Source organism: Variovorax sp. LjRoot175 (genome assembly GCF_964253805.1).
GTDB lineage: Bacteria > Pseudomonadota > Gammaproteobacteria > Burkholderiales > Burkholderiaceae_C > Variovorax.
The window spans coordinates 1,744,019-2,184,395 of record NZ_CAXURY020000001.1 but is presented as its reverse complement, the minus strand read 5'-3'; the positions used below and the strand labels follow the sequence as shown (position 1 = coordinate 2,184,395).

434 protein-coding genes, 4 tRNA genes and 7 pseudogenes (2 of these 445 cut by a window edge) are annotated in these 440,377 nt (G+C 67.6%); 223 read left to right on the top strand and 222 right to left on the bottom strand.

Annotated features, from left to right (window positions below; translation table 11 throughout):
- Positions 1-256, top strand: the end of a protein-coding gene (locus ACSQ89_RS11005; RefSeq protein WP_436295182.1) for an RNA polymerase sigma factor. Its footprint begins 1,028 nt before the window's first position; only the last 256 of its 1,284 coding nucleotides appear in the window; its start codon lies beyond the left edge, outside the window; the stop codon is at positions 254-256.
- An 11-nt stretch (positions 257-267) separates the two neighbouring features.
- Here ACSQ89_RS11005 and ACSQ89_RS11000 read toward each other — a convergent pair whose 3' ends face one another.
- The 4 genes from ACSQ89_RS11000 to ACSQ89_RS10985 form a co-directional block, all read right to left on the bottom strand.
- Entirely contained in the window at positions 268-1,152 is an 885-nt protein-coding gene (locus ACSQ89_RS11000; protein WP_436295183.1) for a DUF3014 domain-containing protein, read from the bottom strand.
- Between the two features lie 92 nt (positions 1,153-1,244).
- Positions 1,245-2,546 (bottom strand): ABC transporter ATP-binding protein, encoded by a 1,302-nt coding sequence (locus ACSQ89_RS10995; RefSeq protein WP_436295184.1) that lies wholly within the window; start codon positions 2,544-2,546, stop codon positions 1,245-1,247.
- A 19-nt stretch (positions 2,547-2,565) separates the two neighbouring features.
- Complete coding sequence (locus tag ACSQ89_RS10990; RefSeq protein WP_093109389.1) at positions 2,566-4,293, bottom strand: ABC transporter permease; 1,728 nt, start codon at positions 4,291-4,293, stop codon at positions 2,566-2,568.
- Positions 4,294-4,356: 63 nt separating this feature from the next.
- Positions 4,357-5,658 (bottom strand): aminotransferase class V-fold PLP-dependent enzyme, encoded by a 1,302-nt coding sequence (locus tag ACSQ89_RS10985; RefSeq protein ID WP_436295185.1) that lies wholly within the window; start codon positions 5,656-5,658, stop codon positions 4,357-4,359.
- 106 nt (positions 5,659-5,764) lie between these two features.
- Here ACSQ89_RS10985 and ACSQ89_RS10980 point away from each other — a divergent pair, with 106 nt between their 5' ends.
- A complete protein-coding gene (locus ACSQ89_RS10980) occupies positions 5,765-6,670 on the top strand; it encodes a LysR family transcriptional regulator (protein WP_093109443.1) in 906 nt (301 codons plus the stop codon).
- A gap of 25 nt (positions 6,671-6,695) precedes the next feature.
- Here ACSQ89_RS10980 and ACSQ89_RS10975 read toward each other — a convergent pair whose 3' ends face one another.
- The 3 genes from ACSQ89_RS10975 to ACSQ89_RS10965 all read right to left on the bottom strand — a co-directional run bounded on the left by ACSQ89_RS10975 (position 6,696) and on the right by ACSQ89_RS10965 (position 9,504).
- Positions 6,696-7,589 carry an amino acid ABC transporter substrate-binding protein gene (locus ACSQ89_RS10975; protein WP_436295186.1) on the bottom strand — a complete coding sequence of 298 codons (894 nt, stop codon included), beginning with the start codon at positions 7,587-7,589 and terminating at the stop codon, positions 6,696-6,698.
- 114 nt (positions 7,590-7,703) lie between these two features.
- Complete coding sequence (locus tag ACSQ89_RS10970) at positions 7,704-8,297, bottom strand: carboxymuconolactone decarboxylase family protein (RefSeq protein ID WP_436295187.1); 594 nt, start codon at positions 8,295-8,297, stop codon at positions 7,704-7,706.
- Positions 8,298-8,313: 16 nt separating this feature from the next.
- Positions 8,314-9,504: a YbfB/YjiJ family MFS transporter gene (locus ACSQ89_RS10965; protein ID WP_436295188.1), complete on the bottom strand. Its 1,191-nt coding sequence runs from the start codon at positions 9,502-9,504 to the stop codon at positions 8,314-8,316.
- Between the two features lie 66 nt (positions 9,505-9,570).
- Here ACSQ89_RS10965 and ACSQ89_RS10960 point away from each other — a divergent pair, with 66 nt between their 5' ends.
- Entirely contained in the window at positions 9,571-10,437 is an 867-nt protein-coding gene (locus tag ACSQ89_RS10960; RefSeq protein WP_436295189.1) for a LysR substrate-binding domain-containing protein, read from the top strand.
- Here ACSQ89_RS10960 and ACSQ89_RS10955 read toward each other — a convergent pair.
- The 14 genes from ACSQ89_RS10955 to ACSQ89_RS10890 form a co-directional block, all read right to left on the bottom strand.
- Complete coding sequence (locus ACSQ89_RS10955) at positions 10,432-11,271, bottom strand: isocitrate lyase/PEP mutase family protein (RefSeq protein ID WP_436295190.1); 840 nt, start codon at positions 11,269-11,271, stop codon at positions 10,432-10,434. The genes ACSQ89_RS10960 and ACSQ89_RS10955 overlap by 6 nt on opposite strands.
- Before the next feature lie 101 nt (positions 11,272-11,372).
- The gene (locus ACSQ89_RS10950; protein ID WP_093109396.1) at positions 11,373-12,047 is read right to left on the bottom strand and encodes a DsbA family oxidoreductase; all 675 of its coding nucleotides are present in this window, start codon (positions 12,045-12,047) and stop codon (positions 11,373-11,375) included.
- Positions 12,048-12,063: 16 nt separating this feature from the next.
- Positions 12,064-12,828 (bottom strand): alpha/beta fold hydrolase, encoded by a 765-nt coding sequence (locus ACSQ89_RS10945; protein ID WP_436295191.1) that lies wholly within the window; start codon positions 12,826-12,828, stop codon positions 12,064-12,066.
- Complete coding sequence (locus tag ACSQ89_RS10940; RefSeq protein ID WP_093109398.1) at positions 12,825-13,238, bottom strand: carboxymuconolactone decarboxylase family protein; 414 nt, start codon at positions 13,236-13,238, stop codon at positions 12,825-12,827. Before ACSQ89_RS10940 ends, ACSQ89_RS10945 begins: the two co-directional genes overlap by 4 nt.
- Positions 13,235-14,446, bottom strand: a complete 1,212-nt coding sequence (pcaB, locus tag ACSQ89_RS10935; protein ID WP_436295192.1) for a 3-carboxy-cis,cis-muconate cycloisomerase — start codon at positions 14,444-14,446, stop codon at positions 13,235-13,237. Before pcaB ends, ACSQ89_RS10940 begins: the two co-directional genes overlap by 4 nt.
- 13 nt (positions 14,447-14,459) lie before the next feature.
- Complete coding sequence (locus tag ACSQ89_RS10930; protein WP_093109400.1) at positions 14,460-15,296, bottom strand: shikimate dehydrogenase family protein; 837 nt, start codon at positions 15,294-15,296, stop codon at positions 14,460-14,462.
- Positions 15,293-16,336 (bottom strand): Gfo/Idh/MocA family protein, encoded by a 1,044-nt coding sequence (locus ACSQ89_RS10925; protein WP_436295193.1) that lies wholly within the window; start codon positions 16,334-16,336, stop codon positions 15,293-15,295. The genes ACSQ89_RS10930 and ACSQ89_RS10925 overlap by 4 nt, the downstream gene beginning before the upstream one ends.
- A 12-nt stretch (positions 16,337-16,348) precedes the next feature.
- Positions 16,349-17,104 carry an ABC transporter ATP-binding protein gene (locus ACSQ89_RS10920; protein WP_093109402.1) on the bottom strand — a complete coding sequence of 252 codons (756 nt, stop codon included), beginning with the start codon at positions 17,102-17,104 and terminating at the stop codon, positions 16,349-16,351.
- Between the two features lie 2 nt (positions 17,105-17,106).
- On the bottom strand, positions 17,107-17,892 hold the full coding sequence (locus tag ACSQ89_RS10915; RefSeq protein WP_170855684.1) for an ABC transporter ATP-binding protein: 786 nt from the start codon (positions 17,890-17,892) through the stop codon (positions 17,107-17,109).
- A complete protein-coding gene (locus ACSQ89_RS10910; protein WP_093109403.1) occupies positions 17,889-18,884 on the bottom strand; it encodes a branched-chain amino acid ABC transporter permease in 996 nt (331 codons plus the stop codon). Before ACSQ89_RS10910 ends, ACSQ89_RS10915 begins: the two co-directional genes overlap by 4 nt.
- Positions 18,881-19,756, bottom strand: coding sequence for a branched-chain amino acid ABC transporter permease (locus ACSQ89_RS10905; protein ID WP_093109404.1), 876 nt, complete (start codon positions 19,754-19,756; stop codon positions 18,881-18,883). Before ACSQ89_RS10905 ends, ACSQ89_RS10910 begins: the two co-directional genes overlap by 4 nt.
- 7 nt (positions 19,757-19,763) lie before the next feature.
- Positions 19,764-20,930: an ABC transporter substrate-binding protein gene (locus tag ACSQ89_RS10900; RefSeq protein ID WP_436295194.1), complete on the bottom strand. Its 1,167-nt coding sequence runs from the start codon at positions 20,928-20,930 to the stop codon at positions 19,764-19,766.
- The gene (locus tag ACSQ89_RS10895) at positions 20,927-21,808 is read right to left on the bottom strand and encodes a sugar phosphate isomerase/epimerase family protein (RefSeq protein ID WP_436295195.1); all 882 of its coding nucleotides are present in this window, start codon (positions 21,806-21,808) and stop codon (positions 20,927-20,929) included. Before ACSQ89_RS10895 ends, ACSQ89_RS10900 begins: the two co-directional genes overlap by 4 nt.
- Before the next feature lie 20 nt (positions 21,809-21,828).
- Positions 21,829-22,752, bottom strand: a complete 924-nt coding sequence (locus ACSQ89_RS10890) for a shikimate dehydrogenase family protein (RefSeq protein WP_436295196.1) — start codon at positions 22,750-22,752, stop codon at positions 21,829-21,831.
- Positions 22,753-22,912: 160 nt separating this feature from the next.
- Here ACSQ89_RS10890 and ACSQ89_RS10885 point away from each other — a divergent pair, with 160 nt between their 5' ends.
- Entirely contained in the window at positions 22,913-23,698 is a 786-nt protein-coding gene (locus ACSQ89_RS10885; protein ID WP_436295197.1) for an IclR family transcriptional regulator domain-containing protein, read from the top strand.
- Positions 23,699-23,805: 107 nt separating this feature from the next.
- On the opposite strand, the gene ACSQ89_RS10880 is transcribed toward ACSQ89_RS10885, so the two are convergent.
- On the bottom strand, positions 23,806-25,215 hold the full coding sequence (locus ACSQ89_RS10880; RefSeq protein WP_093109409.1) for an MFS transporter: 1,410 nt from the start codon (positions 25,213-25,215) through the stop codon (positions 23,806-23,808).
- A 329-nt stretch (positions 25,216-25,544) separates the two neighbouring features.
- Between ACSQ89_RS10880 and ACSQ89_RS10875 the strand changes: the two genes are divergently transcribed.
- The 5 genes from ACSQ89_RS10875 to ACSQ89_RS10855 all read left to right on the top strand — a co-directional run bounded on the left by ACSQ89_RS10875 (position 25,545) and on the right by ACSQ89_RS10855 (position 31,407).
- On the top strand, positions 25,545-26,789 hold the full coding sequence (locus tag ACSQ89_RS10875) for an ROK family protein (protein WP_093109410.1): 1,245 nt from the start codon (positions 25,545-25,547) through the stop codon (positions 26,787-26,789).
- Positions 26,782-28,329, top strand: coding sequence for a sugar ABC transporter ATP-binding protein (locus tag ACSQ89_RS10870; RefSeq protein ID WP_436295198.1), 1,548 nt, complete (start codon positions 26,782-26,784; stop codon positions 28,327-28,329). Before ACSQ89_RS10875 ends, ACSQ89_RS10870 begins: the two co-directional genes overlap by 8 nt.
- A gap of 28 nt (positions 28,330-28,357) precedes the next feature.
- Positions 28,358-29,371 (top strand): ABC transporter permease subunit, encoded by a 1,014-nt coding sequence (locus ACSQ89_RS10865; protein ID WP_436295199.1) that lies wholly within the window; start codon positions 28,358-28,360, stop codon positions 29,369-29,371.
- A gap of 40 nt (positions 29,372-29,411) precedes the next feature.
- Positions 29,412-30,350 carry an ABC transporter substrate-binding protein gene (locus tag ACSQ89_RS10860; RefSeq protein WP_436296183.1) on the top strand — a complete coding sequence of 313 codons (939 nt, stop codon included), beginning with the start codon at positions 29,412-29,414 and terminating at the stop codon, positions 30,348-30,350.
- A 130-nt stretch (positions 30,351-30,480) separates the two neighbouring features.
- Positions 30,481-31,407, top strand: a complete 927-nt coding sequence (locus tag ACSQ89_RS10855) for a carbohydrate kinase family protein (RefSeq protein WP_093109414.1) — start codon at positions 30,481-30,483, stop codon at positions 31,405-31,407.
- Positions 31,408-31,412: 5 nt separating this feature from the next.
- On the opposite strand, the gene ACSQ89_RS10850 is transcribed toward ACSQ89_RS10855, so the two are convergent.
- The 12 genes from ACSQ89_RS10850 to ACSQ89_RS10795 all read right to left on the bottom strand — a co-directional run bounded on the left by ACSQ89_RS10850 (position 31,413) and on the right by ACSQ89_RS10795 (position 40,273).
- Positions 31,413-31,820 carry a putative toxin-antitoxin system toxin component, PIN family gene (locus tag ACSQ89_RS10850; protein ID WP_436296182.1) on the bottom strand — a complete coding sequence of 136 codons (408 nt, stop codon included), beginning with the start codon at positions 31,818-31,820 and terminating at the stop codon, positions 31,413-31,415.
- 19 nt (positions 31,821-31,839) lie between these two features.
- The gene (locus ACSQ89_RS10845; protein WP_436295203.1) at positions 31,840-32,163 is read right to left on the bottom strand and encodes an AbrB/MazE/SpoVT family DNA-binding domain-containing protein; all 324 of its coding nucleotides are present in this window, start codon (positions 32,161-32,163) and stop codon (positions 31,840-31,842) included.
- A 97-nt stretch (positions 32,164-32,260) separates the two neighbouring features.
- Entirely contained in the window at positions 32,261-32,788 is a 528-nt protein-coding gene (locus ACSQ89_RS10840) for a 2'-5' RNA ligase family protein (protein WP_436296181.1), read from the bottom strand.
- Positions 32,789-32,868: 80 nt separating this feature from the next.
- The gene (locus tag ACSQ89_RS10835) at positions 32,869-33,126 is read right to left on the bottom strand and encodes a hypothetical protein (RefSeq protein ID WP_436295205.1); all 258 of its coding nucleotides are present in this window, start codon (positions 33,124-33,126) and stop codon (positions 32,869-32,871) included.
- Between the two features lie 319 nt (positions 33,127-33,445).
- Positions 33,446-34,645: an MFS transporter gene (locus tag ACSQ89_RS10830; RefSeq protein ID WP_436295206.1), complete on the bottom strand. Its 1,200-nt coding sequence runs from the start codon at positions 34,643-34,645 to the stop codon at positions 33,446-33,448.
- The gene (aroC, locus tag ACSQ89_RS10825; protein ID WP_436295207.1) at positions 34,645-35,772 is read right to left on the bottom strand and encodes a chorismate synthase; all 1,128 of its coding nucleotides are present in this window, start codon (positions 35,770-35,772) and stop codon (positions 34,645-34,647) included. The genes ACSQ89_RS10830 and aroC overlap by 1 nt, the downstream gene beginning before the upstream one ends.
- A 7-nt stretch (positions 35,773-35,779) precedes the next feature.
- Positions 35,780-37,342 (bottom strand): MFS transporter, encoded by a 1,563-nt coding sequence (locus ACSQ89_RS10820; protein ID WP_436295208.1) that lies wholly within the window; start codon positions 37,340-37,342, stop codon positions 35,780-35,782.
- A 55-nt stretch (positions 37,343-37,397) separates the two neighbouring features.
- On the bottom strand, positions 37,398-37,757 hold the full coding sequence (locus ACSQ89_RS10815; RefSeq protein WP_093109419.1) for a YciI family protein: 360 nt from the start codon (positions 37,755-37,757) through the stop codon (positions 37,398-37,400).
- Positions 37,754-38,116, bottom strand: a complete 363-nt coding sequence (locus ACSQ89_RS10810) for a YciI family protein (RefSeq protein ID WP_436295209.1) — start codon at positions 38,114-38,116, stop codon at positions 37,754-37,756. The genes ACSQ89_RS10815 and ACSQ89_RS10810 overlap by 4 nt, the downstream gene beginning before the upstream one ends.
- An 89-nt stretch (positions 38,117-38,205) precedes the next feature.
- Entirely contained in the window at positions 38,206-39,468 is a 1,263-nt protein-coding gene (locus tag ACSQ89_RS10805; protein ID WP_436295210.1) for an RNA polymerase sigma factor, read from the bottom strand.
- Positions 39,468-39,935, bottom strand: a complete 468-nt coding sequence (locus ACSQ89_RS10800) for an SRPBCC family protein (RefSeq protein ID WP_436295211.1) — start codon at positions 39,933-39,935, stop codon at positions 39,468-39,470. Before ACSQ89_RS10800 ends, ACSQ89_RS10805 begins: the two co-directional genes overlap by 1 nt.
- Positions 39,824-40,273 carry an ArsR/SmtB family transcription factor gene (locus ACSQ89_RS10795; protein ID WP_093109423.1) on the bottom strand — a complete coding sequence of 150 codons (450 nt, stop codon included), beginning with the start codon at positions 40,271-40,273 and terminating at the stop codon, positions 39,824-39,826. Before ACSQ89_RS10795 ends, ACSQ89_RS10800 begins: the two co-directional genes overlap by 112 nt.
- Before the next feature lie 99 nt (positions 40,274-40,372).
- Here ACSQ89_RS10795 and ACSQ89_RS10790 point away from each other — a divergent pair, with 99 nt between their 5' ends.
- From ACSQ89_RS10790 to ACSQ89_RS10780, 3 genes are all read left to right on the top strand, one after another.
- Positions 40,373-40,795, top strand: a complete 423-nt coding sequence (locus tag ACSQ89_RS10790; RefSeq protein ID WP_093109424.1) for a cupin domain-containing protein — start codon at positions 40,373-40,375, stop codon at positions 40,793-40,795.
- Positions 40,796-40,852: 57 nt separating this feature from the next.
- The gene (locus ACSQ89_RS10785; protein ID WP_436295212.1) at positions 40,853-41,425 is read left to right on the top strand and encodes a GbsR/MarR family transcriptional regulator; all 573 of its coding nucleotides are present in this window, start codon (positions 40,853-40,855) and stop codon (positions 41,423-41,425) included.
- Positions 41,426-41,576: 151 nt separating this feature from the next.
- Entirely contained in the window at positions 41,577-43,358 is a 1,782-nt protein-coding gene (locus ACSQ89_RS10780; RefSeq protein ID WP_436296001.1) for an IS1634 family transposase, read from the top strand.
- Positions 43,359-43,699: 341 nt separating this feature from the next.
- On the opposite strand, the gene cydX is transcribed toward ACSQ89_RS10780, so the two are convergent.
- Genes cydX through cydD form a run of 5 tightly spaced genes read right to left on the bottom strand, consistent with a single transcriptional unit; the run spans position 43,700 to position 50,039 of the window.
- Positions 43,700-43,822, bottom strand: a complete 123-nt coding sequence (cydX, locus tag ACSQ89_RS10775; protein WP_086924947.1) for a cytochrome bd-I oxidase subunit CydX — start codon at positions 43,820-43,822, stop codon at positions 43,700-43,702.
- Positions 43,823-43,843: 21 nt separating this feature from the next.
- Positions 43,844-44,998 carry a cytochrome d ubiquinol oxidase subunit II gene (gene cydB, locus ACSQ89_RS10770; protein ID WP_436290553.1) on the bottom strand — a complete coding sequence of 385 codons (1,155 nt, stop codon included), beginning with the start codon at positions 44,996-44,998 and terminating at the stop codon, positions 43,844-43,846.
- A 16-nt stretch (positions 44,999-45,014) separates the two neighbouring features.
- Positions 45,015-46,631: a cytochrome ubiquinol oxidase subunit I gene (locus ACSQ89_RS10765; RefSeq protein ID WP_436290554.1), complete on the bottom strand. Its 1,617-nt coding sequence runs from the start codon at positions 46,629-46,631 to the stop codon at positions 45,015-45,017.
- A gap of 37 nt (positions 46,632-46,668) precedes the next feature.
- Positions 46,669-48,360, bottom strand: coding sequence for an amino acid ABC transporter ATP-binding/permease protein (locus ACSQ89_RS10760; protein ID WP_436290555.1), 1,692 nt, complete (start codon positions 48,358-48,360; stop codon positions 46,669-46,671).
- On the bottom strand, positions 48,357-50,039 hold the full coding sequence (cydD, locus tag ACSQ89_RS10755) for a thiol reductant ABC exporter subunit CydD (protein ID WP_093109429.1): 1,683 nt from the start codon (positions 50,037-50,039) through the stop codon (positions 48,357-48,359). Before cydD ends, ACSQ89_RS10760 begins: the two co-directional genes overlap by 4 nt.
- Positions 50,040-50,154: 115 nt before the next feature.
- On the opposite strand from cydD, the gene ACSQ89_RS10750 reads away from it, so the two are divergent.
- Positions 50,155-51,261, top strand: a complete 1,107-nt coding sequence (locus tag ACSQ89_RS10750) for a glycosyltransferase family 4 protein (RefSeq protein WP_170855685.1) — start codon at positions 50,155-50,157, stop codon at positions 51,259-51,261.
- Positions 51,262-51,273: 12 nt separating this feature from the next.
- Here the strand turns inward: ACSQ89_RS10750 and ACSQ89_RS10745 are convergent, their stop codons facing one another.
- The 7 genes from ACSQ89_RS10745 to ACSQ89_RS10715 form a co-directional block, all read right to left on the bottom strand.
- Positions 51,274-52,413 carry an acyltransferase family protein gene (locus tag ACSQ89_RS10745; RefSeq protein WP_436296180.1) on the bottom strand — a complete coding sequence of 380 codons (1,140 nt, stop codon included), beginning with the start codon at positions 52,411-52,413 and terminating at the stop codon, positions 51,274-51,276.
- Positions 52,403-53,365, bottom strand: a complete 963-nt coding sequence (locus ACSQ89_RS10740; protein WP_093109431.1) for an NAD(P)H-dependent flavin oxidoreductase — start codon at positions 53,363-53,365, stop codon at positions 52,403-52,405. The genes ACSQ89_RS10745 and ACSQ89_RS10740 overlap by 11 nt, the downstream gene beginning before the upstream one ends.
- Positions 53,366-53,393: 28 nt before the next feature.
- On the bottom strand, positions 53,394-55,193 hold the full coding sequence (locus tag ACSQ89_RS10735; protein ID WP_436290556.1) for an acyl-CoA dehydrogenase: 1,800 nt from the start codon (positions 55,191-55,193) through the stop codon (positions 53,394-53,396).
- An 82-nt stretch (positions 55,194-55,275) separates the two neighbouring features.
- A complete protein-coding gene (locus ACSQ89_RS10730; protein WP_436290557.1) occupies positions 55,276-56,211 on the bottom strand; it encodes an electron transfer flavoprotein subunit alpha/FixB family protein in 936 nt (311 codons plus the stop codon).
- Between the two features lie 23 nt (positions 56,212-56,234).
- A complete protein-coding gene (locus ACSQ89_RS10725; RefSeq protein ID WP_093112348.1) occupies positions 56,235-56,984 on the bottom strand; it encodes an electron transfer flavoprotein subunit beta/FixA family protein in 750 nt (249 codons plus the stop codon).
- Positions 56,985-57,124: 140 nt separating this feature from the next.
- Entirely contained in the window at positions 57,125-58,405 is a 1,281-nt protein-coding gene (locus ACSQ89_RS10720; protein ID WP_093102646.1) for a mechanosensitive ion channel family protein, read from the bottom strand.
- A 13-nt stretch (positions 58,406-58,418) separates the two neighbouring features.
- Entirely contained in the window at positions 58,419-59,372 is a 954-nt protein-coding gene (locus ACSQ89_RS10715) for a histone deacetylase family protein (RefSeq protein ID WP_093102645.1), read from the bottom strand.
- A gap of 75 nt (positions 59,373-59,447) precedes the next feature.
- Here ACSQ89_RS10715 and ACSQ89_RS10710 point away from each other — a divergent pair, with 75 nt between their 5' ends.
- From ACSQ89_RS10710 to ACSQ89_RS10690, 5 genes are read left to right on the top strand one after another with little or no spacing between them, the layout of a single operon-like run.
- Positions 59,448-60,368: an AAA family ATPase gene (locus ACSQ89_RS10710; RefSeq protein ID WP_436290559.1), complete on the top strand. Its 921-nt coding sequence runs from the start codon at positions 59,448-59,450 to the stop codon at positions 60,366-60,368.
- Between the two features lie 2 nt (positions 60,369-60,370).
- Positions 60,371-61,339, top strand: coding sequence for a DUF58 domain-containing protein (locus ACSQ89_RS10705; protein ID WP_436290821.1), 969 nt, complete (start codon positions 60,371-60,373; stop codon positions 61,337-61,339).
- A complete protein-coding gene (locus tag ACSQ89_RS10700; protein WP_436290560.1) occupies positions 61,333-63,324 on the top strand; it encodes a transglutaminaseTgpA domain-containing protein in 1,992 nt (663 codons plus the stop codon). Before ACSQ89_RS10705 ends, ACSQ89_RS10700 begins: the two co-directional genes overlap by 7 nt.
- Positions 63,325-63,377: 53 nt before the next feature.
- A complete protein-coding gene (mltB, locus tag ACSQ89_RS10695) occupies positions 63,378-64,427 on the top strand; it encodes a lytic murein transglycosylase B (RefSeq protein ID WP_436290561.1) in 1,050 nt (349 codons plus the stop codon).
- A 2-nt stretch (positions 64,428-64,429) separates the two neighbouring features.
- Positions 64,430-65,047, top strand: a complete 618-nt coding sequence (locus ACSQ89_RS10690; RefSeq protein ID WP_436290562.1) for an HD domain-containing protein — start codon at positions 64,430-64,432, stop codon at positions 65,045-65,047.
- On the opposite strand, the gene ACSQ89_RS10685 is transcribed toward ACSQ89_RS10690, so the two are convergent.
- From ACSQ89_RS10685 to glpD, 8 genes are all read right to left on the bottom strand, one after another.
- Positions 65,048-65,605: a histidine phosphatase family protein gene (locus ACSQ89_RS10685; RefSeq protein WP_436290563.1), complete on the bottom strand. Its 558-nt coding sequence runs from the start codon at positions 65,603-65,605 to the stop codon at positions 65,048-65,050.
- Between the two features lie 92 nt (positions 65,606-65,697).
- The gene (locus ACSQ89_RS10680; protein WP_093102636.1) at positions 65,698-67,428 is read right to left on the bottom strand and encodes an ABC transporter substrate-binding protein; all 1,731 of its coding nucleotides are present in this window, start codon (positions 67,426-67,428) and stop codon (positions 65,698-65,700) included.
- An 88-nt stretch (positions 67,429-67,516) separates the two neighbouring features.
- A complete protein-coding gene (locus tag ACSQ89_RS10675; RefSeq protein WP_093102634.1) occupies positions 67,517-67,825 on the bottom strand; it encodes a DUF2160 domain-containing protein in 309 nt (102 codons plus the stop codon).
- A gap of 12 nt (positions 67,826-67,837) precedes the next feature.
- A complete protein-coding gene (locus ACSQ89_RS10670) occupies positions 67,838-68,650 on the bottom strand; it encodes a carbohydrate ABC transporter permease (RefSeq protein WP_093102633.1) in 813 nt (270 codons plus the stop codon).
- Positions 68,647-69,537 carry a carbohydrate ABC transporter permease gene (locus tag ACSQ89_RS10665; RefSeq protein WP_436290564.1) on the bottom strand — a complete coding sequence of 297 codons (891 nt, stop codon included), beginning with the start codon at positions 69,535-69,537 and terminating at the stop codon, positions 68,647-68,649. The genes ACSQ89_RS10670 and ACSQ89_RS10665 overlap by 4 nt, the downstream gene beginning before the upstream one ends.
- Positions 69,534-70,604, bottom strand: coding sequence for an ABC transporter ATP-binding protein (locus tag ACSQ89_RS10660; protein ID WP_093102630.1), 1,071 nt, complete (start codon positions 70,602-70,604; stop codon positions 69,534-69,536). The genes ACSQ89_RS10665 and ACSQ89_RS10660 overlap by 4 nt, the downstream gene beginning before the upstream one ends.
- A gap of 1 nt (position 70,605) precedes the next feature.
- Entirely contained in the window at positions 70,606-71,682 is a 1,077-nt protein-coding gene (locus ACSQ89_RS10655; RefSeq protein WP_436290565.1) for an ABC transporter ATP-binding protein, read from the bottom strand.
- Positions 71,673-73,334 (bottom strand): glycerol-3-phosphate dehydrogenase, encoded by a 1,662-nt coding sequence (glpD, locus tag ACSQ89_RS10650; RefSeq protein WP_436290566.1) that lies wholly within the window; start codon positions 73,332-73,334, stop codon positions 71,673-71,675. Before glpD ends, ACSQ89_RS10655 begins: the two co-directional genes overlap by 10 nt.
- A 99-nt stretch (positions 73,335-73,433) precedes the next feature.
- Here glpD and ACSQ89_RS10645 point away from each other — a divergent pair, with 99 nt between their 5' ends.
- Genes ACSQ89_RS10645 through ACSQ89_RS10635 form a run of 3 tightly spaced genes read left to right on the top strand, consistent with a single transcriptional unit; the run spans position 73,434 to position 76,258 of the window.
- On the top strand, positions 73,434-74,207 hold the full coding sequence (locus tag ACSQ89_RS10645) for a DeoR/GlpR family DNA-binding transcription regulator (protein ID WP_093102690.1): 774 nt from the start codon (positions 73,434-73,436) through the stop codon (positions 74,205-74,207).
- Between the two features lies 1 nt (position 74,208).
- Entirely contained in the window at positions 74,209-75,702 is a 1,494-nt protein-coding gene (gene glpK / locus ACSQ89_RS10640; RefSeq protein ID WP_436290567.1) for a glycerol kinase GlpK, read from the top strand.
- 4 nt (positions 75,703-75,706) lie between these two features.
- On the top strand, positions 75,707-76,258 hold the full coding sequence (locus tag ACSQ89_RS10635) for a cytochrome b (protein ID WP_436290568.1): 552 nt from the start codon (positions 75,707-75,709) through the stop codon (positions 76,256-76,258).
- On the opposite strand, the gene ACSQ89_RS10630 is transcribed toward ACSQ89_RS10635, so the two are convergent.
- On the bottom strand, positions 76,255-76,863 hold the full coding sequence (locus ACSQ89_RS10630; protein ID WP_436290569.1) for an ABC-type transport auxiliary lipoprotein family protein: 609 nt from the start codon (positions 76,861-76,863) through the stop codon (positions 76,255-76,257). The two genes, ACSQ89_RS10635 and ACSQ89_RS10630, sit on opposite strands and share 4 nt — an antisense overlap.
- A complete protein-coding gene (locus ACSQ89_RS10625) occupies positions 76,860-77,687 on the bottom strand; it encodes an MlaD family protein (protein WP_436290570.1) in 828 nt (275 codons plus the stop codon). The genes ACSQ89_RS10630 and ACSQ89_RS10625 overlap by 4 nt, the downstream gene beginning before the upstream one ends.
- 181 nt (positions 77,688-77,868) lie before the next feature.
- Here ACSQ89_RS10625 and ACSQ89_RS10620 point away from each other — a divergent pair, with 181 nt between their 5' ends.
- The gene (locus tag ACSQ89_RS10620) at positions 77,869-78,312 is read left to right on the top strand and encodes a hypothetical protein (RefSeq protein ID WP_436296179.1); all 444 of its coding nucleotides are present in this window, start codon (positions 77,869-77,871) and stop codon (positions 78,310-78,312) included.
- A gap of 222 nt (positions 78,313-78,534) precedes the next feature.
- On the opposite strand, the gene ACSQ89_RS10615 is transcribed toward ACSQ89_RS10620, so the two are convergent.
- Together ACSQ89_RS10615 and ACSQ89_RS10610 are read right to left on the bottom strand one after the other, a co-directional pair.
- Positions 78,535-79,491: an alpha-E domain-containing protein gene (locus ACSQ89_RS10615; protein WP_093102619.1), complete on the bottom strand. Its 957-nt coding sequence runs from the start codon at positions 79,489-79,491 to the stop codon at positions 78,535-78,537.
- Between the two features lie 18 nt (positions 79,492-79,509).
- Entirely contained in the window at positions 79,510-81,018 is a 1,509-nt protein-coding gene (locus ACSQ89_RS10610; RefSeq protein WP_093102618.1) for a circularly permuted type 2 ATP-grasp protein, read from the bottom strand.
- A 633-nt stretch (positions 81,019-81,651) separates the two neighbouring features.
- Between ACSQ89_RS10610 and ACSQ89_RS10605 the strand changes: the two genes are divergently transcribed.
- From ACSQ89_RS10605 to ACSQ89_RS10590, 4 genes are all read left to right on the top strand, one after another.
- Positions 81,652-85,155: a DUF2126 domain-containing protein gene (locus ACSQ89_RS10605; RefSeq protein ID WP_436290572.1), complete on the top strand. Its 3,504-nt coding sequence runs from the start codon at positions 81,652-81,654 to the stop codon at positions 85,153-85,155.
- 177 nt (positions 85,156-85,332) lie between these two features.
- A complete protein-coding gene (locus tag ACSQ89_RS10600) occupies positions 85,333-88,020 on the top strand; it encodes a circularly permuted type 2 ATP-grasp protein (RefSeq protein ID WP_436290822.1) in 2,688 nt (895 codons plus the stop codon).
- Positions 88,021-88,022: 2 nt separating this feature from the next.
- Entirely contained in the window at positions 88,023-89,030 is a 1,008-nt protein-coding gene (locus ACSQ89_RS10595; protein WP_436290573.1) for a transglutaminase family protein, read from the top strand.
- Entirely contained in the window at positions 89,027-89,485 is a 459-nt protein-coding gene (locus ACSQ89_RS10590) for a RidA family protein (RefSeq protein WP_436290574.1), read from the top strand. The genes ACSQ89_RS10595 and ACSQ89_RS10590 overlap by 4 nt, the downstream gene beginning before the upstream one ends.
- A 26-nt stretch (positions 89,486-89,511) precedes the next feature.
- On the opposite strand, the gene ACSQ89_RS10585 is transcribed toward ACSQ89_RS10590, so the two are convergent.
- From ACSQ89_RS10585 to ACSQ89_RS10545, 9 genes are all read right to left on the bottom strand, one after another.
- Entirely contained in the window at positions 89,512-90,741 is a 1,230-nt protein-coding gene (locus ACSQ89_RS10585; RefSeq protein WP_436290575.1) for an MFS transporter, read from the bottom strand.
- 143 nt (positions 90,742-90,884) lie between these two features.
- Positions 90,885-91,910 carry a LacI family DNA-binding transcriptional regulator gene (locus ACSQ89_RS10580; RefSeq protein WP_436290576.1) on the bottom strand — a complete coding sequence of 342 codons (1,026 nt, stop codon included), beginning with the start codon at positions 91,908-91,910 and terminating at the stop codon, positions 90,885-90,887.
- Between the two features lie 14 nt (positions 91,911-91,924).
- Positions 91,925-92,908, bottom strand: coding sequence for a 2-hydroxyacid dehydrogenase (locus ACSQ89_RS10575; RefSeq protein ID WP_436290577.1), 984 nt, complete (start codon positions 92,906-92,908; stop codon positions 91,925-91,927).
- Positions 92,908-93,858 carry a sugar kinase gene (locus tag ACSQ89_RS10570; protein ID WP_436290578.1) on the bottom strand — a complete coding sequence of 317 codons (951 nt, stop codon included), beginning with the start codon at positions 93,856-93,858 and terminating at the stop codon, positions 92,908-92,910. The genes ACSQ89_RS10575 and ACSQ89_RS10570 overlap by 1 nt, the downstream gene beginning before the upstream one ends.
- On the bottom strand, positions 93,855-94,595 hold the full coding sequence (locus tag ACSQ89_RS10565; protein WP_436290579.1) for a sugar phosphate isomerase/epimerase family protein: 741 nt from the start codon (positions 94,593-94,595) through the stop codon (positions 93,855-93,857). Before ACSQ89_RS10565 ends, ACSQ89_RS10570 begins: the two co-directional genes overlap by 4 nt.
- Positions 94,596-94,598: 3 nt before the next feature.
- Positions 94,599-95,378 carry an amino acid ABC transporter ATP-binding protein gene (locus ACSQ89_RS10560; protein ID WP_436290580.1) on the bottom strand — a complete coding sequence of 260 codons (780 nt, stop codon included), beginning with the start codon at positions 95,376-95,378 and terminating at the stop codon, positions 94,599-94,601.
- Between the two features lie 5 nt (positions 95,379-95,383).
- On the bottom strand, positions 95,384-96,181 hold the full coding sequence (locus tag ACSQ89_RS10555) for a transporter substrate-binding domain-containing protein (protein ID WP_436290581.1): 798 nt from the start codon (positions 96,179-96,181) through the stop codon (positions 95,384-95,386).
- Between the two features lie 46 nt (positions 96,182-96,227).
- Entirely contained in the window at positions 96,228-96,881 is a 654-nt protein-coding gene (locus ACSQ89_RS10550) for an amino acid ABC transporter permease (RefSeq protein WP_093102599.1), read from the bottom strand.
- Between the two features lie 5 nt (positions 96,882-96,886).
- Entirely contained in the window at positions 96,887-97,558 is a 672-nt protein-coding gene (locus ACSQ89_RS10545) for an amino acid ABC transporter permease (protein ID WP_093102689.1), read from the bottom strand.
- A gap of 134 nt (positions 97,559-97,692) precedes the next feature.
- On the opposite strand from ACSQ89_RS10545, the gene ACSQ89_RS10540 reads away from it, so the two are divergent.
- Positions 97,693-99,396: a hypothetical protein gene (locus ACSQ89_RS10540; RefSeq protein ID WP_436290582.1), complete on the top strand. Its 1,704-nt coding sequence runs from the start codon at positions 97,693-97,695 to the stop codon at positions 99,394-99,396.
- 59 nt (positions 99,397-99,455) lie between these two features.
- Here the strand turns inward: ACSQ89_RS10540 and ACSQ89_RS10535 are convergent, their stop codons facing one another.
- Positions 99,456-103,010, bottom strand: a complete 3,555-nt coding sequence (locus ACSQ89_RS10535; RefSeq protein ID WP_436290583.1) for a patatin-like phospholipase family protein — start codon at positions 103,008-103,010, stop codon at positions 99,456-99,458.
- Positions 103,011-103,115: 105 nt separating this feature from the next.
- Between ACSQ89_RS10535 and ACSQ89_RS10530 the strand changes: the two genes are divergently transcribed.
- On the top strand, positions 103,116-104,210 hold the full coding sequence (locus ACSQ89_RS10530; protein ID WP_093102593.1) for an MBL fold metallo-hydrolase: 1,095 nt from the start codon (positions 103,116-103,118) through the stop codon (positions 104,208-104,210).
- Positions 104,211-104,292: 82 nt separating this feature from the next.
- On the opposite strand, the gene ACSQ89_RS10525 is transcribed toward ACSQ89_RS10530, so the two are convergent.
- The 5 genes from ACSQ89_RS10525 to ACSQ89_RS10505 are packed head-to-tail and all read right to left on the bottom strand — an operon-like array spanning position 104,293 to position 110,939.
- The gene (locus ACSQ89_RS10525; protein ID WP_093102591.1) at positions 104,293-104,478 is read right to left on the bottom strand and encodes a hypothetical protein; all 186 of its coding nucleotides are present in this window, start codon (positions 104,476-104,478) and stop codon (positions 104,293-104,295) included.
- A 2-nt stretch (positions 104,479-104,480) separates the two neighbouring features.
- Positions 104,481-106,871: a DNA topoisomerase IV subunit A gene (parC, locus tag ACSQ89_RS10520; protein ID WP_093102589.1), complete on the bottom strand. Its 2,391-nt coding sequence runs from the start codon at positions 106,869-106,871 to the stop codon at positions 104,481-104,483.
- A 51-nt stretch (positions 106,872-106,922) separates the two neighbouring features.
- Positions 106,923-108,029 carry a Kelch repeat-containing protein gene (locus tag ACSQ89_RS10515; RefSeq protein ID WP_436290584.1) on the bottom strand — a complete coding sequence of 369 codons (1,107 nt, stop codon included), beginning with the start codon at positions 108,027-108,029 and terminating at the stop codon, positions 106,923-106,925.
- A 6-nt stretch (positions 108,030-108,035) separates the two neighbouring features.
- Positions 108,036-108,914: a lytic transglycosylase domain-containing protein gene (locus tag ACSQ89_RS10510; protein WP_093102586.1), complete on the bottom strand. Its 879-nt coding sequence runs from the start codon at positions 108,912-108,914 to the stop codon at positions 108,036-108,038.
- A gap of 48 nt (positions 108,915-108,962) precedes the next feature.
- Positions 108,963-110,939 carry a DNA topoisomerase IV subunit B gene (locus ACSQ89_RS10505; RefSeq protein ID WP_093102584.1) on the bottom strand — a complete coding sequence of 659 codons (1,977 nt, stop codon included), beginning with the start codon at positions 110,937-110,939 and terminating at the stop codon, positions 108,963-108,965.
- 154 nt (positions 110,940-111,093) lie between these two features.
- Here ACSQ89_RS10505 and ACSQ89_RS10500 point away from each other — a divergent pair, with 154 nt between their 5' ends.
- The 6 genes from ACSQ89_RS10500 (at position 111,094) to ACSQ89_RS10475 (ending at position 115,933) form a co-directional block, all read left to right on the top strand.
- Positions 111,094-112,311 (top strand): MFS transporter, encoded by a 1,218-nt coding sequence (locus ACSQ89_RS10500; RefSeq protein ID WP_436290585.1) that lies wholly within the window; start codon positions 111,094-111,096, stop codon positions 112,309-112,311.
- 11 nt (positions 112,312-112,322) lie between these two features.
- Entirely contained in the window at positions 112,323-112,463 is a 141-nt protein-coding gene (locus ACSQ89_RS10495) for a hypothetical protein (protein WP_436290586.1), read from the top strand.
- Positions 112,464-112,492: 29 nt separating this feature from the next.
- Positions 112,493-113,020, top strand: coding sequence for a class I SAM-dependent methyltransferase (locus ACSQ89_RS10490; RefSeq protein WP_436290587.1), 528 nt, complete (start codon positions 112,493-112,495; stop codon positions 113,018-113,020).
- Positions 113,021-113,024: 4 nt separating this feature from the next.
- On the top strand, positions 113,025-113,951 hold the full coding sequence (dapA, locus tag ACSQ89_RS10485) for a 4-hydroxy-tetrahydrodipicolinate synthase (RefSeq protein ID WP_093102578.1): 927 nt from the start codon (positions 113,025-113,027) through the stop codon (positions 113,949-113,951).
- A 115-nt stretch (positions 113,952-114,066) separates the two neighbouring features.
- Positions 114,067-115,146 (top strand): outer membrane protein assembly factor BamC, encoded by a 1,080-nt coding sequence (bamC, locus tag ACSQ89_RS10480; protein ID WP_093102577.1) that lies wholly within the window; start codon positions 114,067-114,069, stop codon positions 115,144-115,146.
- A gap of 10 nt (positions 115,147-115,156) precedes the next feature.
- Positions 115,157-115,933 (top strand): MBL fold metallo-hydrolase, encoded by a 777-nt coding sequence (locus ACSQ89_RS10475; RefSeq protein ID WP_093102575.1) that lies wholly within the window; start codon positions 115,157-115,159, stop codon positions 115,931-115,933.
- A 51-nt stretch (positions 115,934-115,984) separates the two neighbouring features.
- Here ACSQ89_RS10475 and ACSQ89_RS10470 read toward each other — a convergent pair whose 3' ends face one another.
- The 3 genes from ACSQ89_RS10470 to ACSQ89_RS10460 form a co-directional block, all read right to left on the bottom strand.
- Positions 115,985-116,257 carry a hypothetical protein gene (locus ACSQ89_RS10470; RefSeq protein ID WP_436290588.1) on the bottom strand — a complete coding sequence of 91 codons (273 nt, stop codon included), beginning with the start codon at positions 116,255-116,257 and terminating at the stop codon, positions 115,985-115,987.
- Between the two features lie 93 nt (positions 116,258-116,350).
- Entirely contained in the window at positions 116,351-116,857 is a 507-nt protein-coding gene (locus ACSQ89_RS10465; RefSeq protein ID WP_436290589.1) for a hypothetical protein, read from the bottom strand.
- Entirely contained in the window at positions 116,847-117,986 is a 1,140-nt protein-coding gene (locus ACSQ89_RS10460; protein WP_093102569.1) for a cupin domain-containing protein, read from the bottom strand. Before ACSQ89_RS10460 ends, ACSQ89_RS10465 begins: the two co-directional genes overlap by 11 nt.
- A gap of 14 nt (positions 117,987-118,000) precedes the next feature.
- On the opposite strand from ACSQ89_RS10460, the gene ACSQ89_RS10455 reads away from it, so the two are divergent.
- Entirely contained in the window at positions 118,001-118,525 is a 525-nt protein-coding gene (locus ACSQ89_RS10455) for an FKBP-type peptidyl-prolyl cis-trans isomerase (protein ID WP_093102567.1), read from the top strand.
- Between the two features lie 65 nt (positions 118,526-118,590).
- Here the strand turns inward: ACSQ89_RS10455 and ACSQ89_RS10450 are convergent, their stop codons facing one another.
- The 4 genes from ACSQ89_RS10450 to coaBC all read right to left on the bottom strand — a co-directional run bounded on the left by ACSQ89_RS10450 (position 118,591) and on the right by coaBC (position 121,387).
- Positions 118,591-119,082, bottom strand: coding sequence for a glycine zipper 2TM domain-containing protein (locus tag ACSQ89_RS10450; protein ID WP_093102566.1), 492 nt, complete (start codon positions 119,080-119,082; stop codon positions 118,591-118,593).
- 167 nt (positions 119,083-119,249) lie between these two features.
- Entirely contained in the window at positions 119,250-119,696 is a 447-nt protein-coding gene (gene dut, locus ACSQ89_RS10445; RefSeq protein ID WP_093102564.1) for a dUTP diphosphatase, read from the bottom strand.
- Positions 119,697-120,164, bottom strand: a complete 468-nt coding sequence (locus ACSQ89_RS10440; protein WP_093102562.1) for a hypothetical protein — start codon at positions 120,162-120,164, stop codon at positions 119,697-119,699.
- 2 nt (positions 120,165-120,166) lie between these two features.
- Positions 120,167-121,387, bottom strand: a complete 1,221-nt coding sequence (gene coaBC / locus ACSQ89_RS10435) for a bifunctional phosphopantothenoylcysteine decarboxylase/phosphopantothenate--cysteine ligase CoaBC (protein ID WP_093102560.1) — start codon at positions 121,385-121,387, stop codon at positions 120,167-120,169.
- Between the two features lie 101 nt (positions 121,388-121,488).
- On the opposite strand from coaBC, the gene ACSQ89_RS10430 reads away from it, so the two are divergent.
- The 7 genes from ACSQ89_RS10430 to ACSQ89_RS10400 are packed head-to-tail and all read left to right on the top strand — an operon-like array spanning position 121,489 to position 127,379.
- The gene (locus tag ACSQ89_RS10430) at positions 121,489-123,159 is read left to right on the top strand and encodes a CTP synthase (RefSeq protein ID WP_093102558.1); all 1,671 of its coding nucleotides are present in this window, start codon (positions 121,489-121,491) and stop codon (positions 123,157-123,159) included.
- On the top strand, positions 123,156-124,013 hold the full coding sequence (kdsA, locus tag ACSQ89_RS10425; protein WP_093102556.1) for a 3-deoxy-8-phosphooctulonate synthase: 858 nt from the start codon (positions 123,156-123,158) through the stop codon (positions 124,011-124,013). The genes ACSQ89_RS10430 and kdsA overlap by 4 nt, the downstream gene beginning before the upstream one ends.
- Complete coding sequence (locus ACSQ89_RS10420) at positions 124,010-124,297, top strand: DUF1330 domain-containing protein (protein WP_093102554.1); 288 nt, start codon at positions 124,010-124,012, stop codon at positions 124,295-124,297. Before kdsA ends, ACSQ89_RS10420 begins: the two co-directional genes overlap by 4 nt.
- A 25-nt stretch (positions 124,298-124,322) precedes the next feature.
- Positions 124,323-125,606, top strand: coding sequence for a phosphopyruvate hydratase (eno, locus tag ACSQ89_RS10415; protein ID WP_093102552.1), 1,284 nt, complete (start codon positions 124,323-124,325; stop codon positions 125,604-125,606).
- Positions 125,607-125,624: 18 nt separating this feature from the next.
- Positions 125,625-125,900 carry a cell division protein FtsB gene (ftsB, locus tag ACSQ89_RS10410; RefSeq protein ID WP_436290590.1) on the top strand — a complete coding sequence of 92 codons (276 nt, stop codon included), beginning with the start codon at positions 125,625-125,627 and terminating at the stop codon, positions 125,898-125,900.
- A 5-nt stretch (positions 125,901-125,905) separates the two neighbouring features.
- Positions 125,906-126,370 carry a hypothetical protein gene (locus tag ACSQ89_RS10405; RefSeq protein ID WP_093102549.1) on the top strand — a complete coding sequence of 155 codons (465 nt, stop codon included), beginning with the start codon at positions 125,906-125,908 and terminating at the stop codon, positions 126,368-126,370.
- Between the two features lie 13 nt (positions 126,371-126,383).
- Positions 126,384-127,379, top strand: a complete 996-nt coding sequence (locus tag ACSQ89_RS10400; protein ID WP_436290591.1) for a hypothetical protein — start codon at positions 126,384-126,386, stop codon at positions 127,377-127,379.
- On the opposite strand, the gene ACSQ89_RS10395 is transcribed toward ACSQ89_RS10400, so the two are convergent.
- Positions 127,333-128,331 carry an Hsp33 family molecular chaperone HslO gene (locus ACSQ89_RS10395; protein WP_436290592.1) on the bottom strand — a complete coding sequence of 333 codons (999 nt, stop codon included), beginning with the start codon at positions 128,329-128,331 and terminating at the stop codon, positions 127,333-127,335. The two genes, ACSQ89_RS10400 and ACSQ89_RS10395, sit on opposite strands and share 47 nt — an antisense overlap.
- Positions 128,332-128,354: 23 nt before the next feature.
- The gene (locus ACSQ89_RS10390) at positions 128,355-128,879 is read right to left on the bottom strand and encodes a gamma carbonic anhydrase family protein (RefSeq protein WP_093102543.1); all 525 of its coding nucleotides are present in this window, start codon (positions 128,877-128,879) and stop codon (positions 128,355-128,357) included.
- Between the two features lie 38 nt (positions 128,880-128,917).
- Between ACSQ89_RS10390 and ACSQ89_RS10385 the strand changes: the two genes are divergently transcribed.
- The gene (locus tag ACSQ89_RS10385) at positions 128,918-129,721 is read left to right on the top strand and encodes a ferritin-like domain-containing protein (RefSeq protein ID WP_436290593.1); all 804 of its coding nucleotides are present in this window, start codon (positions 128,918-128,920) and stop codon (positions 129,719-129,721) included.
- Here ACSQ89_RS10385 and ACSQ89_RS10380 read toward each other — a convergent pair.
- From ACSQ89_RS10380 to ACSQ89_RS10370, 3 genes are all read right to left on the bottom strand, one after another.
- Positions 129,718-130,170, bottom strand: a complete 453-nt coding sequence (locus tag ACSQ89_RS10380) for a MaoC family dehydratase (protein WP_436290594.1) — start codon at positions 130,168-130,170, stop codon at positions 129,718-129,720. The two genes, ACSQ89_RS10385 and ACSQ89_RS10380, sit on opposite strands and share 4 nt — an antisense overlap.
- A 43-nt stretch (positions 130,171-130,213) precedes the next feature.
- Positions 130,214-131,347, bottom strand: a complete 1,134-nt coding sequence (locus tag ACSQ89_RS10375; protein ID WP_436290595.1) for a thiolase family protein — start codon at positions 131,345-131,347, stop codon at positions 130,214-130,216.
- A gap of 86 nt (positions 131,348-131,433) precedes the next feature.
- Entirely contained in the window at positions 131,434-132,012 is a 579-nt protein-coding gene (locus tag ACSQ89_RS10370; RefSeq protein ID WP_436290596.1) for a TetR/AcrR family transcriptional regulator, read from the bottom strand.
- Positions 132,013-132,092: 80 nt separating this feature from the next.
- Here ACSQ89_RS10370 and ACSQ89_RS10365 point away from each other — a divergent pair, with 80 nt between their 5' ends.
- The 3 genes and pseudogenes from ACSQ89_RS10365 (at position 132,093) to ACSQ89_RS10355 (ending at position 135,713) form a co-directional block, all read left to right on the top strand.
- Positions 132,093-133,553 carry an FAD/NAD(P)-binding protein gene (locus ACSQ89_RS10365; RefSeq protein WP_436290597.1) on the top strand — a complete coding sequence of 487 codons (1,461 nt, stop codon included), beginning with the start codon at positions 132,093-132,095 and terminating at the stop codon, positions 133,551-133,553.
- Positions 133,550-134,688, top strand: a pseudogene (locus ACSQ89_RS10360) (CMD domain-containing protein). The gene ACSQ89_RS10365 and the pseudogene ACSQ89_RS10360 overlap by 4 nt, the downstream one beginning before the upstream one ends.
- A 47-nt stretch (positions 134,689-134,735) precedes the next feature.
- A complete protein-coding gene (locus tag ACSQ89_RS10355; RefSeq protein WP_436290598.1) occupies positions 134,736-135,713 on the top strand; it encodes a Bug family tripartite tricarboxylate transporter substrate binding protein in 978 nt (325 codons plus the stop codon).
- A 42-nt stretch (positions 135,714-135,755) separates the two neighbouring features.
- On the opposite strand, the gene ACSQ89_RS10350 is transcribed toward ACSQ89_RS10355, so the two are convergent.
- The 3 genes from ACSQ89_RS10350 to ACSQ89_RS10340 form a co-directional block, all read right to left on the bottom strand.
- On the bottom strand, positions 135,756-136,691 hold the full coding sequence (locus ACSQ89_RS10350; RefSeq protein ID WP_244503710.1) for a Bug family tripartite tricarboxylate transporter substrate binding protein: 936 nt from the start codon (positions 136,689-136,691) through the stop codon (positions 135,756-135,758).
- A 119-nt stretch (positions 136,692-136,810) separates the two neighbouring features.
- Positions 136,811-137,713 (bottom strand): site-specific tyrosine recombinase XerD, encoded by a 903-nt coding sequence (gene xerD, locus ACSQ89_RS10345; RefSeq protein ID WP_093102530.1) that lies wholly within the window; start codon positions 137,711-137,713, stop codon positions 136,811-136,813.
- Positions 137,714-137,781: 68 nt separating this feature from the next.
- A complete protein-coding gene (locus ACSQ89_RS10340) occupies positions 137,782-138,756 on the bottom strand; it encodes a tripartite tricarboxylate transporter substrate binding protein BugE (protein ID WP_093102528.1) in 975 nt (324 codons plus the stop codon).
- A gap of 105 nt (positions 138,757-138,861) precedes the next feature.
- Between ACSQ89_RS10340 and ACSQ89_RS10335 the strand changes: the two genes are divergently transcribed.
- Together ACSQ89_RS10335 and ACSQ89_RS10330 are read left to right on the top strand one after the other, a co-directional pair.
- Positions 138,862-139,767 (top strand): AEC family transporter, encoded by a 906-nt coding sequence (locus tag ACSQ89_RS10335; RefSeq protein ID WP_093102526.1) that lies wholly within the window; start codon positions 138,862-138,864, stop codon positions 139,765-139,767.
- A 30-nt stretch (positions 139,768-139,797) separates the two neighbouring features.
- Positions 139,798-140,226, top strand: a complete 429-nt coding sequence (locus ACSQ89_RS10330; RefSeq protein ID WP_139191612.1) for a hypothetical protein — start codon at positions 139,798-139,800, stop codon at positions 140,224-140,226.
- Here ACSQ89_RS10330 and queG read toward each other — a convergent pair.
- Positions 140,213-141,283 (bottom strand): tRNA epoxyqueuosine(34) reductase QueG, encoded by a 1,071-nt coding sequence (gene queG, locus ACSQ89_RS10325; RefSeq protein WP_093102523.1) that lies wholly within the window; start codon positions 141,281-141,283, stop codon positions 140,213-140,215. The genes ACSQ89_RS10330 and queG overlap by 14 nt on opposite strands.
- On the opposite strand from queG, the gene tsaE reads away from it, so the two are divergent.
- Both tsaE and ACSQ89_RS10315 read left to right on the top strand, forming a co-directional pair.
- Positions 141,269-141,769: a tRNA (adenosine(37)-N6)-threonylcarbamoyltransferase complex ATPase subunit type 1 TsaE gene (gene tsaE / locus ACSQ89_RS10320; protein ID WP_093102521.1), complete on the top strand. Its 501-nt coding sequence runs from the start codon at positions 141,269-141,271 to the stop codon at positions 141,767-141,769. The two genes, queG and tsaE, sit on opposite strands and share 15 nt — an antisense overlap.
- On the top strand, positions 141,766-143,214 hold the full coding sequence (locus tag ACSQ89_RS10315; protein WP_093102519.1) for an N-acetylmuramoyl-L-alanine amidase: 1,449 nt from the start codon (positions 141,766-141,768) through the stop codon (positions 143,212-143,214). The genes tsaE and ACSQ89_RS10315 overlap by 4 nt, the downstream gene beginning before the upstream one ends.
- 15 nt (positions 143,215-143,229) lie before the next feature.
- Here ACSQ89_RS10315 and ACSQ89_RS10310 read toward each other — a convergent pair whose 3' ends face one another.
- Positions 143,230-144,690, bottom strand: a complete 1,461-nt coding sequence (locus ACSQ89_RS10310) for an NCS1 family nucleobase:cation symporter-1 (protein WP_436290599.1) — start codon at positions 144,688-144,690, stop codon at positions 143,230-143,232.
- 211 nt (positions 144,691-144,901) lie between these two features.
- Here ACSQ89_RS10310 and ACSQ89_RS10305 point away from each other — a divergent pair, with 211 nt between their 5' ends.
- Positions 144,902-145,180: a glycine zipper domain-containing protein gene (locus ACSQ89_RS10305; RefSeq protein WP_093102516.1), complete on the top strand. Its 279-nt coding sequence runs from the start codon at positions 144,902-144,904 to the stop codon at positions 145,178-145,180.
- A 55-nt stretch (positions 145,181-145,235) separates the two neighbouring features.
- Here the strand turns inward: ACSQ89_RS10305 and ACSQ89_RS10300 are convergent, their stop codons facing one another.
- Positions 145,236-145,886 (bottom strand): DedA family protein, encoded by a 651-nt coding sequence (locus ACSQ89_RS10300; RefSeq protein WP_093102514.1) that lies wholly within the window; start codon positions 145,884-145,886, stop codon positions 145,236-145,238.
- A 50-nt stretch (positions 145,887-145,936) separates the two neighbouring features.
- Here ACSQ89_RS10300 and mutL point away from each other — a divergent pair, with 50 nt between their 5' ends.
- The 9 genes from mutL to ACSQ89_RS10255 all read left to right on the top strand — a co-directional run bounded on the left by mutL (position 145,937) and on the right by ACSQ89_RS10255 (position 156,247).
- Positions 145,937-147,766 carry a DNA mismatch repair endonuclease MutL gene (gene mutL / locus ACSQ89_RS10295; protein ID WP_436290600.1) on the top strand — a complete coding sequence of 610 codons (1,830 nt, stop codon included), beginning with the start codon at positions 145,937-145,939 and terminating at the stop codon, positions 147,764-147,766.
- A gap of 160 nt (positions 147,767-147,926) precedes the next feature.
- On the top strand, positions 147,927-148,880 hold the full coding sequence (locus tag ACSQ89_RS10290; RefSeq protein ID WP_436290601.1) for an alpha/beta hydrolase: 954 nt from the start codon (positions 147,927-147,929) through the stop codon (positions 148,878-148,880).
- Positions 148,881-148,923: 43 nt separating this feature from the next.
- Positions 148,924-150,171 (top strand): multidrug effflux MFS transporter, encoded by a 1,248-nt coding sequence (locus ACSQ89_RS10285; protein ID WP_212733606.1) that lies wholly within the window; start codon positions 148,924-148,926, stop codon positions 150,169-150,171.
- Positions 150,172-150,235: 64 nt separating this feature from the next.
- Complete coding sequence (miaA, locus tag ACSQ89_RS10280; protein ID WP_436290823.1) at positions 150,236-151,168, top strand: tRNA (adenosine(37)-N6)-dimethylallyltransferase MiaA; 933 nt, start codon at positions 150,236-150,238, stop codon at positions 151,166-151,168.
- Positions 151,165-151,812, top strand: coding sequence for an ABC transporter ATP-binding protein (locus ACSQ89_RS10275; RefSeq protein WP_436290602.1), 648 nt, complete (start codon positions 151,165-151,167; stop codon positions 151,810-151,812). Before miaA ends, ACSQ89_RS10275 begins: the two co-directional genes overlap by 4 nt.
- 81 nt (positions 151,813-151,893) lie before the next feature.
- Positions 151,894-152,589: a GntR family transcriptional regulator gene (locus ACSQ89_RS10270; protein ID WP_436290603.1), complete on the top strand. Its 696-nt coding sequence runs from the start codon at positions 151,894-151,896 to the stop codon at positions 152,587-152,589.
- Complete coding sequence (locus ACSQ89_RS10265; protein WP_093102504.1) at positions 152,586-153,491, top strand: phytanoyl-CoA dioxygenase family protein; 906 nt, start codon at positions 152,586-152,588, stop codon at positions 153,489-153,491. Before ACSQ89_RS10270 ends, ACSQ89_RS10265 begins: the two co-directional genes overlap by 4 nt.
- 117 nt (positions 153,492-153,608) lie before the next feature.
- Entirely contained in the window at positions 153,609-154,967 is a 1,359-nt protein-coding gene (locus tag ACSQ89_RS10260; protein ID WP_436290604.1) for an NAD(P)H-dependent oxidoreductase, read from the top strand.
- On the top strand, positions 154,967-156,247 hold the full coding sequence (locus ACSQ89_RS10255) for an amidase (RefSeq protein WP_436290605.1): 1,281 nt from the start codon (positions 154,967-154,969) through the stop codon (positions 156,245-156,247). The genes ACSQ89_RS10260 and ACSQ89_RS10255 overlap by 1 nt, the downstream gene beginning before the upstream one ends.
- Position 156,248: 1 nt before the next feature.
- Here ACSQ89_RS10255 and ACSQ89_RS10250 read toward each other — a convergent pair whose 3' ends face one another.
- On the bottom strand, positions 156,249-158,183 hold the full coding sequence (locus tag ACSQ89_RS10250) for a PhoX family protein (protein ID WP_436290606.1): 1,935 nt from the start codon (positions 158,181-158,183) through the stop codon (positions 156,249-156,251).
- Positions 158,184-158,353: 170 nt separating this feature from the next.
- Between ACSQ89_RS10250 and ACSQ89_RS10245 the strand changes: the two genes are divergently transcribed.
- The 9 genes from ACSQ89_RS10245 (at position 158,354) to ACSQ89_RS10205 (ending at position 167,656) form a co-directional block, all read left to right on the top strand.
- Positions 158,354-159,604: an MFS transporter gene (locus tag ACSQ89_RS10245; protein WP_436290607.1), complete on the top strand. Its 1,251-nt coding sequence runs from the start codon at positions 158,354-158,356 to the stop codon at positions 159,602-159,604.
- 34 nt (positions 159,605-159,638) lie between these two features.
- Entirely contained in the window at positions 159,639-159,995 is a 357-nt protein-coding gene (locus tag ACSQ89_RS10240) for a YciI family protein (protein WP_436290608.1), read from the top strand.
- Positions 159,992-161,236 carry an RNA polymerase sigma factor gene (locus tag ACSQ89_RS10235; RefSeq protein ID WP_436290609.1) on the top strand — a complete coding sequence of 415 codons (1,245 nt, stop codon included), beginning with the start codon at positions 159,992-159,994 and terminating at the stop codon, positions 161,234-161,236. The genes ACSQ89_RS10240 and ACSQ89_RS10235 overlap by 4 nt, the downstream gene beginning before the upstream one ends.
- A gap of 25 nt (positions 161,237-161,261) precedes the next feature.
- Entirely contained in the window at positions 161,262-163,796 is a 2,535-nt protein-coding gene (locus ACSQ89_RS10230) for an ABC transporter permease (RefSeq protein WP_436290610.1), read from the top strand.
- A gap of 114 nt (positions 163,797-163,910) precedes the next feature.
- Positions 163,911-164,159, top strand: a complete 249-nt coding sequence (locus tag ACSQ89_RS10225) for a DUF3297 family protein (RefSeq protein ID WP_093102490.1) — start codon at positions 163,911-163,913, stop codon at positions 164,157-164,159.
- Between the two features lie 36 nt (positions 164,160-164,195).
- Positions 164,196-164,660 carry a GNAT family N-acetyltransferase gene (locus tag ACSQ89_RS10220; protein WP_093102686.1) on the top strand — a complete coding sequence of 155 codons (465 nt, stop codon included), beginning with the start codon at positions 164,196-164,198 and terminating at the stop codon, positions 164,658-164,660.
- 54 nt (positions 164,661-164,714) lie between these two features.
- Entirely contained in the window at positions 164,715-165,464 is a 750-nt protein-coding gene (locus ACSQ89_RS10215) for an AAA family ATPase (RefSeq protein WP_093102684.1), read from the top strand.
- A 278-nt stretch (positions 165,465-165,742) separates the two neighbouring features.
- Complete coding sequence (locus ACSQ89_RS10210) at positions 165,743-166,513, top strand: CPBP family intramembrane glutamic endopeptidase (RefSeq protein WP_436290824.1); 771 nt, start codon at positions 165,743-165,745, stop codon at positions 166,511-166,513.
- A gap of 102 nt (positions 166,514-166,615) precedes the next feature.
- Positions 166,616-167,656, top strand: a complete 1,041-nt coding sequence (locus ACSQ89_RS10205) for a MerR family transcriptional regulator (RefSeq protein WP_436290611.1) — start codon at positions 166,616-166,618, stop codon at positions 167,654-167,656.
- A 26-nt stretch (positions 167,657-167,682) separates the two neighbouring features.
- On the opposite strand, the gene ACSQ89_RS10200 is transcribed toward ACSQ89_RS10205, so the two are convergent.
- Both ACSQ89_RS10200 and ACSQ89_RS10195 read right to left on the bottom strand, forming a co-directional pair.
- The gene (locus tag ACSQ89_RS10200) at positions 167,683-167,895 is read right to left on the bottom strand and encodes a tautomerase family protein (RefSeq protein ID WP_093102484.1); all 213 of its coding nucleotides are present in this window, start codon (positions 167,893-167,895) and stop codon (positions 167,683-167,685) included.
- Positions 167,896-167,908: 13 nt separating this feature from the next.
- Positions 167,909-168,649, bottom strand: a complete 741-nt coding sequence (locus ACSQ89_RS10195; protein ID WP_093102482.1) for an SDR family NAD(P)-dependent oxidoreductase — start codon at positions 168,647-168,649, stop codon at positions 167,909-167,911.
- 134 nt (positions 168,650-168,783) lie between these two features.
- On the opposite strand from ACSQ89_RS10195, the gene ACSQ89_RS10190 reads away from it, so the two are divergent.
- Both ACSQ89_RS10190 and ACSQ89_RS10185 read left to right on the top strand, forming a co-directional pair.
- On the top strand, positions 168,784-169,704 hold the full coding sequence (locus tag ACSQ89_RS10190) for a LysR family transcriptional regulator (protein WP_093102480.1): 921 nt from the start codon (positions 168,784-168,786) through the stop codon (positions 169,702-169,704).
- Positions 169,705-169,737: 33 nt separating this feature from the next.
- A pseudogene (locus tag ACSQ89_RS10185) lies at positions 169,738-170,070 on the top strand (DUF2182 domain-containing protein); the annotation flags it as partial.
- A 19-nt stretch (positions 170,071-170,089) separates the two neighbouring features.
- Here the strand turns inward: ACSQ89_RS10185 and ACSQ89_RS10180 are convergent.
- On the bottom strand, positions 170,090-171,103 hold the full coding sequence (locus ACSQ89_RS10180) for an alpha/beta fold hydrolase (protein ID WP_436290612.1): 1,014 nt from the start codon (positions 171,101-171,103) through the stop codon (positions 170,090-170,092).
- Between the two features lie 302 nt (positions 171,104-171,405).
- Here ACSQ89_RS10180 and ACSQ89_RS10175 point away from each other — a divergent pair, with 302 nt between their 5' ends.
- The gene (locus ACSQ89_RS10175) at positions 171,406-171,783 is read left to right on the top strand and encodes a hypothetical protein (protein WP_436290613.1); all 378 of its coding nucleotides are present in this window, start codon (positions 171,406-171,408) and stop codon (positions 171,781-171,783) included.
- A 23-nt stretch (positions 171,784-171,806) separates the two neighbouring features.
- Complete coding sequence (locus ACSQ89_RS10170) at positions 171,807-172,367, top strand: thioredoxin family protein (RefSeq protein WP_436290614.1); 561 nt, start codon at positions 171,807-171,809, stop codon at positions 172,365-172,367.
- A 132-nt stretch (positions 172,368-172,499) separates the two neighbouring features.
- Here ACSQ89_RS10170 and ACSQ89_RS10165 read toward each other — a convergent pair whose 3' ends face one another.
- On the bottom strand, positions 172,500-173,240 hold the full coding sequence (locus ACSQ89_RS10165) for a response regulator (protein WP_093102472.1): 741 nt from the start codon (positions 173,238-173,240) through the stop codon (positions 172,500-172,502).
- A gap of 188 nt (positions 173,241-173,428) precedes the next feature.
- Here ACSQ89_RS10165 and ACSQ89_RS10160 point away from each other — a divergent pair, with 188 nt between their 5' ends.
- From ACSQ89_RS10160 to ACSQ89_RS10140, 5 genes are read left to right on the top strand one after another with little or no spacing between them, the layout of a single operon-like run.
- Positions 173,429-173,848: an organic hydroperoxide resistance protein gene (locus ACSQ89_RS10160; protein WP_436290615.1), complete on the top strand. Its 420-nt coding sequence runs from the start codon at positions 173,429-173,431 to the stop codon at positions 173,846-173,848.
- 23 nt (positions 173,849-173,871) lie between these two features.
- On the top strand, positions 173,872-175,188 hold the full coding sequence (locus ACSQ89_RS10155; protein ID WP_436290616.1) for a sensor histidine kinase: 1,317 nt from the start codon (positions 173,872-173,874) through the stop codon (positions 175,186-175,188).
- Between the two features lie 25 nt (positions 175,189-175,213).
- Entirely contained in the window at positions 175,214-177,001 is a 1,788-nt protein-coding gene (locus ACSQ89_RS10150; protein ID WP_436290617.1) for a cytochrome c biogenesis protein DipZ, read from the top strand.
- A 27-nt stretch (positions 177,002-177,028) separates the two neighbouring features.
- Positions 177,029-178,099 carry a PLP-dependent cysteine synthase family protein gene (locus ACSQ89_RS10145; protein WP_436290618.1) on the top strand — a complete coding sequence of 357 codons (1,071 nt, stop codon included), beginning with the start codon at positions 177,029-177,031 and terminating at the stop codon, positions 178,097-178,099.
- A gap of 2 nt (positions 178,100-178,101) precedes the next feature.
- Positions 178,102-179,145 carry a lipocalin-like domain-containing protein gene (locus ACSQ89_RS10140; RefSeq protein WP_093102464.1) on the top strand — a complete coding sequence of 348 codons (1,044 nt, stop codon included), beginning with the start codon at positions 178,102-178,104 and terminating at the stop codon, positions 179,143-179,145.
- A 33-nt stretch (positions 179,146-179,178) separates the two neighbouring features.
- Here ACSQ89_RS10140 and ACSQ89_RS10135 read toward each other — a convergent pair whose 3' ends face one another.
- From ACSQ89_RS10135 to ACSQ89_RS10090, 10 genes are all read right to left on the bottom strand, one after another.
- A complete protein-coding gene (locus tag ACSQ89_RS10135; RefSeq protein ID WP_436290619.1) occupies positions 179,179-180,117 on the bottom strand; it encodes an SMP-30/gluconolactonase/LRE family protein in 939 nt (312 codons plus the stop codon).
- A 2-nt stretch (positions 180,118-180,119) separates the two neighbouring features.
- Positions 180,120-181,106 carry a branched-chain amino acid ABC transporter permease gene (locus ACSQ89_RS10130; protein ID WP_093102461.1) on the bottom strand — a complete coding sequence of 329 codons (987 nt, stop codon included), beginning with the start codon at positions 181,104-181,106 and terminating at the stop codon, positions 180,120-180,122.
- 12 nt (positions 181,107-181,118) lie between these two features.
- A complete protein-coding gene (locus ACSQ89_RS10125) occupies positions 181,119-181,994 on the bottom strand; it encodes a branched-chain amino acid ABC transporter permease (protein WP_093102459.1) in 876 nt (291 codons plus the stop codon).
- 34 nt (positions 181,995-182,028) lie between these two features.
- A complete protein-coding gene (locus ACSQ89_RS10120; protein ID WP_093102457.1) occupies positions 182,029-183,222 on the bottom strand; it encodes an ABC transporter substrate-binding protein in 1,194 nt (397 codons plus the stop codon).
- A gap of 22 nt (positions 183,223-183,244) precedes the next feature.
- Positions 183,245-183,955 (bottom strand): ABC transporter ATP-binding protein, encoded by a 711-nt coding sequence (locus ACSQ89_RS10115; protein ID WP_093102456.1) that lies wholly within the window; start codon positions 183,953-183,955, stop codon positions 183,245-183,247.
- Positions 183,956-184,726 carry an ABC transporter ATP-binding protein gene (locus tag ACSQ89_RS10110; RefSeq protein WP_436290620.1) on the bottom strand — a complete coding sequence of 257 codons (771 nt, stop codon included), beginning with the start codon at positions 184,724-184,726 and terminating at the stop codon, positions 183,956-183,958.
- Positions 184,727-184,893: 167 nt separating this feature from the next.
- A complete protein-coding gene (locus ACSQ89_RS10105; protein WP_093102453.1) occupies positions 184,894-186,456 on the bottom strand; it encodes a DHA2 family efflux MFS transporter permease subunit in 1,563 nt (520 codons plus the stop codon).
- Between the two features lie 18 nt (positions 186,457-186,474).
- Positions 186,475-187,794 carry an HlyD family secretion protein gene (locus tag ACSQ89_RS10100; protein ID WP_436290621.1) on the bottom strand — a complete coding sequence of 440 codons (1,320 nt, stop codon included), beginning with the start codon at positions 187,792-187,794 and terminating at the stop codon, positions 186,475-186,477.
- A 28-nt stretch (positions 187,795-187,822) separates the two neighbouring features.
- Positions 187,823-189,295 carry an efflux transporter outer membrane subunit gene (locus tag ACSQ89_RS10095; RefSeq protein WP_436290622.1) on the bottom strand — a complete coding sequence of 491 codons (1,473 nt, stop codon included), beginning with the start codon at positions 189,293-189,295 and terminating at the stop codon, positions 187,823-187,825.
- Positions 189,276-189,803 (bottom strand): MarR family winged helix-turn-helix transcriptional regulator, encoded by a 528-nt coding sequence (locus tag ACSQ89_RS10090; protein ID WP_093102447.1) that lies wholly within the window; start codon positions 189,801-189,803, stop codon positions 189,276-189,278. Before ACSQ89_RS10090 ends, ACSQ89_RS10095 begins: the two co-directional genes overlap by 20 nt.
- A gap of 76 nt (positions 189,804-189,879) precedes the next feature.
- Between ACSQ89_RS10090 and ACSQ89_RS10085 the strand changes: the two genes are divergently transcribed.
- Positions 189,880-191,664 (top strand): ABC transporter transmembrane domain-containing protein, encoded by a 1,785-nt coding sequence (locus ACSQ89_RS10085; RefSeq protein WP_093102446.1) that lies wholly within the window; start codon positions 189,880-189,882, stop codon positions 191,662-191,664.
- A gap of 132 nt (positions 191,665-191,796) precedes the next feature.
- Here the strand turns inward: ACSQ89_RS10085 and ACSQ89_RS10080 are convergent, their stop codons facing one another.
- The 25 genes from ACSQ89_RS10080 to ACSQ89_RS09960 form a co-directional block, all read right to left on the bottom strand.
- The gene (locus tag ACSQ89_RS10080; RefSeq protein WP_093102444.1) at positions 191,797-192,234 is read right to left on the bottom strand and encodes a DUF1178 family protein; all 438 of its coding nucleotides are present in this window, start codon (positions 192,232-192,234) and stop codon (positions 191,797-191,799) included.
- A gap of 10 nt (positions 192,235-192,244) precedes the next feature.
- Positions 192,245-192,835: an NUDIX domain-containing protein gene (locus ACSQ89_RS10075; RefSeq protein ID WP_093102443.1), complete on the bottom strand. Its 591-nt coding sequence runs from the start codon at positions 192,833-192,835 to the stop codon at positions 192,245-192,247.
- Position 192,836: 1 nt separating this feature from the next.
- Positions 192,837-193,142 (bottom strand): DUF2818 family protein, encoded by a 306-nt coding sequence (locus ACSQ89_RS10070; RefSeq protein ID WP_093102441.1) that lies wholly within the window; start codon positions 193,140-193,142, stop codon positions 192,837-192,839.
- A 15-nt stretch (positions 193,143-193,157) separates the two neighbouring features.
- Positions 193,158-194,645 carry an NADH-quinone oxidoreductase subunit NuoN gene (gene nuoN / locus ACSQ89_RS10065; RefSeq protein ID WP_093102440.1) on the bottom strand — a complete coding sequence of 496 codons (1,488 nt, stop codon included), beginning with the start codon at positions 194,643-194,645 and terminating at the stop codon, positions 193,158-193,160.
- 24 nt (positions 194,646-194,669) lie between these two features.
- Complete coding sequence (locus tag ACSQ89_RS10060) at positions 194,670-196,145, bottom strand: NADH-quinone oxidoreductase subunit M (RefSeq protein WP_436290623.1); 1,476 nt, start codon at positions 196,143-196,145, stop codon at positions 194,670-194,672.
- A gap of 27 nt (positions 196,146-196,172) precedes the next feature.
- Complete coding sequence (gene nuoL, locus ACSQ89_RS10055) at positions 196,173-198,209, bottom strand: NADH-quinone oxidoreductase subunit L (protein ID WP_436290624.1); 2,037 nt, start codon at positions 198,207-198,209, stop codon at positions 196,173-196,175.
- 9 nt (positions 198,210-198,218) lie between these two features.
- A complete protein-coding gene (nuoK, locus tag ACSQ89_RS10050; RefSeq protein WP_086922746.1) occupies positions 198,219-198,527 on the bottom strand; it encodes an NADH-quinone oxidoreductase subunit NuoK in 309 nt (102 codons plus the stop codon).
- On the bottom strand, positions 198,524-199,171 hold the full coding sequence (locus ACSQ89_RS10045; RefSeq protein ID WP_093102435.1) for an NADH-quinone oxidoreductase subunit J: 648 nt from the start codon (positions 199,169-199,171) through the stop codon (positions 198,524-198,526). Before ACSQ89_RS10045 ends, nuoK begins: the two co-directional genes overlap by 4 nt.
- Before the next feature lie 39 nt (positions 199,172-199,210).
- Complete coding sequence (nuoI, locus tag ACSQ89_RS10040) at positions 199,211-199,729, bottom strand: NADH-quinone oxidoreductase subunit NuoI (protein ID WP_093102433.1); 519 nt, start codon at positions 199,727-199,729, stop codon at positions 199,211-199,213.
- 11 nt (positions 199,730-199,740) lie between these two features.
- Positions 199,741-200,817 (bottom strand): NADH-quinone oxidoreductase subunit NuoH, encoded by a 1,077-nt coding sequence (gene nuoH, locus ACSQ89_RS10035; RefSeq protein ID WP_436290625.1) that lies wholly within the window; start codon positions 200,815-200,817, stop codon positions 199,741-199,743.
- Positions 200,814-202,967, bottom strand: coding sequence for an NADH-quinone oxidoreductase subunit NuoG (gene nuoG, locus ACSQ89_RS10030; protein ID WP_436296178.1), 2,154 nt, complete (start codon positions 202,965-202,967; stop codon positions 200,814-200,816). Before nuoG ends, nuoH begins: the two co-directional genes overlap by 4 nt.
- 20 nt (positions 202,968-202,987) lie before the next feature.
- On the bottom strand, positions 202,988-204,331 hold the full coding sequence (gene nuoF, locus ACSQ89_RS10025; RefSeq protein ID WP_170855467.1) for an NADH-quinone oxidoreductase subunit NuoF: 1,344 nt from the start codon (positions 204,329-204,331) through the stop codon (positions 202,988-202,990).
- Positions 204,328-204,852: an NADH-quinone oxidoreductase subunit NuoE gene (gene nuoE / locus ACSQ89_RS10020; RefSeq protein WP_093102429.1), complete on the bottom strand. Its 525-nt coding sequence runs from the start codon at positions 204,850-204,852 to the stop codon at positions 204,328-204,330. Before nuoE ends, nuoF begins: the two co-directional genes overlap by 4 nt.
- An 8-nt stretch (positions 204,853-204,860) precedes the next feature.
- Complete coding sequence (locus ACSQ89_RS10015; RefSeq protein WP_093102427.1) at positions 204,861-206,114, bottom strand: NADH-quinone oxidoreductase subunit D; 1,254 nt, start codon at positions 206,112-206,114, stop codon at positions 204,861-204,863.
- A 7-nt stretch (positions 206,115-206,121) separates the two neighbouring features.
- The gene (locus tag ACSQ89_RS10010) at positions 206,122-206,730 is read right to left on the bottom strand and encodes an NADH-quinone oxidoreductase subunit C (RefSeq protein WP_093102425.1); all 609 of its coding nucleotides are present in this window, start codon (positions 206,728-206,730) and stop codon (positions 206,122-206,124) included.
- Positions 206,731-206,743: 13 nt separating this feature from the next.
- Entirely contained in the window at positions 206,744-207,223 is a 480-nt protein-coding gene (locus tag ACSQ89_RS10005; RefSeq protein WP_021008163.1) for a NuoB/complex I 20 kDa subunit family protein, read from the bottom strand.
- 3 nt (positions 207,224-207,226) lie between these two features.
- Entirely contained in the window at positions 207,227-207,586 is a 360-nt protein-coding gene (locus ACSQ89_RS10000; RefSeq protein WP_093102424.1) for an NADH-quinone oxidoreductase subunit A, read from the bottom strand.
- A gap of 57 nt (positions 207,587-207,643) precedes the next feature.
- Positions 207,644-207,728 (bottom strand) — tRNA-Leu (locus ACSQ89_RS09995).
- A 119-nt stretch (positions 207,729-207,847) separates the two neighbouring features.
- Positions 207,848-208,279 carry a preprotein translocase subunit SecG gene (secG, locus tag ACSQ89_RS09990; protein ID WP_093102422.1) on the bottom strand — a complete coding sequence of 144 codons (432 nt, stop codon included), beginning with the start codon at positions 208,277-208,279 and terminating at the stop codon, positions 207,848-207,850.
- 39 nt (positions 208,280-208,318) lie between these two features.
- The gene (tpiA, locus tag ACSQ89_RS09985; protein ID WP_093102681.1) at positions 208,319-209,071 is read right to left on the bottom strand and encodes a triose-phosphate isomerase; all 753 of its coding nucleotides are present in this window, start codon (positions 209,069-209,071) and stop codon (positions 208,319-208,321) included.
- 11 nt (positions 209,072-209,082) lie between these two features.
- Entirely contained in the window at positions 209,083-210,081 is a 999-nt protein-coding gene (locus tag ACSQ89_RS09980; RefSeq protein WP_436290627.1) for an NAD(P)H-quinone oxidoreductase, read from the bottom strand.
- A gap of 79 nt (positions 210,082-210,160) precedes the next feature.
- A complete protein-coding gene (pnp, locus tag ACSQ89_RS09975; RefSeq protein WP_436290628.1) occupies positions 210,161-212,452 on the bottom strand; it encodes a polyribonucleotide nucleotidyltransferase in 2,292 nt (763 codons plus the stop codon).
- A 208-nt stretch (positions 212,453-212,660) separates the two neighbouring features.
- Positions 212,661-212,927 carry a 30S ribosomal protein S15 gene (gene rpsO, locus ACSQ89_RS09970; protein ID WP_007837783.1) on the bottom strand — a complete coding sequence of 89 codons (267 nt, stop codon included), beginning with the start codon at positions 212,925-212,927 and terminating at the stop codon, positions 212,661-212,663.
- Between the two features lie 209 nt (positions 212,928-213,136).
- The gene (locus ACSQ89_RS09965; protein WP_093102418.1) at positions 213,137-214,294 is read right to left on the bottom strand and encodes a pyridoxal phosphate-dependent aminotransferase; all 1,158 of its coding nucleotides are present in this window, start codon (positions 214,292-214,294) and stop codon (positions 213,137-213,139) included.
- Positions 214,295-214,314: 20 nt separating this feature from the next.
- Positions 214,315-215,598, bottom strand: a complete 1,284-nt coding sequence (locus tag ACSQ89_RS09960) for a branched-chain amino acid ABC transporter substrate-binding protein (RefSeq protein ID WP_093102416.1) — start codon at positions 215,596-215,598, stop codon at positions 214,315-214,317.
- Between the two features lie 122 nt (positions 215,599-215,720).
- On the opposite strand from ACSQ89_RS09960, the gene ACSQ89_RS09955 reads away from it, so the two are divergent.
- Both ACSQ89_RS09955 and ACSQ89_RS09950 read left to right on the top strand, forming a co-directional pair.
- Positions 215,721-216,092 (top strand): Hsp20/alpha crystallin family protein, encoded by a 372-nt coding sequence (locus tag ACSQ89_RS09955; protein WP_436290825.1) that lies wholly within the window; start codon positions 215,721-215,723, stop codon positions 216,090-216,092.
- Between the two features lie 219 nt (positions 216,093-216,311).
- Entirely contained in the window at positions 216,312-217,043 is a 732-nt protein-coding gene (locus ACSQ89_RS09950; RefSeq protein ID WP_436290629.1) for an alpha/beta hydrolase, read from the top strand.
- On the opposite strand, the gene tsaD is transcribed toward ACSQ89_RS09950, so the two are convergent.
- Positions 216,988-218,040, bottom strand: coding sequence for a tRNA (adenosine(37)-N6)-threonylcarbamoyltransferase complex transferase subunit TsaD (tsaD, locus tag ACSQ89_RS09945; RefSeq protein WP_436290630.1), 1,053 nt, complete (start codon positions 218,038-218,040; stop codon positions 216,988-216,990). The genes ACSQ89_RS09950 and tsaD overlap by 56 nt on opposite strands.
- An 85-nt stretch (positions 218,041-218,125) precedes the next feature.
- Between tsaD and ACSQ89_RS09940 the strand changes: the two genes are divergently transcribed.
- From ACSQ89_RS09940 to ACSQ89_RS09925, 4 genes are all read left to right on the top strand, one after another.
- Positions 218,126-219,427, top strand: a complete 1,302-nt coding sequence (locus ACSQ89_RS09940; protein ID WP_436290631.1) for a nitrate- and nitrite sensing domain-containing protein — start codon at positions 218,126-218,128, stop codon at positions 219,425-219,427.
- Positions 219,428-219,745: 318 nt separating this feature from the next.
- Positions 219,746-220,990 carry a CmpA/NrtA family ABC transporter substrate-binding protein gene (locus ACSQ89_RS09935; protein WP_093102409.1) on the top strand — a complete coding sequence of 415 codons (1,245 nt, stop codon included), beginning with the start codon at positions 219,746-219,748 and terminating at the stop codon, positions 220,988-220,990.
- A gap of 10 nt (positions 220,991-221,000) precedes the next feature.
- A complete protein-coding gene (ntrB, locus tag ACSQ89_RS09930) occupies positions 221,001-221,924 on the top strand; it encodes a nitrate ABC transporter permease (protein ID WP_093102680.1) in 924 nt (307 codons plus the stop codon).
- On the top strand, positions 221,921-222,754 hold the full coding sequence (locus ACSQ89_RS09925; protein ID WP_244503705.1) for an ABC transporter ATP-binding protein: 834 nt from the start codon (positions 221,921-221,923) through the stop codon (positions 222,752-222,754). Before ntrB ends, ACSQ89_RS09925 begins: the two co-directional genes overlap by 4 nt.
- Before the next feature lie 21 nt (positions 222,755-222,775).
- Here the strand turns inward: ACSQ89_RS09925 and ACSQ89_RS09920 are convergent, their stop codons facing one another.
- On the bottom strand, positions 222,776-224,041 hold the full coding sequence (locus ACSQ89_RS09920; protein WP_436296177.1) for a type IV pili methyl-accepting chemotaxis transducer N-terminal domain-containing protein: 1,266 nt from the start codon (positions 224,039-224,041) through the stop codon (positions 222,776-222,778).
- Positions 224,042-224,306: 265 nt separating this feature from the next.
- Between ACSQ89_RS09920 and ACSQ89_RS09915 the strand changes: the two genes are divergently transcribed.
- Positions 224,307-225,584 (top strand): MFS transporter, encoded by a 1,278-nt coding sequence (locus ACSQ89_RS09915; RefSeq protein ID WP_093102404.1) that lies wholly within the window; start codon positions 224,307-224,309, stop codon positions 225,582-225,584.
- A gap of 32 nt (positions 225,585-225,616) precedes the next feature.
- On the opposite strand, the gene ACSQ89_RS09910 is transcribed toward ACSQ89_RS09915, so the two are convergent.
- Positions 225,617-227,323, bottom strand: coding sequence for a bifunctional protein-serine/threonine kinase/phosphatase (locus ACSQ89_RS09910; RefSeq protein ID WP_093102403.1), 1,707 nt, complete (start codon positions 227,321-227,323; stop codon positions 225,617-225,619).
- Between the two features lie 57 nt (positions 227,324-227,380).
- On the opposite strand from ACSQ89_RS09910, the gene nirB reads away from it, so the two are divergent.
- The 11 genes from nirB (at position 227,381) to ACSQ89_RS09855 (ending at position 239,431) form a co-directional block, all read left to right on the top strand.
- Positions 227,381-229,813: a nitrite reductase large subunit NirB gene (gene nirB, locus ACSQ89_RS09905; RefSeq protein WP_436290633.1), complete on the top strand. Its 2,433-nt coding sequence runs from the start codon at positions 227,381-227,383 to the stop codon at positions 229,811-229,813.
- Between the two features lie 23 nt (positions 229,814-229,836).
- On the top strand, positions 229,837-230,616 hold the full coding sequence (locus ACSQ89_RS09900; RefSeq protein ID WP_436290634.1) for a type IV pili methyl-accepting chemotaxis transducer N-terminal domain-containing protein: 780 nt from the start codon (positions 229,837-229,839) through the stop codon (positions 230,614-230,616).
- Between the two features lie 10 nt (positions 230,617-230,626).
- On the top strand, positions 230,627-231,007 hold the full coding sequence (gene nirD, locus ACSQ89_RS09895) for a nitrite reductase small subunit NirD (RefSeq protein ID WP_093102398.1): 381 nt from the start codon (positions 230,627-230,629) through the stop codon (positions 231,005-231,007).
- Positions 231,008-231,016: 9 nt separating this feature from the next.
- On the top strand, positions 231,017-233,818 hold the full coding sequence (locus ACSQ89_RS09890; RefSeq protein WP_436290635.1) for a nitrate reductase: 2,802 nt from the start codon (positions 231,017-231,019) through the stop codon (positions 233,816-233,818).
- A gap of 86 nt (positions 233,819-233,904) precedes the next feature.
- Positions 233,905-234,819: a DNA-binding protein YbiB gene (ybiB, locus tag ACSQ89_RS09885; protein WP_436290636.1), complete on the top strand. Its 915-nt coding sequence runs from the start codon at positions 233,905-233,907 to the stop codon at positions 234,817-234,819.
- Positions 234,816-235,604, top strand: coding sequence for a uroporphyrinogen-III C-methyltransferase (gene cobA / locus ACSQ89_RS09880; protein ID WP_093102394.1), 789 nt, complete (start codon positions 234,816-234,818; stop codon positions 235,602-235,604). The genes ybiB and cobA overlap by 4 nt, the downstream gene beginning before the upstream one ends.
- Positions 235,605-235,683: 79 nt before the next feature.
- Positions 235,684-236,814 carry a sterol desaturase family protein gene (locus tag ACSQ89_RS09875; protein WP_093102392.1) on the top strand — a complete coding sequence of 377 codons (1,131 nt, stop codon included), beginning with the start codon at positions 235,684-235,686 and terminating at the stop codon, positions 236,812-236,814.
- A gap of 59 nt (positions 236,815-236,873) precedes the next feature.
- Positions 236,874-238,076 carry an NAD(P)/FAD-dependent oxidoreductase gene (locus ACSQ89_RS09870; RefSeq protein ID WP_436290637.1) on the top strand — a complete coding sequence of 401 codons (1,203 nt, stop codon included), beginning with the start codon at positions 236,874-236,876 and terminating at the stop codon, positions 238,074-238,076.
- Positions 238,077-238,188: 112 nt separating this feature from the next.
- The gene (gene rpsU / locus ACSQ89_RS09865) at positions 238,189-238,401 is read left to right on the top strand and encodes a 30S ribosomal protein S21 (RefSeq protein ID WP_007833691.1); all 213 of its coding nucleotides are present in this window, start codon (positions 238,189-238,191) and stop codon (positions 238,399-238,401) included.
- A 98-nt stretch (positions 238,402-238,499) separates the two neighbouring features.
- A complete protein-coding gene (locus tag ACSQ89_RS09860) occupies positions 238,500-238,964 on the top strand; it encodes a GatB/YqeY domain-containing protein (protein WP_436290638.1) in 465 nt (154 codons plus the stop codon).
- A 2-nt stretch (positions 238,965-238,966) separates the two neighbouring features.
- On the top strand, positions 238,967-239,431 hold the full coding sequence (locus ACSQ89_RS09855; protein WP_436290639.1) for an NUDIX domain-containing protein: 465 nt from the start codon (positions 238,967-238,969) through the stop codon (positions 239,429-239,431).
- On the opposite strand, the gene pmbA is transcribed toward ACSQ89_RS09855, so the two are convergent.
- Positions 239,428-240,798, bottom strand: a complete 1,371-nt coding sequence (pmbA, locus tag ACSQ89_RS09850) for a metalloprotease PmbA (protein WP_093102386.1) — start codon at positions 240,796-240,798, stop codon at positions 239,428-239,430. The genes ACSQ89_RS09855 and pmbA overlap by 4 nt on opposite strands.
- 58 nt (positions 240,799-240,856) lie before the next feature.
- Here pmbA and yjgA point away from each other — a divergent pair, with 58 nt between their 5' ends.
- A complete protein-coding gene (yjgA, locus tag ACSQ89_RS09845) occupies positions 240,857-241,513 on the top strand; it encodes a ribosome biogenesis factor YjgA (protein ID WP_093102385.1) in 657 nt (218 codons plus the stop codon).
- Entirely contained in the window at positions 241,510-242,106 is a 597-nt protein-coding gene (gene mog / locus ACSQ89_RS09840; RefSeq protein WP_436290640.1) for a molybdopterin adenylyltransferase, read from the top strand. Before yjgA ends, mog begins: the two co-directional genes overlap by 4 nt.
- A gap of 613 nt (positions 242,107-242,719) precedes the next feature.
- Here mog and cysE read toward each other — a convergent pair.
- Together cysE and ACSQ89_RS09830 are read right to left on the bottom strand one after the other, a co-directional pair.
- A complete protein-coding gene (gene cysE, locus ACSQ89_RS09835; RefSeq protein ID WP_093102382.1) occupies positions 242,720-243,493 on the bottom strand; it encodes a serine O-acetyltransferase in 774 nt (257 codons plus the stop codon).
- Between the two features lie 35 nt (positions 243,494-243,528).
- Positions 243,529-244,281: an RNA methyltransferase gene (locus ACSQ89_RS09830; RefSeq protein ID WP_436290641.1), complete on the bottom strand. Its 753-nt coding sequence runs from the start codon at positions 244,279-244,281 to the stop codon at positions 243,529-243,531.
- Between the two features lie 88 nt (positions 244,282-244,369).
- Between ACSQ89_RS09830 and ACSQ89_RS09825 the strand changes: the two genes are divergently transcribed.
- Genes ACSQ89_RS09825 through ACSQ89_RS09815 form a run of 3 tightly spaced genes read left to right on the top strand, consistent with a single transcriptional unit; the run spans position 244,370 to position 248,693 of the window.
- Positions 244,370-245,395, top strand: coding sequence for an inositol monophosphatase family protein (locus tag ACSQ89_RS09825; protein ID WP_093102379.1), 1,026 nt, complete (start codon positions 244,370-244,372; stop codon positions 245,393-245,395).
- Complete coding sequence (locus ACSQ89_RS09820; RefSeq protein WP_436290642.1) at positions 245,395-247,629, top strand: FUSC family membrane protein; 2,235 nt, start codon at positions 245,395-245,397, stop codon at positions 247,627-247,629. The genes ACSQ89_RS09825 and ACSQ89_RS09820 overlap by 1 nt, the downstream gene beginning before the upstream one ends.
- Entirely contained in the window at positions 247,629-248,693 is a 1,065-nt protein-coding gene (locus tag ACSQ89_RS09815; RefSeq protein WP_093102376.1) for a mechanosensitive ion channel family protein, read from the top strand. The genes ACSQ89_RS09820 and ACSQ89_RS09815 overlap by 1 nt, the downstream gene beginning before the upstream one ends.
- On the opposite strand, the gene ACSQ89_RS09810 is transcribed toward ACSQ89_RS09815, so the two are convergent.
- Positions 248,690-249,181: a MarR family winged helix-turn-helix transcriptional regulator gene (locus ACSQ89_RS09810; RefSeq protein WP_093102374.1), complete on the bottom strand. Its 492-nt coding sequence runs from the start codon at positions 249,179-249,181 to the stop codon at positions 248,690-248,692. The two genes, ACSQ89_RS09815 and ACSQ89_RS09810, sit on opposite strands and share 4 nt — an antisense overlap.
- Positions 249,182-249,272: 91 nt before the next feature.
- On the opposite strand from ACSQ89_RS09810, the gene ACSQ89_RS09805 reads away from it, so the two are divergent.
- From ACSQ89_RS09805 to ACSQ89_RS09795, 3 genes are read left to right on the top strand one after another with little or no spacing between them, the layout of a single operon-like run.
- Complete coding sequence (locus tag ACSQ89_RS09805; protein WP_093102373.1) at positions 249,273-250,259, top strand: Bug family tripartite tricarboxylate transporter substrate binding protein; 987 nt, start codon at positions 249,273-249,275, stop codon at positions 250,257-250,259.
- 15 nt (positions 250,260-250,274) lie between these two features.
- Positions 250,275-251,240 carry a Bug family tripartite tricarboxylate transporter substrate binding protein gene (locus tag ACSQ89_RS09800; protein WP_093102371.1) on the top strand — a complete coding sequence of 322 codons (966 nt, stop codon included), beginning with the start codon at positions 250,275-250,277 and terminating at the stop codon, positions 251,238-251,240.
- A gap of 8 nt (positions 251,241-251,248) precedes the next feature.
- Positions 251,249-252,565 (top strand): sulfatase family protein, encoded by a 1,317-nt coding sequence (locus ACSQ89_RS09795; RefSeq protein ID WP_093102370.1) that lies wholly within the window; start codon positions 251,249-251,251, stop codon positions 252,563-252,565.
- Here ACSQ89_RS09795 and ACSQ89_RS09790 read toward each other — a convergent pair whose 3' ends face one another.
- A complete protein-coding gene (locus tag ACSQ89_RS09790; RefSeq protein ID WP_436290643.1) occupies positions 252,566-253,525 on the bottom strand; it encodes an AraC family transcriptional regulator in 960 nt (319 codons plus the stop codon). It lies immediately after the preceding gene.
- A 75-nt stretch (positions 253,526-253,600) separates the two neighbouring features.
- On the opposite strand from ACSQ89_RS09790, the gene ACSQ89_RS09785 reads away from it, so the two are divergent.
- From ACSQ89_RS09785 to ACSQ89_RS09745, 9 genes are all read left to right on the top strand, one after another.
- Positions 253,601-254,155: a PadR family transcriptional regulator gene (locus ACSQ89_RS09785; RefSeq protein ID WP_093102367.1), complete on the top strand. Its 555-nt coding sequence runs from the start codon at positions 253,601-253,603 to the stop codon at positions 254,153-254,155.
- Positions 254,156-254,295: 140 nt separating this feature from the next.
- Positions 254,296-255,135: a siderophore-interacting protein gene (locus tag ACSQ89_RS09780; protein WP_436290644.1), complete on the top strand. Its 840-nt coding sequence runs from the start codon at positions 254,296-254,298 to the stop codon at positions 255,133-255,135.
- Between the two features lie 113 nt (positions 255,136-255,248).
- Positions 255,249-255,764, top strand: coding sequence for a hypothetical protein (locus ACSQ89_RS09775; RefSeq protein WP_436290645.1), 516 nt, complete (start codon positions 255,249-255,251; stop codon positions 255,762-255,764).
- A 118-nt stretch (positions 255,765-255,882) separates the two neighbouring features.
- On the top strand, positions 255,883-256,095 hold the full coding sequence (locus tag ACSQ89_RS09770) for an AbrB/MazE/SpoVT family DNA-binding domain-containing protein (RefSeq protein ID WP_093102362.1): 213 nt from the start codon (positions 255,883-255,885) through the stop codon (positions 256,093-256,095).
- A 17-nt stretch (positions 256,096-256,112) separates the two neighbouring features.
- Entirely contained in the window at positions 256,113-256,490 is a 378-nt protein-coding gene (locus ACSQ89_RS09765; RefSeq protein WP_436296176.1) for a type II toxin-antitoxin system VapC family toxin, read from the top strand.
- Positions 256,487-259,129 (top strand): DNA mismatch repair protein MutS, encoded by a 2,643-nt coding sequence (mutS, locus tag ACSQ89_RS09760; protein ID WP_436290647.1) that lies wholly within the window; start codon positions 256,487-256,489, stop codon positions 259,127-259,129. Before ACSQ89_RS09765 ends, mutS begins: the two co-directional genes overlap by 4 nt.
- A 24-nt stretch (positions 259,130-259,153) precedes the next feature.
- Positions 259,154-259,981 carry a proteasome-type protease gene (locus tag ACSQ89_RS09755; protein WP_093102358.1) on the top strand — a complete coding sequence of 276 codons (828 nt, stop codon included), beginning with the start codon at positions 259,154-259,156 and terminating at the stop codon, positions 259,979-259,981.
- A gap of 5 nt (positions 259,982-259,986) precedes the next feature.
- On the top strand, positions 259,987-260,790 hold the full coding sequence (locus ACSQ89_RS09750) for an alpha/beta fold hydrolase (protein WP_436290648.1): 804 nt from the start codon (positions 259,987-259,989) through the stop codon (positions 260,788-260,790).
- Positions 260,791-260,911: 121 nt separating this feature from the next.
- A complete protein-coding gene (locus ACSQ89_RS09745; protein ID WP_436290649.1) occupies positions 260,912-261,373 on the top strand; it encodes a hypothetical protein in 462 nt (153 codons plus the stop codon).
- A gap of 16 nt (positions 261,374-261,389) precedes the next feature.
- Here ACSQ89_RS09745 and ACSQ89_RS09740 read toward each other — a convergent pair whose 3' ends face one another.
- Genes ACSQ89_RS09740 through ACSQ89_RS09725 form a run of 4 tightly spaced genes read right to left on the bottom strand, consistent with a single transcriptional unit; the run spans position 261,390 to position 265,182 of the window.
- The gene (locus tag ACSQ89_RS09740; protein WP_093102353.1) at positions 261,390-262,214 is read right to left on the bottom strand and encodes an undecaprenyl-diphosphate phosphatase; all 825 of its coding nucleotides are present in this window, start codon (positions 262,212-262,214) and stop codon (positions 261,390-261,392) included.
- Positions 262,215-262,267: 53 nt separating this feature from the next.
- On the bottom strand, positions 262,268-262,909 hold the full coding sequence (locus tag ACSQ89_RS09735; RefSeq protein WP_436290650.1) for an aspartate/glutamate racemase family protein: 642 nt from the start codon (positions 262,907-262,909) through the stop codon (positions 262,268-262,270).
- A gap of 9 nt (positions 262,910-262,918) precedes the next feature.
- Positions 262,919-263,824, bottom strand: coding sequence for a transporter substrate-binding domain-containing protein (locus ACSQ89_RS09730; protein WP_436290651.1), 906 nt, complete (start codon positions 263,822-263,824; stop codon positions 262,919-262,921).
- A gap of 29 nt (positions 263,825-263,853) precedes the next feature.
- Entirely contained in the window at positions 263,854-265,182 is a 1,329-nt protein-coding gene (locus ACSQ89_RS09725; RefSeq protein ID WP_436290652.1) for an aspartate aminotransferase family protein, read from the bottom strand.
- A 124-nt stretch (positions 265,183-265,306) separates the two neighbouring features.
- Between ACSQ89_RS09725 and ACSQ89_RS09720 the strand changes: the two genes are divergently transcribed.
- Positions 265,307-266,176, top strand: a complete 870-nt coding sequence (locus ACSQ89_RS09720; protein WP_436290653.1) for a MurR/RpiR family transcriptional regulator — start codon at positions 265,307-265,309, stop codon at positions 266,174-266,176.
- A gap of 162 nt (positions 266,177-266,338) precedes the next feature.
- On the opposite strand, the gene ACSQ89_RS09715 is transcribed toward ACSQ89_RS09720, so the two are convergent.
- From ACSQ89_RS09715 to ACSQ89_RS09695, 5 genes are all read right to left on the bottom strand, one after another.
- The gene (locus ACSQ89_RS09715; protein WP_436296175.1) at positions 266,339-267,697 is read right to left on the bottom strand and encodes a hypothetical protein; all 1,359 of its coding nucleotides are present in this window, start codon (positions 267,695-267,697) and stop codon (positions 266,339-266,341) included.
- A 404-nt stretch (positions 267,698-268,101) separates the two neighbouring features.
- Positions 268,102-269,532: an efflux transporter outer membrane subunit gene (locus tag ACSQ89_RS09710; RefSeq protein ID WP_436290655.1), complete on the bottom strand. Its 1,431-nt coding sequence runs from the start codon at positions 269,530-269,532 to the stop codon at positions 268,102-268,104.
- Positions 269,533-269,539: 7 nt separating this feature from the next.
- Entirely contained in the window at positions 269,540-272,797 is a 3,258-nt protein-coding gene (locus ACSQ89_RS09705; protein WP_436296174.1) for an efflux RND transporter permease subunit, read from the bottom strand.
- 49 nt (positions 272,798-272,846) lie between these two features.
- Positions 272,847-275,972: an efflux RND transporter permease subunit gene (locus ACSQ89_RS09700; protein WP_436290657.1), complete on the bottom strand. Its 3,126-nt coding sequence runs from the start codon at positions 275,970-275,972 to the stop codon at positions 272,847-272,849.
- Between the two features lie 14 nt (positions 275,973-275,986).
- A complete protein-coding gene (locus ACSQ89_RS09695; protein ID WP_436290658.1) occupies positions 275,987-277,270 on the bottom strand; it encodes an efflux RND transporter periplasmic adaptor subunit in 1,284 nt (427 codons plus the stop codon).
- A gap of 243 nt (positions 277,271-277,513) precedes the next feature.
- On the opposite strand from ACSQ89_RS09695, the gene ACSQ89_RS09690 reads away from it, so the two are divergent.
- The 4 genes from ACSQ89_RS09690 to ACSQ89_RS09675 are packed head-to-tail and all read left to right on the top strand — an operon-like array spanning position 277,514 to position 280,263.
- On the top strand, positions 277,514-278,041 hold the full coding sequence (locus ACSQ89_RS09690; RefSeq protein WP_093102678.1) for a DUF6622 family protein: 528 nt from the start codon (positions 277,514-277,516) through the stop codon (positions 278,039-278,041).
- 40 nt (positions 278,042-278,081) lie between these two features.
- Positions 278,082-278,372, top strand: coding sequence for a 2TM domain-containing protein (locus ACSQ89_RS09685; RefSeq protein ID WP_093102335.1), 291 nt, complete (start codon positions 278,082-278,084; stop codon positions 278,370-278,372).
- On the top strand, positions 278,372-279,433 hold the full coding sequence (locus ACSQ89_RS09680; RefSeq protein WP_244503719.1) for a sensor histidine kinase: 1,062 nt from the start codon (positions 278,372-278,374) through the stop codon (positions 279,431-279,433). The genes ACSQ89_RS09685 and ACSQ89_RS09680 overlap by 1 nt, the downstream gene beginning before the upstream one ends.
- Positions 279,430-280,263 carry a LytR/AlgR family response regulator transcription factor gene (locus tag ACSQ89_RS09675; RefSeq protein WP_093102334.1) on the top strand — a complete coding sequence of 278 codons (834 nt, stop codon included), beginning with the start codon at positions 279,430-279,432 and terminating at the stop codon, positions 280,261-280,263. Before ACSQ89_RS09680 ends, ACSQ89_RS09675 begins: the two co-directional genes overlap by 4 nt.
- 77 nt (positions 280,264-280,340) lie before the next feature.
- On the opposite strand, the gene ACSQ89_RS09670 is transcribed toward ACSQ89_RS09675, so the two are convergent.
- Positions 280,341-280,709: a hypothetical protein gene (locus ACSQ89_RS09670; protein WP_436290659.1), complete on the bottom strand. Its 369-nt coding sequence runs from the start codon at positions 280,707-280,709 to the stop codon at positions 280,341-280,343.
- Between the two features lie 137 nt (positions 280,710-280,846).
- Between ACSQ89_RS09670 and ACSQ89_RS09665 the strand changes: the two genes are divergently transcribed.
- On the top strand, positions 280,847-282,640 hold the full coding sequence (locus ACSQ89_RS09665) for a glutamine--tRNA ligase/YqeY domain fusion protein (protein WP_436290660.1): 1,794 nt from the start codon (positions 280,847-280,849) through the stop codon (positions 282,638-282,640).
- Positions 282,641-282,654: 14 nt separating this feature from the next.
- Here ACSQ89_RS09665 and ACSQ89_RS09660 read toward each other — a convergent pair whose 3' ends face one another.
- Positions 282,655-283,593, bottom strand: a complete 939-nt coding sequence (locus ACSQ89_RS09660) for a succinylglutamate desuccinylase/aspartoacylase domain-containing protein (RefSeq protein ID WP_093102329.1) — start codon at positions 283,591-283,593, stop codon at positions 282,655-282,657.
- Positions 283,594-283,723: 130 nt separating this feature from the next.
- Here ACSQ89_RS09660 and ACSQ89_RS09655 point away from each other — a divergent pair, with 130 nt between their 5' ends.
- Together ACSQ89_RS09655 and ACSQ89_RS09650 are read left to right on the top strand one after the other, a co-directional pair.
- The gene (locus ACSQ89_RS09655; protein WP_436290661.1) at positions 283,724-285,391 is read left to right on the top strand and encodes an HsdM family class I SAM-dependent methyltransferase; all 1,668 of its coding nucleotides are present in this window, start codon (positions 283,724-283,726) and stop codon (positions 285,389-285,391) included.
- Complete coding sequence (locus ACSQ89_RS09650) at positions 285,388-286,596, top strand: restriction endonuclease subunit S (protein ID WP_436290662.1); 1,209 nt, start codon at positions 285,388-285,390, stop codon at positions 286,594-286,596. The genes ACSQ89_RS09655 and ACSQ89_RS09650 overlap by 4 nt, the downstream gene beginning before the upstream one ends.
- On the opposite strand, the gene ACSQ89_RS09645 is transcribed toward ACSQ89_RS09650, so the two are convergent.
- Positions 286,593-286,880: a putative quinol monooxygenase gene (locus tag ACSQ89_RS09645; RefSeq protein WP_093102325.1), complete on the bottom strand. Its 288-nt coding sequence runs from the start codon at positions 286,878-286,880 to the stop codon at positions 286,593-286,595. The two genes, ACSQ89_RS09650 and ACSQ89_RS09645, sit on opposite strands and share 4 nt — an antisense overlap.
- 123 nt (positions 286,881-287,003) lie before the next feature.
- Entirely contained in the window at positions 287,004-288,164 is a 1,161-nt protein-coding gene (locus ACSQ89_RS09640; protein ID WP_436290663.1) for a DUF4172 domain-containing protein, read from the bottom strand.
- A gap of 117 nt (positions 288,165-288,281) precedes the next feature.
- On the opposite strand from ACSQ89_RS09640, the gene ACSQ89_RS09635 reads away from it, so the two are divergent.
- Genes ACSQ89_RS09635 through ACSQ89_RS09625 form a run of 3 tightly spaced genes read left to right on the top strand, consistent with a single transcriptional unit; the run spans position 288,282 to position 290,879 of the window.
- Positions 288,282-289,676 (top strand): MFS transporter, encoded by a 1,395-nt coding sequence (locus tag ACSQ89_RS09635; RefSeq protein ID WP_436290664.1) that lies wholly within the window; start codon positions 288,282-288,284, stop codon positions 289,674-289,676.
- Positions 289,673-289,978, top strand: coding sequence for a hypothetical protein (locus ACSQ89_RS09630; RefSeq protein WP_139191611.1), 306 nt, complete (start codon positions 289,673-289,675; stop codon positions 289,976-289,978). Before ACSQ89_RS09635 ends, ACSQ89_RS09630 begins: the two co-directional genes overlap by 4 nt.
- The gene (locus ACSQ89_RS09625) at positions 289,959-290,879 is read left to right on the top strand and encodes an RNA polymerase sigma factor (protein ID WP_436290665.1); all 921 of its coding nucleotides are present in this window, start codon (positions 289,959-289,961) and stop codon (positions 290,877-290,879) included. The genes ACSQ89_RS09630 and ACSQ89_RS09625 overlap by 20 nt, the downstream gene beginning before the upstream one ends.
- Positions 290,880-290,882: 3 nt before the next feature.
- On the opposite strand, the gene ylqF is transcribed toward ACSQ89_RS09625, so the two are convergent.
- A complete protein-coding gene (gene ylqF, locus ACSQ89_RS09620) occupies positions 290,883-291,833 on the bottom strand; it encodes a ribosome biogenesis GTPase YlqF (RefSeq protein ID WP_436290666.1) in 951 nt (316 codons plus the stop codon).
- 59 nt (positions 291,834-291,892) lie between these two features.
- Entirely contained in the window at positions 291,893-292,762 is an 870-nt protein-coding gene (locus ACSQ89_RS09615) for a LytTR family DNA-binding domain-containing protein (protein WP_436290667.1), read from the bottom strand.
- 153 nt (positions 292,763-292,915) lie between these two features.
- Between ACSQ89_RS09615 and ACSQ89_RS09610 the strand changes: the two genes are divergently transcribed.
- Together ACSQ89_RS09610 and bamE are read left to right on the top strand one after the other, a co-directional pair.
- Positions 292,916-294,091 carry an acyltransferase family protein gene (locus tag ACSQ89_RS09610; RefSeq protein ID WP_436290668.1) on the top strand — a complete coding sequence of 392 codons (1,176 nt, stop codon included), beginning with the start codon at positions 292,916-292,918 and terminating at the stop codon, positions 294,089-294,091.
- Positions 294,092-294,266: 175 nt separating this feature from the next.
- Positions 294,267-294,764 (top strand): outer membrane protein assembly factor BamE domain-containing protein, encoded by a 498-nt coding sequence (gene bamE / locus ACSQ89_RS09605; RefSeq protein WP_436290669.1) that lies wholly within the window; start codon positions 294,267-294,269, stop codon positions 294,762-294,764.
- A 1-nt stretch (position 294,765) separates the two neighbouring features.
- On the opposite strand, the gene ACSQ89_RS09600 is transcribed toward bamE, so the two are convergent.
- Positions 294,766-295,674: an aminotransferase class IV gene (locus tag ACSQ89_RS09600; protein ID WP_093102311.1), complete on the bottom strand. Its 909-nt coding sequence runs from the start codon at positions 295,672-295,674 to the stop codon at positions 294,766-294,768.
- 108 nt (positions 295,675-295,782) lie between these two features.
- Between ACSQ89_RS09600 and ACSQ89_RS09595 the strand changes: the two genes are divergently transcribed.
- On the top strand, positions 295,783-296,139 hold the full coding sequence (locus tag ACSQ89_RS09595; RefSeq protein WP_436290670.1) for an HPF/RaiA family ribosome-associated protein: 357 nt from the start codon (positions 295,783-295,785) through the stop codon (positions 296,137-296,139).
- A 9-nt stretch (positions 296,140-296,148) separates the two neighbouring features.
- Here ACSQ89_RS09595 and ACSQ89_RS09590 read toward each other — a convergent pair whose 3' ends face one another.
- The 3 genes from ACSQ89_RS09590 to ACSQ89_RS09580 all read right to left on the bottom strand — a co-directional run bounded on the left by ACSQ89_RS09590 (position 296,149) and on the right by ACSQ89_RS09580 (position 297,491).
- Entirely contained in the window at positions 296,149-296,604 is a 456-nt protein-coding gene (locus ACSQ89_RS09590; protein WP_436290671.1) for a MerR family transcriptional regulator, read from the bottom strand.
- Positions 296,594-297,007 (bottom strand): nuclear transport factor 2 family protein, encoded by a 414-nt coding sequence (locus ACSQ89_RS09585; RefSeq protein WP_436290672.1) that lies wholly within the window; start codon positions 297,005-297,007, stop codon positions 296,594-296,596. Before ACSQ89_RS09585 ends, ACSQ89_RS09590 begins: the two co-directional genes overlap by 11 nt.
- 103 nt (positions 297,008-297,110) lie before the next feature.
- Complete coding sequence (locus tag ACSQ89_RS09580; protein ID WP_436296173.1) at positions 297,111-297,491, bottom strand: response regulator; 381 nt, start codon at positions 297,489-297,491, stop codon at positions 297,111-297,113.
- Between the two features lie 128 nt (positions 297,492-297,619).
- On the opposite strand from ACSQ89_RS09580, the gene ACSQ89_RS09575 reads away from it, so the two are divergent.
- Positions 297,620-298,651 carry an ornithine cyclodeaminase gene (locus ACSQ89_RS09575; RefSeq protein ID WP_436290673.1) on the top strand — a complete coding sequence of 344 codons (1,032 nt, stop codon included), beginning with the start codon at positions 297,620-297,622 and terminating at the stop codon, positions 298,649-298,651.
- Here the strand turns inward: ACSQ89_RS09575 and gshA are convergent.
- Entirely contained in the window at positions 298,629-300,209 is a 1,581-nt protein-coding gene (gene gshA, locus ACSQ89_RS09570) for a glutamate--cysteine ligase (protein ID WP_436290674.1), read from the bottom strand. The genes ACSQ89_RS09575 and gshA overlap by 23 nt on opposite strands.
- A gap of 144 nt (positions 300,210-300,353) precedes the next feature.
- On the opposite strand from gshA, the gene ACSQ89_RS09565 reads away from it, so the two are divergent.
- Positions 300,354-301,574 carry a DUF2252 domain-containing protein gene (locus ACSQ89_RS09565; protein ID WP_436290675.1) on the top strand — a complete coding sequence of 407 codons (1,221 nt, stop codon included), beginning with the start codon at positions 300,354-300,356 and terminating at the stop codon, positions 301,572-301,574.
- 3 nt (positions 301,575-301,577) lie between these two features.
- On the opposite strand, the gene ACSQ89_RS09560 is transcribed toward ACSQ89_RS09565, so the two are convergent.
- Complete coding sequence (locus ACSQ89_RS09560) at positions 301,578-302,240, bottom strand: alpha/beta hydrolase (RefSeq protein WP_093102299.1); 663 nt, start codon at positions 302,238-302,240, stop codon at positions 301,578-301,580.
- A gap of 111 nt (positions 302,241-302,351) precedes the next feature.
- Between ACSQ89_RS09560 and ACSQ89_RS09555 the strand changes: the two genes are divergently transcribed.
- Both ACSQ89_RS09555 and ACSQ89_RS09550 read left to right on the top strand, forming a co-directional pair.
- Complete coding sequence (locus ACSQ89_RS09555; protein WP_244503702.1) at positions 302,352-303,692, top strand: MFS transporter; 1,341 nt, start codon at positions 302,352-302,354, stop codon at positions 303,690-303,692.
- Positions 303,679-304,776 carry a M14 family metallopeptidase gene (locus ACSQ89_RS09550; protein ID WP_436290826.1) on the top strand — a complete coding sequence of 366 codons (1,098 nt, stop codon included), beginning with the start codon at positions 303,679-303,681 and terminating at the stop codon, positions 304,774-304,776. The genes ACSQ89_RS09555 and ACSQ89_RS09550 overlap by 14 nt, the downstream gene beginning before the upstream one ends.
- Here the strand turns inward: ACSQ89_RS09550 and ACSQ89_RS09545 are convergent.
- The 3 genes from ACSQ89_RS09545 to ACSQ89_RS09535 all read right to left on the bottom strand — a co-directional run bounded on the left by ACSQ89_RS09545 (position 304,773) and on the right by ACSQ89_RS09535 (position 309,035).
- Positions 304,773-305,570, bottom strand: coding sequence for an enoyl-CoA hydratase/isomerase family protein (locus ACSQ89_RS09545; RefSeq protein WP_093102296.1), 798 nt, complete (start codon positions 305,568-305,570; stop codon positions 304,773-304,775). The two genes, ACSQ89_RS09550 and ACSQ89_RS09545, sit on opposite strands and share 4 nt — an antisense overlap.
- A gap of 15 nt (positions 305,571-305,585) precedes the next feature.
- Complete coding sequence (locus ACSQ89_RS09540) at positions 305,586-306,005, bottom strand: hypothetical protein (protein ID WP_093102295.1); 420 nt, start codon at positions 306,003-306,005, stop codon at positions 305,586-305,588.
- An 81-nt stretch (positions 306,006-306,086) separates the two neighbouring features.
- Entirely contained in the window at positions 306,087-309,035 is a 2,949-nt protein-coding gene (locus ACSQ89_RS09535) for an autotransporter outer membrane beta-barrel domain-containing protein (protein ID WP_436290676.1), read from the bottom strand.
- A gap of 130 nt (positions 309,036-309,165) precedes the next feature.
- On the opposite strand from ACSQ89_RS09535, the gene ACSQ89_RS09530 reads away from it, so the two are divergent.
- Together ACSQ89_RS09530 and mnmH are read left to right on the top strand one after the other, a co-directional pair.
- A complete protein-coding gene (locus tag ACSQ89_RS09530) occupies positions 309,166-309,387 on the top strand; it encodes a hypothetical protein (RefSeq protein WP_436290677.1) in 222 nt (73 codons plus the stop codon).
- Positions 309,387-310,448 (top strand): tRNA 2-selenouridine(34) synthase MnmH, encoded by a 1,062-nt coding sequence (gene mnmH / locus ACSQ89_RS09525; RefSeq protein ID WP_436290678.1) that lies wholly within the window; start codon positions 309,387-309,389, stop codon positions 310,446-310,448. Before ACSQ89_RS09530 ends, mnmH begins: the two co-directional genes overlap by 1 nt.
- Here mnmH and ACSQ89_RS09520 read toward each other — a convergent pair.
- On the bottom strand, positions 310,435-311,340 hold the full coding sequence (locus ACSQ89_RS09520) for a DUF808 domain-containing protein (RefSeq protein WP_436290679.1): 906 nt from the start codon (positions 311,338-311,340) through the stop codon (positions 310,435-310,437). The genes mnmH and ACSQ89_RS09520 overlap by 14 nt on opposite strands.
- Positions 311,341-311,352: 12 nt before the next feature.
- Positions 311,353-311,868: a GNAT family N-acetyltransferase gene (locus tag ACSQ89_RS09515; protein ID WP_093102287.1), complete on the bottom strand. Its 516-nt coding sequence runs from the start codon at positions 311,866-311,868 to the stop codon at positions 311,353-311,355.
- A 94-nt stretch (positions 311,869-311,962) separates the two neighbouring features.
- On the opposite strand from ACSQ89_RS09515, the gene ACSQ89_RS09510 reads away from it, so the two are divergent.
- From ACSQ89_RS09510 to ACSQ89_RS09500, 3 genes are read left to right on the top strand one after another with little or no spacing between them, the layout of a single operon-like run.
- Complete coding sequence (locus ACSQ89_RS09510) at positions 311,963-312,109, top strand: hypothetical protein (protein ID WP_170855465.1); 147 nt, start codon at positions 311,963-311,965, stop codon at positions 312,107-312,109.
- Positions 312,106-312,366 carry a VF530 family DNA-binding protein gene (locus ACSQ89_RS09505; protein WP_093102286.1) on the top strand — a complete coding sequence of 87 codons (261 nt, stop codon included), beginning with the start codon at positions 312,106-312,108 and terminating at the stop codon, positions 312,364-312,366. The genes ACSQ89_RS09510 and ACSQ89_RS09505 overlap by 4 nt, the downstream gene beginning before the upstream one ends.
- On the top strand, positions 312,363-312,644 hold the full coding sequence (locus ACSQ89_RS09500) for a 2Fe-2S iron-sulfur cluster-binding protein (RefSeq protein WP_436290680.1): 282 nt from the start codon (positions 312,363-312,365) through the stop codon (positions 312,642-312,644). Before ACSQ89_RS09505 ends, ACSQ89_RS09500 begins: the two co-directional genes overlap by 4 nt.
- Here the strand turns inward: ACSQ89_RS09500 and ACSQ89_RS09495 are convergent.
- The gene (locus ACSQ89_RS09495) at positions 312,633-313,871 is read right to left on the bottom strand and encodes an MFS transporter (RefSeq protein WP_436290681.1); all 1,239 of its coding nucleotides are present in this window, start codon (positions 313,869-313,871) and stop codon (positions 312,633-312,635) included. The two genes, ACSQ89_RS09500 and ACSQ89_RS09495, sit on opposite strands and share 12 nt — an antisense overlap.
- A 48-nt stretch (positions 313,872-313,919) precedes the next feature.
- Between ACSQ89_RS09495 and ACSQ89_RS09490 the strand changes: the two genes are divergently transcribed.
- Complete coding sequence (locus tag ACSQ89_RS09490; RefSeq protein ID WP_436290682.1) at positions 313,920-314,561, top strand: RluA family pseudouridine synthase; 642 nt, start codon at positions 313,920-313,922, stop codon at positions 314,559-314,561.
- Positions 314,562-314,583: 22 nt separating this feature from the next.
- On the opposite strand, the gene ACSQ89_RS09485 is transcribed toward ACSQ89_RS09490, so the two are convergent.
- From ACSQ89_RS09485 to egtB, 5 genes are all read right to left on the bottom strand, one after another.
- Entirely contained in the window at positions 314,584-315,021 is a 438-nt protein-coding gene (locus tag ACSQ89_RS09485; RefSeq protein ID WP_093102281.1) for a universal stress protein, read from the bottom strand.
- Between the two features lie 104 nt (positions 315,022-315,125).
- A complete protein-coding gene (locus ACSQ89_RS09480) occupies positions 315,126-315,869 on the bottom strand; it encodes a 2OG-Fe dioxygenase family protein (protein WP_436290683.1) in 744 nt (247 codons plus the stop codon).
- Positions 315,866-316,147 (bottom strand): DUF427 domain-containing protein, encoded by a 282-nt coding sequence (locus tag ACSQ89_RS09475; RefSeq protein ID WP_093102278.1) that lies wholly within the window; start codon positions 316,145-316,147, stop codon positions 315,866-315,868. The genes ACSQ89_RS09480 and ACSQ89_RS09475 overlap by 4 nt, the downstream gene beginning before the upstream one ends.
- A 37-nt stretch (positions 316,148-316,184) precedes the next feature.
- Positions 316,185-317,171 (bottom strand): L-histidine N(alpha)-methyltransferase, encoded by a 987-nt coding sequence (gene egtD / locus ACSQ89_RS09470; RefSeq protein WP_436290684.1) that lies wholly within the window; start codon positions 317,169-317,171, stop codon positions 316,185-316,187.
- On the bottom strand, positions 317,171-318,421 hold the full coding sequence (egtB, locus tag ACSQ89_RS09465; RefSeq protein ID WP_436290685.1) for an ergothioneine biosynthesis protein EgtB: 1,251 nt from the start codon (positions 318,419-318,421) through the stop codon (positions 317,171-317,173). Before egtB ends, egtD begins: the two co-directional genes overlap by 1 nt.
- Before the next feature lie 137 nt (positions 318,422-318,558).
- Here egtB and ACSQ89_RS09460 point away from each other — a divergent pair, with 137 nt between their 5' ends.
- Genes ACSQ89_RS09460 through ACSQ89_RS09425 form a run of 8 tightly spaced genes read left to right on the top strand, consistent with a single transcriptional unit; the run spans position 318,559 to position 323,278 of the window.
- A complete protein-coding gene (locus ACSQ89_RS09460; RefSeq protein ID WP_436290686.1) occupies positions 318,559-319,905 on the top strand; it encodes an NAD(P)/FAD-dependent oxidoreductase in 1,347 nt (448 codons plus the stop codon).
- A 22-nt stretch (positions 319,906-319,927) separates the two neighbouring features.
- Positions 319,928-320,410: an NUDIX hydrolase gene (locus ACSQ89_RS09455; protein WP_436290687.1), complete on the top strand. Its 483-nt coding sequence runs from the start codon at positions 319,928-319,930 to the stop codon at positions 320,408-320,410.
- A complete protein-coding gene (locus ACSQ89_RS09450; RefSeq protein WP_436290688.1) occupies positions 320,391-320,945 on the top strand; it encodes a GNAT family N-acetyltransferase in 555 nt (184 codons plus the stop codon). Before ACSQ89_RS09455 ends, ACSQ89_RS09450 begins: the two co-directional genes overlap by 20 nt.
- Entirely contained in the window at positions 320,942-321,349 is a 408-nt protein-coding gene (locus ACSQ89_RS09445) for a VOC family protein (RefSeq protein ID WP_093102268.1), read from the top strand. The genes ACSQ89_RS09450 and ACSQ89_RS09445 overlap by 4 nt, the downstream gene beginning before the upstream one ends.
- A 27-nt stretch (positions 321,350-321,376) precedes the next feature.
- Positions 321,377-321,796 carry a PaaI family thioesterase gene (locus ACSQ89_RS09440; RefSeq protein ID WP_436290689.1) on the top strand — a complete coding sequence of 140 codons (420 nt, stop codon included), beginning with the start codon at positions 321,377-321,379 and terminating at the stop codon, positions 321,794-321,796.
- A 14-nt stretch (positions 321,797-321,810) separates the two neighbouring features.
- A complete protein-coding gene (locus ACSQ89_RS09435) occupies positions 321,811-322,377 on the top strand; it encodes a GNAT family N-acetyltransferase (protein WP_436290690.1) in 567 nt (188 codons plus the stop codon).
- Positions 322,374-322,796 (top strand): GNAT family acetyltransferase, encoded by a 423-nt coding sequence (locus tag ACSQ89_RS09430; protein ID WP_093102262.1) that lies wholly within the window; start codon positions 322,374-322,376, stop codon positions 322,794-322,796. Before ACSQ89_RS09435 ends, ACSQ89_RS09430 begins: the two co-directional genes overlap by 4 nt.
- Positions 322,793-323,278, top strand: a complete 486-nt coding sequence (locus ACSQ89_RS09425; protein ID WP_093102260.1) for a RidA family protein — start codon at positions 322,793-322,795, stop codon at positions 323,276-323,278. Before ACSQ89_RS09430 ends, ACSQ89_RS09425 begins: the two co-directional genes overlap by 4 nt.
- A gap of 7 nt (positions 323,279-323,285) precedes the next feature.
- On the opposite strand, the gene ACSQ89_RS09420 is transcribed toward ACSQ89_RS09425, so the two are convergent.
- Entirely contained in the window at positions 323,286-324,986 is a 1,701-nt protein-coding gene (locus ACSQ89_RS09420) for a long-chain fatty acid--CoA ligase (protein WP_093102258.1), read from the bottom strand.
- A 150-nt stretch (positions 324,987-325,136) separates the two neighbouring features.
- Here ACSQ89_RS09420 and ACSQ89_RS09415 point away from each other — a divergent pair, with 150 nt between their 5' ends.
- The 6 genes from ACSQ89_RS09415 to ACSQ89_RS09390 all read left to right on the top strand — a co-directional run bounded on the left by ACSQ89_RS09415 (position 325,137) and on the right by ACSQ89_RS09390 (position 330,397).
- Positions 325,137-325,577 (top strand): OsmC family protein, encoded by a 441-nt coding sequence (locus tag ACSQ89_RS09415; RefSeq protein WP_436290691.1) that lies wholly within the window; start codon positions 325,137-325,139, stop codon positions 325,575-325,577.
- A gap of 55 nt (positions 325,578-325,632) precedes the next feature.
- A complete protein-coding gene (locus tag ACSQ89_RS09410; protein ID WP_436290692.1) occupies positions 325,633-326,598 on the top strand; it encodes a Bug family tripartite tricarboxylate transporter substrate binding protein in 966 nt (321 codons plus the stop codon).
- A 212-nt stretch (positions 326,599-326,810) separates the two neighbouring features.
- Complete coding sequence (locus tag ACSQ89_RS09405; RefSeq protein WP_093102255.1) at positions 326,811-327,206, top strand: response regulator transcription factor; 396 nt, start codon at positions 326,811-326,813, stop codon at positions 327,204-327,206.
- Positions 327,203-327,961, top strand: coding sequence for a YaiO family outer membrane beta-barrel protein (locus ACSQ89_RS09400; protein ID WP_436290693.1), 759 nt, complete (start codon positions 327,203-327,205; stop codon positions 327,959-327,961). Before ACSQ89_RS09405 ends, ACSQ89_RS09400 begins: the two co-directional genes overlap by 4 nt.
- Entirely contained in the window at positions 327,942-329,006 is a 1,065-nt protein-coding gene (locus ACSQ89_RS09395) for a HEAT repeat domain-containing protein (RefSeq protein WP_436290694.1), read from the top strand. Before ACSQ89_RS09400 ends, ACSQ89_RS09395 begins: the two co-directional genes overlap by 20 nt.
- Positions 329,007-329,131: 125 nt before the next feature.
- Complete coding sequence (locus ACSQ89_RS09390) at positions 329,132-330,397, top strand: glycosyltransferase family 2 protein (RefSeq protein WP_436290695.1); 1,266 nt, start codon at positions 329,132-329,134, stop codon at positions 330,395-330,397.
- A gap of 10 nt (positions 330,398-330,407) precedes the next feature.
- On the opposite strand, the gene ACSQ89_RS09385 is transcribed toward ACSQ89_RS09390, so the two are convergent.
- Complete coding sequence (locus ACSQ89_RS09385) at positions 330,408-332,909, bottom strand: CHASE domain-containing protein (RefSeq protein WP_436296172.1); 2,502 nt, start codon at positions 332,907-332,909, stop codon at positions 330,408-330,410.
- Positions 332,910-333,065: 156 nt separating this feature from the next.
- Here ACSQ89_RS09385 and ACSQ89_RS09380 point away from each other — a divergent pair, with 156 nt between their 5' ends.
- From ACSQ89_RS09380 to ACSQ89_RS09350, 7 genes are all read left to right on the top strand, one after another.
- Positions 333,066-333,815, top strand: a complete 750-nt coding sequence (locus ACSQ89_RS09380; protein WP_093102671.1) for a GntR family transcriptional regulator — start codon at positions 333,066-333,068, stop codon at positions 333,813-333,815.
- On the top strand, positions 333,812-334,603 hold the full coding sequence (locus tag ACSQ89_RS09375) for a transporter substrate-binding domain-containing protein (RefSeq protein WP_436290698.1): 792 nt from the start codon (positions 333,812-333,814) through the stop codon (positions 334,601-334,603). The genes ACSQ89_RS09380 and ACSQ89_RS09375 overlap by 4 nt, the downstream gene beginning before the upstream one ends.
- A 12-nt stretch (positions 334,604-334,615) precedes the next feature.
- Positions 334,616-335,278, top strand: coding sequence for an amino acid ABC transporter permease (locus ACSQ89_RS09370; RefSeq protein WP_093102243.1), 663 nt, complete (start codon positions 334,616-334,618; stop codon positions 335,276-335,278).
- A gap of 2 nt (positions 335,279-335,280) precedes the next feature.
- On the top strand, positions 335,281-335,934 hold the full coding sequence (locus ACSQ89_RS09365; protein ID WP_093102241.1) for an amino acid ABC transporter permease: 654 nt from the start codon (positions 335,281-335,283) through the stop codon (positions 335,932-335,934).
- Positions 335,918-336,685 carry an amino acid ABC transporter ATP-binding protein gene (locus tag ACSQ89_RS09360; protein WP_093102239.1) on the top strand — a complete coding sequence of 256 codons (768 nt, stop codon included), beginning with the start codon at positions 335,918-335,920 and terminating at the stop codon, positions 336,683-336,685. The genes ACSQ89_RS09365 and ACSQ89_RS09360 overlap by 17 nt, the downstream gene beginning before the upstream one ends.
- Before the next feature lie 111 nt (positions 336,686-336,796).
- Positions 336,797-337,336 carry a DUF1439 domain-containing protein gene (locus ACSQ89_RS09355; RefSeq protein ID WP_436290699.1) on the top strand — a complete coding sequence of 180 codons (540 nt, stop codon included), beginning with the start codon at positions 336,797-336,799 and terminating at the stop codon, positions 337,334-337,336.
- Positions 337,333-338,325: a glycerophosphodiester phosphodiesterase gene (locus ACSQ89_RS09350; protein WP_436290700.1), complete on the top strand. Its 993-nt coding sequence runs from the start codon at positions 337,333-337,335 to the stop codon at positions 338,323-338,325. Before ACSQ89_RS09355 ends, ACSQ89_RS09350 begins: the two co-directional genes overlap by 4 nt.
- 3 nt (positions 338,326-338,328) lie before the next feature.
- Here ACSQ89_RS09350 and ACSQ89_RS09345 read toward each other — a convergent pair whose 3' ends face one another.
- Complete coding sequence (locus tag ACSQ89_RS09345; protein ID WP_436290701.1) at positions 338,329-338,802, bottom strand: Cd(II)/Pb(II)-responsive transcriptional regulator; 474 nt, start codon at positions 338,800-338,802, stop codon at positions 338,329-338,331.
- 55 nt (positions 338,803-338,857) lie between these two features.
- Between ACSQ89_RS09345 and ACSQ89_RS09340 the strand changes: the two genes are divergently transcribed.
- From ACSQ89_RS09340 to ACSQ89_RS09330, 3 genes are all read left to right on the top strand, one after another.
- Positions 338,858-339,505, top strand: coding sequence for a cation transporter (locus tag ACSQ89_RS09340; protein ID WP_436290702.1), 648 nt, complete (start codon positions 338,858-338,860; stop codon positions 339,503-339,505).
- On the top strand, positions 339,498-340,517 hold the full coding sequence (locus ACSQ89_RS09335; RefSeq protein ID WP_436290703.1) for a P1 family peptidase: 1,020 nt from the start codon (positions 339,498-339,500) through the stop codon (positions 340,515-340,517). Before ACSQ89_RS09340 ends, ACSQ89_RS09335 begins: the two co-directional genes overlap by 8 nt.
- 106 nt (positions 340,518-340,623) lie before the next feature.
- Positions 340,624-341,985 carry a TAXI family TRAP transporter solute-binding subunit gene (locus ACSQ89_RS09330; protein ID WP_436290704.1) on the top strand — a complete coding sequence of 454 codons (1,362 nt, stop codon included), beginning with the start codon at positions 340,624-340,626 and terminating at the stop codon, positions 341,983-341,985.
- Here the strand turns inward: ACSQ89_RS09330 and ACSQ89_RS09325 are convergent.
- On the bottom strand, positions 341,982-343,256 hold the full coding sequence (locus ACSQ89_RS09325; RefSeq protein ID WP_436290705.1) for a PQQ-dependent sugar dehydrogenase: 1,275 nt from the start codon (positions 343,254-343,256) through the stop codon (positions 341,982-341,984). The two genes, ACSQ89_RS09330 and ACSQ89_RS09325, sit on opposite strands and share 4 nt — an antisense overlap.
- Before the next feature lie 75 nt (positions 343,257-343,331).
- Positions 343,332-344,993: an energy-dependent translational throttle protein EttA gene (gene ettA / locus ACSQ89_RS09320; RefSeq protein ID WP_093102226.1), complete on the bottom strand. Its 1,662-nt coding sequence runs from the start codon at positions 344,991-344,993 to the stop codon at positions 343,332-343,334.
- 213 nt (positions 344,994-345,206) lie between these two features.
- On the opposite strand from ettA, the gene ACSQ89_RS09315 reads away from it, so the two are divergent.
- The 3 genes and pseudogenes from ACSQ89_RS09315 to ACSQ89_RS09305 form a co-directional block, all read left to right on the top strand.
- Complete coding sequence (locus ACSQ89_RS09315) at positions 345,207-346,457, top strand: methyltransferase domain-containing protein (RefSeq protein WP_436290706.1); 1,251 nt, start codon at positions 345,207-345,209, stop codon at positions 346,455-346,457.
- A 178-nt stretch (positions 346,458-346,635) separates the two neighbouring features.
- Positions 346,636-348,435, top strand: a complete 1,800-nt coding sequence (locus tag ACSQ89_RS09310; RefSeq protein ID WP_436290707.1) for a DEAD/DEAH box helicase — start codon at positions 346,636-346,638, stop codon at positions 348,433-348,435.
- A gap of 50 nt (positions 348,436-348,485) precedes the next feature.
- Positions 348,486-348,656: pseudogene (locus ACSQ89_RS09305) on the top strand (5'-nucleotidase C-terminal domain-containing protein); the annotation flags it as partial.
- A gap of 176 nt (positions 348,657-348,832) precedes the next feature.
- Here ACSQ89_RS09305 and ACSQ89_RS09300 read toward each other — a convergent pair.
- From ACSQ89_RS09300 to ACSQ89_RS09270, 7 genes and pseudogenes are all read right to left on the bottom strand, one after another.
- Positions 348,833-349,409, bottom strand: a pseudogene (locus tag ACSQ89_RS09300) (DUF3501 family protein).
- Positions 349,410-349,448: 39 nt separating this feature from the next.
- Complete coding sequence (locus ACSQ89_RS09295) at positions 349,449-350,519, bottom strand: ABC transporter ATP-binding protein (RefSeq protein WP_436290708.1); 1,071 nt, start codon at positions 350,517-350,519, stop codon at positions 349,449-349,451.
- Between the two features lie 12 nt (positions 350,520-350,531).
- Positions 350,532-351,383 (bottom strand): carbohydrate ABC transporter permease, encoded by an 852-nt coding sequence (locus ACSQ89_RS09290; protein ID WP_093102220.1) that lies wholly within the window; start codon positions 351,381-351,383, stop codon positions 350,532-350,534.
- Positions 351,380-352,249: a carbohydrate ABC transporter permease gene (locus tag ACSQ89_RS09285; RefSeq protein WP_436290709.1), complete on the bottom strand. Its 870-nt coding sequence runs from the start codon at positions 352,247-352,249 to the stop codon at positions 351,380-351,382. The genes ACSQ89_RS09290 and ACSQ89_RS09285 overlap by 4 nt, the downstream gene beginning before the upstream one ends.
- A 92-nt stretch (positions 352,250-352,341) precedes the next feature.
- Positions 352,342-353,718 (bottom strand): ABC transporter substrate-binding protein, encoded by a 1,377-nt coding sequence (locus tag ACSQ89_RS09280; RefSeq protein WP_093102217.1) that lies wholly within the window; start codon positions 353,716-353,718, stop codon positions 352,342-352,344.
- A 70-nt stretch (positions 353,719-353,788) separates the two neighbouring features.
- Positions 353,789-354,532: a FadR/GntR family transcriptional regulator gene (locus ACSQ89_RS09275; RefSeq protein WP_436290710.1), complete on the bottom strand. Its 744-nt coding sequence runs from the start codon at positions 354,530-354,532 to the stop codon at positions 353,789-353,791.
- A gap of 17 nt (positions 354,533-354,549) precedes the next feature.
- Complete coding sequence (locus ACSQ89_RS09270; protein ID WP_093102214.1) at positions 354,550-355,497, bottom strand: 2-hydroxyacid dehydrogenase; 948 nt, start codon at positions 355,495-355,497, stop codon at positions 354,550-354,552.
- Between the two features lie 202 nt (positions 355,498-355,699).
- Between ACSQ89_RS09270 and ACSQ89_RS09265 the strand changes: the two genes are divergently transcribed.
- From ACSQ89_RS09265 to ACSQ89_RS09250, 4 genes are read left to right on the top strand one after another with little or no spacing between them, the layout of a single operon-like run.
- Positions 355,700-357,004 (top strand): dihydroxy-acid dehydratase domain-containing protein, encoded by a 1,305-nt coding sequence (locus ACSQ89_RS09265; RefSeq protein WP_436290711.1) that lies wholly within the window; start codon positions 355,700-355,702, stop codon positions 357,002-357,004.
- Complete coding sequence (locus tag ACSQ89_RS09260) at positions 357,005-357,901, top strand: 2-dehydro-3-deoxygalactonokinase (protein WP_093102212.1); 897 nt, start codon at positions 357,005-357,007, stop codon at positions 357,899-357,901.
- A complete protein-coding gene (locus ACSQ89_RS09255; RefSeq protein ID WP_436290712.1) occupies positions 357,898-358,539 on the top strand; it encodes a 2-dehydro-3-deoxy-6-phosphogalactonate aldolase in 642 nt (213 codons plus the stop codon). Before ACSQ89_RS09260 ends, ACSQ89_RS09255 begins: the two co-directional genes overlap by 4 nt.
- A gap of 8 nt (positions 358,540-358,547) precedes the next feature.
- On the top strand, positions 358,548-359,312 hold the full coding sequence (locus ACSQ89_RS09250) for an aldolase (RefSeq protein WP_093102209.1): 765 nt from the start codon (positions 358,548-358,550) through the stop codon (positions 359,310-359,312).
- Here the strand turns inward: ACSQ89_RS09250 and ACSQ89_RS09245 are convergent.
- Genes ACSQ89_RS09245 through ACSQ89_RS09230 form a run of 4 tightly spaced genes read right to left on the bottom strand, consistent with a single transcriptional unit; the run spans position 359,294 to position 363,137 of the window.
- Positions 359,294-359,995, bottom strand: coding sequence for an SDR family oxidoreductase (locus ACSQ89_RS09245; RefSeq protein WP_436290713.1), 702 nt, complete (start codon positions 359,993-359,995; stop codon positions 359,294-359,296). The genes ACSQ89_RS09250 and ACSQ89_RS09245 overlap by 19 nt on opposite strands.
- Before the next feature lie 28 nt (positions 359,996-360,023).
- A complete protein-coding gene (locus ACSQ89_RS09240) occupies positions 360,024-361,427 on the bottom strand; it encodes an MATE family efflux transporter (RefSeq protein ID WP_093102206.1) in 1,404 nt (467 codons plus the stop codon).
- A complete protein-coding gene (locus tag ACSQ89_RS09235; RefSeq protein WP_436290714.1) occupies positions 361,424-362,680 on the bottom strand; it encodes an MFS transporter in 1,257 nt (418 codons plus the stop codon). The genes ACSQ89_RS09240 and ACSQ89_RS09235 overlap by 4 nt, the downstream gene beginning before the upstream one ends.
- Positions 362,673-363,137 carry a MarR family winged helix-turn-helix transcriptional regulator gene (locus ACSQ89_RS09230; protein ID WP_436290715.1) on the bottom strand — a complete coding sequence of 155 codons (465 nt, stop codon included), beginning with the start codon at positions 363,135-363,137 and terminating at the stop codon, positions 362,673-362,675. The genes ACSQ89_RS09235 and ACSQ89_RS09230 overlap by 8 nt, the downstream gene beginning before the upstream one ends.
- 52 nt (positions 363,138-363,189) lie before the next feature.
- Here ACSQ89_RS09230 and ACSQ89_RS09225 point away from each other — a divergent pair, with 52 nt between their 5' ends.
- From ACSQ89_RS09225 to gloA, 6 genes are all read left to right on the top strand, one after another.
- On the top strand, positions 363,190-363,738 hold the full coding sequence (locus tag ACSQ89_RS09225; protein ID WP_436290716.1) for a PaaI family thioesterase: 549 nt from the start codon (positions 363,190-363,192) through the stop codon (positions 363,736-363,738).
- Between the two features lie 121 nt (positions 363,739-363,859).
- Positions 363,860-364,894, top strand: coding sequence for a Fe(3+) ABC transporter substrate-binding protein (locus ACSQ89_RS09220; protein ID WP_436290717.1), 1,035 nt, complete (start codon positions 363,860-363,862; stop codon positions 364,892-364,894).
- Positions 364,895-364,970: 76 nt separating this feature from the next.
- Positions 364,971-366,611: an ABC transporter permease gene (locus tag ACSQ89_RS09215; RefSeq protein WP_436290718.1), complete on the top strand. Its 1,641-nt coding sequence runs from the start codon at positions 364,971-364,973 to the stop codon at positions 366,609-366,611.
- A gap of 82 nt (positions 366,612-366,693) precedes the next feature.
- Positions 366,694-367,380: an ABC transporter ATP-binding protein gene (locus tag ACSQ89_RS09210; RefSeq protein WP_436290719.1), complete on the top strand. Its 687-nt coding sequence runs from the start codon at positions 366,694-366,696 to the stop codon at positions 367,378-367,380.
- A gap of 82 nt (positions 367,381-367,462) precedes the next feature.
- Entirely contained in the window at positions 367,463-368,149 is a 687-nt protein-coding gene (locus ACSQ89_RS09205) for a glutathione S-transferase family protein (RefSeq protein WP_436290720.1), read from the top strand.
- A 43-nt stretch (positions 368,150-368,192) separates the two neighbouring features.
- The gene (gene gloA, locus ACSQ89_RS09200; RefSeq protein WP_093102194.1) at positions 368,193-368,603 is read left to right on the top strand and encodes a lactoylglutathione lyase; all 411 of its coding nucleotides are present in this window, start codon (positions 368,193-368,195) and stop codon (positions 368,601-368,603) included.
- Here the strand turns inward: gloA and ACSQ89_RS09195 are convergent.
- The 4 genes from ACSQ89_RS09195 to ACSQ89_RS09180 all read right to left on the bottom strand — a co-directional run bounded on the left by ACSQ89_RS09195 (position 368,600) and on the right by ACSQ89_RS09180 (position 372,759).
- Positions 368,600-369,325, bottom strand: coding sequence for a haloacid dehalogenase type II (locus ACSQ89_RS09195; protein WP_436290721.1), 726 nt, complete (start codon positions 369,323-369,325; stop codon positions 368,600-368,602). The two genes, gloA and ACSQ89_RS09195, sit on opposite strands and share 4 nt — an antisense overlap.
- On the bottom strand, positions 369,322-369,963 hold the full coding sequence (eda, locus tag ACSQ89_RS09190) for a bifunctional 4-hydroxy-2-oxoglutarate aldolase/2-dehydro-3-deoxy-phosphogluconate aldolase (RefSeq protein WP_436290722.1): 642 nt from the start codon (positions 369,961-369,963) through the stop codon (positions 369,322-369,324). The genes ACSQ89_RS09195 and eda overlap by 4 nt, the downstream gene beginning before the upstream one ends.
- On the bottom strand, positions 369,954-371,792 hold the full coding sequence (edd, locus tag ACSQ89_RS09185) for a phosphogluconate dehydratase (RefSeq protein ID WP_436290723.1): 1,839 nt from the start codon (positions 371,790-371,792) through the stop codon (positions 369,954-369,956). Before edd ends, eda begins: the two co-directional genes overlap by 10 nt.
- 85 nt (positions 371,793-371,877) lie before the next feature.
- Positions 371,878-372,759 (bottom strand): LysR substrate-binding domain-containing protein, encoded by an 882-nt coding sequence (locus tag ACSQ89_RS09180; RefSeq protein WP_436290724.1) that lies wholly within the window; start codon positions 372,757-372,759, stop codon positions 371,878-371,880.
- Positions 372,760-372,875: 116 nt separating this feature from the next.
- On the opposite strand from ACSQ89_RS09180, the gene ACSQ89_RS09175 reads away from it, so the two are divergent.
- Positions 372,876-373,262 (top strand): cupin domain-containing protein, encoded by a 387-nt coding sequence (locus ACSQ89_RS09175; RefSeq protein WP_093102187.1) that lies wholly within the window; start codon positions 372,876-372,878, stop codon positions 373,260-373,262.
- Positions 373,263-373,272: 10 nt separating this feature from the next.
- On the opposite strand, the gene ACSQ89_RS09170 is transcribed toward ACSQ89_RS09175, so the two are convergent.
- A complete protein-coding gene (locus ACSQ89_RS09170; protein WP_436290827.1) occupies positions 373,273-373,782 on the bottom strand; it encodes an OmpA family protein in 510 nt (169 codons plus the stop codon).
- A gap of 108 nt (positions 373,783-373,890) precedes the next feature.
- Here ACSQ89_RS09170 and ACSQ89_RS09165 point away from each other — a divergent pair, with 108 nt between their 5' ends.
- Both ACSQ89_RS09165 and ACSQ89_RS09160 read left to right on the top strand, forming a co-directional pair.
- A complete protein-coding gene (locus ACSQ89_RS09165) occupies positions 373,891-374,565 on the top strand; it encodes a gamma-glutamylcyclotransferase (protein WP_170855461.1) in 675 nt (224 codons plus the stop codon).
- A gap of 2 nt (positions 374,566-374,567) precedes the next feature.
- Positions 374,568-375,107 (top strand): superoxide dismutase family protein, encoded by a 540-nt coding sequence (locus tag ACSQ89_RS09160; RefSeq protein WP_436290725.1) that lies wholly within the window; start codon positions 374,568-374,570, stop codon positions 375,105-375,107.
- On the opposite strand, the gene ACSQ89_RS09155 is transcribed toward ACSQ89_RS09160, so the two are convergent.
- The gene (locus ACSQ89_RS09155; protein WP_436290726.1) at positions 375,094-375,657 is read right to left on the bottom strand and encodes a nucleotidyltransferase family protein; all 564 of its coding nucleotides are present in this window, start codon (positions 375,655-375,657) and stop codon (positions 375,094-375,096) included. The two genes, ACSQ89_RS09160 and ACSQ89_RS09155, sit on opposite strands and share 14 nt — an antisense overlap.
- 40 nt (positions 375,658-375,697) lie before the next feature.
- Here ACSQ89_RS09155 and pdxH point away from each other — a divergent pair, with 40 nt between their 5' ends.
- Positions 375,698-376,345, top strand: coding sequence for a pyridoxamine 5'-phosphate oxidase (gene pdxH / locus ACSQ89_RS09150; RefSeq protein WP_093102668.1), 648 nt, complete (start codon positions 375,698-375,700; stop codon positions 376,343-376,345).
- Between the two features lie 12 nt (positions 376,346-376,357).
- Here the strand turns inward: pdxH and ACSQ89_RS09145 are convergent, their stop codons facing one another.
- From ACSQ89_RS09145 to msrA, 4 genes are all read right to left on the bottom strand, one after another.
- Entirely contained in the window at positions 376,358-377,305 is a 948-nt protein-coding gene (locus ACSQ89_RS09145; RefSeq protein ID WP_093102181.1) for an AEC family transporter, read from the bottom strand.
- Between the two features lie 22 nt (positions 377,306-377,327).
- Positions 377,328-379,430 carry a TonB-dependent receptor gene (locus ACSQ89_RS09140; protein ID WP_436290727.1) on the bottom strand — a complete coding sequence of 701 codons (2,103 nt, stop codon included), beginning with the start codon at positions 379,428-379,430 and terminating at the stop codon, positions 377,328-377,330.
- An 81-nt stretch (positions 379,431-379,511) separates the two neighbouring features.
- Entirely contained in the window at positions 379,512-379,889 is a 378-nt protein-coding gene (locus tag ACSQ89_RS09135; RefSeq protein ID WP_093102177.1) for a hypothetical protein, read from the bottom strand.
- A gap of 14 nt (positions 379,890-379,903) precedes the next feature.
- Complete coding sequence (gene msrA, locus ACSQ89_RS09130; protein ID WP_436290728.1) at positions 379,904-380,458, bottom strand: peptide-methionine (S)-S-oxide reductase MsrA; 555 nt, start codon at positions 380,456-380,458, stop codon at positions 379,904-379,906.
- 100 nt (positions 380,459-380,558) lie between these two features.
- Between msrA and ACSQ89_RS09125 the strand changes: the two genes are divergently transcribed.
- From ACSQ89_RS09125 to ACSQ89_RS09100, 6 genes are read left to right on the top strand one after another with little or no spacing between them, the layout of a single operon-like run.
- Positions 380,559-381,239, top strand: a complete 681-nt coding sequence (locus ACSQ89_RS09125) for a TetR/AcrR family transcriptional regulator (protein WP_093102174.1) — start codon at positions 380,559-380,561, stop codon at positions 381,237-381,239.
- On the top strand, positions 381,236-382,396 hold the full coding sequence (locus ACSQ89_RS09120) for an efflux RND transporter periplasmic adaptor subunit (protein ID WP_436290729.1): 1,161 nt from the start codon (positions 381,236-381,238) through the stop codon (positions 382,394-382,396). The genes ACSQ89_RS09125 and ACSQ89_RS09120 overlap by 4 nt, the downstream gene beginning before the upstream one ends.
- A 12-nt stretch (positions 382,397-382,408) precedes the next feature.
- Positions 382,409-385,639, top strand: a complete 3,231-nt coding sequence (locus tag ACSQ89_RS09115) for an efflux RND transporter permease subunit (protein ID WP_436290730.1) — start codon at positions 382,409-382,411, stop codon at positions 385,637-385,639.
- Between the two features lie 29 nt (positions 385,640-385,668).
- Entirely contained in the window at positions 385,669-386,352 is a 684-nt protein-coding gene (locus ACSQ89_RS09110; protein WP_436290731.1) for a protein-L-isoaspartate O-methyltransferase family protein, read from the top strand.
- 11 nt (positions 386,353-386,363) lie between these two features.
- The gene (locus ACSQ89_RS09105) at positions 386,364-386,702 is read left to right on the top strand and encodes a rhodanese-like domain-containing protein (protein ID WP_436290732.1); all 339 of its coding nucleotides are present in this window, start codon (positions 386,364-386,366) and stop codon (positions 386,700-386,702) included.
- A gap of 22 nt (positions 386,703-386,724) precedes the next feature.
- Positions 386,725-388,242, top strand: coding sequence for a TolC family outer membrane protein (locus ACSQ89_RS09100; protein ID WP_436290733.1), 1,518 nt, complete (start codon positions 386,725-386,727; stop codon positions 388,240-388,242).
- A 6-nt stretch (positions 388,243-388,248) separates the two neighbouring features.
- Here the strand turns inward: ACSQ89_RS09100 and ACSQ89_RS09095 are convergent, their stop codons facing one another.
- Both ACSQ89_RS09095 and ACSQ89_RS09090 read right to left on the bottom strand, forming a co-directional pair.
- Positions 388,249-389,604 carry a 3-deoxy-D-manno-octulosonic acid transferase gene (locus ACSQ89_RS09095; RefSeq protein ID WP_093102165.1) on the bottom strand — a complete coding sequence of 452 codons (1,356 nt, stop codon included), beginning with the start codon at positions 389,602-389,604 and terminating at the stop codon, positions 388,249-388,251.
- Positions 389,605-389,615: 11 nt separating this feature from the next.
- The gene (locus ACSQ89_RS09090; RefSeq protein ID WP_436290734.1) at positions 389,616-390,998 is read right to left on the bottom strand and encodes a phosphomannomutase/phosphoglucomutase; all 1,383 of its coding nucleotides are present in this window, start codon (positions 390,996-390,998) and stop codon (positions 389,616-389,618) included.
- 109 nt (positions 390,999-391,107) lie between these two features.
- On the opposite strand from ACSQ89_RS09090, the gene ACSQ89_RS09085 reads away from it, so the two are divergent.
- The 3 genes from ACSQ89_RS09085 to ACSQ89_RS09075 are packed head-to-tail and all read left to right on the top strand — an operon-like array spanning position 391,108 to position 394,090.
- The gene (locus tag ACSQ89_RS09085; protein ID WP_436290735.1) at positions 391,108-392,643 is read left to right on the top strand and encodes a DNA-3-methyladenine glycosylase 2 family protein; all 1,536 of its coding nucleotides are present in this window, start codon (positions 391,108-391,110) and stop codon (positions 392,641-392,643) included.
- Positions 392,640-393,137, top strand: a complete 498-nt coding sequence (locus ACSQ89_RS09080; protein ID WP_436290736.1) for a methylated-DNA--[protein]-cysteine S-methyltransferase — start codon at positions 392,640-392,642, stop codon at positions 393,135-393,137. The genes ACSQ89_RS09085 and ACSQ89_RS09080 overlap by 4 nt, the downstream gene beginning before the upstream one ends.
- Positions 393,134-394,090, top strand: a complete 957-nt coding sequence (locus tag ACSQ89_RS09075) for a DMT family transporter (protein ID WP_436290737.1) — start codon at positions 393,134-393,136, stop codon at positions 394,088-394,090. Before ACSQ89_RS09080 ends, ACSQ89_RS09075 begins: the two co-directional genes overlap by 4 nt.
- Here the strand turns inward: ACSQ89_RS09075 and ACSQ89_RS09070 are convergent.
- Complete coding sequence (locus tag ACSQ89_RS09070) at positions 394,087-394,737, bottom strand: DUF1345 domain-containing protein (protein WP_436290738.1); 651 nt, start codon at positions 394,735-394,737, stop codon at positions 394,087-394,089. The two genes, ACSQ89_RS09075 and ACSQ89_RS09070, sit on opposite strands and share 4 nt — an antisense overlap.
- A gap of 101 nt (positions 394,738-394,838) precedes the next feature.
- Between ACSQ89_RS09070 and ACSQ89_RS09065 the strand changes: the two genes are divergently transcribed.
- Together ACSQ89_RS09065 and ACSQ89_RS09060 are read left to right on the top strand one after the other, a co-directional pair.
- Positions 394,839-395,555: a c-type cytochrome gene (locus ACSQ89_RS09065; protein WP_139191609.1), complete on the top strand. Its 717-nt coding sequence runs from the start codon at positions 394,839-394,841 to the stop codon at positions 395,553-395,555.
- Between the two features lie 2 nt (positions 395,556-395,557).
- Positions 395,558-396,820 carry a c-type cytochrome gene (locus ACSQ89_RS09060; RefSeq protein ID WP_436290739.1) on the top strand — a complete coding sequence of 421 codons (1,263 nt, stop codon included), beginning with the start codon at positions 395,558-395,560 and terminating at the stop codon, positions 396,818-396,820.
- Positions 396,821-396,830: 10 nt separating this feature from the next.
- On the opposite strand, the gene ACSQ89_RS09055 is transcribed toward ACSQ89_RS09060, so the two are convergent.
- Positions 396,831-397,745 carry a JmjC domain-containing protein gene (locus tag ACSQ89_RS09055; RefSeq protein WP_436290740.1) on the bottom strand — a complete coding sequence of 305 codons (915 nt, stop codon included), beginning with the start codon at positions 397,743-397,745 and terminating at the stop codon, positions 396,831-396,833.
- Positions 397,746-397,999: 254 nt separating this feature from the next.
- On the opposite strand from ACSQ89_RS09055, the gene ACSQ89_RS09050 reads away from it, so the two are divergent.
- The 8 genes and pseudogenes from ACSQ89_RS09050 to ACSQ89_RS09015 all read left to right on the top strand — a co-directional run bounded on the left by ACSQ89_RS09050 (position 398,000) and on the right by ACSQ89_RS09015 (position 404,173).
- Positions 398,000-400,234 (top strand): heavy metal translocating P-type ATPase, encoded by a 2,235-nt coding sequence (locus ACSQ89_RS09050; protein WP_436290741.1) that lies wholly within the window; start codon positions 398,000-398,002, stop codon positions 400,232-400,234.
- Entirely contained in the window at positions 400,234-400,713 is a 480-nt protein-coding gene (gene cueR / locus ACSQ89_RS09045) for a Cu(I)-responsive transcriptional regulator (protein ID WP_093102152.1), read from the top strand. Before ACSQ89_RS09050 ends, cueR (ACSQ89_RS09045) begins: the two co-directional genes overlap by 1 nt.
- A gap of 88 nt (positions 400,714-400,801) precedes the next feature.
- On the top strand, positions 400,802-401,722 hold the full coding sequence (locus ACSQ89_RS09040) for a F510_1955 family glycosylhydrolase (protein WP_093102150.1): 921 nt from the start codon (positions 400,802-400,804) through the stop codon (positions 401,720-401,722).
- 232 nt (positions 401,723-401,954) lie between these two features.
- Positions 401,955-402,419 carry a Cu(I)-responsive transcriptional regulator gene (cueR, locus tag ACSQ89_RS09035; protein ID WP_093102148.1) on the top strand — a complete coding sequence of 155 codons (465 nt, stop codon included), beginning with the start codon at positions 401,955-401,957 and terminating at the stop codon, positions 402,417-402,419.
- 35 nt (positions 402,420-402,454) lie between these two features.
- A pseudogene (locus tag ACSQ89_RS09030) lies at positions 402,455-402,730 on the top strand (heavy metal-binding domain-containing protein); the annotation flags it as partial.
- A 3-nt stretch (positions 402,731-402,733) separates the two neighbouring features.
- A pseudogene (locus ACSQ89_RS09025) lies at positions 402,734-403,294 on the top strand (HAD-IC family P-type ATPase); the annotation flags it as partial.
- A gap of 40 nt (positions 403,295-403,334) precedes the next feature.
- Positions 403,335-403,805: a DUF411 domain-containing protein gene (locus ACSQ89_RS09020; protein WP_436290742.1), complete on the top strand. Its 471-nt coding sequence runs from the start codon at positions 403,335-403,337 to the stop codon at positions 403,803-403,805.
- Positions 403,802-404,173 (top strand): copper-binding protein, encoded by a 372-nt coding sequence (locus tag ACSQ89_RS09015; protein WP_436290743.1) that lies wholly within the window; start codon positions 403,802-403,804, stop codon positions 404,171-404,173. Before ACSQ89_RS09020 ends, ACSQ89_RS09015 begins: the two co-directional genes overlap by 4 nt.
- Before the next feature lie 52 nt (positions 404,174-404,225).
- Here the strand turns inward: ACSQ89_RS09015 and ACSQ89_RS09010 are convergent, their stop codons facing one another.
- Positions 404,226-404,591 (bottom strand): hypothetical protein, encoded by a 366-nt coding sequence (locus ACSQ89_RS09010; protein ID WP_436290744.1) that lies wholly within the window; start codon positions 404,589-404,591, stop codon positions 404,226-404,228.
- A 206-nt stretch (positions 404,592-404,797) separates the two neighbouring features.
- On the opposite strand from ACSQ89_RS09010, the gene ACSQ89_RS09005 reads away from it, so the two are divergent.
- The 9 genes from ACSQ89_RS09005 (at position 404,798) to ACSQ89_RS08965 (ending at position 411,809) form a co-directional block, all read left to right on the top strand.
- Positions 404,798-405,082 carry a hypothetical protein gene (locus ACSQ89_RS09005; RefSeq protein ID WP_436290745.1) on the top strand — a complete coding sequence of 95 codons (285 nt, stop codon included), beginning with the start codon at positions 404,798-404,800 and terminating at the stop codon, positions 405,080-405,082.
- Complete coding sequence (locus ACSQ89_RS09000; RefSeq protein ID WP_436296171.1) at positions 405,079-406,500, top strand: TolC family protein; 1,422 nt, start codon at positions 405,079-405,081, stop codon at positions 406,498-406,500. The genes ACSQ89_RS09005 and ACSQ89_RS09000 overlap by 4 nt, the downstream gene beginning before the upstream one ends.
- Before the next feature lie 24 nt (positions 406,501-406,524).
- Positions 406,525-407,937, top strand: coding sequence for a multicopper oxidase family protein (locus ACSQ89_RS08995; protein ID WP_093102142.1), 1,413 nt, complete (start codon positions 406,525-406,527; stop codon positions 407,935-407,937).
- A gap of 33 nt (positions 407,938-407,970) precedes the next feature.
- On the top strand, positions 407,971-408,456 hold the full coding sequence (locus ACSQ89_RS08990; RefSeq protein WP_436290747.1) for a cupredoxin domain-containing protein: 486 nt from the start codon (positions 407,971-407,973) through the stop codon (positions 408,454-408,456).
- Positions 408,457-408,491: 35 nt separating this feature from the next.
- Positions 408,492-408,842 carry a copper-binding protein gene (locus ACSQ89_RS08985; RefSeq protein WP_436290748.1) on the top strand — a complete coding sequence of 117 codons (351 nt, stop codon included), beginning with the start codon at positions 408,492-408,494 and terminating at the stop codon, positions 408,840-408,842.
- A 51-nt stretch (positions 408,843-408,893) separates the two neighbouring features.
- Positions 408,894-409,718, top strand: a complete 825-nt coding sequence (locus tag ACSQ89_RS08980; RefSeq protein WP_093102137.1) for a methyltransferase, TIGR04325 family — start codon at positions 408,894-408,896, stop codon at positions 409,716-409,718.
- A 130-nt stretch (positions 409,719-409,848) separates the two neighbouring features.
- Positions 409,849-410,994 (top strand): glycosyltransferase family 4 protein, encoded by a 1,146-nt coding sequence (locus ACSQ89_RS08975; RefSeq protein WP_170855460.1) that lies wholly within the window; start codon positions 409,849-409,851, stop codon positions 410,992-410,994.
- 76 nt (positions 410,995-411,070) lie between these two features.
- Positions 411,071-411,361, top strand: a complete 291-nt coding sequence (locus tag ACSQ89_RS08970; protein WP_093102134.1) for a hypothetical protein — start codon at positions 411,071-411,073, stop codon at positions 411,359-411,361.
- Positions 411,348-411,809, top strand: a complete 462-nt coding sequence (locus ACSQ89_RS08965) for a methyltransferase family protein (protein ID WP_436290749.1) — start codon at positions 411,348-411,350, stop codon at positions 411,807-411,809. The genes ACSQ89_RS08970 and ACSQ89_RS08965 overlap by 14 nt, the downstream gene beginning before the upstream one ends.
- 41 nt (positions 411,810-411,850) lie before the next feature.
- Here the strand turns inward: ACSQ89_RS08965 and ACSQ89_RS08960 are convergent, their stop codons facing one another.
- Both ACSQ89_RS08960 and merC read right to left on the bottom strand, forming a co-directional pair.
- Positions 411,851-412,126 carry a GDCCVxC domain-containing (seleno)protein gene (locus ACSQ89_RS08960; protein ID WP_093102131.1) on the bottom strand — a complete coding sequence of 92 codons (276 nt, stop codon included), beginning with the start codon at positions 412,124-412,126 and terminating at the stop codon, positions 411,851-411,853.
- On the bottom strand, positions 412,123-412,545 hold the full coding sequence (gene merC, locus ACSQ89_RS08955; protein ID WP_436290750.1) for an organomercurial transporter MerC: 423 nt from the start codon (positions 412,543-412,545) through the stop codon (positions 412,123-412,125). The genes ACSQ89_RS08960 and merC overlap by 4 nt, the downstream gene beginning before the upstream one ends.
- Before the next feature lie 66 nt (positions 412,546-412,611).
- On the opposite strand from merC, the gene merR reads away from it, so the two are divergent.
- Positions 412,612-413,016, top strand: coding sequence for an Hg(II)-responsive transcriptional regulator (gene merR, locus ACSQ89_RS08950; RefSeq protein ID WP_093102128.1), 405 nt, complete (start codon positions 412,612-412,614; stop codon positions 413,014-413,016).
- A 26-nt stretch (positions 413,017-413,042) separates the two neighbouring features.
- On the opposite strand, the gene ACSQ89_RS08945 is transcribed toward merR, so the two are convergent.
- The 3 genes from ACSQ89_RS08945 to ACSQ89_RS08935 form a co-directional block, all read right to left on the bottom strand.
- Positions 413,043-414,677, bottom strand: a complete 1,635-nt coding sequence (locus tag ACSQ89_RS08945) for a hypothetical protein (RefSeq protein ID WP_436290751.1) — start codon at positions 414,675-414,677, stop codon at positions 413,043-413,045.
- 163 nt (positions 414,678-414,840) lie between these two features.
- Positions 414,841-415,629: a CHAP domain-containing protein gene (locus tag ACSQ89_RS08940; RefSeq protein WP_436290752.1), complete on the bottom strand. Its 789-nt coding sequence runs from the start codon at positions 415,627-415,629 to the stop codon at positions 414,841-414,843.
- 218 nt (positions 415,630-415,847) lie between these two features.
- Entirely contained in the window at positions 415,848-416,309 is a 462-nt protein-coding gene (locus tag ACSQ89_RS08935; RefSeq protein WP_093102123.1) for a hypothetical protein, read from the bottom strand.
- Positions 416,310-416,592: 283 nt separating this feature from the next.
- Here ACSQ89_RS08935 and ACSQ89_RS08930 point away from each other — a divergent pair, with 283 nt between their 5' ends.
- The 4 genes from ACSQ89_RS08930 (at position 416,593) to ACSQ89_RS08915 (ending at position 418,789) form a co-directional block, all read left to right on the top strand.
- Positions 416,593-417,210: a DUF1294 domain-containing protein gene (locus ACSQ89_RS08930; protein ID WP_436290754.1), complete on the top strand. Its 618-nt coding sequence runs from the start codon at positions 416,593-416,595 to the stop codon at positions 417,208-417,210.
- Positions 417,211-417,273: 63 nt separating this feature from the next.
- Positions 417,274-417,723, top strand: a complete 450-nt coding sequence (locus ACSQ89_RS08925; RefSeq protein ID WP_436290755.1) for a hypothetical protein — start codon at positions 417,274-417,276, stop codon at positions 417,721-417,723.
- Positions 417,720-418,313 (top strand): DUF4272 domain-containing protein, encoded by a 594-nt coding sequence (locus tag ACSQ89_RS08920; RefSeq protein WP_436290756.1) that lies wholly within the window; start codon positions 417,720-417,722, stop codon positions 418,311-418,313. Before ACSQ89_RS08925 ends, ACSQ89_RS08920 begins: the two co-directional genes overlap by 4 nt.
- Before the next feature lie 26 nt (positions 418,314-418,339).
- Entirely contained in the window at positions 418,340-418,789 is a 450-nt protein-coding gene (locus ACSQ89_RS08915; protein WP_093102118.1) for a hypothetical protein, read from the top strand.
- Between the two features lie 70 nt (positions 418,790-418,859).
- Here ACSQ89_RS08915 and ACSQ89_RS08910 read toward each other — a convergent pair.
- From ACSQ89_RS08910 to folC, 9 genes are all read right to left on the bottom strand, one after another.
- Positions 418,860-418,936 (bottom strand) — tRNA-Asp (locus ACSQ89_RS08910).
- Between the two features lie 71 nt (positions 418,937-419,007).
- A tRNA-Glu gene (locus ACSQ89_RS08905) sits at positions 419,008-419,083 on the bottom strand.
- A 51-nt stretch (positions 419,084-419,134) separates the two neighbouring features.
- Positions 419,135-419,210 (bottom strand) — tRNA-Ala (locus tag ACSQ89_RS08900).
- A gap of 34 nt (positions 419,211-419,244) precedes the next feature.
- Positions 419,245-420,633 carry a glutamate--tRNA ligase gene (gene gltX / locus ACSQ89_RS08895; RefSeq protein WP_436290757.1) on the bottom strand — a complete coding sequence of 463 codons (1,389 nt, stop codon included), beginning with the start codon at positions 420,631-420,633 and terminating at the stop codon, positions 419,245-419,247.
- Entirely contained in the window at positions 420,630-421,844 is a 1,215-nt protein-coding gene (locus ACSQ89_RS08890; RefSeq protein WP_093102114.1) for an O-succinylhomoserine sulfhydrylase, read from the bottom strand. The genes gltX and ACSQ89_RS08890 overlap by 4 nt, the downstream gene beginning before the upstream one ends.
- Before the next feature lie 15 nt (positions 421,845-421,859).
- Positions 421,860-423,380: an amidophosphoribosyltransferase gene (gene purF / locus ACSQ89_RS08885; protein ID WP_093102112.1), complete on the bottom strand. Its 1,521-nt coding sequence runs from the start codon at positions 423,378-423,380 to the stop codon at positions 421,860-421,862.
- Positions 423,381-423,392: 12 nt separating this feature from the next.
- Positions 423,393-423,878 carry a CvpA family protein gene (locus ACSQ89_RS08880; RefSeq protein WP_093102111.1) on the bottom strand — a complete coding sequence of 162 codons (486 nt, stop codon included), beginning with the start codon at positions 423,876-423,878 and terminating at the stop codon, positions 423,393-423,395.
- A 7-nt stretch (positions 423,879-423,885) separates the two neighbouring features.
- Complete coding sequence (locus tag ACSQ89_RS08875; RefSeq protein ID WP_436290758.1) at positions 423,886-424,743, bottom strand: SPOR domain-containing protein; 858 nt, start codon at positions 424,741-424,743, stop codon at positions 423,886-423,888.
- Between the two features lie 61 nt (positions 424,744-424,804).
- Positions 424,805-426,100 (bottom strand): bifunctional tetrahydrofolate synthase/dihydrofolate synthase, encoded by a 1,296-nt coding sequence (gene folC / locus ACSQ89_RS08870; RefSeq protein ID WP_436290759.1) that lies wholly within the window; start codon positions 426,098-426,100, stop codon positions 424,805-424,807.
- A 46-nt stretch (positions 426,101-426,146) separates the two neighbouring features.
- On the opposite strand from folC, the gene ACSQ89_RS08865 reads away from it, so the two are divergent.
- From ACSQ89_RS08865 to argG, 4 genes are all read left to right on the top strand, one after another.
- Positions 426,147-426,503 (top strand): ArsC family reductase, encoded by a 357-nt coding sequence (locus ACSQ89_RS08865; protein ID WP_093102662.1) that lies wholly within the window; start codon positions 426,147-426,149, stop codon positions 426,501-426,503.
- Positions 426,504-426,580: 77 nt separating this feature from the next.
- Positions 426,581-427,147 carry a hypothetical protein gene (locus tag ACSQ89_RS08860; RefSeq protein ID WP_093102106.1) on the top strand — a complete coding sequence of 189 codons (567 nt, stop codon included), beginning with the start codon at positions 426,581-426,583 and terminating at the stop codon, positions 427,145-427,147.
- 72 nt (positions 427,148-427,219) lie between these two features.
- Entirely contained in the window at positions 427,220-427,543 is a 324-nt protein-coding gene (locus ACSQ89_RS08855; RefSeq protein ID WP_436290760.1) for a pyrimidine/purine nucleoside phosphorylase, read from the top strand.
- A gap of 14 nt (positions 427,544-427,557) precedes the next feature.
- Positions 427,558-428,895, top strand: coding sequence for an argininosuccinate synthase (gene argG, locus ACSQ89_RS08850; protein ID WP_436290761.1), 1,338 nt, complete (start codon positions 427,558-427,560; stop codon positions 428,893-428,895).
- A 19-nt stretch (positions 428,896-428,914) separates the two neighbouring features.
- Here the strand turns inward: argG and ACSQ89_RS08845 are convergent, their stop codons facing one another.
- Both ACSQ89_RS08845 and murB read right to left on the bottom strand, forming a co-directional pair.
- The gene (locus tag ACSQ89_RS08845) at positions 428,915-429,715 is read right to left on the bottom strand and encodes a glycine-rich domain-containing protein (RefSeq protein ID WP_436290762.1); all 801 of its coding nucleotides are present in this window, start codon (positions 429,713-429,715) and stop codon (positions 428,915-428,917) included.
- The gene (gene murB / locus ACSQ89_RS08840) at positions 429,712-430,764 is read right to left on the bottom strand and encodes a UDP-N-acetylmuramate dehydrogenase (RefSeq protein WP_436290763.1); all 1,053 of its coding nucleotides are present in this window, start codon (positions 430,762-430,764) and stop codon (positions 429,712-429,714) included. Before murB ends, ACSQ89_RS08845 begins: the two co-directional genes overlap by 4 nt.
- 44 nt (positions 430,765-430,808) lie before the next feature.
- On the opposite strand from murB, the gene ACSQ89_RS08835 reads away from it, so the two are divergent.
- Both ACSQ89_RS08835 and ACSQ89_RS08830 read left to right on the top strand, forming a co-directional pair.
- Positions 430,809-431,294: a YajQ family cyclic di-GMP-binding protein gene (locus tag ACSQ89_RS08835; protein ID WP_126838876.1), complete on the top strand. Its 486-nt coding sequence runs from the start codon at positions 430,809-430,811 to the stop codon at positions 431,292-431,294.
- A 7-nt stretch (positions 431,295-431,301) separates the two neighbouring features.
- Positions 431,302-431,943, top strand: a complete 642-nt coding sequence (locus tag ACSQ89_RS08830; protein ID WP_093102097.1) for a retropepsin-like aspartic protease family protein — start codon at positions 431,302-431,304, stop codon at positions 431,941-431,943.
- Here ACSQ89_RS08830 and ACSQ89_RS08825 read toward each other — a convergent pair.
- The 4 genes and pseudogenes from ACSQ89_RS08825 to ACSQ89_RS08810 form a co-directional block, all read right to left on the bottom strand.
- Positions 431,937-432,290 (bottom strand): RidA family protein, encoded by a 354-nt coding sequence (locus tag ACSQ89_RS08825; RefSeq protein ID WP_436290764.1) that lies wholly within the window; start codon positions 432,288-432,290, stop codon positions 431,937-431,939. The two genes, ACSQ89_RS08830 and ACSQ89_RS08825, sit on opposite strands and share 7 nt — an antisense overlap.
- A 6-nt stretch (positions 432,291-432,296) precedes the next feature.
- Positions 432,297-432,938, bottom strand: coding sequence for a glycerol-3-phosphate 1-O-acyltransferase PlsY (gene plsY / locus ACSQ89_RS08820; RefSeq protein WP_093102094.1), 642 nt, complete (start codon positions 432,936-432,938; stop codon positions 432,297-432,299).
- Positions 432,939-432,957: 19 nt separating this feature from the next.
- Positions 432,958-433,083 (bottom strand): annotated as a pseudogene (locus tag ACSQ89_RS08815) (Cys-tRNA(Pro) deacylase); the annotation flags it as partial.
- 134 nt (positions 433,084-433,217) lie between these two features.
- Positions 433,218-434,279, bottom strand: coding sequence for an aldo/keto reductase (locus ACSQ89_RS08810; RefSeq protein WP_093102093.1), 1,062 nt, complete (start codon positions 434,277-434,279; stop codon positions 433,218-433,220).
- A 74-nt stretch (positions 434,280-434,353) separates the two neighbouring features.
- On the opposite strand from ACSQ89_RS08810, the gene ACSQ89_RS08805 reads away from it, so the two are divergent.
- The 5 genes from ACSQ89_RS08805 to ACSQ89_RS08785 all read left to right on the top strand — a co-directional run.
- Positions 434,354-435,280 carry an alpha/beta fold hydrolase gene (locus tag ACSQ89_RS08805; protein WP_093102091.1) on the top strand — a complete coding sequence of 309 codons (927 nt, stop codon included), beginning with the start codon at positions 434,354-434,356 and terminating at the stop codon, positions 435,278-435,280.
- Between the two features lie 51 nt (positions 435,281-435,331).
- A protein-coding gene (gene prfB, locus ACSQ89_RS08800; protein ID WP_139191607.1) for a peptide chain release factor 2 occupies positions 435,332-436,436 on the top strand; the annotation gives its coding sequence in 2 pieces (ribosomal slippage) (positions 435,332-435,412 and positions 435,414-436,436; 1,104 coding nt in all).
- A complete protein-coding gene (locus ACSQ89_RS08795; protein WP_093102090.1) occupies positions 436,436-437,122 on the top strand; it encodes an HAD family hydrolase in 687 nt (228 codons plus the stop codon). The genes prfB and ACSQ89_RS08795 overlap by 1 nt, the downstream gene beginning before the upstream one ends.
- Positions 437,109-439,802: an aminopeptidase N gene (gene pepN / locus ACSQ89_RS08790; RefSeq protein WP_436290765.1), complete on the top strand. Its 2,694-nt coding sequence runs from the start codon at positions 437,109-437,111 to the stop codon at positions 439,800-439,802. The genes ACSQ89_RS08795 and pepN overlap by 14 nt, the downstream gene beginning before the upstream one ends.
- Positions 439,803-439,832: 30 nt before the next feature.
- A protein-coding gene (locus ACSQ89_RS08785; RefSeq protein WP_436290766.1) for a class 1 fructose-bisphosphatase crosses the window boundary here: on the top strand, positions 439,833-440,377 show its 5' portion. 469 nt of this gene lie beyond the right edge of the window; the window shows 545 of its 1,014 coding nt (coding positions 1-545); its start codon is at positions 439,833-439,835; its stop codon lies off the right edge, out of view.

Here is a 440,377-nt window from a genome sequence, read left to right as displayed (position 1 = left end):
GCTCAATCGCGCGGTCGCGCTCTCGATGGCTTTCGGCCCGGCCGTGGGCCTGGAGCTGGTCGATGCGCTGCGCGCCGAGCCGCAACTCAAGGGGTACCACCTGCTGCCGAGCGTGCGCGGCGACCTGCTCGCCAAGCTGGGCCGCAAGGCCGAGGCCTGCGCGGAGTTCAAGCACGCGGCATCGCTCACGCGCAACGCGCGCGAGCGCAAGCTGCTCCTGATGCGGGCGCTGGTCTGCTCGGGCAGCCCACCCTAGCTAGGTTGACACTAGTTCTTCTTCGCCAGCGCGCCGCCAGCGACCTGGCCGCGCAGTTCGCGCAGCTTCGCCTTGAGCCGGCGTTCGTTGACCAGGCCGGTGCGGATCAGCGCCTTCTGGCCGGCCGAGAGGTTCTCGAGCCTCGGGTCGGCGAACTCGTAGTGCGTCGAAGGCCGATCGGAAGGCCCGTCGCCCTTGATCTCGACCAGCTTCACCGCCAGCGGCCCGGCGGGTTCGGGCGCCTGCAGCAGATGGTCGATCACCGCCACCAGCCGGTCGTTGAAGTAGCGGCCCGGGTAGCCCTGTTCTTCGTACGCCTGCTGGAACAGCGGGTAGAGCTTCACGTAGAGCGCCGCCGCGCGCTGCGTGTTCACCGATTCGACGAACAGCACCAAGGGCGTGTAGCGCGCGCCGTTGTCGAGGCTGATGGTCCGCGCCTCCCCGCTGCCGCTGACCTCGAAACGCTTTGGCGTGCGCTGCACCGGCCACATGCGCGCGGCCGCCTGGTCGCGCGGCAGGTTGTCGACCGTGGCGACGAAGCGGCGCACGAAACCGTCGGCCTGCAGGAAGGACGCGACGGCCTTGCCGCCGAGCAGCTCGGTGAGCGCCGAACGCACCTTCGCATCGGCATCGTCGAGCTTGGGCAGGTCCGCGTCGGCGGTGGCGTCGACCGGATGCTGCGGCTCGGTCGATGCGGCCGGCGGTGGAGCGGCCGGTGCCGGCGCATCCGGCTGCGGCGCCGCGGCGACCGGCGGCGCTTCGGCCGGCACCGCCTGCTGCTTCGACCAGCGCCACCAGACTGCGCCGGCAGCCAGCGCCAGCACGACGAGGACGACGACGATCCACAGCGAGGTTTCGCGTGCGGGCCTGAAATCTGCGCTCTCGCGTTGGGGCATGGAAGCATCTCCTTTCATGAGCCCCGTCATTGGACGCCATTTCGCGCCCAGTGGCAGGCACCACACTGGTAACGTCCTGTGAACGCCGAGGTCTAGGGCTCGCCGCCCTCCGGCAGGTGGATCAGGCCGGTGTGGAAGTCGTACTCGAACACCTCGCCGTAACGGCCCCATTCGATCGCGGTGCGCAACACGCGTTCGGCTTCCACGGCGTCCAGGCTCTCGCTCAGCAAATGCAGGAACGGCTCCTCGGGCAGTTCCCCGGATGGGGCCTGCTCCAGGCTGTGGCGAATGTGCGCCGCCAGCGGCACGTGGGCCAGCAGCTGCTGGCCGAAGAGCTGCCGGCGCAGCGTGTGCGCACCCTCCACATAGCGCTGTCCCAGCGGCGTGAGGTGCAGGTCGGCATCGGCCAGCTGCGCGAAGCCGAGCAGCGCCAGCGCCTGGGCCAGCGGCAGCAGCTCCTGGTCGGTGAGTTCGGCTTCTTCCGCCAGTTGCGGCAGGTCGGCGCGACCTTGCCGGTCGTCGTCGACCAGCATCTCCAGCAAGGCCTCCATGCGCCCGACGTCGGCATCGGGCAGCCGGTCGCCCAGGTGCATGTGCAGCGGCTCTTCGCGCGCGCGCTCGACGACGGCGGCGCCGGCGGTCATGAGCGTGTAGACCTCGTCGATCAGCGCGCGCACTTCCAGGCTTTCGCCGTCGCGCGGACGCGGCAGCGCAATCGGCAGCTCGGCACGCACGCGGCCCGGGTCGCTGGCGAAGATCAGCACGCGGTCGGCCATGAGCACCGCTTCCTCGATGTTGTGCGAAACGACCAGCATCGCCTTGGTCGGCATGGCGCCGCCGTCCCACAGCTGCAGGATGTCGTCGCGCAGGCGTTCGCCGGTCAGCACGTCGAGCGCGGAGAAGGCCTCGTCCATCAGCAGCACCTCGGGCTCGACCACGAGCGCGCGCGCGATGCCCACGCGCTGGCGCATGCCGCCCGAGAGCTCGCGCGGCAAGGCGCCCTCGAAGCCCGCGAGGCCGATCAGCGCGATGGCCGCAGCAGCACGCCGCGCACGCTCGGCCGGCTCGACGCCGCGCGCCTCCAGCCCCAGCTCCACGTTTTGCTGCACCGTGAGCCACGGGAACAGCGCGAAGGACTGGAACACCATCGCGATGCCGCGCGCCGGACCGTACAGCGGCTGGCCGCGGTAGCGCACGCCGCCGCCGTCCACGCCGATGAGGCCGGCCAGGATGCGCAGCAGCGTCGATTTGCCCGAGCCCGACTGGCCCAGCAGCGCGACGATCTCGCCTTCGGCGAGCCGGAAGTCCACGCCCTCGAGCACCGGACGCGCGGCACCGTCGGCGGAGCGGAAGGACTTGCGAACGCCCTTCAGTTCAACGATGGCTTCGGCCATGCTTGTTCCTCCTTGCAGATCAGAAATGCATCCGGTTTTCGGCCAGTTCGTAGAGCCGGCGCCAGACGAAATGGTTCATGCCCATCACGAACACGCACATCACGCCGATGCCCAAAGCGATGCGCGGGAAATCGCCGATGGCCGTCATGTGGGCGATGTAGCTGCCCAGGCCCGCAGCCTGCAGCGTGGTGTCGCCCCAGGTCACGTACTCGGCCACGATGCTGGCGTTCCACGAGCCGCCGCTGGCCGTGATGGCGCCGGTGACGAAGCTCGGGAACACGGCCGGCAGCAGGTAGCGCCGCCAGCGCAGCCAGCCGCCGAGGCCCAGATTCCGGGCTGCATAGCGCAGCTCGGTCGGCACGCTCGACGCGCCGGCGATCACGTTGAAGAGCAGGTACCACTGCGTGCCCAGCACCATCAGCGGCGCCAGCCAGATGTTCGGATTCAGGTGCCAGCGCACAATGAACAGCACCGCCACCGGGAACATCAGGTTGGCCGGAAACGCGGCCAGGAACTGCGCCACGCCCTGCAGCCGCTCGGCCCAGCGCGGATTCATGCCGACCCAGATGCCCACCGGCACCCACACCAGCGCCGCCAGCGCGATCAGCACCAGCACGCGCGCCAGCGTGTAGAGCCCCAGCACGAACACGTGCACGACCTCGGACCAGCCGACCTCGGTATGGATGAAGCGCACGAGCCAGGCGGCCGCCAGCAGCACGGCCGCGGCCAGCGTCGCGTCCCACACGCGCGCCACGGCAGGGTTGAGCGGCCGCGGGCGGGCCTTGATCGAGGTGCCGTCATGGTCGCGCCGAAAGAACATCAGCGAGCGTTCGAGCAGCCGCACGAAACGCAGCGCGATGTGCTTCAGCCTGTCGGTGCGGCGCAGCCAGGTCAGGAGCCAGGAGCGCGGCGCATCCTCGCCGCCGCCCTCCTCGAAGCGGAACTTGTCGGCCCAGGCGATCAGCGGCCTGAAGAACAGCTGGTCGTAGAGCACGATGCCGACCAGCATGCCGCCGATCGCCCAGCCGATGGCGCCCAGGTCGCGCGCCTCGATCGCCGTCGCGATGTAGGAGCCCACGCCCGGCAGCTTGATGCTCTGGTTTGACACCGAGATGGCCTCGGAGGCGACGACGAAGAACCAGCCGCCGGACATCGACATCATCATGTTCCACAGCAGTCCCGGCATCGCGAACGGCAGCTCGAGGCGCCAGAAGCGCTGCCAGCCCGAGAGCTGGAACACCGCCGCCGCCTCGCGCAGTTCCGCCGGCACGGTGCGCAGCGACTGGTACAGGCTGAAGGCCATGTTCCAGGCCTGCGAGGTGAAGATGGCGAAGATCGCCGCACACTCCACGCCGAGCAGATTGCCCGGGAAGAGCGCGATGAAGCCGGTGACGGTGATCGACAGGAAGCCGAGGATCGGAATGGACTGCAGGATGTCGAGCACCGGCACCAGCACCCGCTCCGCCGCGCGGTACTTGGCAGCCAGCGCGGCAAAGATGCAGCTGAAGATCAGCGATGCGCAGAGGGCCAGGAACATGCGCAGCGTCGTGCGCAGCAGGTAGTACGGCAGCATCCACGGGTCGAGGCTGATCGGCAGCGCCTCTCCCAGCTCGTAGGGCCGCACCATCTGCGAGCCGCCCCAGGCCAGCGCGAACAGCAGCGCCAGCACCAGCGGCAGCAAAGCCCAGTCCCAGCGGTTGCCGCCGGAAGCGACCGTCTGGCGCGGGAAAAAGCGTTTGTCGAGCATGAGGCGGCGGACGCGGAGGGCCGAAGTTCGCAGACCCTGGCCCGCGGCGGGCCGCCATTGTGCCTATGCAACGCGTGCGCGAACCTGACCAAATGCCTCGCTGATCTCGCGCGTGACCTTCAGGAAACGGTCGATGTCAGTGGCCGAATTGCAATGCAGCGGCGACACGCGCACGGCCCCTTCGAGGCCGAAGGAATGCAGCATCCGCTTCGAGTACAGGCTCGTCGCGACGCGTTCATAGACGATGACCCCGCGCTTCTCGTACTCGCGCACGGCCTGGGCGTGCTCGAGATTCTCGATGCCGATGGCCAGGATCAGGTCGCGCTTCGTCAGGTCTTCGTGGTCGAGGAATACCTTCACGCCGTCCATCCGGCGCAGGCCGGCGATGCCCTCGCTGCCGTTGAGCATGCGCGCGAGCAGCGCACGTTCGTGCAGCTCGATGCTCTGAATGCCGCTGGCGAAAAGGGTGCGCCGGTCGTCGCTCGCAACGAACTGGCTGCCGAGCCAGCACACGTAGTTCACGATCTCGGTCACGACGGCGAACTGCCAGGGTGCGGCGCTGCCCAGATCCCAGAAGTCCTTCTTCTTGCCGGCCAGCTTGTGGTGCGGCAGGACCGAGGCGCGTTCCGACAGCCACGACATGCCCGATCCCCTGCAGCCGAAGAACTTGTAGGGCGCGATGTTGATGCCGTCCACCGGCGTCTTCTGCAGATCGATCAGGCCGTGCGGTGCGTGCTGCACGGCATCCACGACGATGTACAGGTCCGGCTTGACGGCACGCGCCTGCTTCACGATCTCGTGGATGTCGAGCTTGGCGCCGGAGATGTTGGACGCATAGATCACGCTCAGCAAGGAGGTGTTCTCGTCGACCAGGCCGACGATCTCTTCCACATCGATCCCGCCGGTGGCAGGGTTGGACTTCGCGACCCGCAGCTCTTTGCCCGTACGCTCGGCGTAGAGGGACATGGCATCGAAAGAGGACGGATGCTCGAGCACGGTCGTCACCATGTTCGTGCCGGGAATGTTCTCGGCCACCGCACGGACCATGTCGAACATCCCGCCCGAGGCCGTGAGGGCGGCGTAGACGCTGCCGCTCTTGGCATTCAGGATCGTGCGAAGGTCTTCCGTTCCCCTGGCCTGGACCTCCTGCAGAAAGATCGCGAGTTCGTGGATGCGCTCCGGGCAATCCGGCAGGGCGTCGATGCGGGCGAACTGATCGACGGCGGCCTTCAATCGGAACGACCCTCCTGCGTTGTCGAAGAAGAGACGTTCGCGGCCATTCATGTCGTGGTCGACGTAGTGGAAGCGGCTCTTCACCTCCTTCATCAATGCGTCGGAAAAGAGTTCGCCTTCAGCGATGTTCATTCTGGTGTTCCATGGTTCGGCAAGAGTTGATTTTCGAAGCGGCCAAATATTTCCAAAAGCGATATTTTTCGATACGATTCGATGAGAAAAAGAGGCCTCGATGATGATGACTTTCAAGCAGCTCGAGGCTCTGTACTGGATCGGCGAACTGGGCAGCTTCGCGCTGGCCGCCCACAAGCTGCACACCTCGCAGTCGGCGGTGTCCAAGCGGGTCCACGAACTCGAGATGGTGTTCGACACCGAGCTGTTCGATCGCAGCCAGCGTTCCGCGCGTCTCACCGACAAGGGCGAGGAGATGTTCGTGCTGGCCAAGAAGCTGCTCGATCAGCGCGATGCCGCGGTCGAGCAGTTCAGCCGGGTCGACGTGATCGAACGCCGCGTTCGCATCGGCGTCACCGAGCTCACGGCGATGACCTGGCTGCCGCGCTGGGTCGAGCTGATCCAGGAGCACTACCCCAAGGTCACCCTCGAGCCGGACGTGGACAGCAGCGTCAACCTGCGCGAGAAGGTGCTGGCAGACGAACTGGACCTGATCGTCGTGCCCGATGCATTCGCCGATACGCGGATTCCCAAGAAGGCGATCGGCAAGGTCGAGAGTGCCTGGATGTGCAAGCCGGGCCTCGTCAAGAGCAGCAAGCCGATCCGCCTGCATGAACTGGCGAGCCACCGCATGCTGATCCAGGGCGTCAAATCCGGGACGGGTCTGCTCTACGACAGCTGGATGAAGGATCTGGGCGTCCAGCCTTCGAACCCCATCGTCATCCACAACCTGGTGGCCTTGATCGGATTGACGATATCCGGCCTGGGCGTGAGCTACCTGCCGAAGGAAGCGGTCAGCCAGATGCTGGAAGAAGGATCGCTGGCGCTGATCAAGGTGACGCCCGCCCTGCCGCCCGTCACCTACGTCGCGATGTACAAGGGCGAGCACCGGAGCTCGCTGCTGGCATCGATCATCATGCTGGCCCAGTCGTGCTGCGACTTCACCCGGATGTTTCAGGCCGTCAAGGGATGACACCGGCAACGCACGAGCCGTCGTCTCACACGCCCTTGTTGTTGGGGTTCTTGTAGACCTCTTTCACCGCCTCGGTCATCGGGAAATTCAGGTTCGCATTGGTCGGAGGGATCGGCTTCATGAACCACTTGGCATAGATCTGCTCGATGGCGCCCGACTTCATCAGGTCGGTCACCGTCTTGTCCACCAGTTCCTTGAACTGCGGGTCGTCCTTGCGGTACATGATGCCGTAGGGTTCCTGGCGCAGCGACTCCGCCGTGAGGATCTTGAAGTCGCCCGGCTTCGGCGACGTGGCGATCAGGCCTGCCAGTTGCACGTCGTCGAGGATGTAGGCGGCCGCGCGGTCGGATGCGAGGAGCAGGAATCCATCCGCCGTGTCCTTCGCGGCCACTTCCTGGACCTCGATGTTCCCGGACTTGCGATAGGCGCGCAGAAGCTGGACGCCGGTGCTGCCTGCGACTGTCGAGACCGTCTTGCCATTCAGCTCGGCCAGCGAATTGATGCCGGAGTCCTTCTTCACAGCGGCCGTGATGCTGGTGACGAAATGGCTCGGGGCGAAGGCCACCTGCTGCTGGCGCTGGACCGTGTTGGTGGTGGTCGCGCAGTCGAGGTCGACGGTGCCGTTGGTCAAGAGCGGGATGCGGTTGGTCGAGGTCAGGATCGTGTAGCGCACCTCCAGGTTGGGCATGCCGAGCCTGGCCTTGACCGCATCCACGATCTTCAGGCAGATGTCGTTGGTGAAGCCGACCGGATCGCCGCCGCCGGCGGGCTTGTAAGAGAACGGGATCTGGCTGTCGCGGCCACCGATCGAAATGCTTCCATTCGCCTTGATCTTGCTCAGCGTGTCGCTTTGAGCCAGCGCGGTCGAGCACAGCAGCGCGGCGCTCAGGCCCAAGGTCAATGAGAGTCGAAATTTCATCGGGAGCTTTCGGGAAGGTTGCGTTGGCGCAAATTCTCGAAGCGAGCACCCGTTTCTAAAAGCGATTTATTTTCATCGACTTGAAGGCCATAAAGTGATCAGTGGCGGCAAGGACTAGAGCGGAAAGGCCTCCAGCCCCTGCTGCCCCTCGGCCCCCTTGACCGGCGTGTGCGCCACGTTCATCACCCAGCAGACCATCGTGAAATAGCCCACCAGCGCGCTGAGTTCGACCACCGCCTGCTTGCCGAAGCGGGCCTCGGCCGCGGCGTAGGTCGGCTCGCTCACGCCGTGGTGGTGCAGCAGCTCCAGCGCGAGATCGAGCGCGAGCTGCTCGTCCTGCGCCAACGGTGCCGCGCGCCGGCCGAGGCGCAGCGCTTCGATGGCCTCGGCACTGACACCAGCCTTGACCGCCGCCGTCGCATGCAGCACCCACTCGAACTGGTTGCCCACGTGGCGCGCGACCGCGCAGGTCACGAGCTCGCGCACGCGCGCATCGAGTTGGCTGTCGAAGCGCAGGTACTCCCCGAGGCTGCCGATGCGCTCCATCAGCACCGGGCTTTGCAGCAAGGGGATGAAGGGACCGAAGACCGCCTTGCGCGGACCATCGATCAGCGCCTGGGCGGCGGCGCGCTGCGCCTGTGACATCGCGTCGGCCGCCGGCATCGGCAGGCGCTCGGCCCAGGGACGGGTATGGCCTTGTTCGAACATGGAGGGATTCCTTTCTTCAACGGAGAGAGACGGGGATCATGCGCGCGCGAAGCAGCCACCATGCGCTTCCGAGCAGCGCCACGGCACCCACGGCCAGCGCGCTGAAGAGGCCGCCGAAGCCTTCCGCGCTGCCGCTCAGTGCGGACGAGAGCACCGGCCCGGCCATCTGGCCGATGGCGAAGGCCGCTGTCATGCGGCCCAGCGCGCGCGTCGGATCGCCCACGGTGCGCGCCCTCGCCTCCTGCATCCCGGCCATGGTCGCGACCATGAAGGTGCCGCCCACCAGCAGCGCGGCCAGCAGCACCGTGAAGGCCGACAGGTGCAGCACCGGCAGCAGGCAACCCAGCGCCATCATGGCGTGGCTCCCGGCCAGCACGTGGCGGCGCGCAACCCGCGCCAGCACCACGCTGGCGAGCAGCGTCGACACTGCGGCCGCCGCGCCGAACAGCGGCCAGGCGGCGCCAAAGACGGCCGGATCGTCGACCACCGCGCGCGCCAGCACCGGCAGAAAGGTGGCCGGCAGGATGTAGCCGAAACCGAGGATGCCGTAGCAGATCACCAGGCCCCATGAGACGCCGCCGGCCGGTGCCGTTGCGGCAGCATTCGCGGGCGCTGCCGATACGATCGCGCCGCGCGGCATCAGCGCTGCCACCGCGAGCAGGCCCACCAGCGCCAGCGCGCCGAGCTGCAGCCACAGCGCATCGGGTGCCAGGCCGGCCGTACCCGCACGCCAGCAATAGAGACCGGCCGCTGCGATGCCGGCGCCGACCCCGGCATACAGCAGGCCGGGACCTGCGGGTCGATCGAAACGCGCCAGCCAGACCAGGCACCAGACGCTGGTGCTCACCAGCGCCCAGGCACTCGCCACGCCGGCGATGAAGCGCAGCAACAGCCAGACCGCGAGCGAGCCGGTCCAGCCCATGGCCGCGGTCGACAGCGCAATCGCGGCCAGCGCCAGCAGTCCAACGCGCTGCGGCGACAGCGGGACGCGCGCAGTGGTGAGCGCACCCAGCAGGTAGCCCGCGTAGTTGGCCGCGGCGAGCCAGCCGCCGGCTGCCACGTCGGCGCTGCCGGCGCGGATCATCAGCGGCAGCATGGGCGTGAAGGCGAAGCGCCCGATGCCCATCGCCATCGCCAGCGCGAGCAGGCCCGCGGTGCAGACCGCGATGAAAGACGGTTGCGGTGCGGTGATCGAAGGGTTCGACATGGGTCGCTATTAGACGCAGAATGCGGATGCTCCACAAATGAATTATCGAGAACAATCATTCTTCATATGAGAACTATCGACCTGGACTCCCTGGAGATTTTTCGCACCGTGGTGGCCGAGGGCGGCGTGATCCGCGCGGCGGGCAAGCTCAACCGCGTGCAGTCCAACATCACGACCCGCATCCAGCAGCTCGAAGAGCGGCTGGGCCACAAGCTGTTCCTGCGCCAGGGCCGCTCGCTCGCGCTGGCGCCCGCCGGCCACAAGCTGCTGCCCTATGCCGACCGCCTGCTGCGCCTGGCCGAAGAGGCGGAGAGCGAGCTGCGCAGCGACCTGCCCTTGGGCACCTTCAAGCTGGGTTCGCTCGAAAGCACGGCCGGCAGCCGGCTCGCGCCGGTGCTCTCGCGCTTCCACAAGCTCTACCCGGGCGTGGTGGTCGAGCTGGTCACCGGTACCACGGGCGCGCTGCTGAAACGGGTGAACGCCTTCGAGGTCGAAGCGGCCTTCGTGTCCGAGCCTTTCTCCGCGCCGGGGTTCGAGACGATCTCGGTGTTCGAGGAAGAACTGGTGCTGGTCACCGCGCGCAGCGTGGCCTCCGTCACGCGACCGGGCGACCTCGCCGGCGCCACGCTGATCGCGTTCGCGCAAGGCTGCTCGTACCGCCGCCTGCTCGAGCAGTGGCTGGGCAAGGGCGGCGTCACGCCGGTTCGTTCGCTGGAGTTCTCCTCCTACCAGGCCATGATCGCCTGCGTGGCCGCGGGCACGGGTTTCGCCATCGTGCCGGTCTCGGTGCTCAAGGCCCTGCGCGCGACGGCCGACGTGCGCCAGCACGCGCTGCCCGAACGCATCCGGACCAGCCGCACCCACCTGGTCTGGCGCGGCACGCCGTCCATGGCGCTGGCGCGGCTGATCGGCATGCTGCAGAAAAGCCTATGAAAAGAGTCCGTTGACTTCGCGCGCCGAGAGCATGTCTGCGCTCATCGCGTCATGACGCCCTTCGTCGAATGCCTCGGCGGCAACGCGGCGAAGCAAGGCGAGCGCAGCCTGCAAGGGACCGCAGCCCAGGCTGACGCGCCGCGCACCGGCGCGCGTGGCCGCGTCCACGGGAAGCGCCCCGGCGTAGCCCGCGTAGACATTCACCGGCAAGGAAACAGCGCGCACGAAGCGCGCCACTTCCTCGGCGCGATCCATCCCGGGCACGAAGATGCCGTCGGCACCCGCCGCGGCGTACCGCTGCGCCCGACGCACGGTGTCTTCGTAGCGCGCCGCCGCATCGTCATTGGCGACAAAGTAGGTGTCGGTGCGCGCATTGATGAACAACTGCGCTTCCATCTGCGCGGCCGTCTTGCGCAGCGCGTCGATGCGTTCGCACAGGATTTCCGGGGGCGCCAGGCGTTGCGTCCCGGGAAGCGCGCCGTCCTCGATGTTCACGCCGACGACGCCCATGTCGATCAATGCGCGAACCACGGCACATACTTCTTCGGTGCTGCGACCGAAGCCGCGCTCGATGTCGACGCTGACCGGAACGCTGGCCACGCGGCAGATGCGTGCGCAAGCGGCGATCAGTTCGCCGGCAGGCATCTGCTCGCCATCCGCATGGCCGAGCGACCAGGCCATGCCGGCGCTCGTGGTGCCGATGGCCCGCGCGCCGGCACGCTCGACAACACGGGCGCTGACGGCGTCCCACGCATTCACCAGGGTCAGCGCGCCCGGGCCGGCGTGCAGTCGATAAAAAGTTTCTGCCCGCTTCCGGGCTTCGATGGATTGCATGTGGGCGAGCTTAGAGACGACACGCGCTGCGAACTTGGAAAAAGCTGCTGTTCGCCGTCCATCACTTTTCCTTTTCCGCGAGCGAATCGGCCGCGCGGCGCTCAGGCCAGGGCGGTGGCGGCCGGCTCGGCACCGGCGATCTGCCGCAGTGCGCGCTCGAACACTTCCACCGGCTGGCCGCCCGAGATGAGGTGCCTGTTGTTGATGATGATGGCGGGCACCGAGTGGATGCCGGCATCGGTGTAGAGGCGCTCGCGCTCGCGGGTTTCCGCTGCGTATTCGTCGCTCCCGAGAATGGCACGCGCCCGTTGCGGGTCGAGGCCGGCTTCGGCGGCCAGGCGCACCAGCAGCTCGGGGTCGGAGGGGTTCTCGCCGTCGGTGTGGCAGGCCTTGAGCAGCGCCTTCTTGAGCGCCACCTGCTTGGCCCCGTCCTCGAGCTCGGCCCAGTGCAGCAGGCGGTGCGCGTCGAAGGTGTTGTAGACGCGCGAGCGGCCTTCTTCGCGGAACTTGAAGCCCACCGCCGCGCCGCGGGCACGGATCGCTTCGCGCGCCTGCGCCTGCTGCTCGCGCGAAGAGCCGTATTTCTGGTTCAGGTGCTCGAAGGCGTCCTGGCCTTCGCGCGGCATGTGCGGATTGAGTTCGAAGGGCTGGAAGTGCAGTTCGGCGCTGATCTCGGGCGCCACACGTTCGAGCGCGGCTTCGAGGGCACCGAGGCCGACGGCGCACCAGGGGCAGGACACGTCGGAGACGAAATCGATCTTGAGGCGGGCGGTCATGGATGTTCCTTTTCTGTCAGAGGCTGCGCCAGAAATCGATCAGCAACTGGCTGAATTCCACCGGCCGCTCGACCGCGCTCAGGTGCGCCGCGTCGATGGTGGCGAGGCGCGCGCCGGGAATGGCGGCAACCATCGCCTCGGACATCGCGAGCGGCGTCGCCTCGTCGCGCAGGCCGGCGATCACCAGCGTGGGCGTGGTGAACGCACGGTTGCTCTCGCGGAAATCGATCGCGCTCACCGCGTCGCAGCTCGCGATGTAGCCGGCGGCGTCGGTGCCGACCAGCGTGTCGTTCAGGCGGCGCGCGGCCTCGGTGCCTTCCGGCGTGGCCACGTACGCCGGCGTGAGCCAGCGCGCCAGGGCGCCGGGCGCGATTGCGGCCACGCCCTGGGCCTGCACGGTCTCGACGCGCGTGCGCCAGGGTGCCTGGTCGGGGTAGTGCGCCGACGAATTGGCGATCACGATGCTCTTCAGCAGCTGCGGATATTTCGGCGCCAGCGCCTGCGCGGTCATGCCGCCCATCGAGAGGCCGACGAAGTGCACCGGCTCGCCCTCGGCTTCGCGCTCGATCAGGGCCGCCGCGTCATCGGCCAGCGCCTGCAGGCTGAACGTACCGGGCACCACTTCCGAGCCGCCATGGTTGCGGTGGTCGTAGCGCAGCACGGTGTGGGCACGGGCCAGCACCGCGGCCGCCTCGTCCCACATGTGCAGGTCGCAACCCAGCGCATGGCTCAGCACGACGATCGGGCCTTCGCCCTCGCGAATGACATTCAAACGGGTCATGGATTTCCTTTGGGCTCTTCGAGCAGGCCTTTCTCGCGCAGGATGCCGGTGGCGATGCCGAAGGCGTGGTTGGCCACCGGCACGCCGCAATAGATGGCTGCCATCATGATCACTTCCTTGATCTCCTCGGGCGAAAGCCGCGATTCGGGCGGGCCGTCGAGCGCGGCGCGCACGTGCATCGCAAATTCTTCGTACGCGTGGATGCCCAGCATCATCGACAGCACCATGAAGCGGCGCGTCTTGTCGCCCAATGCCGGGCGGCCCCAGATGTCGTTCCACGCATGTCGCGTGATCAGTTCCTGGAACTCGCTGTTGAAGGCATTGCGGTTGGCCAGCGACTTGTCGACCCAGGCATCGCCGAGGATGCGGCGGCGGTTGAGAAGACCGGCTTCGTAGTCGGGTGAAGTCATCGTGCAGTGTTTCGTGTGTCGAGTTGAGTTTGCAAGGCCTTGACCTGCGCCAGCGCGATCGTGCCGGCCGGCTCGGCGAGCGCCGGATCAAACCATTTGTCTGCGGCTTCGCGCGGAAGTTCCGCGCGCAAGCGGTCGATGTTGGCACGCATGCGCGCGGCATCGATCTGCAGGCCGGGCAAGGCGCCGGCCAGCGCGCGCACGCTGCCGTGGGCGGACATCAGCAACTGGGGCCATTCGCCCAGCTCGGCCTGCCAGGCGCCGAGCGCGCGCTCGTGCTCTTGCGGCATCGCGGCCAGCAAGGCGGCCACGCGCTGCGGCGCGCGCTGCGCGGCCGCCAGCGCCACCATCGAAGCCACCGGGTTGCGCTTGTGCGGCATCGCCGAGGAGCCGCCGCGTCCGGGCTCGCTGGGCTCGGCCAGTTCGCCGACCTCGTACTGGCCCATGAGCGCGATGTCCTTCGCGATCTTGCCGAGGCTGCCGACCATGAGGCCCAGCTCGCAGCCGAGCGCGATCCATTCGTCGCGCTGGGTGTGCCAGGTCGCGCCCGGGTCGCCCAGGCCCAGCTCCTCGGCCATGCGCTGCCGCACCGCCGGCCCCTGCCCCTTCATCTGCGCCAGCGTGCCCACGGCCCCGCCGAGCTGCAGCTGCAGCGCGCGGCGCGCCGTCTCGGCCAGCCGCGCGCGGCTGCGCACCAGCGGCGCGGCCCAGGCGGCGCACTTGAGCCCGAAGCTCGTGACCGAGGCCGGCTGCATCAGCGTGCGCGCGAGGATCGGCGTCGCGGCATGCCGCTTGGCATGCGCAAGCAGCGCCTGGGCCGCCTTGACCAGGTCGGCCTCGACCAGCGCCACCGCCTCGCGCGTGACCAGCGCCATCGCGCTGTCGATCACGTCCTGGCTGGTGCTGCCGAAATGCACGAAGGGCACTGCCTCGGCATTGAACAAACCCACCGCCTCCTTGAGGCTCTTGACCAGCGGGATCGCCACACTGCCGGCGCGGCCGCTGTCGCGCACGATCTTGGCGACATCGAACAGCTCGACCTTGCAGCTGCCGGCGATCGAATGCGCTGCCGATTCGGGAATGAGGCCCTCGGCTGCCTGCGCGCGCGCGAGCGCGGCCTCGAAGCGCAGCATCGCGCCGACGAAGTTGTGGTCGCTGAATGCGGCCAGGGTTTCGGATGTGGAGAGGAAGCCTTCGAAGATGCTCATGGCAGATAGGCGCTCAATAGGCGATCTGCGCCACGGCCCGCAGGTCTTCCGGCGTCGCAGTGCCGAAGCCGAAGAATTCGAGGTACGCAGGGATCATTTCGAACAGCATGTCGGTGCCGACCTGGACCGCGCAGCCCTTGTCGCGTGCGGCCCGCAGCAGCGGGGTGTACTCGGATTTCATCACGACCTCGCCGACGAAGGTGGACGGCGCGATGCGATCGACGTCGAAGGGTAGCGGATCGCTCTCCTTCATGCCGAGCGGCGTGGCATTGACCACCACGTCGTAGCCGGCGGGGTCGCTGGAGCCGGTGGCGACGCCCAGTTTCGAGTAGTGCGTGGTGAGCCGGCCCGCGAGGGCCTTCGCCGACGCCGCGTTGGCGTCGAAGAGCGAAAGCTGCGCGACGCCGGCCGCGGCCAGCGAGGCGGCGATCGCCGAGCCCACGCCGCCGCAGCCCGACACCAGCACGCGCGCGCCTTCGAGCGCGCGGCCCTTGCGCAGCACGCCGCGCACGAAGCCGGCGCCGTCGAACTGGTCGCCCACGAGCGTGCCGTCGGCGCGCTTCAGCACCGCGTTGCAGGCGCCTGCGATCCTGGCGGCCGGCGTCAGTTCGTCGACCAGGTCCATGGTCGTGATCTTGTGCGGCATGGTGACGAGCGCGCCGCGGATGTTGGTGAGCCGGAACAGCGACGCGAAGGCGGCCGCATAGTCCTCGGCCTTGATGCCCATCGGCACCACCACGGCGTCGATGCCCTGCTGTTCGAACCAGGGGTTGTAGATCATCGGCGCCTTGAAGCTCTCGGTCGGATAACCGAGGTGGGCGATGAGGGTGGTCTTTCCGGAAATCGTCATGATGGGATTGCGACCCGAAGGCCGGTATGCGCGGCCTCGGCGACCGCAAGGGTGACAGCCAGCGTGCGCATGGCATCGCGCACGGTGACACGGGGCGGCACTTCGCGCCGCACCACGGCGCAGAAATGAGCGAGCTGGCGCGCGAGCGGATCGGTCTCTTGCATGTCGACCCTGCTGCGTACCATCGGGCTGAACCACGAGGCCGCGCCCGTGTACTCGAGCACGCGCAGGGTGGGCACCTGCAGCGAGCCGTGCGTGCCGGCGATGATGTAGCAGTCCTGGTCCGCATGGTGGTCGTAGGCCTTGTTCTCGCCCGAGGTCTGCTCCCAGCTGCGCGGACTGGCCGCAGCATCCGACAGCATGAAGGTCCCGAGCGCGCCGTTGGCGAAGCGCAGGTTGATGGCGACCGTGTCCTCCACCTCGAAGCCGCGCGCCGCATGGGAAGCGAAGGCCTGCACCTCGACGATCTCGCCCACCAGCGCGCGCAGGTTGTCGATCTCGTGCACCAGGTTGATCAGGATCGGCCCGCCGCCCTTCTGCCGGCGCCAGGCGGTCTCGAAGTAGTCCTCGGGCTTGTGGAAGGTGGCGCTGGCCGTCACGGCCACCAGCTTGCCGAGGCGGCCGCCGGCGATGGTCTCGCGCGCGGCTTCGAGAACGGCGCTGTGGCGCCGGTGATGGCCCACCAACACCGGCACGTTGGAGGCTTCCACCGCCGCGGCCAGCCGCTCGGCTTCCGCCACGGAATCGGCCACCGGCTTCTCCACCAGCGCCGGCACGCCGGCCGCTACGCAGGCCAGTGCACCGGGCACATGCAGCGCGTTCGGCGTGGCCAGGACCACGCCGTCGGGCCGCGCCGCGGCCAGCAGCGCTTCGAGGTCCGGGTACAGCGGCACGCCGGCCTCGGCCGCCAGCGCAGTCGCGCTCGGGAACGGGTCGGCAAAGCCGATCAATTCGCAGGCGCTGTTCGCGACCATGCGCATCCAATGCGCCCGGCCGATCAGGCCGGCGCCGGCGATCGCGAGGCGCAGCTTCCTGTCCATCGCACCCTCTCCTCAGACCGTGACGGCCGGCGCCGCGGCGGCATGCGCGCCGCCGAGGAACAGGCGTTCGATGTTCGGATCGGCCAGCAGTTCGGAGGCCGGCTTGTGCAGCACCAGCCGGCCCGATTCGAGCGCGATGGCCTCGTCGGCCATCTTCAGCGCGCTCTTCACGTTCTGCTCGACCATCAGCACCGTGGTGCCCTGGTCGGCAAGCTTGCGCAACAGCCTGAACACGTCCTGCACCACCATCGGCGACAGGCCGATCGAGGGTTCGTCGATCAAGAGCACCTTGGGCCGCAGCAGCAGCGCACGGCCGACCTCGAGCTGCTTCTGCTCGCCACCGGAGAGCGAAGAAGCCGCGCTGTTCATGCGCTCCTTCACGCGCGGGAAGAGCTCGAGCACTTCGGGAATGCGCTCGTGCGTGGTCTTCATGCCCAGCGTGATGCCGCCGAGCTCGAGGTTCTCGTAGGCCGTCAACTGGCCGAACAGATTGCGCCCCTGCGGCACGAAGGCAATGCCGTGCTTCACCAGCAGGTCTTTGGGACTGGCGCCGGTGATGTCTTCGCCATCGAGCAGGACCCGCCCGTTGCGCACCTTGAGCAGGCCGAACAGCGTCTTGAGCACGGTCGACTTGCCCGCGCCGTTGGGCCCGAGCAGCAGCGTGATCTTGCCGCGCCTGGCCTTGAAGGACAGGTTATTGAGGATCATGAAATCCTTGTAGCCCGCCAGCACGTTGTCGAATTCGATGCAGGTGTCGGTGGTGGTCATGATCAATTCCCGAGATAGGCGTCGAGCACCTGCTTGTTGGCGCGGATCTCGGCCGGCGTGCCGATCGCCATGACCTTGCCCTCGACCATCACCATGATGCGGTGGCACAGGTCCATCACGAAGTCCATGTTGTGCTCGATCACGACGAAGCTGCCGCGGCGCGTGCGATTCAGGTCCTTCAGCAGGGTCGAGAGTCCGCCGACCAGGCTGGGATTGACGCCTGCGCAGGGCTCGTCGAGCAGCACCAGGTCGGGCTCGCTCATGAAGGCCATGCCGATGTCCACCAGCTTCTGCTGGCCGTAGGAGAGCGTGCCGGCCTTCTTGTTCGCGACGTGGCGGATGCGGAACTGGTCGATCAGCGCGTCGGCCTTCGGCCCCAGGCCCGAGTCGCCGGGCGCGAACATGCGGCTGAACATGCTGCCCTGGTGTTCCTGCGCCGCGACGATCAGGTTCTCGCGCACCGTCATCTTGCCGAACACCTGCAGCGTCTGGAAGGTGCGGCCGACGCCGCGCCGGTTGAGCTCGAGCGGACCCAGCTTGGTGACGTCCTCGCCCTTGAGTTCGATGCGGCCGGCATCGGGCGTGATCTGGCCCAGCATGCTGTTGAACAGCGTGGTCTTGCCCGAGCCGTTGGGACCGATCACGCCGAAGATCTCGCCGGGGCGCACCTCGAAGCTCACGCCGCCGACGGCCTGGATGGCGCCGTAGGCCTTGCTGAGATCGGTCACGCGAAGAACCGGCACCACTTGCTGCTCCGGCACGATAGCTTCCGCAAGCACGGCGTTCATGTGGCAGCTCCCATGCTCGCGGCAGCAGCGGAGCGCGCGGCCGAGGCCTCGCGCGCTTCGCGGCGTGCCCGGATCCGATCGGGGATCGAGAGCAGGCCGTCCGGCAGCCAGACCATCAGCACCACCACGGCGGCGCCGAACAGCGGCAGGTACCAGTCGGCCACGCCCGGCACGTCGCGCAGCCACTCGGGCACGATCACGCCGACGGCCGCGCCCAGCACCGGCCCCCAGAAGTAGCCGGGGCCGCCGACCACCACCATCAGGTACATCATGATCGAGGCCGCCACGGTGAAGGGCGCCGGCTCGATGAACTGCACCAGCGAGGCGAACAGCGCGCCGGCGATGCCCGCATAGGCGGCGCCGATGGCAAAGCTCAGCAAGGTGTAGCTGCGCACGCTGATCCCCAGGCTCTCGGCGCGGATCGGGTTGTCGCGCAGCGCGGTGAAGGCCTTGCCCCAGGGCGAGCGCAGGAGGCCCCACAGCAGGAGCGCGAGCAGCACGGCGACGGCGAGCACGAAGTAGTAGTAGGCCAGGTTGCCCTCCAGCGACAGCCCGGCCAGCTCGGGCCGCGGGATGTTGTTGATGCCGAAGGTGCCGCCGGTCAGCCACTCCTCGTTGCGCATCAAGAGCCAGATCGCGGTGTTGAAGCCCAGCGTGGCGAAGGCGAGGTAGATCGCCTGCACGCGCAGCGCCGGAAAGCCCAGCACGAGGCCGACCGCGAAGCACAGCAGCGCCGCCGCAGGCAGGCCCAGCCAGAAGCTGATGCCGGCCTTCATGAGGATCGCCACCGTGTAGGCGCCGATGCCGAGGAAGGCCGCATGGCCCAGCGACTTCTGGCCCGCATAGCCCACCGTCAGGTTGAGCCCCATGGTGGCGATGATGAACACCAGCCAGTAGCTCAGCAGGTAGATGCCGTAGTTCTTGAGGAAGTTGGGCGCGATCAGCAGCGCGGCCGCAGCCACGGCGATCAGCGCGAGGTGCATCTTCTTCATACCTTGCGCTCCTCTTTCTTGCCCAGCAGGCCTTGCGGCTTGAACAGGATCACGACCATGAAGATGACCAGCGCCACCGCGTCCTTGTAGGCCGGCGAGATGTAGGCCGAGGCCAGGTTCTCCGCCACGCCGACGATCAGGCCGCCGAGCAGCGCGCCGCGCGAGTTGTTGAAGCCGCCGATGATGGCCGCGAAGAAGGCCTTGGTGCCCAGGCCCTCGCCCATGTCGAACTTGGCGAGGTAGGTGGGCGTGACCAAGAGCGCCGCCGCCACCGCCAGCGCCGCATTGATGGCGAAGGTGTAGAAGATCATGCGCGGCACGTTGATGCCCAGCACGCTCGCGCTCTCGGTGTTCTGCGCCACGGCCTGCATCGCGCGGCCGGTCACGGTCTTCGAGATGAAGGCCTGCGTGGCCAGCACGATCGCCACCGCCAGCCCGAAGGTGCCGAGGTCGGCCATCGTGACGGTGACCCCCGCCACGTTGAAGAGCTTGTCGGCGAAGAGGCTGGGGAACGGATGGGCCTCGGCGCTGTAGCCGGCGCGCACGCCGTTGCGCAGCGCGATCGACAGGCCGATGGTGGCCACCACGATCGGCATCATCCCGAACTTGAACAGCGGATCGACCAGACCGCGCTTGAAGAGCCAGCCCAGCACGAACACCGCCACCACGATGGTCAGCACGAAACTCAGCGAGAATGGTGCGCCGAAGGACATGAAGGCGAGCATCGCGAAGGCCGGCAGCATCACGAACTCGCCCTGCGCGAAGTTGATGGTGCCGCTGGCCTGCCACAGCAGCGTGAAGCCCAGCGCAGCCAGCGCATAGATGCTACCGGTGGCCAGCCCGCTCAAGAAGAGCTGGATGAAGTCCGTCATGGCGGGGCTACTTGGCGGCTGCGCCCAGGGCCGGCAGCGTGGCGATCACTTCCTGCTTGCCGTTCTTCACCTCCACCATGAAGCTTTCGCGGTCGAGGTCGCCGTTGGCGTCGACGCTGACGTCCATCAGCACGCCGGGCTGCTGCGCGGTGCTTACCTTTAGGCCGTGCAGCGCGGCGGCCACGGCCTTGCGGTCGAGCTTGCCGGCCTTCTCGATCCCAGCCTTCAACAGGTAGATGCCCGAGTAGCCCTTCATGCCGTTGTGGTCCGAGACGTACTTGTATTCCTTCTCGAACTTGGCGCGGAAGGCGCGGATGGCCGGGTTCGGCGCGTCGACCGTGAGCCCCACGTGCGCGATCGCGCCGTTGGCGGCCTCGCCCGCGAGGTCGATCACCTTCTGCCCGGTGAGCGTGGTCTCGCCGATGATCGGCTTGGTCCAGCCCTGCTTGCGCAGCTCGCGCAGCAGGCGCGCCGACTCTTCCTCGTTGCTGTAGGCGAAGAGCGCATCGGCATTGCTCTGCTTGGCGCGCAGCACCGCGGCGGAAAAGTCGATCTGGCCCGGCTCGGTCGAGATCTCGGCCGCGATCTTCACCGGCGTGGCGGCCAGCGCCTTCTTCATCGAATCGAGGCCGCCCTTGCCGAAGTCGTTGTTCACGTAGATCATGGCCAGCGTCTTCGCCTTCAGTTGCTGGTCGATGTAGCGCGCGACCTTCGGCATCGCGGTGGTCTGCGTGAAGCTGGTGCGGAAGATGTACTTGTTGCCCTGCTGCGTGATGCTGGCCGCCTCGCCGCCGGTGAAATTGGGAATCTCGGCGCGGCGGCTCTCGGCCATGCTGACCATGATCGAGCCCGAGAACACGGGGCCGAAGATGGCGAAGACCTCGTTGTCCACCGCCTTCTGCGTCAGGCCCTTGGCGACGCCGGGATTGCTCTGCGTGTCGCTGGTGCTCGACTCGATCTTCTTGCCGAGGATGCCGCCCGAGGCGTTGATCTCCTTCACCGCCAGCTCGACGCCGTTCTTGAAGTTGGTGCCGGCGGTCGCACCGCCGCCCGAGAGCTCCACGATGTTGACGATCTTGATCGTGTTCTGCGCGAAGGTGCCTGAAGCGCCCGCGGCCACGGCACAGGCGGCGATGAGTTGGATCGCGAATCGACGCGACTGAACGATGGTCATGCTTGTCTCCTTGGGGTTGAATTGCTGGTACTCACGTGGCTCTCGCTGATCCAGCGCGCGCTCTTCATGGCGCGCTGGCCGACCACCATGGGGTCGGAATTCACATAGTCGTCGTTGAACACCTCGAAGGTGTAGTGGCCGCGGTAGCCCTTGTCCTCGAGCAGCTGCACCAGGTCGCGCACGTCGTGCAGGCCTTCGCCCGGAAACAGGCGCTGGTGGCGCGCGAGCTCGATCATGTCGGCCTGGCGGTCGCTGTACTCGAAGAAGTAGTCGGCCAGCTGCACCAGGAAGATCTTCTCGACCGGCACCTGGGCCAGCTGCGCGAGCGTCTCGGGCGTGTCGTCGCCATGCACCGACATATGGAAGGAATCGAGATTGAGGCCCACGTTCTGGCGGTTGCAGCGCTTCACGATGTCCCAGGCCTGGTGCCAGCGGTTGACGTGGCGGCCCCAGGACAGGGCCTCGTAGCAGATGCGGATGCCGAGCGGCGTGGCCAGCGTCGCGAGCGTGCGCAAGTCTTCGGCCGCGCGCTCCGGATCGTCGATGGCCAGCGGCGAGGTGGTGGAGCACACCAGCAGCAGGTCGGCGCCGACCAGTGCCATCTGGCGCAGCTGTTCGCGCGCCATCTCGAGCCGGTGCGGCCGCATGGCGTCGGGCGCGCATTCGAAATCGCGCAGCGGCTGGAAGTCGGTGACCTTGAGGCCGCTGGCCTTCACCAGTTCGGCCGCTTTCTCGACGCCGGCGGGGTGCGCGATCAGGTCGCGCGCCCACAGCTCAACGCCGGAAAAACCCGCGGCTTTCATGCATGCGAGCTTGTGCCCGAGGTCGCCGCCCATGGTGACGGTGTTGAAGCCGAAACGGTCGAGGGAGATGGCCATGATGCTTTGCGCGCGCCCTTTCAGGCCACGGTGTCGGAGTGGTAGCGCAGCGGGGCGTCGATCTCGGCCGCCATTGCGGCTGGGTAGATCAGCTCGCGCAGGAAACGCGCGTCGTCGCGCACACCATGCGCCGCGGCCGTCTGGCCGAAGAAGTCGAGGTAGTACGGCATCTGCTGGATCAGCATCTCGAAGCCGGCCTGCGCGTTGAGCCCGCGCGCGCGGGCGGCGCGCACCAGCGGCGTGGGCTGGTTGCGCAGCAGGATGTCGAATAGCGCCGCGTGGGCGTCCATGCGCTCCACGTCCACCGGCAAGGCGTCGCCCTCCTTCAGGCCCATCGGCGTGGCGTTGATGACCAGGTCGTAGCCTTCGGGATCGCTGCTGTCGACCGCGACCGTGGTCGCGTCGAAGAAGGCATCGAGCTTGGCCGCGACCCCTGCTGCCTTGCCGGCCGAGGTGTCGTGGAAGGCGATGTGCTCGGCGCCGTGGACCGTGCCGCCCTCGGCCAGCGCGACGCCGATGGCCGCGGCGCTGACGCCGGCACCGAGGATCAGCACGCGCTTGCCGCGGAACGGGATGTTGTAGTGGTCCAGCGCGCCCAGGAGACCCTCGCCGTCGAAGAGATCGCCCTCGAGCTCGCCGTTGGCGATGCGCCGCACCACGTTGACGGAGCCGGCGACGCGGCCGAACAGGCCGGCGCCGTCGAGCAGGTCCACCACCAGCGGCTTGTGCGGCGGCGCGATCACCATGCCGCGCACGTTCCTGGCGAGGAAGGCGGCCTTGACGAAGACCGCGAAGTCGCGCGTCGCCACCTGCACCGGCGCCATCACCGCGTCGATGCCGAAGCGCTCGAAGACGCTGTTGAACATGCGCGGCAGGCGCACGTTGGTCACCGGATCGCCGGGGAGCAGGTAAAGGTCGGTGCTGCCTGCAATGGAGGGGAACATGATGGCGTCTCGCTCGGAGTTGTTCGGCTATCGCGCAATTTGGCAGGAATGGTCGCTAATGTAGGGTTCCCACTTGCACGATCCAAGTCGGTGGCGCGAGAATAGCGCGCTGATCGTTCTACAGTGATCGATCATCGAACGATTCCAGGGTTTGTCCTCAATGAACCTCGACACTCGCCCCGCCCCACCCGAACTCGACAAGCGCGACTGGATCGCCGGCCTGGAGCGCGGCGTGTCCATCATCGAGGCCTTCGACGACGCCCACCCGCGCATGACGGCGAGCGAAGCCGGCCAGCGCACCAGCATGACGCGCACCGCCGCGCGCCGCTACCTGCTTACGCTGCAGCACATGGGCTACGTAGCGGGCGACGGCAAGCTGTTCTGGCTGACGCCGCGGGTGCTGCGCCTGGGCCAGTCCTACCTCGAATCGGCACGCCTGCCGCGCATCGTGCAGCCCTTTCTGCAGCGGGTGGCCGCCGGCACGCACGAGATCGCGTATCTGAGCGTGATGGACGCCGACGAGGTGGTCTACATCGCGCGCAACGGCCCCAACCGCAGCATGAGCACCGGCTATGTACTGGGCGCGCGGGTGCCGGCGCAGGTCACGGCCTCGGGCATGCTGATGTTGGCGATGCGCGGCGACGAGGAACTCGGCCACTGGCTGGCCACGCACGAGCTCACCGTCTTCACCTCGCACACCATCGCGAGCAAGGAGCGCATGAAGCTCGAACTCGCGCGCATCCGCGCGCAGGGGTGGGCGCTCTCGGAGCAGCAGCTGGACCTCAATTCGCGCGGCATCGCCGTGCCGCTGCGCGACCGGCACGGCGACCTGGTGGGCGCACTCAACATCACGATGCCCATGGGCCATGAAAGCAGCGAGGACGCGGTCGCCCGCGTCCTCCCGGTGTTGCGCGAAACGGCGCAGGCGATGCGCAACCTGATCTGATCGCGCTGCCAACTACCGTTCGGCCTGAGCTTGGCCTGCCCTGAGCTCGACGAAGGGTCGAAGCCACGCGCAGCCCTTCGACAAGCTCAGGGCGAACGGGGTTTCCATCAGACCGCGGCCTTCGCCATCCTCGCGTCGGCCAGCGTCTGTTCGCGCAGGCGCTCGTATTCCGGCTTCGGCACGGGCGCCGCGTCGGGATTGCCGAGGTCGTTCATGTGGATGCGATAGGTCTCGCGGGCGCTCAGCGCGGCGAGTGCCGAGATGACCGTGATGCCGAAGGCCAGCGAGCCCACGATCAGCGGGATGTTGGCCGCGCCAGGAGGCGCCACCGTGGCGAACAGCGCCGGCAGCATGGCGGTGGCGGCGGTGCCGATGTTCTGCGAGATCGCCATCGCCGAGACGCGAGTGCGGGTCGGGAACAGCTCGGGGTAGAAGCTCGGGAACACCGCGTTGTAGCCCTGGTAGACCACGCCCCACATCAAAAGCGACATGCAGATCGCGAGCGGCACGTTCTTGATGCTGATCGCGTAGAGGTAGCCGAAGGCCAGGAGGCCCGAGGCCAGCGCGCCGAAGACGATGGGCGGCTTGCGGCCGATGCGGTCCGAGAGGTTGCCGACGTATGGAATGACCAGCACCGCGAGGATGTTGCCGAGCACGGGAATCCACAGGTAGATGTCCTTCGCGAAGCCGATGCCGTAGGCGGACTGCACCGCATAGGCCGCGCCGAAGATGGTGGCGACCACGGGGATCACATTCATCAGCGCCATCAGCACGACGCGCAGCATGTCCCTCCAGCTGTACTTGAAGGCGTCGACGATCGGCGAGCGCGGGCGCTGCTGCTTGCTGCCTTCCTCGGCGAAGGCGGGCGTCTCGTCGACCTCGCGGCGGATGATGTAGCCGGCGACGATGACGATGAAGCTCAAGAGGAAGGGAATGCGCCAGCCCCAGCTGTTGAAGGCATCCTCCGGCATGTAGTGCGCGAGCGGCAGGAACACCGCCGCGGCCAGGATCTGGCCGGCCTGCACGCCCTGCAGCGTGAAGCTGGCGAAGAAGCCGCGGCGCCCGAAGGGCGCGTGCTCCAGGATCATCGAGCTGGCGCCCGAGATTTCCCCGGCCACCGCGAAGCCCTGGACCAGGCGGCAGATCACGAGCAGCACCGGCGCCAGCAGGCCGACCTGGTCGTAGGTGGGCAAGAGGCCGACGGCGATGGTCGAGAAGCCCATCAGGAACATGCACAGGATCAGCACCTGCTTGCGGCCGTGGGTGTCGCCCCAGTGGCCCAGGAAGAAGGCGCCGATCGGGCGCGCCACGTAGCCGACGCCATAGGTCGCGAGCGAGGCGACGATGGCGATATTCGGATCGCCCTTGGGAAAGAAGATCTGCGGAAAGATCAGCGCTGCTGCGGTGGCGTAAATGAAGAAGTCGTAGTACTCGAGGGCCGAGCCGATCCAGCCGCTGGCAGCGGCCTTCTTCGACTGGTGCCGGCCTTGCGGCTCGTGCTCCTGGGGTTTGCTCATGTGTGTCTCCGTTGGGAAGGGGCGAGGCGACTGTAGGTGCGCCCCCGGAGCGCCGGCAATGTCGCGGACAGGGGTTTCGATCGATCATCGATCAGTCTCGTGCGACTTTCGCGCGGAATCGGGGTTTGTCCCCGGGTTCATGGGACAGGATGCCCTGACCGATACGGTCTTGCTTTCGCACCCCTTCACGACGTGCGCAACGGGCCCCAACACATACTTTCTTGCATTTTTCCGGGTTAACCCTGGATGGCTCGCCGGCGCTTGCTTCTACTATTTATTCAACTTGAATTAATTAATTGCGCCTCGGCACCGGGGCCAGGAGACAGCCAGTGACGACAGCCGGTCCCGGTCGGGGCACCAACTCGGTCAACCTGCGCCTCTACAACGAGCGCAGCCTGCTGCAGCGGCTGCGCCGGGCCGGCGAGGCGTCGAAGGCGGATCTGGCACGTTGGGCCCAGCTCACGAACACGGCGGTCGGCAGCATCGTGCAGTCGCTCGAGGAATCGCGGCTGATCGAACCCGCGGGCCGCCGGCAGGAAGGCCAGCGCGGCCAGCCCGCCGGGCTCTACCGCGTCAATCCCGAAGGCGCCTACGGCATCGGCGTGCGGCTGGACCGCACCAGCATCGAGACGGTGATGATCGACCTCGGCGGCAAGATCCTGGCCCGTGCGGCGCACGACCTGCTGCTGCCCCACCCCGACCGTGCGCTGGCGCTGGTGCACAAGGACGTGAGCCGCATGATGGCCACGCTCGACGCGGCGCAGCACCGCCGGCTCATGGGCGTCGGCCTGGCGCAGCCCTACAACCTCGGCAGCTGGCTGCGCGAACTCGACCTGAAGGCGGACTTCCGCATCTGGGACGAGGTCGACTTCGGCGCGATGCTCGCGCGCGCCGTGGACCAGCCCGTCTTCAAGGAAAACGACGGCAACGCGGCCGCGATCGCGGAGCTGTTCTTCGGCATCGGCCGCGAGGAGAACGACTTCCTCTACATCTTCATCGGCGCGGCACTCGGCGCAGGTGCGGTGATCGGCGGCGAAAGCCTGCGCGGCCCCACCGGCAACGCGGCCGACCTCGGCCTGATGCCGGTGCCGCCCAGCCGCCTGGCCTCGGCCCCGGTGTCGGACCGGCGCTGGGACATCCTGCTCTCGCGCGCCTCGCTCAACGCGCTGGCGCGCCACCTGCGCCACCACGGCATCGCGGTGCGCGGCCATGCCGAGCTCGAGGCATGCGTCAAGTCCGGCCGGCCCGAGGTGCGCGAATGGCTCGACGACTGCGTCGATGCGCTGGTGCCTTCGACGCGCGCATCGCTGGCCGTGCTGGACCTGCCGGTGGTGGTGATCGACTGCGACATCGACAGCGGCCTGATCGACGAGCTCATGAAGCGCCTCGACGAAGGCCTGCGCGCGATCGCGCCCGAGGCGCGCCAGACCCCGCGGATCCTGCGCGGCAGCTTCCGCGCCGACGCCGGCGCGATCGGCGCGGCCAGCCTGCCGATGTTCTTCAACTTCTCGCCGCGCGCGGACGTGCTGCGCGGACGTTCACGCCCCCGCCACCCGGAGACAGCGAATGCATGAAGCACCCCCCGCGCTGCTGGAGCTGCGCAAGATTTCCAAGACCTTCCCCGGCGTCAAGGCGCTGCAGGACGTGCGGCTGCGCGCCAGCGCCGGCCACGTACATGCGCTGATGGGCGAGAACGGCGCCGGCAAGTCGACGCTGATGAAGGTGCTGTCGGGCGCCTACATGCCCGACCCCGGCGCCGAGATCCTGATCGACGGCAAGCAGGTCCACATCGACGGCCCGCTCGCGGCCAAGCACCTCGGCGTGTCGGTGATCTACCAGGAACTGAGCCTCGCGGCCAACCTCAGCGTGGCCGAGAACATCTACATGGGCCGGGCGCTGCGACGCGGCGGCCTGGTCGACCGCGCCGGCATGGCCAGCGCTTGCGAGGCGACGCTGCAGCGCCTGGGCGCCGACTTCGGCCCGGCGACCCGCGTCGCGACGCTCTCGATCGCGCAGCGGCAGCTGGTCGAGATCGCGCGCGCGGTGCACTTCGACTGCCGCATCCTGGTGATGGACGAACCGACCACACCGCTATCGACCCACGAGACCGACCGCCTGTTCGCGCTGATCAAGCGCCTGCGCGACGAAGGCCTGGCGATCCTCTACATCAGCCACCGCATGGACGAGATCGACGAGCTCGCCGACGAGGTCACCGTGCTGCGCGACGGCGCCTACGTCGGCACGCTGACCCGCGCCGAGCTCTCGCGCGACAAGCTGGTGAAGATGATGGTGGGCCGCGATCTCTCGGGCTTCTACCGCAAGGAGCACCACGGCCAGCACACCGGCGACAAGGCGCTCACGGTGCGCGGCCTCAGCGACGGCCGGCGCGTGCACGACTGCAGCTTCGAGCTGCATGCGGGAGAAGTGCTCGGCCTGGCCGGCCTGGTCGGCGCCGGTCGCACCGAGCTGGCACGCCTGATCTTCGGCGCCGATCCGAGCACCGGCGGCGAGGTCTCCCTCAACGGCAGCGGCGCGCTGCTGAAGATCGCCAGGCCCATCGACGCGATCCGCTCCGGCATCCTCTACCTCACGGAGGACCGCAAGGGCCAGGGCCTGTTCCTCGACCAATCGGTGCGCGACAACATCAACGTGATGGTGTGCCCGCGCGACGCGAACGCCGGCGGCGTGATGGACGGCAAGCGCGCCGCCCAGCGCGCGCGCGACGCGATCGCGCAGCTGTCGATCCGCGTGCCCTCGGCGCGGGTCAACGTCGGCTCGCTGTCCGGCGGCAATCAGCAGAAGGTGCTGCTCGCCCGATTGCTCGAACTCGCGCCGAAGGTGCTGATCCTCGACGAGCCGACGCGCGGCGTCGACATCGGCGCCAAGAGCGAGATCTACCGCCTGATCGACGAGCTGGCGCGGCGCGGCGTCGCGGTGCTCGTCATCTCCAGCGAACTGGCCGAGGTGGTCGGCATCTGCGACCGCGTGATCGTGATGCGCGAAGGCCATCTCGTCGGCGAGGTGGGCGGCGCGAGCGGCCTGCCCATCACCCAGGAAAACATCGTCGCGCTCGCCACCGGCGCGGCCGCCACCCACGCGCCCGTGCTGCACTGAGACAGACGGCGCAACAGGAGACATCCCCATGAGCAAGCAGACCTCCCCCGCCTTCCCGGCGCCGGCCAACCCCGCCCTGCCCCGCGCGCTTAGCGGCGCTTCCGGCCGCGAAATCATGCGTGCGCTCGGCATGCTGCCGGTGCTGGTGCTTCTGTGCATCGGCTTCAGCTTCGCGAGCGACAACTTCTTCAGCCTGCAGAACCTGTCGATCATGACGCAGCAGGCCTCGATCAATATCGTGCTGGCCGCCGGCATGACCTTCGTGATCCTCACCGGCGGCATCGACCTGTCGGTGGGCTCGATCCTCGCGGCCTCCGCAGTGGTGGCAATGCTGGTGTCGAACGTGCCGGAGTTCGGCATGCTCGGCATTGCCGCCGGCCTGGCCTGCGGGCTGCTGTTCGGCCTGATCAACGGGGTGCTGATCGCCTTCGTCAAACTGCCGCCCTTCATCGTGACGCTGGGCTCGCTGACCGCAGTGCGCGGCATCGCGCGGCTGCTCGGCAACGACACCACCGTGTTCAACCCGCAGCTGCCCTTCGCCTTCATCGGCAACGGCGAGGTGCTGGGCGTGCCCTGGCTGGTGATCATCGCCTTCGCGGTGGTGGCGCTGTCGTGGTTCATCCTGCGCCGCACCGTGCTGGGCCTGAACATCTACTCGGTCGGCGGCAATCCCGAAGCCGCGCGCCTGGCGGGCATCAAGGTCTGGGCGGTGCTGCTGTTCGTCTACTGCACCTCGGGGCTGCTCTCGGGCCTGGGCGGGGTCATGGCCTCGGCACGGCTCTATGCGGCCAACGGCCTGCAGCTCGGCGCCTCGTACGAACTCGACGCCATCGCGGCGGTGATCCTCGGTGGCACCAGCTTCGTCGGCGGCACGGGCTCGATCCTCGGTACGCTGATCGGCGCGCTGATCATCGCGGTGCTGACCAACGGCCTGATCCTGATGGGTGTCTCGGACATCTGGCAGTACATCGTCAAGGGCCTGGTGATCATCGGCGCCGTCGCATTGGACCGCTACCGCCGCAAGGACTCGGCTCGTACCTGAACCCCTTTCATTTCCCCAACCACGACCAGGAGACTATTCCATGCGCAAGTCATTGTTCGCACTCGCCGTGATCGCCGCGGCCCTCGCTGCCCCGGCGGCGCAAGCCCAGAACAAGCAGATCAAGAGCGTCGGCATCACGCTCGGCTCGCTCGGCAACCCCTTCTTCGTCTCGCTCGCCAAGGGCGCCGAAGCCAAGGTCAAGCAGTACAGCCCGAATGCCAAGGTCAATGCACTGTCGGCCGACTACGACCTCAACAAGCAGTTCTCGCAGATCGACGGCTTCATCGCCTCGGGCGCGGACATGATCCTCGTCAACGCGGTCGACGCCAAGGCCATCGAGCCCGCGCTGCAGAAGGCGAAGAAGGCCGGCATCGTCGTGGTGGGCGTCGACGTGGCGGCCAACGGCGCCGATGCGACCGTGCAGACCAACAACGTGCAGGCCGGCGAGCTCGCCTGCCAGTACATCGTCGAGAAGCTCGGCGGCAAGGGCAATGTGATCATCCAGAACGGCCCGCAGGTATCGGCCGTGATCGACCGCGTCAACGGCTGCAAGACGGTGCTGAAGAAGAGCCCCGACATCAAGATCCTGTCGGACGACCAGGACGCCAAGGGATCGCGCGAAGGCGGCCTCAACGTGATGCAGAACCACCTGACGCGCTTCCCGAAGATCGACGCCGTGTTCGCGATCAACGATCCGCAGGCCATCGGCACCGATCTCGCGGCCAAGCAGCTGAACCGCAAGAACATCGTCATCACCTCGGTCGACGGCGCGCCCGACATCGAGACGGCGCTCAAGAGCGACACGCAGGTACAGGCCTCGGCCAGCCAGGACCCGTACATGATTGCGCAGAAGGCGGTCGAGATCGGGCTGGACATCATGAACGGCAAGAAGCCCGCCAATCCGATGACACTGCTGCCCTCGACCTTGATCACGCGCACGAACGTCAAGGACTACAAGGGCTGGCAGGCGCCCCGCTGAATGTGGCCCCCAAGCTCCGTCACTTCGTGTACTCGCTACCCCCCAAGGGGGCCGCAGTCCGCCTTGGGGCGGCCCGGCGGCGGACTGGTTTCGGTTTCTTCAACCGTTTGAAGCTCTTCGAAGGACAAGTATGTTCGTGGTCTGCGGCGAAGCCCTGATGGATGTCTACATGGGCGAATGGACGGCCACCGGCATGACGCTCGATGCGCGCATCGGCGGCTCGCCGCTCAACGTGGCGCAGGGGCTGGCCCGGCTGGAACGGCCGGTGGCCTTCCTGGCGGGACTGTCGACCGATGCCTGCGGCGAGCGCCTGCTGGCCTCGCTGCGCGCCGAAGGCGTCGACACCTCGCTGGTGCTGCGCAGCGACGCACCGAGCACGCTCAGCGTGATCAGCGTCGACGCCGCCGGCGTGCCGCGCTATGCCTTCCATGGAACGGGTGCGGCGGACCGGCAGATCACGCACGACACGCTGCCGGCGCTGCCTACAGCGGCGCGCGTGCTGCAGTTCGGCTCCTACGCGCTCGCGGTGGAGCCGGTCGGAAGCGCGCTGCGCGCACTGGCGGCGCGCGAGCGCGAACGGCGCCTGATCGCCTACGACCCCAACGTGCGCCTCAACGTCGAGCCCGACCTCGCGCACTGGCGCGCGGTGGTCGAGCAGATGGCGTCGATCGCGCACCTGGTCAAGGTCAGCGACGAAGACCTGGGCCTGCTCTATCCGGCCGAAACGCCGGAGCAGGTTGCGGCACGCTGGCTCGAGCGGGGCGTGAACCTGGTCGCGGTGACGCGCGGCCGCCATGGGGCGAGCGCGTGGACCGGGGCGGCGCAGGCCGACGTGCCGGCGCCGGAGACCGAGGTGGTGGACACGGTGGGCGCGGGCGATACCTTCCAGGCGGCCCTCCTGACCTGGCTGGACGAGCACGATGCACTCACACCCGAGGCGCTGTCGGCGCTCGGCCATGCATCGCTCGTCGATCTGCTGCGCTTTGCCGCCCGGGCCGCCGCGATCACCTGTTCGCGGCGCGGCGCCGACATGCCGCGGCGCGACAAGCTGAACTGAGGCCTTCAGAGGGAAGCGAATCCCTCGATGAACGGCTCGATGGCGAGGATGGGGAACTTGGTTGCCCCTGACAGCACCAGGAGATCGCGGTCGCCCGTCACCAGCGTCGCCTTGCCCGTGACCGCGAGTTGCAGGAAGGGCGCGTCGAAGGGGTCACGGCACGCTGGTACGACGGGCGGCGGATTGGGCAGCGTCACGACCTGCGCAAAGGGAAGATAGTCGGCCAACAGCTCCTCGCGCTCCTGTGGTGAAAGCCTGAACTTCGGATAGCCCAGCACGCGCACCAGTTCGCCTGCGGTCGCCGTGCTGACCAGCGGCGTGCACGCGCCCTGCTGCCACAGCTCGCGCAGCCGCCGTGTCGCCGGTCCGCCGAACAGCAAGGCCGAAAGAACTACATTGGTGTCGAACACCACCCGCCGGGCGGCCACGCGCTCAGGCCTTGCGCCTGGTCTTGGCGGGAGCGCTGCCAGCCGAGCGCGCACGCTTGACGCGATAGGCAGGCGGCGGCTCGGCAGCCATCAGCGCAGCCGGTTCGGCCCCCTGCCGTGCCCAATCGACGGCATCGCGAACATCCGCGTCGGTCAGACCCAGCGCGGCCAACTTGGCACGCACCGCATCGCCACGCTGGATGCGCACCGGCGTCAGCACGATCTGGCCGTCGTGCACCGCGACGTCGAAGTACTCCGTGGCGCCGACCTGGTCCGTCACGCTGCGCGGCAGCGTGAGCTGGTTCTTGGAGGTCATCTTGGCAAGCATGGGAATTTCTCAAAGTAAGGAATCCTTACTTTAGCCGACTCTTCGTTGCGAAATCAACCGGCCCGCATGCTGTCTCATGGCGGGGCCCGAGGAACAGCTACGCGCTGGCCTGTGACAGCCGGAACATGTGCAACTCATTCCAGCGGCCCGATGAATTCTCAAGCAGCACGACCGAGCTGCACTCCGCCTTGACGGCACCGGATGCTCCGAGCCGAACTTGCAATTCAGCCGCGGCTTCATCGGCTTCGGAGGCCTCACCGTGCGCAACGGTAAGGTGTGGAACGACTCTTTGGTGCTCCCCGCCGTACGGCAGGAAATCCGGAAAGACTTCTACAAGAGCCATGGTCATAGCGACGAACGGCTCTGAAGGTTCAGGCGCGAGATATGTCGTCGTTGGGAACCGAGCGACTTTCACCAGCGAAAACGAGAATGCAGCGACTCGCGCGAGCGCGTGCTGCACCTGGTCGAGGACTGCAGGTGTGATGTGCTGCGGGTCCATAAAGGGAACCAGCAAGGTGATGTGCGCCGGGACACCGAGCTTTGCAGTCGCATCGAAGCGCTGGCGCAGGTCGCCGACAAGCGGCTCAGCCGAGGGCACCTTGACAGCGAACGCGGATATCGGCATGGACCAGAATGATAGTCATCAGCTGCCGATACGGAATGTCTGATCTTGGTCTTCGAACCTCACGCGTCCTTTCACACCCGTCACAGGCGCGCCGGCGAGTCCGAATCAACCCTGCTGCGCAAGGATGACTCTGCGACCTCTCGCAGGAGGTCGTCGAATTGCAAGCCTAGAAGCGCCACGATTGCATCAATCACGGAAAGCTTGAGTTCACCGGTCAGGAACGCCTGCTCTAAACTCCTTTCGGAGATTCCAACGGCTTGGCCGGCGTGAGCGTACGAGACGCCAGAGGCGGCCAACTCTCTGTCCAGGATCGAGACCAGCCTGTAGCTGTTATCCATCGACGGTCCTTCCGCGGTTCTCGGGTGGAGGGCGCCAGGATTGTTGCGCTTCTCCTGTGCATGTGAACTGGATCTCGTCGCGGTATCGTTCTTTTGTTCTGCGGGGTATCACGGTATCTCCGCGGCACCTCCGGACGACCTGACCGGCCGACGCGGCCTCGCTGGATTTCCCTCAGCCCTAGCTGGCCGTCAACCCGAAACACTTGGCCACTGCGCCGGTCGCATATCGACTCAAGTCGAATATCGTCGCGCGTCGCCGTCCCTCGCGCCTCTTGCGCCTTCGGGGTGTGCCGCGGGCCGAGCGGGCAACTCCGTTAGATCAGAATGCGCCCGCTTCCAGCCGCTGCGCCCGCCACGCGCAAATGCTGCCCACCACGGCAAGCAGCGTCGCCACGCCGAACATCGCGACATAGCCGAAGTACTGCGCGATCGCGCCGCCGGCCAGCACCCCGAGCACGCCGCCGAAGCCATAGCCGATCACGGTGAAGAGCGCCTGCCCGCGCCCGCGCAGCCGCCCCGGGAAATGGCGCGACACCATCGCGATGCAGGCCGTGTGGTGCGCGGCGAACGAGAGCGCGTGCAGGGCCTGCGCCGCCGCCAGCGCCCAGACCCAGGGGCCGCATCCCGCGGTGATCCCCATGCGCAGCACGGCGGCGACGCCGCAGATCAGGAGCCAGCGCGGCATGGCGAACAGGCCCAGCAGCCGGCCCTGCAGGTAGAACCAGGCGATCTCGGCCACCACCGACAGCGCCCACAGCAAGCCGATGGTCCCCTTGCCGTAGCCGAGCGAATCGAGGTACAGCGAGAGAAAGCCGTAGACCGCGAAGTGCGCCATCACGTGGAAGAACAGCGACATGAAGAACCAGCGCACCGCCGGAATGCGCAGCACCGGCCCGACCGGATCCTTCACCATCGAGTGGGCCGCCGCCGGTTCGCGCACGTCGGGCAGGCGCAAGGTCGCGATCAGCACAATGGCGAGCGTGCCGCCCGCCCAGGCTGGAAAGTGCCCCATGCCGAAATGCTCGAACCATTCGCCGGCAAAGAAGACCGTGACCAGGAATCCCGCCGAGCCCCAGAGCCGGATGCGGCCGTAGCGCCCCCAGTCGCCGGCCACCAGGTGCGCCATGGCCGCTTCGGTGAGCGACATCATCGAACTGGTGTGAGTGAACATCACCAGCAGCACCAGGCCCAGCCACCAGGCGCCGCCGTGCCACCACAGCCCGAACGAGGACACCAGCGCCACGGCCGCGCTGATGCGCAGCAGCAGCACGCGATGCCCCGTGTGGTCGCTCACCGCGCCCCATGCATAAGGCGCGAAGACCCGCGTGATCGACTGCACCGAGGTCAAGAGGCTGATGGTGAAGATCGGCAGCCCCAGATCCTTCAGCCACAGCGGCAGGTAGGGATTGAAGAAGCCGATGTGCGCGAAGTAGCTGGCCGAGAGTGCCGCGAAGGCCAGCAGGTGGCCGCGGCCGCCCGCAGCAGGGGCCGGGGCCGGGGCCGGGGCCGGGGCCGGCACTAGAGGAAAGACGCCTGTGGCGACGGCCGCGCGTCGGCGTCGGCTTGCCCCTGTTCCTGCTCTCCCTGCACGTCGCCGCATTGCGCGCGGTTGCGAAGCGCATGCTCCATCACGACCAGCGCCAGCATCGCCTCGGCGATCGGCGTCGCGCGGATGCCGACGCAGGGGTCGTGCCGGCCCTTGGTGACAACCTCGACCGGCTGGTTGTTGACATCGACCGACCGGCGCGGGCTGATGATCGAGCTGGTCGGCTTGATCGCGATGCTGACCTCAAGATCCTGCCCGGTGGTGATGCCGCCGAGCGTGCCGCCCGCGTTGTTGCTCTCGAAGCCCTCGGGCGTGATCGAGTCGCCGTGCACGGTGCCGCGCTGCGTGACGCTCGCGAAGCCGGCGCCGATCTCCACGCCCTTGACGGCGTTGATGCCCATCATGGCCCAGGCGATGTCGGCATCCATCTTGTCGAACAGCGGCTCGCCGAGGCCTACCGGCACCTTCGATGCGGTCACGCGAATGCGCGCGCCGCAGGAGTCGCCGGCCTTGCGCAAAGCGTCCATGTAGGCCTCGAGCTTGGAAACGTCGGCAATGGGCGCGAAGAAGGGATTGTTCGGCACGTGCTCCCAGCTCTCGAAGGGGATCGCGATGTCGCCGATCTGCGCCATGCAGCCGCGGAACACCGTGCCGTACTTCTCGTTGAGCCACTTCTTGGCCACCGCGCCGGCCGCGACCATCGGCGCCGTGAGCCGTGCCGAGGAGCGGCCACCGCCGCGCGGATCGCGGATGCCGTATTTCTTCCAGTAGGCGAAGTCGGCATGGCCGGGGCGGAACTGCTGCGCGATCTGGCTGTAGTCCTTGCTGCGCTGGTCGGTGTTCTGGATCAGCAGCGCGATCGGCGTGCCGGTGGTCTTGCCCTCGTACACGCCGGAGAGGATCTGCACCGCATCGGGTTCGTTGCGCTGGGTCACGTGGCGGCTGGTGCCGGGGCGGCGGCGGTCGAGGTCGCCCTGGATGTCGGCCTCGCTGAGCGCCATGCCGGGCGGGCAGCCGTCGATGACGCACCCGATCGCGGGACCATGGGACTCGCCGAAGTTGGTGACCGCGAAAAGGGTGCCGAAGGTATTGCCGCTCATGCGGCGATTATCCCAACAAAGTCAACTCCACATCCCCCGAGGGCGCGGCCGGTGGCCTTCCCACGCGTCGCAGCATGATGGCGGCCAGCACCGCGGCCGCCAGCGCCACCGCTGCGCTGATGGTGGCCGTCGTCTCGAAGGCCTGCGCGAACGCCTCGCGCCCGGCATCGAACAGGGCCGCGCCTGCAGGCCCCGGGAGCGCGGCCGCGGTGTCCGCAGCAACACCCAGATTGGCGCGTGCGGCCTCGAGCGCGGCCTTTGGTACGCCGTCGATCCGGGCCTCGCCCATGGCGTGGCGGTAGATGGCGACGATCACGCTGCCGAGCACCGCAATGCCCAGCGCGCCGCCGAACTCCGAGCTCGTTTCCGAGATCGCCGATGCCGCACCGGCACGCTCGGGCGGCGCCGTGCCGACCATCAGATCGACCGCCAGCGTGAAGGCGAACGAAAGCCCCAGCGACAGAACCCCGTAGGCGACGACCAGCCTGACCAGGCCGTCGATGCGGTCCACCGTGCTCAGCAAGGCGAAGCCGGCCGCGGCCACGAGCAGGCCGCCGGCCACCACGAAGCCGGGACGCACCAGCCGCACCAGCCGCGGCGCGATCGTGGAGCCAAGCGCAAAGGCCACGCCCGAAGGCACGCTCCACAGGCCCGCCTGCAAGGCCGACAGGCCGAGAACGAGCTGCAGGTACTGCGCGATGAAGAGGAACCCGCCGAAGGCGATGAAGAAGGCCAGCGTGTTGATCGCGAGCGCGGCGCTGAAGGCCGGCACGCGGAACAGCCGCAGCTCGATCAGCGGATCGGCCAGCCGCCCCTGCCGGCGGATGAAGGCGATGCCGATCGCCACGCCCACCACAATGGCCGCCAGCGGCAGCACGCCCATACCTGCTTCGGCGATGCGCTTGAGGCCATAGATGACGGCGAGCACGGACAACAGCGACTGCGCCGCACTCAGCAGGTCGAGCCGCCCGGCCTGCGTGTCGCGGTACTCGGGCAGGAGCCAGGGCCCGAGCGCGAGCAGCAGCACCATGACCGGCACGCCGATCAGGAACACCGAGCCCCACCAGAAGTGCTCGAGCAGCGCCCCGCCGATCAGCGGGCCGATGGTGCCGCCGACCGAGAAGCTCGCGACCCAGATGCCGATGGCCACGCTGCGCTCGTGGGCGTTGAGGAACATGTTGCGGATCAGCGAGAGCGTCGAGGGCGCGAGCGTGGCGCCTGCGATGCCAAGCAGCGCGCGCGTGGCGATCAGCATCGCGGCGCTGCTCGAGAAGGCGGCCAGCACCGAGGCGATGCCGAAGCAGGCCGCGCCAATCAGCAGCAGCCGGCGCCGGCCGATGCGGTCGCCCAGCGTGCCCATGGTGATCAGCGAACCCGCGAGCATGAAGCCGTAGATGTCGACGATCCACAGCATCTGGGCGCTGCTGGGATGCAGCGCGGCGCTCAGGTGCGGCACCGCCAGGTTGAGGACCGTGAGGTCCATCGAATAGATCATGCAGGGCAGCGCGATGACGGCCAGGCCGATCCATTCGCGCGCGCTGGCCCTGGCGCCGGCGGCCGGGGCGTTCATTGAATCACCTCCGCGCTGCGCGCGGCGGTATTCGCCTTGGGAACGGCCCGGCGGCTCATGGCGTGTGCTCCCAGACCACCACGGGGCGCACCTCGATGCTGCCCACGCGCGAGGACGGAATGCCGGCGGCGATGCGCACCGCCTCTTCGTCGCTCGCGGCCTCGACCAGGTAGAAGCCGCCGAGCTGTTCGTTGGTTTCGACGAAGGGGCCGTCGGTCACCGACAGCTTGCCGTTGCGCACGCGCACGACGGCGGCAGTGCGGGCCGCCTCCAGGCCTTCCGATTCGACGAAATGCCCGCTCGCGCGCAACTGGTCGTCGTAATCCAGGTGCGCGTTGACGAAGTCGCGCATCTCGCCGGGCGAGAGCACGCTCATCTGCTCGTCGGTGGCGAAGATCATGCAGAGGTATCTCATGACGCAATCCTCTCGACCATCGCGATGGGGCGCACCTCGATGCTGCCGTACTTCGCGAGCGGGATCCTGGCGGCCACCTGGATCGCGGCGTTGAGGTCCTGGACGTCGATCAGGATGAAGCCGCCGAGCTGCTCCTTGGTTTCGGCGAAGGGGCCGTCGGTCTGCGACATCGTGCCCTTGCGCACCTGCACGACCTTGGCGGTCTTCACCGACTGCAGGGCTTCCGCGACGACCAGTTGGCCGCGCGCATCGAGCTCCTTGTCATAGTCCATCGAATCGGCGTCCAGCGTGGCGCGCTCGCTCGGCGTCATCGTCGCGAGCAGCTTGGGGTCGAAATAGACCATGCAGAGGTATTTCATGTGCATCTCCGGAAAAGGATTGGGTGACTGACACCCACTGGTCGAACGCAGAGGCCGCCGATCGACATTCGCGCCCGCTCGAATTTGTTTCAGGATGCAAGCTCAGCCAGCCGCCGCTCGAGAAACTGCCGCTCGGGGGCCTGCCGCGCGAGCGCCAGCGCACGTTCGTACGATGCCCTCGCTTCCGCCGTGCGGCCGAGCCGCCGGCACAGATCGGCGCGCGCCGCGTGGGCCAGGTGGTAGTCCGCGAGCTCGCCGCGCGCGAGGATTTCATCGATGAGCGCCAAGCCGGCCGCCGGCCCGTCGCGCATCGCGATCGCGACCGCGCGGTTGAGCGCCACCACCGGCGAAGGCTCGGCGCGCAGCAGCACCTCGTAGAGCCCGGCGATCTGGGCCCAGTCGGTGGATTGCGCATCCGCGGCTTCGGCATGCACCGCCGCGATGGCGGCCTGCAGCGTGTAGGGCCCGAAGCGGCGCGACGAGAGCGCGCGCATCGCGAGGGCAGCGCCCTCCTCGATCGATGCCCGATTCCACAGGCTGCGATCCTGCTCGTCGAGCAGCACCATCTCGCCCGATGCCGAGGTTCGTGCGGCACGCCGCGACTCGTGCAGCAGCATCAGCGCCAAGAGGCCCACGGCCTCGGGCTCGGGCAGCAGGTCGACCAGCAGCCGGCCGAGCCGGATCGCCTCGGCCGACAGGTCGGGACGCGTCAGCGTCTCGCCGGACGAGGCCGCATAGCCCTCGTTGAACACCAGGTAGACCACGCGCAGCACGGCATCGAGCCGTTCGGCCAGCTCGGCCACGGGCGGCACCTGGTAGGGAATGCGGGCCTCGCGGATCCTGGCCTTCGCGCGCACGATGCGTTGCGCAATCGTCGGCGCGGGCACCAGGAAGGCATTGGCGATGTCTTCGGTCGCGAGGCCGCAGACCTCGCGCAGCGTCAGCGCGACCTGCGCGTCGGGCGCCAGCGCCGGGTGGCAGCAGGTGAAGACGAGGCGCAGGCGGTCGTCCTCCAGCGTCTCGGCATCGGCGTCGCGCTCATCCCAGGCCAGCGCAGGGTCGGCGATGGCCTCGGCCGCATCGCCTGCGTCGTCCCAGGCATCGAAGCGTGCGCGGCGGCGGAGGCCGTCGATGGCCTTGAAGCGCCCGGCCGACACCAGCCAGGCGCGCGGGCTGGCCGGGATGCCGCTCGCAGGCCATTGCTCGAGCGCCGCGCGAAAGCCGTCGTGCAGCGCCTCCTCGGCCAGGTCGAAGTCGCCCAGGAGGCGCACCAGCGTCGCGAAGATGCGGCGCGACTCGCTGCGGTAGACCGCATCCACCGCCTCGCGCACTGCGGCCGGCGCTGTCGCCATCAGGCCGCTTCCGCGCTGCCGAGCAAGGCCTCCAGCTTCACCAGCGAGCCGGTCCAGCCGTGTTCGTGGCCTTCGCGCGCGGCCTCGTCGAAGAACTGCTCGTGGCGCAGCTCCAGCTCACAGCCGCGGCCCGAAGGCTCGATCAGCACCGTGACGCGCGATTCGCGCTCGGGCGTGCTGTGCCAGGCCCAGCTGAAGATCAGCTTGCGATTCGGAACGATCTCGTGGTAGACGCCGCCGACCTCGTGCCGCTCGCCGTTCGCTTCCAGCATCACCACGCGGAAGCGGCCGCCCACGCGCAGGTCGATCTCGGAGACCGGCACCGAGACGATCTCGGCCGGGCCCAACCACAGCTTTAGCGCTTGCGGGTCGGTCCACGCCCGCCAGACTTTGTCGGGCGCGACTTCGTAGTGCCGGCGGAGGGTGAGCGAGGGGCGTTCTTCGTCTCGGGTGGCAGGGCTCGCCATGCGGTCTCCTCTTGTTGGTACAGGAAGCGGGCCAGCGCATCGAGGCGCTCGGCCCAGAATTTTTCATAGCGGGACAACCACACGGCGGCCTCCTGCATGGGCTGAGGCGAGAGCTCGCAGCGCACGATGCGGCCCTCCTTCGTGCGGGAGACGAGCCCTGCGTTCTCGAGCACGCGCAGATGCTTCATGAAGCCGGTGAGCGACATGCCGTGCGGCTGCGCGAGTTCCGTGACGGTGAGGCCGCCGCCCTCCCCCAGCGTTTCGAGCACCGCGCGGCGCGTCGAATCGGACAGCGCGGCGAAGACGGCATCGAGGGTGTCTGCATCAGAGTGAACCATGTGGTTGAGTTTCGAAGCGCGCGGCGCCGCTGTCAAGCCCGACGCGGGAACGCTTTATGCATATTGCGACGCAGCATCCCACCGCCACAAGGAGTTCCCATGCTGGACCGCACCGACACGAAGTTCTCCCACGTGAAGCCCGGCGACACCGAGTACGTCTCGGGCGGATTGCGCGACTTCTTCCTGTACCGCGACCTGGGCATCGCCGAGGCCACGCACGGCAAGGTCATTGCGCACCTCGTCAAGGCCAACATGGCACCGGAAGCGGGCACCGGCTGGCACCGGCACGAGGCGGAGTTCCAGATCGTCATCATGGTGAAGGGCTGGGCCAGGTTCATGTACGAAGACCAGGAGACGCTGGTCGAGGCCGGCGACGTGGTGCACCAGCGCCCCGGCATCCGGCACTACCTCTTCGACTACTCGCCCGACATGGAGTACCTCGAGATCGTCTCGCCGGCCGATTTCAAGAGCATCGATGTCGAGCCGGCCTGCGAGGTTCCCGCGCCGACGCCATGGAAGTAGCGGCACGAGTTTTCAGTCTTTCTTGAAGCTACAGCAATTCGGCGCGAAAATGCGCCGATGCCTTCTCACCCCCTGCCCCCGCTCAACCGCCAGTTCGTCGCCCACTTCGGAGAGATGGGCAGCAAGTGGGGCATCAACCGCACCGTCGGCCAGATCTATGCGCTGATCTTCATCTCGCAGCGCGCGCTCAACGCGGACGAGATCGCCGAGATGCTGGAGTTCTCGCGTTCGAACGTGAGCATGGGCCTGAAGGAGCTGCAGGCCTGGCGGCTGGTGCAGCTGCGCCACCAGCCGGGCGACCGTCGCGAGTACTTTGAGGCGCCGGCCGACGTCTGGGAGATCTTCCGCGTGCTGGCCGAGGAACGGCGCCGCCGCGAGGTCGAGCCGACGCTCTCGATGCTGCGCATGGCACTGCTCGAAGAACCCACGAGCGACGAGGAGCGCCACGCCCAGCAGCGCATGCGCGAGATGCACGACCTGATCGACCGGCTCATGAAATGGTTCGACGATGTGCAGCGCCTGGCGCCCGAGACTGCGATGCAGCTGATGGGCATGGGCGCGACGGTGACCAAGGTGCTCACGCTCAAGGACCGCATCACCGGGGCAAAGGGCAAGAAGGCGGGGGCCTAGCCCATCTTTCTCAACTCAACCCCGATTTCGACGATTTTGGGGGTGTTGAGCGACGCAAGTGCTTGATGCGTATAGGGGTGACGCGGCAAAACGCTTGTGGTGGAGACCTTGGTCCTTGGCGTGCGGGCGAGCGGTTCCTAAACTGCGGCGCATGTTTCTGCGCTGCAACCGACGCCTGAAGGACGGCAAGACGCACGATTACTGGAGCGTGGTGGAGAACCGCCGACTGGCCGATGGTCGTGTGGTGCAAAGGCAGGTGCTCTACCTGGGCGAGATCAACGCGAGCCAGCGCGAAGCCTGGCGCAAGACCATCGAAGTGCACGACGAGGGAACCAGGCGCCAAGTGGCGCTGTTCCCGGCCGGCTCGATGCCCGCCGATGACGCGAATGCGGTGGGTATCCGTCTGGACGAACTGCGCCTCGAACGCCCGCGCCAGTGGGGCGCGTGCTGGCTGTCATGCGTGTTGTGGCAGCAACTCGAACTCGACGCCTTCTGGAGCGCTCGGCTGCCGCCCTCGCGCGAAGGCACCCCGTGGCTGCAGGTGCTGCAAACGCTGGTGGCCTACCGGCTGATCGATCCTGGCAGTGAATGGCGCTTGCACCGTCACTGGTTCGACGCCAGCGCGATGGCCGATCTGCTGCACGCCGACTTCGCGTTGGCCGAGAAGAACACGCTGTACCGTTGCCTGGACAAGCTCACAGCGCACAAGGACGAACTGTTCAAGTTCCTGTGCCGGCGCTGGGGCGAGCTGTTCGGCGCGAAGTTCGACGTGCTGCTGTACGACCTGACCAGCACCTACTTCGAGAGCGATGCGCAGCGCAGCGAGCACGACAAGCGCCAGTACGGCTACAGCCGCGACAAGCGAGGCGACTGCCGCCAGGTGGTGATCGCGCTGATCGTCACCCCTGAAGGCTTCCCGCTGAGCTACGAGGTGCTCTCGGGCAACACGGCCGACTCAACGACGCTTGGCGACTTCCTCGATCGCATCGAGCAGCGCTACGGCCGAGCCAACCGGATCTGGGTGATGGACCGCGGCGTGCCCACCGAAGACAGCCTGGCACAGATGCGCCGCATGGGAGCGTCGTATCTCGTGGGCACCCCCAAGGGGCGGCTGAGCAAGCTCGAGCAAGGCTTCCTCGCACAGCCGTGGCAGCGCGTGCGCGAAGGCGTCGATGTCAAGCGCCTGGCCGGTGACGAAGACACCTACGTGCTGGCGCAAAGTGCAGCACGCATCGACAAGGAGCGTGCGATGCGGCAACGCCGCCTGCGCCGCTACGTGCAGCGCCTGCAGGCCTTGCAGGGCCAGGCGCTCACGCGCGATCAACTGCTCATGAAGCTCGGCGCAGCCAAGCACGACGCCGGGCGCGCCGCCCATCTGGTCACGGTTCAGCTGCCCGAGGCCAGCAGCAGTTCCAAGACAGCATCCTTCGAGTTCGAACTCGATCGCGCCCGGCTGCGCCAGGTGCGCCGCCGTGAAGGGCGCTATCTGCTGCGCACCAACCTCGCAGCGCACGATCCCGCGCAGCTGTGGACGTTCTACATCCAGCTCACCGAGGTCGAGCAGGCGTTCAAGGAGCTCAAGCACGACCTGGCCGTACGCCCGATCTACCACTCCAGCGAGAAGCGCATCGAGGCCCACATCTTCGTGGCCTTCCTCGCCTACTGCCTGCAGGTCACCTTGAAGGCCCAACTCAAGCGCCTGGCGCACGGCATCACGCCTGCGGAGGTCATCGCCAAGTTCAAGACCATGCAGATGGTGGACGTGCACCTGCCCACCACCGACGGCAGAGAGCTCGTGCTGTCGCGATATACCCAGCCCGAGGCCGATCACCGCATGCTGCTGGACCTGCTGCGGCTGAAGCTGCCCGATCAACCCCCGCCGAAGATCACTGCCAAACACGCCCGCATCACTGCCCAACCCATCCCGCTGTAGTGGAGACCTTCGAGCTCGTGCTGAATCAAATCAAGCACTTAGCCGGCTTCGCACCTGCCAGTTGAGAAAGACGGGCTAGGGTTCAGGCCGGCTCGTCGAACAATGGCTTGCGGCGCGGAGGCGGGCGGTATGCGGTGCGGGTCGGGCGATCCCCTCTGCGCCGCCGAGGAGCGCAGCCTTTCGCGGATCAGGGCTCGCGATTGTCTGAGCCGAAGGCGAGTTCGAGCGAGACCCCGCGAAAGGCGAGCACCGCAGGGAAGCCCGAAGGGCCGGCGCAGTGGGGTCGCACGGCCCGCACCGCATGCCGGGCGTGCGCCCAAACGGGCGAGCCAGTCAGCAAGCTAGGGCTTCTCGAGCTTGTCGCGCCGGATCGCCTCGTCGTCCATCAGCTCGTACCACATCGCATTGAGCACCGCGAAGGTCGCGGCGAGAGGGAGGCCCAGCAGCCAGGCGAAGTACCACATGGTTCGGTTCCTTTTCTTGATTCAGTAGGCGTGACCGCGTTCGTTCTTGATCGCGTCCGCATCGACCTTGCCCCACAGCACCTTGTAGACCCAGCTGGTGTAGGCCACGATGAGCGGGATGAAGATGGCGGTGACCACCAGCATGATGAACAGCGTCAGGTGGCTCGATGACGAATCCCACACCGTGAGACTGGCGCGCGGGTCGATCGACGACGGCAGGATGAAGGGGAACATCGAGGCGCCGACGCTGAGGATGATGCCCACGATGCCGAGCGCGCTGGCGAGCAGCGTGAACACTTCGCGCCGCAGGCGCAGCCCCACGAAGGCCAGCAGCGCGCCGGCCAATCCCAGGCCCGGTGCCGCCCACATCCACGGCCGCGCCGCATAGTTGGCGAACCATGCGCCCGGCTGCACTTCGACCATCTTGAGCAGCGGGTTGGACGGCCCGCCGGTCGGCAGCGCGCTCGTCACCCGGTAGCCGTCGACCCAGCTCCACAGCACATAGCCGGCCAGCGCATAGAGCACCAGCGTGAGCAGCGCCGCGACGCTGCCGAAGGCGCGCGCACGATCGGCGATCGGTCCCTGGGTCTTCAACTGCAGCCACGCGCTGCCGTGCATCACCAGCATCGCGACCGACACCAGGCCGCACAGCAAGGCGAAGGGATTGAGCAGCCCGAAGAAGGAACCCTCGTAGAAGATGCGCATGTCGGGCGCCAGCCGGAAGGGCACGCCCTGCAGCACGTTGCCCATGGCCACGCCGAAGATCAGCGCGGGCACCAGGCCGGTGACGAACAGCGTCCAGTCCCAGCGCGTGCGCCAGCGCGCATCGTCATTCTTGCTGCGGAACTTGAATGCCACGGGCCGCAAGATCAATGGCACGAGGATCGCGAACATCGCGAGGTAGAAGCCAGAGAAGGACACCGCGTAGAGCTGCGGCCAGGCCGCGAAGATCGCGCCGCCGCCGAGGATCAGCCACACCTGGTTGCCTTCCCAGACCGGGCCGACGCTGTTGATGATGACGCGGCGTTCGAGATCGTTGCGGCCGGCGAAGGGCAGCAGCATGTTGGCGCCGAGGTCGAAGCCGTCGGTCACGGCAAAGCCGATCAGGAGCACGCCGAGCAGCAGCCACCAGACCAGGCGCAGGGTTTCGTAGGAAATGAGTTCGTGCAGGATCATGTCGTGCTCCGTGAGGTCAATCTGCGGCGGCGAGAGGTGTGCGGGGCAGCGTGGCGGCCAGCTCGGGGTCGGCCTCGGCGCGATAGGCCGCGGCCGGCGGCACCGGATGTTCCTCCGGCCCCTTGCGGATCGCCTTCAGCATCAGCTTCATCTCGATCAGGAACAGCACGGTGTAGATCAGCGCGAAGCCCGCGATGGTGATCAGCAGCGTGGTGACGCCGAGGTTCGACACCGCCACCGCGGTCGGCAGCACGCCCTCGATCACCCAGGGCTGGCGGCCGACCTCGGCCACGATCCAGCCGCACTCGGCGGCGATCCACGGCAGCGGGATCGCGAACACCGCGAGCTTGAGCAGCCACGGATGCGCGTCGAGCCTGCGCCGCGCCGAGAGCACGAAGAAGGTGGCGGTCAGCAGGATGAAGAACATGCCGAGCCCGACCATGATGCGGAAGGACCAGTACAGGGGCGCCACGGCCGGCACGGTGTCCAGCGCGGCCTTGGCGATCTGCTCCGGCGTGGCTTGCCGCGGGTCGTCGACGTAGCGCTTGAGCAGCAGCGCATAGCCCATCGCATGGCCGTTGGCCTCGAAGATCTTGCGCGCCGACTCCGGAACTTCGGTCTCGCTGCCGGCCGCGCGGATCTTCTGCAAGGCATCGTAGGCCGAGATGCCGACGCGGATGTTGAGCTCGGCGCGGTGCACGAGGTCGTCGATGCCCGGGATCTCGGTGGTGAGCGAGCGCGTGCCGATCAGCCCCATCACCGCGGGGATGTGGATCGCGTAGTGCGTCTCGCGCGTTTCCTGGTCGGGGAAGCCGAAGGCGGTGAAGGCGGCCGGCGCCGGCTCGGTCTTCCACATCGCCTCGATGGCGGCGAGCTTCATCTTCTGGTGCTCGGTCGAGAGGTAGCCGCTCTCGTCGCCCAGCACCACGACCGAGAGCGAGGCCGCGAGGCCGAAGGAGGCGGCCACCGTCATCGAGCGCTTGGCCAGCTGCAGGTGCCGCCCGCGCAGCAGGTACCAGGCCGACACGCCGAGCACGAAGATGGAAGCGACCGTGTAGCCTGCCGACACCGTGTGCACGAACTTGGCCTGCGCCACCGGGTTGGTCAGCACGGCGAAGAAATCGGTCACTTCCATGCGCATGGTCTGCGGGTTGAAGGCCGCGCCCACCGGGTTCTGCATCCAGCCGTTGGCGATCAGGATCCACAGCGCCGAGAAGTTGGAGCCGATGGCCACCGCCCAGGTGGTGACCAGGTGGCCGACCTTGGAGAGCTTGTCCCAGCCGAAGAAGAACAGGCCAACGAAAGTCGCCTCGAGGAAGAAGGCCATCAGCCCCTCGATGGCCAGCGGCGCGCCGAAGACGTCGCCCACGTAATGGCTGTAGTAGCTCCAGTTCATGCCGAACTGGAACTCCATCACGATGCCGGTGGCCACGCCCATCGCGAAGTTGATGCCGAACAAGAGGCCCCAGAACTTCGTCATGTCGCGCCAGATGGTGCGGCCAGTCATGACGTAGACCGTCTCCATGATCGCGACGATCACCGCGAGGCCGATGGTCAGCGGCACGAACAGGAAGTGGTAGAGCGCCGTGAGCGCGAACTGCAAGCGTGAAAGTGCAACGATGTCGAGGTCCATGGGGTTCCTTTCGTTTTCTTGTGGTCGGCGTGCGATCTCAGTCGGGCCGCAGTGCGCTCAGGGCGGCATCGAAGGCAGCGGTGCCGCGACGCAGGTCGGCCGTGATGCGGCCGGCCCGCATGCACAGCAGCCGGTCCGCCAGCGCGGCCTCGCGCCGCAGATGGGTCGCGATCAACAGGCTTCGTCCCGCGGCCTGAACGCGCAGGCGCTGCAGCACATCGTGTGCGGTCGCAGTGTCCAGCGCTTCGGTGGGCTCGTCGAGCAGCCAAAAGGGTACGTTCCGCAGCAGCAGGCGCGCCAACGCGAGGCGTCGCGACTGGCCGCCGGAAAGGCCCAGGCCGCCTTCGCCGAGCACGGTATCGAGGCCCCGGGCCATGGCGCGGACTTCGTCAGCCAGCCCTGCGGCGCGCAGCACCGCCCATAGCCGCGCCTCGTCGGCCGCCGGGTCGGCGAGCCGCAGGTTGTCCCGCAGGCTGTCGTGGAAGAGTTCGGTGCGCTGCGTCAGCAGGCAATGGTCTTGCGCGCGGAGTTCGCCCTGCTGCGGCGCCAGTTCGCCCGCGATCGCCGCGAGCAGCGTCGACTTGCCTGCACCGCTCGCACCGATCAGCGCGACGCGCTCGCCCGCGGCCAGTGCCAGCGCGCCGAGCTGCAGCGCAGGCACGCGGCTGCCGGGGTGCGCCACGACGACATCCTTCAGTTGCAGCGCCAGGCCCTCATCGGGCGCGGCGGGGCCATGCAGGGCCTTCGGCTCGGCCGCCATGCGCGGTGCCAGCCGCCGCGCCGCGAGCCAGCTGCGCCCGGCATCGAGCGCGCCGCGGCGCAAGGCAGCGAAGGGTTCAATGGCCGTCAGTGCCACCAGCAGCGCCAGTGCCGCGGCCGGCGCGCCGATCGCGCCCTCGTCCGCCAGCAGGCCCGCCGCCAGCAGCACCGCCGCCAGGGTCAGCGCGCCGGCCATGCCATAGGCCATGCCGGCGCCGGCTTCGAGCCGGTTCAGCACCAGGTCGGCCTTGGCCAGGTGGCGGTCGGCCGCGGCCAGCGCCTCGCGCTGCGCGTCGATGCGGCCCGCCATGACCAGTTCGGTCTGGCCGGCGACCAGGTCCACGGCGCGTGCGCGCAGGCTTTCCATCGCCTGGGCCCGCCGCACTGCGGCCGGCCGCGCACGCTGCACCACCACCAGCGCGATGCCCCAGCCCGCGGCCAGCAACCAGAGCGCGAGCAACCCGCCCATCCAGGGATTCATGACGCCGAGCACCAGGCCCGCCAGCAGCGCCGCGCCGAGCGCCGCAGCGGCGGGCACCAGGAGGCGCAGGTAGAAGGATTCGAGCGCATCGATGTCCGCGGTCAATCGGAACAAGAGCCGTGCCGGCCGCGCCAGCAACTGGCGTGCGGCATCGGGCCGGGCCCAGCCGCGGAACAGGCGCACGCGCAGCGCGGCCAGAACGGCAAAGCTCGCGTCGTGCGTGATCAGCCGCTCGCCATAGCGCGATGCGGTGCGGCCCAGTGCCAGCAGGCGGATGCCGGCCGAGGGCATGAAGACGTCGAAGACGATCGCGGTCGCGGCATGCAGGCCTGCGAGCGCGGTGGCGGTGATGAACCAGCCCGAGAGGCCAAGCAGCGCCATGCCCATCAGGACGGTGAGCGCCGCGAGGGCCGCGCCGAGCACGAGCCTGCGCGGCTCCGCGGCGACAAAGAGTCCCGCGACTGGACGAAGATCGCGCCACAGCTTCATGCCGCTTCCTTCGCGGGCACGGCGTCGAGCCGGATCACGCGGTGCAAGCGCGCGGCCAGCACGGGATCGTGGGTCGCGGCGATCAGGGTCTTGCCGCGCGCGAGTTCGATCAGCGCATCGGCCACGCGCTCCGCGGTCTCGGTGTCGAGGTGCGCAGTGGGCTCGTCGACCAGCAGCAGGTCGGCCTCGGGATGCACGGCCAACCGCGCCAGCGCGAGGCGCGCCGCCTCGCCGCCCGACAACCCGCTGCCGCCCTCGCCCAGCGCCACGCTCGGGTGGGCCTGGGCCACGCGGTCCAACTGCGCGAACTGCATCGCGGCCTCGACCTGTTCCGAGTCCACGCCGGCGCGCCCCAGCGTCACGTTAGCCTGCACCGAGCCCGCGAACACGTGGGGCTTCTGGCCCATCCAGGCCATGCGCCGGCGCAGTGCGGCCACGGTCCGGTCCGAGAGCGGGACGCCGCCGATCGCGATCTCGCCCTGCCGCGCCGGCACCAGCCCGGCGATCAGGCAGAGCAAGGCCGTCTTGCCCGAGCCACTGGGCCCCATCAGCGCGACATGCTCGCCGGCGACGATGCGCAGGTCATAGTCCTCGAAGAAGGCGTCTTCGCTGGCATGGGAGAAATGCAGGCCATGCACATGCACCGAGGGCGCGCCGGCCGTGGCCTCGTCGCCGGCCGACAATTCGCTCTGCGCGCCGGGCAGCGCCACATCGGTGCGCGCGAGCCGGTCGAGCGCATCGAGCGCCGCCTCGCCGGCTGCGCGGTCGTGCCAGACCGCCGACAGCTCGCGCAGCGGCTCGAAGAAAGCCGGCGCCAGCAGCAGCACGAACATGCCCTCGCCCAGGCTCAGGCGCCGGCCCCAGGTGCCGAACTCGAAGGTGCCGAGCAGATGGAAACCGACATAGGCCGCGACCATCGCCACGCCCAGCGCCGAGAACAGCTCCAGCACGGCCGACGACAGGAAGGCGATGCGCAACACCGCCATGGTGCGCCGTCGCAGCGCCTCGGCCGCTTCGCCGAGCCTGAGCGCAGTGGCGGCTATCGCACCGAGCGCACGCAAGGTGGGAAGGCCGCGCAACCGGTCGAGCAGGAAGGCATTCATGCCTCCCGTTTCCACCAGCTGCGCCTCGCTCGCGGCCCGCGCGCGCCAGCCCACGATGGCCATGAAGAATGGGATCAGCGGCGCCGCGACCAGCAGCACCAATGCCGCCACCCACGAGAAGCCGGCCACCACCGGCAGGATCGCGAGCGGCACGACCATCGCGCGCCAGCGCGCCGGGCCGTAGCGCACCAGGTACGGCACCACCGCCTCCGCCTGCTCCGCGATCACGCTGGCCGCGAGCCCCGAGGCCGGACGCGCACGGTCCAGCGGCGAACGTGCCGCCAGTGCGACAGCGACCCGTGCGCGCAGTTCCGACAGCGCCGCTCGCGCGCCGGTAAAGACGCGGCGCGCCCCCCAGGCCTCGCAGACAACGCGCAGCAGCCCGAGCAGCACGATCCCGCCTGCGGGCCACAGCACCGCCGCCAAGCCCGTGCCCGCCGCCAGGCCCTCGACGGCCCAGGCCAGCAAGGCCGCCTGCGGCAGCCACAGCAGCGCGGCAGCACCCTGAACGAAGGCGGCGAGCCTTGGCGGGTCCAGGGATCGCAAGCCGGCGAGCGAGGGTGCGTGAGGCTGCATTTTGTTAAATTCGTGCAATTTCAGTATTTACTGAAAGTTCCACAATGATAGCGGATGTGACACGGCACGGGCAATCGCCTGAAGCGGCATGGTGCACCCGCTAAGCTACGACGCCATGAAGATTCTTTCCATCACGCCGACCTACTTCCCCGAGATCGGAGGCATCGAGTCCGTCGTGCGGGAACTCGCGGTGCGCAACTCGAGCCAGGGCAGCCAGGTCGACATCGCGCACGTGTCCGCCAAGCACACGGGGTTTTCGGTCGGCGAGCTGGACGGCATCAAGGTGTTCCGGGTGCCGGTGCTGGGCAACCGCCTGGCCGGCTATGCGCGCGAGCTCGGCCGGCTTGCCGCCGGCTACGACCTGCTGCACGTGCACGATCCGCAACTGATGATGCTCACCGGCAACGTGCTGCTTCAATGCCGCGACATCCCTGCAGTGCTGAGTACGCACGGCGGCTTTCGCCACACGGCCAAACACGGCGCGATCAAGTGGCTGCACGAGCGCGTGCTGATGCGCCGCCTGCTGCGCCGCTACCGGAAGATCCTCGCGAGCAGCGAATCCGACAAGGCCTACTTCAGCCATTTCTCGAACAGGGTCGAGAAATGCGAGAACGGCATCGCGTACTCGAAGTTCCAGGGCGGGCGCCTCACCGGCCCGCCCGACCCCACCAAGTGGATCTACTGGGGTCGCTGGTCGCGCAACAAGCGCATCGACGCGGTCATCGACACCGTGGCCATGGCAAGGCACCAGGGGATCAAGATCGACCTGCTGATCGCCGGGCCCGATTTCGACAACCTGGGCGAATCGCTGCAGGCGCAGATCGGCGCCCTCCAGCTCGATGACTCGGTCAGGCTGCATCCTTACATCGAAGACGCCGCCCTGCTGCAGGAGCTGCAGCAGCGCACGGTCTTCGTCACGGGCAGCGAGTACGAGGGCTTCGGCATCGGCATCCTGGAGGCGATGGCCGCCGGCAAGATCGTGCTGTGCCGCGACATGGCGCCGATCAACGGCTTCGTCGAGCGCTCGGTCAACGGCTTCTTCCTCGATTTCGACATCGGCGCCAAGGATCTGGCCGTGGTGCGCGAGGTCGCGAGCCTCGACGGCGAGCGCTGCACCGCGATGTCGATGGCCGCGCAGCAGCGGGCCAAGCGCTACGACTGGGAGGTCGTCGCCGAGACCTTCTCGGCGCATTACGCAGAGGCGCTCGCGGCAGGCCGCTAAGAAGCCAGGAAGCTACGAAGAGGCCACCGCGCCGCAGACCAGCAGGCCCGCAAACAAGGCCAGCACCGCGCGCCAGGTGGCGGGCCGCGACTCCACCCACCGGTAGAGCAGCATCGCCGCGACGATCGACAGCGCGAAGGTGGCCAGGAGGCCGATCAGGTCGACCCAGGGCCCGTCGGGCGCGAACCGGTTGAACGCCGCGCTCACCAGCAGCAGCACCGGAAAGTGGATCAGGAACAGTGAGTACGAGATGCGCCCCAGCCGCAGCAGCGGCTGCGCGAGCGGCGGCCATGCGGCCGGCTCGGGCCCGGCGCGGCGCTGGACCACAGCCAGCAGCAGCGCCGTGACCAGCGCCGTGGCGATGCGGCTGCGCCAGTCGAGCGCCAGGGCCGCGGCGCCGACCATGAGCAGCAGCGCGATGCCGAACTGCCAGGTGCGTAGCCGCGTCGCGCGGCCGATCCAGAACACGCCCATGCCCAGGCCATAGGCGCCGAAGAAATAGAGCGCCGTGTCGTCGAGCTCTTCGTTGCGGTTGAACACCGCGAGAGAGGCGACGGCCAGCACCAGCACCAGCGCCACGGCGAGCCAGCGCGACCGCTCCGGCCGCAGGGACCAGCGCCGCTGCAGCAGTTCGGAAAAGCTGATCGCCGCGAGCGCCAGCACGAAGAGCTGGAAGTCGATCGCCACGTACCAGACGCCGGTGGACAAGGCGTCGTAGCCGAGCAGATCCTGCAGCAGCAGCCCGTGCGCCAGCAGCTGCGCAATGCCCGGCGCCGCGGGCACCGCCTCGTCGTCGAGCCAGGGCCGCACCAGCGCGGCGACCAGCACGCTGAAGCTCAGTGCCGCCAGGTAGGGCATCGCAAGCCGGCCGTAGCGCTGGAACACGCGGACCAGCGGCCGGTCGACCCGCAGCACGCCGTCGGGCGCCAGGCTGCCCGCCGCCAGAAAACCGGCCAGCACCAGGAACACCTGCACCGCCAGCCGGCCATCCTGCGCCAGCCATTCGAACAGCCCCGGCGCGAGGGAGGACGCGCCTGCCGGCAAGGGCCCGTAGCGCGCGAGGTGGTGCCCGACGATCACGGCGCAGGCCAGGCCTTTCGCCGCATCGAGCAGCGGCAGGCGCGCCGCGGTGGCCGCGGTGTCAGAGCGCAAGGCGGCGACGCGCTTCGTCGTACTCGCGCTTGAGCTTGTCGATGAAAGCGGCGGCGCTCGCGACCTCGGTCACGGCGCCGATGCCCTGGCCCGAACCCCAGATGTCCTTCCAGGCTTTGGCCTTGCTGCCGTCGCCGCCGCCGAAATTCATGGTCTTGAGCTCGCCCTGCGGCAGGTTGGCCGGGTCCATGCCGGCGGCCACGATGCTGGGCGCGAGGTAGTTGCCGTGCACGCCGGTGAACAGGTTCGAATAGACGATGTCGTCGGAGGTGCCGTCGACGATGGCCTGCTTGTACTCGGCGCTGGCGCGCGCCTCCTCGGTGGCGATGAAGGCAGTGCCGATGTAGGCGAAGTCGGCGCCCATCGCCTGCGCCGCGAGCACCGCGCCGCCCGTGGCGATCGAGCCCGACAAGGCGATCGGGCCATCGAACCACTGGCGGATTTCCTGCACCAGGGCGAAGGGGCTCTTGATGCCCGCATGGCCGCCGGCGCCGGCCGCCACGGCGATGATGCCGTCGGCGCCCTTCTCGATCGCCTTCCTCGCGAAGGCGTTGTTGATGATGTCGTGCAGCGTCACGCCGCCGTAGCTGTGGACCGCATCGTTGACGTCGGTGCGCGCGCCGAGCGAGGTGATGACGATCGGCACCTTGTACTTCACCACCATCGCCATGTCATGCTCGAGGCGGTCGTTGCTCTTGTGCACGATCTGGTTGATGGCGAAGGGCGCGGCCGGCTTGTCCGGATTCGCCTTGTTGTACGCCGCGAGCTCTTCGGTGATCTCGGCCAGCCAGTCTTCGAGCTGCGACGCGGGCCGCGCGTTGAGCGCAGGCATCGCGCCGACGACGCCGGCCTTGCACTGCGCGATCACGAGCTTGGGGTTGCTGATGATGAACAGCGGCGAGCCGATGATCGGCAGCGGGAGATTGGCGAGTACGGAAGGCAGCTTGGACATGGGGTCTCCGGATGTTGACTGACTGGATTCAGAAAGCGTCGAGCGCCAGCGCCGTCACGCTCTCGGCGCCATCGACGATGCTGTCGCGCAGGCCGGGCGCCTTGTTGAGGATGTGCTCGGCATAGAAGCGCGCGGTGGCGATCTTGGCCTTCATGAAGGCGGTGTCGGTGCCGGCGTTGGCGAGCGCTTCGGCCACCAGCAGCGAGCGCGCGAGCTGCCAGCCGGCCACCAGGTTGCCCGCCAGCATCAGATAGGGCACGCTGCCCGCGAACACGGCATTGGCTGATTTCGGTCCGGCCTTGGTCTGGCCGACGACGAAGTCGACCACGTCGACGAAGGCCTGGCGCGCGGCCGTGAGGCGCTTGCCCACGGCACGCGCGGCGTCGCTGCCCTGCTTCGCGAGCTCGGCCTCGGTCTGCTCGATCTGCGCGGCAATGGCCTTCGCGGTCTGGCCGCCGTCGCGCGCGGTCTTGCGGCCCACCAGGTCGTTGGCCTGGATCGCCGTCGTGCCTTCGTAGATGGTGAGGATCTTGGCATCGCGCAGGTACTGCGCCGCGCCGGTCTCCTCGATGAAGCCCATGCCGCCGTGCACCTGCACGCCGAGCGAGGCGACCTCCAGGCTCATCTCGGTGCTATAGCCCTTGACCAGCGGCACCATGAATTCGTAGAAGGCCTGGTTCTGCCGGCGCGTGTCTGCGTCCGCGTGGTGATGCGCCGCGTCGTAGGCGGCCGCGGCCACCGCGGCCATGGCGCGGCAGCCCTCGGTGTAGGCGCGCATCGTCATCAGCATGCGCTTCACGTCGGGGTGATGGATGATCGGCGCGCTGGCGTTGATCGAGCCGTCGACCGGACGGCTCTGCACGCGGTCCCTGGCATAGGCCACCGCCTGCTGGTAGGCGCGCTCGGCGATCGCGATGCCCTGCATGCCGACGGCGTAGCGGGCTGCGTTCATCATGATGAACATGTATTCGAGGCCGCGGTTTTCCTGGCCCACGAGGTACCCCACGGCACCACCGTGGTCGCCGTACTGCAGCACGGCGGTCGGACTGGCCTTGATGCCCAGCTTGTGCTCGATGCTCACGCAGTGCACGTCGTTGCGAACGCCCAGCGAACCATCCTTGTTCACGAGGAACTTGGGGCAAACGAACAGGCTGATGCCCTTCACGCCTTCGGGCGCGCCGGCCACGCGCGCGAGCACGAGGTGCACGATGTTCTCGGCCATGTCGTGCTCGCCGTAGGTGATGAAGATCTTGGTGCCGAAGATCTTGTAGCTGCCGTCGGATTGCGGCTCGGCGCGGCTGCGCACCATTGCGAGATCGCTGCCGGCCTGCGGCTCGGTCAGGTTCATGGTGCCGGTCCATTGCCCGCTCACCAGCTTCTCGAGGTAGGTGGCCTTGAGCTCGTCGGAGCCGGCCGTGAGCAGCGCTTCGATGGCGCCGTCGCTCAGGAGCGGACACAGCGCGAAACTCATGTTGGCCGAGTTGAGCATCTCGCCGCAGGCCGCGCCGATGGTCTTGGGCAAGCCCTGGCCGCCGAACTCGGCCGGGTGCTGCAGGCCCTGCCAGCCGCCCGCCACGTACTGCGCAAAAGCTTCCTTGAAGCCCGGCGTGGTCGCGACCCGGCCGTCCTTGAACGAGGACGGATGCCGGTCGCCCGCGACGTTGAGCGGCGCGACCACGTCGCGGTTGAAGCGCGCGCATTCCTCGAGCACGGCCTGGGCGGTTTCGAGCCCGGCGTCTTCGAGGCCCGGCATCTGCGAGACCTGCGCGATGTTCGCGAGGTGCTCGATGTCGAACAGCATGTCCTTGATGGGGGCGGTGTAGCTCATGGTTGTCTCCAATGCAGCAGATACGAAAAGGGCATCGCGAACGATGCCCTTCACCTGTCTTTCTCTGTTCGATGAAAGCGGATCAGAGCGCTTTCACCAGTTCCGGCACGGCCGTGAACAGGTCGGCTTCCAGCCCATAGTCGGCCACCGAGAAGATCGGCGCTTCCGGGTCCTTGTTGATCGCCACGATCACCTTCGAGTCCTTCATGCCCGCCAGGTGCTGGATCGCGCCCGAGATGCCGCAGGCGATGTAGAGCTGGGGGGCCACGATCTTGCCGGTCTGTCCGACCTGCCAGTCGTTCGGCGCATAGCCCGCGTCCACTGCGGCGCGGCTGGCGCCCAGGCCGGCGTTGAGCTTGTCGGCCAGCGGCGCCATCACTTCGGTGAACTTCTCGGCGCTGCCGAGTGCCCGGCCGCCCGAGACGATGATCTTGGCGGCCGTGAGTTCGGGACGCTCGCTCTTGGTGATTTCGCGTCCAATGAAGCTCGACTTGCCGCTGTCGGCCACGCCCTCGGCGCTCTCGACCGCGGCGCTGCCGCCGGTGGCGGCCGCCGGGTCGAAGCCGGTGGTGCGCACCGTGATCACCTTGATCGCATCGCTGCTCTGCACGATGGCGATCGCGTTGCCCGCATAGATCGGGCGCTCGAAGGTGTCGGGGCTGTCGACCTTGGTGACGTCGCTGATCTGCGCCACATCGAGCTTGGCTGCGACGCGCGGCGCCACGTTCTTGCCGTTGGCCGTGGCCGGGAACAGGATGTGGCTGTAGTTCTTCGCGATGGCCAGCACCTGGGCTGCGACGTTCTCGGCCAGGTTCTCGGCCAGCGACGGGCTGTCGGCCGCGATGACCTTGGCGACGCCCGCGATCTTGGCGGCCGCGGCAGCGGCTTCGGCGGCATTGGCACCGGCCACCAGCACGTGCACATCGCCGCTCTGGCAGGCGAGGCCTGCGGTCACGGTGTTGAGGGTCGCCGGCTTGACGGTGGCGTGGTCGTGTTCTGCGATAACGAGTACGGTCATGTCGATTCTTCCTTGTTCCGGCCTCAGATCACCTTGGCTTCGTTCTTGAGCTTGTCCACCAGCGTGGCCACATCGGGCACCTTGATGCCGGCGCCGCGCTTGGGCGGCTCGCTGACCTTCAGGGTCTTCAGGCGCGGCTTGACGTCCACGCCCAGGTCCTCGGGCTTGAAGGTGTCGAGCTGCTTCTTCTTGGCCTTCATGATGTTGGGCAAGGTGACGTAGCGCGGCTCGTTCAGGCGCAGGTCGGTGGTGATGACCGCGGGCAGCGTGAGCTGGATGGTTTCCAGGCCGCCGTCGACTTCGCGCGTGACCTTGACCTTGTCACCTTCGACCTCGACCTTCGAAGCGAAAGTAGCTTGCGGAAGATCAGCCAAGGCCGCCAGCATCTGGCCGGTCTGGTTGGCGTCGTCGTCGATCGCCTGCTTGCCGAGGATGACGAGCTGCGGCTGTTCCTTGTCGACCAGGGCCTTCAAGAGCTTGGCCACGGCCAGCGGCTGCAGCTCTTCGGAGGTCTCGACCAGGATGCCGCGGTCGGCGCCGATGGCCATGGCGGTGCGCAGGGTTTCCTGGCACTTGGCATCGCCGCAGGAGACGGCGATGACTTCGGTGACCACGCCCTTTTCCTTCAGGCGCACCGCCTCTTCGACGGCGATCTCGTCGAAGGGGTTCATGCTCATCTTGACGTTGGCGATGTCCACACCGGTGCCGTCGCTCTTGACGCGCACCTTCACGTTGAAATCGACGACCCGCTTGACGGGGACCAGGACCTTCATTGGCTTGACTCCATTGAATTGCGAAACCGGGGGTGCAGGGGAACCGGAGATTTTAGGCGCCGGCCTCCGCGCGAGCTGTTCATTTCAATCACCTGGCGCGGGGCGCGAAGAAAAAGAACGATCGTGCTTTTTTGCGATGATTATAGGCGAGCCGCCTCGGGCGCCGAAACGCCGGGCGGCAGCGACTCGACGCGCAGCACGCGCTGGGGGTACGGAATGTCGATGCCGGCGGCACGCAGGCCCTCGAGGATCGCGATGTTGATGGGCGAGCGGACGTTGTCCTTGCCCTTGTCGGGATCGGCGATCCAGAAGTTGAGGCTGAACTCCAGCCCGTCGGGCGCGAAGTTGACGAGGAATGCGACCGGCGCGGGATCGCTCAGCACGCGCGCCTGCGCGGCGGCCGCATCGCACAAGATGGCCTGCACCTGCGCCACGTCGCTGTCGTAGCCGACCACGATGCTGGTCGTGATGTTGAACTTGAGGTCGGACACGGAAAGGTTCTCGACCCGGCTCGTGATCAGCGATTCGTTCGGCACGATCGACTCGCGCCCGTTGCCCTGCCGCACCAGCGTGTAGCGTGTCTTGATGTCGGTGATGCGGCCCTCGAAGCCGTCGACCTTGACGTTGTCGCCGATGCGGATCGAGCGCTCCAGCAGGATCACGAAGCCACTCACGTAGTTGGCGGCCAGCTTCTGCAGGCCGAAGCCGAGGCCCACGCCCAGCGCGCCGCCCAGCACCGAGAGCGCCGTCAGGTCGACCCCCACCGCCGACAAGGCGAACAGCAGGCCGATCAGGAGCAGGAAGGCGCGGATCGCGTTCGACGCGACCTTGCGCATCGACAGGTCGGTCACCGAGGTGCGCAAGATGCGCTTCTCGATCGTCGAGGCGATCCACAGCGCGATCACGAGCACGAGGCCGGCCGACAGGATGCCTTCCAGGATGGTGCGCAGGCTGACGCGGGTCTTGCCGAAGGCCAGCGTGATGTTCTCGAGCTCGGCCAGCACCGCGGGCAGCAGGCCGACGATCCAGAGCACCGCCGCAATCCATGCGATCCACGAGATCGTGCGCTCGACCAGGCGGATCAGCGCCGAGGTCGGGAACACCGCCCTGAGCACGCGCGCGAACAGGCGGATGGCCGCGAGCGAAAGGAACACCGGCACCGCCATGCGCAGCACCAGCACCGGCTGGAACTCGAGCACGAAGCGGCGCGCCAGATCGGTCAAGAGCAGTGCGAGCAGCGGGAACAGCAGGCCGTCGAAGGTGCGCTCGCCGAACCAGATCGAATCCTTGGGCTGGTCGCGGCCGAACCAGCGGCAGACCGCCCAGGCCAGCGCCACGCAGCCGACCAGAGCCGCAAGTTCGATCCACAGGCTGCGCGCGTCGATCTGGCCGAGGCGCTGAGTGAAGGCGCTGAGATCCATCCTAGGGGCTGCCCTAGAGATCAGCCAGCACGCGCAGGTGCGTTTCGACGCTGCGCGCGAGCGCATCGAGGTTGTAGCCGCCTTCCAGCATCGACACGATGCGGCCCTGGGAATGGCGTCGCGCCACGTCGCGGACACGCTCGGTGATCCACGCGAAGTCGTTCTCGTTGAGCCGGAGCTGGCCCAGATCGTCGTCGCGATGGGCGTCGAAACCCGCGCTCACGAAGATCATCTGCGGCTTGAATTCGTCGAGCCGCGGCATCCAGCAGGCCTCGATCAGCTCGCGCACGTCCATGCCCTTGGTATAGGCCGGCACCGGCAGGTTGAGCATGTTCGGCGCCGGATGGTCGGTGCCGCTGTACGGATAGAAGGGATGCTGGAAGAAGCCCACCATCAGCACGCGCGGGTCGTTGCTCAGGATGTCTTCGGTGCCGTTGCCGTGGTGGACGTCGAAATCGACGATCGCGACGCGTTCCAGGCCATGTTCTTCGATCGCATGGCGCGCCGCGATCGCGACGTTGTTGAGGAAGCAGAAGCCCATCGCCTTGTCGCGGCAGGCATGGTGGCCGGGCGGCCGCACGGCGCAGAAGGCGTTGTCCAGCTCGCCGGCGATCACCGCGTCGGTCGCGGCGATCGCGGCGCCGGCGGCGCGGCGGGCAGCGAGCACGGTGAAGCGCGTGAGCGCGGTGTCGGGATCGAGCTGCGCGTAGCGCGGGCCGCCGGCCGGGGCGTCGGCGATCAGCCGCTGGCTCAGCGCCTCGAGGAGTTCCAGGTGTTCGACGCTGTGCGCCCGCGTGATCTGCTCCAGCGTGGCCAGCGGCACCTCTGCGCGTTCAAGCGCGTCGGCGACGCCGGTTGCAAGCAGCCGGTCCTCGATCGCATCGAGCCGCTCCGGGCATTCGGGATGCCCCGCGCCCATCTCGTGTTTCCAGCAGTCGCGGTGGGTGAAATAGCCGGTTTTGCCCATGGATCGATCACGTCGTAGCCTCATGCAGCGTAGGGCCGCAGGGCTTTACGGTATTGTTTGCATATGGATACAAAAATGGACGTTGCCGCGAAGCTCGCCAGTTTGCTCGGCCAGCTTAACACGGTGATCGTGGGCAAAGAGGCACAGGTGCGCGACTGCGTGGCCTGCCTCCTGGCCGGCGGTCACCTGCTGATCGAGGATGTGCCGGGCGTCGGCAAGACCACCCTCGCCCACGCGCTTTCGCACACCTTCGGCCTGCAGTTCTCGCGGGTTCAATTCACGGCCGACCTGATGCCGGGCGATCTCTCCGGCGTGGCGATCTACGACCGCGGACAGCAGGCCTTCGTGTTCCACCCCGGGCCCATCTTTGCCCAGGTGCTCCTGGCCGACGAGATCAACCGTGCGAGCCCCAAGACCCAGAGCGCGCTCTTGGAAGCGATGGAGGAGAAGCAGGTCACGGTGGAAGGCGAAACCCGCCCTCTTCCCACGCCCTTCTTCGTGATCGCGACGCAGAACCCGCACGATCAGTTGGGCACCTTCGCGCTGCCCGAGTCGCAGCTCGACCGTTTTCTGATGCGCATCTCGCTGGGCTACCCCGACCGCGCGGCGGAGCGCGAACTCTTGGCCGGCGCCGACCGGCGCGAAATGCTCACGGGTCTGCCGGCCTTGTTGACAGCGGGTGAACTCACGGCGCTGCAGCAGCGCGTGCTGCAGGTGCATGCGGCCGAGCCGCTCCTGAACTACGTGCAGGACCTGATCGCCGCGACGCGCTCGGGCCGCTGGTTCCTGCAGGGCCTCTCGCCGCGCGCCGGCATCGCCGTGCTGCGCGCCGCCAAGGCGCAGGCGCTCTTGGCCAACCGCGACTACGTGGCGCCCGACGACGTGCAGGCCGTGCTGCCGCAAACCATCGCGCACCGGCTCACGCCGCTCGGCGATGCGGGCCGCGGCGCGGTCGAGCAGGTGCGCGCCATGACCGCCGCAGTCCCGTTGCCGTGAAACTGCTGGCGCCGCTTCGCTCGCGCATCGACGGCTGGTTTCTCTCGCGCCGGCCGCCTTCGGACACGCTCGAGCTCACGCAGCGCAACGTCTATATCGTGCCGACGCCCGCGGGCTGGATGCTGGGCGCCACGCTGCTGCTGCTGCTGATCGCGTCGATCAACTACCAGCTCAACCTCGGCTATCTCCTGACCTTCCTGCTGGCCGGCAGCGTGGCGGTCGGCATGTATGTGTGCCATGCCACCCTGCGCGGGCTCGCGCTGCGCCTGATGACGCCCGATCCGCGCTATGCGGGTGCGGCCGCCGTGTTCCGCGTGGTGCTGCACAACGCCCGGCGCAGCACGCGCTACGGCATCGGACTGGCCGTGCGTCACAGCGGGCAATGGTCGTGGAGCGACGTGCCGGCCGAGGGCAGCGCAACGGTCGAGGTCGCCTTCAAGCCCGAACGCCGCGGTCTGCATCCGGTGCCGACGCTCACGGCCGAAACCCGTTTTCCGCTGGGCACCTTTCGCGTCTGGACGGTGTGGCGGCCGGCCTCGCAGGTGCTGGTCTACCCGGCCCCCGAGCCGAACCCGCCGCCGCTGCCGCCCGGCGAACCCCTGGCCGGGCAGGCGGCGGCGTCGATGCTGCGCGCGAACGTGGCCGGCGAGTACGACGGGGTGCGCGCATATCGGCGCGGGGACCCGCTGAAGCTCGTGGTGTGGAAGCGCGCGGCGCGGGCGCAGGCCACGGGCTCGGAAGAACTCGTGAGCCGCGACACGCAGCAGGCGCAGCGGCAGGAGCTGTGGCTGGACGCGCAATCTGCCGGCCTGCCCGGTTGGGAAGCGCGGCTGTCGCGGCTTTGCGCGTGGGTGCTGATGGCGGACCGGTTGGGCGTGGACTACGGGTTGCGGGTGGGCGGCAAGGTGGTTGCTCCTTCTCAGGGGGAGGCGCACAAGCGGCGGTGTCTGGAGGTGCTGGCCTTATGTTGACCAAGCTCCAATCGCTGCCCCGGGAAGCCAGAGACACCCTCTTCCTGCTCGGCGTGATCGCGCTCATCCTGCTGCCGCAGGTCCCCAACCTGCCCTGGTGGTGCAGCACCCTCACCGCCATCGTCCTGTTCTGGCGCGGCGTCCTGGCCGTGCAGGCCAAGCCGCTGCCCAGCAGATGGTGGCGCGCCGGCCTGCTCGCGGTCACGCTGGTCGCCACCTACGCCACGCATCGCACGCTGCTGGGCCGCGACGCCGGCGTCACGCTGATCGTGATCCTCCTTGCGCTCAAGACGCTGGAGCTGCGCGCCCGGCGCGACGCCTTCGTTATCTTCTTTCTGGGCTTCTTCACGATGCTCACGAACTTCTTCTACTCGCAGTCGCTGCCCACCGCCTTCGCGATGCTGCTGGCACTGCTGGGCCTCCTGACCGCGCTGGTCAACGCCCACATGCCGGTCGGCAAGCCGCCGCTCATGCAGGCGGCGCGCACCGCGGGCTGGATGGCGCTGCTCGGCGCACCGATCATGCTGGTGCTGTTCCTGCTGTTCCCGCGCATGGCGCCGCTCTGGGGCACGCCCAACGACGCGATGACCGGCCGCACCGGCCTGTCGAACACGATGCGCGTGGGCAGCATCGCGCAGCTCGCGCTCGACGACGGCATCGCGGCGCGCATCAGGTTCGACGGCAACCGCATCCCGGCACAGCGCGACCTGTACTTCCGCGGCCCGGTGCTGTCGCAGTTCGACGGCCGCGAATGGACATCGCCGCCGTTCTTCTCGCGCGGCTTCCTGCCGCAGAACCTGCGCGTGCGCGGGGACGCCATCGGCTACGAAGTCACGCTGGAGCCCAGCAACCGCCCCTGGCTGCTGACGCTCGATGCCGCGCCGGCCAAGCCGGAGTTGCCGGGCTACGAACTGTTCGGCACGCCCGAGCTGCAATGGGTCGCGAACCGGCCGATCGGCGACCTGGTGCGCTACCGCGCCCAGAGCTTCACGCAGTTCCAGAGCGGCCCGCAGCGCCGCACGGCCGCGTTGCAACCCTACGTGGCGTTGCCTCCGGGCTCGAACCCGCGCACGGCCGAACTGGCCGCGCAGATGAAGCGCGACCCGGCCCTCGCCGGCGCGGCCACGCCAGCCTTCGTGCAGGCCGCACTGCAACGGCTGCGCACGGGGGGCTACAGCTACACGCTCGAACCCGGTGTCTACGGCAACGACACCGCCGACGAGTTCTGGTTCGACAGGAAAGCCGGCTTCTGCGAACACATCGCCTCGGCCTTCGTGGTGCTGATGCGCGCGCTCGACATCCCCGCGCGCATCGTCACCGGCTACCAGGGCGGCGAGATCAACGGCGTCGACAACTTCTGGACGCTGCGCCACAGCGATGCGCACGCCTGGGCCGAGGTGTGGCAGGAAGGCGCGGGCTGGATACGCGTCGATCCGACCGGCGCCATCTCGCCGGACCGCGTCGGCCAGTTCCAGCGCCTCGCGCCGCAGCCGGGCCTCTTCGCCGGCGCGATCAACGGGATGAGCCCCACGCTGGCGCAGAACCTGCGCGCCGCCTGGGAAGCGGTCAACAACGGCTGGAACCAGTGGGTGCTCAACTACACGCAGAGCCGGCAGCTCGACCTGCTCAAGAACCTGGGCTTCGAAGCGCCGAGCCTGCAGGACCTGGCGACCGTGCTGCTCGTGCTGCTGGTCGTGGCCAGCCTGGCGGGCGCCGGCTGGACGCTGTGGGAACGCAGCCAGCACGACCCGTGGCTGCGCCTGCTCGGCCAGGCCCGTGCACGCATGAAGAAGGCAGGCATCGAGGTGCCCGACGCGATGCCGCCGCGCCAGATGGCGGCCCGGCTGGCCGAACGCTTCGGTGCCGGCGCGCAGGCGGCTGCGGACTGGCTGCTCAAGCTCGAGGCGCAGCGCTACGCCAGAACGCCCGGGCCGGCGCTGGCCGCGCTCAAGGCCGAGTTCCGCCGCCTGGCCTGGCCGCGCTGAAACCACATGTGTCCCGCACGAGCGCGCCGGGCACGGGCGGCACAATCGAGGCCATGCGCCTCCTTCTTTCGACCGCTCTTCCGCTGGCCCTCCTCCTGCTGACCGCCCCGCCCCCCGCATCGGCTCAGAAAGCCGTGCGCGGCGAGACGCCCTATGCCACGCGCGACGACGCGATGCAATTCGCCGACGACGTGGCCGAACGGCGCAACCTCGATCGCAAATGGGTGCGCGCGACCATCGGCAACGCACGGCTGCTGCCCAACGTGCCGCGCCTGATGCTGCCGGCACCCAGGGGCACGGCGAAGAACTGGCGCGTCTACCGCAGCCGCTTCATCGACCCGATCCGCATCGCGGCCGGCGTGCGCTTCTGGCGCGCCAATACCGACACGCTGGCGCGCGCCGAAGCCGAGTACGGCGTGCCGCCCGAGATCATCGTCGGCATCGTCGGCGTCGAGACCATCTACGGCCGCAACATGGGCAACTTCCGAGTCATCGATGCGCTGGCCACGCTGGCTTTCGATTTCCCCCAAGGCCATCCGCGCGCGGCCGAGCGCCAGGCCTTCTTCCGCGGCGAGCTCGAGAGCTTTCTCAGCACCGAAAGCCGCACCGCGGAAGATCCGATGATGCCGGTCGGCAGCTATGCGGGCGCGATGGGCATGCCGCAGTTCATGCCGAGCAGCATCGCCAAGTACGCGATCGACTTCGACGGCGACGGCCGCATCGACCTGGTCAACAACCCGGCCGACGTGATCGGTTCGGTGGCCAGCTATTTCAGGGCCTTCGGCTGGCAGCCGGGCATGCCGCCGATCTACCCGGTCGGCTTCGACGAGGCGCGGCTCAAAAAGGATGTGCTGATGGCGCCCGACATCCTGCCCAGCTTCAGCGCCGACGCGTTCGTGGCCGGCGGCGCCGTGCTCGAGGGCGAGGCGCTCACGCACAAGGGCCTGCTCGCGCTGATCGAGCTGCAGAACGGTGCCGACGCGCCGAACTACGTGGCCGGCACGCAGAACTTCTACGTGATCACGCGCTACAACTGGAGCAGTTACTACGCGATGTCGGTGATCGATCTCGGCCGCGAAGTCCGCACCGCGATGGGGCAGTAGCCATGGACGCCGGCGTGCGGCGCGCCTCGTGGATCGATGCTTGGCGCGACCTCGGCGTCGCTGCGCCCGACGAGGTGCTGCTGGCCAAGCTGCTGGCGCACTACAGCGAGCCGCATCGCGCCTACCACACGCTGCAGCACCTGGACGAATGCCTGGCCGGTCTCGCGCGCGAACGCAGCCATGCAGAGCGCCCGGCCGAGATCGCGCTCGCGCTGTGGTTCCACGACGCGACCTATGACGTGCACCGGCGCGACAACGAGGCGCGAAGCGCCGACTGGGCGCAAGCCGCGCTGCTGGCCGCCGGCGTCGCGGGCGATGCGGCCCGGCGCGTCCATGCGCTGGTGATGGCCACGCGCCACCACGCACAGCCCGAAGATGCCGATGCACAGTTGCTGGTCGACATCGACCTCTCGATCCTCGGCGCGCCTGCCGCGCGCTTTGCCGAGTACGAGCGGCAGATCCGCGCCGAGTACGCACATGTGCCGCCCGACGTCTTCGAGCTGCGACGGCGTGAAATTCTCGGCCGCTTCCTGGCGCGCGATCCGCTCTATCTCAGCGCATCGATCCGGGCGAAGCTGGAAGCCCAGGCGCGCATCAATCTGCAGCAAGCGATCGGCTGATCAGCCGCCAAAGCCGCCGCGTGCCACGACCTTGGCCGCGCGATCGACGACCACCGCTTCGCCCATCGCCACCGACTCGCCGGTGAAGGCCGTGATGTTGACCTGGTGCGTAACCCAGACCTCGAAAGTACCGGCCGGAATGCGCGCCAGTCCGTCGAGCAGGAGTTGCCGGTTGTTGGCCGAGATCTCAGTGCTGCCGAAGGTCGAGTTGAGAGGCGCCCACAGGGAATGGGCACCGAAGGCCAGGTCCGCCGTGTCCTTGCAACGGCACCACGCGCTGGAACGCACGGCGCCCGGTGCGAGGCCGCGGGCACGGAACCACTCGCCCGCCGCGCGGGCCTGCGTACGGCCCGCCTCGCTCAGGTTGCGCTGCGTGCTGCACTGGTCCAGCCTGAAGCCGGGCGGATCGCCGACGCCCTGCGTCGTCTGCGCGTGGCGCCACAGCAGCGCGCACCGGCCGGCACGCAGGCGCTCGGCCATCGCATCGGCACCCGTCTGGGCATGGGCACGGCCCAGAAGTGCCGCTGCAAGCAGGATGAATTCGCGTCTTCCAGGCATCGCGCGAGGCTAGCAAAGCGCGGTCGACCCCAAAGCAAAAAGGGCTGCTGCGCCTTCGCACAGCAGCCCTCGAAGCCTTGCGCTTCAGGCGCTCAGCGTGCCTTGCCTTCCTTCCAGGCGCTCAGCAGCTTGTTGTAGTCGATGGTCTCGCCCTTCGGCTTCTCGTTCGCCAGCTTCTTCCACGGCGCATGCTGGTCGCTCAGGTACTTGTTGGGATCGCCCTTGGCATTGAGCTTGGGCGCGCACTTGGCCATACCGGCGCGCTCCAGGCGGCCCATCACGTTGTCCATCTCGTCGGCCAGGTTGTCCATGGCCTTCTGCGGCGTCTTCTCGCCCGTCACCGCCTCGGCCACGTTCTTCCACCAGAGCTGCGCCAGCTTCGGATAGTCAGGCACGTTGGTGCCGGTCGGCGACCAGGCCACGCGCGCCGGGCTGCGATAGAACTCGACCAGGCCGCCCAGCTTGGGCGCCATGTCGGTCATCGCCTTCGACTGGATGTCGGACTCGCGGATCGGCGTCAGGCCCACGATGGTCTTCTTGAGCGAGGTGGTCTTGGAAGTGATGAACTGCGCATAGAGCCAGGCGGCGGCCGTGCGGTTCTCGTCGTGCGCAGAGAAGAAGGTCCACGAGCCGACGTCCTGGTAGCCGTTCTGCATGCCCTGCTTCCAGTACGGTCCGTTCGGGCCGGGCGCCATGCGCCACTTGGGCGTGCCGTCCGCGTTGACCACCGGCAGGCCGGCCTTGGTCATGTCGGCGGTGAAGGCCGTGTACCAGAAGATCTGCTGCGCGATCTGGCCCTGCGCGGGCACCGGGCCGGCTTCGCCGAAGGTCATGCCGGTGGCTTCCTTGGGCGCGTACTTCTTCATCCAGTCGATGTACTTGGTCAGCGCATAGACGGCCGCGGGCGAATTGGTCGCACCGCCGCGCGACACGCTGGCGCCCACCGGCGTGCACTTGTCGTCGCCGACGCGAATGCCCCACTCGTCGATCGGCAGGCCGTTGGGCGTTCCGATGTCGGCGGTGCCGGCCATCGAGAGCCAGGCATCGGTGAAGCGCCAGCCGAGCGACGGGTCTTTCTTGCCGTAGTCCATGTGGCCGTAGATCGGCTTGCCGTCGATGGTCTTCACGTCGACGCTGAAGAACTCGGCGATGTCCTCGTAGGCGCTCCAGTTGAGCGGCACGCCCAGGTCGTAGCCGTACTTGGCCTTGAACTTGTCCTTCAGGTCGGGGCGCGCGAACAGGTCGGCGCGGAACCAGTAGAGGTTGGCGAACTGCTGGTCGGGCAACTGGTAGAGCTTGCCGTCTGGACCGGTGGTGAACTTGGTGCCGATGAAGTCCTTGAGGTCGAGGCCCGGGTTGGTGTATTCCTTGCCCTTGCCGGCCATGTAGTCGGTCAGGTTCATGATCTTGCCGTAGCGGTAATGGGTACCGATCAGGTCGGAGTCGGAGACCCAGCCGTCGTAGATCGACTTGCCCGACTGCATCGAGGTCTGTAGTTTCTCGACCACGTCGCCTTCCTGGATCAGGTCGTGCTTGACCTTGATGCCGGTGATTTCCTCGAAGGCCTTGGCCATCGTCTTCGATTCGTACTCGTGCGTGGTGATGGTTTCGGACACCACCGAGATCTCCCTGACGCCCTTGGCCTGCAACTTCTTGGCGGCGTCGATGAACCATTTCATCTCGGCGGTCTGCTGGTCTTTGCTCAGGGTCGACGGCTGGAATTCGCTGTCGATCCACTTCTTGGCCTCCGGTTCTCCGGCCCAGGCGCTCTGCAAGGCAAAAGTCGCCGCTGCCAGTGCCAACGCTGTGTAGCGAATCTTCATGGATGTCTCCTCATGGTGCTTCCCGGTGTTGTGCAGATCCCGGCCCCGGGAAAGCGAAGAGCCGGACAGCTGAAGAAAGCGATTGCCGTCAGCCCTTGCGCATGATCAGCGCCAGCGCGAGCATCGACAGCACGAAGCTGATCCAGATCGACGGTTCGACCTCCAGGCTGAACCACTCCTGGAACAGGCCGGCCAGGCCGATGAAGGCCAGATTGATGTAGGCCGCGATGAGCAGCCCGATGAAGAGCCGGTCGCCGCGCGTGGTTTCCATCGGCAGCCAACCGCGGCGCAGGGTGGTCGGCGACTTGAATTCCCACACGGTCATGCCGACCAGCATCAGTGCGATGCAGCTGAAGAAAACGGCCACCGGCGTGGTCCAGACCATCCACTCGAACATTTTTCAGTCTCCTTAGACGCGTCCCATCGCGAAGCCCTTGGCGATGTAGTGGCGCACGAACCAGATCACGATCGCGCCCGGCACGATGGTCAGCACGCCCGCGGCCGCCAAGGTGGCCCAGTCCATGCCCGAGGCGCTCACCGTGCGCGTCATCGTGGCCACGATCGGCTTGGCGTTCACGCTGGTGAGCGTGCGGGCCAGCAGCAGCTCGACCCAGCTGAACATGAAGCAGAAGAAGGCCGCGACGCCGACGCCGGCCTTGATCAGCGGCAGGAAGATGGTGAGGAAGAAGCGCGGGAAGGAATAGCCGTCGATGTAGGCCGTCTCGTCGATCTCGCGCGGAATGCCGCTCATGAAGCCTTCCAGAATCCACACCGCCAGTGGCACGTTGAAGAGCAGGTGCGCCAGCGCCACACCCAGATGCGTGTCCATCAGCCCGACCGTGGTGTAGAGCTGGAAGAAGGGCAAGAGGAACACGGCCGGCGGCGTCATGCGGTTGGTGAGCAGCCAGAAGAACACGTGCTTGTCGCCGAGGAAGGAATAGCGCGAGAAGGCATAGGCCGCCGGCAACGCGACCGTAAGCGAGATCACCGTGTTGATGCCGACGTAGATCAGGCTGTTGATGTAGCCCGAGTACCACGATTCGTCGGTGAAGATGCGCGCGTAGTTGGCCCAGGTGAACTGCTGGGGGAAGAAAGAGAAGCTCGAAAGAATCTCCTCGTTGGTCTTGAAGCTCATGTTGACCATCCAGTAGATGGGCAGGAGCGCGAACAGGATGTAGAGCAGCAGGAAGACGCTGCGCTTGCGGAAGCGGCGTTCGTTCATTTCGTTTCCTCCACTTCCTGCGTGCCGACCCGCTGCATCCAGTTGTAGAGCACGAAACACAGCAGCAGAATGATCAGGAAATAGATCAGCGAGAAGGCGGCCGCCGGACCGAGGTCGAACTGGCCGACGGCCTTCTGCGTGAGGTACTGGCTCAGGAAGGTGGTCGCATTGCCCGGACCGCCGCCCGTCAGCACGAAGGGTTCGGTGTAGATCATGAAGCTGTCCATGAAGCGCAGCAGCACCGCGATCACCAGCACGCCGCGCATCTTGGGCAGCTGGATGTAGCGGAACACCGCGAACTTGCTTGCGCCGTCGATGCGCGCGGCCTGGTAGTAGGCATCGGGAATCGAGCGCAGCCCGGCGTAGCACAGCAGCGCGACCAGCGGCGTCCAGTGCCAGACGTCCATCACCAACACCGTGAGCCAGGCATCGCGCGCGTTGCCGGTGTAGCTGTAGTCGATGCCCAGCTTCTGCAGCGCCCAACCGAAGAGCCCGATGTCGGCACGCCCGAAGATCTGCCAGATGGTGCCGACCACGTTCCACGGAATCAACAGCGAGAGCGCGACCACCACCAGCACGGCCGATGACTTCCAGCCGGTCGATGGCATCGACAGCGCCAGGCAGATGCCCAGCGGGATCTCGACGACGAGCACGGCGAGCGAGAAGCCGAGCTGGCGCCACAGGGCTGCATGCAGCTCGTCGTCGCGCATCACCGCGGCGAACCATTCGGTGCCGACGAACACGCGCCGCTCGGGCGAGATGATGTCCTGCACCGAGTAGTTGACCACCGTCATCAGCGGCACGATGGCCGAAAAGGCCACGCACAGCAGCACCGGCAGCACCAGCCACCAGGCCTTCTGGTTGATGGGTTTCACGGTTCCGTTCATGCGACCAGCTCCTCATCGCGGTAATAGCAGGTGTGCTTGTCCACCACCTTGAGCCAGACCGGCTCGCCGACCGACGGCACCTGCGCATCGGAATGCAGCCGGGCCTTGAGCACGCTCTCGCCGATCTGCGCGCTGAGCATCTGGTGCGTCCCGACGTCCTGCAACTGCGTGACCGTGGCCCTCAATGCGCCGGGCGACTGGAGTTCGGCCAGCGCGAGGTATTCGGGCCGGATGCCGAGCTTGAGCGCGCCGTCGGGCAGCGCCCGCGGCAGCGCGAGCCGGTTGCCCGCGATCTCCAGCACGCCGCCCGCGCACTGCGCCGGCAGGAAGTTCATGCCCGGCGAACCGATGAAGTGGCCGACGAAGGTGTGGGCCGGCCGCTCGAACAGCGCCTCGGCGCTGCCCACCTGCACCGCCTTGCCGCGCGTCATGACGACCACCTCTTCGGCGAAGGTCAGCGCCTCGACCTGGTCGTGCGTGACGTAGATCAGCGTGAGCTTGAGCTCGCGGTGGATCTGCTTGAGCTTGCGCCGCAGCTGCCACTTGAGGTGCGGATCGATCACGGTCAGCGGCTCGTCGAAGAGCACCGCCGACACGTCGCTGCGCACCAGCCCGCGGCCGAGCGAGATCTTCTGCTTGGCATCGGCCGCGAGGTTGGCGGCGCGCTGGTTGAGCTGACCGCTCATGTCGAGCATCTCGGCGATCTCGCCCACCCGCCTCTTGATCTGCTCGGCTGGCAGCTGCCGGTTGCGCAGCGGGAAGGCGAGGTTCTCGGCCACGGTCATGGTGTCGTAGATCACCGGGAACTGGAACACCTGCGCGATGTTGCGCTGCTGCGGCGTCTCCAGCGTCACGTCGCGGCCGTTGAAGCGCACGCTGCCCTGCGAGGGCGCGAGCAGGCCCGAGATGATGTTGAGCATGGTGGTCTTGCCGCAGCCCGAGGGGCCGAGCAAGGCGTAGGCGCCGCCGTCGCGAAAGCTCATCTTGAGCGGCAGCAGCGCATAGTCGCTGTCCTCCCTCGGGTTGGGGCGATAGGCATGGGCCAGGTCGAGGTCGATACGGGCCATGTCAGTCTCCCTTCCGGCGCCAGGCCGGCGCCACCGCGAGCCGCTCGCCGGCGTCGAACACGTAGGCCTGCGAGGCCGCGAAGTACAAGGTGATCGCCGTGCCGAGTTCGAAGCGGTGCACCCCGGTCAGTTGCGCCACCAGTTCGCCCACCAGCGTCTCGGCGTGGACGAAGGTGTCGGAGCCAGAGATCTCGGCCAGTTCGACCTTGCCGGGCAGGGCGATGTCGCCCTCCCCCGCGTTCACGTTCAGCGCACTCGCGCGCAGGCCGATGGTCACGGCGCCTTCGACACCCGCCGGCAGCGCGATCGGCAGCAGCGGCCCGCCTTCGAGTTGCACGCCGCCGGCGACCACGCGGCCGGCCAGCAGGTTCATCGGCGGGTCGCTGAAGGCGCGCGCCACGCGCAGCGACTGCGGCGCATGGAACACCTCGGCGGTCGGCCCGTACTGCAGCAGCTCGCCGGCATCCATCACCGCGGTGTAGCCGCCCAGCAGCAGGGCCTCCCCAGGTTCGGTGGTGGCGTAGATCACGGTCGAGTCGCCGGTGGCGAAGAGCTGCGTGAGTTCTTCGCGCAGGCCTTCGCGCAGCTTGTAGTCGAGGTTGACCAGCGGCTCGTCGAGCAGCATCAGCGGCGCGTTCTTGGCCAGCGCGCGCGCCAGCGCCACGCGCTGCTGCTGGCCGCCCGAGAGTTCGGCCGGATAGCGGTCGAGGAACATGCCGATGTGCAGCTTGTCGGCCAGCTCGCGCACCTTCGCATCGACGTTCTTCTCGCCCCGCAGCTTGAGCGGCGAGCCGATGTTCTCGCCCACCTTGAGCGAGGGGTAGTTGATGAACTGCTGGTAGACCATCGCCACGTTGCGCTCGCGCACCGGCACGCCGGTCACGTCCTTGCCGTCGACCTGCACCTTGCCTTCGGTCGGCGTGTCGAGGCCGGCCATCAGCCGCATCAGGCTGGTCTTGCCGGCCTGCGTGGCGCCCAGCAGCACGGTCACCGCACCATGCTTCGGCGCGATGCTCTGCGGGTAGAGCCAGGTCTGGGCGCCCACCTTCTTGGTGACGCGCTCGAGTGTCAGTTGCATGCAGCAATTCCTTCTTGCGAACTCGTGTTGATCTCCATCCAGGTACCGACCTGCTCGCGCTCCTGGCGCGTGAGGTGCAGGCCCAGCTTGGAGCGGCGCCAGAGCACGTCGTCGCCGCTGCAGGCCCACTCCTCGTTGTGCAGATAGCGCAGCTCGCGCTCGTGCAGGCCGGGTGCCACGGCGGCGCCGAGGTCGGCCATCGATTGCGCATCGCCGATCACGTTCGAGATGCGGGCGCCGTAGGCGCGCGCGAGCCGGCGCGCCAGCGCGGCATCGAGCCACGGGTACTTCGAGCCAACCGCTGCCACGAAGCGTTCGAAATCGTCATCGGGCCGCGCGGCGGTACCGATCCAGCCCGACAGGTCGCCGCCCGCGAGAAAGGCGCCTTCGGTCCATGCCGGCCGCGCATCGCCGAGCATCCGGCCCACCTCGTCGGCCGCGTCTTCGGCGAGCTTGCGAAAGGTCGTGATCTTGCCGCCCCACACAGACAGCAGCGGTGCGGCACCGGTGTTGCTTTCGAGCAGGTAGTCGCGCGTGACGGCCGAGGGGTCGCCCGAGTCGTCGTCGAGCAGCGGCCGCACGCCCGAGTAAGTCCAGACCACGTCGGCCGGCACGATGGGCTTCTCGAAGTAGCGGCTGGCCTGGGTGCAGAGGTAGTCGATCTCGTCCGCGCCGATGCGCGCCGCGCCAGGGTCGTCGCCGTTCAGCTCGATGTCGGTGGTGCCGATCAGCGTGAAATCGTCCTGGTAGGGAATCGCGAAGATGATCCGCTTGTCGGGGTTCTGGAAGATGTAGGCGTGGTCGTGCTTGAAGAGGCGTGGCACCACGATGTGGCTGCCCTTGACCAGCCGCAGGTGCCGCGTGGCCAACGCCTCGCCCTTGGCCGCGTGGGCCACGCCGCGCAAGAAGGATTCGGCCCAGGGCCCCGCCGCATTGACCACGGCGCGCGCGCGCACGGTGCGCTGGGCGCCGTCCGCGGATTCGAGCAGAGCGGTCCAGCCATCGACATCGCGGCGCGCGCTCACGCAGCGCGTGCGGGTCAGCACCTCGGCCCCCTTGGCGCGCGCATCGAGCGCATTGAGCACCACCAGCCGCGCGTCATCGACCCAGCCGTCGGAGTAGACGAAGCCGCGTTTGAACTGCGGCTTGAGCGGCTCGCCGGCCGCGTGGCTGCGCAGGTCAATAGCGCGCGAGCCCGGCAGCACCTCGCGCTTGGCCAGGTGGTCGTACATGAAGAGGCCGATACGCACCATCCAGGCCGGCCGCATGGAGGGATCGTGCGGCATCACGAAACGCAGCGGCCACATGATGTGCGGCGCGCTCTTGAGCAGCACCTCGCGTTCCTGCAAGGCCTTGCGCACCAGCGAGAACTCGTAGTACTCGAGGTAGCGCAGACCGCCGTGGATCAGCTTGGTGGACGACGAGGAGGTGTGCGCCGCGAGATCGTCCTTCTCGCACAGCAGCACGCGAAAGCCGCGGCCCGCCAGATCGCGCGCGATGCCGCAGCCGTTGATGCCGCCGCCGACGATGAGCACGTCGCAGTCGGTGATGGCGGCGGAGGTGGACGGGGGGATGGCGCTCACAACGGACGGAGGGATGGACCCGTGAATTTGTTCACTTATTTCGCCTGAGGCGTTTTCGTATTTTTTCATTTTGATTCCTTAATGCGCGATTTCCCTTGGCGTTAACCCTTAAGTCCATTCGTTTTCTTTCGCTTTAAAGTAACGCGCCCCGCGCTCTCTTCCATGTCAGTGAACTCCAACCCCCGCCAACTCAAGCTGCTCAACACCGTCCGCGCCCGCGGCTCGATCACGGTCGAACAGCTGGCCGAGATGCTCGAAGTGACGCTGCAGACCGTGCGCCGCGACGTGCAGCGACTGGCCGACGAAGGCCTGCTGACGCGCTTCCATGGCGGTGTGCGGGTGCCGAGCTCGACCACCGAGAACATCGGCTACCAGCAGCGCGAAACGCTCAATGCCGAAGGCAAGGCGCGCATCGCGCGCGCCGTGGCCGCGCGGGTGCCGAACGACTGTTCGCTGATCCTCAACATCGGCACCACCACCGAGGCGATCGCGAAGGCGCTGCTGCGCCACACCGGGCTGCGCGTGATCACCAACAACCTGAACGTCGCGACCATCCTGAGCGACAACCCGAACTGCGAAGTGATCGTCGCGGGCGGCTCGGTGCGGCTGCGCGACCGCGCGATCGTGGGCGAGGCGACGGTCGATTTCATCCGTCAGTTCAAGGTCGACATCGCGCTGATCGGCGTTTCCAGCATCGAGGACGATGGCACGCTGCGCGACTTCGACCTGCGCGAGGTGAAGGTGGCGCAGACCATCATTGCGCAGGCGCGCGAGGTCTGGCTCGCGGCCGACGCGAGCAAGTTCAACCGCCCTGCCATGATCGAGCTGGCGAAGCTGTCGCAGATCGATTGCCTTTTTACCGACGCCGAGCCGCCGCCGCCTTTTCCGGAGCTGCTCGAGCGCGCACAGGTGCGCTGCGAGATCGCATCAAAGGACCATTGAGATGACCTACCTGCTCGCCCTCGACCAGGGCACGTCGAGCTCCCGCAGCATCGTCTTCGATCGCGAAGGCCGCATCGTCGCCATCGCCCAGCAAGAGCTCACGCAGATCTACCCGCAGCCCGGCTGGGTCGAGCACGACCCGGTGGAGATCTGGACCAGCCAGCTCGCGACCGCGCGCGAGGTGCTCGCTAAAGCGAAGCTCACAGCGAGCGACATCCACGCGCTGGGCATCACCAACCAGCGCGAAACCACCGTGCTGTGGAACCGCAAGACCGGCCAGCCTGTGCACCACGCCATCGTCTGGCAGGACCGGCGCGCCGAGCCGCTGTGCGCACGGCTGCGCGAAGACGGCATGACCGACACCATCCGCGACAAGACCGGTCTCGTGATCGACGCCTACTTCTCCGGCACCAAGCTGCGCTGGCTGCTCGACAACGTGCCCGGCGCACGCGCCGCGGCCGAGCGCGGCGAGCTGGCCTTCGGCACCGTCGACAGCTGGCTGATCTGGCAACTGACCGGTGGCAAGGTGCATGTGACCGACGTAAGCAACGCCTCGCGCACCATGCTCTTCAATGTCCGCAGCAACCAGTGGGATGCCGATCTGCTGAAGGCGCTGGACATCCCCGCCTCGCTGATGCCCGAGGTGAAGCCTTCGAGCGCGCACTTTGCCGACACCGACGCGGGCCTGTTCGAGCGCAGCCTGCCCGTCGGCGGCGTGGCGGGCGACCAGCAAAGCGCCCTCTTCGGCCAGGCCTGCTTCGAGGCCGGCATGGCCAAGAACACCTATGGCACCGGCTGCTTCCTGTTGATGCACACCGGCGGCGCCTTCCAGCCTTCGCAGAACGGCCTGCTCGTGACCAGCGCGGCGCAGACCAGCGCCCAGCCGCAGTACGCGATGGAAGGCAGCGTGTTCGTCGGCGGCGCGGTAGTGCAGTGGCTGCGCGACGGCTTGAAGGCCATCCAGGGCAGCGCACAGGTGCAGGCGCTGGCCGAGAGCGTGCCCGATGCGGGCGGCGTGATGATGGTGCCGGCCTTTACCGGCCTCGGCGCGCCCTACTGGAACGCCGACGCGCGCGGCACCATCACCGGCCTCACGCGCGGCACCACCGTCGCGCACATCGCGCGCGCGGCGCTGGAGAGCATTGCTTATCAGAGCGCCGCGCTGCTGCAGGCCATGAGCCGCGATGCGGTCGCCGCGGGCGGCACGCCGGTGGCGGAGTTGCGCGTCGACGGCGGCGCGGCCGTCAACGATCTGCTGATGCAGTTCCAGGCGGATCTGCTAGGGATTCCGGTGGTACGGCCGGAGGTCATCGAGACCACGGCGCTCGGTGCGGCTTACCTGGCAGGACTCTCGACCGGCGTGTACCGCGACCTGAGTGAGTTGTCGAAGCAGTGGCGCGTCGAACGGCGCTTCATGCCTACCCTGAGCCGGGTGAAGGCTGAGGAGAAGATGGAGCGGTGGGAGCTGGCGGTGCGGAGGGCGACGCTGGTTTGATGCCATGACCCCGATCGAGAACACCGAGGACCGCTATGGCGCTGTTGCGATCCTGCTCCACTGGTTGATGGCTTTTCTTGTCATCGGACTTTTGGCATTGGGCATCTACATGGTCACGCTTCCAGATGTCGGCTTCAATACAAAAAAGATCACGCTGATTCTCTACCACAAGGAGCTTGGCTTGCTGGTACTCGTCTTGCTCGCGGTGCGCTTGGGCTGGCGTTTGACGAATGTGCTCCCGCAACTGGTTGCACACCTGCCTGATTGGCAAAAAATCGCCGCCCGATTCGTCCATCTCTCCTTTTACGCACTGATGTTCGTCTTGCCGATGACTGGTTGGCTCATGTCTTCCGCCGCTGGCATCCCGGTATCGTTCTTTGGCTTGTTCACGCTGCCTGATTTCCTTCCTCGCGACGACCATCTGTTTCAGCGACTCATCGATGTCCACAAGTGGCTCGCTTATGTGCTCGTGCTTGTCATATTCGTCCATGTGGGCGCGGCACTGAGGCATCATTTCGTATTCAAGGACGATACTTTGCGCAAAATGCTGCCCTAACCCGCTTTCTCGACCACGAACCTGGCGAGTTCCCGCAATACTTTCCTCGCAGCCTCATTGGCCGCCGCGACCCCGGCGGAGGGATTTCTCTCCCGCAAGGGTTCGCGCACCGACACTTCCTTGGTCGCGATAACCCGATTCATTGCCTCGCGACTTAGATGGAAGCGTATCGTGAGCTGCAGTATCGCCGGGTCTGAAGTGAAGTCCTGCTTGAGCTCCAGGATTTCGGTGCGAAGAGCGAAAGTGTGGCGACCAAAATGAGGAGGCGACCGGACCTCGCTGAAATAGTGCGTATTCGAAATTGTCTTGACGATCAGAGGCAGCATCATCTGCGCTGGTGTTTCCGCCCATTCATTCCGACTGAAATACGCGATTTGATGGGCCTGGGTGGTATAGGCCATTTGCGTCGTGCCATAGACCGGATGGGTCTCGGGAACCAGAACCAACAGGGTCGCGGAGCGAGTCCGTTCGTTGGGCAGGTCGAGTGGGATGCTGCTCAGCACATGTTTCTTGGCGGCAGTATCGACCGGCGACAACAGGGCACAGCCCGAAAGCAGGATGGCACATAGCGCAACCAGCGCCGCCCTCGCCATACTTCCCTTCATTTTTCTTCCCCGGGCCCAAGCGGTGGAGGCCTGGTGCCGCGAATCAAGATCGACGGGTCTCGATTGATCCTGGTCGCCACGCCGGAGAGGGAACTGGACAGCGCATCGAGATTGGACAGAGTCTTGTGAGCCTCAGGCAGGATTTGCGTCTGAAGCGCTCTCACTGTGTCATGACTCGATTCCAGCAGAGGCTCCAGACGATGACTCGCGCGCTCGGTATTGGCAACGATCGAGTTCAGCTTCCTGGCATTTTCTGCCAGTACCTTGGTTACTTGCTGCAAGCTGTCGACCGATTGCTTCAGCGATGCGATGGTCTTCTCGTCGAATGTCGATTGCAGCAGCTCAGTGACGGCTTGGACATTCTCGTTCATCTGAGTCAGCGTCCCATCGAGCGTCATTGATTTCGACGGCGCCGTCGGTATTGTCGGATAAAGTTCGCCCGGCCGTGCTGCCAGCGGCCGCGAATCGATGCCGACGTCTTCGATAGCAATGTAAACGTAGCCGGTGAATCCTCGCGAAGCGAGTCCACGCGAGGTGATCGTGGCGACGCTGGCCGAGGTAATCGGAGCGGTCTTGTCGATACTCAACAAAATACTCACTGAATTCGACCGGACCAGCTTGACGCTTTTCACCCTTCCCACATCAACGCCGTGGAATTCGACAGGAGCATCGGCAATGAGGCCGGAGACGGACTCCTCGGTAGAAATCTGATAGTTCACATAATCGCTTACGGAAACAAAATACCAGATTGCCCCAGCGAGAATCGACACAAGCAGGAACGCCACGAACGCAAGTCGCGCCTTCGTGTTGACATCGTTTTTCATCGCGCATTGCCTCCATGGCTAGCCCGCACATCGCCGGCCAAATAGGCGCTTGGGCCGGTGCCAGCCTAGTCCGTCATCCCTGCAATTGCCACGCGATGCGAAGATTGCATTTTCGACCTGTTGGCGGGCGAGCCTCAACCCCTCGCCACGCAAGGACATCCCCTACCTATATTCCCCACCCGTGATCCCGACCGGTGTGACCAGTGAACTGGTCCTTGGAACCTCGGATCTCGACATCTCCGGCGGCGATGCGCTCACAGCGGATCCGTCGGCATTCGACAAGCAGCCGAAGACCGGCAACTTCTCGCACCGAAGCGCGTACTGGCAGAAAGTCAGCCAAGCCGGCTATCGCCTGGTCGTTGATGAAACTCCATACGGATGGAGAGGCGATCAGTACGCGATCTTCGCGGTTCCGGAAGCAACGAAGTCCGACGATTTCATCGCGCAGGTAGGCGACGATGACCCGCGAAACCAGAACACGATTCGCCCGATGCGTCGCTCGCCGACTGGGCGCGAAAGGAACCCTGTAACCACGAACTGCTCGGTCAAATTCGCAAGCAGTACCGTTTGGCCGAGCCGACGATGGCCGCGTACTATCAGGGCCGCTTTGGCCGCTCGAAGGTAGAGTCACGGCGCATGGCGGCCTATGCGCTGGACATCATGTTCCGCTCGCACTATGTGTTTCATAGGGAACGGCACGATGCACCCAACAATGAATCACCATCGAATCCGTGGCGGACCGGAAAGTCTGCTTTGAATCGCCCATCGGTGTTTAGAGTCGGTCCTACAGGTCGATGAACTTGCGCCCACAGCGCGCCGTAGTCGCCGACTCGCAGTCGAAAAATGCTCAGTGCCCAGGCACCAAAAAGTCCTGACTGATCCGCCACCCCAACTCATTCACCCGATCGAGAAACTGCGTCAGATAGGCATGCAGTCCCGTCGCCAGAATCTCATCGACCCGCGCGTACTGCAAATCGGCCAGCAGCTTCCCCGCACGCCGCTGCGTCTCCGCGCTCTGGTCGTTCTGCACCTTCGCAAGATTGCTCACCACTTCGACCAGGCTCGCATGCAGCGAACGCGGCATGTCGGCGCGCAGGATCAGGAGCTCGGCCACGCGTTCAGGCTTGATCACGTCGCGGTACACCTTGCGGTAGACCTCGAAGGCCGAGACGCTGCGCAGGATCGCGCTCCAGTGATAGAAGTCGTACTCCTGGTCTTCCTCGGTGGCGGTGCCGAAGAACTCGCTGTTGAGCGCATGGAACTTCACGTCGACCAGGCGTGCCGTGTTGTCCGCGCGCTCCAGGAAGGTGCCCAGGCGCGAGAAGTGGAAGGCCTCGTCCTGCAGCATGGTGCCCAGGGTCACGCCGCGCGAGAGGTGCGAGCGGAACTTGACCCATTCGAAGAACTGGCCCGGGTCGCGCTCGAATTCGCCGGCGCGCAGCATGCGGTTGACCTCGAGCCAGGTCGTGTTCTGCGTCTCCCAGGCTTCGGTGGTGAGCGCGCCGCGCACGGCCCGCGCGTTCTCGCGCGCGGCTCGGAGGCACGAAAGGATCGACGAGGGATTGGACTCGTCCTTGACCATGAACTCCATCACCTCGTCGGGCACGATGTGCTCGTGCTTTTCGTTGAACAGGGGCAGCAGCTCGCTGATGGAGAGCAGGCCCTGCCAGCCGTACTTGGCAACCTCGGCCGATTGCGGCAAGAGCGAGGTCTGGTAGTTGACGTCGAGCATGCGCGCGGTGTTTTCGGCCCGCTCGGTGTAGCGCGACATCCAGTAGAGGTGATCGGCGGTGCGTGACAACATGCTGTGGTGCTCCCCTGATCAACCCACTTGGGTTTGCGATTGCGATTGCGACTGCGATTCCGAGCGCGGCTTGGTGCGACGGTCCCCTTCGAGAATCCAGGTGTCCTTGGTGCCGCCTCCCTGCGACGAATTGACGACCAGCGAGCCCTCCTTGAGCGCGACGCGCGTGAGGCCGCCGGGCACCATCTGCACTTCCTTGCCCGAGAGCACGAAGGGGCGCAGGTCGATGTGGCGCGGCGCGATGCCGGCCTCCACGAAGGTGGGCGAGGTCGACAGGCTCAAGGTGGGCTGCGCGATGTAGCCGTCGGGCTTGGCGAGCACGGCTTTCTTGAAGTCCTCGATCTCGGCATGCGTCGCCGCCGGGCCGATCAGCATGCCGTAGCCGCCGGCGCCGTGCACTTCCTTGACCACCAGGTCCTTCATGTTGGCCAGCGTGTAGTCGAGTTCCTCCTTGTTGCGGCACATGTAGGTGGGCACGTTCTTGAGGATCGGCTTCTCGCCGAGGTAGAACTCGATCATCTTCGGCACGTAGGGGTAGATCGACTTGTCGTCCGCCACGCCGGTGCCGACCGCATTGCAGATCACGACGTTGCCCTCGCGGTAGGCGCGCATGAGGCCGGCGCAACCGAGCGTCGACGTGGGGCGGAACACCTCGGGGTCGAGGAAGTCGTCGTCGACGCGGCGGTAGATCACGTCGACGCGCCGCGGGCCGCGCGTGGTGCGCATGTAGACGAAGTCGTCCTTGACGAAGAGGTCCTGCCCTTCGACCAGCTCCACGCCCATCTGCTGCGCGAGGAAGGCATGCTCGAAGTAGGCGCTGTTGTACATGCCGGGTGTGAGCACCACCACGGTGGGCTCGGCGGTCGCGGGCGGCGCGGAGGCGCGCAGGGTTTCGAGCAGCAGGTCGGGATAGTGCGCCACCGGCGCGACGCGGTTCTGGCTGAACAGCTCGGGGAAGAGCCGCATCATCATCTTGCGGTTCTCCAGCATGTAGCTCACGCCGCTGGGAACCCGCAGGTTGTCTTCGAGCACGTAGTACTCGCCGTTGCCGGCCGCGTCCGGCGCGCGCACGATGTCGATGCCGGAGATGTGCGAGTAGATGTCGTTGGGCACCTTCACGCCCACCATCTCGGGGCGGTACTGCGCGTTGTTGAAGATCTGCTCTGAGGGGACCACGCCGGCCTTGACGATCTCCTGCCCGTGGTAGACGTCGTGGATGAAGCGGTTGAGCGCGGTCACGCGCTGCACCAGCCCCTTCTCCATGCTTTCCCACTCGTGCGCGGGAATGATGCGCGGCAGCAGGTCGAAGGGGATCAGGCGCTCGGTGCCCGAACCGTCCTCGTCCTTCGCGCCGTACACGGCAAAGGTGATGCCGACCCGGCGGAAGATCATTTCCGCCTCCTCGCGCCGCGATCGCATCACCTCGCCGGGCTGCTTCGCGAGCCATTGGTCGTAGCGCTTGTAGTGGTTTCGGACCGCTGCGCCATGGTAGGGCAGCTGCTCGTACATCTCGTCGAATTTGTGCATGGGACGACCAATCTCCTTGGGCGTAGCTTAGCAAGTTCAGGGCCAGTGCTTCTAGGGAACAACGTGGTGCCAGTAGCGTTTCGCGGTCCGGCGCTGGCATTCGCGGGGGCACGCGCGGCATGCCGCGGTCGTTACCGCCGGCCCCAGCGCGCCGATTCGAGGTCGAAGAGAAGCGCACAGCGCCATCGCCGCGCTGCGGCATCTGCGAAACGATGCCCACCACCTGCAGGTCGCGCCCCTCGAGCGCGGGCGCCAGCGCATCACCCGCATAGGCGGTCGCGCGCCAGCCCGCGAGGCCGGCGCCGGCCATCGCGCCGAGCAGCAGCATGGCCAGGGCCGAGCGTCGCAATCCCCGCAGCAACAGCCCGCCGGCGACCGCGGCCAACAGCACCCCGGCGTAAACACCACCATGTCACAGCGCCGCCTGCTGCAACTGCAGCGCAGCGCCCAGCACCGAGCCGGCCATGGCGGCAAAGAAAGCCAGGCCGCGCGGCTCCCCGCCCGGCGTCACGCAACGATCCCTGATGACATGCTGCAATCGCTCCCTTACACGCTCTCTGTGGCGCGCTAATTGCTAACCGTGTGGGCTAGTATGCGTCTCACTCCGAGGCAACCTCGACGTTCCGAGAAAAAATGTCCATCCACGCCGCTCTCCACCACGTCACCCACTACAAGTACGACCGCCCGGTGCAATTGGGACCGCAGGTGATCCGCCTGCGCCCCGCGCCGCATTGCCGCAGCAACGTGATCTCGTATTCGTTGCGCGTCGAGCCCGAGCAGCACTTCATCAACTGGCAGCAGGACCCGTTCGCGAACTACCAGGCGCGGCTGGTGTTCCCCGAGAAGACGCGCGGGTTCAAGGTCACGGTCGACCTCGTGGTCGAGATGGCGGTCTACAACCCCTTCGACTTCTTCCTCGAGCCGCAGGCCGAGAACTTCCCTTTCAAGTACACCGAATCGCAGGCGCAGGAACTCGCGCCCTACCTCGTGGCCGACCCTGCCACGCCGCTGGTCGCGGCCTACCTCGAGAAGATCGACCGCAAGACGAAGCGCACCATCGACTTCCTCGTCGGCCTCAACCAGCAGGTGCAGAAGGACGTCGGCTACCTGATCCGCATGGAGCCCGGCGTGCAGACGCCCGAGCAGACGCTGGCCAATGCCTCCGGTTCCTGCCGCGATTCGGGCTGGCTGCTGGTGCAGCTGTTGCGCCATTGCGGCCTGGCGGCGCGCTTCGTTTCGGGCTACCTGATCCAGCTCACGCCCGACGTGAAGGCGCTCGACGGCCCCAGCGGCACCACGGTCGACTTCACCGACCTGCACGCCTGGTGCGAGGTCTATCTGCCCGGCGCCGGCTGGATCGGGCTCGACGCCACCTCGGGCCTGATGGCCGGCGAAGGCCACATCCCGCTGGCCTGCACGCCCACACCTTCGAGTGCGGCGCCGATCGAAGGCGCGGTCGACGAGGCCGAGGTCGAATTCGCCCACGAGATGAAGGTCACGCGCATCCACGAATCGCCGCGCGTGACCAAGCCCTATACCGACGATCAATGGGCCGAGGTGCTGGCGCTCGGCGAGGCAGTCGACGCGCGCCTGAATGCTGGCGACGTGCGCCTCACGATGGGCGGCGAGCCGACCTACGTCGCCACCAGCGACCGCGACGCGCCCGAATGGAACACCGATGCGCTCGGCCCGACCAAGCGCGGCTACGCGACCGAGCTCGTGCACAAGCTGCGCGCCGAATACGGCCAGGGCGGCTTCCTTCATTTCGGCCAGGGCAAGTGGTACCCGGGCGAACAGCTGCCGCGCTGGGCGCTGTCGATCTTCTGGCGCGCCGACGGCCAGCCGCTGTGGCACAAGCCCGAGCTCTTCGCCGACGAACGCACGCCCACCCACTACACGAGCGAAGACGCGCGCCGCTTCACCAGCGCGCTCGCGCACAAGCTCGGCCTCACCGACCGCTTCGTGCAGCCAGGCTACGAAGACGTCTACTACTACCTCTGGCGCGAGCGCCGGCTGCCGGTGAACGTCGACCCCTTCGATTCGAAGCTCGACGACGAGCTGGAACGCGTGCGCCTGCGCCGCGTGTTCACGCAGAAGCTTGATGCGGTGATCGGCTACATGCTGCCGATCGAGGCCGCGAACGCCGACACCGATGCGCCGGCGCTCGCCGGACCGGGCTGGAAGACCGGCCCCTGGTTCCTGCGCGACGACCGCATGTACCTGGTCCCCGGCGATTCGCCGATGGGCTACCGCCTGCCACTCGATTCGCAACCCTGGGTCAGCAAGGGCGACTATCCCTACCTGGTGGAGCGCGACCCCACCGCGCCGCGCGCGCCGCTGCCCGCCTCCACCCTTTTCCGTGCGCGCTATGAAGGCGGGCTCGCCGGCGCGCCGGTCGATCTGGGCGCCGTGCCCTACGACTTCGGCGTACCGCAGCAGGCGCCGTCCGCGCTGCGCTTCCAGGCCGCGCACGGCAACCCGGCGGCGGCACGCGCTGCCGCGGCCTCCTCCGATCCGACCGCGACCCGCGAGCCGCGGCGCGGCGAATCGGCCCACTGGATCACGCGCAGCGCGCTGTGCGTGGAGGTGCGCGACCCGCGCCGCGCCAACGGGCCGGCGGCCGAGAAGGTGGGGAGCGCCTCGGGCGTGCTCTACGTTTTCATGCCGCCGCTGGCGCGGCTGGAGGATTACCTCGATCTCGTCGCCGCGGTCGAAGCCACGGCCGAGCAGCTGGGCGTGCAGATCGTGATCGAAGGCTACCCGCCGCCGCGCGATCCGCGCCTCAAGATGCTGCAGGTCACGCCCGACCCCGGCGTGATCGAGGTCAACATCCATCCCGCGCACAACTGGCGCGAGCTGGTCGATCACACCGAGTTCCTCTACAACGCGGCCTTCGAGACGCGCCTGTCGGCCGAGAAGTTCATGACCGACGGCCGCCACACCGGCACCGGCGGCGGCAACCACTTCGTGCTGGGCGGCGCCACGCCGGCCGACAGCCCCTTCCTGCGCCGGCCCGAGCTGCTCGCGAGCCTCTTGCTCTACTGGCACAACCACCCGTCGCTGAGCTATCTGTTCTCGGGCATGTTCATCGGCCCGACCAGCCAGGCGCCGCGCGTCGACGAGGCGCGCAACGACCAGCTCTACGAGCTCGAGATCGCGCTCAGGGAAATCGCGCGCAACCGCGAGATCCACGGCCAGAACATGCCGGCCTGGATGGTGGATCGCACGCTGCGCAACATCCTGGTCGACGTCACCGGCAACACGCATCGCAGCGAGTTCTGCATCGACAAGCTCTACTCGCCCGACTCCGCCACCGGCCGCCTCGGCCTGCTGGAGCTGCGCGCCTTCGAGATGCCACCGCACGCGCGCATGAGCATCGCGCAGCAGCTGCTCCTGCGCGCCTTCATCGCCCGCTTCTGGGACGAGCCCTACAAGGCACCCGCCACGCGCTGGGGCACCGAACTGCACGACCGCTTTCTCTTGCCGACCTTCGTCAAGATGGATTTCGAGGACGTCATCAGCGAGATGCGGCAGGCCGGCTTCGCCTTCGATCCGGACTGGTTCGCGCCGCATTTCGAGTTCCGCTTCCCGCTGGTGGGCCAGGTCCAGGCCATGGGCGTGGAGCTGTCGCTGCGCAACGCGCTCGAGCCCTGGCACGTGATGGGCGAGGAAGGCTCGGCCGGCGGCACGGTGCGCTATGTCGACTCCTCGCTCGAACGCATCGAGGTGCGCGTGACCGGCCTCAACGAAAGCCGCCACGTCGTCACCGTCAACGGCCAGGTGCTGCCGCTGCAGCCCACCGGCACGGTCGGCGAATTCGTGGCCGGCATCCGCTACAAGGCCTGGAATCCACCCTCGGCGCTGCATCCCAGCATCGGCGTCCATGCGCCGCTCACCTTCGACCTGGTCGACACCTGGATGAAGCGCTCGCTCGGCGGTTGCCAGTACTTCGTCGCGCATCCGGGCGGGCTCAGCTACGAGAGCTTCCCGGTCAACGCCAACGAGGCCGAAAGCCGGCGCCATTCGCGCTTCTCGCGCATGGGCCATACCCCCGGCCTGCTGCGCACGCCACCGGCGACGATCGAACTTGCTGGAAGCCGCGAGTTCCCGTTCACGTTGGATTTGAGACGAGGATGAGCCCACCCCAGGCTTCGCGCACTTCGTGTCGCGCTCGCCAACCCCCTTGCAGGGGGCAACACCAGCGGCCCGACAAAGCCGGTTCCGCGGTGTTCCTGGATTCATCGCCCACCGCCCCACCGCCCCACCGCCCCATCGCGATGACGCCGATGTGACAATCGGCACATCTTGGACCCACTGAACGAATCCCTTTTCGACGCCCAGGCGCTGGAAGCGCCCGCCGAGCTGGCCTCGGCGCTCGCCCCGCCGGCAGCGCCGGGCCACTTCGACGAGCTGCGCGGGGCCGCGACGCCAATCGCGACCCCGCGCGTTGGCGGGCCCTCCCAGCCGGCGCCGCTGTACGAGGCTTCGTCCGCGCCACCCGCGGTGCATGCTGAAGAGGCCTCTGCGCGCGAGCGCCCGCCGCTGGCGCCCGCCTGGGCCGATTTCTTCGAGCAGCTGGGCGCCGCCGGCTTCAACGACCTGCCGCGGCGCGCGGTCAGCCTCGAGCGGCAGATCCGCGACAACGGCGTCACCTACAACGTGTACGCCGATGCCGACGGCCCGCAGCGCCCTTGGTCGCTCGACCTCTTCCCGCTGATCGTCTCGCCCGAGAGCTGGGCCCAGATCGAGGCCGGCGTGCTGCAGCGCACGCGCCTGCTCGACCGCGTGATGGCCGACGTCTACGGGCCGCAGCAGCTGCTGGCCGAGGGCCTCTTGCCGCCCGCGCTGGTGCACGGCCATCCGGGCTACCTGCGCGCGATGCACGGCGTCAAGCCGCCCGGCGACACCTGGCTGCACATCGCCGCCTTCGACCTGGCGCGCGGACCCGACGGCAACTGGTGGGTGGTGTCGCAGCGCACACAGGCACCCTCGGGCCTGGGCTACCTGCTCGAGAACCGGCTCGCGATCGCGCGCCAGTTTCCGCAGGCCTTCGAAGCGCTGCACGTGCAGCGCCTGGCCGCGACCTACCACGCGATGATGGAAGGCCTGCAGCACATGTGCCCCGCCGGCCAGCCGCCGCACATCGCGCTGCTCACGCCCGGGCCCTACAACGAAACCTATTTCGAGCACGCCTACCTCTCGCGCTACCTCGGCGTCACGCTGGTCGAAGGCAGCGACCTCACGGTGCGCGACCAGCGCCTCTACCTCAAGACGCTGCAGGGCCTGCGGCCGGTGCACGGGCTGATCAAGCGGCTCGACGACCAGTACCTCGACCCGCTCGAACTGCGGCCCGACTCCACGCTCGGCGTGCCGGGCCTGCTGCAGGCGATCCGCGCCGGCAACGTGCTGGTGGCCAACATGCCGGGCTCGGCTTTCCTGGAGTCGCCCGCCCTGCTCGGCTTCCTGCCGGCGCTGGCGCGCCGCCTGATCGGCGAGAAGCTGCGGCTGCCGGCCCTGCCCACCTGGTGGTGCGGCGAACGCGCCGCCATGGAAGCGGTGCTGCCGCAGCTCGACAGCTGCGCGATCAAGTCCACCTACCCCGGCGACGATTCCCACACCAGCTTCGACGCCGTGCTCGGCAGCCGCATGGGACGCCGCGCGCTCGACGAATGGGCCGGGCGCATCGTGCGCCAGGGCGACGAGCACACGGTGCAGAGCTACCTGCCGCTGTCGCAGATGCCGACCTGGACCCAGGACCTCGGCCCCGGCCACATCGCGCCGCGCTCGGTGCTGCTGCGGGTGTTCGCGGTGAGCGACGGCGCAAAGTCGTGGCGGGTGCTGCCCGGCGGCCTGGCGCGGCTCGCGGGCGCCGATGCGCAGATCGCCTCGATGCAGCGCGGCGGCAGCAGCGCCGACGTCTGGGTGCAGACCCACGGTGAGGTCGACCGCACCACGCTGCTGCAGTCGCATGCGACGCCGGCCTCGCTCGCGCGACACCGTGCGCCGGTCACCAGCCGCGCGGCAGAGAACATGTTCTGGCTCGGCCGCTACACCGAGCGTGCCGAGAACGCGGTGCGCCTCGCGCGGCTCACGCTCGACCTCCTCGGCGGCGAAGACCAGTCCTCGCCGGCGCTCCTGGCCTGGCTGCATCGCCTGGCGCTGCGCAATGCGCTGGTGCCGCGCGATGTGCCGACCATCCCGAAGTCGCGCCGCGTGTTCGAACGCGCATTGATCGCGGAGCTGGGCGACGTCGAAAAGGGCGGCAGCGTCGGCTACAGCCTGCGCTGCGTGCGCGAGGCCGCGGCCGCGGTGCGCGAGCGGCTGTCGCAGGACAACTGGAACCAGATCGTGCGCGCCGAAGCCGAATTCCTGCGCCGCTCCGCCGAGCAGGCCGGCGAAAAGGGCGAAGGCAGCTACGCGAGCGCCGGGGCGCTGCGCATGCTCGAATCGACCAGCGCCGCGCTCGCCGCAATGACCGGCGCCCAGACCGATCGCATGACGCGCGACGACGCCTGGCGGCTGCTCTCGATCGGCCGCCACATCGAGCGGCTCGGCTTTCTCTCCAGTTCGCTGGGGGCCGGTCTCGAGATCGGTTCGGTGCACGAGATGAGCGGCTTCGAGGCCATGGTTGCGCTGTTCGACAGCACCATCACCTTCCACGCGCGCTATCAGCAGCGGCGCGATGTCGCGACCCTGGTCGACCTGCTGGTGCAGGACGGCGACAACCCGCGTTCGCTGGCCTGGGTCACGCAAACGCTGCGCGGCCGCATCGCGCGGCTGGCGGGCAGCGCGCCGGGCAAGCTCACCGCCCTCTCGCACGAGCTGCCCGATCCGGCCACGTGGACACTCGAACATCTCTGCGAAGCCGGACTCGACGGACGCCATCCCGCGCTCGAGGATGTGCTCGAAAACTGCGAGACCGCGGCCTACCATGTGTCGGACGCCATCGGCATCCGCTACTTCACCCTCACGTCCGAGTCGCTGCGTTCGGTCGGTGCCTGATCATGTTGCTCCACGTCACCCACGAAACGCGTTATGCGTACACGCCGCCGGTCGAGACCGCGCAGCATCTCGCGCACCTGAAGCCGTTGGCGACCGGCTCGCAGCGACTGGTGAGCCATGCGCTGGCGATCAGCCCCAAGCCCGCGCAGCGCGGCGAGTCGCCCGACGTCTACGGCAACACGCGCGCTTTCTTCGCGCTCGATTCGACGCACGAGGAACTGGTGGTCACGGCCGAGAGCGTGGTCGAGACCGGCCCGCCGGTGCTGTCGCCGGCGGCCTCGCTCGAGCTGCCCTGGGAAGAGGTGCGCGAGCGCTTCCGCTACGCCAAGGATCTGCCCTTCGATCCGGCCTCCGAATTCGTCTTCGCTTCGCGCTACGTGCCGCGGCACGACGACTTCGCCGCCTACGCGCGGCCCAGCTTCGCGCCCGGCCGTCCGGTGTTCGACGCGGCCATGGACCTCACGCTGCGCATGTACCGCGACTTCGTCTACGACACCGAGAGCACCGAGATCAGCACGCCGGCGATCGAGGCGCTGGCGCAACGCCATGGCGTGTGCCAGGACTTCGCCCACATCATGATCGCCTGCTTCCGCACGCTGGGCCTGCCAGCGCGCTACGTGAGCGGCTACCTGTTGACGCAGCCGCCGCCCGGCCGCCCGCGGCTGGTCGGCGCCGACGCCTCGCATGCCTGGGTCTCGGTCTACCTGCCCGGCGCCGACGGACCCGGCGACTGGGCCGAATTCGATCCGACCAACGGCCGCCAACCCGGCGAGGACTACGTGGCGCTGGCCATCGGCCGCGACTATTCCGACGTTTCGCCGATGCGCGGCGTGCTGCACGGCGGCGCGCGCCACACGCTCGACGTCGGCGTCACGGTGCAGCCGCTCGAAGAGCTGCGGGCCGAGGCGCAGCAAGCGGCGCTGTCGCAAGCGCAGACACCGACGCAATCACAATCTCAATCTCAATCTCAATCTCAATCGCAATCCCAACAAGACGAGGATCCTTCATGAGTGTTTACGACAAACTTTCCAGCCTCGGCATCACGCTGCCACCGGTCTCGGCCCCCGCCGCCGCCTATGTGCCCTATGTGCAGACCGGCAAGCTGGTGTTCCTCTCCGGCCATATCGCCAAGAAGGACGGCAAGCCCTGGGTCGGCCAACTCGGCGCGACGCTCGGCACCGAAGAAGGCAAGCAGGCTGCGCGCGCGATCGCGATCGACCTGCTCGGCACGCTGCAGGCCGCCATCGGCGACCTGAACAAGGTCAAGCGCATCGTCAAGGTGATGAGCCTGGTCAACTCGGTCGGCACTTTCACCGAGCAGCACCTGGTGACCAATGGCGCCAGCGAATTCTTCGCCGAGGTCTTCGGCCCCGAGAAAGGCGCGCATGCGCGCAGCGCCTTCGGCGTGGCGCAGATCCCGATGGGTGCCTGCGTCGAAATCGAGCTGATCGCGGAAGTCGAGTGACGCCGCGGGAGGCGGCGCCCTCGCCGTCAAGCCGCTGACCGCACCTCCGGCCGCGGCCCGCGGCCCAGCATGGCGACCACGGCCGTGGCCACCAGCACCAGCGCGGCGCTCAGGAGCATGGTGCTCGAGATGCCGTAGCCGTCGACCGTCACGCCACCGATCAGCGCGCCCGACGCGATGGCGACCTGGAATCCGCTCACCAGCAGCGCCTGCCCGGCCTCCTGCGCGTCGGGCACGGCTTCCATCATCCAGGCAGTCAGCGAGACCGGGATCAGACCGAAGGCCACACCCCAGACGACCACCACGGCTGCGCCGGCCACGATCCCGCTGCCGGCCACCGTCGACAGCAGCAGCGCCGCGGCGAGCAGCATCGTCGCCAGCAGCGTGGTGCCGCGCACGCTGCGCGCCACCACGCTGCCGCCGACGAAGGTGCCGATGAAGCCGGTCGCGCCATAGACCAGCAGCAGCGCCGTCACCGCGCCCGGCGCCAGCCCGAAGGTCTGCTGCAGCAGCGGCGTGAGGTAGGTGTAGGCCGCGAAATGCCCGGCGATCAGGAACAGCACCGCCAGCAATCCGACCTGCGCCATGCGGCGCGTGAGCGGCGTCAGCAGGTCGCGCGGGCGAATGGCGCGCGCCGGCGGCATCGCCGGCAGCAGCCAGATCTGCGCTGCCAGCACGACCGCCGCGAGCAGCCCCGTCACCGCGAAGGCCGCACGCCAGCCAGCGAAGTTGCTGATGAAGGCGCCGGCCGGCACGCCGAACACGGTGGCCGCCGAAACGCCTGCCAGCACGAGCGACATGGCGCGCGCCTTCGAAACATCCGGCACCAACTGCGTGGCGGCGCCCGGCGCAAAGGTCCAGAAGCCGCCGATGCAAAGGCCGAGCAGGAAACGCGCGACCAGCATGGTCGCGAAGTTCGGCGCGAAGGCGGCCAGCAGGTTGGATGCAACCAGCAGCACGGAGAGCGCAATCATCACGGTCCGCCGGTCGAGACGGCCCGAGGCGACGATCAGCGCCGGCCCGGCGAAGGCGGCCAGCACGCCCGGCATCGTGACCATAAGGCCGGCCGTGCCGTCGGTGACGTTCATGCCGGCGGCGATGTCCGTCAGCAAGCCGATCGGCAGGAATTCCGTCGTGACCATCGAGAAGGTGCCGACGGCGATGGAGCCGACCGCGAGCCAGGCGGAACGGGGGGTTTCGGTGGTTTCAGAGACGGAGGGCAGCGCATCGGCGCATGAGGTGCAGGGTGCATTCATGGATGGAGAAGCCTTGGAAGGAGCCGCGGCGCGGTGCGTCGAGGCTTGTTGCAGTGCGAGGTGGTGAGTTTGAAGCCGCATCGACGGCGTCAAAGGCCCCCAGGGGAAGTTCTCCGTTTCCCCTTTGCCAACAATCGAAAACGTCAGGCCGAACCCGACGAACCTCGCACAACCAGCTCGCCAGGCAGCAGCAGCTGCCGCGGTGGCCCTTCGAGGCCGCGCAGGCGTTCGATCAGGCAGGTCGCCGCGGCGCGGCCGATGGCGTCGGTGGGTTGCGCGATGGCGCTGAGGCCCGGTCCGATCAAGGGCGCCCATTCTGGATCGTCGAAGCCCACGAAGCCGAGTTCCTCGCCGAAGCGCCAGCCCAGGCGCGCCATGGCCGAGGCCACACGCAAGGTCACGACCGCATTGCCGGCCAGCACTGCCGCACGCCGCCCGCGCTTGGCTCGCTTGTGCAGGGCGCGCAGCGCGGCATCGAGCGCATCGCCGTCGTCGCCGGTGCTCTCGAACACCTGGCCCGCGACGCGCGGCTCGTGGGCCGCGATGCAGTCGCCAAAAGCGGCGGTGCGCTCGCGCCGCGAGCTCACGCCCTTCAGCGGCTCGGTGATGTAGAGCAGCTCGCGGTACCCGCCCTCGACGAGGTGGCCGCAGGCGGCCTGCATTGCCGCGGGGTTGTCCAGCGACACGAAGTCGGTGTGCATGCCGGCATGGCGGCGATCCACCAGCACCGCGGGCTTGCCATGCAGCGCGTCGGCATCGATCAGCCCTGCGCCGCGGCCCAGCGTGTTGAGGATGAAGCCGTCCACCTGGTAGCCCGCGAGCGCATCGATGGCCTCGCGCTCGCGGTCGATGTCGTTGCCGAGGTTGAACAGCATGACCAGGTAGCCGGCGTCCTGGCAGGCCTTCTCAGCGCCGCGCAGCACCGCGACCGAATAGGGGTTGGTGATGTCAGCCACGATCAGGCCGATCAGGCGCGAGCGGCCGTGGCTCAGGGCCTGCGCCATCGGGCTCGGCGTGTAAGCCAGCTGGGCCACCGCGGCCTCGACGCGTGCCGCGATGTCGGGGCTCAGCAGGCGCTCGCGGTGGTTGAGAAAGCGCGAGACGGTGGCCTTGGAGACGCCCGCCGCCTTGGCGACGTCTGCAATCGTTGCTTTGGCCGGGCGCTGCATGGGCGGTCGCGCGTTCAAGCGAAGGCCGTGTCGTAGACCGCCGCCGGCCGCTCGCCCGCGAGCGCTTGCAGCAGGTTGGTGGTGGCCAGTTCGGCCATCGCATGCCGCGTCTCGTGCGTGGCGGAGCCGATGTGCGGCAGCGGCGTCACGCGCGGATGGGTGGCGAACGGCGAATCCACGGGCAGCGGCTCGGTCGCGAACACGTCGAGGCCGGCGGCGCGCAAGCTGCCCTGGTCGAGCGCGGCGAGCAGCGCGTGTTCCTGCACGGTGGCGCCGCGGCCGCCGTTGATGAAGATGGCGCCCGGCTTCATGAGAGCGAACACGCGCTCGTCGATCATGCCGCGCGTGCTGTCCGACAGCGGCAGCATCGCGACCACGAAGTCGGCGCGCGCCAGCAGATCGTCGAGCGGCGTGTGCATCGCGCGCCCCAGCAGCTCCGGCGACTGAGCAGCCAGATCGACCGGGCGCCTCGCGTGGTAGAGCACCGGCATGCCGAAGCCCAGAGCGGCACGGCGCGCGATGGCCTGCCCGATGCGGCCGAAGCCCAGCAGGCCCAGCGTCTTGCCGTGCACGTCGAAGCCGAACAGATCCTCGCCGATGTTCCCGGTCCAGCGGCCCTCGCGCACGAGGTTGGAGAGCTCGACCACGCGGCGGCTGGTTGCCATCAGCAGCGCGAACACGGTGTCGGCCACCGTCTCGTCGAGCACGCCGGGCGTGTGGCACAGCATGATGCCGCGCGCATGCAGGGCAGCCAGCGCGTAGTTGTCGACGCCGACCGAAACGCTGGAGATCACTTCGAGCTTGGGCGCGCATTCGAGCAGCGCATCGTCCACCGGATAGCTCGAACCGATCAGCCCCTGGGCCAGCGGCAGCGCGGCCTCGAAGGCCTCGCGCTCGGCCGCGATGCGCGGATTGGCGACCATGACCTCGTGCACCGCCTGCAGGCGGGCGAGCTGGTCGTCAGGCAGTTCGCGAAAGACCAACACCTTCTTGCGCATCACAGCCTCGCTTCGTTCAATTGCGCCCGCGTCGGCAGGCCTTCGGTATCGCCCAGCACCTGCACGGCGCGGGCGCCGATCCAGGCAGCGCGGCGCACCGCCTCGGGCACCGTCCTGCCTTCCAGCAGCGCGCTGACCACGCCGACCGCGAAGCCGTCGCCGGCGCCCACGGTATCGATCACCTGCGCCACCGGGAAACCGTCGATACGCCCGGTGCCGGCCACATCGCTGTCATAGTAGGCGCCCTCGGCGCCGAGCTTGACCACCACCAGCTTCGCGCCGAGCCCGCGATAGAAATGCGCCACGCCTTCGGGCGTCGTCTCGCCGGTGAGCAGCAGGCCCTCTTCCACGCCGGGCAGCACCCAGTCGGCGCGGGCCGCGAGGTCGTTGATCGAACGCCGCATCACCTCGGTCGACGCCCACAGCGTGGGCCGCAGGTTGGGATCGAAGGAGATCGTGCGGCCGGCCGCGCGCATCACCTCCATGGTCTTGATCGCGGCCTGCAGGCTGGTGTCGGAGATGGCCGCGAACACGCCGGTCGCATGCAGGTGCCGCGCGGAGCGCAGCCAGGCCTCGTCAACATCGGCCGGGCCCATGTGGCTCGCGGCCGAACCCTTGCGGTGGTATTCCACCGGCGGGTCGCTGCCGTCGGTCACGCGGCCCTTGAACTGGAAGCCGGTGCGCTGCGTCGGGTCGCTGATCACGTGCGAGCAATCGATGCCTTCGCCCTGCATGGTGGCGAGCAGCGCGCGGCCCATCGAATCGGTGCCGAGCCGGCTGGCCCAGCCGACCTTGAGGCCCAAACGCGCGAGGCCGATCGCGACATTGGTTTCGGCACCGGCCGTGCGCTTGTGGAAGGCGGTGGCGTTCTCGATCGGGCCAGGCTGGTCGGCCACCAGCAAGAGCATGGCCTCGCCGAAGAGCGCGACGTCGAAGGCAGGGTTTGTCATGTTCGCAATGCTCGGATATGCGCAATCTGGTCGCGCGTGATGGCGAGCAAATCGTCGCCGATCAGAGGGTATTCGATTGCGTGCGGCACCTCGGCCGGCAAGGCGCGCAGCACGGCGCGCCAGGGCGCGGCGGATTCGGCCAGCGGCACCGCGACCCATTTGGCCGGCAGGCGCTGAACCCCCTTGCAATGCACGTAGCGCACGCGCGGGGCCAGCGCCTGGGCCGCCTGCAGCGGGCATTCGCCGATCCAGTGCCAGTTGCCTATGTCGAAGGTCATGCCGAGATCGAGCCCGGCATGGTCGGCCGCATCGAAGAAGCTTTGCAGCGCGGGCAGCGTGCCGGCCGACACGGTCTGGTCGTTCTCGATCACGAGTTCGATCGGCGTCTCGGCAAGCCGCGAGCGCAGGCCGGCCAGCGCGCCGTGCGAGGACGCGCGAAAGTCGCCGATGGCCATCTTGAGCCGGCGCGCGCCCAGCATGGTCGCGGCGGCGAGGCCGCGCGCGAGTGCAGCGCTGTCGAGCAAGCCACCCTCGGCCCAGAGACCTTCGGGACTGGAGTAGACCGAAGCAAGGCCCGCGAGCGCAGGCAGTTCGGCCGCAGGATCGCGCAGCAATTCGCCGCGCACCTCGACGCTGTCGGCGCCGGCCGCCATGGCCAGTTGCGCACACCACAGCTGGCCGTGCCGCCCCACCTCGGCCGCGCCGAAGGACGACAGAGAGATCAGTACTTGAGGCATCGCTCAGTGTGCTTGATGCGAGCTGAGAATTTGGCCGAGGAATTGGCGCGTCTTCTCGTGCTTCGGGCTGCCGAAGAACTCGCCCGGCGGCGCCTGTTCGACGATCTTGCCGTCGGCCATGAAGATCACGCGGTCGGCCACGCTGCGCGCAAAGCCCATCTCGTGCGTGACGCACAGCATGGTCATGCCGTCCTCGGCCAGGCCGATCATGGTGTCGAGCACCTCCTTGACCATCTCGGGATCCAGCGCCGAAGTGGGCTCGTCGAACAGCATGATCTTGGGCGACATGCACAGCGCACGCGCGATCGCCACGCGCTGCTGCTGGCCGCCGGACAGCTGGCTCGGGTACTTGTGCGCCTGCTCGGGAATGCGCACGCGCGTGAGGTACTTCATCGCCACCTCCTCGGCCTCTTCCTTGCTCATGCCGCGCGAGCGCATCGGCGCCAGCGTGCAGTTCTGCAGGATCGTGAGGTGCGGGAACAGGTTGAACTGCTGGAACACCATGCCGACCTCGGCGCGCACCGCGTCGACGTTCTTGCCGCCGGCGGTGAGCTCGATGCCGTCGACCACGATCTCGCCCTTCTGCACCGTCTCTAGCCGGTTGATGCAGCGGATCAACGTCGACTTGCCCGAACCCGATGGCCCGCAGATCACGATGCGTTCGCCGGTGCGCACCGAGAGATCGATGTCGGTCAGCACCTGGAAAGTGCCGTACCACTTGTTCACCGCCTCGAGCCGGATGATCGAATCCGTGCCGGCGTGGGTCGTGACTGCGTCCGTCATGGGGCTTAGTTCAATTTCGGCAGATCGGTCTGGAGCCACTTGTTGTAAAGCTTGTTGAGCTCGCCGTTGGCCGTGTTCTTCTGCACGAACTCGTTCACGTTCTTCAGCAGGTCGTCCTGGCCCGGGCGCATCGCCACCGCCATGGCCTGCTGCACCAGCGTGAACTTGTTTTCGAAGGTCTTGGGCGGCACCCGCTTGGCGATCTGCGCCGCCACCGTGACGGAGCAGCCGATCGCATCGACCTGGCCCGACATCAGCGCCTGCATGGCCGAGGCGTCGTCGTCGAAGCGGCGGATCTCGGTGCCTTCGGGCGCGGCCTTGGTCACCGCCACGTCCTGCGTGCTGGCGCGGGCCACGCCCACGCGCTGGCCCTTCAGGTCGGCCGCGCTCTTGATGTTGGCGCCGGTCTTGCCGTAGAGCACGATGGTCGCGGCCGCGTAGGGCTGCGAGAACTGCACCTGCTTGGCACGTTCGGGCGTCACGGCCAGCGAGGCGACCAGCAGGTCGACCTTGTTGGTGAGCAGGAAGGGAATGCGGTTCGGGCCGGTGACCGGCACGATGTTGGCTTTCACGCCCCAGTCTTTGGCCAGCAGCTTGGCGACGTCGGCGTCGTAGCCGTCGGGTTCGTTCTTGGCATTGGTCGTGCCGTAGGGCGGGAAGTCGACCAGCATGCCGATCGTGATCTCGCCCTTCTTCTTGGTGTCGGCCATGGTCTGGGCCGATGCGAAGGGTGCGAAGGCGGTCAGTGCGGCGCCGAGGCCGAGCGCTGCGACGGCCGCACGGCGGGTGGTGAAGAAGGTCATGTCGAAGTCTCCTGGGTTGAGGACAGAAACGAAAAGAGAAACAAGCTCAGCGCGCGAGCGCCCGGGCGCGCCGGCGTTCCATGCGCGCGGCCGCCAGCGACAGCGGCCAGCAGATGACGAAGTAGATCGCCGCCACTGTCGTGAACACGTAGAGCGGCTGGAAGGTCGCGTTGTTGATGATCTGGCCGGCGCGCGTGATCTCGGTGAAGCCGATGATCGCGGCCAGCGAAGTGCCCTTGATGATCTGCACCACGTAGCCCACGGTCGGCGGCAACGCGATCTTGAAGGCCTGCGGCAGCACCACGTCGCGCATGCGGCTCGCGTAGCCGAGGTTGAGCGCCTGTGCTGCCTCCCACTGGCCGCGCGGAATGGCCTCGATGCAGCCGCGCCAGATCTCGCCGAGGAAGGCCGCGCTGTTGAGGACGAGCGCCACGCCGGCCGCGATCCACGGGTTGATATCGAAGCCGAGCACCGGCGCGCCGAAGAAGATCAGGAAGAGCTGCAGCAACAGCGGCGTGCCCTGGAAGATCTGGATGAAGCCGGTGGAAAGAAGACGCGCGGTCTTGCTGTCCGAGGTGCGGGCCAGCGCGATCACGAGCCCGAGGATGGCGCCGCCTACGAAGGCGATCAGCGACAGCGCCAGCGTCCACTTGGCCGCTTCAAGGATGAACAGGAACTCTGGATAACCGAAGGTACGCATGGTGGTCAGCGCCGATCCGGATAGTTGAGGGTGCGCCGGTAAATCAGCTTGAACAGCGCCGAGAACGCGAGCGCCAGCGCCAGGTAGATGGCGGCGACCACGATGTAGATCTCGAAGCTGCGGAAGGTCTGCGACTGCAGGTTGGCGGCGACCGAGGTCAGGTCGTCGGCCGAGATCACCGACACCACCGCCGAGCTCAGCATCAGCAAAATGAACTGGCTGGTGAGCGCAGGGTAGATGGCCTTGAGCGCCGGCTTGATGATGACGAAGCGGAAGATTTCCCAGGGCTTGAGGTTGAGCGCCCTGCCCGCCTCGATCTGGCCCTTGGGAATCGACTCGATGCCGGCGCGGACGATCTCGGCCGCATAGGCGCCGAGGTTGACCACCATCGCGGTGAGCGCGGCCGTGTAGGGCGACCAGCGCAGCCCGATGGCCGGCAGCGCGAAGAAAAAGAAGAACAGCTGCACCAGGAAGGGCGTGTTGCGGATCACCTCGATGTACGCGTTCACGATGAAGCGCAGCCAGCCCGGCCCCGAGGTCTTGCCCCAGGCGCAGAAGATGGCCACCACCAGACCCAGCAGCGTGGCGACGAGCGAGAGCTGGATGGTGATCCAGGTGCCTTTCAAGAGCAGCGGCCACGCGGCAAAGACAGCGTCGAACTGGAATTGGTAGTTCACGGGGGAGACAAGTTCGGGATGGTGCATCCCGCTCTGGAGACAAGACTTCGATACGAGGGAACGAAGTGTATGAAACCGGTTTCAGCACCACATCAGGGATTTCCCCTAGTCGGCCTTCTGCCTACACTCGCACGATGCTGACCACCACCCTGCCGGACACCGCGACACGGGGCGAAAGTGCGGGCGCCGCGCCCACCGTGCGCCATCTGCGCCAGGCCCTGTTGTGGCCCCTGCGGCTGATGCCGACGACGCAGCCCCGCCACGCGCACCGCAGCCCCTGGGACGTGCTGCACGAGCTCGGCGACGCTTCTCCCTGGCGCGAGGAGATCGACGAGTACACGGGCGACAGCGAGCGCTTCCACGAGCGCCACTACAACGAGTTCGTGAGCTTCCTGCCCTACGTGCAGCGCTTCCTCTACGGCGAAGGCCGCGCGCGGCGCCAGTCCGGGGGCCCCGACGGCGGCGACTCGCCGATGCGCATTTTCCGCCGGCGCGACATCGCCGCCGTGCGCGTGGTGGCCCGGCCCGGCGATGCGCCCGTCGTGCTGCAGGTGGTGCATGTCGACCTGTACTTCTTCTACGACGTCGACGTGGTGCTGCTCAACATGGAGGTCGGCGCCGACGACCTGAGCCTGCCGCTGGCGCAGGAAATCCTCTACCGCTTCGGCCGCGCCTATCCCGGCGGCTGGGATGCCCAGGGCGCTGCGCTGCATTGCATGCATAGCGTCGAGTGGCTGGGCAGCGACGGCAGCGTGCTTTCGAGTTCCGACGTGCAGAACCGCGAGGCCTTTCTCTCGCACGTGGCCGAGCACCGCGCGCCGCGCATTGCTGCGCACTGGGCCTGGCTGATGCAGCCGCTGGTGAGCGACCATTCGGAGCAGCCGGGCGAGCTGCGCTTCCGCCAGCTCGAGTACTACCGCATGCCGGTGATGGCCTACCTCTCGCTCGACGACCCGCGCCGGCTCTCGCGCAACGACTTCGTCCGCCTGGCCCTGGTCACGGGCGCGGCCGAGCCTGCGGTCGGCGGCGCCGGCCCCCTGCCTTATGCCGAAGAGCACGTGGCCGACTTCGAGCAGAAATACTGCTACGACCGCTTCTGGGTCGATGCCGGCGCCGCGCCCAACACGCGCTACATGTGCAACGGCCGCGCGCTCATCGTGGTCGGCGACGCGCACTCCGAATTCTTCTGCTGCCGCGACCGCGGCGTGCTGGCGCAGTTCCGGCACCAGCACTTCCTGCTGTTCCTGATCGCGCATTTCCAGAAGGCCGCGCTGCTGATGTTCTCCGATCGCCTGGTCGAGGCGCTGCGCATGCTCAACATACACGACGTGGCCAGCGTCAAGCGTTTCAAGCGCGCGATCCGCAGTAGCTTCGAGGGCTTTCTTCGCTTCACGCACCGCTACTGGTTCCACGAGATCTCGGAACAGGCGCAGGTGCGCGCGCTGTCGCACCTGTGCACCACGCACCTCGGGCTCGATCCGCTCTACGAGGAGGTCAAGGTGCGCATCGCCGACATGAACACGTATCTCGACGCCGACAGCCTGCGCCGCCAGGCCAACACGGTGGTGCGGCTCACGGTGGTCACGCTGTTCGGCCTGATCGGCACCATCACCACCGGCTTCCTCGGCATGAACCTGCTGGCCGAGGCCGAGGCGCCGCTGGCGCGCAAGCTGGTGTGGTTTGCCGTGGTGGGCGTGCTGACCACCTGCCTCACGGTCTACACCATGGTCAAGTCGAAGCGGCTGTCGGACTTTCTGGATGCGCTCTCGGACGAGCGCCATACCTTCCGCACCAAGCTGGCGGTGCTGATGCGGGTCTGGCGGCCGGGGTCGGACTAGAAGGGCCTGTTAACAGGCCCTAAGCTCGGAGCGAATGTTCCGCTGCACGACGGGTTTCATCAGCCCGCCGACGCGTCCTTGCTCCGCGGCAGCCACACCTCGATCGCGCCGGGCGCCGCCTTGATCGAGCGCGGCAGCAGCTTGATGACCCAGGGCTGGCCGGTCGGCGAGGCGGCGGTCTGGACCAGGGCCTGCGCGCAGGCGCGCGCCGTCTCGTCGCGGATGATCACGCTGGGCTCGGGATGGCCGGTGGGCGGCGAGCGTCCGGCCCGGCGCGAGGTGCTGAGCACGTCCTCCATCGGCGGCACCGAAGCGCCCAGCGCGCGCCAGGGTCCGCGCCACGCGCGGGCCTTGTCGCGCAGCGCGGAGCCGTAGGTCTGGATGTAGACCACGGTGTCGTTGCACACGCCGGCGGGCGGCGGCGCGACTGCGGCGGGCGCGGGAGGCGAGCCGTTCGCCGGCGCTTCGCCGTTCTGGGCTGGCCGCGGCATGTAGGGCGGCTGCGCCCCCTGCACGACTGGCGGCGGCGCGGCGGCGACCTGCACGTCGGGCGGCCCGGTGAGCCTATCGCGCAGCCACACCACCACCGGCCAGGGCTCAGGCAAGGTGCCGCTGCAGTTCTGCTTGGAACCCGTCTGCCCGGAGTAGTCGCGCGCCCAGTAGCGCGGCGCGCACGCCGGCGCCTGCGTCGGCTGCAGGCAGTCGATGCCGTTGCCGGGGTCGAGCAGACGCGCGCAGGCCGGCGTGCGCTGCTCGGGCGCTTCGTTGGTGCAGGCCTGTTTGGCATCGTCGACGATGCGCACCGAGAGCCGGAACTTCGCCATGAAGTTCTCGCTGCCGTCGCGGCACAGCAGATCGCCGGTGCGCAGCAGCTCGGCGGCCAGCAGCGCCGGCGCTTCGCTGGTCGTGGTGGCGCCGGCGCGCAGGCGGGCCCAGAGTTCGGTGAGGTCCTTGAACGCGCTGTTCTCGGCCTTCTGCGTCTCGGCACGCTGCACGCGCCAGCTGTCGATGCCCTGCCAGGCCGCGACGCCGAAGGTGGCGGCCGTGCCGAGCCCGACCGATGCGGTCACGGCGCCGGCCTTCATCACGCGGGCCTGCAGCCGGCTCATCGCGCCGGCCGTGGGTGCGGCGGCGCCGTCGTTGTCGTCGCTGTCGGCGTCAGCCGCACGCGCCGCCGGCTGCGCCTGGCCGTCGTCGGGCACGAAGAGCCCGGGCGCGCCCATCGCCACCTGGTCGAGCATCTCGCCTTCGAGGCGCGAGCCGATCTCGGCGCCGAGCCGGAAGTAGCTCTCCCATTGGGCCTCGTCGAAGAACTGGTCGGTGGTCGGCTGCTGCGGAAAGAGCGGATTGGCAGCCTTGAAATTCACCAGGTCGACCGGCAGCGCCGCCGAGACGTTGGGCTTGACCAGTACGATCTGCCCCGTCGCGCCGCTCGCATAGCGCACCTGCGCCAGCGCCAGGCAGGCCTGGCTGTGGGGCGAGGCAAGATCGTTGAGCGAGCCGAAGGCGCCCAGGTGCGCCCAGTCGGCGCCGGGCCGCGGCTTCATGAAGGTGATCTCGGCGTCGAGGTCGATGCGGGCGCGCCGAATCAGGATCTCGAGGTCGCAGAAGCGGTACTCCGGATCGGCGCCGCAATCCGCGATCACGATCAGCGAGGCCTGCTGCCGCAGCAGCGCGTAGGCGCCAGTGTTCTCGAAATGGCCGCCGTCGCTCAGGTACCAGTTGGCCGAGCTGCTGCCGGGAAAGGCGCCGAAGCATTCGAGCAGCATGAAGCGCGTCTTCATCAGGAGCGGGCTGGCATGCACGGCGGCGCCGCGCTGCACGATGCCGGCTTCGGCGCTGTTCCACCAGTAGCCGAGCCTGAGGCCCGCGAACACCGACAGCGCCGCGATGCCGCGCTTGGTGAGCCGGCCGAGCCCGGGCGCGAAGGCCGCGCCCGAGATCGCCGTCCATGCGCCAAGCGTGAGCGCGCCGTCGCCATGCGCCTGCGCCCAGTTGGCGCCGCCGGCCTGCATCCAGCCCAGCGGGCCGATCGTGAGCGGCTGGCTCTTGCGGTCGCGGTTGAACAGGCGCTGCTTGGGGTCGTGCGTCTGGTTGATGCAGACGTTGGCCAGGTGCACCGGTCCGCCATGCAGGTGCGGCGCATAGCGAAGCTGCGAGATGTCGTCGCGCGCATCGACCTCGCCGACCGGCACCCGCGGCGGCTCGAGGCCCGAGACCGCGTCCGTCGGGCTGGCGCCCAGGCGCTTGGCGTTGGCGGCACCGAGGTAGCCGCGCACGATGCGCGCCTTGTAGAACATGTGCAGCGAGGAGACGTTGAGAAAGCCGAAGTTGCGTCCGGTGACCAGCGCATAGCTGCCGACGATCACGGCGATGGTGCCGAGCCAGACCCAGCCGCGCGAGAAGTCCAGCCCCTCGGGCGTGAACACCGGCAGCAGCACCACCGAATAGACCACGCCGACCCACCAGGCCGCGAGGCAGAAGGCCAGCAGCAGGCCGAACAGGCTGGCGAGCGTCAGCATCAGCGTCTTGCCGATGCCGGGCGCCTGGCGCTTCTGCGACAACAGCATCGGCAGCACGCCGCGCAGCGCCGCTGCCACGATCAGCAGCGCCGCGCCGTAGGAAGCACGCTCCCGCTGGGTTTCGGCCGCGAGCCACCAGGCGCTGCGGTCGAGCAGGCCCAGCATCACGATCAGCAATGCCGAGTTGATCACCGCGGCGAGCCCCTCCGTCAGCTCGTTGCGCAGCTGCGCCGGCGTGCGCTTGCTGCTGCGCCACAGCACCCACAGCAGCGCGACCACCCAGCACAGCGCGAAGGCCACGAAGGTGGGCGCGAGCCAGAGCGGCCCGCTGTAGTGCCGCACCAGCCGCGGCCCGATCCAGCAGGCGCCGGCGCCGAGCGCGCACCACATCGCCACCTGCAGCAGCACCGACGAGGTGGACGGCTTGTCGCGCACCGACCAGTAGGCGCAGGCCAGCACCACCGATGCGATGAAGGGACCGACCAGCGTGAACCACAGCGTGGGCCACTGCGTCGACCATTGCACCAGCAGGCGCACCGACTGCACGCTTGCGAGATCGGTCACGCCGGCCTGCGCGTCCGAGGGCAGGCTGTTGAGGTCCACGGCACGGAACACCGTGTCCCACAGCAGCAGGTTGATGGCGGCCAGCACCATGCCGATCAGGCCCGCGGCGATCGCGATCTCGATATGCGTGCCCAGCAGGTTGCGCAGGTAGAGCGCGCTGGCGAACAGCGTGTCGCGCAGCCCGCCCGGAATGAGGTAGCGGCCGTTGCTGCGCAGCCACCAGCCAAAGCGCGCGCGATCGACGTCGCCGAGCGCACGCTCGATGTCGCGCACCTCGTCGGCCGATTTCGCTTCGGTACAGAGCCGGCCCAGGGTGGCGCCGATGTAGCCGCCGCCCGAGACGGTCGAGACCAGGTCGAACTTGAGCAGTTGCCGGCGCGCGGCCAGCGCCTTCATCAGTCCCAGGCAGAAGGTGGCGCTGCGGATGCCGCCGCCCGACAGGGCCAGGCCCCAGGGCCTGCGGCCGTCGTCGACGCCCGCCAGCGCCTTGCGGCGCGTTGCCACCAGCTCTTGGATGGTGTCGTCCATGCGGCTCCTCGTCGTTCCGCGTGGAATATTTCACGCTTGGCGAGGGGTATCAATGCCGCAAATGGTCTATGCCGGAATGCAAGTCATTTGGTTAAGCTCGCGGCGATGACAGCCGACACCCTCTGCAGAAGCCTTCTCCTGGCCGCGGCCTGCGGCCTCATGGCCGCTTGCGCCAGCACCTCCACCGGCGCCTGCGAAACGCCCTATGCGGCATCGCCGCAGTTCAATGGCTGCAGCTTTCAGAATCCGCCGAATCCGCAGGCCCTGCCCTCCGCGAGCCCGTGGAAGATCTGGTCGCGCTTCATCGCGGGCACCAAGAACGGCACCGTGCCGGTCGACCCGATTCCAGTGCGCGCCGTCACCACCGCGCAACTCGACGCCCTGGATCCGCAGGGCACCCATGTGATCCGCCTCGGCCACTCCTCCCACCTGCTCAAGCTGCGCGGCAAGTACTGGCTGATCGACCCGGTGTTCAGCGAGCGCAGTTCGCCCTTCCAGTGGATCGGGCCCCGGCGCTTCCACCAGCCGCCGCTCACGCTCGAGCAGCTGCCGCCGATCGAGGGGCTGATCCTCTCGCACGACCACTACGACCACCTCGACGTGGCGACCATCGAGTACCTGGCGCAGCGCGTGCAGCGCTATTTCGTGCCGCTGGGCGTGCGCGCTCGCGTGATCGAGATGGGCGTGCCGGCCGAGCGCGTGGCCGAGTTCGACTGGTGGCAGGCCGCGGAGCACGACGGCGTCGGCCTCACGGCGACGCCGGCGCAGCATTTCTCGGGCCGCACGCTGAACGACCGCAACAAGACGCTGTGGGCCTCCTGGGTCATCCAGAGCGGCGGCGAGCGCATCTTCTACAGCGGCGACTCGGGCTACTTCCCCGGCTTCAGGCAGATCGGCGAGCGCTTCGGCGGCTTCGACCTGGCCTTGATGGAAAACGGCGCCTACGACAGCTACTGGCCTTCGGTGCACATGACGCCCGAACAGAGCGTGCAGGCCTTCCAGGACCTGCGCGGCAAGATGCTCTACGTGGTGCACAACAGCACCTTCGACCTGGCCTTCCACACCTGGCGCGACCCGCTGGACCGCATTGCCGACCTCTCGCAGGCGAAGAAGATCGAGCTTGCGACGCCGGAGATCGGCGAGGTGCTGACGGTGGGACGGCCGCGCACGAACGTGCGCTGGTGGGAAAGCCTGAGGTAGGCCCCATCCCAAACCGTTCGTGCTGAGCTTGGCCTGTCCTGAGCCGGTCGAAGGTCGAAGCCGGTACCAGGCATCGACAAGCTCAGCCCGAACGGTTATTGGCCCGCTCTCTCGCGCGCCGCACCTGCCGGCTCTGGCCCGCCTCCGCCGCGCGCCGCTCCCGCTCCCGGCGCGCATCGCGCCGGCGCTTGCCGAGCCAGCGCGCGAGCAGGAAGCTGCAGGCGCAGCTGATGACGAGAACGAAGATGCCGAGGGCGCCGAATTCCATGCTCAGAGCACCCGCACGATGCTCGTCGGCTTGAAGCCGAGATCGGCCGCCTTGCCCTTGCGCGCGCGGCTGGCGCGAGCGTTGTTGAGCGTGCGGATCTCCAGCGTCTCCTCGCGTTCCTTGCCGCCGCGGCCGATACCTTCGATCTTCACGCTGCGCGTGTAGGCCGCGGCGCCGGCGAGCGTGTCCTTGGCGTCGAGGTCGATCAGCATGAGCCCGCGGCCGCCCTTGGGCAGCGCCTTCATCTCGAGGATCTCGAAGGTCAGGATGCGTCCGCCCGTCGAGGCGCAGGCCACGTGCGTCGCCGGCGGCATCGGCTCGGCACCGCTCGCGCCGCCGACCAGCGAGGGCCGGGTGAGCTGCTCGCCCTCGCCCACGTCGACGAAGGCCTTGCCGCCGCGCTGGCGCGACATCATGTTCTCGACCGAGGCGATGAAGCCGTAGCCGCCCGTGTTGGCGAGCAACAGCGCCGCCCCGGGCGGTCCCGCGAAGTAGTGCGCCACGTGCGTGCCGCTGTCGAGATCGATCAGCGTCGTGACCGGCTGGCCGTCGCCGCGCCCGCCCGGCAGCGAGGCCACGGGCACGGTGTAGACGCGCACGGTCTTGTCCTTGGCGGTGCCGAAGACCAGCAAGGTGTCGACCGAACGGCACTCGAAGGCGCCGTAGAGCGCATCGCCGGACTTGAAGCTGTACTCGGGTGCGGCCGCACCCGCGGCGCGCTCGCTGGCCCAGCCCTTCTGCGTGCGGACCCAGCCCTTCTGAGAGACGATCACCGTCACCGGCTCGTCGACCACGCGCACTTCGGCGACGGCGCGCTTCTCGGCCTGGATCAGCGTGCGGCGCGGGTCCTCGAAGCTCTTCGCGTCCTGTTCGATCTCCTTCACCAGCAGGCGGCGCAGCGCCGCCGGGCTCGCGAGGATGTCCTCGAGCTTCTTCTGCTCCTCGCGCAGACCCTTGAGCTCCTGCTCGATCTTGATGGCCTCCAGCCGCGCCAATTGGCGCAGGCGGATCTCGAGGATGTCCTCGGCCTGCCGCTCGCTCAAATCGAAGCGCGCGATCAGCGCCGCTTTCGGATCCTCGGCCGCACGGATGATCGCGATCACCTCGTCGATGTTGAGCAGCACCAGCTGCCGGCCTTCGAGGATGTGGATGCGGTCCTGCACCTTGCCCAGGCGATGGCGCGAGCGCTTCTCGACCGTGATCTCGCGGAAGGCGATCCACTCGTTGAGCATCTGGCGCAGCGACTTCTGCGTCGGCTTGCCGTCGATGCCGACCATCGTGAGATTGATCGGCGAGGAGCTTTCGAGCGAGGTCTGCGCCAGCAGCGTGGTGATGAACTCCTCCTGGCTGATGCGCGAGGTCTTGGGCTCGAACACCAGGCGCACGGCCGCATCCTTGCTCGACTCGTCGCGCACCACGTCGAGCACCGAGAGCACGGCCGCCTTCAGCTGCGTCTGCTCGGCCGTGAGCGCCTTCTTGCCGGCACGGATCTTGGGATTGGTGAGCTCCTCGATCTCTTCCAGCACCTTCTGCGTACTCACGCCCGGCGGCAACTCGTTGACCACCAGCTGCCACTGGCCGCGTGCGAGCTCCTCGATCTTCCAGCGCGCGCGCACCTTGAGCGAGCCGCGGCCGGTGCGATAGGCCTCGGCGATGTCGGCCGCGCCGCTGATGATCTGCGCGCCGCCCGGATAGTCGGGGCCGGGCACCAGCGCGAACAGCTCTTCCTCGCTGAGCTTGCCGTTCGACTTGATCAGCGCCACGCAGGCGTCTGCGATCTCGCGCAGGTTGTGGCTCGGGATCTCGGTGGCCAGGCCGACCGCGATGCCGCTCGCGCCGTTGAGCAGCGTGAAGGGCAGCCGCGCGGGCAGCAGTCGCGGCTCCTCGGTCGAGCCGTCGTAGTTGGGGATGAAATCGACCGTGCCCTCGTCGATCTCGTCGAGCAGCAGGCTGGTGATGCGCGCCAGCCGCGCCTCCGTGTAGCGCATCGCCGCGGCGCCGTCGCCGTCGCGGCTGCCGAAGTTGCCCTGGCCGTCGACCAGCGGATAGCGCTGCGAGAAATCCTGCGCCATGCGCACCAGCGCGTCGTAGGCGGCCTGGTCGCTGTGCGGATGGAAGCGGCCCAGCACGTCGCCGACCACGCGCGCGCTCTTGACCGGCTTGGCACCGACAGTGCCGTTGGCGCCGCCGAAGCCCAGGCCCATGCGCGACATCGAATAAAGAATGCGCCGCTGCACCGGCTTCTGGCCGTCGCTGACGTCGGGCAGCGCGCGGCCCTTGACCACGCTGAGCGCGTATTCGAGGTAGGCGGTCTGCGCGTAGTCGGCCAGCGTGAGGGCGTTGTCGCCTTCGTCGGCAGGGCCTAGGAGATCGAGCGGGGGTTGGGAGTCCATGAAGAAAAGAGAGAAGAAAAAAGAGTTGCAGGCCGTCGCGCGCGAGCGCGCTCAGCCCAGTGTGAATGCCTCGTGCACCGCCGATTGCACGCTGCCGCCCAGCACCGCGCCGCCGCCCGCGACGTAGATCCAGTCGCCGATCACGGCCGCGCCCACCGCATGGCGCGGCGTGGGCATGGGCGCATGGCGCTGCCAGCTGTCGGCCACCGGATCGTAGCTTTCCATCTGGCCGAAGACCCTGGCCAGGCGCGGCACGCCGCCGGCCAGGAAGCCGCCCTCGCCGCCCATGGCATAGAGGCGGCCGCGATAGACCACCAGGCCATGGCCCGAGCGCGCGGTGGGCAGCGGCGCGCGCAACTCCCAGGTGTCGCGCGCCGGCAGATAGACGTGGTGCAGTTCGGTGTTGTATTCGAAGGTGTTGAAGCGCCCGCCGATCACGTGGATCTGGCCGTTGTGCGCAATGCAGCCCACATGGTCGCGCGCGCCGGGCAGCGGTTTGCGCGAGGACCAGCGGTCGGCCTGGGGGTCGTAGACCTCGTGCCAGCCCACGCTGGCGCGTTCGGCCGCGGGCTCGGACGCGCCGCCGATCAGGTGGATGGCGCCACCCTGCACCACAGCGGCCGCGGCGCCTCGCGGGCGCGGCAGCGGCGCGATGGCGGTCCAGCGGTTGGCCGCGATCTCATAGACGTAGGCGTTGGCGTCCGAGCGCCGGTTCTGCTCGACGAAGCCGCCGAGGGCATAGACGCGCCCGCCCTCGGCCGCCACCGCGACGTGGTTGGCGCCGCGCGGCAGCGGCGCGCCGTCGAGCCAGCGGTCGGCGGCCGGATCGTAGATGTGGTGGTAGTCGCGGTTGACCGCGCCTTCGCCGTAGCCCCCGACCACGTGCATGCGGCCTTGCGCGGCCGTGGCCCAGGCCATCTCGCTGCGCGGGATCGGCAGGGCCGCGCGCGGCACCCAGCGGCCCGGCGCGCCGGCCGGCGCCGGGCTGTCGGTGACGCGCTGTGCCTCTTGCTCCGGCGTCATGTGGTGCGGCACGCCGCCCTGCAGCCTGGCGTAGGGTTCGGCCGAGGACGGGGCCACGGGCAGATGGTGCTGCGCGCGCGCCGCACCGGTCGTGGCGGCCAGCGCGGTGGCGAGAACGAAGTTTCGGCGCTGCATCGAGCTTCAGGACAGGGCGGGATCGAGCCGCAGCCCCTGCGGCGGCTCGGGCAGCGAAGGCATCGCGGGCACGCCCCGCGAATCCGGCGGCATGTTGCCGCGGCCCAGCGCACCGCCGCGCGGCGGCGCAAGTTCCATGCGCACGCGCCCCGGCGCCTTGCCGCCGCGGCCTGCGGCCGCCGAAGGCTTGAGATAGGCGTAGAGCTGCAGCACCGTTTTCACGTAGTTCTGCGTCTCGCGGTAGTTCGGTATCTTGTTGCCGGCGCGCTGCACCGCGCCCTCGCCCGCGTTGTAGGCCGCAAGCGCGAGCTCGATGTCGCCGGGGAACATCTCGATCAGGTCGCTCAGGTAGCGCGAGCCGGCAGCGATGTTGATGCGCGGGTCGAACAGCTTCTTCTCGAGCGAGCCGCGCTTGTCGGCCTGCACGCCGTAGCGCTGCGCGGTGGCCGGCATCAATTGCATGAGGCCGAGCGCGCCCTTGGGCGACACGGCCTGCGCATCGAAGCCCGACTCGGTGGCGATCAGGGCCTGCAGCAGTTCGTAGTCGATCGCATGGCGCCTGGCGGCTTCGCGCAACGCTCCCTGCGCGGGCTTGTAGCTGGGCGAGGCCTCGAACAGCGCGAGCAGGGTCTGCGAGGCGCGCGGCACCTTGCCGTCGACCTTGCCGGCGCGTCCGCGCAAAAGCGGACCGATGCCGTCCGCCGTGTCGAAGCTCTGGCCGCCGCGGAAGAACAGCTGGTAGCGCTCGTCGAGCTTTTCGGGCGCGAAATGCGCGACGCCCCGCTCGTCGACGTAGCCAAAGATGTCGGCCGCGTGCGCGAGCGGCTGCGTCATCGACAGCAGCAGGGCCAGCAGCAATGGGAGGAAACGGCCAAGGGTGCGCATGGGGGTCAGAGACGCATTTTCGGCGCGAACGCCTACTGCGTCACGCGCTCAAACATCGACCTCGACATCGTCGGCCCGCAGCTCCATCAACTCGCGTCGCGCCGCGGCCTCGCCCTTGCCCATCAGCTTGGTGATCTCGCCCTGCGTGCCCGAGACGTCGAAGCGGCCCAGGCGCACCTGCAGCAGTCGCCGCGTGTCGGGGTTGAGGGTCGTCTCCCACAGCTGCTCGGCGCTCATTTCGCCCAGGCCCTTGAAGCGGCTGATGCTCCAGGCGCCTTCGCGCACGCCGTCCTTGCGCAGCTTGTCGAGGATGGCGACCAGTTCGCCCTCGTCGAGCGCGTAGACCTTTGAGGCCGGCTTCTTGCCGCGCGCCGGCGCGTCGACGCGGAAGAGCGGCGGCTTGGCGACATACACGTGACCGGTTTCGATCAGTTTCGGGAAATGGCGGAAGAACAGCGTCAGGAGCAGCACCTGGATGTGCGAGCCGTCGACGTCGGCATCGCTCAGGATGCAGACCTTGCCGTAGCGCAGGCCCGACATGTCGGGCGTGTCCTCGGGGCCGTGCGGATCGATGCCGATCGCGACCGAGATGTCATGGATTTCGGTGTTGGCGAAGAGGCGGTCGCGCTCCACTTCCCAGGTGTTGAGCACCTTGCCGCGCAGCGGCAGGATGGCCTGGCTTTCCTTGTCGCGGCCCATCTTGGCGCTGCCGCCGGCCGAATCGCCCTCGACCAGGAACACCTCGTTGTGGGCGATGTCCTTGCTCTCGCAGTCGGTCAGCTTGCCGGGCAGCACGGCCACGCCCGAACCCTTGCGCTTCTCGACCTTCTGGCCGGCCTTCTGGCGTGTCTGCGCGGCCTTGATGGCCAGCTCGGCGAGCTTCCTGCCGTAATCGACGTGCTGGTTGAGCCACAGCTCCAGCGCCGGCCGCACGAAGCTGGACACCAACCGCACGGCGTCGCGCGAATTGAGCCGCTCCTTGATCTGGCCCTGGAACTGCGGATCGAGCACCTTGGCCGAGAGCACGTACGAGGCGCGCGCGAACACGTCCTCCGGCAGCAGCTTCACGCCCTTGGGCAGCAGCGAATGCAGTTCGATGAAGCTCTTGACCGCGTTGAACAGGCCGTCGCGCAGACCGCTCTCATGCGTGCCGCCGGCGCTGGTGGGAATGAGGTTGACGTAGCTCTCACGCACCGGCTGGCCTTCCTCGGTGAAGGCGACGCACCACTCGGCGCCCTCGCCCTCGGCGAAGTTGTCGGCGTTCTTGTCGGCATGGCCCGCGCCTTCGAACAGCGGGATCACCGGGTCGCCGTTGAGCTCCTGCATCAGGTAGTCGCGCAGACCGCCCTTGTAGAGCCACTGCTGCGTTTCCTTGGTCTTCTCGACCACCAACGTGACGGTGACGCCCGGCATCAGCACGGCCTTGCTGCGCAGCAGATGGGTCAGCTCATGGATCGGAAGCTGGGGCGATTCGAAGTACTTGGCGTCCGGCCAGGCGCGCACCGTGGTGCCCTGCTTGCGGTCGCCGCCGTCGTTGGCGCGCACCACCAGCGGCTCGATCACGTCGCCGCCGGAGAACGCGAGCTGCGCTGCCTTGCCTTCGCGAAAGGACTGGACCTCGAGCCGCTTCGACAGCGCATTGGTCACCGACACGCCCACGCCGTGCAGGCCGCCCGAGAAGCTGTAGGCACCGCCCGAGCCCTTGTCGAACTTGCCGCCCGCGTGCAACCGGGTGAACACCAGTTCGACCACCGGCGCCTTTTCTTCAGGATGCAGGCCGAAGGGGATGCCGCGGCCATCGTCCTCGACGCTGACCGAGCCGTCCGCGTGCAGCGTGACCTTGATCTTCTTGCCGTAGCCCGCGAGCGCCTCGTCGGCGGCGTTGTCCAGCACTTCCTGGATGATGTGCAGCGGGTTGTCCGTGCGGGTGTACATGCCCGGTCGCTGCTTGACGGGCTCGAGGCCCTTGAGAACGCGGATCGAGCCTTCCGAATAGGCCGGGGGAGTCTTGCTTAGGGTCGCCATGGGGGCGGATTGTATGCGTGGCCCGGCGAAAACCCTGTATGGACATACAGAAGCCCTCTGATGCCGCCGCCGCATCAGCGCGGCCCGAAAATATCAACAATCCCCGTCGCCGCCGTGCCATGCGGCTGCTCCGGCTTTGGATACATTGCCTGGAATGAATTCCACCCTCAAGCCGCTGTCGCTCAAGCAAGTCCTGTTTTGCGGCGCCATGATCGTCACCCTCTCCATGGGCATCCGCCACGGCTTCGGCCTCTGGCTGCAGCCGATCACGCAGGAACAGGGCTGGTCGCGCCAAGGCTTCTCGCTCGCGATCGCGATCCAGAACCTGTCCTGGGGCGTCATCGGCGTCTTCGCCGGCATGCTGGCCGACAAGCTGGGCGCCTTTCGCGTGCTGGTGATGGGCGCGGTGTTCTACGCCCTGGGCCTCGCGGGCATGGCGCTCTCGCCCACGCCGCTGCTCTTCGCGCTGACGGCCGGCGTGCTGATCGGCGCCGCGCAGGCCGGCACCACCTACGCCGTGATCTACGGCGTGATCGGCCGCCAGATTCCGGTGAAGCGGCGCTCCTGGGCCATGGGAGTGGCCGCCGCGGCCGGCTCCTTCGGGCAGTTCCTCATGGTGCCGGTCGAGGGCCACCTGATCGCGGGCTTCGGCTGGCACACGGCCCTGCTGGTGCTGGCGCTCATGGTGCTCCTGATCGTGCCGCTCGCTTTCGGCCTGCGCGAGCCGCGTGTCGGCCACGCAGCCGTCGCGCACCGCGACCAGACCATCCTGCAGGCGGTGCACGAGGCCTTCAAGTACCAGAGCTTCGTGCTGCTGATGGCGGGCTATTTCGTCTGCGGCTTCCAGTTGGCGTTCGTCGGCGTGCACATGCCGAGCTACCTGCGCGACAAGGGGCTGTCGCCCGAGGTGGCGAGCTATGCGCTGGCGCTGGTCGGCCTGTTCAATGTCTTCGGCACCTACGTCGCAGGCTCGCTCGGGGCCCGGCTGGCCAAGCGCAAGCTGCTGGCCGCCATCTACTTCGGCCGTGCGGCGGCGATCGCGATCTTCCTGCTGACGCCGATCACGCCGCTCACGGTGTACGTGTTCGCGAGCGTGATGGGCTTCCTGTGGTTGTCGACCGTGCCGCTGACCAGCGGCATCGTGGCCCAGATCTTCGGCGTGGCGCACCTGTCGATGCTGGGCGGCTTCGTGTTCCTGAGCCACCAGGTCGGCTCCTTCCTCGGCGTCTGGCTCGGCGGCTATCTCTACGACAGCACCGGCAGCTACGACATCGTCTGGTACCTCGCAATCGCGCTCGGCGTGTTCGCGGCGCTGGTCAACCTGCCGGTCAAGGAAGGCGCGATCGCGCGCCCGGTTCCGCAGCCGGCCTGAGATCCTTCGCCATGCGCCCCAACACACGCCATCGCCTCGTGCAAGCCGGCTGGCTGGGCGCGGCGGTGCTGGCGCTGCTGGGCGTGTTCGCGCTTTACACGCGCCCCGGCTTCCTCGTGACGCTGGTGGACCAGATCTGGGCCTGCTTCTGAGCCACGACCTCCCGCCCTCCCCCTGGATCGTGCGCTGGTCGCACCTGCTGGCGCCCGGCGCCGCCGTGCTCGACGTGGCCTGCGGCGCGGGGCGGCACATGCGCTGGTTCGCCGAGCGCGGGCATCCGGTGACGGGCGTGGACCGGTCGCCGGAAGCCATCGCTTCGGCGGCCGAGTTCGGGCAGGCTGTGCTGGCCGACATCGAGTCCGGGCCCTGGCCCCTTGGCGGCCGGGTATTCGGGGCGGTGATCGTCACCAACTACCTCTGGCGGCCGCGCCTGCCCGACATCGTCGCCGCGGTCGCGCCCGGCGGCGTGCTGCTCTACGAAACCTTCGCCGCGGGCAACGAGACCGTGGGCAAGCCCTCGCGGCCCGATTTCCTGCTGCAGCCGGGCGAACTGCTCGGCGCCTGCGCGGGCCTGCGGGTCGTGGCTTACGAGGATGGCTTCCTGGCACAGCCGGAGCGCTTTATGCAGCGGATCGCGGCCGTCCGGCCCGCCATCCACTCGCCCGGAACGCCGCCGCGCTACCCGCTCCGAGGGCCCGCCGCCAGTTAGTAGAATGTCTGCTTTTCGTCCACCGACAAAAGAGACCCCCTTGGAGCAACTGACAGGCAGCATCGTCGCGCTCGTCACGCCGATGCATGACGACGGCAGTGTCGACTATCCCGCCCTGCGCCGGCTGATCGACTGGCACATCGACGAAGGCACCGATTGCCTCGGCGTGGTCGGCACCACCGGCGAGTCGCCGACGGTCGACGTCGAGGAGCATTGCGAGATCATCCGCGTCGCGGTCGAACAGGCCAAGGGCCGCGTTCCCGTGATGGCCGGCTGCGGCGCCAATTCCACCAAGGAAGCGATCGAACTCGCCAGGTTCGCCAAGGGCGTGGGCGCCGACTCGCAATTGCAGGTGGTGCCCTACTACAACAAGCCGACGCAGGAAGGCCAGTACCTGCACTTCAAGGCGATCGCCGAGGCCGTGGGCGATCTGCCCATCGTGCTCTACAACGTGCCCGGCCGCACGGTGGCCGATATAGCGCACGACACCGTGCTGCGCCTGGCGCAGGTGCCCGGCATCGTCGGCATCAAGGAAGCCACCGGCAACATCGAACGCGCGCAGTGGCTGATCCGCGATCTGCCGAAGAATTTCGCGGTGTATTCGGGCGACGATCCGACCGCCGTCGCGCTGATGCTGTGCGGCGGCCAGGGCAACATCAGCGTCACGGCCAACGTGGCGCCGCGCAAGATGCACGAGCTTTGCATGGCCGCGATCGCCGGCGACACCCGGCGCGCGATGCAGATCCAGTTCGAGCTGATGCCGCTGCATCGCCATCTGTTCGTCGAACCGAATCCGATCCCGGTCAAGTGGGCCATGGCCCGGCTCGGCCTGTGCGGCGGTGCACTGCGCCTGCCGCTCACCGAGCTCGCCGAAGCGAGCCGTCCGGTGGTCGAGTCCGCGCTGCGCGCCAGCGGCTTGCTCAAGGACTGATTCCATCCGCACCGCCCTTCGCGAACGCCGGCAACCTTTTGCGCAGCCGGCGCTCTGACACAGCGGGACGCTGCTGCCCATCGATTGAGCTAAACATTCCACAAGGAAGACGACGTTGAAAACCATTTCGCGATTCGCACTGCTGGCCCTGATCGCCAGCCTCGCCGCCTGCTCGGTCCTCGAGAGCGACAAGATCGATTACAAGAGCGCCGGCAAGGCACCCACGCTCGAAGTGCCGCCCGATCTCACGCAGCTCTCGCGCGAGAACCGCTACGCGGTGCCCGGCGGCGCGGTGACGGCCAGCGGCTACCAGGCCGGCATTGCCAACGCGCCCAGCATCCCGACGGCCGTCGGCAACATCGGCGACGTTCGCATGGAGCGCTCGGGTTCGCAGCGCTGGATCGTCGTCAACCGCTCGCCCGACCAGCTCTGGGAGCCGGTGCGCGACTTCTGGCAGGAGAACGGCTTCCTGCTCACCACCGATCAGCGCAACCTCGGCATCATGGAGACCGACTGGGCCGAGAACCGTGCCAAGCTGCCGCAGGACGTCATCCGCGGCACGCTCGGCAAGCTGGTCGATTCGGTCTATTCCACCGGCGAACTCGATCGCTTCCGCACCCGCCTCGAGCGCACGCCCAACGGCACCGAGATCTTCGTGAGCCACCGCGGCATGGAAGAGGTCTACAACACCGCGCGCAAGGACCAGACGGTCTGGCAGCCGCGCGCCACCGACCCCGAGCTCGAAACCGAATTCCTGCGCCGCCTGATGGTGAAGCTGGGCGTTTCGCAGGAGCAGTCGAAGCTGCTCGCCGCGACCAGCGCACCCGCGCGCACCGCCAGCGTCGCCAACGTCGGTGGCCAGCCGGTGGTGCAGATCAACGAGAACTTCGAGCGGGCATGGCGCCGAGTCGGCCTCGCGCTGGACCGCACCGGCTTCACGGTCGAAGACCGCGACCGCAGCGCCGGCACCTACTTCGTGCGCTACGTGGCGCCCAACCCGGACAAGAAGGAGCCCGGCTTCTTCGGCAAGCTGTTCAGCAGCTCGGGCAAGGCCGAGGCGCCGCTCAAGTACCGCATCATGGTCAAGGGCCAGGGCGATGCCAGCACGGTGGCGGTACTCAACGAAAGCGGCGCGCCCGAAACCTCGGCGAATGCACAACGCATCGTGCAGGTCATCGCGGACGACCTGAAGTAGGTCTTCTCGAATGCTGCGCTTCCGCAGTCTGGGCAGCGGCAGCACGGGCAATGCCACGCTGGTCGAGGCGACGAGCGGCGGCCGCACATCGAGGCTCCTGATCGACTGCGGCTTCGGGCTGCGGCAGCTCGACGCGCGGCTGGCACGCGCAGGCCTCGCGGCCTGCGACATCGACGCGGTCTTCGTCACGCACGAGCATGGCGACCACATCGGCTGCGCACACGCGCTGTCGCGCCGCGAGCGGCTGCAGGTCTGGATGAGCGAGGGCACCTGGCTCGCCACCGGCGGACGCGATTTCGAAGGCCGCCTGGGTCTGGCGCGCGACGGCGCTGACATCGAAGTCGGCGACATCGTGGTCCAGCCCTTCACCGTTCCGCACGATGCCCGTGAGCCGCTGCAGCTGCGCTGCACCGATGGCGCACGCAGCCTCGGCGTGCTGACCGACCTCGGGCACGCGACACCGCACGTGCTGGCCCGCTTGATGGGGCTCGACGCGCTGCTGATCGAGTTCAATCACGACAGCGACATGCTGGCCGGCTCGGCCTATCCGCCCTTCCTGAAGCTGCGCGTCGGCGGCAACTACGGCCACTTGTCCAACGCCGCCGCGGCGGCCATTGCGCGTGCCGTGCATCACGGCGGACTGCGCCACGTGCTGGCAGCCCACCTCAGCGAACAGAACAACCGGCCCGAGATCGTGCGGCGCGCGATGGCCGAGGCACTCGGCGCCGGCGAGGACGAGATGCTGACGGCGAACGCCGCAGAGGGCTCGCCCTGGCTCGATCTCTAGGCAATGAAAAAGGCCGCCCGAAGGCGGCCTTTGAGCATGTGTGCTGCAGCCTTACTGCTTGGGTGCTTCCTCTTTCTTCTTGGCCGCTTCGGTGGCGGCATTGGCCGCATCGAGTGCCGACTGCGAGCCGGGCGACGGTGCGGGCGTCGTGGCCGACGTACCGGGCGCAGCAGGTGCTGCTGCCGGTGGAGGCGGAGGTGCGGGTGCCGGCGTGACGGAGGCAGGCGGCGGGGTGACGACGGCCGGCGCGGATTCCTCCTTCTTGCCGCAAGCAGTCAATGCAGCAGCGGCGATCAGCGAGGCGAGCAGGACGGACTTTCTCATTACATGACTCCTTTGGATGAAGGTCTCGAAAGAAAAATTCTAGACCTGCACCTTCGCAGGAAGATGTCTGGCGCCGCGATTCGCGGCATTGGCTTACAAGCCCAGCGTGGAAGCCGGAAAGGCCGGTCGCGCATGCCGCAGGCACTCGTCGATTCTTTCGCGCAAGGCGCGCCGGCCCGCGGGCTCGCGGCCGCAGACACCGCGGCTGCGCTCGACATCGATGCGGTTCAGAAACCAGGACGGCGTCCAGATGCCGCTCGGCACCTGCGGCAGGCCCGGCCCCTCGCAGGCCCGGCAGTCGACAATGTGGCTCCACATGCGGCGCCAGTGCACGAAGCGTGCATGCTCGCGCTCGAACACGTCGAAGCGCTGCGCCAGCAGCACGAAGCTGCGCCCGTTGGCCGACCAGGCCTGCAGCGCATCGGCGATGGCGCGCTCGCCCAGCGGCCAATCGCCGAAGCCGGGGTCGGAGAGGATGATCTCGCGCCAGTTCTGTTGCACACCAGCAGCGAGCGCCGCATGCAGATGGGCCTGAAAGGCATGACGGCCATCGAAGGGCCCCTCGGGCAAGGACGTAGTGTCGACTTCTTCATTCGGCATGCAGCCACCCCGCTTCGCACCAGTCGCCCAGGAGCGCCAGCGCACCTTCGCTCGCGCCTCGGAGATCGCGCGGACCGAGCGCGCGCTGATCGGCCAAAAGGCGCATCAACTTCGCATCGCGGCCCGAGGCGCGAAAGCTTTCGCCGTTGATGTAGAGATGCCGCGCGTCGTAGAGCATACGCGTGCGGCGGTCGAGCGCAACGCCGGCGAGCGCCGACGGCAACTCGCCCTGATCGAACCAGACTGTGGGCTTGGGCTCGGTCATCGATTCGCCCAGCGCACGATCGATCGCGTCGGGGTTGCGCAAGGCGGCCAACACCGCATCGCGCGCAAAGGCTTGCAGGGCGGGCGGTATCGCCGCCGGCGCCTCCACCGCAGGCTGCGTGGGATCGCGGTAATGAAGCGCCGTCTTCGTCGGCGCATCCTCCAGCGCCTCGGCCTGCGCCTCCGCGATGCGCGCGAGCAGGTCGACGCCGAGCGGGGCGGCGGCCGGCGCGCGCAGTCCGATCGAATAGGTCATGCAGTCGCCGCCGACCGCGACACCCTCGTGCGCGTAGCGCGGCGGCAGATAGAGCATGTCGCCGGCTTCGAGCACGAAGCTCTGCTCGGGCTCGAACTGCGCCAGGATCTTGAGCGGCACCTCGGGCTGCAGGCGCAGATCGCGCTGCTTGCCGATGGACCAGCGGCGCTGTCCCTGGGCCTGCAGCAAGAACACGTCGTAGCTGTCGAAATGCGCGCCGACGCCGCCACCGTCGCTCGCATAGCTGATCATCAGGTCATCGAGCCGCGCGTCGGGAACGAAACGGAACTGCTGCAACAATGCATGAACGCCCTGGTGATGCAGATCGACGCCCTGCACGAGCAGTGTCCAGTCAGGCTGCTTCAGCGATGGCAGCGCCCTGCGCGGCAAGGGGCCATGCCGCAGGGTCCAGCCGGCCTTGCCGTGGCGAATGAGGCGCGTCTCGACCTCCTCGCGTTCGGCCAGCGCGAACAGCGCCTGGCGCTCGATCGGTGGCTCCATGGCGGGCACGGCCTGGCGCACGAGCAGCGGTTTCTTCTGCCAGTGACGGCGCATGAATTGCGAAGCGCTGAGGCCGCCGAGCAAAGGCAACGATCGATGAATCTCCATGGGAGAATTCTGCAATGGAAATCTCTGAACAATGCGTGGTCGGCCTGACCTGGACGCTGAAAGACACCCTGGGCGAGGTGCTCGACGTGCTCGACGATCCGGTCGAATTCCTGGTCGGTGGCGACGATCTTTTCGATGCGATCGAGGCCGCCCTGCTCGGCCACGGGCCCGGCGCTCGGGTGCTGCTCCAGCTCGAACCTGAACAGGCCTTCGGCGACTTCAACGACCAGCTGCTCTTCCTCGAGCCGCGCGCCCTCTTTCCTGAAGGCACGGAAGAAGGCATGACCTTCGACGGCGCCGCCTTGCCCGCGGGCGTGAATCACGACATGCCCAAGAACGCGATCTACACCGTGAGCGAGATCTACCCCGAGCACCTGGTGCTCGACGGCAACCATCCGCTCGCAGGTATCGCGATCCGGCTCGACATCACGGTGAAGTCGGTGCGCGAAGCCACCGAAGAAGAAATCGGCCGGGGCACGGCGGGCACAGGTTTCTTCAAGGTGCCGCCGATGGCGCCGGGCAACGACCTGCTGCACTAACAACAAGGGACACAAGGACAAAAAAAGCCGGGCATGCCCGGCTTTTTCTTTTGTGCACTGCGCGCTCAGAAGCGCGAGATCTGGCCGCCGTCGATGCGCACGCGGTCGCCGACGCGCAGGTCGCCCGGGCTCGGCACATCGAAGGAACGGTAGGCACCGTTGTCGGTCTGGATCGAGACGCGGTAGCTTTCGTAGACGCGCGGCGCGTTGCGGTTGGCTTCGATGCTGTTGCCCAGCAGCGCACCGCCGACCACGCCCAGCGCAGTCGCCGCCGCGCGGCCGCTGCCATGACCGAACTGATTGCCGACCACGCCGCCGAGGACGCCGCCGGCCACCGCACCGCCGCCGGTGGTGCCGGTGCCTGCGGTCTGGCTGCGCAGCACCTCGATATTGGCCACATGGCCATATTCCACATAGGGCGACTGGGCCACCGGCTGAACCGGCTGGTACGGATAGCGCGAGGTCTGATAGACCGGCGCCGGCGCCACGCAGGCGGTCAGGGTTGCGAGCGCAAGAACGGATGCAGTGACGGAAACAAGGCGGATTGAAATCTTCATGGTGTAGTGCTCCTCGAAACAGGTCTGGCGCGATGCGCGCTCCGCATGTGTCCTAACGCATCGCGCTCTTGCGCGATGACCGTGCACACATGTTGAAACCTTCGATGCCAAAACCGCATCCCCGGTTCCATTCTTTACCTGTGGGAGCGAGCCTACAGCCCCTCGCCTCAATGCTTGCCGGTCGAGCCGTAGCCGCCTTCGCCGCGCTCGCTGGGCGGGAATTCCGACACCACCCGGAACTGCGCCTGCACCACCGGCACGATCACCAGTTGGGCCAGCCGTTCCATCGGCTGCAGCACGAAGGCGGTGTCGCTGCGGTTCCAGGCGCTGACCTTCAGCTCGCCTTGGTAGTCGCTGTCGATCAGCCCGACGAGATTGCCGAGCACGATGCCATGCTTGTGGCCCAGGCCCGAGCGCGGCAGGATCAGCGCGGCGTAGCCGGGATCGGCCAGGTGGACCGCAATGCCGGTGCCCACCAGTTGCCAGGCGTTCGGTTCCAGCGTGATGGGCGCGTCGAGGCAGGCGCGCAGGTCCAGCCCGGCGCTGCCGGAGGTTGCATAGGCAGGCAACTGGTCCTGCATGCGGGGATCGAGGATTCGAAGGTCGACTTTCACTTACTTGCCACGCCTTTTTTGCTGCTGATGTTCTTGCTGTTTCCTGGCCGCTGCCTCGACCCATTGCTTCCAGTTCTCCATGCCGGGAGGGAGCGCCAGGCGCCGCAGCTTGTGCGCCAGCCAGAGGCCAATCGCAAACACCACCGCGACCACGCCCAAGGGCACGTCGAGCGACAACAGCACGAGCAGGATCAGGACCCAGACGATGCCCAGCACCTTGATCATCTTGCGCACCACGTCGCCGCTGCCCGCCGCCGGGCGCACCTCGCCATTCGACTGGGCGCTGCGCCGCGCGGCAGAGGCTGCATCCGCGATCGCGTTGTGCGGCTCGGAGGACGGCGTCATGCCGACGTCCAGACCGTGCTCGCCGTTCTGGTTCTCGCTTCTGGGCAATGCCGCCTGCGCGGTCAGCCGCTCCACGTAGCTCGCGAAGTCGCCATCAGGCGGCGTGTTCCATTGGGGATTCATCGCTAGCTCCTTGCCGGCAGGCGTGCCGCGATTTCGGCCACCAGGTCGCGCGCCAGCGCGAGCTTGGGCGCACGCGGCAACTCGCGCACGCCCTTGGCGTCGACCAGCAGCAGGCTGTTGTGGTCCTGCCCGAAGGTCAGCGGGCCGATATTGCCGACCAGGAGCGGAATACCCTTGCGTTCGCGCTTGGCCTTCGCGTGCTCGGCCAGGTTTTCGCTTTCGGCCGCGAAACCCACGCAGAACAGCCGGCCGGCCTTGGCGCGCTCGCCTTGCGCGACGGTGAGCAGGATGTCGTCGTTCTCGACGAAATGGAGCGCCGGCGGCTGGCCGCTGCCGTCTTTCTTGATCTTGTGCTTGCTGTGGGATGCCGGCCGCCAATCGGCCACCGCGGCCGTTGCGACGAAGACCGCCGCATCCTGCGTGGCACGCAGGGTCGCGTCGAGCATCTCCTTGGCCGAGATCACGTCGACGCGGCCGACGCCGCGCGGCGTGGGCAGATGCACCGGGCCGGCCACCAGGGTGACTTCGGCGCCCGCCTCGCGCGCCGCGCGCGCGATGGCAAAGCCCATCTTGCCCGACGAGTGGTTGGTGATGCCGCGGATCGGATCGAGCGCCTCGAAGGTCGGGCCGGCCGTGACGACCACGCGCCGGCCGGCCAGCACCTTGGGCTGGAACTGCGCCACGATCTCCTCGAGGAGTTGCTCGGCCTCGAGCATGCGGCCGTCGCCGGTCTCGCCGCAGGCCTGCCAGCCGTTGCCGACACCCAGCACCCGAGCGCCGTCGGCGTCGACCTGGCGCAAGTTGCGCTGCGTGGCCGGATGAACCCACATCTCGCGATTCATGGCCGGCGCGATCAGGAGCGGCACGCGCTCGGCCGGACGCGCGAGGCAGAGCAGGCTCAGCAGTTCGTCGGAACGCCCCTGCACCAGGCGGGCAATGAAATCGGCACTCGCAGGCGCCAGCACGATCGCATCGGCCTCGCGGCTCAGGTTGATGTGCGGCATGTTGTTGGCCTCGCGCCCGTCCCACTGCGAGGTGTAGACCGGCCGGCCGGACAGCGCCTGCATGGTCACCGGGGTGATGAACTGCGTGGCAGCCTCGGTCATCACCACCTGCACGGTGGCGCCGGCCTTGACGAGCAGCCTGCAAAGTTCGGCCGACTTGTAGCAGGCGATGCCACCGGTCAGGCCCAGAACGATGTGTTTTCCTGCGAGGTCTTGCATGGCCGGCAGTGTATCTGTGGCGGCCCTACGGCGGCCAGGGCAAGAGGCCCCACCTATAATCCCCATTTCCCACTGCCCGGACCTGCAAGTTCGGAACTGGCATGACCAAATTCGTCTTCGTCACCGGTGGTGTGGTGTCTTCCCTGGGCAAGGGAATCGCCTCCGCCTCGCTCGCCGCGATCCTCGAATCGCGCGGCCTCAAAGTCACCCTCATCAAGCTGGACCCCTACATCAACGTCGACCCCGGCACGATGTCGCCCTTCCAGCACGGCGAGGTCTTCGTCACCGACGACGGCGCCGAAACCGACCTCGATCTCGGCCACTACGAGCGCTTCGTCACCACGCGCATGCGCAAGGCCAACAACTTCACCACCGGCCAGATCTACAAGTCGGTGCTCGAGAAGGAGCGCCGCGGCGACTATCTCGGCAAGACGGTGCAGGTGATTCCGCACATCACCAACGAGATCCAGGAATACATCAAGCGCGGCGCCGGCCTCGGCACGCCGCACGAGGTGGACGTGGCGATCGTCGAGATCGGCGGCACCGTCGGCGACATCGAATCGCTGCCCTTCCTCGAAGCGGTGCGCCAGATGAGCCTGCGCATGGGCCCCAACAACTCGGCCTTCGTGCACCTGAGCTACGTGCCCTGGATCGCCGCCGCCGGCGAACTCAAGACCAAGCCCACCCAGCACACCGCCAAGGAACTGCGCGCCATCGGCATCCAGGCCGATGCCCTGCTGTGCCGCGCCGACCGGCCCATTCCGGACGACGAACGCGCCAAGATCTCGCTGTTCTCCAACGTGCCCGAATGGGGCGTGATCTCGATGTGGGACGTGGACACCATCTACAAGGTGCCGCGCATGCTGCACGAACAAGGCCTGGACGGGCTGATCTGCGACAAGCTGCGCATCAACACGCCGCCGGCCAAGCTCAAGCGCTGGGACGACCTGGTCTACGAGGTCGAGCATCCGCAGAAGGAAGTGACGATCGCGATGGTCGGCAAGTACGTCGACCTCTCCGACAGCTACAAGTCGCTCAACGAAGCGCTGCGCCATGCCGGCATGAAGAACCATGCGCGCGTGAAGATCGACTACGTCGACTCGGAAACCATCTCCCCGCAGGACGTGGCCCGGCTCGCCAAGTACGACGCGATCCTGGTGCCGGGCGGCTTCGGCCAGCGCGGCGTCGAGGGCAAAATCTCGGCGGCGCGTTTTGCCCGCGAAACGAAGGTGCCGTACCTCGGCATCTGCCTGGGCATGCAGGTCGCGACCATCGAGTACGCCCGCAACGTCGCCGGGCTCAAGAACGCCAACAGCACCGAGTTCGATCCCGAAACCTCCTGCCCCGTGATCGCGCTGATCACCGAGTGGAAGGACAACGACGGCACTATCAAGCTGCGCGACGAGAAGTCCGACCTCGGCGGCACCATGCGCCTGGGCGCCCAAAGCTCCGACGTGGCCGCGGGCACGCTGGCCCACAGCATCTACGGCGACGTGGTGACCGAGCGCCACCGCCACCGCTACGAGGCCAACGTCAACTACCTCGACGAGCTGCGCCGCGCCGGCCTGGTGATCTCGGCGCTCACCCAGCGCGAGCATCTGACCGAGATCGTCGAGCTGCCGCAGGACGTGCACCCGTGGTTCATGGGCGTGCAGTTCCACCCCGAATTCAAGTCCACGCCGTGGAGCGGCCATCCCTTGTTCAACGCCTTCATCAAGGCGGCGCTGGAACACCAGGGCGCGGACAAGAAAGCACTGAAGGTCGTGGCATGAAACTCTGCGGATTCGACATCGGGCTCGACAAGCCCTTCTTCCTGATCGCCGGCCCCTGTGTCGTCGAGTCCGAGCAATTGCAGATGGACACTGCCGGCACGCTGAAGGAAATCACCTCCGCGCTCGGCATCCCCTTCATCTTCAAGAGCAGCTTCGACAAGGCCAACCGCTCCTCGGGCACCAGCTTCCGCGGCCCGGGCCGCGACAAGGGCCTGGAGATCCTGGCCAAGGTCAAGCGCGAGCTGGGCCTGCCGGTCTTGACCGACGTGCACACCGAAGAAGACATCGCGGCCGCTGCACAGGTGGTCGACGTGCTGCAGACGCCCGCCTTCCTGTGCCGCCAGACCGACTTCATCCGCGCCGCGGCGCAGTCGGGCAAGCCGGTCAACATCAAGAAGGGCCAGTTCCTCGCGCCGCACGACATGAAGAACGTGATCGACAAGGCGCGCGCGGCGGCCAAGGAAAAGGGGCTGCCCGAAGACAGCTTCATGGCCTGCGAGCGCGGCGCCAGCTTCGGCTACAACAACCTGGTGTCGGACATGCGCTCGCTCGCGATCATGCGCGAGACCGGCGCGCCGGTGGTGTTCGATGCCACGCACTCGGTGCAGCTGCCCGGCGGCCAGGGCACGAGCTCGGGCGGCCAGCGCGAGATGGTGCCGGTGCTGTCGCGCGCCGCGGTCGCCGTGGGCGTGGCCGGCCTCTTCATGGAGACGCACCCCGATCCTGCCAAGGCACTGAGCGACGGGCCGAATGCCGTGCCGCTCAAGCACATGAAGGCGCTGCTCGAGACGCTGCTGGCGCTCGACGGCGTTACCAAGAAAAACGCATTCCTGGAGAACACATTTCAGTCATGAGCGCATACATCATTGCGAATGTCGAGGTCACGAATCCGACGCAATATGAGGAGTACAAGAAGCTGTCCTCCAAAGCCATGCAGGTCTACGGCGCAGAAGTCTGCGTGCGCGGCGGCAAGGTCGAAGTGCTCGAGGGCGATTGGAATCCGCAACGCCTCGTCGTGCTCAAGTTCCCGAGCGTCGAGGCCGCGAAGAAGTTCAGCGAGTCGCCTGAATACGGAGAAGCTCGCGCGTCTCGCCAAGGTGCGGCGGTCATGCGAATGATCGTTGTCGAAGGTCTGTGATTCGAATTTTTGAGAAAGAGAAAAGATGAGTGCAATCGTTGACATCGTCGGGCGCGAAATTCTCGACAGCCGCGGCAACCCCACCGTCGAATGCGACGTGCTGCTCGAATCGGGCACCATGGGCCGCGCGGCGGTTCCCTCCGGTGCTTCGACCGGCTCGCGCGAGGCGATCGAGCTGCGCGACGGCGACAAGAGCCGCTACCTGGGCAAGGGCGTGCTCAAGGCGGTGGAGAACATCAACACCGAGATCTCCGAGGCCGTGCTGGGCCTGGACGCGAGCGAACAGGCCTTCCTGGACCGCACGCTGAACGACCTCGACGGCACCGACAACAAGGCCCGCCTGGGCGCCAACGCGACCCTGGCCGTGTCGATGGCCGTGGCCCGCGCCGCGGCCGAAGAATCGGGCCTGCCGCTGTACCGCTACTTCGGCGGCATGGGCGGCATGCAGCTGCCGGTGCCGATGATGAACGTCATCAACGGCGGCGCGCACGCCAACAACAGCCTGGACCTGCAGGAGTTCATGATCATCCCCGTGGGCGCGACCAGCTTCCGCGAAGCGGTGCGCTACGGCGCCGAGGTGTTCCATGCGCTCAAGAAGATCCTGGGCGACCGCGGTATCAGCACCGCCGTGGGCGACGAAGGCGGTTTCGCGCCGAGCGTCGAAAACCATGAAGCCGCGATCCAGCTGATCCTGGAAGCGATCGACAAGGCCGGCTACACGGCAGGCACGCAGATCGCACTGGGCCTGGACTGCGCGGCCAGCGAGTTCTACAAGGACGGCCACTACGTTCTCTCCGGCGAGAACCTCACGCTGTCGGCCGGCAACTGGATCGACATGCTCGCGACCTGGGTCGACAAGTACCCGATCATCAGCATCGAAGACGGCATGCACGAAGGCGACTGGGACGGCTGGAAGATGCTGACCGAACGCCTCGGCAAGCGCGTGCAGCTGGTGGGTGACGACCTGTTCGTGACCAACACCAAGATCCTGCAGGAAGGCATCGACAAGGGCATCGCCAACTCGATCCTGATCAAGATCAACCAGATCGGCACCCTGACCGAGACCTTCGCCGCGATCGAGATGGCCAAGCGCGCCGGCTACACCGCCGTGATCAGCCACCGCTCGGGCGAAACCGAAGACTCGACCATCGCAGACATCGCGGTCGGCACCAACGCCGGCCAGATCAAGACCGGCTCGCTGTCGCGTTCGGACCGCATCGCCAAGTACAACCAGCTGCTGCGCATCGAGGAAGACCTCGGCGACGTCGCCAGCTACCCCGGCCGCGGCGCCTTCTACAACCTGCGCTAGCCCTGCGACCGAGACGCCATGCGTTCACGCGTCGTCCCGATCATCCTGGTCCTGTTGCTGCTGATCCTCCAGTGGCAGCTCTGGACCGGGCGCGGGAGCGTGCGCGACGTGGTCCAGCTCAAGGACAAGCTGGCCGAGCAGAAGGAGTCCAATGCGCGAGCGGCCGTGACCAACGACCGGCTCAACTCCGAGGTCAACGACTTGAAGGAAGGGCTCGAGATGGTCGAGGAGCGCGCGCGGCAGGAGCTCGGCATGGTCAAGCCCAACGAAGTGTTCGTGCAGATCGCGCGCTGAATGCCATGACGCCTGCGCTGCCGGCCGGCTGCGTGATCGCGCTGCTAGGCGCTGATGACGGCGGCAATACCCAGCTCGCCGAGGCGCTCGCGCAACGGCTTGCGCAGCGCGGCATCGCCGCCACGCTCGTGGCCGACCCCTTGCCCGAACACGCGTTCGATGCAACCGCGCTCGAGGCGTATCGCGGCCATGCCCTCATCCTGCTCATCGCCCCGGCCTCGCCGACGCCGATCGACGAGATGCTGCGCAAGGCGCTGATGGACGCGAACCTGAGCTTTGCGGTGGTGCACGGCGAAGGCGCGGAGCAACTGGCCAACGCATGGAATGCGATCAACGCCGCCGCAGATCCCGACGCCCGCCGAAGTGCCGCGCGGGGAGCGGCAGCTGCATGGTCCTGGGCCTGCGACAAGTGCTCCGACCCCGCGTGCGAACACCGGCTGTTCAGCGATCTCGTTGCGAAGCGCTCGTAAAGGAACCGAACGAATGCATCTCAGACTCCGTGCGGCCGCCCTGCTGTGGGCCCTGCTGTCTTCCGCGGCAGTTTCGGCCGCGCCAATCCAGGCGACGATCGACAACGAGACCCACGCGACCGCCTGCGCCGAAGAAGACAACGTTTCGCTGAACCTGAGCGGAAAGAACATCCGCAAATTCCGCGTCGAGGCGCTGCCACCCGTGTACCTGGCATCCATCGACAAAGACATCACTGCGCCGGATTTTTCGGGCTGCAACTTCGATGGCAGCACGCATCCCACGGACCCGCGCCACACCTTCAAGGAGCGCCGCGAAGTGCTGCACGACGGGCCGCGCTGGATGGTCGTCGGCATGACGCTGCCCAGCTTCTGGCGGCCGCACCGCGTGCCGGTGCGCGTCGACGGACGCAAGACCGCAGGCGGGTTCCACATGATCCAGGTCTTCGCGAAGACCGGCGCCAAGCCGCTCGAAGCGCTGGTGATGTACCCCGCCGACGGCTACTGGCGCATCAAGCCGCTGCCGGCACCGCGCTTCGGCGACGGTGTCTACGGTTCGTCCTTCGTGATGGGGCCGGTCGAGCAGGCCGGGCGTCCGGTCGCGAGCATCACCGACATTGCCATCGACACGCAGCCGCTCCGGTTCAAGCTGAAGTTCGCGAACGGTGGCTCAGCGACTGTTGATGTCCAGGAGATCAGCGCGTCGCGCACCGCGCTCGGCGTCGCCATGAAGCCGGGGCGCCGGCACGGTCCCCGATTCGCGGTCCTGCGCTCGATGTACGTCGCGCCCGACAACGCCGACATGAGCGAGGTGTCGTGGCGAACCACACCGCAAGCCGCCACCGAGACCAAGCCGCTGCCGGAAGTGTCCACGCTGCAGGCGGCGGAAGTGCGCTTCGGCCGCAGCCTCCCTTCGCGCCACAACACGAGCGCGCCGGACATCCGCTTCAGCGGCTTCGAGCGATCTACTGCATCACCGGGCTCGCCGGCAGTTGGTCGCCCGGCGCGGTGAACAGCTGCGCGACATCGACCGCATCGAAGCGGTACTGCTTGCCGCAGAAGTCGCAGCCGACCTCGATATCGCCGCGCTCGACGAGGATGCCCTCGGCCTCCTCCACACCCAGCCCGCGGATCATCTGGGCCACGCGCTCGCGGCCGCAGGTGCATGCGAAATGCGGCCCCACCATGCCGCTCTGCGGCTCGAAGCGCAGCAGCTTCTCTTCCCAGAACAGGCGGCGCAGGATGGTCTCGACGTCGAGCGTGAGCAGCTCGTCGCGCGTCAAGGTGGAGGCGAGGATCGAGATGCGGTTGTAGTCCTCGTTGTGGCCGATCTGGTCCTCGTTGGCTTGGTTGCGATCGCCGGCGGCCGTGCCTTCGAGGTTGGCCTCGCCCTTCACCGGCAGGCGCTGGATCAGGAGGCCGGCCGCCACCTTGTCGTCGGCCGCGAGCACCAGCGTGGTGTCGAGCTGTTCGCTTTGCAGCATGTAGTGCTGCAGAACCTCGCTCAGGCGGCCGAGCTTCTCGCCGCTGTCGCCGTGAAGCGGCACCACGCCCTGATAGGGCTGCTGGCCCGGCAGCTTGTCCTTGGGGTCGAGCGTGATCGCGCAACGGCCCTTGTTGCTGACATTGACCATCTCGGGCAGATGCGCATCGGACGCGAGCTCGCCCACCACCTTGGCGGTGGCGCGCAGGCTCAGGTCGGGTTTGACCTCGGCGACAGCGACCTTGACCGGGCCGTCGCCAAAGATCTGCAGGATCAGCGCACCGTTGAACTTGATGTTGGCCTGCATCAGCGTGGCCGCCGCCGTCATCTCGCCGAGCAGTTCGGCCACCGGGGTCGGATAGGCGCCGGTACTCGTGTTGGAGGCGCGCCGCGCCAGGATTTCCTGCCAGGCTTCCGTCAGGCGAACGATCATGCCGCGCACCGGCATGCCGTCGAACAGGAACTTGTGCAACTCGCTCAAGACAATCTCTCCGAGCGGCTTCTTCAGCCGATCTTCTTCAGGCCCTTCGCGAAGCGACGGGCGTTTTTCACATAGTGGTCGGCATTCTGCCGAAGACGGGCGGCGGCGGCATCGTCGAGCGTGCGCACCACCTTGGCCGGCGAGCCGATGATCAGCGAGTTGTCGGGAAACTCCTTGCCTTCGGTCACGACGCTACCGGCGCCAACGATCGAGTTGCGGCCGATCCTGGCGTTATTCAAGACCACTGCCCCGATACCGATCAGCGAGTTGTCGCCCACGGTGCAGCCGTGGAGCACGACCTGATGGCCCACCGTCACGTTCTCGCCGATGGTCAGCGGCACGCCGGCATCGGCATGCAGCATCGAAAGGTCCTGGATGTTGCTGTTGCGGCCGATGGTCAGGGTGTCGCTGTCGCCACGCGCCACCACGCCGAACCAGATGCTCGCGTTCTCGCCCATGACGACACGGCCGATGACCTGTGCGCTGTCTGCGACATAGGCGCCCGGTCCAAGCTGCGGCGCCACGCCGTCGATTTCGTAGAGGGCCATCGCCGTGCTCCTGAAGGGGGAAAACTAGAATTGTAGGGATGCACCCCCGCCTCGGCGCCCTGGCCGCGCTGCGCCTGACAGATCCCGACCGCAAGGTCGCGGCGACGCGCGCCACGGCGGCGCAGGCCGCGCTGCATCCGATGGCGCCGGAGCCCGTCCGCGCAGCCGGCGACGAGGCCGGCGTCCCGGGCCGCCCCGATCGCCCGCTGCGCGTGGCCGCCACCGCGGTCGAGAAGCGCTCGCCCTTCACGCCCGAGGGCCGCGCGGCGCTGGTCCATTCGATCTGCCACATCGAGTTCAACGCGATCAATCTCGCGCTCGACGCCACCTGGCGCTTCGACGGCATGCCCGAGGCCTACTACCGCGACTGGCTGCGCGTGGCCGACGAGGAGGCGCAGCACTTCACGCTGCTTCACGAGCATCTGCGCGGCATGGGCTGCAGCTATGGCGACTTCACCGGCCATGACGGCCTGTGGAGCATGTGCGAGAAGACCAAGGACGATGTGCTCGCGCGCATGGCGCTGGTGCCGCGCACTCTGGAGGCGCGCGGGCTGGATGCGACACCGCTGATCCAGGCCAAGCTCCGGCGCGTGAACACGCCCGATGCGCTCAGGGCCTGCGAGATCCTCGACATCATCCTGCGCGACGAGGTCGGCCACGTGGCCATCGGCAACCGCTGGTACCGCTGGTTGTGCGAGCGCGAAGGCTTCGATCCGATCGCGCACTACCGCGTGCTGTATCGGCGCCACGAGGCGCCGCGCCTGCGAGCGCCCTTCAACCTCGAGGCCCGCGCGCGGGCCGGGTTTACCGACGAGGAACTACAGAACCTGCAGCAGGACTAGCCGGCAGGCCGCCGCGACACCACCAGCTTGGTCGTGAGCCGCTGGCAAACATCGCCATGCTGGTTGAGCGTCTCGCTGCGCACCACCACCATGCCGCGCTCGGGCCGCGAGCGCGAGGGGATCACTTCCAGCACCTCGCTCTCGACATGCAGCACGTTGCCCGGACGGGTCGGCTTGGGCCACTGGATCTCGCCGCCCGAACCGATGATGCCGTCGGCCAGCGGCAGACCGCTTTGAACCAAGAGCCGCATCGTGATCGAGGCCGTGTGCCAGCCGCTGGCCGCGAGGCCCTGGAAGAAGGTGCTTTTCGCTGCCTCCACATCCAGGTGGAAGGGTTGCGGATCGAAGCGCTGCGCGAAATCGACGATCTGCGCCGCGTCCAGCGCCTGTTCGCCGCTCGTGAAGCGAGCGCCCGGCGACAGGTCTTCCAGGTACAGGGTTCCGGCCATGGAGGCTCCTCGGGTGTGGGCGGGGAATCTTGTCACGCGGTGCTCAAACGCGCTCGAGCACCGTGGCGATGCCCTGCCCGCCGCCGATGCACTGCGTGGCCAGCGCATAGCGGCCCTTCTCGCGCACCAGCAGCGAAGCCGCCTTGCCCGTGATGCGCGCACCGGTGGCGCCCAGCGGATGGCCGATCGCGAGCCCGCCGCCATCGAGGTTGACGGTGGCTGGGTTCAATCCCAGCTCGCGGATGCAGGCCAGCGCCTGCGAAGAGAAAGCCTCGTTGATCTCGACCACGTCGAGATCAGCCACCGTGAGGCCGGCACGTGCCAGTGCCTTGCGCGTGGCCGGGATCGGGCCGATGCCCATCACGGCCGGGTCGACGCCGACCGTGGCAAAGGACTTGATGCGCGCCAGCGCCTGCAGCCCGTGCCTGGCGGCGAAGGCATCGCTCACGACCAGCACCGCGGCCGCGCCATCGGTGAGCGGCGAGGAGGTGCCGGCCGTGACCACGCCGTCGGACCGGAACGCCGGCTTCAGTCCGGCCAGCGCTTCGAGCGAGGTGGCCGGACGGATGCAGCCGTCGGCGCTGATCAATTCACCCGAAACTGCGGCGATCGGAACGATCTCGCCGGCGAGCCGCCCCTCATCGCGCGCGGCGGCCGCCTTCCGGTGCGACTGCACGGCCAGCGCCTCCTGGTCGGCCCGGCTCACATGCCAGCGCTCGGCCACGTTCTCGGCCGTTTCGCCCATCGAGATGTAGGCATCGGTGTTCGCCTTCAGCTCGGGGCTGGGCGAGAAGTTGAAGCCGCCCTGCGGCACCATCGTCATCGACTCCACGCCCACGCACAGGAAGGCGTCGCCCATGCCGGACTCGATCTGCGCCGCCGCGATGTGCACCGCCTGCATCGAGGAGCCGCAGAAGCGGTTGACCGTCATGCCACCGACCTCGTGCGGCAGCCCGGCGAGCAGCCCGACGATGCGCGCCAGGTTGTTGCCCTGCGCGGCTTCCGGATAGGCGCAGCCGAGGATGATGTCTTCGAGCAGCGAGGGGTCGAGGTCGGTGCGCCGCAACAGGCCCTTGACCACTTCTGCGGCCAGCGTGTCGGGCCGCACCTCGGCCAGGGCGCCCTTCCTGGCGAAATGGAAGGGGGAACGGGCGTACCCGGCGATGACGGCTTTCATGGGTTTCTCCTTTGCATAACTACCTACCAATCGGTAGCCCTTCGAGACAAAAATAAGGCACGCTTGAACGTGCCTCGACAACGGTGTCAGCTCGCGAGCGAGCGCTTCAACTGGGCAATGCTTTCATCGAAATCGTCCACGCGGCCGGTCATGCGCGCGGCCAGCAGCGCGCCCTGGCAGACCGCAAATACATAGGCGGCCAACTCGCCGACCGGTGCCGACGGCTTGCGGCCCGAGGCCAGCGCCCCGAGCACGCCGGTGAGCCAAAGCACCTGCGCGCTGCGCAAGTCGCGCACCGCCTGCCGCAGCTCGTCGTTGATGCAATCCCAGCCGGGCGCGAGCGCCCCCGCGGGGCAAACGCCCTCGCCGGCATGCAGGCCGTTGCGGTACATGCGGAAGTAGGCATCCAGCGCGGCCTGCGGCGAGCGCTCCTTGGCGACCGTCCAGTCCTTGAAAGCCTGCATGGCTTCGCGCAGCACCTCGATGCCGAGCGCTTCCTTGGTCGGGAAGTGGTGATACAGGCTGGGCTTGCGGATGCCGATCGCGTTGGCCACGTCCTGGAAGCTGAAGCCCAGATAGGAGCGCGTCTGGATCAGCTCGCGCGCCACGCGCAGGATCTGCTCCCGCGTGGAGGCGCCGGCCAAGTCGGTCGAAGTCGCATTCATCTACCTACTATAAGGTAGGCAATTTCGAAAGACAAGCGCATGCCCCTCATTGCGAAATTCATCCCCTCTAAGATTCCTTCATGACACAACCCCTCACTCCCGGCTTGGCCGCTCTGGAAGCACGCGTGCGCCAGGACCTGGCCTGGCTGGATCTGCCGTCCAAGGATTGGGTGATCGCCCTTCCGCACCAGGGCAGCGATGTGCTGCCGGTAGCGATCATCGGCGGCGGCATGGCAGGCATGGCGGCCTCTGCGGCGCTCCTGCAACTGGGCATCAAGGCGCCGATCTTCGACCAGTCCCCCGAAGGCTTCGAAGGCCCGTGGGCGACCACGGCACGAATGGAGACGCTGCGCTCGCCCAAGCAACTGACCGGCCCGGCGCTGGGCTTGCCGTCGTTGACTTTCCGCGCCTGGTTCGAGGCCCAGTTCGACCTGCCTGCCTGGGAGGCGCTCGACAAGATCCCCCGCCTGCAATGGATGGATTACCTGCGCTGGTACCGCCGCGTACTGGAACTGGACGTCCGCAACCAGCACCGCGTTCACGCCGTGCTGCCGCGCGCCGATGGTCTGGTGGCCCTGGACATCGAATCGCCCGACGGGCGCGGCACGGTCCTGGCCCGGCGCGTGGTGCTGGCCACCGGCCGCGACGGCCTGGGCGGCGCCTGGGTCCCGGCCTTCGCACGCCTCCTGCCGCCCGAACGCTGGGCCCATTCGTCCGATGCCATGGACTACCGAACGCTGGCCGGCATGCGGGTCGGCGTGATCGGCGCCGGTGCCTCGGCAATGGACAGCGCGGCAACCGCGCTGGAAGCCGGCGCGGCCAGCGTGGACCTGCTGATCCGCCGCCCCGACATCCCGCGCGTCAACAAGGGCAAGGGCGCGGGCAACGCCGGCATGACGCACGGCTTTCTGGACCTGCCCGACGCATGGAAATGGCGCATCCGCCACTACATCAACGTGCAGCAGACCCCGCCGCCGCAGGGCAGCACCTTGCGCGTGTCGCAACATCCGAATGCGCGCTTCAACCTCGGCTGCGCGATTCTCGATGTGCAGTGGACCGACGGGCTGTTGAAGGCGTACACCTCCAAGGGCCTGTTCACGCTGGACTTCCTGATCCTGTCGACCGGTTTCCGCATCGATTGGCATGCGCGGCCCGAGTTTGCAGCGCTGGCGCCGCACATCCGCGCATGGAAAGACCGCTACACCCCGCCGGCCGGCGAAGAAGACGCCGAACTCGCGGATTCGCCCGACCTGGGCGCCGCGTTCGAGCTGCAGGAAAGGCGGCCGGGCACCTGCCCCGGCCTCTCGCGCGTGCACTGCTTCTGCTACCCCGCCGCGCTGACGCATGGCACCGTCTCCGGCGACATCCCCGCCATCAGCGATGGCGCGAAGCGGCTGGCGCAAGGCATTGCCAGCCTGCTCTACCGCGAAGACATCGAGATGCACTACACCCGCCTGCAAGCCTACGACGAGCCCGAGCTGCTGGGCAACGAATGGACGCCGGCCGATTCCCCCGCCATCGAAGAAGGACAACGCACATGAGCTCATCCACCTCCTACAACCCGGCCGAGGACCTGGTCGACCGCATCGTCGGCCTCGACGCCGCAGTGCAAGGCAGCGCCACCCATGCGCTGCGCCACCAGCGCGACAAGGTGGCGGCCGCGACCCAGGGCAGCTACGACGCGCTGTTCGACCCTGCGCTGCCGGGCCTCTCGCTGCGCGAGCGTTTGCTGGTGGCGTTGTATGCATGCCGCCTGACGCCGGCCCCCGAACTGGCCGCGCATTACCGCGAGCGGCTGCAGGCCGAAGGCACCCAAGCCGGGCTGATCGAGGCGGTGGCAGGCGGCACGGCCCAAGGCGCAGGCGATGCGCGCCTGCAAGCACTGCTCACGTTCACCCGTACGCTGATCGAGCGTCCGGTCGAAGGCGACCGTGTGGCCGTGCAGGCGCTGCCGGCCGCCGGCGTAGCCACGCCGGCCGTGGTGGCCCTGTCGCAACTGATCGCGTTCCTCTCGTACCAGACGCGGCTGGCGGCAGGTCTGAAGGCGATGAAGAGCCTGGAGGCCGGCGCATGAGCAACGGCATCATCCGATCGCACGGCTTCACCAACGAAACGCTGGGCTGGAGCGCCTGGCTCGACGTCGTGACGCTGGACCAGGCCACGCCCAAGCAGATCGCGGTACTGGAAGAAAGCCATCCCAAGGCCAAGGTCTCCGACTACTACCTCTTTCTGGTGCACCAGCCTGAAATCCTGCGTCAACGCTCGACCGCGTTCAACGCCATCATGTACGCGCCCGGCGGCATGTCGCGCGCTGAACGCGAGCTCGGCGCCACGGTGGTGTCGCGCATCAACGGCTGCGTCTACTGTGCATCGGTGCATGCGCAACGCTTCGAGCAGCTGGCCAAGCGCAACGACGTGATCACGCAGGTCTTCGACGACCCGCACACGGCCGGCACCACACCGCGCGAGCAGGCGATCGCGCGCTTCTCCATCGCCTTGACCGCTGCGCCCGATCAGGTGTCGGCCGACAGCATCCGCGCACTGAAAGACGCCGGCCTCGACGAGACGGAGATCCTGGACCTGATTCACTCGGTCGCCATCTTCGCGTGGGCCAACCGCTTGATGCTGAACCTGGGCGAACCGGTGTTCCCGCAGCAACAACCCGTCGCGCCCTGACGCCGGCCCGGCCCATTCATTTTTCTTCCCCTTCCCTGGAGTGCCCGATGAAGCTTCGTCTTGTTCCTGGTGTCGTCGCCGCGGTGGTGGCGCTGGCATGCGTTTCGGCCCAGGCGCAGACCGCCCCCGGTGCCAGGACGATGCGCATCGTCGTGCCGTTTGCAGCCGGCGGCGCACAGGACGCGATGGCCCGCTACCTGAGCACCAAGCTTGCCGAACGGCTGGGCTATCCGGTCGTCGTGGACAACAAGGCCGGTGCCGGCGGCGTGATCGGCGCCGACACCGTTGCCAAGGCCACGCCCGATGGCAGCACGGTGCTGCTCGCCACCGGCGGTGCCATCTCGATCGCGCCGCACCTCAATGCCAAGCTGCCCTATGACCCCCGGCGCGACCTCGTTTCGGTCGCGTTGGTGGCCGATACGCCGATGACGTTGTCGGTGCGCGCGCAGAGCCCCTACACCAGCGTGGCCGACCTGGTTCGCGATGCCAAGGCCCATCCCGGCGAGGTCAGCTTCGGATCGAGCGGCAACGGCTCGGTCTCGCATCTGACCGGCGAGCTGTTCGCGCAGTCCATGGGCGTGAAGCTTCTCCATGTACCCTACCGCGGCGGCAGTCCCGCCATCACCGACCTGCTGGGTGGACAGGTGGCGGCCATCGTGACCAGCACCTCTTCGATCGACCCGATGGTGGAAGACAAGAAGGCACGCGTTCTGGCCACCTTCACGAAAGCACGCATGAGTGCCATGCATGGAGCGCCGACGATGGCGGAGGCCACCGGCGTTCAAGGGCTGGAGGTGCCGGTCTGGGTCGGGCTTCTGGCGCCGGCCAAGACCCCGGCCGCGCTGATCGACAAGCTGGCCAGCGAGATGACGGCCGTCTGCCTGCTCCCGGAGACACAGGAACGCTTCAAGGGCCTGGGGGCCGTTCCCGCCTGTGGGGGGCCGAAGGAACTGGACCGCGTGGTGACAGACGACTTCCAGCGCTGGGAGCGCGTGATCCGCCAAGGCGGCATCAAGACCGAATGAGCCCGGGACGCAGGCCCGGCTCGCGTGCCGGCAAAGGTCGTCTCAGTCCACCTTGATACCGGCCGCCTTCACGATGCGCGCATTGTTCTCGTATTCGGCCGCGATCTCGTCGGCAAAGGCCTCGGCACCGCCACCGGTCGGCACGTTGTCGGTGGCCGTCAACTTGGCGCGCAGCTCGGGGCTGGCGAGCGCCTTGTTGATCTCCGCGTTGTACTTGGCGATCAGGATCGGTGGCGTGGCGGCCGGGGCGAACACGCCGAACAACGAGGTGAGGTTGGCCTCCGGATAGCCCAGCTCGCCCAGCGTCGGCACCTTCGGAAGGCTTTCGAGCCGCGCCGGCGCCCCCACGGCCAGCGGGCGCAGCTTGCCGGAACGGATGTGCGGTGCGACGGCGGGCCCGGCATTGATCGAAAGAATCTCGAACTGCGCGCCCAGCGCATCGTTCATCTGCTGCGCCCCGCCCTTGTAGGGCACATGGGTGATGTCCACCTTCGCGGTCGCACGCAATTCCTCGAGCACGATGTGGCCGAGCGAGGCCAGGCCCGAAGTGGCCCAGCGCACCGCGCCGGGCCGGGCGCGCGCATCGTCGATCAGGGTGCGGAAGTTGCGGGTGCCGGTCGCTTCCGTGGCCAGCAGCAGCACCGGCGAGTACATGACGCTCGCCACCGGTGCGATGTCCTTCTGCGGATCAAAGGGCGACTTGCCCAGATGCGGATTCAGCACCAGCGGGCTGATGGCCGAGAAGCCCAGCGTCGCGCCGTCCGGTGCCGCCTTGGCAACCGCGTCCATGCCGATCGTGCCGCTGGCGCCTGCCTTGTTCTCGACCACCACGGTGCTGCCCAGCTGCGCGCCGAGCTTGTCGGCCAGCGCGCGGGCGACGATGTCGCTGACGCCGCCGGTCGGATAGGCGACGACCATGCGGATGGTCTTCGGCACGGCCTGCGCCTGCGCCACCGAAGCCGCCGCGAAGAGAACCATGGCGGCCCATGCTTTCCTGCAACTCATTGCTGCGTCTCCTTGCGAGCATTCATTTTGATGCCGCCGCAATCATGTCGCTGAGCGTCAGGGCATTCCGATATGCAGCAAATCCCTGCACCTCAGCCGCGCGGATGATGCTGCGCGTGGAGCTGCTTGAGACGCTCGCGCGCGACGTGGGTGTAGATCGTGGTGGTCGAGATGTCCGCATGGCCGAGCAGCAACTGCACCGCGCGCAAGTCGGCGCCGTGGTTGAGCAGGTGCGTGGCGAAGGCATGGCGCAGCGTGTGCGGCGACAGCGGCACGTGGATGCCGGCCGCCAGCGCGTGCTTCTTGACGATGATCCAGAACATCACGCGCGTCATGCCCGCGCCGCGCGCGGTGACGAACAGGTCGGCGGTCTGCTGCCCGTCCAGGATGGCGGGGCGCGACTCGTGCAGATAGCGCTCGATCCATCGCCGCGCCTCGCCGCCGAAGGGCACCAGCCGCTCCTTGCTGCCCTTGCCGAGCACGCGCAGCACGCCGTCGTTGAGGCTCAGCTCGAACACCTTGAGCGAAACCAGCTCGCTCACGCGCAGTCCGCTCGCGTACATCAGTTCGAGCATGGCGCGGTCGCGCAGGCCGAGCGGCGTGTCGACCTCGGGCGCCGCGAGCAGGTCGTCGACCTGCTTTTCCGACAGGGTCTTGATCGCGCGCGGCATCTGCCTGGCCGGCGCCAGCCGCAGGCTCGGATCGGCGGCGATGCGCTGCTCGCGCAGGGCCCAGCGGAAATAGCGCTTGAACACCGTGAGCCGGCGGTTGGCCGACGTGGCCTTGCCCTTGTCGGAGAGCTTCGCGCCCATGTAGGCCTGCAGGTCGCTTTCGCGCGCGGCGTCCAGCGCGCTGCCGCGCTGGGCCTGGAGCCACTGCGCGAACAGCGCGAGGTCGCGCCGGTAGGCCGCCAGCGTGTTCTTCGACAGGCCGTCCTCGAGCCACAGCGCGTCGATGAAGTCGTCGATTTCGGGCGTGTCGATGGCCGCGGTCATGCCGTGCAAGATAGCAAAAGAAAAAAGCCGCCCGGGGCGCGGGCGGCTCTGGATCGAGGAAAGTCGGCCTAGTCGAGCGTGAGCTTCTGCTTGGCGACCACCTGCTTGTAGACCTCGTATTCGGCCTTGATCTGCGCGGCGAACTGCTCCGGCGTGTTGCCCACGATCAGCGAGCCGGTGTCCTCGATGCGCTTGCGCACCGCCGGGTCTTCGAGCGACTTCTTCACGCCGGCGTTGATCTTGTCGACCACTTCCTTCGGCAGGCCCTTGGGCCCGAGGATGCCGTAGTACGCCATGCGGTTGACCGGCTCGAGCCCGACTTCCTTGAAGGTCGGCACGTTGGGCAGGTCCTTCAGCCGCTGCGGCGCCGAGACCACGATCGGCACCAGCTTGCCGGACTTGATGAAGGGCAGCGCCGACGGGATGTTGTCGAACATGATCGGGACCTGGCCGGCCACCACGTCGTTCAGCGCCGGACCAGCGCCGCGGTAGGGAATGTGGGTGATGAAGGTGCTGGTCAGGTTCTTGTAGAGCTCCATCAGCAGATGGCCGATGCCGCCGGTGCCCGAGGAGGCGTACGAATACTTGCCCGGATTCTTCTTGATCTCGGCCACGAACTCGGCGTAGTTCTTGGCCGGGAAGCTCGGGTGCACCGCGATGATGTTCGGCGTCGCCGCGATGTTGATGATCGGCGTGAAGTCGTTGATCGGGTCGTAGGGCACCTTGGGGTTGATCGCCGGGTTGGCGGCCGTGCTCGACACGGTTGCCACGCCGAGCTTGTAGCCGTCCGGCGCGACCCGCGCGGTCTCCGCCGCGCCGACGATGCCGCCGCCGCCCGCCTTGTTGATCACCACCACGCTCTGGCCCAGCGCCTTGCCCAGCGGCTCGGAGATCACGCGCGCCACGATGTCGGTGGTGCCGCCCGGCGCAAAGGGTACTTGCAGCTCGATGGGCTTGTTGGGGTAGCCCTGCGCCCAGCTGGGGCCGGCGATCAGCGCCAGCGCGGCGGCGCCGGCGAGTGCATTCCATTGACGACGTTGCATTGAAGAGCTCCTGGAGGTCGAAAAAGCGAAGCCAGGATGCTAACGGGTCTGTGACCACCCCAGTTCGCGGATAACCCATGGGAATCGGCCGTTTATCCTCGACCGGTGAACTATGCCCAACTGCTCTTCCCCGACTTCTCCCTCATCGCCTGCGGCTGGCTGCTCTGCCGCTACACCCCGCTGGACCGCCGCGTCTGGGACCAGGTCGAGAGCCTGGTCTACTACTTTCTTTTTCCGGTGCTGCTGTTCCACTCGATCGTGCGCAGCCCGCTCGACTTCGGCGCCACCTCGCACTTGCTGACGGCCGGCGTCGGCGTCGGGCTGGCCGGCATCGCGCTCGCCTACATGCTGCCCTTCCTGCCCGGTATCGGCACGCACATCGACCGCAGCGATCACGCGGCCAGCGCGCAGGTCGCCTTCCGCTTCAACTCCTTCATCTGCCTCGCGCTGGCCGACCGCATGGCGGGCCCCGCGGGGCTCCTGATGATCGCGGTGCTGATCGGCGTGTGCGTGCCGCTCTTCAACATCGCCGCCGTGTGGCCGATGGCGCGGCATGCGCAGACCGGCCTGGCGCGGCAGCTGATCCGCAACCCGCTGATCATCGCGACGCTCAGCGGCCTGGTCGCCAACCTGCTCGGCTTCAGCGTGCCGAACTGGCTCGAGCCGACGCTCACGCGCATCGGTGCCGCATCGCTCGCGCTCGGCCTGATGGCGGCCGGCGCCGGCATGCAGTTCGCGACGCTCGCGCGCGGCAAGGTGCTGGCGGTGTCGGTGCTTTCGATCCGGCATCTCGTGCTGCCGCTGATCGCCTGGGGCCTGGCCGGCGCACTGCAGCTCGGCGGCGCGCAGGCCGCGGTGCTGATGACTTTTTCCGCGGTGCCGACTGCGTCGAGCGCCTACGTGCTGGCCGCGCGCATGGGCTACAACGGCGCCTACGTGGCGGGCCTCGTGACGCTGTCGACGCTGCTCGGTGTGGCAAGCCTGCCCTTCGCCCTGGCACTCTCGCGCTGAACCGTCATCATCAGTCGCTACCATCGCACGATGCGCTACCTACCGGCCGTTGTCGCAGCATTGCTCGCGGGGGCGGTGCAGGCGCAGGCGCAGGAGCACACCCGCTACCACGGTGCGTGGAGCGGGCCTTTTCTTTTCTACGTGGTCCAGCAGGACACCGGCGCACAGGGTCCGCCAGAGGTCCACGCGGGCGCGATGCAGATCGATCCCGACGGCACGGTGCGCGGCCAGGTACCGGGCGCCGCCTGCACGATGACGGGCTCGAGCGTCGACTTCGTTTCGCCGGCCAACGCCTCGCTCGACCTCACGATCAGCGACTGCAAGGACACGCGCTTCAACGGGTATTTCAGCGGCAAGCTGATCAACAATCCGGTCCTCAAATACGCCTCGCTGCGGCTGAACTCGATGCGTTCGCTCGACGCGGGAACGGCTCAGGTCTCGGCGATCATGCGGCGCTGAAGTCCAACGCCCATTCGACGTGCTCGCGCACCAGCGCACTGGGATGCGAGCGCCGCGTCGCGAGGATCTCGCGCGCCCCCTCGTCGCCCGCACGCAAGGCATTGCCCAGCGCCACCGCCACATTGCGCAGCCAGCGTTCATGGCCGATGCGGCGGATCGGGCTGCCTTCGGTGTAGCGCAGGAAGTCCTCCTCGGTCCACGCGAAGAGCTCGCCCAACTGGCGGCCGGTGAGCCCGTCGCGCGCATCGAAGTCCGGCAGCGCGCTCTTCTTGGCGAACTTGTTCCAAGGACAGATGAGCTGGCAGTCGTCGCAGCCGTAGATGCGGTTGCCGATCAGCGGCCGCAGTTCGAGCGGGATCGGCCCCGCGTGCTCGATGGTGAGGTAGGAGATGCAGCGCCGCGCGTCGAGCCGGTACGGCGCGATGATGGCGCGCGTCGGGCACACCTCGATGCAGGCGCTGCAGCTGCCGCAGTGCGCCGTGACCGGCGCGCTCGGCGGCAGCGCCATGTCGACATAGATCTCGCCCAGGAAGAACATCGAGCCCGCGTCGCGGTCCAGCACCAGCGTGTGCTTGCCGCGCCAGCCCTGGCCGCTGCGCGATGCCAGCTCGGCTTCCAGCACCGGCGCCGAATCGGTGAAGGCGCGGTGGCCGAAGGGGCCCACTTCGTCGGCGATGCGCTCGGCCAGCTTCGCGAGGCGCGAGCGCATGACCTTGTGATAGTCGCGGCCGCGCGCATAGACTGACACGATGCCCTCCGCCGGCCGCCGCAGCCGGTCGAACTCCACCGCCTGCCAATCCTCGGGCGTGCTGCGCGGCAGGTAATCCATGCGCGCGGTGATCACCGACACCGTGCCCGGCACCAGCTCGGCCGGCCGCGCGCGCCGCGTGCCATGTGCGGCCATGTAGTGCATCTCGCCATGGAAGCCTTCGGCCAGCCATCGCATGAGGCCCTCTTCCGCGCTCGACAGATCGACGCCCGCAATCCCGATTTGGGAGAATCCGAGCTCCCGGGCCAAGGCCTGAATCCGATTCACGAGTTGATGGCTGCCGATCACCTGCCAATTGTAGAAACGCAAAGCCTCGTGCAACGCTGGCGCAGCGAAGACGATTGCGACGCGCTGGCGCGCGCACTCGCGTCATCGCCCGACCTGGCTGACGCGTTCATTGCATTGCATGGAGACCTCGGCGCCGGCAAGACCACCTTCGTGCGCCACCTGTTGCGCGCGCTCGGCATCGGCTCGCGCATCAAGAGCCCGACCTACGCGGTCGTCGAGCCGCACGAGGCGCCCGGCGGCCTGGCCATCTTCCACTTCGATTTCTACCGTTTCAGCGATCCGCACGAATGGGACGATGCCGGCTTCCGTGACATCTTCGCGGGTTCGGGCCTCAAACTCGCGGAATGGCCCGAAAACGCTGCAGGGCGCATTCCGCTTGCAGACCTTGCTATTAAAATCGAAGCAATGATCGACGACACCCGCACCGTGACCCTGCACGCGAACACGCCGCGCGGCAGTCGGTTGCTCGCCGCCGCCAGCGCATGAAAGCCGGCCAACTGAAACGACGCGTACTGCTGCAGGGCGGCAGCATCGCCCTCCTGCTCGGCGTGCACGAGATCGCGCGCGGCGCCACCATCGTGGCGGTGCGCGTCTGGCCGGCGGCCGACTACACGCGCGTCACCATCGAATCCGACGGCCGCCTGCATTCGCAACAGCTCGTGGTCGGCAGTCCGCCGCGTCTCGCAGTCGACATCGACGGGATCGATCTCAATCCCGCGCTACGCGAGCTGGTCGGCAAGATCAAGCCCGACGACCCCTTCATCAACGGCCTGCGCGTCGGTCAGTTCGCGCCCAGCGTGGTGCGCATCGTGTTCGACCTCAAGCAGTCGGTGGCCCCTCAGGTCTTCTCGCTGGCGCCGGTGGCCGCTTACCAGCACCGGCTGGTGCTGGACCTCTATCCGCAGCAGGCGCTCGATCCGCTGGAAGCCCTGATCGCCGAGCGGCTGCGCGATGCGCCCAAGGCCCCCGGCCGCGACGGCACCGTCGCGGGCATCGCGCCGCGCACTCCCGCGCCCCCGGCCGTCGATCCGCTGGGCGAATTGATGGCGCAGCAGTCGATGCGCCCCTCGCCTTCCTCGCCGCCCGCACAGGCGCTGGTCGTTCCGGCGCCGCTGCCGCCCGTGGTGGGAACGACGCCGGTGACACCCCTCTCGCCGCCCTCTTCCGCCACCGCGCGCAATGGCGGCGCGACCGCGAGCGGCACCGACCGCATCATCATCGTCGCGCTCGATCCGGGCCACGGCGGCGAAGACCCGGGTGCGATCGGCCCCAACGGCACGCGCGAAAAAGACATCGTGCTGCAGGTCGCGCACCGGCTGCGCGACCGCATCAATGGGAGCAGCGTCAACGGCAATCCGATGCGCGCCTTTCTCACGCGCGATGCCGACTTCTTCGTGCCGCTGGGCACGCGCGTGCAGAAGGCGCGCCGCGTGCAGGCCGACCTGTTCGTGAGCATCCATGCCGATGCCTTCACCACGCCCGAAGCGCGCGGCGCCAGCGTGTTCGCGCTGAGCCAGACCGGCGCCTCGAGCAGCGCAGCGCGCTGGCTCGCCAACAAGGAGAACCAGGCCGACAAGGTCGGCGGCGTGAACGTGGGCACGCACGAGGTCCAGGTGCAGCGCGCCCTGCTCGACATGAGCACCACGGCGCAGATCAACGACAGCCTCAAGCTCGGTGGCGCGATGCTCGGCGAGATCCGCGGCATCGGCGCGCGCCTGCACAAGCCGCAGGTCGAGCAGGCCGGCTTCGCGGTGCTCAAGGCGCCCGACATCCCGAGCGTGCTGGTGGAGACCGCCTTCATCAGCAACCCGGAAGAAGAAGCCAAGCTGCGGAGCGTCGAGTACCAGGAAAACCTCGCGGACGCGCTGATGCGCGGCATCCAGCGCTACTTTGCGCAGAACCCGCCGCTGGCGCGCAGCCGTCAGCTGTAGCGCGCGTTGCCGCGGTCAGGCCTTTGCACTTGCGGCGACCGCGGTGCGCGGCCGCAGGGTCGCCATCAGCAGGTACACGCCGCCGCCGATCAGCACGCCGAAGAACCAGCCGTAGGTGTTCCACCACGCCGGCAGCAGGCTGGTGAAATTCGGAAGAAGGGTCGAGAACACGCTGCCGACGCCCGCGGCCACGAGCGCGTTGACGTTCCAGCCGCCCTCGTAGCGATACTCGCCGTTCTCGTCGTAGAGCGCCGCGACATTGATGTTGCCTTTCGCGACCAGGTAGTAGTCGACCAGGATGACGCCCAAGAGCGGCCCCATCGTGGCGCCGATGGCGTTGACGAAATTCGCGGCATTGCCCTCCCAGGGCGCGAAGGGATAGAGCACCAGCGCAATCGCCGCCGCGATGTAGCCGCCCTTCTTGAAGCTGATCTGCCGGGGGAACACGTTCGAAATGTCGAAGGCGGCGGAGACGAAGTTCGCGACGACGTTGATGCCCAGCGTGGCCACCGCGAAGGTGATGGCGGCGATCAGCGCCAGCACCCAGCTGTCGAACTTGGCGGAGATCTGCTCCGGGTGCAGCAGTACTTCACCGTAGACCTTGAAGGCCGCGATGGTCGTGATGCCGGCGACCAGCGAGAAGGCGACCAGGTTGACCGGCAGGCCCCACAGGTTGCCTTTTTTCACCGCGTCCTTGTTCTTGGCGTAGCGCGAGAAATCGCAGAAGTTGAGGTACAGCGCGGCGAAGTAGGTGATCCAGGTCGCAGCCACCGCCATCAAGGCCCAGAAGGAGCCCGGCTCGCCGCTCACGCCGGCGTCCTTGGTCTTTGCCAGCAGCACGTCCTGCGGAATGCCGTGGTCGAAGGAGAAGCCGCCCGCCTTGACGCACAGGCCGATGGCCAGGATCAGCATCGCAATCCATACCGCGGGGCCGGCCCAATCCTGGAACCTGCGCACCGTCTCCATGCCTTTCTGGATGATGAGCAGTTGCAGCGCCCAGATCACCACGTAGCAGACCACCTCCAGGCCCGAATGGCCGAGGATCTGCGTACTCTTGTGAAACTCGAGCATGCTGTCGTTGCGGATCAGCAAGGCGACCACGGCGCCCGACGCGGCCGCCGTCTGCGCGCCGTACCAGAAGCAAGCCACCACGGCCCGCACCAGCGCCGCCAGGTTCGCGCCCCACACGCCGAAGGACGCACGTGCCAACACCGGGTACGGCACCCCGGTCTTTTCGCCGGCGTAGCCGATCAGGTTCATGAGGAAGAAGATCAGCAGCGAACCGAGCCCGATCGCAAGCAGGAAGTTGGTGAAGCTGCCGCACAGCAGGAACAGGCTGGCCGCCAGGTAATAGCCCCACAGGCTGTGCACGTCCGAGGTCCACACGTTGAAGATGCTGAAGGCGCCCCAGTTGCGCACCTTGGCGGGTGCGAGATCCTCGTTGTAGAGGCCGGGGGAAGGATTGCGGATCTCCATGGCTGCCTCCTGGGAATGCGCCGATGCGCGCAGACTAGCTTTCTTGGCCGGCCCTCGCAACCGCCTGCCATGCGTCGCCGCCTGCGGAACGCGCGCTCTTTGTTGCACGAATGCAGCGCATGCTCTCGGGCAAGGGGGTGCGGCGGACTCCTACACCCGTGGCGCAGGGCTTTTACAGAATGTCTTCATCACTGATTGAAAGGTGGACACCATGAAGACACGTCTCTGGATCACGGCTGCAGCGGCCACGACCGTCATGACCCTGGCGGGTTGCGCAGCGGGACCGAACGAGCAGTGGGGCACGGCCGGTGGTGCCGTGGGCGGCGCGGTGATCGGCAATGCGATCGGCGGCAATACCGCCAGCACCGTGGGTGGTGCCGCCATCGGCGGCTTGATCGGTAACCAGGTGGGTCGCCGCGCCGACGAGCGCAACTACTACCGCGGACAACGCAGTGGCGGCTACTACCCCTACAACGGCCCGAACTACTGAGCTCGTGGCTCTTGCATGATCGAAGGCGCGTCCGAGGACGCGCCTTTTTTTGTTTTCAACGCACCGAGGAAGGCGTGCGGCCCGCGCGCCAGGCGCCGAAGACCGCGATCAGGCCCGGCACGAAGATCAGCGCCCAGATGATCTTGTCGAGGTGTTCCTTGACGAAGGGCATGTTGCCGAACAGGTAGCCCGCCGTGCACAAGCCCAGCACCCACAACAGCGCGCCGACGATGTTGTAGAGCGTGAACTTGGTGCGCGTCATGTCGGCCACGCCCGCGACGAAGGGCGCGAAGGTACGGATGAAGGGCATGAAGCGCGCGAGGATGATGGTGACGCCGCCGTAGCGCTCGTAGAAGGCATGCGCCTGGTCGAAGGCCTTGCGGTTGAAGAAGCGCGAGCTCTCCCACTGGAAAACCTTGGGCCCGAAATAGCGCCCGATGCTGTAGTTGCACTGGTCGCCCAGAATCGCGGCCACGATGAGGATCGGCACCGCGATCGAATAGCTCATCAGCCCCGCGCCGCACAGCGCGCCGACGATGAAGAGCAGCGAGTCGCCCGGCAGGAAGGGCATCACCACGAGCCCCGTCTCGACGAACACGATCAGGAACAGCAGCGCATACACCCAGGGCCCGTAGGCGACGACGAAGGCCTCGAGATGTTTGTCGACATGCAGGATGAAGTCGATGAAGAAGCTGATGATTTCCATGGACGCGCATTATCCGGGCAGCTTCGCGAGCCCCCTTCTAGAATGCCCCGGTGAGCGCTCTCCCCTCCTCTCTCGCCCCGGCCGCGCGCCGTCCGATCCGCGAACTTCCCGACGAACTGATCAGCCAGATCGCGGCCGGCGAAGTGGTGGAGCGGCCCGCCTCGGTGGTGCGCGAACTGCTCGACAACGCGCTCGACGCCGGCGCGCGGCAGGTCACGGTGCGACTCTCGGCCGGCGGCGTGCGGCTGATCTCGGTCGAGGACGACGGCCAGGGCCTGCCGCGCGACGAGCTGCCGCTGGCCCTGCGCCGCCACGCGACCAGCAAGATCGCCAGCTTGAACGACCTGGAGACGGTAGGCACGATGGGCTTTCGCGGCGAGGCGCTGGCCGCCATCAACGCCATCGCCGAGCTCAGCCTGCAGTCGCGCTTCCACGCGGCCGACAGCGCCTTCGCGCTCGACGGCCGCACCGGCGAGCTGCGGCCGGTGGCGCGCGCGGCCGGCACCACGGTCGAGGTGCGCGAGCTGTTCTTCGCCACGCCCGCCCGGCGCAAGTTCCTGAAGACCGATGCCACCGAGCTCGCGCACTGCATCGAGGCGGTGCGGCGCCATGCGCTGGCGCGGCCCGATGTGGGCTTCTCGGTCTGGCACGAAGGCCGGCTGGTCGAGCAGTGGCGCGCCGCCGATGCGCGCGACCGGCGCCTGGCCGATGCGCTCGGCGAGGGCTTCGTCGCCCAGAGCGTGGCGGTCGAGCACGCCGCGGGCCCGGTGCGCGTGGCAGGCCGCGCCGGCATTCCCGATGCGGCACGTTCGCGCGCCGACCAGCAGTTCTTCTACGTCAACGGCCGCTTCGTGCGCGACAAGGTGCTGGCGCACGCGGTGCGCAGCGCCTACGAAGACGTGCTGCACGGCCAGCGCCAGCCGGTCTACGCGCTCTATCTCGAGATCGATCCGGCACGCGTCGACGTCAACGTGCATCCCACCAAGATTGAAGTGCGCTTCCGCGACGGGCGCGAGGTGCACCAGGCGGTGCGCCACGCGATCGAGAATGCGCTGGCTGCGCCGCGGGCCGGCGAAGCGGCAGCGGTGGCCGCCGAGCCCTTCTTCAAGCCGCTTTCGCCCCAGCCCGCGCCTTCGTGGACGCAGCCGGCAATCCATTTCGCCGCGGAACGGGGTCTGGGCGACGCGGCCGCAATGTGGCCCAGCGAGCGCAGCGACAGCGCCGCGACGCCGGCCACGGCTTTCACGCTTCCGGCAGCACCCGTCAAGCCCACGCCGGCCGCCGACGACGATCAGGCCTGGCCACTGGGCCGCGCGCTCGCCCAACTGCAGGGCATCTACATCCTGGCCGAGAACAGCCAGGGCCTGGTGATCGTCGACATGCATGCCGCGCACGAGCGCATCGTCTACGAGCGGCTGAAGACCCAGCTCGACGGCGCCGCGATCGCGAGCCAGCCGCTCCTGATCCCGGCCACCTTCGCTGCCACGCCGCAGGAAGTGGCGACCGCCGAGGCCTGCGCCGCCGTGCTGCCCTCGCTGGGCCTGGAGATCACGCCCTTCTCGCCGCGCACGCTGGCGGTGCGCGCGGTGCCCGGCACCCTGGCCGACGGCGACCCGGTGGAGCTCGCCCGCAGCGTGCTGGCCGAGCTGGCCCACCACGACGCCAGCACCGTGGTGCAGCGGGCCCAGAACGAGCTGCTGTCGACCATGGCCTGCCACGGCGCGGTGCGCGCCAACCGCCGGCTGACCATCGACGAGATGAACGGCCTGTTGCGCCAGATGGAAGCCACCGAGCGCTCGGACCAGTGCAACCACGGCCGGCCGACCTGGCGCCAGGTCTCGATCCGCGAGCTCGATTCGCTGTTCATGCGCGGGCGCTGAACCCGCGAGCGCCGGGGAAAAGCTGCCAAATTCCTCACATTTGGCATCTGTTGGTCACGTAACCGAGGGTTTTCAGGGGTCATCGACAAACCGGGCACGCACGTTGCATGCAGTCTTTTGTTGAACTTTCCGGCCGAGCACCTGTCTTTCAGCCTTGCCCATGAAATCCTGGTCCCTCTTCGCATCCGCTACAGCGCTGGTCGCCTTGCTGGCGGCCGGCTGCTCCACCCTCGACGAGCGGCAGCGCGAATGGATCTTCCAGCCGAGCGACCGCAGCTGGGGCAATTCCGAATCCATGACCGAGGGCATGGACCATGTCTGGATCGACTTCCAGTCCTCCGTCACGGGCCGGCCGGCCCGCCTGCACGGCCTCTGGCTCGGCGGCGCGCCTGAATCGGCCAACACGCCCGTGCTGCTCTACCTGCACGGCGCGCGCTACAACGTGGCGGGCTCGGCACCGCGCATGCGGCGCATGCACGAGCTGGGCTTCTCGGTGCTGGCCATCGACTACCGCGGCTTCGGCAAGAGCAGCAAGGCGCTGCCCTCGGAAGACTCGGCCCGCGAAGACGCGCGCGCCGCATGGATCTGGCTCGCGGCACGGCACCCCCAGCAGCCGCGCTACATCTTCGGCCACTCGCTGGGCGGCGCGATCGGCATCGACCTGGCCTCGCGGGTGAACGACGAGAGCGGCACCATCGTCGAGAGCACCTTCACTTCCATCGCCGACGTGGTGAGCAGCTTCAAATGGGGCTGGCTGCCCTTCGGTCCCTTCATCACCCAGCGCTTCGAGGCGGTCAGCAAGGTCAAGAACATCGGCGCCCCGCTGCTGGTGGTGCATGGCGCTGCCGACAGCCTGATCAACCCGACCCTGGGCCGCAAGCTCTACGAGGCGGCCACGGTGCCCAAGCAGTTCGTGCTGGTCGAGGGCGGCTCGCACCACAGCACCGGTTCGGTGGGCCAGGCGCAGTACCGCGCCGCCCTGTCGCAGCTGTTTCGCATGAAGGAGCCGCCGACCGAGATGGCCGCCGGCGACGGCAGCAGCAGCGCACCGGCCCCGGCCGTGCCCGCGACCGTCCTGCAGCAGCAAGCCCAGTCGTCCGGCCAGGCGATTTAGGGCCGCCGGCGCCCGCCGCGCCGGCTTTGTTACCCTTGGGCGCATGCCGCCCCCTCCCGACGCACCGGCCCTCTCGCAATCCGCGCCGAGTGCAACGGCCATGTCGCCCGCGCTGGTCGTGCTCACGCTGGCCTTGCTGCTGGGCATCCAGCCCGTCACCACCGATCTCTACCTGCCCGCGCTCCCTGCCCTGACCAGCGGCTTCGGCGCGCGCATGTCGCAGGCGCAGCTCACGCTGAGCGCGCTGCTCTTGGCTTTCGGCTGCGCGCAGCTCGTGTTCGGCCCGCTGTCCGACCGCTTCGGACGCCGGCCCGTGCTGCTGTGGGGCCTGGGCGGCTATGTGGTGGCGAGCCTCGGCGGCGCCGTCGCGCCGTCGATCGAGCTGCTGATCGTCTGGCGCACGCTGCAGGGCGCGGCCATGGGTGCCGCGGTGATGGCAGCGCGCGCGATCGTGCGCGATCTCTACCAGCCGGCCGACGGCGCACGCGTCATGTCGCGTGCGCTCACCGGCCTCGGCCTGATCGCCTGCCTGTGCGCACCGGTGGGCGGCCTGGTGTCCGACCTGTTCGGCTGGCGCATCGCGCTGCTGGCGCCGGCACTCTTCGGTGCCGTCACGCTCGCGCTGATTGCGCTGCGCTTCGGCGAAACGCTGGTGCGCCCCAACCCCGATGCGCTGCGCCTCGCCACGCTCTTCTCCACCTGGGCAATGGTGCTGCGCAACCCGACCTTCCTCGCCTTCTCGGCGCTGACGACGGCGGCCTATGGCCTGCTCTTCACCTTTCTCGCCGCCTCGTCCTTCGTTTTCATCCAGGTGCTCGGCCTCACGAAGACGCAGTACGGCCTGGTGATGCTGTGGAGCTCGCTCGCCTACATCGCGGGCACCTTCGTCTGCCGGCGCTGGCTGCCGCGCTACGGCGTGCGCGGCAGCGTGGCGCGCGCGTCGCTGCTGACGCTGACCGGCGGCAGCGCGATGGGCCTGCTGGCGCTGGCCGGCGTGCACTCGGTCGCCGCCATCGTGGCACCGCTCACGCTGATCATGCTGGCGCACGGCGTGCACCAGCCCTGCGGCCAGACCGGTGCGGTCGGCCCCTTTCCGCAGGCTGCCGGCGCGGCCTCGGCGCTCAATGGCTTTTTGATGATGCTGGCGGCCTTCGGCATCGGCGGCTGGCTCGGCGCGCACATGGACGGCACCGTGATGCCGCTCGCGCTCGGCATGTGGTTCTGGAGCGTGTGCATCGCGCTGATCGCCTGGACGCTGGTGCGCAAGTACGGCGAGGCGCATGGGCATTGAGCCGAGCGCCGCTGGGCCGCCCCGAGGCGTGAGCGCCCCCTTTGGGGGCAGCGAGGACACGCCAGTGCCGAGCGTGGGGGCAAGTTACGTCGCGCTGGCGGGCCCGACTGCATCGGGCAAGACCGCGGCCGCACTCGCGATCGCGCGCGTGCGGCCGGTCGAGATCGTCAGCGTCGATTCGGCCCTGGTCTACCGCGGCATGGACATCGGCACCGCCAAGCCCACGCCCGCCGAGCGCGCGGAAGCGCCGCACCACCTGATCGACATCCGCGATCCGCGCGAGCCCTACAGCGCGGCCGCCTTCGTGGCCGACGCCACGCGGCTCATCGCCGAGATCCGCGCGCGCGGCCGGTTGCCGCTGCTGGTGGGCGGCACCATGCTCTACTTCAAGGCGCTCGCCGACGGCATCGATGCCATGCCCGCGGCCGACCCTGCCGTGCGCCGGCAGCTCGAATCCGAAGCCGCCGCGCTGGGCTGGCCTGCGATGCATGCCAGGCTGGCCGAAGTCGATGCCGTCACCGCCGCGCGGCTCGCGCCCAACGACAGCCAGCGCATCCAACGCGCGCTGGAGGTGTGGCTGACAAGCGGCCGCACCATGGCCAGCTTCCACGCCGAGCAAGGAGCGGGCGGAATGCCGCCGATCGCGCTCTTCTCGCTCGAACCCACCGAGCGCGCCTGGCTGCACCATCGCATCGCCGAACGCTTCGACGCGATGCTCGCGGGCGGCTTCCTCGACGAGGTGCGGGCCCTGCGCGCGCGCGGCGATCTCGCGCCCGAGCTGCCCTCGATGCGCAGCGTCGGCTATCGCCAGGCCTGGGAGGCGCTGGACGGCCTCTTTCCCATGGCCGAACTGCGGGAACGCGGCATCGCTGCGACGCGCCAACTGGCCAAGCGCCAGATCACCTGGCTGCGCAGCATGCCCGAACGCCGCGTGATCGCGGCCGAGGCGCCCGATGCGATAGAGCGCATCGTGCAGCAGGTGTGCGAGATCGCATGACGCTGCGGATCAGCGAGCTGGCCAAGCGCTACGGCGACGCGACCGTGTTCGAGCAGGTGTCGCTCGAAGTCGCGCCGGGCGAGTTCGTCGCCGTCGTCGGCGAATCGGGTGTCGGCAAGTCCACCCTGCTCAACTGCATGGCCGGGCTCGACAGCTGGGACGCCGGCAGCGTCGTGCACGACGGCATCGACATCGGCGCGCTCGATGCCGAGGCGCGCGCGCTGTGGCGCCGCAAACACGTCGGCTTCGTGTTCCAGGCCTTCCATGTGCTGCCGCACCTGGACGTGGCGCAGAACGTCGCGCTGCCGCTGATGCTGCTCGCGCAACCCGACGCAGCGCGCGTGGCGCACATGCTCGACGCGGTCGGGCTGGGCGGTCTCGGCGAGCGCTTGCCCCAGCAGCTGAGCGGCGGCCAGCTGCAGCGCGTGGCCATCGCGCGCGCACTGGTGCATCGACCGGCGCTGCTCCTGGCCGACGAGCCGACCGGCAATCTCGATCCGAAGACCGCCGCGAAGGTGATGGACGTGCTGCTGGCGCAGACGCGCGAGCACGGCGCTTCGCTGGTGCTGGTGACGCATTCCGAGGCGGCCGCGGCGCGTGCGGACCGCGTGCTGCATCTGAGCGCGGGCGGCATCCGGGCCTGATCCCCGGCCTGGGGTAAGCCCCAGGTCGCAGCCGTCGCCGCTCGTCGTATTCTGTATACAGAGTTCAGAATGACCCCGCCGATGCCCGCCCAGCTCGTCCAGATCGCCGCCGCCCCCGACCTCGTCGACCAGGTCTACCGCGCGTTGCTCGACGCCATCAGCGGCGGTTCGCTGGCGCCCGGCGAGCGCATCACGCAGGAAGACCTGGCCAGGCGCCTGGCCGTCTCGCGCCAGCCGGTGCTGCAGGCGCTGCGCCTCTTGAAGAAAGACGGCTTCGTGCTCGACGCGCCGGGCCGCGGCCTCTTGGTCGCGCCGCTCGATGCCGAATGGACCGCCAAGGTCTACCAGGTGCGCGGCGCGCTCGACGTGCTGGCGGCGCGGCTCGCGGCCGAGCAGCGCTTCAAGATCGATCCCAAGCTGATCGAGCGCGGCCGCCGTGCCGCGCGCGGCCGCAGCGTCGAAGCCATGATCGATGCCGACATGGCTTTTCACCATGCCATCTACGTCGCATCCGGTAACCCGCTGATCGCGCAAAGCGCCGACCAGCACTGGCGCCACCTGCGCCGTGCCATGGGCGCGGTGCTGCAGTCCGTGCCGCAGCGCGAGTCGCTGTGGGACGAGCACGAGGCGATCGCCCGCGCCATCGCGGCCGGCGATGCCGATACCGCCGCACGCCTCAGCGAGGAGCACGGCGCGCAGGCCAGTCGAACCCTCGGCATGCGGCTGGCCGAACGTCTTTGCGCCCACACCCCCACCCAAGCAGGAGATACCGCATGAGACTCAGCCCCGAGCAGCGCGCGCAGTTCGAGCGCGACGGCTACCTCTTCTTCCCCGGCCACTTCTCTGCCGAAGAGACCAAGGTGCTCACGGACGCAGTGCCCGAGCTCTACAGCCGGCGCGAGGCCTTCAACGTGCGCGAGAAAGGCTCGGACGCCGTGCGCACCAATTTCGCCGCGCACCTGATCAGCGAGCCCTTCGCGCGCCTTGCGCGCCATCCGCGCATGGTGGGCCCGGTGAGCGATCTGTTCGAGGAACAGGTCTACATGCACCAGTTCAAGATCAACGGCAAGATGGCCTTCGAGGGCGACGTCTGGCAATGGCACCAGGACTACGGCACCTGGCTCAATGACGACCTGATGCCCACCGAGCGCGCGATGAACGTCGCGATCTTTCTCGACGACGTGAACGAGCACAACGGCCCGCTGATGTTCATTCCCGGCAGCCATGTGAAGGGCGTGGTCGAAGCCAAGCACGATCTCACGACGACGAGCTATCCGTTGTGGACGGTCGACAACGACCTGATCCGCCAGTTGGTGGATCGCGCGGGTGGCAAAGGGCACTACGACGCGGCGGGCCGCCACGTCGGGGGTGGCATCGTCTCGCCCAAGGGCCCCGCCGGCTCGATGATCCTGTTCCACAGCTGCCTCGTGCATGCCTCGGGCAGCAACCTCTCGCCCTTCGACCGCGTGGCCGTGTACCTGAGCCTATGCGCGGTCAGCAACCACATCCGGCGCTTCAAGCGGCCCGAGTACATCGCGCACCGCGACTTCACGCCGATCGAGATGCTGCCGGACGACTGCCTGCTGAAGCCCTACCCGGTCGAGGTGCCGTGGAAGAACGGCCTGCCCGAGAGCGCGCTGCGCACTTCACTGGATGAACTGGAATTCGCCGCCGCCTGAACACCACCATCCGTTCGGGCTGAGCTCGGCCTGCCCTGAGCCGGTCGAAGGGTCGAAGCCGCTGTCGATCGACGCAGCACTTCGACAAGCTCAGTGCGAACGGTTACTAGGAAGCACATGAGCCTTTACACCCGACTCCAACAACGCGCGGCCGACGGCAAGCCGGTGCGCATCGGCCTGATCGGCGCCGGCAAGTTCGGCTCGATGTACCTGGCGCAGATTCCGCGCACGCCCGGCGTGCAGCTGGTCGCCATCGCCGACCTCTCGCCCGCCGCGGCGCGCGCCAACCTCGAACGCGTCGGCTGGAAGCCCGAGCGCGCGGCCGCCCGCTCGGTGCAGGAAGCGCTGCAAACCGGCAGCACCTGGATCACCGAAGACTGGCAGGCCGTGACGCGCGAGCCTTCGATCGACATCGTGGTCGAGTGCACCGGCAATCCGGTGGCCGCGGTCGACCACTGCCTCGATGCCTTCGCGCACGGCAAGCACGTGGTCAACGTCACGGTCGAGGCCGATGCCTTCTGTGGCCCGCTGCTGGCGCGCCGCGCACAGCAGGCGGGCGTGGTGTATTCGCTCGCCTTCGGCGATCAGCCGGCGCTGATCTGCGACCTGGTCGACTGGGCCCGCACCTGCGGCTTTCCCGTGGTGGCCGCGGGGCGCGGCCACAAGTGGCTGCCGCACTTCAGTGAATCGACGCCCGAGACCGTGTGGGGCAACTACGGTCTCACGCCCGAGCAGGCGCTGCGCGGCGGGCTCAACCCGAAGATGTTCAACAGCTTCCTCGACGGTTCCAAGCCTTCGATCGAAAGCGCTGCGGTGGCCAACGCCACCGGCCTCGGCGTGCCCTCCGACGGCCTTCTCTATCCGCCGGCAAGCATGGAAGACATTCCCTTCGTCACGCGGCCGAAGAACGAAGGCGGCGTGCTCGAACGCAAGGGCATGGTCGAAGTGGTGTCCTCGCTCGAGGCCGACGGCCGCAAGATCCCCTACGACATCCGCATGGGCGTGTGGGTCACGGTCGAGGCCGAGACCGAGTACATCAAGAACTGCTTCGACGAATACAACGCGCATACCGATCCGAGCGGGCGCTACTTCACGCTCTACAAGCGCTGGCACCTGATCGGGCTGGAGGTCGGCGTTTCGGTCGCGAGCGTGGCGCTGCGCGGCGAGGCGACCGGCGTCGCCAGCTGCTGGAACGCCGACGTGGTGGCCACCGCCAAGCGCGACCTCGCGGCGGGCGAGACGCTCGACGGCGAAGGCGGCTACACCGTGTGGGGCAAGCTGCTGCCGGCCGAACGCTCGATGCGCATCGGCGGCCTGCCGCTGGGCCTCGCGCACAACATCAAGCTGGTGCGCCCGGTGAAGAAGGGTCAGAGCCTCTGCTGGGCCGACGTCGCGATGGACACCACGACCCACGCCTACAAGATCCGCCACGAGATGGAGTCGATGTTCGCGCCGGCGCAAGCCAAGGCCGCCTGATGGGGTTGACCGCAGTCGCCCTGCGCCAGGCCATGGCCGCAGGCACGATGACGGCCGAAGCAGCAGCCCGCGACGCCCTCGAGCGCATCGCCGAACGCGAGCCGCTGATCCATGCCTGGCAGCACCTCGACGCCGAGGGCGCCATCGCCGCAGCCCGCGCGCTGGACGCGCGCGGCCGGCCCGGTCTGCTGGGCGGCGTGCCGATCGGCGTCAAGGATCTCATCGCCACCGCCGATATGCCCACGCGCTACGGCTCGCCGATCTACGAGGGCTTCCGCCCCGCGGCCGATGCCGCCTGCGTGGCGCTCGCACGCGCGGCCGGCGCGCTCGTGATGGGCAAGACCGTGACCACCGAGTTCGCCTACTTCTCGCCCGGACCCACGGCCAACCCGCACAACCCGGCCCATACGCCCGGCGGCTCGTCCAGCGGCTCGGCCGCCGCGGTGGCCGACGGCATGGTGCCGATCGCCTTCGGCACGCAGACGGCGGGATCGCTGATTCGCCCCGCCTCCTTCTGCGGCGTGTTCGCGCTCAAGCCGAGCTTCGGCGCGCTGAGCCTCGAAGGCATCAAGCCCTTCTCGCCCTCGCTGGACACCCTGGGCTGGCTGGCGCGCAGCGCCGACGACCTGGAGCTGATGCGCGGTGCGATGAACGGGATGGCCTTCGCGCCGCTGCCAACGCCTGCGCCGCGCGCGCTGCGCCTCGGTGTTTGCCGCACGCACGAATGGCCGGCCATCGATGCCGGCGGCGCCGCGGCCTTCGAGCAGGCGCTGAAGCTGGCCGGTGCGGCCGGCGTCACGCTGGGCGACATCGTCCTGCCCAGCGCATTGGCCGGGCTGGTCGAGGCGCAGAAAACCGTGATGGCCTTCGAGGCCGCGCGCCAGCTCGACACCGAATGGCGCCGGCATCCTGAACAGCTCAGCGCGGCACTCAGCGCATTGCTGCAAGGCGGCCGCGACTGCACCGACGAGACCTACGCACAGGCGCTGGCGCAAGCCACCATCGCCCGCCGCCTGCTACCCGAGCTGATGCGCGATGTCGATGCACTGCTGGTGCCCGCCGCACCCGGCGAGGCGCCGGCGGGCCTGGCCGCCACCGGCGACCCGGTCTTCAACCGCATCTGGACCCTGCTCGGCGCGCCCTGCGTCGCCGTGCCCGGCCTGCTGGGGCCGCAAGGCTTGCCGATCGGCATGCAGCTGGTCGGCCATGCGCAGCGCGAGCGCGAGCTGCTGGCCGTGGCCGGCAGCCTGCACCGCGTCCTGACACAACCAGCCGGCTGACTCAGGTACCGATCACGCCGCCGTCGTTCTTGGTGATGACGACCGTCGCCGAGCGCGGCCGGCCGGCGCCGTCGGGCCACTTCGACACGGCCAGCGGACGCTCCGGATCGCTGCGCTCGTTGGCAGGCTCGCCCGGATGCTGGATGTTGATGAACAACGTCTTGAGATCGGGCGTGGCCGTGAGCCCGGTGACTTCACAGCCCGACGGGCCGACCAGGAAGCGGCGGATCTCGCCCTTGGTGGGATCGCAGGCCAGCATCTGGTTGTTGGACAGGCTGCTGTAGTCGCCCTTGCCCAGCGTCGAGGTCGACGCATCGGTCTGGATCCACAGCACGCCGCGCGCATCGACCATCAGGCCGTCGGGGCTGCCGAAGGTGTCGCCCTTGACGCTGCCCTGCGCTTCCGAGCGGCCCTGCTTCGGGTCTCCGGCCAGCACCAGGTGGTTCCAGGCGAACTTGGTGGCATCGAGATCGCCGCCTTCCTTCCAGCGGATGATCTGGCCCATGGTGTTGTTGGAACGCGGGTTGGCCGCGTCCATGAAGGGCTGGCCGGCGGCGCCGCGGTTGCTGTTGTTGGTCAGCGTGCAGTAGACCTCCTTGGTGATCGGGTCCACCGTGGTCCATTCGGGCCGGTCCATCTTGGTGGCTCCCAGCGCGTCGCTGGCCTGGCGCGACTTGATCAGCACGTCGCCCTGGTTCGCAAAGCCCTTGTCGGCGGTCAACGGCCCCTGGCCTTGCACCAGCGGCAGCCATTCGCCGGTGCCGTCGACGTCGAAGCGCGCGACGTACAGCGTGCCGTGGTCCAGCAGCTCGCGGTTGGCCGCGAAGCCGCCGGGCTTGACGCGGTCGCGGCTGACGAACTTGTAGATGTATTCGAAGCGCGAGTCCTCGCCCATGTAGACCACCGCGCGGCCGTCGGCCATCAGCGCTGTGGCCGCGCCTTCGTGCGCGGCGCGGCCGAGCGCGCTGCGCTTGACGGGCGTGGAGCTCGGGTCCTGCGGATCGATCTCGACCACCCAGCCGTAGCGGTTGGATTCATTCGGATGCCGCGCGACGTTGAAGCGCTCTTCGTGCTCGTGCCAGCGGTACTTGGAGCCGTTGCCCTTGCGGATGCCCCAGCGGCGCTGGTGCGCGTCGGGATTGTCGACGCCCTCGAAGTAGTCGGCGAAGTTCTCTTCGCAGGTCAGATAGGTGCCCCAGGGCGTCTGGCCGTTGGCGCAGTTGTTGTAGGTGCCCAGCACGCGCGTGCCGCTCGGATCGGCGGCGGTTCTGAGCATCGGGTGGCCGGCGGCCGGGCCGGTGATGGTCATCGGCGTCAGGGCGGTGATGCGGCGCGCGAACTTCGAAGGCATCACCTGCTTCCACGCGCTGCCCTCGCGCTGGATCTCGATCACCGAGACGCCGTGCGCGTGCATGGATTTGCGCACCTTCTCTGCCGTCCAGGTCTTCATGCCGTCGGCGTGCAGCAAGCCGTCGTCCACGTACTCGTGGTTCATCACCAGCAGGCCGCGCTGCGAGGAGCCGTCGACCGGGAAGAAGGCCATGCCGTCGTGGTGCATGCCGGCCTGCAGCGCCTGCTCGGCCGCGCTGTTGGAACCGTCGGGCTTGAAGGCCGGCATCTGGCCGGCGACGCCCACCGGGTCGCCCCAGCGGTACAGCACCTGCGCGGTGTAGCCCTCGGGCACCGCGACGCGATCGATGGCAGCCATCGGCACGCTCTTGAAGCCGATGCCGCGGCCGAGGGCAGCCGGGTTGCCGGCGCCGCCGGTCGCGGCGCAGCCGGCCAGCGTGCCGAGCGCGAACGGTGCGAACAAGCCGCTGGCTGCTGCCGCCAGGCCGCCGCGCACGAAGATGCGGCGTGCCGGGTCGGAGACCTCGTGAATAGTGGGATTGGCACTCCGGTTGGAGTCCTCCATGCGGTCGAAGTCTTTGGCCATTGTTTTGCTGTGGTGTGGGTAACCGGCCGATGCTCCGCGCTTCGCATGAAAACTCTGTGACGAGCGCAGGACGCGAGGGCTTCGGAGGCTCGCATTCACAGGTCCGCATACGGCCAGCGTCGAAGCGGCCTACGGTCGATGATCGCGACTTCATTTCTTGCAGGAAGCGCATGGATCCGAAACTCCCCCGCCCCTTCGTCAAGCTGGCCTGGTCCAACCTGGCAGCCCAGTCGGCCGAGCAGCTGAGCCTGGCCGCCGTGCCGCTGGTGGCGGTGCTCGCGCTCGGCGCCGGCCCGGGCGAGATCGGCATGCTGGCCACGGTGCAGACCCTGCCCTTCCTGCTGCTGTCGATCCCCCTGGGCCTGATCGCCGACAGGACCTCGCGGCAGCGCCTGATGCTGTGGGCGGAAGGGCTGCGGGCGCTGGCCTTGCTGGGCCTGCTCGCGGTCGTGGCGACGGCCCGCCCGTCGATCGAATGGCTGGCGCTCCTCGGCTTCATTGGCGCCGTCGGCACCGTGGGCTTCAACATCGCGGCGCCGGCGTTGGTGCCGGCGCTCGTCCCGCGCGAAGCGCTGGCCCGCGCCAACGGGCGGCTCGAACTCGCGCGCAGCGCCGCCTTCGCCGCCGGGCCGGCGCTGGCCGGCGCGCTGGTGGCGTGGCTCGGCGCGCCTGCGGCTTTCGTGCTGGCCGCGATGTTGTCGGTATCGGCCGTCGTGCTGCTGCTGCGCATTGCCGAGCCGCAGCGCACACGCCCGAGTGCACGCCATCCGCTGCTCGAACTGCAGGATGGAGCGCGCCTCGTGTGGCGGCACGAGCTGCTGCGGCCCATCCTGCTGACGGCCGCGGCATGGAACACCTCTTGGTTCGTGCTCCAGGCTGCCTACGTGCCCTATGCGGTGCGCACGCTGGGACTGGGCACCGGCGCGGTCGGCCTTAGCCTGGGCATCTGCGGCGCCGGCATGGTGACCGGCGCGCTGCTGGCTTCGCGCATGGTCGGCGCGATGCCGCTGGGCCGGGCGATCCAGTTCGGGCCTGTGTCTTCGGTGCTCGCGGCGCTGCTGATGACGGCCACGCTGGTGGTGCCCAGCGGCGCGCTCGCGGCGATCTCGCTGTTCCTGTTCGGCGTGGGGCCGATCGTCTGGGTCATCACATCCACCACCTTGCGGCAGACGGTGACACCCAACGCGATGCTGGGCCGCGTCTCGGCCGTGTTCCTCACGGTCAATGCCGGCGCCCGTCCGGTCGGCGCGGCCCTGGGCGGCATCGTCGGCGCGACGTGGGGCGAGCCGGCCTGCCTGCTGCTGGCCCTGGCGGGCTTCGTGCTGCAGGCCTGGCTGATCCTTCGCTCGCCGGTTCGGGCACTGCGGCAATTGCCGACACCGGCTGTCGAAATGCCCGCTTGCCAGCCGTCATTGGGTTGAGCGATCCTGCTCGATGTTCCTTTTCGGAGTTCCCATGCAATACATGCTGTTGTTCTATCAACCCCAATCCGAGTTCGACCAGAGCGACGACGCCGCCGCGCAGGCCCACCGCGCCAGCTGGATGGACTATGTGGGCGCGGTGCGCCAGTCGGGCATCGTGCAGAACGGCCACGGCCTGCATCCGCCGATGACCGGCACCACGCTGCGCGTGCGCAGCGACAAGCGGCAAGTGCAGGACGGCCCCTTTGCCGACACCAAGGAACAGCTCGGCGGCTACTTCGTGATCGAGGTGCCGGACCTCGACGCCGCGCTCGAGTGGGCCGCGCGCGCGCCCTGTGCCACCACGGGCGGCGTCGAGGTGCGCCCGGTATTCACCGCACCCGAGATGTGACGGGGTCTGCTGCAATCCACGCAGCGCACGAGGCCGCCGAGAAGGCCGCGCGCCAGTCCTACGGCCGGCTGGTCGCGATCCTCTCGGCGCGCACGCGCGACATCGCCGCGTCGGAGGATGCGCTGGCCGATGCCTTCGCCCGCGCGCTCGAGCGCTGGCCGCAGGAAGGCATTCCCGATCAGCCCGAGGCCTGGCTGCTCAGCGTGGCGCGCAACCGCACGCTCGATGCATGGCGCCACAGCCGCGTGCAGGACGAGGCCACGCAGACCCTGCTTCTGCTGGCCGACGAGTTCACGGCCGACACGGCCGGCGGCGAGGCCGTGCCGGACGAGCGGCTGCGCCTCCTTTTTGTGTGCGCGCACCCGGCGATCGATGCTGCGGCGCGCGCGCCGCTGATGCTGCAGACCGTGCTCGGGCTCGACGCGGCGCGCATGGCGGGCGCCTTCCTGGTCGCGCCGTCCACGCTCGGCCAGCGCCTGGTGCGCGCCAAGGCGCGCATTCGCGCGGCCGGAATTCCTTTCGAATTTCCGCAAACCCGCGATCTTCCGCAGCGGCTGCAGGATGTGCTCGATGGCATCTACGCGGCTTACGGCACCGGCTGGGACGACGTCGATGGCGCCGACGCTGCGCAACGCGGCCTCACCGGCGAAGCCATCGACCTGTGCCGCATCCTGTGCGGCCTGATGCCCGATGAGCCCGAGCCGCTGGGTCTGCTGGCCCTGATGCTGTTCTGCGAGAGCCGTGCCGCCGCGCGGCGCGGCGCAGCCGGCGACTATGTGCCGCTCGACGTGCAGGACACCGCGCGCTGGAACCATGCGATGCGCGAAGAGGCCGAACGAGTGCTGCAGCAAGCCGCGGCTCTGAAGTCGCTCGGCGCCTACCAGATGGAGGCCGCGATCCAGTCGGCCCACTGCGCGCGCCGGCTGGGTGCGCAGGTTCCGCCCGATGCGCTGGTCGCGCTCTATGACGGGCTGCTCGCATGGCGCCCGAGCATCGGGGCCCGCGTGAGCCGCGCCTGCGCGGTGGCGATCGCCGAAGGATCGGCCGCGGGCCTGCAGGCGCTCGATGCCATCGCCATCGCAGAAGTCGCGAGCTATCAGCCCTACTGGGCCGCGCGCGCCCACCTGCTCGGCGGCACCGGCGAGCCCGCCGCAGCCCGCGAGGCCTATGCGCGCGCGGCCGGCCTCAGCACCAGCCCGGCGGTGCGCGCCTACCTGGCCGTGCAAGCCGAACGGCTTTGAGCGAGCGCGCAGAATCGCCAGCTCCATGCGAGCGCTTCTTCGTACCTTCTCCTGGCAGGAACTGCGCCACCATCCCTGGCGCAATGCGGCCGCGGTGCTGGCAGTGATGCTCGGCGTGGCGCTGGCCTTCTCGGTGCAGCTCATCAACGCATCGGCGCTCGACGAGTTCGCGAGCGCCGTGCGCTCGGTCAACGGCCAGCCGGACCTGGAACTGCGCGCCGCGCAAGGCGGCTTCGACGAGGCCGTGTTCGCGCGCGTGGCGCAGCATCCGCAGGTGACGCTCGCCAGCCCGGTGCTGGAATCGCAGGCGGTGGCGCTCGTCGCGGGCAGCGAGCGCCGCATCGCGCTGCGCGTGATCGGCGTCGATGCACTGGTGCTGCCCACGATCGCGCCTGCGCTGATGCCGCAGCCGGCGAAGGACGCTGACCGCTTTGCGCTGTTCGCGCCGGACACGCTGTTCCTCAATGCCGCCGCGCGCACCGCGCTCGGCGAAGCCGCCGCCACGGTGCAGCTGCGCATCGGCACGCAGCAACACGCACTGCGCGTGGCCGGCCAGGTGGCGGCCGGCGGCAGCGCGCTGGCGGTGATGGACATCGGCGCGGCGCAGGATCTCTTCGGCCGCGGGGGCCAGCTCACGCGCATCGACCTGCGGCTCGCGCCCGGCATCGACCGCGCGGCTTTCATCCGTTCGCTGCAGGAGTCGCCGGGCTGGCCCGCAAGCATCCAGATCGCCGAACCGGGCGATGCGGCCGAGCGCGTGAGCAATCTCTCGCGCGCCTACCGCGTGAACCTCACGGTGCTCGCGCTGGTGGCCTTGTTCACTGGCGCCTTCCTGGTGTTCTCGGTGCTGGCCTTGAGCGTCGCCAAGCGCGCGCAACAGTTCGCATTGCTCGGCGTGCTGGGCCTCACGCCGCGCGAGCGGCTGCGGCTGGTGCTCGCCGAATCGCTGGTGCTGGGCCTCTTCGGCAGCGTCGCCGGCATCGCGCTCGGCACCGCGCTCGCCGCCGTCGCGCTGCGGGTGCTGGGCGGCGATCTTGGCGGCGGCTACTTCGACGGCGTTGCGCCGACCCTGCGCTGGAGCTCGGGCACGGCGCTGCTTTATGGCGGCCTCGGCGTGCTCGCCGCGGGGGTCGGCGGCTGGTGGCCCGCGCGTGCGGCCCAGGCGCTGCCCGAAGCGCAGACGCTCAAGGGCCTGGGCGCCGCGCCCGCGCAGGGCGGCGCATACAAGCTGGCCCTGCTGCTGATCGCGGCCGGTGCGGCGCTGGCAACGGCGCCGGCGGTTTTCGGCATCCCGATCGCGGCGTATCTCTCGGTGGGCTTCCTGCTGGTCGGCGGCATCGCCGCCCTGCCCTGGCTGATTGCCTTGCTCTACGGCCGGCTCGCACCGCTCGCCGCGCACCGCGTGTTGCCGATGCTCGCGATCGAGCGCGCGCGGCGCATGCGCGGCACGGCGGCGGTGGCCGTCAGCGGCGTGGTCGCGAGCCTGAGCCTCGCGGTCGCGCTCACCGTGATGGTCGCGAGCTTTCGCGAGTCGGTGACGCGCTGGCTCGACGTGGTGCTGCCGGCCGCTCTCTATGTGCGCAGCGCCACCGCCGGCAGTTCGAGCCAAAGCGAGCAGGCCGCCTTCACGCCGGCCTTCGTGCAGGCGCTCGCGCAACTGCCCGGCGTGGCGCGCACCGGCACGCTGCGCACGCGGGCTCTGCTGCTCGATCCGGCGCGGCCGGCTGTCACGCTGATCTCGCGCAGCCTGGACGATGAGGCGTCGCGTTCGCTGCCGCTCCTGGGTGCAGCACTTCCGGTACCCGCGGGCCGGGTGGGCATCTACGTGAGCGAGGCGATGGTCGAGCTCTACGGCGCGAAGCCGGGCACGGAGTTCGAAGCGCTCACCAAGGCCTTCGGCGGCGGCAAGCGCTTCTTCGTCGCCGGCGTGTGGCGCGACTACGTGCGGCAGTTCGGCGCCATCACCATGGATGCGCGCGACTTCGAGCGCCTGACCGGCGACCGCAGCGTGAGCGACATCTCGCTGTGGCTTACGCCGGGTGCGTCGGAAGCGCAGGTGCAGCAAGCGGTGCGCGAGGCCGCCGCCGCCGAGCCGATCGAGATCGCCTCCGTCGGCCAGCTGCGCGCGACCTCGCTGCGCATCTTCGACCGCAGCTTCGCCGTCACCTACTGGCTGCAGGCGGTGGCAATCGGCATCGGCCTGTTCGGCATCGCGGCCAGCTTCAGCGCGCAGGTGCTGGCGCGGCGCAAGGAGTTCGGGCTGCTCGCGCATCTGGGCTTCACGCGCACCCAGGTGCTCGCGGTGGTGGCCGGCGAAGGTGCGGCCTGGACCGCCATCGGCGCCCTCGCCGGCCTGGCGCTCGGGCTCGCGGTGTCGGTGGTGCTGGTGCACGTGGTCAATCCGCAGAGCTTCCACTGGACCATGGACCTGCTGGTGCCGTGGGCGCGCCTGGCCGCGCTGTGCGCCGCGGTGGTGGTGGCCGGCACCGTCACCGCCTGGCTGGCTGGGCGCGCGGCGGCCGCGCGCGATGCGGTGCTGGCGGTCAAGGAAGACTGGTGAGGGCATGGCGCCGGCGGTGCGGCCAAACGCGGCCATATCATCACGCACCGTCATCGGTCTTGGTCTCGCCGTGAAGTCGGCTGCGGGCCGGTGTCGAACGAGGAACCCACATCCATGACCGAAGCCACGCCAACCCCACCTCTTCCCGATCATCTATCCATCGATCCGCGCAGCCCCCATCACGTCGCTGCCGTCTTCGAGCACGACATCGGCATCCGATTCAACGACAAGGAGCGCGCCGATGTGGAGGAGTACTGCATCAGCGAAGGCTGGATCAAGGTGCCCGCAGGCAAGACGCTGGACCGCAAGGGCAAACCGCTGCTGATCAAGCTGAAGGGCAAGGTCGAGGCGTTCTACCGATAGAGCGAACATCGGCAGTCATGGCACGATTCGATGACGATGATTGAGATCAAAGCTGCCGAGCTGCCGCGCGACCTGGACACGGTGCGCGTCCTCTTTCGCGAGTACGCCGAAAGCTTGGGCATCGACCTGGAATTCCAGGGCTTCGAAGCTGAAGTGGCCGCATTGCCCGGCAAGTACGAGCCGCCTGCCGGCCGCATATTGCTTGCATGGAGAGGTACGGACGCGCTCGGGTGCATCGCGCTTCGCCCCATCGACGCCAGCACGGGCGAGATGAAGCGCCTTTACGTCCGGCCCCAGGCACGCGGCGAGCAGCTCGGGCGACGACTCACGGAACGCGTCTGTCAGGAGGCGCGTGAAGCAGGGTACGCCCGCATCTGTCTCGATACGCTGCCCACAATGGGCGCCGCTCAAGGCCTCTACCAGTCGCTAGGGTTCAGATCGATCGAGCCCTACGTCTTCAACCCGATTCCAGGCACCAAGTTTCTGGCGCTGGATCTGTAGGGCGGTCTCGCTCGACGCAAGGCAGTTTTCCCTACGCTCGCGCGCTTGGATTTCATGATCTCAACCCAGTACGTCAGTCGCGTCGCCCTGCTGCGCAACAAGGTCGAGTCGTTCGAGCGGTACCCGTTCTGCCTGCCGGCGATTCGCTCCTTCGAACACATCGACCTTCATCCGAAGGTCACGTTCTTCGTGGGGGAGAACGGGTCCGGCAAGTCGACGCTCCTCGAAGCCATTGCAGTCTCGCTGGGCTTCAATGCCGAGGGCGGCAGCAAGAACTTCCGCTTCGGAACCCGGCAATCGCATTCGGAGCTGCACGAATACCTTCGCGTTGCCAAGGGCATCAAACGGCCTCGCGACGGGTTCTTCCTGCGGGCAGAAAGCTTCTTCAACGTCGCCACCGAGATCGAGAATCTCGATGCCGAGCCCTCGTTCGGACCACCTGCCATCGACTCCTACGGCGGCCGCTCGTTGCATGAACAGTCACATGGCGAATCCTTCATGGCGCTCATGATGGAACGCTTCGGCGGGCAAGGCATCTACATCCTCGACGAACCGGAGGCCGCTCTCTCGCCCCAACGGCAGCTTGCCGTGTTGTCGCGCATGCATGACCTCGTCCTGGACGCGTCCCAGTTCATCATCGCGACTCACTCGCCGATCCTCATGGCCTATCCCGATGCATGCATCTATCAATGCAGCAAGGAAGGAGTTGCGAAGGTTGCCTATGAGGACACCGAGCATTTCCAGGTCACCCGCGACTTCCTCGCCAACCCGGAGCGCATGCTTCGCATTCTTTTGGAACGTTAGTTCATCGAAGCTGTTGAGACAGAGTCAGCGGACGGCCAATATGCGCGCCTCAGGGTGAGCGAAACATTTCGTATCATCTCTGCCTCCTGGGTAAGCCCCGGGTCAAGCAACAACAGGAAGCGCATCGAGATGAAGTTTTGGGGTTCCGGCATCGAGCTGGCTTTACTTGCGTCGAGAAATGGCAATGTGCCTGCTGCCGCTCGGCATCTCACGAGTACCGCCTGATGCGAAATAGGTTGGAGCCATTTCCGACGGCCTACCAAGCATTTCTCTTGTACGTGGCGCTGGTGCTTTGCGAGGTCGTTGTCTCATCTGCGCTTCGCGACGCCAATGGAATGCTTGGGCTATCGCTGGAGCAGCACCAGGCCTTGACGGTGCTCCTTGGCAACGGGTGTGTCTTTGCCCTCGTGATGCACTTCCGGAACATCACCTATCGCAGCTTGTTTCACGACTCTCCGTCGTCGGCGAAGGCGACGCTGGCGCTGATAGTCCCGCCGGTGCTGCTGCTCGTGCCCGCGCTGCTGCTGTTCATGGGATACGTGCAGGAACTCCTGGTTCGCATTGCGCCGCTTTCTGCTTGGGAAGAGCAGTTCTTTCAACGCGTTGGCACCAACGACATCGCCACGGTGCTGGCGGTTTGCGTGCTTGCGCCGGTGCTTGAAGAGATGCTTTTTCGGGGAATCGTGCTGAGAGGCTTTCTCGAACGGTACTCGCGCTCAACGGCAATCTTCGGATCGGCCGTGCTCTTCGGGGCCGTTCATCTGAACATGTACCAGTTCCTGGTCGGTCTCGTCGCTGGAACAATTCTGGGCTGGCTCTATGAGCGGACCCGGTCTCTCATCCCGTGCATCGCGCTTCATGGCGCGTACAACAGTGGAACCATCGTGCTGACTGGCTTGGCGCAAAGCACGAACGGCGAGCTGTCCATTGAAGCTGTTCTTTCGATGTGGACCGCGTCTCTGGCGGCCGCCGCTTGTGGTGCTATTGCGTTGCGGCGCATGCTCACGAATCGCAGTGGCCAGCAATTGCCCGAGCAGCGCAGCCCTTAGGCGCAAGCCCTGCACGCGTCAGACCTGGCCCGTCAGGCCAACTGTTGACCCGACCCCAGGGGCACCCTTTAGAAAGGGAAGATCGATCGAAAGGAACGTTTCATGCGATCTCCCGCCCAGTATCTGAGTCCGTCCGAAGCCGCGAGGCGGCTCGGCGTTTCGGCCAAGGCTCTACGGCTCTATGAGCAGCGCGGCCTGGTGGACCCTGGCCGAACCACGGCGGGATGGCGCGCCTATGGTCAAGGGGAGATGACTCGCGCTGCCGAAATCGTCGCTCTTCGCGCGCTCGGCTTCAGTCTTGCCCAAGTGGGACGGGTGCTGGAAGGCAATTCCCAAGGCCTGGAGCAAACATTGGCCGCTCACCAAACAGCGCTGGAAGTGCAACTTCGTCAACTTGCACACACTGTCGAGAAGGTCCGTGGCTTGCGAAGCAACGTTGCGCAAGGTCAGACTCCGACCATTGGCGAACTGGCGGGCTTGCTGGCGCCCGTCTCGGAGGTCCGCGTCGCATTCGACCTGCCATGGCCTTGGGGTGGGGAGCGATTCGAACTTCGCGAAATCCGGCCTCTGAACTACATCATCGGTCCGCTCGGCAGCGGCAAGACCCGACTGGCGCAATGCCTCGCCAAAGCGCTGCCCAACGCCGCCTTGCTTGGCCTGGAGAGACTTGCAGATGGCGGTGCAGCAGCAAAATCACGGCTGAACGGCGCGCCCCATTTGAGGTCTCGGCTCGATCAGGCCCTGGCCTGGCTTGCAGAGGATGGCGCTACGCCGTCGGATGCCTTGGTTGCATTGCTCGCTGGGCTAGAAGCAGACGGGCCGGACGCCCTGATCGTGGACATGATCGAACAAGGGTTAGACCAAGCCACCCAAGAGGCTCTGATTGCCCGGCTGCGCCGCCGTGGATCCGGCGCGCGGCCGATCTTCATGCTCACTCGCTCCTGCGCAATCCTCGACTTGTCTGCTGTCGGTCCGGACGAAGCAATCATCCTCTGCCCCGCGAACCACAGTCCACCGACTCAGGTCGCCCCATATCCCGGCGCTCCAGGCTATGAGGCTGTCGCCACCTGTCTGGCTTCGCCTGAAGTACGGGCCAGAACAGCAGGGCTTATCGCGTGGCGACAACCGACCCGCAATCGCTGAACCTGGGCATCTTCTTTCCGACGCCGCTATTTCGCTTTCGCCTCTTCGCGGCGCCGCGCGGTCACGGATCGACCCCCATGACCCCAGTTGTCGGTGTCGATTTCGTCGATCACGACGAAGGTCAGTTCCGGCGGCTTCTTCAGCACCTGCTCCAGCAGGTCGGTCACACCGGCGATGAGCTGCTCCTTGTGCTCTGCGGTCACGCCTTCGCGAGTCACTTGAATGTTGACGTAGGGCATGGCTGGCCTCCCCTCACCACTTGCCTGTGCTCATGCCGCCATCCACCGGCAGGACGACGCCCGTGGTGAAGGATGCATCGCTCAGGTACAGGACCGCGTCCACGATGTCCGCCGGCGCGCCGATCCGGCCTGCCGGCTGCAGCGTGTTCAGGAAGGCGTGCATGTCCGGCGTGTAGAGCGGCGTGTCGATGATCCCGGGTGCGACGGCATTTACCTGGATGTTGTGCGGCGCGAGTTCGAGCGCCAGCGCCCGGGTCGCGTCGTTGAGACCGCCCTTGACCAGGACCGGCAGCAGCGCGGGCACGCTGGCATTCGGCTGCAAGGCGAGGCTGGCCGTGATGTTGACGATATGGCCCTGCTTGCGCGGCGTCATGTGGCGCACCGCTTCCTGCGAGACGTAGAAGAAGCCCTTGAGGTTGGTGCCGACCAGCGCATCGACATCCGCGGCCGTGTACTCGGCGAAGGCTTTCGGGGTGAAGATGCCCGCGTTGTTGACCAGCACGTCGACATGGCCGAAACGTGCGACCGCTTCGGCAAAGATCCGCTTGGCAGTCGCCGGATCGGCGACGTCCCCGGCAACCGCGAGGAACTGGTCTGGAAAGTCCTGCGCGAGATCAGCGGCCTGCAGGCGCTCGAGCGTGCGCGCGTTCCCGACGACGTTGTCGCCGCGGCGCAGGAAGGCTCGCGCGATGGCAAGGCCGATGCCGCTGGAGGCACCTGTGACGATCACGGTTTGAGGCGAGCGTTGGGTCATTTCGTTTCTCCTGGTAAGGGCGTCCACTGCTTGAGGCGGCACCTGGGTTTGAAAACATGGGTCAATGGTATTGATGCACCTGGGGTGAATAAAGACATAGACTGTCACTTCATTAGTTACTCGATGGAACAAGCATGAGCCGCCAATTCGACGATCTGATGCTCGGCAGCCTGGAACTGTTCTGTCTCGCCGCCGAGTTGGAAAGCTTCACCGCCGCGGCCCTGGCCGCCGGCCTCGGCCCCGCCGCCGTGAGCCGCTCGATTGCACGGCTCGAGGCACGCCTGGGTGTTCGCCTGTTCGTGCGCACCACCCGCCAGATTCATCTGACCGACGGGGGCCGCGCCTACTACGAACAGTGCCGCCAGGCGCTGAGCCTGATGCGCGATGCCGAGAGCCAGCTCACCGGCGAGCAGCAGGCCCCGGCTGGCGTGCTGCGTCTCAGCATCGCCTCACCTTATGGCCACTACCGCGTGCTGCCGTTGCTGCCGCGCTTTAGCGAGCGCTTTCCAAAGGTGCGGATCGAGCTTCACCTGAGCAACCGCAATATCGACTTCACCGGCGAAGGCTTCGACCTCGCGATTCGGGGACGCGCGCCGCCGGACTCCGGCCTCATCGCGCGCAAGCTCGAAGACGCCGAGTTGGTGCTGGTGGCCGCGCCCTCCTACCTGGCTCGCGCGGGCAGGCCGGATTCGCTCGAGGCGCTGGCGGCGCACGAGTGCATCCAGTTCGTGCTGCCCAGCACCGGACAACCGGTGCCCTGGCTCTTCAGGCGCGACGGACAGGACATCGAACTCGAGACGCCGCCCAGCTACCGCTGCGCCGACGACTACATGGGCATGGTGACCTTGGCGCGCCATGGCGCCGGGCTCTTGCAGACCTACCGCTACATCGTGCAGGAGGACCTGCGCCGTGGCGGCCTCCAGGAGCTGCTGCCCGAAGCCGGAGGCCGCTCTCGCCCCTTCTCGCTGATCTATCCCGATCGCCGTCACACGCCGCTGCGGGTCCGGGCCTTCATCGACTTTCTGATCGCTGAATTGCGACTCCCTACGCCCTGAACACCGAGAAGTCCTTCCGTATCTCCGTCAGCAGCCATCGCCGGCGTCTACCAGTTCTCGCGCCTCAAGCGCATGTGTCTTTCGCGCTGTGGAACGCCGCTGGGCTTCTTGCTCGGAGAATGGCGCCCTGGCGTGTATGGTGCTTTCGTCATGGGGGCGCGGCACGGGCTGTTCTGCGTGGGCTGTTGTTGGGCGCTGATGGCCTTGCTGTTCGTCGGCGGGGTCATGAACCTCGCCTGGGTCGCCGCGCTTTCGATCGCCGTCGCGCTCGAGAAATTGCTGCCTCGCGGGGACCGTCTGGCTGCAGCGCTCGGCATGGTGCTGATCGCCCTGGGTGGCATCAAACTGATGGCAGGCTCTGGCTAGGAAATCGCCGGCGCCTGCCTCAGCCGCGCGCAGACGCGAGCGTCCAGACGGCATCGGCAAAGGCCTGCGGCGCCTCCTGCGGCACGTTGTGGCCCGCGTTCACGATCCGGTGCGATCGCGGGCCCGTGAACTTCGAGGCATAGGCCTTGCCGTCGGTGGCCGGCACGACGCCGTCGGAGTCGCCGTCCATGGTGATGGTGGGAACGCTGATCGAAGGCAGCGCGGCAAGCCGCTTCTCCAGCTCGGCGTACTGCGGAAAGCCGTCCGCGAGGCTCAGGCGCCAGCGGTAGTTGTGGATCACGATCTGCACGTAGTCCGGGTTGTCGAAGGACGCGGCCGTGCGTTCGAAGGTGGCGTCGTCGTACTTCCACTTCGGCGAGTTCGTCGTCCACAGGATGCGTGCGATGTCGCGCCGGTTCGCCTCGAGGCCCGCACGGCCGCGCTCGGTGGCGAAGTAGTACTGGTACCACCAGCCGTGCTCCGCCTTTGCCGGCAGGGGCAGCTTGTTGCCCGGAAGGTTGGTCATGATGTAGCCGTTGACCGAAAGAAGCCCGAGGCAGCGCTCCGGCCAGAGCGCCGAGATGATGCAGGCCGTGCGCGCGCCCCAGTCGTAGCCGACCATCACGGCACGGTCGATCTTCAAGGCATCCAGCAATGCGATCTGGTCCAGTGCCACGGCGGCCTGCTGGGCGGAGCGCGGGTTCGCGCTGTCGAGGAAGCGGGTGCTGCCGTGTCCGCGCAGGTGCGGCACGATCACGCGGCATCCGCGCGCGGCCAGCAGGGGCGCAACATCGACATAGCTGTGGATGTCATAGGGATAGCCGTGCAGCAGCAGCACCGGGATGCCGTCGGCAGGCCCGGTTTCGTAGTAGCCGACATCCAGCTCGCCGGCCCGGATCTGCCTGATCGGTTCGAGCTTCGGCAGCTTGATCGCTGCGTTGGCGACACCCATGAATGCCAGTTCTGCAACTGCGACGCTCGCGACGGCACTCCCCAGAAAAATGCGGCGTTGACGATTGATTGCTTCGGGCATGTGCGTTCCTTTGAATGCAGTGATTGGCGATGGCTCCATTGGATTCGCGACATGTATGCGTGATGTGTCACGCCGAGTGCGATCTTGTATGTGCGCGTACCTCGGCGCCTGTAGATACACAGGCATACAAGAGTCGATGCAAACAGCGCAGACTCGGCCTTGAACACCCGACTGCGAAACGTAATGTGTGGATTTCTCGCGCTGATACAGAGGCATACGCGATGTGCGCCGACGAGGACGAACGTGACCAAAAATCCGTTCGCTTCCAAGCAAGCCTCATCACTCACCCGAAGGAAATCACCATGAAGAAGTTCTCCCGCATCGCCATCGCCGCCTCGTTCGCCGTGCTTGCCGTCACGCAGGCCTATGCCGAGGAATACCACGGCGTCCTGCAGTTCCAGTCGACGCAGAGCCGCAACGAGGTCCGCGCACAGGCGGTGGCAGCGGCGCACGCCGCGAACCCGTATTCGGATGCAGCTTCTTCCGTCGTGGCTGCCGCGCCGACAGCGCCGCGCGACCGCGCCGCGGTGCTGGCCGAAGCGCGCGCACGCGCACACGCACCCAACCAGAACCTGCGCGTCGACGCCTTCGCGGGCAGCCGCGTGCCCGCCTACTACGACATCGACAGGGCTTCCTCGACGCGCCAGACGCGGGTCGAAGGCGGCACCACGCTGCGCTGAATCCGAAATCGAAAGTCATCGCCATGAACATCCGATCCATCGCACTTCCGCTCGCCGTGGCCGCCGCCGTCTCGGTGGCCGCGCTCACCTTCGCTGCGCCTCTGATCGGCGGCGACACCGCTGCCGGCGGGACCCGGTCGGCACCGGAGTTCCAGAAGATCGACACCTGGCTCAACTCCCAGCCGCTGAAGATGGAAGAGTTGCGCGGCAAGGTGGTCCTCATCGACTTCTGGACCTACACCTGCATCAACTGCCTGAACCACCTGCCCTACGTCAAGGAGTGGCACGAGAAGTACAAGGACCAGGGCCTGGTCGTGGTGGGCGTGCACACGCCGGAGTTCGCGTTCGAGAAGTCGACCAAGAACGTCCAGGACGCCATCAAGAAACTGCAGATCAAGCACGCGGTCGCGCAGGACAACAGCTACGCGACCTGGAAGGCCTTCAACAACCAGTACTGGCCTGCCGTCTACCTGATCGACAAAGAGGGAAAGATCGTCTACTCGCACTTCGGCGAGGGACGCTACGGCGAAACCGAGAAGAAGATCCAGGCGCTCCTTGCAGAGCAGCGGCCCGCGGGCTCCTGAGATGAAGATCTGGCTTGCCCTGCTCTTCCTGGCGGGCGGCATCTCGCACGAGATCCGCAATCCGACGAGTTGCCATTGCATCACGGCCCGTCAACGCACGGGGCCGGAAAGGCGAGCCCGCACCTGGCCGCCTCAGTCGAGCGCTTCCACCGCCGATGCGAACACGTAGCCTTCGCTGCGCACGGTCTTGATGTAGCGCGGCTCGCGCGCGTCGTCGCGCAGCCGCTGGCGCAGCCGGCTCACGAGCAGGTCGATCGAGCGCTCGAAGAGGTCCGCCTCCCGGCCTTGCGTCAGGCTCAGCAGCTGGTCGCGGCTCAGCACCTTCTGAGGGTGATCGAGAAAGATGCGCAGCAGCCGGTACTCGGCGCCGCTCAGCGCGACCATCGTGCCGCTCGCATCGAGCAGGTGCCGCGCGGTGGTGTCCACCTGCCATTCACCGAAGGCCAGCTTCTGGGCCGCCTCCGTCGAGCGCATGTTGGGAGGCAGCATCCGGGTGCGGCGCATCACGGCGCGAATGCGCGCGAGCAGTTCCCGGGCGGAGAAGGGCTTGGCCAGGTAATCGTCGGCGCCCATCTCGAGGCCGAGGATCCGGTCGGCCTCTTCGCTGCGCGCCGTCAGCATCAGGATGGGGATTGCCTTGTACTTGCCCGTGCGCAGGTCGCGGCACAGCGTCAGCCCGTCCTCGCCCGGCAACATCAGATCGAGAATGATCAGGTCGAAGGGGCCCGATTCCTCCAGCGCGGCGCGCATGTGCCGGCCAGTGGGCACGGCGACCACCCGCAGGCCATTCTTGACCAGGTAGGTGGTGAGCAGTTCGCGGATCTCGCGGTCGTCGTCGACGATGAGGATGTGGTCGGAAGTCTTGGGAGTCATGGCAGTGTGGCTTCGAACGCAGGTGTTGCAAGCGCAATGTAGTCCGCGCCCGCGCCGAGGTCGACGATTGTGAAATTTACTGTTGAGAAAGACGGTCCGGATACACAGGAATACGAAGCTCGCTTCCTTCCGGAGGATCCGCACCAACAATCGTGCCGTCAGTTCTTCAACCAACCAAGGAATCCACCATGACACGCATCGAGAAAGTCATCTACACCGGCAAGACCCGCACCTCTTCGGGCGGTCGCAACGGCGAATCCCGCAGTTCCGATGGCCGCCTGGACATCAAGCTCTCGTCTCCCGGCACCGCGGGCAGCGGCACCAATCCCGAGCAACTGTTCGCCGCCGGCTGGTCGGCCTGTTTCATCGGCGCGATCGGGATCGCTGCGGCCGGGATGAAGGTCAAGCTCCCGGCCGACCTCGCCGTCGACGCCGAAGTCGACCTGGGCACCACGGACGGCGCCTACTTCCTACAGGCCCGACTCAACGTCAGCATGCCCGGTGTGGAGCGCGAAGTCGCCCAGGCCCTCGTCGATGCCGCACACCAGACCTGCCCGTATTCCAAAGCCACGCGGGGCAACATCGGCGTCGAGATCAACCTGGTCTGAGCGGCGGGGTCTATAACCCATCCATGCCCACCATGCGCCGGCTGATCCCCCGCTCGCTGTTCTCCCGCGTAACGCTGATCATCGTCGTGGGCCTCGCGATCGCGCAGTTGCTGACCTTCGCAGCGATCCGCTACGAGCGCAGCATGGCGCTGCGCGAGCTGATGATGAGCGGCATCGAGCGCGACATCGCGAGTTCGATCGCCATCCTGGATCGCCTGCCCGCCGCGGAGCGCGCGAGCTGGCTGGGCCGGCTGGAGCGGCGCAACTACCGTTTCATGCTGGACGGCAGCGTCACGGGCCCCGCGCCCGCGACGCCGCTGGTGCAGGAGTTCGCCGCCGCCATCGTCAACGCGCTGCATCCGTTCGAGGTCGTGAAGGTGGCACAGGTCGCCGAACCGACCGAAGGCCTTCGGATCCAGGTGAAGCTGGCGGACGGCAGCCCGGTGATCGTCGATGCAAGACGGGTAGGCATGCCGGTGTCGAACTGGGTCATGTGGCTGCTGGCGATCCAGCTCGTGGTGCTGGCCGTCTGCGCCTGGTTCGCGGTGCGGCTGGTCACACGGCCGCTGGCGCGGCTCGCCGCGGCGGCGGACGAACTCGGGCCCGACCTGAAGGCCCGGACGCTCGGCGAAGAAGGCCCCACCGAAGTGGCGCACGCGGCACGCGCCTTCAATGCGATGCAGCGGCGCATCGCCGGCTACATGGCCGAGCGCGTGGAGATCCTGGCGGCGATCTCGCACGATCTGCAGACGCCGATCACCCGGATGCGGCTGCGCACCGAGTTGATGGACAACGAGAAGGACCAGCTCAAATTCCGGCAGGACCTCGATGCCATGAACGCGCTGGTGAGAGAAGGCGTCACCTATGCGCGCACGCTGCATGGCGCGACGGAACCCCCCTTGCGCATCGATGCCGATGCGCTGCTCGAAAGCATGGTCGCCGACTACGAGGATTCGGGCCAGGCCGTGCAGCTGGAGGGACGCATCGACGCGCCGATCGTGACGCGCCCCAATGCCCTGCGCCGGATCCTCGTGAACCTGATCGACAACGCATTGAAGTTCGGCAGCGACGTGCGCGTGCGGGTGCATGCCGAGGCGGACCGGCTGGTCGTCGCGGTGCTCGACAACGGACCGGGCATCCCGCCCGACGAGCTGGAGGCCGTGCTCAAGCCCTTCTACCGGGTCGAAAGCTCGCGCAACCGAAGCACCGGCGGCACGGGCCTGGGACTCGCCATCGCGCACCAGCTCGCGATGGCGATGGGCGCGGACCTCAGCCTGCACAACCGCAGCGAAGGCGGGCTCGAAGCCCGCGTGACCCTGTTCAAACCCGGCGCGGCCTGACCGCAGCACCTCATCGAGAAACATCATGTTCGTTCTGATCGTGGCCTACCTGGGCGGCGTGCTCACCATCCTGAGCCCGTGCATCCTGCCGGTGCTCCCTTTCGTGTTCGCGCGCGCCGACCGGCCGTTCCGATCGCACGGCCTGCCCCTTCTCTTCGGCATGGCGCTGGCCTTTGCCGCCATCGCCACGCTGGCCGCGGTGGGCGGCGGCTGGGTGGTCGAGCTCAACGAGTACGGGCGCTACGCCGCGATCGCGCTGCTTGCGGTGTTCGGCGTCACGCTGCTGTTCCCGACCGTGGCCGACCGTCTGAGCAGGCCGCTCGTCGCGCTCGGCATCCGGCTGTCCGACTCCCAGGCGGATGGGACTTCCGCGCGGCCTTCCGTTTTTTCGCCGCTCCTGCTGGGCGTGGGCACGGGCCTGCTCTGGGCGCCCTGCGCGGGTCCGATCCTCGGCTTGATCCTGACCGGCGCAGCACTCAATGGCGCCAGCGTCGGCACCTCGCTGTTGCTCTTGGCCTATGCGGCCGGCGCGTGCACCTCGCTGGCGGCAGCGCTGCTGTTCGGCGGGCGCGTGTTCGCGGCCTTGAAGGGATCGCTCCACACGGGCGAGTGGATCCGGCGTGGCGCCGGTGCGGCAGTTCTGGTGGGTGTCACCGCCATCGCACTGGGCCTGGACACTGGCTTGCTCACCCGGCTCTCGGTCGGCACCACGTCGGCACTGGAGCAGGCGCTCGTCGAGAAGATCGAGCGCCAGAAGCCGCAGCCCGCCGATACGAGCCTCCGTCCCGAGGAGACCGGGCTGATCCCGACGGCAGCCGCCCGCGAACCGGCACCCGCGCGAACGCTCGGAATCGAGGGCGTCTTTCCTTCACTGGCTGGCGCGACCGAGTGGATCAACTCCGCCCCGCTGACGACCGAAGACCTGCGCGGCAAGGTGGTGCTGGTCGACTTCTGGACCTACTCGTGCATCAACTGCCTGCGCACCCTGCCCTACCTTCGCGCATGGTCGGAGAAGTACAAGGATGCGGGCCTGGTGGTCATCGGCGTGCATGCGCCCGAGTTCGCGTTCGAGAAGCGCCCGGGCAACGTGCGCCGGGCGGCGAAGGACCTTCGCATCGACTTTCCGGTCGCCATCGACAACCACTTCGCCATCTGGCGCGGCTTCGACAACCAGGCCTGGCCCGCCTTTTATTTCATCGATGCAGAGGGGCGCATCCGCCATCACCAGTTCGGAGAGAACCGGTACGAGAAATTGGAACGAATCATCCAGCAACTGCTGGCCGAGGCTGGGCGAAGCCATGTTCCGGCCGGGCTGGTCGCGCCGCAGGGCGAAGGCGTCCAGGCCGCGCCGGGCGCTTCACCCGCGTTGTCCGGAGAAACCTATCTGGGCTACGAACGCACGCACGGCTTCGCTTCGCCGGGAGGCATCGCGAATGATCGCGCGAACGCCTACCAGGCTGCCGCTTCGCTGCGAACGAACCATTGGGCGCTCGCCGGCGACTGGACGGTGGAACGCGAGCGCGTAGTCGCGAACCGCGCCAACGGCCGCATCGCCTTGCGCTTCCATGCGCGCGACCTGCACCTGGTGCTCGGTCCCTCGGCCGACGGCAAACCGGTGCGCTTCAAGGTGCTGGTGGACGGCAAGCCGCCGCTCACGGACCACGGCTTCGACATCGACGCCCAGGGCAACGGAACGATCGACGGGCAGCGGCTCTACCAGCTCGTCCGCCAGGCGTCGCCCGGCAACGACCGTCTGTTTGAGATCGAATTCCTCGACGCCGGCGCGCAGGCCTACGCGTTCACCTTCGGTTGAGCGCACAGGGCTTGTAGACTCGTCGGCGTGACCCATGCCTCCACTCCCGACAGCCTCTGGCTCGGCAGCGCGATCCGCCGCATCGAGGCCGACTACCAGCGCAGCGCCGACACGCACCTGATCCCCCTGCCGCTGCCGGCCTTCGCCGCGCACGGCATCGACCTCTACCTCAAGGACGAATCGACGCACCCGACCGGCAGCCTCAAGCACCGGCTGGCGCGTTCGCTCTTCCTTTACGCGCTGTGCAACGGTTGGATCGGCGAGCGCACCACGGTCGTCGAGGCCTCGAGCGGGTCGACCGCGGTGAGCGAGGCCTACTTCGCACGACTGCTGGGTCTGCCCTTCATCGCCGTGATGCCGAAGAGCACCTCGCCCGAGAAGATCGCACAGATCGCCTTCTACGGCGGCCAGTGCCATTTCGTCGACCACGCGGCCGAGGTCTACGACGAAGCCCGAACGCTTGCCGAGCGCGCGGGCGGCCACTACATGGACCAGTTCACCTACGCCGAACGCGCGACGGACTGGCGCGGCAACAACAACATCGCCGAGAGCATGTTCCAGCAGATGGCGCACGAGCGGCACCCGGTGCCGGCCTGGATCGTGGTCGGCGCCGGCACCGGCGGCACCAGCGCGACCATCGGGCGCTATGTGCGCTACCGCTGCCACGACACGCAGGTCTGCGTGGCCGATCCCGAGGGCTCGGTGTTCGCGGCCTACCACCGCACCGGCGACGCGACGCTGACGGCGCCGGGCTCGCGCATCGAGGGCATCGGACGGCCGCGCGTGGAAGCCAGCTTCATCCCTTCGCTGGTGGACCGCATGATCGAGGTGCCGAACACCGACTCGATCGCCGCGATGCGCGCGCTCTCGGCGCTGTTGGGCCGCAAGGTCGGCCCGTCGACCGGCACCAACTTCATCGGCATGCTGGCGCTGGCCGGCGAGATGCGCGCGGCGAGGCGGCAAGGCTCGATCCTGTCGCTCTTGTGCGATGCGGGCGAGCGCTACCTGCCGAGCTACCACGATGCGGCGTGGGTGGCGAATGCCTTCGGCGATTGCAGCGCGGCGCAGCAGCGCGTCAACGCACTGCTGGCGAGTTGAGCATGCTGTCGCGCCGTACAGTGCTTCTGTCGGCACTCGCGGCGCCGGCGGCATGGGCGCTGCCGCCGCGCATGCTGCAGTTTCCACGCGACTTCGGCAGCCATTCGGATCTGCGCACCGAGTGGTGGTACATCACCGGCCATGCGCAGGCCGGGGCACGCGACTTCGGCTTCCAGCTCACCTTCTTCCGCTCGCGGGTCGTTGCGACGCAGGCGATGCGCTCGGACTTCGCGGCGCGTCAGCTGATCTTTGCGCATGCGGCACTCACCGATCTTGAAGGCCGCAAGCTCTGGCACGACGAGCGCATCGCGCGTGCGGGCTTCGGCGTGGCGTCGGCCGCCGAAGAGGGCACCGACGTCCGGCTGCGCAACTGGACGCTGAAGCGCGATGCCGAGGGCTACACGGCCAAGTTGCCGGCCGAGGGCTTCGGGCTCGACCTGCGTTTTTCAGCCACCCAGCCGGTGCTGCTGCAAGGCAAGGACGGCCTCTCGCGCAAGGGCCCCGATGCCGAGCAGGCCAGCTACTACTACAGCGAACCGCAGCTCGCGACGCAGGGCCGCCTCACCTTGCAAGGCCGCGGCTTCGACGTACAGGGCAAGGCATGGCTCGATCACGAGTGGAGCGAAGCCTACCTGCATCCCGATGCGGCCGGCTGGGACTGGATCGGCATGAACCTCGACGACGGCGGCGCACTGATGGCCTTTCGCATACGCCGGCGCGACGGCACAGCCCTGTGGTTCGGCGGGTCGCTGCGCAGCGCCGACGGAACGCTGCGCGTGTTCGGCCACGACGAACTGCGCTTCGACGCCGAAAGCACCTGGACCAGCCCGCGCACGCGCGCGGCCTACCCGACCCGATGGCGCATCCAGACGCCGGCCGGCGTCTTCAGGGTGCAGGCACTGCTCGACGATCAGGAGCTCGACAGCCGGGGTTCGACCGGCGCCGTCTACTGGGAAGGCCTGAGCGATCTGCAGGACGACGGCGGGCGGCGCGTCGGCCGCGGCTATCTGGAGATGACCGGCTACGCGCAGGCCCTTCGCATGTGAGGCATGTGAGGCATGTGAGGCATGTGAGGCGCCTCAACCGCCGCGCGCACCCTGCGTGTTGACGTAGAGCGCATAGAGCGACTGGCTCGCCGCCATGAAGAGCCGGTTGCGCGCGATGCCGCCGAAGCACAGGTTGGCGCAGCGCTCGGGCAATGCGATGCGGCCGATCGGCGTGGCGTCGGGCGCGAACACCATCACGCCGTCGCGGCCCTCGCCGGTGCCCCAGCCGGCCCACAGGTTGCCGTCGACGTCGCAGCGGAAGCCATCGGGCGAGCCCTCCATCTCGGTCTGCAGGAACACGCGGTCGTTCTGGAGCCGGCGGCCGTCATCGCTCAAGTCGAACACGCGGATGCGGCGCGGCAAGGTGCCCGACTCCACCACATAGAGCCGGCGCTCGTCGGGCGAGAAGCACAGGCCGTTGGGCCGGTTGACGTCGCCGCAAACTACCGTGGCCTCGCCGGTGCGGCCGTCGACGCGGTAGACGTTGGTGGGCAGCTCGGCCTCGGCCGCATGGCCTTCGTAGTGGCCGAGGATGCCGAAGGGCGGATCGGTGAACCAGATCGAATCGTCCGACTTGACGACGATGTCGTTGGGCGAATTGAGCCGCTTGCCCTCGAAGCGGTCGACGATCACGGTGATGCTGCCGTCGTACTCGGTGCGCGTCACGCGCCGCGTGCCGTGCTCGCAGCTGACGAGTCGCCCCTGGCGATCGCGCGTGTGGCCGTTGGCGAAGTTCGAGGGCTTGCGGAACGCGCTGACCGCACCGGTCTCCTCGTCCCAGCGCATCACGTGGTTGTTGGGAATGTCGCTCCACAGCAGGTAGCGGCCGTCGCCGAACCACACCGGTCCTTCGGCCCAGCGGAAGCCGGTCGCCAGCCGCTCGACGGCGGCGCTGGTGATGCGGTACTTCGCGAAGCGCGGGTCGAGGATTTCGATGGCGGGGTCGGGGTAACGTTCAGCGGGCTGCCACATGGCTAGGCGCGCGGCCCGCGCTGCCGCTCGACGAAGGCGATGATCTCGCCCATGATGCCGCGCCGGAAGGCCAGCACGCAGATCACGAAGATCAGGCCGGTGACCATGGTGACCGACTCGCCGAGGGTGTTGAACCAGTCGATGGTGGTGATGCGCGCGAGCAGGTTGCCGAACTCGCCGATCTTGTTCTCGAGCAGCACCACCACGGCCGAGCCGACCAGCGGGCCGGAGAGCGTGCCCAGGCCGCCCACCAGCGTCATCAGGATGACTTGACCCGACGCGGTCCAGTGCACGTCGGACAAGGTGGCGAAGCCCAGCACCAGGGTCTTGAGCGAACCGGCCAGGCCCGAGAGCGCCGCCGAGATCACGAAGGCCAGCAGCTTGAAGCGGCTTACGTCGTAGCCCAGTGAGAGCGCGCGTGCCTCGTTTTCCTTGATGCCCTTCAGCACCTGACCGAAGGGCGAATGGATGGTGCGCACGATCAGCAGGAAGGCGGCGACCACGATCGCCAGGGCCACGTAGTACATGGTGAGGTCGTTCTGCAGATCGAGCAGGCCGAAGAGCCGGCCGCGCGGCACGCCCTGCAGGCCGTCCTCGCCGCCGGTGAACTTGGCCTGCAGCGCGACGAAGAACATCATCTGCGCCAGCGCCAGCGTGATCATCGCGAAGTAGATTCCTTGACGGCGGATCGCCAGCACGCCGAACAGCCAGCCCAGCAAGGCGCCAGTGAGCGTGCCGGCGATGAGGCCCAGTTCGGGCGTCAGGCCCCAGACCTTCATCACCTGCCCCGCCACGTAGGCCGAGCCGCCGAGGAAGGCCGCGTGGCCGAAAGACAGGAGCCCGGTGTAGCCGAGCAGCAGATTGAAAGCCGAGGCGAACAGTGCGAAGCACATGAGCTTCATCACGAACACCGGGTAGGCGCCGGCGAAGGGCGCCACGATCAGCGCGACGAGCAGCAGCAGGTAGATGACGAGGGATAGCTTTTTCATGCGGCTCGCGTCTTATTTTTCTTTTCCGAACAGGCCGGCCGGCCGGATGAGCAGCACGATGACCATGATCACGAACACGACGGTGGAGGATGCCTCGGGATAGAAGACCTTGGTCAGGCCCTCGATCACGCCGAGGCCGAGCCCGGTCAAGATGGCTCCCATGATCGAGCCCATGCCGCCGATCACGACCACCGCGAACACCACGATGATGAGGTTCTGCCCCATCAGCGGCGAGACCTGGATCACCGGCGCCGCCAGCACGCCCGCGAAGGCCGCGAGCGCGACGCCAAAGCCATAGGTCAGCGTGATCATCAGCGGCACGTTGACGCCGAAGGCCTCGACCAGGCGCGGGTTCTCGGTGCCTGCGCGCAGGTAGGCGCCCAGCCGCGTCTTCTCGATCACGAACCAGGTCGCGAAGCAGACCACGAGCGAGGCCGCCACCACCCAGGCACGGTAGTTGGGCAGCACCATGAAGCCGAGATCGGTGGCGCTCGACAGCGCATCGGGCGCGTCGTAGCCCAGGCCCGAGACGCCGTAGACCGAGCGGAACACGCCTTCGATCAGCAGCGTGAGGCCGAGCGTGAGCAGGAGACCGTAGAGATGATCGAGCTTGTAGATCCAGCGCAGCAGCAGCCGCTCGATCAGCACGCCGAACAGGCCGACGATGATCGGCGCCGCGACTAGCATCACCCAGTAGTTGACGTTGAAGTAGTTCATCGCCATCCAGGTCAGCACGGCGCCCAGCATGAACAGCGCGCCGTGCGCGAAGTTGATCACATTGAGCAGGCCGAAGATCACTGCGAGCCCAAGGCTCAGGATCGCGTAGAACGATCCGTTGACCAACCCGAGAAGGAGCTGGCTCAGCAGGGCAGGCAGTGAAATTTGCATACGGGAAGGCGATGAACGAGATCAGTGAGTCAGCTTATTTCCAGAGGGAGCACTTGCTCTCGGCTTTTGTCGTGAAGACCTGGTCGCCCGGCATCGTCTTGACCACCTTCAAGTAGTCCCAGGGCTTCTTCGACTCGGCCGGCGACTTGACCGCCACCAGGTACATGTCGTGCACCATGCGGCCATCGGCGCGGATGGTGCCCTTGGCATAGAAGTCGTTGATGGGCAGCTTCTTGAGCTGTTCCATCACCTTGTCGGCATCCGTCGACTTGGCTGCCTCGACCGCCTTGAGGTAGGTCGTGGTAGCCGAGTAGTCGGCCGCCTGGATGTCGGTGGGCATGCGCTTGGTCTTTTCGAAGTAGCGGGCCGCGAACTTGCGCGTGTCGTCGTTCAGGTCCCAATACCAGCTGGTCGTGTGGAGCAGGCCTTCCGTGTTCTTCACGCCAAGGCTGTGTATGTCAGTCAGGAACACCAGCAGGCCCGCCGTCTTCATGGTCTTGCCGATGCCGAATTCCTTGGCGGCCTTGATCGAGTTGATGGTGTCGCCGCCGGCGTTGGCCAGACCCAGGATCTGCGCCTTGGAGTTTTGCGCCTGCAGCAGGAAGGACGAGAAGTCCGAGGCGTTGGTTGGATGGCGCACCGCGCCGACCACCGTGCCGCCCTTTTCCTTCACCACCTTGGCGGTGTCGGCTTCGAGCGCATGGCCGAAGGCGTAGTCGGCGGTCAGGAAGAACCAAGTCTTGCCGCCGGTATCGACCACCGCGCCGCCAGTGCCCCTGGCCAGCGCCACGGTGTCGTAGGCGTAGTGCACGGTGTACGGGGTGCACTGCTCGTTGGTGAGCGCCGAGCTGGCCGCGCCATTGGTGAAGAACACGCGCTTCTTCTCCTGCGCCACCTTGGCTATCGCAAGCATCGCGCCGGAATTGGTGCCGCCGAAGATCATGCTGGCGCCGGCCGTGTCGATCCACTCGCGCGCCTTGGAGGCGGCGATGTCAGCCTTGTTCTGATGGTCGGCCGAGAGCAGTTCGATCGGCTTCCCGAGCGCCTTGCCGCCGAAGTCGTCGATTGCCATCTGGATCGCCGTGGCGCCCCCCTTGCCTTCCAGATCGGCGTACAGGCTCGACATGTCGGTCACGAACCCGATCGTGACCTTGTCCTGCGCCTGTGCGCCGGAAGCAAGGGCCAGTGCGCCGATGGCCAGCGCGAGTGCGGTGAGTTGCGTTTTCATGTTGACTCCTTCAGAAAAATGATCAGACGCCGAGCAGTTCATGGAGCACCGGCATCTTGGCTTCGAGTTCGGCTGCGCCGAACTTCTCGACGATGCGACCGTGCTCCATCACGTAGAAACGGTCGGCCAGCGGCGCCGCGAAGCGGAAGTTCTGCTCCACCATGACCACGGTGTAGCCCTTGCCGCGCAGCATATGGATCATGCGGGCCAGCGCCTGCACGATCACGGGCGCCAGGCCTTCGGATATCTCGTCGAGCAGAAGCAGCTTGGCGCCGGTACGCAGGATACGCGCGACCGCCAGCATCTGCTGCTCGCCGCCCGACAGGCGCGTGCCCTGGCTGTTGCGGCGCTCGGCCAGGTTGGGGAACATCGCGTAGATCTCGTCCACCGACATGCCCTGTCCTGCGCCCTTCAGCACGGGCGGCAGCAGCAGGTTTTCCTCGGCCGACAGGCTTGCGAAGATGCCGCGCTCTTCCGGGCAGTAGCCGATGCCGTGGTGCGCGATGCGGTGCGTGGGCATGCCGATGGTTTCAACGCCGTCGACCTTGATGCTGCCCTTGCGCGCGCCGGTGAGGCCCAGAACGGCCCGCATCGTGGTGGTGCGCCCCGCACCGTTGCGGCCCAGGAGCGTGACCACCTCGCCGGGCTGCACCACCATGTCGACGCCATGCAGCACATGCGACTCGCCGTACCAGGCGTGGAGGTCCTTGATTTCGAGTGCAGGAACGGCCATTCAATGCGCTCCTTGCAATTGGCCGTCGGTGGTGCCCATATAGGCTTCCATCACCTGCGGATTCTTCGAGACTTCGGCATACGGCCCCTCGGCCAGCACGGCGCCGCGCTGCAGCACCGTGATGGTGTCGGCGATGGTCGAGACCACGCTCATGTTGTGCTCCACCATCAGGATGGTGCGGCCGGCCGACACGCGCTTGATGAGTTCGGCCACGCGGTGCACATCTTCGTGGCCCATGCCCTGCGTGGGCTCGTCGAGCAGCATCAGCTCGGGCTCCATCGCAAGCGTGGTCGCGATCTCGAGCGCGCGCTTGCGGCCGTAGGGCAGGTTCACGGTCTGCTCGTCGGCGAGTTCTTCCAGCCCCACCTCGGCCAAGAGCGTGCGGGCGCGCTCATCGAGGGGCTTCAGCGATTTCTCGCTCTTCCAGAAGTGGTAGGAAGTGCCGAGCGCGCGCTGCAGGCCCAGGCGCACGTTCTCGAGCAGGGTCAGGTGCGGGAACACCGCCGAGATCTGGAACGAGCGGATGATGCCGCGCCGCGCAATCTGCGCCGGGCGCTCGTTCGTGATGTCCATCCCGTTGAACAGGATGGTTCCCGAAGTGGGCTCGAGGAACTTGGTCAGCAGGTTGAAGCAGGTCGTCTTGCCGGCGCCGTTGGGGCCGATCAAGGCATGGATCGATCCGCGTACGACCGAGAGATCGACCTTGCTGACCGCGGTGAAGCCCTTGAATTCCTTGGTGAGCTGGCGTGTTTCGAGAATGATGTCGCTCATCTCGCGCGGTCGCCCGTGTGCTGGCAGGAAAGATCAGTCATGCGGTCCATCTGAGCGCACCACCATGGTTGCGCGGACCGCATTGTTTGCAGCGGTAACCAAACTTGCCTACTGGGGCAAATGCCTATGCTGCACTGCAACCAGCGTCAGCTGGTTGGAAGAGAGCGTCAGTGGGCGCCGGCGGCTGCATCGGAGGCACCCGCAGCGCGCGTCGGCTTCGCCAGCCAGACGAAGGGAATCAGCAGCAGGAACAGCACGGCCGATGCATAGAACACATCATTCGCGGCCAGCATGAAGGACTGCTGGTCCACGATGCGGTTGAGCTGCGCCAGCACCTGGTCGGCGCTGAAGCCGCTGCTGCCGAGCCCGGCCATCGCGCTGCTCGCGGCCGCATTGCCCTGGTTGACCGACTCGACCAGCTGCGCGTGATGCAGCGCGGCGCGGTTCTCCCACACCGTGGTGGCGATGGAGGTTCCCATGGCGCCCGCGGTGATGCGCGCGAAGTTCGACAGCCCCGAAGCCGCCGCGATGCGATCGGGCGCGAGGCCCGACAGCGTGATCGTCACCAGCGGAATGAAGAAGAAGGCCATCGCCACGCCCTGGATCACGGTCGGGATCATGATGGTCCAGAAGTCGGCCTGGGTGTTGAAGTTGGAGCGCATCCACAGCACCAGCGCGAACACCAGGAAGGAGAAGGTGGCGTAGCGGCGCGGATCGATCTTGCTGACCGTGAGGCCGACGATCGGCGAGAACACGATCGCGAGCAGGCCCACCGGCGCCATGATCATGCCGGCCTGCGTCGCCGTGTAGCCCATGTACTGCTGCAGCCACAACGGCAGGATCACGACGTTGCCGAAGAACAGGCCGTAGGCCACCGCCGTCGCCAGCGCGCCCGACCAGAAGTTGCGGCGCTTGAAGAGCGAGAGGTCGACCACCGGGTGCTTGTCGGTCAGCTCCCAGACCAGGAAGAAGGCGAAGCCGACCACCGCCACCACCGCCATCGTCACGATCTCGGCCGAATGGAACCAGTCCAGTTCCTTGCCCTTGTCGAGCATCAGCTGCAGCGAACCCACCCACAGCACGAGGAGCGCCAGGCCGATGGCGTCGATCGGCACCTTGCGCGTAGTGCTCTCGCGCTTGCGGTAGATGCCCCAGGTGATGCCGGCGGCAAGCAGGCCCACCGGGATGTTGATGTAGAAGATCCAGGGCCAGGAGATGTTGTCGGTGATCCAGCCGCCGAGCAGCGGCCCCATCACGGGCGCGACCAGCGTGGTCATCGACCACATCGCCATCGCGAGGCCGGCCTTGGCCTTCGGGTAGCTCGACAGCAGCAGCGTCTGCGACAGCGGGATCATCGGCCCGGCGACGAAGCCCTGCAGCGCGCGGAACGCGATCAGCGTCGTCATGTTGGGCGCCAACCCGCAGAGCCAGGAGCTGATGATGAACAGCAGCACGCTGGCCATGAACAGGCGCACCTGGCCGAAGCGCTGCGTGAGCCAGCCGGTGAGCGGCACCGCGATGGCGTTGGCCACCGCGAAGCTGGTGATGACCCAGGTGCCCTGCGTCGAACTGACGCCGAGGTCGCCGGAGATGGCCGGCAGCGAGACGTTGGCGATCGAGGTGTCGAGCACGTTCATGAAGGTCGCGGCCGAGAGCGCGATCGTGCCCCACAGCCGGGCGGAGCCCTCGAGCGGCGGCAGGGGTGCGGGAAGAGCCGAAGCGGTCGCCATCGTGGGCAAGCCGTCGAATCAGATCGGGTTGACGTGCGAGGGCGATGCACCCGCCGCAGAGGCGGCACTGCCCGCGGGCCGCGCCGTGCTCGCGAGCGCTGCGCCGCGGCCCATGTTGGCCGCGATGATGCGCTGCACTTCGGCGTCGGCGCCCTGGTCGAGCCGGCTGTAGACCTGTGTCTGGCTCAGCGCGCTGGCGCGCGGCGCGTCTGCGAGCATCTTGCCGCCCTTCTGCGTGACGTCGATCTCGGCATCCATCGAGAGGCCCACGCGCAGCGGATTGGCCTTGAGCTGCTCGGGGTCGAGCGCGATGCGCACCGGCACCCGCTGCACCACCTTGATCCAGTTGCCGGTGGCGTTCTGCGCCGGCAGCAGCGCGAAGGCGGCACCGGTGCCGACGCCGAGGCCGGCGACGCGGCCGGTGTATTCGACCTTCTTGCCGTACACGTCGGCCGTGAGCTTCACCGGCTGGTCGAGGCGGATGCTGCGCAGCTGCACTTCCTTGAAATTGGCGTCGACCCACACCTGGTTCAGCGGCACGATCGACATCATCGGCGTGCCGGCCGCGACGCGCTGGCCGAGCTGCACGGTGCGCTTGGCCACGTAGCCTTCGACCGGTGCCGGCATCGCGACGCGCTGTGTCGCGAGATAGGCCTCGCGCACCTTGGCGGCGGCGGCCAGCACGCTCGGGTGCTGCTCGACGCTGGTGCCTTCGGTCAGCGACTGGTTGCTCGCGAGCTGTTCGCGCGCCGAGACCACGCCGGCCTGCGCCGCCGCGAGCGCGCTCTTCGCGTTGGCGAGCGTCGTCTCGGCGTGGTTGAGTTCTTCCTTCGACACCGCGCCGTTGCCCGTGAGCGCCTGACGGCGCTTCAGGTCGTCCTGGGCGCGCGCGATGTCGCTCTGCGCCTTGACGATGTCGGACTGGCGCAGCGTGACCTGCGCGGCCAGCGAGCCGTTGTTGGCGTACAGCGTGCGCACCTGGCGCACCGTCTGCGCGAGCGCGGCCTCGGCCTGGTCGAGCGCGACCTTCGCATCGGCCGGATCGAGCTGCACCAGCGGCTGGCCGGCCTTCACGAGGTCGGTGTCGTCGGCCATGATGGCCATCACGGTGCCGCCGATCTGCGGCGTGATCTGGATCACGTTGCCCTGCACGTAGGCGTTGTCGGTCGATTCATAGTGGCTCGCGACCAGCCATTCGTAGAGGCCCCAGCCGGCGCCGGCCAGCACCACCACCGAGGCGAGTGCGGTCAGCGCGCGGCGGCGCTTGTTGCTGGAAGGCGCGGCCTCGGCGACGGGTTGGGCCGGGACGGTCGTGTCGGTGTTGTCCTTGCTGTCCATGGAAATGTCTTTCGGTTTCGCGCGGTGTTCAGGGATGCGGGGTCGGTGTCGTGCGGGCCGCAGCGGTGGTCGAAGTGGCGGGCTGCCAGCCGCCGCCCAGCGCGCGGGCCAGGCCGACCTGCGTGTCGAGGGCGCGCGCGGCGAGGTCGACCGCTTCGCGGCGCTGCGCGAGCACGGAGGTCTCTGCCGTCAGCACGTTGAGGTAGTTGCCGAGGCCGGCGCCGTAGCGCTGCACGGCGATGTCGTAGGCGGCTTCGGCCGCGCTCTGCGCGTCGCGTTGCTCGGCCTGCTGGCGCGTCACCGATTGCGCGCTGGCGACCTGGTCGGCGACGTCGCGCACCGCATCGAGCACGGAGGCGTTGTAGCTCTCGATCGCGGCGTCGAGATCGGCGGCCTTGCCGCGCAGGTTGGCGCGCAGCCGGCCGCCTTCGAAGATCGGCAGCCGGATGGCCGGGCCCACGCCCCACTGCTGGCTGCCGGACTTGACCAGGTTGTCGAAGCCGATGCTCGAGAAGCCGGCGAAGGCCACGAGGTTGATGTTCGGATAGAACTGCGTCTTCGCGTTCGCGACATCGCTGGTGGCGGCTTCGACGCGCCAGCGCGCGGCCGCGATGTCGGCGCGCCGTCCCAGCAGGTCGGCCGGGATCGTGGGCTGCAGCGCGATCGGCCGGATGCCGCCGAGCGCTGGCGGGGCCAAGCCCTGCGTCGCATTCGGCTTGGCGACGAGCGCGTCGAGCGCGTGCTGCGCAAGCGCGATCTGTTCGCGGAAGGACTCGATCTGCTGGCGCGCCTGCGGCAGGCCGCCTTCGCTCTGGCGCAGTTCGAGGCGCGTGTCGAGCCCGGCGGAGACGCGGTCACGCACCAGCTTCAGCGTTTCTTCGCGCTGCGCCAGCGTGCGCCTGGCTACGGCCAGCTGGTCGTTCAGCCGGGCCCACTGGAAATAGCCGCGTGCGATGTTGCTGGCCAAAAGGACGCGGGCGGCGTCGGCATCGGCGGCCGCGGCATTCGCGCTGCCGATGGCCGCCTCGATCGCGGTGCGGTTCTTGCCGAAGAAGTCGAGCTCCCAGCTGGCATTGAGCTGCAGCGTGCCGGTCTCCTGGATCGAGCCGCCGAGCGGCGACGGGTAGATGTAATTGCCGCTGAACTTCTGCCGCGTGAGATCGAGCTCGCCGTCGATCTGCGGTTTGCCGGCCGCCTCGGCGATGGCGGTCGAGGCCTGTGCGCGGGCAAGGCGCGCACGCGCGACCTGCAGATTGGGATTGCCTTCCAGCGCCTGGCCGACCAGGGCGTTGAGCTGGGCATCGCCGAAGCCGAGCCACCATTGGCTGTCGACGGCAGGTGCGGCCTGCGCGCTCCCCAGCCCCAGTGAATCGGCATCGCGCAGCTTCGCGTGCGAATCGATGTGCGCCATGTCGGCGCAACCGGCCAGAACAAGGACCGCCAAGGCAGCGGCCATGGCGATCGCGCGGCGGCGCGCGAACTCAGGAAGAAGCGGATTCATCTTTTTCTCCACGGGCCGCGACGGCCTGTGCGTTGTCGAGGATGCGGCGCAGATAGCCCTTGAGCTGCACCCACTCCTCACGGGTGAAGCCGGCAAGCGCCTCGTTCTGCACGCGGCATAGGACATGGGGTACCTGTCGGGCGGCGGCGCGGCCCTCGTCGGTCAGTTCGATGTTGACCACGCGCCGGTCGGAAACGGAGCGCACGCGCCGGCACAGGCCCTTGGCTTCGAGACGGTCGAGCAGTCGCGTCATGGCACCGGTGTCGAGCTGGCACTCGCGCGCGAGTTCCGCGACGGTGGTGGCGTGGCCCAGGTGGAGCTTGTAGAGCGGCGCCCATTGCGGAAAGGTGGGCGCGCCCGGTTCCCACATGTCGCTGGCGACCGCCTGGCTCACGAGGGTCGTGATGCGGCGCATCATGTGGCCGACGCTTTCCTCGGCTTGGTAATTCTCCGGCTCGTAGAAGTCGGCGGCCGGCGGTACGGCTCCTGGGCTTGGGGAATCGGACATGGCGCGATATTAGTTGTCGCGACAACTATTGTCAAGGCTACCTTTGAGGCGGCAAGCGTTGGCTAGAATCGAAGTCATGGTTTCCCCCGCTTCGCCCTCGCTCGCCAAGGGCTCTCCCAAATCACTGACCGGGCTGACCCCTTTTCTGCGCCCCTACCGCACCCAGATCCTGCTGGCTGCCGTGTTTCTGGTCCTGGCGGCGGCGACCACGCTGGTGTTCCCGCTGGCCCTGCGCGGCCTGATCGATGGCGGCCTGATCGCCGCCGACCGCGGTGCCCAGGCCATGGCGCTGCGCGAGCATTTCCTGGCCCTGTTCGCCGTGGCCGTGGCGCTCGGCATCTTCTCGGCGGCGCGCTTCTACACCGTGAGCTGGCTCGGCGAGCGGGTCACGGCGGACCTGCGCAACGCGGTCTACGCCCATGTGCTGCGCCAGAGCCCGGCCTTTTTCGAGACCACGCAGACCGGCGAAGTGCTGTCGCGCCTGACGGCCGACACGACGCTGGTGCAGACCGTCGTCGGCTCCTCGCTCAGCATGGGATTGCGCAACGCGGTGATGGGCAGCGGCGCGCTGGCCATGCTGATCTGGACCAACCCCTATGTGATGGTGCAGGTGCTCGGCATCCTGGTGCTGGTGGTGCTGCCGAGCATGTGGTTCGGCCGCCGCGTGCGCCGGCTTTCGCGGGCCAGCCAGGACCGCGTCGCCGATTCGAGCGCCATCGCGGCCGAGGTGCTGAATGCGATTCCCGTGGTGCAGAGCTACACGGCCGAAGCGCGCGAAGCGGCCCGCTTCGACGCCTCCACCGACAACGCCTTCCGCACCGCGGTGCGCCGCACGAAGGCGCGCTCGGTGCTGGTGGCCTTCATCATCATCGCGACCTCGGCGGCGCTGCTGTGGGGCTTGTACCAGGGCACGCAGGCGGTGCTGCGCGGCGACATCACGGCCGGCCACCTCGGACAGACGGTGGTCTACGTGATCATCCTGGCCAGTGCCGCCGCGGTGCTGGGCGAGGTCTACGGCGACCTGCTGCGCGCGGCCGGCGCCACCGAGCGCCTGATGGAGCTGCTGCACGCCAGGCCGGTCATCGTCTCGCCGGCCCAGCCGGCCAAGGCGGTGGTTCCCGCCGCCGGCAGCGCCGTCAGCTTCGAGGGCGTCACCTTCCACTACCCCTCGCGGCCCGGCACCCCGGCGCTGCGCGACTTCAGCCTCGCGGTGGCGCCGGGCGAAACCGTGGCGCTGGTGGGCTCGAGCGGCGCGGGCAAGAGCACGGTGTTCCAGCTGCTCTTGCGCTACTACGACCCGCAATCGGGCCGCATCGCGCTCGACGGCACTTCGCTCGCAGAGCTGTCACTCGACGAACTGCGCACGCGCATCGGGCTGGTGCCGCAGGACGCAGTGATCTTCTCGGCCAGCGCGCTGGAAAACATTCGCTACGGCCGGCCCGATGCGAGCGTCGAAGAAGTCCACGCCGCCGCGCGCGCCGCCTTTGCCGACGGTTTTCTGAAGGCGCTGCCCGAGGGCTACGACACCTTCCTCGGCGAGCGCGGCGTGCGCCTGTCGGGCGGGCAGCGCCAGCGCATTGCGATCGCGCGCGCGATGCTCAAGAACCCACCGCTGCTCCTGCTCGACGAAGCCACCAGCGCGCTCGATGCCGAGAGCGAGCGCATGGTGCAGGCCGCGCTCGAATCCGCGATGGTGGGCCGCACCACGCTGGTCATCGCCCACCGGCTCGCGACGGTGCAGAAGGCCGACCGCATCGTGGTGCTCGACCACGGCGGCATCGTGGAACAGGGAACGCATGCGACGCTGGTCGCGCAGAACGGCGTCTACGCGCGCCTCGCGGCGCTGCAGTTCACCTCGTAGGCACACCGGCAGGCAGCCAACTCGTATCCGCTATACCAGGAACACCGCGGAACCGGCTTTGCCGGGCCGCTGGTGTTGCCCCCGGTGAGGGGGTTGGCGGCCACACGAAGTGGGCAAGCCTGGGGGAGAGCTTTACTGCAGAGTTTCTTTGAGGGCGGGCGGGATGGGCAGCGAAAACACCGCGATCCCTTCGTCGAGCAGGGTCTGCGCTTCCTCGCGCGTGGCCTGACCGCGGATGCCGCGCTCCTCGGCTTCGCCGTAGTGCATCTTGCGGGCCTCGTCGGCGAAGCGTTCGCCGACGTCTTCGGTCTTGGCCATCACCTCGCGCACCGCACGCATCCAGCGTGCTTCAGGCGAGCTCTCGGCGGCAGGGGCGCTCGGCGCTTCGGCAGGCGGCTTGGGGCTGCCGAGGTTCAGGCGCGGCGCGGCCAGCAGCTTGGTGATGGCGGTGTCGGCACAGATCGGGCAGGACACGAGGCCGCCGGCGAGCTGCGTCTCGAACGCCTCGTTGGACGCGAACCAGCCCTCGAAGCCGTGGCCGTGGGCGCATTGGAGGTTGAGGACCTTCATGCGCGGATTATCAGGCGCCGGCGGGTGCGGCGGGCGTTTGCCAGTCGAGCGCCCATGCGCCCGACAGGACGTTTTGCAGCCAGAGCGTGCAGGTCAGCGTCTTGGCGTCGGACACGGTGCCGTCGCGGCACCAGCCGAACAGCTCGTCCGGCGTGGCGGTGATGACGTCGAGGAACTCGCCGTGGTCGAGCTGCCGGTCGCCCAGCGACAGGCCGCGCGCGAAGTAGATGTGGATGATCTCGGTCGAGTACGCCACCGCCAGGTGCATGGCGCCGGCGTGGGCCCATTCGCGCGCGCTGTAGCCGGTTTCCTCGATCAGCTCGCGCTGGCCGCAGAAAAGCGGGTCTTCGCCGGCATCGAGCTTGCCGGCCGGGAATTCGGTCATCACGCGGCCGATCGGGTAGCGGTATTGCCGCTCGAGCACGACGCGGCCGTCGTCGAGCAGCGGCACCACCACCACCGCGCCCGGGTGGATCACGTATTCGCGCGTCGCGCTCTTGCCGTCGGGCAGGCGCACGGTGTCGCGCTTGGCGTGCAGGAAATTGCCCTTGAACAGCAGCTCGCTGTTCGTGCCCTCTTCCCTCAGATGTGCGTCGTCCATATCATTTCCGATGCTTGAGCAGGTAGCGCCAGGTGAAGCCGGGAAAGGCCAGCACGACGAAAAGCGCGCCGGTGACGGCGTAGAACTCCCAACCCTGCGGCGCGATCTGGCCCGCGCGGCGTTCGAACAGGAGGCCGACGCCGCCGGCCACGAAGTAGAGAAGCAAGAGTTCGGCCAGTCGCAGGCCCAGCGACTTGGTGCGCGCCGACAGCGGCACCAGCCCGAACAACCGCTCGTTGACGAAGGGCAGATTGGCCGCCGCCAGCGCCACCAGCAGCACGACCCAGACCGATGCGCCCTGCGACACCTAGGGCAGGCCCTGCTAGTTGGCCAGCGTGGCCACGATCGCCTGCGCGCAGAGCGTCATGAGCCCCCCCGGCACGATGCCGAGGATCAGGATCAGCGCGCCGTTGATCGCCAGCACCGTGCGCACGTCGCGCGGCGCTGACACCGTGCTCGCGGTGACCGGCGCATCGAAGTACATGACCTTGACCACGCGGATGTAATAGAAGGCGCCGATCAGCGACATCACGACGGCGAACACCGCCAGCGCGATGTACAGGCCCTGTCCCGACGCGATCAGCGCCTGCAGCACGGCCAGCTTGGCGTAGAAGCCGACCAGCGGCGGAATGCCGGCCAGCGAGAACATGGCCAGCGCCATCACGCCGGCATAGAGCGGGCTGCGCTGGTTGAGGCCGGCGAGATCGGTGATCTCCTCGCTCTCGAAGCCTTCGCGCGCCAAGAGCAGGATGATGCCGAAGCTCGCCAGCGTGGTCAGCACGTAGGTCACGATGTAGAACATCGAGGCGCTGTAGGCGAACTGCGCGTTGTAGGTGTTGTTGTTGACCACGCCCGCCACCAGGCCCAGCAGCATGAAGCCCATCTGCGCGATGGTCGAATAGGCCAGCATGCGCTTGAGGTTGGTCTGCGCGATGGCCGCCAGGTTGCCGACCAGAAGCGATGCGATGGCGAGCAAGGCGAGCATCTGCTGCCAGTCGATCGCAAGCGGCAGCAGGCCTTCCACCAGCAGGCGGATGATGATCGCGAAGGCCGCCAGCTCGGGCGCCGAGCCGATCATCAGCGTGACCGCGGTCGGCGCGCCCTGGTAGACGTCGGGCACCCACATGTGGAAAGGCGCTGCGCCGACCTTGAAGGCCAGGCCGGCGACGATGAACACCAGCCCGAAAACCAGCACCTGGTGGTTGACCTTGCGGCTCGCGATGGCCTTGAACACCTCGTTGGTGTCGAGCGAACCGGTCGCGCCATACATCATCGACATGCCGTAGAGCAGGAAGCCGCTGGCCATGGCGCCGAGCACGAAGTACTTCATCGCGGCTTCGCTGGCCACCGCGTTGTCGCGACGCAGCGCGACCAGCGCGTAGCTCGACAGCGTGAGCAGTTCGAGCCCGAGGTAGATCAGAAGGAAGTTGCTGCCCGAGATCATCACGAAGATGCCGAGCAAGGCGAACATGCTCAGCGTGAACATCTCGCCGCCCTTCAGCATGCCGCGGTCGGCCGCATAGGGCCGGCCGTAGACCAGCGTGACCATCAGCGCCAGCGTCGCGAAGCACTTGAGCCAGTTGCCCATCGGGTCGCTCACGACCATGCCGGCGAAGCCGTAGTGGGTCTTGCCCTCGGTGGCCTGGAGCGCAGTGAGAAAGGCCACCACGGCAAGCGTGAGCAGCGTCAGCACGTAGGTGCGCGTGCGGTGCGTGCTGGTCGTGGACAGATCGACCAGCGCGATGATGCAGGCCATGACCAGCAGCACCGCCTCGGGGTAGATCGTCATCCAGCTGAGTTTGTCAATCATCTCGTTCTCTTGTTCAGCCTGGACTTATGGAATCTTCGAGGTCGCCACGTGGCGCAGCAGCTCGGCCACCGAGGCATTCGTCACATCGGTGAAGGGCTTGGGATAGATGCCCATCCACAGCACCGCGGCCGCGAGCAAGCCCAGCATGAGGAACTCGCGCGCATTGATGTCGCTCAGTTCCTTCACATGGTCGTTGCCCACCGGCCCGAGGTAGACGCGCTTGTACATCCACAGCGTGTAGGCGGCGCCGAAGATCAGCGCCGTGGAGGCGCCCAGGCCGAGCCAGAAGTTGGCCTTGACCGCGCCGAGGATCACCATCCATTCGCCGACGAAGCCGGCGGTGGCGGGCAGGCCGCAGTTGGCCATGGCGAACAGCAGCGCGAAGGCCGCGAACTTGGGCATGGTGTTGACCACGCCGCCGTAGTCGGCGATCTGGCGCGAGTGCACGCGGTCGTAGAGCACGCCGATGCAGAGGAACATCGCGCCAGAGACGAAGCCGTGCGCGATCATCTGCACGATGCCGCCCGACACGCCGAGCTCGTTGAAGATGAAGAAACCAAGCGTCACGAAGCCCATGTGCGCCACGGACGAATAGGCCACCAGCTTCTTCATGTCCTGCTGCACCAGCGCCACCAGGCCGACGTAGATCACCGCGATCAGCGACAGCCCGATCATGAGCCAGGCCCATTCGTGCGCAGCATCGGGCGCGATCGGCATCGAGAAACGCAGGAAGCCGTAGGCGCCGAGCTTCAGCATGATCGCGGCCAGCACGGCCGAGCCGCCCGTGGGCGCCTCGACGTGCACGTCGGGCAGCCAGGTATGGACCGGCCACATCGGCACCTTGACCGCGAAGGCCGCGAAGAAGGCGAAGAACAGGAAGGTCTGCGCGCTCGCGCTGAGCGGCAGCTTGTGCCAGCTCAGGATGTCGAAGCTGCCGCCCGACTTGTTGTACATGTAGATCAGCGCGACCAGCATCAGGAGCGAGCCGAGCAGCGTGTAGATGAAGAACTTGAAGGCCGCGTAGATCTTGTTTGGGCCGCCCCAGATGCCGATGATCAGGTACATCGGGATCAGCGTGGCTTCGAAGAACACGTAGAACAGGATGCCGTCGAGCGCCGAGAAGGAGCCGATCATGAGGCCCGAAAGGATCAGGAAGGCGCCCATGTACTGGTTGACGCGCTCGGTGATCACCTCCCACGCGGAGATCACCACGATCACCGTGATGAACGCGGTCAAGAGCACCAGCCACAGCGACAGGCCGTCGAGGCCGACGTGGTAGTGGATGCTGAAGCGCTCGATCCAGCTTCCCTTCTCGACGAACTGCATTGCGGCGGTTCCGGTCTGGAAGCGCGTGTACAGCGGAATGGTGACCAGGAAGCTCGCGATCGAACCGACCAGCGCCATCCAGCGCACGCCGTTCGCATGCTCGTCTTTACCGAAGGCCAGCAGCGCGGCGCCGAACGCGATCGGCACCCAGATGGCAAGGCTCAACAAACCCATTTTTGTTTTATCTCCGGCGCTTTGCGCTTACCTGTTGAACCAGACGAAGTACGTCATGAGGAGGAAGATGCCCATCAGCATCGCGAACGCGTAGTGGTAGATGTAGCCGGACTGCATCCAGCGCACGACGCCGGCGACGCGGCCGATCGCCCGCCACGAGCCGTCGACGATGGCGCCGTCGATGACCCCCTGGTCCCCGCCTTTCCAGAGACCGGTGCCCACCGCGCGCGTTCCGCGCGCGATGAGGTTCTCGTTGATCCAGTCCATGTAGTACTTGTTCTCGAGCAGCCGATGGACGGGACCGAAGGCGCGCTTGATCGCCGCCGGCAGCGCCGGATTGACGAGGTACATGTACCAGGCCATCACCACGCCGGCCAGCGCGAGCCAGAACGGCGCGGCAGTGAGGCCGTGCAGGGCCATCGCCATCGGGCCGTGGAAGGCCTCGGCCAGTTCCTTCATCGCGTGGTGCTTGCTCTCGTCGATGATGATCGCGTCCTTGAAGAAGCCGCCGAAGAGCATCGGATCGATGGTCATGTAGCCGATCACGACCGAGGGAATGGCCAGCAGCACCAGCGGCAGCCAGACCACCCAGGGCGACTCGTGCGGCACGCTGTGATCGTGGTGATGACCGTGCGGATCCGGTTCCGCATCGTCGCCGTGGTGATTGTTCTCGGGATTCTGGTTGTAGCGCTCCTTGCCATGGAACACCAGGAAGTACATGCGGAACGAATAGAAGGCCGTGACGAACACGCCAGCCAGCACCGCCCAGTACGCGAAGCCCGCGCCCCAGAGATGGCTTTCGTGCACGGCTTCGATGATGCTGTCCTTCGAGTAGAAGCCCGCGAACAAAGGCGTGCCGATCAGCGCCAGCGAACCCACGAGCGAGGTGATCCAGGTGATCGGCATGTATTTGCGCACGCCGCCCATCCAGCGGATGTCCTGGTTGTGGTGCATGCCGATGATCACCGAGCCGGCGCCGAGGAACAGCAGCGCCTTGAAGAAGGCGTGCGTCATCAGGTGGAACACGGCGACGGAATACGCCGAAGCGCCGAGCGCCACCGTCATGTAGCCGAGCTGCGAGAGCGTCGAGTAGGCGACCACGCGCTTGATGTCGTTCTGGATGATGCCCAGGAAGCCCATGAAGAGCGCGGTGATGGCGCCGATCACGAGCACGAAGGAAAGCGCCGCGTCGCTGAGCTCGAACAGCGGCGACATGCGCGCCACCATGAAGATGCCGGCCGTCACCATGGTCGCGGCGTGGATCAGCGCCGAGATCGGGGTCGGGCCTTCCATCGAGTCGGGCAGCCACACGTGCAGCGGGAACTGCGCGCTCTTGCCCATCGCGCCGATGAACAGGCAGATGCAGATCACGGTGATCAGCATCCACTCGGTGCCGGGGAAGCTCAGCTTGGCAAGCGCGTCGGCCTTGGCGAAGGCCTCGGCGTAGTTCAGCGTGCCGGCGTAGGCGGCGATCAGCCCGATGCCGAGGATGAAGCCGAAGTCGCCCACGCGGTTGACCAGGAAGGCCTTGAGGTTGGCGAAGATCGCGCTCGGCCTGTTGTACCAGAAGCCGATCAGCAGATAGGACACCAGGCCCACCGCCTCCCAGCCGAAGAACAGCTGCAGCATGTTGTTGCTCATCACGAGCATCAGCATCGAGAAGGTGAAGAGCGAGATGTAGGCGAAGAAGCGGTTGTAGCCCTCGTCTTCTTCCATGTAGCCGATGGTGTAGATGTGCACCATCAGCGACACGAAGGTCACGACGCACATCATCATCGCGGTGAGGCCGTCGACCAGGAAGCCGACTTCCATCTTGAGGCCGCCGACCACCATCCATTCGTAGATGGTGGCGTTGAAGCGGGCGCCGTCGGCGACCACGCTCTTGAGCGTCATGGCCGAGATCACGAAAGCGATGAAGACGCCGAGGATGGTCAGCGAATGCGTGATGCGGCGGCCGATGTGGTTGCCGCCGAACTTGGTGCCGAACAGGCCGGCCAGCACGGAGCCGACCAGGGGCGCCAGCGGCACGGCCAGCAGTGCGGATGCGGAGAGAGTTGCGCTCATATGTCAGTCCTAGCCCTTGAGCGCGTTGAGTTCGTCGACGTTGATGTTCGACTTGTTGCGGAACAAGAGGACCAGCAGCGCCAGCCCGATGGCCGACTCGGCCGCGGCCACGGTCAGGATGAAGAACACGAAGATCTGGCCGTGCATATCGCCGAGGAAGTACGAGAAGGCGACGAAGTTCACGTTGACTGCAAGAAGCATCAGCTCGATGCACATCAAGAGCACGATCAGGTTCTTGCGGTTCAGGAAGATGCCGATCACCGACAGCGCGAAAAGCATCGCACCCAGCGAGAGAAAGTGTCCGAGCGTGAGCGTCATGCCTTGGTCTCCCCGGCTGCCGGTGTTTCTGCGGCGGCAGGCTGCGCCGCGCGCGTGACGGGCATCTGCACGATGCGCACGCGGTCGCGCGCCTTCACGCGCACCTGGTCGGACGGATTCACGTACTTGCTGTCCTTGCGGGTGCGCAGCGTGAGCGCGATGGCCGCGACGATGGCGACCAGCAGGATGACGGCAGCGATCTCCAGCGGGTAGAGGTACTCCGTGTAGAGCAGCTTGCCGAGTTCGAGCGTGTTGGAAGTGCCCGGCCCGGAGGCCATGGCGGTCTTCGGCTCGGCGAGGCGGAAGCCGCCCATCAGCACCGCGGCCATTTCGAGCGCGATCAGCGCGCCGACGCCGGCCGCGAGCGGGAAGTGCTTCCAGAAGCCCTCGCGCAGCGCGTCGACGTTGATGTCGAGCATCATCACGACGAACAGGAACAGCACCATCACCGCGCCGACGTAGACGAGCACCAGCGAGATGGCCAGGAACTCGGCGCGCAGCAGCAGCCAGATGGCCGATGCCTGGAAGAACGCAAGCACCAGATAGAGCGCGGCATACACGGGGTTGCGCGCGGTGATGACGCGGAAGGCCGCGAAAAGCAGCACCGCGGCAAACAGGTAGAACAGGCCGGTCTTGACGTCCATGGATCGGGTTGGTTTTTTGAAGTTCGGGCCAGTCCCGCTTCAGCGGTACTTGGCGTCCGCCGCCTTGTTGGCGGCGATTTCTTTTTCGTAGCGGTCGCCCACGGCCAGCAGCATGTCCTTGGTGAAGTACAGGTCGCCGCGCTTTTCGCCGTGGTATTCGAAGATGTGGGTTTCGACGATGGAGTCGACCGGGCAGCTCTCTTCGCAGAAGCCGCAGAAGATGCACTTGGTCAGGTCGATGTCGTAGCGCGTGGTGCGGCGCGAGCCGTCGTCGCGCACATCCGATTCGATGGTGATCGCGAGCGCCGGGCAGACGGCCTCGCAGAGCTTGCAGGCGATGCAGCGCTCTTCGCCGTTCTCGTAGCGGCGCAGTGCATGCAGGCCGCGGAAGCGCGGCGACAGCGGCGTCTTCTCTTCGGGAAACTGCACTGTGATCTTGCGGCTGAAGGCGTACTTGCCGGTCAGAGCGAGCCCCTTGAACAGCTCGACCAGCATGAAGCTGGACAGGAAGTCCTTGAGCGAAAACGGCGCCGGCGAGGTTGCGGTGTGCGCAGACATGGCGATTCCAGTTATTTCCAGATGTTGTACGGGGTCTGCATCCAGGCGCCGACCACCACCAGCCACACCAGCGTGACCGGAATGAAGATCTTCCAGCCGAGCCGCATGATCTGGTCGTAGCGGAAGCGCGGGAAGGTCGAGCGGACCCACAGGAACATGGTGACCACGACGAAGGTCTTGATGCCCAGCCAGATCCAGCCCGGGATGAAGCCGAGGAAGTCGAAGGGAGGCAGCCAGCCGCCGAGGAACAGGACCGCGCACAGGATCGAGACCAGCCACATGTTGGCGTACTCGGCCAGGAAGAACATCGCGAAGCTCATGCCCGAGTACTCGATCATGTGGCCGGCGACGATTTCCGATTCGCCTTCCACCACGTCGAAGGGATGGCGGTTGGTTTCGGCCAGGCCCGAGATGAAGTAGACGAGGAAGATCGGCAGCAGCGACAGCCAGTTCCACGACAGGAAGCCGATGCCCATCGAGGCGAAATGCCCCTTGCCCTGCCCCATCACGATGTCGGTCATGTTGAGGCTGGCCGAGACCATGAGCACGACGACGAAGCAGAAGCCCATCGCGATTTCGTAGCTGACCATCTGCGCTGAGGCGCGCAGCGCACCGAGAAACGCGTACTTCGAGTTCGAGGCCCAGCCCGCGATGATCACGCCATAGACCTCGAGCGAGGTGATGGCCATGACGAACAGCAGGCCGGCATTGATGTTGGCCAGCGCGACGTCGGGACCGAACGGAATCACGACCCAGGCGGCCAGCGCCGGCATGATGGTCATGATCGGGCCGAGCAGGAACAGGCCCTTGTTCGCGACCGTGGGAAGGATGATTTCCTTGGTCAGGAGCTTGAGCGCGTCGGCAATGGGCTGCAGCAGGCCCAGCGGACCGATGCGGTTGGGGCCCAGGCGAATTTGCGTGAAGCCGATGGCCTTGCGTTCCCACAGCGTGAGGTAGGCGACCGCGCCCATCAGCGGCAGCACCACGACGACGATCTTGATCAAGGTCCAGATCACCGGCCAGGCGACGCCGGTCCACCAGTGGGCCGCGACCAGGCCCTGGCCGAAGCCGTGCAGGGTGTCGATCATGCGAACACCTCCTGCGCGGCCACGATGTGCGTCGCGCGCGCGTCGGCCGTCAGTTGCAGCGACGGCGCGCGGCGGACGATCGAGTCGAGCTGGTAGATGCTTGCCGCCACCGGCGGCGCGGCATGGGCGGCGCGTTCACCGTCGAGACGGGCTGCGGTGGCATTGCTCAGCTTGTCGGCTGGCACGCTGGCGCCTGCGCCGATGTCGGCCAGCACATCGGCCGTCGATTCGAAGGAGAAGCCCGAAAGGCCCAGCAGGTTGGCCAGCACGCGCAGCACCTTCCAGGCCGGACGCGCTTCGCCGAGCGGCTTTACGACCGCATGGAAACTCTGCACGCGGCCTTCGGCGTTGACGAAGGTGCCCGGCGTTTCGGTGAAGGGTGCGATCGGCAGCAGCACGTCGCTGAATTCGAGATTGGCCTTAAAGGGGCTCAGCGTCACGACCATCTGGGCGTGCGTGAGTGCCTCGATCACGGATGCGGCGGCCGCCGAATCGAACACCGGCTCGGTGTTGAGCAGCAGCACCGCCTTGAGTCCACCTGCGAGCATGTCGCCCGCGTGCAGGCCGCCGTCCCTGGGCAGGGCACCGACCAGCTGCGCGCCGACTGTATTGGCGGCCTCGGTGAGATAGCCGACGGTTGCGCCGGTCTGGGCGCCGATCCAGTTCGCCAGCGCCAGCAGCGCGCCGGCGTCGGCATGGTGAGCGGCCGCATTGCCGAGCAGGATGGCCTTGCGCTCGCCGCCGAGCAGCGACGCTGCGATGGCCTTGGCTGCATCGCCGGGCGCATCGCTGCTGGCCACGGGCGCCGCGACGCCGGTGCTGGCGGCAACCGCGCCGGCAATCTCGGCCAGCGCATCCACCCAGTCCTGCGCCGCCACGCGCACGGCGTTCGCCACGGGCATGGCCCAGGCTTCGTCGTCGGCCAGCAGTTCGGGCGAGGTCAGCGCGCTCAGCACGCCACCCTTGCGCACCGACTGGCGAATGCGCTGCGCGAACAGCGGATGGTCCTTGCGCAGGTTGCTACCGATCACGAGCACGCGCTGCAGTTGCGACAGCGATGCAATCGAGGTGCCGAGCCAGCGCACGCCTTCGAAGGCGTTGAACTCGGCGTTGCGCAGCCGGTAGTCGATGTTGCCGCTGCCGAGACCGTGCGTCAGCAGCTTGGCCAGGTGCAGCTCTTCGAGCGTGCTGTGCGGGCTGGCGAGTGTGCCGATGCTCTGCGCGCCATGGTCGGTCTTGATCTGCTTCAGGCCATTGGCCACGTACTCGAGCGCGGTCTGCCAGTCGACCTGCTGCCACTGGCCGCCCTGCTTGAGCATCGGCTGCGTGAGGCGCTCGGGGCCGTTCAATGCTTCGTACGAAAAGCGATCGCGGTCGGCGATCCAGCATTCGTTGACTTCTTCGTTCTCGAGCGGCACCACGCGCATCACGCGGTTGTTCTTGACCTGGACGATCAGGTTGGCGCCGGTCGAATCGTGCGGGCTCACCGACTTGCGGCGCGAGAGTTCCCAGGTGCGGGCGCTGTAGCGGAAGGGCTTGCTGGTGAGCGCGCCCACGGGGCAGAGGTCGATCATGTTGCCCGAGAGCTCGGAGTCGACCGAATCGCCGAGGAAGGTTTCGATTTCGGCATGCTCGCCGCGATGCGACATGCCGAGCTCCATCACGCCGGCCACTTCCTGGCCGAAGCGCACGCAGCGCGTGCAGTGGATGCAGCGGCTCATCTCTTCCATGCTGATGAGCGGGCCCACGTCCTTGTGGAAGACCACGCGCTTTTCTTCTTCGTAGCGCGAGGACGAAGCGCCGTAGCCGACGGCCAGGTCCTGCAGCTGGCATTCGCCGCCCTGGTCGCAGATCGGGCAGTCGAGCGGATGGTTGATCAGCAGGAACTCCATCACCGACTGCTGGGCCTTGATCGCCTTGTCGCTCTTCGTGCGCACGATCATGCCCTGCGTCACCGGTGTGGCGCAGGCCGGCATCGGCTTGGGCGCCTTTTCGACGTCGACCAGGCACATGCGGCAGTTGGCCGCGATGCTGAGCTTCTTGTGATAGCAGAAGTGCGGGATGTAGGTACCCGCCTTGTCGGCCGCATGCATGATCATGCTGCCTTCGACGATTTCGACCTTCTTGCCGTCGAGTTCGATTTCAACCATATATGTATGTGTTTTCGCGCTCAGGCTTTGACGGGTGCCTTCGGGACGTAGCCCGGGATCAAGGCCTCGAACTCGTGACGGAAGTGCTTAATCATGGCGCGCACCGGCATCGCGGCGGCGTCGCCGAGCGCGCAGATGGTGCGGCCCTGGATGTTGTCGGCCACCGAATTGAGCAGCTCCATGTCGCTCGGCTTGCCGTGGCCGTTGTGGATGCGGTCCACCACGCGCCAGAGCCAGCCCGTGCCTTCGCGGCACGGCGTGCACTGGCCGCAAGACTCGTGCATGTAGAAGTACGAGAGGCGCTTGAGCGACTCGACCATCGAGCGGCTGTCGTCCATCACGATCACCGCACCCGAGCCCAGCATCGAGCCGGCCTTGGCGATGGAGTCGTAATCCATCGTGCACTCCATCATGATCGAGGCCGGCAGCACCGGCGCCGACGAGCCGCCAGGAATCACTGCCTTGAGCTGGCGGCCCTTGCGCACGCCACCGGCGAGTTCAAGCAACTTCGAGAACGGCGTGCCCATCGGCACTTCGTAGTTGCCGGGCAGTTCGACGTCGCCGCTGACCGAGTAGATCTTGGTGCCGCCGTTGTTCGGCTTGCCGCATTCGAGGTAGGCCGGACCGCCGTTGACGATGATCCACGGCACCGCAGCGAAAGTCTCGGTGTTATTGATGGTGGTCGGCTTGCCGTAGAGCCCGAAGCTCGCTGGGAACGGCGGCTTGAAGCGCGGCTGGCCCTTCTTGCCTTCGAGCGATTCGAGCAGCGCGGTTTCTTCGCCGCAGATGTAGGCGCCGAAGCCATGGGACGCATGCAGCTGGAAATTGAAGCTGCTGCCCAGGATGGCATCGCCCAGGAAGCCGGCGGCGCGCGCCTCTTCCAGCGCTTCTTCGAAGCGATCGTAGGTCTGGAAGATCTCGCCGTGGATGTAGTTGTAGCCCACGCTGATGCCCATCGCATAGGCGGCGATGGCCATGCCCTCGATCACGATGTGCGGGTTGAACTGCAGGATGTCACGGTCCTTGCAGGTGCCGGGCTCGCCTTCGTCCGAGTTGCAGACCAGGTACTTCTGGCCCGGGAACTGGCGCGGCATGAAGCTCCACTTGAGGCCGGTCGGGAAGCCCGCGCCGCCGCGCCCGCGCAGGCCCGAGGCCTTGACTTCGGCAATCACCTGCTCGGGCGTGATGCCTTCGCCGAGGATCTTGCGCAGCGCCTTGTAGCCACCGCGCGCTTCGTAGTCGGCCAGGCGCCAGTTGGTGCCGTCGAGACCGGCATAGATCTGCGGCTCGATATGGCGGTCGTGAAAGCAGGTCTGGACGCCGGTGGCCTGGAACTGCGAGAGCACTTGTTCGGGCGTCATCATTGCGCACCCTCCGCCGTCGAGGTACGCAGGCCGTCGATCAGCTGATCGAGTTTTTCGTTGCTCATGAAGCTGCACATGGTGCGGTCGTTGACCAGCATCACAGGCGAATCGGCGCAGGCGCCGAGGCACTCGCTCTGCTGCAGCGTGAACATGCCGTCCGCCGTGGTCTCGCCCATCTGGATGCCCAGCTTCTTCTCGAGATGAGCCAGCGCCACCGCGCCGTCGCGCAGCTGGCACGGCAGGTTGGTGCAGACGTTGAGCTTGAACCTGCCCACCGGCTGCTGGTTGTACATGTTGTAGAAGGTCGTGACCTCGTGCACCGCGATCGGCGCCATGCCGAGGTAGGCGGCGATCTCGCGCTCGCGCTGCACGCTGACGAAGCCTTCGTCCTTCTGCACGATCGCGAGGCAGGCCATCACGGCCGACTGCTTGCCTGCCGGCGGGTACTTGGCGACCTCGCGCGCAAAAAGCTCCAGCGTGGCGGCCGAAAGCGGCGCCTGGTTGCTGCTGTGGGTGGTCATTCGTTCGCTCACCTGTCGATCTCGCCGAACACGATGTCCATGGTGCCAATCACCGCGACCGCGTCGGCAATCATGTGGCCGCGCGACATCTCGTCGAGCGCCGCCAGATGCGGGAAGCCCGGAGCGCGGATCTTCAGACGGTAGGGCTTGTTGGCGCCATCGCTCACGAGATAGATGCCGAACTCGCCCTTGGGATGCTCGACCGCGGCATAGGCCTCGCCTTCGGGCACGTGAAAGCCTTCGGTGAAGAGCTTGAAATGGTGGATCAGTTCCTCCATGTTCGCCTTCATCGACTCGCGCGCCGGCGCCGCGACCTTGTGGTTGTCGGTGATCACCGGGCCCGGGTTGACGCGCAGCCAGGCCGAGCACTGCTGGATGATGCGGTTGGCCTGGCGCATTTCCTCGACGCGCACGAGATAGCGGTCGTAGCAGTCGCCGGTCTTGCCCACCGGCACGTCGAAGTCCATGCGGTCGTAGACCTCGTAGGGCTGCTTCTTGCGCAGATCCCATTCGACGCCCGAGCCGCGCAGCATCGGGCCGGTGAAGCCGAGATTCAGCGCGCGCTCGGGCGTTACCACGCCGATGCCAACAGTGCGCTGCTTCCAGATGCGGTTGTCGGTGAGCAGCGTCTCGTACTCGTCGACCATCTTCGGGAAGCGCTTGCAGAAGTCGTCGATGAAGTCCAGCAGCGACCCCTGGCGGTTCTGGTTGAGGCGCTCGATCGCCTTCGCATTCTTGATCTTGCTGACCTTGTACTGCGGCATCGCGTCCGGCAGGTCGCGGTAGACGCCGCCCGGCCGATAGTAGGCCGCGTGCATGCGCGCACCCGACACCGCCTCGTACATGTCGAACAGGTCTTCGCGCTCGCGGAAGCAGTAGATGAGCATGTTCATCGCACCGCAGTCCAGGCCGTGCGCACCCAGCCACAGAAGGTGGTTCAAGAGGCGCGTGATCTCGTCGAACATCACGCGGATGTACTGCGCGCGGATGGGCACGTCGAGGCCCATGAGCCGCTCGATCGCGAGGCAGTACGCGTGCTCGTTGCTCATCATCGAGACGTAGTCGAGCCGGTCCATGTAGGGCAGCGACTGGATGTAGGTGCGCGTCTCGGCGAGCTTCTCGGTCGCGCGGTGCAGGAGGCCGATGTGCGGATCGGCGCGCTGGATGACTTCACCGTCGAGCTCGAGCACCAGGCGCAGCACGCCGTGCGCCGCGGGGTGCTGGGGTCCGAAGTTCAGCGTGTAGTTCTTGATTTCGGCCATGTCGGTCTCAGTGCAATCCGCCGTAGTTGTCTTCGCGAATCACGCGCGGCGTGATCTCGCGCGGCTCGATCGAGACCGGCTGGTAGATGACGCGCTTCTGCTCCGCGTCGTAGCGCATCTCGACATGGCCCGAGACCGGGAAGTCCTTGCGGAACGGGTGGCCGATGAAGCCGTAGTCGGTCAGGATGCGGCGCAGGTCGTCATGGCCTTCGAACACGATGCCGTAGAGGTCGAAGGCTTCGCGTTCGAACCAGCCGGCGGCGTTCCAGATGCCGGTCAGCGAATCGATCACCGGCAGATCTTCGTTGGGCACGAACACCTTGAGGCGCACGCGCTGGTTGAGGCTCACGGAAAGCAGATGCGTCACCACGCAGAAGCGTTCGCCTTCCCACTCGCCTTCGCGGTAGTCGGAGTAGTCCAGGCCGCAGAGATCGATCAGCTGCTCGAAGCGGCAGCCGGGCGCGTCGCGCAGCAGGGTCGCGGCTTCCAGATAGTCGGCCGCGCCGACCACCACCGTCACTTCGCCGAGCGCGAGGGTGACGCTCTTGGCCTTGGCGCCAAGCGTTTCGGCAATCTGGGTCTGCAGTGCCTCGGGAGAAATAGCAAAGTCGGTCATCGTCTCTCGCTTCTCAGGCACGCGCGATCGTGTTGGTGCGGCGAATCTTCTGCTGGAGCTGGATGATTCCGTAGAGCAGCGCCTCGGCGGTCGGCGGGCAGCCCGGCACATAGACGTCGACCGGCACGATGCGGTCGCAGCCGCGCACGACCGAGTAGCTGTAGTGGTAGTAGCCGCCGCCGTTGGCGCACGAGCCCATCGACAGCACCCAGCGGGGCTCGGGCATCTGGTCGTAGACCTTGCGCAGCGCCGGCGCCATCTTGTTGCACAGCGTGCCGGCCACGATCATCAGATCGGACTGGCGCGGGCTCGGGCGGAACAGCATGCCGAAGCGGTCGATGTCGTAGCGCGCGGCACCCGCGTGCATCATTTCCACCGCACAGCATGCGAGGCCGAAGGTCATCGGCCACAGTGATCCGGTCTTGGCCCAGTTCACCACCGAGTCGTAGGTGGTGGTGACGAAGCCTTCCTTCATGACGCCTTCAATGGCCATTGTTCATTCCCAGTCGAGCGCGCCCTTTTTCCACTCGTAGACGAAGCCCACGACGAGGATGGCGAGAAAAATCATCATGGCCCAGAAACCGACCGGACCGATTTCCTTGAGCGCGATCGCCCACGGGAAGAGAAAGGCGATTTCGAGGTCGAAAAGAATGAAGAGAATCGCCACGAGGTAGTAGCGCACGTCGAACTTCATGCGCGCGTCTTCGAAGGCCTCGAAGCCGCATTCGTAGGGCGCGTTCTTTTGAGCGTCGGGCCGATTGGGGCCGAGGATGTAACCGAGAACCTGCGGTGCGACGCCGACACCGACTCCGACCAGGATGAACAACAGGACGGGAAGGTAGGAATCGAGGTTCATCGGGGTCTTTTACCGCTTGACGCCGACAGGAAGATGAAGCTTCCTGCCGGCGAGATTTGGTGCGGTCGGCGAGACTCGAACTCGCACAGCTTTCGCCACTACCCCCTCAAGATAGCGTGTCTACCAATTTCACCACGACCGCGGTTTTGTGTGTCCGGATGGCATGAGGAACCCGATAGGGTTTTGGCTTTCCGGACAGCTTTAGAGTTTACCCTGAAATGAAGTCGTTTTCGCTCGGTGGCCGCATCGAAAACGACAGGATCACTTGGTCGGGATCTGCGCAGCGCCCGAAGCCGGTGCAGCAGGCGCCGAAGCCGGTGCATTCGTGCCCGGTGCCGCAGCAGGTGCGTTGCCGGAAGGAATCTGCGATGCCGGGCCCGAAGGTGCGGGGGCAGGCGCCGGCGCCGGCGCGCCGATCGTGGCGCGCTCGAGCAGGCTGCCGCCGCCCGTCGGCCGTGCATGGCTGAAATAGGCGAGCAGCAAGGTGCATGCGAAGAACACGGCGGCGAGAACGCCGGTGGTGCGCGAAAGAAAGTTCGCGCTGCCGCTGGCGCCGAACAGGCTGCCCGCACTGCCGCTGCCGAAGGCCGCACCCATGTCGGCACCCTTGCCGTGCTGGATCAGGATCAGGCCGATCATCGCGAGTGCGGTGAGCATCTGTACGCCCACCAGGATATTGAGGACCACGTTCATTCGTTCTAACTCCTAAATTCGTTCGCGGCTGCGCTGGTCTCAGCGTGCCGCAGCAATGATCTGCAAAAAGTCGGGTGCCTTCAGCGAAGCGCCGCCGATCAGGCCGCCGTCGATGTCGGCCTGGGCCAGCAATTCGGTCGCATTGGCTGCATTCATGCTGCCGCCGTAAAGGATGCGGATGCCTGCCGCGTGTTCGCTCGCCGCGTGGTGCAGTTGCGCACGCAGCACGGCGTGCACCGCCTGCGCCTGCTCGGGCGTCGCGGTCTTGCCGGTGCCGATGGCCCAGACGGGCTCGTAGGCCACGACGATCTCGCTGATGCAGTGGCCATTGACATGGATCACCGCCGCGAGCTGGCGCTTCACGACCTCTTCGGTGTGTCCTGCCTCGCGCTCTGCCAGCGTTTCGCCGACACAGACGATGGGCGCGATGCCGTTCGCGAGCGCAGCGGCGGTCTTGGCCGCCACCAGTTCGTCCGTCTCGCCGTGGTACTGGCGGCGCTCCGAGTGGCCCACGATCGCATAGCGCACGCCGAAGTCCCTCAGCATGGCCGCCGATTGTTCGCCGGTGAATGCGCCTTGCGGCTGCGCCGACACGTCCTGCGCGCCCAGCGCGATCGGCGATCCGGCGACGAGCGCCTGCACCTGCGCCAGGTACGGCGTCGGAACGCACACCGCGATGTCGCACGAAGGCGTGCCGACGCCCTGCAGCAGAGCCTTCACCAGCGCCTCGTTGGCCGCGAGGCTGCCGTTCATCTTCCAGTTGCCGGCGATGAGCTTTTTCTTTGTCGTCATGTCTGTCTTGTTCACCAGGTCAGCACGATCTTGCCGATGTGCTGGTTCGATTCCATCAGGACGTGGGCTTGCGCCGCGCCGCTGGGCTCGCCCTGTGCGGCGAAGGTGCTGTGGATCACGGGCTTGACGGCGCCGCTTTCGAGCAGCGGCCAGACTTTTTCGCGCAAGGCCTTTGCGATCGCACCCTTGAATGCCACCGGCCGCGGACGCAGGGTCGAACCGGTGATCGTGAGCCGCCTGCGCAGCACCAGGCCCGCATTGAATTCGCTCTTTGTGCCACCCTGCACTGCGATGATCACGAGCCGGCCGTCCTCGGCCATGCATTCGATCTCGCGCGGCACGTAGGCGCCGGCCACCATGTCGAGCACCACGTCAACGCCCTTGCCGCCGGTGAGGCGCTTGACCTCTTCGACAAAATCGGACGTCTTGTAGTTGATCGCATGGTCGGCGCCGAGCTTCCTGCAGGCTTCGCACTTGTCGTCGCTGCCGGCCGTCACGATCACCGTCGCGCCGAAGGCCTTGCCCAGCTGAATGGCCGTGACGCCGATGCCGCTCGAGCCGCCCTGGATCAGCAGAGTCTCGCCCTTTTGCAATCGGGCCCGATCGAACACATTGCTCCACACGGTGAAGAAGGTCTCTGGCAGCGAAGCCGCCTCGGCATCGCTCCAGCCCTTGGGCACCGGCAGGCACTGGGCCACGGGCGCCACGCAGAGTTCTGCATAGCCGCCGCCCGCGATCAACGCGCAGACGCGATCGCCGACGGCGAAGCCAGCCTCACGCATCGCGGCGGCATCGCCCGAAACGATCTCGCCCGCGACCTCGAGCCCCGGCAAATCCGAAGCGCCCGGCGGCACCGGGTAGTTGCCGGTGCGCTGGAGCACGTCGGGGCGGTTCACGCCGCTCGCGGCCACGCGAATCAGCAACTCGCCCGCGCCCGCGACCGGCGCGGGGCGCTCGGCCACGCGCAGCACCTCGGGAGCGCCGTACGAAGTGATTTCAATGGCTTTCATGCTTGTCTCGGCTGCAGCGCCCGCCCTGGCGGGCAGACGCACGGTGAAATGACGGCAAAGGCGTCACCGCCCTCGCCTCTCAGGGCTGGCGGTCGCCGCCGCTGGGCTCTTGCGGCCGCTGGTCCTGTTCGACCGCCACCGCCTGCTCGCCAGCTTGCTCGCCGCGTTCGGCGTTGTCGAAGCGCGGTGCGCGCTCGGCACGCGGCGGGCGATCGCCACGCTCGCGTCGCTCGCCGCGGTCTTCGCGCGGCGGACGCTCGCTGAACTCCATGCCGGCCGGACGCTCGGTCAGCGCCTTCATGGACAGCTTGACGCGGCCCTTCTCGTCGGTCTCGAGCACCTTGACCTTCACGATCTGGCCTTCGCTCAGGTAGTCAGTCACCTTCTCGACGCGTTCGTGCGCGATCTGGCTGATGTGCAGCAGGCCGTCCTTGCCGGGCAGCAGGTTGATGAGTGCGCCGAAGTCGAGGATCTTGGTGACCGGGCCTTCGTAGGTCTTGCCGATCTCGACTTCCGCCGTGATCTGCTCGATGCGCTTCTTGGCCGCTTCGGCCTTGGCCGGGTCGGTCGAAGCGATGGTGATGGTGCCGTCTTCGTCGATGTTGATCTGCGTGCCGGTCTCTTCGGTCAGCGCGCGGATCACCGAGCCGCCCTTGCCGATCACGTCGCGGATCTTCTCGGGGTTGATCTTCATCGTGAACAGGCGCGGCGCGAAGCTCGAGACTTCGGCCTTGGCTTCGCCCATCGCTTCCTGCATCTTGCCCAGGATGTGCATGCGCGCTTCCTTGGCCTGCGCCAAGGCGACCTGCATGATTTCCTTGGTGATGCCCTGGATCTTGATGTCCATCTGCAGCGCGGTAATGCCGTTGGTCGTGCCGGCCACCTTGAAGTCCATGTCGCCCAGGTGGTCCTCGTCGCCCAGGATGTCGGTCAGCACGGCGAAGCGGTTGTCTTCCTTGATCAGGCCCATCGCGATGCCGGCCACGTGCGCCTTCATCGGTACGCCCGCATCCATCATCGAGAGGCAGCCGCCGCAGACCGAAGCCATCGACGAGGAGCCGTTCGACTCGGTGATTTCCGACACGACACGGATCGTGTAGGGGAACTCTTCCTTGGTCGGCAGGCAGGCCACGAGGGCGCGCTTGGCCAGACGGCCGTGGCCGACTTCGCGGCGCTTGGTCGAGCCCATGCGGCCCACTTCACCGGTGGCGAAGGGAGGCATGTTGTAGTGGAACAGGAAGCGGTCTTCGTACTCGCCGGCCAGCGCGTCGATGCGCTGCGCGTCGCGCTCGGTGCCGAGCGTGGTCACGACCAGCGCCTGGGTTTCGCCTCGCGTGAACAGGGCCGAGCCGTGGGTGCGCGGCAGCACGCCGTTGCGGATCTCGATGGGACGCACGGTGCGCGTGTCGCGGCCGTCGATGCGCGGCTCGCCCGAGAGAATCTGGCTGCGCACGATCTTCGATTCGATCGCGAACAGGAGGTCGTTGACCTTGCCCGCGTCGAAGGGCTCGCCGCTTTCCTTCAGCGCGTCCATCACGCTGGCATTGGCCTCGCGCAGGGCTTGCGTACGAGCCTGCTTGCTGCGGATCTGGTAGACGGCGCGCAGCTTCTCTTCGGCCAGACCCTTGACCTTGGCGACGAAGGCTTCGTCCTCGGCCGGCGGCTGCCAGTCCCACACCGGCTTGCCGGCGTCGCGCACGAGTTCGTGGATCGCATTGATCGCGATGTTGGCCTGCTCATGGCCGAACACCACGCCGCCGAGCATGATTTCCTCGCTCAGCTGCAGGGCTTCGGACTCGACCATCAGCACGGCCGCTTCGGTGCCGGCGACGACCAGGTCCATCTGCGAATCTTTGCGCTCGGTCTGCCCCGGATTCAGCACGTACTGACCGTTGATATAGCCCACGCGCGCGGCGCCGATCGGGCCGCTGAAGGGAATGCCGGAGATCGACAGCGCGGCGCTCGTGCCGATCATGGCGGCGATGTCGGCGTCGACTTCGGGATTGAGCGACAGCGTGTGGATCACCACGTGCACTTCGTTCAAAAAGCCCTCGGGGAACAGCGGGCGGATCGGCCGGTCGATCAGGCGCGAGGTCAGCGTCTCGAGTTCGCTGGGCTTGGCTTCGCGCTTGAAGAAGCTGCCGGGGATCTTGCCGGCGGCATAGGTCTTCTCGATGTAGTCGACGGTCAGCGGGAAGAAATCCTGGCCCGGCTTGGCTGCCTTGGAAGCGACGACGGTGGCCAGCACGACGGTGCCTTCGATGTCCACGATCACGGCGCCGCTGGCCTGGCGGGCGATTTCGCCGGTTTCCAGAACGACGGTCTTGCCGCCCCACTGGAAGGTCTTGGTGACTTTGTTGAAGAGACTCATGTTTAGCTCCTGTTTTGATTAGCGGGTTTGCCTGTGGTGATCACAGACCCCGCGGGGCCGGAGCGCTTTCCAGAACACGATGCCATTCCAGAGAAATTCGGCGAGAACTTCGTTGGAATGACACAGCTTCGCTCTGTTTTGGCGGCTCCGAAGTAAAAAACGCCTGAGCTAGCGGACTAACCCAGGCGTTCTTGCATGCGATTCGGCCTTACTTGCGCAGACCCAGCTTGGCGATCAGCGCGGTGTAGCGGTCGGCGTCCTTGGACTTGAGGTAGTCCAACAGCTTGCGGCGGCGGCTCACCATGCGCAGCAGGCCGCGGCGGCCATGGTGGTCCTTGGCGTGCGTCTTGAAGTGCGGGGTGAGTTCGTTGATGCGGGCGGTCAGCAGTGCGACTTGCACTTCGGGGCTGCCGGTGTCGTTGGCGGCGCGGGCGTTGTCCTTGACAACTTCCGCCTTGATGGAGGCTGCGATCATTTGATGATTTTCCTGTTCCGGAATGTTTGACTTGCGACGGGCGCTGGAACTGCACCCGCCGTGCGCCTTGCGGCATGCAAAGCCTTGGGATTATAACCCGCCCCTGGGCTTCGCGCACTTCGTGTCGCGCGCCTTCCCCTTACCGGGGGCTTTGCCGACCGACCGGCAAAGCCGGATCGGTGGCATCCCTGGCATGAAAACCCGAACGACTATCGGGCTGCCAGCCAGGTCTTGAGCCGCTCGACGCCCTGCACCAGGCGTTGCGGATCCTTCGAGGCAAAGCACCAGCGCAGCCAGCCCTGCGCCTCGGGTGCGAAAGCGCTCCCCGGCGCAAGCCCGAGCCCGGCCTCGGCCACCAGGCGCTTGGCCAGCGCCAGTGAATCGTCGAAGCCTTCGAGCTTGAAAAATGCGTACATGCCGCCGCGCGCGGGCGCCACCTGGACGCCCGGGATGTCGGCGAGCAATGGCACCAGCGTGTCGCGGCAGGCCTTGAGGTGCGCGACCACGCGCGGCGTGATCTCCTGGCTGTGCGCCAGCGCAGCGATGCCGGCGCGCTGGGTGAACACGCTCGCGCAGGAAGTGTTGAATTCGATCAGCTTGCCCATGCCGTCCATCAGCACCGGCGGCAGCACCAGCCAGCCGAGGCGCCAACCGGTCATGAGGAAACTCTTGGAAAAGCTGTGCGCGACGACGAGCCGGTCGTCCGGCGTCGAGATGTCCAGAAAGCTGGGCGCGCATCCCTTCGGCGTGGCGTCGAAATAGAGCCGCTCGTAGACCTCGTCGGCCAGGATCCATGTGCCGGTCTGACGGCAGTGGTCGAGGATCGCCTGCTGCTCCGCGCTCGCAAGGGTCCAGCCGGTCGGGTTGTTCGGCGCGTTGACGATGAGCAGCTTCGTCGCCGGCGTGACCGTGGTGCGCAGCGCGTCGAGGTCGAGCGTCCATTGCCCTGCCTTCGGCACCAGCGGCACGGAACGCACACGCGCACCGAGGATCGCGGGCTGCGCCGTCAGGTTGGGCCACACGGGCGTGACCGCGACCACTTCGTCGCCCGCATCGACCAGCGCCTGCACCGCCAGCATCAGCGCATTGACGCCGCCCGAGGTGATGGCGATGCGCGAGGCCTCGATCGCCGGATGCAGCCCGCTCATGTACTGCGCAACGGCCTCGCGCAGTTCCGGCAGGCCCAGGTTGTGGGCATAGAAGGTTTCTCCTTGTTGCAGCGAATCGATCGCCGCCTGGCGGATCACCTCGGGCGTCACTTCGTCGCTCTCGCCGAACCAGAAGGCCAGCACGTCGCTGCGGCCCAGGCCGGCGTTGGCGACCTCACGGATCTTGGAGGCTTCGAGGTTGTGGATGGCTTGGCGCATCGTGTCTGTTCCTTGGAAATTCAGGAGCGCTGCATCTTGCAGCTGGTGGGCATCTCGGCCCGTTCTGCAGGGATTGTCCTCACGACGCGGAAGCCGTAGCCGGAGCCTTCGACGTCGAACTTCACGCCGGGCGTGCCCTGCTTGTCCATCACGCCGACCACCAGGGCCTGCTGGAACTGGTGATCGGCGGCGCGCATGCGGCCGCTCTGGCCCGCCAGCGTGACCTCGGCCTTTTCGAGCGCGCGCGCCACGGCCACGGTGTCGACGCTGCCGGCGCGTTCGACCGCCTGGGCCAGCGACTCGACCAGCAACTGCATGCGCATGTGCACGTAATCCTCGGCCGGTTTGGGGAAGCGCTCGCGGAAGGCGCGGTAGAAGGCTTCGGACTCTCGCGTCTGCACGTTCGGCAACCAATCCGCCACAGCGACCACACGGCCGATGCCGGCATCGCCGATGGCCGCCGGCGCACCGAGCGCGTTGCCGTAGAAGGTGTAGAAGCTGCCGTTGAAACCCGCTTCGCGCGCCGCCTTCACCAGCAGCGTGAGGTCGTTGCCCCAGTTGCCGGTGATCACGGCCTGCGCGCCGCTCGCGAGGATCTTGCTGGCGTAGGGCGCGAAGTCCTTCACGCGGCCCATCGGATGCAACTCGTCGCCGACGATCTGCATATCCGGCCGGAGCGCGCCGAGCTGCCGCTTCGATTCGCGCAGCACGGCCTGGCCGAAGCTGTAGTCCTGCCCGATCAGGTAGACGCGCTTGAGCGCTGCGTCGTTCTTCAGCACGTCCATCAGCGCCGTCACGCGCATGTCAGCATGCGCGTCGAAGCGAAAGTGCCAGAAGCTGCAGCGCTCGTTGGTGAGCACCGGATCGACCGCCGAGTAGTTGAGGAACAGCACGCGGCGCGACGGGTCGCGCTCGTTGTTCTTCTCGATGGCGTCCACCAGTGCGGCCGCCGTAGCCGACGAATTCCCTTGCAGCACGATGCGCGCGCCGTCGTCCATGGCCGCGCGCAGCGCCGACAGCGCCTCCTCGTTCTGGCCCTTGCTGTCATAGCGGTCCAGCTGCAGAAAGCGGGCGCCGCCGGGCAGCTTGACGCCGCCGCGCGCATTCACGCGCTCCACGGCCCACAACAGGTTGCGGAACACCGCTTCGCCGGTGTTGGCGAAGGGCCCGCTCATGCTCTCGATCAGCGCGAGCCGGATCGGCGGCGCGGGCTGCGCATACACCGGCGCTAGCGCCGCCGCGCATAGCGCCATAGCGGCGAATTTCAAGGCCTTGCGGCGCCAAATAAAGCTGGAAAAACTCATCTTGAAACGCCTCCCGCCGCGCCTAGATGAGGTGGCAAGCGGCACTTGTGTTGTTTGAAACGCCGCGCAGTGTAAGGGACACACATTCTTGTCCCCATTGTGTTCATTCAGGAGTTCCCATCATGTTTTTTGCACCCGCAATTCGCACCGCCCGCTTCGTGCCGCGCGCCTATGACCGGAGCCTCGAGCGCTTCGTGAACGATGCCTTTTCCGCCGCGCGCCGTTCGCTCAATGTCGAACAGGACGAAAAGACCTGGACGCTGACGATGGACGTTCCGGGCTTCTCGCGCGAAGACCTGACGATCGGCATCGAAGGTGCCGTGGTTCGCATCGAAAGCAAGGCAGATGCAAAACGCCAATTCAAGGCCGCTTATGAGCTGCCGCAGGACATCGAGGTCGCCACCAGCGAAGCCAAGCTCGAGAATGGCGTGCTGACTCTGAAATTGGGCAAGCTGGTCCCCGTCAGCAACGCCGCCCAGCTCGCCATCAACTGATACGAAATTGTTTCAGAAGCTTGGAAGACGCAAGAAGGTAATCGGGCCGGTAACTTTTTGTTGCCGACCTGATTCATTTCTGAACTCAAAATAAGTGCAGAGAACGTCACATTTGTGGCGTTTTTTTCAAATGCTTTCCTCCTAATTGGCGTTCGATACCTTGACTGCGGGCAGCAGAAAGAAGTCTCGGGCGCTCGACGAAGCGCCATGAAAACGCACTTGAAACTTGCTCACGACGATTCACGGTCGGACACCTTGCTGGTGTTCCTGCCGGGCGCGTTCCTGAAGCCTGAAGAGTTCGAGCGCGAAGGCTTCATCAGCGCGGTCAGGGAGCGGGATCTGGCGGCCGACGCCCTGCTCGTCGACGCCGACGTGTCGTACTACTACGACCAGACCTTCATCGAGCGGCTGCATCACGACATCCTCCGGCCGCAGCGTGCGACGGGTTACAAGTCGATCTGGCTGGTGGGCATCTCGATCGGCGGTTTCGGCGCCCTGATCCACGAACTGGCCAAGCCCGGCGCCGTCGACGGAATCGTGGCGCTGGCGCCCTACCTCGGACGGCGGCCGGTCGGCGCCGAGATCCACAAGGCCGGCGGCCTGCGCGCCTGGAAGGCGCCCGAAGGCCCGCCGCCGGACCAGGAGGTCGATCGCAAGCTCTGGCCCTGGCTTCAGCAGTACGCGGCCTCCAAGCCCGCCAAGGGCCTGCCGCCGCTGTACCTGGGTTTCGGCCTCGCCGACCGCTTCGCCGCCAATCACCGCCTGCTGGCGGAGGCCTTGCCTGCCGGGCGCGTGTTCACCACCGAAGGCGGCCACGACTGGCCGCAGTGGTCGCAACTCTGGCGCAAGGTGCTCGAGGTGCTGCCGCTGCCCTCGCACGGCAAGAAAGGCGCGACTACCCGAACTCCGGCTCCGGCGCGCAGAGCGAAGCCAGTGGCCATCGCGGCTTGACGTCGAAGGCATAGCGCTCGCTCGCCTGCCCCAGGCCGGCCTGCAGGCGCATCGCGGCGGCCATCGCGATCATGGCGCCGTTGTCGGTGCACAGGTGCAGCTCGGGGTAGTGCACGCGCACGCCGCGGTTCGCGCATGCCGCATTGAGCTGTTCGCGCAAAGCCCGGTTGGCACCCACGCCCCCGGCCACCACCAGCCGGTCCAGCCCGGTCTGTTCGATGGCGGCCAGTGATTTCTTCAGCAGCACGTCGACGATCGCGGCCTGGGTCGAGGCGGCCAGATCGGCCTTGCGCGCTTCGAGCTCGCCGCCGAGTTTCCTGGCCTGCGTCAGCACCGCCGTCTTCAAGCCGGCAAAGGAGAAGTCGAGGTCGCCGCTGTGCAGCAGGGGCCGCGGCAGCTTGAAGGCCGCGGCGTCGCCCTCCTCCGCCAGCTTGGCGAGCCAGGGGCCGCCGGGATAGGGCAGGCCCATCAGCTTGGCGCTCTTGTCGAAGGCTTCGCCTGCTGCGTCGTCGATGGTCTCGCCGAGCAGCTCGTAGCGCCCCACGCCGTCGACCCGCATCAGTTGCGTGTGACCGCCCGAGACCAGCAGCGCGACGAAGGGGAACTCGGGCGGATCGGCACTGAGAAAGGGCGACAGCAGGTGGCCTTCCAGGTGATGCACGCCCAGCACCGGCTTGCCAAGCGCCGCGCCCAGTGCACAGGCCACGCCGGCGCCCACCAGCAGCGCGCCGGCCAGCCCCGGCCCGCGCGTGTAGGCGACGACGTCGATCTCGGCCAGGGAGCGGGCGGCCTCGGACAACACCGTCTGCGCCAGGGGCAGCACGCGCCGGATGTGGTCGCGGCTGGCCAGCTCGGGCACCACGCCGCCATAGGCCTGGTGCATCGCGATCTGGCTGTGGAGCGCGTGCGCGGCCAGGCGCGGCAAGCCGCTCGCGCCGGATTCGACCAGGGCCACGCCGGTCTCGTCGCAGGACGATTCGATTCCCAATACAAACATGCGACGAGTGTAGGGTGCGCACGATGTCGGGGCACGGATGTTGCTGCATGTCCTTAGGATGGCTCTTCAGCCATGCCGCCCCACGATGAAATCCGGACTGAGCTTTCTGATGGCCGCCCTGCGTTGCGAAATCGACGCGCTGGAGCAGCTCGCCCGCACCAGCGCGCTGGTCGGCACGATCGGCCGCCTGGTCCATGCGCTGCAGCGCGAACGCGGCATCTCGAACGTGCTGCTGGCGTCGCGTGGCCACCGTTTCGTCTCGCAGCGCAGCGAGCAGATCGCCGAATGCCTGCGCGTGGAAGAGGCGGTGCGCGCTTCGTTCGATCAGCTCGAGGCCGACGCGGGCCGCATCGGCAACGGTGCGCGCCTGTTCAGCCGCATCGCCTGGGTGCTGCCGGGCCTCGAGGGCCTGCCCGAACTGCGCCGTCGCGTCGGCGCCTTGGAGCTCAGCCCGGCTGAGGCGACGGCCGCCTTCGTCAAGCTGATCGCAGGGCTGCTCGCAGTCGTGTTCGAGGCCGCGGACGGCGCCACCGACCCGGAAATCTCTCGCCAGCTGGTGGCCATGTTCAATTTCATGCAGGGCAAGGAGTTCGCCGGCCAGGAGCGCGCCTGCGGCGCCGCGGCCTTCGCCTCGGGCCACAACGACAGCGCGCGCCAGCAGCAATGGCTGCATCTGATCGAATCGCAGGAGCGCTGCTTCCAGGTCTTCGCCGAGTTCTCGGGCGCGCGCATCGCCGAGCTCTGGCGCAGCAGTCAATCCCCCGCCCAATTGGCGGAGCAGGAACGGCTGCGCCGCATCGCCTGCGCGGCACCCGCCGGCGTGGCACTCGATACCGAACTGAGCCAGACCTGGTTCGACTGCTGCAGCCGGCGCATCGACGCCATGCAATCGATCGAAGAGCGCCTGGCCGCCGACCTGCGCCGGATCTGCGAACAGAAAACGAGCCAGGCCCGGGCCGAGCTGCAGGCCCATGACGCGCTGCTGGCCAAGCTGGCGCGCGAGGCGGGTACACCGGCGGCAGTCTTCTTCGACGAGCAGCCCGCTGCAGACGCGCCGGGCCACCCGCAAACCATGGGTTCAGCCACGCCCTACGGCCGGCAGCTCGAGCGATCGATTCTGGAGATGGTGCAGGAGCAGTCGCACCGGCTGCAGGCGATGAGCGACGAACTCGACACCGTGCGCGCGGCCCTGAACGAGCGCAAGCTGGTCGAACGCGCCAAGGGCCTGCTGATGGCACACCGCCGCCTCAGCGAGGAGGAGGCGCACAAGATGCTGCGCCAGACAGCCATGAGCCAGAACCGCAGGCTGGTCGACGTCGCCGAATCGGTGCTCTCGATGGCCGAATACCTGCCCGGCGAGCCGGCGTCCCGGGCGCCTCGCACCTGAATTGGTGCGCTGCACAACAACTGTGCTTCGACGCAGTTCAAGGGATTCGGCGCCTCTTGCCTCACGACGCGGACTTCGGAGGCTATCGATTTGATAGCAAACCACCCCTCTGAACTGCTGGCACGCAGTTTGCTTAACAAACCTGCATAGACCTGCAAGGGTCTTCAGGCAGGTGGCATCCAACGGCGGGTGCGACCCACCGAACCGGACAAAGGCGTCCCCATCCCGCAAGGGCTCGTTATCGAGCGGCCCGTGCGTGGTCGGGACGCCTTTTTTGTTTTGTGCTTTTTGTCTTTTCTTCATTCCGGAGCTCGCCCCATGACCGATTTGCTGAAACCGAAGTTGAATCGCCGCCGCGTGCTGCAAGCCGCCGCCATCGGCGCGGTCGGGCTCGACCCCGCCCTGCGCGCAGCCGTCTGGGCCCAAGGCTCGGACAAGCCAGAAAAGGAGGAAGTCAAGATCGGCTTCATCCCGCTGACCGACTGCGCCAGCGTCGTCATGGCCTCGGTGCTCGGCATCGACAAGAAGTACGGCGTGAAGATCGTGCCGAGCAAGGAAGCCAGCTGGGCCGGCGTGCGCGACAAGCTGGTCAATGGCGAGCTCGACTTCGCCCACGTGCTCTACGGCCTGATCTACGGCGTGCACCTCGGCACCGCCGGGCCGAAGAAGGACATGGCCATCCTGATGACCCTCAACAACAACGGCCAGGCGATCACGCTGTCGAAGAAACTGGCCGACAAGGGCGCGGTCGACGGCGCCTCGCTGGCCAAGGTGATGGCGAAGGAGAAAGGCGAATACACCTTCGCCCACACCTTCCCGACCGGCACCCACGCGATGTGGCTCTACTACTGGCTGGCCGCCAACGGCGTCAACCCGTTGAAGGATGCCAAGGTCATCACCGTGCCGCCGCCGCAGATGGTCGCCAACATGCGCGTGGGCAACATGGACGGCTACTGCGTCGGCGAGCCCTGGGGCCAGCGCGCGATCATGGACGGCATCGGCATCACGGCCGTCACCACGCAGGACATCTGGAAGGACCATCCCGAGAAGGTGCTCGGCACCACCGGCGACTTCGTCAAGAAATACCCCAACACGGCGCGCGCCGTGACGGCCGCGATTCTCGAAGCCGGGAAGTGGATCGACGCCGGCCTGCAGAACAAGAACAAGATGGCCGAAACCATCGCCGACAAGAGCTACGTCAACACCAGCGTGGACGCCATCAACCAGCGCATCCTGGGCCGCTACACCAACGGCCTGGGCAAGAACTGGGACGACCCGAACCACATGAAGTTCTACAACGACGGCGCGGCGACCTTCCCCTACCTGTCCGACGGCATGTGGTTCCTCACGCAGCACAAGCGCTGGGGCCTGCTGAAGGAGCATCCGGACTACCTCAAGGTGGCCACGGAGATCAACCGCATCGACATCTACAAGCAGGCTGCAGCCGCGACCAAGACCTCCGTTCCCAAGGACACGATGCGCAGCAGCAAGCTGATCGACGGCGTGGTGTGGGACGGCAAGGATCCGAAGAAGTACGCCGAGTCGTTCAAGGTCAATGCCTGAGGAGCCCGCCATGGTCAGTGCCGTCTTTCACTCCCCGCTCGAGGCTGCCCAGGGGCAGCTCGCCACGCCGGCAGCCGCCAGGAAGTCCGCGGCCGCCTCCGTCCCGCCTGCAGAGCCCGCGCAGGAAGAGACCACGCCCCGCGCCCCGCGCGACTTCAGCTGGATCTGGCTGCGCGTGCTGCCGCCGATCCTTGGCTTTGCGTTGCTGGTCCTGATCTGGGAACTCGTGGCGCTGAAAAGCACCACCGGCTTCCCGTCGCCGGCCGCCGTCTGGCAACAGGCGCTGACCGTGTTCAGCGATCCCTTCTACAGCAAGGGCCCCAACGACCAGGGCGTGGGCTGGAACGTGCTCTCGTCGCTCCAGCGCGTGGCGCTCGGCTTCGGGCTGGCCGCCGCGGTCGGCATCCCGGCCGGCTTCGCGATCGGTCGCTTCGAGTTCCTCTCGCGCATGTTCAATCCGCTGATCAGCCTGCTGCGACCGGTGTCGCCGCTGGCCTGGCTGCCGATCGGCCTCCTGGTCTTCAAGGGCGCCAACCCGGCCGCGATCTGGACCATCTTCATCTGCTCGATCTGGCCCATGATCATCAACACCGCGGTGGGCGTGCAGCGCGTGCCCAGCGACTACATGAATGTGGCGCGCGTGCTCAATCTTTCCGAGTGGAAGATCCTCACCAAGATCCTGTTCCCCGCCGTGCTGCCCTACATGCTGACCGGCGTGCGCCTCGCGGTCGGCACCGCCTGGCTGGTGATCGTGGCGGCCGAGATGCTGACCGGCGGCGTTGGCATCGGCTTCTGGGTCTGGGACGAGTGGAACAACCTCAACGTCGCCAACATCATCATCGCGATCTTCGTCATCGGCGTGGTCGGGCTCGTGCTCGAGTTCGCGCTGATCCGGATCGCCACCGCATTCACGTTCGAAGAGGTGAAGGCATGACCCTTCGACAAGCTCAGGACGATCGGTCCATCATGAAGTACATCGAAATCCACGACGTCGAACAGCGCTTCAAGACGCCCAAGGGCAGCTTCCTCGCGTTGCGCGACATCAACCTGCAGGTGGCCAAGGGCGAGTTCATCACGCTGATCGGGCATTCGGGCTGCGGCAAGTCCACGTTGCTGAACCTGATCGCCGGCCTCACCACGCCCACGCAGGGCGTGCTGCTGTGCGCCAACCGCGAGATCAAGGGCCCGGGGCCCGAGCGCGCGGTGGTGTTCCAGAACCATTCGCTGCTGCCCTGGCTCACCTGCTACGAGAACGTCTACCTCGCCGTCGAGCGCGTGTTCGCTTCGACCGAGAACAAGGCGCAGCTCAGGGCGCGCACCGAAGCGGCGCTCGCGCTGGTCGGCCTCACGCCGGCCGCGCAGAAGCGCCCCGGCGAAATCTCCGGCGGCATGAAACAGCGCGTGGGCATTGCACGCGCCCTCTCGATGGAACCCAAAGTGCTGCTGATGGACGAGCCCTTCGGCGCCCTCGACGCGCTGACGCGCGCCAAGTTGCAGGACGAGCTGCTGGCCATCGTGCAGAAGACGCACAGCACGGTGGTGATGGTCACGCACGACGTCGACGAGGCGGTGCTCCTGTCGGACCGCATCGTCATGCTCACCAACGGCCCGGCCGCCACCATCGGCGAGGTGCTGGCAGTCGACATCCCGCGCCCGCGCAACCGCGTCGAGCTCGCGGAAGACCCCGTCTACGTGCACGCCCGCAAGGCCGTAATCGACTTTCTCTACACGCGCCAGGCGCACGTGGAGAAGGTCGCGGCCTGAGCGAGCAGGCCGAACACAGGCTCAGGACATGATGACCTGCAGGCTGTGTTCGTACGAGGCGGTGAGCCGGTCGAAGGTATCGGCCAGCACCTCGCTGGCGCGCACCAGATCGGCGCGCCCCTCGGCCCGGTCGGCATGGCGCACGCCGCGCACCAGCCGCAGCCATTCGTCGCGGGCGCCATGGAGCGCGTCGCGGATCTCGGGCGAGCTCAGCGGCGCGCGCTCCAACTCCAGCAGCGAGGCCTCGAAAGTGTCCATGGTGGGCGCGAGGCGCGCGCTCCACGCGCCCTCGGGCAGCATCGCGGCGAGCAGCGCGTCCTTGGCCAGGCGATGGGCGCGCATGCGCTGCCGCCCGCAGAGATTGACGATGCGCAAGGCCCTGCGGCCCGCGGAGGATTCGAGCACGTCGGTGAGCGCCTCGGCCGCGACCAGCAGGTCTTCGCCGCTGGCGTCGATGGCGGTCAGCGAGGCCGCGGACAGCCGCGAGGACAGCGCCGCATCCATGGCATCCCATGCCGAGCGCACGGCCGCCAGCGCCTGCATCGAGGTCGGATCCAGCGGGAGGGAAGCCAGGTGATCGAGGTTGTCCTTGACCCGCTCGACCGACTGCGCGCGCAGGCTGCGGCTGCGCCGCGCATCCACATCCGCGAGCGCCTGCGCCGCCAGGCGCACCAGCCGCTGCGAGAGCATGCGCAACTGCCCGGCACGGTTGATCGCCTCGGCCCACTGGGCCGCCTCGACCACCGAACGCGAGAGTTCACCGACCCGCAGGTTGGCGTGCATCGCTGCACCGCGCAGCATGCCGAACGCGGCGTCCTCGCCGATGCCGCGCGCCGACATCAGGAGCCCCTTGGCGCGGTCCACCCACTTGCGCTCGTCGAGATGGGCGAGCGAGCGCGCCAGCGTGTCGCGCAGCGCAGCCTCGCGCTGCCAGCGCACCTGCGCGCGCGCCAGCACGGCGCGCAGGCTCTGTGCATCCAGGGTTTCGGCGCACGACCAGGCGTGCACGCCCAGCTCGACGAGCGCCTCATGCACTTCTGGCGACAGCGGCTCGCTGATCACCACGACCGGATGCGGCGGAGCGCCAGCCCAGGTATGCAGGGCGGCCTGCAGGTCAGGGATCGATGCGGGCCTGTGGATCAGCACCTGTTGCGGTGCGAGCATGGCGGCCTCCTGCACCATCGTGTCGCAGGTGCTGAAGCCGATGGCGGCGGCATCCGCGCCCGCCAGCACTTGGCTCAGCACCTCGGCATCGGAGTCAGGCAAGACGAGCAAGAGTCGAATCATGGAAGTTGGGTCGCGAACGAGGGGGGCGAGCGCAGCATAGGCGAAGCGAGCCTCTTGCGGCAGGCACGCGTCTTGCATAAGGGAAGGCACGGTGTAACGAAGCACCGCTTTGGTGAAGTCCTCGGCCTGCGCGCCGACCCGGGTCCCGGCAGGGACTCGCTCACCGCCCATCCATTCCGCCGGCTCCCGGCGGGAAACTCCTATTCATCGCCCATCCACGCAGCCGCGCCACGGCTGTGCGGATGCTTTACGCATTGCCACCGCCATGTCCAGCTTCAAGTCATTCCTGCGCTCCGGGCACGCCCCCACCCTCTTCGCGGCCTTCTTCTACTTCATGTTCTCGTGTTGCATCTGGGTGCTGAACGGCGCGATGGCGCCCTTCATCGGCGAGGCCTTCCAGTTGAATCCCGCGCAGATGGGGCTGATGCTGTCGATCCCGATCATCGCCGGCGCGCTGATGCGCTTTCCGCTCGGCATCCTGTCGCAGTACATCGGGCGCAAGAACGCCACGCTGGTGGAGATGGGGCTGATCGCGGTGGCGATGCTGTTCGGCTTCTTCATGGTGCACAGCTTCAACGACCTGCTGGCCATGGGCGTGCTGCTGGGCATCGCGGGCGCCAGCTTCGGCGTGGCCCTGTCGCTGGGCTCGGGCTCCTTCCCGCCGCAGAACAAGGGCCTGGCGATGGGGCTGGTGGGCGCCGGCAACGTGGGCACGGCGCTGTCGGTGCTGGTCGCGCCGCCGCTGGCGCAATGGCTCGGCTGGCAGGCCGTCTACGGCGTCGCGGCGGTGGCCATCCTGCTGCCGATGGCGGTGATGGTGCTGTTCGCGCAGGAGCCGCCCGACGTCGACAGCCACGCCGGCCTGCGCGAGCACGTGGCCTGCCTGTTCGAGAAGGACGGCTGGGCCTTCAGCCTGATCTACGGCGTCACCTTCGGCGGCTTCATCGGCCTCACCACCTTCCTGCCCTCCTACTACTACGACCAGTTCGGCGTGAGCAAGGTGCAGGCGGGCCAGCTGACGATGCTGGCCGCGTTCATGGGCGCGGCGGTGCGCGTGATGGGCGGCTGGATCTCCGACCGCTGGGGCGGCGTCAACACGCTGACGCTGGTGCTGGTGGTGTCGGCGGTCTCGCTGGCGCTGATCGGGCTCTCCTCCGGCTCGCTCGCGATCACCACGCTGCTGCTGATGGTGTGCTTTGCCGCCCTGGGCGCGGGCAACGGCGCGCTGTTCCAGCTGGTGCCGCTGCGCTGGCCGACGACCACGGCCGTGGCCGGCTCGATGATCGGCGAGATCGGCGCCCTGGGCGGCGGCCTGGTGCCCAATGCGATGGGCCTGTCGAAGCAGTACCTGGGCACCTACATGTGGGGCTTCATGCTGTTCGCAGTGCTGGCCCTGGTGATGCTGGGCGTCATGCGGGTCATGCAGATCCGCTGGACGCGGACCTGGGCCGAGAAGGGCGGCCGCGCACGCAGCACGCCGGTCGATCCAGCCGGCGAGGGCGACCGGCCGGTCCGGCCGCTGCGCCGCAGCGCCGGACGGTGATGCCCATGCGCCACCCCTCCTCCCTCCTGCGCTCAGCGCGGCAGGAACAGCAGCCAGTAGACGAGCAGCGCGTTGAAGAGCAGCGACGCGGCCAGCGCGATCTTCCACAGCAGGGCGGGATCGCGCCGCACCAGCGGCGTGGCGGCCGGCGCGCCGACCGGGCGGGCCGCGCCGCGTTCGAGCGCCAGCAGCATCTCCTCGGCGGTCTCGAAACGCTGCCGCGGATCGCGCGCCACCGCCTTGCGCACCAGATGGTCGAGCCAGATCGGCACGTCCGGCCGGATGCGCGAGAGCGCCACGGGATCGCGCCGGTAGCGGGCGATCTGGTAGGGCTCGATCTCGCCGTAAGGCAGGCGCCCGCCCAGCCATTGGTACAGCACCACGCCGAGGGCGAACAGGTCGCTGCCGGCATCGGGCGCGACGCCCTCCCATTGCTCGGGGTTCATGAAGCTGGGCGTGCCGGCATGCAGCTCGCGCTGCGCCGCGCCCTCGCGGCCCGAGAGCGCCACGCCCAGGTCGAGGATGCGCCAGCAGCCGTCGTCGCCCAGGTGCAGATTGCCGGGCTTGATGTCCCGATGCACCACGCCGTGGCGGTGCAGCCGGCCCAGGCTCTTGCAGATCTGGACCGCGGCGGCCACCACCTCCGCCACGGCCGGGCGCATGCCCGAGCGCAACATCTGTTCGACGGTGCGGCCGCCATGCCAGTCGAACACGGTGTAGAGCGCGCTGGCGTCGTCGGCGCGTTCGTGCACGCGCACGAAGCCGGGCTCGCCGCGCCCGCCCACGCGCAGGCCCAGCCAGGCCTCGTGCGCCAGCATGGCGCGCTCCTCGGGGTCGCTGGCGCGCGAAGGGTGCAGGGTCTTGAGCGCGACCAGCGCGCGGGTGGGCACATGGCGCGCCTGGTAGAGCCGGTGCACGCCGGTGTCGGCGACCAGCGCGGTGATCGCGTAGCCGTCCAGCACCTCGCCCACCTTCAGCGCCGCGGGCGGATCCAGGCGGCGCGCATCGCCCAGCTCGTCGTGCAGCTGGCGCGCATCCAGCCCGAGCACGCGGATGACCAGCGCGGTGGCATTGTCGCGGGTGCCGGCGGCGATCGCCGCGTCGACCAGCGCGTCGCTGGCCTGCTGCGCATTGGTGGCCAGCGCGAGCTCGGCCACGCGCGCAGGCTTCAGCACGCCGTGCACGCCGTCGGTGCTGAGCACGAAGCAGTCGCCGATGCGCAGCTCGCCTTGCATGTAGTCGACGCGCACGTGGTCGTCGAGGCCCACCGCGCGCGTCAGGCGGCTGCGCAGGTCGGGATGGTCCAGCGCATGGTCGACGCTCAACTGCATGGCCGCGCCCTCGCCCTTGCGCACGCGCCAGGCGCGCGTGTCGCCCACATGGGCCAGCGTGTAGCTCTGCCCGTGCAGGGCCAGGGCGGTCAGCGTGGTCATGGCGCTGTCCTGGCGGCGGCGCCGGTTGTGATCGGCCAGCCAGGCGTTCTGGGCGGCGATCAGTCGGTCCATCGCGACCGTCGGCTCCCAGGTGTCGGGCGTGGCGAAGTAGTCGCCCAGGAGGCCGATGACGGTGGTCTGCGCCGCCTCCAGCCCGTGGCCGCCCGAAGAAACGCCGTCGGCGATCGCCGCGATCAGCCCGCGCGACTCCTCGCCGCGCGGCGCATGCACCGCGCCGGCGAAGTCCTCGTTCTGCGGGCGCGGCCCGCGGTGGCTGCTGTAGCCGATCTCTACTTCGAAGCTCATGGCGCGCGATTGTCCGCGCAAGCCGCGAGCCCCCTCTTTGCTTGAAAGGTCCCACCCATGAAGAAGATGAAACTCGTGATGGTCGGCAACGGCATGGCCGGCGTGCGCACGCTCGAAGAGCTGCTGAAGATCGAGCCCGATCTCTACGACATCACCGTCTTCGGCGCCGAGCCGCATCCCAACTACAACCGCATCCTGCTGTCGCCGGTGCTCGCCGGCGAACAGACGGTCGACGAGATCGTGCTCAACAGCTGGGAGTGGTACGCCGAGAACAACATCACGCTGCACGCCGGCAAGAAGGTGGTCGAGGTCGATCGCGTCAAGCGCATCGTGCGGGCCGAGGACGGCACCGAGGCCGCCTACGACCGCCTGCTGATGTGCACCGGCTCCAACCCCTTCATGCTGCCCGTCCCGGGCAAGGACCTGAAGGGCGTGATCGCCTACCGCGACATCGCCGACACCGACTACATGATCGAGACCGCGAAGACGCACAAGAACGCGGTGGTCATCGGCGGCGGCCTGCTGGGCCTGGAAGCGGCCAACGGCCTGATGCTGCGCGGCATGAACGTGACCGTAGTGCATGTCATGCCCTGGCTCATGGAGCGCCAGCTCGACGACGTGGCGGGCAAGCTGCTGCAGAAGTCGCTGGAAGACCGCGGGCTCAAGTTCCTGATCGGCGCGCAGACGCAGGAGCTGGTCGGCAACGATGAAGGACGCGTTGCGGCCATCCACTTCAAGGACGGCACCGAGGTCGCGGCCGACCTGATCGTGATGGCCGTGGGCATCCGGCCCAACGTCGAGCTGGCCGAGAAGATGCGCCTGCATTGCAACCGCGGCATCGTGGTCACCGACACCATGCAGACCGTGACCGACGCGCGCATCTACTCGGTGGGCGAATGCGCGGCCCACCGCGGCATCGCCTACGGGCTGGTCGCACCCTTGTTCGAGCAGGCCAAGGTGGCGGCCAACCATCTCGCGCAGTTCGGCATCGGCCGCTACCTCGGATCTCTGACCTCGACCAAGCTCAAGGTGACGGGCATCGACCTCTTCAGCGCCGGCGAGTTCATGGGCGGCGAAGGCACCGAGGAGATCGTGATGAGCGACCCCTTCGGCGGCGTCTACAAGAAGCTGGTGATCAAGGACGACAAGCTGGTCGGCGCCTGCCTCTACGGCGACACGGTCGACGGCAGCTGGTACTTCAAGCTGCTGCGCGACGGCCGCAGCGTGAGCGACATCCGCGACAAGCTGATGTTCGGCGAATCGAACATCGGCGACACCGGCCACGAAGGCCACAGCAAGGCCGCCAGCATGCCCGACGACGCCGAGGTCTGCGGCTGCAACGGCGTCAGCAAGGGCACCATCTGCAAGGCCATCAAGGACAAGGGCCTGTTCACGCTCGAAGAGGTCAAGAAGCACACCAAGGCCAGCGCCAGCTGCGGCTCGTGCACCGGGCTGGTGGAACAGATCCTGATGTTCACCGCCGGCGGCGACTACTCGGCCACGCCGAAGAAGAAGGCGGTCTGCGGCTGCACCGACGCCAGCCACCAGGACGTGCGCGACGCGATCCGCAAGGAACACTGGCTCACGCACGATGAGGTCTATCGCGGCCTCGGCTGGCGCACGCCCAACGGCTGCGCGACCTGCCGCCCGGCCGTCAACTACTACCTGATCTCGACCTGGCCCAAGGAGGCCAAGGACGACCCGCAGAGCCGCTTCATCAACGAGCGCAGCCACGCCAACATCCAGAAGGACGGCACCTATTCGGTGATCCCGCGCATGTGGGGCGGCCACACCACGCCCGACGAACTGCGCCGCATTGCGGACGCGGCCGACAAGTACAAGATCCCGACCGTCAAGGTCACCGGCGGGCAGCGCATCGACCTCCTCGGGGTGAAGAAGGAAGACCTGGAGAACGTCTGGAAGGACATCGGCATGCCCTCGGGCTTTGCCTACGCAAAGTCGCTGCGCACGGTGAAGACCTGCGTCGGCAGCGAGTGGTGCCGCTTCGGCACGCAGGACTCGACGCAGATGGGCAAGGACCTCGAGCGCGCGCTGTGGGCCATGTACTCGCCGCACAAGGTCAAGCTCGCGGTCTCGGGCTGCCCGCGCAACTGCGCGGAGGCCGGCATCAAGGACGTGGGCGTGATCGGCGTCGACTCGGGCTGGGAACTCTACGTGGGCGGCAACGGCGGCATCAAGACCGAGGTGGCGCAGTTCCTCGTGAAGGTCAAGACCTCCGAGGAAGTGATGGAGTACGCGGGCGCGTTCCTGCAGCTCTACCGCGAAGAGGGCTGGTACCTCGAGCGCACGGTGCACTACATCGGCCGTGTGGGCCTGGACTATGTGAAGAAGAAGATTCTCGAGGACGCCGAAGGCCGCAAGGCGCTGTGGGAGCGACTGCAGTTCGCACTCGACGGCGAACCCGATCCGTGGTTCGAGTCGAGCCAGGCCTCGGTCGACGTGCGGCAGTTCACGCCGCTGACGGCATGAAACCCGCAAGCCGGAGAAGTGGTTTGAAAAGACGGCTCTTCATCGCCTCGACCGCCCTGATCGGCCTGGGCGCACGCGCCCAGGTGGCCGACCTCAACGACGCCATCAACAAGGCGGGGCGCCAGCGCATGCTCTCGCAGCGTGCGAGCAAGGCCTACCTGGCGCTGGTGCAAAAAGTGGAGACGCGCAACGCCCAGCAGGTGCTGGACCGGTCCATCGCCCTGTTCGACCGCCAACTGGTGGAGCTCAAGACCTTCGCGCCTACCCCCACCATCCGCGGCACCTACGACACGCTCGACGGTGCCTGGAACGATTTCAAGAGAGAACTGACGGGCCCCGCACCCGCCAAGAACGAAGCGGCAAAGGTCGTCAAGCTGGATGCCGCCGTGCTCGCCCTGGCGCACCAGGGCACGGTGCAGTACGAAGCGGCCTCGGGCAAGTCGGTGGGCAAGCTGGTCAACATCGCGGGCCGCCAGCGCATGCTGTCGCAACGCATGGCCAAGTTCTACCTGGCCAGTGCCCTGCAGATCGACCCGACGGGCAGCGCGGCCGAGATCGCCAAGGCGCGCTCGGAGTTCGTTGCAGCACTCGAAACCCTGCGCAGTGCGCCCGAGGTCACGACGCAGATCAAGGAGGAGCTGGTGCTGGCCGACGCGCAGTGGGTGTTCTTCAACCACGGCCTTCAGCGTCTGGAAGGCGCGAGTGCGTCGCCCAAGCTCATGTCCGACGTGTTCGTCACCAGCGAGAACCTGCTGGCGATCATGGATCGCATCACCGGCCTGTATTCCAACCTCAAAACCTAGAGAGACCCCCATGAGTGAATGGAAAGTCATCTGCCGCATCGACGACATCCCCGTGCTCGGCGCGCGACGCGTTGCACGACCTGCGGGCGTGGACGTGGCGGTATTCCGCAATGCCGAGAACCAGGTCTTCGCCTTGCTCGACCGCTGCCCGCACAAGGGCGGCCCGCTGAGCCAGGGCATCGTGTTCGGCACCAGCGTGGCCTGCCCGCTGCACAACTGGGCGATCGGGCTCGACGACGGCTGCGCGAAATCGCCGGATGAAGGATGCACGCCGCGCTTCGCGGTGAAGGTCGCGGACGGTGTGGTCCATCTGGATGCAGGCGAACTCGCGACGCATGCCACCGATCTCGAGCGCCCCGTCGCGGGACCGAAGCGCTCCGTCGCAGCCTGAAGGCATGCCATGAACGAAACACGCTCCACCTGCCCGTACTGCGGTGTCGGCTGCGGCGTGATCATCGAATCCGATGGCGCGCAGATCACCGGCGTGCGCGGCGACCCGGAGCACCCGGCCAACTTCGGCCGCCTGTGCACCAAGGGCTCGACGCTGCACCTGACCGCCAGCGCGGCGGTCACGCGGCAGACGCGGCTGTTGCAGCCGATGCGGCGTGCCGAGCGCGGTGTGGCGCCCGAGGCCGTCGGCTGGGACACTGCGCTCGACACGGCCGCCGACAAGTTCGCCCAGGTCGTGCGCGAGCACGGCCCGAACGCCGTCGGTTTCTACGTCTCGGGCCAGTTGCTCACCGAGGACTACTACGTCTTCAACAAGCTGGCCAAGGGCCTGATCGGCACCAACAACATCGACACCAATTCGCGCCTGTGCATGAGCAGCGCGGTGGCCGGCTACAAGAAAACGCTGGGCGCCGACGCGCCGCCGGCCTGCTACGACGACCTGAAGCACGCCGAGTGCCTGTTCATCGCCGGCAGCAACACCGCCTGGGCCCATCCGATCCTGTTCCGCCGCATCGAGGATGCGAAGGCGGCCAACCCGGCGATGAAGATCGTCGTGGCCGATCCGCGCCGCACCGACACCTGCGAGATCGCCGACCTGCACCTGGCCATCCAGCCGGGCACCGACGTGATGCTCTTCAACGGCATGCTGCACCTGATACTGTGGGAAGGCTGGACCGATGCGCGCTACATCGCCGCCCACACCAGCGGCTTCGAGGCGCTCAAGGCCACCGTGCGCGACTGCACGCCCGATCGCGTTGCGCAGGTCTGCGGCATCTCCAAGGACGACCTGCTGCAGGCCGCGCGCCTGTTCGCCACCTCGGCCGCGACGCTGAGCCTCTACTGCCAGGGCCTCAACCAATCGTCGTCGGGCACCGCCAAGAATGCGGCACTGATCAATCTGCACCTCGCGACCGCGCAGATCGGCAGGCCCGGCGCCGGCCCCTTCTCGCTGACCGGGCAGCCCAACGCGATGGGCGGCCGCGAGGTGGGCGGCCTGGCCAACCTGCTGTCGGCGCACCGCGACCTCGCCAACCCGCAGCATCGTGCCGAGGTCGCCGCTCTCTGGGGCGTGCCTTCGGTGCCGGAGAAGCCCGGCAAGACCGCAGTCGAGATGTTCCAGGCCGCCGCCGACGGCGAGATCCGCGCGCTCTGGATCGCCTGCACCAACCCCGCGCAGTCGATGCCCGACCAGGCCACCGTGCGCCGCGCGCTCGAACGCTGCGAATTCGTGGTCGTGCAGGAAGCCTTCTCGACCACCGCCACCTGCGACTTCGCCGACCTGCTGCTGCCGGCCACCACCTGGGGCGAGAAGAACGGCACCGTCACCAACAGCGAGCGCTGCGTCTCGCGGGTGCGGCCGGCCGTCGCGGCACCGGGCGAGACGCGCGACGACTGGGCCATCGCGATGGATTTCGCGCGCCGGCTCGAAACACGGCTGGCGCGTGCGAACACGCTGTTCCCCTATGCGAGTGCGGAAGCCGTGTGGAACGAGCACCGCGAATCCACGCGCGGCCGCGATCTCGACATCACCGGCATGAGCTACGCGATGCTCGAGGCCGCGCCGCAGCAGTGGCCGCTGCGCGAAGGCGAGACCACCGGCCGTGCGCGCCTCTACGAAGACGGCGTGTTCGCCACGCCCGACGGCCGCGCGCGCTTTGCCGACGTCGCCTACAAGCCGGTGGCCGAAGCCCGCGAGGCGCGCTTTCCGTTCTCGCTCAACACCGGCCGCCTGCGCGACCAGTGGCACGGCATGAGCCGCACCGGCACGCTGGGCCGCCTGTTCGGCCACGCAGCGGAGCCGACGGTGCAGATGCATGCGCAGGACATGGCGCGCCGCCAGTTGAAGGAGGGCGACCTGGTGCACGTCACCTCGCGGCGCGGCTCGATCGTGCTGCCCGTCGCGGCCAGCGCCGAGGTGGGGATGAGCCAGGCGTTCATCGCCATGCACTGGGGCGGCGAATATCTCAGCGGCCGCTCCAGCACCGGCGAGCCATTGGCCGGCGTCAATGCGCTCACGACGCCGGCCTTCTGCCCCGATTCGAAGCAGCCCGAACTCAAGCACGCGGCCGTCAAGATCCTCAAGGCCGAACTGCCCTGGTCCTTGCTGGCGGTGGCCTGGCTGCCGCGGGACGCGTCCCTGGACATCCGCGAGGCTCTGCGCGCACTGATGCCGTCCTTCCCCTTTGCCAGCTGCGTACCGTTCGGCACCGGCGGCGCCCTGGAGGGCAGCGGGCCGGAGCGCACCGGCATCCTCTTTCGCGCGGCCGCCTACGACGCGCCTTCCACCGATGTGCTCGCCCGCATCGAGGGACTGCTGGGGCTCGGCGGCGCCGACACCTTGCGCTATGCCGATGCCAAGCACGGGCAGCGGCGCGCTGCGCGGCTGGTGCGCGACGGCCAGGACGCACACCTCGAAGGCTTCCTGCTGGCCGGCGACACGCGTGCGGAGGCCTGGATCAAGACCTTGCTGCAGGACCAGTTGCCCGCACAGGCCTATGGCCGCCAGCTGCTCAAGCCCGGCGCCGCCGCCCCGGCCGGCGTGGCGGCGCGCGGCAAGGTCATCTGCAGCTGCTTCGGCGTGACGCAGACCGCCATCGGCGAGCACCTGGCGGCCGCTTCGGGTCCCGAAGGCGATCGCCTCGCCACATTGCAGGGCGCGCTGAAATGCGGCACCAATTGCGGCTCCTGCCTGCCCGAGCTCAAGCGCATGGTGCGCGCGAGCGCGGCACCGGCCCTGGCCGAGCAATCATGAGCGCATGGACGGCTTCCCTTCCTGCCTTCCAGGGCATAAGCGCAGCCGTATTGCGGCATAAGCCTTGCGGGACAATGGGCCTACCCATGGGAATCAGCCACTACATCAAGGAAATCGGCCGCGGCGCGCGCGGCGCGCGGCCGCTCAACCGCGAGCAGGCCGCGGACCTCTTCGGCCAGGTGCTCGACGGCACCGTGACCGACCTGGAAACCGGCGCCTTCTGCCTGGCCATGCGCATCAAGGGCGAGACGCCGGATGAGATGGCCGGCTTTCTCGATGCCACCCATGCGCGCCTGGCGCGCTTTCCCGCCACCGGCCGGCCGCTGGTGGTGCTGCCCAGCTACAACGGCGCGCGCCGGCTGCCGGTGCTCACGCCCTTGCTCGCGCTGCTGCTGGCCCGCGAAGGCCTGCCGGTGGTGGTGCATGGCGCGGCCACCGAATCGACCCGGGTGCTGGCCTCCAACGTGCTCGCGGCCCTCGACGTGCAGCCGCTCGCGGCCATCCGGCCCATCGCGAACGGAGAGGCGGTCTTCGCACCGACCGAGCTGCTCAGCCCCGGCCTCAAGCGCCTGCTCGACGTGCGCCGCGTGGTCGGCCTGCGCAACCCCGGCCACAGCGTGGTCAAGCTGATGCAACCGACGCAAGGCGCCTGCGTGGTGGTCGGCAGCTACACGCATCCCGCCTACGCCGAGTCCATGGCAGCGACCTTCGAGCTGCTGGGCATGACCGCCCTGCTCTCGCGCGGACTCGAGGGCGAGAGCGTGGCCGACCCGCGCCGCACCGCGCAGGTCGACGGCTTCGTGCGCGGCCGGCGCGTCGCACTGCAGACCCAGGAGCCCGGCACGCAAGCCGAGGTGCCCGGGCTGCCCAAAGAAATCGACATCGAGACCACGGCCGACTACACGCGGCGCGTGCTGGCCGGCCAGGCGCCGGTGCCGGACGCGATCGCGCAGCAGGTCGAGCATGTCCTGCAGTTGGCCCAACAGGTGGAGCACCCATGAGCACCCTTTCCCATCACGGCAGCTGCACCCTGGTCGGCGCCGGCCCCGGCGATCCCGAACTGCTCACGATCAAGGCCGTCAAGGCGATCCAGGCGGCCACCGTGCTCCTGGTCGACGACCTGGTCAGCGAGGAGATCCTGGCCTACGCGCGGCCCGGCGCACGCATCGTCCATGTCGGCAAGCGCGGCGGCTGCAGGAGCACGCCGCAGGCCTTCATCGAGCGGCTCATGATCACCGCGGTGCGCGAGGGCGAGACCGTGGTGCGCCTCAAGGGCGGCGACCCCTTCATCTTCGGCCGCGGCGGCGAGGAGGTGGAGCACCTGCGCGAAGAAGGCATCGAGGTGCGGGTGATCAACGGCATCACGGCTGGCCTCGCCGCCGTCACCGCGCTGGGCGTGCCGCTCACGCACCGCGACCACGCGCAGGGCGTGGTGTTCGTCACCGGCCACGCCAAGACAGGTCATGCGGCCGACCAGCATCCGACCGACTGGCGGCAGTTGGCCGCCACTGCGCGCGACGCGCGGCTCACGCTGGTGATCTACATGGGCGTCACGGGCGTGGCCCATATCCAGAACGAGCTGCTGCACGGCCTGGCGGGCGACACGCCGGTGGCCGTGATCCAGCATGCGAGCCTGCCGCAGCAGCGCCACATCGCGACCACGCTCGCGCGCCTGCCTTTCGACCTGGCGGCAGCCGGGCTCGGCAGCCCATCCGTGATCGTGGTCGGCGACGTGCTGCGCGGCCTGGCCGCGGCGGGCCTGCCGGCGACGCGCTTCGGCACCTGAATCGGCCGTTCGGCCTGTCGGCACGTTCCGGCGCCACCCCTAGAATCCTCCAGCCCTCGAACACGGGCGGGAGATCAGGATGCTGGAGCTCGAAAAACTCAATGAATTCACCGAAAGCCATGGCGAGCTGCAACGCGGCAAGGGCCTGGTCACCGGCACCATCGCGCTCTCGCTGGGCATCCTGTGCTTCCTGGGCGTGCTCGTCTTCCACTTCCCGCAGTACCTCAGCACGCCCGAGCTGCGCCGCAGCTACAACGTCGACGTGATGCGCATCGTGCTGCTCGTTGCGATGGTGATTTCCGGCGGCCTCTCGCTGGTGAACATCATCTTCAACCGCTCGCGCTGGCTCTCCTCCTTCGCCTTCCTGCTGGTGGCCGCGGCGGCGCTGCTCGGCGGCCACAAGGTGCCGGTCAACGACTTCGCCGACAACACGCCCTACATCGGGCTCGACTGGTTCATCCTCGACCTGCTGGGCTCTTCGCTGATCTTCATCTTCATCGAGAAACTGTTCGCGCACCGCAAGGACCAGCCGGTGTTCCGCGCCGAGTGGCAGACGGACTTTCACCACTTCGTCGTCAACCACATGATCGTGGGCTTCGTGCTGCTGGCGACCAACCTGCTGGTGCACAAGCTCTTCGGCTGGGCCGCCAACGACGGCGTGCGCGGCTGGATCGCGGGGCTGCCCTTCTGGGCCGGCGTGCTGCTGATCATCCTGGTGGCCGACCTGGTGCAGTACTGGACGCACCGCGCCTACCACGAGGTGCCGCTCCTGTGGCGCCTGCATGCGGTGCACCACAGCGTCAAGAGCATGGACTGGATGGCCGGCTCGCGCCAGCACATCCTCGAGCTGCTGATCACGCGCACGCTGGTGCTGGCGCCGATCTACGTGCTGGGCTTCAGCAAGGAAGTGATCGACGCCTACATCGTGGTGGTCGGCTTCCAGGCGGTCTTCAACCACTGCAACGTGAGCGTGCGCCTCGGGCCGCTGCGCTACCTCATCGTCACGCCCAACTTCCATCACTGGCACCACAGCCAGGACGACGAGGCGATCGACAAGAACTACGCCGCGCACTACGCCTTTCTCGACTATCTCTTCGGCACGGCCGTCAAGAGCACCAGGCTCTGGCCAGAGCGCTACGGCGTGGTCGGCGACTACGTGCCCAACGGCTTCTTCAAGCAGTTGAAGTTCCCGTTCGTGTGGAAAGGATGAGCCCCGCCCGGCCGCCCGAAGGGGCTCGCACCGCAGCGCGCAGCGCGGAGGTTTGCTGAATGCCCGCGTTCGACGCGGTGGTCGTCGGCGCGGGTGCCGCCGGTCTCTTCTGCGCCGGACTGGCAGGCCAGCGCGGCCTGAAGGTGCTGCTCATCGACCACGGCGAGCGCATCGCCGAAAAGATCCGCATCTCGGGCGGCGGACGCGCCAACTTCACCAACCGCGACCTGGACGTGCGCGCGCCGCAGCGCCATTTCATCGGCGACAACCCGCATTTCTGCCGCTCGGCGCTGTCGCGCTACACGCCGCAGCAGTTCATCGAACTGGTGCAGCGCCACGGCATCGCTTTCCACGAAAAACACAAGGGCCAGCTCTTCTGCGACGGCAGCTCGCAACAGATCATCGACATGCTGCTGGCCGAGTGCGCGGCCGGCGGCGTCGCGCATTGGCAGCCCTGCAGTGTCGGCGAGATCGCGTTCTCGGATGGAGGGGGCTATCGGATCGAGACCAGCCGAGGCAGCGTCCAGACGTCCAAGCTGGTGATTGCGACGGGCGGCCTTTCCATTCCCCAGATCGGCGCCAGCGATTTCGGCTACCGGCTCGCCGCGCAGTTCGGTCTGCGCGTGGTCGCGCCGCGTCCCGCTCTGGTGCCCCTCACCTTCGGCGGCGAGGCCTGGTCGCCCTACGCCGAGCTGGCCGGCTTGGCGCTGCCGGTGCAGATCGAAACCGGCGCCAAGAAAGATCGCACAGTTTTCCTCGAAGACCTGCTCTTCACCCATCGCGGCCTCTCGGGCCCGGCGGTGCTGCAGATTTCGAGCTACTGGCAACCGGGCGCCCCGCTCACCATCGATTTCGCGCCGGGGGTGGACGTGCGCGCCTCGCTCGGCGAGGCCAAGCAACGCTCGCGCAAGCGCATCGGCAACGAACTGGCCGGCTTGGTGCCCGCGCGGCTGGCGGACGCCTGGGTCGGGCAGGACGCAGCGCTGCAGCGTCCGATCAACGAAGCGGCCGACCGGGCGCTCGCCGCGCTGGCCGAGCGCATCGCACGCTGGCAGATCACCCCCAGCGGCACCGAGGGCTACAAGAAGGCCGAGGTCACGGCCGGCGGCATCGACACCCGCGAGCTGTCTTCGCAAACCATGGAATCCAAGCAGCGCGGCCTGTATTTCATCGGCGAAGTGGTCGACGTGACCGGCTGGCTCGGCGGTTACAACTTCCAGTGGGCCTGGGCCAGCGCCCATGCCTGCGCTCACGCGCTATAATGTCGGGCTAACTTTGGCCTCCCCTCAACGGCCTACCCCATTTTTCAGTTGAGGAACCCCGGCCCGGGGCCCGATCTTCCCCAGGCCAAATTCAACAAAGACCGATTTTTAAATGACCACCATCCGCGTTAAAGAAAACGAGCCCTTCGACGTCGCGCTGCGCCGCTTCAAGCGCACCATCGAAAAGCTCGGCTTGCTGACCGACCTGCGCGCCCGCGAGTTCTACGAGAAGCCGACCGCCGAGCGCAAGCGCAAGAAGGCCGCAGCGGTCAAGCGCCACTACAAGCGCGTGCGCAGCATGCAGCTTCCCAAGAAGCTGTACTGAGCATCCGCCGCGCTGGCGCCGAAGCCAGCGTCCGGTTCAGAGCCGCGCCAGGGATACCTGCCGCGGCTTTTGTTTTTAGCCTGTCAAGAAAGCCTGCCATGAGTCTCAAGGACCAGATCACCGAAGACATGAAGACCGCGATGCGCGCCAAGGACTCGGAGCGCCTGGGCACCATCCGCCTGCTGCTCGCCGCCCTCAAGCAGAAGGAAGTCGACGAGCGCATCGAGCTCGACGATGCGATGGTCGTGGCCATCGTCGACAAGCTGGTCAAGCAGCGCAAGGACTCGGTCGCCGCCTTCACCCAGGGCGGCCGCACCGACCTGGCCGACAAGGAAGCCGCCGAGATCAAGGTGCTGGAGGTGTACCTGCCCCAACGCATGGGCGCGGACGAGATCGCGGCCGAGGTCCGGGCCATCGTGGCCGAACTCGGCGAAGAACTTGGTCGCAAAGCGGGCCCCGGCGACATGGGCAAGGTGATGGGCGCGGTCAAGACCCGCCTGGCCGGCAAAGCCGACATGGGCCAGGTCAGTGCTGCCGTGAAGGTCGCGCTCTCGGGCGGCTGAGGATGACGGCACGCACCGCGATCCACAAGGCCTGCGCCTGCGTGGTGGACGACCGCGGCCGCCTGCTGGTCTTCCACCACCCTGGCGACAAGAGCATGCAGTTGCCCAAGGGCACGGTGGAGCCCGGAGAAGCGCCTGAAGACTCCGTGCGGCGAGAGCTGCTGGAAGAGTCGGGCATCGACTACCGCGGCGAACTGCAGCCGCTGGGCACGCTGGACCGCGAATGCGAGGCCGGCATCGAAGGCAACGTGCACCGGCATGCCCAGCTCTGGCACCTGTTCCTGATGCGCGCACCATCGCCGCTGCCCGAGACCTTCGACCACGTGGCCATGGGCAGTCCGGAAGAAGACGGGCTCGTTTTCAGCTTCAACTGGTTGGCGCCCGATGCGCCTCTGGACGGCTTCACCACGCCCTACCTCAACGCCATCGCCAGGGTGCGCGAGGCGCTGCTCGCAGACGCGGCTTAGCTTCCGGCGACCTTCATCCGGTTCACCAGGATCGAACCGGTGGTCTTCGCACCGTAGTTGTAGGCATCGGCACCGATCGCCTCGATGCCGAGCAGCATGCTCTTCAAGTTGCCGGCAATCGTGATCTCCTGCACCGGAAAGGTGATCTTGCCCTTCTCGACCCAGAAGCCGCTGGCGCCGCGCGAGTAGTCGCCCGTCACGTAGTTGACGCCCTGCCCCATGAGCTCGATCACGAACAGACCGGTGCCGAGCTTGGCGAGCATGGCATCGAGATCGTCGCCCTTCTTCGTCAGCCGCGAGCTCAGAGTGAGGTTGTGCGAACCACCGGCATTGCCGGTGGTCTTCATGCCCAGCTTGCGCGCCGAGTAGGTGCTCAGGAAATAGCCCTCGAGCCGGCCGCCGTCGACCACCTTGCGCTTGCGCGTGGTCACGCCCTCGTCGTCGAAGGGCGAGCTGCCCTTGCCGCGCAGGATGTGCGGATCTTCGAGCACGTCGATGTGCTTGGCCAGCACCTGCTTGCCGAGCGAGTCGAGCAGGAAGCTGCTCTTGCGGTAGAGCGCACCGCCGCTGGTGGCCTGCACCAGGCCGCCCAGCAACCCGGCCGCCATCGGCGACTCGAAAAGCACCGGGCATTCAGTGGTCTTGATCTTGCGCGACTTGAGGCGGCTCAGCGCGCGTTCAGCCGCATAGCGCCCGACGGCCGCCGGGCTCGCGAGCTCCTCGGCCGAGCGCATCGAGCTGTACCAGGCGTCGCGCTGCATATCGTCGCCTTTGCCGGCGATCGGCGCTACCGAGATCGAGTGCCGCGAGCTCGCATAGCCGCCGCGAAAGCCGCGCGTATGGGCGCTGAAGAAATGGCTTTGCTGCGCCGAGACGCCTGCGCCTTCGCTGTTGGTGATGCGCTTGTCCGTCGACAGTGCTGCGGCCTCGCATTCGAGCGCCAGCGCAGCGGCCTGCTCGCTGCTGATGTTCCAGGGATGGAACAGGTCGAGATCGGGCTGGTCGGTGACGATGTCCGCTTCGTCGGGCAGGCCGCTGACCGGATCCTCGGCCGTGAAGCGCGCGATGTCGTAGGCCGCCTGCACCGTCTGCGCGACGGCGGCCTCGGAGAAGTCGGAAGTGCTGGCATTGCCGCGCCGATGGCCCACATAGACCGTGACGCCGAGCGACTTGTCGCGGTTGCGCTCGACGTTCTCGAGTTCGCCCTTGCGCACCGAGACGCTGAGGCCACAGCCCTCGGACGCCTCCGCGCCGGCATCGGTGGCGCCGAGCTTCTTGGCATGCGCCAGGGCCGAATCGACCAGGTTTTCGAAAAAGGGGCGGGTGTAGGCGAAGCCGGAATCGGCGCGCGATGAAGATGTGCTCATGTGTTGGCTATGATACTTGCGCCCCCTGTTCCCGATGGTGCGGCCAACGATTGCCTCTATGTCCCGCAAACCCAAAAAAGGCTACTTCGTCCGCGGCCAGTTCGTGGCCGAAGGCAGCGAACTCGATCTGGAGCTCAAGCGCGAGCTCAAGGGCACCGACGCAGCAAGCAGAACCGATCTCAAGCGCGAAAGCACCGAACTGCAGGCGCTGGGCGAAGCCCTGCTCACGTTGCGCGCCGGCCTGCTCGACAAACTCGATCTCGGCGAGAAGCTGAAGGATGCGATCGAAGAAGCCAAGCGCATCACCAATTTCGAAGGCAAGCGGCGCCAGATGCAGTTCATCGGCAAGCTGATGCGCGGCCTCGATGCGGCGACACTCGACGCCGTGCGCAGCGCACTCGACGAGCAGAACCGCGGCCCGGCCCAGGAGACCGCGATCCTGCACGACGCCGAACGCTGGCGCGACCGCCTGATTGCCGACGACGACGCGCTCGGCGGCTGGATCGAAACCCATCCCGGCACCGACGCCCAGCAGCTGCGTGCGCTGGTGCGCCAGGCGCGCAAGGACATCAAGGCCGGACCGCCCGGCGAGGCGCCGCGCCAGGGCAAGGCCTACCGCGAGGTGTTCCAGATCGTGCGCGTGCAGCTGGGCGTGCATGGCACCGACGACCATGCGGCCGAGGCCTCGGAACAGTCGCGCGAGGAGGACGCATGAGCGAAGTCGGCACATTCGACCCGGTGCGCATCGGCATCGTCTCGATCAGCGACCGCGCCTCCAGCGGCGTCTACGAGGACAAGGGCCTGCCCGCGCTGCAGGAATGGCTGCAGCGCGCGCTGCGCAACCCGATCCGCTTCGAGCCGCGACTGATTCCCGACGAACAGGCGGGCATCAGCGCGGCGCTGATCGAGCTGGTGGACGCCGGCTGTTCGCTGGTGCTGACGACCGGCGGCACCGGGCCGGCCCTTCGCGACGTGACGCCGGAAGCGACGCTCGCCGTGGCGCACAAGGAAATGCCCGGCTTCGGCGAGCAGATGCGGCAGATCAGCCTGCGCTTCGTGCCAACGGCGATTCTTTCCCGCCAGGTGGCGGTCGTCCGCGATCGCAGCCTGATCATCAATCTGCCGGGGCAGCCGAAGGCGATCGCGGAGACGCTCGAAGGATTGAAGGACGCCCAGGGCGCGCAGGTGGTGCCGGGAATCTTTGCCGCGGTGCCCTATTGCATCGACCTGATCGGCGGGCCTTATCTGGAAACCGACGAATCGGTGTGCAAGGCGTTCCGGCCGAAGTCGGCGATCCGGTCGCGTTGAATCACCTTCTTTGCTCCCTCCCCCCTGGGGGAGGGTTGGGGTGGGGGCACTGGGCCTTCGATTTGGTTGTGTGCTTTGTTGGGCGCCGGAGCCGGGTCTCGCCCCGGCGGGCGACTCACTTTCTTTTGCTTCGCCAAAAGAAAGTAAGCAAAGAAAAGGCGACCCCACTGCGCGTGTCCCTCCACCTCGTTCCGGGCAACCTGCGGTGCTCGCTTCAGGCGGGGTCCGCGCAAACTCGCTTCGCTCAAACACGCGCGGCCCTTCTTCCGCCTGAAGCTGCGCTCCTCGGCACGCTCAGAGCCCGAGCTACTCCCCTCTGGCTGCGCCGAGGAGCGCAGCTTTTCGCGGATCAGGGCTCGCGATCGTCTGAGCGAAGCGAGTTCGAGCGCGACCCCGCGAAAAGCGAGCACCGCAGGTTGCCCCGCAGCTTCGCTGCGGGGTCGCAGACAGTGGGGTCGCCTTTCCTTGGTTACTTTCTTTGGCGAGACAAAGAAAGTGACTCGCCCGCCGGGGCGAACTCCCGGCTCCGGCGCCCAACAAAGCATGCAACCGAATCAAAGGCCCAACGCCCCACCCTCACCCCAACCCTCTCCCAGAGGGAGAGGGAGCAAGTTCACTTCCCCACCAGCTGCGTCAGGCGCTCCGCCTCGAAGCACTCTTCCCGCGCCGCATCGCCCGGCACGCAATCCTTCTTTCCGGGCTGCGCGGACAAGGCCTCGATCGCCTGCCACAGCAGCGCGATCTGGTGATCCTGGCCCGACGCGTTGTCGATCAGCCCCTTCATGGCCTGCGACAACGGGTCGTCTTCCATCGTGATCCCGTAGGCCGTGAACTTCCTGTCGGCGGTCGTGACGTCGGCACTGGTGCCCGCCTTCGACGGAATGATGCGCGCCGGAATGCCCACTGCCGTGGCGCCCGCGGGCACCGGCTTAATCACGACGGCGTTGCTTCCGATCTTGGCGCCGTCGCCGACCACGAAGCCGCCGAGCACCTTGGCCCCGGCACTGACCACCACGTCCTTGCCCAGCGTCGGATGCCGCTTGGCGCCCTTGTAGAGCGAGGTGCCGCCGAGCGTCACGCCCTGGTAGATCGTGCAGCCGTCGCCGATCTCGGCGGTCTCACCGACCACCACGCCCATCGCATGATCGAAGAACACGCGGTCGCCGACGATCGCGCCCGGATGGATCTCGATGCCGGTGAACCATCGCGAGCATTGCGAGATGAAGCGCCCGATCCACTTCAGGCCATGGCCCCAGCACCAGTGCGCAAGGCGGTGCAGCACCACGGCATGCAGGCCCGGATAGAGGGTCAACACTTCCCAGCGCGTCCGGGCGGCCGGATCGCGGTCGAGGATGCACTGGATGTCGGAGCGCAGGCGCGAGAACATGGATGTTCTTGTTATGGCTATATGGGCCGCGCAGTCTAAGGGCTCGGGTCATCGCGCACGCGCGATGGGGTTTTCTGTGACGCATCCGCCATCGCCTTGGCGATGCCGCGCAGGATGTGAATCTCCTCCGGCGTCGGCTGCGCGCGGTTGAAGAGCTGCTGCAGCCGCGGCATCAGCTTCTTGGGCGCCTCGGGGTCCAGAAAGCCGATCTGCACCAGCGAGCGCTCCCAGTGTTCGAGCATGCCGGCCACGGCCTGCGCATCGGCCGCCTGGACCGGTGCGGTGGCATCCCGCACCGCGTAGCCGCCCAGCGCGAGCCGCCATTCGTAGGCAATCACCTGGATCGCCGCGCCGAGGTTCAGCGAGCCGAAGCTCGGATCGGTCGGAATGCTGAGCGCGACATGGCAGCGGTAGACATCCTCGTTGCGCATGCCGAAACGCTCCGAGCCGAACAGGAAGGCCACGTGCTGCCCCTCCTCCTTGGCGAGCGGCTCCAGGTGCTCGCGCGGCGTGCGCGTGGGCGGGCCGAAGTCGCGCGGCACCATCGCGGTCGCGCACAGGTGGGTGACACCATCGAGCGCCTCGTCCAGTGTCTCGACGATGCGCGCATTGGCCAGCACGTCCAGCGCCCCGCTCGCGCGCTGGATGGTCTCCTCGCGCCGCAACACATTGGCCCAGCGCGGCGCGACCAGCACGAGATCGCCGAAGCCCATGGTCTTCATGGCGCGCGCGGCAGCACCGACGTTGCCGGCGTGGCTGGTCTGGATCAGGATGAATCGGGTGCGCATGTAAAATCCCCCGATTCTCGCCGCCCGCATCGCCGGGCCGCATTCCAGGGCGCGTTCCGGCGCCGCCCGCCGTTCTTCCCACAATCCAATGTCGTCCCCCAACCTGCACCCCATGCTCAACGTGGCCGTCAAGGCCGCCCGCGCCGCCGGCGCCATCATCAACCGCGCCGCGCTCGATGTCGAAGCGGTGCGCATTTCGCAGAAGCAGGTCAACGACTTCGTCACCGAAGTCGACCACGCGAGCGAGCGAGCGATCATCGAGACGCTGCTCGGCGCCTACCCGGGGCACGGCATCCTGGCCGAGGAATCGGGCACCGAGCACGGCGCCAAGGATTCCGACTACGTCTGGATCATCGATCCGCTGGACGGCACCACGAACTTCATCCACGGCTTCCCGGTCTACTGCGTCTCGATCGCGCTCGCGATCAAGGGCAAGGTCGAGCAGGCCGTCATCTACGACCCCAGCCGCAACGACCTCTTCACGGCCACCAGGGGCCGCGGCGCCTTCATGAACGACCGCCGCCTGCGCGTGAGCAAGCGCACGCGGCTCAACGAGTGCCTGATCTCGACCGGCTTCCCCTTCCGCACCGGCGACAACTTCAAGCAGTACCTGGCCATCATGGCCGACCTGATGCCGCGCGCCGCCGGCCTGCGCCGCCCCGGCGCGGCCGCGCTCGACCTGGCCTACGTGGCGGCCGGCTTCACCGATGCCTTCTTCGAAACCGGCCTCAACATCTGGGACGTGGCGGCCGGCTCGCTGATCGTCACCGAAGCGGGCGGCCTGATCGGCAATTTCACCGGCGAGCCCGACTTCCTCGAGCAGCGCGAGTGCCTTGCCGGCGCCCCGCGGATCTATGGCCAGCTGGTGCCGATCCTGGGCAAGTACTCGAAGTTCGCCAGCGTCGACGACAAGCTGCGCGCCAGCGACCGCGTGCGCGCCGTCGATCCCTCGGCCCACCCGGGCGACGTCTACGCGCGCAGCACCGTCGTCGGTGCGCAGACCGATGCCGAGGCACCGGCCGACACGGCAGCCGCGCCGGCGCCGCGCAAGCTCACGCGCCTGCGCCGCGAGTCGCCTGTCGGGCCCGCCCTGGACGACGACGACGCCAAGTGATGCGGGCGCAGCGCGCCACCGCGGACCGGGGCCGCGCCGCGCTGCGCGTGGCGCTCTCGCATTACGTCGCGAACGGCCTGTCGGTCGCCTTCGGGCTGATGCTGATCTCCGGCGGCGTGCATCTGGTGCTGGGCACCCTGGCCGCCTCGGCGGCTGCCGTCGGCGTGATCGTCACCGCCCCGCCCGACCTGCCCGGCCCGCGCCGCGGCAAGTTCTGGCAGATGCTGCCGTCGCCGCTGATCGGGCTGCCGCTGTTCTTTTTCGTGCAGCTGCTGCACTCGGCGCCGCTGCGCCTCGGCCTGCTGCTGGTGCCGGCGACCTTCCTGGCCTTCGTCGCCATGGCCTGGGGCAAGCGCGGCATTCCGATCGCGATTGCGGTCATGTTCTCGATGATCTTCTCGATGGCCACGCCCGCGCCCACGGGCATGACCGAAGCGCTCGAACGCACGCTGCACTTCGGCATCGGGGCCGGCCTCTACGTGATCTACGCGGTGCTCTCCAACCATGCGCTCAACGGCCGCTACCGCGTGCAGGCGATGGCCGACGTGCTGCTTTCGCTGGCCGCGCTGATGCGCACCGAGGCCCGGCAGTTCACGCCCAGGGACGATTCCGGCGACGTGCGCGAAGTGCCGGCCTCGCTGCTCGGCCAGCTGCTGCGCGAGCAGGCCGCGCTGGCCGACCAACTGCAGGCGACGCGCGACATCGTGCTCGAATCGCCGCGCACGCCGCGCCGGCAACGGCTGGCCGGCATGCTGGTGCTGGTGCTCGAGCTGCGCGACCTGCTGCTGGCCAGCGAACTCGACCTCGACGCGCTCAAGGCGCATCCCGGCCATGCCGCGGCGCTCTGCGAGATGCAGCGCGTGCTCGACGAGCTGGCCGACGAGACTGAAGCGCTGGCCGATACGCTGCTGCTGGGCCGCGAGCCTGCCGCGGTGCCCGATCGCCGTCCCGAGCTGGCGGCCATCCACCTCGACGACGAAGACGCGCCGCCGCCCGCCGGCCAGATCGGGCCGACGCCCGCGATGCTTGCGCGCGGCCTGGCCAGCCGCATCGGCCACATCAACGACGAAGTGCTGCGCCTGGTGGCCATGGCGCGCGGCGATGTCGAGCCCGACCTCACGGTGGTGCGGGCCAACTGGCAGATGTTCGTGAGTCCCACCGAGTGGTCGCTGCGCCCCTTTCTCACGCTGTGGCGCTGGGATGCGCCGCCGCTGCGCCATGCGATCCGCGCCGCGCTCGCCATTGCCACCGGCTACGCGATCGCGGTGATGCTGCCCTGGGGTTCGCACGACTACTGGATCCTCTTGACCATCGTGGTGGTGCTGCGCGGCAGCCTGTCGCAAACGCTGGAGCGGCGCAACAGCCGCGTGGCCGGCACGTTGCTGGGCTGCGTGCTCGCGGTGGCCTTGCTGTCCGCGCATCCCTCGCCGCTGGGCATGCTGGCCGCGGTGACGGTGGCGCAGGCGATTGCGCACGGCTTCGCGGTGCGGCGCTACCTGGTCACCTCCGTCGCCGCCACCGTGCTCGGCCTGCTCCAGGCCCACATGCTGAACGTCGGCATGAGCCCGACCTTCGCGCTCTTCGAGCGCGTGGCCGACACGCTGATCGGCGCCGCGCTGGCCTGGGCCTTCTGCTACGTGCTGCCCTCGTGGGAGCGCAGCCAGATTCCGGCGCTGGTGGCGCGAACGCTCACGGCGCAGGCGCGCCATGCCCGGCTGGCGCTGGGCCTCGGCCAGCTGCGCTCGGTGGTCACCAGCCCCGAACTCGAATGGCGGCTCGCGCGCCGCGAGGCCTACGACAGCCTCTCGGCGCTGGTGCAGGCCACGCAGCGCTCGCTGTCGGAACCGCGCGCGGTGCAGCCGCCGCTCGAGCCGCTCGAGCACCTGCAGGCGCACAGCTACCAGTTGCTGGCGCAGCTGAGTGCGGTCAAGTCGATGCTGGTGCTCAGGCGCGACCGGCTCACGCCAGCCGAGATCGAAGGGCCGCTCGCGCGCACCGCCGAGCGCATCGAGGCCGCCATCGGCAGCGCGCCCACGACCGGACCGGTGATGCCGGAGAGCGCCTCCGCCACCACGCTGGCCGGGCCGATCCCGCTGCCCGATCCCTTCGACAACGACGTCAGCCCCTGGCTGCTGCGCCGGCTCGACCTGGCGACTGGCATCGCCGCGCAGTTGCGCGACGATGCGGCACGCATCCTGCAACCCCTGGACGAGAACCTCCCCAAGGCTGCCTGATGAACAAGGAAATGCTGCTCGCCCATGCGTGGTTCGGCCCCTGCCTGGCCGCCCTGATCGTCGTGCCGCTCGCGCTGCTGGTCCACCGCCTCGGCGGCATCGTGCTCAAGCGCGTGACCCGTTCCACGCCCGCGCTGTTCGCGATGCTGATCGGCATCGAGAATGCCGCGCGCGTCGTGCTGCCGCTGGCGGCGCTCCAGATGGTGTGGCAGGCTGCGCCCGACGACCTGCGCTTCATCGGAAGCGTCCGGCACCTGAACGGGCTGCTGCTGATTGCCGCGGTCACCTGGCTCACCGTCAGGGCCGTCAACAGCTTCGCCGAGGGCGTGCTGGCCCAGCATCCCCATGACGTGACCGACAACCTGCAGGCGCGCCGCGTGCTCACGCAGACGCGCGTGCTCGCGCGCACCGCCAATTCGGTGCTGCTGGTGGCCGGCGGCGCGATGATGCTGATGACCATTCCGGGCGCACGCCAGGTCGGCGCCAGCCTGCTGGCCTCGGCGGGCGTGATCGGCATCGTGGCGGGCCTGGCCGCCAAGCCCGTGTTCAGCAACCTCATCGCGGGCCTGCAGATCGCGCTGGCGCAGCCGATCCGCATGGACGACGTGCTGGTGGTCGAAGGCGAATGGGGCCGCGTCGAGGAGATCACCGGCACCTTCGTCGTGCTCAGGATCTGGGACGACCGGCGCATGATCCTGCCGCTCAGCTACTTCATCGAGAAGCCGTTCCAGAACTGGACCCGCCACGACGCGCAGCTGCTCGGCTCGGTCTTCATCCATGCCGATTACGGCATGCCGCTCGCGCCGCTGCGCGAGGAGGCGGAGCGCATCGTGAAGGCAGCGCCCGAATGGGACGGCCGCTTCTTCAACCTGCGCGTGACCGATGCCACCGAGCGCAGCATGCAGATCCGCGTGCTCTGCACCGCGGCGTCTTCGTCGCTGGCCTTCGACTTGCGCTGCACGGTGCGCGAAGGGCTGATCGACTTCATGCAGCGCGAGTACCCGCAGTTCCTGCCCAGGCTGCGCATCGAGGACACGGCCCCGCCGCAAGCCGCGCCCGCCTAGGGACCGCGCCGCCCGCGGTCGGCCTTGGGCAGCACCGCGTCGGCGGCCATCGCTTCGGCCTGCGCCTGCAGACGCGACAGCGACGCGTCGAGCTGCGCGGCGGCGCGCTCGTCGAGCACCGACATGAGCTGCGCATTGATCGCCGACACGAGCGGAAAGAGTTCGGCATAGAGCACGCTGCCCTTGTCCGTGAGGCGCAGCAGCACATGACGCCGGTCGCCGCCCGGCTGGGTGCGCAAGACCAGCCCCTTCGCCACCAGCGAGCCCACTGCCTTCGAGGTGCGCGCACGGTCCAGCTGCGCATGCTCTGCGAGCTGCGAGGAGCCCAGCGCGCCGCGGCTGGCCAGCGTCGCGATCAGGCGCCACTCGCGCCGCGTGATGCCGAAGCGGCCTTCGCACAGGCGGATGACCATGCCGCCGGCCACCGACAGCAGGCGGCTGAGCCGGTACAGCAGCAGGTCGTCCAGCGGTCTGAGCGCTTCGGCCATCGGGTTTTTCCGCAGAACAGTTGATTTGATCAATCGATTGTCGAGCCTCTAGAGTCGTGCGGCGCCACGGCACACCCAGGAGACGACAACCATGCCCTTTGCTTCGATCGACCGCCGCCAGGCCCTTGCCGCGCTCGGCGGCCTCGCGCTCGCGCCGCTGGCCGGCGCCCAAGCTGCCTTCAGCCCCGGCCAGCCGATCAAGGTGCTGATCGGCGTGCCCGCCGGCGGCACGCAGGACGTGCTGACGCGGGCGATCGCGCACGAGGTGCGCGACTCGCTCGGGCCGCTGGTGGTCGACAACCGCTCCGGCGCGGCCGGCCGCATCGCGGTCGAGGCCGTGAAGACCGCGCCACCCGACGGCCGCACCCTGCTGCTCGGCACCGCCAGCATGATGACCATGTTCCCGAGCGCCTACCGCAATCTCTCCTACGACCCGATCAAGGAGTTCGTGCCGATCATCAATGCAGCGCGCTTCGAGTTGGCGCTGGTGGTCCACAAGGAGGTGCCCGCCAACACGCTGCCGGAGTTCATCGCCTGGGCCAAGAGCCAGGGCGACAAGCTGAGCTTCGCCTCCTACGGCGCCGGCACACCCTCGCACTTTCTCGGCGAGATGCTCAACCGCGCGGCCGGCCTGAAGATGGTCCACGTCGCCTACCGCGGCTCGACGCCGGCGCGTCAGGACGTGATGGGCGGCACCGTGCCGGTTTACTTCGACACCGTGGGCGGCGCGCTCCAGCTGCAGACCACCGGCCGCGTGAAGGTGCTGGCCACCAGCGGCGACAAGCGCTCGCCGCTGATGCCCAGCCTGCCGACCTTCGCCGAGGCCGGCTACAAGGACGTGGTCGCAGCTGCCTGGTTCGCCTACTACGCGCCGCGCAACACGCCGCAGCCCATCGTCGACAAGCTGCGGGCCGAATTCACCCGCGCCGTCAATGCGCGCGAAGTGCGCCAGCAGCTGCTGCAGAACGGCATGTACCCCGTGGGCGACGATGCCGTGGCCTTGCTGAAGACCATGCGCGAGGACACGGCGCGCTGGGGCGGCATCATGCGAGCCGTGAACTTCCAAGCCAACGACTGAACGGGAACCCTCTCCATGCTGAAACACATTCTTCGCCGGCTCACCGGCACCCTCGCCCTGGCCGCCATCGCCTGCGCCGCCGCGGCCCAGCCGCTGGACAGCCCGCTGCGCATCGTGGTGGGCTACGCGCCCGGCGGCGCGACCGACCGCGTGGCGCGCATCGTCGGTGACAAGCTGCAGGCCAAGCTCGGCGTGCCGGTCGTGGTCGACAACAAGCCCGGCGCGGGCGGCCGCCTCGCGGCCCAGCAGGTCAAGGCCACGCCCGCCGCGCAGAACGTGCTGATGCTGGCCAACCCGGCCGTGATGGTCGTGGCGCCGCTGGTCTTCAAGGACAACGGCTATGACGCCGAACGCGACTTCGTGCCGGTCTCGCACGTCAACGACTACGAATTCGCGCTGTCGGTGGCGACTGCCGTGCCGGTGCGCGAGTTGCCGCACCTGCTGGCCTGGATGCGGGCCAATCCCGAGAAGGCCAACGTCGGTGTGCCCGCCACCGGCAGCCTGCCGCACTTCTTCGGGCTCATGGTGGGCGAGAAGGCCAAGGTGCCGACGCAAGTGATCGGCTACCGCGGCTCCAGCCCGCTCTTGACCGACCTGATCGGCGGGCAGGTGCCGATCGCCGTCGACACGCTGGACGTGGTCATCCCGCAGCACCAGGCCGGCAAGATCCGCATCCTCGCAATGTCGGGCGCGAAGCGCTCGCCCTTCGCGCCCGAGGTGCCCACCTTCAAGGAGGCCGGGCTCGACCTGGTCGCCACCGGCTGGAACACCTTCTTCGCGCCCGCGACCATGCCGCGCGAGAAGGTCGCACGCCTGTCGCAGGCCATCCGCGAGGTCATGCAGGACCCGGACACCGTGCGCCGCTTCAAGGATTCGCTGATGACGCCGGTGGCCAGCACGCAGGAGCAGACCGCGGCCATGCTCAAGGCCTACCGCGCCCAGTGGGCGCCTGTGGTCCAGAAGTCCGGCTACCAACCCTGAACTTTTTCATGCAACGTCCCAACATCATCTTCATCGTCGCCGACGACCTCGGTTTTGCCGACCTCGGCTGCTACGGCGGCCGCGATGCCGACTTCGGGCCCGTGTCGCCGGTGCTCGACCGGCTGGCCGCGAACGGCATCCGCTTCACGCAGGGCTACGCGAACTCGCCGGTGTGCTCGCCCACGCGCTTCGCGCTGATGACGGCGCGCTACCAGTACCGCCTTCGCGGCGCGGCCGAGGAGCCGATCAACAGCAAGAGCCGCGGCAGCGCCACGCTGGGCCTGCCGCCGGAGCATCCCACCCTGCCCTCGCTGCTGCGCGAAGCGGGCTACCGCACGGCCCTCATCGGCAAATGGCACCTGGGCTTTGCGCCGGCCTTCGGTCCGCTGCGTTCGGGTTATGAAGAATTCTTCGGCCCGATGTCGGGCGGCGTCGACTACTTCACGCATTGCGATTCGAGCGGCCGGCACGACCTCTGGTCGGGCGAGGAAGATCAAAAGGAAGAGGGCTACCTCACCGACCTGCTCTCGCGGCGCGCGGTCGACTACGTTGCGCGCATGGCGAACAAGGATGCACCCTTCTTCCTGAGCCTGCATTACACCGCGCCGCACTGGCCTTGGGAAACGCGCGAGGACGCGGCCAAGGCGCCCACAGTGAAGAACAACCTGTTCGACCTGGCCGGCGGCAACATCCACACCTACCGCCGCATGATCCACCACATGGACGAAGGCATCGGCTGGATCTTGGCGGCGCTCGAGAAACACGGCATCGCCAGCGACACGCTGGTCGTGTTCACCAGCGACAACGGCGGCGAACGCTTCTCCGACAACTGGCCGCTGGTCGGCGGCAAGATGGACCTGACCGAAGGCGGCATCCGGGTGCCGTGGATCGCGCATTGGCCGGCGCTCATCCGCGCCGGCGCCGAGAGCGCCCAGCATTGCATGACGATGGACTGGTCCGCCACGATGCTCGACGCGGCAGGCGCCAAGGCCGACCCGAGCTACCCGCTCGACGGCGTGTCGCTCCTGCCCGTGCTGCGCGACGCGACGACGAGCTTCCGCCGCCCGCTGCACTGGCGCATGAACCACCGCAATCAGCGCGCCCTGCGCGACGGCGACTGGAAGTACCTGCAGGTCGACGGCAACGAGTACCTGTTCAACATCCCGGCCGACGAACGCGAACGCGCCAACCAGGCGCCGCGCGAGCCCGAACGGCTGGCCGCGATGCGCGAAGCCTGGCAGGCCTGGAACGCCGGCATGCCCCCCATCCCTCATGACGCGACCGTGAGCCTCGGCTACTCGGTCAAGGACATGCCGCAGCGCTAGTCAGAGCGGCCGCACCGGCATGCACAGCGTGCAGTTGAACGCCCCCGTCTTCTCGTCCATCTCGAAGTCGCGGCCGTAGATTTCGATCGGCGCGCCGTCGGCGGGCTGGTAACCGCTGTCCGGCAGCCAGTCGCACAGATTCATCCAGGCCGTATGGATCTCGGTCGACGGACCGGTGAATTCGGTGCAGGCATAGCGCCCGCCACCAACCGTCTGCACGCCGATCTCGCCCTCGGGCCGAAAGCCCTCGCCGACCTCGACGCAGGCGTCGTAGCGGCATTTCGCCGGCGGCGTGACGTCGGGGTTGTCGTGGCTGACGCCGTACATCGTGCGCCGCGGTTCCATCAGGCCGTGCTCGCCGCACCAGGCGGCGAAGCGCTGCCAGGTGCGCGTGATCCCCGAGTCGCCATACGGGCCGACGTGCCGCATGTAGGCCACGCGGACCTCCGGCAGGGTCTTGAGTTCGATCTTCATTTCGCTGTCTCCTGAACGAGAAACAGGCCCCTTGGGCCAGGAACGTTCATCGTGTCGGAAAGCCTCGGCCACGGCTTGATGCGCCTTGCGGTCGGCTTGATGAATCTTGCCGAGTTCGATGCGGTGGCGTTCGGCCCACGAACGGTAGGCGCCGCGCCGCCAGTCCGTGGGGGTGACGCCGAAGTGCGCATTGAAGGCCCGCGTGAACACCGCCGCCGAGCCGAAGCCGACGTCGAGCGCAATCGCCAGCACCGGCTCGGGCGGCAGGCCCAGCAGCCGGGCCGCCGCCACCTCCAGCCGGCGCCGCCGCACGCAATCGGCCAGCGTCTCGCCGGCCATGGCCTGGAATACGCGATGGAAATGCCAGGAAGAAAAGTGCGCGACGCCAGCCAGCGTCGCGAGATCGAGCGGGTCGGCCAGGTGCGCGTCGATGTGGTCGATCACGCGGTTGATGCGTGCGACATAGGTGTGGCGCGGGCTGGTCATCGGTCCCAAGCCTTGACTAAGATAATATTTAGATATATCTTTATTGAATCAGATAACGACATCGAGCCCATTCCAATGCGATCTTTCAAGCACTTTCTGCACGGCCATCCCCGCGGCGACCATGGCGACGGCTTGGCCGGCGGGCGTGGCGGCGGTGGCAGTGGCCGCATCTTCGGCCACGGCGGCCTGCGTTTCGTTCTGCTGCAGCTCATCGCCGACAAGCCCAGCCACGGCTACGAGTTGATCAAGTCCATCGAGGACCGCCTGGGCGGCCGTTACAGCCCCAGCCCCGGCATCGTCTACCCCACGCTCACCCTCCTCGAGGAAACGGGCTGCGTGAGCGTCGACCTCGCCGACGCCGGCGGCCGCAAGCGCTACAGCATCACCGAGGCCGGCCGCGAATTCCTTGCCGCCAACCGCGAGATCACCGACGAGATGATGGCGCGCATGAAAGGCGGCGTCGACGGCGCAGGCCCGCGCCACGGCCGGCCGCCGCAGGTGGTGCGCGCCATCGAGAACCTCAAGCTCGCGATGCGCATGCGCCTCGCGCGCGAACCCCTCACCGAACAACAAGCCCACGAATTCGCCGCGGTGCTCGACAGCGCCGCTCAACAACTTGAAAGGATTTGAGTTCACCCCCAGGCTTCGCGCACTTCGTGTCGCTACGCCAACCCCCTCGCCGGGGGCAACACCAGCGGCCCGGCGAAGCCGGTTCCGCGGTGTTCCCCGAACGGGCCTGGCTTCACCGGCCAACAACTGAAATCGACGACATGACTTATCTTTCCTCTCCCCCTTCTTCTCCTGGCCCCGACCGCCTGCCGCGCCGCGTGCGCCATGAACTTCGCTTTCGCAAGCTCGAGGTGCGCGCGGTGCAGCGCGTGGCGCCGCACTTGATCCGCATCACGCTCGGCGGTGAGGACCTGGCCGGCTTCACCAGCCTCGGCTTCGACGATCACGCCAAGATCTTTTTCCCCGATGCCGGGACCGGCGCGCTCACCGTGCCGACCGTCGGCCCCGACGGACCGGTCTGGCCCGAGGGCCCGAAGCCGACCATGCGCGACTACACGCCGCGCCGCCACGATGCCGCGGCCGGCACCCTCGAAGTCGACTTCGCGCTGCACGAGGCCGGTCCGGCCACGCAGTGGGCCGAACAGGCCAAGGTCGGCGACCTGCTGGGCGTGGGCGGGCCGCGCGGCTCCTTCATCGTTCCGACCAACTTCGACTGGCACCTTCTGATCGGCGACGACACCGCCCTGCCCGCCATCTGGCGCCGGCTGGCCGAACTGCCGGCCGGCGCGCACGCGGTGGTGCTGGCAGAGGTCGACAGCGAGGCCGACGAAATCTCCTTCGAGACCCGGGCCAGCCTGCACTTGCAATGGGTGCACCGCCGCGGCGCCGAACCGGGCACTGGCAGCGGCCTGCTCGATGCGCTGCGCAAGCTCACGTTGCCGGCCGGCGACTTCCATGCCTGGGTGGCCTGCGAATCGTCCGCCGCCAAGGCGCTGCGCACCCATCTGGTCGGTGAACGCGGCGCCCATCCCAAGTGGATGCGGGCCTCGGGTTACTGGCGCCGCGGCGCCGTGGCCACCCACGACACCCACGAGGACTGAGCCCGCGCGGCCGGCCGAACGCCCTATGCCTTGAAGGCGTTTGACACCCCATGCCCGCGCATCCAGAATTTCCATGCTGAATACTTAATGGCTATATCCCTGGGAGCCGACAGATGGACATCGGACTTGCGCAATGGCAGTTCCTGGTGGCGCTGTTGACGGGAGCGCTGCTCCTGTTCGTCATCATGTGGATCGCGTGGCACCGCGCCGCCGAGCGGCGCGAAACCGAACGCCGCATCGCGGCGGCCAGGGTGCGATCGGGTCACATACCGCTCGAGATCCCGACCGTGCGCGGCGGCCTGAGCGTGAGCGGCGATTCGCCGCCCGACACCCTGCCCGAGTGGTTCATCCAGGGCAAGGGCGAACATGCCATCGTCGACGAACAGCCGCGCATCCACGTGCGCTATTTGGACCCCCGCGGCCAGAAGGCGGAGTGCACGATGCAGGTCGATCACCTCGACGTGCAGAAGAGGATCCTCCACGGCCACGGCGAACTGCCGGGCGACCTGCGCCGCATTCCGCTGCACCAGATCACCGGCGCGCGGATCGCGGAGTCGGGCCAGCGCTTCAACATCGACACCTGGGTCGACGCCGTGCGCGTCGCGCGCCGGCGCCGCGGGCAGCTGTAGCCATCTCCTCGTTCTCCTTGTGACGGGCGCCCGCCGCGAGCGGGCGCCCGTTCGTCGGCGTGCCTCGGGAAGCGGGTATATTCTTACCGAATCCCCATCGATCAATTCGAGGTACGAAATGACCGCCACCGCAACGCTGTCCAGCAAGTTCCAGATCTCCATTCCCAAGGCTGTTCGTGAAGAACAGCACTGGGAGGCAGGCCAGGAGTTCGTTTTCGTTCCCAAGGGCAAAGGTGTGCTGGTCATGCCGGTGCCGGAACTGGACCAGTTGTCCGGCATCGCCAAGGGCGCAAGAAAAGACGGCTACCGCGACCGCAAGGACCGCTATTGATGGTCGCGTCAACGCGCGTGGTCGATACCTCGGCCTGGATCGAATGGCTCACCGGCAGCGCGCTCGGCAAGAAACTCAGCAAGGAATTCCCCGACAAAGCGCGCTGCATCGTTCCAACCATCGTCCAGCTCGAACTGTCGAAATGGCTGATGCGCGAGGTCGGCGAAGAACAAGCGGACCAGGTTATCGCCTATACGCAAAAATGCGTGGTCGTGCCGCTGGACACCTCCATCGCACTGCTCGCGGCCGAATTGCACCGCGAGCACAAGCTGGCGACGGCGGATGCCATCGTCTACGCAACGGCGCGACACCAGGGCGCTGATCTGCTGACCTGCGATGCCCATTTCGAAGGCTTGCGCAACACGATGTACTTTCAGAAAACGGAGCGCTCATGAGCCGAGGCGACACACCCGAACTCGCCTCGCACACCCCGATGATGACCCAGTACCTCGGGCTCAAGGCGGACCATCCCGACACGCTGCTGTTCTACCGGATGGGCGATTTCTACGAACTGTTCTACGCCGATGCCGAGAAGGCCGCGCGCCTGCTCGACATCACGCTCACGCAACGCGGGCAGTCGGCCGGCCAGCCGGTGGTGATGTGCGGCGTGCCCTTCCACTCGGTCGATACCTACCTCGCGCGGCTCATCAAGCTCGGCGAATCGGTGGCCATCTGCGAACAGGTGGGCGAGGTCGGCGCGGCCAAGGGCCCGGTGGAACGCAAGGTGGTGCGCGTGGTCACGCCGGGCACGCTGACCGACACCGAACTCCTCAACGACAAGAGCGATTCGCTGCTGCTCGCGGTGCACGCCGGCACGCGCAACTTCTGCGGCCTGGCCTGGCTCAGCGTCACCGGCGCCGAGCTGCGGCTGGCCGAATGCCCCGCCGATGCGCTAGAAGCCTGGATCGCGCGCATCGCGCCGAGCGAGCTGCTCTACAGCGCCGAGGTGACGCCCGGCTTCGAGCAGCGCCTGAAGGCCGCGCGCAACGGCGCGCCCTTCACGCTCTCGGTGCGGCCCGCCTGGCAGTTCGACGGCGGCCTCGGCGAGCGCAAGCTGTGCGAGCAGATGGGAAGCAACAGCCTGGCCGCCTGGAGCGCCGAATCGCTGGCCAGCGCGCATGCGGCCGCCGCGGCGCTGCTGGGCTATGCGGAGCACACGCAGGGCAGAACGCTTTCGCATGTGCAACGGCTTTCGGTCGAACGCGACGGTGAGCTGATCGAGCTGCCGCCGACCACGCGGCGCAATCTCGAACTGGTGCAGACGCTGCGCGGCGAAGACTCGCCCACGCTGTTCTCGCTGCTCGACACCTGCATGACGGGCATGGGCAGCCGCCTGCTCAAGCGCTGGCTGCTGGCGCCGCGGCGCGAGCGCGGCGATGCAGAGGCGCGGCTCGAAGCCATCGACGCGCTGCAGTCCACAGCGTCCGGCGCCACCGCGGCGCCGTGGCGCACGCTGCGCGATCGGCTCAAGAACACCAGCGACGTGGAACGCATCGCCGCGCGCATTGCGCTTCGGCAGGTGCGTCCGCGCGAGCTGGTCGCGCTGCGCATGGCACTCGCCAAGGCCGAAGAGCTGGCGCCCGCCCTGCCCGCCCTGCCCGGCTCGGCCGCGCTGCTCGCGCGCATCGCCGAGCAGTTGGCGCCGCCGTCCGGTTGCGTCGAACTGCTGGTGGCCGCCATCGGCCCCGAGCCTTCCGCGCTGGTGCGCGACGGCGGCGTGATCGCCGACGGCCACGACGCCGAGCTCGACGAGCTGCGCGCCATCAGCGAGAACAGCGACGCCTACCTGCTGCAGCTCGAAGCGAGCGAACGCGAGCGCACCGGCATCTCGAACCTGCGCGTGCAGTTCAACCGCGTGCACGGCTTCTACATCGAAGTCACGCAGAGCGCGCTCACCAAGGTGCCGGACAACTACCGCCGCCGCCAGACGCTGAAGAACGCCGAACGCTTCATCACGCCCGAGCTCAAGGCCTTCGAGGACAAGGCGCTGTCGGCGCAGGACCGTGCCCTGGCGCGCGAGAAGTGGCTCTACGAGCAGCTGCTCGATGCGCTGCAGCCCTCGGTCGCAGCGCTCGGCCGGCTCGCCAACGCACTGGCCACGCTCGACGCGCTCTGCGCGCTGGCCGAGCGCTCGCACACGCTGCACTGGCGCGCACCGAGCTTTGTCGCCCACCCCTGCATCGAAATCGCAAAGGGCCGCCATCCGGTGGTGGAGGCCCGCCTCGCAGAAAAATCATCGGGCGCATTCATTGCAAACGACACCCGCATGGGTCCTCAACAACGCATGCAGGTGATCACCGGCCCCAACATGGGCGGTAAATCGACTTACATGCGGCAGGTCGCGATCATCGTGCTACTGGCTTCGATCGGCTCGCACGTGCCGGCCGAGGCCTGCCGGCTCGGGCCCATCGATGCCATCCACACGCGCATTGGCGCGGCCGACGATCTCGCCAATGCGCAGTCGACCTTCATGCTCGAGATGACCGAGGCGGCGCAGATCCTGCACGGCGCCACCGCCCATTCGCTGGTGCTGATGGACGAGATCGGCCGCGGAACGAGTACTTTCGATGGCCTCGCGCTCGCCGCCGGCATCGCCGCGCAGCTGCACGACCGCACGCGCGCCTTCACGCTCTTCGCCACCCACTACTTCGAGCTCACCGAGTTCCCGGCCACGCACCACGGCGCCGTCAACATGCACGTGAGCGCCACCGAGGCCGGCCGCGACATCGTGTTCCTGCACGAGATGCAGCCGGGCCCGGCCAGCAAGAGCTACGGCATCCAAGTCGCGCGGCTCGCCGGCATGCCGGCTGCCGTGGTCAATCATGCGCGCCAGGCCCTCGAAGCGCTGGAGGCCCAGCAGACCCAGACGCGCGCCCAGGTCGACCTGTTCGCGCCACCGCCGGCGGTGGAAGCACCGCCTGTGAGCGCCGTAGAATCCGCGCTGACTGTGCTCGACCCCGACACGATGAGCCCGCGCGAAGCGCTCGAAGCGCTCTACGCACTCAAGACACTCCACGCGCGCGAACAGGGCTAGGCCCGATTCGTGCGGGAAGACCTCATGACCTACTGCGTCGGCATCAAACTCAACGCCGGACTGGTGTTCCTCTCCGACTCCCGCACCAATGCGGGCGTCGACCACATCAGCACCTTCCGCAAGATGATCGTCTACGAGCAGCCGGGCGATCGCGTCATGGTGCTGCTGTCGGCCGGCAACCTGAGCATCTCGCAGTCGGTGCGCGAGATCCTGCAGATCGAGGAGCTGCGCGAGACCGAAGACAGCCCGCCGATCACGATCTGGAATGCCAAGAGCATGTTCGATGCCGTGCGCGTGCTCGGCTCGGCGGTGCGCCACGTGTACGACCGCGACGCCGAGGCGCTCAAGCACGCCGGGCTCGACTTCAACGTCTCCTTCATCTTCGGCGGCCAGGTCAAGGGCGAAGGCATGCGCCTGTTCCTGGTCTACGCGGCCGGCAACTTCATCGAAGCGACCAACGAGACGCCCTACTTCCAGGTTGGTGAATCCAAGTACGGCAAGCCGGTGCTCGACCGCGTGCTGACGCCCGACACCCCGCTGGACGAGGCCGCCAAGTGCGCGCTGGTCTCGATGGATTCGACGATGAAGTCGAACCTCTCCGTCGGCCTGCCGCTCGACCTCGTGGTCTATGAAGCCAACCGGCTCGAAACCGACAAGGTGGTCTGCATCGACGCCGACAACCCCTACTACCGGATGATGCACAACAGCTGGGGCCAGAAGCTGCGCGAAGTCTTCGACAGCATCGAGGACCCGGTCTGGGACGACGCTTACACCGAGCATCCGCTCAAGATGCCGGCGACCCGCCACAGCCCGCTGCGCAAGATCTCGACACCTGAAGAAAAGCTGATCTGAAGGGCATGCCTTCGATCGTCTTCTCGCACGGGAACAGCTTCCCGGCGAGCACTTACCGCGTGATGCTCGACAGCCTGCGCAACCGCGGCTTCGAGATCGACGCGATCGAGAAATTCGGCCACGACCCGAAGTACCCCGTCACCGACAACTGGCCGCACCTGGTGCAGCAGCTGGCCGACTTCGCGCGCACGCGGGCCGACGCGGCCGGCGGCCCGGTGTTCCTGGTCGGCCATTCGCTGGGTGGCTTTCTGAGCCTGATGTGCGCAGCGCTGCATCCCGCGCTCGCGCGCGGCGTGGTGCTGCTCGACTCGCCGCTCATCGGCGGCTGGCGGGCCAACACCTTGAGCCTCATGAAGCGCACGCCGTGGATGAAGAGCGTCTCGCCCGGCATGGTGAGCCGCAAGCGCCGCAACAGCTGGGAGCACCGCGAGGCGGTATTCGAATACTTCCGCAGCAAGAAGGCTTTTGCGAAGTGGGACGAACGCGTGCTGCGCGACTACATCGAGCACGGCACCTTCGACATGGAGGACGCCCGCACCTTGAGCTTCGACCGCGACATCGAGACCGCGATCTACGACACCGTGCCCCACAACCTCGGCGCGCTGCTGCGCGCCCATCCACTCAAGTGCAACGCGGCCTTCATCGGCGGGCGTCAATCGGTCGAGATGCGGCGCGTGGGCATGACGATGACGCAGCAGGTCACCAAGGGGCGGATCATGATGCTCGACGGCACGCATCTTTTTCCGATGGAAAAGCCGATCGCTACCGCCGCGGCAACGGAAGCATCGCTGCGCAACCTGATGGCCTGAACGGCCATTCGAGACGCCCGCGCGCTTGGCCCTCCGGTTGGCTCTTCAGGCCCGCCGCCCCGAGAAAGAGCAACACTGCAAGCGGATTCCACGAGGTTCACAAGGGTTCAGCAGGTTCGCCATGGCACCCACGCCGATCGAAAACAAGCTCATGCATCGCACGCTGCAGGCCATCGAGCAGATGCTGCCCGAGGTCGAAGGTTCTGCGCGGCAGGCGCCGTGCTTTCCGTCCGGCGAGTTCGATCCGATGTTCTTCGACGCTCCGAGCCATCGCAGTCCGCCCGCGCAATCGGCCGTCTATTTCTGCCTGAACTCCGCCAGCGCGCTGCTGGAGGTGACGCGTTCGCTGCTGGTCCGCCTTGAAGAGCCTTCCGCTCCTTGCGGCCATCTACCAGGCTGGAGCGAACTGAGCGAGCTGTCCAAGGCCGCCGGGCAGTCGGCCTACCTGGCCGCGGTGATGCTGGCCGATCCCAGAAACCGGAACCTCGCACCTCTGCGCCGCGAGCATGCCCAGACCCGCACGCCGGTCGGCGCCCGCGTCAAGGCGAAACTGAAGACCTTGATCGGCGCGAAGCCGGCCTAGGGCCTGTTAACAGGCCTTAGTCAGCCCAGACCACCGCCCCGCTCCACGCCGTCGCCAGCACCACGATGCCGAAGGCGATGCGGTACCACGCAAAGGGAATGAAGTCGTGCGTGCTGATGTACTTCAGCAGCCAGCGCACGCAAAGCCAGGCGCTCGCGAACGAAAAAACCAGCCCGACGGCGAACAGCGGAATGTCGACCGCAGACATCAGCGCCCGTTCCTTGTAGAGGCTGTAGGCGCCGGCGCCGATCAGCGTCGGAATCGCGAGGAAGAAGGAGAAATCGGTCGCCGCCTTGCGCGACAGGCCCAGGAGCATGCCGCCGATGATGGTGGCGCCGCTGCGGCTGGTGCCGGGGATCATCGCGAAACACTGCACCAGGCCGACCTTGAGCGCATCCCACGGCGTCATGTCGTCGACGTTCTCGATGTGCACCGAGCCCGGCGGCCGCTTCTCCGCCCACAGGATGATGAAGCCGCCGATGATGAAGGTGCTGGCCACGACCACCGGCGTGAACAGGTGCGCCTTGATCAGCTTGCCGAACACGAGCCCCAGCACCACGGCGGGCAGGAAGCCGATCAGCACGTTGAGTGCGAAGCGCCGCGCTTTCGGCTGGCGCGGCAGCGCGACGACAGTCGAATGGATCTTCTGCCAGTAGACCAGGATGACGGCGAAGATCGCGCCGGTCTGGATCGCGATCTCGAAGACCTTGAACTTGTCGCCGTTCAATCCCAGCAGTGAACCGGCGAGGATCAGATGGCCGGTCGACGAGATCGGCAGGAACTCGGTCAGGCCCTCGACGATGCCCATGATCGCGGCCTTGACCAGCAAAACGATATCCACGCGCGCTCCTTGTAAGAGCGCCGATTATCGCGAGGCCGGGAGTCAGTTGGCGTTCAGCTCAGCCGCGCACGCAGCGCGCGCACTGCGCTGTCGACCGTGGTCAGCACCGGCAGCCCCGCTGCGCTTTCGCAGGCAACACGGGCACGCGCCATGCTGAACTGCGCCAGCGCGATGCGCGTGCAGCCCTTGTCGCGCAGCGCGCTGGCTTGCTTCGCGATGAGCGCATCGTGTCGCGCCGCATCGCCCCCGTTCAGCGCATCGAGTGCGCCTTCGGCCAGCGCGAGCTCGAGTTCCACGCCGGCCGGAAACTCCGGCGGCATGAAGTCGAGCGTCGGCTGGAAGGTCGCGATGAGCCCCAGCTTGCCTGTGCCCGCCGCGGCCTCCGCGACCATCGCTTCGTTCGGCTTCAACACCGGCATGCCCGCTTGCCGCCGTGCGACCGCCTCGATGCACGGGCCGAAGGCCGAGCAGGTAAAGAGAATGCCCTTCGCACCCGTATCGACCGCGTACTGCGCGAGAAGCTGGAAGCGTTCATGCATCGCCTCATCGAGCCCTCGGCCGCCGCGCGCAAGATCGGCCGAGAGGCTGTCATCGAGCAGGTTCATCAATTGCGCTTCAGGCCAGTCGCGCGCGAAAGCGGCGTTGATGGGCGCCACCGAGTGGCTCAATGCATGGATCAGGGCGATGCGCGTCATGAACGAGGTTCAGATGCCCTTCGACGACGGGTTGGCAAAAGCCTCCTTCGTCTCGGCATTCATCGGATAGTTGATGTTGATGTTCTTGGGCGGGATCGGCGACATGAACCACTTGGCGTAGAGCTTCTCCATCTCGCCCGACTTCATCATGCCACCCACCACGCGGTCGACCAGCGCCTTGAATTCCGGGTCGTCCTTGCGAAACATCAGCGACTGGTTCTCGGTGCGCAGACTCTCGCCGGTGATGATGAAGTCCTTGGGATTGCGCGCGTTCGCGATCTGGCCGGCGAGCAGGATGTCGTCGAGCACGAAGGCCTGGGCGCGGCCGCTCTCCACCAGCAGGAAGGAGTCGGTGTGGTCCTTGCCGGCCAAGTTGGTCACCTCGAGGTTCTTGCCCTTGTCGGCTTCGCGCAGCAGGCGGAAGGAGGTGGTGCCGGTGGTGGTGACCACCGTCTTGCCCTGCAGGTCGGCAACGCTCTTGATGCCCGAATCGGCCTTCACCAGCATGCGCACGTTGTAGCGGAAGATGTCGGGCGAAAAAGCCACCTGCTTCTGGCGCTCGACCAGGTTGGTGGTGCTGCCGCACTCGATGTCGACCGTGCCGTTGACCACCAGCGGAATGCGGTTGGCCGAGGTCACGGCCTGGTAGCGGATCTCGACGCTGGGCATCTTGAGCTCGGCCTTCATCGCCTCGACGATGCGGTTGCAGATCTCGATGCTGTAGCCCACCGGCTTCAGATTGCCGTCGAGGTACGAAAAGCCGAAGGAGGATTCGCGGTAGCCGAAGGTGATGGTGCCGCTCGCCTTGACCTTGGCGAGCGTGCCGCCGTCCTGCGCATGCACGGCGGCCAGGGGCATCAGGGTGAAGACGGCCACGAGCGCGGCGCCCAGGGTCGACAGGCGTGGGAAGGTCATGGGAAAGCTCCTCGGAAGGGTGGAAGAAATCAGATGGCGCGTACGACGGCGTCGATGGACGCCACGAGCCGCGTCGCGATCTCGAGCAGGTCCTGCCGCGTCGCGATGAAAGGCGGTGCCAGCAGCACGTGGTCGCCGAGCTTGCCGTCGACCGTGCCGCCGAAGGGATAGCACAGGAGGCCCTGCGCCATGGCCTCCTTCTTGATGCGCACATGCAGGTTCAGCGCCGGCGCGAAAGGCGCCTTGCTCGCGCGCTCGGCCACCAGCTCCACGCCCCAGAAGAAGCCGCGGCCGCGGATGTCGCCCACGTTCGGATGGGCGCCCAGCGTCTCGCGCAGCATGGCGCCGAAGGCCTCGCCGTCCGCGCGCACCTTGGCGAGAAGCCCGTCGCGATGGATCACCTGCTGCACCGCCAGCGCCGCGGCGCAGGCCACCGGATGCCCGAGGTAGGTGTGGCCATGCTGGAAGAAGCCGCTGCCCTGCGACATCGCCTCCACGATCTTCCGCTGCGCCAGCACCGCGCCGACCGGCTGGTAGCCGCCGCCCAGGCCCTTGGCAATGGTCACGAGGTCGGGCACCACGCCCTCCTGCTCGCTCGCGTAGAGCGTGCCGGTGCGGCCCATGCCGCACATCACTTCGTCGAGGATCAGCAGCACGCCGTAGCGGTCGCAGACCTCGCGCACCGCCTTGAAGTAGCCGGGCACCGGCGTCAGCACGCCGGCGGTTGCGCCGCCCACCGTTTCGGCGACGAAGGCGATCACGCTGTCGGGCCCCTGCCCGAGGATTGCCGCTTCGAGTTCATGAGCCAGGCGCTGCCCGTACTGCTCGGGCGTTTCGTCGGCGCGCTGCTCGCGGTAGGGATAGCAGGGCGAAACGTGGGTGGCCGGCACCAGGATCGGCGCGAAGGGCGCGCGCCGCCACGCATTGCCGCCGACCGCGAGCGCGCCCAGCGTATTGCCGTGGTAGCTCTGGCGGCGCGCGATGAAATGCGTGCGCTGCGGCTGGCCGATCTCGACGAAGTACTGGCGGGCCATCTTGAGCGCCGACTCCACGGCCTCCGAGCCGCCGCTCACCAGGTAGACGTGGCTCATGCCCTCGGGCGCGGTGCGAATCAGCTCGTCGGCGAGCTGCTCGGCGACCTCGCTGGTGAAGAAGCTGGTGTGGGCGTAGGCGAGCTTGTCGATCTGCGCATGCATCGCGGCGATCACGTCCGGATGGCCGTGGCCCAGCGAGGAGACCGCCGCGCCGCCCGAGGCATCGAGGTACTCCCGGCCCTCGGCGTCGCGGATCGTCATGCCCTGGGCGGCGACGGCGAGCTGCGGCGTGTGGCGCAGGTGGCGGTGGAAGACGTGCGTCATGCGGTTCGAGGTCTGGAACTAATGTATTGACCGAATTATTGTTTGGAACATTTGTTCCGTCAAGAAGTCCATGAAACACCGCTGTTCCATCCGGTACATTCGTTCCAACGACGAAAGACAAACCATGGGTGTCAAGGACGATCTCCGCCAGCGCTACGAGAGCCTGAGCCCTGCCCTGCAGCAGGTCGCCAAGTACGTGCTCGACCATCCGAACGACGTGGTGACAAGCTCGATGCGCAGCGTCGGCACGCGCGCCGGCAGCACGCCGGCCACGCTGGTGCGCTTTGCGCAGCTCCTGGGCTACGCGGGCTGGCCGCAGTTCAAGGACGCTGTGGCCGCCGAGATGGGCCTGGGCTTGTCCGACGCCTACGGCGCGCGCGCCAAGACCCTGATCGGCCGCGCCAAGGACCAGGGCCTGGCCGGCGAGATGTTCGAGGTGCAGCGGCGCAACCTGGAGAACACGCATCGCCAGAGCGAGGCGGCGCTGCAGAAGGCCTGCGCGGTGCTGGAGAAGGCCAACGCCGTGCACGCGGCGGGCTTTCGCGCCTGCTTTCCGATCGCCTTCTCCTTCGTCTACGTCTACCGGATGTTCCGTTCGAGCGTGCATCTGGTCGACGGCCAGGGCGGCTCGCTCGAGATGCAGCAGCGCGCCTTCGCCAAGGGCGACGCGCTGGTGGTCGCCAGCTTCGTGCCCTACTCGCGCGAAGCGCTGCAGGTCGCGCAGGCCGCCAAGGCGGTGGGCTGCCGCATCGTGGCCATCACGGACAGCATCGCCTCGCCGTTGTCGCTGCTGGCGGACGAGACTTTGCTGTTCGCGATCGACAGCCCGTCCTTCTTTCCCTCGGTCGCGGCGGGCGTGGCCGTCACCGAGGCGCTGGTGGAGATGCTGGCCAGCCGCGCCGGCAAGCCGGTGATCCGGAGCATCGACGAGGCCGAGTCGCAGCTCTTCGAATCGGGTGCCTACCTGCAGGCGCCGCGGCCGCGTGGCGGGTGAACTGGCGCCTCTCGCGGCGGCCTTCTATTTCTTCTTCGGCTTCTTGTCGACCTTTTTCTTCGGCAGCAGCGCGCTGCCGACGGCCGCGTCCAGCCTCTTGCCCATCATCGCCAGGTCCTTCTCGGCGTAGGCCAACCCTTCGCGCAGCCCGTTGTCGATGATTTATTCCGCCGACTTGATCACGGCGTCGCCATCGCGGTAGTCGCTCTCGCGCGCCGCCAGCGCGAGTGACGCCATCGCGCCGCCCAGGGCCGTCATCGCGACGCGATCCAGCACCAGGGACTCCCATGGATCGGGCAGCTCGCCCGGGACAGGCGGCTCGATGCGCCTGCGCAGGAGAGGCAGATGGGGCGCAAGCAGCTCGAAGAGCCAGATGTCCACTTGGCACTGCGGCGCGATTCGACCGAGCGCATCGCGGGCCTCGATGCCGATCGGATAGAACATCTCCGGCCGCAAGTCACGAACCGTCAGCGTCCGCTCGATCATGTACGGCGTGAAGAGGCCGATGACATGGCCAGTCAGGCGCATGCGCTCCTGCCGCTCCCGCGGCGCCAGCCAGACGGCAACATTGCGGAAAAAGGCCAGGATGTCCTTGTAGGCCGTGGTGTGCGGCACGTTGTCGAGGCCGATCAGGTTGATGTTGAACCAGTGATGCCAGGTGGAGTCGACCAGCACCCGGCCCACGCCGGCTGCGGGCCGATGGCCGTCGTAAGCGCCCAGCAGCCCGAACTGTCGCGGGTCGGTGATCGTGTAGCCGCCCTTCGTTCTGCCAACGACGTTGCGGCCGCGAGCGATGACCTCCGGCGCCACGCCGCCCGGATACTGAGTGGGATCGAGCGCCGCCGGCGCGATGCAATCGCCCTCGTGAGGATGATCGGGAAATACGGTGATCGCGCCACGCGGCCCGCACAGCACGGGGTGCGGATAGCGATAGCGCCGCCAGGGACGCCACCAGTTGTGGCCGTACCTGTAGCTGGGATAAATCGGCTGCGGCGTGGAATCGCTCTGGCCTCCGAAGCCCGGGTCGATGCCGGCGATCAATTGCGCGGTGTCGTTGCGCGTGAGATCGGTCGAGTCGGGCGCCTTGAGTTCGCCCGGCGGCAGCGGCGCGTCGAACCACCACTTGCGCATGCTCTTGACGCGCGGCACGTTGCCGCACAGCCCGAGGCCCAGGTCTTCGTGGTCACCCATGGCGAGCACGCCGCCGCCGTTGTCCATGAATTTCGTCAGCGCGGCGAGCTCGGCCCCCTGCAGGTACGGCGCGGAGGCGCTGATCCCGAACAGCCAGACCTCGTGGAACGGCGCCAGCTTCGCGTCGCTGAAAGTGAAGGAATCGAAACCGGGCGTGGTGCCCGCGCCGTTCGAACGGTGCGCCAGCGTGAAGGCGAAGCGCGCGTACGCCGGGTGATCGGCCGGCAACGGCGTTCCACCGGGCATGCCGACATTGAAAGCGTCCCGCAGCATGACGCCAAGTCCGAAATCGGTCGCAACGTCGTATGCGCCGCCGCTGTCGATCACCACCAGGATGTTGACCTGCGCCGGGCCGTACTTGATCGGCCAGCGGATCTGTTCGAGTTCGCGCGGCGGGAAGAAGCGGTCGGGCGGCCAACGGGGCCCCCGGTTCCGGAAACGGCGGCGGAAAGGGGAACGGATCCGGCGGCGCGAACGGAAACAGGCCTTCAGAACCCTCGAGATCGAACTGCATGGGCTGACTCCTCTCGTAGTGCATTCGGCGAACGCTCGGAGGCAGTGTCGGGAGTCTCCTGGGGTGCGCCTATCGTGCACAAGGCCGGTCCGCTGCAGGCATTGGATGTAGCCGCGCGCCGCCGCGCTGGCCCATTGGCGCATGGGCGCAGGCATAGCCCTGCAGCCAATGGCCTACCCACGTCGAGGGGGACTCCCGGCGCGCGCCGGGCCGGGCAAGCTCAGCCGCCAGCCGGCGTCCGAGGCTGCGAATCGGCCCATTCCGCCTGCCATCCCCCGCCCAGCGCCTGGATCAGGGCCACCGCCGCGCTCTGCCGATTGACCTGCAGTTGCAGCAACGTGCGCCGCGCGTTGAGCGCCGAGACCTGCGCCGTCACCACGTCGGTGTAGCTCACCTGGCCCTGTCGGTAGCGGTTGAGGAATTGCTGCTCGGTGAGGTCGGCCGCGGCCGAGGCCTCGCGGCGCAAGCCCTCCTGCTGCGCGAGGCTGGCGCCTGCGGTGAGCTGGTCTTCGACGTTCTGGAATGCAGTGAGCACGGTCTGGCGGTAGCTCGCCACGGCCGCCTCGTGCGCCGCCTTGGCCGCATCGACGCGTGCGCCGATGGCGCCGGCATCGAACACCGTCTGCGCGACCGACAGGCCCAGCGACCAGAGCATGTTCGAGGCATTGAACAGGTCGCCGACCCGGCTCGCGCTGCTGCTGAGCGCGGCGTTCAGGGTCAGGCTCGGAAAGTAGGCCGAGCGGGCGATGCCGATCTGCGCGTTGGCGGCCGCCACCGCGCGTTCGGCCGCGGCGATGTCGGGCCGGCGCTGCAGCAGGGTCGAGGGCACGCCGGCGGGGATGCCGGGCACGACGGGCGTCCACTCGGCCGGGCGCAGGACGAACTCGGCCGGCGCGGCGCCGACCAGCACCGCGATCGCATGCTCCAGCGTGTCGCGGGTGCGCTGCAGGGCGACACGCTCGGCCTGGGTGTTGACGTAGAGCGTCTGCGCCTGCAGCACGTCGGTCTGGGCCGCGATGCCGGCGTTGTAGCGGTTGCGCGCGATCCCCAGGCTGCGCTCGTAGCCTTCGAGCGTCACGGCCAGCAGCTGCAGCTCGGCATCGGCTTCGCGCAGCGCGAAGTAGTTGGTCGCGAGTTCGCCCACGGCCGAAAGGCGTGCCGAGGCCAGGTCGGCCTCGCTGGCCTGGGCGCTGGCCTGCGCACCGCTGACCGCCTGGCGCAGCCGGCCCCAGACGTCGGGCGCCCAGTCGGCCTGCAGCGAGGCGCTGGTCGCGGTCGTGGGCGAGGTGTTGCGCGCGCCGGAGCGGCGGGCGCTGCCGTCCGCGGTGACGGTCGGGAACAGCGCCGCGCGCTGCTCGCGCACCAGCGCCTGAGCCTGCGCATAGTTGGCCACGGCGGCGGCGATGTTCTGGTTCGAAACCTGCACGCGCGCCGCGAGCTCGTCGAGGCCCGCGTCGCCGAACAGCTTCCACCACTCGCCGCGGTCCAGCGCGTCGGCCGGGGCGGCGGGCAGCCAGCCTTCGGCGGCGGCCGCCTCCTTCCATGCGGGGGGCTGGGACGTGGAGGGCTGCTCGTAGGCGGGGCCGATGGCGCAGCCCGAGAGCAGGGCCGCAAGCGCCAGGGCCAGATGGGTTCTTCTGTTCTTCGTCATCAGGTCTTCATGCCGAGCTCGCGGCACGGCTCAGGTATTTTTCGTTGGCCGGGCGCCGGCGCAGCTTGTCGAGCAGCACGTAGACGACTGGCGTGGTCAGAAGCGTCAGCAGCTGGCTCGCAATCAGGCCGCCGATGATCGCGACGCCCAACGGCTGGCGCAGCTCCGCGCCCTGGCCGAAGCCGATCGCGAGCGGCAGCGCGCCGAGCGCGGCCGCCAGCGTGGTCATCAGGATCGGGCGGAAGCGCAACAGGCAGGCCTCGCGCACCGCCTCGACCGCGCTCAGGCCGCGCGCGCGCTCGGCCTCGAGCGCGAAGTCGATGATCAGGATCGCGTTCTTCTTGACGATGCCGATCAGGAGGAAGACGCTGATCAGCGCGATGATCGAGAACTCCATGCGGAACAGCAGCAGCGCCAGCACCGCGCCGACGCCGGCCGAAGGCAGCGTGGTCAGCACCGTGACCGGATGCACCAGGCTCTCATAGAGCACGCCGAGCACGATGTAGATCACGATCAGCGCCGCGAGGATCAGGAAGAGCTGCTGCGCCTGCGACTGCTGCGCCGCCAGCGCCGTGCCCTGGAAGCTGCCGCGCACGTTGACCGGCATCGCGATGTCGGCCTCGGCCTGGGCGACGATGCGCTTGGCCTGCGCCAGGCTCACGCCTTCGGCCAGGCTGAACGAGACGGTGCTCGCGAGCTCGGTGTCCTGGTGGTCGATCGAGGTCGGCACCGCCCGCTCGCTGAGCTTGGCGAAGGCCGAGAGCGGAACCATGTTGGTGGTGCTGGTCGCGATCTGCTGGCCGGCCGACGAGGTCCGCGACGCCGGGTTGGCCGAGGTGGTGGTCGATGTGCCGGTGGTCGCGTCGGTGGTGGCCTGCAGCGAACTGGTGCTGGTCGCGCCGCTCGCTGTGGTGGTGGTGTTCAGCGTCGAAGGCACGTACAGGTCCTTGAGCGCGATCGGCGCGCGCTGGAAGCGCGGCGCCCATTCCATGATCACCGAGTACTGGTTGAGCTCGTCGTAGATGGTGGCCACCGAGCGCTGGCCATAGGCGTTGTAGAGCGCGCTGTCGACCGCGCTCGAGGTCACGCCGAGCCGCGCCGCGGCATCGCGATCGACCTCGACGTAGGTCTCGACGCCGTTGTCGGCATCATCGCTGTCGATGTCGGTCAGCGTGGTCTCCTGGCGCAGGCGCTCGGCCAGCTTGGTCGACCAGGCGCGCAGGTCGTTCAGGTTGTCGCTCTTGAGCGTGTACTGGTAGCTCGAGTTGCTGGAGCGCCCGCCCATGCGCAGGTCCTGCACCGGGTTCAGGAACACGCGCAGGCCGGTGAGCTGGTTGAGCTGCGGGCGCAGGCGGTCGATCACCGCGGCCGTCTTCTCGGTGCGCTCGGACACCGGCTTGAGGTTCACGAACATGAAGCCGCCGCCCGCGCGGCCGCCGCCCGAGAAGCCCACCACGGTGTCGACCGCCGGGTCCTTGCGGATGATGTCCACGGCCTGGCGCAACTTGTCGGCGACCGCCGCGGACGAGATGCTCTGGTCGGCCCGCAAGCCCGCGTTGAGCTGCCCGTTGTCCTGCTGCGGGAAGTAGCCCTTGGGGATGGCGTTGAAGAGATAGACGTTGAGTGCGATCACCGCCAGCAGCACCACCATCACGACGCCTTTGCTCGCGAGCGCCCAGTCCAGGCTGTGGGCGTAGGTGCGCAGGGTCCACTGCCAGGCACGCTCGGCGCGGCTGCCGAGCCAGGCGCGCACGCGCCCGGGCTTCTTGGCCGGCCCCTCTTCCGCCTCGCTGCGCAGCAGCATGGCGCACATCATCGGCGTGGTGGTCAGCGAGATCACGAGCGAGATCAGTACCGACGCCGACAGCGTGACCGCGAACTCGCGAAACAGCCGGCCGACCTGGTCGCCCATGAACAGCAGCGGAATGAACACCGCCACCAGCGAGAGGCTGATCGACAGCACCGTGAAGCCGACTTCGCGCGCCCCGCGCAGCGCCGCCTCCATGCGGTTCATGCCGGCCTCGACGTGGCGCGCTGTGTTCTCTAGCACCACGATGGCATCGTCCACCACGAAGCCGGTGGCCACCGTGAGCGCCATCAGGCTCAGGTTGTTGAGGCTGTAGCCCAAGAGGTGCATCACGCCGAAAGTGCCCAGCAGCGAGACCACGGTCGCCACCGCCGGGATGATGGTGGCGCGCGCCTTGCGCAGGAACAGGCCCACCACCAGCACCACCAGCACGATCGAGACCATCAGCGTGAACTCGATCTCGCGCAGCGAGGCGCGGATCGAGTTGGTGCGGTCGGACGCGACCTGGATGTCGATGTCCTGCGGCAGTTGCGTGCGCAGTTCGGGCAGCAGCTTGCGCACGCCATCCACGGTTTCAATGATGTTGGCGCCGGGCTCCTGCGTCAGCAGCACGACCACGGCAGGTGCACCGTTGAACAGGCCCAGCGTGCGCGTGTTCTCGACGCTGTCGATCACGCGCGCCACGTCGCCCAGGCGCACCGCGGCGTTGTTGCGCCAGGCGATCACCAGGTCGCGGTAATCGTCGGCGCGTCGCCCCGCCGCGGGCGTGTAGACCTGCAGCCGGCGGTCGCCGCTCTCGATCGCGCCCTTGGGCCGGTTCGCGTTGTTGGCCTGGATCGCGGCACGCACGTCCTCGGTGCTGATGCCCATGCGGTTGAGCGCGAAGGGCTCGAGCTCGACCCGCACAGCAGGCAGCGAACCGCCGCCGATCTCGACCTCCCCCACGCCCTCGACCTGCGACAGGCGCTGGCTCACGATGTTCGACACGGCCTCGTAGATCTGCCCCGGCGTGCGCGTCTTGGAAGTCAGCGCAAGGATCATGACCGGCGCCGCCGTCGGGTTGCGCTTGCGGTAGGTCGGGTTGCTGCGCAGCGTGGCCGGCAGATCGACGCGCGCCGCGTTGATGGCCGCCTGCACCTCGCGCGCGGCGCTGTCGATGTTGCGCTTGAGGTCGAACTGCAGCGTGATGCGCGCCGATCCGTTGGAGCTGGTCGAGGTCAGTTCATTGACGCCGGGAATGATGCCCAGCCGGCGCTCCAGCGGCGTGGCAACGCTCGATGCCATCGTGCTCGGGCTGGCACCGGCGAGGCTGGCTTGGACCGAGATGGTGGGGAAATCGACCTGGGGCAGCGGCGAGACCGGCAGCACGAAGAAGGCCACCATGCCGGCCAAGGCGACGCCGATCGTCAGCAAGACCGTGGCGATCGGGCGTTCGACGAAGGGCTTGGAGAGGTTCATGCCTTACTCCCTCTCCCTCTGGGAGAGGGTGGGGGTGAGGGCACGGGGCTCAAGCGGAATGCGTTGCTTCACGCTTTCCTCCGAATCTCCGCCCCATCCGATCAAAGGCAAGATAGATCACCGGCGTCGTGAACAGCGTCAACACCTGGCTCACCACCAGCCCGCCGAAGATCGCCAAACCCAGAGGACGCCGCAATTCAGCCCCCTCACCCCACCCGAACATCAAGGGCAAGGCGGCAAACAAGGCCGCCAGCGTGGTCATCAGAATGGGCCGGAAGCGCAGCAGCGCCGCCTGGTGAATCGCCTCCTGCGGCGACTTGCCCTGATGGCGCTCCGCATCGATCGCGAAGTCGATCATCATGATCGCGTTCTTCTTCACGATGCCGATCAGCAGAATGATCCCGATGATGCCGATCACCCCGAGGTCGTTGCCGGTCACCATCAGCGCCAACAACGCCCCGACACCGGCAGAAGGCAGCGTCGACAAAATCGTCAGCGGATGGATGTAGCTCTCGTAGAGCACGCCCAGCACGATGTACACGCACACCACGGCCGCGAGGATCAGCCACAGCTGGTTGGTCAGCGATTTCTCGTAGGCCCCTGCCGCGCCGAGGAAGGTCATGCCCACGCTGGCGGGCAACGCGATGTCCTTGGCCGCGGCGCGGATCGCCGCGACCGACTTGCCGAGCGACACGCCCGAGGCGGTGTCGAAGCCCACGGTCGCGGCCGGGTACTGCGCGACCCGCGTGACTTGCAGCGGCGCGAGCTGCTCGCGCACGGTCGCCAGCGAGGACAGCGGCGTCGGCGTGCCCGCGCCGGTGCGCAATTGCAGGTTGCCCAGGCCCTGCGGCGAAGACAGCGCCTCGCGCTGGGCCTCGAGGATCACGCGGTACTGGTTGGTCTCGGTGAAGATGGTCGACACGATGCGCTGGCCGAAGGCGCTGTAGAGCGCATCGTCGACCGAGCTGGCGGTGACCGACAGCCGCGAAGCGGTGTTGCGGTCGATGTCCACGTAGGCGGCCATCCCCTGCGCGCCCGCATCGGTGGTCGGGTTGCGCACCTGCGGCACTGTGCGCAGGCGCTCCACCAGCTTCCTCGCCCATTCGTTCACGGTCGTGGTGTCCACGCCTTCGAGCGAGACGCGGAACTCGGTCGGGCCGGTCTCGGCATCGATGGTCAGATCCTGCGTCGGCTGCAGGTAGAGCGCCACACCGGCCACCGCGCGCACGCGCTCGCGCAGGCGCTGCATGGTCTCTTCCTGGTTGCCGCGGTCGGCGCGCAGGTTCACCAGCATGCGGCCGGTGTTGAGCGCCGTGTTGTTGGCCGCGTCCACGCCCACCACCGAGCTCAGGCTGCGCACCTCCGGGTCGGCCAGGATCGCGTTGGCCGCGGCCTGCTGCAGCTCGGCCATGCGCACGAACGAAACGTCCTGCGCCGCCTCGATGCGCGCCTGCAGCTGCCCCGTGTCCTGGGTCGGGAACAGGCCCTTGGGAATGGCGATGTAGAGCAGCACGGTGAGCACCAGCGTGAGCAGCGCCACCACCAGCGTCAGCGGCTGATGGCGCAGCACCCATTGCAGCCAGCCGTCGTAGCGCGCGATCACGCGATCGATGAACTGCTGCACCCGCGCGCCGAAGCGCCCGCCCTCTTCCGCCTGCGGTTTGAGCCAACGCGCCGACATCATCGGCACCAGCGTCAGCGAAACCACGGCCGAGATGAGGATGGTGATCGCCAGCGTGACCGCGAACTCGCGGAACAGCCGGCCCACCACGTCGCCCATGAAGAGCAGCGGAATCAGCACCGCCACCAGCGACACCGTCAGTGAAATGATGGTGAAGCCGATCTGCGTCGCACCCTTGAGCGCAGCCTTGAAGGGCGGATCGCCCTCCTCCAGGTAGCGCGCGATGTTCTCGATCATGACGATCGCGTCGTCCACCACGAAGCCGGTCGCGATGGTCAGCGCCATCAGGCTCAGGTTGTTGAGGCTGTAGCCCAGCAGGTACATGAGCCCCAGCGTGCCGATGAGCGAGATCGGCACCGCGACGCTTGCGATCACGGTGGCGCGCAGGCTGTGCAGGAAGAAGAAAATCACCAGCACCACCAGCACCACCGCCAGCGCCAGCTCGAGCTGCACGTGGTGCACCGAGGCGCGGATGCCGGTGGTGCGGTCGCTCAGCACCTCGACCTTGAGCGAACCGGGCAGCGAGGCTTCGAGATCGGGCAGCTGCTTCTTGATCGCGTCGACCGTGCCGATCACGTTGGCGCCCGGCTGGCGCTGCACGTTGAGGATGATGGCGGGGTACAGCGCCGCCGTGCTGTTGTCGTCCTTCGCTTTCTCGCTGCGCTGCGCGGCCCACGCGCCGAGCTGCGTGTTCTCGGCGCCGTCGACCACGCGCGCGACGTCGCTCATGCGCACCGGCGCGCCGTTCTTCCAGGCCACGATCAGGTTCTTGTAATCGGCCGCCGCCACCAGCTGGTCGTTGGCGTTGATGGTGTAGGCGCGCTTCGGGCCGTCGAAGCTGCCCTTGGCACTGTTGGCATTGGCCGCCGCGATCGCGGTGCGCAGCGTGTCCAGCCCGATGCCGACCGAGGCCAGCGCATTGGTGTCGGCCTGGATGCGCACCGCGGGCCGCTGCCCGCCCGAGAGCGAGACCAGCCCGACGCCGCTCACCTGGCTGATCTTCTGCGCCAGCCGCGTGTTCACGAGGTTCTGCACCTCGGTCAGCGGCATGGTTTCGGAGCTCACGGCCAGCGTGAGGATCGGCGCGTCGGCCGGGTTGACCTTGGCGTAGACCGGCGGCGCCGGCAGATCTGCCGGCAGCAGCGAGCCACCGGCGTTGATGGCGGCCTGCACCTGCTGCTCGGCGACGTCGAGCGTCTGGTCGAGCGCGAACTGCAGCGTGACGATGGACACGCCGGCCGAGCTGGTGGAGCTCATGCGATCGAGCCCCGCCATCTGGCCGAACTGGCGCTCCAGCGGCGCGGTGACGGTGCGGCTCATCACCTCGGGGCTGGCGCCCGGGTAGAGCGTCTGCACCTGGATGGTCGGGTAGTCGACCTGCGGCAGGGCTGCCAGCGGCAGGAAGCGGAAGCCCACCAGGCCAGCGAGCACGATCGCGACCATGAGGAGCGCGGTCGCCACCGGCCGCTCGATGAAAGGACGTGAAGGGCTCATTCAGAGCACCTCGTTCAGGGTGACGCGGGCCGCTGGCGCCTGCCTTCGCCGCGCGGGCCTCTAGGGCCGGAAGCGCCGGGGCGCGGGCCGGTCACCGGCTTGTCGCCCTGGAGCTGCACGCGGGCGCCGTCCTTGATGCGGTCGCCACCTTCGGTCACGACGTTCTCGCCGGCCTCGAGGCCTTCGGTGATCGCCACCACGTCGACCGTGGACTCGCCGCGCTTGACGGCGCGCATCGAAACCGTGCGGTCTTCGTTGATCACGTACACGTAGTTGCCGTTGGGCCCCGTGCGCACCGCCGTCACCGGCACCACGATCGCGTTCACGGTGCGCAGCGTCATCTGGATATTGACGAACTGGCTCGGGAACAGCGTGACGGCGGCATTGCCGAAGCGCGCCTTGCCCTTCACGGTGCCGGTGCTGGTGTCGACCACGTTGTCGAGCGTGGAGAAGGTGCCGGTGTCGAGCGTCGCGCTGCGCGTGCGGTCCAGCGCCTTGACCGTGAGCGGCACACCCTTGGCGAGCTGGGCCTGGATGTCTGGCAGGCGGTCCTGCGGCACCGCGAACTGCACGTCGATCGGGTTCATCTGCGTGATCACCGCGATGCCGGTGCTCGCATTGGCCGTGACCGTGTTGCCGAGGTCGACCGTGCGCAGGCCGATGCGCCCGGCCACCGGCGCGGTGATGCGCGTGTAGTCGAGGTTGAGCCTGGCGGCAGCCTCGGACGCGCGGTCGGTGGTCACGGTGCCTTCGAGTTGCTTGACCAGCGCGGCCTGGGTGTCGACGTCCTGCCGCGCGATCGAATCCTGGGTGAGCAGCGTGCGGTAGCGCGCCAGCGTCACGCGCGCGGCCTCGAGCTGCGCCTCGTCGCGCACGCGCGTGCCCTGGGCCTGCATCAGCGCCTGCTCGTAGGGGCGCGGATCGATGCGCGCCAGCAGCTGGCCCTTGGTGACGGTCTGGCCCTCGGTGTAGAGCACCTCGGTGAGCACGCCGCCGACTTGCGGCTTGAGGGTGATGGTCGCCAGCGGCGTCACCGTGCCCAGCGCCTCGATGGTCACCGGCAGTTCGGCCCGGCGCGCAGCCGTGTGGCCAACGGTAGAGCTCGCGCCGCCGAAGCCGCCACGGCCGGCGGCCGGTTCGTTCGAGCGCTTGATCAGATACCAGGCACCGCCGCCCAGGGCCAGGACCAGCACCAGTGCGGCCAGGCTGCCCAGCCAGAGCCGGCGGCGCGATGGCGGCCGGGGAACGGGTTGGCCGGCGGGGATGGCGTCAGGAGGCTCGGGGGTGGGGGAAGACATCGGACGAAAAAGGGGCAGTACGGAGGCAGCCCTGAGTGGAGCGCCGAATCGTAGCGCTCCGTCCTTACGAACCGTAAAGCCGCGGTAAAGCCGGCGTTGACCTATGCATCCGGCGCCGACGGATTGCAACTCGCGCCGTCCGGATGCGCTTCGTCGCAAGGGCGTGGCGGGCGCCGCGGCCGGCCGGCACAGTCCGCTCCATCGACGACTTCCGACCCCACTTCCCGGAGAAACGACATGCTGATGCTCGCCCAGATCCTGGCCCATACCCCCCGCTGGGTGTTCGCGCTTTTCGCCATGCTCGTGTGGCTCGGCGCCAAGCAATTGTTCGCCGGTGGCGTGAGCCTGACGCGCATCGCCCTCATGCCGATCGCCATGACCGCTTTGTCGGTCTACGGCGTTCTTTCCGGCTTCGGCGATTCGCCGATGGCGCTCATGGCCTGGGCCGGGGCGGCGGCGCTGATGCTCTGGACCGTGCTGCAGAGGCCGCTGCCCGCCGGCACGCGCTACGACGCCGCGGCGCGCCGGTTTCAGGTCGCCGGCAGTGCGGTGCCGCTGGCGCTCATGATGGGCATCTTCTTCACCAAGTACGCGGTCGGCGTGCTGCTCGCGATGCATCCCGAACTCAAGCAGCAGGCGGCTTTCGCGCTCGGCATCAGCGCGCTCTATGGCGGCGGGAGCGGCATCTTCGCAGCCCGTGCGCTGCGGATGTGGACCCTGGCGCTTCGCAACGACCGCGCGCAGGCCGAACTGCCGGCGGCAGGCGCCTAGGATCGGCCAGAATCTTCTTGTCTTTCAAAGAGGCGACACCATGAACGACGACTCCTCCAACCATGATCCGCAGGAACGGCTCGCCCGCCGCCGTGCTGGCGCCAAGATGGGCTGGTACATCCATGCCACCGTCTACCTGCTGGTCAACCTGTTCCTCGTGCTCCTGGCCACCTCGCGCGGGCAGGACTGGGCCATGTACCCGCTGCTCGGCTGGGGCCTGGGCCTCCTGATCCACGGCGCGGTGGTGTTCTTCGTCGCCCCGGGCGGCAATCTCTACGACCGTTTGCTCGAACGCGAACGCAAGGCGCTGCGCGGCGGAGACCGCCGGTGATCGACGCGCTGACGCGCAGCTTCACACCGGGGAATCTCAAGGACCTGCTGCGGCACGGCGTAACCACCGCGGTGTTCTCCTGCGTCATCGCGGTGGTGCTGGCCATTTCGGGCCGCGGCGGATGGGTGTCGCAGCTCATCTATTCGTTCTCGATCGGGATGATCAGCTGGCTGGTGATCGACATCGGCCGCCTGCTGCTGGCCGGGCGCAGCGACAAGCCTTGGCCGCTCGGCCTGCCGGGCATCCTGCTGGTCCTCACGGGCGTCGTGATCGGCTTTCTGGGCGGCAACGCGATCGGCGATGCCTGGACCGGCAAGCCGATGCTGGAGTTCCGGACCTTCTCGCCGGACAGGCTGGTCTCGACGCTGATGATCACGCTGGTCGCGACCATCGCGATCTGCTACTACTACTACAGCCGCGGCAAGGCCAAGTACCTCCAGGGGCAGATCGCCCTCGCCGAACGCGACGCCACCGATGCGCGGCTCAAGCTGATCGAAACGCAGCTCGAGCCGCACATGCTCTTCAACACCTTGGCCAACCTGCGCGTGCTGATCGCCACCGATCCGCCGCGCGCCGTGGCCATGCTCGACAGCCTCAACAGCTACCTGCGCGTGACGCTCAGCGGCTCGCGCGCGCTCGCGCATCCGCTGGCGGCCGAGTTCCAGCGCCTGCGCGACTACCTCGAACTGATGTCGGTGCGCATGGGCGCACGGCTCGCCTACAGGCTCGATCTGCCCGAGGACCTGCGCGAGGTGCCGGTGCCGCCGCTCTTGCTGCAGCCGCTGGTCGAAAACGCCATCCGGCACGGCCTCGAGCCCAAAGTGGGAGGCGGCGAGATCGCGGTCGGCGCGCGGCGCGAAGGCCGGAATCTCCTCATCGACGTGTGTGATACCGGCGTGGGCATCGACAACACCCGGCCGCCCTCCGAAGATGGCGGCTTCGGCCTCGCGCAGGTGCGCGAGCGGCTCGCCACCGTGTATGGCCCGCAAAGCTCGCTGGACCTGAGCGCGGGTCCAGCCGGCGGCACCCGCGCCACCATCACCCTTCCCTTGCCTGCATGAAACCCACCGCCCTCATCGCCGAAGACGAACCGCTGCTGGCCCAGGCCCTGCGTGCCGAACTCGCCGCCGCCTGGCCCGAACTGCAGGTGCTCGCCACCGTGGGCGACGGCCAGAGCGCGGTGCGTGAGGCGCTGCGCCTGCTGCCGCAGGTGCTGTTCTTCGACATCCGCATGCCGGGCCAGGACGGCCTAGCCGCCGCCGCCGAACTGGCCGATGCCTGGCCCGCCGACGAGGCACCGATGCCGCAGCTGGTGTTCGTGACCGCCTACGACGAGTACGCGGCACGCGCCTTCGACGCCCAGGCCATCGACTACGTGCTGAAGCCGGTGCAGACCGAACGCCTGCAGCGCACCGTCGCGCGCCTGAAGGACGCGCTGGAACTTCGCAATTCCCCCGCGGTACCGGCCGACGACGCGCTGGCCAGCACCCTCTCGCAATGGCGCAAGCTGCTGGCGACGGCCGGCGGCGCGGCCGCGGTTCCGGCGGGCGCGATGCCCCTCAAGCTGATCGCCGCCAGCGAGGCTGGCACCTCCGGGAACACGGTGCGCATGGTCCCGATCGACGAGGTGCAGTACTTCGAGGCGGCCGACAAGTACGTGCGCGTGCTGACCGCCAGCCACGAATACCTGATCCGCACGCCGCTCAAGCAGTTGCTGCCGCAGCTCGACGCCGGCGCCTTCTGGCAGGTGCACCGCGCCATGGTGGTGCGCAGCGAAGCCATCGAATCGGTGCACCGCGACGAGGCCGGCAAGCTGCATCTGGCCCTGCGTGGCCGCCGGGAAAAAATCCCCGTCAGCCGCCTCTATGCCCACCTGTTTCGCGCCATGTGAAAAGAAGGCACCCATGAAAAAACCGGCCCTGAGGCCGGTTTTTTCATGTGACAGCAGGCAATCGTATCTGTCTGCGCTCAGCGCCAGTGGCCGTGACCATGGCCATGGCCGTGGCCGTGGCCGTGGCCGCGATAGTAGTGATGACGGTAGTAGCCATACGGCTGCCGGTAGTAAACCGGGGCCGGCGGGCCGTAGTACACGGGGGCCGGACGGTAGTAGACCGGCGGCGGCGGCGCGTAGTACACGGGAGCCGGACGGTAGTAGACCGGCGGCGGCGCGTAGTACACCGGCGGAGCCGCCACGCCGACTGCCACACCGGGTGCGCTGATGCCGACCGACCAGCTCACGTCGCCGCGAGCATTGGCCGAGGCCGCCGTGAACAATGCGCCCGCTGCGACCGCACCGGCGGCAGCCCATTTGAAGAAAGTGGAACGAGTGAGGCTCATTTTGTGGGACTCCTTGTTGGGAGGGCGCAAATCGCCCATGCCTGTATTGAACGCGCCAACTGTGAACTCCGTTCACATCGCTGGGTGAAGAAAGTTGCAAAAGGTAACGCCGCGAGGGGCCCACCTAGAATGAACGGATGACTTCCCCTGCCGACCACGATACCGCCAAACCGAGCAATTTCCTGCGCCACGTCATCGAAAACGACCTCGAACAGGGCCACTATGCCGGCCGCCAATGGGGCGGTTCTCCCGGCGATGCGGCGCACCATGCCCAGGGCATGCAGGACCCGGCCCGGGTGCGCCTGCGCTTCCCGCCCGAGCCCAACGGCTATCTGCACATCGGCCACGCCAAGAGCATCTGGCTCAACTTCGAGCTGGCCAGGGAATACGGCGGCGTGTGCCATCTGCGCTTCGACGACACCAACCCCGAGAAGGAAGAGCAGGAGTACGTCGACGCCATCCGCGACGCCGTGAAGTGGCTCGGATACGACACTGTGCTGGCCGACGATCCGGCCCGGCTCGGCGCGCCCAACGAGCACGTCTACTTCGCGAGCAACTACTTCGACTTCATGTACCGCGCGGCCGAGTACCTGATCGGCGCCGGCCTGGCCTACGTCGACGAGCAGAGCGCCGAGGAAATCCGCGCCACCCGCGGCGACTTCAACACCCCGGGCACCGACAGCCCCTTCCGCAGCCGCACGCCCGAGCAGAACCTCGAGCGCTTCCGCGCCATGCGCGACGGCCAGCTCGCCGACGGCGCCGCCGTGCTGCGCGCCAAGATCGACATGGGAAGCGCCAACATCAACATGCGCGACCCGGCGCTCTACCGCATCCGCCGCGCGACGCACCACAACACCGGCGACACCTGGTGCATCTACCCGATGTACACCTTCGCGCACCCGATCGAGGACGCGCTGGAGCAGATCACGCACAGCATCTGCACGCTGGAATTCGAAGATCAGCGCCCCTTCTACGACTGGCTGCTCGACCGCCTGGCCGAAGGCGGCCTGATCGCCACGCCGCACCCGCGCCAGTACGAGTTCGCGCGCCTCAACGTGACCCACGTGATCACCAGCAAGCGCAAGCTGCGCCAATTGGTGGAAGAAGGCCATGTCGACGGCTGGGACGACCCCCGCATGCCGACCCTGGCCGGCCTGCGCCGCCGCGGCTACACGCCCGAGGCACTCAAGCTTTTCTGCGAACGCTCGGGCGTCACCAAGTCCGGCGGCTGGATCGACTACGCCAGCCTCGAAGCCGCGCTGCGCGACACCCTCGACCCGATCGCCCCGCGCGCCATGGCCGTGCTCGACCCGGTCAAGCTGGTCATCACCAACTGGGACGAGCTGATGGGCGCCGGCTTTTTGGACGAATGCACGGCCCCCGTGCATCCGCACCACCCCGAGATGGGCAAGCGCAGCTTCAAGCTGGGCCGCGAGGTCTGGATCGAGCGCACCGACTACGAGGACGTGCAGCCCAAGGGCTTTTTCCGCCTGTTCCCGGGCAACAAGGTGCGGCTCAAGTACGGCCACGTCATCGAATGCACCGGCGGCACGCGGGACGCGGACGGCAAGCTCGTCGAAGTGCAGGCCAGGCTGGTGCCGGACACCAAGAGCGGAACGCCCGGCGCGGATGCGATCAAGGTGAAGGGAAACATCACCTGGGTGGCGGCGGCCGATGCGGTGCCGGCCGAGGTGCGGCTCTACGAACGCCTTTTCGCTGCGCCCCAGCCGGGCGGCGGCGAACTGGAGGAAGACCTCAACGCCACGAGCCTGATCACGGCCAGCGCTTATGTCGAGCCCGCGCTGGCCAAGCCCGCCGGCGGCGCTGGCTTCCAGTTCGAACGGCACGGCTACTTCGTGCTGGACACGCACCAGGGCAACGGGCTCGTGTTCAATCGCGCGGCCGGCATGAAGGACAGCTGGGGCAAGTAGCCGGTCGCCGGGGTCTAGAGCGGCCGCGTCAGGTACACCGCCTCTCGCCCCACGATCGGCACACGCGCCGGCATGAGCACGGTGCAGTCCTCGCAGAGCGCCCGAATCTCCTCCGCCCCATCGGTCGCGATCAGCTCGCCCTTGGCGAACACCTCGAAGCCGAGCAGCGGCCGCACGAAGCGGAACTCCTCGGTCTTGACCATCCGCGTTTCCAGCAGCTCAAAGCGCTGCTGCGGTCCGGGCGCCGGCGTGGCCGGGTCGCGCTCGATCAGGCCGAAATGGGCCAGAAAATCCAGGCTCACTGCGGTGGCCAAGTCGGCCGTGGCCTGCAGGAAGTGCTGGCCGCACTCGACCACCATGGCTGCGCCGGCCGGGCTCTCCTCCTCGCCGTGGCGGCCATGCTGGATCAGCGGCGTGCCCGAGCCGAGGCCCTTGGGCATGAGCAGGTGGATCGCGGGGCGTCCGATCGCCAGCGCCACCGCGGTGTTGCGCGCGAAGGCCGGGTAGACCCAGAAGGGCGCCACGGGCTGGCTGGTCGAGTGGATGTCGAGGATGTGGTCGGCCGCAGCCACGACGGGCCGCAGTTCGCGGGCGCGGCGCAGCTCGGGGCTGTCCTCGGGGCCGTCCAGCCACTCGTCGGACCAGATGCGGTTCAGGTTGTGGACGAGCTGGCGGTTTTCGAAGGGCTGGTCCGGGTCGAAGGCGTTGTAGGCCTCCACGTGGGCGAAGCTCACCGTGAGCGTGCCGGTCTTCGGGCGCACGCCGCTGTCGAGCAGATGGGTGGCGGCCGCCATGCCGCAGATCTCGTTGCCGTGGGTCAGCGCGTTGATCAGCACATGCGGGCCGGGCTTGCCGGATTCGAAGCGGTGGACATAGTCGACGCCGGTGTTGCCTTGGCGGTAGGCGGAAAGATCGGGCTGGGTGACTTCGAGCTGGGGCGGGATGGGAGGCATGGCGGGGTGTTCTTGAGAGGTCCCTGAGTTTGCTACAGCCGCGCCGCCACGGTGGAGGCCGTCAACCCCCTCCCAATTGCCTCGTAGACTCGCGACCCACAAACACAAATTCTTCGAGCGCCTTGCCCTCATGCCCCTGACTGCCGACATGCGACGGTCCATCGACCAGATTCGCGATTACCTTTTTGGCGGTGGCTACCCGGACCCGGTCAACAACGCCGAGCAGCTGTCCTTCCTGTTCTTCTTCTATCTCGTCGAGGGCATCGACGCCGAGGCCAAGGCACGCGCCCGCATGCTGAAGACGCGCCCCATCAGCCTGTTCGATGGCGAGTGGGAGCTCCGAAATCCCTTGAATGCCTTCGTGCCGGCCGCGCGCGAAGGCCACCTGGCCGCCACCGTGCTGCACACCGGCGAGCCGACCGTTCCGCGCAACCGCTTTCGCTGGTCGCTCTGGTCGCGCGAGCTGTCGGGCGAGGCGCTGGTGCGCTTCGTGCGCGACGAGGTGTTTCCCTTCTTCGCCGAGATCGGCGAAGCCTCGGCCTACGATTTCATGCGCGGCGCGCGCCTGGGCATCGACGATCCCACGGTGCTGACGCAGGTCATCCGCCTGGTGGACGGCCTGCGGCTCGACCAGGCCGATGCCGACACCAAGGGCGATCTGTTCGAGCACGTGCTGCGCCAGATGAAGCAGGCCGGTGAGCTGGGCCAGTTCCGTACGCCGCGCCACATCATCCGAACCATCGTCGAGATGGTCGATCCGCAGGTCGGCGAGACGGTCTACGACCCCGCCGCCGGCACCGCGGGCTTTCTGGTGGTGGCCTACAACCAGATCCGGCTCGCGAACTCCTCGCCCGGCGGCATCGCGGAGGCCGAGCTCGACGGCAAGACGCACCTGCGCGGCCTGGGCGACAAGCTCTCGGCCGACCAGCTTTCCACGCTGCAGACCGCCACCTTCTTCGGCAACGACGTCGACCCGAAGATGGTGCGGCTGGCGACCATGAACCTCACGCTGCGCGGCCTGGCCCATGTGCGCATCCTGCAGCGCAACGTGCTGACCACCTCGCTCGACGCCGGCTTCAAGGCCGCACTGGGCCTGCCGGCCGAAGGCTTCCACGTGGTGCTGGCGAACCCGCCCTTCTCGGGCCGGGTCGACAAGGACCGCATCGTCGACGAGGTGAAGATCGGCAGCACCAGCGCCACCGAGCTGCTGTTCCTCAAGTACATGCTCGACAGCCTGCGCCCCGACGGCCGGGCCGCGGTGGTGGTGCCGGAGGGCGTGCTCTTCGGCTCCACGCTCGCACACCGCGAGCTGCGCCGCCAGCTGATCGAGCAGCATCGTGTCGAGGCCGTGCTGAGCCTGCCCAGCGGCGTGTTCCAGCCCTACTCGGGCGTCAAGACCTCGGTGTTGTTCTTCCGCCGCGGCGGGCGCACCGGGCGCGTGCAGTTCCTGCATGCCGACGACGACGGCTACCGGCTCGACGCCAACCACGACACGCCCATCGAAGCCGACGACCTGCCCGCGCTGTCGCAGGCCTACGCGCGTCGCGATGCAGCCTGGGCGCGCTGGCAGGCGCGCGATGCGGACGCCGAGTGGACCGAGAAATGGTGGTTCGCCGATGCGGCCGCGTTGCGCGCCAACGACTTCAACCTGTCGGCCAGCCGCTACCGGCCGATGAGCCAGGCGCAGGTCGAGCACCAGGATCCGCGCGAGCTGCTCGGCGAACTGGCGGCGATCGAGGCCGAGATCGTGGAAGAGATCGAGGCGCTGCGCGCCGCGCTGGCGGAGCGCATTCCATGATGCCGGCGGCCCGCATCGCGCTGCTCGGCGAGGTCTGCGACATCAACCCGAGGTTGCCGAAGTCGCACGACCTGCAGGAAGACAGTGAAGTCGGCTTCGTCCCGATGGCCGCGGTGAACGAGACTTCCGGCACCATCGAGCAGCGCCTGACGCGCCGCTTCGCCGAAGTGAAGAAGGGCTATACCCCCTTCGCCGAGGACGATGTGCTGTTCGCCAAGATCACGCCGTGCATGGAGAACGGCAAGGCCGCCATCGCGCGCGGCCTGGCCGGTGGACGCGGCTTCGGTTCCACCGAGTTCCACGTGCTGCGCGCGAAAGAATCCGTTCTGCCCGAGTGGCTCTACTACTTCGTGCGCCAGCAGCGCTTTCGGCGCGAGGCGCGCAGAAGCTTCACCGGCACCGCCGGCCAGCAGCGCGTGCCCGCGGCCTTCATGGCGGGCGCTGCCATTCTGGTGCCCGCGCTGGCCGAGCAGCGCCGCATGGTCGACGTGCTGTCCTGCGCGGAAGGCATCGTCCGGCTTCGGCGCGAAGCGCGCAAGAAGACCGAGCAGCTGATCCTCGCCATCCACGCCGACATGTTCGGCGACGCCACCGCCAATCCCAAGAGTTGGCCGGTGGCGACGCTGGGCGATGTGCTCGAGCGCATCGACAGCGGCAAGAGCCCGCGCTGCCACGACCGGCCGAAGGCGCCCGACGAATGGGGCGTGCTGCGCCTGAGCGCGCTGAAGCATGCCGCCTACAACGAGTCGGACCACAAGACCCTGCCCGACAAGGAAGTGCCCGATGCGCGCTGCGAGGTCCGGCGCGGCGATCTCCTGCTCAGCCGCAAGAACACGCTGGAGCTCGTGGGCACGCCGGCCTATGTCTGGGACACCCAGGGCCGCATCCTCCTGCCCGACCTGATCTTCCGCCTCTGCCTGCGGCCCGAATCGGGCGTGCATCCGCTCTACCTGTGGGCGCTGCTGACGGCGCCGGCCATCCGAAGACGGCTTCGATTGATGGCCAGCGGAACGGCCGCGTCGATGCTCAACATCTCGAAGGAAAGGCTCCGTACGCTGCCGATCATGGTTGCGCCGCTCGCGCATCAGCAGGCATTTGCCGAACATGCGACGGCCCTGCACTCGATCTCGCTCCAGCAGCAGGCCGCGCTGGCCAATGCCGAGGCAACCTTCGAGGCCCTGCTCGCCAGGATCTTCAGACCCTAGACCAACCTGCTGTAGGCCACGATCTCCGGCGCCGCCGCAAACAGCGGCCCCGCGGCCGCGATCGCCGCGCCCACGTGCACGGTCGCCATGTGCGCATCGGCATGCGCCTTGGCCTGCCACTGCTCGACAGTCTGGAACACGTGCGGCGCCTCGGCCTGCTGGTAGAGCTCATAGCCCATGCAACCCGGTTCCTGTCGCGACTTGGTCGCCAGGTCGACGAGGATGCCCTTGGCGAGTTCGACGACCTCAGGTTTGACGGTGATGCGCGCGAGGACGTAGTGCATGGGTAGGCTCCGGCTGGAGTGAAGGATGAGTTTGCATCTTGACTTGGCGGCATGGCGCCGCGCCCGGGATTTTCCCGCTGGCGACCGCACTGTGCGCATGTTCCGAGGCCTGTGGACGTGAGACTAGGCGTCGCCGGGCACCAGTGCGTAGCGCGTGCCTCGCCCCTGCCCTGTTCGCGCAAGCAGCCCCCATTCGGCAAGCCGCGTGAGTTCGCGGTAGGCGGTGGCACGCGATACGCCGGTGATCGCGACGTACTTCTCCGTGCTCATGCCGCCCGCAAAGCCTGCGGGCTGGGTGTCGAAGAGCTTGTTCAGCATCTTGCGCTGGCTGGGCGTAAGTGCAGGGTGAGCCGCCTGGATGCCGAGCCGGAACGCGCTCTTGTCGGCTGCGGTCTGCATCTGGCTCAGCGTGGCAAGACATGCCTGTTCGACGCACCCCACGAACCACAGTACCCAGGATGTGACGTCCATCTGCGTTTGGCAGGATGCACTGTGAAGATGCGCGTAGTAGCCCTGGCGGTCGAGCCAGATCTGCTGGGAGAGGCTGAACAGGCGCTGGCTGCTGCGCGTGTCCTGCGCCAACGCCAGATCGCTCAGCGCCCGGCCGATGCGGCCGTTGCCGTCCTCGAAGGGATGGATGGTTTCGAACCAGAGATGCGCCAGCGCGGCACGCACGATGCCGTCCATGCCGGCGCGAAGCTCCGCATTGTTGAACCAGTCCACCAGCAGGCGCATCTGCGACGGCACATCGCGCGAGGCCGGCGCCTCGTAGTGCACCGTGTCCGGCTTACCCAGCCTCGGCGTGACGATCTGCATGGGCTCGGGGTGCGTGCGGTAGGCACCCGTCACGATGCGCGTGATGCCGCTACGGCCGTTGGGGAACAGCGCAGCATGCCAATCGAAAAGGCTGGCCTCGGTCAGTGGCTGCTGCCATTGCGCGACCGCGGCCTCGATCACATCCAGCGTGGCTTCGGCACGGGGTTCGCGCTGGGTCAGCCGCGCGCGACTGCTCTGCGTCAAGCCCAGACGGCGCGCGGCCGACGCGCGCACCGAATTGATCTGCAGCATTTCGCCCTCGATCTGCGCGGTGGCGACGGCTTCCTGCGCCCATTCGGTGAGCTGCAGTTCGCCCAGATCGACCAGTTGAAGGCCGCTCGCTACGCCGAGCATCCGTCCTTGCGCAACGCGAGCCGCGGCCAGCGCCGGCTGCAGCGCCTGCGCGTCGAACTTGAAATGAGGCCAATCGGCGGCCTGCCAGATCCACATGAAGCGCATCTTATCCATTTGCGCTTCAAATTTGAAGCGTAAAGAACGGCTTTGCGCTTCATTGGATTCCTCGCACCGCATCCTTTCCCGCGCCCCGTTCGTCCTCGTCGTATGACCTACGACCCGACATTTCACGTGGCCCCCTCCCCGCGCTGGGTTCTCGCGCTGGCCTCGCTGACCTCTTTCATGATCGCGCTCGACGCGCTGGTGGTCACGACCGCCCTGAGCGCGATCGGCAAGGATTTCGGCGCACCGATCGAAGCGCTGGAATGGACCGTCAATGCCTACAACCTGAGCTTCGCCGTGCTGCTCATGAGCGGTGCGGCGCTCGGCGATCGCTTCGGGCGCCGGCGCATGCTGGCCGCGGGCCTCGCAATCTTCGTCCTCGCCTCGGTCGGCTGTGCGATGGCGGGCAGCGTCGCCTGGCTGATCGCCGCGCGCGCCCTGCAAGGGGTCGGCGCGGCACTGGCGATGCCGCTGGCGATGGCGCTCTTGAGCGCGGCCGTTCCCAAGGAGACGCGGGCCCGGGCGCTCGGCATCTTCAGCGGCGTCACCGGGCTGGCCCTGATCGTCGGGCCGGCCGCGGGCGGCGCAGTGGCCGAAGGCCTTGACTGGCGATGGATCTTCTGGATCAACGTTCCGATCGGGCTGGTCGTCGCTCCGCTCATGCTGCGCCGCATCCCGGAGAGCCGCGGGCCGGCCGCCGCGCTCGACCTTCCGGGCGTGCTGCTCGCCACCGGCGCGATCCTGGGCGCGGTGTGGGGACTGACGCGCGGGCACGAGGCCGCCTGGGCCAGCTTCGAAGTGGCCGGGGCGCTGGCGGCCGGCCTGCTGCTGGCGATCGGCTTCCTGGCCTGGGAGCGGCGCGCAGTTGCGCCGCTGCTGCCGCTCTCGCTGTTCCGCTCGCGCGGCTTCTCATCCGGCATTGCGGCCAGCGTTCTTTTCTACGCGCCGATGTACGGCACGGTGTTCTTCCTGCCGCAGTTTCTGCAGTCGCAGGGCGCGGGCCCGCTCGGCGCGGGGCTGCGGCTCTTGCCATGGACGGCCACGCTGTTCGTGGTCGCGCCCCTGGCGGGCAGCCTGGTCAACCGCTTCGGCGAACGGCCGCTGGTCGTCTGCGGCGTGCTGCTGCAGGCCATCGGCAGCGCCTGGATCGCGCTGATCGCGGCGCCCGATCTTCCCTATGCCCAGCTCGTCCTGCCGCTGATCGTCGGCGGTGCCGGCGTCTCGATGGCCATGCCCGCGGCCCAGAACGCAGTGCTGAGCGCGGTGGCGCCCGTGGAGATCGGCAAGGCCTCCGGCACCTTCAACATGTTTCGCTACCTGGGCGGAATGTTCGGCATCGCGCTCCTGGTCGAGGTGTTTGCCCGCGCCGGCAGCCTGGCCTCGCCGCCGGCTTTCAGCCTGGGCTTCACGCAGGCGATGGGCGTTGCTGCCGCGCTTTCGCTGCTGGCCGCGTTCGCGGCCTGGTGGCTCCCGACAGAGAACAAGCTGTTCCGGCCTTTGCCGGAGAAAGAACTCCGATCATGAAACGCATGGTGCAATACAAGGTGAAGGCCGACCGGGTGGCCGAGAATGAAAGCTACGTCCGCGCGGTGTACGAAGCGCTCCATCAGGCCCGACCGCCTGGCCTGCACTACGCCACCTTCAAGCTGGCGGATGGCGTGAGCTTCGTCCACCTCGTTTCACATGAGGCCGCGGACGGTGCCAATGCCTTGACGGCGCTTCCCGCCTTCAAGGCCTTCACGGCGGAGATCCGCGAGCGCTGCGAGACGCCGCCGGTCACGACGGAACTGGAGGAGATCGGGTCCTATGGCTTCTTCGGCAAGTGACACGCACGACGCGATCCTCGGCACGCTGGAAGAGGCGCGCCGGCAGTTCCTGGCGCTCGTCGACGAGGTGCGGCCCGAGCTGCATCGCTACTGCACGCGCATGACCGGCTCGGTCGCCGACGGCGAAGACGTGGTCCAGGACACGCTGGCACGCGCCTACTACCAGCTGTCGGAACTGAAGGAGCTGCCGCCGCTGCGCCCATGGCTTTTTCGCATCGCCCACAACCGGGCGGTCGACCGCTGGCGGCACGATGCGTACCTGAAGACCGAGCCCCTCGACGCAGCATCCGAGATCGCGGACGACGAGGCGCGCGAGCCCGACCAGGCGCTGGCGCGGCATCAGGCCGTGCATGCCGCCCTCTCTCTCTTTCTTCAGCTCGCGCCGGCGCAGCGCGGCTGCGTGATCCTCAAGGACGTGCTGGACCATTCGTTGGAGGAGATCGCCAGCGAACTCGAACTGAGCGTGCCGGCCGTCAAGGCCGCGTTGCACCGCGGGCGCGTGCTGCTGCGCGAGCTGTCCGAAGTCGCGCCGCCGCCAACGCCGGCGCGCGCCTTCCAGCCGGCGCTGGTGCGCTATGCAAGCCTGTTCAACGCCCATGACTGGGACGGCGTGCGCGCCATGCTCGCCGACGAAGTGCGGCTCGACCTGGTGTCGCGGCGCAAGGCGGCAGGCCGGCGCGACGTGGCGCCCTACTTCGGCAACTACGCCAAGCTCCCCGACTGGCACCTGGTGCCGGGCTGGCTCGACGGCCGCGAGGTGCTGGCGGTTTTCTCCCCGCCGGGCGCGGCGCGGCCGAACTACTTCATCGAATTGAGCTGGCAGGACGATCGGGTGAGCGCAATCCGCGATTTCTACTACGTGCGCTACATCGCACAGGAAGCGCAGATCGAATTCGACTAGCAGCTAGGGCCTCTCGGGCGGGCTGTCTTCCTGCTCGGGAGGGCGCTTCTTGCGCGAGCGCGCTTCCTTCTTCGCCCGGCGCTCCGCATCCAGCAACTGCCCCGCCGCGAGCCACCCGGCAAACTCCTGCGGCGTCTCCAGCGTGATGCGGCCCATGTTGCCGCTGCGGAATTCGTGCATCACGACCTCGGCCGCCTTCTGCAGGTTCACGCGGCCGCGGCCGAGCAGCGCGCCGCGCTTGCGGCCGATGGCTTCGAGCACCTGCTCGTCGCGGAAGCCCTCGATCGATTCGAGCTTGAAGCGCGCCTCGACCAGGCCCGCGTAGTCGCGCTTCAGGTAGCCGAGCAGTTCCAGGGCCACCTCTTCCTCGTCGAAGGCATTGCGGCCGATGGCGCCGCTGGCGGCCAGGTTGTAGCCGCTCTTGGCCACGATGATGCGCGGCCACAGCATGCCGGGCGTGTCCCAAAGATAGAAGTCGTCGGCCAGCACGATGCGCTGCTCGAGCTTGGTGATGCCGGCCTCGTCGCCGGTCTTGGCCTTGCGGCTGCCGGTCAGCGTGTTGATCAGCGTGGATTTGCCGACGTTGGGAATGCCGCAGATCAGCACGCGCATCGGCTTGGCCATGCCGCCGCGGTTCGGCGCGAGTTCGTGGCAGGCGTCGATCAGTTGCCGCGCCGGCGCGGTCTGGCTGGCATCGAGGCCGATCGCGCGCGTGGCCGGCTGCGCGTTGTAGTGGGCCAGCCAGAGCGCGGTGCGTTCGGGATCGGCCAGGTCCTGCTTGTTGAGCACCTTGAGGCCCGGCTTGTGGCCGGTGAGTTCGGCCAGCATCGGGTTGGCGCTGGAGCCCGGCAGGCGCGCATCGAGCAGCTCGATGACGACGTCGATGTCCTTGATCCGTTCGGCGATGGCCTTCTGGGTCAAGTGCATGTGACCGGGGAACCACTGGATGGCCATCGGGAATGTTCTTTCTCTTGCTGCGGGAAGGCCTGCGATTGTCGCCGCGGGCCCGAAGCTCAGGCCCGCAGCGCGTCGCGGTAGCGCCGGCTGCAGGGGATCTGCGTGCCGTCGCGCATGTGCAGCCGGGCGTCGCCGCCGTCGAGCGGCTCGATCTCGGCCACCCGGTCCAGGTTGGCCGCGTAGCTGCGGTGCACGCGCGCATAGCGGGCCGGATCGAGCTGGGCCAGGAAGTCGGTCAGCGTGGCGCGCAGCAGGTAGTCATGCCCGTTGACGCGCAGGCCGACGTAGTTGCCCTGGGCCTGCAGCCAGTCGATGTCGCTGGCCGCGATCAGGAACTCGCGCCTGAGCTTGCGCACCAGGAAGCGCTCGGGGCGCTGCGGCGCCGCCTCGGGCGCGGGCGGCGCGGGCTCGGCCGCACCCTCCGGCGCATCGAGCACGCGCGCCTCGCCCTGCAGCCGCAGCATGAAAAGCCGGTAGCCCAGCAAGGTCACGAGGAAGAGCGCGTAGGTGCGCACGTCCTTGAGGTACTCGTAGAACCACTTCTCGCCCCAGGGGCCGAAGTCGTACTGGCTGCCGGCCAGCGCATAGACCAAATGGCGCAGCGCCACCATGCCGGCCACATGCACCAGGCTGAAGACCACGCTGCCGGCCAAGTGCCAGGCCCAGTTGCGGCCGAGCGTGGCCAGGTTGAGCGGGAAGCGGCGCTCGAAGGCGAACACCGCCGGCACCAGCGCGAGCAGCACAAGATGACTGGAAAGCTCCCAGGCCACCGGCTGCCACAGGGGCACCTCGCGTCCCAACTTGCCCGCGTCGACCACGGCGATGGCGGTGTTGAAGACCGCCTGCAGCACCATCACGATCACCCAGAAGGCGATCTCGGCCCGCCGCCGATAGGGCTGGTAGCGTTCGAACAGGTTCTTCGGCATGGCGGGATTCTCGTGAATCCGGATCGGGACGGCCGAATTTCGTCCCTCCGGAGCCGCCGCTCGTCACAAAGCGCCGGCGGATCGTCCCCTGGCCGCCCCTGCGCACCGAACCGCACGCCACCATGGCCGCCTTGCCATCCAAGGAGCCGGACCATGAGCACCGACCGACGACACGACATCGATGCGCTGCGCGCGCTGGCCTTCCTGCTGCTGATCCTCTACCACGTGGCGATGTACTACGTGGCCGACTGGCCCTGGCACCTCAAGAGCCCGCATGCCGCCCGCTGGCTGCAATGGCCGATGCAGGCCGTCAACATCTGGCGCATGGACCTGGTGTTCCTGGCGTCGGGCGTGGCGCTGGGTTTTCTGTTGCGCGGCCAGGAGCCGCTGCGCCTGGTCGGACAGCGTGCGCTGCGGCTGCTGCTGCCGCTGGCGATCGGCATGACGGTGGTGGTGCCCTACCAGGCCTACGCCGAAGCCGTGGCCAAGGGGCTGGTGGCGCCGGGATTCGGCGCCTTCATGGCACGCTACCTCGCGATGGGGCCCTGGCCCAAGGGCGCCTTCGCCGGCTCCGATTTCGGCATGACCTGGAACCACCTGTGGTACCTGCCCTACCTCTTCGCCTACACGGCGCTGGTGGCGCTGCTGCTGCCGGTGCTGCGATCGGCCGCCGGACAGCGGCTGCGCGCCGCCTTCACCGGTCTGCGGCGCTGGCGGCTGCTGGTGCTGCCGGCCCTGCCGCTCGTGCTCTTCACGCTGGTGCTCGGGCCGCGCTTCCCGGCCACCCACGACCTGATCCACGACTGGTACCTGCATGCCCTCTACTTCACGGTCTTTCTCTACGGCTACTGGATGGGCATCGATGCCGGCCTCTGGCGCGAGCTGGCGCGGGTGCGCGGCTGGGCGCTGGCGCTGGCGGCGGCCCTCCTCGCCGCCTACTTCGCGCTGAAACTGGCCGGCGCCGATATTCGGCTGTTGCGCGTGCTGCGCGCGCTCTACCTGTGGAGCGCGCTCGCGGCCATCCTGGGCTTCGCCCATCGTTACCTCGACCGCCCCTGGCCCTGGCTGGGCTGGGCCAACGAGTCGGTCTACCCCTGGTACATGCTGCACCAGACGCTGATCGTTGCCGGCGCCGTCGCGCTCGCGTCATGGCGGCTCGGCCCGGTGCTGGAGCCGGTCTTGCTGGTGGCACTGACGGTGCTCGGCTGCTGGGCGCTGAGCGACGGGCTGATCCGCCGCATCGGCTGGCTGCGGCCGCTGTTCGGGCTCAAGCAGCGCGCCCCTGCGGCCGGCGATCGGCCGCGATTTCGAGACTTTGTAGCACGCTGAGTTGTAACAACGCCTCTAGAATCCCTCGCGCTGCGCGCCGCCCCGGCTCGCAGCGCCCAACAACATCCAACGAGGGAGTTCCGATGTTCCAGCGCTTCGCCTGGCCGCCGTCCTGGCGGCCACCCTTCCCCTGTCCGCCGCTCACGCCCAGCGTCCTGCGCCGCCGCAGGGTCCGATGATCCAGGGCTACCTGTGCTGCAACATGCGCAGCTACGGCAAGCAGATCAGCGACATCAACTACGACGAGCAGGGCATGAGCATCGTGGCCGCGGGCACTCCCGCGCGCATCACCGGCTACGACTTCCGCTGGGTCGACCTGGACATCGGCGGCCGCCCGCAACGGCTCAAGAACGACTACAGCCGCGACATCCCGACCACCGCGTTCGGGCAGCGCTATGTCGTGACCGAGGACCCGAAGATCAAGCTGGTCGGCTACCCGGAGAAGACGCGCGCAGCCATCGCGGCGATGAAGGTGACGCCCGGCATGACGCGCGAGCAGGTGCTGATGGCGCTGGGCTACCCCGTCAGCAGCGAGAACCCGAAGCTGGACGCCCCCGTGTGGCGCTACTGGCTCGATACCTGGGCCGAATACCAGGTGATGTTCGAGCCGGGCGGCACGGTGAAGAGCATCGTGGGCGATCCGGCGGCGCTGAACCGGGTCTCGCTGCCCTGATTCACCGGCCGTAGGCGATGGGCCGGCTGTAGGCCGGGTCGCGGTGCCAGTCCCAGTAGGTCTGGAGCAGGCGCTGCGTCACCGGGCCGGGCACGCCGTCGCCCAGCACCTGGTCGTCCACCCGCGTCACCGGCAGCACGCCACCACCGGAGGTGCTCAGAAAAGCTTCGTCGGCGCTGCGCAACTCCTCGGCCGGCAGGTCACGCAGCTCGACCCGCATGCCGAGCGTCTCTGCGATCTCGATCACGGTGCGCCGCGAGATGCCTTCGAGCACGCCGTCCTTCGGCGTGACGACGGTACCTCCGCGCACGCAGAAGACGTTGAAGCCCGGACCTTCGACCACGTTGCCGGCTGCATCGGTCAGCACCACGGTGTCGGCGCCCGCATCGAGCGCGCCCAGGAGGCCCATGGTGAGGTCGTTCCAGTGGTAGTTCTTGGCCTTCGGATCGACCGAGCTCGCCGGGATGCGCTGCACCTCGCTCACTTTCAGGTGCAGGCCGCGCTCGCGCTGCACCTCGTTGGCGATCCACACGAAGGGCACGGCGAAGGCGTAGAAGCGATTGACCGCCTGGCGCGGATCGCGCGAGCCCCAGGGCGGCTGGCCGCGCGTGACGATCATCTCGACATAGGAATTCCGCAGGCCGCTTCTGCGCACGCATTCGGTCAGCACCTCGGTGATCTGTGCCGTCGTGAGGCCGGGGTCGAGCCGGAAGCGCTCGCAGCTGCACATGAAGCGCTCCAGATGCGCATCGAGCCGGAAGAAGGCGCCTTCCCACACGGTGACCACGTCATAGGTGGCGTCGGAGCGCAGAAAGCCCCAGTCGGTGATGGGGATGGCGGCCTCGGCGATGGGCACGTAGTTGCCGCGTACGAAGGCAACACCGCCGGAAAGGTCGGGCACGGAGGGCATGACTTGGAAACTCCTTCGGTCGCATGCTCCAAATGCTTACGCACGGAGCCTGGGTTGGGCGCAAAGTCGGTCTTGTTCATCAGCAGATGAGCGCGAAAGGTACCTGACATGCAGATACAAGTGAACACCAGCAACGGCGTCGAGAACAAGGATGCCCTGGAACGCTGGGCCAATGAGGAGATCAGGCATGCATTGAGCCGTTTCGCGGCCGACGTGACGCGGGTCGAAGTGCACCTGAGCGACCAGAACCATGATGCCAGCGGCGGCGGCGACAAGCGCTGCGCGATGGAGGCGCGCCTCGCGCGCCATCAGCCGGTGGCCGTGACGCAGCACGCGCCGAATCTCGACGAGGCTTTCCGCGGCGCGGCCGACAAGCTCAAGCGCGCACTGGACAGCGCGCTGGGCCGCCTCGGCAAGCACGGGCGCGAATCGATCCGCAAGGACGGCGGCGCGGTCGTCGAATGAGCGCCAGCTTCATCGCTTCCTGATCGCGGGCGCGGGCAGCGCCTTCTTGCGCACGGCGCGCGGCGTGTCGGCCGGGATCAGCGGCGGCCGCTGGCCGGTCTGCATCCAGGCATCGTAGAAGTCGATCTTCTTGTCGACCAGCGTCAGCGCGCGCCGCCATTCGGCGATGGTGGCGTTCACGCGCTCGCGGTGGCCGGCCAGCATGTCGCGGCGCTGGCGCAGCGTACGGCTGCCCTGCATCACCAGCGCGGTGTACTCGCGCATCTCGGCGATCGACATGCCGGTCGCGCGCAGCCGCTCCATCAGGTCGAGCCAGCTCACGTGCAGCTCGCCGTAGACGCGCCGCCCGGCTTCGTCGCGCGCCACGCCGGGCACTAGGCCCTGCGCCTCGTACCAGCGGATGGCATGCACGCTGCGGCCGGTGCGCGTGGCCAGCTCGCCGATGCGAAAGGCGCTACCCGGCACGCGCCGGCGCCTCCAGCGCTTCGTCGACGAGCGCGGTGTCGAGGTACTCCGTGAGCTCGATCACCTTGCCGCCGGCCAGCCGGTAGATGAAGCAGTACTGGTTGTCGTAGCGCTTGCCGAGCTTGGTGGCGACCTCGCCGTTGCACTGCACGACCACGAAGTCGTCTTCGGCGATGAAGCGCTCGGCAGTGTTGAGGTAGCGGCCTTCGAATTGCGCGTACAGGGGCTTGAGCAGTTCGTTCTGCACGACCAGCTTGCCCTTGTAGGTGCGTGACCAGGACGTGCGCCCCTTCATGATCCAGCTGAAGTCCTCGGCGAGGCTGTCGACGAAAGGCTTGCCGTTGCCCTTGGCGAGCTCGGCGTGGATGCCCTGGATGAATCTCTTGTTCTCGATGGCGTTCATGGCGTATTTCCCGTGTTCACCGGACGACCCGGCGAAACCATTGGAAATGCTCCAGCGCACTCTAGGTCAAGAGCGATTTTTCCGCCAGGGCGGAAGCCGGGCCTCAGTCGTTGCGGCGACTCAGCTTCTCGCAGTAGTCGAGCAGCAGTTCGATTTCTGCCGACTTGTCGAAGAAGGCGTCGGCGCCCAGCGCCTTGGTGCGCGCCCGCATGTCGGGCGTCGCGTAGTTGCTCAGGACCACCACCTTCTGATGCCTGGCCCTCTCGCGGCAGGCACTGACGACACCAAGGCCGTTGCCCTGGTCCAGGAACAGGTCGACGATGGCCACGTCCCAGCTGTCGCGATGATTGCGCAGCCAGTCCACCGCCTCGGCCTCCCCGCTCGCATAGGCGACGACGGTGGCATCGGCAATGTCTTCGAGGAATCCGACGAGGTTCTCGCGAATCACGGCGTTGTCTTCGACCAGATAGGTCTTCGTTGTCATTGGGGGCACATGTGAATATGGATGCTTGATGTCATGATGAGCTGCGATTTCAGCGCCGCGGTGAGCCATCTCGGCCAATGCAGGTAGGCATAGACCTACCCGATTAGCACGGAAGTTCTTCAATAAGCATGGCAACAACACGCTTCGTAGATGTCCAGGCGCTTTCCGGCCTGGTTCAGGCCCTCGGAACATCCCGCTTCCTGGAGGCGCTGGCCGACACCATCAGGGAAGATTTCCTGCGCTGGCCCGAGTTCGACAAGTCGGCCCGGCTGGCCAGCCATTCGGCGCTCGGCGTGATCGAGCTGATGCCGGTGTCGAACGGACAGCGCTACGCCTTCAAGTACGTCAACGGCCACCCCGGCAACACGGCCCATGGCCTGCCGACGGTGATGGCCTTCGGCGTGCTGGCCGAGGTGCAGACCGGCCTGCCTGTGCTGCTGTCGGAGCTCACGCTGACCACCGCGCTGCGCACCGCCGCCATGTCGGCCCTGGCCGCGCAGGCCGTGGCGCGGCCGGGATCGCGCCGCATGGCCCTCATCGGCAACGGCGCCCAGAGCGAGTTCCAGGCCCTGGCCTTCCACGCGCTGCTGGGCATCGACGAACTGCGGATCTACGACATCGACGCCCAGGCGATGGACAAGCTGGAGCGCAACCTGGCGGCCTGGCCGGCCCTGCGCGTGCGGCGTGCCGCGAGCGTCGCCGAAGCGGTGCGCGGCGCCGACATCGTCAGCACGCTGACGGCGCGCAAGGCGCGCGCCACCATCGTCACGCCCGAGATGCTCGAACCCGGCATGCACCTCAACGCGATCGGCGGCGACTGCCCGGGCAAGACCGAGTTGCATGCGGAAGTGCTGCGCGCCGCGCGCGTGTTCGTCGAGTACGAGCCGCAGACCCGGATCGAGGGCGAGATCCAGCAGATGGCGGCCGATTTTCCGGTGGTCGAGCTGTGGCGTGTGCTGGCCGGCGCCGAGGCCGGCCGGCAGAGCGAGGACCAGGTGACGGTGTTCGACTCGGTGGGCTTCGCGCTGGAGGACTACTCCGCGCTGCGCCTGATCCACGCGCTCGCGCTGCAGCATGGCGCAGGACAGGACATCGCGCTCGTGCCGTCCGCGGGCGACCCAAAGAACCTGTTCCGCCTCACCAGGCCGCGGACTGGCTGACGGCGAGCGGCGGCATTTCCGCCCAGTGGTTCTTGAAGCCCAGGCGCGCCGGCGAAACGTACTGCTCGCGGTAGATCTCGAAGGGCATGCTGTCGTTCGCCTCGATCTCCTTCTGGGCATCGATCGAACTCTGCGTCATGCGTTCGAAGTTCGCGCGTTCTTCGGCGGAAAAGGGCAAGGCCAGCAGCTCGGTGCGCGTGCGTTCGGACTGCGCCCGCACGAAGCTGATGAAGGAGTTGTCGTGCGCGCGCGCCATCGCCTCGAGCACGCGCGCAGAAGGCAGGGTGGCCGGGTCGGCCAGGCCTTTCTCTGCCGCTCGCACCGCTTCGGCATGCCGGGTGCCACCGTGCGCGGCGTCGAGCGCGGCGGCGATCGGGCCGAATTGCTCCAGCAGCTCGGCGCCCCATTCGGTGAGCGCAACGTCGCGCCCGCCGCGCTGCAGCTTGAGGCCGGGCTCGCGGCCGCGTGCAGCCGTGAGGTGCTGGTTGTGGGCCAGCTCGGCAATCTCCTCGCGCGTGTCGGGCGGGCTGTCGGCCAGCAGGCAATGCAGCAGGAACACGTCGAGAAAGCGCATGGTGGGCGCGGCGATGCCGATCGGCTCGAAGGGATCGAGGTCCATCAGGCGGACTTCCACATACTCGACACCGCGCTCGCGCAGCGCATGCAGCGGCCGCTCGCCGGGGTAGATCACGCGCTTGGGACGGATGGTGCCGTAGAACTCGTTCTCGATCTGCAGCAGGCTGGTGGCGAGCTGGTTGTAGTCGCCGCCGGGATTGCGGATGCCGATCGCCTCGTAGGCCGGCCAGGGCCGCGTGAGCGCGTCCTGCAGCGAGGCGCCGTAGCCGTCGAGGCTGTTGTAGCTCACCGCCAGCGAGGCCTGTGCCTCGCTCTGGTAGCCCAGCCGCCCCATACGCAGCGAGGTGCCGTGCGGCATGTGCATGCTGCCTTCGCCCAGCGGCTGTAGCTCGTGTGGCCGCCCGGCCACGAAGCTCGAGCACAGCGCCGGCGAGGCGCCGAACAGGTAGAGCAGCAAAAAGGCGTGGCGGCGGAAGTTGCGGATCAGCGCGAAGTACTGCTCGCTCGACACCTCGGGCAGCGACCAGTTGTAGTGGATGCCCGAGATGGTCTGCATGCGCCGGCCGTAGCGGTGGCTCAGGCCCATGCGGTAGACGCTCTTGGCGCGCCCCACGTTGGAGGCGCCGTAGCGCCCGATCGGAATGGTTTCGTCGGCCGGCAGGCCGCAGGGCATGCTCGAGACCCAGAGCCGTTCGTCGCCGGCTTCATGAAGCACGCGGTAGGTGAACTGGTGCACCTGCGTGAGCTCGGCCAGGCAGGCCTCCACGTCGGTGTGCACGCCGGTGATGAGCTCGAGCTGCGACTCGCTGAAATCGGTGGTGATGTGCGGGTGGGTGAGCGCCGAACCGAGCGCCGCCGGATGCGGCGTCAGCGCCAGCGTGCCGTCGGGCTGGGCACGCAGGCTCTCCTTCTCGATGCCTCTACGGACTCCCTTCAGTCGCGCGGGTGTGAGCGCTCCCAGGCGCTCGTGCAGTTTGCTCATGTCGTTATGACCCGTGAATCTTTGTGGGGCGGAAGGTAGCACGGCCGCGAACGGCTTGCTGGCCTCGGTATTTGAAGCGAAAACGCCGTTTCTGCTATACCCCGCGACGGTGCCGGCCATCCCTCCGGCGACTCAGGGGAAACCATGATCGACGTCGTGCGCAGCGTACAGGCATTCAATGCGGGCCGCGATCCCGAGCGCCTGCAGATGAAGTACGAGGCCATGCGCAAGAGCCCCTTCGTGTTCCTGCGCGGCAGCTGCCACCGCTTCTACGAACGCCTCGCGCCCGGCGCCCTGCCCGCCTCGCCGCTCGGCTGGGTGTGCGGCGATCTGCACCTCGAGAACTTCGGCAGCTTCAAGGGCGACAACGGCCTGGTGTATTTCGACATCAACGACTTCGACGAGTCCGCCCTCGCCCCGACCGCCTGGGACCTGGTGCGCTTCCTGGCCAGCGTGCGCGTCGGCGCCGCCACCCTCTCGCTGCGTCGCCAGGAAGCGCAGCAGCTGTGCCGCGCTTTCCTCGACGCCTACGCCGAGACGCTGGCGCAGGGCGAGGTGCGCTGGGTCGAGCGGGACACGGCCGACGGGCTGGTGGGCGCGCTGCTGCGCGGCCTGCGCGAGCGCAAGCGCGTGCCCTTCCTCGACGAACGCACCAAGCTCAAACGCACAGGAGGCAAGCGCAGCCGGTTCCGGCGCAAGCTGCGCACCGACGGCAAGAAAGCGCTGCCCGCGAGCCGCGAGCAGCGCGCGAGCGTCACCGAAGCCATCCGCAGCTTCGCCGAGAAGCAGCCGAACCCGGACTACTACCGGGTGCTCGATGTGGCGCGGCGCATCGCCGGCACCGGCAGCCTGGGCGTGGAGCGCTATGTGATCCTCGTCAATGGCAAGGGCTCGCCCGGCGGCAACGGCCTGCTCGACCTGAAGCAGGTCAACGCCTCTTCGCTGCTGCCGCACCTGAAGACAACCCAGCCGGCATGGAAGAACGAAGCCCAGCGCGCGGTGGCGCTGCAGCAGCGCGTGCAGGCGGTGTCGGCCGGCCTGCTGCAGCCGCTGCGCATGGGCCGCGCGCCCTTCGTGCTGCGCCACCTGCAGCCTTCGGAAGACCGCGTGACACTGGATCGCTCGGCGCAGAAGCTGAAGACGCTGGAGCAGGTGCTGCGCACCATGGGCCGCATGGTCGCGTGGGGCCAGCTGCGCAGCGCTGGGCGGCAAGGCTCGGCCATCGCCGACGAACTCGTCGCCCATGGCCACAGCCGCAAGTGGCGCCAGTCGCTGCTCGATGCGTCGCGGGACTGCGCCGCCGATGTCGCCGCCGACTGGAAGGCCTACGGCGAAGCCTTCGACGACGGCGCATTCACGCGCTGATCTTCAGCCCAGCACGCGCAGCAGGAAGCGGTTGAGATCGGCGATCTCTTCCATGCACACCGAGTGCTCCATCGGGTACTCGTGCCATTCGACCGCATGGCCGAGCGCGGCCAGCGCATCGCGCGAGGCCCGGGCGCGCTCGATCTGCACCACGCCGTCGCGCGTGCCGTGGCCCAGGAAGACCGGCGTGTCGTGGTTGGCCGCATGGCGCTCGGCGGCCGTGGTCGCGGCCAGCGGCAGGTAGCCCGACAGGCCGACGATGCCGGCCAGCCGCTCGGCATGGCGCAGCCCGGTCAGGAGCGCCATCGCGCAGCCCTGCGAAAAGCCGGCGACCACGATCCGGCCGGCCGCGATGCCGCGGGCCTTCTCGTTCGCGATCAGCGCCTCGATCGCGGCCTGCGAGCGGCGCAGTCCGGCTTCGTCCTCGCGCTTCACGAGATCGGCTGCAGCGATGTCGTACCAGGCCGGCATACGGTAGCCGCCGTTGATGGTGACCGGAATCACCGGCGCATTGGGGAACACGAAGCGCACCGGCCCGACGGCCGACAGGTCGAGCTCGTTGGCGATCGGCACGAAGTCGTTGCCGTCGGCGCCGAGGCCGTGCATGAGGAGCACGGTGGCGGTGGGGTGGGGGCCGGTTTCGATTTCGATGGGGGCAAGGGACATGATGAAGGGTCTGGCTTGGGATTGGATGACGCGAGTGTGCCTTGCCTGCGGCGCTTGTCGCCATCGGCTGCTAGCATCCGGCGCGACGCGCCAACAAGAACAGGAATTCTCGTGACCTCTCCCATCACGCCGATCAGCCGGCGCAGGACCATCGTCGCCACCACCATCGGCAACGCCCTCGAGTTCTTCGACTTCACAGTCTACGGCTTCCTGGCCCTGGTGATCGGCAAGCTCTTCTTCCCGACCTTCGACAGCTACGGCCAGCTGCTGCTGACGGTGGCGAGCTTCGGCGTCGGCTTCATCATGCGGCCGCTGGGCGGCATCGTGATCGGCGCCTATGCCGATCGCGCCGGGCGCAAGAAGGCGATGACGCTGACCATCTTCCTGATGGCGCTGGGCTGCGCAATGATCGCGGTGGCGCCCACCTATGCGCAGATCGGCGTCGCGGCGCCCGTGCTCATCGTGCTGGCGCGGCTGATCCAGGGCTTCTCGGCCGGCGGCGAGGTGGGCGCGTCCACCACCTTGCTGGTCGAGCACGCCACGCCGGCCAACCGCGGCTACCTGGCGAGCTGGCAGTTCGCGAGCCAGGGCCTGGGCATCCTGCTCGGCGCCGCGGTGGTGGGCGGGCTCTCGTTCGCGCTCGGGCCGCAGGGCATGGAGAGCTGGGGCTGGCGCGTGCCCTTCGTCATCGGCATGCTGATCGCGCCGGTGGGCATGTACATCCGCCGCCATCTCGAGGAATCGCTCGACGTCAAGGCCGAGCCGGCGGCCGGTGCGGCGCCGCGCAGGAGCAGCCTCGCCGAAGTGTGCGGCGAGCACGGGAAGACCGTGCTGTCGGCCATCCTCGCCATCACCGGCGGCACCGCGGCCGCCTATGTCGTGACCTTCTACATGCCCACCTATGCGGTGCGCCAACTGGGCCTGCCGCCGACGGTGGCGCTGTTCGGCGCCGCGCTCACAGGGCTCCTGTCCTTCGGGCTCGCGCCGCTGGTGGGCCTCCTGTCCGATCGCGCCGGCCGCAAGCGACTGATCGTCTGGGGCCGCATCGCGATGATGGTGCTGATCTATCCGGGCTTTCTGTGGCTCAACCTCTCGCCCACGCCGGCCGTGCTGTTCACCGTGGTGGGCTTGCTGAGCATCGCGCTGGTGGTGCAGACCGTGCCCGCCATCACGATGCTGCCCGAGATGTTTCCCAAGCACGTGCGCGCGAGCGGCATGTCGCTGGTCTACAGCGTGGGCGTTTCGATATTCGGCGGCTTCTCGCCCTTCGTCAGCACCTGGCTGGTCAACGCCACCGGCAGCAAGCTGGCGCCGGCCTGGTATCTGCTGGGAATGACGCTGGTGTCGTTCCTCGGCCTGCTCTGGCTCAAGGACTTCACCGGCAAGGACATCGACGACGCCTCGGCCCACCGGCCGGACGCCGAGCCCTCTTCAAGGACTGCCCGTGCATAGCAGCGCTGCCGCTCGATACTTCTCCGGCACCTACGCCGAAGCCCGCCGCAAGTTCCTCGATGCCGCCGCGGCGCGCGGCGCGGCCCTCGAATCCTTCGTGCTCGAAACCCATCGCGGCGCCCTGGGCGAAACGCTGGCGGCCGACACGGCCTACCTCGGCACGCCCGGCGCGGCCAGGCTCTTGATCGTCAGCTCCGGGACACACGGGCCCGAGGGCTTCTGCGGCTCGGGCTGCCAGATCGCGACGCTGCACGACGACGACCTGCTCTCGCGCCTCGAGCAGGCGGGCATCGGCCTGCTGCTGGTGCATGCGGTCAATCCGCACGGCTTCTCGCACCTGCACCGCACCAACGAAGACAACATCGACCTGAACCGCAACCACATCGACTTCGATGCGCCGCTGCCGGTCAATGAAGCTTATGCAGAGGTCGAGCCTTTCGTGCTGCCGGCGACCTGGCCGCCCAGCGCCGACGACGAGGCGGCGATGGCCGCCTACATCGACAAGCACGGCATGCGCGCCTGGCGCGCCGCCGTCACGACCGGCCAGTATGTCGCGCCCGACGGCGTGTTCTATGGCGGCAAGGCGCCGTCATGGAGCAACCGCACCATGCGCGGCATCCTGCGCAAGTTCGGCGCCGCCGCGACGCACATCGGCTGGATCGACATCCACACCGGGCTCGGTCCCTACGGCCACGGCGAGAAGATCTACCCGGGCCGCCCGGACGGCCTCGCCCAGGCGCGCGCCTGGTGGGGCGCCGACGTGTTCGCGCCCTTCGACGGCCAGTCGGCCTCGGCCGACGTGTCGGGGCCGGTGGTTTCGGCCGTCTACGACGAATGCCCGCAGGCCAGCGTGGCGCTGATGGGCCTGGAGTTCGGCACCCTGCCCGACCTCGAAGTGCTGAATCGCCTGCGTGCCGACACCTGGCTGCGCAGTCACGCGCAAGCGCCGGCCGAACAGCAGCGCGCCATTCGCCAGCAGCTGCGCGACGCCTTCTATTGCGACAACGACGAATGGAAGGGCATGGTGCTGGGCCAGGCGCGCACGGCCTTGCTGCAGACCGTGCAGGGGCTCAGGAACGCCTAAGAGAACCTGGGCGCCCTGCGCTCGCGCAGCGAAGCCACGCCCTCGCGCACGTCGGGCCCCGCAAAGCCCATGAACTCGAGCGCCAGCGAGGCGTCGAAGCTCGGGCCGGCCAGGCGCAGCCAGTTGTTGAGCGCGTACTTGGTGAAGCGGATCGCGCTCTGGCTGCCGGCGGCCAGCTTGTCGGCCAGCTCGTAGGCGCGCGGCAGCAGCTCGGCCTCTTCCACCGCGAGCGAGACCAGGCCAATGCGCTCGGCCTCCTCGCCGCTCACGGGTTCGCACAGCAGCAGGTAGTACTTGGCCTTCGCCATGCCGCACAAGAGGGGCCAGACGATCGCCGCATGGTCGCCGGCCGCGACGCCCAGCCGCGTGTGGCCGTCGACGATCTTCGCGCTCTTGCTCGCGATCGAGATGTCGGCCAGCAGGCCCGCCACCAGGCCGGCGCCCACGGCCGGCCCGTGCATCGCGCTGACGATCGGCTTGTCGCAGTTGACGAGGTTGTAGACCAGGTCGCGCGCTTCCTTCCAGACGCGCACGCGCGTGGCGTCGTCGGTGCTCATCTGCTCGACCATCGCCAGGTCGCCGCCGCCCGAGAAGCCCATGCCCTCGCCGCGCAGCACGGCGCAGCGCACCGTGTCGTCGGCCGACACGTCGCGCCAGATCTCGGCCAGCTCGCGGTGGCCGTCATGGCCCGCAGTGGGCAGCTTGCCGTTCTGCGCGCGCATCTGGATGTCGAGCACCGCGCCGCCTTCGCCGCGGCGCGTGATCGCGAGGGTCTGGTAGCGGGCGTAGTCCATGGCGCAGCCTTTTCTTCAGTTGCGCGCGGCCAGCTCGCGGCAGCGCTGCAGGTTGGTGTTGAAGTTCGTGGTGAGCGTCGGCTGGCAGGTGTCGGCCGAGAGCTTGAAGCGGCACAGGCCCACGACGAGGAAATCGGTCACCGCCTCGGTGCACATCGGATAGCGCGCCAGCGCCGGATTGGCGCGCGTCTTGAAGCCCCAGCTGTCGGAGAAGTCGAGCATGCGGCCCATCGCATCCTCGAAGTAGTCGCGGTCCTTGTTGGCGATGGCCGCATCCATCGCGGGAAGCTCGGTGCCGAGGAAGCCCATGGCGGCCGCGGGGAAGCGGTCCGCATCCTGCTGCTGAGCGGCTGCGCCCGTCGCGGCGACGGTCAGCAGAAAAGGGGCGATGGTTCGTGCGGAAGCGGCGAGGAGGCGATGGCGGATGGATCCCATGGTCGGCGGTATGGCGAGTGGTCGCGGAAGCGATATTTGAACCCAAACACCGCCACGCGCCGCCGGCGCGCGAAAACCCGCCTACCAGCGCAGCTTGACGCCCACCGAACCCTGCACCGAGGACTTCACCCGGGCCTCGCCGCCGAGGGCGAAGACGCGCCCCACTTCGCCGTAGACGCTGGTGGCCGGCGTCACGGCCAGCGTGAAGCCACCGGCCACTTCGCCCGAGCTGTAGCCGGCGGCACTCGCGATGCGCGTCGTGGCCGCCGGGCCGATGAACTCGGCGACATCCGTGCCGCCGCTCGCGCGGTACAGGTTCGCGCGCGCATAGGGCTGCAGCCGCCCGACGCCGGTGGCGAGTTCACCCTTGATGCGCACGCCCAGGCGGCCGATCCAGCCGCCGTCGGCGTGCTGCCGCACAGTCGCGCCGCCGATCAGCACATCGTCGAAGCGGGCGCGCTGATAGATCAGCTGCGCCTGCGGCTCGATGCGCCAGCTTTCGGAAAGGGCGAAGGACTGGCCGGCTTCGATCGAGGCCGTCAGGCTCTCGGCCCTGCCCGATGCGTTCGGGTTGCCGTCGGGGCGCACGGTGGTGCGATGGCGGCCGGCCTGCAGCACGGCGTCGGCATAGAGGCCGCTTGCGTCCATCCAGGTGGCGTAGCCGCCCAGGTAGCGCGATTGCAAGTCGGTGCTGCCGACGCGCCCGAGGGTGCCCCGCGCATTGCCGCTCACATCGGCGCCGCCGTCCAGGAAGCCGACGTAGAGGCCGGCGCGCCAGTTGCCGGCGGCGAGCAGATCGGTGCCGGCCTGCAGGCCGCTCACGTGGCCGCGGCTGTGCGCGCGAGCGACGCTGTCCTGGCCGATATCGAGGTCGCCGTAGACGGCACGGGCCCAGGCGCGGCGCGGCGCGTCGCCGGCCGCCGGGGCCGCCTCGTCGCCGATGCGGCGGTGCAGGTTGCCCAGCATGCCGAGGTCGGCCTGGCGCAGTTGCGCCGGCAGTGCCGCGAAGAGCGGGACTTCGGCGCGGTAGGTCGGCACGGTCACCAGCGGCAGGGCCAGCTTGACGGTCGTGTCCGCGGTCGTGGTGGTGGGCGCGTCCGGATTGACAGGCGCCACCGGGGACGCAAGGGTCGTCTCGGAACGCAGGTACCAGTTCTCGCCTGCGCCCTGGACATCGGCCGCGTACAGGCGGTACTCGAAGGCGCCGGCATCGACGTGGCCATTGGCCAGCGCGAAGGCGTCGCGCGTGCGCTGAGCGGTGGTAGTGGCGCCGTTGCGCGCGCTCACCACCTCGATGCCGTTGCCGGTGGTCTGCGCGCCGAGACCGCCGAGGTTGGTGATGCGAACCGTGGTCTTGCCGCTCGCACTGGCGCCCGGGCCGCTCAGCACCAGGCGATCGCTCAGGCTGTTGCTGCCGCCGAGCACCGTGCCGAGCTTCAGCACGCCGTCGTTGCCGATGTAGGCGCCGGTCACGGTGAGCGTGCTGCCGGCGGCGACGCTCAGCAGGTTGACGGTGCCCGAATTGCTCAGCGAGGCGATGCGCTGGTTGAAGCCTGCGGTATCGAGCGTCGCGCCGGAGGCCACGGTGTGCGCGGAAGCAGCGCTGAAGGTGTTGGCCGCGGCCGCCTTCAAGGTGCCCGCCGCGACCGTGGTCGCGCCGCTGTAGCTGCTGGCGCCCGAGAGCACCGTGGTGCCGCTGCCCACTTGGCGCAGCGCGCCGCTGCCGCTGATGGCGCCGGCGAGGTTCAGCGTGTTCGAGCGGTTCGCAATCAGCGTCGCGTTGTTGACGATGTCGCCCACCACGCTGCCGCTCGTGCCGCCGTTGCCCAATTCCAGCGTGCCGGCGCTGATGGTGGTGGTGCCCGTGATCGCCTGGTCGAGTGTGAGCGTGAGCCTGCCGGCACCGGTCTTCTCGATGCCGCCCGTGCCGGACAGCAGCCCGGTGTAGCTCGCATCATCGGGCTGCGCGAAGCGCACCAGGCCGTTGTCGGTGATGGCCAGCGGCGCGAACTGCGCGCTGGTCTGCAGGATCCCGGCCGCATCCACCGTCATGCTGCCGGTGTAGCTGCTGGCGTTGGCGCCGAGGATCAGCGTGCCGCCGGCGACCCGCGTGCTGGTGATGCCCGAACCGGGCAGCGCGTTGTTGAAGGTCCAGGTGCCGCTGTCGTTCTTCACCAGCGTCTGGAAGTTCGACAGCGTCTGGGCGAAGGTGTCGGTGCCGCTGCCGTTCAGGGTCAGCAGGTTGCTGCCGCCGCCGCCGTTGATGCTGCCGGTGATCGACGAGCCGGTGTAGACGTTCAACGTGTCGTTCGCATTGGCGAAGTTCAGCGATCCGACGAGCCGCCCCTGATTGGTGAAAGCGATCGCCATCGTGCCGGCGACGCCCATGATGTTGCCCGCGCCGCCCTGGTATTCGATGACGCCGGTTTCGCCATTGATCACCGTGTTCGCGCCGGTCGACGATTCGAACCAGATGGCGGCGGCGCCGGCCTGCGAACGGATTTCGCCGTCGTTGACGATCAGGTTGCCGCTGCCGTGCGCGTTGACGGCTTCCGCGTTGTAGGCGGTGCCGTTGGACAGCAGCTTGGCGCCCTGCTCGATCGTGAGCGTGTTGCCCGAACGGAACTCGATGGTGTTGGCGCCGGTGCCGTAGTGGCCGTTGGCGCTGCCCGCCGCGTGGTTCTGCACCGTGGCATTGCGCTGGATCAGGATCGTGCCGTTGTCGCCCATGCTGATGGCGGGCAGGTCGACGGTGCTGATCACCGCGTTCTGCTGCACGTCCACCGAGCCGCCGGGCGTGGCGTCGTAGCCGCCGATGACGACGAAGGTCTGCGGGGTGCCGGCGGTGCAGGTGATGGTGTTGCTGCCGCTGCTGGCGCAATCGGCGGCGGCAGTGCCGGCCAGGCCCAACAGAACCATGGCCAAAGCGGGCGCCTTCGTGCTCGACTTGCCAACGCCGCGCGCCAGTTCGGAGGCCACGGCCCAGATCCCTTGCGAGGGGCTCCAGACCACCCGGAAAACGCGGTTCATGCGCTTCTTTCTTATGAAAATGAATACTTAAGAATGTAGTTCTTAGGTTTACATGTCCTAAGGAAATAATTCACGGAATCGGCGTGGATCGCCCGAAGTTGGTGCGCAGTGCCGCCCCGTAAACTCGGGCATGGCTTCCAGATCCCCCGGAGCGCCGCGCATGCTCGAGCGCGGCCTCATGTGCATCCTCATCGGCGCGGCGGTGCTGCTCGCGCCGCACTTCCTGCAGTCGCCCGCCTGGCGCGAGACGATAGGCGGGGCTTACGTGGTCGGCTGGTTCGCGCTGGTGCTCGGCGTGGCGCTGGTCGCGGTCGACCTGTTCCAGCGCGCGAAAAAGTCCGGAGGCCGCTGATGCGCGACCCGGTGCGCGTGGGCGACCGCCAACGCTTCGACACGCTCATCGATGCGCGCTCGCCGGCCGAGTTCGCGATCGACCACATCCCCGGCGCGATCAACTGCCCGGTGCTGGACGACGAAGAGCGCCGCATTGTCGGCACGCTCTACAAGCAACAGGGCGCCTTCGAAGCGCGCCGGGTCGGCGGCGCCATGGTGGCCGCGAACATCGCCCGGCACCTGAAGGCGCAGTTCGCCGACCGGCCAGCCGACTGGAAGCCGCTCATCTATTGCTGGCGCGGCGGCCTGCGCAGCGGCTCGATGACGACCTGGCTGCGCCTCGTCGGCTGGGACGCGCAGCAGCTCGCCGGCGGCTACAAGAGCTGGCGCCGCCACGTGATCACGCGGATCGAAACCCTGTGCCCGCGGCTCGAGCTGCGCGTGCTGTGCGGCGCCACCGGCAGCGCCAAGACGCGTGTGCTGCAGGCCATGGCGGCGCAGGGCGAGCAGGTGCTCGACCTCGAAGGCTTCGCCGCCCACAAGGGCTCGCTGCTCGGCGCCCTGCCCGGCGTGCCGCAACCTTCGCAGACCGCCTTCGAGACGCGCATCGCCGAGCTGCTGGACCGCATCGATCCGCAAAAGCCGCTCTACGTCGAGGGCGAGAGCCGCCGCATCGGCCGCCTCAACGTACCCACGGCGCTGATGGAGCGCATGCGCGCGAGCCGCGTGATCGAGATCGACGCCACGCCCGAAGCGCGCCTGGCCTACCTGCTGCGCGACTACGCCTACCTCGGCGACGACCCGGAGGCGCTTTCGCGCCAGCTCGCCATGCTGAAGGAATTGCACGGCAAGGTCGTGATCGCGCGCTGGCAGCAATGGGCCGCCGAGCGCAACCTGCCCTCGCTGTTCGCGGAGCTGACCGCGTTGCATTACGACCCGGCCTACAAGCGATCGCAGGCCAGCCATTTCGCGCGCTGGGACGAACGGCAGGTCTTGCGCGTCGACGACCTTTCGGACGAAGGCGTCGAGGCGATCGCGCGCCGCGTGGCCGCGGCCGGCCAGGAACTCAGCGCTTCTTGAGCGCTTTTTTCACGAGCTCGACCACGCCCAGCACGATCGCGCCGGCCACGATGCCGACGCCCGCATTGGCGCCCATCGAACCGAGGCCGCCGACCAGGCTGCCTGCGTTCAGCGCCCAGGCCTCGACCGCATGGCCCAGGGCCGGCACGCCGTGCACCAGGATGCCGCCGCCGACCAGGAACATGGCGGCGGTGCCGGCGATGGAGAGCGCCTTCATGAGCCAGGGCGCCGCCGCGAGGATGCCGCGGCCGAGCGCTCGCGAGCCTGCGCCTTCGCGCTGGCTCAGATAGAGCCCGGCGTCGTCGAGCTTCACGATGCCCGCCACCAGGCCGTAGACACCGACGGTCATGACCAGCGCGATGCCGACCAGCACGCTCAACTGCGTCACGAAGGGCTGGCCCTGTACCGTCCCCAGCGTGATCGCGATGATCTCCGCCGACAGGATGAAGTCGGTGCGCACCGCGCCCTTGATCTTGTCCTTCTCGGCCGCGACCACGTCGACGCCGGGGTCGGCAACCGCATGCTCGTGGCGCGCCGTGTCGGCCGCGTGTTCGTCCTTGTGCAGGAACTTGTGCGCGAGCTTTTCGCAGCCCTCGAAACACAGGAAGGCGCCGCCGATCATCAGGAGCGGCGTCACCAGCCAGGGCAGCCAGGTGCCGATGGCCAGCGCCGCCGGCACCAGGATCGCCTTGTTGATGAAGGAGCCCTTGCACACCGCCCACACCACCGGCAGCTCGCGCTCGGCCTTGACGCCCGAGACCTGCTGCGCGTTGAGCGCCAGGTCGTCGCCCAGCACGCCGGCGGTCTTCTTGGCGGCAAGCTTGGTGAGGATGGAAACGTCGTCGAGAACGGTCGCAATGTCGTCGAGCAGAAGCAGCAGACTGGTCGCCATCGTGACTTATTTTTAGACGTTGCGTTTGAGGCGGATCTCTTCGATCTTGATACCACCGATCGAGGTCGTCTTGGCGGTCTTCATCTCGCGCTTGAAGCCGGCCAGTTCGTGGAAGCGCATCGCGCGGTCGTTGCGCAGCGGCACCCAGATGGTGACCAGCGTGCAGCCCTCTTCCTCGAGGCCGTCGCGCGCGGCATCCCACAGCGCGACGCCGACGCCCTTGCCCCAGTGTTCCGGCTTGACGTAGATGGCCCAGATTTCGCCGGTGGTCGAAGGTGTCTTGGCATCGCGCGAACGGTCGAAGCCGACGAAGCCGACCACCTCCTCGCCCAGCACCGCCACATGCACCTGCGGCTCGCTGAACTCGATCGCCTCGCGCCATTTCGCTTCGCGCGTGGACGGCGCCAGCGCGCGCAGCTGGTCTTCGGGCAGGATGCCCGTGTAGGCGGCCCGGGCGGCGGCGGCGTGAACTTCGGCGATGGCTTTGGCATCGCGCATGGTGGCGGGGCGAACTTCGTAGTCGGACATGGATGCGGCGGAACGAACGGTAAAGGGCCGTATTGTCGCCGCGCCGGCAGGCCCTAAACTTCCTGCTGCATTCGCATCTATCCGGAGAATCACCATGGCCAAGAGTCAACAGCGCAGCAACAAGGAAGCCAAGAAACCCAAGAAGGACAGCTCCCCGCCGAAACCGCCAGGCGCAGGCATCGAACCGGTGCGCACCATCACCACCGCGGTCATCCCGCGCGGCAAGCTCAAGAACAAGTGACGACGGCGCCGCAGCAGCCCCGCAACCCCTTGCACGGGCTCACGCTCGAGGCCATCGTGACGGCGCTGGCGGCGCACTATGGCTGGCAGGGCCTGGGCGAGCGCATCCCGCTGCGCTGCTTCACCAGCGACCCGAGCGTGGCCTCCAGCCTCAAGTTCCTGCGCAAGACGCCGTGGGCGCGCGAGAAGGTCGAAAGCCTCTACCTCTTCATGCTGCGCGAAGAGCGGCGACAGGCCTCGCGCGGCACGCCGCCATGAAGGCGCGCATCGAGCCCGGCGGGTTCGACTTCGACACCGAGCCCGGGCTCACGCTGCTGCAGTCCGCCGCTGCGGCCGGCATCGAGCTGCCGAGTTCCTGCCGCAACGGCACCTGCCGGACCTGCATCAGCAAGCTGAGGGCCGGCGAGGTGCGCTACCGCATCGAGTGGCCGGGCGTGAGCGCCGACGAGAAGGCCGAGGGCTGGATCCTGCCCTGCGTGGCCGAGCCGCTGGGCGATGTCACGCTCGACGTGCCGTACGCGTTTTCACACTTCTGACCGAACGATCCGGTCGCGCTGCGCGAGCGAGGGAAAGAGCCGGAACCAGGCGAGCGCCACCAGCACCGTGCCGACGCCGCCCGTCACCACGGAGCCCACCGGCCCCAGCAGTGCCGCGGTGGCGCCCGACTCGAACTCGCCGAGCTGGTTGCTGGCGCCGATGAAGATCGAGTTGACGGCGCTCACGCGGCCGCGCATCGCGTCCGGCGTTTCGAGCTGCACCAGCGTCTGCCGGATCACGACGTTGACCATGTCGGCGCCGCCCGAGACCGCAAGCGCGATCAGCGAGACGAGGAAGCTGCGCGAGAGGCCGAACACCACCATGCAGACGCCGAAGGCACCCACCGCCATCAGCAGCGTGCGCCCCACGTGCCGCTCGATGGGCCGGCGCGTCAGCATGATCGACATCGCCAGCGCACCGACCGCCGGCGCGCTACGCAACAGGCCCAGGCCCCAGGGCCCCGTGTGCAGGATGTCCTTGGCGAAGATCGGCAGCAGCGCGACCGCGCCGCCGAGCAGCACCGCGAACAGGTCGAGCGAGACGGCGCCGAGCACGGGCTTGCGCTTCCAAATGAAGTCCACGCCTGCCAGTACCGTCGCCAGCGTGACCGGCTCGCGCGGCGCCGGCATGTGGTCGTAGCGCAGCTGCATCAGCAGCAGGCTGCCGACGGCGAAGAACAGCAGGCTCGCGCCGTACACCACGCCCGTGCCCGCCGCGAACAGCAGACCGCCCAGCGCCGGCCCGCCGATGATCGCGCCCTGCATGCCGGCCGAGCTGAAGGCCATCGCGCGCGGCAGCATCAGCGGCGGCACGAGCAGCGGCGTCAGCGCCTGCTGCGCCGGCATCTGGAAGGCGCGCACCGCGCCCAGCACCAGCGACAGGCCGAGCAGCAATCCGCGCGAGTCCTGATGCGTGTAGACGGCGCCGAGGAGCAGCAGCGCGACCGCGCCTTGCACCGCGAGGCAGGCGGCGACGATGCGGCCGCGATGGTGGCGGTCGACGATGTGGCCCGCCAGCAACGCCAGCAGCAGCGCCGGCACGAACTGGTAGAGCCCGACCAGGCCGAGATCCCAGGCGCTGCCGGTGAGCTCGTACATGTGCCAACCGATCGCGACCAGCAGCATCTGGGCGGCGGCCGAGCCGAAGAGCCGCGCGGTCCACAGCCGCATGAAGGGCCGCTCGCGCGTGAGATCGGAAAAATTCGGCGAGGCGGCGCGGGCGGACATTGCATCGAGGATAGCTGAGCATCAAAGGCTTCTAGACTTGCTAGGCCAATGACTTCGCTGCGCGTGATCCACGAAGACCCCCATCTGCTGGTGCTCGACAAGCCCGCCGGCCTGCTGTGCGTGCCCGGGCGCGGCGAGGACAAGCAGGACTGCCTCAGTGCGCGGGCGCTGCAGCGCTGGCCCGATGCGCTGGTGGTGCACCGGCTCGACATGGCCACCAGCGGCCTGGTGCTGATGGCACGCAGCCCCGCGATGCAGCGCGCGCTCGGCGATGCCTTCGCGCAGCGGCGAATGCGCAAGCGCTATGAAGCGATCGTCGACGGGCTGCTGCCGCTCACCGACGAATGGGCGCTGATCGATGCGCCGCTGGCAGCCGATTGGCCGCGAAGGCCGCTGCAGAAGATCGATCCCGAATCAGGCAAGCCGAGCCAGACGCGATGGCGCGTGAAGCGCCAGCTGCCCGAGCGCCATGCGAGCCACCTGTGGCTGGAGCCGCTGACCGGCCGCAGCCATCAGTTGCGGGTTCATCTGCTGTCGATCGGCCACCCGATCCTCGGCGATGCGCTCTATGGCAGCGAGGAAGTGCGGCAACGCGCGCCGAGGCTGCTGCTGCACGCGAGCGCGCTCGAGTTCATGCACCCTGCCGACGGGCGAGTACGGCGTTTCGAGAGTCCGCCGCCGTTTGCCTGAAAAAAGCCTTTGCCTCCGGCCCTCAGCCCTTGACCACCAGCACGGGGACTTTCGAATCCTGCAGCACCCGCTGCGTCACACTGCCGAGCAGCAGTTTCTCGATGCCGGAGCGCCCGTGCGAGCCCATCACGATCAGGTCGGCCGCGATCGCCTCGGCGGTATCGACGATGCCTTCGTGCACCACGTGGCCATCGATCACGCGCTGGTCGCTGTGCAGCCCTTCCGCCGCCAGCGCCGCGACACCGCGCGCCAGCGCCGCGTTGGCGCTGCTGGTGGCGGCTGCGAGGTATTCGTTCTGGCCGAGCGCATAGTCGGCGCCCACGCCGATGAAAGGATAGTTGTCCACCACGTGGATCAGGGTGATGCGGCTGCCGAATGCCAGCGCCAGTCCGCTGGCCTTGCTGACCGCAAGCATCGACGTTTCGGATCCATCGATCGGGACCAGGATGTGATTGAACATGGCAGACCTCTTTCGTTCGCAGGGCTCGCAGGGCGAGCCGGACCCCGAATTTACATCCAGGGAGAGGGCCGGACTGTAGGACGGCTACGGTCCGGCAAGTGGCGTCAATCGCCTTGAAATGCGTCGGCGCGGCAGGTCACGACCAGCGTGTCGCGCCAGCCCGGCTGGCCTTCGACCAGCGGCTGGATCGGCGTCGACTCGTGGATCATGCGCGCGTCGTCGAGCAGGAGCAGCGTCCAGGGTTCGGTCATCGTGAAGCGTTCGCCGCGACGGCCCGCGGCCTCGAACACGCGCGTTTCGCCGCCCTTGATGTTGTGGCGCCCGATCAGCGCGACCGCCACCAGGTCGACGCCGTCGCGGTGCGCGCCCTCCGGCGTCGGCCGGCCGATGCCATCGGCGGTGTCGATGCGGAACTGGTGCGCCTCCACGTACCAGCGCTGCGTGCCGCGCAGGCCGCTCGCCACGCCGCCCAGGCCGCGCAGCAGCCGCTGCCATGCGGGCTGCGCCAATGTTCCCGCTTCCATCGGCGCGAACCAGCGCTGCATGCCGCCATGCAGCGCGTTGTATTCCACCGGCTGCCAGTGTGCGCGGTGCGGCACCTGTTCGAGCGCCGCATCCTCGACCGTGAAGCAGGCGTGGCGCCGCGTGCGATAGCGGCCGCCGTCCTTCAGGTATTCGTCGGGCGGCAGTTGGTCCCAGTCGCCGTGCAGCGCGTCGAATTCGGTCAGCGAGGTACCCAGCCACTCGGCCACGCCTTGCGGACTCAGGACGACGTAGCCGTCCTGGCGCAATGCGGCGACGAGTCGATCGGGCGGGGTGAACGGCGGATTGAAGAGGCCGCTGCTCACTCCGTCACCTTCACGTCCTTCCAGAAGGCGACGCGGTCCCGGACCATCTCCGCTTCGGGCTTGGGGTCGGCGTAATACCAGGCGGCATCGGTGTGGAGCTCGCCGTTGACCAGCAGCGAGTAGTAGCTTGCGCTGCCCTTCCAGGGGCAGGTGGTCTTGTGGTTGCTGAAGGTCACGTGCTCGCGCTTGAGCGAGCTCATGGGGAAGTAGTGGTTGCCTTCGACGAGCACGGTGTCGTCGCTCTCGGCGATGGTGACGCCGTTCCAGGTTGCTTTCATGACAAGGTCTCCATGCCCGCAGAACGCGGGCAGCACCTTATTGTGCCGCGGGCGATTGCAGCCAGTGGACGCTGAACAGGCGCTCGGGATCGGTCCACACCGCGGCCGGCCTGAAGCCCGCCTTCACCGCGAGCGCACGCAGGCCTTCGGCGGTGAACTTGTGCGAGTTTTCGGTGTGGATGGTTTCGCCCTCGTCGAAGGCGAAACGCTGGCCGTCGAGCGTGACGGTCTGCGCGCGGCGGCTCACCAGGTGCATCTCGATGCGCCGCAGCGGCGCGTTGTAGAAGGCCGCATGCGTGAAGCCGTCGAGGTCGAAATCGGTGTCGAGCTCGGCGTTGGCGCGGCGCAGCAGGTTGAGGTTGAAGGCCGCGGTCACGCCCCGCGCATCGTTGTAGGCCGCATGCAGCAGCGCCGGGTCCTTGACCAGGTCGACGCCGAGCAGCAGGCCGCCGCCGCGCAGCAGGCGCTGGGCCAGTTGCAGGAAGGCGAGCGCTTCATCGGGACTGAAGTTGCCCAGGGTCGAGCCGGGAAAGAAGCCAACGCGCTGGCCCATGCCCTCGCCGCGCGCGGGCAGCACCAGCGGCATGGTGTAGTCGGCCACCAGGGGCTGCACCGCCAGCCGCGGATAGTCGTCGCGCAGGCGTTGTGCCGCCGCTTCGAGGTGCTCGCCGGAAATATCGATCGGCACATAGCGCTTCGGCGCATCGAGTGCGTCGAGCAAGAGCCGCACCTTGGTGAGCGAACCGGCGCCGAATTCGATGATCTCGGCCTTCGGGCCGATCTGGGCCGCGATCTCGGAGGCGCACTCGGTGAGGATGCGCAGCTCGGTGCGCGTCGGGTAGTACTCGGGCAGCTCGCAGATGCGGTCGAACAGCGCCGATCCCGCGACGTCGTAGAAGAACTTCGGCGGGATGCTGCGCGCGCCGCAGCTCAGGCCCGCGAACAGCTCGCGGCCGAAATTGGAAAGCGGCGCGGCCCGCTGCGCGGTGCGAAACGCGTGGAGGTTGAATGCAGGATTGCCCATCAGAGCTCCTTCGCGAGCCGCAGCCCCGAGAACTGCCAGCGCGCGGCCGGCGGGAAGAAGTTGCGGTAGCTGGGGCGCGTGTGCCCTTCGGGCGTGGCGACGCTGCCGCCGCGCAGCACCAGCTGGCCGACCATGAACTTGCCGTTGTATTCCGCCGCGATGCCCGCGAGCGGGCGAAAGCCCGGGTATGGGTCGTAGGAAGAACGCGTCCACTGCCACACCTGGCCGCTCATCTGCATGATGCCGGGCGCGTCGTGTGCGGCCTCCCATTCGAACTCGGTCGGCAGCCGCGCGCCGGCCCATTCGGCGAACGCGGCCGCTTCGTAGAAGCTCAGCTGGGCCACCGGCGCCTCGGGCTCCAGCGGCCGCACGCCGTGCAGGCCGAAGACATGCCAGCCCGCCATCGCACCTTGGTGGGCGAGCCGCGGATCGTCGGGCGCGAGCCAGTAGGCCGGGCAGCGCCAGCCCTGGGCCTGTACCGCGGCCCAGCCGTCGGACAGCCAGAGTTCGGGCCGCTGGTAGGCGCCATCGGCAATGAACTGCGCATAGTCGCCGCAGTTCACGAGCCGATCGGCGATGGCATAGGGCCGCAGCAGCGCCGCGTGGCGCGGTGTCTCGTTGTCGAAGGCGAAGCCTGCGCCGCCATGGCCGACCTCGACCAGGCCGCCGGACTGCGGCAGCCATTGCATCGGCGGCGGTACCGAGGCCAGCCGAAGCGCCGGCCCCGCCGCGGCCCGGTACGCGGGCAGCAGCGGGTTGCAGGACAGGGCATGCAGGATGTCGGTGACTATGAGCTCCTGGTGCTGCTGTTCGTGATGCAGCCCGAGCGTGACGATCGCCGCGATCGCATCCCAGTCCCGGCCCTCGCCCGCCGTCTCGAGCAGCGCCTCCACCGCTTCGTCGACGTGGCGGCGGTAGGCATGCACCTCATCGAGCGAAGGCCGCGTCAGAAGCCCGCGCTGCGGCCGCGGATGGCGCGGGCCCAGCGCCTCGTAGTAGGAGTTGAAGAGATAGTGAAAACGCGGATCGAAGACGCGGTAGCCCGTGGCATGCGGCTGCAGCAGCACGGTCTCGAAGAACCAGGTGGTATGGGCCAGGTGCCATTTGGTCGGGCTGGCATCGGGCATCGACTGGATGCACTGGTCTTCGGCCGAGAGGGGCGCCGCGAGCGCGAGGCTTTGCGCACGCACCGCCTGGAAACGATCGCGCAGCTCGTCTGCAGCAGGCGCGGCCGGCCGGATGAGATTCATGGGGTCTCCAATTTTTGGATCGAAAGGTTTTAGCCCATGGAGACAGGCGGGTGCCGTAGGACAAGCCCGCGCAGTCGAACGCGACACTTTGGCACAAGACGCTGGTGCGTGCCAGAGCCCTGCGTATCATCCGGCGGATGAGTACGACTACCCCCTCCCAGCGCCCCCGTATCGTCATCGTCGGCTGCGGATTCGGGGGCCTGGAGGCGGCGCGAAAGCTGCAAGGCGCCGATGTGGACGTCACCGTCGTCGACAAGACCAACCACCACCTGTTCCAGCCGCTGCTCTACCAGGTGGCGACTGCCGGGCTGGCGGCGCCCTCGATCGCAGCGCCGGTGCGCCTCCTGTTCCGCCGCCAGCCCAACATCACCACCCTGCTCGGCGAAGTCACGCAGATCGATCCGGTTGCGCACGAGGTGCAGCTGGCCAGCGGCACCCGCCTCGGCTGGGATCACCTGATCGTGGCCGCCGGCGCCACCCACAGCTATTTCGGCAACGACGGCTGGGCGCGAATGGCACCGGGCCTGAAGACGCTGGCCGATGCCTTCGAGATCCGCCGCCGCGTGCTGATGAGCTTCGAGGCCGCCGAGATCGAGCCCGACCCGGCGCGGCGCCGCGCGTTGCTGACCTTCGCGGTGATCGGCGCCGGCCCCACCGGCGTCGAGATGGCCGGCACGCTGGCCGAGATCGCGCGCCATACGCTGGAAGGCGAGTTCCGCCGCATCGACCCGGGCAGCGCCGAGGTGCTGCTGATCGAGGGCGGCCCGCGCGTGTTGCAGGCCATGCCCGAAAGCCTGAGCCAGCGCGCGCTGGAGCAGTTGCAGAAACTCGGCGTGCAGGTGCGCCTCAAAGCCAAGGTCACGGCCATCGACGAGACCGGGCTCACGGTCGAATCGCCCTTCAGCGACGGCGGCGCCGGCACCGGCAGCCACCGCATCGACTGCCACTGCGTGATCTGGGCTGCCGGCGTGGCCGCCTCGCCGCTGGGCCGCCTGCTGGCCGCCGCGACCGGGGCCGAGACCGACCGCGCCGGCCGCGTCAAGGTGCTGCCCGACCTCAACGTGCCGGGCCATCCGGACATCAGCGTGGTCGGCGACCTCGCGGCCGCCATGAGCCACCGGCCGGGCAAGGAGCCGAAGCCGGTGCCCGGCGTCTCGCCCGGCGCCAAGCAGATGGGCCGCGCCGCGGCGGGGAACATCCTGCGCCGCATCGCGGGCAAGGAAACGGTGCCCTTCCGCTACCGCGACTACGGCAACCTCGCGACCATCGGCCGCAACTCGGCCGTGGTCGACCTCGGCACGCCCTTCGGGCCGCTGCGCTTCTCGGGCCGGCTGGCCTGGCTGTTCTGGCTGTTCGCCCACGCTTATTTCCTGATCGGCTTCCGCAATCGCATCGTGGTGCTGATGGACTGGGCCAGCGCGTACTGGAGCTTCCAGCGGCATGCGCGGGTGGTGGCGGAGGTCAGGGGCAGGGGAGAGTCATAAGCGGGCTCGTCCGCCGGTGGCCATGATCTCTTTCGACGCCGACACGCATCGCTTCAACCTGCGAGCCGCAGCGGTCGTGCTGCACGAGGGCGCTGTGCTGCTGCACCGCATCGAGGGCGATCCGTTCTGGTCGGTGCCCGGCGGACGGGTCGAGCCCGGCGAAACCGCTGCCGCCGCAGTCGTGCGCGAGCTGCAGGAAGAACTGGCGGAGACCGTGCATTGCGAACGCATGCTGTGGGTGGTGGAGAACTTCTTCAACTACCGCGGGCGCGAGCACCACGAAATCGGCCTGTACTTCCTGGCAGAGCTCTCCCCGGGTTCGCGCCTGCTCGCAGGACCCGGGCCCTTCATGGGCAGCGAGGGCGAACTCGCGTTGACCTTCGAGTGGTTCGACTGCGCAAGGCTCGGCAAACTCGATATCCGGCCGTCGTTCCTGGCGCGCGCGCTGGCGTCGCCTGCGCTTCCGTTCGAACATGTGGTCCACCATGAGCGAGAAACCGCCTGAATCCCTGTCGTTCCGGCCGCTCGAGATGACGGACCTTCCGATGCTTCACGAATGGCTGTGCCGTCCGCACGTCAGCCAATGGTGGCAGCCCTCCCCCACGCGAGCCGAGGTCGAAGAGGAGTTCGCGCCGTTGACCGACGCCGGCCGCGACACGACGCACGGCTATATCGCCCTGCTCGGAGCTCGCCCCATCGGCTTCATCCAGTGCTACGTAGTCATGGGTTCCGGCGACGGCTGGTGGGAGGAAGAAACCGACCCCGGTGCGCGCGGCATCGACCAGTTCCTTGCCAACGCGGAAGAGCTCGGAGCGGGCCTCGGCAGCGCGATGGTGCGCGCATTCGTCGACCGCCTGTTTCTGGACCCCGAGGTCAGCAAAGTGCAAACCGATCCTTCGCCGGACAACGGGCGCGCCATCCGCAGCTACGCGAAGGCCGGCTTCGTTGCGCACGGAGAAGTCATGACGCCCGACGGCCCTGCCCTGCTGATGCTGCGCACGCGATCGACCGGCGACCCATCCACCTGGAGCACACAATGATCCACATCCGCGACATCGACCACCTCGTCCTGCGCGTCATCGATCTCGACCGGATGCTTCGCTTCTACTGCGAGGTGCTCGGCTGCACGATCGAGCGGCGGCAGGATGCCATCGGCCTCGTTCAGCTCCGCGCCGGGCGCTCGCTCGTCGACCTCGTTCCGGTGGACGGCGAACTCGGCCGCGCTGGCGGTGCTGCGCCGGGCAAGGAGGGGCGCAACCTCGATCACTTCTGCTTTCGCGTCGAGCCCTTCGACGAGGCCGCCATTCGCCGCCACCTCGAAGCCCACAAGGTCGAAGCCGGCCCGCTGGCGACCCGAAACGGCGCCGAGGGCGAGGGGCCTTCCATCTATATCACCGATCCGGAGGGCAACGTGATCGAACTCAAGGGACCGCCCGACAATTGATCCTTTCCATCGAATCGCGTTCATCCCATGTTGACTCCCGAACAACTCAACCAGCGCGGCGCAGAAAACCTGCCCGGCCATCTCGGCATCGTCATCACGCACGCGAGCCTCTCGGAAGTGCGTTCCGAACTGGCCGTGAAGACATCGCTCATGGCGCCCAACGGCTACCTCCATGCGGGGAGCGTGGTCACCTTGGCCGACACCTCCTGCGGCTACGGCTGCGTCGCCAACCTGCCCGAAGGCGCGACGGGCTTCACGACCCTCGAGCTCAAGTCCAACCATCTCGGCACCGCGCGCGACGGCACCATCGAATGCACGGCAACCGCGGCCCATCTCGGCAAGACGACGCAGGTATGGGATGCCGTGGTGAAGCACCGGGAGACGGGCAAGACCATCGCCCTCTTCCGTTGTACGCAGATGGTTCTGTACGCCAAGCAGAGCGGCTGAGCGCCGAAAGCCCCGTGGAAAAGCCGCTCGCCTTCCACGAGGTCTCCGCCGAGCGCTGGCCGGACTTCGAGCGCCTGTTCGAAGCCAAGGGAAGCCCCAAGTATTGCTGGTGCATGGCCTGGCGCGCATCGTCCGCGGAAGCCAAGGAAGCGGACGACGCCAGCCGCAAGGCGGCGATGAAAGAGCGCGTCTGCTCGGGCACACCGGTGGGCCTGCTGGCCTATGCCGGCGAGGAGCCCGTGGCGTGGTGTTCCATTGCGCCGCGCTCGACCTACCGGCGCTTGGTCGGCGACCAGAGCGCCGACGACGGCATCTGGTCGATCGCCTGCTTCTTCGTCGTCCGAAGACTGCGCGGCACGGGGATTTCGCGACAGCTCATCGCCGCCGCGGTGCGCCACGCGCGGTCGCATGGCGCGAAGATGATCGAGGCCTATCCCGTGGACGCCGACTCGCCAAGCTACCGTTTCATGGGCTTCGTGCCTGTGTTCGCGGAGGCAGGCTTCGCCGAGGTGGGGCGCGAAGGCAAACGCCGCCACGTGATGCGCCTCAACCTTTCATCACCACGCCGTTCGAATAAATGAAGATTCGCCCTTTCCAGCCCTCCGATGAAGGCAGCGTCGTCGCACTCTGGCACGCATGCGGCCTCACGCGCCCGTGGAACGATCCGCACCGCGACATCCAGCGCAAGCTGGGCGAACAGCCCGAGCTCTTTCTGGTCGCCACCGAGAACGACGCGCTGCTCGGCTCCGCGATGGTCGGCTTCGACGGCCATCGCGGCTGGGTCTACTACCTTGCGGTATCGCCGCAGCATCGCAGGCTGTCGATCGGCCGGGCGCTGATGCAGGAAGCGGAACAGTTGCTCATCGAACGCGGTTGCCCCAAGATCAACCTGCTGATCCGCTCGTCCAATGCCGAGGTCATCGCGTTCTACCGCAAGCTCGGGTACACGCAGGACGACGTGGTCAGCCTCGGACGACGGCTCATTCACGACACCCCATGACGCACATCGAACACAAACTCAAATCCCTGGGCCTGGTGCTCCCGCCGCCGATTGCAATGCCCGCCGGCGCGGTGCTGCCCTTTCCCTGGGTGCGCATCGTCGGACAGCGGGCGCTGATCTCGGGCCACGGACCGCAGCATGCCGACGGCTCGCTCGCCGAGCCGCTCGGCAAGGTCGGGCGCGAGCTCACGCTCGAGGATGGTTACGAGGCGGCGCGCCTGACCGCGCTGGGCATGCTCGGCAGCCTGAAGCGCGCGCTCGGCGACCTGGACCGCATCACGGCCTGGGTCCGCGTGTTCGGCATGGTCAACGCGGCACCGGGCTTCGACCGCATGCCGTCCGTGATCAACGGCTTCTCCGACCTGATCCTCGAGCTCTACGGACGCGAGGTCGGCGCGCACGCACGCAGCGCAGTCGGCATGGCCGAGCTGCCGTTCGACATTCCGGTGGAGATCGAAGCCGAGGTCGAAATCCGCGACTAGGACTCGACTAGGACCCCGTTCCCTTGCTCTCCGCCTCCTGTAGCAGCCGCCACATCACCTTGCCGCTGCCGCTCTTGGGCAGCGCATCGACGAACTGCACCGCGCGCGGAATCTTGTAGACCGCCATGTTCTCGCGGCACCAGTCGATGATGTCCTTTTCGGTGGTGTTCTTGTGCGTGGCGCGCAGCACCACCACGGCCTTGACCGACTCGCCGCGGTAGTCGTCCTTCATGGAGATCACGCAGGCTTCCTGGATCGCCGGGTGGCGGAACATCAGCAGTTCGACCTCGGCCGGCCAGACCTTGAAGCCACTGGCGTTGATCATCCGCTTGAGTCGGTCGGTCATGAAGAAGTAGCCGTCCTCGTCCATGCGGCCCATGTCGCCGGAGCGGAAGAAGCGCTTGCCCTCGAAGTCGACGAAGGCCGCGGCCGTGGCGTCGGGCCGCTTCCAGTAGCCCTGGAACACCTCGGGGCCGTGGATGATGATCTCGCCCGATTCGCCGATCGGCATCTCCTTCAAGGTGTCGGGGTCGACCACGCGCGCATCGGTGCTCAGGTAGGGGATGCCCAGGCACTGCTGCTTGGGGTTCTCGAAAGGGTTGGTGTGCGAGGGCGCCGCGGTCTCGGTGAGGCCGTAGCCCTCCTGGTACTTCAGCCCGTACTGCTCCAGCAGCCGCTGCGCCACCGCCTGCGGCATCGCCGCGCCGCCGCCGCCGATGTAGGTGAGGCTGCTGAGGTCGAAGTTCGCGAAGTTGGGGCTGGCCATCAGGTCGATGACCATGGTCGGGATGTTGGTCCAGCTCGTGACCTTGCGGCGCGAGATCAGGCGGCCCGCCACCTCGCGGTCCCAGCGCGGCATGATGACCAGCGTGCCTCCGACCAGGATCGTGGTGTGCATCATGCTCACCACGCCGGTGATGTGGAACATCGGCACCACGGCCAGCACCACCGCCTCGCACGAGCCCAGGCCCCAGAGCTGGCCCGCGAAGGCGTTGTGCATCGGGCTCGAATGGTTGTGGATGCAGCCCTTGGGCAGGCCCGTGGTGCCGCTGGTGTAGGGCAGGAGCGCCATGTCGTTGGCGCCGACCACGTGCTCGGGCGGCGCATGCCCGGAGTTCAGCGCATCGGTCCACGCCATGACGGCGCCGTCCGCCAGCGCGGGCAGCGGATGGCGCGCCAGCAGCCAGTCGCGCCACACCGGCGGCGGCGCCTCGTCGCCGCCGGTGTCGGCATCGAAGGCGTCGGTGAACTGGGTGACGATCATGTGCGCCAGCCGGTCCTTGGGCGCGAGCGCGTCGCTCGCCTTGGCGAGCTCGGGCGCCAGGTCACCGGTGGTAATGGCGACCCTGGCATCCGGATCGGTGATGTAGTGCTTCAGCTCCTCGGCGCGGTTCATCGGATTGACCGGCACCACCACCGCATTGGCGCGGAGGATCGCGAAATGCGCGATCACCAGCTGCGGGCAGTTCTGCATGTCGAGGATCACGCGGTCGCCGCGCTTCACGCCCAGCGCATGCAGCGTGCCGGCCAGGCGCTCGACCTGGTCGGCGAGCTCGCGGTAGCGGGTCTCGCGGCCGAAGAAGACCATGGCCGCCTTGTCCGGAAAGCGCGCCGCGGAAGTGGCGAGGTTGTGCCACAGCGAGGTGGCGGGAACGGTGATCGAACGAGGCAGGCGCTCTGGCCAGAACTTGTAGTGCGGGCGGTCCATACGGTGATCAGTCTCCAATCAGCGCCGAGCCTACGATGCCGGGCGCGCGCCTCGCATCGGGGAAGCCCCGACGGCGTCACCTGGGTGACTCCCGGCGCGTTCTGCCGTACAACGGCAGGTCGTTCCACCCCACCCACCAAAGGAGCTCACATGGCAGCAGACAAGCACGCAAGCGTTCACTGGGAAGGCGCCGGCAAGGCCGGCAAGGGCCAGATCAGCACCGAAACCGGCGCGCTGAAGGACTACCCCTACGGCTATGCCAGCCGCTTCGAGGACGACAAGCGCGGCACCAACCCCGAAGAGATCCTGGCCGCGGCACACGCCGGCTGCCTCACGATGGCGCTGGCCTTCGCGCTCGAAGGCGCGGGCGTCACGGCCGACGCGATCGACACCAAGGCCGCGGTGCGCCTGGCCCGCGACGGCGCGGGCTTCAAGATCGACCGCATCCAGCTCGAGCTCGAAGCCACCATTCCCGGTATCGACGACGCCAAGTTCCAGGAACTGGCGGCCGGCGCCAAGGCCGGCTGCCCGCTCTCCAAGGCGCTCGCCAGCGTGCCCGAGATCACCCTGAAGGCGAAGCTGCGCAGCTGAAGCCTGCGGCGGCGGGCCGCTGTTTATGATCGTCCGCCACAACGAGGAGACGAACATGAACAGCAGCACCAGGACGCTCATCGCGGCCTTTTGGATGGCGGCGTCGGCCCACGCCACCGCCGCCTTTCCGGAAAAACCCATCAAGGTCGTGATCGGCTTTCCGGCCGGGGGTCCGCTGGACCAGCACGCGCGCCTGCTCACCGACAAGCTGCAGGCCGTGCTCGGCCAGCCGGTGCTGGTCGACTACAAGCCCGGCGCGGGCGGATCGGTGGGCGCCGACGCGGTGGCCAAGAGTCCGGCCGACGGCTACACGCTGATGCTGGCGAACACGGGCGTGGCGGTGATCAACGGGGCGCTCTACAGCAAGCTGCCCTACAACACGCTGAAGGACTTCACGCCGATCGCGCGCACCGCGATGCAGCCGCTGGCGCTGCTCGTCACGCCCAAGCTGCCGGTCAACAGCCTGCAGGAGTTCGTGCGCTATGCCAAGGCACGCCCGGGGCAGATCAACTACGGCTCGGCCGGCAACGGTGGCATCAGCCACCTGGTGCCGGAGATGTTCAAGACCGCCACCGGCCTCTTCATGGTCCACATTCCCTACCGCGGCAGCGCGCCGGCCTTCACCGACCTCATGGGCGGCCAGGTCCAGTTCATGGCCGAGTCGATCCCGCAGGCAGCCAACTATCACAAGCAGGGCAAGGTGCGCGCGCTCGCGGTCACCAGCGCCGCGCGCAATCCCGCCCTGCCCGATATCCCGACCGTGATCGAGAGCGGCATCAAGGGCTTCGAGGTGGTCGGCTTCTACGGTTTTCTTGCGCCGGCCGGCACGCCGAAGGACGTGGTGGCCAAGCTCAGCGACGCCTTCAAGCAGGTGCTAACCAGCCTCGAGGTGCGTGATCGTATGGTGAGTCAGGGCGCCGACCCAGCTTTCCTCGATAGCGAGGACTTCGCAAGGTTCCTCGCGGTTGAAACCCCGCGCTGGGAAAAGGCAGTCAAGGCCTCCGGTGCAAAGATGGACTAGGTGTTGAGTCGCAGATAGCGCATTAGTTTTCATTTCGACGTTACCCTGGAACTCGGTGTTCCACGTCGGCGGACTCGCAATGCGAGCCGCGACTCGCGCGCGCTTCGGACAGCGCGCGAGGGCGCTATTTGGCCGCACAATCTGCGGAGAATTTCCATCGCTGGAAGATCGACGTCCACTGCAAGCGCTGATCCAAACATCCGCCATCTCTTATGAACCTTCCGACTACGAAGCAGGCCTCGGTTCTCGTTGTTGAGGACGATGAGAATATTGCGTACCTGTTGAAGTTCATGCTGGAGCGGGAGCAGTACAAGGTTGCCCTGGCGCGGGACGGCCGCAAGGCCAAGGAGTTCATCGAAGCTCAATCGCCGCCGCACATCGCCTTGCTCGACGTCATGCTGCCCTTCGTGGACGGCTTCGAACTCATCCGGCTGATCCGCGGCAGCATCACCTGGCGGTCCGTCCCCATTTTGATGCTGAGTGCCAAGGCGCAAGAGCAGGACGTGGTGCGGGCGCTGGATGCAGGTGCCAACGACTACGTCCAGAAGCCATTCGCTCCCAACGAACTGCTGGCGCGCGTTCGCCGGTACGCAAAGGCACCCTCGTGAGGCGTGGTGCGGTCGCCGGCATCCTGTTTGCCGGGCCACTCGTCGCCGCCTGGGCCGGACCCGTCGATCACGGGGATTCGATCGAAGTCGCGGCCGAGCACCAATCATTGAGCAAGGGATTCGCGGACTGGCGGGAAACGTCGCTGCGGGTCGCCCGCGCGTACGGCCCGCGCGAACTCCTCTCCATGAATGTCAGGCGGACAGACCGGTTCGGCCTTGACGACACCTCGGCCGGTCTCGCCTACACAGTGCCGCTCGACCCGCGCTTCGTCGCCTCGATGGAAGCAAGCTTCAGTCCCTCGCATCGCGTCTTGCCCAGGCATGAGCTGGGGGCGGCGATCCAGTACGAGTTCGCACCCGCGTGGCTGCTGCACGGGGGCTTCAAGACCACCGCGTATGACAACACCACGGTCCGCCAGGGCCTCGTGCGGCTGGAGCGCTACGTGTCGTCGTTCAGCTGGTCCGTCGCGTGGCGGCCAACTCAAGCGCTGGGCACCTACGCGCAGGGGGTCGAGTTGCGGGGCAGCTACTACTACGGAGACAAGAATGTCGTGGGACTGATCCTCGCGGCCGGTCGGGAGGCGACTGCGATCGGCGAGCAGCGCGTGGTATTGGCGGACGTCCGCACCGTGGCTTTGACCGGTCGGCACTGGTGCGATCCAGCCTGGGTCCTGACGTACTCGCTAGAGCGAATCCGCCAGGGCACCTTCTACTCCCGAAGCGGAATTCGACTCGGTGTTCAATACAGCTTTTGAGCCGCTGGTGGCCTTCAGTCTCATCGCCGGAGTTGCCGTGCTGGGTCTTAACCTGGTGCTGGCCGGGCTGATCATTGCTCTGCGCGAACGACTGAAGCGGCAAGAGAGGGAGCAGAAGGAGTTCAAGGCGATTTGGCAGCCCGCGCTTTTGGGTGCCTTGTCAGGCCCTGCGCAGTACTTGCTGCCGCCGCTTAGATTGCAAGATCAGATCGCCTTTCTCAAATTGTGGAACTACATGCAGGAGTCCTTGCGTGGCGATGTCACAGTCCGTTTGAACGAGATCGCTCTTCAACTGCGCTGCGATGAGCTGGCCCGCCGCCTGCTCCGGGACGGAAATCCAACCGAGCGCCTGCTCGCCATGTTGACGCTGGGCCATCTGCGCGATAGCAGGGCCTGGGCCGCGCTGCAGATCGTTGTCCAAGCCAAAGAAACCATTGCATCGCTGACCGCGGCCAGGGCGATGATTCAAATCGATCCCATCGCCGGAGCACACCACCTCATGCCGTCGGTGCTGAATCGCCCGGATTGGGAAATTCCCCGGCTGGCGCGGATGCTGGGCGAAGCGCGCGTCACATTCGAGTCGCTTCTTGTTCCAAGGGTCGCCGCGCTGCCGTCCGCCCAGAAGCTGCGCGGCCTCCAGGTGCTCGAAGTGCTGCGCACCCGACTGCCCGACGCTGCGCTGCTGGGCCTGCTCAACTCGGAGAAAGAGCCCACCATCATTGCGGCCGCGCTGCGCCTGGTGAATACCTTCGCTGTCCGGCCCGCCGTGCTCTCACATCTGGCGCACACCGACTGGCGTGTCAGGGTGCGGGCTGTCCATGCCCTGACTCACGTGGCCGTCCCGTCAGACGTTCCACAACTCGCTGCGATGCTCGGCGACAGCGAATGGTGGGTCCGCTACCGAGCAGCCCATGCGCTGGTGAGCCTGCCGTTCCTCGCACACGAAAGTCTCGACGGGCTCAAGCGCCTCAGCGACGATCGGTTGGGCCGACTGGCGCTCGATCATGTCTTTGCCGAACGAGGTCTCCTATCACACAGCAGCTGATCGTTGAACTCGCGACGTGGTTCATCTTTGGCTACTTCGTTCTGCTGAACGGCTCCTATCTCGCGCTCAATTTCCTGAGCCTCGTCAGGCTCCACCGGGACAACCAGGCCAAGCTGCTCGATGACTTGCCGCAAATCTACTCCGGACTGGAGCCGGCCATCAGCATCCTGATGCCGGCCTTCAACGAGCAGGCCAGCATCGCGGCGTCGGTGCGCTCCATGCTTCAGCTGACCTACTCGGAGTTCGAGGTGATCGTCATCAATGACGGTTCGAGCGATGCGACCCTGGAAATGCTGGTGCAGGAGTTTTCGCTCGTCCCGTTCCCCGAAAGCTATCGACTGCGCCTCCAGACCGCACCGATACGTGCGGTCTATCGTTCCCCGCGCTTTCGCAACCTGCGCGTGGTAGACAAGGAAAACGGCGGCAAGGCGGATGCGCTCAACGCAGGCATCAACGCCGCACGCTATCCGTTGTTCTGCGGCGTCGATGCCGACTCCGTGCTCGAGCGAGACAGCCTGCAGCGGGTGGTCAAACCATTCCTGCGTGATCCCCGGATGGTGGCGAGCGGGGGAACGGTGCGGATATTGAACGGTTGCGAAGTGCAAGACGGCGTCTTGACACGCGTCGCGTTGCCGCGCAACTTCCTGGCACTCTGCCAAGTGGTGGAATACCTGCGCGCGTTCCTGTTCGGACGGCTCGGGTGGTCACAGTTGAACGCCATGCTGATCATCTCCGGCGCATTCGGGCTGTTTCGCACGAACACCGTGGTTGAAGTGGGTGGCTACCGAACGCGGACCATCGGCGAAGACATGGAACTGGTGGTGCGCATGCACCGCATCCTGCGCCAGCGCGGCCAGCCCTACCGGATGGAATTCGTCCCGGAGCCCGTTTGCTGGACCGAGGCCCCGGAAGACTTGGCCACCTTGCGAAACCAACGCATCCGATGGCAGCATGGCCTCTGCGAAAGCCTCACCAGCAACTGGGGCCTGATGTTCAGCTCGCGCGGCGGGGCACCCGGATGGCTTGCTTTTCCATTCATGGTCCTGTTTGAATGGCTGGGACCTTTGATCGAAGTCGCCGGCTGCGTCCTCCTGCTTTTTGCAGCCCTGCAGGGGCTGGTTTCTTGGGCCACGTTCGGCGCATTCATGTTCCTGGCGCTGGGATTGGGCGTCCTGCTTTCAGCATCAGGCCTCTTGCTCGAGGAGATGTCTTTCCATCTGTACCCGAAGCTTCGGCAAGTGGCGCTGCTGGGCCTGATCGCTCTTCTGGAAAACTTCGGCTATCGTCAGCTCAACACGACCTGGAGATTCATTGGGCTGGTTCGATGGGCCGTGCGGCACAAGGCCCGCTGGGGAACGATGAAGCGCAAGGCCCACTGGAAGGATCAATGAGACCGGCCGCTCAGGGGCCGGAAACCCCAGGCAGGTCGAAGAAGAACTCCGTGCCGACACCCACGGTGCTGATGTAGTCGATACGCCCGCCGTGGGTCTCGACGATGCTCTTGCAGATGTTCAGGCCAAGACCGGTTCCCCCTTGTGCTCGACGGTCCGACCCATCGGCTTGAGCAAATCGATCGAAGATTCGCGGGCGGAACTCCGCCGGGATCCCGATACCCTGATCCGACACGCAGACACGGATTTGCCCGTCGACCATGGACATCCGAACGGATACCGGATGGTTGGGCTTGGAGAACTTGACCGCGTTGGAAATGAGGTTCACCAGGACTTGAACGATGCGGTCCGGGTCCACTTCGACGTACAGATTGTCGAGACGGCTTTCAAATTCGAGCGATACGTGGAACTGATCGGCATAGGCCCGCATGGCGCCAACGGCCTGGTCGACGAGCGGCGCCAGCGCTTGCCTTGATTTCGCGTAGTGCATCAGCCCCGCCTGGATACGCTCGACATCGAGGACATCACTGATCAGGCGCATCAATCGCTCACAGCTCTTGTGTGCGACGACGACAAGCTCTTGGACATCGGGCGGCAGCGGACCCGCCGTTTCCGAACCCAGCAGGCTGAGCGAACCGTAGATCGCCGTCAGCGGCGTACGCAGTTCATGCGAGACGGTCGAGATGAACTCGTGCTGCATCCGCTCGATCTTCTTTCGCTCCGAGATGTCCATGTAGGTCGTGACGAACCCGCCTCCAGGCATCGGTGCACTGCGCACTTCGAGCGGTTTGCCGTCGTGCCGCTCTCGCTCGAACAACATGCGCGTCGGATACTGCGCACGTTCGAGCATTCCAGCCACGATGTCCTCGACGGGTCCGGGGCCGTACTCGCCGCGCGCGGCGTTGTTGCGAACCACGTCCTCGAAGCGAACCGATCGCCCTGAAAAGAGTTCGTCCGGCAGATCGAGCAGCTCGCGAAACTGCTGATTGCTGGCGGCGAGATGCAGTTGGCCGTCAAACACGCTCAGGCCACAAGGCAGGTTCTCCATGATGCTTTTCAGCATCGCGTGATTGCGGCGCAGCTGCTCTTCAGCGTGTTTTCGGGTGGTGACGTCAAGGCCGATTTCCATGAATCCCGTCAAGCGACCCTGGCCGTCATGGCGGGGCTGCACCTCCAGTTCGATGGCGTGGTGCGTCCCGTCCTTCGATCGATTGACGACTTCGACGCGACAGCTCGTCTGCGCCTCGGCAGCGCGATTCATGACGGCGTAAGTCTCCGGATCGGTCCTGCCGCTGCCCAGAAGCTGAAGCGGTGTTTGACCGCGCGCATCTTCGAACGTATAGCCATAGAAGCTCGCGAACGCGTCATTGACCCACTGGATCTTGCAATCCCGATCGGTGATCACCACCAAATTGGAGGTGTGCCGCACGACAGCCGCCAGTCGCTCCAGATCGGTCGTCATAGCTTGTGCCAGTGCGTAGGCACGTGCGCGTCCTGTGGCAAGCAACCACATGGTGAGCGCCAACAAAAGGCTCACGAGCACGCCGCCCACGCGCAATGACGTCGGAATCCAGCGATCCAGGTCGTGCTCGAAGGCGGGCGTGGTGTTCACGCGAAGGGTCAGCTGCCTGCCACCGATCGGCAGCCGCGCAGTCATTTCTTGCACGGCCTTGCGCGAAGTGCTTTCGTCGGCGTGCAGGGTGCTCCCCCCGGGAGTGCCAGCAAGAGATTTGCTGGCGAAGAGAAGATTGCCAGGCTCCGCATCTCCGTCATACAACGAAAAGTCGATCTGCCGATCCGAGCCGCCCGCGCTGCCAGCGAGCAGGTCTTCGGCCACGATGGGGGAAAACAGCAACCCGAGCAGTTCGGCCTGACGCTGTTGCATGACGCCAGGATCCTTCCCGCTTCGATACACCGGCGTCATGTAGAGGAAGCCAGGGCGCTGTCTTTCGGATTGCAGGATGATGCGACCGCTGAGCGTGGGGCTCCCTGTCGACACGGCACGCTCGATCGCTTGTCTGCGCGTGCTTTCGGACCCGATGTCGTACCCCAGAGCCGGTTGGCTGATCGCGACGGGTTCAAGGAATTTGATCACGTACAGATCGGGCGCATTGCCGACAGTCCGCACGGTGAAATGGGGAGCTTCGTCGCGTCGCTCGGCGGCGACGAAATCGGGCAAGTCGTCCCGGCTCACACGCTGAGCAAAGCCGAATCCACGGACACCAGGAAACTCCTCCTGCAGGTTGCGGGAGTTCACGTAGGCGCGAAAAGCGTTTCTGCTGACTGCCGGATTGACGGCAAAGATCCCGCGCGCTCCATTGAGTCCATGCACCGGCTGCCGGAACCGCCGCTCGATTTCTGCTTCAACGAGTTCCACCTGGCGCTCAAACTTTGCCCTGGTGGCTGCGTCGATGTTCTGCTGTTGCAAACGCGCCGCGGCAAAGGTCAAGAACAGCCCAAGCGCGAGCACCGCCCCGGTCAACAGCACTCGCACACGAAAAGGCCTGTTCACTCTGTGGACTCCACGACATCGACCGCATTCTGCCGGAGCGATGCACCCAAAACGGCCGTTTCCGACGGTCAGCCTGACCAAACCGGGGGCCAAGCACCCGATTTGGTGCACAGATCTTGCATACCAGTTGGCATGAAAACTGCTGATATGCAAGCCATGGCCATTTCCGCTCCCGAGATCAGTGCGCGCATCGTTGAAGCGGTGATGGCGCAGAAGCTCGCCCCCGGCTCGCGCCTGGGCGAGCAGCAACTCGCGATGCTGTTCGACTGCAGCCGCACCATCGTGCGGGAGGCGCTCACGCGGCTGGCGGCGCGCGGCATCGTGACCGTGAGCGCACGCCGCGGCTGGTTCGTGATCGAGCCCTCGCAGGCCGAGGCGCGCGAAGCCTTCGAGGCGCGCCGCGTGATCGAGTCGGGCCTGATCCGCAGCGCCGGCCCGATCGACAAGGAGGCCCTGCGCGCGCTCAAGGCACATCTGAAGCGCGAGAAGGCCGCCCTCAAGGACAGCGACATCGGCAACCGCAGCTACCTGCTGGGCGACTTCCACGTCTGCCTGGCCGAGTGTCTGGGCAATTCGCTTCTGGCCGACACGCTGCGCGACTTCACCGCGCGCACCACCTTGATCGCGATGCTCTACCAGTCCTCGCACGACGCGGCGCAGTCCTGCGAGGACCACGTGCGCATCGTCGCGGCGCTGGAGCGCGGCGACACCGCTGGCGCCGAGGCGCTGATGACCGAGCACATCGGCACGGTGCAGTCCGCGCTGCGCGTGCAGCACCCCACCGACCCGCTGGCCCAGTTGCGCGACGCGCTCGCACCGCTGCGCCACGCGCCTGCCGACGACAAGACCAAGGCACAGCTTTTGCGTGATCCCGATTCATCGACCTACCTAGGAGCCCTGTTATGAAATTTTCCAAACGCCAATTCGCGCTGGCCCTGGCATCGGCCGCGCTGCTCGCCTCCGGTGCCGCCCAGGCCCAGAGCGCGCTCGACAACGTGCTCAAGTCCAAGACCCTCAAGGTCGCGGTTCCCACCGACTACCCGCCCTACGGCTTCGTCGGCCCCGACATGGCGCCGCAGGGCCTGGATGTGGAGATGGCCAAGCTGATCGCCGCCAAGCTGGGCGTCAAGGTCGAGCTGGTGCCGGTCACCAGCGCCAACCGCATTCCCTATCTGCAGACCAAGAAGGCCGACCTCGTGATTTCCACGCTGGGCAAGAACGCCGAGCGCGAAAAGGTGATCGACTTCAGCGCCGCCTACGCGCCCTTCTTCCAGGCCGTGTACGCCGCCAAGAGCCTGAGCATCAAGAGCTTCGCCGACATGGGCGGCAAGTCGGTGGCCGTGACGCGCGGCGCCATGGAAGACCAGGAGCTCGCCAAGGTGGCGCCGGCCAACGTCGACTACAAGCGCTTCGAGGACAACAACGCGACCATCGCGGCCTTCGTCGCGGGCCAGACGCAAACCATCGCCACCAGCGCTGCGGTGGCCGGCAACATGATGCAGAAGAACCCGCAGCTCGGCGCCGAGTACAAGCTGCTGCTGAAAGACAGCCCCTGCTTCGTCGGCATCGCCAAGGGCGAGGACGCGCTGAAGGCCAAGGTCAACGAGATCATCGCGGCCGCCAAGAAAGACGGCACGCTCGACGCCCTGTCGAAGAAGTACCTCGGCAAAGAAGCCGGCGATCTGCCGCTCTGACACGGCACTGCCATGGGCATCGAGTTCGACTTCGGGGCCGTGCTCGGCCAATGGCCGCTTCTCGTCAAGGGCATCGTGTGGACGCTGGGCCTCACGCTCGTCGCCACGCTCATCGGCATGGTGGTCGGCATCGCCTGCGCCTGGGCCCGCGCGAGCGGGCCGGCCTGGCTGCGCTGGATCGTGGGCAGCTACGTCGAGCTGATCCGCAACACGCCCTTCATCGTGCAGCTGTTCTTCATCTTCTTCGGCCTGCCGGCGGCGGGATTCAAGCTCTCGCCCGAAGTCGCCTCGGTCATCGCGATGGTGATGAACCTCGGCGCCTATGCGACCGAGATCATTCGCGCCGGCATCGAGGCCACGCCGCGCGGGCAGATCGAAGCGGCGGTCAGCCTGGCGCTCAACAAGGTGCAGGTGTTCACCCGCGTGGTGCTCCCGCCCGCGCTGAAGAAGGTATGGCCCGCGATGGTGAGCCAGATCATCATCGTGATGCTGGGCTCGGCCGTATGCAGCCAGATTTCTACCGAAGAGCTGAGCTATGCGGCCAATCTGATCCAGAGCCGCAACTTCCGCGCTTTCGAGGCCTTCATCATCGCGACGGCGATCTACCTGGCGCTCTCGGTGGGCGCGCGTCGGCTGCTCAACTGGGCGGGGCCGAAGTTCTTCTTCGGAAAGTAGCCATGGTCGAGTTCTCCCTCTGGGACATCCTGCGCAACCTGCTCTTGGCCTTGCGCTGGACCGTGGTGCTGTCGCTGATCGCCTTCGTCGGCGGTGGCTTCGTGGGCGCCGTGCTGCTCTTCGTACGCCTGTCGGGCGGGCGCCTCGCCGAGCGGCTGATCGGTCTCTACGTGCAGCTGTTCCAGGGCACGCCGCTGCTGATGCAATTGTTCCTGGCCTACTTCGGCATCGCGCTCTTCGGCATCGAGGTGTCGGCCTGGACCGCCGCTGCGGTGGCGCTCACGCTCTACACCAGCGCCTTCCTCACCGAGATCTGGCGCGGCTGCGTGGCCTCCATTCCCAAGGGCCAATGGGAAGCCTCGGGCAGCCTCGCGCTGAGCTTCGGCGAGCAGATGCGCCACGTGATCCTGCCGCAGGCCACGCGCATCGCGGTCGCGCCTACGGTGGGCTTCCTGGTGCAGGTGATCAAGGGCACCGCCCTGGCCTCGGTGATCGGCTTCGTCGAACTCACCAAGGCCGGGAGCATGATCTCGAACGCAACCTTCAAGCCCTTCGTGGTGTTCAGCTGCGTCGCCCTGCTCTACTTCGTGCTGTGCTTCCCGGTGAGCCTGTACGCCAAGAACCTCGAAAGGAAGATCCATGGCGCTCGTCGCTGAAGCTCCTGCCCTCGCGGCGCCCATCGTGCGCATCACCGCGCTGCGCAAGTCCTACGGCAGCAACGAGGTGCTGAAAGGCATCGACCTCGACGTCAAGCGCGGCGAGGTGATCGCCATCATCGGCAAGAGCGGCTCGGGCAAGAGCACGCTGCTGCGCTGCATCAACGGCCTTGAGGTGTTCCAGGACGGCTCGCTCACGGTGGACGGCAAGCCGCTGCTGCACGAGAGCGCGATGGCGATGCGCGAGCTGCGCCAGCACGTGGGCATGATCTTCCAGAGCTTCAACCTCTTTCCGCACCTGACGGTCGGCAAGAACGTGATGCTCGCGCCCACGCTGGTCAAGAAGCGCAGCGGCATGGAAGCCGCATCGCAGGCGCGCAAGCTGCTCGAGCGCGTCGGCCTTGCCGAAAAGTTCGACGCCATGCCCGACCAGCTCTCCGGCGGCCAGCAGCAGCGCGTGGCGATCGCGCGCGCGCTCGCGATGGAGCCGGCCGTGCTGCTGTGCGACGAGATCACTTCGGCGCTCGACCCCGAACTGGTGGGCGAGGTGCTGCGCGTGGTCGAATCGCTGGCCGACGAGGGCATGACCCTGCTCATGGTGACGCACGAGATGAGCTTCGCGCGCAAGGTCAGCGACCGCGTGATCTTCATGCACCAGGGGCGCGTGCACGAGATGGGGCCGCCGGCCGATCTGTTCGGCAATCCGCAGACGGCGGAATTGAAACAGTTCCTTTCCTCTCTGCACGACTAGAAGGGCCTGTTAACAGGCCCTTCTAGGCCGGGCGCGGAGGGAACCTCCCGCCTGTGGCAAGCTCCGAGCGGTATGCGCAACCGCTCTTCACTCATTTCCCGCCGCCTTCTCTTGCGCGCCCTGCTGGGTGCCGCCGCTGTGCCGGCGCCTTTCGCGGTGCTCGCCGGCTTCAACTTCTTCACCAGCGAGTACACCGCGAGCCGCGAGGAGTTGCAGGCCCAGATCGCAAAGCGCTTTCCGGTGCAGCAGCGCTATGCCGAGATCTTCACCGTCGGCCTGCGCGACCCGCAGCTGGGCCTCGATGCGAGAGCCAATCGCGCGGCGATCACTGCCGTGCTCTCCATTGCAAGCCCGCTGTTGCGCCCGTCCACCGTCGAAGGCGTGGTTTCGGTCAGCAGTGCGCTCAAGTACGACGCACCGACGCGTGCGCTGCGGCTCGACCAGCCCAAGGCCGAACGGCTCGAACTGCAGGGCGTGACCGGGCGCGACGCCGAACGCCTGCAGCAGATCGGCGCGCTGGTCGCGCAGGAGCTGCTGCATGGCCAGCCACTGCGCACCTTCACCGCCGAGGAGCTGACCGTGGGCCGCAAGACCTACGAGATCGGTGACATCACCGTGCAACAGGACGGCATCAAGGTAGAACTCAAATGAAGTTCACCCCTCGCCTCGCGCCTTGGCTGATCGCGGCCTCGCTGCTCACGGCCTGCGTTTCGCCAGGCCCCGGCGCGAAGCGCGCCTTCGACCTGCAAGCCCATCGCGGCGGCCGCGCTCTCGCACCCGAGAACACGCTGGCCGCCTTCTCGAACGCGATGGACCTGGGCGTCGACACGCTCGAACTCGATATCGGGCTCACGGCCGACGGCGTGGTGGTGATCTCGCACGACACCGTGCTCAATCCGGACCACACGCGCGACGCGAGCGGCGCCTTTCTCACGGCCAAGGGGCCCGCGATCCGTTCGCTGACGCTGTCGCAACTGCAGGCCTACGACGTCGGCCGCATCGATCCCGCGAGCAGCTACGGCAAGCAGTTTGCGAAGCAGCTGGCGAGCGACGGCGAACGCATCCCGACGCTGGCTGCGCTGTTCGAGCGCGTGCGCGAGCGCGGCGCGACGCAGCTCCGCTTCAACATCGAGACCAAGCTGGACCCGACCCGCCCGGACGAAACCGCGCCGCCCGATGAGATGGTGCGCGCCCTGCTCGCCGAGATCGACAAATACGGCCTGTCGCCGCGCGTGACCGTGCAGAGCTTCGACTGGCGAACGCTCGCGCTGGTCGGCCAGTGGGCGCCGCAGATGCGGCGCGCCTACCTCACGAGCGGCCGCACGCTCAAGGATCCGCGCTGGACCTCGAGCCTGCGGCTCGAGGACTTCGGCTCGGCGCCGCGCCTGGTGAAGGCCGCCGCGGGCGAGAGCAAGGGCGCAGTGATCTGGTCGCCGTCCTTCAACGATCTCACGGCCGCGCAGGTGAAGGAAGCGCAATCGCTGGGCTTCCAGGTCGTGCCCTGGACCGTCAACCAGCGCGCCGACATGGCGAAGCTGATGGACTGGCAGGTCGATGGCCTCATCACCGACGACCCGGCGGTGCTGCGCGATGTGATGCGCGAGCGCGGCCTGGCGCTGCCGCGCGGGCTCGCCCGCTGAGCCTCACACGTGGCGCGCAGCCCGCGTGCGTTGCGCGCCCGCCAGCGGCTGCCGATCGGCCCGCGCATGCAGCGCTTCGATGATGTGGCATTGCGCATCGGTGCCGTCGCAGCAGTCGCGCAGCGCGATCAGGTCCTTCTCGAGCGAACGCAGTTCGCGCAGGCGCTCGCGCACATGGCCCAGATGCGCATCGAGCGCGACGCAGGCGGCGGCGCAGTCGGCCTTGCTGCGCAGGTCGAGCCCGAGCAGGGTGCGCACCTCGTCGAGCGACATGTCCATGGCGCGGCACAGGCGGATGAAGCGCAGCCGGTGCACGTCGGCATCGGTGTAGAGCCGGTAGCTGTTGTCGCCGCGGGCCTGCGGCGCGATCAGCCCTTCCTTCTCGTAATAGCGGATGTTGGTGGCGCTCACGCCGCTCTGCGCGGCGGCATCGCCGATGCGGTAACCCTGCACGGTGGGCGGGTTTGCGACTGCCATGGCTTGACCTTCCAGTGACTTCAACCTTTCCAATGGTGCCATCACTGGAGAAACCATGTCTGCGAACTGCTGCGATCACGATCACGACCACGAACATCTTTCGGCCTCCGACACGCCGCGCTACCGGCGCGTGCTGTGGGTGGCGCTGGCACTCAACGTGCTCATGTTCGCCGTGGAGATCGGTGCCGGCTTTCGTTCGGGCTCGGTCTCTCTGCTGGCCGATGCGATCGACTTCTTCGGCGATGCCGCCAACTACGGCGTGACCCTGGCCGTGCTGTCGGCGGGCCTCACGTGGCGCGCGCGCGCCGCAGTGCTCAAGGGCCTCAGCATGCTGGGCTTCGGCGTCTTCGTGGCCGCCAAGGCGCTGTGGTCGGCCACACAGGGCGTGCCGCCCGAGGCACTGACCATGGGCCTGGTCGGCGCGCTGGCGCTGGGCGTCAACGTGCTGGTCGCGCTGCTGCTCTACGCCTTCCGCGAAGGCGACGCCAACATGCGCAGCGTGTGGCTATGCTCGCGCAACGACGCCATCGGCAATGTGGCCGTGATGCTCGCGGCGCTGGGCGTGTTCGGCACCGGCAGCGCCTGGCCCGACCTCGCGGTGGCCGCCGCGATGGCGGCGCTCGCGATCAGCGGCGGCTGGTCGGTGCTGCGGCAGGCACGCGGCGAACTGCGCCGCGGTCCCATAATCGCCGGCGATGCCTGATGAACATGCCTCCTCCCCGGCCCCGCATGCGGGCGCCATCACCGATGTCTCCGGCATCGAAGTCGGCCACTTCAGCGATACGCGCCGCCCCACCGGCTGCACCGTGATCCTCGCGCGCGAAGGCGCGGTCGCCGGCGTGGACGTGCGCGGCGCCGCGCCCGGCACGCGCGAGACCGACCTGCTCGCGCCGGGCAACTTCGTCCAGCAGGTGCATGCCGTGATGCTCGCGGGCGGCAGCGCCTGGGGCTTGGCGGCGGCCGATGGCGCGATGCAGTGGCTGGAAGAGCATGGCATCGGTTTCGACGTCCGCTTCGGCAGGTTGCCGATCGTGCCGGCCGCCGTGCTCTTCGACCTGCCGGTCGGCGATGCGCGCATCCGGCCCGATGCCGCCGCCGGCTATGCGGCCTGCGCGGCCGCCTCGACGGCCGCTCCGGCCGAAGGCAATGTGGGCGCCGGCAGCGGCGCGCTGGTGGGCAAGCTGTTCGGCGTGCACCGCGCGATGAAGGGCGGCATCGGCACCGCCTCGATCACCGTCAACGGCGTGACAGTCGGCGCGCTGATCGCCTGCAATGCGCTCGGCGACGTGCTGGATCCCGACACGGCCCAGGTGGTGGCCGGCGCACGCACCGAAGATGGCCGCGCGCTGCTCGACACGCGCCGCGCCCTGCTGCGCGGCGACCTGCCCCAGCCGCTCTTGGCCGGAACCAACACCACGCTAGGCGTGATCGCGACCGACGCCGTGCTCAGCAAGGTGCAGGCCAACCGGCTCGCGGCCGTCGCCCACGACGGGCTGGCGCGCGCGATCAACCCGGTTCACACCATGAGCGACGGCGACACCCTGTTCGCGCTCGCCACCGGCCGCGTGCCGCTCGAAGGCGATGCGCCCGGAATGACGGTGCTGGGCACCATGGCCGCAGAGGTCGTGGCGCGGGCCACGCTGCGGGCGGTGCGGGCGGCGCGCACGGTGCGGATCGGGGAGGGCTACTTTCCCTGCGCTGCGGACCTGGGGTGAAGGGGGCCGCTCGCACGCGCTTTGTAACCGCAGCGCTGTCCAAAGGCACTCAAAATGCCCGCTGCCGCGCCCGCGGCGACCCCGAGCACCGTTTTTGTCCCACCGCATGCCTCGCACCATCCGCCTCGTCCTGCTCTCCATCCGCGACCTCATCGCCTCGGCCGGCCCCGTGGTCTTCCTCGTCATCGGGCTGCTGATCGCCGCCTATTGGTGGCTGGAGCCGCAGCCGCCCAAGCACGTGAGGCTCGCGACCGGTCCGGCCGGCAGCGCATACGCCGAGTTCGGCAAGCGCTACGCCACGGCACTCAAGGCCAACGGCATCGAGGTCGAGCTCAAGCCGACCGACGGCTCGCAGGACAACCTGCAGCTGCTGCGCAGCGGCGGCGCCGACGTGGGCTTCGTGCGCGGCGGCAGCGCCGACCCGGTGGCCGACGAGGAAGCGGGGCTCAGCTCGCTCGGCAGCCTGTTCTACGAGCCGCTGTGGTTCTTCTATCGCAGCGACGCGGCGCGCGCGGTCGACCGCAAGACCGGCCGGCTGACTTCGATCGCGCAGTTCCAGCAGCTGCGAGTCAACGTCGACAAGCCAGGCAGCGGCGTGCCGGAGATCATGGAACGGATGTTCCGTGCCAACCACATGGATCCGGAGAAGCTGCAGCTGTCGAACCTCGAGCAGTCGCCCGCCACCGAAGCGCTGCAGGCCGGCCTGCTCGACGTGATCGTGCTGGCCTCGGCGCCGCAGTCGCCGCTGGTGCAGCGGCTGCTGCGCGCACCGGACATCCAGTTGATGGAGTTCGGCCAGAGCGATGCCTATTCGCGGCGCTTCGCCTTCCTGCAGGACGTGACGCTGCCGCGCGGCGTTGTCGATCTCGCGGTCGACCTGCCGCCACAGGACCTGTCGATGCTGGCTGCCACCACTTCGCTGTTGGCACGCGAGAAAACCCATCCCGCCCTGCGCCAGTTGTTCGCGCAGAGCGCGCAAACGCTGCACAGCGGCGCCGGCTGGTTCAACCGCGCGCGCGATTTCCCGAACACCCGCACCAGCGAGTTGCCGGTCAGCCCCGAGGGCGACCGCGCCATCAACGGCACGCCGCCCTTCTGGCAGCGTTATCTGCCCTTCTGGGCCAGCAACCTGGTGGAGCGCATGTGGCTGGTACTCGGCGGCCTGCTGGTGCTGATGCTGCCGCTCAGCCGCGTGGTGCCGCCCCTCTATCAGTTCCGCGTTCGCCGGCGCGTGTTCCGCTGGTATGCGCGCCTGCGCGAGGTCGAGAACAAGCTCGAAGCCGGAACCGGCGAGCGCGAGGCGCTCATCAAGGAATTGGACGACCTCGATCGCGTGGTCAACAAGGTGGCCGTGCCGCTCTCCTACGCCGAAGAGCTCTACGCGCTGCGCAACAACATCTATGCGGTGCGCAAGCGGGTGCTGGCGCGCATGCCGGCCGTTGTTGTGCCCCAGACCGCAAAAGTCTAGCGCTGCAGCCGCAGCAGCTTGCCGTTGGCGCTGTCGGTCAGCAGGTAGATCCAGCCGTCTGGCCCCTGCCGGACATCGCGAATGCGCTCGCCGCGATCGGCCAGAAGACGTTCACGCCCGGTCACGGTGTTGCCGTTGAGCGTGAGCCGCCACAGCGCCGTGCCCGCCAGCGCGCCGACGAACAGGCTGCCCTTCCAGTCGGGCAGCGCATCGCCGGTGTAGAAGGCCATGCCGCTGGGCGCGATCGAGGACTTCGCCGTGCCCGGCGTCCACGCCGAGCCGTCGATCTTTTCCCAGTAGGTCAGGGGCTGCTCCATGCCGGCCTTGGCCGTGCCTTCGCCGACCTGCGTGAGGGTGCCGTATTCCTGCCCGTAGCTGATGACTGGCCAGCCGTAGTTCCTGCCGGGCAGCGAGAGATTGACTTCATCGCCGCCCTGCGGGCCATGCTCGTTGACCCACAGATCGCCGGTCGCCGGATGCAGCGCGGCACCCTGCACATTGCGATGGCCGTAGCTCCAGATATGGGGCTGCGCGCCGGCCACGCCGAAGTCGGGATTGCCCGGCGCCGGCACGCCATCGGTGGTGATGCGCACCACCTTGCCGTGCCCGCGCGTCAGGTCCTGGGCGAAGCCGCGCTGGTCGGTGTTCATGCGCTCGCCCAGGGTCACGAAGAGGTAGCCGTTGCGATCGAACACCAGGCGCGAGCCGAAGTGCGCATTGCTCTGCGCTCTGGGCAACTGCCGATAGATGACGACGAAATTGCTCAGGCTGCGGCCGGCGACGTCGAGTTCGGCGCGCGCCACCGCGGTGCTGTTGAGGCTGGCGTTGCCCGTATCGCGTTCCGAGTAGCTGAAGTAGATGCGGCGGTTGCTCGCGAAAGCCGGATCGGCCACCACATCGAGCAAGCCGCCCTGCCCGACCGCCTCCACCACCGGAACGCCGCTGACCTGATCGGCCCCGCCATTGACCGGCGTGCCGTCGCCATTGCGCAGCCGCATCTGCCCGCCGCGCTGCGTCAGGAGCAGCTTGCCGTCGGGTAGGAAGGCCAGGCCCCAGGGGCTGTTGAGGCCGGAGGCCAGCTCCGTCACCTTGACCACCATCGGCGAGGCCGGCGGTGCCGGCGGCGGCGGATTGGCCGCCGGGGGCGGTGCGGGTGCCGCCGTCCCGCTCACCCCGAAGGCGCTGATGGAGACGCTGCCCCCGCCACCCCCGCCCCCGCATCCCGCGAGAAGCACCATCGACGCCGCCACACACCGAATCGCCGCAGCCATGTCCGCTCCTAACGGCGCCCCGGGCGCCCATCTGGAAGCGGAAGTTTGCCTCGCTTGCGGCGGTTCAGCGCATTGTTACTTCAGCGCCTTGAAGCGCATCCGGTGCGGCTTGGCACCCTCTTCGCCCAGGCGCTTCTTCTTGTCGGCCTCGTACTCCTGGTAGTTGCCGTTGAAGAAGGTCCACTGGCTGTCGCCTTCGGCCGCGAGGATGTGGGTCGCGATGCGGTCGAGGAACCAGCGGTCGTGACTGATCACGAGCACCGAGCCCGCGAACTCGAGCAAGGCGTCTTCCAGCGCGCGCAGCGTTTCGACGTCCAGGTCGTTCGAGGGTTCGTCCAGCATCAGCACGTTGCCGCCGGCGATCAGGGTCTTGGCCAGGTGCAGGCGGCCGCGTTCACCGCCGGACAGCGTGCCGACCTTCTTCTGCTGGTCGGCGCCGTTGAAGTTGAAGCGCCCGGCATAGGCCCGGCTCGCCATCTGGAACTTGCCGACGTTGATGATGTCGAGGCCGTCCGAGATGTCCTGCCACACCGTCTTCTCGTTGGCGAGCGCATCGCGGTGCTGGTCGACGAAAGCCATCTTGACCGTCTGGCCGACCACCACCTCGCCGCTGTCCGGCTTCTCCTTGCCGGCGATCAGCTTGAAGAGCGTGGACTTGCCGGCGCCGTTGGGGCCGATGATGCCGACGATGGCGCCGGCCGGGATCTCGAAGCTCAGGTTGTCGATCAGCAGGCGATCGCCGAAGGACTTGCTGACGTTCTTGAACTCGAACACCTGGTTGCCCAGGCGCTCCGCCACGGGGATGAAGATTTCCTGCGTTTCGTTGCGCTTCTGGTATTCGAAATCGCTCAGCTCCTCGAAGCGGGCCAGGCGCGACTTGCTCTTGGCCTGGCGCGCCTTCGGGTTCTGGCGCGACCATTCGAGTTCCTTCTTCAGCGCCTTGGCGTGGGCTTCTTCGCCCTTCTGCTCCTGCGCGAGGCGCTCGCCCTTCTGCTCGAGCCAGGTGCTGTAGTTGCCCTTCCACGGAATGCCGCGGCCGCGGTCGAGTTCGAGAATCCACTCGGCCGCGTTGTCGAGGAAGTAGCGATCGTGGGTGATGGCCACCACGGTGCCCGGAAAGCGCTGCAGGAACACTTCGAGCCACTCGACCGATTCGGCGTCCAGGTGGTTGGTCGGTTCGTCGAGCAGCAGCATGTCGGGCTTGCTGAGCAACAGGCGGCACAGCGCCACGCGGCGCTTCTCGCCGCCCGACAGCACGCCGATGTTGGCTTCCCACGGCGGCAGGCGCAGCGCGTCGGCGGCGATCTCGAGCTGGTGCTCGGAATCGGTGCCGGCGGTCGCGATGATGGCTTCGAGCTGGGCCTGCTCGGCCGCCAGCGCGTCGAAGTCGGCGTCTTCCGCGCCATAGGCCACGTAAACCTCTTCGAGGCGCGCCTTGGCCGCGTAGACCGCGCCCATCGCTTCCTCGACCGACTCGCGCACCGTGTGCGCGGCGTTCAGCTTGGGCTCTTGCTCGAGGTAGCCGATCGTGAGGCCGGGCATCGGCAGCGCCTCGCCTTCGATCTCCTTGTCGATGCCGGCCATGATCTTGAGCAGCGACGATTTGCCCGAGCCGTTCAGGCCGAGCACGCCGATCTTGGCGCCGGGGAAGAAGGAAAGCGAAATGTCCTTCAAGATCTGCCGCTTTGGCGGCACGGTCTTGCTGACCTTGTTCATGGTGTAGACGTACTGGGCCATGTCTATCTCTGTTCGGTGATGGGGACTGCTCGGGGTGGTCGGGAAACCCGGCAACGATCTTGTGCGAGGATCGATGGCGAATCTGCCTTGCATGGCATGCGCTTGCTGCTGCAGCGCGTTTTCCGACCGGGGGTTTGCTGCCAAGTCTAACGCAGGGGCCTCGATTCCTTGAACGGGGGCCTGAAGCGCTGCTATTCTCAGGCGCACCCGCCTATGTGTGCCGCACCCGCCCACGATGCCTTCGACCAGGCCAAGCAGCTCTTCTTCGACGGGCTGAAGGCCTTCGAAACAGCCCGCTTCGACGCCGCCGAGCAGCTCTTCCTGGCTTCGCTCGCGCTGCTCCCGGGACGCGTCTCGACCCTGATCAATCTCGCCGCCACGCAGCTGAAACTGTCGCGCCCGCAAGAGGCCCTGGCGGTGGCCGAGCAGGTGCTGGCGGTGGAGGCCGACAACGCCGATGCCTGGTTTCACAAGGCCACTGCGCTCGGCCAGTTGAATCGCCACCGGGAAGCATTGGCCGGCTACGAGAAGGTGCTGCAGCTCGGCATCCTTCCCCCCGCCGAGCCATGGTTTCGCCACGGCCAGACCCTGCAGGCGCTGGATCGGCCCGAACAGGCGCTCGCCTCCTACGACCGCGCGCTGGGCGCGGACCCCGGCCTGGCCGAGGCCTGGAGCAATCGCGGCGGCATCCTGCGGGAGATGAAGCGCAACGAGGAAGCGGCCGACGCCTTCATGCAAGCCATGGCACACGGTGCCGATCCGGAACTGCATCGCTACTACCTGGCATCCGTCTCCGCGCAGGCTGTTCCGGCGACGGCGCCGGCCCACTACGTCGAGACCCTTTTCGACGACTACGCCGATCAGTTCGATGCGCATCTGGTGGGCCTGCTCGGCTATCGCGCGCACAGCACGCTGGCCAGGCATCTGGCCGCATTGGGCCGCGGCCCTTTCCGCTCGGCGCTCGACCTCGGCTGCGGAACAGGGCTCTGCGCGCCGTTGCTGAAACCGATGACCCAAAGACTCGCGGGCGTCGACCTGTCCAGCCAGATGATGGACAAGGCACAGGCCCTCGGCCTCTACGACCGCCTGGTGCATGCGGACATCGTGGACTACCTGCGAGGCACGGACGAACGCTACGACCTGATCACGGCCGCCGACGTCTTCATTTACGTCGGCGATCTGGAACCAGTGTTCGCGGCGCTGGAAAAAGCCATGGAGCCGAACGGGATCTTCTGCTTTTCGGCCGAATGCGCTGCCCATGAAGGCGTCGACTTCGAACTGCTGCCGAGCCTGCGCTACGCCCATTCGGGACGCTATCTTCGCGCTCTGGCCATGCAACACAGCTTCGATGTTGTCCAGCTGATTCGCGCACCGATACGCGAAGACCAGCGCGAGCCAATCCAGGGCATGTTCGTTTATCTGAGCCGCGCCGAGGGCGGCGAAACCCGACTCATGCGACAATAGCGCCTGTTGCCGGGTCCAGTTGCCCGCAACGCCGGCCCTCCGCCGGGGACGACGAAGGCCCATCTCAAGGCTTTCAGGCTCCCACCCCTGACCCTCATTCGCCTTTACTGGCTCGACGTCGCCAAGACGCCGTAGCGGGCGAATACCACTGCGCCGTGTAAGGCGCTTGTTGAACTCAATGAACTTTGATGAACTGAAGCTGGCCCCGGCCATCTTGAAAGCCGTGCACGAGCAGGGCTACGAAACCCCCACCCCGATCCAGGCCCAGGCCATTCCTGCGGTGCTCGAGGGGCATGACCTGCTCGGCGGCGCCCAGACCGGCACCGGCAAGACGGCCGCTTTCACGCTGCCGATGCTGCACAAGCTCACGATGAGCCGCAGCGCCACCAACAAGTTCGGCGGCACCGGCGTGCGCGCCCTGGTGCTGACCCCCACGCGCGAACTCGCGGCCCAGGTCGAAGAGTCGATCCGCACCTACGGCAAGTACCTCCAGCTGAGCTCGACCGTGATCTTCGGCGGCGTCGGCATGAACCCGCAGATCAGCAAGCTCAAGAGCGGCGTCGACATCCTGGTCGCCACGCCCGGCCGCCTGCTCGACCTGCAGCAGCAAGGCATGCTCGATCTGGCCCAGGTGCAGATGCTGGTGCTCGACGAAGCCGACCGCATGCTCGACATGGGCTTCATCCACGACGTGAAGAAGATCCTCGCGCTGGTGCCGAAGGAAAAGCAGAGCCTGCTCTTCTCCGCGACCTTCAGCGACGAAATCCGCGACCTCGCCGCCACGCTGCTGAAGAACCCGCAGAGCATCCAGGTCACGCCGCGCAACACCACGGTGCAGCGCATCACGCAGGTGGTCCACCCGGTGGGCCGCGGCAAGAAGAAGGCGCTGCTCGCGCACATCATCAACGAGCACAACTGGAGCCAGGTGCTGGTGTTCACCCGCACCAAGTTCGGCGCCAACAACGTGGCCGAATTCCTGACCAAGAACGGCATCGAAGCGATGGCGCTGCACGGCAACAAGAGCCAGAGCGCGCGCACCCAGGCGCTGGCCGGCTTCAAGAGCGGCGAGATCCGCGCGCTGGTGGCAACCGACATCGCCGCCCGCGGCATCGACATCGACGAGCTGCCGCACGTCGTGAACTACGAGATTCCCAACGTCAGCGAAGACTACGTGCACCGCATCGGCCGCACCGGCCGCGCGGGCGCGAGCGGTGAGGCGGTGAGCCTGGTCTGCCTCGACGAAGAAGGCTTCATGCAGGAGATCGAGCGCTTCACCAAGCAGCAGATCCCGGTCAAGCTGATCGACGGCTTCGGCCCCGAGGAAAGCGAGCGCGCCGAACCCATCGCGATGGGCCGCCAGACCATCTGGGGCGGCGCCGGCCGCCCGCCGAGCCGCGAAGTGATGCAAGCGGCGGCCAAGGCCGCGCGGCAGGAAATGATGCAGCGCATCCGCGACAACAAAGCGGGCCAGGGCGAGCAGCGCAGCGGCGGTGGCGGTGGCGGCAATGGCGGCGGCCAGCGGCGCGGCGGCGGTGCCGCCCAGGGCGCTCCGGCCGGCCGCAATGGCGGCGGCCAGGGCCAGCGCGTCCAGGGCGGCGGGCGTGGACCCGCTCCGGCACGCGGACCGCAAGCTCCGGCGCGCACGCCGCACCATGCTCCGCACCACGTGGTGCAAGGTCATCTGCCGCACGACGAGCGTCAGCCGCGCCACCACGGCAACAGCCACAGCCCGACGCAGGCCAACGCGGTGGCGCATCTGCGCGCCGAAGCGGTCGGCGGCGGCGAAGGCCAGCCCGATCCGTTGCGCACCAGCGTCGACATCATGAGCGCCGGCCGCGGTCGCGGGGGCCGCAGCGGCGGCGGCGGTGGCGGGTACGGCGGCAACCGTTCCGGCGGCGGTGGCCGTTCGGGTGGCGGTGGCGGTCGCTCGGGCGGCGGCTACGGCGGTGGCGGCGGTGGCCGCTCCTTCGGTCGCTGAGAACACGACCACTGCACAAAGGGCGCTTCGGCGCCCTTTTTCACGGGCCTCCGGCCGTCAACGGCGACGTCAGCTACGGCCAGATCTTCAGCGTGCAGCCCTTCGGCAACAGCCTGGTCGTGAAGACGATGACGGGCGCGCAGATCAAGGCGATGCTCGAACAGCAGTTCAACAGCGGCACCAACACCGTGGCCGCATCGCGCGTGCTGCTGCCCTCGAGGTTGAGGCACTGCCGAGCAGCGCAGCGGCAGGCGGATCAGGGCTCGCGACTGCCTGAGCGAAGCGAGTTTGAGCGAGAGCCCGCCTGACGCGAGCAGCGCAGGGAAGCCCGAAGGGCCAGTGACGTCGGCCGGCACAGGGCACACCGCCCGCCGCCGCGCCCCCAACGCTCTTGCCCCTAGTTCAAGTCGCCGGCCAGGCTCGCCAGCGTCTCCGGCGCGATGCTCGCGAGCGCCGGGTAGTTGCTGTGGTCGCAGCCCAGCTTGACGTTCGCGCCCGCGCGCACGGCAGCGCGCGGCATCGCCGAACTCGAAACGCACGAAGTGGACCGCCGAGGTCTTCTCGTCGTTCTCGCGCTCCATGTCTTCGTCGGCGATCGCGTAGATGCGCCCGTGGCCTTCGACCTCGACGAACATGCGGTCCTCCACACCGATGAGCCGGGCCAGTTCGCGCTTGCGCTCGTGCGCGTCGGGGAACTAGATCAGAATGGTCGCCTTCCAGTTGCTGCCGTCGGGCACCAGGGCTGCGTAGGCATCGATCTCGCTCTGGATGCCCTCTTCGTCGAAGATCTTCTCGATGTGAAGCATCTCCTGGATCTGGCGGCGGATCGTCGTCTCGTCTTCGAACTGGATGCTGACGTGCTCGCCCAGGCGCACCGTGCGCAGCCGGCTGTGCGCGATGAACTCCGGCGCGCTGCTCTTGCGGATCTTCGCGTACGCCTCCAGCGTCAACAGGTTGTCTCGGGTGATGCTCAATAGGGGCCATTGACGCAAGCAATGAGCAAGGCGCAGCGCTCAGTTCAGCCGGCGACTGCTCTGCCTGTCGAACAGGTGCGCGCTGTCGGCGCCGATCACGAGGCCGATGATGTCGTCCGGCGCGGCATCGACGCGACCGTGCACCACCACGATGAGCTTCGCCTCGCCCACCTGCACCAGCAACTCGGTCTCGTTGCCGGTCGGCTCGACGACGATCACCTTCGCGGCCACGCCGCTGCCCGCGTTCGCGAGTCTGATGTCGCCGGGACGGATGCCGTAGTGCGCCGCCTGCCCGTCCGCCGCCGCGGTCGCGCCCGGCGCCGGCCAGCGCGCGCCGTGCGCCTCCACGCTGCAGCCCTCGCCGTCGCGCCGGAACACACCTTCGATCACGTTCATCGCCGGCGAGCCGATGAACTGCGCGACGAACAGGTTGTCAGGCCGGTCGTAGAGTTCCAGCGGCGTGCCGATCTGCTCGATGAGGCCGTCGTGCATGACCACGATGCGGTCGGCCATGGTCATGGCCTCGATCTGGTCGTGCGTGACGTACACCGTGGTGGTCTTGAGCCGCTGGTGCAAGGCCTTGATCTCGGCGCGCATCGCCACCCGCAGCTTGGCGTCGAGGTTGGACAGCGGCTCGTCGAACAGGAAGACCTTGGGATCGCGCACGATGGCGCGCCCCATCGCCACGCGCTGGCGCTGCCCGCCCGAAAGCTCGCGCGGATAGCGCCCGAGCAGCGCATCGAGATTGAGGATCTTCGCGGCGTTGGCCACGCGCTGGTCGGTGACCGACTTGTCGGCATTGCGCAGGCGCAGGCTGAAACCCATGTTCTCGCCCACCGTCATGTGCGGATAGAGCGCGTAGCTCTGGAACACCATCGCAATGTCACGGTCCTTGGACTCGAGCTCGTTCACGACCCGGCCGTCGATCAGGATCTCGCCGCCGGTGATGTCTTCCAGCCCGGCCAGCATGCGCAGCAGCGTGGACTTGCCGCAGCCCGAAGGGCCGACCAGCACGACGAATTCGCCGTCGGCGATGTCGAAGCCCAGTCCGTGCAGGATGTCGACCTTGCCGTAGGACTTCTTGACGTTGTTGAAGGAAACGGATGCCATGTTCTTGATCCCTTAGCTTTTGACGGCGCCGGCCGTCAGGCCGCCGACCATGTAGCGCTTGAACGCGTAGTAGATCGCCGCCGGCGGCAGCGCATAGATGAAGCCGGTGGCCATCAGCAATTCCCATGGCGAATCGTCGGCCGCCAGGAAGTTGCCCAGCGCCACCCCGAGCGTGATGTCGGTTTCGTTGGACAGCAGCAGGAAGGCGTAGAGGTATTCGTTCCAGGCCAGCAGCAGTGCATAGGTGCCCACTGCCACCATCGAGGGCACCATCAGCGGCAGATACACCAGACGAAACAGCTGCACCGGCGTGGCGCCGTCCATGCGCGCGGCCTCGTCGAGTTCGTAGGGCAGCTTGTCCGAGGCCTGCTTGAGCACCCAGATGCAGTAGGGCGAAGCGATGGTGACCATCGCAAAGATCAGCGACCACTGGTTGTTGAGCAGCCCGTAGTTGGCCATCGTCTTGTACATCGGCACCGCCAGGAAGGCAGCCGGGATGAAGTAGGTGAACAGGGCCATGTTGAGCACCGTGCGCCCGCCCCGCACCCGCAGCCGGCTGATGGCGAAGGCGGCGGTGGTGGCCACCATCAAGGTGATCAGCCCGACCGCGATCGCAATGACAAGCGAGTTGCCGAGCTGCTGCCAGAAGTGCGACAGGTAGAAATGCTTCTGCTGGAACACGGTCTCGAAGTTCTGCAGCGTCGGGTTCTTGGGCCATAGCCGGCCCGAGGTAGCCGATTCGCGCTCTGATATCGCAAACAGGAACATGTGGTAGACCGGGATGATGGTCCACAGGAACACCGGGATGCCGATCAGCAACAGCTTGGCTTCGGCGGTGACGGAGCGCAGAGTCCATCGCTTCATTTGGACAGCCTCTTCATCATGAAATACACCAGCGGCAGTACCAGCGGCAGCGCCACCACGATCGAGGACATCGCCACATCCATCTGGTCCAGCCGCAGGTAGCGGATGCCCAGGGTGGCCAGCACGTGCGTCAGGTCGGCCGGCCCGCCGCCCGTGAGCAGGTAGACGCTGTTGAAATCGCCCAGCGTCCAGATCGCCGACAGGATGGTCGACGTGATGTAGAGCGTGCGCATCGCCGGCCAGGTGATGAAGCGGAACTTCTGCCAGTTGCTCGCGCCGTCGACCGAAGCGGCTTCGTACTGTTCGGCCGGAATCGACAGGCGCCCGGCCACCAGGATCAGCGTCCAGAACGGCAGCGACTTCCAGATATGCATCAGCATCGATAGAGACAGCGCCAGCGTCGGGTCATTGAGCCAGTTCGGTCCGTCGAGCCCCGTGAGGCGGAAGATCACCGAGTTGATGACGCCCCACTCCGGATTGAGCATGAAGCGCACCGACAGGATGGTCGGAATCGAGGGCACCGCCCAGGGCAGGATGAAGAGCACCGAGAGCGCCTTGATCCACCAGCGCGTCTTGATGAAGAAGCCCGACAGCACCAGTGCGGCGATCATCTTGAGATTGATCGCCACCACCAGGAACACGATGGTGTTGATGGCGCTGCGGAAGAAGATCGGATCGTCGAACAGCTTGGTGTAGCTGGACGGGTGCCGGGCCAGCCAGAGGCCGTAGCCCACCGGGTACAACACGAACACCGCGAACACGAGCAGGTAGGGAACGACGAACAGGCGCCCCCAGAATTCCCAGCGGGTCAGGCTACGGGACGCCGGCGCCGCGACGTGCGGCAATGTGCTAACAGCTTGAGTCATGGTTCAGTTCACCCCGATGTCGTTCAAGCGGAGAAGATGATGGACAGGTGGACGGCCGCGGCGCCGAGCCGCGGCCGGACCGATTCAGAGGGTCAGCCCGCAACCGCCTTGATGCGCGCGATCATCTCGTCAGTGGCCTTGTCCACCGGCACCTTCTCGTTGAGGATCCGGTTCGCCGCCTTGGCCCACACGTTCTCGTTGTTGAGCACAGTGAACTTGTAGTTCTTGGTGAATTCGAATGGCGAGGTGCCGGCCATGAACTGGTTGTAGACGGCCGTACGGTGCGGGTCCTGCTTCCAGAAAGCACTTTGCTGCGCCGCCTTGGTCACCGGGAACCAGCGCCCGAGCGAGCCTTCGACGTAGGGCGTGAGATTGGCGTCGTCGAGCAGGAAGGCGACGAACTTCTTCGCGGCATCCTTGTTCTTGGCGTCCTTGAAGATCACGCCGGTCTTCACGGCCGCGCGGTACACCATCTTGGAGCCGTCGGGTTTGTTCGGGAAGCCTGCTGTCGCGATCTTCTCGGTGTAGTTCACCTTGGCGGCGTCGCGCTGCGCTTGCGTAAGCGATTGGTTGTTCGAGGCGTCGAGTTGCGTGGCGGCGATCGAGATCGTCGCGTTATGCGTCAGGACGGTCGTCTTGTTGGCAAAGGCGACGTTGTTGTCCGGATCCTTCCAGTTGGTAGCAGACGGCGGCGCGCAACCCTTCGAATACACCTGTGTGTAATCGGTCAGCGCGTTGATCAGGCCCTGGCGAACCGCCGGATCATCGACCAGCAGCTTGCCCGCGTCGTTGACCAGCTTGACGTTGTAGGCGTCCATGAAAGTCAGGAACGAGAAGAACGAGTCGCTCGAGTCCACGCCCAGCGGCTGGCCGATGCCGAAGCTGCGGGTACCGGACTTTTGACGATGGGCTGGTTGCACCTTGTCGCACCAGAAGCTCCAGTAGCCTTTCCAGTCGGTCGGGATGTCGCTCTCCTTGAAGCCCGCCTCGGCCAGCATGTCCTTCCAGTACTGGATGTGCATGGTCTGCTGCTTGATCGGGTAGGCGTAGTAGGCGCGGCTCTTGGTGGTGTCGTTGTAGAGGAAGGTGGTGGCCAGCGCCGCAGGCTCGAACTTGGCGCGCATCGGGTCGAGGATGCTGGTCACGTCTTCGAGCTTGCCGTCGTAGGCCCACTTGGCCGTGACCTGGAAGTCGTAGACGTCGCCATAGGCCACGTCGGGCGGATTGCCGGCGTCGAGCGCTGCCACCGACTTCGGAACCATTTCTTGCGGCGCGTAGAGCGACAGCTCGACCTTAATCTTCGGGTTCTTGGCCTCGAATTTCTTGATGGCTGCGTACAGCGCGTCGTCCTCCGCCTTGTAGAAGCCCTTGCCCCACCAGACGGTGAGCTTCTCCTGCGCCGCGGCCTGGCCGGCGGCAGCGAGCCCCAGCGCGACCAGCGCGGGAATCATGAGTGCCTTGAATTTCATGCTGTGTCTCCTTTTTTGACGATGGGTGCTCGATCCATGAGCGTTGCTGGGAAAGGGATGCGGGCGCGCCTCAAGCGGCCTTGAGGCGCGGCGGAGATCGACCGAGGCGCGGCAGGCGGCGGCGCGAGCCGACCACCTCCTCGATGTCCTCGCGCGCGCCGTCGATGAGCTTGATGATCGCGCGCTCAGCGCGCGCCGGGTTGTGGGCGATGACCGCATCGAGCACCGCCCGATGCAGAGGCAGCGACAAGGTCGGCCCGTCCTTCTTGGCGGTCGAGAGCTCGAAGCTGGTGCGCAGCAGCGCGTTCAGCGCCTTGCTCATCTGGGTCAGCATGCGGTTGCCCGCAGCGACCAGCAGTCCGTGGTGAAAGCGCAGGTCGCTGGTGACGTAGTCGCCGCCGTATTCCACTGCCAGCTTCATGCCGGCGTAGGCCTCTTCGATCTCCTCGATGTCGGCCGCGGTGGCGCGTTCGGCCGCTAGCCGAACGGCTGCCGGCTCGACCACGCGCCGCAGATCCAGCAGGTCGCGCAGGAACTCGGGCGTGAGGCCCGCACGGGCCTGCCAGGTGATCACATCGGGATCGAACCAGTTCCACCGGTCCTCCGGCAGCACGCGCGTGCCGACCTTCGGCCCCGTGACGATCAGGCCCTTGGCGACCAGCGATTTCACTGCCTCGCGCACCACCGTGCGGCTGACGCCGAACTCATCGCACAGCAGGGGCTCCGCGGGCATCGGCGCGCCGATGGCATAGCGGCGCGACACGATCGCCTCACCGAGCAGCTCGAGCGTGCGGCCGTGGGTGTTCTTGGTCATGGTGCCGCGTCGCGCCTTCAGGCATCCACCGGCGTCAGCAAGGGCGCGCCGGCGAAATGCGCGCGCAGGTTGTCGAAAGTCAGTTGCGCCATGGCCTCGCGCGTCTGCTTCGTGCCGCTGGCCACGTGCGGCGTGAGCACCACGTTCGGCATGGCGCGCAGCTCGGCCGGCACCTGCGGCTCGTTCACGTAGACGTCGAGCGCGGCGCCGGCGATGACGCCCTTCGAGAGCGCGGCGATCAGCGCCGCTTCGTCGACCACGCTGCCGCGCGCCACGTTGACCAGATAGCCCTGCGGCCCGAGCGCCTCGAGCACGCGCGCATCGATCAGGCCGCGCGTCGCCGCGCCGCCCGGCGTGATGACGACCAGGAAGTCGACGGCAGCAGCGAGCGAGACCGCATCCGGGTGGTAGGCGTAGTCGACCTCTGCGCGCGGCGAACGCGCGGTGTACGCGATCTGCATGTCGAAGGCCCGCGCACGGTGCGCGATGGCCTGTCCGATGCGGCCCATACCGACCACGCCCAGGCGGGCGCCCGTGACCTTGCGGCTCAGCGGGAACGGGCCCTTCGGCCACTCGCCTTCGCGCACGAAGCGGTCGGCCTGGGGAATGCGCCGCGCGATCGAGAGCAACAAGCCGATCGCCAGATCGGCCACGTCGTCGTTCAGCACCTGCGGCGTGTTGGTGACCGGCACGCCGCGCTCGTGCGCCGCGGCCACGTCGACGCCGTCGTAGCCGACACCGAATACCGAGATCACTTCCAACGCCGGCAGGCGGGCCATCAGCTCGCGCGGCACCTTGGCTTCGCCGTTCGCAACGACCGCGCGAATGCGCGGGGCAGCGGCCGAGAAGGCCTCGGGCTCGTTGACGTGCGTCCGATCGTGCACCGTGTACTCGCGGTGCAGCGCGTCCATCAGGAAGGGCATCAATGGCGCGACGACCAGCACCTCGGGGCGGGTGGCGCTCATGCTTCGATGCCCGTCAATTGCATCGGTTGCTTGCGCGTTGCGTTCAATGAATGGGGCATGTCTTGTCTCCTGCGAGGACCGAGATTTCCCTAGACCTCGATCCAATGTCGGGGCTTATCATATGATGATTGAAATACCGGTCCGGCAGGACAAACCCTGATTCGCCGAGGCCGCAGATTGTCCCACCGCGGAGACAAGACAGATGAGCGACCCACCCCGGAAACCCGCGCACGAACTGCGCAGCCAGCAATGGTTCGGCCGCCACGACCGTGATGGCTTCATCTACCGCAGCTGGCTCAAGGGCAAGGGCGTTCCGCACGACCAGTTCGACGGCCGCCCGGTGATCGGCATCTGCAACACCTTCAGCGAGCTCACGCCCTGCAACTCGCACTTCCGCACGCTCGCCGAGCAGGTGAAGATCGGCGTCTACGAGGCCGGCGGCTTCCCGCTCGAGTTCCCGGTGATGTCGCTGGGCGAGACGCTGATGCGGCCGACCGCCATGCTCTATCGCAACCTCGCGAGCATGGACGTCGAAGAGAGCATCCGCGCCAACCCGCTGGATGGCGTGGTGCTGCTCATGGGCTGCGACAAGACCACGCCGGCGCTCATGATGGGCGCATCCGGCGTCGACTTGCCGACCATCGGCGTCTCGGGCGGCCCGATGCTCTCGGGCAAGTGGCGCGGGCAGGAGCTCGGCTCCAGCACCGGCGTCTGGCAGATGAGCGAGCAGGTGCGCGCCGGCACGCTGAAGCTGCAGGACTTCTTCGAGGCCGAGAGCTGCATGCACCGCAGCCACGGCCATTGCATGACCATGGGCACCGCCAGCACCATGGCCAGCATGGTCGAGTCGCTCGGCATCGGCCTGCCCGGCAATGCGGCCTATCAAGCCCTTCAAGGACAAGGCCGGCATCTGCGTGCTGCGCGGCAACCTCGCGCCCAACGGCGCGATCATCAAGCCGAGCGCGGCCACGCCCGAGCTGCTGGTGCACAAGGGCGCCGCGCGGTGGTGTTCGAAAGCGCCGACGACCTGCACAAGCGCATCGACGACGAGTCGCTCGACATCGACGAGCACTGCATCATGGTGCTCAAGAACTGCGGCCCCAAGGGCTACCCAGGCATGGCCGAGTCCGGCAACATGCCGCTGCCGCCCAAGGTGCTCCGGAAAGGCATCACCGACATGGTCCGCATCAGCGATGCGCGCATGAGCGGCACCGCCTACGGCACGGTGGTGCTGCACACGGCGCCCGAGGCCGCGGCCGGCGGGCCGCTGGCGCTGGTGCAGGACGGCGACATCGTCGAGCTCGACGTGCCGAATCGCAGGCTGCATCTGCACGTGAGTGACGAGGAGCTGGCGCGCCGGCGCGAGAAATGGACTGCCCCGAAGCCGCCCTTGGACTCCGGCTACTGGAAGCTCTACGTCGACAACGTGCTGCAGGCCGACCAGGGCGCCGACCTCGGATTCCTGCGCGGCAAGCGGGGCTCCTTCGTTCCAAGAGACAATCACTGAATGCACTTAATCGCCGTTGATTGGGGTACCAGCTCACTACGCGGCGCGCGGCTCGACGGCAAGGGCCACGTGCTCGAGGAGCGCGAGCATCCGCGCGGCATCCTCACGGTCCCGCCGGGTGGCTTCCCGGCCGTGTTCGAAGAATTGTTCGGCGACTGGATGCGCCCGACCGGCAGCTTCTGCCTGATCTCGGGCATGGCCGGCAGCAAGCAGGGCTGGGTCGAGGCGCCCTACTGCGCCTGCCCCTCGGGCCGGGTCGAAGTGGGCAACGCGATCGTCGAGATCGAGCCCGGCCGCATCGCGATCGTGCCCGGCCTCAGCGACCTGCACGACGGCGTGCCCGATGTGATGCGCGGCGAAGAAGTGCAGATCTTCGGCGCCATGGCGCTGACGGGCCTTGCCGACGGCGTTTTCGTGCTGCCCGGCACGCACAACAAGTGGGCCACGGTGAAGCGCGGCCGCGTGACGGGCTTCCGCACCTTCATGACCGGCGAGTTCTACGCGCTCCTGAGCCGGCACTCGATCCTGGCACGCACGCTCGATGCAGAGGCGCCGCTGGACGAAGTCGCCTTTCTCGAAGGCGTGACGCAGGCCGACAACGGCCAGGGCCTGTTGCACAACGCCTTCGGCGCGCGCACGCTGGCGCTGTTCGAGCGCATGTCGGCCGGCGATCTCTCGAGCTACCTGTCGGGGCTTCTGATCGGCGAGGAGCTGCGCACCCAATCGATCCACGCCGCCGGCGACCTGGTGCTGATCGGCACGCCGGCGCTGACGCAGCGCTACCTGCTGGCGCTGCAGGCCTCGGGCAATACCGCGCGGACGCTGGGCGCCGAGGCTACCTGGGCCGGCCTGCACGCGCTGTCGGCATTCCTCAACGCAAACAGAACAAGGCCATGACTTCGCCTCTGGACAAATTCTCCGCCGCCATGCAGCAGTTGCCGCTGGTGGCGATCCTGCGCGGTCTGACGCCGGCCGAGGCGCCGGAGGTCGGCGATGCGATCGTCGAAGCCGGCTTCCGGCTGCTCGAAGTGCCGCTCAATTCGCCGCAGCCGCTCGAAAGCATCGCACTCCTGCGCCGGCGCTTTCCGGATGCGCTGGTCGGCGCCGGCACGGTGCTCGATGCGCAGCAGGTGCGCGAGGTGCATGCGGCCGGCGGCGAGCTGATCGTGGCGCCCAACTTCAATGCCGAGGTGCTGGCCGAAGCGGCGCGCCTCGGGCTCGTGAGCCTGCCCGGCGTGATGACGCCGACGGAGGCCTTCGGCGCGCTCGCGGCCGGCGCCAGCGGGCTCAAACTCTTCCCCGCCGAACTGGCCTCGCCCGCGGTGGTGAAGGCCTTGCTCGCGGTGCTGCCCAAGGGCACGCCGCTGATGCCCGTGGGCGGCATCACGCCCGGCAACATGACTGCCTGGCGCGAAGCCGGCGCGGCCGGTTTCGGCATTGGCTCGGCGCTCTACAAGCCCGGCAAGAGTGCCGCGGCCGTACGCGAGGCCGCGCTGGATTTCGTCGCTGCCTTCAACGGCAGCCGGCGCACCTGAGGATCGCCATGTCTGCCGAATCCGACTACGCCAGCCCCGCCGTCCGCATCCTGCGCGACAACCTCGCGCTGGCGCTGCGCTCCGCCTCGCACCATGGCCTCTCCGAGGGCGTGTGCAACCATTTCAGCGTCGCGCTGCCCGGTGCGCAGGACCGCTACCTGATCAACCCGCGCGGCCTGCACTGGAGCGAGATCGGCCCCGATGACATCGTGCTGATCGACATGCACGGCGAGGTGCTGGCCGGCCGCCATCGCGTCGAGCCCACCGCCCTCTTCATCCACGGCGCGGTGCATCGCATTACCGGCCACGCGGTGGTCCTGCATTGCCACATGCCCTATGCGACCGCCCTGACGCTCACCGCCGATCGCGCGCTCGACCCGACGCTGAGCCAGAACGCGATGCGCTTCATGAACCGCATCGCCATCGATGCGCAGTACAACGGGCTGGCGCTCGACGACCGCGAGGGCGAACGCATCGCCCATGCGATGGCCGGCAAGGACGTGGCCTTCCTCGCCAACCACGGCGTGATCGTGGCCGGCGCGCACATCGCCCATGCCTACGACGACCTCTACTACCTCGAGCGCGCCTGTCTGCACCAGGTGATCGCGCAATCCACCGGCCGGCCGCTGGTGCCGGTCGACGCGGCGCTGGCCGCGCACGTGGCGGCGCAGATCCAGGGCGAGCGCGAGCAGTCCGACCTGTTCTTCGAGGCGCTTCGCCGGCTGCTGCCCGCGCCGCGTCCCGAACGCCCGCTTCAGCGCGCGGCCGCGTAGGCAGGCGGGTCCGCCACCAAGCCCTGCTTGACCTGGCGCGTCACCGCGTCGGCCAGCACTTCGGGCAGGCCGGCCTCGACGGCGGCGAAAGTCTGCTTCGCCACATCGTCGGGCGATGTCTTGTCGCCCGGCACATGGCTCGCCATGTCCGTATCCATGAACGCCACGTGCACGCTGACGACCTGCGTGCCCTGCCCGCGCAATTCGTTGCGCAGGCCGTTGCTGAGCGACCATGTGGCCGACTTCGAGGTGCTGTAGGTGGCCGCGCCCGGCAGGCTGATCCAGCTCAGCGCCGACAGCACGTTGACGATGGCGCCGCCGCCGTTCTTCGCCAGCGCCGGCGCGAAGGCACGGCTCAAGGCCCAGGGGCCGAAGAAGTTGGTCTCGAACTCGGCGCGCGCCGCATCCACGGCGTCCGGCGACAGCAGGCCCGAGCCGCGCGAGATGCCGGCGTTGTTGACGAGCAGGGTCACGTCGCCGCAGGCGCGGGCGGCCGCTTCGACCTGTTCGGGCTTGGTCACGTCGAGCGCGAAGGCGTGCACGCCTTCGAGCGTGATGGATTTCGGGTCGCGCGCGGCCGCGTAGACCTTCTTCGCGCCGGCCGCGAGCGCTGCACGTGCGTAGGCGAGCCCGAGGCCGCGGTTGGCGCCGGTGATGAAAACGACGGAGTCCTTGATCTTCATGGAAAGCTTTCGGTAATGAGTGGAGGATTCAGGTCTGCTGAACGCGCCGCAGCAGCCCGGCCGTGGTGCGCGGCCAGCCGACACGGCCGAACCAGGCGCCGCCGGCGATCGACGATGCGATGACGATGCCGTAGACAACCAGCGCGGCGCCCTGCGCGACGAATACGTGACTCAGCTGGCCGCCCCAGCGCAACGCGAGCCAGCCGCCGATCCCGGCCACCGCCAGCCGCGCGATGTTGCCGAGCACCGGCCACAGAAGGCGGCCCGCGCCCTGCGAAGCGAAGTACAGCACCAGCCCGACGCCGAAGAAGCCGTAGAAGGGCCCGACCGCACGCAGGTACTGCGAGCCCGCTTCGAGCATCGCCGGATCGCTGCCGAAGAGCATCAGCCAGGGCCTCGGGAACAGCGCGGCCGCGAGGCCGATGGTCTCGGTGAGCACGAAGGCCATCGCCGCGCCCGCCCAGGTGGCGCGCAGGGCGCGTTCGCGCTGCCCCGCGCCGATGGCGGTGCCGACCATCGCGACCAGCGGCGCACCGAGGCCGAACACCAGCGGGACCAGCAGGTATTCGAGCCGCGAGGCGGTGCCGTACCCGGCGATCGCACCGGGGCCGAACTGGCCTGCCAGCGCGGTCGCGATGCCGATCGACAGGTTGGTGGCCACGGTCGAGACCGCGCCCACGAGGCCGACGCGCAGGATGTCGGCGAACAGCGGCCACCGGAAGCGCGCCTTCGCCCATGAGGGCTTGAGCAGGCTGCGGCTCCCGCGCAGGTAGGCCCACAGCGCGAGCGTGCCGGCCAGGTAGTAGAGCAAGAGCGCGATCGCGCCGCCGGCGATGCCCATGCCGGGAATCGGACCCCAGCCGAAGATCAGCAAGGGCGACAGCGGCACCAGCACCACCACGCCGGCGACCGTCACGTTGGCCGGCACCGACATGTTGCCTGTGCCGCGGATCACCGCCGCCAGCGAATTGAAGAGCCACACCAGCACCGCGCCGGCGAACACCCAGTTCGAATAGGTCAAGGCCGCGTCGAGCGAAGCGCCGGTGCCGCCCATCAGCGCATAGAGCCAGCGCCCGCCGAAGAGGAGCGCCAGCGTGAACACGAGGCCGAAGCCGAGCGCGATCAGGATCGCATGCAGCACCAGCGAATCGGCATCGTCGCGGCGCCGCGCACCGAGCGCGCGTGCAATCGCCGAGGCAATGCCGCCGCCCATCGCGCCGGCCGAGGTCATCTGCATCAGCATCACGATCGGGAACACCAGCGCCATGCCGGCCAGCGCATCGGTGCCGAGCTTGCCGACGAAGTAGGTCTCGATCAGGCCGACAGCGGCCTGCGCGACCATCACCAGGACGTTGGGCGCGGCCAGGCGCAGCAGCGTCGGGATGATCGGCGCCTCGAGCAGGCGGCGCGTGCGCGGGTCGACACTGCTCATGCTGCCGCCTTCGCCATCAGCGCCGGCCGAGGCTCGCGGATTGGCAGGTTGATCAGCGCTGCGCCGGCAGCCAGCGCGATGTCGATGTACCAGACGATGTCGTAGCTGCCCGTCACCTGGAACACGTAGCCGCCGAGGAAGGCGCCCAGGAAGCCGCCGACCTGGTGCGCCAGCATCACGACGCCGAACAGCATCGCCATGTTGGCCGGGCCGAACATCTTGGCGACCAGGCCCGCGGTCGGCGGCACGGTCGAGAGGAAGGTGATGCCCATCACCGCCGCAAACACCATCATCACGGCCGGCGTTTTGGGCGCAAGCAGGAAGATCAGCACCGCGATGCCGCGCGTCGCATAGAGCAGCGCCAGCAGCGACTTCATGCGCCAGCGCCCGACAGCCCAGCCCATCGCCAGGCTGCCGACGATGTTGAAGAGGCCGATGACGCCCAGCGCCCAGCCTCCGATCTCCGGCGGCAGGCCGCATGCCGCCACTACGCCCGGCAGGTGGGTGGCCAGGAAGGCGACGTGGAAGCCGCAGACCAGAAAGCCCAGGCTCAGGTAGCGGTAGCTCGGCGTGGCGAGCGCCTGGCCGATCGCCTGCCGTGCCGTGAGCGGTTTCGTGCCGCTCGCTGCTGCCGACTGGGCCGCGAGCAGATTGGAATTGCCCTTCAGCACGAAGACCGCGGGCAAGGCCAGCAGGATCAGCACGCCGAGCCATTGCATCGCACTGGCCCAGCCGACGCCGGCCATCAGCGCGATCGCGATCGGCGCCATCGCGAACTGGCCGAAGGAACCGCCGGCATTCACCACGCCGGTGGCCAGGCCGCGCTTGGCCGGCGGCACCATGCGCGTGACGGCGGCCATCAGCACCGAAGGCCCGGCCATGCCGGCGCCGCCGGCGGCCAGCACGCCGATCGCGAAGATCAGGCCGGCCGTCGTCGTCATCAGCGGCGTGATGATGGTGCCCAGCGCCACCAGCAGCGCGCCGATGAAGATCACGCGGCCGGTGCCGATCCGGTCGGCCACCGCGCCCGCGAAGGGCTGCGTGAGGCCCCACCAGAGCTGGCCGAAGGCGAAGGCCAGGCTGATGCTGCCGATGCCCAGGCCGGTGGACGTGTTGAGCGAGGAGAGGAAGAGCCCCATCGTCTGACGCACGCCCATGGTGAGCGCGAAGGTGCCGGCGGCGGCCAGCAGCACCAGCCACAGGGCGTAGCGCGCTACAGGGGTGGCGGGCGCGGCGGTCGTCTTGTCATTCATCCACATCTCCCTCTTCGGCAGCGCCCGCGGGTTGCAGCAGCGCGATGCTCTCGTCGATCAGCGCGTGCAGCGCGATGACCCGCTCGATGCCGAGCAGGGCGTTGAGTTTTTCCTGTGCCGTGCGCCAGTGGCGCTGCGCTTCGCTGCGCTTCTTGCGGCCGGCCTCGGTGATCGCGATCAGCCGGCTGCGTGCATCGGGCCCGTCGCCCTGCGTCAGCCAGCCCGCCGCGACCAACGGCTTGAGATTGCGCGTCAGCGTCGACGCGTCGATGTTCATCGCATGCGCGAGATCGCTCGGGCGCAGCGGCCCGAGGTGCAAGACATGCGACAGCAGCGAGTACTGCGTGGTCTTGAGGCCGCTCTTCGTGACCTCGGCGTCGTAGTGGCGAGCGACCTGGCGCAGGAGGCGCCGCAGCCGGAAATTGGTACAGCCTTGCGGCTTTGCGATAGCATCCATGCCATCCATTGTAGCTACAATAATTGCATATGCAATCTTTAAAGGAATTCGAATGAACGCGACGGAGCAACTGGCGGCCTGGATCGCCGAGGAAGAAACGACTGCGGAGCGGCTGAATGCGGGCCCTGGCCCCGGCCTGGCGCGGCCCGAACAGCTCGCAGGCAAGACCGGCCTGGAGATGATGGAAGCCATGCTGCGCGCCGAAATCCCCTACGCCGCCATCGCGAAGACGCTGGATTTCTCGCTCATCTCGGTAGCCCCCGGCCGGGCGGTGTTCCAGGGCACGCCGCTCCCGCGGCACCTGAATCCGCTGGGCACCATCCATGGCGGCTGGTTCGCCACCCTGCTCGACTCGGCGCTGGGCTGCGCGGTCCACACCATGATGCCGGCCGGCCGCGCCTACACCACGGCCGAGCTCGGCGTGAACCTCGTGAAGGCGCTGACGCCCAAGGTCCCGCGCGTGCGCGCCGAGGGCAAGGTGATCCACTGCGGGCGCCAGCTCGCCACTGCCGAGGCGCGGCTGGTCGGCGCCGACGGCACGCTCTACGCGCATGCCACCACCACCTGCCTGGTTTTCGACATCCCGCCACGGCGCGAGTAGGCCCTGCGCCGGTAAGCACAAAGGCCGAAACCCGGCCCTCCAAGAGTGATAATGATTCGTATCGGCGTTCGCAAACGAACGGACGCCGGTGCTTTTTACATATTGACTCTGGAGAAGCCCCATGACCGCACGCCTTAGCGCGCTGACCTGCATCGCCGCCGCCTGCCTGGCCGGCGCCTTGCCCGCCCACGCGGCCGAGGAACTCACGCTCTACACCACGCGCGAGCCCGGGCTCATCCAGCCCCTGATCACCGCCTTCAGCACGCAAAGCGGCGTCAAGGTCAACACGGTGTTCGTGAAGGACGGGCTGCGCGAGCGCGTCAAGGCCGAAGGCGCCCGCTCGCCGGCCGACGTGCTCATGACTGTGGACATCGGCAACCTGATGGACCTGGTCGACGGCGGCGTCACCCAGCCGGTGAAATCGGCGGCGCTGGAATCGGCCATTCCGGCCAACCTGCGCGGCGCCGACGGCCAATGGTTCTCGCTGTCGATGCGCGCGCGCGTGCTGTACGCCGACAAGAGCCTGCCGCTCACGTCCTTCCGCTATGAAGATCTCGCGAATCCCAAGTACAAGGGCAAGGTCTGCATCCGCGCCGGCCAACATCCCTACAACACGGCGCTGGTCGCATCGCTGATCGCGCACGACGGCGAGGCCAAGGCCGAGCAGTGGCTGCGCGGCGTCAAGGCCAATCTGGCGCGCAAGGCCACCGGCGGCGACCGCGACGTGGCGCGCGACATCCTGGGCGGCATCTGCGACATCGGTCTCGCCAACTCCTACTACGTGGGCCAGATGAAGGGCTCGAAGGAAGGCAGCGACGCGCGCAAGTGGGGCGATGCCATCAAGGTGATCCGGCCGACCTTCGCCAATGCCAAGAGCGGCGGCACGCACGTCAACATCAGCGGCGCCGCGGTCGCGAAGAACGCGCCGAACCGCGCGAATGCGGTCAAGCTGCTCGAGTTCCTGGTGTCGGAGCCGGCGCAGGCCTTCTACGCCGAGACCAACTACGAATACCCGGTGCGCAAGGGCGTGGCGCTCGATTCGATCATCGCCTCCAGCATCGGTGAACTGAAGGTCGACCCGCTGCCCATCACCGAGATCGCCAAGTACCGCAAGCAGGCCAGCGCATTGGTGGACAAGGTCGGTTTCGATCAGTGACGCGCCGCCGGGCCGCCCCAAGGCGCGTCAGCCCCCTCGGGGGGCAGCGAGGACACGAAGTGCCGAGCGTGGGGGTATGAAAGCGGTTGGGCCCGTCTGGCGGGCCGCGTCGATCCTCATCGCGCTCGGCGTGCTCGCGCCGGTTCTCAGCCTGGCCTGGCTCGCGCTGGGTTCGGGCCTGCAGCATTGGGCACACCTCGCAGAGCACGTGCTGCCGCAGGCCGCGCTCAACACCGCGATGCTGCTGGCCGGCGTGGGCGTGCTGGTGCTGGTGATCGGCACCGGCTGCGCCTGGCTGGTCACGGCCTGCGACTTCCCGGGGCGACGCGTGCTGAACTGGGCCCTGCTGCTGCCGCTGGCCATGCCGACCTACATCGTCGCCTTCGCCTACCTCGACCTGCTGCACCCGATCGGCCCGGTACAGGGCGTGATCCGCTGGGCGCTGGGCTTCGACAGCCCGCGCCAGTTCCGCCTGCCCGACCTGCGCTCGATGCCGGGCGCGATCTTCGTGCTCGGCTTCGTGCTCTACCCCTACGTCTACATGACCGCGCGCGCCATGTTCATGACCCAGCCTGCCCATCTGATGGAAGCGGCCCGCACGCTGGGCGAAAGCCGCGGCGGCGCCTTCTTCCGCGTCGCGCTGCCGCTCGCCCGGCCCGCGCTGGCCGTGGGCCTGAGTCTGGCGCTGCTCGAGGCGCTCAACGACATCGGCGCTTCGGAATTCCTCGGCATCCAGACGCTCACAGTCGCGGTCTACACGACCTGGATCACGCGCTCCGACCTGGCCGGTGCGGCACAGATCGCCTGCGCCATGCTCATCGTGGTGGTGGCGTTGGTGCTGCTCGAACGCAACGGCCGGCGCCATCAGCGTTTCGGCTCGGCGCAGCGCATGCGCGCGATCCAGCCGCGCCGCCTGCACGGCGCAGCGGCCTGGGCGGCGAGCGCCGCCGCCGCGCTTCCGGTCGCGATCGGTTTCGTCGCGCCGGCGCTCTACCTGGTCTGGGAAACGGCCAAGCGGCTGCGCCAGGGCGGCGGCATCTCCGACGGCCTGCTCGCGAGCCTGGGCAACACCCTCGCATTGGCCGCGGGCGTGACGCTGGCCGCCGTAGCCGCCGGGCTGGTGGTGGCCTGGGCAGTGCGCAGCCAGGGCTCGACGGTCAACCGCGCGCGCTGGCAGGCGCGGGTCGCCACGCTCGGCTACGCGCTGCCGGGCACGGTGCTGGCCATCGGCTTGCTCACGCCGGCACTGGCTTTCGACGCCGCGCTCGGCGCGCTCATGGGCCGCGAAGGACTGCCGCTGATGGGCGCGGGCATCGTGCTCGTCATGGCCTGCGCAATCCGCTTTCTCGCGATGCCGGTCGGCGGCATCGAAGCCGGGCTGGCCCGCATACCGCCGGCGCTCGAACAGGCCTCGCGCCTGCTCGGCGAAACGGCCGGCGGCACGCTGCGACGCGTGCATCTGCCGCTTTTGCAGCCGGCCATCGCCGCGGGCGCGCTGCTGGTGTTCGTCGATGCCATGAAGGAGCTGCCGGCCACCCTGCTGCTGCGGCCCGCGAACTTCGACACGCTGGCGACCTGGCTCTACGCGGAGGCCGCGCGCGGCACCTACGAAGAAGGCGCCATCGCCGCGCTGGCGATCGTGCTCGCCGGGCTCTTGCCCGTGATCCTGCTGGCGCGCAACCGGCTGGGTGCGGCGCCGGAGGGACTCGCGCAATGAGCGCCGCGCTGGGCCGCCCCGAGCAAGCGAACGCCCCCTCGGGGGGCAGCGAGGACACGCAGTGCCGAGCGTGGGGGCCGACATGAGCGCTACGCTCCAACTCGACGGCGTGCGCCTCGCCTACGACGGCGCACGCGGGCTGCACACCGTGGTCGACGGCTTCTCGCTCGCGCTCGACGCGGGCCGCATCGGCTGCCTGCTCGGCCCTTCCGGCTGCGGCAAGACCACGGTGCTGCGCGCGATCGCGGGCTTCGAACCGGTGCGCGCCGGGCAGATCCTGCTCGGCGACAAGCTGCTGTCCTCGCCCACCACCCACCTCCCGCCCGAACAGCGCCGCGTCGGCATGATGTTCCAGGAGTACGCGCTGTTCCCGCATCTCACGGCGGCGCAGAACGTGGGCTTCGGCCTGCGGCGGCTCGCGCGCGCGGAGCGCGATGCACGCGTGGCCGCGATGCTCGCGCTGGTGGGCCTGGCGGAGGCCGGCGAACGCTATCCGCACGAACTCTCGGGCGGACAGCAGCAGCGCATCGCATTGGCCCGCGCGCTCGCACCGGCACCCGCGCTGCTGCTGCTCGACGAGCCTTTCTCCAACCTCGATGCCAGCACGCGCGAGCGCCTGACGGCCGAGGTGCGCGAGATCCTCAAAACCGCCGGCCAGACCGCGATGCTGGTCACGCACAACGAGGCCGAGGCGCAGGCCATGGCCGACCATGTCGGCGTCATGCACAACGGTCGGCTGACGCGCTGGACCGGCGGAACTGCGGAATGACGCACATGGGCTTTTTCAGAAAAGGTCTTTGAGCCTCGCAAGAATCGCGCTTTCGATTCACTTGAACAACACGAAAGCACGCATGACCGCCCAACTCACTCTCGTCAGCCACCTGCTGTGCCCCTACGTCCAGCGCGCCGCGATCGCGCTCTTCGAAAAGGAAGTGCCCTTCGAACGCGTCGTGATCGACCTCGCGCAGAAGCCGGACTGGTTCGTCAAGATCTCGCCGCTTGGCAAGGTGCCGCTGCTGCGGGTACCGCAGCCCGGTGGCAAGGAAGCCGTCCTCTTCGAAAGCAACGTGATCTGCGAGTACCTCGAGGAAACCCAGCCCGGCCCGCGCCTGCATCCTGAAGACCCGCTCGCGCGCGCCGAGCACCGGGCATGGATGGAATTCGGCTCCGCGATCCTCGCGGACCTGTGGGGCTACGAGACCACGCGCGATGCCGAAGTGTTCGAGCAGAAGCGGCAGGCGCTCGTTGCCAAGTTCGCACGCGTCGAGGCCGCGCTGGGCGATGGGCCCTACTTCGCCGGCACGCGCTTCAGCCTGGTCGATGCGGTCTTCGCGCCGATCTTTCGCTACTTCGATGTCTTCGACCAGATCAGCGATTCGCACATCTTCGACGCGACGCCGAAAGTGCGCGCCTGGCGTAAGGCGCTCGCGGAACGCCCCAGCGTGCGCCATGCCGTGGTGCCCGAGTATCCGCAGCACCTGCGCGCCTTCCTGCAGAAGCACGAAGCGCATTTGCTGACACTCGCCGGCCGCGCCTGAACCGACAATCGCCGGCGACAACCACTTTGCACCACCCCACGAGATGCGACTTCTCCACACCATGCTGCGCGTTGGCAATCTCCAGCGCTCGATCGACTTCTATACGCAAGTGCTCGGCATGCAACTGCTGCGCACCTCGGAGAACCCCGAGTACAAGTACAGCCTGGCCTTCGTCGGCTACGAGGGCAACCCGGCCCAGGCCGAGATCGAGCTGACCTACAACTGGGGCACCGAAAGCTACGAACTCGGCACGGCCTACGGCCACATCGCGCTCGGCGTGCCCGATGCCTATGCGGCCTGCGAGAAGATCAAGGCCGTGGGCGGCAACGTCACGCGCGAGGCCGGCCCCGTCAAGGGCGGCACCACGGTGATCGCCTTCGTGACGGATCCGGACGGCTACAAGATCGAGCTGATCCAGCGTCCGGAAGGCGCCGCCGCCGGCGGGCTTCGCTAGCAACCGAGCAGATCCGCCAGCGCGCCGATGTCGCGCGCATGCAGCGTGTTGTCCGCGCGCGGCGAAACATTCTTCGGGCGGTCGGGTCCGAACTCCTTCGGCCGCTCGATGTAGCCGGTGCGCAGGCCGCAGGTGCGCGCGGCGGCCAGGTCGTCGTGGTGCGCGGCCGCGAGCATCACCTGGCTGGGCGTGACGTCGAACACCGCGGCCACGCCGAGGTAGGTGCGCGGATCGGGCTTGTAGGCCTTGAAGACCTCGGCCGACAGTACGCAGTCCCAGGGCAGCCCGGCATTCTTGGCCATCTCGGTCAAGAGGCCAATATTGCCGTTGGACAGCGTGCAGATGATGTACTTGCGCTTGAGCCGCGCCAGACCCTCGAGCGCATCGGGCCAGGCCGGCAGCCGGTGCCAGGCCTTGTTGAGTTCGCGCTTGCGCGCCGAATCCAGATCGCCCAGGCCGAAGTCGCGCAGCACGCCTTCGAGAATGCCCATGTGCAGTTCGTCGAGCAGCGTGAAGCCGCCCTCGCCGGCCGCGAGGCGTTCCATCACGCTCTTCATCGCGGGCTGGTAGCCCGCGCGCCAGGCCAGCGCGAAGGCGCCGCCGTCGACGCCCGGCACGATGCGCTCGGCCTCGGCGGCGATGCCGCTGTACCAGTCGACGACCGTGCCGAAGACGTCGAAGGCGATGACCTTCAGATCGCCGGCATCGAAGTCTTCGCTCATCGCACCAGCTGGCTGGCTTCGCGCGCCAGCGCTTCGATGCGCGCCCAGTCGCCGGCCGCGATCGCCTCGGTCGGCACGATCCACGAACCGCCCACACAGGCCACGTTGGCGAGCGAGAGGAACTCGTGCGCATTGGCCGCCGTGACGCCGCCCGTGGGACAGAACTTCACTTCGCCGAAAGGTCCCTGCCAGGCCTTGAGCATGGCGACGCCGCCGGCCTGCACGGCCGGGAAGAACTTGAGTTCGGTAAAGCCGTCCTCCTGCGCCAGCATGATTTCGCTGCCGGTCGCCACGCCGGGCAGGAGCGGCAGGCCGAGGTCGTGGCAGGCCTTGCCCACGGCGCGCGTGTAGCCCGGGCTGACGCCGAACTTCGCGCCGGCCAGCGCCGAGGCCTGGGCATCGGCCGCGCTGCGGATGGTGCCGGCGCCGGGCACGGCCTCGGGCACCTCCTTGGCGATGATCTCGATGCATTCGAGCGCCTCGCGCGTGCGCAGCGTCACTTCGAGCATGCGGATGCCGCCGGCGACCAGCGCGCGCGCGAGCGGTACCGCGTCCTTGACGTCGTGCAGCACGATCACCGGGATCACGGGGGCGTCGCGCATCACGTCGATGGCGGACAGCGTGGGGTTCACATCCATGTGCAGGCTCCTTCTTCGGCAGTCAATGCATTGCGGCGCATGCCGGCGAACAGGTCGCGGCCCAGGCCGTGACCGTTGGCGATGCGCAGTTCGTCGGGCAGGGTCGCGCTTTCTCTCTCGGCCCATTCGTCGGCCGGCAGCAGCACGGCCAGCGTGCCGGCCACCGCATCGAGCCGGATCAGGTCGCCATCGCGCACCTTGGCCAGCGGGCCGCCGGCGGCGGCTTCGGGCGAGACGTGGATCGCGGCCGGCACCTTGCCCGAGGCGCCGCTCATGCGGCCGTCGGTCACCAGTGCCACACGGAAGCCCTTGCCCTGCAGCACCGACAGCGGCGGCGTGAGCTTGTGTAGCTCGGGCATGCCGTTGGCCTGTGGACCCTGCCAGCGCACCACGCAGACCACGTCGCGTTCGAGTTCGCCGGCGGTGAAGGCGTGCTGCAGTTCGGCCTGCGAATCGAAGACACGGGCCGGCGCCTCGATCACGTGCCGGTCGTCCGGCACCGAGGACACCTTGATCACACTGCGTCCGAGGTTGCCGCTCAAGAGCTTCAGGCCGCCGGTGGCGCTGAACGGCGCCGAGACCGGCCGCGCGACGGCTTCGTTCTTCGAGGGTGCGGCGGCGTGCCACTTCAGCACGTGCTCGTCCGACGGCGCGCCGGCCAGCGTCGGGATGCTGGCGTATTCGCGCAGGCCGCCGGCGCGCACGGTCAGCACGTCGGCATGCATCAGGCCGGCGTCGAGCAGTTCACCGATCACGAAGCCCGGGCCGCCCGCGGCCTGGAATTCGTTGACGTCGGCGCTGCCGTTGGGATAGACCCGCGTGAGCAGCGGCACCACCTCCGAGAGCTCGGAGAAATCGTTCCAGTCGATCAGGATGCCGGCAGCGCGCGCCACCGCGACCCAGTGGATCAGGTGGTTGGTCGAGCCGCCGGTGGCGAGCAGCGCTGCCATGGCGTTGACGATGCTTCGCTCGTCGACCATCTCGCCGATCGGCGGCGTGGCATAAGGCTTTTTGGCGGCCACCCCCAGCACCGTGCGCACCGCCTCGCGCGTGAGCGCCTCGCGCATCGCATCGCCGGGCTGGATGAAAGCGGTGCCCGGCACGTGCAGGCCCATCGCCTCCAGCAGCATCTGGTTGCTGTTGGCGGTGCCGTAGAAGGTGCAGGTGCCCGGCGCGTGGTAGGCGGCCATCTCGGCATCGAGCAGGCCCTGGCGGCCGACCAGCCCCTGGGCCGCCTGCTCGCGCACCTTGGACTTGGCGCTGTTCGACAGGCCCGAGGGCATCGGCCCCGCGGGCACGAAGACGGTGGGCAGGTGGCCGAAGTGCAGCGCGCCGATCAGGAGGCCCGGCACGATCTTGTCGCACACGCCCAGGAGCAGCGCGGCGTCGAACATGTCGTGCGTGAGCGCCACGGCCGTGCCCATCGCGATCACGTCGCGGCTGAACAGGCTCAGCTCCATGCCGGGCGTGCCCTGCGTGACGCCGTCGCACATCGCCGGCACGCCGCCTGCCACCTGCGCGGTGGCGCCGAGGCGGCGCGCCTCGTGCTTGACGATGTCGGGATAGCCCTGGTACGGCGCGTGGGCCGAGAGCATGTCGTTGTAGGCGCTGACGACGCCGATGTTGGGTGCGCGCTCGGTCACCACCTTGAACTTGTCGCTGGCCGGAATGCCGGCCACGGCGTGCGCCACGTTGGCGCAGCCCATGCGGTCGGAGCCGCGGTCGCGGTTGCGGGTCTCGGTCAGCCGCTGGAGATAGGCGCTTCGAAGGTCCCGGCTGCGCGCACGAATGCGCTCGGTGACATCGCGTACGGTGGGATGTGTAGTCATGAGTGCTTCACTGTGCAGTGGGGCTGCGCGCGGCCCCTGCCACGCGCAGGTGCGTGGCCCTGCATCCTACCAAGCCCGCAAGACCCTAGGGTGCCGTCAAGGCATCGAGCACGACCCGCACCCGCGGCGGCAACAGGCGCTGGGAAGGGTACACGGCGCTGATCGGCATGGCCGGCGGCCGCAGCGAAGGCAGGATCTCGACCAGGCGCCCATCGCCGAGCTCGTCTTCGACCATGTAGTCGGGCAGTTGCGCCAGGCCCTGGCCGAGCATCGCGGCCTGCACCATGGCTTCGCCGTCATTCAGGCGCAGCTGGCTCTGCGGATGCAGGGTGACGGCGTGGCCGCGCTGGAGGAACTGCCAGGGGCGGTCGCGACCGCTCGTCGGCATGCGGAAGACGATCGCGCGATGCTGTGCCAGCGCCCGCAGCGAGGCCGGATGGCCATGCTGCGCCAGGTAGGCAGGGCTGGCCACCAGCAGCAAGGTCTGGCTCGCAAAGCGGCGTGCCACCAGCGACGATTCCTGCAGTGCGCCGACCCGGATGGCGAGGTCGATGCCGTCCTTGACCAGATCGACGTAGCCGTCCTGCAAGCGCACGTCCATTTCAAGTCGCGGGTGCTGTTGCTGGAGCCGCGCGAGCAGCGGCAGGATCACGCGCCGGCCGAAGACGATCGGCATGTCGATGCGCAGCAGGCCCGTGGCCGTGGCCCGCGTGCCGGCAGCGTCGGCATGCAGGTCCTCGATCTCGGCGAGGACGCGCTGGCAGCGGTGGTACAGGCGCTCGCCGTCCGGCGTCAGGGTGACCTGCCGCGTGGTCCGATGGAACAGCTTGACGCCAAGCGAATCCTCCAGCCTCAGCACCGCCTTGGCCAGCGTGGAAGGCGCGGTGCCCGCTTCGCGCGCGGCGGCGGCGAAGCTGCCGTGCTTGACGGTCTCGGTGAAGGCGAGGAACTGCTGCAGGCCTTGCATGGCGCCTCCGATTGAGGAACGAATGTCCTCAATGTTAGGTCATTGCGCTGTCTTCACTCGCGCTTCTGGGTCCAGGACACTGCCTTCACCTTCACTCGATTGCACGGAGCCGCCTCATGACCGCCATTGCCCGCAACGTTATCTCCCACGCCACGCTGCCCCTGGCAGAGCTGCCCGGAATCACCCACCGCACCCTGGCGGGCCACGAGCATGGATTGACCCAGTTGTCGATCTGGAAGCAGACGCTGGCGCCCGGCGCTTCCACGCCGCCGCACAGCCATGACACCGAGGAAGTCGTGTTGTGCCACGCGGGCCGCGGCGAGGTCCACCTCGACGGACAGGTGCACCGCTTCGGCCCCGCGAGCAGCGTGCTGCTGCCGCGCGACGTGCCGCATCAGATCTTCAATGTGGGCGACGAGCCGATGGAGATCACCGGCGTGTTTCCGGCTGCCCCGGTCGGGGTGTTCGACCTCGAAGCGAAGCCGATGCAGCTGCCGTGGTGAGCGCAGCGCGCTAGTCGACCAGCCGGACCTCGACGCGGCGCGCCTCGGCGTCGTTCCCCGAACCGGTGGTCACGGCGGGCTTCTTCAGCTCGATCTTGTCGGCCGGCACGCCCAGCCCGGTCAGCACGTTGCGCACCATCTCGGCACGCCTCTGCGCGAGCTGTTCGTTGAGGCCCCCATCGCCGGTGGTGTCATGGAAGCCCGAGACCACTGCCTTGCGCCCACCTTCCACGCCTTTGATCACCGTGGCCAGGGCCCCTGCCGCGCCGGGAGCCAGATCGGCGCTGCCGGTGGCGAAATAGAAGTTCACGACCCCGCCCTGCACGCGGATGCTCGCGCCGTCGGGGATCACGACTGCCACGGTTTCGGTCAGGATCTCCACCATGGACGCCGCGGGCTTCGCGCCCGCCTTGTGGCTCTGCGTGTAGAGCACGATCCCGATCACGAAGAAGATCACCAGTGCGATCAGCCCGAGCAGAAAGGCCAGAATGAAGTTCTGTTGGCTGTCGTCGTCGGCTATGCCTGCCATGGGTCGATCTCCGTAGGAAAGCGGTCGGTAAATAATGGTGCGGTGAACCATGACCGTGAAATTGTAGGTGGCGACCCCGGCCCGCCCGGTTTGGACCCCATGCTCAAACCGCTGCGCGACCCGAAGCCCATGCTCGACCGCGTGATCGCCGAATGGGGCGGCCACCAGGATCTCTGGGTGTTCGGCTACGGCTCGCTGATCTGGCGCCCCGAGTTCGGCTTCATCGAGCGGCACCCCGCGCGGGTGCACGGCTGGCATCGGGCGCTGAAGATGTGGAGCCGCATCAATCGCGGCACGGTCGAGAATCCGGGCCTGGTGTTCGGCCTGCTCTCGGGCGGCAGCTGCCGCGGCATGGTGTTCCGCGTGGCCGCGGCCGACGGGCTCGAAACCCTGGGCCGGCTCTGGCTGCGCGAGATGCCGACCGGCGTCTACGACCCCCGATGGCTCGATTGCGAGACCCCGCACGGGTCGGTGCGCGCCCTGGCCTTCACCTTGTCGCGGCGCAGTCCCAACTTCACCGGCAACCTGGACGACGAGCGCTACCGCCACATCTTCGCCAGCGCGGTCGGCCGCTATGGCAGTTCGCTCGACTATGCGCATCAGACCCTGCTCGAACTGCAGCGCCATGCGATCCACGATGCAGCGCTGGCGCGCCTGATCAGGTTGGCCGAGGCCAAGCTGTCGGCGCAAGCCGATTGCGGCGAAGCGCCCGCTCCGGTATACCCTGCGGCCTCTTCTCTCGATTCTTCTTCCCGTTCTTCATCCAAGGAGTAGCCATGTCCTCTCGTCTGATCGTCCCCACTCTTGCCGTCGCCGCGGTGAGCCTGCTCGCCGGCTGCGGCACCATGATGGGGTCCAAGGCGAGCGCCAGCGCCGCGCTGGCGCCGACCGCGGCGATCACGCCGAATCCGACCACGGGCAACGTGAGCTTCACCGCACTCGACCATGGCGTGCGCGTGGCCGGCGAGGTGCGCGGCTTCGTGCCTGGCACGGAACACGGCTTCCACATCCACGAGAAGGGCGACTGCGGCGACAACGGCAATGCCTCGGGCGGCCACTTCAATCCGGCCGGCGGCACGCACGGCAAGTTCGGCGCGCCCGGCAGCCATGCGGGCGAGCTGCCGAGTCTGGTGGCCGATGCGAGCGGCGTGGCGCGCTTCAGTGTCGACCTGCATTCCATCTCGCTCACCGACGGCGCGGCCAACAACGTGGTCGGCCGGGCGCTGATCGTTCACCGCGATCGCGACGACTTCACCTCGCAGCCGGCCGGCAACTCCGGCCCGCGCATCGCCTGCGCGCTGATCACGAGGCGCTGAGCCGCGCGGCCAGCAGCGCCTCGGCGCGCGCGAGTTCGGCGGGCGTGTCGATGTCGGTCAGGATGCCGATGTCGTCCACTTCGATCTCCGCCACTGCATGGGCTTCCCGCAGCGCGCGCAGCACCGGCGCCGCGCCCAGGTTGCCCGACAGCGCCGCGAGCAGCGGCTTGCAGGCCGCGGCAAAGCCGACCGGATGTCCGCGTTCGCCGCGGCGCTGCGGCTGAGCCGCCTGCACGGGATCGACGAGCGCCCGCGCCACGGCTTGCAAGGTCGATGGCAACACCAGCGGGAGATCGCCGGGCAGGATCAGCCAGCCCGCCGCATCGGCCGTGGCCCGCACCGCGGCCGCGATCGAATCGCCCATGCCGGGATGGCCCGCATCCTCCAGATGCCACGGCAGGCCGCTGGCGCGCACGGCGGCCAGCGTGTGCTCCAGCACCGTCCGGCCCGCGAGCGGCGCGTGCAGCTTGGCGCCGCTGCCGCCGGCGGCGCGAAAGCGCTCGCCGCGGCCCGAGGCGAGCACGATGACGGTGGGCGATCGAGGATTCATGCGCCCAGTATCCCCTCTTCGCATGCGCAACAATGCGGCCATGAATTCCCCCAAAGAAGCGCTGGCCGCGCTGCGCAAGAGCTACGAGCGCGCCGAACTCGACGAAGCCAGCAGCGCATCCGATCCCCTACTCCAGTTCGAGCGCTGGCTCGCCGAAGCGATCGACGCGCAGTTGCCCGAGCCCAACGCGATGACGCTGGCCACCGTCGGCGGCGACCTGCGGCCGTCGACGCGCATCGTGCTGATCAAGGGCTACGACGCGCGCGGCATCGTCTGGTACACCAACTACAAGAGCCGCAAAGGCCAGGAGCTCGCCGGCAATCCCTGGGCCGCGCTGCAGTTCCACTGGGTCGAGCTCGAGCGCGTGGTGCGCATCGAGGGCCGGGTCGAGAAGGTCGATGCGGCCGAGAGCGACGCCTACTTCGCGAGCCGCCCGCTCGACTCGCGCATCGGCGCCTGGGCCAGCCCGCAGAGCGAGGTGATCAGCGGCCGCGAGGTGCTGGTGAAGAACGCCGCCATCGAGGCCGCCCGGCACCTGCTCTCGCCGCCACGGCCGCCGCACTGGGGCGGCTACCGCCTGGTGCCCGACCGCTGGGAGTTCTGGCAAGGCCGCAAGAGCCGGCTGCACGATCGCTTGCGCTACCGGCGAGAAGATGGCGCCTGGGTGCGCGAGCGCTTGGCCCCCTGAGCCAATCCTGCCTCAGAGCCTGCCAGCGAGCGGCATCACGATCGACAGCGTGACGAGCGCGAGCGCAGTCGAGACCGCCATGCTGGCCGTCACGAGATCCTCGGCCGTCTTGTAGCGCTGCGAAAACAGAAACACATTGGCGCCGATCGGCAGCGCCGCGGCCACCACCATCACCTGCAGCGGCAGCCCGCGCAGGCCCAGCAGCCAGCCGAGCCCCGCCACCAGCAGCGGGTGCGCCACGTTCTTGACCAGCGCCTGCACCAGCGCGCCGCGCCAGTGGGTACCGATGGGCGTGAACGCGAGCGTGATGCCGACCATGACCAGCGCGATCGGTCCGAAGGCCTGCCCGAGCAGCGCGATCGGCTTGTCGATCACTTCGGGCATCACCCAACCGGTCTGCGCGAACAGCAGGCCCGCGATGATCGGCAGCGGCACCGGATGGACGATCGCGTTGTAGAACGCGCGGCCCAGTGTGTGCAGGATCGGCTGGCGCGGCGTGCCGCTCAGACTGGCGTTCTCGTGGGCCACCGCAAGTTCGAGCACCAGCGTCGCGCTGGTCAGCAGCACCAGCGAATGCAGCGAGATCAGCGTCAGCAGCACAACCATGCCCTCGGGGCCGTAGGCCAGGCCGATCAGCGCGATGCCGATCATCACGGTGTTGCTGAAGGTGTTGGCAAGCGCGAGCACGGCCGCCGTGCGGTTGAAGCCGCGCCACAGCAAGGTGGCCGCGAAGATCAGGCCGGCCGCGAGAAAGTAGGCCGCGACAGGCTTGAGGCTCAGCTGCTCCAGGTGCACCGTGCTCATGGCACGGAACAGGAGCGCCGGCACGAGCAGCAGGAAGATCAGGTTCGACAGGTCCCGCACCGCGCCGCCGCCGACCCAGCCCCGCCGTCCTGCCACGAAGCCCGCAGCGATGAGCAGGACGACGGGCAGCAGCGACGAGAGGACCGATGAATTCATCGGCGGCGAGCATACAGGGGCGCTAGAACGTCGCGCGCAGGCCCACCTTCAAGGTCCGCCCCGGCAAGGGCGCATCCGGGAAGGCGGTCGTGGTCAGGATCGAGGTCGCGCTGTAGGCCAGCTTGTTCGTCAGGTTGTCGATGCGCGCATACCAGGTGAGGTTGGCGCGCTGCACCTTCATGCGGTAGGTGAGCGCCGCATTCCACAGCGTGAAGGCATCGGTCTCGCGCGCGCCGATGCTCGGCACCCTTCGCTGGGCAGCGTAGTGGTCGAAGCCCAGGCGCGCCGTCCATGGCCCGTTGCCGTAGGCCAGCGTGGTACCCACGCGCGCCGGCGAGATGCGCGGCAGCGGCTCGCCGGTATCGGTGTTCTTCGCGCGCACCAGGTCGGCACGCCATTCGAGGTCCAGCGTGGAGCCGTCGGCCGCGCGCGAGAAGCCGTCGGTGCCCAGGAGCCGCAGGTTGCCGTTGGCCTCGATGCCGGTGAAGCGGGCGCGCACGCCGCGATAGACGAACTCGTCCACCACGTCGGGGAGCAGCAGGCCTTCGTCGGTTTCCACCGGGCCCGGGTTGATCTCGCCGTCCTCGCCGCGCACATTGCCCGAGGCCGCGAGCCCGATGTAGTTGCGGAAGCGCGTGACGTAGGCATTCACGCGCGCGCTGTTGGCGCCGGACTTCCATTGGGCGCCGAGGTCGAAGCCGACCGACTTTTCCTTCTGCAGGTTCGGATCGCCGACCTCCCAGGCCGCGGTCGCGACGTGCGGGCCGTTGGCGAAGAGTTCGTAGTCCTTGGGCGCGCGCTCGGTGTAGGCGAGGTTCGAGGTCAGCTGCCATTGGGGCGCCAGGTTGACCAGCGCACCGAAGGCCGCGCTGTGCGGATTGAAGCTGCGCTCGCCGACGGCGAAGCGCGTGACCGACGGATCTTCCGGATAGCCGAAGGAACGCACCTTCACCTGCTCGGTGCGCGCGCCGAAGCTCAGGCGGCCCCACGACGTACCGAGCTCTTCGTGCAGGAACAAGGCGCGCGAGCGCGTGCGGCTGTGCGGTGCGAAGGCCTCGTCGCCGACGGCCGAGAAGTCGTTGCTTTCGTTGGTGAAGCCGATCAAGCCCTCCACGCCGCCGATCTTCTGATGGCGCCCCTCGATGCGCAGATCGTTGCTCTTGTTGGCAAACACCGTGCCGGTCTCCGAGCCCTCGAACTCGGTGTGGCGATAGTCGGTGCGGCTCAGCTTGCCGTGGATGCTGGTGAAGAAGCCGCCCGGCCGCCATTCGCCTTCGAGCGCATAGCGGTCGGATTTCATCTTGATGGTGACGTCGTCCTCCGCCACCGTGCCGTAGTCGCTGCGGTAGGTGCTGGCCGAAGCGCCGATCCAGCCCTGGTCGAAGAACAGGCTGCCGCCGATCGCGCCGCCGTGCGCCTGGTTGGCCGAGTTGCAGATCTTGCGCGCCAGGCCGGGCCGGCGCGGGTTCTCGCAGCCGAGTTCGATCGGCACCGAGGTATCGTCCGCGTCGCGGTTGAAGGCATCCACGTGCAGCGCATAGCGGTTGTTGCCGCCCTCCAGCACCACGCCGCCGCTCTTCTCGCGGTTGCCGGTCGCGTAGCCGAGGTCGGCGCGGCCGCCGAAACCGTCGATCGGCTCGCTCGGAATGCGGTTGTCGATCACGTTGACCACGCCGCCGACCGCGCTGCCGCCGTACTGCAGCGCCGAGGGCCCGCGCAGCACTTCGATGCGTTCGGTGACGAGGGCATCGACGGGCACCGCGTGGTCGTAGCTCAGCGAGGAGGCGTCCGGTGCCGCGCCGCCGTTCTGCAGGATGCGGATGCGGTCCCCGTCCTGGCCGCGGATCGAAGGCCGGCTCGCGTTGGGCCCGAAGTAGCTGCTGCTGACGCCCGGCAGGCCGTTGAGGGTCTCGCCGAGCGTGGATTGGGAACGCAAGAGCAGCCTGTCGCCGGAGAGGGTGGTGGTCGGTGCGATCAGGTCGGTGGCGCCCAACGGGTTGCCGGTGACGGTGACCTCGGGCAGCGAAGGCGCGGGCGCGCTCGCGTCGGCTTGCGCCCAGGCAGCGCAGGACAAAAGGGAAAGAACGGCAACGCCGATGGCGTTGCGCCGGAAATGGGATGACATGTTGGAACACTCGTTGAATCGATGAAAGACCGGCCGCAGCCCGCGAAAAGGCGGGTGCAGCTGTCGGTCGGCAAGGCGGATTCAGCGAGCGGAAGGCGGGCCGCGCGCGTCGAACAGCGCGACCCATCGGGCGATTGCTTCGCCCTCGAGATAGGCAAAGGTGGCCGCCGGCAGCATGACCGGCAGCAGGAGGGCCGGCACGCAGAGCGCGGCCGGGCCGTGGGACAACTGGTCGTAGAGCCGGCAATCGGCATCGCTGTGCTCGCCGAAGAGCGCGACCAGGCCATGGGACCCATGGTCCGCCTCTCCCGCATGGGCGGACGCAGCCGCATGCGCATGCGCCGCAAGCGGGCTGTGGATCGTGCGGTGCACGAGCCCGAGCGTCGTCGCAAACCACAAGGCGAGCGCCAGCACGCACAGCATGGCGCGGGCTCGGAGCGGGTGGCGTGCGAGGCGCATGAAAGAAGAAAGGCTCAGGCCTTCTTGAGCCGCGCCGCGAAGGTCTTCTGGAACTTCTCGACCTTGGGCCCGACCACGAAGGCGCAATAGCCCTGGTTCGGGTTGTTCAGGAAGTAGTCCTGGTGGTAGGCCTCGGCGGTCGAGTAGTTGGCCAGCGGCTTCACCTCGGTCACGATCGGCGAGCGGTAGGTCTTGCTGGCCTCGATCTCGCGGATCACCTCTTCGGCGACCTGCTTCTGCGCGTCGTTGGCGTAATAGATGCCGCTGCGGTACTGGGTCCCCGCGTCGTTGCCCTGCCGGTTGAGGCTCGTGGGATCGTGCACGACGAAGAAGATCTCCAGGATCTCACGCAGCGTGATCTGCTGCGGATCGAATTCCACCCGGACCACCTCGACATGGCCGGTGCGGCCGGTACAGACCTGTTCGTAGCTCGGATTGATCGTCTCGCCGTTGCTGTAGCCCGATTCGACATCCACCACGCCCTGCACGCGGTCGAAAACCGCCTCGGTGCACCAGAAGCAGCCGCCGCCCAGCGCGATGATCTCGGTTTGCGGTGATGGCGTGGACATGAAAACTCCAGGGTGGAAATTGGCGAACCCTGCATTGTCGCGGCTTGACGGGTCCAGGCACGCTCACTACATTACTAACCCGTGAGTCATTAAGAAATCCATGCCCGCTCCCCGTTTCCTCAGCGACAAATTCTGCAGCACAGCGCGCGCCAAGCGCGAGCGCCGCAAGGAGGCGCGTCCCGGGGAACTGCTCGAGGCCGCACTGGACCTGTTCGTCGACAAGGGCTTCGCGGCCACCCGTGCCGAAGAGGTGGCAGCGCGCGCCGGCGTGTCCAAGGGCACCCTGTTCCTTTATTTTCCGAGCAAGGAAGAACTGTTCAAGGCGGTGGTGGTCGAGAACCTGTCCGGCCGCTTCACCGAGTGGAACAAGGAGTTCGAGGAGTTCGAGGGCAGCACCTCCGACATGCTGCGCTACTGCATGCGCATCTGGTGGGAGCGCGTGGGCTCGACCAAGGCCTCGGGCCTCACCAAGCTGATGCTGAGCGAGGGCCGCAATTTCCCGGAGCTGGCCGAGTTCTACCGCGAAGAGGTGGTGCGGCCCGGGCACACGCTGATGCGGCGCATCGTGCAGCGCGGCATCGACAGCGGGGAGTTCGCGCCGGTCGACGTCGGCCACGCGATCTACGCCATCATCGCGCCGATGCTCTTCCTGATGCTGTGGAAGCACTCGGCCGTCATCTGCGTCGACGCCGATTCGGATCTCGATCCCGAGAAGTACCTTGCGATCCAGGCCGAGACCGTGCTCCACGGGCTCAGCATGCCGCCGAAGGCGGGCGTATGAAGCGGTCGCTCGTCATCAAATGGGCGGTCGCGGCAGTGGTCGTCGCGCTGCTGGCCGGCGGCGTGCTGCGCGCCATCGAGGCGCGCCGCGCGCAGCAAGCCGCGGTCGCCGCCGCCGCGAAGCCGGCCGAAACGGTGGTGCAGCTCTCGCCGTCCGACGTGGTGCGCGCCACGCGGCGCGAACTCGCGCAGACGCTGGCGGTCTCGGGCACGCTCAAGGCGGTCGATTCGGCGCTGGTCAAGGCCCGCGTGGCCGGCGAGCTGATCGGCCTCACGCTGCGCGAGGGCGATGCGGTCACGGCCGGCCAGGTGGTCGCGCGCATCGACCCGGTCGAGTACCAGTCGCGCGTGCGCCAGGCTCAGGAGCAGGCGGACTCGGCCCGCGCGCAGGCCGAGGTGGCGCAACGCACTTACGACAACAACAAGGCGCTGGTCGACCAGGGCTTCATCTCCCGCACCGCGCTCGACACCTCGCAGTCGAATCTCAACGCCGCGCTCTCGACCCACCGCGCCGCGCTCGCCGCGGTGGAGATGGCGCACAAGTCGCTCGCCGACACCGTGCTCAAGAGCCCGCTCACCGGTCAGGTCGCGCAGCGGCTGGCGCAGCCGGGCGAGCGCGTCGCTGTCGATGCGCGCGTGATCGAGGTGGTCGACCTGAGCCGCATCGAGGTCGAGGCCACGCTCGCGGCAGCCGACTCGGTCGCGGTGCGCGTGGGCCAGCGCGCGACGCTGCAGATCGAAGGCAGCAGCGCTGTAGACCCGGCGAGCACCAACCGCAAGGTGGGCGCCAGCGTGGTGCGCGTCAACCCGAGCGCACAGGCCGGCAGCCGCAGCGTGCTGGTCTACCTGCGGCTGGACCGCAGCGCCGGCTTCCGCCAGGGCCTGTTCGCGCAGGGCAGCATCGACGTGGGGCGCGTCGACGCGCTCGCCCTGCCCTTGTCCGCGGTGCGCATCGACAAGCCGGCGCCTTACGTGCAGATGGTGATCGAGGGACGCATCGCCCACCGCGCGGTCCAGACCGGCCAGCGCGGCCAGGTCGACGGCCAGACGCTGGTCGCGGTGCGCGGCGTCGAGGATGGCGCGGTGGTGGTGGCGGGCAGCGTCGGCTCGCTGCGCGAAGGCACGGCAGTGCGCCTCTCGCCGGTCGCCGCGCCCTGAGCGCGCAATACCATGTGGTTCACGCGCGTCAGCCTGAAGAACCCGGTCTTGGCGACCATGCTGATGCTCGCGCTGGTGGTGCTCGGCATCTTCTCCTACCAGCGGCTGCAGGTCGACCAGTTCCCGAACATCGACTTCCCGGTGGTGGTGGTGATCACCGAGTACCCGGGCGCCTCGCCCGAGATCGTCGAGAGCGAGGTGACCAAGAAGGTCGAGGAAGGCGTCAACTCGATCGCCGGCATCAACGCCCTCACCTCGCGCAGCTACGAGGGCCAGTCGGTCGTCATCATCGAATTCCAGCTCTACGTCGACGGCCGCAAGGCGGCCGACGACGTGCGCGAAAAGGTCGCAGCGGTGCGGCCTCTGTTCCGCGACGAGGTGAAAGATCCGCGCGTGCTGCGCTTCGACCCGGCCTCGCGGCCCGTGTGGTCGGTGGCCGTGCTGCCCGATGGGCAGGAAGACAAACAACCGAGCGCGGTCGAGTTGACCAACTGGGCCGATCAGGTGCTGAAGAAGCGGCTGGAGAACGTGCGCGGCGTCGGCTCGGTGACGCTGGTGGGCGGCACCAAGCGCGAGATCAACATCTATCTCAATCCGCAGGCGATGGAAGCCTTCGGCGTCAGTGCGTCGCAGGTGGTCGAGGCGGTGCGCAACGAGAACCAGGCGCTGCCGGTGGGCGCCGTGCGCTCGCTCGAGCAGGAACGCGTGGTGCAGGTCGATGCGCGCATGGAGCGGCCGGAGGACTTCGGCAAGATCATCCTGATGCGCAGGGGCGGCGCGCCGATCCGCATCGACCAGGTGGCGACCGTGCGCGATGGCGCGCAGGAACTCGAGAGCCTCGCGCTCTACAACGGCCAGCGCACGCTGCTCCTGTCGGTGCAGAAGGCGCAGGACGAGAACACCATCGCGGTAGTCGACGGGCTCACGAAGGCCATCGCCGACATCCGGCCGCAGTTGCCGCCCGGCGTCAAGCTCGAACCCATCGCCGACGCTGCGCGGCCGATCCGCGTCGCGGTCAACAACGTGCGGGAGACACTGATCGAAGGCGCGCTGCTCACCGTGCTGATCGTGTTCCTGTTCCTGAATTCGTGGCGCTCGACCGTGATCACCGGGCTCACGCTGCCGATCGCGCTGATCGGCACCTTCTGGTTCATGGCCATGTTCGGCTTCACCATCAACATGGTGACGCTGATGGCGCTGTCGCTGTGCGTGGGCTTGCTGATCGACGACGCGATCGTGGTGCGCGAGAACATCGTGCGCCACGTGCAGATGGGCAAGGCGCCTTACAGCGCGGCGCTCGACGGCACGCAGGAGATCGGGCTCGCGGTGCTGGCGACCACGCTCTCGATCGTCGCGGTGTTCCTGCCGATCGGCTTCATGGAAGGCATCATCGGCAAGTTCTTCCACGAGTTCGGCATCACCATCGTGGCGGCAGTGCTGATCTCGATGTTCGTGAGCTTCACGCTGGATCCGATGCTCTCGAGCATCTGGCACGACCCTGCAATCGATACGCACGGCAAGCGCGGCCCGCCCGTGACCTTCTACGACAAGACCATCGGCCGCGTCACCGGCTGGTTCGACCGCGCGACCGACCGGCTCGCTGAAGCCTACCAGGCCATCCTGCGCTGGTCCCTCGTGCACAAGCTCGCCACGCTGGCCGCGGCGCTCGGCATCTTCGCCGCCAGCGTGGTGATGGTGCCGCTCCTGGGCACCGAGTTCGTGCCCAAGGCCGACTTCTCGGAAACCGCGATCAACTTCTACACGCCGGTCGGCTCCTCGCTCGAAGTGACCGAGGCCAAGGCCCGCCAGGTCGAGGGCATCCTGCGCGAAATGCCCGAGGTGCGCTACACGCTCAGCACCATCAACACCGGCGACGCGCAGGGCAAGATCTACGCAAGCATCTACGTGCGCCTGGTCGAGCGCAAGCTGCGCGAGCGCAGCGTCGACCAGATGTCGGGCGTGCTGCGCGAGAAGCTGCGCGCGATCCCGGGCATCACGGTCACGCACGTGGGCTTGCGCGACTCGGTGGGCGGCAACAAGGTCATCGAGTTCTCGCTGCAGGGCCCCGACCTGCAGGAGCTCGAACGGCTCACGCAGCGCGTGATGGAGGCGATCCGCCCGATTCCCGGGCTGGTCGATCTCGATTCGAGCCAGAAGCCCAACAAGCCGACCGTGAGCGTGGTGATGCGCCGCGATGCCGCCTCCGACCTCGGCCTCGGCGTGGCGCCGGTCGCGAACGCACTGCGCACGCTGGTGGCCGGCACCACGGTGGGCAACTGGCGCGCGCCCGACGACCAGACCTACGACGTCAACGTGCGGTTGGCGCCCGAGGTGCGCAACTCGCCGGCCGACCTGGCGCGCCTGCCCTTCGTCAGCACCGCCATGGGCGCCAATGCCGACGGCTCCAGCCGCATCGTTCGCCTGCAGCAGGTGGCCGATGTGCGCGAAGCCACCGGGCCAAACCAGATCAACCGCCGCGCACTGGCGCGCGAGGTCAGCATCAATGCCAACGTGGCCAACCGCTCGGCCGGCGAAGTGTCGGCCGACATCCGCACGGCGCTGGCCGGCATCGCCTTCCCGCCGGGCTACGGCTGGCAGTTCAGCGGCTCGACCAAGAACATGCAGGAGTCCTTCGGCTATGCGGTGTCGGCGCTGGCGCTGGCGATCATCTTCATCTACATGATCCTGGCCAGCCAGTTCAAGAGCTTCCTGCAGCCGCTGGCGCTGATGACGGCGCTGCCGCTCACGCTGATCGGCGTGGTGCTGGCCTTGCTGATGTTCCGATCCACGCTCTCGATGTTCTCGATCATCGGCATCGTGATGCTGATGGGCCTGGTGACCAAGAACGCCATCCTGCTGGTCGATTTCGCGATCCGTTCGCGCGAGAGCGGCGTCGCACCCGACGGCACGCCGGTGCCGGGCCTGCCGCGCGCCGAGGCCCTGCTGCTCGCGGCGCGCGTGCGGCTGCGCCCGATCCTGATGACCACGCTGGCGATGATCTTCGGCATGGTGCCGCTGGCCTTCGCGATCAGCGAAGGCTCGGAGCAGCGCGCGCCCATGGGCCAGGCCGTGATCGGCGGCGTGATCACCTCCTCGCTGCTGACGCTGGTGGTGGTGCCGGTGGTCTATTGCTACATGGACGACCTGGCGAACTGGGCCCGGCGCCGCTGGCACCGCCAGCAAGCGGTCACGCGCACGGCCGACACTGTGGAGCCGCCGCCTAAAATTGAAGGTTTGTCCTGATTGACCCGACCCGCACGAGGAAAAAGCACATGAACCCCATTCCCACCCTGGAGCGCTTGCGCTTCAACATGATCGAGCAGCAGATCCGTCCCTGGGACGTGCTCGATCTCGAAATCCTGGACCTGCTGGCCCACATCCGGCGCGAGGACTACGTGCCCAAGGCCCACCGCGGCCTGGCCTTCTTCGACATGGAGATCCCGCTGGAGGGCGCCAAGACGAAGGAGCCCGGCCAGTGCATGCTCTCGCCCAAAGTCGAGGCGCGGATGCTGCAAGACCTGCATGTGCAGAAGCACGAATCCGTGCTCGAGATCGGCTCCGGCTCCGGCTTCATGGCCGCGCTGCTGGCGCACCGCGCGGCGCAAGTACTGACGCTCGAGATCGATCCTGGCCTGGCGGCCGTCGCCACCGAGAACCTGCGCCGCAACGGCGTGAACAACGTGGAAGTGCGCAACGCCGACGGCGCCGTGCCGCTGCCCAGCGGACCGACTTTCGACGTGATCGTGCTCAGCGGCTCGGTCGCGCGCCTGCCGCAGAGCCTGATGGGCTCGCTCAAGATGGGCGGCCGGCTGGCGGCGATCGTGGGCGACGAACCGATGATGCGCGCCCACTTCGTCACGCGCGTCGGCGAAGGCAAGTGGGACATCGTGCAGCCGTGGGACACGGTGGCGCCGCGCCTCTTGCACTTCCCTGCGCCTTCGCGCTTCAACTTCTGAGCGGAGCTCTCATGATCGACCAGGTCCGCCCGCCCGAACTCGCCGACTGGTTCGGCCACGACGCGAGTGCGCAGCCGGTGCTGCTGGACGTGCGCGAGCCGTGGGAAGTGCAAACCGCGAGCGTGGTGCCGCAGGGCTTCACGCTGGTGGCGATCCCGATGAACGAGATTCCGGCCCGCATCTCGGAGCTCGACCCGGCGCAGCGCATCGCCTGCCTCTGCCACCACGGCGCGCGCAGCCTGCGCGTGGCCGCCTTCCTGATCCAGAACGGCTTTGCCGAGGTGGCGAACGTCGCCGGCGGCATCGATGCCTGGTCGACGCAGCACGACCCCTCTGTGCCGCGCTACTGATTTCTTTTCCCAAGGACGCTCAATGCCCGTGCTCCGGCTTCTTCCCCTCTCGGTGGCGCTCGCCGCCGCGTTCGCACTGCCGGCCCACGGCCAGAGCCTGATCGATCTCTACGAATCGGCGCGCAGCTACGACGCGACCTACCAGGCCGCGCGTTCGCAGTACGACGCCAGCCTGGCGCGCGCGGCCCAGGCCAAGGCCGGCATCCTGCCGGCGGTCGGGCTGTCGGCCGGTGCCTCGCACACCGAGCTCGACGTCGACACGCCCGTCGGCAACACCTCGCGCGGCTTCAACACGCAGAACGTCGGCGTCAACGCCACCCAGCCCCTCTACCGGCCCGCGAACTGGGCCACCTACGAACAGGGCAAGCGCCAGGTCGACATCGCGCAGGCGGTGCTGACCATCGCCGACCAGGACCTGGTGGTGCGCGTGAGCCAGGCCTACTTCGACGTGCTCTCGGCCCAGGACAGCCTGGCGCTGGTGCGGGCGCAGAAGATCGCGGTGGCCGAGCAGCTGGCATCGGCCAAGCGCAATTTCGAGGTCGGCACCTCGACCATCACCGACACGCGCGAAGCCCAGGCGCGCTACGACCTCGTGATCTCGCAGGAGATCGCGGCCGAGAACGACCTCCAGGTCAAGAAGATCGCACTCGACCAGCTGGTCGGCCGCCCCGGCAGCGTGCCGGTTCCGCTGGCCGCGCCGGTGGTGCTGCCCGAGGTGATGCCGGCCGATATCAACGCCTGGGTCGCGCAGGCCGAGGACGTGCATCCCTCGATCCGGCAGGCGCGGCTCGGCCTTGACGTGGCCACGCTCGAAGTCCGGAAGGCCGAAGCCGGCCACAAGCCCACCCTTGACGCGAACCTGGGCTACAACGTCACCAACAACCCGCAGGGCACCAGCACCACCACGGGCCGCTCGCGCATCAATGCGGCGACCGTGGGCGTGGTGTTCAACCTGCCCTTGTTCGCGGGCTATGCGACCGAGAACCGCGTCAAGGAAACGCTGGCGCTCGAAGAGCAGTCGCGCTCGGTGCTCGAATCGACGCGCCGCAGCGTGACGCAAGCCACGCGCGCGGCCTACCTCGGACTGGTCTCGGGGGCCGGGCAGGTGAAGGCACTCGAAGCCGCCGAGGCCTCCAGCCAGGTCGCGCTCGACGCCAACCGGCTCGGCTACCAGGTGGGCGTGCGCATCAACATCGACGTGCTCAATTCGCAGAGCCAGCTGTTCCAGACCAAGCGCGACCTCGCGGTGTCGCGCTACAACGTGCTGCTGAGCAATCTCAAGCTGCGGCAGGCCAACGGCACGCTGACGGCCGACGACCTGCGCGCGATCAACAGCACCTTGGCCACCGACGGCCGCCCTGCCGTGGACAGCACCGCCACGCCGGCACAGCCGCCGGCCTCGCAGCAGGCCCCGGCGCCCGGCCGGCCCGCCACGCCGATCCCGGTGGTGCCGCCGGTGCCGGTGCCGCCCTTCAGCCCGCCGCCGCCGGTCATGCCTTCGCCGCCACCGCCGCCGGTGATCCTGCCGCCGACGCGCTAGCGCGTCCTACTCGAGACTGGGCTCGGCCCGCTCTTCGGTCTCGGCCGTCGCCGCCTCCGCAACCGCCAGCACCGCCGCCGCCGTGCGCTGCGCCGCGCCGCGGTTCGAGTTGGCGAAAGCCAAGGCGGCCTCGGCCATCGCTTCGCGCCGCTCAGGCTTCTCGACCAGCTTGAGCGCCGCCGTGACCGCCTGCTCCATGTTGTCCACGCGCTGCGAGGCGCCGGCCGCGAGCGAGAGTTCGGCCGCCTCGGCGAAGTTGAAGGTCGACGGCCCCATGATCACCGGGCAGCCGCAGGCCGCGGCCTCGATCAGGTTCTGGCCGCCCAGCGGTTCGAAGCTGCCGCCCAGCAGCGCCGCGTCGGCCAGGCCGTAGTAGAGCGCCATCTCGCCGAGCGAATCGCCGAGCCAGATCTCGCATTCGGCCGGCGCGCCGGCCGCGCTGCGCCGCGCCACCGCGAAGCCCTGGGATTCGACCAGCGCCGCGACGTCGTCGAAACGCTGGGGATGACGCGGCACTATCATCCATTGCACGTCGTGCACCCGCTTGGCAATCGACTGCACCGCGTCCTGCGCCGGCGGCACGGGCGCCAGCGCGCCGAAGCGCTTGAGCACTTCGAGCAGCTGCACCTCCTCGCCGTCGCGCGAGCTCGCAAACACCACCACCGGCCGCGGCAGCTGCTCGCGCAAGCGGGTCGCCGCCGCGAGCTGGCGCGCATCGGGCGTGGCGTCGAACTTGAGGTTGCCGAACACGCCCGCCACCTTGGCGCCGAGCGAAACCAGCCGGTGCGAATCGGCCTCGGTCTGCGCCCACACGGCGGCCAATGCCGAATAGGCGGGCCGCGCGAGCCAGCCCAGGCGCTCGGCCGAGGCCAGCGAGTTCTCGTTCAGCCGCGCGTTGGCCAGCACCAGCGGAATGCCGCGCTCAGCGCAGGCCGCCGACATCTCGGGCCAGACCTCGGTTTCCATCAGCACGCCGATGCGCGGCTGGAAGCGATCGAGAAAGCGCGCCACCGGCTCGGGCGCATCCCAGGGCTGCCAGACCTGCAGATCGCCGTCTTCCAGCAGCTTGGCGCCCTCTTCGCGCCCGGTGGCCGTGCCGTTGGTCAGCAGGATGGGGATGCCCGGGTACTGCCGCCGCAGCTCGGCGATCAGGATGCCGGCGGCGCGCGCCTCGCCGAGCGAGACCGCATGGATCCAGCACCAGCCGGTGCCGCTCGCAGCTTCGTCATAGTGGCCGAAGCGTTCTTCTACCGCATGCGCGTAGCCGGGCTCGGCCACGGCCCGGCGCCGCAGCTTGCGCCGCACCAGGGGTTCGGCCAGAGAAGTGAAGACGCCGTAGAGGCGCAGCAGCAACGAACGCACGCTTCGAAAATTCAGTGCGCGGCTTCCGCGAGGGTGGCGTCGGGCTTCGCGCTCTTCAGGAGCGCGAGCATCTCCTTCTGGATGCGGTCCAGCGCTGCCTGCGTCTGCCCTTCGAAGCGCAACACCAGCACCGGTGTGGTGTTGGAGGCGCGGATGAGCCCGAAGCCATCGGGCCAGTCGACGCGCACGCCGTCGATGGTCGAGACCTTGGCCGGGGCATCGAACTTCGCGGTCTTCACGAGCTGATCGACCACCGCGTGCGGTTCGCCTTCGGCGCACTTCACGTTGAGCTCGGGCGTCGAGAAGCTGGTCGGCAGTGCGTTGAGCGTGTCGCTCGAATTCGGCGTCTTGCTCAGGATCTCGAGCAGGCGGCAGCCCGCATAGGTGCCGTCGTCGAAACCGAACCAGCGCTCCTTGAAGAAGATGTGGCCGCTCATCTCGCCGCCCAGCGGCGATGCGATCTCCTTCATCTTGGCCTTGATCAGCGAGTGGCCGGTCTTGTAGATCAGCGGCTTGCCGCCGGCGGCCTCGATCGCGGGGCCCAGGCGCTGCGAGCACTTGACGTCGTAGATGATGGTCGCGCCCGGCACGCGCGAGAGCACATCCTGCGCGAACAGCATCATCTGGCGGTCGGGATAGATGTTCTGCCCGTCCTTGGTGACGATGCCGAGGCGGTCGCCGTCGCCGTCGAAGGCCAGGCCCAGTTCGGCATCGCCGGCTTGCAGCGCGGCGATCAGGTCCTTGAGGTTCTCGGGCTTGCTCGGGTCCGGGTGGTGATTGGGAAAGTCGCCGTCGACCTCGCTGAAGAGCTCGGTCACCTCGCAGCCGATGGCGCGCAGGATGGCCGGGGCCGACGCGCCGGCGATGCCGTTGCCCGAATCGACCACGATCTTGAGCGGACGCGCCAGCTTGATGTCGCCGACGATGCGCTGCGTGTAGGCCTCGGTCACGTCGACCTTGCGCACGCTGCCGCCCGGGGCGAGCTTGGCGCTGCCGGCTTCCATCACCTTGTACAGGCCCTGGATCTCGTCGCCGTAGATCGCACGGCCGGCCAGTACCATTTTGAAACCGTTGTAATCCTTTGGGTTGTGGCTTCCTGTGACCTGAATGCCGCTGCTGGCCAGCGTGTTGGCCGCGAAATAGAGCATCGGGGTCGTGACGGCCCCGACATCGATCACTTCGATGCCGGTGGCCACCAGACCACGGACCAGGGCCTCGACCAGTGCGGGGCCCGACAGGCGCCCGTCGCGCCCCACCGCCACCGATTTCTCGCCGGTCGCGCGCGCCGCGCTGCCGAAGGCCTTGCCGAGCGCCTCGGCGACCTCGGCGTCGAGCGTGGTCGGCACGACGCCGCGAATGTCATAGGCCTTGAAGATCGATGCGCTGAGCTGCATGGGCTTCCTTTGAAAGTTCACAAACTGAGGACCATTGTAGGCATGGCCCTCGTGAGCCAAATGTCCGGAAATGGCTACTTCTGCGCGCACGGACACCTATCATTCCCCCATGTCTCCCGCCATCGCACCCACCGCCGGACTCGAGAGCGACGCCTGCTACCTGGCCATGAAGGCCCACGATGCACGCTTCGACGGCTCCTTCTTCACCGGCGTGACCTCCACCGGCGTCTACTGCCGCCCGGTCTGCCGCGTGAAGCTGCCGCGGCGCGAGAACTGCCGCTTCTTCCGCCATGCGGCACAGGCCGAGGCCGCGGGCTTCCGGCCCTGCCTGCGCTGCCGGCCCGAACTCGCGCCGCGGGCCGCGAGCTGGTCGACCGAGGACGCATCGCGCATCCTTGCCTTGCAAGCCGCGCGCCTGATCGACGAACCCGATGCCTGGGACGAAGACGGCCCCGGCGCCGCCCGCATCGCCGCGCGGCTGGGCGTGAGCGACCGCCACCTGCGCCGCATCTTCGAGACCCAGTTCGGCGTGTCGCCGCTGCAGTACCTGCAGACGCGCCGCCTGCTGGCCGCCAAGCAGCTGATCGCCGACACGCGGCTGCCGATGACGCAGGTCGCACTGGCCAGCGGCTTCGCGAGCGTGCGCCGCTTCAACGCGGCCTTCGTGACACACTACGGCCTCAATCCGAGCGCGCTGCGGCGCGCCGGCCCTGCGGGCGACGGTCGCGAAGGCGAGGCCATCGACGTGCGGCTGGGCTTTCGGCCGCCCTATGACGGTGCGGCGATGCTGGGCTTCTTCGCGCGCCGGGCCCTCGGCGGCGTCGAGTCGATCACCGATGCCGGCGGCACGCCGCAGCTGGCGCGCACGCTGCGCGTCGTGCAGGGCGAACACGTGCATGCGGGCTGGCTCCAGCTTCGCTTCGACGCGCAGCGCGAGCAGTTGCTGCTGCGCGTCGGCGATTCGCTGGCCGCGGTGCTGCCGATCGTGATCAGCCGCGTGCGCGCCATGCTCGACCTGGATGCCGAGCCGATGGCGATCAACAGTGCGCTGCATGCGAGCTTTCCGCATGGCGACGGGCTGCGCGTGCCGGGCACGGTCGACGGTTTCGAGCTCGCGGCGCGCGCCGTGCTCGGCCAGCAGATCACGGTGGCCGCGGCGCGCACCATGGGCACGCGACTGGTGCAGGCCTTCGGCGAAGCGATCGCGACGCCGATCGCCGGGCTGGACCGCCTGTTCCCCACGCCCGCGGCCATCGCCGGCGCGAGCGGCGATGCGCTCGGCCAGCTCGGCATCGTGCGGCAACGGCAGGCCGCGTTGAGCGCGCTCGCCCGCGAGGTGCAAGCCGGCCGGCTGGCCTTGCATGCCGGCGCCGACGTGCCCGCCACGCTCGCCGCCCTGCAGGCCCTGCCCGGCATCGGCGACTGGACCGCGCAGTACATCGCGATGCGCGCGCTGCGCTGGCCCGATGCCTTCCCGGCCGGCGACGTCGCGCTGCAGAAGGCGCTCGGCGTGTCCTCTGCACGCGCCGCAACCGAAGCCTCGCAAGCCTGGCGCCCCTGGCGCAGCTACGCGGTGCTGCGCGCCTGGCACAGTCCTCTACCCGCTGCCGAAGCCACAGCAGCACTTCCTTCCGATCAGCCATGAAATTCAAGAACACCACCATCTACAGCACCCACATCGAGAGCCCGCTCGGCGGCATCACGCTGGCCGCCACCGACGAAGGCCTGGCCGGCGTCTGGTTCGACCGGCAACGCCACTGGCCTGACACGAGCGGCTGGCAGCCTGATGCGGAGCACCCGGTGCTGCGCGAGGCGGCCGCGCAGCTCGCCGACTACTTCGCCGGCAAGCGCCAGCACTTCGACCTGCCGCTCGACCTCTCGCACGGCACCGGCTTCCAGCAGGCGGTGTGGCAAGCCCTGCTCGCCATTCCGGCGGGCCGCACCATCAGCTACGGCGCCTTGAGCGCCGGCATCGGCAAGCCGGCCGCCGTGCGCGCGGTGGGCGCCGCCGTGGGCCGCAATCCGATCAGCGTGATCGTCCCTTGCCACCGCGTGCTGGGCACCAACGGCTCGCTGACCGGCTATGCGGGCGGGCTCGAACGCAAGAGCGCGCTGCTCGAACTGGAAGGTGCGCTGTGAGCGAAGGCGAGTGCACGACGGCCGCTGCTCCGCTGCCAACCGCCGCACGCCCGGCCAACCGCCGCTGGCTGGTCGATCTGGTGCTCTTGGGCATGCTCTGGGGCGCTTCCTTCCTGTTCATGCGTGTAGGCGCCGCCGAATTCGGCGCGCTGCCGACGGCCGCGGTGCGCGTCGCGATCGCGATGTTGTTTCTGCTGCCGCTCCTGTTCATGCGCGGCCAATGGTCCAGCTTCAGGCAATACTGGAAGCCCGCGCTGGGCATCGGCGTGCTCAACTCCGGCCTGCCCTTCGCCTTCTTCTGCTTCGCGCTGCTCACCATCAACAGCGGCCTGGCCGCGGTGATCAATGCGACGGTGCCCATGTTCGGCGCGCTGGTGGCCTGGCGCTTCTTCGGCGAACGGCCCGATCGCTCGCGCAGCATCGGCCTGGTGATCGGCTTCGCCGGCGTCGCAATGCTGGCCGGCCGCAGCGCGGGCCTGCAATCGGGGGCCGATGAGGCCGCCGCACGCTGGGCCATCGGCGCCTGCCTCGCGGCCTGCATCTGCTACGCCTTCGCGGCCAGCCTGACGCGCAAGCACCTGAGCGGCGTGCCGGCGCTTGCAACGGCAACCGGAAGCCAGATCGGCGCCACGCTGGCGCTCGCTCTGCCGGCCCTCTGGCTCTGGCCGGCGACGATGCCAAGCCTGCAGGCCTGGCTCGCGCTCATCGTGCTGGGCACCGCCTGCACCGGGCTGGCCTACATCCTGTTCTTCCGCCTGATCGAGACCGCCGGGCCGGCGCGCGCGCTGACCGTGACTTTCCTGGTGCCGGTGTTCGCGCTGTTCTACGGCGCCGTGTTCCTCGGCGAGGAGATCACGCAGTGGATGCTGATCTGCGCGGTGGTGATCGTCTGTGGCGTGGCCTTGTCGACCGGGCTGGTCAAGCTGGGACGCCAGCAGCGCGCCCCCGCCTAGATCACGCCGGCCACCACGTTGATCGACAGCGCCAGCACCAGCATGTTGAAGGCGAAGGACAGCACGCTGTGCACGAGCGTGATGCGCCGCATCTCGCGCGAGCTGACCTGCACGTCGGACACCTGCGAGCACATGCCGACCACGAAGGCGTAGTAGAGGAAGTCGAAGTAGTCGGGGTCCAGCTTGCCGGGGAAATCCAGCCCCGGGTGCTTGCGCCCGCGTTCCACCTGGTAGAAGCGGTGCGCGTAATGAAAGCCGTAGATCGTGTGGATCATGAGCCAGGAGCCCGCCAGCGCGACCAGCCCGAGCGCGATATGGCCGGCGCGCTCCACGCCGCCCATCTGCTTGACCTGCTGCAGCAGCATCGCGATCGCCACCACGCTGGCGCCGACCACGCTCAACATGCTCGCCAGGATCAGCGCGCTGGGCTGGTCCAGCGACTGCGCGCGCAGCCGCGTGCTCTCGGCATCCGAGATTTCGGCCAGCCACCAGGCCGACAGCAGGTACAAGGCAGCGCCGAAGCACCAGCCCAGCAGGCCGCGCGCAATGCCGTCCAGCGGCCAGGGCAGCAGGGCCGCCGCCAGGCCGATGACCGCGCAGCACAGCAGGCGCTGCCAGCCGACCATCCGCGAAAAAAGGATGCGCATGCAGGCACTGTAGCGCCCTGCGACTGCAACTGATCCGGTCGCCGGAGCGCGCACTGAGCCTGTTCTCCCGGCGGCCATGCGGGGAGAATCGCGCGCAACCCATGAACATCCCACGCTACTGGCACGCCTTGCTGTTCGCCGCCTGCAGTCTCGCGCCGCTGCCGCCTGCCGCCGCCGCGACACCCACCCGCGTCCCCGACACCATCGAGCAGCGCGTGGCAGCCTGCATTGCCTGCCACGGCCGCGAAGGCGCCAGCACCAACGCGGGCTACTTCCCGCGCCTGGCCGGCAAGCCCGAGGGCTACCTCTACAACCAGCTGCTGAGCTTTCGCGACGGCCGGCGCTTCAACAGCGACATGGTCCACATGGTGCGTCACCTCTCGGATGCCTACCTGCGCGAGATCGCAGCCTACTTCGCCGGGCTCGACCTGCCCTATCCACCCGTGCCGACCCGCTCCGACGCGTCGGAGCAAAGCCTGCAGCACGGCAAGACCCTCGCCCTCCAGGGCGATGCGCGGCGCGGCATTCCGGCCTGCGCGCAATGCCATGGCGAAGCGCTCACCGGTGTGGCGCCCGCCATTCCCTCGCTGCTCGGCCTGCCTCGCCTCTACCTCGCGTCGCAGCTCGGCGACTGGCTCAACAACGGCCGCCATGCGCTGCCGCCCGATTGCATGGCCAAGGTGGGACGCAAGCTGAACCCGGCCGACATCAACGCGGTGGCGAGCTGGCTGGCCCTGCAGCCGGTGCCGGCGAATCCCAAGCCCGCATCCGCGCTGCCGGGACCCCTGCCGATCCCTTGCAGCGCGATGGGGCCCTAGCCATGCGACGCCTCCTCTACGCGCTGCTTGGGGTACTCGCGCTGCTGGTGCTGGCCGCGCTTGCGATCGTCGCGTTCAACCTGCGCGGCGAAGACAAGCTGCCCGACGTCCCTGCAGCCTTCAGTGCCACGCCGGCCCAGGTCGAACGCGGCCGCTATCTCGCGCTGGCCGGGAACTGCGCCGGCTGCCACACGACGCGCGGCGGCGCGCCCTATGCCGGCGGGCTCGGCATCGACACGCCCTTCGGCACCGTGTACGCAAGCAACCTCACGCCCGACGAAAGCGCCGGTATCGGCAGCTGGAGCGCGGCGCATTTCTGGCGCGCCATGCACAACGGACGTTCGAAGGACGGACGCCTGCTGTACCCGGCCTTCCCCTATCCGAACTTCACGCGCGTGTCGCGCGAGGATTCGGACGCGATCTACGCCTACCTGCGGACCGTGCCGCCCGCGCCGGCGCCGAACACGCCGCACAAGCTGCGCTTTCCCTACGACACGCAAGCGGCACTCGCGGTGTGGCGCGCGCTCTTCTTCTCGCCCGGCGGCTTCGTTCCCGATCCGGCGAAGCCGGCCGAATGGAACCGCGGCGCCTACCTGGTCGACGGCCTCGGCCACTGCATCGCCTGCCACGGCACGCGCAACGTGCTGGGCGCCACCGAGGAGAAGCTGGGCCTCGCGGGCGGCCCGGTCGAGAACTGGTATGCGCCTTCGCTGAATTCGAAGCGCGAGGCCGGCGTGGCCGACTGGGACACGCAGCACGTGGTCGCCCTGCTCAAGAACGGCACTTCGCCGCGCGGCTCGGTCATGGGGCCGATGGCCGACGTGGTGTACCGCAGCACCCAGCACCTGAGCGAGGCCGATCTGCAGGCGATGGCGGTGTTCCTGAAGCAGTTGCCCGAACGCGCGCCGACTGCTGCAGCGACAGCACCCGCGCGCCGCGATGCCGGCGTGATGGCGCGCGGCGCCAAGATCTACGACCAGCAATGCGCCTACTGCCATGGCGACGCGGGCCAAGGCGCCGAGGGTGCCTACCCGGCCCTGGCGGGCAGCCGCACGGTCAAGATGGATTCAACGGTCAACCTGGTGCAGGCACTGCGCCACGGCGGTTTCCTGCCCTCCACCGCCGGCAATCCACGGCCCTACGGCATGCCGCCCTTCGACCATGTGCTCGACGACGACGGCATCGCCGCCGTGCTGACCTACATCCGCGGCTCGTGGGGCAACAACGCGCCGCCGGTCACGCGGCGGGAAACGATGCGCCGCTGAGGCGTCGCGCTCAGTAGGAGCCCGGCGGCGGCGCCGTCGACAGCTTGAAGCGCGCGGCTGGCCCGATCCTCTTGACGATCGAAGATCGCGCCGCACCGATCAGCCGGCCCACGGGCGCCTTGAGGACGTCCACGGCGGGCGACTCGGCGGGGTAGGTGGGCGACAACCCACATTTGCGCAAGACCCGGTTCACCTGGTGGACGCGAGCGGTCATGCGCGTGACCGAGGTGTAGAAGGTCACGCCGACCGAGATCGACACGCGGTCACCCGGGGAGGTCCAGGCGGTATCGGAACTCGTCATGTGCGGCGAGGTGCTCGGGAAATAGACGCCGTCTCCCGGACGGGCGTTGAACTCGTGGCTGAGAGGCCTGAACTCCTCCTTGAAGCGCACCTTCCTGAGCGAATGGGTGACGATGAAATCCTCCACCGCCTCGGCCGGCACGATGCTGCGATCCGCATGGTCCCAGACGTACAGCGTCTTGCGCCCATGCAACTGCAGCCAGAAGTTGTTCTCGCGATCGATGTGGAAGGGCGTCACCGAGGGCGGCACCGTGATGAAGACGAAGCCGTTCACCCGAAAGATGTCCGGCTGCTCGCGTTCCACATAGAAGCGCATGGTGTCGACGATGTCGAACAGCAAGGCCTGGTAGCGCGGAATGACTTCGATGTTGTAGAGGGCGAGCCACGAATTCAGCTCTTCGATGCGCTCGAAACACTCGTCGATGCTGCGCCCGTCCGGATGCAGGCTGTCGTGCGCGATCTTGGAAGCCGGGGTGATGTCCGGCCGCATGAACCGGCACTGGCTGAACGGGACGAGCTCCTTGGCGAGCTTCGCGAGTTCGCGCATCTGAAACAGAGGATGCTCGTGCAGGTTGTGATGCAACGTAGCAATCCTGTAGGTCGAAAAACTTGCAGGGTCATCCATCCACAACCTATGGGTTGCAGAGGACGGCACGGCAATCGCGGTGCAATCTCCCATCGCATCTCCCCGGCGCGCCTCATCGCGTCTAATACTTTCGTTTACCTTTCCACAGCCAGATTAAACGGCAGCCGGCGAGAACGGACCACCCGTAGACCGCGCACGGAACAAGGTTGTCCCGTGAGATCATTTGACTCTCCCATCATGGGAAGGTTGAAGCTCCTTGCCAGCTGCAACACCGTCTGGAAATAGGAGAGTTCATGAACGACAGCCTGGCGCTACGGCCGCCCGCATCGAGCCACGACGTCGGCGAGCAGACGCTGAGTCTGCAGATCGAGGGCATGACCTGCGCATCCTGCGTCTCGCGCGTCGAGAAGGCGCTGGCCAAAGTGCCGGGCGTGGCTTCCGCGACGGTGAACCTGGCCACAGAGAAGGCAGAGGTCGCGTTCGCCGACCGCTCGCTCGACGTGCACAGCCTGATCGCCGCCGTTCAGAAGGCGGGCTATGCCGCGCACGAGGTCGAGGAGGAGGCGCCCGTTGCGCCGGCCACGGTCGCTCGCCGCTGGCCCGACTGGTGGCCGGTCGCGGTGGCGGCCCTGCTCTCGGCGCCGCTGATGCTGCCGATGTTGGGCCTCCTGTTCGGCAGCGCGTGGATGCTCGACGGCTGGCTGCAGCTCGCGCTGGCGACACCGGTGCAGTTCTGGCTCGGAGCGCGCTTCTACCGCGCCGGATGGAAGGCGCTGAAAGCCGGCACCGGCAACATGGATCTGCTGGTGGCCCTCGGCACCACGGCCGGCTACGGGCTGAGCGTCTACCTGCTCTATACCCATGCGGGCCACGGCATGCCGCCGCATCTGTACTTCGAGGCCTCGGCGGTGGTGATCACGCTGGTGCTGCTGGGCAAGTGGCTGGAGACGCGGGCCAAGCGCCAGACCACCGAGGCGATCCGCGCCTTGAATGCATTGCGTCCGGAGCGCGCCCGCGTGCGCCGCAACGGCGTGGACCGGGACGTCGCGCTCGGGCAGGTCCAGGTCGGCGACCTGGTGGTCGTGCGGCCCGGCGAGCGCGTGCCGGTGGACGGCCTCGTGGCCGAGGGCGCGAGCGAGGTCGACGAGTCGCTGATCACCGGCGAAAGCCTGCCGGTCGCCAAACAGGTGGACGACGCGGTGACCGGCGGTGCCGTCAACGGCCAGGGCCTGCTCGTCGTCCGGACCACCGCGGTGGGCGCGGAATCGACGCTCGCGCGCATCGTGCGGCTGGTCGAATCCGCGCAAGCGAAGAAGGCGCCGATCCAGCGCCTGGTCGACCGGGTCAGCAGCGTCTTCGTGCCGATCGTCATCGGCATCGCGCTCGTGACCGTGCTCGGCTGGGGCTTGGGCACGGGCGACTGGGAAGCCGCGATCCTCAATGCGGTGGCCGTGCTCGTGATCGCCTGCCCCTGCGCGCTGGGTCTGGCGACGCCGACCGCGATCATGGCCGGCACCGGCGTGGCCGCGCGCCACGGGGTGCTGATCAAGGACGCCGAGGCGCTCGAAGTGGCGCACAGCGTGAAGATCGTTGCCTTCGACAAGACGGGCACGCTGACCGAAGGCCGGCCGGAACTGGCGGCCTTCGAAGCGGTGGACGGCGATGCAACCGCCCTGCTGCGCGCAAGCGCAGCCATCCAGGCGGGCAGCGAGCATCCGCTGGCGCGCACGGTGCTCGCGCGAGCGCAGCAGATGGGCCTCGCGATCCCGCGCGCCGGCGAAGTGCGCGCCGCGGCCGGGCGCGGCATGGCGGCCACGGTCGAGGGCCGCGCGCTGCGTCTGGGCAGCACGCGTTTCATGCGCGAGCTCTCGGTGCCGCTGGGCAAGCTCGACGCGCGCGCCTCGCAGCTGCAGGCCGAAGGCCGCACCGTGTCCTGGCTGGCCGACGTCAGCGAAGGTCCGAAGCTGATCGGCCTCCTTGCCTTCGGCGATGCGCCGAAGGCGAATGCCGCGGCCGCCATCGAACAACTGCACGCGCAGGGCATCCGCACGGCGCTGGTCACCGGCGACAACCGCGGCAGCGCCGAGGCGGTGGCGAAGCTGCTGAAGATCGACACCGTGCGCGCCGAGGTGCTGCCCGAAGACAAGGCCGCCGTGGTCGCGCAGCTCAAGGCCGAGGGCCAGCGCGTTGCGATGGTGGGCGACGGCATCAACGATGCGCCGGCGCTGGCCGCGGCCGACGTCGGCATCGCGATGTCCACCGGCACCGACGTCGCGATGCATGCGGCCGGCATCACGCTGATGCGCGGCGACCCGGCGCTGGTGAGCGACGCGATCGACATCTCGCGCCGCACCTACGCCAAGATCCGGCAGAACCTGTTCTGGGCCTTCGTCTACAACGTGGTCGGCATCCCGCTCGCGGCCTTCGGCCTGCTGAGCCCGGTGATCGCCGGCGCGGCGATGGCCTTCAGCAGCGTGAGCGTGGTGAGCAATGCGCTGCTCCTGCGGCGCTGGAAAGGAGGTGCGTGATGAGCAGTACTTTTGCGGGGCCGTTCAACATCGGCGATGCAGCCACCCGCTCGGGGGTCAACGCCAAGATGATCCGGCACTACGAATCTCTCGGCCTGTTGCCCAAGATCAGCCGGACGGACTCGGGCTACCGCCAGTACACCGGGAACGATGTGCACACGCTGCGCTTCATCCGGCGAGGGCGCACGCTCGGCTTCAGCATGGCCGAGATTGCAGAGCTGCTGAAGCTGTGGCAGAACAAGCGCCGTGCAAGCGCTGACGTCAAGCGCATCGCGCTCGCACATGCGGAAGATCTCGGCCGGCGCATCGAAGAGATGGAAAGCATGAAGCGCACGCTGGAGCGGCTGGCGGATTGCTGTCAGGGAAACGAGCGGCCAGACTGTCCGATCATTGACGAGCTCGCCGACCTCACCGGATTTGCGGGCCGCCATCCTGTTGCTGCCAAGCGCCAAATCTTGCAGGCGGACTCGACAGTCTAGGTGCCGGATCAAGAAGCTGGTTTGCGTGGCGAGGAACTGTTCTACCTGCCGATACACAAATCATCATGACGAGGACCGGAGGCCTCAGATGATTCGTGCGAGCCTCGCCCAACGACAGACTCTCCACGCCTGGATGCTCGCATGCGCACTTGGCGTCCTCGCGGCGCCGCCAGTTCGTGCCGGCCAACCGGTGACCCTGACTCACGTCCACGGGCTGTCCTATAGCGCTGACGGAAAGCAGCTCCTGATCCCCAGCCACCATGGCCTTGCCGTGTACGCGGACGGGCATTGGTCCAAGGCGGAGGGGCCGGCGCACGACTACATGGGCTTCTCCGCCACGCGCGATGCGCTGTACAGCAGCGGGCACCCGGCGCCGGGTTCCGAGCTGACCGATCCCTTTGGCCTGATCAAGAGCAGCGACGGCGGCAAAACCTGGCAGCAGCTCGGGCTCACGGGCGAGTCGGACTTCCACATACTGGCAACCAGCTTCGCGACCAACGCCGTGTACGTGGCCAACAAAGAGGCAAACACCCGCATGAGCCAAGTCGGCATCTACCACACGCGGACCGACGGCCTCAGGTGGCGACGCGCCGCGGCCAAGGGACTGGGGCGCTGGCTCCATAGCCTGGCCGTGCATCCCACCAACGCTGCCGTCGTCGCCGCGGGCACGGACGAGGGACTCTATCTGTCCCGGAATTCGGCGGAGAGCTTCGAGCGGCTGGTCGGCGGCATGGTGACTGCCGAAAGCTTCGATCTGGATGGGCAGCACTTGTGGTTCAGTACCTATGCCGACAAGGCGGTGCTGGCGAGGATCGTATTGAAGGCCAGGGCCAAGGCCGAAGAGGTGCCGATCCCAGCGCCGACAGACGATGCTGTGGCGTACATCGCGCAGAACCCTGTCCGGCGCGAAGAGATCGCGATCGCGACCTTCAAGCGAAGCGTGTTTCTCAGCAAGGACCAGGGTCGGACCTGGACGCAGATCGCGAAGGGTGGAACGACCCATGAGTGACTCACATGTGTCGGGGCATGTTGATGCATCTGCGGCAGCAAGCGGAAGCATCCTGAAATTGCCGCTCAAGTAGTCCCCAAGGCCTGCTTAACCCTGAAAAAAGGTGGGGTTCGTACATGTCGGATTGACCTTCCCATGATGGGAGAGTTGATATTTCCTGAATCGGAAATCTAAAGACAGGAGATGTCGATGAGCAACAGCATGCGTCGCGGCGCTGGAAAGGAGGTGCGTGATGTGCAGCACCTTTGATGGGCCGTTCAATATCGGTCAGGCATCCGCCCGTTGCGGGGTCAATGCCAAGATGATCCGTCACTACGAATCGCTTGGACTGTTGTCCAAGGTCGGTAGCACGGACTCGGGCTACCGCCAGTACACCGAGAAGGATGTGCACACGCTGCGGTTCATTCGGCGCGGACGCTCTTTCGGCTTCAGCATGGCCGAGATTTCTGAGCTGTTGAAGCTGTGGCGGAACAAGCGCCGCGCAAGCTCCGACGTCAAACGCATTGCTCTGACGCATGCCGACGGCCTCAGCCGGCGTATCGAAGAGATGGAAAGCATGAAGCGCACGCTGGAGCGGCTGGCGGACTGCTGCCAGGGAGACCAGCGGCCGGACTGCCCCATCATCGACGAACTCGCCGAGCTCAGCGGGTTCGCAGACTGCCATCACAGGTCCAAGGCTCAAGTCCTAGCGACCTAGCCTGCGGCCGATACCAGAAGCCTGTTGACCTTCCTATGGTTGAAGGGTCGAGACTGACAATACAAGAGGTCTCAATGAATCCACATTCCCGCCATCCGACCGCGCCCATCGCGACTCCCGAGGAAGCTTCGCACGGACAACACGATCATCGAGACCACGGTGCTGATGGCCGGGATGCCGGAGATGGGTCTGGTGGTCACCGCGGCGCTGCGATAAAGACGGGCGGCGGTGCGAACGTCGAGTACACCTGCCCCATGCACCCACAGGTTCGTCAGATGGGGCCTGGAAGCTGCCCTATCTGTGGAATGGCGCTCGAGCCGGTCGTCGCGACCGAGGCGACCGCCATTGCGGCGCTGCGTGCGGAAGGCATACGGGTAGTCATGCTCACGGGCGACGGGCGAATCACTGCGCAAGCCGTCGCGCGCCAGCTCGGCATCGACGAGGTGGTCGCAGACGTTCTCCCGCAGGACAAGTCGTCGGTCGTCCAGCGCTTGAAGACCGAAGGCCGCACCGTGGCCATGGCTGGCGATGGCGTCAACGACGCCCCTGCACTGGCCGCGGCGGACGTCGGCATCGCGATGGGAACCGGCACCGACGTGGCGATGGAGAGCTCAGGCGTGAGGCTGCTACACGGCGACCTCATGGGCATCGCGCGGGCCCGTCGCCTGTCGCAGGCGACGATGAAGAACATCCGAACCAATCTCTTCTTCGCCTTCGTCTACAACGCGGCCGGCATACCGCTCGCGGCGGGCGTGCTCTACCCGTTCTTCGGCATACTCCTGTCGCCGGTGATTGCGGCGGCTGCGATGGCGCTGTCTTCTGTCAGCGTCATTGCCAACTCGCTGCGTCTGCGCACAAGCAGAGTGATCGACTAAACCGCTGGCGCCACCGAGCAAGCGCACTCGAAGGACTCACATGAAAAGACGTTCATTCCTCTTCACAATCGGAGCGACCCCCTTCCTGCAGCCAGGCCAGTCCCTTGCAGCTGCTCCGATCCAGGTCTACAAGAACCCGGAGTGCGGCTGCTGCAGCGCTTGGGTCGACCATTTGAAGGCCGCCGGTTTTTCCGTGCGGGTGACGGAAACTCCGGACATGTCCAGCATCCGCAGGCGCTTCGGAATGCCGGAGCGCTTGTCAGGTTGCCATACCGCGACGCTGGAGGGCTATGTCCTGGAAGGTCATGTGCCCGCGGCCGATATCAAGCGCCTGATGGCGACGAAGCCGCAAGCCGTCGGCCTCGCTGTACCTGGCATGCCCGTTGGTTCGCCTGGCATGGAGTACGGCAACCGCCGCGAGCCCTACAAGGTGCTGCTCATTGATCGCCGAGGCCGGGATAGCGTCTTTGCCAGTTACCCGGGCAGTTCAACCGTTGGAGGCGCAGGATGAGATTCGCTTCTTTCCTGGCTCTCGGCCTGGTGCTCACGGCTGCCGGCGCCCAGACGCAGACATCCCCGAATGCGATGTCAGTGACCAAGCAATCGGCCAAGCCCGGTCAGACTGCCTCGCTCCCGCTGACGGACGCCATTGTCGAACGCGTCCTTCGTGAATCCGGTGAAATCGTCTTGGAGCATGAGGATTTGCCCAATCTCGCGATGCCTGCGATGACCATGGCTTTCGACGTCGGAAACAAGAAGATGCTCGATGCGGTAAAGCCCGGCGACAAGGTGCGCTTTCAGGCGGAAATCGTGAAAGGTAGGCCAACCATCACACACATGGAACTTGCTAACAGACCCGCGCGTGCACGCGGTCGGTAGCCAGCATCTGGCTTAGGTGAATAGCCAAACCCCTGACAAGCCCACTACAATTTCAGCGATGGTCAGCTTTCGCGCAATCCTGCTGTGGCTCATGATGCTCGCAGTGCCCTTTCAGGGCTACGCGGCTGCGGCCATGGCGTTTTGCGCACCTGAGCCGGCGCAGATGAGTGCCGGCGTGGTGCACGATCACAGCCAGCGCGACCATGCCTCGCCGCAAGGCGTCGAGCATCATCACGTGAATGTGAGCGGCGACGATGGCGAGGACCATCACGTCGCTCAGAGCGCGCAGGACGACCAGTCCGATGCGTTCCACAAATGTGGCAACTGCGCGGCGTGTCATTCGGTCGCGATGATGCCGACGCTCGGGACATCCCTTCTTCACGGTCTCCCGCAGGCCGACCTTGCAGAGCCTTTTCACGCGATGGCGACTGTCTCGCCCAGCGTTCCTCACAAACCTCCTCGCGCGTAACCGCGTCCAGCGTCCGGCAGCTCGGCTGCCGGCGCGCGGACGCGCATGCATCGCTCGTGTCGTCACGCCCTTCGCGGGCTCGCTGACGACATGCCGTTCATGAACATCGCAAGGATCCCATGTTCACTTTCTTGCCGGCCCGATGGCTGGCTGCCTTGCCCGCCCTGGCTGCTCTTGCAGCGGGCGCTCAGACCAGCCCTGCGCCAAACACCGCGGCCGCCACCGAAGCCGCGGCACCGCTTTCTTTCCGCTCGGCCATGGAGGGCTACAAGCCTTTCGCCGAAGAAAAGCCCATTCCCTGGAAGGAGGCCAACGAGACCGTTTATCAACGCGGAGGCTGGCGCGCCTACGCCAAGGAGGGTGCCGCCGAAACCGATGACCCGCACGCCGGGCATTCGATGTCCACGCCGATGGCAGCACCCCCGAAGGAAAAGCCATGAGGCGAACGCTGCAGATTGCCTCGATCGCACTCGCCGCTGCATTCCTCGCCGGCTGTGCTTCCGTTGGAATCGACGATGCGCTGAAGGAGACGAATTCCTCCGCCTCGCAGTTCACCGGGGGGAAACTCGAACTGAGTCGAACCAGGGAGCAGCGGGAGGCCCGCACGGCGTTTTCCGAGGAGTTGCTCGGCAAGCCGCTTTCTCAGGATGATGCAGTCCGCCTGGCACTTGCGAACAGTCCTGCAGTCCAGGCGCTCATCGCGCAAAGCTGGGCCGACATTGCTGCGGCCAACCAGACGAGCCGGCTGACCAACCCCGTGTTCAGCTTCGAGCGCATGCGCCTCGGCGACGAGCTCGAGATCGGGCGCTTGCTGTCTTTCGGACTGGTCGATCTCATCCTGCTGCCCCAGCGGCTTTCGATTTCCCGAAGCCAGGCCGCGCAAGCGCAAGTGCAGTTGAGCGGCACGGTGGTGGACCAGGTCACGCAGGTGCGGCAAGCCTGGGTGCGCGCCGTGGCGGCCCAGCAGTCGCTGCAGTATGCAGAGCAGGTCAAGGAGTCGGCCGAGGCCAGCGCCGAACTCGCACGGCGCATGCAGCTCGTCGGCAATTTCAGCAAGCTGCAGCGCGCACGCCAGCAGGTGTTCTATGCAGACGCCACGACGCAGCTTGCATCGGTGCAACACGCGGCTACGGCCGCGCGTGAAGAGCTGGTACGCGCCCTTGGCCTGGACGATGCCCAGGCGGCCAAGCTGAAGCTGCCTGAGCGCCTGCCGGATCTGCCCAAGGCACCTCGCGAAGCACGCGACGTGGCTGCGACCGCCAGCGAGCAACGCCTGGATGTGCAGCAAGCCCGAGCGCAACTCGACGTCGCTGGGAAGTCGCAGGGCATCAACCTGCTGTCGACCTTCATCGACGTGGAGGCCGGCATCCGGCGGGACACGGTGTTCGACAACGCGGCGGGCACCCGAGGGACGCGGCGCGGTTTCGAGCTCGACATCCGGCTGCCGCTCTTTGACTGGGGATCCGCCCAGCGCAACGCGCTGAACGCCCAGGCGCTCGCTGCGGCCAACCGCTACGACGCCACCGTGCGCGGCGCGACCTCGCAGCTGCGCGAAGGCTATTCCGCCTATCGCACGGCCTACGACATCGCGCGCCACTACCGCGACGAGATCGTGCCGCTGCGCCAGGCCATGGCCGACGAGAACGTGCTTCGCTACAACGGGATGCTGATCGGCGTCTTCGAGCTGCTGGCCGAGGCCCGCGACCAGATCGCGAGCGTGAACAACGCCATCAACGCGCAGCAGCAGTTCTGGCTGACGGACGCAGCGCTTGCGGCGTCCGTGATCGGCAAGCCCTCGGCCATGACGGCACCGACGGCCAGCGCAGGGGCACCGCCTGCGGCCGCTGCCGCTCACTGAGCGGCGCTCCTTCTACGGATCAACATGACAAACAGACGCAACTTTCTCAGCGGTGCAGGCGCCATCACGGGCGCCATCGCCGCCGCTTCGGTCGGCAAGGTGGCGATGGCTGCCTTGCCCGAGCCCGTGCTCCAGACGAAACCCGACACGATGCCGCCGCTGGCGCCATCCACCGGGCGGTCATACAACCCCGTCGTCACGCTCAATGGCTGGACGCTGCCCTGGCGCATGAACAGCGGCGTCAAGGAGTTCCACCTGGTGGCCGAGCCCGTGGTGCGCGAGATGGCGCCCGGCTTCAAGGCCCACCTGTGGGGCTACAACGGCCAGTCGCCGGGGCCCACCATCGAAGTGGTCGAGGGCGACCGCGTGCGCATCTTCGTCACCAACAAACTGCCCGAGCACACCAGCATCCACTGGCACGGCCAGCGCATTCCCAACGGCATGGATGGTGTGACCGGCCTGACGCAGCCGGCCATCCAGCCCGGCAAGACCTTCGTCTACGAGTTCGTCGCGCGCCGCCCTGGCACCTTCATGTACCACCCGCATGCGGACGAGATGACGCAGATGGCGATGGGGATGATGGGCTTCTGGGTCACGCATCCCAAGGCCAGGCACCCGCTGATCGACGAGGTCGACCGCGACTTCGTCTTCTTGCTCAATGCCTACGACATCGAGCCCGGCAGCGCGACGCCCAAGATCATGACCATGCTGGACTTCAACCTGTGGTCCTGGAACAGCCGCATTTTTCCGGGCATCGATTCGCTCAACGTGCGGCTGAACGACAAGGTGCGCATCCGCTTCGGCAACCTGACGATGACGAACCACCCGATGCATCTGCACGGCCACGAGTTCGTGGTCACGGGGACCGATGGCGGCCCGACACCGAAGAGCAGCCGCTGGCATGAAGTGACGACCGATGTGGCGGTCGGCCAGATGCGCCAGATCGAGTTCCTTGCGGACGAAGAGGGCGATTGGGCCTTCCATTGCCACAAGAGCCACCACACGATGAACGCGATGGGCCATGACGTGCCGACCATGATCGGCGTGGACCACCGTGACGTGGTCAAGAAGATCACCAAGCTGGTCCCGGACTACATGGTGATGGGCGAGCGCGGCATGGCCGACATGGGCGAGATGGAGATGCCGCTGCCCGACAACACCGCGCGAATGATGAGCGGCGAAGGCCCGTTCGGCTCCGTCGAGATGGGCGGCATGTTCAGCGTCGTCAAGGTGCGCAGGGGACAGAGGCCCGGCGACTACTCGAACCCAGGTTGGTTCAAGCATCCCAAAGGCCAGGTCGCGTACGAATTCAACGCGACGATGCCCGAGGCACCGCGCGCCAAGGGCGCCGGTTCAGCTGCCATGCCCGCGCAAAACATGCCCGCCAAAAACATCGAGGTCCAAGTCCGCAAGCCCAGCGGTCACTCGGGCCATTGATTTCTTCTTTAACCACCCTCTGAAAGGACTTTCATGAAAACCCTCCGCTACATCGCTTTGGCTGCGTTGAGCGCTTTGGCTACAACAGGCGTCCATGCCTCCGGCACGCATGCCGGCGGTCACCACTCCGAAGCGCTCATCGGCAAGCCCGGCGTCGTCGCCAAGGCGACCCGCACGGTCAAGGTCGACATGACCGACGGCATGCGCTTCAGCCCGGCCAGCATCGATGTGAAGCAGGGCGAGACCGTGCGCTTCGTGGTCACCAACTCCGGCAAGCTCAAGCACGAGCTGGTGCTTGGCACCGAGAAGGAGCTGAAGGAGCACTACGAAGTCATGAAGAAGAATCCGGAGATGGAACACGCCGATCCGAACATGGTGACGCTCGCCGCCGGCAAGACCGGCGAAGTGGTCTGGCAATTCACGAAGGCAGGCAAGGTGGACTTCGCCTGCCTGCAGCCGGGCCACTACGACGCCGGCATGAAAGGCGCCGTCAACGTAACCAAGGCCGCTCGCAAGTAGCGCCACCCTCGCCCCACTCCATCGAAGGAACTCACATGATCGACATTCGTACCGCTCTCGCCGCCACCATTGCTGCGCTCGCCCTCTCAGGTTTGGCCTCCGCACAGACTGGCAGTGGCACCGCCGCACCGACTGCAGGTGCTGCGCCATCGTCCGCTGCCAGCGACCTCGCCGAGGGCGAGGTCCGCAAGGTGGACAAGGAAAGCAAGAAGCTCACGCTCAAGCATGGTCCTCTGAAGAGTCTCGACATGCCTGGCATGACGATGGTCTTCCAAGTGAAGGACGACGCTATGCTGGACAAGGTCCAGGCCGGGGACACGATCCGTTTCCAGGCCGAGAAGATCGACGGCAAATTCACCATCACCAAGCTCGAAGCGGCGCGCTAGGCCTCAGAGTGCGCCGCTCGCAACGGCGCAACTTCCGGAAAGGAGGTTCCAATGACACACGCGAGTGCTGCGCAGATCATGCGCGAGCTACTGGAAGGACCGGTCGCTCGACCCGCGTTGCTGCGGTGGCGGCGACAGCAATTCCTCGCCAAGGAAGGATTCGGCTTCTATTTTGGGGTGTTCGAGAGCTTTGCGGCCGCGCGCGAATGGCTGCCGCCGAATCCGGGATTCAATCACGACACATTGGCCACCGAGTATGTCGAGGTCCGGACCCGGCAGGTATTTACCTATGACTATCCGATGATGTGGTGGCTTGACCGAGCGTTTCGTCACGGCGCCGCGAGCGTGCTCGATATCGGCGGCTCGGTCGGCGTTCACTACCACGCGTATCGGTCATACATCGATATGCCATCGGCGCTGACATGGCGCATTGTCGAAGTTCCGGCAATGGTCGCCATCGGCCGCAGGCTGGCTGCAGAACGCGGGGCGATGGCACTGAGCTTCACCGACGATCTGGAAGAGGGCCTGACCAGCGCCGGCGCTGACATCTGGATCTCATCAGGTGCTCTTCATTACATGGAAGATGCGCGGCCGAGCGATCTGCTCAAGCGATGCCTTGAGGCGCCCATGCACATCCTTCTCAACAAGCTGCCGCTCTACGAAGGCGATGACTTCGTCACCACGCAGAACATCAGCGAAGGCTGTTTTGCACCCATGCATGTTTTCAACCGCGATCGATTGATACGCAGCATCGAAGCATTGGGCTACCACCTTCGGGATCGATGGGCAGTCCACGAGCGGTCGCTGTACCTGCCGGGCTACCCGGAACGCTCATTTCCGTCCTTCACAGGTCTGTATTTCGCGGCCGAGTCGTAATCAGCCGCCCCGCTCGCCGGAGTTTCGGCACATCCCAAGGAGATCGAGATGCCACATGAAAGATGCACCGAATGCATCGAGGCCTGCAGCGACTGCGCGGTCCGGCGGCATCGATGAGGGCCGCCAACCCATGAAGATCCTGCTGATAGGCAACTATGTGCCTGACAATCAGACCAGCATGCGAGCTTTCATGCGAGTCCTTGAGCGTGAGTTGTCGAACCAGGGTTGCGAGCTGCGCATCCTCACGCCTAAGCGGTGGCTGCAGCGCGTGCCACAAACGTCCCTCTTGTGGAAGTGGCTTGGCTACTTAGACAAGTTCGTCCTTTTCATCCCTACGCTTGCTACGCAGTCGCGTTGGGCGGACGTCGTTCACATTTGCGATCACTCCAACAGTATGTACGTGCGCTGGGTGAAAAGCAGCCCGACGGTCATCACCTGCCACGATGTCATCGCCGTGCAGGCCGCCAGAGGCATGGTGCAAGGGTGGAACGTCGGTTGGAGCGGACGCGTGTTCCAGCGGCTCATCGCGTCGGGACTTGCGAAGGCCGACCTGATCGCCTGCGTCTCGCACATGACGCGACGTGAGCTGCTGGGCTTGAAGTTCGCGGATGAGCGTAGGGTGACAACGGTGCTCAACGGCCTCAACGACAGCTTCTATCTTGTCCAGCCAGAGGAAGCCGACGCACTGATCGAGCGTTTCGGGTTGTGCGCAAACGACAAGTACCTGATCCATGTCGGCTCGGACTTGCCGCGCAAGAATCGCAAGGCGGTCGTCGAGACGTTCATTGCGCTGCAGCAGCGTGCTGCTGCATGCGGCGGCCCTCCTATCGTGCAGCACCTGGTTTTCGTGGGGCCGAGTTTGGAGACAGACCTGATCGACTTGGCATCCCACCATGGCGTTGCGGATCGGATAAGGACCTTGCAACACGTCTCCCATGAGGAACTGCGCGCGCTCTACGCCAGGGCCACGGCCTTGTTGTTCCCTTCCCTGCAGGAAGGGTTCGGCTGGCCGTTGATCGAGGCGCAGGCCTGCGGCTGCCCGGTCTTCACGTCCGACCTGGCGCCGATGAATGAGATCGGAGGCCCTGGCGTGTGCTACGTGGATCCACACAATCCCGAAGCCATGGCCCAGGCCATCGAGCAGGCGGCTGGGCGATTTGAGGAGATGCGCGCCTTGGGATTGGAGAACGCTCTGCAGTACTCGGCGGCACAGATGATGGCGAACTACCTCGCTGCATATCGCCGCGTGCTGGGAGCACGGCAGCGCCGCCAATAGGGCCGCGCGGGTCGCGACGGTGCGCTTCGATCGTCTCGTTCCACAGCTTCGGCATCACCCCAATATACGTGACGACATGACACCCCGCCTCCGCAAGTTCGCGCTCATCGTACATGTCGTCTCCTCGGTCGGCTTGCTCGGCGCGATCGCCAGCTTCCTGGCTCTCGCCATTGCCGGTGTGACCAGTCAAAACGCTCAAATGGCGCGCGCCGCCTATCTCGCGATGGAGTTGATCGCCGCCGGCGGCCTGCTGGTGTTGCTCGTGCCCGCCGTGCTGTCGGTTTACAAGCCGCGGGGCAGGACCCAGTACGGAGTGCGTAAAGAGCACGAGCAGCGTGCGTTGTTGCAGCCCCATGAACTCGCTTGAGCTGAAGGTCCCGCCTCCTGCAGTGGCGCTGCTTTTCGGCGTCCTCATGTGGCTCGTGTCCTCACTGGTCGCGCCGCTTGAAGTGCCGTCTGGCCCTCGCGTATCGGTTGCCCTTGTTCTTGCTTCAGTTGGCCTGGCTTTCGGCGTCGCGGGCATGGTCTCCTTCTGGCGAGCAAGAACCACGATGAATCCAATCAAGCCTATGGCTACATCGTCTCTGGTCACCAGCGGTGCCTTCCGCTTCACACGCAATCCCATGTACCTGAGCCTTCTGCTCTACCTGCTTGCGTGGGCCGTGTACTTGTCAAACGTGTGGGCCTTGCTCTTTGTGCCCGTGTTCGTGCTCTACATCAACGAGTTCCAGATCAAGCCTGAGGAGCGCGCGTTGTCCTCGCTGTTTGGTCCAGAGTACGCCGCATACAAGGAAAGGGTTCGCCGGTGGCTGTGATGCACAAACCCCTCCATCCAATGGCTACGTCGTGGCGGCGGTCAAGTAATCTGGGCACGATCTGCGGGGATGGCGCGCAGGCCCTCCCCGCAACATTGCCTCCGCGCCTGGACCGGCGGGCACTTCACCGAGCCGAATGAGCAGAACACGCAGCAATCGCCGGGCTGCGGTCGCAGCAGGGTCTTGCAGTTCTCGCATTCATAGAAGAACTGGCAGGCGTCGACGGGCATGTCCTCGCGTTTCGCGTGGCCGCAGTGCGGGCATGTCAGCACCGAGTCGAGAACCAAGGCGCTGCGCGAGTTCTGTCCTCCCGTCATGGGCGCGCCTGCCCGGTCCCGCAGCCATCTGTGCTGCAGTGCTTGTTCGCGGGCGACAAAAGATCCCACAGCGAGACGCCGACCATGAAGGCCAGCCCCGTGTACAGCAGCCTGGCGGTCCACCACTGGCCGAAGAACAGCAGCATGGCCGCGAGCACGATCGCCGGGCCGATCCTGCCCAGCAGGCTGCGATGCCACTGACGATGGCTGAACCAGCCGACGGCGTTGGCGACCAGGGCGACGGCCGCGAACAGTGGAAGCAGGGTGTTGAGGAACAGGCCCTCGTAAGCGCTGAAGATGCCCAGGCCTGCGGCGGCGCCGAGGCCCGCCAGGGCCGGAAAGCAGGCCGGGCACGACGCTGCAGAGACAACGCTGCCCAAGGCACCGGCCTTGTCGGCCACACGCGTGATCCATTCCATTGATCGGGTCCTTGCCTCTTCGATGAGCCCACAATACTCCCGTACTCAAGTACGGAGTCAACCGGTATGGAACAGGCAATCGACACCCTGAGCATCGGCGCCTTTGCTGAGAGGGCCGGCGTCAATGTGGAGACCATCCGGTTCTACCAGCGCAAGGGACTGCTGCCGGAACCAGAGAAGCCATACGGCAGCATCCGGCGCTACGGCAAGGCCGATGTGGCGCGGGTCCGATTCGTCAAGTCTGCCCAGCGCCTGGGCTTCAGCCTCGACGAGGTCGCCGGTTTGCTCACCCTGGACGATGGCGCGCATTGCGACGAGGCGCGCCAACTCGCGGAGCAAAAGCTCGCCGACGTACGTGCCAAGCTGGCGGACCTGCATCGCATCGAGTCGGTCCTGGCCACGTTGGTGGACGACTGCTGCGCGAGCCGCGGCAGGGTGTCTTGCCCATTGATCGCTGCGCTGCAGGGCTAGTGCGTTGAGAGGAGTATCTGCCGCAACTACCAGTTGACTGGCTTCAGGTCGGGCCCAACGATGTGATCAGGGTGGGCCGGGCCGGCATGGTTCACGTCATGCGTGAAATGCGCGCCATACCAGACCACGACATCGTGGTTCGATATGGCCTCGCCATTGACCCATCGATCGATGTCGGCCTCGTACGGCGGGCCAATCGCGACGGAACCGTCATCGATCTCGCTACCCCGGTAGCGCAGTATCCAGACGTCTCCGCGACCAAAGGGCGCATCTGGCTCGGCGCCGGCGACCCCGTCGCTCGCGTTCGGGATGATTTCGTAGCCCTCCCGGCTGACGGTGTTCTCCACGCGCCACTTGCGCTTGCGCGCAAAGTCGCGCGCCCTGCGGATCTCGAATGACTTGGTGTGCCACTTGCTCGATCCGACCAAGGGCGGATCATTGAACTCTCGCACTCGATTGTTGCCCGCGGTCCGAATATCGAAGTCCAGGCGCCAGTAGACATGGTGATGGTGCACGTTGCACACGCACTGGCTCTCGACGGCGGCAAAACCAAAGCGCGGTCGAATGGTGCCGTTGGTACCAAGGCGCCACTCACTGATGTAGCGGTACCAGCCCGCTTCCATTTCACTCACGAGGACCACCTCGTTGGCGCGCACGTAGATGCCGACCCCGAGAAAATTCCCGGTGTCAGAGGCCGTGTCCATGATGGTCGAGGCGGGCGCCGAACAGAGACGGAAGCCCGGCGCCACGTCGATGCCTTGTGCCTGGATCATTCCTTCCTGGTATTGCCAGTCGCGATAGGGACCACAGGCGTCCGCGTCGTACTTGACGTTCAGGATCGGCACATGGGCTCGGTACAGAACGCGCTTGCCCTTGTAGTCGACGAAGCGCAGTTCGATGCCCGAGCCGTTAGTGCCACTTGACGCGGCCGGGCGTACGGCGAGGAAGCGCCACAGGGTCTGGCTGCCTTGAGTCACTGTCACCCAGACTTGGCCGGCCGTGCCCTTGGCGGCCGTGGCCTGATTGGCATCATGCGGCACGCCGCACAACCCGCCTCCGTGAGGACGCGCGTTGCCAGGCGCACGCCCCTCGAATCGAGTCACTGCGCGCGCCGCTAGATCGACAGCGACGATCTCGTGCTCCGCGTTGGGGCCCCGGGGGAGCAAGCCGACGGCGATACGCCGTTCGATGCTTCCGTCGGGCAACTCGGTCAGCGAAAGAGCCGGGATCGGCTGGTATGGCTCTGACTGGCCGCCAGCGAGAGCAGCACCCAAGGCTGCATCACGGCGCACGATCTTGACGGCAGCGGCGAATTCGGCATCCGACGGCGGCGGGGGAAGGGCCGATTCGGTCAGCGACAGTTTGCGCGGCGCGCTGAGCAGCCCTTCGGCCAAGATTGTGCGATGACGTTTGTCGTCATACAGGGTGGCACGGAACGCGCTCGGCGGTTTGGGCCTGCCGCCTTTGGCCGGCTCGGCTTCCTCCAGCGCCTCGACGTACAGGAGCCGTGCCCTGGAATGCCCGACGTAGTCGAGCAGCGCGGGATTGAGCGACAAGCGCTCGCCGATCGACGCCAGTTCTTCGCTGGTGGGCCCGAAGGACTTGATGGCGATCTTGATCCCTTGGGCAGACGAATTCCCCGTTGCGCTGGGCTTGACCATGACATCCTCACTCTTCTTTGGTGGACATAAGCACACAGTGCTCTTCTTCGACCGGCCACTGATGGCAAAGGCGATCGAGAAATCCTACGCACGACAATCGGCGCGCGCATCCACCATTCGATGGGCGCCGAATGGCTAGCAAACATGCGACAACGGCCTCCTCTCAGCCGACCAGCGTGTAGTCGATGAAGCCCTTGTTGATCTCCCCTACCTTGCGGGTCAGCCGGTAGACGCCGCCGCCTTCGCGCGTCTTGCTCGCATCGGTATTGCCCTCGATGGTGCTCAGCATGCCGGCTTCGACCGCATCGACCAGGCCGGTGTGGCCGCGGCCCTTTCCGTGGTCCATGATGAAGATCATTCCGGGCTTCACCAACGTCGGGTCGTCCGTGGCCTCGGCCGCGCGGATGCGTGCCGCGCCTCTGGAAGGCGCCTTGTTCCAGTGATCGAGACAACCGGCGGTGCGCACCATGGGATTCTTCGGCCGGCCCAGCTTCTTCGACGCCTCGTCGAAGCAGTAGTAGACGAAGGCGCAGCACCACGGCAAGCCGGGTGACGCCCCTGTCCGCGCGAGGTACTTTTCGACGTCGGGGCCGCGATTCGAGTTCATCGGGATCTCGCGCACTTCCTTCGCCTCTTCGCCTGCCGCGACCGCCAGCACTTGCGCCAGCAGATCACTGCCCGCAACGTTGTCGGATGCGATGGTGCCCAGGCCGAACAGGGCGCCCCAGGTCAGCGAGCCGATCTCGCCGTCCTGCTTCAACGGACGGCCTGCCGGATCGACATGGCGGGCCTGGAAGAGCTTGACCACGCGCTTCATGTCGGCGTCGAATGCGGTGCCCTGCGGATCGAGATTGCTTTCGCCCGCCATCATTCGATTGAGCTGGCCGCGCACGGCCTGGACGACCGAGGCATCCGCCTCCCCGAGCTTGACGACGCGTCCGGGATATTCCATGGGCTTCTCCTTGCTGGTGCGGACTCAGCTTAGGTTTGCCCTCACGGAAATTCATCTGGCAAACGGCGTATCCCGGAATGCCGCACCGATCTGCTCGCCGAGCGCCAGCAGCAGCGCACTCAGCTCGGGCGCTATTTCGGCATCGCCTTCGACCACATCAACCAGTTCGCCGAAGGAAGGTTGAAAGAAGCGCTCAATCCCTCGGTATTGCCGGCGGCCTAGGGCTTGTCTTCGGGGACCTGGCCGAAACGCTGAAACATGGCGGACCCGAGCCGTTTGATCTCCATCATCGCATCGGTCTTCGGTGCTTCTTCCCCGGCAAGAACGGCCGCCGCATGCGAAGCGGAGGCGCTTGCCCTTCGCGCGCGGTTCGCGCACTTGGCGAGCTCCTGCTTGCGCTCGCTCAGCGTGAAGTAGGCGGCGTCCCTCAGCAAGGTCTCGGCAACCCGCAGCGCGGCCTCTGCGGCACTCAGGCTCATGTGGATGCCGGCACGTACGCGATTGCCGTAATCGTTCTCTTCCTTGAGCCGAAGTTCCGCCTCCTGCTGGGATGAAGGGAGGACGCCCAGATCGGTGGGAGCAAAGTAGGGCACGGCCTGCACCCCAAGACTTCGACCCGCAATCACCTCTTCGATGGCGATCCTTGCTTTCTCGATCGTTTCCAGATCCAGATTTTCCATGGCAGCCTCTTTTTGCGACAGGCTCGAGTGTGGGGCGAGCAGCGCTGATGCGCACGTCTTCTGCACGGGAAACTCGGGCAACTCGTCAATTTTTGGCAACAGAGGATTCGCGCAGCCGCGACCGAAAAATGCTCGGCCGCACAAAGGTAGAACTTAACTACTGATTCGAGGATCTCTTCGAGCCGGACGCCAAGTTATCCTGTCATCCCGCCCGTCTCGCACGAGTACTTCCACGTCGCCCGCTCCTCACGCCAAGCGCTAGCCCCTCATCACGACTCCCGACATGCGCTTTGAAGGAACTCTCAAGACATGGAACGACGAACGCGGCTTCGGATTCATCGAGTCCAGTCAAGGCGGACAAGAGATCTTCGTTCACGTCAAGGCGTTCAAGGCCCGAACTGGCCGGCCGCAGATCAATCAGGTGCTCTCGTTCGAGATTGAACTCGGGCCTCAGGGCAAGAAGCGTGCAAAGAACGTTGCGCCCGTGCAGCCCGTCCGCAGGCGCCCCAATGCGCGTGGCGAATCTCCGGCACAGTGGGGAACCGCCTCGCTGTTCGCCATTCCTGTCTTCTTGATCCTGTTCGTCGCAGTCAGCTTGCTCTGGAGACCACCTCTCTGGTTTGCCGCTGTCTACGTCGTGGGCAGTGCGCTGACGTTCCTGGCATACGCAGTCGACAAGTCGGCTGCACGCCGCCAAGCTTGGCGCACGTCGGAAAGCACTCTTCACCTTCTGGCCCTTGCTGGCGGATGGTCAGGCGCGCTCCTCGCGCAACAGCTCTTGCGTCACAAGTCCACCAAGGCTGAGTTCCGCAGCGTATTCTGGGCAACGGTCGTCCTCAATGCGCTTGGCTTCGTGGCTTTGTGCTCTCCGCTGGGTAGTTCATTGTGGGCGCGAGCCTGAGGTCGAGTCCTGAACGTCGCCTATGCTCGGCCAGCCGCGCATGTCAAACATTGGGTTTCTCGCATGCCATCAACAAGTCTGGCGCTGTATATCTTTCTCATTTGGTCTGGCGTTCGCGCCGTGCTGCTTGCGGCTTCGCTGCTAGGAGGCAAACCCCTGCCCGCCCTACTCTTGGCCGTGGAGAAGGTCGAGCCATCGGTGCAAGGGGAAGAGAAGAGCGAAATGGCAAAGGGGTTCCTGTGGATCAGCGTGGTTTGGTTCGTTGCCGTCACAGCCGTCGCGGCATTTGCCTACAACTCAGCCTCAAGCGGCAGCACGTGGGGCCTGGCCATCTTCGTTGCCATAGGAGGTTGGTCGCTCTATGAAGCCGCATCGAGTCCCATTGTTCTCGGTCGCATGTACCCAGGCTCCATCGGATGGAAGGACTGGCTGGCCGCCGTCATGGGGTCGGCGATCTGGGTCCTTCTCTTCGTCGTACTGTTCGCTCGGCGGTTTGGCCCTTTGGTGTCATGACACAGCGGTCGATTGAGATCGGGGGTGAAGAAGGCGACGTACCGCGCTCGCTTGGCGAGGTGCTGGACCGCACACTTGCCTTGGGTGCTGCCGTAGCCGCGAGCTTTGGAGCACCGGCAGCCGAGCTTGTTGCATGGTTGCACGAGTCGAATCTCGAAACGGCGCTCACGCCGGAAGAGCGTTCCTTTCTTGGAAAGGATGCCCGCAACGCCAAGCAAGTTGCCAACATGTCGTGGCAAAGCGAGCGGCTCCTCGTTCTCCTGTGGGCTCTCCGCAAGATTGAGGAGATACCGTCTCCTGCGGAGCAGTGCCGCCTCGGAACGCTGGAAGAACTGCTGCCGCCGTACGGAGATCAGTCGCTTGCCGTGTTTCGCGAATCCGCTCGCCTTCGATCGGAGGACGAACTGTTCGACGCAGCGGTCGACCTTCAAACGCTCCACGCACTCGCAAGGCAGAGGACGAAAGAGCCAAGCCACCGTGCAAGTGAGCCGGCGTTGGACATCGAGGTCGTACAGGAACGTCACCACGCGATCAATTGGCTCGTCGGGTACGAAGCTCAGTCCTGGAATGAGATCACAACTGACACCTGACAGACCTCTCCCTTGGAACGCAACGCATGCAAGCCACCATCGCCACACGCAAGCCGGTCGACGAACTCACGGCCTCGGACCTCGAGGCGTTCCCCGTGTGGGAGTTCGCCATGGACGAAGAGGAAGTCGAAGAACAGGACGAAACCTGGGTGAAGCCCGTGCCAACCTCCGAAGTGCCGGCCGACGGCTTCTCACTCAGTGTGGCCGCTGTCCTCAAGCTGGCCAACGGGCGTGTCTATCCTGGCGTGGTGTTCTGCGACACACATGCCGGCCTCGACATAGCGGCGGTTGCGCTTCTAACCACGGGAGGTCGCGTCCTGTTTTCGAAGAATGATTCGCCATCCGAAATCCGGCGCAGCCTGAAGCGGCTTGGGCTCGGCCGTCAGCATGTCTTCCCGCTGGACTTTTGCACTCGTGTGCCCTTGGCGCGCACAGGCATCCTGGAGCGCGGCACCTTCAACTCGTCGCATGCATAGTGCCAAGATTCCAAAAACAAAAATGGGTCACAGCGATGAAGCTGCAACCCATTGATCTCTTTGAGGAATCTGGCGGAGTGGACGGGACTCGAACCCGCGACCCCCGGCGTGACAGGCCGGTATTCTAACCAACTGAACTACCACTCCTGGTAGACAACGTTCGCTCCATATGGAGCCAAGTGCTGCGACTTGTGCCCGCTTCACCGAGCGGTGAAAACTGGCGACCCTACGGGGATTCGAACCCCGGTAGCCACCGTGAAAGGGTGGTGTCCTAGGCCTCTAGACGATAGGGTCAAAACCTTCGGAACCGCGCTGCGATCAGCGCTTGTTTTCTCGACGCCCTGATGGTGGAGGTAAGCGGGATCGAACCGCTGACCTCTTGCATGCCATGCAAGCGCTCTCCCAGCTGAGCTATACCCCCTTGGGTGTCGAGCCTCAAATTATAGCCTGAAAAATCAGGCTGCTTTCAATCTCGTGACGACTGTTTCACGAGAAAAGAGTGAGAGCACCGCGTCGAGCGACGGCGTCTGTGGCGTTCCCATCACGAGCACGCGCACCGGCATCGCGAGCGCGGGCATCTTGAGGCCATGCGCGGCCAGCACTTCCTTGATGGCGGCTGCGATCGCGGCCTTGTCCCACGCGACGCTTGCGAGCTTGTCGGCCAGCGTGGCGATCGCGGGGCGCACGGCCTCGGTCACATGCTGCGCGCGATCGGTTTCGCTCGGCGCGACGTCGGCGTAGAAGGCCGCGGCCCAGTTCGCGAGTGCGACCGTGGTGTCGCAGCGGTCCTTGAAGAGACCGCAGATCGCAGGCAGCCGATCGTCGGCCGCGATGCCGCGCTTCTGCAGTTGCGACGCGACCAGCGGCGCCAGCGCGTCGTCGGCCATCGCCTTCAGATGCTGCGCATTGACCCAGCGCAGCTTGGCCTCGTCGAACTGCGCCGCGCTGCGGCCCAGGTGGTCGAGGTTGAACCACTCGATGAACTGCGCGCGCGTGAAGATCTCGTCGTCGCCATGGCTCCAGCCGAGGCGCGCGAGGTAGTTGACCATCGCATCGGGCAGGAAGCCTTCGTCGCGGAACTGCGTGACAGGCTTGGCGCCGTTGCGCTTGCTCATCTTCTCGCCCTGCTCGTTGAGCACGGTCGGCAGGTGGGCATAGACCGGCGGCTCCTTGCCGAGCGCACGGAAGATGTTGATCTGGCGCGGCGTGTTGTTGACGTGGTCGTCGCCGCGGATCACGTGCGTGATGGCCATGTCGATGTCGTCGACCACGACGCAGAAGTTGTAGGTGGGCGTTCCGTCGGGGCGCGCGATCACGAGGTCGTCGAGCTCGTCGTTGCCGATCTCGATGCGGCCCTTGACCTTGTCGTCCCAGGCCACCACGCCGCCCTGCGGATTGCGAAAGCGCAGCACCGGCTGCACGCCTTCGGGCACCGGGGGCAGCGTCTTGCCGGGCTCGGGGCGCCAGGTGCCGTCGTAGCGCGGCTTCTGCTTGGCGGCCATCTGCTTCTCGCGCAGCGCGTCGAGCTCGGCCACGCTCATGTAGCAGGGGTAGAGCTGGCCCGCGGCCTGCAGCTCGGCCAGCACCGCCTTGTAGCGGTCCATGCGCTGCATCTGGTAGTAGGGGCCCTCGTCATGATCGAGGCCCAGCCATTGCATGCCTTCGAGGATCACGTCGACGGCCGCCTGCGACGAACGCTCGACGTCGGTGTCCTCGATGCGCAGGACGAAGTCGCCGCCCGTGGAGCGCGCGAAGGCCCATGGGTAGAGGGCGGAGCGGATGTTGCCGAGGTGGATGAAGCCGGTCGGCGAGGGAGCGAAGCGGGTGCGGGTCTTTTGCGTCATGCGAGGGTGCTCAAGCCGCGCAGCAGGTCGGCCTTGATGTCGTCGATATGGTCCAGCCCGACCGCCACGCGGACCAGGCCCTGGCCGATGCCGGCCGCTTGGCGCTGCGCCTCGGTGAGGCGGCCGTGCGAGGTGGTGGCCGGATGGGTGATGGTGGTCTTGGTGTCGCCCAGGTTGGCGGTGATGCTCAGCACACGCGTGCTGTCGATCACGTGAAAAGCGTTGGCGCGCGCCGCTGCGGGATCGCCGCCCTGCACGTCGAAGGACACCACCGCCCCGCCCTGCCCCGACTGCTGGCGCATCGCGAGCTCGTGCTGCGGATGCGAGGCCAAGCCCGGGTAGTAGACGCGCGTGATGCCCGGCTGCGTTTCGAGCCATTGCGCGAGCGCGAGCGCAGCGGCGCAATGCGCCTGCATGCGGATGCCCAGCGTTTCGAGCCCCTTGAGCACGATCCAGGCGTTGAAGGGCGACAGCGCCATGCCCGCGGTGCGCACCACCGGGCCGAATACGTCGTTGACGAGCTTCGCGGGGCCGCAGATGGCCCCGGCCAGCACGCGGCCCTGCCCTTCGAGGTACTTGGTGCCCGAATGGATCACGAGGTCGGCCCCGAGCTCGGTCGGCCGCTGCAGCGCCGGCGAGCAGAAGCAGTTGTCGACCGCGAGCAGCGCACCTGCATCATGCGCGAGATCGGCCAGCGCGCGGATGTCGCACACGTCGGTCAGCGGGTTGGTCGGCGTCTCGGCGAAGAGCAGCTTGGTGCTCGGCCGCATGGCCGCCTTCCATTCGGCGACATCGGTCTGCGAGACGAAGGTGGTCTCGACGCCGAACTTGCCGAACTCGCGCCCGATCAGGTTGAGCGTGGAGCCGAACACCGAGCGCGAGCACACCACGTGGTCGCCGGCCTTGAGCAGCCCCATGCACATCATGAGGATCGCAGCCATGCCGCTGGACGCGCCGATCGCGGCTTCGGTGCCTTCGAGCGCGGCCAGGCGCTGCTCGAAACTCGCCACCGTCGGGTTCGAGGTGCGCGTATAGGTGAAGCCCTCCTCGGTGCCGGCGAAGCGGCGCGCCGAGGTCTCGGCATCGGGCTGCACGAAGCTGCTCGTGAGGAAGAGCGCCTCCGAGTTCTCGCCGTACTGGCTTCGTTCCAGCGCCGTGCGCACCGCGAGCGTGTCGCGGTGCAGGCCGGGGGGCAGGGATCGATCGGTCACGTCGTGGTTCTTCTTCTATTCGCTCAGATTGGGCAGCGCGAGGCGCGAGGAGTCTTCCTCGGTTTCCTCGATGCGGGGACGGTTGCCGTTCATGCGCGTGATGGCCTCGGTGTCGATGTCGCCGGTCACGTAGACGCCATCGAAGCACGAGGCATCGAAGCCGTCGAGCTTCAACGTCCCCGCCGTGCCCGGCATGGCCTTCAGGATGGCGCGCTTCATGCCTTCGACGTCCTGGTAGATCAGCGCGTCGCAGCCGATCAGCTCGCGGATCTCTTCGATGGTGCGGTCGTGCGCAACCAGCTCGTCCTTGGTCGGCATGTCGATGCCGTAGACGTTGGGGTAGCGCACCGGCGGCGCCGCGCTGGCGAGATAGACCTTGCGTGCGCCGGCCTCGCGCGCCATCTGCACGATCTCGCGGCTGGTGGTGCCGCGCACGATCGAGTCGTCGACCAGGAGCACGTTGCGGCCCTTGAACTCGCTCGCGATCACGTTGAGCTTCTGGCGCACCGACTTCTTGCGCACGCCCTGCCCCGGCATGATGAAGGTACGGCCCACGTAGCGGTTCTTCACGAAGCCTTCGCGGTACGGAACGCCCAGCAGGTGCGCCAGCTGCGTCGCGCTCGGGCGGCTCGATTCGGGGATCGGGATGATCACGTCGATCTCGTTCGGCGGCACCGTCGAGACCACGCGCTTGGCCAGCGTTTCGCCCAGGTTCAGCCGCGCCTGGTAGACCGAGATGCCATCGAGCACCGAGTCGGGCCGCGCCAGGTAGACGAACTCGAAGATGCACGGGTTCAGGGTCGGCGCCTCGGCGCACTGCTCGGCGTGCACCTGGCCCTGCAGGTCGACGAACACGGCCTCGCCCGGCGCGATGTTGCGTTCGAACACATGGCCCGAGCCTTCGAGCGCCACCGACTCGCTGGCCACCATCACGGTGCCGTCGGCGTTGCGGCCCATCGCCAGCGGCCGGATGCCGTAAGGGTCGCGGAACGCGAGCAGACCGTGGCCTGAAATCAGCGCCACCACGGCATAGGAGCCGCGCAGCCGCCGGTGCACGTTGCGCACGGCGGCGAACAGCGTCTCGGAAGTGAGCATGCCGTCGCGCGTCGCGCGGTCGAGCTCGTGCGCCAGCACGTTGAGCAGCACTTCGGAATCGCTCTCGGTATTGGTGTGGCGATGGTCGGTCGAGAACAGCTCTGCGCGCAGCGCATGCGCATTGGTGAGGTTGCCGTTGTGCACCAGCACGATGCCGAAGGGGGCGTTCACATAGAAGGGCTGCGCCTCTTCCTCGCTGTAGGCATTGCCGGCGGTCGGATAGCGCACCTGCCCCAGCCCGACGCTGCCCGGCAGCGCCCGCATGTTGCGCGTGCGGAACACGTCACGCACCATGCCCTTGGCCTTGTGCATGAAGAACTTGCGTTCCAGCAGGGTGACGATGCCGGCCGCGTCCTGGCCGCGGTGCTGCAGCAGCAACAGCGCGTCATAGAGCAGCTGGTTGACGGGTGCGTTGCTGACAACGCCGACGATTCCACACATGAAGCGATCCTCTCAGGGCAGGTAGCTTGCCAACTTTTCAGGCAGCGCGGGTTTCAGGCCCTGCAATGCCGCATCGAGAACAATGGCGCTGCGCGATTCGTGCCACCAGACACTGTCGCCCAACGCCAGCAAATGAACCACGACTGCCATGGCCAGCAGGGCGACCGCCCCGCGCGCCACGCCGAAGGCCGCGCCCAGCACGCGATCCACCGGCCGCAGCCCCACGGCCGCGATGAGCTTGCGCGTGATCGCTGCGACCAGCCCCACGCCGAAAGCCACCGCCACGAACACCAGCACGAATCCGGCCGCATAGCGCCAGGTGGCCGCTGGGTCGCCGAAGGGCAGCCAGGCCCCCGCATCGTCCGCCAGCCACTGCGCGCAGAAGAAGGCCGCCACCCAGCCCGCCAGCGAAATCACCTCGAACACCAGGCCGCGCACCAGGCCGAACAGCATCGACACCACCAGCAACACGATGGCGATCCAGTCGAAGAGCGCCACGCCAGTTCTACAAGCTGAGGACGGAGGCCGACAAAGACAAGCCCTTGACGCGGCTCGCCACCTTGTCCGCCTCGGCGCGCGTACCGAAGGGGCCGACGCGCACACGCGTGCGCTGCTCGCCGTCGGCCGTCTTCGCGACGTTGGTGTAAGTCTTGAGCCCGGCCTTTTCCAGCTTCTGCCGCACCTCGCGCGCCTTGTCGGCATCGGCGAAGGCGCCGACCTGGACGACGAAGCGGCCGCTTTCGTCGGCTGCGACGGCGGGCTTGGCTGCTGCTGCGGCGGCGGCTTTGCCTTCGAGCAAGGCACGGGCGCGATTGCCGTCGTCGGCCGGCTTGGCGGGCGGCTTGTCGGGCTTGGCCTCGGCCTTCGCTTCGGGTTTGGCCTCCGGCTTCGGCCTGGGCTCCGGCTTGGGTTCCGGTTTCGCTTCGGCAACCGGTGCGGCCGGCTTGGTGTCGGCGGGCGGTGCCGCGGGTGCTGGCCTGGACGGCGGGATCTCGGCGCCGTCCGCCGATTCGGTGATCATGCCGCCGCCGGAGGGCGCGGCGGCCACGACAGCGCCGGTGTTCGCGCCGGTGGTGGGCGCGGTGGTCGATGCGGGCGCGGGCGTCGAAGGCGGGGCGAGCGGCTTGGTCTTGCTGCGATCCGGAATCTCGATCGGGATGTCGACCGACACGGGGCGAGGCTGGGTGTCGAACAACAAGGGGAAGCCGATCACGCCGACCAGCACCAGCACCGCGGCGCCCAGAAGCCGGTGCCGCGCGCGGCGGCGCATCGCCTCGATACTTTCCGCCGGCGCCGCTGCGACGCTGGCGTTTCGCCCTTCGTTGGCCTGCGGACCGCGGCTGCGGAACTTGAAGAACGCCATGTAATTCGTTTCCCTGATGGAGTGCAGCGTGAGTTGGAAAAGGCGCCGGAGATCAGGCCAATCAGGAGCCCGGCGACAAGTGCCTGGCCCCGAGACGAGGTGTTCCGTGCTCGAGCACACCACCCACTGTGAAGAACGATCCGAAGACGACGATTCTATCAGCGGGGCCCGCGCGATCGATGGCCGCCTGCAGGGCCTCCATCGGTGCGGCGTGCACGCTGGCGGAGGCATCGGCGCGCGTGTTCTGCGCCTGCCACCGGGCCAGCAGATCGGCCGCCTTGGCCGCGCGCGCGGTGGGCAGATCGGTGAAGTACCAGCGGTCGATCAAGGGCCCGATGCGGGCGAACATGGGCGCCAGGTCCTTGTCCGCCATCACGCCGAACACGCCATGGGTGGTCGGATAGAAGCCCATCGCGTCGAGGTTCTCCGTCAGCGCCGCGACCGCGTGCGGGTTGTGCGCCACGTCGAGCACCAGCGCCGGCTCGCCCGGAACGATCTGGAAGCGCCCCGGCAGCTCGACCATCGCGAGGCCGGTGCGCACGGCCTGTGCGGTGACAGGCAGCCGCTGCCGCAGCGATTCCAGCGCGGCCAGCACGCCGGCCGCGTTGACCAGTTGGTTGGCGCCGCGCAGTGCCGGGTAGGCCAGCCCGCTGTAGCGCCGGCCGCGCCCGCTCCAGCCCCACTGCTGCTTGTCGCCCGAGACGTTGAAGTCGCGGCCCACGCGCCAGAGGTCGGCGCCGATGGCTTCTGCATGATCGATCACGCTTTGCGGCGGCATCGGGTCGCTGACGATCGCGGGGCGGCCGGCGCGCATGATGCCGGCCTTCTCGAAGCCGATGCTTTCGCGATCCGGCCCGAGAAAATCCATGTGGTCCAGGTCGATGCTGGTGATCACGGCGCAGTCGGCGTCGACGATGTTGACCGCATCCAGCCGGCCGCCGAGGCCGACTTCGAGGATCGCGACGTCGGGCTTGCTCGCCGCCGTGCACAGCAGGATGGCCAGCGTCGTGAACTCGAAATACGTCAGCGCGACCTCGCCGCGGGCCTGCTCCACCGCCTCGAAATGCGCCGACAGCGCATTGCCGTCGACCGCCTCGCCCGAGAGCCGCAGCCGCTCCTCGAAGCGCACCAGGTGCGGCGAAGTGAACACCGCCGTGCGGTAGCCCGCATGGGCGAGGATCGACTCCAGCATCGCGCAGGTCGAGCCCTTGCCGTTGGTGCCGGCCACGGTGATCACCGGGCAGTCGAATGCGAGGCCGAGCTTCAGGGCGACCGCGCGCACGCGGTCGAGCCCGAGCTCGATGTTCTTGGGATGCAGGCGCTCGGCGTGCGCGAGCCAGTCGGCAAGGCTTTTCATGGAGCCCGGAATTGTCGCCGACCCGCCGCGCGGGCATCATCGCGGGATGACAACGCTCTATGGCATCACGAACTGCGACACCGTCAAACGCGCCCGCGCCTGGCTCGACGAGCACGGCGTGGCCTACCGATTCCACGATTTCAAGAAAGAAGGCGTGCCCGAGGACGAGCTCGACCAGTGGTTGCGCGCGCCCGGCTGGGAGGCCCTGGTCAACCGCCGCGGCACCACCTGGCGGCGGCTTGACGACGAAACGCGCGCGTCGGTGGTCGATGCCGCCTCGGCGCGTGCGGCGCTGCTCGCCAACCCCAGCCTGATCAAGCGCCCGGTGGTCAACTGGGGCCCGCAACACGGCGTTAGCACAGGGTTCGACGCCGCCCAATGGAAGAAAGACCACGCCGTGTAAACGGTTGAACCCTGGCCAGCGGCTTGCGTCCAACCGGCTTCAGCGGGGTCTGCGCCCCAACCCTCAGGAGTTCCGACATGCGCACGCAAAAAACCATTCGCAACCTCACGGCCCTTTCGCTCCTGGCAGCGCTGGCCGGCACCGCCAGCCTGGCCCAGGCGGAGCAGGTCTGGGCCCGCGTGATCTCGGCCACGCCCTCGCACGAGGCGACCGGCACCACCCGCTACAACGTCACCTACGAGTACGGCGGCCGGCACTACACCACGGTCACCGACACCCGCCCCGGCGCCAGCATCCCGATCGAGGTCGGCGGCTACGGCGTCGCCACCACCTCGCCCGTGGCGCCTCAGCCCCAGCTGGCGCCGAGCCCCGTCGACGGCGGCCAGCCCGACTGGAACAACGTGGTGCCTGAGCCGGGCGTGGTGGTCTCGGGCGGCGGCGCTCCGGCGCCGGTCTACAGCCAGCCGGTTCCGGTCTACACGCAGCCGGCGCCCGTCTACTACGCCCCGGCCCCGGTGTATGTGGCGCCCGCCTACTATCCGCAGCCCTACATCTATCCGCCGGTGGGCATTTCGCTCAACCTCGGCTATTCGCGCGGATGGGGCGGCGGCTATCGCGGCGGCTACCACGGCCGCTGGCGCTGAGCCCCGGGCCGGAGGGCCTGCCGGCACAGCCTAAAATCACGGGCTTTCCACCGGCGCCAGGCCTTCCTTCCCATGACGACAACCGAATCCCTTCACAGCGCCGCGGTAGCGACCAAGGCGAACGTGTATTTCGACGGCAAGTGCGTGAGCCATAGCCTCACGCTCGCCGACGGCAGCAAGAAATCGGTGGGCGTGATCCTTCCGTCCACCCTCACCTTCAACACCGGCGCGCCCGAAGTCATGGAAGGCACCGGCGGCCGCTGCGAATACCTGCTCTCCGGCAGCAGCGAATGGGCAAGCTCGGGCCCGGGCGAAAAATTCAGCGTGCCGGGCAACTCGAGCTTCCAGATCCGCGTGAGCGGCGAGCCCTACAGCTACATCTGCCATTTCGGCTGAACCGGGATTCCTGCATGTCGACCATTCTTCAGAACGTTCCCGCCGGCCAGAAGGTCGGCATCGCCTTTTCCGGCGGCCTCGACACCAGCGCGGCCCTGCACTGGATGCGCAACAAGGGCGCCATTCCCTACGCCTACACCGCCAACCTGGGCCAGCCCGACGAGCCCGACTACGACGAGATTCCGCGCAAGGCCATGCTCTACGGCGCCGAGAAGGCGCGGCTGGTCGACTGCCGCACGCAGCTCGCCGCCGAAGGCCTTGCCGCGCTGCAGGCCGGCGCCTTCCACGTGACCACCGCCGGCGTCACCTACTTCAACACCACGCCGCTGGGCCGCGCCGTCACCGGCACCATGCTGGTGTCGGCCATGAAGGAAGACGACGTCCACATCTGGGGCGACGGCAGCACCTACAAGGGCAACGACATCGAGCGCTTCTACCGCTACGGCCTGCTCACCAACCCGGCGCTGAAGATCTACAAGCCCTGGCTGGACCAGGTCTTCATCGACGAGCTGGGCGGCCGCGCCGAGATGTCCGAATTCATGCAGAAGGCCGGCTTCGCCTACAAGATGTCGGCCGAGAAGGCCTACTCGACCGACTCCAACATGCTCGGCGCCACGCACGAGGCGAAAGACCTGGAACACCTGAACAGCGGCATGAAGATCGTGCAGCCGATCATGGGCGTGGCCTTCTGGAAGGACGAGGTCGAAGTCAAGCGCGAGGAGGTCACGGTGCGCTTCGTCGAAGGCCGCCCGGTGGCGATCAACGGCGTCGAATACCCGAGCCTGGTCGAGTTGCTGCTGGAAGCCAACCGCGTCGGCGGCCGCCATGGTCTGGGCATGAGCGACCAGATCGAGAACCGCATCATCGAGGCCAAGAGCCGCGGCATCTACGAGGCTCCGGGCCTGGCGCTGCTGTTCATCGCCTACGAGCGCCTGGTCACCGGCATCCACAACGAAGACACGATCGAGCAGTACCGCGACCACGGCCGCCGCCTGGGCCGCCTGCTCTACCAGGGCCGCTGGTTCGACCCGCAGGCCATCATGCTGCGCGAGACGGCACAGCGCTGGGTGGCGCGCGCGGTCACGGGCGAAGTCACGGTCGAGCTGCGCCGCGGCAACGACTACTCGATCCTCAATACGGAGTCGCCCAACCTCACCTACAAGCCCGAGCGGCTGACGATGGAAAAAGGCGAATCGAGCTTCTCGCCGGCCGACCGCATCGGCCAGCTCACGATGCGCAACCTCGACATCGTCGACACGCGCGACAAGCTGGCGATCTATACGCAGGCCGGGCTGCTGTCTTCGGGCCAGGGCGCTTCGCTGCCCCAGCTGAAGAACGACGAACGCGAGTGAGCCTGAGCGGGGGCCGCGGTCAGTCGCCGCCTCCGCCGCAACCGCCGCCGCAGCCCGAACCGGAGTCGCCGCTGCCGCCATCCCCGCCGCTCGACGATTCGCTGCCGCCGAAGCCGCCCGCATCGCCGGAGCCGCCACCCGAATCGCTGAAGCTGGTGCCGCAATGGGCGTCGGAGCCCGCCTGCTGGTCTATCGCCTTGCAGTCCGGCACATACTGGAATCCGCCTTCCACGCCGAACTTGGCATCGAGCGCGAAGAGCAGCGGCAGCCGCGTCGGCGTGCGCGGGTCGATGCTTTCCTCCTTGCAGGCCCAGAACCAGGTGCGGCGCAGGCCGTCGTTGCGGCGCGCATCCCGGCCCAGCACCTCGGCCGGCGTGTGATGCAGCAGCCCGCCGAAGGCGGCGGCGCACCAGCGCTGGTAGCCCTGGGTGTGCAGGATGAACTCGTGCCAGGCGGCATCGACCACCTTGGACGGCATCGCCACGAACTTGCGGTCGCTGCGCAGGTGGGCCATGAAGAACTGGCGCAAACCGCGCAGCACCAGGTCGGTGTCGCGCTCCTGCAGCTGCGGGTAGGCGGCACGCAGCTTGGCGCCGAGAAAGCGCGGAAACGTCGCCTCGCGCACGAACTGGCGTCGCGCGCTCATTTCCCAGGCCTTGAGCGCACCGCCGAGCACCAGCCCGACCATGACGGAGGCGATCAGCGATGCGCCCGTGCGCCAATACACCACGACCACGATGCCCACCAGCCACAAGAGCCGGCGCCCCCACAGCAGCGCCTGGATGCGGCGCCGGAAGTTGAGCTGCAGCAGCTCCGTCACACGACCACCGGCTCCGGCTCCAGCCGGATGCCGAAGCGCTCGTAGACGCTGGTCTGGATCGCCTTGGCCAGCGTCATGACCTCGCCGCCGGTCACCGGGTGCGCCGCTCCACCGCGGTTGACCAGCACCAGCGCCTGCTTCTCGTAGACGCCGGCATTGCCGACCGACTTGCCCTTCCAGCCGCAGGCATCGATCAACCAGCCGGCCGCCAGCTTGATGCTGCCGTCGGCCATCGGGTAGTGCACGATCTTCGGGTCGCGCGCGATGATGTCGGCGCACTGTTCGGGCGTGACGGTCGGGTTCTTGAAGAAGCTGCCGGCATTGCCCAGCACGCGCCAGTCGGGCAGCTTGACCGTGCGGATGGCGCAGACCCAGTCGAAGATCTCGGTCGCGCTGGGCGTGAAGTTGCCGGTTTCGGCCATCTTGCGCTCCAGATCGAGGTAGCCGAGCACCGGCTTCCACGGTCTGGGCAGCCGAAAGCGCACGCGCGTGATCAGCGCCCGCCCGGCCAGGCCGAAATCGTTCTCGCCGCTGGCCGTGTGCTTGAACACCGAGTCGCGGTAGCCGAAGGCGCATTGCGCGGCGTCGAGGGTGAAGCTTCGGCCGGTTTCCAGGTCGATGGCATCGAGCGAATCGAAGCGGTCCTGCAGCTCGACGCCGTAGGCGCCGATGTTCTGCACCGGCGCGCCGCCCACCGTGCCGGGGATCAGCGCCAGGTTTTCGAGGCCGGGATGGCCCTGCTCCAGCGTCCAGCGCACGACCTCATGCCAGGTCTCGCCGGCGCCGGCCTCCACGATCCAGGCGCGCGGCGTCTCTTCCACGAGCCGGCGGCCCTTGATCTCGACCTTGAGCACCAGCGGCTTGACGTCGCCGGTCAGCACGATGTTGCTGCCGCCGCCGAGCACGAACTTGGGCGCGCAGCGCCACTCTGCATCCGCCAGGACCGCCGCCACGTCGGCCTCGCCCGCGACGCGCACCAGGTGCTGGGCGCGCGCGACGATGCCGAAGCTGTTGTGCTGCTGCAGCGGTACGTTGTGCTCCACGATCATGGGAGAATTGTCGCATTCACACAGCGCGAGTCCGAGGAGAGTCCATGCCGTCTTTCGATACCGTCTGCGAGCCCAACCTGCCCGAGGTCAAGAATGCCGTCGAGAACACGGCCAAGGAAATCGCCACGCGTTTCGACTTCAAGGGCACCGCGGCCGCTGTCGAGCTCAAGGACAAGGAAATCACCCTGATCGGCGATGCCGAGTTCCAGCTGGTCCAGGTCGAGGACATCCTGCGCAGCAAGCTCACCAAACGCAGCGTCGACGTGCGCTTCCTCGACAAGGGCGACGTGCAGAAGATCGGCGGCGACAAGGTCAAGCAGGTGATCAAGGTCAAGAACGGCATCGAAAGCGAAACCGCCAAGAAGATCCAGCGCCTCATCAAGGACAGCAAGCTCAAGGTGCAGGCCGCGATCCAGGGCGACGCGGTGCGCGTCACCGGCGCCAAGCGCGATGACCTGCAAGCCGCGATGGCGCTGATCAAGAAGGACGTGCCGGACATGCCGCTGTCCTTCAACAATTTCCGGGACTAGCCCTCCCATGAAGCCCATTCTTCCGGTGCTGCTGCTGGCCGCGGCATGCACCTTCGCGCACGCCCAGTCGGTGATGCTCACCGGCACCATCGGCAGCCGCGCCATCCTGATCGTGGACGGCGGCGCGCCGAAGACGGTGGCCGTGGGCGAGACCTTCCAGGGCGTCAAGCTGCTCTCGCTGGCGGGCGAGCAGGCCACCGTCGAGGCCGGCGGCAAGCGCGTGGCGCTGCGCATGGATACGCCGGTCAGCATCGGCGGTGCCGGTCCGGGCGGTGGCGGCGGCACCCGCATCGTGCTGCCGGTATCGAGCGGCGGGCACTTCATGACGCAGGGCGCCATCAACGGCCGTTCGGTCAACTTCATGCTCGACACCGGCGCCACCAGCATCGCCATGTCGGCCGCCGACGCGCAGCGCATCGGGCTCGATTTCAGCAAGGGGCAGCCGATCCGCATGGGCACGGCCAATGGCATTGCGCTGGGCTATCGCGTGCGCCTCAACTCCGTGCGGGTCGGCGACGTCGAGGTCTACGACGTCGAGGCGGTGGTCTCGCAGCAGCCGATGCCTTATGTGCTGCTGGGCAACAGCTTCATCAGCCGCTTCTCGATGCGGCGCGACGCCGACCAGATGGTTCTCGAAAAACGCTACTGAGCCGCTGCGGTCACGACAATCTCGATCTTGTAGGCCGCCTTGGCCATCGTCGCCTGCACCGTCGCGCGCGGCGGCGTGTGGCCGGCGGGGATCCATGCGTCCCACACCTCGTTCATCGCCGTGATGTCGGTGATGTCGGCCAGAAAGATCTGCGTCATCAGGATGCGCGACTTGTCGCCGCCGGCCTCGGCCAGCAGGCGGTCGACCATCGCGAGCACCTGCGAGGTCTGGCCGCGGATGTCCTGCGTGGTGTCGTCGGGCACCTGGCCCGCGAGGTAGATGGTGCCGTTGTGGACCGCCGTCTCGCTGAGGCGCGGGCCGACGTGAAAGCGCTGAATGGTGCCCATGGCCGTTTACTCCTGTGTCTTTGGTTTCGATCCGAGCCGGGACTCGGTGCCGGCCACGAGCCGGCGGATGTTTTCGCGATGCCGCCAGATCAGCAGCAGGCTGATCGCCACCAGCGCCAGCAGCACCGTGGGATGCAACGGCCAGGCGATGCCGCCGCCGATCAGGTAGTAGGCCGGCGCGAAGAAGGCCGCCACCAGCGAAGCCAGCGACGAATAGCGAAAGAAGACGGCGATGATTAGCCAGGTGGTGCCGGTCGCCAGCCCCAGCAGCCATTCGATGCCGACCAGCGCACCGGCCGCCGTCGCGACGCCCTTCCCGCCTTGGAAACCGAAGAACACCGGGTAGAGATGCCCCAGAAAAGCTGCCAGCCCGGCCAGCGCCGCCGTGCCCGGCCCCATGCCGAAATCGGCGCCGAGCCGATGGACCAGGAACACCGGCACCCAGCCCTTGAGCGCATCGAGCAGCAGCGTCGCGAGCGCGGCGCCCTTGTTGCCCGAGCGCAGCACGTTGGTGGCGCCCGGGTTCTTGCTGCCGTAGCTGCGGGGGTCGGCCATGCCGAGCGACTTGCTGACGATCACCGCGAAGGACAGCGATCCGAGCAGGTAGGACAGAACGATCGCGATGAGCGAGGGAAGATAAGAACTCACGGTGTCTCCAGGCGGCCGGCTATTCTGCCAGCGCGCACTGCACCGGTTTTGCGCCGAGCAGCCGAACGCAAACCTGCGGGTCGATGCCGACCAGGTAGCCCCGCCGTCCGCCGTTGATCGCGATCTTCGGCAGATCGAGGATCGTCGCCTTCACGGGTGTTTCGCTGACGTGGGTCTTCTTGCTCATTCGGCCGCCGCCGGGCCGCCCCAAGGCGGCCGAGCCACCCCCTCGAGGGTGGAGTTACACGCGCGGAGCGCGTGAAAAGCCGGGGGCTGACATCAGATCGCGGGGTCCCGCATTTCCCAGCGCAGCTTGTCGACTTCGCCCACCACCTCCGGCGTCAGCGTCGTGCCCCAGGCATCGATGTCCTCGTCCAGCTGCGCCACCGAAGTCACGCCGATGATGGTGCTCGCCACCAGCCACTTGGTGTAGCAGAAGGCCAGCGCAAACTGCGTCGGCGTCATGTCGAGCTCGCGCGCCAGCGCGTTGTAGCGGCGCGCCGCGTTCAGCGACTCGGGCCGGCCCCAGCGCTGCTTGCGCACCGATTCGTAGCGCGCGATGCGCGCCTCCTGGGGCGCATCAGGGCCGACGATGCCGCTCTTGTCGTACTTGCCGGTCAGGAGCCCGAAGGCGAGCGGCGAATACGCCAGGAAAGCAACGCCGAGCCGGTGCACGGTCTCGTCCAGCCCGTTCTCTGCCGCGCGGCTCACCAGGTTGTAGACGTTCTGCACCGAGGCCACGCGCGGCAACCCGTGTTCCTCGGCCAGCCGCACGAACTCGTGCACGCCGTAGGGCGTTTCGTTCGAAAGGCCGATGGTGCGCACCTTGCCGGCCTTCACCAGCCCCGCCAGCGCATCGAGCTGTTCGCGGATGGAGGTTTGCGAGCTCTCCTTGGCCGGGTCGTAGTAGATGTTGCCGAAGGCCGGCACATGCCGCTCGGGCCAGTGGATCTGGTAGAGGTCGATCACGTCGGTCTGCAGGCGCCGGAGGCTGCCCTCGCAGGAGGCGACGATGTCGGCCGCCGTCATGCCGCCGCCCTCGCGCACCCAGGGCATGCCGCGCGAGGGGCCGGCGACCTTGGTGGCGAGCACGGTTTTGGCGCGCGTGCCGGGGTTCTTGGCATACCAGTTGCCGATGATGGTTTCGGTCGCGCCGTAGGTTTCCTTGCGGGCCGGCACCGCGTACATCTCGGCGGTGTCGATGAAGTCGACGCCGCGTTCGAGCGAGCGGTGGAGGATGGCGTGGGCGGTGGGTTCGTCCACCTGTTCGCCGAAAGTCATGGTGCCGAGGCAGATCGGCGTGACGCGGAGGTCGCTCTGACCGAGTTGGATTTTTTGCATGCGCGAAATGCTACAGCGGGTGCGTGTCCTGCGCTGGACTGCGCGGCTTGCGTTGCCTCCCTATCATCGACCGGATGTACCAAGCCCTCCGCCCCTTCGTCAGCGAATTCGTCCCCGTCCGCAATCTCCGCTACCACGTGCGCGTCTGGGGCCAGCCTTCAACCGAGCGCCCGCCGCTGGTCCTGCTCCACGGCTGGATGGACGTGGCCGCCTCCTGGCAGTTCGTGGTCGATGCGCTGGCCGAGGAACGCCAAGTGATCGCGCCCGATTGGCGCGGCTTCGGCCTCACCGAGGGCGGCGGCGTCGACAACTACTGGATGCCCGACTACCTGGCCGACCTGGACTGGTTGCTCGACCACTACGCGGGCGACGCGCCGATCGACCTCGTCGGGCACAGCATGGGCGGCAACATTGCCATGCAGTACGGCGGCGTTCGGCCGCAGCGGGTGCGCCGCCTGGTCAACCTGGAGGGCTTCGGCATGCCGCTGCTGCAGCCGGACGAAGCGCCCCAGCGCTACGGCAAGTGGATCGACGAACTGAAGCGCCTGCACCGCGGCGAGATGGCCCTGGCCAGCTACCCGGCGCCGGAGGGCGTCGCACGGCGCCTCATGAAGACCAACCCGCGCCTCACGCAGGACAAGGCCGACTGGCTGGCCGGCCAGTGGTCCGCCGCCCGGCACCTGCCCGAGGGCGGCGAGCGCTGGGAGATCCTCGGCGACCCGGCGCACAAGATCATCAACGCCAACCTCTTCCGCGTCGACGAGGCGCTGGCGCTCTATGCCGGCATCGCCGCGCCGGTACTGGCGGTGGTGGCCTCCGACGACAGCCTCGGCAAGTGGTGGAAGGGCCGCTACACCCTGGCCGACTTCCAGGAACGGCTGAAATCCGTGCCCGACGTGCGGCTGGCCCGCGTCGAGGATGCCGGCCACATGCTGCACCACGACCAGCCCGCGCGGGTGGCCGCGTTGATCGAAGACTTCCTTGCCTCGGCCAGGCCTTGACGGGCATGAGAAAATGCCCGGTTTCCCCCCCGAACACCGTCAGGACACCCCATGGATGCAGAGCAAATCAACCAAATCGGCGCAACCCTCGCGGACCTGAGCGCCCGGACGGTCGATCTACGGAGGTATCTTTGACTACGATGCCAAAGCCGAACGTCTGAGGACGGTCAACGCATCGCTCGAAGATCCCAACGTCTGGAACGACCCGAAGAAGGCCCAGGAGCTGGGCCGCGAGAAGAAGTCGCTCGACGACGTGGTCGTCACGCTCGACCGGCTCACCAGCGGCCTCTCGGACAACACCGAGCTCTTCGAAATGTCGAAGGAAGAAGGCGACATGGACGGCCTGCAGTCCATCGCCGATGACGCTGCCAAGCTCGAAGCCGACATCAAGCAGCTCGAGTTCCGCCGGATGTTCAACAACCCGGCCGACCCGCTGAACGCCTTCGTCGACATCCAGGCCGGCGCCGGCGGCACCGAGGCCTGCGACTGGGCCAGCATGCTGCTGCGCCAGTACCTGAAGTACGCCGAGCGCAAGGGCTTCAAGACCCAGATCGAGGACGAGACGCCCGGCGACACGGCCGGCATCAAAGGCGCCACTATCAAGGTCGAGGGCGACTACGCCTTCGGCTTGCTGCGCACCGAGACCGGCGTGCACCGCCTGGTGCGCAAGTCGCCCTTCGATTCCTCGGGCGGGCGCCACACCAGCTTTGCCAGCATCTTCGTCTACCCCGAGATCGACGACTCGATCGAGATCGAGATCAACCCGGCCGACGTGCGCACCGACACCTTCCGCGCCAGCGGCGCCGGCGGCCAGCACATCAACAAGACCGACTCGGCCGTGCGGCTCACGCACATCCCGACCGGCATCGTGGTGCAGTGCCAGGACGGCCGCAGCCAGCACAGCAACCGCGACGTGGCCTGGAAGCGCCTGCGCTCGCGCCTGTACGACCACGAGATGCGCAAGCGCCAGGAAGAGCAGCAGAAGCTGGAAGACAGTAAGACCGACGTCGGCTGGGGCCACCAGATCCGCAGCTACGTGCTGGACAACAGCCGCATCAAGGACCTGCGCACCAACGTCGAGATCAGCAACACGCAGAAGGTGCTGGACGGCGACCTGGATCCGTTCATCGAAGCCTCGTTGAAGCAAGGCGTCTGATGCAGGGCGCTTCGCACAAGGCGGAAGCCCTGATCTTCGACATGGACGGCACCATGGTCGACTCCATGCCCTGGCACGCCAAGGCATGGGTCGAGTACGGCCGCCGCAAGGGCCTGGCGATCGACATCCCGGACTTCATGCGCCGCACCACCGGCCGCACGGCCTTCGAATGCGCCTGCGAGCTCATGGGCCGCGAAGTGACCGAAGCCGAGAGCATCGAGATCACGCACGCCAAGGAGTCGATCTACCGCGAGCTCTTCGGGGCGGCATTTCGCGAAGTGACCGGCTTCAGCGACTTTGCCAAGGCTGCGGCGGCACGCGGCTTCAAGATCGCGGTCGGCACGGCGGGCGACAAGCACAACATCGCCTTCACCATGTCGCAGCTCAAGCTGGACCCGGCGCCGCTCGCCATCGTGGGCGGCGACGAGGGCCTGCCCGGCAAGCCGCAACCCGCGATCTTTCTCGAAGCCGCGCGCCGCATCGGCGTGCCGCCGGCGCGCTGCGTCGTGTTCGAGGACGCGCCCTTCGGCATCGAGGCCGCGCGTCGCGGCGGCATGCGCGCGGTGGCGGTCTGCAGCACCCACTCTGCCTCCGAACTCGCAGGGCCGCATGTGATTGCGGCCGTGCGCGACTACAACGAACTCGCAAAATCAAACTTTCTGGAGACGCTCGATGCACTTGCGTGATGCCCAAGGCGAACCCGTCGCGATCCGCCGCGAGGACTACCGCGCCCCCGCCTACTGGATCGACACCGTCGACCTGACCTTCGACCTCGACCCGGCCAAGACGCGCGTGCTCAACCGCATGCGCCTGCGCCGCAACCCCGACGTGCCGGCCGAGGCGCTGCGCCTGGACGGCGACGAGCTCAACCTGGCGCGGGTGCTGGTCGACGGCCAGGGCGCGTCCTTCCGCATGGAGGCCGAGCAGCTCGTCATCGACAACCTGCCCGATGCCTTCGAGCTCGAGCTCTTCACCACCTGCGCGCCCGCGAAGAACACCAAGCTCATGGGCCTGTTCGTGAGCGAGGACACCTTCTTCACGCAGTGCGAGGCCGAAGGCTTCCGCCGCATCACCTACTTCCTCGACCGCCCCGACGTGATGGCGAGCTACACGGTGACGATCCGCGCCGCCAAGGCCGCCTACCCGGTGCTGCTGTCGAACGGCAACCTGGTCGAACAGGGCGAGCTGCCCGAGGGCCGCCACTTCGCGAAGTGGGTCGACCCCTTCCGCAAGCCCTGCTATCTGTTCGCGCTGGTGGCCGGCAAGCTGGTGGCGCGCGAGCAGCGCATCAAGGCACGCAACGGCAAGGAACACCTGCTGCAGGTCTACGTGCGCGCCGGCGACCTCGACAAGACCGAGCACGCGATGAACTCGCTGGTCAACTCGGTGACGTGGGACGAAGCCCGCTTCGGCCTGCCGCTGGACCTCGACCGCTTCATGATCGTCGCCACCAGCGACTTCAACATGGGCGCGATGGAGAACAAGGGCCTGAACATCTTCAACACGAAGTACGTTCTGGCCAACCAGGCCACCGCCACCGACGCCGACTACAGCAACATCGAGAGCGTGGTCGGCCACGAGTACTTCCACAACTGGAGCGGCGACCGCGTGACCTGCCGCGACTGGTTCCAGCTCTCGCTGAAGGAAGGCCTCACGGTGTTCCGCGACCAGGAGTTCAGCCAGGACCTGTGCGCCGACGCCTCGGCACGCGCCGTCAAGCGCATCGAGGACGTGCGCGTGCTGCGCACCGCCCAGTTCCCCGAAGACGCGGGCCCGATGGCGCACCCGGTGCGGCCCGACAGCTACATCGAGATCAGCAACTTTTACACCGTCACCATCTACGAGAAGGGTGCCGAGGTGGTGCGCATGATGCAGACGCTGGTCGGCCGCAAGGGCTTCGAGCGCGGCATCACGCTGTACTTCGAGCGCCACGACGGCCAGGCCGTGACCTGCGACGACTTCGCGCAGGCCATTGCCGACGCCAACCCCGAGTCCGACCTCGCGCGCCTCTTGCCGCAGTTCAAGCGGTGGTACAGCCAGGCCGGCACGCCGCGCCTGGCGGCCCACGGCGTGTACGACGCCGCGACGCGCAGCTACACGCTGAGCTTCTTGCAGAGCTGCGCGCCGACGCCGGGCCAGCCGGTCAAGGACCCCTTCGTGATCCCGGTGAACCTGGGCCTCTTGGGCGACGACGGCCGCGAGCTGCCGCTGCAGCTGGCGGGCGAAGAGAACGCCACGCAGGGCACGCGCACCCTGGTGCTCACGCACCCGGGCGAGCAGTTCACCTTCATCAACATCGACGCCGAACCGGTGCCCTCGATCCTGCGCGGCTTCAGCGCGCCGGTGATCCTCGACCACGAGTACAGCGATGCCCAGTTGCTCACGCTGCTGGCCAACGACCCGGACCCCTTCAACCGCTGGGAAGCCGGCCAGCGCCTGGCGCTGCGCGCCGCGATCCACGCGATCGGCACGCCCGCCGTCAGTGCCAGCGAAGCGCCGCTGAACGAGGCGTATCTCGAAGCCATGCGCCGCGTGCTGCGCGACCCCAAGCTCGACGCCGCCTTCAAGGAACTGGTGCTCACCCTGCCCTCGGAAACCTACATCGCCGAGCAGCTGGAAGTGGTCGATCCGCAGCGCGTGCATGCCGTGCGCGAAGCCATGCGCACGCAGCTCGCCGCCGGCCTCTTCGCCGACTGGGAACAGGCCTACGAGCAGAACCGCGACACCGGCGGCTACCAGCCCGACCCCGTGTCCTCGGGCCGCCGCGCGCTGGCGGGCCTCGCCCTCACCTACCTGTGCCTCGCCACACGCGCCTCCGGCGACACCGTCTGGCCCGGCAAGACGCTGCAGCGCTTCAAGGACGCGGGCAACATGACCGACCGCTTCAACGCCCTCAACGCCCTGGTCTCCTCGGGCCATGCGCTGGCGGCGCCGGCGCTGGCGCGCTTCCACGCGATCTTCAAGGATGAGGCGCTGGTCATCGACAAGTGGTTCTCGCTGCAGGCCGGCGCGCCCGACCGCGGCGGCGACATCCTGCCGCTGGTCAAGCAGCTCATGAAGCACCCCGACTTCTCGCTCAAAAACCCGAACCGCGCGCGCAGCGTGATCTTCAGCTACTGCAGCGGCAACCCCGGCGCCCTGCACCGCCCCGATGCAGCCGGCTATGTGTTCTGGAGCGATCGCGTGATCGAGCTCGACGCCATCAACCCACAGGTCGCGGCCCGCCTCGCGCGCGCGCTCGACCGCTGGAGCAAGCTGGCCGAGCCGTACCGCAGCGCGGCGCGCGAGGCCATCGTGCGCGTGGCCGCCAAGCCCGATCTCAGCAAGGACACGCACGAGGTCGTGACCCGTGCCCTCGCGAGCTAGCCAGCTAGTCAAGAAGAAAACACCGGAACCATGGCTCATCAACACAAGATCTCCCTCACCCGCTACCTGGTCGAACAACAGCGCGCCGACGGCCTGATCCCGGGCCAGCTGCGCCTCTTGCTCGAAGTGGTGGCGCGCGCCTGCAAGACCATCAGCCAGGCCGTCAACAAGGGCGCGCTCGGCGGCGTGCTCGGCACGGCCGAGAGCGAGAACGTGCAGGGCGAGATCCAGAAGAAGCTGGACATCATCGCCAACGAGGTGCTGATCGAGGCCAACGAATGGGGCGGCCACCTCGCCGCCATGGCCAGCGAGGAGATGGACAGCATCCACGTGGTGCCCAACCGCTACCCGCAGGGCGAATACCTGCTGTTGTTCGACCCCCTCGATGGCTCGAGCAACATCGACGTCAACGTGAGCATCGGCACCATCTTCAGCGTGCTGAAGAAGCCCGACGACACCCCCGGCGTGCAGGAGGCCGACTTCCTGCAGGCCGGCAGCAGGCAGGTGGCCGCCGGCTACTGCATCTACGGCCCGCAGACCACGCTGGTGCTGACCGTGGGCAACGGCGTCGCGAT

What these genes read in the sequence shown, in the direction of transcription:
- ACSQ89_RS11000 (WP_436295183.1), bottom strand. Translation starts at nt 1,152, where the DNA reads ATGCCCCAACGCGAGAGCGCAGATTTCAGGCCCGCACGCGAAACCTCG.
- ACSQ89_RS10995 (WP_436295184.1), bottom strand. Translation starts at nt 2,546, where the DNA reads ATGGCCGAAGCCATCGTTGAACTGAAGGGCGTTCGCAAGTCCTTCCGC.
- ACSQ89_RS10990 (WP_093109389.1), bottom strand. Translation starts at nt 4,293, where the DNA reads ATGCTCGACAAACGCTTTTTCCCGCGCCAGACGGTCGCTTCCGGCGGC.
- ACSQ89_RS10985 (WP_436295185.1), bottom strand. Translation starts at nt 5,658, where the DNA reads ATGAACATCGCTGAAGGCGAACTCTTTTCCGACGCATTGATGAAGGAG.
- ACSQ89_RS10980 (WP_093109443.1), top strand. Translation starts at nt 5,765, where the DNA reads ATGACTTTCAAGCAGCTCGAGGCTCTGTACTGGATCGGCGAACTGGGC.
- ACSQ89_RS10975 (WP_436295186.1), bottom strand. Translation starts at nt 7,589, where the DNA reads ATGAAATTTCGACTCTCATTGACCTTGGGCCTGAGCGCCGCGCTGCTG.
- ACSQ89_RS10970 (WP_436295187.1), bottom strand. Translation starts at nt 8,297, where the DNA reads ATGTTCGAACAAGGCCATACCCGTCCCTGGGCCGAGCGCCTGCCGATG.
- ACSQ89_RS10965 (WP_436295188.1), bottom strand. Translation starts at nt 9,504, where the DNA reads ATGTCGAACCCTTCGATCACCGCACCGCAACCGTCTTTCATCGCGGTC.
- ACSQ89_RS10960 (WP_436295189.1), top strand. Translation starts at nt 9,571, where the DNA reads ATGAGAACTATCGACCTGGACTCCCTGGAGATTTTTCGCACCGTGGTG.
- ACSQ89_RS10955 (WP_436295190.1), bottom strand. Translation starts at nt 11,271, where the DNA reads ATGCAATCCATCGAAGCCCGGAAGCGGGCAGAAACTTTTTATCGACTG.
- ACSQ89_RS10950 (WP_093109396.1), bottom strand. Translation starts at nt 12,047, where the DNA reads ATGACCGCCCGCCTCAAGATCGATTTCGTCTCCGACGTGTCCTGCCCC.
- ACSQ89_RS10945 (WP_436295191.1), bottom strand. Translation starts at nt 12,828, where the DNA reads ATGACCCGTTTGAATGTCATTCGCGAGGGCGAAGGCCCGATCGTCGTG.
- ACSQ89_RS10940 (WP_093109398.1), bottom strand. Translation starts at nt 13,238, where the DNA reads ATGACTTCACCCGACTACGAAGCCGGTCTTCTCAACCGCCGCCGCATC.
- pcaB (WP_436295192.1), bottom strand. Translation starts at nt 14,446, where the DNA reads ATGAGCATCTTCGAAGGCTTCCTCTCCACATCCGAAACCCTGGCCGCA.
- ACSQ89_RS10930 (WP_093109400.1), bottom strand. Translation starts at nt 15,296, where the DNA reads ATGACGATTTCCGGAAAGACCACCCTCATCGCCCACCTCGGTTATCCG.
- ACSQ89_RS10925 (WP_436295193.1), bottom strand. Translation starts at nt 16,336, where the DNA reads ATGGACAGGAAGCTGCGCCTCGCGATCGCCGGCGCCGGCCTGATCGGC.
- ACSQ89_RS10920 (WP_093109402.1), bottom strand. Translation starts at nt 17,104, where the DNA reads ATGACCACCACCGACACCTGCATCGAATTCGACAACGTGCTGGCGGGC.
- ACSQ89_RS10915 (WP_170855684.1), bottom strand. Translation starts at nt 17,892, where the DNA reads ATGAACGCCGTGCTTGCGGAAGCTATCGTGCCGGAGCAGCAAGTGGTG.
- ACSQ89_RS10910 (WP_093109403.1), bottom strand. Translation starts at nt 18,884, where the DNA reads ATGAAGAAGATGCACCTCGCGCTGATCGCCGTGGCTGCGGCCGCGCTG.
- ACSQ89_RS10905 (WP_093109404.1), bottom strand. Translation starts at nt 19,756, where the DNA reads ATGACGGACTTCATCCAGCTCTTCTTGAGCGGGCTGGCCACCGGTAGC.
- ACSQ89_RS10900 (WP_436295194.1), bottom strand. Translation starts at nt 20,930, where the DNA reads ATGACCATCGTTCAGTCGCGTCGATTCGCGATCCAACTCATCGCCGCC.
- ACSQ89_RS10895 (WP_436295195.1), bottom strand. Translation starts at nt 21,808, where the DNA reads ATGGCCATCTCCCTCGACCGTTTCGGCTTCAACACCGTCACCATGGGC.
- ACSQ89_RS10890 (WP_436295196.1), bottom strand. Translation starts at nt 22,752, where the DNA reads ATGTTCCCCTCCATTGCAGGCAGCACCGACCTTTACCTGCTCCCCGGC.
- ACSQ89_RS10885 (WP_436295197.1), top strand. Translation starts at nt 22,913, where the DNA reads ATGAACCTCGACACTCGCCCCGCCCCACCCGAACTCGACAAGCGCGAC.
- ACSQ89_RS10880 (WP_093109409.1), bottom strand. Translation starts at nt 25,215, where the DNA reads ATGAGCAAACCCCAGGAGCACGAGCCGCAAGGCCGGCACCAGTCGAAG.
- ACSQ89_RS10870 (WP_436295198.1), top strand. Translation starts at nt 26,782, where the DNA reads ATGCATGAAGCACCCCCCGCGCTGCTGGAGCTGCGCAAGATTTCCAAG.
- ACSQ89_RS10865 (WP_436295199.1), top strand. Translation starts at nt 28,358, where the DNA reads ATGAGCAAGCAGACCTCCCCCGCCTTCCCGGCGCCGGCCAACCCCGCC.
- ACSQ89_RS10860 (WP_436296183.1), top strand. Translation starts at nt 29,412, where the DNA reads ATGCGCAAGTCATTGTTCGCACTCGCCGTGATCGCCGCGGCCCTCGCT.
- ACSQ89_RS10855 (WP_093109414.1), top strand. Translation starts at nt 30,481, where the DNA reads ATGTTCGTGGTCTGCGGCGAAGCCCTGATGGATGTCTACATGGGCGAA.
- ACSQ89_RS10845 (WP_436295203.1), bottom strand. Translation starts at nt 32,163, where the DNA reads ATGCTTGCCAAGATGACCTCCAAGAACCAGCTCACGCTGCCGCGCAGC.
- ACSQ89_RS10840 (WP_436296181.1), bottom strand. Translation starts at nt 32,788, where the DNA reads ATGCCGATATCCGCGTTCGCTGTCAAGGTGCCCTCGGCTGAGCCGCTT.
- ACSQ89_RS10835 (WP_436295205.1), bottom strand. Translation starts at nt 33,126, where the DNA reads ATGGATAACAGCTACAGGCTGGTCTCGATCCTGGACAGAGAGTTGGCC.
- aroC (WP_436295207.1), bottom strand. Translation starts at nt 35,772, where the DNA reads ATGAGCGGCAATACCTTCGGCACCCTTTTCGCGGTCACCAACTTCGGC.
- ACSQ89_RS10820 (WP_436295208.1), bottom strand. Translation starts at nt 37,342, where the DNA reads ATGAACGCCCCGGCCGCCGGCGCCAGGGCCAGCGCGCGCGAATGGATC.
- ACSQ89_RS10815 (WP_093109419.1), bottom strand. Translation starts at nt 37,757, where the DNA reads ATGAGATACCTCTGCATGATCTTCGCCACCGACGAGCAGATGAGCGTG.
- ACSQ89_RS10810 (WP_436295209.1), bottom strand. Translation starts at nt 38,116, where the DNA reads ATGAAATACCTCTGCATGGTCTATTTCGACCCCAAGCTGCTCGCGACG.
- ACSQ89_RS10805 (WP_436295210.1), bottom strand. Translation starts at nt 39,468, where the DNA reads ATGGCGACAGCGCCGGCCGCAGTGCGCGAGGCGGTGGATGCGGTCTAC.
- ACSQ89_RS10800 (WP_436295211.1), bottom strand. Translation starts at nt 39,935, where the DNA reads ATGGCGAGCCCTGCCACCCGAGACGAAGAACGCCCCTCGCTCACCCTC.
- ACSQ89_RS10795 (WP_093109423.1), bottom strand. Translation starts at nt 40,273, where the DNA reads ATGGTTCACTCTGATGCAGACACCCTCGATGCCGTCTTCGCCGCGCTG.
- ACSQ89_RS10790 (WP_093109424.1), top strand. Translation starts at nt 40,373, where the DNA reads ATGCTGGACCGCACCGACACGAAGTTCTCCCACGTGAAGCCCGGCGAC.
- ACSQ89_RS10785 (WP_436295212.1), top strand. Translation starts at nt 40,853, where the DNA reads ATGCCTTCTCACCCCCTGCCCCCGCTCAACCGCCAGTTCGTCGCCCAC.
- ACSQ89_RS10780 (WP_436296001.1), top strand. Translation starts at nt 41,577, where the DNA reads ATGTTTCTGCGCTGCAACCGACGCCTGAAGGACGGCAAGACGCACGAT.
- cydX (WP_086924947.1), bottom strand. Translation starts at nt 43,822, where the DNA reads ATGTGGTACTTCGCCTGGCTGCTGGGCCTCCCTCTCGCCGCGACCTTC.
- cydB (WP_436290553.1), bottom strand. Translation starts at nt 44,998, where the DNA reads ATGATCCTGCACGAACTCATTTCCTACGAAACCCTGCGCCTGGTCTGG.
- ACSQ89_RS10765 (WP_436290554.1), bottom strand. Translation starts at nt 46,631, where the DNA reads ATGGACCTCGACATCGTTGCACTTTCACGCTTGCAGTTCGCGCTCACG.
- ACSQ89_RS10760 (WP_436290555.1), bottom strand. Translation starts at nt 48,360, where the DNA reads ATGAAGCTGTGGCGCGATCTTCGTCCAGTCGCGGGACTCTTTGTCGCC.
- cydD (WP_093109429.1), bottom strand. Translation starts at nt 50,039, where the DNA reads ATGCAGCCTCACGCACCCTCGCTCGCCGGCTTGCGATCCCTGGACCCG.
- ACSQ89_RS10750 (WP_170855685.1), top strand. Translation starts at nt 50,155, where the DNA reads ATGAAGATTCTTTCCATCACGCCGACCTACTTCCCCGAGATCGGAGGC.
- ACSQ89_RS10740 (WP_093109431.1), bottom strand. Translation starts at nt 53,365, where the DNA reads ATGTCCAAGCTGCCTTCCGTACTCGCCAATCTCCCGCTGCCGATCATC.
- ACSQ89_RS10735 (WP_436290556.1), bottom strand. Translation starts at nt 55,193, where the DNA reads ATGAGCTACACCGCCCCCATCAAGGACATGCTGTTCGACATCGAGCAC.
- ACSQ89_RS10730 (WP_436290557.1), bottom strand. Translation starts at nt 56,211, where the DNA reads ATGACCGTACTCGTTATCGCAGAACACGACCACGCCACCGTCAAGCCG.
- ACSQ89_RS10725 (WP_093112348.1), bottom strand. Translation starts at nt 56,984, where the DNA reads ATGAAGGTCCTGGTCCCCGTCAAGCGGGTCGTCGATTTCAACGTGAAG.
- ACSQ89_RS10720 (WP_093102646.1), bottom strand. Translation starts at nt 58,405, where the DNA reads ATGGATCTCAGCGCCTTCACTCAGCGCCTCGGCCAGATCGACGCGCGC.
- ACSQ89_RS10715 (WP_093102645.1), bottom strand. Translation starts at nt 59,372, where the DNA reads ATGGGCAAAACCGGCTATTTCACCCACCGCGACTGCTGGAAACACGAG.
- ACSQ89_RS10710 (WP_436290559.1), top strand. Translation starts at nt 59,448, where the DNA reads ATGGACGTTGCCGCGAAGCTCGCCAGTTTGCTCGGCCAGCTTAACACG.
- ACSQ89_RS10700 (WP_436290560.1), top strand. Translation starts at nt 61,333, where the DNA reads ATGTTGACCAAGCTCCAATCGCTGCCCCGGGAAGCCAGAGACACCCTC.
- mltB (WP_436290561.1), top strand. Translation starts at nt 63,378, where the DNA reads ATGCGCCTCCTTCTTTCGACCGCTCTTCCGCTGGCCCTCCTCCTGCTG.
- ACSQ89_RS10690 (WP_436290562.1), top strand. Translation starts at nt 64,430, where the DNA reads ATGGACGCCGGCGTGCGGCGCGCCTCGTGGATCGATGCTTGGCGCGAC.
- ACSQ89_RS10685 (WP_436290563.1), bottom strand. Translation starts at nt 65,605, where the DNA reads ATGCCTGGAAGACGCGAATTCATCCTGCTTGCAGCGGCACTTCTGGGC.
- ACSQ89_RS10680 (WP_093102636.1), bottom strand. Translation starts at nt 67,428, where the DNA reads ATGAAGATTCGCTACACAGCGTTGGCACTGGCAGCGGCGACTTTTGCC.
- ACSQ89_RS10675 (WP_093102634.1), bottom strand. Translation starts at nt 67,825, where the DNA reads ATGTTCGAGTGGATGGTCTGGACCACGCCGGTGGCCGTTTTCTTCAGC.
- ACSQ89_RS10670 (WP_093102633.1), bottom strand. Translation starts at nt 68,650, where the DNA reads ATGAACGAACGCCGCTTCCGCAAGCGCAGCGTCTTCCTGCTGCTCTAC.
- ACSQ89_RS10665 (WP_436290564.1), bottom strand. Translation starts at nt 69,537, where the DNA reads ATGAACGGAACCGTGAAACCCATCAACCAGAAGGCCTGGTGGCTGGTG.
- ACSQ89_RS10660 (WP_093102630.1), bottom strand. Translation starts at nt 70,604, where the DNA reads ATGGCCCGTATCGACCTCGACCTGGCCCATGCCTATCGCCCCAACCCG.
- ACSQ89_RS10655 (WP_436290565.1), bottom strand. Translation starts at nt 71,682, where the DNA reads ATGCAACTGACACTCGAGCGCGTCACCAAGAAGGTGGGCGCCCAGACC.
- glpD (WP_436290566.1), bottom strand. Translation starts at nt 73,334, where the DNA reads ATGAAAAAATACGAAAACGCCTCAGGCGAAATAAGTGAACAAATTCAC.
- glpK (WP_436290567.1), top strand. Translation starts at nt 74,209, where the DNA reads ATGACCTACCTGCTCGCCCTCGACCAGGGCACGTCGAGCTCCCGCAGC.
- ACSQ89_RS10635 (WP_436290568.1), top strand. Translation starts at nt 75,707, where the DNA reads ATGACCCCGATCGAGAACACCGAGGACCGCTATGGCGCTGTTGCGATC.
- ACSQ89_RS10630 (WP_436290569.1), bottom strand. Translation starts at nt 76,863, where the DNA reads ATGAAGGGAAGTATGGCGAGGGCGGCGCTGGTTGCGCTATGTGCCATC.
- ACSQ89_RS10625 (WP_436290570.1), bottom strand. Translation starts at nt 77,687, where the DNA reads ATGAAAAACGATGTCAACACGAAGGCGCGACTTGCGTTCGTGGCGTTC.
- ACSQ89_RS10615 (WP_093102619.1), bottom strand. Translation starts at nt 79,491, where the DNA reads ATGTTGTCACGCACCGCCGATCACCTCTACTGGATGTCGCGCTACACC.
- ACSQ89_RS10610 (WP_093102618.1), bottom strand. Translation starts at nt 81,018, where the DNA reads ATGCACAAATTCGACGAGATGTACGAGCAGCTGCCCTACCATGGCGCA.
- ACSQ89_RS10605 (WP_436290572.1), top strand. Translation starts at nt 81,652, where the DNA reads ATGTCCATCCACGCCGCTCTCCACCACGTCACCCACTACAAGTACGAC.
- ACSQ89_RS10595 (WP_436290573.1), top strand. Translation starts at nt 88,023, where the DNA reads ATGTTGCTCCACGTCACCCACGAAACGCGTTATGCGTACACGCCGCCG.
- ACSQ89_RS10590 (WP_436290574.1), top strand. Translation starts at nt 89,027, where the DNA reads ATGAGTGTTTACGACAAACTTTCCAGCCTCGGCATCACGCTGCCACCG.
- ACSQ89_RS10585 (WP_436290575.1), bottom strand. Translation starts at nt 90,741, where the DNA reads ATGAATGCACCCTGCACCTCATGCGCCGATGCGCTGCCCTCCGTCTCT.
- ACSQ89_RS10580 (WP_436290576.1), bottom strand. Translation starts at nt 91,910, where the DNA reads ATGCAGCGCCCGGCCAAAGCAACGATTGCAGACGTCGCCAAGGCGGCG.
- ACSQ89_RS10575 (WP_436290577.1), bottom strand. Translation starts at nt 92,908, where the DNA reads ATGCGCAAGAAGGTGTTGGTCTTTCGCGAACTGCCTGACGACCAGCTC.
- ACSQ89_RS10570 (WP_436290578.1), bottom strand. Translation starts at nt 93,858, where the DNA reads ATGACAAACCCTGCCTTCGACGTCGCGCTCTTCGGCGAGGCCATGCTC.
- ACSQ89_RS10565 (WP_436290579.1), bottom strand. Translation starts at nt 94,595, where the DNA reads ATGCCTCAAGTACTGATCTCTCTGTCGTCCTTCGGCGCGGCCGAGGTG.
- ACSQ89_RS10560 (WP_436290580.1), bottom strand. Translation starts at nt 95,378, where the DNA reads ATGACGGACGCAGTCACGACCCACGCCGGCACGGATTCGATCATCCGG.
- ACSQ89_RS10555 (WP_436290581.1), bottom strand. Translation starts at nt 96,181, where the DNA reads ATGACCTTCTTCACCACCCGCCGTGCGGCCGTCGCAGCGCTCGGCCTC.
- ACSQ89_RS10550 (WP_093102599.1), bottom strand. Translation starts at nt 96,881, where the DNA reads ATGCGTACCTTCGGTTATCCAGAGTTCCTGTTCATCCTTGAAGCGGCC.
- ACSQ89_RS10540 (WP_436290582.1), top strand. Translation starts at nt 97,693, where the DNA reads ATGCTGACCACCACCCTGCCGGACACCGCGACACGGGGCGAAAGTGCG.
- ACSQ89_RS10535 (WP_436290583.1), bottom strand. Translation starts at nt 103,010, where the DNA reads ATGGACGACACCATCCAAGAGCTGGTGGCAACGCGCCGCAAGGCGCTG.
- ACSQ89_RS10530 (WP_093102593.1), top strand. Translation starts at nt 103,116, where the DNA reads ATGACAGCCGACACCCTCTGCAGAAGCCTTCTCCTGGCCGCGGCCTGC.
- ACSQ89_RS10525 (WP_093102591.1), bottom strand. Translation starts at nt 104,478, where the DNA reads ATGGAATTCGGCGCCCTCGGCATCTTCGTTCTCGTCATCAGCTGCGCC.
- parC (WP_093102589.1), bottom strand. Translation starts at nt 106,871, where the DNA reads ATGGACTCCCAACCCCCGCTCGATCTCCTAGGCCCTGCCGACGAAGGC.
- ACSQ89_RS10515 (WP_436290584.1), bottom strand. Translation starts at nt 108,029, where the DNA reads ATGCAGCGCCGAAACTTCGTTCTCGCCACCGCGCTGGCCGCCACGACC.
- ACSQ89_RS10510 (WP_093102586.1), bottom strand. Translation starts at nt 108,914, where the DNA reads ATGCGCACCCTTGGCCGTTTCCTCCCATTGCTGCTGGCCCTGCTGCTG.
- ACSQ89_RS10505 (WP_093102584.1), bottom strand. Translation starts at nt 110,939, where the DNA reads ATGGCGACCCTAAGCAAGACTCCCCCGGCCTATTCGGAAGGCTCGATC.
- ACSQ89_RS10500 (WP_436290585.1), top strand. Translation starts at nt 111,094, where the DNA reads ATGAATTCCACCCTCAAGCCGCTGTCGCTCAAGCAAGTCCTGTTTTGC.
- ACSQ89_RS10495 (WP_436290586.1), top strand. Translation starts at nt 112,323, where the DNA reads ATGCGCCCCAACACACGCCATCGCCTCGTGCAAGCCGGCTGGCTGGGC.
- dapA (WP_093102578.1), top strand. Translation starts at nt 113,025, where the DNA reads ATGTCTGCTTTTCGTCCACCGACAAAAGAGACCCCCTTGGAGCAACTG.
- ACSQ89_RS10475 (WP_093102575.1), top strand. Translation starts at nt 115,157, where the DNA reads ATGCTGCGCTTCCGCAGTCTGGGCAGCGGCAGCACGGGCAATGCCACG.
- ACSQ89_RS10470 (WP_436290588.1), bottom strand. Translation starts at nt 116,257, where the DNA reads ATGAGAAAGTCCGTCCTGCTCGCCTCGCTGATCGCCGCTGCTGCATTG.
- ACSQ89_RS10465 (WP_436290589.1), bottom strand. Translation starts at nt 116,857, where the DNA reads ATGCCGAATGAAGAAGTCGACACTACGTCCTTGCCCGAGGGGCCCTTC.
- ACSQ89_RS10460 (WP_093102569.1), bottom strand. Translation starts at nt 117,986, where the DNA reads ATGGAGATTCATCGATCGTTGCCTTTGCTCGGCGGCCTCAGCGCTTCG.
- ACSQ89_RS10455 (WP_093102567.1), top strand. Translation starts at nt 118,001, where the DNA reads ATGGAAATCTCTGAACAATGCGTGGTCGGCCTGACCTGGACGCTGAAA.
- ACSQ89_RS10450 (WP_093102566.1), bottom strand. Translation starts at nt 119,082, where the DNA reads ATGAAGATTTCAATCCGCCTTGTTTCCGTCACTGCATCCGTTCTTGCG.
- ACSQ89_RS10440 (WP_093102562.1), bottom strand. Translation starts at nt 120,164, where the DNA reads ATGAATCCCCAATGGAACACGCCGCCTGATGGCGACTTCGCGAGCTAC.
- coaBC (WP_093102560.1), bottom strand. Translation starts at nt 121,387, where the DNA reads ATGCAAGACCTCGCAGGAAAACACATCGTTCTGGGCCTGACCGGTGGC.
- ACSQ89_RS10430 (WP_093102558.1), top strand. Translation starts at nt 121,489, where the DNA reads ATGACCAAATTCGTCTTCGTCACCGGTGGTGTGGTGTCTTCCCTGGGC.
- kdsA (WP_093102556.1), top strand. Translation starts at nt 123,156, where the DNA reads ATGAAACTCTGCGGATTCGACATCGGGCTCGACAAGCCCTTCTTCCTG.
- ACSQ89_RS10420 (WP_093102554.1), top strand. Translation starts at nt 124,010, where the DNA reads ATGAGCGCATACATCATTGCGAATGTCGAGGTCACGAATCCGACGCAA.
- eno (WP_093102552.1), top strand. Translation starts at nt 124,323, where the DNA reads ATGAGTGCAATCGTTGACATCGTCGGGCGCGAAATTCTCGACAGCCGC.
- ftsB (WP_436290590.1), top strand. Translation starts at nt 125,625, where the DNA reads ATGCGTTCACGCGTCGTCCCGATCATCCTGGTCCTGTTGCTGCTGATC.
- ACSQ89_RS10405 (WP_093102549.1), top strand. Translation starts at nt 125,906, where the DNA reads ATGACGCCTGCGCTGCCGGCCGGCTGCGTGATCGCGCTGCTAGGCGCT.
- ACSQ89_RS10400 (WP_436290591.1), top strand. Translation starts at nt 126,384, where the DNA reads ATGCATCTCAGACTCCGTGCGGCCGCCCTGCTGTGGGCCCTGCTGTCT.
- ACSQ89_RS10390 (WP_093102543.1), bottom strand. Translation starts at nt 128,879, where the DNA reads ATGGCCCTCTACGAAATCGACGGCGTGGCGCCGCAGCTTGGACCGGGC.
- ACSQ89_RS10385 (WP_436290593.1), top strand. Translation starts at nt 128,918, where the DNA reads ATGCACCCCCGCCTCGGCGCCCTGGCCGCGCTGCGCCTGACAGATCCC.
- ACSQ89_RS10380 (WP_436290594.1), bottom strand. Translation starts at nt 130,170, where the DNA reads ATGGCCGGAACCCTGTACCTGGAAGACCTGTCGCCGGGCGCTCGCTTC.
- ACSQ89_RS10375 (WP_436290595.1), bottom strand. Translation starts at nt 131,347, where the DNA reads ATGAAAGCCGTCATCGCCGGGTACGCCCGTTCCCCCTTCCATTTCGCC.
- ACSQ89_RS10370 (WP_436290596.1), bottom strand. Translation starts at nt 132,012, where the DNA reads ATGAATGCGACTTCGACCGACTTGGCCGGCGCCTCCACGCGGGAGCAG.
- ACSQ89_RS10365 (WP_436290597.1), top strand. Translation starts at nt 132,093, where the DNA reads ATGACACAACCCCTCACTCCCGGCTTGGCCGCTCTGGAAGCACGCGTG.
- ACSQ89_RS10355 (WP_436290598.1), top strand. Translation starts at nt 134,736, where the DNA reads ATGAAGCTTCGTCTTGTTCCTGGTGTCGTCGCCGCGGTGGTGGCGCTG.
- ACSQ89_RS10350 (WP_244503710.1), bottom strand. Translation starts at nt 136,691, where the DNA reads ATGGTTCTCTTCGCGGCGGCTTCGGTGGCGCAGGCGCAGGCCGTGCCG.
- xerD (WP_093102530.1), bottom strand. Translation starts at nt 137,713, where the DNA reads ATGACCGCGGCCATCGACACGCCCGAAATCGACGACTTCATCGACGCG.
- ACSQ89_RS10340 (WP_093102528.1), bottom strand. Translation starts at nt 138,756, where the DNA reads ATGCAACGTCGTCAATGGAATGCACTCGCCGGCGCCGCCGCGCTGGCG.
- ACSQ89_RS10330 (WP_139191612.1), top strand. Translation starts at nt 139,798, where the DNA reads ATGCGCTACCTACCGGCCGTTGTCGCAGCATTGCTCGCGGGGGCGGTG.
- tsaE (WP_093102521.1), top strand. Translation starts at nt 141,269, where the DNA reads ATGGCTGCCGATCACCTGCCAATTGTAGAAACGCAAAGCCTCGTGCAA.
- ACSQ89_RS10315 (WP_093102519.1), top strand. Translation starts at nt 141,766, where the DNA reads ATGAAAGCCGGCCAACTGAAACGACGCGTACTGCTGCAGGGCGGCAGC.
- ACSQ89_RS10310 (WP_436290599.1), bottom strand. Translation starts at nt 144,690, where the DNA reads ATGGAGATCCGCAATCCTTCCCCCGGCCTCTACAACGAGGATCTCGCA.
- ACSQ89_RS10305 (WP_093102516.1), top strand. Translation starts at nt 144,902, where the DNA reads ATGAAGACACGTCTCTGGATCACGGCTGCAGCGGCCACGACCGTCATG.
- ACSQ89_RS10300 (WP_093102514.1), bottom strand. Translation starts at nt 145,886, where the DNA reads ATGGAAATCATCAGCTTCTTCATCGACTTCATCCTGCATGTCGACAAA.
- ACSQ89_RS10290 (WP_436290601.1), top strand. Translation starts at nt 147,927, where the DNA reads ATGAAATCCTGGTCCCTCTTCGCATCCGCTACAGCGCTGGTCGCCTTG.
- ACSQ89_RS10285 (WP_212733606.1), top strand. Translation starts at nt 148,924, where the DNA reads ATGCCGCCCCCTCCCGACGCACCGGCCCTCTCGCAATCCGCGCCGAGT.
- ACSQ89_RS10275 (WP_436290602.1), top strand. Translation starts at nt 151,165, where the DNA reads ATGACGCTGCGGATCAGCGAGCTGGCCAAGCGCTACGGCGACGCGACC.
- ACSQ89_RS10270 (WP_436290603.1), top strand. Translation starts at nt 151,894, where the DNA reads ATGCCCGCCCAGCTCGTCCAGATCGCCGCCGCCCCCGACCTCGTCGAC.
- ACSQ89_RS10265 (WP_093102504.1), top strand. Translation starts at nt 152,586, where the DNA reads ATGAGACTCAGCCCCGAGCAGCGCGCGCAGTTCGAGCGCGACGGCTAC.
- ACSQ89_RS10260 (WP_436290604.1), top strand. Translation starts at nt 153,609, where the DNA reads ATGAGCCTTTACACCCGACTCCAACAACGCGCGGCCGACGGCAAGCCG.
- ACSQ89_RS10255 (WP_436290605.1), top strand. Translation starts at nt 154,967, where the DNA reads ATGGGGTTGACCGCAGTCGCCCTGCGCCAGGCCATGGCCGCAGGCACG.
- ACSQ89_RS10250 (WP_436290606.1), bottom strand. Translation starts at nt 158,183, where the DNA reads ATGGCCAAAGACTTCGACCGCATGGAGGACTCCAACCGGAGTGCCAAT.
- ACSQ89_RS10245 (WP_436290607.1), top strand. Translation starts at nt 158,354, where the DNA reads ATGGATCCGAAACTCCCCCGCCCCTTCGTCAAGCTGGCCTGGTCCAAC.
- ACSQ89_RS10240 (WP_436290608.1), top strand. Translation starts at nt 159,639, where the DNA reads ATGCAATACATGCTGTTGTTCTATCAACCCCAATCCGAGTTCGACCAG.
- ACSQ89_RS10230 (WP_436290610.1), top strand. Translation starts at nt 161,262, where the DNA reads ATGCGAGCGCTTCTTCGTACCTTCTCCTGGCAGGAACTGCGCCACCAT.
- ACSQ89_RS10225 (WP_093102490.1), top strand. Translation starts at nt 163,911, where the DNA reads ATGACCGAAGCCACGCCAACCCCACCTCTTCCCGATCATCTATCCATC.
- ACSQ89_RS10220 (WP_093102686.1), top strand. Translation starts at nt 164,196, where the DNA reads ATGATTGAGATCAAAGCTGCCGAGCTGCCGCGCGACCTGGACACGGTG.
- ACSQ89_RS10215 (WP_093102684.1), top strand. Translation starts at nt 164,715, where the DNA reads ATGATCTCAACCCAGTACGTCAGTCGCGTCGCCCTGCTGCGCAACAAG.
- ACSQ89_RS10205 (WP_436290611.1), top strand. Translation starts at nt 166,616, where the DNA reads ATGCGATCTCCCGCCCAGTATCTGAGTCCGTCCGAAGCCGCGAGGCGG.
- ACSQ89_RS10200 (WP_093102484.1), bottom strand. Translation starts at nt 167,895, where the DNA reads ATGCCCTACGTCAACATTCAAGTGACTCGCGAAGGCGTGACCGCAGAG.
- ACSQ89_RS10195 (WP_093102482.1), bottom strand. Translation starts at nt 168,649, where the DNA reads ATGACCCAACGCTCGCCTCAAACCGTGATCGTCACAGGTGCCTCCAGC.
- ACSQ89_RS10190 (WP_093102480.1), top strand. Translation starts at nt 168,784, where the DNA reads ATGAGCCGCCAATTCGACGATCTGATGCTCGGCAGCCTGGAACTGTTC.
- ACSQ89_RS10180 (WP_436290612.1), bottom strand. Translation starts at nt 171,103, where the DNA reads ATGCCCGAAGCAATCAATCGTCAACGCCGCATTTTTCTGGGGAGTGCC.
- ACSQ89_RS10175 (WP_436290613.1), top strand. Translation starts at nt 171,406, where the DNA reads ATGAAGAAGTTCTCCCGCATCGCCATCGCCGCCTCGTTCGCCGTGCTT.
- ACSQ89_RS10170 (WP_436290614.1), top strand. Translation starts at nt 171,807, where the DNA reads ATGAACATCCGATCCATCGCACTTCCGCTCGCCGTGGCCGCCGCCGTC.
- ACSQ89_RS10165 (WP_093102472.1), bottom strand. Translation starts at nt 173,240, where the DNA reads ATGACTCCCAAGACTTCCGACCACATCCTCATCGTCGACGACGACCGC.
- ACSQ89_RS10160 (WP_436290615.1), top strand. Translation starts at nt 173,429, where the DNA reads ATGACACGCATCGAGAAAGTCATCTACACCGGCAAGACCCGCACCTCT.
- ACSQ89_RS10155 (WP_436290616.1), top strand. Translation starts at nt 173,872, where the DNA reads ATGCCCACCATGCGCCGGCTGATCCCCCGCTCGCTGTTCTCCCGCGTA.
- ACSQ89_RS10150 (WP_436290617.1), top strand. Translation starts at nt 175,214, where the DNA reads ATGTTCGTTCTGATCGTGGCCTACCTGGGCGGCGTGCTCACCATCCTG.
- ACSQ89_RS10140 (WP_093102464.1), top strand. Translation starts at nt 178,102, where the DNA reads ATGCTGTCGCGCCGTACAGTGCTTCTGTCGGCACTCGCGGCGCCGGCG.
- ACSQ89_RS10135 (WP_436290619.1), bottom strand. Translation starts at nt 180,117, where the DNA reads ATGTGGCAGCCCGCTGAACGTTACCCCGACCCCGCCATCGAAATCCTC.
- ACSQ89_RS10130 (WP_093102461.1), bottom strand. Translation starts at nt 181,106, where the DNA reads ATGAAAAAGCTATCCCTCGTCATCTACCTGCTGCTGCTCGTCGCGCTG.
- ACSQ89_RS10125 (WP_093102459.1), bottom strand. Translation starts at nt 181,994, where the DNA reads ATGCAAATTTCACTGCCTGCCCTGCTGAGCCAGCTCCTTCTCGGGTTG.
- ACSQ89_RS10120 (WP_093102457.1), bottom strand. Translation starts at nt 183,222, where the DNA reads ATGAAAACGCAACTCACCGCACTCGCGCTGGCCATCGGCGCACTGGCC.
- ACSQ89_RS10115 (WP_093102456.1), bottom strand. Translation starts at nt 183,955, where the DNA reads ATGGCCGTTCCTGCACTCGAAATCAAGGACCTCCACGCCTGGTACGGC.
- ACSQ89_RS10110 (WP_436290620.1), bottom strand. Translation starts at nt 184,726, where the DNA reads ATGAGCGACATCATTCTCGAAACACGCCAGCTCACCAAGGAATTCAAG.
- ACSQ89_RS10105 (WP_093102453.1), bottom strand. Translation starts at nt 186,456, where the DNA reads ATGGCGACCGCTTCGGCTCTTCCCGCACCCCTGCCGCCGCTCGAGGGC.
- ACSQ89_RS10100 (WP_436290621.1), bottom strand. Translation starts at nt 187,794, where the DNA reads ATGGACAGCAAGGACAACACCGACACGACCGTCCCGGCCCAACCCGTC.
- ACSQ89_RS10095 (WP_436290622.1), bottom strand. Translation starts at nt 189,295, where the DNA reads ATGAATCCGCTTCTTCCTGAGTTCGCGCGCCGCCGCGCGATCGCCATG.
- ACSQ89_RS10090 (WP_093102447.1), bottom strand. Translation starts at nt 189,803, where the DNA reads ATGTCCGATTCCCCAAGCCCAGGAGCCGTACCGCCGGCCGCCGACTTC.
- ACSQ89_RS10085 (WP_093102446.1), top strand. Translation starts at nt 189,880, where the DNA reads ATGGTTTCCCCCGCTTCGCCCTCGCTCGCCAAGGGCTCTCCCAAATCA.
- ACSQ89_RS10080 (WP_093102444.1), bottom strand. Translation starts at nt 192,234, where the DNA reads ATGAAGGTCCTCAACCTCCAATGCGCCCACGGCCACGGCTTCGAGGGC.
- ACSQ89_RS10075 (WP_093102443.1), bottom strand. Translation starts at nt 192,835, where the DNA reads ATGGACGACGCACATCTGAGGGAAGAGGGCACGAACAGCGAGCTGCTG.
- nuoN (WP_093102440.1), bottom strand. Translation starts at nt 194,645, where the DNA reads ATGATTGACAAACTCAGCTGGATGACGATCTACCCCGAGGCGGTGCTG.
- ACSQ89_RS10060 (WP_436290623.1), bottom strand. Translation starts at nt 196,145, where the DNA reads ATGGGTTTGTTGAGCCTTGCCATCTGGGTGCCGATCGCGTTCGGCGCC.
- nuoL (WP_436290624.1), bottom strand. Translation starts at nt 198,209, where the DNA reads ATGAGCGCAACTCTCTCCGCATCCGCACTGCTGGCCGTGCCGCTGGCG.
- nuoK (WP_086922746.1), bottom strand. Translation starts at nt 198,527, where the DNA reads ATGACGCTCACGCTCGGACACTTTCTCTCGCTGGGTGCGATGCTTTTC.
- ACSQ89_RS10045 (WP_093102435.1), bottom strand. Translation starts at nt 199,171, where the DNA reads ATGGACGTCAAGACCGGCCTGTTCTACCTGTTTGCCGCGGTGCTGCTT.
- nuoI (WP_093102433.1), bottom strand. Translation starts at nt 199,729, where the DNA reads ATGTCTGCGCACACCGCAACCTCGCCGGCGCCGTTTTCGCTCAAGGAC.
- nuoH (WP_436290625.1), bottom strand. Translation starts at nt 200,817, where the DNA reads ATGATCGACACCCTGCACGGCTTCGGCCAGGGCCTGGTCGCGGCCCAC.
- nuoG (WP_436296178.1), bottom strand. Translation starts at nt 202,967, where the DNA reads ATGGTTGAAATCGAACTCGACGGCAAGAAGGTCGAAATCGTCGAAGGC.
- nuoF (WP_170855467.1), bottom strand. Translation starts at nt 204,331, where the DNA reads ATGATGACGCCCGAACAAGTGCTCTCGCAGTTCCAGGCCACCGGCGTC.
- nuoE (WP_093102429.1), bottom strand. Translation starts at nt 204,852, where the DNA reads ATGACCACCCACAGCAGCAACCAGGCGCCGCTTTCGGCCGCCACGCTG.
- ACSQ89_RS10015 (WP_093102427.1), bottom strand. Translation starts at nt 206,114, where the DNA reads ATGGCCGAAATCAAGAACTACACGCTGAACTTCGGACCCCAGCACCCC.
- ACSQ89_RS10010 (WP_093102425.1), bottom strand. Translation starts at nt 206,730, where the DNA reads ATGACCGACTTTGCTATTTCTCCCGAGGCACTGCAGACCCAGATTGCC.
- ACSQ89_RS10005 (WP_021008163.1), bottom strand. Translation starts at nt 207,223, where the DNA reads ATGGCCATTGAAGGCGTCATGAAGGAAGGCTTCGTCACCACCACCTAC.
- ACSQ89_RS10000 (WP_093102424.1), bottom strand. Translation starts at nt 207,586, where the DNA reads ATGAACCTCGATTCCTACCTTCCCGTCCTGTTGTTCATCCTGGTCGGA.
- secG (WP_093102422.1), bottom strand. Translation starts at nt 208,279, where the DNA reads ATGAACGTGGTCCTCAATATCCTGGTGGGCGTACAGATGCTCACCGCA.
- tpiA (WP_093102681.1), bottom strand. Translation starts at nt 209,071, where the DNA reads ATGACGACAAAGAAAAAGCTCATCGCCGGCAACTGGAAGATGAACGGC.
- ACSQ89_RS09980 (WP_436290627.1), bottom strand. Translation starts at nt 210,081, where the DNA reads ATGAAAGCCATTGAAATCACTTCGTACGGCGCTCCCGAGGTGCTGCGC.
- pnp (WP_436290628.1), bottom strand. Translation starts at nt 212,452, where the DNA reads ATGAGTCTCTTCAACAAAGTCACCAAGACCTTCCAGTGGGGCGGCAAG.
- rpsO (WP_007837783.1), bottom strand. Translation starts at nt 212,927, where the DNA reads ATGATCGCAGCCTCCATCAAGGCGGAAGTTGTCAAGGACAACGCCCGC.
- ACSQ89_RS09965 (WP_093102418.1), bottom strand. Translation starts at nt 214,294, where the DNA reads ATGCGCCAAGCCATCCACAACCTCGAAGCCTCCAAGATCCGTGAGGTC.
- ACSQ89_RS09960 (WP_093102416.1), bottom strand. Translation starts at nt 215,598, where the DNA reads ATGAGTTTTTCCAGCTTTATTTGGCGCCGCAAGGCCTTGAAATTCGCC.
- ACSQ89_RS09955 (WP_436290825.1), top strand. Translation starts at nt 215,721, where the DNA reads ATGTTTTTTGCACCCGCAATTCGCACCGCCCGCTTCGTGCCGCGCGCC.
- tsaD (WP_436290630.1), bottom strand. Translation starts at nt 218,040, where the DNA reads ATGTTTGTATTGGGAATCGAATCGTCCTGCGACGAGACCGGCGTGGCC.
- ACSQ89_RS09940 (WP_436290631.1), top strand. Translation starts at nt 218,126, where the DNA reads ATGAAATCCGGACTGAGCTTTCTGATGGCCGCCCTGCGTTGCGAAATC.
- ACSQ89_RS09935 (WP_093102409.1), top strand. Translation starts at nt 219,746, where the DNA reads ATGACCGATTTGCTGAAACCGAAGTTGAATCGCCGCCGCGTGCTGCAA.
- ntrB (WP_093102680.1), top strand. Translation starts at nt 221,001, where the DNA reads ATGGTCAGTGCCGTCTTTCACTCCCCGCTCGAGGCTGCCCAGGGGCAG.
- ACSQ89_RS09925 (WP_244503705.1), top strand. Translation starts at nt 221,921, where the DNA reads ATGACCCTTCGACAAGCTCAGGACGATCGGTCCATCATGAAGTACATC.
- ACSQ89_RS09920 (WP_436296177.1), bottom strand. Translation starts at nt 224,041, where the DNA reads ATGATTCGACTCTTGCTCGTCTTGCCTGACTCCGATGCCGAGGTGCTG.
- ACSQ89_RS09915 (WP_093102404.1), top strand. Translation starts at nt 224,307, where the DNA reads ATGTCCAGCTTCAAGTCATTCCTGCGCTCCGGGCACGCCCCCACCCTC.
- ACSQ89_RS09910 (WP_093102403.1), bottom strand. Translation starts at nt 227,323, where the DNA reads ATGAGCTTCGAAGTAGAGATCGGCTACAGCAGCCACCGCGGGCCGCGC.
- nirB (WP_436290633.1), top strand. Translation starts at nt 227,381, where the DNA reads ATGAAGAAGATGAAACTCGTGATGGTCGGCAACGGCATGGCCGGCGTG.
- nirD (WP_093102398.1), top strand. Translation starts at nt 230,627, where the DNA reads ATGAGTGAATGGAAAGTCATCTGCCGCATCGACGACATCCCCGTGCTC.
- ACSQ89_RS09890 (WP_436290635.1), top strand. Translation starts at nt 231,017, where the DNA reads ATGAACGAAACACGCTCCACCTGCCCGTACTGCGGTGTCGGCTGCGGC.
- ybiB (WP_436290636.1), top strand. Translation starts at nt 233,905, where the DNA reads ATGGGAATCAGCCACTACATCAAGGAAATCGGCCGCGGCGCGCGCGGC.
- cobA (WP_093102394.1), top strand. Translation starts at nt 234,816, where the DNA reads ATGAGCACCCTTTCCCATCACGGCAGCTGCACCCTGGTCGGCGCCGGC.
- ACSQ89_RS09875 (WP_093102392.1), top strand. Translation starts at nt 235,684, where the DNA reads ATGCTGGAGCTCGAAAAACTCAATGAATTCACCGAAAGCCATGGCGAG.
- ACSQ89_RS09870 (WP_436290637.1), top strand. Translation starts at nt 236,874, where the DNA reads ATGCCCGCGTTCGACGCGGTGGTCGTCGGCGCGGGTGCCGCCGGTCTC.
- rpsU (WP_007833691.1), top strand. Translation starts at nt 238,189, where the DNA reads ATGACCACCATCCGCGTTAAAGAAAACGAGCCCTTCGACGTCGCGCTG.
- ACSQ89_RS09860 (WP_436290638.1), top strand. Translation starts at nt 238,500, where the DNA reads ATGAGTCTCAAGGACCAGATCACCGAAGACATGAAGACCGCGATGCGC.
- ACSQ89_RS09855 (WP_436290639.1), top strand. Translation starts at nt 238,967, where the DNA reads ATGACGGCACGCACCGCGATCCACAAGGCCTGCGCCTGCGTGGTGGAC.
- pmbA (WP_093102386.1), bottom strand. Translation starts at nt 240,798, where the DNA reads ATGAGCACATCTTCATCGCGCGCCGATTCCGGCTTCGCCTACACCCGC.
- yjgA (WP_093102385.1), top strand. Translation starts at nt 240,857, where the DNA reads ATGTCCCGCAAACCCAAAAAAGGCTACTTCGTCCGCGGCCAGTTCGTG.
- mog (WP_436290640.1), top strand. Translation starts at nt 241,510, where the DNA reads ATGAGCGAAGTCGGCACATTCGACCCGGTGCGCATCGGCATCGTCTCG.
- cysE (WP_093102382.1), bottom strand. Translation starts at nt 243,493, where the DNA reads ATGTTCTCGCGCCTGCGCTCCGACATCCAGTGCATCCTCGACCGCGAT.
- ACSQ89_RS09830 (WP_436290641.1), bottom strand. Translation starts at nt 244,281, where the DNA reads ATGCGCACCCGATTCATCCTGATCCAGACCAGCCACGCCGGCAACGTC.
- ACSQ89_RS09825 (WP_093102379.1), top strand. Translation starts at nt 244,370, where the DNA reads ATGTCGTCCCCCAACCTGCACCCCATGCTCAACGTGGCCGTCAAGGCC.
- ACSQ89_RS09820 (WP_436290642.1), top strand. Translation starts at nt 245,395, where the DNA reads ATGCGGGCGCAGCGCGCCACCGCGGACCGGGGCCGCGCCGCGCTGCGC.
- ACSQ89_RS09815 (WP_093102376.1), top strand. Translation starts at nt 247,629, where the DNA reads ATGAACAAGGAAATGCTGCTCGCCCATGCGTGGTTCGGCCCCTGCCTG.
- ACSQ89_RS09810 (WP_093102374.1), bottom strand. Translation starts at nt 249,181, where the DNA reads ATGGCCGAAGCGCTCAGACCGCTGGACGACCTGCTGCTGTACCGGCTC.
- ACSQ89_RS09805 (WP_093102373.1), top strand. Translation starts at nt 249,273, where the DNA reads ATGCCCTTTGCTTCGATCGACCGCCGCCAGGCCCTTGCCGCGCTCGGC.
- ACSQ89_RS09800 (WP_093102371.1), top strand. Translation starts at nt 250,275, where the DNA reads ATGCTGAAACACATTCTTCGCCGGCTCACCGGCACCCTCGCCCTGGCC.
- ACSQ89_RS09795 (WP_093102370.1), top strand. Translation starts at nt 251,249, where the DNA reads ATGCAACGTCCCAACATCATCTTCATCGTCGCCGACGACCTCGGTTTT.
- ACSQ89_RS09790 (WP_436290643.1), bottom strand. Translation starts at nt 253,525, where the DNA reads ATGACCAGCCCGCGCCACACCTATGTCGCACGCATCAACCGCGTGATC.
- ACSQ89_RS09785 (WP_093102367.1), top strand. Translation starts at nt 253,601, where the DNA reads ATGCGATCTTTCAAGCACTTTCTGCACGGCCATCCCCGCGGCGACCAT.
- ACSQ89_RS09780 (WP_436290644.1), top strand. Translation starts at nt 254,296, where the DNA reads ATGACTTATCTTTCCTCTCCCCCTTCTTCTCCTGGCCCCGACCGCCTG.
- ACSQ89_RS09775 (WP_436290645.1), top strand. Translation starts at nt 255,249, where the DNA reads ATGGACATCGGACTTGCGCAATGGCAGTTCCTGGTGGCGCTGTTGACG.
- ACSQ89_RS09770 (WP_093102362.1), top strand. Translation starts at nt 255,883, where the DNA reads ATGACCGCCACCGCAACGCTGTCCAGCAAGTTCCAGATCTCCATTCCC.
- mutS (WP_436290647.1), top strand. Translation starts at nt 256,487, where the DNA reads ATGAGCCGAGGCGACACACCCGAACTCGCCTCGCACACCCCGATGATG.
- ACSQ89_RS09755 (WP_093102358.1), top strand. Translation starts at nt 259,154, where the DNA reads ATGACCTACTGCGTCGGCATCAAACTCAACGCCGGACTGGTGTTCCTC.
- ACSQ89_RS09750 (WP_436290648.1), top strand. Translation starts at nt 259,987, where the DNA reads ATGCCTTCGATCGTCTTCTCGCACGGGAACAGCTTCCCGGCGAGCACT.
- ACSQ89_RS09745 (WP_436290649.1), top strand. Translation starts at nt 260,912, where the DNA reads ATGGCACCCACGCCGATCGAAAACAAGCTCATGCATCGCACGCTGCAG.
- ACSQ89_RS09735 (WP_436290650.1), bottom strand. Translation starts at nt 262,909, where the DNA reads ATGACGCGCATCGCCCTGATCCATGCATTGAGCCACTCGGTGGCGCCC.
- ACSQ89_RS09730 (WP_436290651.1), bottom strand. Translation starts at nt 263,824, where the DNA reads ATGACCTTCCCACGCCTGTCGACCCTGGGCGCCGCGCTCGTGGCCGTC.
- ACSQ89_RS09725 (WP_436290652.1), bottom strand. Translation starts at nt 265,182, where the DNA reads ATGACGCACGTCTTCCACCGCCACCTGCGCCACACGCCGCAGCTCGCC.
- ACSQ89_RS09720 (WP_436290653.1), top strand. Translation starts at nt 265,307, where the DNA reads ATGGGTGTCAAGGACGATCTCCGCCAGCGCTACGAGAGCCTGAGCCCT.
- ACSQ89_RS09710 (WP_436290655.1), bottom strand. Translation starts at nt 269,532, where the DNA reads ATGACGAAGAACAGAAGAACCCATCTGGCCCTGGCGCTTGCGGCCCTG.
- ACSQ89_RS09705 (WP_436296174.1), bottom strand. Translation starts at nt 272,797, where the DNA reads ATGAACCTCTCCAAGCCCTTCGTCGAACGCCCGATCGCCACGGTCTTG.
- ACSQ89_RS09700 (WP_436290657.1), bottom strand. Translation starts at nt 275,972, where the DNA reads ATGAGCCCTTCACGTCCTTTCATCGAGCGGCCGGTGGCGACCGCGCTC.
- ACSQ89_RS09695 (WP_436290658.1), bottom strand. Translation starts at nt 277,270, where the DNA reads ATGTCTTCCCCCACCCCCGAGCCTCCTGACGCCATCCCCGCCGGCCAA.
- ACSQ89_RS09690 (WP_093102678.1), top strand. Translation starts at nt 277,514, where the DNA reads ATGCTCGCCCAGATCCTGGCCCATACCCCCCGCTGGGTGTTCGCGCTT.
- ACSQ89_RS09685 (WP_093102335.1), top strand. Translation starts at nt 278,082, where the DNA reads ATGAACGACGACTCCTCCAACCATGATCCGCAGGAACGGCTCGCCCGC.
- ACSQ89_RS09675 (WP_093102334.1), top strand. Translation starts at nt 279,430, where the DNA reads ATGAAACCCACCGCCCTCATCGCCGAAGACGAACCGCTGCTGGCCCAG.
- ACSQ89_RS09670 (WP_436290659.1), bottom strand. Translation starts at nt 280,709, where the DNA reads ATGAGCCTCACTCGTTCCACTTTCTTCAAATGGGCTGCCGCCGGTGCG.
- ACSQ89_RS09665 (WP_436290660.1), top strand. Translation starts at nt 280,847, where the DNA reads ATGACTTCCCCTGCCGACCACGATACCGCCAAACCGAGCAATTTCCTG.
- ACSQ89_RS09660 (WP_093102329.1), bottom strand. Translation starts at nt 283,593, where the DNA reads ATGCCTCCCATCCCGCCCCAGCTCGAAGTCACCCAGCCCGATCTTTCC.
- ACSQ89_RS09655 (WP_436290661.1), top strand. Translation starts at nt 283,724, where the DNA reads ATGCCCCTGACTGCCGACATGCGACGGTCCATCGACCAGATTCGCGAT.
- ACSQ89_RS09650 (WP_436290662.1), top strand. Translation starts at nt 285,388, where the DNA reads ATGATGCCGGCGGCCCGCATCGCGCTGCTCGGCGAGGTCTGCGACATC.
- ACSQ89_RS09645 (WP_093102325.1), bottom strand. Translation starts at nt 286,880, where the DNA reads ATGCACTACGTCCTCGCGCGCATCACCGTCAAACCTGAGGTCGTCGAA.
- ACSQ89_RS09640 (WP_436290663.1), bottom strand. Translation starts at nt 288,164, where the DNA reads ATGGATAAGATGCGCTTCATGTGGATCTGGCAGGCCGCCGATTGGCCT.
- ACSQ89_RS09630 (WP_139191611.1), top strand. Translation starts at nt 289,673, where the DNA reads ATGAAACGCATGGTGCAATACAAGGTGAAGGCCGACCGGGTGGCCGAG.
- ACSQ89_RS09625 (WP_436290665.1), top strand. Translation starts at nt 289,959, where the DNA reads ATGGCTTCTTCGGCAAGTGACACGCACGACGCGATCCTCGGCACGCTG.
- ylqF (WP_436290666.1), bottom strand. Translation starts at nt 291,833, where the DNA reads ATGGCCATCCAGTGGTTCCCCGGTCACATGCACTTGACCCAGAAGGCC.
- ACSQ89_RS09615 (WP_436290667.1), bottom strand. Translation starts at nt 292,762, where the DNA reads ATGCCGAAGAACCTGTTCGAACGCTACCAGCCCTATCGGCGGCGGGCC.
- ACSQ89_RS09610 (WP_436290668.1), top strand. Translation starts at nt 292,916, where the DNA reads ATGAGCACCGACCGACGACACGACATCGATGCGCTGCGCGCGCTGGCC.
- bamE (WP_436290669.1), top strand. Translation starts at nt 294,267, where the DNA reads ATGATCCAGGGCTACCTGTGCTGCAACATGCGCAGCTACGGCAAGCAG.
- ACSQ89_RS09600 (WP_093102311.1), bottom strand. Translation starts at nt 295,674, where the DNA reads ATGCCCTCCGTGCCCGACCTTTCCGGCGGTGTTGCCTTCGTACGCGGC.
- ACSQ89_RS09595 (WP_436290670.1), top strand. Translation starts at nt 295,783, where the DNA reads ATGCAGATACAAGTGAACACCAGCAACGGCGTCGAGAACAAGGATGCC.
- ACSQ89_RS09585 (WP_436290672.1), bottom strand. Translation starts at nt 297,007, where the DNA reads ATGAACGCCATCGAGAACAAGAGATTCATCCAGGGCATCCACGCCGAG.
- ACSQ89_RS09580 (WP_436296173.1), bottom strand. Translation starts at nt 297,491, where the DNA reads ATGACAACGAAGACCTATCTGGTCGAAGACAACGCCGTGATTCGCGAG.
- ACSQ89_RS09575 (WP_436290673.1), top strand. Translation starts at nt 297,620, where the DNA reads ATGGCAACAACACGCTTCGTAGATGTCCAGGCGCTTTCCGGCCTGGTT.
- gshA (WP_436290674.1), bottom strand. Translation starts at nt 300,209, where the DNA reads ATGAGCAAACTGCACGAGCGCCTGGGAGCGCTCACACCCGCGCGACTG.
- ACSQ89_RS09565 (WP_436290675.1), top strand. Translation starts at nt 300,354, where the DNA reads ATGATCGACGTCGTGCGCAGCGTACAGGCATTCAATGCGGGCCGCGAT.
- ACSQ89_RS09560 (WP_093102299.1), bottom strand. Translation starts at nt 302,240, where the DNA reads ATGTCCCTTGCCCCCATCGAAATCGAAACCGGCCCCCACCCCACCGCC.
- ACSQ89_RS09545 (WP_093102296.1), bottom strand. Translation starts at nt 305,570, where the DNA reads ATGGACTACGCCCGCTACCAGACCCTCGCGATCACGCGCCGCGGCGAA.
- ACSQ89_RS09540 (WP_093102295.1), bottom strand. Translation starts at nt 306,005, where the DNA reads ATGGGATCCATCCGCCATCGCCTCCTCGCCGCTTCCGCACGAACCATC.
- ACSQ89_RS09535 (WP_436290676.1), bottom strand. Translation starts at nt 309,035, where the DNA reads ATGAACCGCGTTTTCCGGGTGGTCTGGAGCCCCTCGCAAGGGATCTGG.
- ACSQ89_RS09530 (WP_436290677.1), top strand. Translation starts at nt 309,166, where the DNA reads ATGGCTTCCAGATCCCCCGGAGCGCCGCGCATGCTCGAGCGCGGCCTC.
- mnmH (WP_436290678.1), top strand. Translation starts at nt 309,387, where the DNA reads ATGCGCGACCCGGTGCGCGTGGGCGACCGCCAACGCTTCGACACGCTC.
- ACSQ89_RS09520 (WP_436290679.1), bottom strand. Translation starts at nt 311,340, where the DNA reads ATGGCGACCAGTCTGCTGCTTCTGCTCGACGACATTGCGACCGTTCTC.
- ACSQ89_RS09515 (WP_093102287.1), bottom strand. Translation starts at nt 311,868, where the DNA reads ATGTCCGACTACGAAGTTCGCCCCGCCACCATGCGCGATGCCAAAGCC.
- ACSQ89_RS09510 (WP_170855465.1), top strand. Translation starts at nt 311,963, where the DNA reads ATGGCCAAGAGTCAACAGCGCAGCAACAAGGAAGCCAAGAAACCCAAG.
- ACSQ89_RS09500 (WP_436290680.1), top strand. Translation starts at nt 312,363, where the DNA reads ATGAAGGCGCGCATCGAGCCCGGCGGGTTCGACTTCGACACCGAGCCC.
- ACSQ89_RS09495 (WP_436290681.1), bottom strand. Translation starts at nt 313,871, where the DNA reads ATGTCCGCCCGCGCCGCCTCGCCGAATTTTTCCGATCTCACGCGCGAG.
- ACSQ89_RS09490 (WP_436290682.1), top strand. Translation starts at nt 313,920, where the DNA reads ATGACTTCGCTGCGCGTGATCCACGAAGACCCCCATCTGCTGGTGCTC.
- ACSQ89_RS09485 (WP_093102281.1), bottom strand. Translation starts at nt 315,021, where the DNA reads ATGTTCAATCACATCCTGGTCCCGATCGATGGATCCGAAACGTCGATG.
- ACSQ89_RS09475 (WP_093102278.1), bottom strand. Translation starts at nt 316,147, where the DNA reads ATGAAAGCAACCTGGAACGGCGTCACCATCGCCGAGAGCGACGACACC.
- egtD (WP_436290684.1), bottom strand. Translation starts at nt 317,171, where the DNA reads ATGGGCAATCCTGCATTCAACCTCCACGCGTTTCGCACCGCGCAGCGG.
- egtB (WP_436290685.1), bottom strand. Translation starts at nt 318,421, where the DNA reads ATGAATCTCATCCGGCCGGCCGCGCCTGCTGCAGACGAGCTGCGCGAT.
- ACSQ89_RS09460 (WP_436290686.1), top strand. Translation starts at nt 318,559, where the DNA reads ATGAGTACGACTACCCCCTCCCAGCGCCCCCGTATCGTCATCGTCGGC.
- ACSQ89_RS09455 (WP_436290687.1), top strand. Translation starts at nt 319,928, where the DNA reads ATGATCTCTTTCGACGCCGACACGCATCGCTTCAACCTGCGAGCCGCA.
- ACSQ89_RS09450 (WP_436290688.1), top strand. Translation starts at nt 320,391, where the DNA reads ATGAGCGAGAAACCGCCTGAATCCCTGTCGTTCCGGCCGCTCGAGATG.
- ACSQ89_RS09445 (WP_093102268.1), top strand. Translation starts at nt 320,942, where the DNA reads ATGATCCACATCCGCGACATCGACCACCTCGTCCTGCGCGTCATCGAT.
- ACSQ89_RS09440 (WP_436290689.1), top strand. Translation starts at nt 321,377, where the DNA reads ATGTTGACTCCCGAACAACTCAACCAGCGCGGCGCAGAAAACCTGCCC.
- ACSQ89_RS09430 (WP_093102262.1), top strand. Translation starts at nt 322,374, where the DNA reads ATGAAGATTCGCCCTTTCCAGCCCTCCGATGAAGGCAGCGTCGTCGCA.
- ACSQ89_RS09425 (WP_093102260.1), top strand. Translation starts at nt 322,793, where the DNA reads ATGACGCACATCGAACACAAACTCAAATCCCTGGGCCTGGTGCTCCCG.
- ACSQ89_RS09420 (WP_093102258.1), bottom strand. Translation starts at nt 324,986, where the DNA reads ATGGACCGCCCGCACTACAAGTTCTGGCCAGAGCGCCTGCCTCGTTCG.
- ACSQ89_RS09415 (WP_436290691.1), top strand. Translation starts at nt 325,137, where the DNA reads ATGGCAGCAGACAAGCACGCAAGCGTTCACTGGGAAGGCGCCGGCAAG.
- ACSQ89_RS09410 (WP_436290692.1), top strand. Translation starts at nt 325,633, where the DNA reads ATGAACAGCAGCACCAGGACGCTCATCGCGGCCTTTTGGATGGCGGCG.
- ACSQ89_RS09405 (WP_093102255.1), top strand. Translation starts at nt 326,811, where the DNA reads ATGAACCTTCCGACTACGAAGCAGGCCTCGGTTCTCGTTGTTGAGGAC.
- ACSQ89_RS09380 (WP_093102671.1), top strand. Translation starts at nt 333,066, where the DNA reads ATGGCCATTTCCGCTCCCGAGATCAGTGCGCGCATCGTTGAAGCGGTG.
- ACSQ89_RS09375 (WP_436290698.1), top strand. Translation starts at nt 333,812, where the DNA reads ATGAAATTTTCCAAACGCCAATTCGCGCTGGCCCTGGCATCGGCCGCG.
- ACSQ89_RS09370 (WP_093102243.1), top strand. Translation starts at nt 334,616, where the DNA reads ATGGGCATCGAGTTCGACTTCGGGGCCGTGCTCGGCCAATGGCCGCTT.
- ACSQ89_RS09365 (WP_093102241.1), top strand. Translation starts at nt 335,281, where the DNA reads ATGGTCGAGTTCTCCCTCTGGGACATCCTGCGCAACCTGCTCTTGGCC.
- ACSQ89_RS09360 (WP_093102239.1), top strand. Translation starts at nt 335,918, where the DNA reads ATGGCGCTCGTCGCTGAAGCTCCTGCCCTCGCGGCGCCCATCGTGCGC.
- ACSQ89_RS09350 (WP_436290700.1), top strand. Translation starts at nt 337,333, where the DNA reads ATGAAGTTCACCCCTCGCCTCGCGCCTTGGCTGATCGCGGCCTCGCTG.
- ACSQ89_RS09345 (WP_436290701.1), bottom strand. Translation starts at nt 338,802, where the DNA reads ATGGCAGTCGCAAACCCGCCCACCGTGCAGGGTTACCGCATCGGCGAT.
- ACSQ89_RS09340 (WP_436290702.1), top strand. Translation starts at nt 338,858, where the DNA reads ATGTCTGCGAACTGCTGCGATCACGATCACGACCACGAACATCTTTCG.
- ACSQ89_RS09335 (WP_436290703.1), top strand. Translation starts at nt 339,498, where the DNA reads ATGCCTGATGAACATGCCTCCTCCCCGGCCCCGCATGCGGGCGCCATC.
- ACSQ89_RS09330 (WP_436290704.1), top strand. Translation starts at nt 340,624, where the DNA reads ATGCCTCGCACCATCCGCCTCGTCCTGCTCTCCATCCGCGACCTCATC.
- ACSQ89_RS09325 (WP_436290705.1), bottom strand. Translation starts at nt 343,256, where the DNA reads ATGGCTGCGGCGATTCGGTGTGTGGCGGCGTCGATGGTGCTTCTCGCG.
- ettA (WP_093102226.1), bottom strand. Translation starts at nt 344,993, where the DNA reads ATGGCCCAGTACGTCTACACCATGAACAAGGTCAGCAAGACCGTGCCG.
- ACSQ89_RS09315 (WP_436290706.1), top strand. Translation starts at nt 345,207, where the DNA reads ATGTGTGCCGCACCCGCCCACGATGCCTTCGACCAGGCCAAGCAGCTC.
- ACSQ89_RS09310 (WP_436290707.1), top strand. Translation starts at nt 346,636, where the DNA reads ATGAACTTTGATGAACTGAAGCTGGCCCCGGCCATCTTGAAAGCCGTG.
- ACSQ89_RS09295 (WP_436290708.1), bottom strand. Translation starts at nt 350,519, where the DNA reads ATGGCATCCGTTTCCTTCAACAACGTCAAGAAGTCCTACGGCAAGGTC.
- ACSQ89_RS09290 (WP_093102220.1), bottom strand. Translation starts at nt 351,383, where the DNA reads ATGAAGCGATGGACTCTGCGCTCCGTCACCGCCGAAGCCAAGCTGTTG.
- ACSQ89_RS09285 (WP_436290709.1), bottom strand. Translation starts at nt 352,249, where the DNA reads ATGACTCAAGCTGTTAGCACATTGCCGCACGTCGCGGCGCCGGCGTCC.
- ACSQ89_RS09280 (WP_093102217.1), bottom strand. Translation starts at nt 353,718, where the DNA reads ATGAAATTCAAGGCACTCATGATTCCCGCGCTGGTCGCGCTGGGGCTC.
- ACSQ89_RS09275 (WP_436290710.1), bottom strand. Translation starts at nt 354,532, where the DNA reads ATGACCAAGAACACCCACGGCCGCACGCTCGAGCTGCTCGGTGAGGCG.
- ACSQ89_RS09270 (WP_093102214.1), bottom strand. Translation starts at nt 355,497, where the DNA reads ATGAGCGCCACCCGCCCCGAGGTGCTGGTCGTCGCGCCATTGATGCCC.
- ACSQ89_RS09265 (WP_436290711.1), top strand. Translation starts at nt 355,700, where the DNA reads ATGAGCGACCCACCCCGGAAACCCGCGCACGAACTGCGCAGCCAGCAA.
- ACSQ89_RS09260 (WP_093102212.1), top strand. Translation starts at nt 357,005, where the DNA reads ATGCACTTAATCGCCGTTGATTGGGGTACCAGCTCACTACGCGGCGCG.
- ACSQ89_RS09255 (WP_436290712.1), top strand. Translation starts at nt 357,898, where the DNA reads ATGACTTCGCCTCTGGACAAATTCTCCGCCGCCATGCAGCAGTTGCCG.
- ACSQ89_RS09250 (WP_093102209.1), top strand. Translation starts at nt 358,548, where the DNA reads ATGTCTGCCGAATCCGACTACGCCAGCCCCGCCGTCCGCATCCTGCGC.
- ACSQ89_RS09245 (WP_436290713.1), bottom strand. Translation starts at nt 359,995, where the DNA reads ATGAAGATCAAGGACTCCGTCGTTTTCATCACCGGCGCCAACCGCGGC.
- ACSQ89_RS09240 (WP_093102206.1), bottom strand. Translation starts at nt 361,427, where the DNA reads ATGAGCAGTGTCGACCCGCGCACGCGCCGCCTGCTCGAGGCGCCGATC.
- ACSQ89_RS09235 (WP_436290714.1), bottom strand. Translation starts at nt 362,680, where the DNA reads ATGAATGACAAGACGACCGCCGCGCCCGCCACCCCTGTAGCGCGCTAC.
- ACSQ89_RS09230 (WP_436290715.1), bottom strand. Translation starts at nt 363,137, where the DNA reads ATGGATGCTATCGCAAAGCCGCAAGGCTGTACCAATTTCCGGCTGCGG.
- ACSQ89_RS09225 (WP_436290716.1), top strand. Translation starts at nt 363,190, where the DNA reads ATGAACGCGACGGAGCAACTGGCGGCCTGGATCGCCGAGGAAGAAACG.
- ACSQ89_RS09220 (WP_436290717.1), top strand. Translation starts at nt 363,860, where the DNA reads ATGACCGCACGCCTTAGCGCGCTGACCTGCATCGCCGCCGCCTGCCTG.
- ACSQ89_RS09215 (WP_436290718.1), top strand. Translation starts at nt 364,971, where the DNA reads ATGAAAGCGGTTGGGCCCGTCTGGCGGGCCGCGTCGATCCTCATCGCG.
- ACSQ89_RS09210 (WP_436290719.1), top strand. Translation starts at nt 366,694, where the DNA reads ATGAGCGCTACGCTCCAACTCGACGGCGTGCGCCTCGCCTACGACGGC.
- ACSQ89_RS09205 (WP_436290720.1), top strand. Translation starts at nt 367,463, where the DNA reads ATGACCGCCCAACTCACTCTCGTCAGCCACCTGCTGTGCCCCTACGTC.
- gloA (WP_093102194.1), top strand. Translation starts at nt 368,193, where the DNA reads ATGCGACTTCTCCACACCATGCTGCGCGTTGGCAATCTCCAGCGCTCG.
- ACSQ89_RS09195 (WP_436290721.1), bottom strand. Translation starts at nt 369,325, where the DNA reads ATGAGCGAAGACTTCGATGCCGGCGATCTGAAGGTCATCGCCTTCGAC.
- eda (WP_436290722.1), bottom strand. Translation starts at nt 369,963, where the DNA reads ATGGATGTGAACCCCACGCTGTCCGCCATCGACGTGATGCGCGACGCC.
- edd (WP_436290723.1), bottom strand. Translation starts at nt 371,792, where the DNA reads ATGACTACACATCCCACCGTACGCGATGTCACCGAGCGCATTCGTGCG.
- ACSQ89_RS09180 (WP_436290724.1), bottom strand. Translation starts at nt 372,759, where the DNA reads ATGCAAGGCCTGCAGCAGTTCCTCGCCTTCACCGAGACCGTCAAGCAC.
- ACSQ89_RS09175 (WP_093102187.1), top strand. Translation starts at nt 372,876, where the DNA reads ATGACCGCCATTGCCCGCAACGTTATCTCCCACGCCACGCTGCCCCTG.
- ACSQ89_RS09165 (WP_170855461.1), top strand. Translation starts at nt 373,891, where the DNA reads ATGCTCAAACCGCTGCGCGACCCGAAGCCCATGCTCGACCGCGTGATC.
- ACSQ89_RS09160 (WP_436290725.1), top strand. Translation starts at nt 374,568, where the DNA reads ATGTCCTCTCGTCTGATCGTCCCCACTCTTGCCGTCGCCGCGGTGAGC.
- ACSQ89_RS09155 (WP_436290726.1), bottom strand. Translation starts at nt 375,657, where the DNA reads ATGAATCCTCGATCGCCCACCGTCATCGTGCTCGCCTCGGGCCGCGGC.
- pdxH (WP_093102668.1), top strand. Translation starts at nt 375,698, where the DNA reads ATGAATTCCCCCAAAGAAGCGCTGGCCGCGCTGCGCAAGAGCTACGAG.
- ACSQ89_RS09145 (WP_093102181.1), bottom strand. Translation starts at nt 377,305, where the DNA reads ATGAATTCATCGGTCCTCTCGTCGCTGCTGCCCGTCGTCCTGCTCATC.
- ACSQ89_RS09140 (WP_436290727.1), bottom strand. Translation starts at nt 379,430, where the DNA reads ATGTCATCCCATTTCCGGCGCAACGCCATCGGCGTTGCCGTTCTTTCC.
- ACSQ89_RS09135 (WP_093102177.1), bottom strand. Translation starts at nt 379,889, where the DNA reads ATGCGCCTCGCACGCCACCCGCTCCGAGCCCGCGCCATGCTGTGCGTG.
- msrA (WP_436290728.1), bottom strand. Translation starts at nt 380,458, where the DNA reads ATGTCCACGCCATCACCGCAAACCGAGATCATCGCGCTGGGCGGCGGC.
- ACSQ89_RS09125 (WP_093102174.1), top strand. Translation starts at nt 380,559, where the DNA reads ATGCCCGCTCCCCGTTTCCTCAGCGACAAATTCTGCAGCACAGCGCGC.
- ACSQ89_RS09120 (WP_436290729.1), top strand. Translation starts at nt 381,236, where the DNA reads ATGAAGCGGTCGCTCGTCATCAAATGGGCGGTCGCGGCAGTGGTCGTC.
- ACSQ89_RS09115 (WP_436290730.1), top strand. Translation starts at nt 382,409, where the DNA reads ATGTGGTTCACGCGCGTCAGCCTGAAGAACCCGGTCTTGGCGACCATG.
- ACSQ89_RS09110 (WP_436290731.1), top strand. Translation starts at nt 385,669, where the DNA reads ATGAACCCCATTCCCACCCTGGAGCGCTTGCGCTTCAACATGATCGAG.
- ACSQ89_RS09105 (WP_436290732.1), top strand. Translation starts at nt 386,364, where the DNA reads ATGATCGACCAGGTCCGCCCGCCCGAACTCGCCGACTGGTTCGGCCAC.
- ACSQ89_RS09100 (WP_436290733.1), top strand. Translation starts at nt 386,725, where the DNA reads ATGCCCGTGCTCCGGCTTCTTCCCCTCTCGGTGGCGCTCGCCGCCGCG.
- ACSQ89_RS09090 (WP_436290734.1), bottom strand. Translation starts at nt 390,998, where the DNA reads ATGCAGCTCAGCGCATCGATCTTCAAGGCCTATGACATTCGCGGCGTC.
- ACSQ89_RS09085 (WP_436290735.1), top strand. Translation starts at nt 391,108, where the DNA reads ATGTCTCCCGCCATCGCACCCACCGCCGGACTCGAGAGCGACGCCTGC.
- ACSQ89_RS09080 (WP_436290736.1), top strand. Translation starts at nt 392,640, where the DNA reads ATGAAATTCAAGAACACCACCATCTACAGCACCCACATCGAGAGCCCG.
- ACSQ89_RS09070 (WP_436290738.1), bottom strand. Translation starts at nt 394,737, where the DNA reads ATGCGCATCCTTTTTTCGCGGATGGTCGGCTGGCAGCGCCTGCTGTGC.
- ACSQ89_RS09065 (WP_139191609.1), top strand. Translation starts at nt 394,839, where the DNA reads ATGAACATCCCACGCTACTGGCACGCCTTGCTGTTCGCCGCCTGCAGT.
- ACSQ89_RS09060 (WP_436290739.1), top strand. Translation starts at nt 395,558, where the DNA reads ATGCGACGCCTCCTCTACGCGCTGCTTGGGGTACTCGCGCTGCTGGTG.
- ACSQ89_RS09055 (WP_436290740.1), bottom strand. Translation starts at nt 397,745, where the DNA reads ATGGATGACCCTGCAAGTTTTTCGACCTACAGGATTGCTACGTTGCAT.
- ACSQ89_RS09050 (WP_436290741.1), top strand. Translation starts at nt 398,000, where the DNA reads ATGAACGACAGCCTGGCGCTACGGCCGCCCGCATCGAGCCACGACGTC.
- cueR (WP_093102152.1), top strand. Translation starts at nt 400,234, where the DNA reads ATGAGCAGTACTTTTGCGGGGCCGTTCAACATCGGCGATGCAGCCACC.
- ACSQ89_RS09040 (WP_093102150.1), top strand. Translation starts at nt 400,802, where the DNA reads ATGATTCGTGCGAGCCTCGCCCAACGACAGACTCTCCACGCCTGGATG.
- cueR (WP_093102148.1), top strand. Translation starts at nt 401,955, where the DNA reads ATGTGCAGCACCTTTGATGGGCCGTTCAATATCGGTCAGGCATCCGCC.
- ACSQ89_RS09020 (WP_436290742.1), top strand. Translation starts at nt 403,335, where the DNA reads ATGAAAAGACGTTCATTCCTCTTCACAATCGGAGCGACCCCCTTCCTG.
- ACSQ89_RS09015 (WP_436290743.1), top strand. Translation starts at nt 403,802, where the DNA reads ATGAGATTCGCTTCTTTCCTGGCTCTCGGCCTGGTGCTCACGGCTGCC.
- ACSQ89_RS09000 (WP_436296171.1), top strand. Translation starts at nt 405,079, where the DNA reads ATGAGGCGAACGCTGCAGATTGCCTCGATCGCACTCGCCGCTGCATTC.
- ACSQ89_RS08995 (WP_093102142.1), top strand. Translation starts at nt 406,525, where the DNA reads ATGACAAACAGACGCAACTTTCTCAGCGGTGCAGGCGCCATCACGGGC.
- ACSQ89_RS08990 (WP_436290747.1), top strand. Translation starts at nt 407,971, where the DNA reads ATGAAAACCCTCCGCTACATCGCTTTGGCTGCGTTGAGCGCTTTGGCT.
- ACSQ89_RS08985 (WP_436290748.1), top strand. Translation starts at nt 408,492, where the DNA reads ATGATCGACATTCGTACCGCTCTCGCCGCCACCATTGCTGCGCTCGCC.
- ACSQ89_RS08980 (WP_093102137.1), top strand. Translation starts at nt 408,894, where the DNA reads ATGACACACGCGAGTGCTGCGCAGATCATGCGCGAGCTACTGGAAGGA.
- ACSQ89_RS08975 (WP_170855460.1), top strand. Translation starts at nt 409,849, where the DNA reads ATGAAGATCCTGCTGATAGGCAACTATGTGCCTGACAATCAGACCAGC.
- ACSQ89_RS08970 (WP_093102134.1), top strand. Translation starts at nt 411,071, where the DNA reads ATGACACCCCGCCTCCGCAAGTTCGCGCTCATCGTACATGTCGTCTCC.
- ACSQ89_RS08965 (WP_436290749.1), top strand. Translation starts at nt 411,348, where the DNA reads ATGAACTCGCTTGAGCTGAAGGTCCCGCCTCCTGCAGTGGCGCTGCTT.
- ACSQ89_RS08960 (WP_093102131.1), bottom strand. Translation starts at nt 412,126, where the DNA reads ATGACGGGAGGACAGAACTCGCGCAGCGCCTTGGTTCTCGACTCGGTG.
- merC (WP_436290750.1), bottom strand. Translation starts at nt 412,545, where the DNA reads ATGGAATGGATCACGCGTGTGGCCGACAAGGCCGGTGCCTTGGGCAGC.
- merR (WP_093102128.1), top strand. Translation starts at nt 412,612, where the DNA reads ATGGAACAGGCAATCGACACCCTGAGCATCGGCGCCTTTGCTGAGAGG.
- ACSQ89_RS08945 (WP_436290751.1), bottom strand. Translation starts at nt 414,677, where the DNA reads ATGGTCAAGCCCAGCGCAACGGGGAATTCGTCTGCCCAAGGGATCAAG.
- ACSQ89_RS08940 (WP_436290752.1), bottom strand. Translation starts at nt 415,629, where the DNA reads ATGGAATATCCCGGACGCGTCGTCAAGCTCGGGGAGGCGGATGCCTCG.
- ACSQ89_RS08935 (WP_093102123.1), bottom strand. Translation starts at nt 416,309, where the DNA reads ATGGAAAATCTGGATCTGGAAACGATCGAGAAAGCAAGGATCGCCATC.
- ACSQ89_RS08930 (WP_436290754.1), top strand. Translation starts at nt 416,593, where the DNA reads ATGCGCTTTGAAGGAACTCTCAAGACATGGAACGACGAACGCGGCTTC.
- ACSQ89_RS08925 (WP_436290755.1), top strand. Translation starts at nt 417,274, where the DNA reads ATGCCATCAACAAGTCTGGCGCTGTATATCTTTCTCATTTGGTCTGGC.
- ACSQ89_RS08920 (WP_436290756.1), top strand. Translation starts at nt 417,720, where the DNA reads ATGACACAGCGGTCGATTGAGATCGGGGGTGAAGAAGGCGACGTACCG.
- ACSQ89_RS08915 (WP_093102118.1), top strand. Translation starts at nt 418,340, where the DNA reads ATGCAAGCCACCATCGCCACACGCAAGCCGGTCGACGAACTCACGGCC.
- gltX (WP_436290757.1), bottom strand. Translation starts at nt 420,633, where the DNA reads ATGACGCAAAAGACCCGCACCCGCTTCGCTCCCTCGCCGACCGGCTTC.
- purF (WP_093102112.1), bottom strand. Translation starts at nt 423,380, where the DNA reads ATGTGTGGAATCGTCGGCGTTGTCAGCAACGCACCCGTCAACCAGCTG.
- ACSQ89_RS08875 (WP_436290758.1), bottom strand. Translation starts at nt 424,743, where the DNA reads ATGGCGTTCTTCAAGTTCCGCAGCCGCGGTCCGCAGGCCAACGAAGGG.
- folC (WP_436290759.1), bottom strand. Translation starts at nt 426,100, where the DNA reads ATGAAAAGCCTTGCCGACTGGCTCGCGCACGCCGAGCGCCTGCATCCC.
- ACSQ89_RS08865 (WP_093102662.1), top strand. Translation starts at nt 426,147, where the DNA reads ATGACAACGCTCTATGGCATCACGAACTGCGACACCGTCAAACGCGCC.
- ACSQ89_RS08860 (WP_093102106.1), top strand. Translation starts at nt 426,581, where the DNA reads ATGCGCACGCAAAAAACCATTCGCAACCTCACGGCCCTTTCGCTCCTG.
- ACSQ89_RS08855 (WP_436290760.1), top strand. Translation starts at nt 427,220, where the DNA reads ATGACGACAACCGAATCCCTTCACAGCGCCGCGGTAGCGACCAAGGCG.
- argG (WP_436290761.1), top strand. Translation starts at nt 427,558, where the DNA reads ATGTCGACCATTCTTCAGAACGTTCCCGCCGGCCAGAAGGTCGGCATC.
- murB (WP_436290763.1), bottom strand. Translation starts at nt 430,764, where the DNA reads ATGATCGTGGAGCACAACGTACCGCTGCAGCAGCACAACAGCTTCGGC.
- ACSQ89_RS08835 (WP_126838876.1), top strand. Translation starts at nt 430,809, where the DNA reads ATGCCGTCTTTCGATACCGTCTGCGAGCCCAACCTGCCCGAGGTCAAG.
- ACSQ89_RS08830 (WP_093102097.1), top strand. Translation starts at nt 431,302, where the DNA reads ATGAAGCCCATTCTTCCGGTGCTGCTGCTGGCCGCGGCATGCACCTTC.
- ACSQ89_RS08825 (WP_436290764.1), bottom strand. Translation starts at nt 432,290, where the DNA reads ATGGGCACCATTCAGCGCTTTCACGTCGGCCCGCGCCTCAGCGAGACG.
- ACSQ89_RS08810 (WP_093102093.1), bottom strand. Translation starts at nt 434,279, where the DNA reads ATGCAAAAAATCCAACTCGGTCAGAGCGACCTCCGCGTCACGCCGATC.
- ACSQ89_RS08805 (WP_093102091.1), top strand. Translation starts at nt 434,354, where the DNA reads ATGTACCAAGCCCTCCGCCCCTTCGTCAGCGAATTCGTCCCCGTCCGC.
- ACSQ89_RS08795 (WP_093102090.1), top strand. Translation starts at nt 436,436, where the DNA reads ATGCAGGGCGCTTCGCACAAGGCGGAAGCCCTGATCTTCGACATGGAC.
- pepN (WP_436290765.1), top strand. Translation starts at nt 437,109, where the DNA reads ATGCACTTGCGTGATGCCCAAGGCGAACCCGTCGCGATCCGCCGCGAG.